General features: G+C 70.6%; 411 protein-coding genes, 1 tRNA gene, 12 pseudogenes and 1 riboswitch (2 of these 425 only partly in view). Of the genes and pseudogenes, 220 read left to right on the top strand and 204 right to left on the bottom strand.

Going from position 1 to position 449,745, the window contains the following annotated elements; all coding sequences use genetic code 11:
- A protein-coding gene (locus tag OHB13_RS16905) for an HAD family hydrolase (RefSeq protein ID WP_328377675.1) crosses the window boundary here: on the top strand, positions 1 to 400 show its 3' portion. The gene continues 305 nt to the left of window position 1, outside the view; only the last 400 of its 705 coding nucleotides appear in the window; its start codon lies beyond the left edge, outside the window; it ends in the stop codon at positions 398 to 400.
- Positions 401 to 750: 350 nt separating this feature from the next.
- Complete coding sequence (locus tag OHB13_RS16900; RefSeq protein ID WP_328377674.1) at positions 751 to 1,584, top strand: hypothetical protein; 834 nt, start codon at positions 751 to 753, stop codon at positions 1,582 to 1,584.
- Positions 1,585 to 1,614: 30 nt separating this feature from the next.
- Here the strand turns inward: OHB13_RS16900 and OHB13_RS16895 are convergent, their stop codons facing one another.
- Positions 1,615 to 2,223: a cysteine hydrolase family protein gene (locus tag OHB13_RS16895; protein ID WP_266855507.1), complete on the bottom strand. Its 609-nt coding sequence runs from the start codon at positions 2,221 to 2,223 to the stop codon at positions 1,615 to 1,617.
- Between the two features lie 209 nt (positions 2,224 to 2,432).
- Between OHB13_RS16895 and OHB13_RS16890 the strand changes: the two genes are divergently transcribed.
- The 4 genes from OHB13_RS16890 (at position 2,433) to OHB13_RS16875 (ending at position 8,027) form a co-directional block, all read left to right on the top strand.
- The gene (locus OHB13_RS16890) at positions 2,433 to 3,425 is read left to right on the top strand and encodes a GlxA family transcriptional regulator (protein WP_266855508.1); all 993 of its coding nucleotides are present in this window, start codon (positions 2,433 to 2,435) and stop codon (positions 3,423 to 3,425) included.
- Between the two features lie 161 nt (positions 3,426 to 3,586).
- A complete protein-coding gene (locus tag OHB13_RS16885) occupies positions 3,587 to 4,012 on the top strand; it encodes a helix-turn-helix transcriptional regulator (protein ID WP_266855509.1) in 426 nt (141 codons plus the stop codon).
- A 176-nt stretch (positions 4,013 to 4,188) separates the two neighbouring features.
- On the top strand, positions 4,189 to 4,599 hold the full coding sequence (locus tag OHB13_RS16880) for a VOC family protein (protein ID WP_266855510.1): 411 nt from the start codon (positions 4,189 to 4,191) through the stop codon (positions 4,597 to 4,599).
- A gap of 86 nt (positions 4,600 to 4,685) precedes the next feature.
- Positions 4,686 to 8,027 (top strand): AfsR/SARP family transcriptional regulator, encoded by a 3,342-nt coding sequence (locus OHB13_RS16875; RefSeq protein ID WP_328377673.1) that lies wholly within the window; start codon positions 4,686 to 4,688, stop codon positions 8,025 to 8,027.
- Here the strand turns inward: OHB13_RS16875 and OHB13_RS16870 are convergent.
- From OHB13_RS16870 to OHB13_RS16860, 3 genes are all read right to left on the bottom strand, one after another.
- The gene (locus tag OHB13_RS16870; protein ID WP_266855512.1) at positions 8,011 to 8,772 is read right to left on the bottom strand and encodes an ABC transporter permease; all 762 of its coding nucleotides are present in this window, start codon (positions 8,770 to 8,772) and stop codon (positions 8,011 to 8,013) included. The two genes, OHB13_RS16875 and OHB13_RS16870, sit on opposite strands and share 17 nt — an antisense overlap.
- Positions 8,769 to 9,797 carry an ATP-binding cassette domain-containing protein gene (locus tag OHB13_RS16865; RefSeq protein WP_328377672.1) on the bottom strand — a complete coding sequence of 343 codons (1,029 nt, stop codon included), beginning with the start codon at positions 9,795 to 9,797 and terminating at the stop codon, positions 8,769 to 8,771. The genes OHB13_RS16870 and OHB13_RS16865 overlap by 4 nt, the downstream gene beginning before the upstream one ends.
- Positions 9,798 to 9,997: 200 nt before the next feature.
- A complete protein-coding gene (locus OHB13_RS16860; protein ID WP_443062950.1) occupies positions 9,998 to 10,507 on the bottom strand; it encodes a winged helix-turn-helix transcriptional regulator in 510 nt (169 codons plus the stop codon).
- 99 nt (positions 10,508 to 10,606) lie between these two features.
- On the opposite strand from OHB13_RS16860, the gene OHB13_RS16855 reads away from it, so the two are divergent.
- Positions 10,607 to 11,815, top strand: coding sequence for an MFS transporter (locus tag OHB13_RS16855; RefSeq protein WP_328377671.1), 1,209 nt, complete (start codon positions 10,607 to 10,609; stop codon positions 11,813 to 11,815).
- A gap of 77 nt (positions 11,816 to 11,892) precedes the next feature.
- Here OHB13_RS16855 and OHB13_RS16850 read toward each other — a convergent pair whose 3' ends face one another.
- Entirely contained in the window at positions 11,893 to 13,047 is a 1,155-nt protein-coding gene (locus tag OHB13_RS16850; RefSeq protein ID WP_443062949.1) for an ABC transporter substrate-binding protein, read from the bottom strand.
- A 104-nt stretch (positions 13,048 to 13,151) separates the two neighbouring features.
- Between OHB13_RS16850 and OHB13_RS16845 the strand changes: the two genes are divergently transcribed.
- Positions 13,152 to 13,526: a VOC family protein gene (locus OHB13_RS16845; RefSeq protein ID WP_328377669.1), complete on the top strand. Its 375-nt coding sequence runs from the start codon at positions 13,152 to 13,154 to the stop codon at positions 13,524 to 13,526.
- A 36-nt stretch (positions 13,527 to 13,562) separates the two neighbouring features.
- On the opposite strand, the pseudogene OHB13_RS16840 reads toward OHB13_RS16845, so the two are convergent.
- Positions 13,563 to 13,768, bottom strand: a pseudogene (locus tag OHB13_RS16840) (PP2C family protein-serine/threonine phosphatase); the annotation flags it as partial.
- Between the two features lie 149 nt (positions 13,769 to 13,917).
- Positions 13,918 to 14,442: an ATP-binding protein gene (locus OHB13_RS16835; protein ID WP_266855520.1), complete on the bottom strand. Its 525-nt coding sequence runs from the start codon at positions 14,440 to 14,442 to the stop codon at positions 13,918 to 13,920.
- A 157-nt stretch (positions 14,443 to 14,599) separates the two neighbouring features.
- On the opposite strand from OHB13_RS16835, the gene OHB13_RS16830 reads away from it, so the two are divergent.
- The gene (locus OHB13_RS16830; RefSeq protein ID WP_328377668.1) at positions 14,600 to 15,580 is read left to right on the top strand and encodes an alpha/beta fold hydrolase; all 981 of its coding nucleotides are present in this window, start codon (positions 14,600 to 14,602) and stop codon (positions 15,578 to 15,580) included.
- 72 nt (positions 15,581 to 15,652) lie between these two features.
- Here OHB13_RS16830 and OHB13_RS16825 read toward each other — a convergent pair whose 3' ends face one another.
- Both OHB13_RS16825 and OHB13_RS16820 read right to left on the bottom strand, forming a co-directional pair.
- Entirely contained in the window at positions 15,653 to 16,321 is a 669-nt protein-coding gene (locus tag OHB13_RS16825; protein WP_328377667.1) for a class I SAM-dependent DNA methyltransferase, read from the bottom strand.
- A 172-nt stretch (positions 16,322 to 16,493) separates the two neighbouring features.
- Positions 16,494 to 17,066: an NUDIX hydrolase gene (locus tag OHB13_RS16820; RefSeq protein WP_328377666.1), complete on the bottom strand. Its 573-nt coding sequence runs from the start codon at positions 17,064 to 17,066 to the stop codon at positions 16,494 to 16,496.
- Between the two features lie 59 nt (positions 17,067 to 17,125).
- On the opposite strand from OHB13_RS16820, the gene OHB13_RS16815 reads away from it, so the two are divergent.
- The 3 genes from OHB13_RS16815 (at position 17,126) to OHB13_RS16805 (ending at position 18,919) form a co-directional block, all read left to right on the top strand.
- A complete protein-coding gene (locus OHB13_RS16815) occupies positions 17,126 to 17,635 on the top strand; it encodes a helix-turn-helix domain-containing protein (protein ID WP_266855524.1) in 510 nt (169 codons plus the stop codon).
- 19 nt (positions 17,636 to 17,654) lie between these two features.
- Complete coding sequence (locus OHB13_RS16810; protein ID WP_328377665.1) at positions 17,655 to 18,422, top strand: hypothetical protein; 768 nt, start codon at positions 17,655 to 17,657, stop codon at positions 18,420 to 18,422.
- A 152-nt stretch (positions 18,423 to 18,574) separates the two neighbouring features.
- Positions 18,575 to 18,919, top strand: coding sequence for a DUF2516 family protein (locus tag OHB13_RS16805; protein WP_266855526.1), 345 nt, complete (start codon positions 18,575 to 18,577; stop codon positions 18,917 to 18,919).
- A gap of 48 nt (positions 18,920 to 18,967) precedes the next feature.
- Here OHB13_RS16805 and OHB13_RS16800 read toward each other — a convergent pair whose 3' ends face one another.
- The 3 genes from OHB13_RS16800 to OHB13_RS16790 form a co-directional block, all read right to left on the bottom strand.
- Positions 18,968 to 20,200 carry a PP2C family protein-serine/threonine phosphatase gene (locus OHB13_RS16800; protein WP_266855527.1) on the bottom strand — a complete coding sequence of 411 codons (1,233 nt, stop codon included), beginning with the start codon at positions 20,198 to 20,200 and terminating at the stop codon, positions 18,968 to 18,970.
- Positions 20,201 to 20,555: 355 nt separating this feature from the next.
- Positions 20,556 to 21,692 (bottom strand): C40 family peptidase, encoded by a 1,137-nt coding sequence (locus OHB13_RS16795; protein WP_328377664.1) that lies wholly within the window; start codon positions 21,690 to 21,692, stop codon positions 20,556 to 20,558.
- A 159-nt stretch (positions 21,693 to 21,851) separates the two neighbouring features.
- Positions 21,852 to 22,580, bottom strand: coding sequence for a class I SAM-dependent methyltransferase (locus tag OHB13_RS16790; RefSeq protein WP_266860935.1), 729 nt, complete (start codon positions 22,578 to 22,580; stop codon positions 21,852 to 21,854).
- A 317-nt stretch (positions 22,581 to 22,897) separates the two neighbouring features.
- Here OHB13_RS16790 and mshA point away from each other — a divergent pair, with 317 nt between their 5' ends.
- Both mshA and OHB13_RS16780 read left to right on the top strand, forming a co-directional pair.
- Positions 22,898 to 24,247: a D-inositol-3-phosphate glycosyltransferase gene (gene mshA / locus OHB13_RS16785; protein ID WP_328377663.1), complete on the top strand. Its 1,350-nt coding sequence runs from the start codon at positions 22,898 to 22,900 to the stop codon at positions 24,245 to 24,247.
- Positions 24,240 to 24,767, top strand: a complete 528-nt coding sequence (locus tag OHB13_RS16780; RefSeq protein WP_266855530.1) for a YbjN domain-containing protein — start codon at positions 24,240 to 24,242, stop codon at positions 24,765 to 24,767. The genes mshA and OHB13_RS16780 overlap by 8 nt, the downstream gene beginning before the upstream one ends.
- A gap of 72 nt (positions 24,768 to 24,839) precedes the next feature.
- Here OHB13_RS16780 and OHB13_RS16775 read toward each other — a convergent pair whose 3' ends face one another.
- The 3 genes from OHB13_RS16775 to OHB13_RS16765 all read right to left on the bottom strand — a co-directional run bounded on the left by OHB13_RS16775 (position 24,840) and on the right by OHB13_RS16765 (position 27,456).
- Positions 24,840 to 25,424: a hydrolase gene (locus tag OHB13_RS16775; protein ID WP_328377662.1), complete on the bottom strand. Its 585-nt coding sequence runs from the start codon at positions 25,422 to 25,424 to the stop codon at positions 24,840 to 24,842.
- Positions 25,425 to 25,504: 80 nt separating this feature from the next.
- On the bottom strand, positions 25,505 to 26,926 hold the full coding sequence (locus OHB13_RS16770; RefSeq protein WP_443063001.1) for an MFS transporter: 1,422 nt from the start codon (positions 26,924 to 26,926) through the stop codon (positions 25,505 to 25,507).
- Positions 26,927 to 27,000: 74 nt separating this feature from the next.
- Positions 27,001 to 27,456: a MarR family winged helix-turn-helix transcriptional regulator gene (locus OHB13_RS16765; protein ID WP_266855533.1), complete on the bottom strand. Its 456-nt coding sequence runs from the start codon at positions 27,454 to 27,456 to the stop codon at positions 27,001 to 27,003.
- Between the two features lie 185 nt (positions 27,457 to 27,641).
- Between OHB13_RS16765 and OHB13_RS16760 the strand changes: the two genes are divergently transcribed.
- Both OHB13_RS16760 and OHB13_RS16755 read left to right on the top strand, forming a co-directional pair.
- Positions 27,642 to 29,306, top strand: a complete 1,665-nt coding sequence (locus OHB13_RS16760; protein WP_328377660.1) for a glycosyl hydrolase family 28-related protein — start codon at positions 27,642 to 27,644, stop codon at positions 29,304 to 29,306.
- 190 nt (positions 29,307 to 29,496) lie between these two features.
- Positions 29,497 to 31,161 (top strand): MFS transporter, encoded by a 1,665-nt coding sequence (locus OHB13_RS16755; RefSeq protein ID WP_443062948.1) that lies wholly within the window; start codon positions 29,497 to 29,499, stop codon positions 31,159 to 31,161.
- 13 nt (positions 31,162 to 31,174) lie between these two features.
- On the opposite strand, the pseudogene OHB13_RS16750 reads toward OHB13_RS16755, so the two are convergent.
- A pseudogene (locus OHB13_RS16750) lies at positions 31,175 to 32,467 on the bottom strand (MDR family MFS transporter); the annotation flags it as partial.
- A 167-nt stretch (positions 32,468 to 32,634) separates the two neighbouring features.
- On the opposite strand from OHB13_RS16750, the gene OHB13_RS16745 reads away from it, so the two are divergent.
- The 4 genes from OHB13_RS16745 to OHB13_RS16730 all read left to right on the top strand — a co-directional run bounded on the left by OHB13_RS16745 (position 32,635) and on the right by OHB13_RS16730 (position 36,784).
- Positions 32,635 to 33,396 (top strand): phosphoglyceromutase, encoded by a 762-nt coding sequence (locus OHB13_RS16745; RefSeq protein ID WP_266855536.1) that lies wholly within the window; start codon positions 32,635 to 32,637, stop codon positions 33,394 to 33,396.
- 437 nt (positions 33,397 to 33,833) lie between these two features.
- A complete protein-coding gene (locus tag OHB13_RS16740) occupies positions 33,834 to 34,157 on the top strand; it encodes a hypothetical protein (protein ID WP_328377658.1) in 324 nt (107 codons plus the stop codon).
- Positions 34,158 to 34,442: 285 nt separating this feature from the next.
- On the top strand, positions 34,443 to 35,600 hold the full coding sequence (locus OHB13_RS16735; protein WP_328377657.1) for a poly(ethylene terephthalate) hydrolase family protein: 1,158 nt from the start codon (positions 34,443 to 34,445) through the stop codon (positions 35,598 to 35,600).
- Between the two features lie 449 nt (positions 35,601 to 36,049).
- Complete coding sequence (locus tag OHB13_RS16730; protein WP_328377656.1) at positions 36,050 to 36,784, top strand: carbonic anhydrase; 735 nt, start codon at positions 36,050 to 36,052, stop codon at positions 36,782 to 36,784.
- A 410-nt stretch (positions 36,785 to 37,194) separates the two neighbouring features.
- On the opposite strand, the gene OHB13_RS16725 is transcribed toward OHB13_RS16730, so the two are convergent.
- Complete coding sequence (locus OHB13_RS16725) at positions 37,195 to 37,896, bottom strand: hypothetical protein (protein ID WP_328377655.1); 702 nt, start codon at positions 37,894 to 37,896, stop codon at positions 37,195 to 37,197.
- Positions 37,897 to 38,315: 419 nt separating this feature from the next.
- On the opposite strand from OHB13_RS16725, the gene OHB13_RS16720 reads away from it, so the two are divergent.
- A complete protein-coding gene (locus OHB13_RS16720; RefSeq protein WP_328377654.1) occupies positions 38,316 to 39,656 on the top strand; it encodes an LPXTG cell wall anchor domain-containing protein in 1,341 nt (446 codons plus the stop codon).
- A 364-nt stretch (positions 39,657 to 40,020) separates the two neighbouring features.
- Here the strand turns inward: OHB13_RS16720 and phoU are convergent, their stop codons facing one another.
- Positions 40,021 to 40,701, bottom strand: a complete 681-nt coding sequence (phoU, locus tag OHB13_RS16715) for a phosphate signaling complex protein PhoU (RefSeq protein WP_164259765.1) — start codon at positions 40,699 to 40,701, stop codon at positions 40,021 to 40,023.
- A gap of 329 nt (positions 40,702 to 41,030) precedes the next feature.
- Between phoU and OHB13_RS16710 the strand changes: the two genes are divergently transcribed.
- Complete coding sequence (locus OHB13_RS16710) at positions 41,031 to 42,377, top strand: sensor histidine kinase (RefSeq protein ID WP_328377653.1); 1,347 nt, start codon at positions 41,031 to 41,033, stop codon at positions 42,375 to 42,377.
- Positions 42,374 to 43,054, top strand: coding sequence for a response regulator transcription factor (locus OHB13_RS16705; protein ID WP_102918029.1), 681 nt, complete (start codon positions 42,374 to 42,376; stop codon positions 43,052 to 43,054). The genes OHB13_RS16710 and OHB13_RS16705 overlap by 4 nt, the downstream gene beginning before the upstream one ends.
- A gap of 168 nt (positions 43,055 to 43,222) precedes the next feature.
- Here the strand turns inward: OHB13_RS16705 and OHB13_RS16700 are convergent, their stop codons facing one another.
- Positions 43,223 to 43,879, bottom strand: coding sequence for a DUF461 domain-containing protein (locus OHB13_RS16700; protein ID WP_328377652.1), 657 nt, complete (start codon positions 43,877 to 43,879; stop codon positions 43,223 to 43,225).
- 598 nt (positions 43,880 to 44,477) lie between these two features.
- On the opposite strand from OHB13_RS16700, the gene OHB13_RS16695 reads away from it, so the two are divergent.
- From OHB13_RS16695 to OHB13_RS16665, 7 genes are all read left to right on the top strand, one after another.
- On the top strand, positions 44,478 to 44,960 hold the full coding sequence (locus OHB13_RS16695) for a CarD family transcriptional regulator (protein ID WP_006380568.1): 483 nt from the start codon (positions 44,478 to 44,480) through the stop codon (positions 44,958 to 44,960).
- A gap of 438 nt (positions 44,961 to 45,398) precedes the next feature.
- Complete coding sequence (gene ispD / locus OHB13_RS16690) at positions 45,399 to 46,193, top strand: 2-C-methyl-D-erythritol 4-phosphate cytidylyltransferase (RefSeq protein ID WP_266855546.1); 795 nt, start codon at positions 45,399 to 45,401, stop codon at positions 46,191 to 46,193.
- A gap of 121 nt (positions 46,194 to 46,314) precedes the next feature.
- Positions 46,315 to 46,785 (top strand): 2-C-methyl-D-erythritol 2,4-cyclodiphosphate synthase, encoded by a 471-nt coding sequence (gene ispF, locus OHB13_RS16685; RefSeq protein ID WP_328380309.1) that lies wholly within the window; start codon positions 46,315 to 46,317, stop codon positions 46,783 to 46,785.
- 231 nt (positions 46,786 to 47,016) lie between these two features.
- The gene (locus OHB13_RS16680; protein ID WP_328377651.1) at positions 47,017 to 47,421 is read left to right on the top strand and encodes a PPOX class F420-dependent oxidoreductase; all 405 of its coding nucleotides are present in this window, start codon (positions 47,017 to 47,019) and stop codon (positions 47,419 to 47,421) included.
- A 177-nt stretch (positions 47,422 to 47,598) separates the two neighbouring features.
- Entirely contained in the window at positions 47,599 to 48,999 is a 1,401-nt protein-coding gene (gene cysS / locus OHB13_RS16675; RefSeq protein ID WP_328377650.1) for a cysteine--tRNA ligase, read from the top strand.
- 84 nt (positions 49,000 to 49,083) lie between these two features.
- Complete coding sequence (rlmB, locus tag OHB13_RS16670; protein ID WP_266855548.1) at positions 49,084 to 50,040, top strand: 23S rRNA (guanosine(2251)-2'-O)-methyltransferase RlmB; 957 nt, start codon at positions 49,084 to 49,086, stop codon at positions 50,038 to 50,040.
- Positions 50,041 to 50,373: 333 nt separating this feature from the next.
- Positions 50,374 to 52,008, top strand: coding sequence for a DoxX family membrane protein (locus OHB13_RS16665; protein ID WP_266855549.1), 1,635 nt, complete (start codon positions 50,374 to 50,376; stop codon positions 52,006 to 52,008).
- A 130-nt stretch (positions 52,009 to 52,138) separates the two neighbouring features.
- On the opposite strand, the gene OHB13_RS16660 is transcribed toward OHB13_RS16665, so the two are convergent.
- The 3 genes from OHB13_RS16660 to OHB13_RS16650 form a co-directional block, all read right to left on the bottom strand.
- Positions 52,139 to 52,885, bottom strand: coding sequence for a nucleotidyltransferase family protein (locus tag OHB13_RS16660; RefSeq protein ID WP_266855550.1), 747 nt, complete (start codon positions 52,883 to 52,885; stop codon positions 52,139 to 52,141).
- A 151-nt stretch (positions 52,886 to 53,036) separates the two neighbouring features.
- A complete protein-coding gene (locus tag OHB13_RS16655) occupies positions 53,037 to 53,450 on the bottom strand; it encodes a hypothetical protein (RefSeq protein WP_266855551.1) in 414 nt (137 codons plus the stop codon).
- Positions 53,451 to 53,666: 216 nt separating this feature from the next.
- A complete protein-coding gene (locus OHB13_RS16650) occupies positions 53,667 to 54,800 on the bottom strand; it encodes an ABC transporter ATP-binding protein (protein WP_266855552.1) in 1,134 nt (377 codons plus the stop codon).
- Positions 54,801 to 54,981: 181 nt separating this feature from the next.
- Between OHB13_RS16650 and OHB13_RS16645 the strand changes: the two genes are divergently transcribed.
- Positions 54,982 to 55,055: transfer RNA gene (locus tag OHB13_RS16645), tRNA-Thr, on the top strand.
- Positions 55,056 to 55,306: 251 nt separating this feature from the next.
- Here the strand turns inward: OHB13_RS16645 and OHB13_RS16640 are convergent.
- From OHB13_RS16640 to OHB13_RS16625, 4 genes and pseudogenes are all read right to left on the bottom strand, one after another.
- Positions 55,307 to 55,753 (bottom strand): annotated as a pseudogene (locus OHB13_RS16640) (flavoprotein); the annotation flags it as partial.
- Positions 55,716 to 55,884, bottom strand: a pseudogene (locus OHB13_RS16635) (FAD-dependent oxidoreductase); the annotation flags it as partial. The pseudogenes OHB13_RS16640 and OHB13_RS16635, both read right to left, overlap by 38 nt.
- Positions 55,881 to 56,993, bottom strand: a complete 1,113-nt coding sequence (gene arsB / locus OHB13_RS16630; protein WP_328377649.1) for an ACR3 family arsenite efflux transporter — start codon at positions 56,991 to 56,993, stop codon at positions 55,881 to 55,883. The pseudogene OHB13_RS16635 and the gene arsB, both read right to left, overlap by 4 nt.
- A complete protein-coding gene (locus tag OHB13_RS16625) occupies positions 56,990 to 57,298 on the bottom strand; it encodes an ArsR/SmtB family transcription factor (protein ID WP_328377648.1) in 309 nt (102 codons plus the stop codon). The genes arsB and OHB13_RS16625 overlap by 4 nt, the downstream gene beginning before the upstream one ends.
- 89 nt (positions 57,299 to 57,387) lie before the next feature.
- On the opposite strand from OHB13_RS16625, the gene OHB13_RS16620 reads away from it, so the two are divergent.
- The 3 genes and pseudogenes from OHB13_RS16620 to OHB13_RS16610 all read left to right on the top strand — a co-directional run.
- Positions 57,388 to 57,831, top strand: a complete 444-nt coding sequence (locus OHB13_RS16620; RefSeq protein WP_328377647.1) for an arsenate reductase ArsC — start codon at positions 57,388 to 57,390, stop codon at positions 57,829 to 57,831.
- Positions 57,819 to 58,100, top strand: a complete 282-nt coding sequence (locus tag OHB13_RS16615; protein WP_443062947.1) for a DUF6879 family protein — start codon at positions 57,819 to 57,821, stop codon at positions 58,098 to 58,100. The genes OHB13_RS16620 and OHB13_RS16615 overlap by 13 nt, the downstream gene beginning before the upstream one ends.
- A gap of 59 nt (positions 58,101 to 58,159) precedes the next feature.
- Positions 58,160 to 58,309: pseudogene (locus OHB13_RS16610) on the top strand (DUF393 domain-containing protein); the annotation flags it as partial.
- 181 nt (positions 58,310 to 58,490) lie between these two features.
- Here OHB13_RS16610 and OHB13_RS16605 read toward each other — a convergent pair.
- Entirely contained in the window at positions 58,491 to 59,453 is a 963-nt protein-coding gene (locus OHB13_RS16605) for a GlxA family transcriptional regulator (protein WP_328377646.1), read from the bottom strand.
- A 71-nt stretch (positions 59,454 to 59,524) separates the two neighbouring features.
- Between OHB13_RS16605 and OHB13_RS16600 the strand changes: the two genes are divergently transcribed.
- The 7 genes from OHB13_RS16600 (at position 59,525) to OHB13_RS16570 (ending at position 64,647) form a co-directional block, all read left to right on the top strand.
- Entirely contained in the window at positions 59,525 to 60,199 is a 675-nt protein-coding gene (locus OHB13_RS16600; protein ID WP_328377645.1) for an HD domain-containing protein, read from the top strand.
- 64 nt (positions 60,200 to 60,263) lie between these two features.
- A complete protein-coding gene (locus OHB13_RS16595; RefSeq protein WP_266855561.1) occupies positions 60,264 to 60,686 on the top strand; it encodes a Rid family hydrolase in 423 nt (140 codons plus the stop codon).
- Between the two features lie 159 nt (positions 60,687 to 60,845).
- Positions 60,846 to 61,364, top strand: coding sequence for a hypothetical protein (locus OHB13_RS16590; RefSeq protein WP_266855562.1), 519 nt, complete (start codon positions 60,846 to 60,848; stop codon positions 61,362 to 61,364).
- Positions 61,351 to 61,668, top strand: coding sequence for a winged helix-turn-helix domain-containing protein (locus tag OHB13_RS16585; RefSeq protein WP_266855563.1), 318 nt, complete (start codon positions 61,351 to 61,353; stop codon positions 61,666 to 61,668). Before OHB13_RS16590 ends, OHB13_RS16585 begins: the two co-directional genes overlap by 14 nt.
- Positions 61,669 to 61,808: 140 nt before the next feature.
- The gene (locus OHB13_RS16580; protein WP_328377644.1) at positions 61,809 to 62,708 is read left to right on the top strand and encodes an alpha/beta hydrolase; all 900 of its coding nucleotides are present in this window, start codon (positions 61,809 to 61,811) and stop codon (positions 62,706 to 62,708) included.
- 32 nt (positions 62,709 to 62,740) lie between these two features.
- The gene (locus OHB13_RS16575; RefSeq protein ID WP_328377643.1) at positions 62,741 to 63,244 is read left to right on the top strand and encodes a nuclear transport factor 2 family protein; all 504 of its coding nucleotides are present in this window, start codon (positions 62,741 to 62,743) and stop codon (positions 63,242 to 63,244) included.
- Complete coding sequence (locus OHB13_RS16570; protein WP_405752513.1) at positions 63,241 to 64,647, top strand: MFS transporter; 1,407 nt, start codon at positions 63,241 to 63,243, stop codon at positions 64,645 to 64,647. Before OHB13_RS16575 ends, OHB13_RS16570 begins: the two co-directional genes overlap by 4 nt.
- A gap of 36 nt (positions 64,648 to 64,683) precedes the next feature.
- Here OHB13_RS16570 and OHB13_RS16565 read toward each other — a convergent pair whose 3' ends face one another.
- From OHB13_RS16565 to OHB13_RS16545, 5 genes are all read right to left on the bottom strand, one after another.
- The gene (locus OHB13_RS16565; protein ID WP_328377642.1) at positions 64,684 to 65,583 is read right to left on the bottom strand and encodes a LysR family transcriptional regulator; all 900 of its coding nucleotides are present in this window, start codon (positions 65,581 to 65,583) and stop codon (positions 64,684 to 64,686) included.
- A 238-nt stretch (positions 65,584 to 65,821) separates the two neighbouring features.
- Complete coding sequence (locus OHB13_RS16560; RefSeq protein ID WP_328377641.1) at positions 65,822 to 67,738, bottom strand: alpha-L-fucosidase; 1,917 nt, start codon at positions 67,736 to 67,738, stop codon at positions 65,822 to 65,824.
- A 181-nt stretch (positions 67,739 to 67,919) separates the two neighbouring features.
- Entirely contained in the window at positions 67,920 to 68,525 is a 606-nt protein-coding gene (locus OHB13_RS16555; RefSeq protein WP_266855568.1) for a non-oxidative hydroxyarylic acid decarboxylases subunit B, read from the bottom strand.
- Positions 68,525 to 69,043, bottom strand: a complete 519-nt coding sequence (locus tag OHB13_RS16550) for a hypothetical protein (RefSeq protein ID WP_328377640.1) — start codon at positions 69,041 to 69,043, stop codon at positions 68,525 to 68,527. Before OHB13_RS16550 ends, OHB13_RS16555 begins: the two co-directional genes overlap by 1 nt.
- Positions 69,040 to 70,479 (bottom strand): UbiD family decarboxylase, encoded by a 1,440-nt coding sequence (locus OHB13_RS16545; RefSeq protein WP_266855570.1) that lies wholly within the window; start codon positions 70,477 to 70,479, stop codon positions 69,040 to 69,042. Before OHB13_RS16545 ends, OHB13_RS16550 begins: the two co-directional genes overlap by 4 nt.
- A gap of 86 nt (positions 70,480 to 70,565) precedes the next feature.
- On the opposite strand from OHB13_RS16545, the gene OHB13_RS16540 reads away from it, so the two are divergent.
- A complete protein-coding gene (locus OHB13_RS16540; RefSeq protein WP_328377639.1) occupies positions 70,566 to 71,531 on the top strand; it encodes an Lrp/AsnC family transcriptional regulator in 966 nt (321 codons plus the stop codon).
- A gap of 52 nt (positions 71,532 to 71,583) precedes the next feature.
- Here OHB13_RS16540 and OHB13_RS16535 read toward each other — a convergent pair whose 3' ends face one another.
- Positions 71,584 to 73,485: a chloride channel protein gene (locus OHB13_RS16535; RefSeq protein WP_328377638.1), complete on the bottom strand. Its 1,902-nt coding sequence runs from the start codon at positions 73,483 to 73,485 to the stop codon at positions 71,584 to 71,586.
- 510 nt (positions 73,486 to 73,995) lie between these two features.
- Here OHB13_RS16535 and OHB13_RS16530 point away from each other — a divergent pair.
- Positions 73,996 to 74,532, top strand: a complete 537-nt coding sequence (locus tag OHB13_RS16530) for a MarR family winged helix-turn-helix transcriptional regulator (RefSeq protein WP_405752504.1) — start codon at positions 73,996 to 73,998, stop codon at positions 74,530 to 74,532.
- Positions 74,533 to 74,592: 60 nt separating this feature from the next.
- Here OHB13_RS16530 and OHB13_RS16525 read toward each other — a convergent pair whose 3' ends face one another.
- The 3 genes from OHB13_RS16525 to OHB13_RS16515 all read right to left on the bottom strand — a co-directional run bounded on the left by OHB13_RS16525 (position 74,593) and on the right by OHB13_RS16515 (position 78,785).
- Complete coding sequence (locus OHB13_RS16525; RefSeq protein ID WP_328377637.1) at positions 74,593 to 76,389, bottom strand: hypothetical protein; 1,797 nt, start codon at positions 76,387 to 76,389, stop codon at positions 74,593 to 74,595.
- A 235-nt stretch (positions 76,390 to 76,624) separates the two neighbouring features.
- Positions 76,625 to 78,049, bottom strand: coding sequence for an NAD(P)/FAD-dependent oxidoreductase (locus OHB13_RS16520; protein ID WP_328377636.1), 1,425 nt, complete (start codon positions 78,047 to 78,049; stop codon positions 76,625 to 76,627).
- Between the two features lie 46 nt (positions 78,050 to 78,095).
- On the bottom strand, positions 78,096 to 78,785 hold the full coding sequence (locus OHB13_RS16515) for a rhomboid-like protein (RefSeq protein WP_266855575.1): 690 nt from the start codon (positions 78,783 to 78,785) through the stop codon (positions 78,096 to 78,098).
- A 117-nt stretch (positions 78,786 to 78,902) separates the two neighbouring features.
- On the opposite strand from OHB13_RS16515, the gene OHB13_RS16510 reads away from it, so the two are divergent.
- The 4 genes from OHB13_RS16510 to OHB13_RS16495 all read left to right on the top strand — a co-directional run bounded on the left by OHB13_RS16510 (position 78,903) and on the right by OHB13_RS16495 (position 82,408).
- Positions 78,903 to 79,835, top strand: a complete 933-nt coding sequence (locus OHB13_RS16510; RefSeq protein ID WP_328377635.1) for an aminoglycoside phosphotransferase family protein — start codon at positions 78,903 to 78,905, stop codon at positions 79,833 to 79,835.
- A 204-nt stretch (positions 79,836 to 80,039) separates the two neighbouring features.
- The gene (locus OHB13_RS16505; protein WP_328377634.1) at positions 80,040 to 81,308 is read left to right on the top strand and encodes an ATP-binding protein; all 1,269 of its coding nucleotides are present in this window, start codon (positions 80,040 to 80,042) and stop codon (positions 81,306 to 81,308) included.
- A gap of 54 nt (positions 81,309 to 81,362) precedes the next feature.
- The gene (locus OHB13_RS16500) at positions 81,363 to 81,839 is read left to right on the top strand and encodes a GNAT family N-acetyltransferase (RefSeq protein ID WP_328377633.1); all 477 of its coding nucleotides are present in this window, start codon (positions 81,363 to 81,365) and stop codon (positions 81,837 to 81,839) included.
- A 128-nt stretch (positions 81,840 to 81,967) separates the two neighbouring features.
- Positions 81,968 to 82,408 carry a VOC family protein gene (locus OHB13_RS16495; protein ID WP_266855579.1) on the top strand — a complete coding sequence of 147 codons (441 nt, stop codon included), beginning with the start codon at positions 81,968 to 81,970 and terminating at the stop codon, positions 82,406 to 82,408.
- Between the two features lie 73 nt (positions 82,409 to 82,481).
- Here the strand turns inward: OHB13_RS16495 and OHB13_RS16490 are convergent, their stop codons facing one another.
- The 3 genes from OHB13_RS16490 to OHB13_RS16480 form a co-directional block, all read right to left on the bottom strand.
- Entirely contained in the window at positions 82,482 to 84,023 is a 1,542-nt protein-coding gene (locus tag OHB13_RS16490) for an MFS transporter (RefSeq protein WP_328377632.1), read from the bottom strand.
- A gap of 134 nt (positions 84,024 to 84,157) precedes the next feature.
- The gene (locus tag OHB13_RS16485) at positions 84,158 to 85,156 is read right to left on the bottom strand and encodes a zinc-binding dehydrogenase (protein WP_328377631.1); all 999 of its coding nucleotides are present in this window, start codon (positions 85,154 to 85,156) and stop codon (positions 84,158 to 84,160) included.
- Between the two features lie 4 nt (positions 85,157 to 85,160).
- Positions 85,161 to 86,321, bottom strand: a complete 1,161-nt coding sequence (locus tag OHB13_RS16480) for a phytoene desaturase family protein (protein ID WP_328377630.1) — start codon at positions 86,319 to 86,321, stop codon at positions 85,161 to 85,163.
- Positions 86,322 to 86,484: 163 nt separating this feature from the next.
- Here OHB13_RS16480 and OHB13_RS16475 point away from each other — a divergent pair, with 163 nt between their 5' ends.
- A complete protein-coding gene (locus tag OHB13_RS16475; RefSeq protein WP_266855583.1) occupies positions 86,485 to 87,168 on the top strand; it encodes a pentapeptide repeat-containing protein in 684 nt (227 codons plus the stop codon).
- Between the two features lie 155 nt (positions 87,169 to 87,323).
- Here the strand turns inward: OHB13_RS16475 and OHB13_RS16470 are convergent, their stop codons facing one another.
- Complete coding sequence (locus tag OHB13_RS16470) at positions 87,324 to 87,821, bottom strand: hypothetical protein (RefSeq protein ID WP_328377629.1); 498 nt, start codon at positions 87,819 to 87,821, stop codon at positions 87,324 to 87,326.
- Positions 87,822 to 88,046: 225 nt separating this feature from the next.
- Between OHB13_RS16470 and OHB13_RS16465 the strand changes: the two genes are divergently transcribed.
- Positions 88,047 to 89,456, top strand: a complete 1,410-nt coding sequence (locus tag OHB13_RS16465; RefSeq protein WP_328377628.1) for a M1 family metallopeptidase — start codon at positions 88,047 to 88,049, stop codon at positions 89,454 to 89,456.
- Positions 89,457 to 89,515: 59 nt separating this feature from the next.
- Here the strand turns inward: OHB13_RS16465 and OHB13_RS16460 are convergent, their stop codons facing one another.
- Both OHB13_RS16460 and OHB13_RS16455 read right to left on the bottom strand, forming a co-directional pair.
- A complete protein-coding gene (locus OHB13_RS16460; protein WP_328377627.1) occupies positions 89,516 to 90,046 on the bottom strand; it encodes a hypothetical protein in 531 nt (176 codons plus the stop codon).
- A gap of 40 nt (positions 90,047 to 90,086) precedes the next feature.
- The gene (locus tag OHB13_RS16455) at positions 90,087 to 90,980 is read right to left on the bottom strand and encodes a sigma-70 family RNA polymerase sigma factor (RefSeq protein ID WP_328377626.1); all 894 of its coding nucleotides are present in this window, start codon (positions 90,978 to 90,980) and stop codon (positions 90,087 to 90,089) included.
- A gap of 149 nt (positions 90,981 to 91,129) precedes the next feature.
- Here OHB13_RS16455 and OHB13_RS16450 point away from each other — a divergent pair, with 149 nt between their 5' ends.
- The gene (locus tag OHB13_RS16450; protein WP_328377625.1) at positions 91,130 to 91,834 is read left to right on the top strand and encodes an FMN-dependent NADH-azoreductase; all 705 of its coding nucleotides are present in this window, start codon (positions 91,130 to 91,132) and stop codon (positions 91,832 to 91,834) included.
- Positions 91,835 to 91,971: 137 nt separating this feature from the next.
- Here the strand turns inward: OHB13_RS16450 and OHB13_RS16445 are convergent, their stop codons facing one another.
- A complete protein-coding gene (locus OHB13_RS16445; RefSeq protein ID WP_266855589.1) occupies positions 91,972 to 92,547 on the bottom strand; it encodes a TerD family protein in 576 nt (191 codons plus the stop codon).
- 198 nt (positions 92,548 to 92,745) lie between these two features.
- On the opposite strand from OHB13_RS16445, the gene arfB reads away from it, so the two are divergent.
- Positions 92,746 to 93,174, top strand: coding sequence for an alternative ribosome rescue aminoacyl-tRNA hydrolase ArfB (gene arfB, locus OHB13_RS16440; protein WP_266855590.1), 429 nt, complete (start codon positions 92,746 to 92,748; stop codon positions 93,172 to 93,174).
- A gap of 276 nt (positions 93,175 to 93,450) precedes the next feature.
- On the opposite strand, the gene OHB13_RS16435 is transcribed toward arfB, so the two are convergent.
- On the bottom strand, positions 93,451 to 93,951 hold the full coding sequence (locus OHB13_RS16435; RefSeq protein ID WP_405752477.1) for a flavin reductase family protein: 501 nt from the start codon (positions 93,949 to 93,951) through the stop codon (positions 93,451 to 93,453).
- A gap of 333 nt (positions 93,952 to 94,284) precedes the next feature.
- Between OHB13_RS16435 and cdgB the strand changes: the two genes are divergently transcribed.
- A complete protein-coding gene (gene cdgB / locus OHB13_RS16430) occupies positions 94,285 to 95,970 on the top strand; it encodes a diguanylate cyclase CdgB (protein WP_328377624.1) in 1,686 nt (561 codons plus the stop codon).
- 121 nt (positions 95,971 to 96,091) lie between these two features.
- Complete coding sequence (locus OHB13_RS16425; RefSeq protein WP_328377623.1) at positions 96,092 to 97,078, top strand: carbohydrate-binding protein; 987 nt, start codon at positions 96,092 to 96,094, stop codon at positions 97,076 to 97,078.
- 74 nt (positions 97,079 to 97,152) lie between these two features.
- Here OHB13_RS16425 and OHB13_RS16420 read toward each other — a convergent pair whose 3' ends face one another.
- From OHB13_RS16420 to OHB13_RS16410, 3 genes are all read right to left on the bottom strand, one after another.
- Entirely contained in the window at positions 97,153 to 98,079 is a 927-nt protein-coding gene (locus tag OHB13_RS16420) for a 1-phosphofructokinase family hexose kinase (RefSeq protein ID WP_328380307.1), read from the bottom strand.
- A gap of 88 nt (positions 98,080 to 98,167) precedes the next feature.
- Positions 98,168 to 99,322 (bottom strand): N-acetylglucosamine-6-phosphate deacetylase, encoded by a 1,155-nt coding sequence (nagA, locus tag OHB13_RS16415; RefSeq protein ID WP_328377622.1) that lies wholly within the window; start codon positions 99,320 to 99,322, stop codon positions 98,168 to 98,170.
- The gene (locus tag OHB13_RS16410) at positions 99,322 to 100,215 is read right to left on the bottom strand and encodes an ROK family protein (protein WP_401602621.1); all 894 of its coding nucleotides are present in this window, start codon (positions 100,213 to 100,215) and stop codon (positions 99,322 to 99,324) included. Before OHB13_RS16410 ends, nagA begins: the two co-directional genes overlap by 1 nt.
- Positions 100,216 to 100,613: 398 nt before the next feature.
- Between OHB13_RS16410 and OHB13_RS16405 the strand changes: the two genes are divergently transcribed.
- From OHB13_RS16405 to otsB, 3 genes are all read left to right on the top strand, one after another.
- Positions 100,614 to 101,831: an ABC transporter substrate-binding protein gene (locus OHB13_RS16405; protein WP_266855596.1), complete on the top strand. Its 1,218-nt coding sequence runs from the start codon at positions 100,614 to 100,616 to the stop codon at positions 101,829 to 101,831.
- 77 nt (positions 101,832 to 101,908) lie between these two features.
- Positions 101,909 to 102,157: a DUF3263 domain-containing protein gene (locus tag OHB13_RS16400; RefSeq protein ID WP_266855597.1), complete on the top strand. Its 249-nt coding sequence runs from the start codon at positions 101,909 to 101,911 to the stop codon at positions 102,155 to 102,157.
- An 84-nt stretch (positions 102,158 to 102,241) separates the two neighbouring features.
- Positions 102,242 to 103,093 (top strand): trehalose-phosphatase, encoded by an 852-nt coding sequence (gene otsB / locus OHB13_RS16395; RefSeq protein WP_328377621.1) that lies wholly within the window; start codon positions 102,242 to 102,244, stop codon positions 103,091 to 103,093.
- 15 nt (positions 103,094 to 103,108) lie between these two features.
- Here otsB and OHB13_RS16390 read toward each other — a convergent pair whose 3' ends face one another.
- The 3 genes from OHB13_RS16390 to OHB13_RS16380 form a co-directional block, all read right to left on the bottom strand.
- Positions 103,109 to 104,533 (bottom strand): alpha,alpha-trehalose-phosphate synthase (UDP-forming), encoded by a 1,425-nt coding sequence (locus OHB13_RS16390; protein ID WP_328377620.1) that lies wholly within the window; start codon positions 104,531 to 104,533, stop codon positions 103,109 to 103,111.
- 163 nt (positions 104,534 to 104,696) lie between these two features.
- The gene (locus OHB13_RS16385) at positions 104,697 to 106,154 is read right to left on the bottom strand and encodes an APC family permease (RefSeq protein WP_266855600.1); all 1,458 of its coding nucleotides are present in this window, start codon (positions 106,152 to 106,154) and stop codon (positions 104,697 to 104,699) included.
- Positions 106,155 to 106,511: 357 nt separating this feature from the next.
- Entirely contained in the window at positions 106,512 to 107,456 is a 945-nt protein-coding gene (locus tag OHB13_RS16380; protein WP_328377619.1) for a glucosyl-3-phosphoglycerate synthase, read from the bottom strand.
- 156 nt (positions 107,457 to 107,612) lie between these two features.
- Positions 107,613 to 107,740: riboswitch (SAM riboswitch) on the top strand.
- A gap of 15 nt (positions 107,741 to 107,755) precedes the next feature.
- On the opposite strand from OHB13_RS16380, the gene thrC reads away from it, so the two are divergent.
- The 4 genes from thrC to groL all read left to right on the top strand — a co-directional run bounded on the left by thrC (position 107,756) and on the right by groL (position 112,130).
- Entirely contained in the window at positions 107,756 to 109,057 is a 1,302-nt protein-coding gene (gene thrC, locus OHB13_RS16375) for a threonine synthase (protein WP_266855602.1), read from the top strand.
- A gap of 86 nt (positions 109,058 to 109,143) precedes the next feature.
- Entirely contained in the window at positions 109,144 to 109,419 is a 276-nt protein-coding gene (locus OHB13_RS16370; RefSeq protein WP_266855603.1) for a MoaD/ThiS family protein, read from the top strand.
- Positions 109,420 to 109,886: 467 nt separating this feature from the next.
- Complete coding sequence (locus OHB13_RS16365; protein ID WP_005315736.1) at positions 109,887 to 110,090, top strand: cold-shock protein; 204 nt, start codon at positions 109,887 to 109,889, stop codon at positions 110,088 to 110,090.
- A gap of 414 nt (positions 110,091 to 110,504) precedes the next feature.
- Positions 110,505 to 112,130 (top strand): chaperonin GroEL, encoded by a 1,626-nt coding sequence (groL, locus tag OHB13_RS16360; RefSeq protein ID WP_266855604.1) that lies wholly within the window; start codon positions 110,505 to 110,507, stop codon positions 112,128 to 112,130.
- 139 nt (positions 112,131 to 112,269) lie between these two features.
- Here the strand turns inward: groL and OHB13_RS16355 are convergent, their stop codons facing one another.
- Positions 112,270 to 112,860 (bottom strand): Uma2 family endonuclease, encoded by a 591-nt coding sequence (locus OHB13_RS16355; protein WP_328377618.1) that lies wholly within the window; start codon positions 112,858 to 112,860, stop codon positions 112,270 to 112,272.
- A gap of 56 nt (positions 112,861 to 112,916) precedes the next feature.
- Positions 112,917 to 113,744 carry a hypothetical protein gene (locus OHB13_RS16350; protein ID WP_328377617.1) on the bottom strand — a complete coding sequence of 276 codons (828 nt, stop codon included), beginning with the start codon at positions 113,742 to 113,744 and terminating at the stop codon, positions 112,917 to 112,919.
- 479 nt (positions 113,745 to 114,223) lie between these two features.
- Here OHB13_RS16350 and OHB13_RS16345 point away from each other — a divergent pair, with 479 nt between their 5' ends.
- Positions 114,224 to 115,327 (top strand): D-alanyl-D-alanine carboxypeptidase family protein, encoded by a 1,104-nt coding sequence (locus OHB13_RS16345; protein ID WP_328377616.1) that lies wholly within the window; start codon positions 114,224 to 114,226, stop codon positions 115,325 to 115,327.
- A 653-nt stretch (positions 115,328 to 115,980) separates the two neighbouring features.
- On the top strand, positions 115,981 to 116,355 hold the full coding sequence (locus OHB13_RS16340; RefSeq protein ID WP_266855609.1) for a hypothetical protein: 375 nt from the start codon (positions 115,981 to 115,983) through the stop codon (positions 116,353 to 116,355).
- A gap of 161 nt (positions 116,356 to 116,516) precedes the next feature.
- On the opposite strand, the gene OHB13_RS16335 is transcribed toward OHB13_RS16340, so the two are convergent.
- Together OHB13_RS16335 and OHB13_RS16330 are read right to left on the bottom strand one after the other, a co-directional pair.
- Positions 116,517 to 117,920 (bottom strand): DUF7507 domain-containing protein, encoded by a 1,404-nt coding sequence (locus OHB13_RS16335; RefSeq protein ID WP_328377615.1) that lies wholly within the window; start codon positions 117,918 to 117,920, stop codon positions 116,517 to 116,519.
- Between the two features lie 652 nt (positions 117,921 to 118,572).
- Complete coding sequence (locus OHB13_RS16330; protein WP_328377614.1) at positions 118,573 to 119,454, bottom strand: glycosyltransferase family 2 protein; 882 nt, start codon at positions 119,452 to 119,454, stop codon at positions 118,573 to 118,575.
- Between the two features lie 256 nt (positions 119,455 to 119,710).
- Here OHB13_RS16330 and OHB13_RS16325 point away from each other — a divergent pair, with 256 nt between their 5' ends.
- Together OHB13_RS16325 and OHB13_RS16320 are read left to right on the top strand one after the other, a co-directional pair.
- Positions 119,711 to 120,130 carry a hypothetical protein gene (locus tag OHB13_RS16325; RefSeq protein ID WP_328377613.1) on the top strand — a complete coding sequence of 140 codons (420 nt, stop codon included), beginning with the start codon at positions 119,711 to 119,713 and terminating at the stop codon, positions 120,128 to 120,130.
- Positions 120,127 to 122,466, top strand: coding sequence for a tetratricopeptide repeat protein (locus OHB13_RS16320; protein ID WP_328377612.1), 2,340 nt, complete (start codon positions 120,127 to 120,129; stop codon positions 122,464 to 122,466). Before OHB13_RS16325 ends, OHB13_RS16320 begins: the two co-directional genes overlap by 4 nt.
- Before the next feature lie 103 nt (positions 122,467 to 122,569).
- Here the strand turns inward: OHB13_RS16320 and OHB13_RS16315 are convergent, their stop codons facing one another.
- Genes OHB13_RS16315 through OHB13_RS16305 form a run of 3 tightly spaced genes read right to left on the bottom strand, consistent with a single transcriptional unit; the run spans position 122,570 to position 124,047 of the window.
- Positions 122,570 to 122,995 carry an acyl-CoA thioesterase gene (locus tag OHB13_RS16315; protein WP_328377611.1) on the bottom strand — a complete coding sequence of 142 codons (426 nt, stop codon included), beginning with the start codon at positions 122,993 to 122,995 and terminating at the stop codon, positions 122,570 to 122,572.
- Positions 122,996 to 123,020: 25 nt separating this feature from the next.
- Positions 123,021 to 123,227 (bottom strand): DUF397 domain-containing protein, encoded by a 207-nt coding sequence (locus tag OHB13_RS16310; protein ID WP_328377610.1) that lies wholly within the window; start codon positions 123,225 to 123,227, stop codon positions 123,021 to 123,023.
- Complete coding sequence (locus OHB13_RS16305) at positions 123,211 to 124,047, bottom strand: helix-turn-helix domain-containing protein (protein WP_328377609.1); 837 nt, start codon at positions 124,045 to 124,047, stop codon at positions 123,211 to 123,213. The genes OHB13_RS16310 and OHB13_RS16305 overlap by 17 nt, the downstream gene beginning before the upstream one ends.
- Before the next feature lie 113 nt (positions 124,048 to 124,160).
- On the opposite strand from OHB13_RS16305, the gene OHB13_RS16300 reads away from it, so the two are divergent.
- Together OHB13_RS16300 and OHB13_RS16295 are read left to right on the top strand one after the other, a co-directional pair.
- A complete protein-coding gene (locus tag OHB13_RS16300) occupies positions 124,161 to 124,376 on the top strand; it encodes a hypothetical protein (RefSeq protein WP_266855615.1) in 216 nt (71 codons plus the stop codon).
- Positions 124,373 to 124,579 (top strand): hypothetical protein, encoded by a 207-nt coding sequence (locus tag OHB13_RS16295; RefSeq protein ID WP_328377608.1) that lies wholly within the window; start codon positions 124,373 to 124,375, stop codon positions 124,577 to 124,579. Before OHB13_RS16300 ends, OHB13_RS16295 begins: the two co-directional genes overlap by 4 nt.
- A gap of 103 nt (positions 124,580 to 124,682) precedes the next feature.
- Here OHB13_RS16295 and OHB13_RS16290 read toward each other — a convergent pair whose 3' ends face one another.
- Positions 124,683 to 124,859, bottom strand: a complete 177-nt coding sequence (locus tag OHB13_RS16290; protein WP_328377607.1) for a hypothetical protein — start codon at positions 124,857 to 124,859, stop codon at positions 124,683 to 124,685.
- Positions 124,860 to 125,289: 430 nt separating this feature from the next.
- Between OHB13_RS16290 and OHB13_RS16285 the strand changes: the two genes are divergently transcribed.
- The 3 genes from OHB13_RS16285 (at position 125,290) to OHB13_RS16275 (ending at position 127,874) form a co-directional block, all read left to right on the top strand.
- Complete coding sequence (locus tag OHB13_RS16285) at positions 125,290 to 126,351, top strand: C40 family peptidase (protein ID WP_328377606.1); 1,062 nt, start codon at positions 125,290 to 125,292, stop codon at positions 126,349 to 126,351.
- A 4-nt stretch (positions 126,352 to 126,355) separates the two neighbouring features.
- On the top strand, positions 126,356 to 127,321 hold the full coding sequence (locus OHB13_RS16280) for a hypothetical protein (protein ID WP_328377605.1): 966 nt from the start codon (positions 126,356 to 126,358) through the stop codon (positions 127,319 to 127,321).
- A 103-nt stretch (positions 127,322 to 127,424) separates the two neighbouring features.
- Positions 127,425 to 127,874 carry a spore-associated protein gene (locus OHB13_RS16275; protein WP_266855620.1) on the top strand — a complete coding sequence of 150 codons (450 nt, stop codon included), beginning with the start codon at positions 127,425 to 127,427 and terminating at the stop codon, positions 127,872 to 127,874.
- Between the two features lie 132 nt (positions 127,875 to 128,006).
- On the opposite strand, the gene OHB13_RS16270 is transcribed toward OHB13_RS16275, so the two are convergent.
- From OHB13_RS16270 to OHB13_RS16260, 3 genes are all read right to left on the bottom strand, one after another.
- A complete protein-coding gene (locus OHB13_RS16270) occupies positions 128,007 to 129,638 on the bottom strand; it encodes a PTS transporter subunit EIIC (RefSeq protein ID WP_328377604.1) in 1,632 nt (543 codons plus the stop codon).
- A 55-nt stretch (positions 129,639 to 129,693) separates the two neighbouring features.
- Positions 129,694 to 130,641, bottom strand: coding sequence for an N-acetylmuramic acid 6-phosphate etherase (murQ, locus tag OHB13_RS16265; protein WP_266855622.1), 948 nt, complete (start codon positions 130,639 to 130,641; stop codon positions 129,694 to 129,696).
- Between the two features lie 87 nt (positions 130,642 to 130,728).
- Complete coding sequence (locus OHB13_RS16260; RefSeq protein WP_266855623.1) at positions 130,729 to 131,667, bottom strand: MurR/RpiR family transcriptional regulator; 939 nt, start codon at positions 131,665 to 131,667, stop codon at positions 130,729 to 130,731.
- A 152-nt stretch (positions 131,668 to 131,819) separates the two neighbouring features.
- Here OHB13_RS16260 and OHB13_RS16255 point away from each other — a divergent pair, with 152 nt between their 5' ends.
- Both OHB13_RS16255 and OHB13_RS16250 read left to right on the top strand, forming a co-directional pair.
- Entirely contained in the window at positions 131,820 to 132,170 is a 351-nt protein-coding gene (locus tag OHB13_RS16255; protein WP_164262680.1) for a hypothetical protein, read from the top strand.
- Complete coding sequence (locus tag OHB13_RS16250; RefSeq protein ID WP_266855624.1) at positions 132,167 to 132,433, top strand: DUF4031 domain-containing protein; 267 nt, start codon at positions 132,167 to 132,169, stop codon at positions 132,431 to 132,433. Before OHB13_RS16255 ends, OHB13_RS16250 begins: the two co-directional genes overlap by 4 nt.
- 45 nt (positions 132,434 to 132,478) lie before the next feature.
- On the opposite strand, the gene OHB13_RS16245 is transcribed toward OHB13_RS16250, so the two are convergent.
- Both OHB13_RS16245 and OHB13_RS16240 read right to left on the bottom strand, forming a co-directional pair.
- Entirely contained in the window at positions 132,479 to 133,081 is a 603-nt protein-coding gene (locus OHB13_RS16245) for a Uma2 family endonuclease (protein WP_328377603.1), read from the bottom strand.
- Between the two features lie 141 nt (positions 133,082 to 133,222).
- A complete protein-coding gene (locus OHB13_RS16240; RefSeq protein ID WP_266860951.1) occupies positions 133,223 to 134,443 on the bottom strand; it encodes a Cmx/CmrA family chloramphenicol efflux MFS transporter in 1,221 nt (406 codons plus the stop codon).
- A gap of 337 nt (positions 134,444 to 134,780) precedes the next feature.
- Here OHB13_RS16240 and OHB13_RS16235 point away from each other — a divergent pair, with 337 nt between their 5' ends.
- A complete protein-coding gene (locus OHB13_RS16235) occupies positions 134,781 to 135,032 on the top strand; it encodes a hypothetical protein (RefSeq protein WP_266855626.1) in 252 nt (83 codons plus the stop codon).
- Between the two features lie 266 nt (positions 135,033 to 135,298).
- On the opposite strand, the gene OHB13_RS16230 is transcribed toward OHB13_RS16235, so the two are convergent.
- Positions 135,299 to 135,949, bottom strand: coding sequence for an HD domain-containing protein (locus OHB13_RS16230; protein WP_323183790.1), 651 nt, complete (start codon positions 135,947 to 135,949; stop codon positions 135,299 to 135,301).
- 202 nt (positions 135,950 to 136,151) lie between these two features.
- Between OHB13_RS16230 and OHB13_RS16225 the strand changes: the two genes are divergently transcribed.
- Positions 136,152 to 136,841: a copper homeostasis protein CutC gene (locus OHB13_RS16225; RefSeq protein WP_328377602.1), complete on the top strand. Its 690-nt coding sequence runs from the start codon at positions 136,152 to 136,154 to the stop codon at positions 136,839 to 136,841.
- Positions 136,842 to 136,903: 62 nt separating this feature from the next.
- Here OHB13_RS16225 and OHB13_RS16220 read toward each other — a convergent pair whose 3' ends face one another.
- The 4 genes from OHB13_RS16220 to OHB13_RS16205 form a co-directional block, all read right to left on the bottom strand.
- On the bottom strand, positions 136,904 to 138,928 hold the full coding sequence (locus OHB13_RS16220; RefSeq protein ID WP_328380306.1) for a HelD family protein: 2,025 nt from the start codon (positions 138,926 to 138,928) through the stop codon (positions 136,904 to 136,906).
- A gap of 287 nt (positions 138,929 to 139,215) precedes the next feature.
- Positions 139,216 to 140,214: a helix-turn-helix domain-containing protein gene (locus tag OHB13_RS16215; RefSeq protein WP_328377601.1), complete on the bottom strand. Its 999-nt coding sequence runs from the start codon at positions 140,212 to 140,214 to the stop codon at positions 139,216 to 139,218.
- A gap of 100 nt (positions 140,215 to 140,314) precedes the next feature.
- Positions 140,315 to 141,367: a beta-propeller fold lactonase family protein gene (locus OHB13_RS16210; protein ID WP_328377600.1), complete on the bottom strand. Its 1,053-nt coding sequence runs from the start codon at positions 141,365 to 141,367 to the stop codon at positions 140,315 to 140,317.
- Between the two features lie 192 nt (positions 141,368 to 141,559).
- Positions 141,560 to 143,005 carry a DHA2 family efflux MFS transporter permease subunit gene (locus OHB13_RS16205; protein WP_266855631.1) on the bottom strand — a complete coding sequence of 482 codons (1,446 nt, stop codon included), beginning with the start codon at positions 143,003 to 143,005 and terminating at the stop codon, positions 141,560 to 141,562.
- Between the two features lie 95 nt (positions 143,006 to 143,100).
- Here OHB13_RS16205 and OHB13_RS16200 point away from each other — a divergent pair, with 95 nt between their 5' ends.
- Positions 143,101 to 143,850 carry a TetR/AcrR family transcriptional regulator gene (locus OHB13_RS16200; protein WP_328377599.1) on the top strand — a complete coding sequence of 250 codons (750 nt, stop codon included), beginning with the start codon at positions 143,101 to 143,103 and terminating at the stop codon, positions 143,848 to 143,850.
- An 8-nt stretch (positions 143,851 to 143,858) separates the two neighbouring features.
- On the opposite strand, the gene OHB13_RS16195 is transcribed toward OHB13_RS16200, so the two are convergent.
- Positions 143,859 to 144,704: a helix-turn-helix domain-containing protein gene (locus OHB13_RS16195; protein WP_328377598.1), complete on the bottom strand. Its 846-nt coding sequence runs from the start codon at positions 144,702 to 144,704 to the stop codon at positions 143,859 to 143,861.
- 137 nt (positions 144,705 to 144,841) lie between these two features.
- On the opposite strand from OHB13_RS16195, the gene OHB13_RS16190 reads away from it, so the two are divergent.
- Positions 144,842 to 145,909, top strand: coding sequence for an aldo/keto reductase (locus tag OHB13_RS16190; RefSeq protein ID WP_328377597.1), 1,068 nt, complete (start codon positions 144,842 to 144,844; stop codon positions 145,907 to 145,909).
- Between the two features lie 113 nt (positions 145,910 to 146,022).
- Here OHB13_RS16190 and OHB13_RS16185 read toward each other — a convergent pair whose 3' ends face one another.
- Positions 146,023 to 146,700 (bottom strand): TetR/AcrR family transcriptional regulator C-terminal domain-containing protein, encoded by a 678-nt coding sequence (locus OHB13_RS16185; protein WP_266855635.1) that lies wholly within the window; start codon positions 146,698 to 146,700, stop codon positions 146,023 to 146,025.
- A 140-nt stretch (positions 146,701 to 146,840) separates the two neighbouring features.
- Here OHB13_RS16185 and OHB13_RS16180 point away from each other — a divergent pair, with 140 nt between their 5' ends.
- Positions 146,841 to 147,755: an alpha/beta fold hydrolase gene (locus OHB13_RS16180; protein ID WP_328377596.1), complete on the top strand. Its 915-nt coding sequence runs from the start codon at positions 146,841 to 146,843 to the stop codon at positions 147,753 to 147,755.
- Positions 147,756 to 147,948: 193 nt separating this feature from the next.
- On the top strand, positions 147,949 to 148,146 hold the full coding sequence (locus OHB13_RS16175; RefSeq protein ID WP_266855637.1) for a DUF1918 domain-containing protein: 198 nt from the start codon (positions 147,949 to 147,951) through the stop codon (positions 148,144 to 148,146).
- Between the two features lie 11 nt (positions 148,147 to 148,157).
- On the opposite strand, the gene OHB13_RS16170 is transcribed toward OHB13_RS16175, so the two are convergent.
- Positions 148,158 to 149,036, bottom strand: a complete 879-nt coding sequence (locus tag OHB13_RS16170; protein ID WP_328377595.1) for an NAD(P)H-binding protein — start codon at positions 149,034 to 149,036, stop codon at positions 148,158 to 148,160.
- A 62-nt stretch (positions 149,037 to 149,098) separates the two neighbouring features.
- Here OHB13_RS16170 and OHB13_RS16165 point away from each other — a divergent pair, with 62 nt between their 5' ends.
- Positions 149,099 to 149,695, top strand: coding sequence for a TetR/AcrR family transcriptional regulator (locus OHB13_RS16165; RefSeq protein WP_328377594.1), 597 nt, complete (start codon positions 149,099 to 149,101; stop codon positions 149,693 to 149,695).
- 117 nt (positions 149,696 to 149,812) lie between these two features.
- Here the strand turns inward: OHB13_RS16165 and OHB13_RS16160 are convergent, their stop codons facing one another.
- Positions 149,813 to 150,502, bottom strand: a complete 690-nt coding sequence (locus tag OHB13_RS16160; protein WP_266855640.1) for an SDR family NAD(P)-dependent oxidoreductase — start codon at positions 150,500 to 150,502, stop codon at positions 149,813 to 149,815.
- The gene (locus tag OHB13_RS16155; protein WP_328377592.1) at positions 150,499 to 151,395 is read right to left on the bottom strand and encodes an NAD(P)H-binding protein; all 897 of its coding nucleotides are present in this window, start codon (positions 151,393 to 151,395) and stop codon (positions 150,499 to 150,501) included. The genes OHB13_RS16160 and OHB13_RS16155 overlap by 4 nt, the downstream gene beginning before the upstream one ends.
- Before the next feature lie 67 nt (positions 151,396 to 151,462).
- Here OHB13_RS16155 and OHB13_RS16150 point away from each other — a divergent pair, with 67 nt between their 5' ends.
- Complete coding sequence (locus OHB13_RS16150; protein ID WP_328377591.1) at positions 151,463 to 152,272, top strand: LysR family transcriptional regulator; 810 nt, start codon at positions 151,463 to 151,465, stop codon at positions 152,270 to 152,272.
- A 135-nt stretch (positions 152,273 to 152,407) separates the two neighbouring features.
- Here the strand turns inward: OHB13_RS16150 and OHB13_RS16145 are convergent, their stop codons facing one another.
- Together OHB13_RS16145 and OHB13_RS16140 are read right to left on the bottom strand one after the other, a co-directional pair.
- A complete protein-coding gene (locus tag OHB13_RS16145) occupies positions 152,408 to 153,949 on the bottom strand; it encodes an HAL/PAL/TAL family ammonia-lyase (RefSeq protein ID WP_328377590.1) in 1,542 nt (513 codons plus the stop codon).
- A gap of 154 nt (positions 153,950 to 154,103) precedes the next feature.
- Positions 154,104 to 155,237, bottom strand: coding sequence for an FAD-dependent oxidoreductase (locus OHB13_RS16140; RefSeq protein ID WP_328377589.1), 1,134 nt, complete (start codon positions 155,235 to 155,237; stop codon positions 154,104 to 154,106).
- Between the two features lie 147 nt (positions 155,238 to 155,384).
- On the opposite strand from OHB13_RS16140, the gene OHB13_RS16135 reads away from it, so the two are divergent.
- Positions 155,385 to 155,978, top strand: a complete 594-nt coding sequence (locus tag OHB13_RS16135) for a TetR/AcrR family transcriptional regulator (protein WP_266860955.1) — start codon at positions 155,385 to 155,387, stop codon at positions 155,976 to 155,978.
- Positions 155,979 to 156,027: 49 nt separating this feature from the next.
- On the opposite strand, the gene OHB13_RS16130 is transcribed toward OHB13_RS16135, so the two are convergent.
- Positions 156,028 to 156,465 carry a VOC family protein gene (locus OHB13_RS16130; protein WP_328377588.1) on the bottom strand — a complete coding sequence of 146 codons (438 nt, stop codon included), beginning with the start codon at positions 156,463 to 156,465 and terminating at the stop codon, positions 156,028 to 156,030.
- Between the two features lie 135 nt (positions 156,466 to 156,600).
- Here OHB13_RS16130 and OHB13_RS16125 point away from each other — a divergent pair, with 135 nt between their 5' ends.
- Entirely contained in the window at positions 156,601 to 156,747 is a 147-nt protein-coding gene (locus tag OHB13_RS16125; RefSeq protein ID WP_328377587.1) for a hypothetical protein, read from the top strand.
- A 48-nt stretch (positions 156,748 to 156,795) separates the two neighbouring features.
- Here the strand turns inward: OHB13_RS16125 and OHB13_RS16120 are convergent, their stop codons facing one another.
- Positions 156,796 to 158,493, bottom strand: a complete 1,698-nt coding sequence (locus OHB13_RS16120; protein WP_266855647.1) for a DNA repair helicase XPB — start codon at positions 158,491 to 158,493, stop codon at positions 156,796 to 156,798.
- A gap of 83 nt (positions 158,494 to 158,576) precedes the next feature.
- On the opposite strand from OHB13_RS16120, the gene OHB13_RS16115 reads away from it, so the two are divergent.
- Positions 158,577 to 159,344: a VanZ family protein gene (locus OHB13_RS16115; protein ID WP_328377586.1), complete on the top strand. Its 768-nt coding sequence runs from the start codon at positions 158,577 to 158,579 to the stop codon at positions 159,342 to 159,344.
- Here OHB13_RS16115 and OHB13_RS16110 read toward each other — a convergent pair.
- Positions 159,307 to 161,841, bottom strand: coding sequence for a helicase C-terminal domain-containing protein (locus OHB13_RS16110; protein ID WP_266855648.1), 2,535 nt, complete (start codon positions 161,839 to 161,841; stop codon positions 159,307 to 159,309). The genes OHB13_RS16115 and OHB13_RS16110 overlap by 38 nt on opposite strands.
- A gap of 382 nt (positions 161,842 to 162,223) precedes the next feature.
- Between OHB13_RS16110 and OHB13_RS16105 the strand changes: the two genes are divergently transcribed.
- The gene (locus tag OHB13_RS16105; protein WP_328377585.1) at positions 162,224 to 163,363 is read left to right on the top strand and encodes a hypothetical protein; all 1,140 of its coding nucleotides are present in this window, start codon (positions 162,224 to 162,226) and stop codon (positions 163,361 to 163,363) included.
- A gap of 204 nt (positions 163,364 to 163,567) precedes the next feature.
- Positions 163,568 to 164,089, top strand: coding sequence for a DUF4232 domain-containing protein (locus OHB13_RS16100; protein WP_266855650.1), 522 nt, complete (start codon positions 163,568 to 163,570; stop codon positions 164,087 to 164,089).
- A gap of 94 nt (positions 164,090 to 164,183) precedes the next feature.
- Here OHB13_RS16100 and OHB13_RS16095 read toward each other — a convergent pair whose 3' ends face one another.
- The 4 genes from OHB13_RS16095 to OHB13_RS16080 form a co-directional block, all read right to left on the bottom strand.
- A complete protein-coding gene (locus OHB13_RS16095) occupies positions 164,184 to 165,176 on the bottom strand; it encodes an ABC transporter substrate-binding protein (RefSeq protein WP_328377584.1) in 993 nt (330 codons plus the stop codon).
- Positions 165,177 to 165,268: 92 nt separating this feature from the next.
- The gene (locus OHB13_RS16090; protein WP_328377583.1) at positions 165,269 to 166,129 is read right to left on the bottom strand and encodes an ABC transporter ATP-binding protein; all 861 of its coding nucleotides are present in this window, start codon (positions 166,127 to 166,129) and stop codon (positions 165,269 to 165,271) included.
- Between the two features lie 3 nt (positions 166,130 to 166,132).
- Positions 166,133 to 167,182 (bottom strand): FecCD family ABC transporter permease, encoded by a 1,050-nt coding sequence (locus OHB13_RS16085; protein WP_328377582.1) that lies wholly within the window; start codon positions 167,180 to 167,182, stop codon positions 166,133 to 166,135.
- Between the two features lie 62 nt (positions 167,183 to 167,244).
- Positions 167,245 to 168,249: a FecCD family ABC transporter permease gene (locus OHB13_RS16080; RefSeq protein WP_328377581.1), complete on the bottom strand. Its 1,005-nt coding sequence runs from the start codon at positions 168,247 to 168,249 to the stop codon at positions 167,245 to 167,247.
- Positions 168,250 to 168,353: 104 nt separating this feature from the next.
- Here OHB13_RS16080 and OHB13_RS16075 point away from each other — a divergent pair, with 104 nt between their 5' ends.
- Entirely contained in the window at positions 168,354 to 168,986 is a 633-nt protein-coding gene (locus OHB13_RS16075; protein WP_266855654.1) for an HAD family hydrolase, read from the top strand.
- Here OHB13_RS16075 and OHB13_RS16070 read toward each other — a convergent pair.
- The gene (locus tag OHB13_RS16070) at positions 168,956 to 169,261 is read right to left on the bottom strand and encodes a hypothetical protein (protein WP_266855655.1); all 306 of its coding nucleotides are present in this window, start codon (positions 169,259 to 169,261) and stop codon (positions 168,956 to 168,958) included. The two genes, OHB13_RS16075 and OHB13_RS16070, sit on opposite strands and share 31 nt — an antisense overlap.
- Before the next feature lie 160 nt (positions 169,262 to 169,421).
- Between OHB13_RS16070 and OHB13_RS16065 the strand changes: the two genes are divergently transcribed.
- Positions 169,422 to 169,805, top strand: coding sequence for a cold-shock protein (locus tag OHB13_RS16065; RefSeq protein WP_323183791.1), 384 nt, complete (start codon positions 169,422 to 169,424; stop codon positions 169,803 to 169,805).
- Between the two features lie 113 nt (positions 169,806 to 169,918).
- Here the strand turns inward: OHB13_RS16065 and OHB13_RS16060 are convergent, their stop codons facing one another.
- Genes OHB13_RS16060 through OHB13_RS16045 form a run of 4 tightly spaced genes read right to left on the bottom strand, consistent with a single transcriptional unit; the run spans position 169,919 to position 173,305 of the window.
- Positions 169,919 to 170,791, bottom strand: coding sequence for a 1,4-dihydroxy-6-naphthoate synthase (locus OHB13_RS16060; RefSeq protein ID WP_266855656.1), 873 nt, complete (start codon positions 170,789 to 170,791; stop codon positions 169,919 to 169,921).
- On the bottom strand, positions 170,788 to 171,444 hold the full coding sequence (locus OHB13_RS16055) for a futalosine hydrolase (protein ID WP_328377580.1): 657 nt from the start codon (positions 171,442 to 171,444) through the stop codon (positions 170,788 to 170,790). Before OHB13_RS16055 ends, OHB13_RS16060 begins: the two co-directional genes overlap by 4 nt.
- Before the next feature lie 4 nt (positions 171,445 to 171,448).
- Entirely contained in the window at positions 171,449 to 171,928 is a 480-nt protein-coding gene (locus tag OHB13_RS16050; RefSeq protein ID WP_266855658.1) for a DUF2771 domain-containing protein, read from the bottom strand.
- A gap of 27 nt (positions 171,929 to 171,955) precedes the next feature.
- Positions 171,956 to 173,305 (bottom strand): MFS transporter, encoded by a 1,350-nt coding sequence (locus OHB13_RS16045; protein WP_266855659.1) that lies wholly within the window; start codon positions 173,303 to 173,305, stop codon positions 171,956 to 171,958.
- Between the two features lie 440 nt (positions 173,306 to 173,745).
- On the opposite strand from OHB13_RS16045, the gene OHB13_RS16040 reads away from it, so the two are divergent.
- Entirely contained in the window at positions 173,746 to 174,657 is a 912-nt protein-coding gene (locus OHB13_RS16040) for a DUF3027 domain-containing protein (RefSeq protein ID WP_328377579.1), read from the top strand.
- Positions 174,658 to 174,837: 180 nt separating this feature from the next.
- Here OHB13_RS16040 and OHB13_RS16035 read toward each other — a convergent pair whose 3' ends face one another.
- The 4 genes and pseudogenes from OHB13_RS16035 to OHB13_RS16020 form a co-directional block, all read right to left on the bottom strand.
- A complete protein-coding gene (locus OHB13_RS16035) occupies positions 174,838 to 175,362 on the bottom strand; it encodes a GNAT family N-acetyltransferase (RefSeq protein ID WP_266855661.1) in 525 nt (174 codons plus the stop codon).
- Positions 175,363 to 175,423: 61 nt separating this feature from the next.
- On the bottom strand, positions 175,424 to 175,765 hold the full coding sequence (locus OHB13_RS16030) for a hypothetical protein (protein WP_328377578.1): 342 nt from the start codon (positions 175,763 to 175,765) through the stop codon (positions 175,424 to 175,426).
- Positions 175,762 to 175,920, bottom strand: coding sequence for a hypothetical protein (locus OHB13_RS16025; RefSeq protein ID WP_328377577.1), 159 nt, complete (start codon positions 175,918 to 175,920; stop codon positions 175,762 to 175,764). The genes OHB13_RS16030 and OHB13_RS16025 overlap by 4 nt, the downstream gene beginning before the upstream one ends.
- Positions 175,917 to 176,113: pseudogene (locus OHB13_RS16020) on the bottom strand (hypothetical protein). The gene OHB13_RS16025 and the pseudogene OHB13_RS16020 overlap by 4 nt, the downstream one beginning before the upstream one ends.
- A 168-nt stretch (positions 176,114 to 176,281) precedes the next feature.
- On the opposite strand from OHB13_RS16020, the gene OHB13_RS16015 reads away from it, so the two are divergent.
- On the top strand, positions 176,282 to 177,106 hold the full coding sequence (locus tag OHB13_RS16015) for a helix-turn-helix domain-containing protein (RefSeq protein ID WP_328377576.1): 825 nt from the start codon (positions 176,282 to 176,284) through the stop codon (positions 177,104 to 177,106).
- Positions 177,107 to 177,111: 5 nt separating this feature from the next.
- Positions 177,112 to 177,324, top strand: coding sequence for a DUF397 domain-containing protein (locus tag OHB13_RS16010; RefSeq protein ID WP_266855666.1), 213 nt, complete (start codon positions 177,112 to 177,114; stop codon positions 177,322 to 177,324).
- A gap of 112 nt (positions 177,325 to 177,436) precedes the next feature.
- Here OHB13_RS16010 and OHB13_RS16005 read toward each other — a convergent pair whose 3' ends face one another.
- On the bottom strand, positions 177,437 to 179,581 hold the full coding sequence (locus OHB13_RS16005) for a hypothetical protein (RefSeq protein ID WP_328377575.1): 2,145 nt from the start codon (positions 179,579 to 179,581) through the stop codon (positions 177,437 to 177,439).
- A gap of 155 nt (positions 179,582 to 179,736) precedes the next feature.
- On the opposite strand from OHB13_RS16005, the gene OHB13_RS16000 reads away from it, so the two are divergent.
- From OHB13_RS16000 to OHB13_RS15990, 3 genes and pseudogenes are all read left to right on the top strand, one after another.
- The gene (locus OHB13_RS16000; protein ID WP_266855668.1) at positions 179,737 to 180,687 is read left to right on the top strand and encodes an aldo/keto reductase; all 951 of its coding nucleotides are present in this window, start codon (positions 179,737 to 179,739) and stop codon (positions 180,685 to 180,687) included.
- 190 nt (positions 180,688 to 180,877) lie between these two features.
- Positions 180,878 to 180,973, top strand: a pseudogene (locus OHB13_RS15995) (transcriptional regulator); the annotation flags it as partial.
- A complete protein-coding gene (locus OHB13_RS15990) occupies positions 180,963 to 181,169 on the top strand; it encodes a DUF397 domain-containing protein (RefSeq protein WP_328377574.1) in 207 nt (68 codons plus the stop codon). The pseudogene OHB13_RS15995 and the gene OHB13_RS15990, both read left to right, overlap by 11 nt.
- A gap of 61 nt (positions 181,170 to 181,230) precedes the next feature.
- Here the strand turns inward: OHB13_RS15990 and OHB13_RS15985 are convergent, their stop codons facing one another.
- Together OHB13_RS15985 and OHB13_RS15980 are read right to left on the bottom strand one after the other, a co-directional pair.
- A complete protein-coding gene (locus OHB13_RS15985; RefSeq protein ID WP_328377573.1) occupies positions 181,231 to 182,202 on the bottom strand; it encodes a transcriptional regulator in 972 nt (323 codons plus the stop codon).
- Positions 182,203 to 182,356: 154 nt separating this feature from the next.
- Positions 182,357 to 182,524 (bottom strand): annotated as a pseudogene (locus OHB13_RS15980) (helix-turn-helix domain-containing protein); the annotation flags it as partial.
- Between the two features lie 187 nt (positions 182,525 to 182,711).
- Between OHB13_RS15980 and OHB13_RS15975 the strand changes: the two are divergent.
- The 5 genes and pseudogenes from OHB13_RS15975 to OHB13_RS15955 all read left to right on the top strand — a co-directional run bounded on the left by OHB13_RS15975 (position 182,712) and on the right by OHB13_RS15955 (position 184,727).
- On the top strand, positions 182,712 to 183,173 hold the full coding sequence (locus OHB13_RS15975) for a hypothetical protein (RefSeq protein ID WP_328377572.1): 462 nt from the start codon (positions 182,712 to 182,714) through the stop codon (positions 183,171 to 183,173).
- 119 nt (positions 183,174 to 183,292) lie between these two features.
- Positions 183,293 to 183,979, top strand: coding sequence for a class I SAM-dependent methyltransferase (locus OHB13_RS15970; RefSeq protein WP_328377571.1), 687 nt, complete (start codon positions 183,293 to 183,295; stop codon positions 183,977 to 183,979).
- Between the two features lie 24 nt (positions 183,980 to 184,003).
- Positions 184,004 to 184,297 (top strand): annotated as a pseudogene (locus OHB13_RS15965) (tetratricopeptide repeat protein); the annotation flags it as partial.
- 9 nt (positions 184,298 to 184,306) lie between these two features.
- Positions 184,307 to 184,518, top strand: a pseudogene (locus OHB13_RS15960) (transcriptional regulator); the annotation flags it as partial.
- Positions 184,515 to 184,727, top strand: coding sequence for a DUF397 domain-containing protein (locus OHB13_RS15955; RefSeq protein ID WP_328377570.1), 213 nt, complete (start codon positions 184,515 to 184,517; stop codon positions 184,725 to 184,727). The pseudogene OHB13_RS15960 and the gene OHB13_RS15955, both read left to right, overlap by 4 nt.
- Positions 184,728 to 184,821: 94 nt before the next feature.
- Here OHB13_RS15955 and OHB13_RS15950 read toward each other — a convergent pair whose 3' ends face one another.
- Positions 184,822 to 185,400, bottom strand: a complete 579-nt coding sequence (locus OHB13_RS15950) for a TetR/AcrR family transcriptional regulator (protein ID WP_328377569.1) — start codon at positions 185,398 to 185,400, stop codon at positions 184,822 to 184,824.
- Positions 185,401 to 185,490: 90 nt separating this feature from the next.
- On the opposite strand from OHB13_RS15950, the gene OHB13_RS15945 reads away from it, so the two are divergent.
- Positions 185,491 to 185,937: a DUF1772 domain-containing protein gene (locus OHB13_RS15945; protein ID WP_328377568.1), complete on the top strand. Its 447-nt coding sequence runs from the start codon at positions 185,491 to 185,493 to the stop codon at positions 185,935 to 185,937.
- A 78-nt stretch (positions 185,938 to 186,015) separates the two neighbouring features.
- A complete protein-coding gene (locus tag OHB13_RS15940; protein WP_328377567.1) occupies positions 186,016 to 186,441 on the top strand; it encodes a DUF4267 domain-containing protein in 426 nt (141 codons plus the stop codon).
- 40 nt (positions 186,442 to 186,481) lie between these two features.
- Here OHB13_RS15940 and OHB13_RS15935 read toward each other — a convergent pair whose 3' ends face one another.
- Genes OHB13_RS15935 through OHB13_RS15915 form a run of 5 tightly spaced genes read right to left on the bottom strand, consistent with a single transcriptional unit; the run spans position 186,482 to position 190,555 of the window.
- Entirely contained in the window at positions 186,482 to 187,078 is a 597-nt protein-coding gene (locus OHB13_RS15935) for a hypothetical protein (RefSeq protein ID WP_328377566.1), read from the bottom strand.
- On the bottom strand, positions 187,075 to 188,382 hold the full coding sequence (locus OHB13_RS15930; protein WP_328377565.1) for a hypothetical protein: 1,308 nt from the start codon (positions 188,380 to 188,382) through the stop codon (positions 187,075 to 187,077). Before OHB13_RS15930 ends, OHB13_RS15935 begins: the two co-directional genes overlap by 4 nt.
- A complete protein-coding gene (locus tag OHB13_RS15925) occupies positions 188,379 to 189,152 on the bottom strand; it encodes an ABC transporter ATP-binding protein (RefSeq protein WP_328377564.1) in 774 nt (257 codons plus the stop codon). The genes OHB13_RS15930 and OHB13_RS15925 overlap by 4 nt, the downstream gene beginning before the upstream one ends.
- 51 nt (positions 189,153 to 189,203) lie before the next feature.
- Positions 189,204 to 190,019: a zf-HC2 domain-containing protein gene (locus OHB13_RS15920; protein ID WP_328377563.1), complete on the bottom strand. Its 816-nt coding sequence runs from the start codon at positions 190,017 to 190,019 to the stop codon at positions 189,204 to 189,206.
- The gene (locus OHB13_RS15915; RefSeq protein ID WP_328377562.1) at positions 190,016 to 190,555 is read right to left on the bottom strand and encodes an RNA polymerase sigma factor; all 540 of its coding nucleotides are present in this window, start codon (positions 190,553 to 190,555) and stop codon (positions 190,016 to 190,018) included. The genes OHB13_RS15920 and OHB13_RS15915 overlap by 4 nt, the downstream gene beginning before the upstream one ends.
- A 241-nt stretch (positions 190,556 to 190,796) precedes the next feature.
- Between OHB13_RS15915 and OHB13_RS15910 the strand changes: the two genes are divergently transcribed.
- Both OHB13_RS15910 and OHB13_RS15905 read left to right on the top strand, forming a co-directional pair.
- Entirely contained in the window at positions 190,797 to 193,985 is a 3,189-nt protein-coding gene (locus OHB13_RS15910; RefSeq protein ID WP_328377561.1) for a sacsin N-terminal ATP-binding-like domain-containing protein, read from the top strand.
- 164 nt (positions 193,986 to 194,149) lie between these two features.
- Positions 194,150 to 195,034 carry a DUF5707 domain-containing protein gene (locus tag OHB13_RS15905; protein ID WP_266855681.1) on the top strand — a complete coding sequence of 295 codons (885 nt, stop codon included), beginning with the start codon at positions 194,150 to 194,152 and terminating at the stop codon, positions 195,032 to 195,034.
- A gap of 73 nt (positions 195,035 to 195,107) precedes the next feature.
- Here the strand turns inward: OHB13_RS15905 and OHB13_RS15900 are convergent, their stop codons facing one another.
- The gene (locus OHB13_RS15900) at positions 195,108 to 197,561 is read right to left on the bottom strand and encodes an HAD-IC family P-type ATPase (RefSeq protein WP_328377560.1); all 2,454 of its coding nucleotides are present in this window, start codon (positions 197,559 to 197,561) and stop codon (positions 195,108 to 195,110) included.
- A 217-nt stretch (positions 197,562 to 197,778) separates the two neighbouring features.
- Positions 197,779 to 198,069 carry a DUF2530 domain-containing protein gene (locus OHB13_RS15895; protein ID WP_328377559.1) on the bottom strand — a complete coding sequence of 97 codons (291 nt, stop codon included), beginning with the start codon at positions 198,067 to 198,069 and terminating at the stop codon, positions 197,779 to 197,781.
- 184 nt (positions 198,070 to 198,253) lie between these two features.
- On the opposite strand from OHB13_RS15895, the gene OHB13_RS15890 reads away from it, so the two are divergent.
- Positions 198,254 to 199,705 (top strand): NCS2 family permease, encoded by a 1,452-nt coding sequence (locus OHB13_RS15890; protein WP_266855684.1) that lies wholly within the window; start codon positions 198,254 to 198,256, stop codon positions 199,703 to 199,705.
- 27 nt (positions 199,706 to 199,732) lie between these two features.
- Here OHB13_RS15890 and OHB13_RS15885 read toward each other — a convergent pair whose 3' ends face one another.
- Positions 199,733 to 199,915 carry a ribbon-helix-helix protein, CopG family gene (locus OHB13_RS15885; protein ID WP_266855685.1) on the bottom strand — a complete coding sequence of 61 codons (183 nt, stop codon included), beginning with the start codon at positions 199,913 to 199,915 and terminating at the stop codon, positions 199,733 to 199,735.
- Between the two features lie 134 nt (positions 199,916 to 200,049).
- Here OHB13_RS15885 and OHB13_RS15880 point away from each other — a divergent pair, with 134 nt between their 5' ends.
- Both OHB13_RS15880 and OHB13_RS15875 read left to right on the top strand, forming a co-directional pair.
- Positions 200,050 to 200,487 carry a MarR family winged helix-turn-helix transcriptional regulator gene (locus tag OHB13_RS15880; protein ID WP_266855686.1) on the top strand — a complete coding sequence of 146 codons (438 nt, stop codon included), beginning with the start codon at positions 200,050 to 200,052 and terminating at the stop codon, positions 200,485 to 200,487.
- Between the two features lie 161 nt (positions 200,488 to 200,648).
- Positions 200,649 to 201,977 carry an MFS transporter gene (locus tag OHB13_RS15875; protein ID WP_266855687.1) on the top strand — a complete coding sequence of 443 codons (1,329 nt, stop codon included), beginning with the start codon at positions 200,649 to 200,651 and terminating at the stop codon, positions 201,975 to 201,977.
- Between the two features lie 81 nt (positions 201,978 to 202,058).
- On the opposite strand, the gene OHB13_RS15870 is transcribed toward OHB13_RS15875, so the two are convergent.
- Entirely contained in the window at positions 202,059 to 202,628 is a 570-nt protein-coding gene (locus OHB13_RS15870; RefSeq protein WP_266855689.1) for a Uma2 family endonuclease, read from the bottom strand.
- A gap of 121 nt (positions 202,629 to 202,749) precedes the next feature.
- Here OHB13_RS15870 and thpR point away from each other — a divergent pair, with 121 nt between their 5' ends.
- Positions 202,750 to 203,295, top strand: coding sequence for an RNA 2',3'-cyclic phosphodiesterase (thpR, locus tag OHB13_RS15865; protein ID WP_266855690.1), 546 nt, complete (start codon positions 202,750 to 202,752; stop codon positions 203,293 to 203,295).
- Between the two features lie 148 nt (positions 203,296 to 203,443).
- Here thpR and OHB13_RS15860 read toward each other — a convergent pair whose 3' ends face one another.
- From OHB13_RS15860 to OHB13_RS15850, 3 genes are all read right to left on the bottom strand, one after another.
- The gene (locus tag OHB13_RS15860) at positions 203,444 to 204,439 is read right to left on the bottom strand and encodes an aldo/keto reductase (RefSeq protein WP_266855691.1); all 996 of its coding nucleotides are present in this window, start codon (positions 204,437 to 204,439) and stop codon (positions 203,444 to 203,446) included.
- A gap of 204 nt (positions 204,440 to 204,643) precedes the next feature.
- Positions 204,644 to 205,336, bottom strand: a complete 693-nt coding sequence (locus tag OHB13_RS15855) for an eCIS core domain-containing protein (RefSeq protein ID WP_401602217.1) — start codon at positions 205,334 to 205,336, stop codon at positions 204,644 to 204,646.
- A 146-nt stretch (positions 205,337 to 205,482) separates the two neighbouring features.
- Positions 205,483 to 205,764 carry a hypothetical protein gene (locus tag OHB13_RS15850; RefSeq protein ID WP_328377558.1) on the bottom strand — a complete coding sequence of 94 codons (282 nt, stop codon included), beginning with the start codon at positions 205,762 to 205,764 and terminating at the stop codon, positions 205,483 to 205,485.
- Positions 205,765 to 206,186: 422 nt separating this feature from the next.
- Between OHB13_RS15850 and OHB13_RS15845 the strand changes: the two genes are divergently transcribed.
- The 3 genes from OHB13_RS15845 (at position 206,187) to OHB13_RS15835 (ending at position 209,224) form a co-directional block, all read left to right on the top strand.
- A complete protein-coding gene (locus OHB13_RS15845) occupies positions 206,187 to 207,542 on the top strand; it encodes a TcdA/TcdB catalytic glycosyltransferase domain-containing protein (RefSeq protein ID WP_328377557.1) in 1,356 nt (451 codons plus the stop codon).
- 262 nt (positions 207,543 to 207,804) lie between these two features.
- Positions 207,805 to 208,281, top strand: a complete 477-nt coding sequence (locus OHB13_RS15840; protein WP_328377556.1) for a nuclear transport factor 2 family protein — start codon at positions 207,805 to 207,807, stop codon at positions 208,279 to 208,281.
- A gap of 241 nt (positions 208,282 to 208,522) precedes the next feature.
- Positions 208,523 to 209,224, top strand: coding sequence for a TMEM175 family protein (locus OHB13_RS15835; protein ID WP_328377555.1), 702 nt, complete (start codon positions 208,523 to 208,525; stop codon positions 209,222 to 209,224).
- 180 nt (positions 209,225 to 209,404) lie between these two features.
- On the opposite strand, the gene OHB13_RS15830 is transcribed toward OHB13_RS15835, so the two are convergent.
- From OHB13_RS15830 to OHB13_RS15820, 3 genes are all read right to left on the bottom strand, one after another.
- A complete protein-coding gene (locus OHB13_RS15830) occupies positions 209,405 to 210,106 on the bottom strand; it encodes a hypothetical protein (RefSeq protein WP_328377554.1) in 702 nt (233 codons plus the stop codon).
- Positions 210,107 to 210,638: 532 nt separating this feature from the next.
- Entirely contained in the window at positions 210,639 to 211,085 is a 447-nt protein-coding gene (locus tag OHB13_RS15825) for a hypothetical protein (RefSeq protein ID WP_328377553.1), read from the bottom strand.
- Positions 211,086 to 211,147: 62 nt separating this feature from the next.
- A complete protein-coding gene (locus tag OHB13_RS15820; RefSeq protein ID WP_443062946.1) occupies positions 211,148 to 211,726 on the bottom strand; it encodes a SigE family RNA polymerase sigma factor in 579 nt (192 codons plus the stop codon).
- Positions 211,727 to 212,680: 954 nt separating this feature from the next.
- Here OHB13_RS15820 and OHB13_RS15815 point away from each other — a divergent pair.
- The 3 genes from OHB13_RS15815 to OHB13_RS15805 all read left to right on the top strand — a co-directional run bounded on the left by OHB13_RS15815 (position 212,681) and on the right by OHB13_RS15805 (position 214,981).
- Positions 212,681 to 213,262, top strand: a complete 582-nt coding sequence (locus OHB13_RS15815; protein ID WP_328377552.1) for an isochorismatase family protein — start codon at positions 212,681 to 212,683, stop codon at positions 213,260 to 213,262.
- A 130-nt stretch (positions 213,263 to 213,392) separates the two neighbouring features.
- Positions 213,393 to 214,358 (top strand): aldo/keto reductase, encoded by a 966-nt coding sequence (locus OHB13_RS15810; protein WP_328380304.1) that lies wholly within the window; start codon positions 213,393 to 213,395, stop codon positions 214,356 to 214,358.
- Positions 214,359 to 214,462: 104 nt separating this feature from the next.
- On the top strand, positions 214,463 to 214,981 hold the full coding sequence (locus OHB13_RS15805) for a DinB family protein (RefSeq protein WP_328377551.1): 519 nt from the start codon (positions 214,463 to 214,465) through the stop codon (positions 214,979 to 214,981).
- Positions 214,982 to 215,224: 243 nt separating this feature from the next.
- On the opposite strand, the gene OHB13_RS15800 is transcribed toward OHB13_RS15805, so the two are convergent.
- From OHB13_RS15800 to OHB13_RS15785, 4 genes are all read right to left on the bottom strand, one after another.
- Positions 215,225 to 216,508 carry a hypothetical protein gene (locus OHB13_RS15800; protein ID WP_328377550.1) on the bottom strand — a complete coding sequence of 428 codons (1,284 nt, stop codon included), beginning with the start codon at positions 216,506 to 216,508 and terminating at the stop codon, positions 215,225 to 215,227.
- A 223-nt stretch (positions 216,509 to 216,731) separates the two neighbouring features.
- Positions 216,732 to 217,439: a Dabb family protein gene (locus tag OHB13_RS15795; protein ID WP_328377549.1), complete on the bottom strand. Its 708-nt coding sequence runs from the start codon at positions 217,437 to 217,439 to the stop codon at positions 216,732 to 216,734.
- Positions 217,436 to 217,801: an NIPSNAP family protein gene (locus OHB13_RS15790; protein WP_328377548.1), complete on the bottom strand. Its 366-nt coding sequence runs from the start codon at positions 217,799 to 217,801 to the stop codon at positions 217,436 to 217,438. The genes OHB13_RS15795 and OHB13_RS15790 overlap by 4 nt, the downstream gene beginning before the upstream one ends.
- Positions 217,798 to 218,715: an LLM class F420-dependent oxidoreductase gene (locus tag OHB13_RS15785; protein ID WP_328377547.1), complete on the bottom strand. Its 918-nt coding sequence runs from the start codon at positions 218,713 to 218,715 to the stop codon at positions 217,798 to 217,800. The genes OHB13_RS15790 and OHB13_RS15785 overlap by 4 nt, the downstream gene beginning before the upstream one ends.
- A gap of 69 nt (positions 218,716 to 218,784) precedes the next feature.
- Here OHB13_RS15785 and OHB13_RS15780 point away from each other — a divergent pair, with 69 nt between their 5' ends.
- Complete coding sequence (locus tag OHB13_RS15780) at positions 218,785 to 219,471, top strand: TetR/AcrR family transcriptional regulator (RefSeq protein WP_328377546.1); 687 nt, start codon at positions 218,785 to 218,787, stop codon at positions 219,469 to 219,471.
- Here the strand turns inward: OHB13_RS15780 and OHB13_RS15775 are convergent.
- The gene (locus OHB13_RS15775; RefSeq protein ID WP_328380303.1) at positions 219,428 to 220,117 is read right to left on the bottom strand and encodes a GDSL-type esterase/lipase family protein; all 690 of its coding nucleotides are present in this window, start codon (positions 220,115 to 220,117) and stop codon (positions 219,428 to 219,430) included. The two genes, OHB13_RS15780 and OHB13_RS15775, sit on opposite strands and share 44 nt — an antisense overlap.
- 50 nt (positions 220,118 to 220,167) lie before the next feature.
- Here OHB13_RS15775 and OHB13_RS15770 point away from each other — a divergent pair, with 50 nt between their 5' ends.
- Positions 220,168 to 221,169 carry a WD40 repeat domain-containing protein gene (locus OHB13_RS15770; RefSeq protein WP_266855706.1) on the top strand — a complete coding sequence of 334 codons (1,002 nt, stop codon included), beginning with the start codon at positions 220,168 to 220,170 and terminating at the stop codon, positions 221,167 to 221,169.
- 42 nt (positions 221,170 to 221,211) lie between these two features.
- Here OHB13_RS15770 and OHB13_RS15765 read toward each other — a convergent pair whose 3' ends face one another.
- Positions 221,212 to 221,832: a Uma2 family endonuclease gene (locus OHB13_RS15765; RefSeq protein ID WP_328377545.1), complete on the bottom strand. Its 621-nt coding sequence runs from the start codon at positions 221,830 to 221,832 to the stop codon at positions 221,212 to 221,214.
- A 122-nt stretch (positions 221,833 to 221,954) separates the two neighbouring features.
- Entirely contained in the window at positions 221,955 to 222,854 is a 900-nt protein-coding gene (locus OHB13_RS15760; protein WP_328377544.1) for a pentapeptide repeat-containing protein, read from the bottom strand.
- 181 nt (positions 222,855 to 223,035) lie between these two features.
- Here OHB13_RS15760 and OHB13_RS15755 point away from each other — a divergent pair, with 181 nt between their 5' ends.
- The 5 genes from OHB13_RS15755 (at position 223,036) to OHB13_RS15735 (ending at position 226,557) form a co-directional block, all read left to right on the top strand.
- Positions 223,036 to 223,302 carry a hypothetical protein gene (locus OHB13_RS15755; protein ID WP_266855708.1) on the top strand — a complete coding sequence of 89 codons (267 nt, stop codon included), beginning with the start codon at positions 223,036 to 223,038 and terminating at the stop codon, positions 223,300 to 223,302.
- Complete coding sequence (locus tag OHB13_RS15750; RefSeq protein WP_266855709.1) at positions 223,299 to 223,709, top strand: type II toxin-antitoxin system VapC family toxin; 411 nt, start codon at positions 223,299 to 223,301, stop codon at positions 223,707 to 223,709. The genes OHB13_RS15755 and OHB13_RS15750 overlap by 4 nt, the downstream gene beginning before the upstream one ends.
- 23 nt (positions 223,710 to 223,732) lie before the next feature.
- Positions 223,733 to 224,305: a GNAT family N-acetyltransferase gene (locus OHB13_RS15745; protein WP_405944390.1), complete on the top strand. Its 573-nt coding sequence runs from the start codon at positions 223,733 to 223,735 to the stop codon at positions 224,303 to 224,305.
- Positions 224,306 to 224,455: 150 nt separating this feature from the next.
- Positions 224,456 to 225,946 carry an MFS transporter gene (locus OHB13_RS15740; RefSeq protein WP_328377543.1) on the top strand — a complete coding sequence of 497 codons (1,491 nt, stop codon included), beginning with the start codon at positions 224,456 to 224,458 and terminating at the stop codon, positions 225,944 to 225,946.
- The gene (locus tag OHB13_RS15735) at positions 225,943 to 226,557 is read left to right on the top strand and encodes a TetR/AcrR family transcriptional regulator (RefSeq protein ID WP_328377542.1); all 615 of its coding nucleotides are present in this window, start codon (positions 225,943 to 225,945) and stop codon (positions 226,555 to 226,557) included. The genes OHB13_RS15740 and OHB13_RS15735 overlap by 4 nt, the downstream gene beginning before the upstream one ends.
- 103 nt (positions 226,558 to 226,660) lie before the next feature.
- Here OHB13_RS15735 and OHB13_RS15730 read toward each other — a convergent pair whose 3' ends face one another.
- From OHB13_RS15730 to OHB13_RS15720, 3 genes are all read right to left on the bottom strand, one after another.
- Positions 226,661 to 227,755, bottom strand: a complete 1,095-nt coding sequence (locus tag OHB13_RS15730) for a winged helix DNA-binding domain-containing protein (protein WP_328377541.1) — start codon at positions 227,753 to 227,755, stop codon at positions 226,661 to 226,663.
- 7 nt (positions 227,756 to 227,762) lie between these two features.
- Positions 227,763 to 228,794, bottom strand: coding sequence for an aldo/keto reductase (locus OHB13_RS15725; protein WP_328377540.1), 1,032 nt, complete (start codon positions 228,792 to 228,794; stop codon positions 227,763 to 227,765).
- 103 nt (positions 228,795 to 228,897) lie between these two features.
- On the bottom strand, positions 228,898 to 229,320 hold the full coding sequence (locus OHB13_RS15720) for a VOC family protein (RefSeq protein ID WP_328377539.1): 423 nt from the start codon (positions 229,318 to 229,320) through the stop codon (positions 228,898 to 228,900).
- 175 nt (positions 229,321 to 229,495) lie between these two features.
- Between OHB13_RS15720 and OHB13_RS15715 the strand changes: the two genes are divergently transcribed.
- A complete protein-coding gene (locus OHB13_RS15715) occupies positions 229,496 to 230,476 on the top strand; it encodes a helix-turn-helix transcriptional regulator (RefSeq protein WP_328377538.1) in 981 nt (326 codons plus the stop codon).
- A gap of 99 nt (positions 230,477 to 230,575) precedes the next feature.
- Here the strand turns inward: OHB13_RS15715 and serC are convergent, their stop codons facing one another.
- The 7 genes from serC to OHB13_RS15680 all read right to left on the bottom strand — a co-directional run bounded on the left by serC (position 230,576) and on the right by OHB13_RS15680 (position 237,352).
- The gene (gene serC / locus OHB13_RS15710; protein WP_328377537.1) at positions 230,576 to 231,694 is read right to left on the bottom strand and encodes a phosphoserine transaminase; all 1,119 of its coding nucleotides are present in this window, start codon (positions 231,692 to 231,694) and stop codon (positions 230,576 to 230,578) included.
- A gap of 142 nt (positions 231,695 to 231,836) precedes the next feature.
- Entirely contained in the window at positions 231,837 to 233,081 is a 1,245-nt protein-coding gene (locus OHB13_RS15705; RefSeq protein ID WP_328377536.1) for a cytochrome P450 family protein, read from the bottom strand.
- 46 nt (positions 233,082 to 233,127) lie between these two features.
- Positions 233,128 to 234,351 (bottom strand): cytochrome P450, encoded by a 1,224-nt coding sequence (locus OHB13_RS15700; protein ID WP_328377535.1) that lies wholly within the window; start codon positions 234,349 to 234,351, stop codon positions 233,128 to 233,130.
- Entirely contained in the window at positions 234,348 to 234,995 is a 648-nt protein-coding gene (locus tag OHB13_RS15695; protein ID WP_266855719.1) for a GTP-binding protein, read from the bottom strand. The genes OHB13_RS15700 and OHB13_RS15695 overlap by 4 nt, the downstream gene beginning before the upstream one ends.
- On the bottom strand, positions 234,976 to 235,350 hold the full coding sequence (locus OHB13_RS15690) for a DUF742 domain-containing protein (RefSeq protein ID WP_266855720.1): 375 nt from the start codon (positions 235,348 to 235,350) through the stop codon (positions 234,976 to 234,978). The genes OHB13_RS15695 and OHB13_RS15690 overlap by 20 nt, the downstream gene beginning before the upstream one ends.
- Positions 235,347 to 235,748 (bottom strand): roadblock/LC7 domain-containing protein, encoded by a 402-nt coding sequence (locus OHB13_RS15685; protein WP_266855721.1) that lies wholly within the window; start codon positions 235,746 to 235,748, stop codon positions 235,347 to 235,349. Before OHB13_RS15685 ends, OHB13_RS15690 begins: the two co-directional genes overlap by 4 nt.
- A complete protein-coding gene (locus tag OHB13_RS15680) occupies positions 235,745 to 237,352 on the bottom strand; it encodes a sensor histidine kinase (protein ID WP_328377534.1) in 1,608 nt (535 codons plus the stop codon). Before OHB13_RS15680 ends, OHB13_RS15685 begins: the two co-directional genes overlap by 4 nt.
- A 444-nt stretch (positions 237,353 to 237,796) precedes the next feature.
- On the opposite strand from OHB13_RS15680, the gene OHB13_RS15675 reads away from it, so the two are divergent.
- The 9 genes from OHB13_RS15675 to OHB13_RS15635 all read left to right on the top strand — a co-directional run bounded on the left by OHB13_RS15675 (position 237,797) and on the right by OHB13_RS15635 (position 249,836).
- Positions 237,797 to 240,523 carry an FAD-binding and (Fe-S)-binding domain-containing protein gene (locus tag OHB13_RS15675; RefSeq protein WP_328380301.1) on the top strand — a complete coding sequence of 909 codons (2,727 nt, stop codon included), beginning with the start codon at positions 237,797 to 237,799 and terminating at the stop codon, positions 240,521 to 240,523.
- A 135-nt stretch (positions 240,524 to 240,658) separates the two neighbouring features.
- Positions 240,659 to 241,591 carry an EamA family transporter gene (locus OHB13_RS15670; protein WP_401602635.1) on the top strand — a complete coding sequence of 311 codons (933 nt, stop codon included), beginning with the start codon at positions 240,659 to 240,661 and terminating at the stop codon, positions 241,589 to 241,591.
- Positions 241,592 to 241,919: 328 nt separating this feature from the next.
- Positions 241,920 to 242,171, top strand: a complete 252-nt coding sequence (locus OHB13_RS15665) for a DUF6400 family protein (RefSeq protein WP_328380300.1) — start codon at positions 241,920 to 241,922, stop codon at positions 242,169 to 242,171.
- On the top strand, positions 242,155 to 242,400 hold the full coding sequence (locus OHB13_RS15660) for a hypothetical protein (RefSeq protein ID WP_266855724.1): 246 nt from the start codon (positions 242,155 to 242,157) through the stop codon (positions 242,398 to 242,400). The genes OHB13_RS15665 and OHB13_RS15660 overlap by 17 nt, the downstream gene beginning before the upstream one ends.
- Before the next feature lie 274 nt (positions 242,401 to 242,674).
- Entirely contained in the window at positions 242,675 to 243,832 is a 1,158-nt protein-coding gene (locus OHB13_RS15655) for an acyl-CoA dehydrogenase family protein (protein WP_328377532.1), read from the top strand.
- A gap of 1 nt (position 243,833) precedes the next feature.
- Complete coding sequence (locus OHB13_RS15650; protein ID WP_328377531.1) at positions 243,834 to 245,603, top strand: thiamine pyrophosphate-dependent enzyme; 1,770 nt, start codon at positions 243,834 to 243,836, stop codon at positions 245,601 to 245,603.
- Positions 245,600 to 246,838, top strand: coding sequence for a Glu/Leu/Phe/Val dehydrogenase dimerization domain-containing protein (locus tag OHB13_RS15645; protein ID WP_328377530.1), 1,239 nt, complete (start codon positions 245,600 to 245,602; stop codon positions 246,836 to 246,838). The genes OHB13_RS15650 and OHB13_RS15645 overlap by 4 nt, the downstream gene beginning before the upstream one ends.
- Positions 246,835 to 248,979: an acetate--CoA ligase family protein gene (locus tag OHB13_RS15640; RefSeq protein WP_328377529.1), complete on the top strand. Its 2,145-nt coding sequence runs from the start codon at positions 246,835 to 246,837 to the stop codon at positions 248,977 to 248,979. Before OHB13_RS15645 ends, OHB13_RS15640 begins: the two co-directional genes overlap by 4 nt.
- The gene (locus OHB13_RS15635; protein ID WP_328377528.1) at positions 248,976 to 249,836 is read left to right on the top strand and encodes an SDR family oxidoreductase; all 861 of its coding nucleotides are present in this window, start codon (positions 248,976 to 248,978) and stop codon (positions 249,834 to 249,836) included. Before OHB13_RS15640 ends, OHB13_RS15635 begins: the two co-directional genes overlap by 4 nt.
- A 61-nt stretch (positions 249,837 to 249,897) precedes the next feature.
- Here OHB13_RS15635 and OHB13_RS15630 read toward each other — a convergent pair whose 3' ends face one another.
- The 5 genes from OHB13_RS15630 to hutI all read right to left on the bottom strand — a co-directional run bounded on the left by OHB13_RS15630 (position 249,898) and on the right by hutI (position 257,105).
- Entirely contained in the window at positions 249,898 to 251,124 is a 1,227-nt protein-coding gene (locus tag OHB13_RS15630) for a PP2C family protein-serine/threonine phosphatase (RefSeq protein ID WP_328377527.1), read from the bottom strand.
- A 153-nt stretch (positions 251,125 to 251,277) separates the two neighbouring features.
- Positions 251,278 to 251,985: a MurR/RpiR family transcriptional regulator gene (locus tag OHB13_RS15625; RefSeq protein WP_406348473.1), complete on the bottom strand. Its 708-nt coding sequence runs from the start codon at positions 251,983 to 251,985 to the stop codon at positions 251,278 to 251,280.
- Between the two features lie 157 nt (positions 251,986 to 252,142).
- A complete protein-coding gene (locus OHB13_RS15620; protein WP_328377526.1) occupies positions 252,143 to 252,829 on the bottom strand; it encodes a HutD/Ves family protein in 687 nt (228 codons plus the stop codon).
- A 14-nt stretch (positions 252,830 to 252,843) separates the two neighbouring features.
- A complete protein-coding gene (locus tag OHB13_RS15615; RefSeq protein ID WP_328377525.1) occupies positions 252,844 to 255,795 on the bottom strand; it encodes an aminotransferase class I/II-fold pyridoxal phosphate-dependent enzyme in 2,952 nt (983 codons plus the stop codon).
- A 122-nt stretch (positions 255,796 to 255,917) separates the two neighbouring features.
- The gene (gene hutI, locus OHB13_RS15610; protein ID WP_328377524.1) at positions 255,918 to 257,105 is read right to left on the bottom strand and encodes an imidazolonepropionase; all 1,188 of its coding nucleotides are present in this window, start codon (positions 257,103 to 257,105) and stop codon (positions 255,918 to 255,920) included.
- A gap of 123 nt (positions 257,106 to 257,228) precedes the next feature.
- On the opposite strand from hutI, the gene OHB13_RS15605 reads away from it, so the two are divergent.
- Positions 257,229 to 258,032: an IclR family transcriptional regulator gene (locus OHB13_RS15605; RefSeq protein ID WP_266855734.1), complete on the top strand. Its 804-nt coding sequence runs from the start codon at positions 257,229 to 257,231 to the stop codon at positions 258,030 to 258,032.
- A gap of 90 nt (positions 258,033 to 258,122) precedes the next feature.
- Here OHB13_RS15605 and hutH read toward each other — a convergent pair whose 3' ends face one another.
- Together hutH and OHB13_RS15595 are read right to left on the bottom strand one after the other, a co-directional pair.
- The gene (gene hutH / locus OHB13_RS15600; protein WP_328377523.1) at positions 258,123 to 259,667 is read right to left on the bottom strand and encodes a histidine ammonia-lyase; all 1,545 of its coding nucleotides are present in this window, start codon (positions 259,665 to 259,667) and stop codon (positions 258,123 to 258,125) included.
- Between the two features lie 113 nt (positions 259,668 to 259,780).
- Positions 259,781 to 261,205, bottom strand: a complete 1,425-nt coding sequence (locus tag OHB13_RS15595; RefSeq protein ID WP_328377522.1) for an amino acid permease — start codon at positions 261,203 to 261,205, stop codon at positions 259,781 to 259,783.
- Positions 261,206 to 261,357: 152 nt separating this feature from the next.
- Here OHB13_RS15595 and OHB13_RS15590 point away from each other — a divergent pair, with 152 nt between their 5' ends.
- Positions 261,358 to 262,254, top strand: coding sequence for an IclR family transcriptional regulator (locus OHB13_RS15590; RefSeq protein WP_328377521.1), 897 nt, complete (start codon positions 261,358 to 261,360; stop codon positions 262,252 to 262,254).
- Here the strand turns inward: OHB13_RS15590 and hutC are convergent.
- Positions 262,221 to 262,970, bottom strand: coding sequence for a histidine utilization repressor (gene hutC / locus OHB13_RS15585; protein WP_266860969.1), 750 nt, complete (start codon positions 262,968 to 262,970; stop codon positions 262,221 to 262,223). The genes OHB13_RS15590 and hutC overlap by 34 nt on opposite strands.
- A 252-nt stretch (positions 262,971 to 263,222) precedes the next feature.
- On the opposite strand from hutC, the gene hutU reads away from it, so the two are divergent.
- Positions 263,223 to 264,905, top strand: coding sequence for a urocanate hydratase (gene hutU, locus OHB13_RS15580; protein ID WP_266855738.1), 1,683 nt, complete (start codon positions 263,223 to 263,225; stop codon positions 264,903 to 264,905).
- Positions 264,902 to 265,882, top strand: coding sequence for a formimidoylglutamase (gene hutG, locus OHB13_RS15575; protein ID WP_328377520.1), 981 nt, complete (start codon positions 264,902 to 264,904; stop codon positions 265,880 to 265,882). The genes hutU and hutG overlap by 4 nt, the downstream gene beginning before the upstream one ends.
- A gap of 59 nt (positions 265,883 to 265,941) precedes the next feature.
- Here the strand turns inward: hutG and OHB13_RS15570 are convergent, their stop codons facing one another.
- Positions 265,942 to 266,514 carry a helix-turn-helix domain-containing protein gene (locus OHB13_RS15570; RefSeq protein ID WP_328377519.1) on the bottom strand — a complete coding sequence of 191 codons (573 nt, stop codon included), beginning with the start codon at positions 266,512 to 266,514 and terminating at the stop codon, positions 265,942 to 265,944.
- A 110-nt stretch (positions 266,515 to 266,624) separates the two neighbouring features.
- Between OHB13_RS15570 and OHB13_RS15565 the strand changes: the two genes are divergently transcribed.
- Positions 266,625 to 267,257, top strand: coding sequence for a class I SAM-dependent methyltransferase (locus OHB13_RS15565; protein WP_328377518.1), 633 nt, complete (start codon positions 266,625 to 266,627; stop codon positions 267,255 to 267,257).
- A gap of 48 nt (positions 267,258 to 267,305) precedes the next feature.
- Here the strand turns inward: OHB13_RS15565 and OHB13_RS15560 are convergent, their stop codons facing one another.
- Positions 267,306 to 268,859, bottom strand: a complete 1,554-nt coding sequence (locus OHB13_RS15560; RefSeq protein WP_328377517.1) for an APC family permease — start codon at positions 268,857 to 268,859, stop codon at positions 267,306 to 267,308.
- A 229-nt stretch (positions 268,860 to 269,088) separates the two neighbouring features.
- Here OHB13_RS15560 and OHB13_RS15555 point away from each other — a divergent pair, with 229 nt between their 5' ends.
- Entirely contained in the window at positions 269,089 to 269,724 is a 636-nt protein-coding gene (locus OHB13_RS15555) for a TetR/AcrR family transcriptional regulator (RefSeq protein WP_266855743.1), read from the top strand.
- Here the strand turns inward: OHB13_RS15555 and OHB13_RS15550 are convergent.
- Positions 269,699 to 271,129 carry a pyridoxal phosphate-dependent decarboxylase family protein gene (locus OHB13_RS15550; RefSeq protein ID WP_328377516.1) on the bottom strand — a complete coding sequence of 477 codons (1,431 nt, stop codon included), beginning with the start codon at positions 271,127 to 271,129 and terminating at the stop codon, positions 269,699 to 269,701. The two genes, OHB13_RS15555 and OHB13_RS15550, sit on opposite strands and share 26 nt — an antisense overlap.
- 303 nt (positions 271,130 to 271,432) lie before the next feature.
- Positions 271,433 to 272,194 carry a FadR/GntR family transcriptional regulator gene (locus tag OHB13_RS15545; protein ID WP_328377515.1) on the bottom strand — a complete coding sequence of 254 codons (762 nt, stop codon included), beginning with the start codon at positions 272,192 to 272,194 and terminating at the stop codon, positions 271,433 to 271,435.
- Between the two features lie 182 nt (positions 272,195 to 272,376).
- Between OHB13_RS15545 and OHB13_RS15540 the strand changes: the two genes are divergently transcribed.
- Positions 272,377 to 273,771, top strand: a complete 1,395-nt coding sequence (locus OHB13_RS15540) for an MFS transporter (protein ID WP_328377514.1) — start codon at positions 272,377 to 272,379, stop codon at positions 273,769 to 273,771.
- 73 nt (positions 273,772 to 273,844) lie between these two features.
- On the opposite strand, the gene OHB13_RS15535 is transcribed toward OHB13_RS15540, so the two are convergent.
- The 3 genes and pseudogenes from OHB13_RS15535 to OHB13_RS15525 form a co-directional block, all read right to left on the bottom strand.
- Entirely contained in the window at positions 273,845 to 274,348 is a 504-nt protein-coding gene (locus OHB13_RS15535) for a GNAT family N-acetyltransferase (RefSeq protein WP_328377513.1), read from the bottom strand.
- A gap of 104 nt (positions 274,349 to 274,452) precedes the next feature.
- Positions 274,453 to 275,001 carry a DUF1062 domain-containing protein gene (locus OHB13_RS15530; RefSeq protein WP_328377512.1) on the bottom strand — a complete coding sequence of 183 codons (549 nt, stop codon included), beginning with the start codon at positions 274,999 to 275,001 and terminating at the stop codon, positions 274,453 to 274,455.
- 210 nt (positions 275,002 to 275,211) lie between these two features.
- Positions 275,212 to 275,346: pseudogene (locus OHB13_RS15525) on the bottom strand (IS5/IS1182 family transposase); the annotation flags it as partial.
- Positions 275,347 to 275,621: 275 nt separating this feature from the next.
- Here OHB13_RS15525 and OHB13_RS15520 point away from each other — a divergent pair.
- The 9 genes from OHB13_RS15520 (at position 275,622) to OHB13_RS15480 (ending at position 287,244) form a co-directional block, all read left to right on the top strand.
- Positions 275,622 to 276,473, top strand: a complete 852-nt coding sequence (locus tag OHB13_RS15520) for an SDR family NAD(P)-dependent oxidoreductase (protein WP_328377511.1) — start codon at positions 275,622 to 275,624, stop codon at positions 276,471 to 276,473.
- A gap of 171 nt (positions 276,474 to 276,644) precedes the next feature.
- Positions 276,645 to 277,502: a TIGR03084 family metal-binding protein gene (locus OHB13_RS15515; RefSeq protein WP_328380299.1), complete on the top strand. Its 858-nt coding sequence runs from the start codon at positions 276,645 to 276,647 to the stop codon at positions 277,500 to 277,502.
- Positions 277,503 to 277,555: 53 nt separating this feature from the next.
- Complete coding sequence (locus OHB13_RS15510; protein ID WP_443063000.1) at positions 277,556 to 279,256, top strand: acyclic terpene utilization AtuA family protein; 1,701 nt, start codon at positions 277,556 to 277,558, stop codon at positions 279,254 to 279,256.
- A gap of 76 nt (positions 279,257 to 279,332) precedes the next feature.
- Positions 279,333 to 280,934, top strand: a complete 1,602-nt coding sequence (locus OHB13_RS15505) for an acyl-CoA carboxylase subunit beta (protein ID WP_328377509.1) — start codon at positions 279,333 to 279,335, stop codon at positions 280,932 to 280,934.
- A gap of 20 nt (positions 280,935 to 280,954) precedes the next feature.
- Entirely contained in the window at positions 280,955 to 282,928 is a 1,974-nt protein-coding gene (locus tag OHB13_RS15500; RefSeq protein WP_328380298.1) for an acetyl/propionyl/methylcrotonyl-CoA carboxylase subunit alpha, read from the top strand.
- Positions 282,929 to 282,960: 32 nt separating this feature from the next.
- Positions 282,961 to 284,118, top strand: coding sequence for an acyl-CoA dehydrogenase family protein (locus OHB13_RS15495; RefSeq protein ID WP_328377508.1), 1,158 nt, complete (start codon positions 282,961 to 282,963; stop codon positions 284,116 to 284,118).
- A 128-nt stretch (positions 284,119 to 284,246) separates the two neighbouring features.
- Positions 284,247 to 285,881 carry a 4-coumarate--CoA ligase family protein gene (locus OHB13_RS15490; RefSeq protein ID WP_328380297.1) on the top strand — a complete coding sequence of 545 codons (1,635 nt, stop codon included), beginning with the start codon at positions 284,247 to 284,249 and terminating at the stop codon, positions 285,879 to 285,881.
- Positions 285,878 to 286,627 carry an enoyl-CoA hydratase family protein gene (locus OHB13_RS15485; protein ID WP_328377507.1) on the top strand — a complete coding sequence of 250 codons (750 nt, stop codon included), beginning with the start codon at positions 285,878 to 285,880 and terminating at the stop codon, positions 286,625 to 286,627. The genes OHB13_RS15490 and OHB13_RS15485 overlap by 4 nt, the downstream gene beginning before the upstream one ends.
- The gene (locus OHB13_RS15480) at positions 286,615 to 287,244 is read left to right on the top strand and encodes a TetR/AcrR family transcriptional regulator (protein ID WP_328377506.1); all 630 of its coding nucleotides are present in this window, start codon (positions 286,615 to 286,617) and stop codon (positions 287,242 to 287,244) included. Before OHB13_RS15485 ends, OHB13_RS15480 begins: the two co-directional genes overlap by 13 nt.
- 91 nt (positions 287,245 to 287,335) lie before the next feature.
- Here OHB13_RS15480 and OHB13_RS15475 read toward each other — a convergent pair whose 3' ends face one another.
- Complete coding sequence (locus tag OHB13_RS15475) at positions 287,336 to 288,193, bottom strand: alpha/beta fold hydrolase (protein ID WP_328377505.1); 858 nt, start codon at positions 288,191 to 288,193, stop codon at positions 287,336 to 287,338.
- Between the two features lie 100 nt (positions 288,194 to 288,293).
- Here OHB13_RS15475 and OHB13_RS15470 point away from each other — a divergent pair, with 100 nt between their 5' ends.
- Positions 288,294 to 288,704, top strand: a complete 411-nt coding sequence (locus OHB13_RS15470; protein WP_328377504.1) for a winged helix-turn-helix transcriptional regulator — start codon at positions 288,294 to 288,296, stop codon at positions 288,702 to 288,704.
- Positions 288,705 to 288,833: 129 nt separating this feature from the next.
- Here the strand turns inward: OHB13_RS15470 and OHB13_RS15465 are convergent, their stop codons facing one another.
- A complete protein-coding gene (locus tag OHB13_RS15465; protein ID WP_328377503.1) occupies positions 288,834 to 289,448 on the bottom strand; it encodes a DUF4865 family protein in 615 nt (204 codons plus the stop codon).
- Positions 289,449 to 289,824: 376 nt separating this feature from the next.
- On the opposite strand from OHB13_RS15465, the gene OHB13_RS15460 reads away from it, so the two are divergent.
- Positions 289,825 to 290,655 (top strand): hypothetical protein, encoded by an 831-nt coding sequence (locus OHB13_RS15460; protein ID WP_328377502.1) that lies wholly within the window; start codon positions 289,825 to 289,827, stop codon positions 290,653 to 290,655.
- On the opposite strand, the gene OHB13_RS15455 is transcribed toward OHB13_RS15460, so the two are convergent.
- Positions 290,648 to 291,739, bottom strand: coding sequence for a hypothetical protein (locus OHB13_RS15455; RefSeq protein WP_328377501.1), 1,092 nt, complete (start codon positions 291,737 to 291,739; stop codon positions 290,648 to 290,650). The two genes, OHB13_RS15460 and OHB13_RS15455, sit on opposite strands and share 8 nt — an antisense overlap.
- A 253-nt stretch (positions 291,740 to 291,992) precedes the next feature.
- On the opposite strand from OHB13_RS15455, the gene OHB13_RS15450 reads away from it, so the two are divergent.
- On the top strand, positions 291,993 to 293,507 hold the full coding sequence (locus tag OHB13_RS15450; protein ID WP_328377500.1) for an FAD-dependent monooxygenase: 1,515 nt from the start codon (positions 291,993 to 291,995) through the stop codon (positions 293,505 to 293,507).
- A 1,397-nt stretch (positions 293,508 to 294,904) separates the two neighbouring features.
- On the opposite strand, the gene OHB13_RS15445 is transcribed toward OHB13_RS15450, so the two are convergent.
- Positions 294,905 to 296,017 carry a citrate synthase 2 gene (locus OHB13_RS15445; protein WP_328377499.1) on the bottom strand — a complete coding sequence of 371 codons (1,113 nt, stop codon included), beginning with the start codon at positions 296,015 to 296,017 and terminating at the stop codon, positions 294,905 to 294,907.
- Positions 296,018 to 296,228: 211 nt separating this feature from the next.
- Here OHB13_RS15445 and pdxH point away from each other — a divergent pair, with 211 nt between their 5' ends.
- A complete protein-coding gene (pdxH, locus tag OHB13_RS15440; protein WP_328380296.1) occupies positions 296,229 to 296,867 on the top strand; it encodes a pyridoxamine 5'-phosphate oxidase in 639 nt (212 codons plus the stop codon).
- A gap of 341 nt (positions 296,868 to 297,208) precedes the next feature.
- Here pdxH and OHB13_RS15435 read toward each other — a convergent pair whose 3' ends face one another.
- Positions 297,209 to 299,545: a WD40 repeat domain-containing serine/threonine protein kinase gene (locus tag OHB13_RS15435; RefSeq protein WP_328377498.1), complete on the bottom strand. Its 2,337-nt coding sequence runs from the start codon at positions 299,543 to 299,545 to the stop codon at positions 297,209 to 297,211.
- A 240-nt stretch (positions 299,546 to 299,785) separates the two neighbouring features.
- On the opposite strand from OHB13_RS15435, the gene OHB13_RS15430 reads away from it, so the two are divergent.
- Positions 299,786 to 301,408 (top strand): PAS domain-containing protein, encoded by a 1,623-nt coding sequence (locus OHB13_RS15430; protein ID WP_328377497.1) that lies wholly within the window; start codon positions 299,786 to 299,788, stop codon positions 301,406 to 301,408.
- 85 nt (positions 301,409 to 301,493) lie between these two features.
- On the opposite strand, the gene OHB13_RS15425 is transcribed toward OHB13_RS15430, so the two are convergent.
- The gene (locus tag OHB13_RS15425) at positions 301,494 to 302,696 is read right to left on the bottom strand and encodes a M20 metallopeptidase family protein (RefSeq protein ID WP_328377496.1); all 1,203 of its coding nucleotides are present in this window, start codon (positions 302,694 to 302,696) and stop codon (positions 301,494 to 301,496) included.
- Positions 302,697 to 302,763: 67 nt separating this feature from the next.
- Complete coding sequence (locus OHB13_RS15420) at positions 302,764 to 304,215, bottom strand: MFS transporter (RefSeq protein ID WP_328377495.1); 1,452 nt, start codon at positions 304,213 to 304,215, stop codon at positions 302,764 to 302,766.
- A 136-nt stretch (positions 304,216 to 304,351) separates the two neighbouring features.
- Between OHB13_RS15420 and OHB13_RS15415 the strand changes: the two genes are divergently transcribed.
- Positions 304,352 to 305,443 carry an Lrp/AsnC family transcriptional regulator gene (locus tag OHB13_RS15415; RefSeq protein ID WP_328377494.1) on the top strand — a complete coding sequence of 364 codons (1,092 nt, stop codon included), beginning with the start codon at positions 304,352 to 304,354 and terminating at the stop codon, positions 305,441 to 305,443.
- Here the strand turns inward: OHB13_RS15415 and OHB13_RS15410 are convergent.
- Complete coding sequence (locus tag OHB13_RS15410) at positions 305,415 to 306,842, bottom strand: (2,3-dihydroxybenzoyl)adenylate synthase (protein WP_328377493.1); 1,428 nt, start codon at positions 306,840 to 306,842, stop codon at positions 305,415 to 305,417. The genes OHB13_RS15415 and OHB13_RS15410 overlap by 29 nt on opposite strands.
- 231 nt (positions 306,843 to 307,073) lie before the next feature.
- The gene (locus tag OHB13_RS15405) at positions 307,074 to 307,844 is read right to left on the bottom strand and encodes an SIS domain-containing protein (protein WP_266855782.1); all 771 of its coding nucleotides are present in this window, start codon (positions 307,842 to 307,844) and stop codon (positions 307,074 to 307,076) included.
- A gap of 126 nt (positions 307,845 to 307,970) precedes the next feature.
- On the opposite strand from OHB13_RS15405, the gene OHB13_RS15400 reads away from it, so the two are divergent.
- On the top strand, positions 307,971 to 308,663 hold the full coding sequence (locus OHB13_RS15400; RefSeq protein ID WP_266855784.1) for a metal-dependent transcriptional regulator: 693 nt from the start codon (positions 307,971 to 307,973) through the stop codon (positions 308,661 to 308,663).
- Positions 308,664 to 309,365: 702 nt separating this feature from the next.
- Positions 309,366 to 310,232, top strand: coding sequence for an alpha/beta fold hydrolase (locus OHB13_RS15395; protein ID WP_266855785.1), 867 nt, complete (start codon positions 309,366 to 309,368; stop codon positions 310,230 to 310,232).
- 41 nt (positions 310,233 to 310,273) lie between these two features.
- On the opposite strand, the gene OHB13_RS15390 is transcribed toward OHB13_RS15395, so the two are convergent.
- The 3 genes from OHB13_RS15390 to OHB13_RS15380 form a co-directional block, all read right to left on the bottom strand.
- A complete protein-coding gene (locus tag OHB13_RS15390; RefSeq protein WP_328377492.1) occupies positions 310,274 to 311,902 on the bottom strand; it encodes a transporter in 1,629 nt (542 codons plus the stop codon).
- On the bottom strand, positions 311,899 to 312,675 hold the full coding sequence (locus OHB13_RS15385; protein WP_266855789.1) for an ABC transporter ATP-binding protein: 777 nt from the start codon (positions 312,673 to 312,675) through the stop codon (positions 311,899 to 311,901). The genes OHB13_RS15390 and OHB13_RS15385 overlap by 4 nt, the downstream gene beginning before the upstream one ends.
- Before the next feature lie 176 nt (positions 312,676 to 312,851).
- The gene (locus tag OHB13_RS15380) at positions 312,852 to 313,520 is read right to left on the bottom strand and encodes a bifunctional DNA primase/polymerase (RefSeq protein WP_328377491.1); all 669 of its coding nucleotides are present in this window, start codon (positions 313,518 to 313,520) and stop codon (positions 312,852 to 312,854) included.
- A gap of 316 nt (positions 313,521 to 313,836) precedes the next feature.
- On the opposite strand from OHB13_RS15380, the gene OHB13_RS15375 reads away from it, so the two are divergent.
- Positions 313,837 to 315,225: a transcriptional regulator gene (locus OHB13_RS15375; protein ID WP_328377490.1), complete on the top strand. Its 1,389-nt coding sequence runs from the start codon at positions 313,837 to 313,839 to the stop codon at positions 315,223 to 315,225.
- Positions 315,226 to 315,637: 412 nt separating this feature from the next.
- The gene (locus tag OHB13_RS15370) at positions 315,638 to 317,326 is read left to right on the top strand and encodes a hypothetical protein (RefSeq protein WP_328377489.1); all 1,689 of its coding nucleotides are present in this window, start codon (positions 315,638 to 315,640) and stop codon (positions 317,324 to 317,326) included.
- 88 nt (positions 317,327 to 317,414) lie between these two features.
- Here the strand turns inward: OHB13_RS15370 and OHB13_RS15365 are convergent, their stop codons facing one another.
- Positions 317,415 to 318,743, bottom strand: a complete 1,329-nt coding sequence (locus OHB13_RS15365; protein WP_328377488.1) for an ABC transporter substrate-binding protein — start codon at positions 318,741 to 318,743, stop codon at positions 317,415 to 317,417.
- A 170-nt stretch (positions 318,744 to 318,913) separates the two neighbouring features.
- Between OHB13_RS15365 and OHB13_RS15360 the strand changes: the two genes are divergently transcribed.
- Both OHB13_RS15360 and purU read left to right on the top strand, forming a co-directional pair.
- Positions 318,914 to 319,360 carry an SCO4402 family protein gene (locus OHB13_RS15360; protein WP_266860982.1) on the top strand — a complete coding sequence of 149 codons (447 nt, stop codon included), beginning with the start codon at positions 318,914 to 318,916 and terminating at the stop codon, positions 319,358 to 319,360.
- 28 nt (positions 319,361 to 319,388) lie between these two features.
- A complete protein-coding gene (purU, locus tag OHB13_RS15355) occupies positions 319,389 to 320,240 on the top strand; it encodes a formyltetrahydrofolate deformylase (RefSeq protein ID WP_266855799.1) in 852 nt (283 codons plus the stop codon).
- A 16-nt stretch (positions 320,241 to 320,256) separates the two neighbouring features.
- On the opposite strand, the gene OHB13_RS15350 is transcribed toward purU, so the two are convergent.
- The gene (locus OHB13_RS15350; RefSeq protein WP_401602336.1) at positions 320,257 to 321,480 is read right to left on the bottom strand and encodes a zf-HC2 domain-containing protein; all 1,224 of its coding nucleotides are present in this window, start codon (positions 321,478 to 321,480) and stop codon (positions 320,257 to 320,259) included.
- Entirely contained in the window at positions 321,477 to 322,067 is a 591-nt protein-coding gene (locus OHB13_RS15345; protein ID WP_266855801.1) for a sigma-70 family RNA polymerase sigma factor, read from the bottom strand. Before OHB13_RS15345 ends, OHB13_RS15350 begins: the two co-directional genes overlap by 4 nt.
- Before the next feature lie 392 nt (positions 322,068 to 322,459).
- Between OHB13_RS15345 and OHB13_RS15340 the strand changes: the two genes are divergently transcribed.
- On the top strand, positions 322,460 to 322,855 hold the full coding sequence (locus tag OHB13_RS15340; RefSeq protein ID WP_443062945.1) for an STAS domain-containing protein: 396 nt from the start codon (positions 322,460 to 322,462) through the stop codon (positions 322,853 to 322,855).
- An 11-nt stretch (positions 322,856 to 322,866) separates the two neighbouring features.
- On the opposite strand, the gene OHB13_RS15335 is transcribed toward OHB13_RS15340, so the two are convergent.
- A complete protein-coding gene (locus tag OHB13_RS15335; protein WP_328377486.1) occupies positions 322,867 to 324,396 on the bottom strand; it encodes a class I adenylate-forming enzyme family protein in 1,530 nt (509 codons plus the stop codon).
- Between the two features lie 215 nt (positions 324,397 to 324,611).
- On the opposite strand from OHB13_RS15335, the gene OHB13_RS15330 reads away from it, so the two are divergent.
- The 3 genes from OHB13_RS15330 to OHB13_RS15320 all read left to right on the top strand — a co-directional run bounded on the left by OHB13_RS15330 (position 324,612) and on the right by OHB13_RS15320 (position 327,739).
- Complete coding sequence (locus OHB13_RS15330; protein WP_328377485.1) at positions 324,612 to 325,817, top strand: acyl-CoA dehydrogenase family protein; 1,206 nt, start codon at positions 324,612 to 324,614, stop codon at positions 325,815 to 325,817.
- Positions 325,817 to 326,698, top strand: a complete 882-nt coding sequence (locus OHB13_RS15325) for an acyl-CoA dehydrogenase family protein (RefSeq protein ID WP_328377484.1) — start codon at positions 325,817 to 325,819, stop codon at positions 326,696 to 326,698. The genes OHB13_RS15330 and OHB13_RS15325 overlap by 1 nt, the downstream gene beginning before the upstream one ends.
- Positions 326,699 to 327,142: 444 nt before the next feature.
- On the top strand, positions 327,143 to 327,739 hold the full coding sequence (locus OHB13_RS15320; RefSeq protein ID WP_266855811.1) for an ATP-binding protein: 597 nt from the start codon (positions 327,143 to 327,145) through the stop codon (positions 327,737 to 327,739).
- A 269-nt stretch (positions 327,740 to 328,008) separates the two neighbouring features.
- Here the strand turns inward: OHB13_RS15320 and OHB13_RS15315 are convergent, their stop codons facing one another.
- Entirely contained in the window at positions 328,009 to 328,935 is a 927-nt protein-coding gene (locus OHB13_RS15315) for a cyclase family protein (RefSeq protein ID WP_266855813.1), read from the bottom strand.
- A gap of 85 nt (positions 328,936 to 329,020) precedes the next feature.
- On the opposite strand from OHB13_RS15315, the gene OHB13_RS15310 reads away from it, so the two are divergent.
- From OHB13_RS15310 to OHB13_RS15300, 3 genes are all read left to right on the top strand, one after another.
- Positions 329,021 to 329,935 (top strand): SDR family oxidoreductase, encoded by a 915-nt coding sequence (locus OHB13_RS15310; RefSeq protein WP_266855815.1) that lies wholly within the window; start codon positions 329,021 to 329,023, stop codon positions 329,933 to 329,935.
- 92 nt (positions 329,936 to 330,027) lie between these two features.
- Positions 330,028 to 331,212, top strand: a complete 1,185-nt coding sequence (locus OHB13_RS15305) for an acyl-CoA dehydrogenase family protein (RefSeq protein WP_328377483.1) — start codon at positions 330,028 to 330,030, stop codon at positions 331,210 to 331,212.
- The gene (locus OHB13_RS15300; protein ID WP_266855819.1) at positions 331,209 to 332,258 is read left to right on the top strand and encodes a Zn-dependent alcohol dehydrogenase; all 1,050 of its coding nucleotides are present in this window, start codon (positions 331,209 to 331,211) and stop codon (positions 332,256 to 332,258) included. The genes OHB13_RS15305 and OHB13_RS15300 overlap by 4 nt, the downstream gene beginning before the upstream one ends.
- Positions 332,259 to 332,318: 60 nt before the next feature.
- Here OHB13_RS15300 and OHB13_RS15295 read toward each other — a convergent pair whose 3' ends face one another.
- Positions 332,319 to 333,872: an MFS transporter gene (locus tag OHB13_RS15295; RefSeq protein WP_328377482.1), complete on the bottom strand. Its 1,554-nt coding sequence runs from the start codon at positions 333,870 to 333,872 to the stop codon at positions 332,319 to 332,321.
- Positions 333,873 to 334,168: 296 nt separating this feature from the next.
- Here OHB13_RS15295 and OHB13_RS15290 point away from each other — a divergent pair, with 296 nt between their 5' ends.
- Positions 334,169 to 335,782 carry an alkaline phosphatase D family protein gene (locus tag OHB13_RS15290; RefSeq protein ID WP_328377481.1) on the top strand — a complete coding sequence of 538 codons (1,614 nt, stop codon included), beginning with the start codon at positions 334,169 to 334,171 and terminating at the stop codon, positions 335,780 to 335,782.
- Positions 335,783 to 335,865: 83 nt separating this feature from the next.
- Here OHB13_RS15290 and OHB13_RS15285 read toward each other — a convergent pair whose 3' ends face one another.
- Positions 335,866 to 336,858: a GlxA family transcriptional regulator gene (locus OHB13_RS15285; protein WP_328377480.1), complete on the bottom strand. Its 993-nt coding sequence runs from the start codon at positions 336,856 to 336,858 to the stop codon at positions 335,866 to 335,868.
- Between the two features lie 223 nt (positions 336,859 to 337,081).
- On the opposite strand from OHB13_RS15285, the gene OHB13_RS15280 reads away from it, so the two are divergent.
- Positions 337,082 to 338,389, top strand: coding sequence for an MFS transporter (locus OHB13_RS15280; protein ID WP_328380295.1), 1,308 nt, complete (start codon positions 337,082 to 337,084; stop codon positions 338,387 to 338,389).
- Between the two features lie 69 nt (positions 338,390 to 338,458).
- Here the strand turns inward: OHB13_RS15280 and OHB13_RS15275 are convergent, their stop codons facing one another.
- The 5 genes from OHB13_RS15275 to OHB13_RS15255 all read right to left on the bottom strand — a co-directional run bounded on the left by OHB13_RS15275 (position 338,459) and on the right by OHB13_RS15255 (position 344,759).
- Positions 338,459 to 339,049: a flavin reductase family protein gene (locus tag OHB13_RS15275; RefSeq protein WP_328380294.1), complete on the bottom strand. Its 591-nt coding sequence runs from the start codon at positions 339,047 to 339,049 to the stop codon at positions 338,459 to 338,461.
- A gap of 125 nt (positions 339,050 to 339,174) precedes the next feature.
- Complete coding sequence (locus OHB13_RS15270) at positions 339,175 to 339,990, bottom strand: enoyl-CoA hydratase/isomerase family protein (protein ID WP_328377479.1); 816 nt, start codon at positions 339,988 to 339,990, stop codon at positions 339,175 to 339,177.
- A 95-nt stretch (positions 339,991 to 340,085) separates the two neighbouring features.
- Positions 340,086 to 342,311 (bottom strand): acetate--CoA ligase family protein, encoded by a 2,226-nt coding sequence (locus tag OHB13_RS15265; protein ID WP_328377478.1) that lies wholly within the window; start codon positions 342,309 to 342,311, stop codon positions 340,086 to 340,088.
- Positions 342,312 to 342,476: 165 nt separating this feature from the next.
- A complete protein-coding gene (locus tag OHB13_RS15260) occupies positions 342,477 to 343,880 on the bottom strand; it encodes an MFS transporter (protein ID WP_328377477.1) in 1,404 nt (467 codons plus the stop codon).
- Between the two features lie 216 nt (positions 343,881 to 344,096).
- Positions 344,097 to 344,759: an O-methyltransferase gene (locus OHB13_RS15255; RefSeq protein ID WP_328377476.1), complete on the bottom strand. Its 663-nt coding sequence runs from the start codon at positions 344,757 to 344,759 to the stop codon at positions 344,097 to 344,099.
- 72 nt (positions 344,760 to 344,831) lie between these two features.
- On the opposite strand from OHB13_RS15255, the gene OHB13_RS15250 reads away from it, so the two are divergent.
- Complete coding sequence (locus tag OHB13_RS15250) at positions 344,832 to 345,461, top strand: TetR/AcrR family transcriptional regulator (protein WP_328377475.1); 630 nt, start codon at positions 344,832 to 344,834, stop codon at positions 345,459 to 345,461.
- Between the two features lie 162 nt (positions 345,462 to 345,623).
- Here OHB13_RS15250 and OHB13_RS15245 read toward each other — a convergent pair whose 3' ends face one another.
- The gene (locus OHB13_RS15245; protein WP_266855835.1) at positions 345,624 to 346,763 is read right to left on the bottom strand and encodes a flavin-containing monooxygenase; all 1,140 of its coding nucleotides are present in this window, start codon (positions 346,761 to 346,763) and stop codon (positions 345,624 to 345,626) included.
- A 158-nt stretch (positions 346,764 to 346,921) separates the two neighbouring features.
- Here OHB13_RS15245 and OHB13_RS15240 point away from each other — a divergent pair, with 158 nt between their 5' ends.
- Positions 346,922 to 347,371: a DoxX family protein gene (locus tag OHB13_RS15240; protein ID WP_266855837.1), complete on the top strand. Its 450-nt coding sequence runs from the start codon at positions 346,922 to 346,924 to the stop codon at positions 347,369 to 347,371.
- Entirely contained in the window at positions 347,371 to 347,859 is a 489-nt protein-coding gene (locus OHB13_RS15235) for a Zn-ribbon domain-containing OB-fold protein (protein WP_328377474.1), read from the top strand. The genes OHB13_RS15240 and OHB13_RS15235 overlap by 1 nt, the downstream gene beginning before the upstream one ends.
- Here OHB13_RS15235 and OHB13_RS15230 read toward each other — a convergent pair.
- The gene (locus OHB13_RS15230) at positions 347,827 to 348,756 is read right to left on the bottom strand and encodes a LysR family transcriptional regulator (RefSeq protein ID WP_328377473.1); all 930 of its coding nucleotides are present in this window, start codon (positions 348,754 to 348,756) and stop codon (positions 347,827 to 347,829) included. The two genes, OHB13_RS15235 and OHB13_RS15230, sit on opposite strands and share 33 nt — an antisense overlap.
- Before the next feature lie 119 nt (positions 348,757 to 348,875).
- Between OHB13_RS15230 and OHB13_RS15225 the strand changes: the two genes are divergently transcribed.
- From OHB13_RS15225 to lepB, 4 genes are all read left to right on the top strand, one after another.
- The gene (locus tag OHB13_RS15225; protein WP_328377472.1) at positions 348,876 to 349,790 is read left to right on the top strand and encodes an alpha/beta hydrolase; all 915 of its coding nucleotides are present in this window, start codon (positions 348,876 to 348,878) and stop codon (positions 349,788 to 349,790) included.
- Between the two features lie 2 nt (positions 349,791 to 349,792).
- Positions 349,793 to 350,737 (top strand): NADP-dependent oxidoreductase, encoded by a 945-nt coding sequence (locus tag OHB13_RS15220; RefSeq protein ID WP_328377471.1) that lies wholly within the window; start codon positions 349,793 to 349,795, stop codon positions 350,735 to 350,737.
- A gap of 168 nt (positions 350,738 to 350,905) precedes the next feature.
- A complete protein-coding gene (locus tag OHB13_RS15215) occupies positions 350,906 to 351,493 on the top strand; it encodes a GNAT family N-acetyltransferase (RefSeq protein WP_328377470.1) in 588 nt (195 codons plus the stop codon).
- A gap of 137 nt (positions 351,494 to 351,630) precedes the next feature.
- Positions 351,631 to 352,254, top strand: coding sequence for a signal peptidase I (lepB, locus tag OHB13_RS15210; RefSeq protein ID WP_328377469.1), 624 nt, complete (start codon positions 351,631 to 351,633; stop codon positions 352,252 to 352,254).
- Here the strand turns inward: lepB and OHB13_RS15205 are convergent.
- Together OHB13_RS15205 and OHB13_RS15200 are read right to left on the bottom strand one after the other, a co-directional pair.
- Positions 352,203 to 352,862 (bottom strand): pyridoxine/pyridoxamine 5'-phosphate oxidase, encoded by a 660-nt coding sequence (locus tag OHB13_RS15205; RefSeq protein ID WP_328377468.1) that lies wholly within the window; start codon positions 352,860 to 352,862, stop codon positions 352,203 to 352,205. The genes lepB and OHB13_RS15205 overlap by 52 nt on opposite strands.
- A gap of 44 nt (positions 352,863 to 352,906) precedes the next feature.
- Positions 352,907 to 353,314: a hypothetical protein gene (locus OHB13_RS15200; RefSeq protein WP_266855852.1), complete on the bottom strand. Its 408-nt coding sequence runs from the start codon at positions 353,312 to 353,314 to the stop codon at positions 352,907 to 352,909.
- An 84-nt stretch (positions 353,315 to 353,398) separates the two neighbouring features.
- Here OHB13_RS15200 and OHB13_RS15195 point away from each other — a divergent pair, with 84 nt between their 5' ends.
- The 6 genes from OHB13_RS15195 to OHB13_RS15170 all read left to right on the top strand — a co-directional run bounded on the left by OHB13_RS15195 (position 353,399) and on the right by OHB13_RS15170 (position 358,825).
- A complete protein-coding gene (locus OHB13_RS15195) occupies positions 353,399 to 354,235 on the top strand; it encodes a helix-turn-helix domain-containing protein (RefSeq protein ID WP_328377467.1) in 837 nt (278 codons plus the stop codon).
- On the top strand, positions 354,232 to 354,471 hold the full coding sequence (locus tag OHB13_RS15190; protein WP_328377466.1) for a DUF397 domain-containing protein: 240 nt from the start codon (positions 354,232 to 354,234) through the stop codon (positions 354,469 to 354,471). The genes OHB13_RS15195 and OHB13_RS15190 overlap by 4 nt, the downstream gene beginning before the upstream one ends.
- 246 nt (positions 354,472 to 354,717) lie before the next feature.
- Positions 354,718 to 356,010: an ABC transporter substrate-binding protein gene (locus OHB13_RS15185; protein ID WP_328377465.1), complete on the top strand. Its 1,293-nt coding sequence runs from the start codon at positions 354,718 to 354,720 to the stop codon at positions 356,008 to 356,010.
- Positions 356,010 to 356,999 carry a carbohydrate ABC transporter permease gene (locus OHB13_RS15180; RefSeq protein WP_328377464.1) on the top strand — a complete coding sequence of 330 codons (990 nt, stop codon included), beginning with the start codon at positions 356,010 to 356,012 and terminating at the stop codon, positions 356,997 to 356,999. The genes OHB13_RS15185 and OHB13_RS15180 overlap by 1 nt, the downstream gene beginning before the upstream one ends.
- The gene (locus OHB13_RS15175) at positions 356,992 to 357,858 is read left to right on the top strand and encodes a carbohydrate ABC transporter permease (RefSeq protein ID WP_328377463.1); all 867 of its coding nucleotides are present in this window, start codon (positions 356,992 to 356,994) and stop codon (positions 357,856 to 357,858) included. The genes OHB13_RS15180 and OHB13_RS15175 overlap by 8 nt, the downstream gene beginning before the upstream one ends.
- A gap of 61 nt (positions 357,859 to 357,919) precedes the next feature.
- Entirely contained in the window at positions 357,920 to 358,825 is a 906-nt protein-coding gene (locus OHB13_RS15170) for a class I SAM-dependent methyltransferase (protein WP_328377462.1), read from the top strand.
- 13 nt (positions 358,826 to 358,838) lie between these two features.
- Here the strand turns inward: OHB13_RS15170 and OHB13_RS15165 are convergent, their stop codons facing one another.
- Complete coding sequence (locus OHB13_RS15165; RefSeq protein WP_266855862.1) at positions 358,839 to 360,029, bottom strand: thiolase C-terminal domain-containing protein; 1,191 nt, start codon at positions 360,027 to 360,029, stop codon at positions 358,839 to 358,841.
- Between the two features lie 125 nt (positions 360,030 to 360,154).
- Here OHB13_RS15165 and OHB13_RS15160 point away from each other — a divergent pair, with 125 nt between their 5' ends.
- Positions 360,155 to 361,330 (top strand): acyl-CoA dehydrogenase family protein, encoded by a 1,176-nt coding sequence (locus tag OHB13_RS15160; protein ID WP_266855864.1) that lies wholly within the window; start codon positions 360,155 to 360,157, stop codon positions 361,328 to 361,330.
- Positions 361,330 to 361,866 (top strand): nitroreductase family deazaflavin-dependent oxidoreductase, encoded by a 537-nt coding sequence (locus OHB13_RS15155; protein WP_328377461.1) that lies wholly within the window; start codon positions 361,330 to 361,332, stop codon positions 361,864 to 361,866. Before OHB13_RS15160 ends, OHB13_RS15155 begins: the two co-directional genes overlap by 1 nt.
- A 145-nt stretch (positions 361,867 to 362,011) precedes the next feature.
- Here the strand turns inward: OHB13_RS15155 and OHB13_RS15150 are convergent, their stop codons facing one another.
- A complete protein-coding gene (locus OHB13_RS15150; RefSeq protein ID WP_266855868.1) occupies positions 362,012 to 362,659 on the bottom strand; it encodes a TetR family transcriptional regulator in 648 nt (215 codons plus the stop codon).
- Between the two features lie 496 nt (positions 362,660 to 363,155).
- Between OHB13_RS15150 and OHB13_RS15145 the strand changes: the two genes are divergently transcribed.
- The gene (locus OHB13_RS15145) at positions 363,156 to 365,561 is read left to right on the top strand and encodes an outer membrane protein assembly factor BamB family protein (protein ID WP_266855870.1); all 2,406 of its coding nucleotides are present in this window, start codon (positions 363,156 to 363,158) and stop codon (positions 365,559 to 365,561) included.
- A gap of 15 nt (positions 365,562 to 365,576) precedes the next feature.
- Here the strand turns inward: OHB13_RS15145 and OHB13_RS15140 are convergent, their stop codons facing one another.
- Positions 365,577 to 366,281, bottom strand: a complete 705-nt coding sequence (locus tag OHB13_RS15140; protein WP_405752115.1) for a hypothetical protein — start codon at positions 366,279 to 366,281, stop codon at positions 365,577 to 365,579.
- Positions 366,282 to 366,387: 106 nt separating this feature from the next.
- Between OHB13_RS15140 and OHB13_RS15135 the strand changes: the two genes are divergently transcribed.
- Complete coding sequence (locus OHB13_RS15135; protein ID WP_328377460.1) at positions 366,388 to 366,906, top strand: hypothetical protein; 519 nt, start codon at positions 366,388 to 366,390, stop codon at positions 366,904 to 366,906.
- Between the two features lie 32 nt (positions 366,907 to 366,938).
- On the opposite strand, the gene OHB13_RS15130 is transcribed toward OHB13_RS15135, so the two are convergent.
- Genes OHB13_RS15130 through OHB13_RS15120 form a run of 3 tightly spaced genes read right to left on the bottom strand, consistent with a single transcriptional unit; the run spans position 366,939 to position 369,319 of the window.
- The gene (locus OHB13_RS15130) at positions 366,939 to 367,715 is read right to left on the bottom strand and encodes an enoyl-CoA hydratase/isomerase family protein (RefSeq protein WP_328377459.1); all 777 of its coding nucleotides are present in this window, start codon (positions 367,713 to 367,715) and stop codon (positions 366,939 to 366,941) included.
- The gene (locus OHB13_RS15125; protein WP_266855882.1) at positions 367,712 to 368,137 is read right to left on the bottom strand and encodes a Zn-ribbon domain-containing OB-fold protein; all 426 of its coding nucleotides are present in this window, start codon (positions 368,135 to 368,137) and stop codon (positions 367,712 to 367,714) included. Before OHB13_RS15125 ends, OHB13_RS15130 begins: the two co-directional genes overlap by 4 nt.
- 6 nt (positions 368,138 to 368,143) lie before the next feature.
- On the bottom strand, positions 368,144 to 369,319 hold the full coding sequence (locus OHB13_RS15120; RefSeq protein ID WP_266855884.1) for a lipid-transfer protein: 1,176 nt from the start codon (positions 369,317 to 369,319) through the stop codon (positions 368,144 to 368,146).
- Positions 369,320 to 369,389: 70 nt separating this feature from the next.
- On the opposite strand from OHB13_RS15120, the gene OHB13_RS15115 reads away from it, so the two are divergent.
- The gene (locus tag OHB13_RS15115) at positions 369,390 to 370,985 is read left to right on the top strand and encodes a FadD3 family acyl-CoA ligase (protein ID WP_328377458.1); all 1,596 of its coding nucleotides are present in this window, start codon (positions 369,390 to 369,392) and stop codon (positions 370,983 to 370,985) included.
- Between the two features lie 119 nt (positions 370,986 to 371,104).
- Here OHB13_RS15115 and OHB13_RS15110 read toward each other — a convergent pair whose 3' ends face one another.
- The 3 genes from OHB13_RS15110 to OHB13_RS15100 form a co-directional block, all read right to left on the bottom strand.
- On the bottom strand, positions 371,105 to 371,296 hold the full coding sequence (locus tag OHB13_RS15110) for a hypothetical protein (protein WP_328377457.1): 192 nt from the start codon (positions 371,294 to 371,296) through the stop codon (positions 371,105 to 371,107).
- 128 nt (positions 371,297 to 371,424) lie between these two features.
- Positions 371,425 to 371,580 carry a hypothetical protein gene (locus OHB13_RS15105; protein ID WP_266855890.1) on the bottom strand — a complete coding sequence of 52 codons (156 nt, stop codon included), beginning with the start codon at positions 371,578 to 371,580 and terminating at the stop codon, positions 371,425 to 371,427.
- 241 nt (positions 371,581 to 371,821) lie between these two features.
- Complete coding sequence (locus tag OHB13_RS15100) at positions 371,822 to 374,782, bottom strand: AfsR/SARP family transcriptional regulator (protein ID WP_328377456.1); 2,961 nt, start codon at positions 374,780 to 374,782, stop codon at positions 371,822 to 371,824.
- A 257-nt stretch (positions 374,783 to 375,039) separates the two neighbouring features.
- On the opposite strand from OHB13_RS15100, the gene OHB13_RS15095 reads away from it, so the two are divergent.
- From OHB13_RS15095 to rph, 7 genes are all read left to right on the top strand, one after another.
- Positions 375,040 to 376,257 (top strand): amidohydrolase family protein, encoded by a 1,218-nt coding sequence (locus OHB13_RS15095; protein ID WP_266855892.1) that lies wholly within the window; start codon positions 375,040 to 375,042, stop codon positions 376,255 to 376,257.
- Between the two features lie 67 nt (positions 376,258 to 376,324).
- Positions 376,325 to 377,272: a TIGR03619 family F420-dependent LLM class oxidoreductase gene (locus tag OHB13_RS15090; protein ID WP_266855893.1), complete on the top strand. Its 948-nt coding sequence runs from the start codon at positions 376,325 to 376,327 to the stop codon at positions 377,270 to 377,272.
- Between the two features lie 40 nt (positions 377,273 to 377,312).
- A complete protein-coding gene (locus OHB13_RS15085) occupies positions 377,313 to 378,095 on the top strand; it encodes an SDR family NAD(P)-dependent oxidoreductase (RefSeq protein ID WP_328377455.1) in 783 nt (260 codons plus the stop codon).
- Between the two features lie 185 nt (positions 378,096 to 378,280).
- Entirely contained in the window at positions 378,281 to 379,405 is a 1,125-nt protein-coding gene (locus OHB13_RS15080) for an LLM class flavin-dependent oxidoreductase (protein ID WP_266855896.1), read from the top strand.
- A 224-nt stretch (positions 379,406 to 379,629) separates the two neighbouring features.
- Positions 379,630 to 381,369 carry an N-acyl-D-amino-acid deacylase family protein gene (locus tag OHB13_RS15075; protein WP_328377454.1) on the top strand — a complete coding sequence of 580 codons (1,740 nt, stop codon included), beginning with the start codon at positions 379,630 to 379,632 and terminating at the stop codon, positions 381,367 to 381,369.
- A gap of 20 nt (positions 381,370 to 381,389) precedes the next feature.
- Positions 381,390 to 382,853, top strand: a complete 1,464-nt coding sequence (locus tag OHB13_RS15070) for an aldehyde dehydrogenase family protein (protein WP_328377453.1) — start codon at positions 381,390 to 381,392, stop codon at positions 382,851 to 382,853.
- Positions 382,854 to 383,196: 343 nt separating this feature from the next.
- Positions 383,197 to 385,863, top strand: a complete 2,667-nt coding sequence (gene rph / locus OHB13_RS15065) for a rifamycin-inactivating phosphotransferase (protein WP_328377452.1) — start codon at positions 383,197 to 383,199, stop codon at positions 385,861 to 385,863.
- 85 nt (positions 385,864 to 385,948) lie between these two features.
- On the opposite strand, the gene OHB13_RS15060 is transcribed toward rph, so the two are convergent.
- Positions 385,949 to 387,508, bottom strand: a complete 1,560-nt coding sequence (locus OHB13_RS15060) for a CehA/McbA family metallohydrolase (protein ID WP_328377451.1) — start codon at positions 387,506 to 387,508, stop codon at positions 385,949 to 385,951.
- Between the two features lie 187 nt (positions 387,509 to 387,695).
- Between OHB13_RS15060 and OHB13_RS15055 the strand changes: the two genes are divergently transcribed.
- The 4 genes from OHB13_RS15055 to ligD all read left to right on the top strand — a co-directional run bounded on the left by OHB13_RS15055 (position 387,696) and on the right by ligD (position 390,325).
- Positions 387,696 to 388,529 carry a TIGR03619 family F420-dependent LLM class oxidoreductase gene (locus OHB13_RS15055; RefSeq protein ID WP_266860994.1) on the top strand — a complete coding sequence of 278 codons (834 nt, stop codon included), beginning with the start codon at positions 387,696 to 387,698 and terminating at the stop codon, positions 388,527 to 388,529.
- Positions 388,530 to 388,623: 94 nt separating this feature from the next.
- Entirely contained in the window at positions 388,624 to 388,890 is a 267-nt protein-coding gene (locus tag OHB13_RS15050; RefSeq protein WP_328377450.1) for a hypothetical protein, read from the top strand.
- Positions 388,891 to 389,095: 205 nt separating this feature from the next.
- A complete protein-coding gene (locus tag OHB13_RS15045) occupies positions 389,096 to 389,311 on the top strand; it encodes a hypothetical protein (RefSeq protein WP_266855907.1) in 216 nt (71 codons plus the stop codon).
- Positions 389,312 to 389,377: 66 nt separating this feature from the next.
- Positions 389,378 to 390,325 (top strand): non-homologous end-joining DNA ligase, encoded by a 948-nt coding sequence (gene ligD, locus OHB13_RS15040; RefSeq protein ID WP_328377449.1) that lies wholly within the window; start codon positions 389,378 to 389,380, stop codon positions 390,323 to 390,325.
- 26 nt (positions 390,326 to 390,351) lie between these two features.
- Here the strand turns inward: ligD and OHB13_RS15035 are convergent, their stop codons facing one another.
- Complete coding sequence (locus OHB13_RS15035; RefSeq protein WP_328377448.1) at positions 390,352 to 391,971, bottom strand: TROVE domain-containing protein; 1,620 nt, start codon at positions 391,969 to 391,971, stop codon at positions 390,352 to 390,354.
- 476 nt (positions 391,972 to 392,447) lie between these two features.
- Between OHB13_RS15035 and OHB13_RS15030 the strand changes: the two genes are divergently transcribed.
- Positions 392,448 to 395,042: a bifunctional FO biosynthesis protein CofGH gene (locus OHB13_RS15030; protein WP_328377447.1), complete on the top strand. Its 2,595-nt coding sequence runs from the start codon at positions 392,448 to 392,450 to the stop codon at positions 395,040 to 395,042.
- Positions 395,043 to 395,134: 92 nt separating this feature from the next.
- On the opposite strand, the gene OHB13_RS15025 is transcribed toward OHB13_RS15030, so the two are convergent.
- Positions 395,135 to 395,653 carry a J-domain-containing protein gene (locus OHB13_RS15025; RefSeq protein ID WP_328377446.1) on the bottom strand — a complete coding sequence of 173 codons (519 nt, stop codon included), beginning with the start codon at positions 395,651 to 395,653 and terminating at the stop codon, positions 395,135 to 395,137.
- A gap of 132 nt (positions 395,654 to 395,785) precedes the next feature.
- Positions 395,786 to 396,385, bottom strand: a complete 600-nt coding sequence (locus OHB13_RS15020) for an HD domain-containing protein (protein ID WP_328377445.1) — start codon at positions 396,383 to 396,385, stop codon at positions 395,786 to 395,788.
- Between the two features lie 223 nt (positions 396,386 to 396,608).
- Here OHB13_RS15020 and OHB13_RS15015 point away from each other — a divergent pair, with 223 nt between their 5' ends.
- The 3 genes from OHB13_RS15015 to sufU are packed head-to-tail and all read left to right on the top strand — an operon-like array spanning position 396,609 to position 399,200.
- Positions 396,609 to 397,454 (top strand): hypothetical protein, encoded by an 846-nt coding sequence (locus OHB13_RS15015; protein ID WP_328377444.1) that lies wholly within the window; start codon positions 396,609 to 396,611, stop codon positions 397,452 to 397,454.
- Entirely contained in the window at positions 397,451 to 398,761 is a 1,311-nt protein-coding gene (locus OHB13_RS15010) for a cysteine desulfurase (protein ID WP_328377443.1), read from the top strand. The genes OHB13_RS15015 and OHB13_RS15010 overlap by 4 nt, the downstream gene beginning before the upstream one ends.
- A 1-nt stretch (position 398,762) precedes the next feature.
- Positions 398,763 to 399,200, top strand: coding sequence for a Fe-S cluster assembly sulfur transfer protein SufU (gene sufU / locus OHB13_RS15005; RefSeq protein WP_328377442.1), 438 nt, complete (start codon positions 398,763 to 398,765; stop codon positions 399,198 to 399,200).
- 113 nt (positions 399,201 to 399,313) lie between these two features.
- Here sufU and OHB13_RS15000 read toward each other — a convergent pair whose 3' ends face one another.
- From OHB13_RS15000 to OHB13_RS14990, 3 genes are read right to left on the bottom strand one after another with little or no spacing between them, the layout of a single operon-like run.
- Positions 399,314 to 399,508 (bottom strand): DUF397 domain-containing protein, encoded by a 195-nt coding sequence (locus tag OHB13_RS15000; protein ID WP_328377441.1) that lies wholly within the window; start codon positions 399,506 to 399,508, stop codon positions 399,314 to 399,316.
- Positions 399,505 to 399,714 (bottom strand): DUF397 domain-containing protein, encoded by a 210-nt coding sequence (locus OHB13_RS14995; RefSeq protein WP_266855923.1) that lies wholly within the window; start codon positions 399,712 to 399,714, stop codon positions 399,505 to 399,507. The genes OHB13_RS15000 and OHB13_RS14995 overlap by 4 nt, the downstream gene beginning before the upstream one ends.
- Complete coding sequence (locus OHB13_RS14990; protein WP_328377440.1) at positions 399,711 to 400,535, bottom strand: helix-turn-helix domain-containing protein; 825 nt, start codon at positions 400,533 to 400,535, stop codon at positions 399,711 to 399,713. Before OHB13_RS14990 ends, OHB13_RS14995 begins: the two co-directional genes overlap by 4 nt.
- 146 nt (positions 400,536 to 400,681) lie before the next feature.
- Between OHB13_RS14990 and OHB13_RS14985 the strand changes: the two genes are divergently transcribed.
- Both OHB13_RS14985 and gyrB read left to right on the top strand, forming a co-directional pair.
- Positions 400,682 to 400,993 (top strand): hypothetical protein, encoded by a 312-nt coding sequence (locus tag OHB13_RS14985; RefSeq protein ID WP_328377439.1) that lies wholly within the window; start codon positions 400,682 to 400,684, stop codon positions 400,991 to 400,993.
- A 409-nt stretch (positions 400,994 to 401,402) separates the two neighbouring features.
- Positions 401,403 to 403,412 (top strand): DNA topoisomerase (ATP-hydrolyzing) subunit B, encoded by a 2,010-nt coding sequence (gene gyrB / locus OHB13_RS14980; RefSeq protein ID WP_328380292.1) that lies wholly within the window; start codon positions 401,403 to 401,405, stop codon positions 403,410 to 403,412.
- 107 nt (positions 403,413 to 403,519) lie between these two features.
- On the opposite strand, the gene OHB13_RS14975 is transcribed toward gyrB, so the two are convergent.
- The gene (locus OHB13_RS14975) at positions 403,520 to 404,491 is read right to left on the bottom strand and encodes a hypothetical protein (RefSeq protein ID WP_328377438.1); all 972 of its coding nucleotides are present in this window, start codon (positions 404,489 to 404,491) and stop codon (positions 403,520 to 403,522) included.
- Complete coding sequence (locus tag OHB13_RS14970) at positions 404,488 to 406,728, bottom strand: hypothetical protein (RefSeq protein ID WP_328377437.1); 2,241 nt, start codon at positions 406,726 to 406,728, stop codon at positions 404,488 to 404,490. Before OHB13_RS14970 ends, OHB13_RS14975 begins: the two co-directional genes overlap by 4 nt.
- A gap of 460 nt (positions 406,729 to 407,188) precedes the next feature.
- Between OHB13_RS14970 and OHB13_RS14965 the strand changes: the two genes are divergently transcribed.
- From OHB13_RS14965 to OHB13_RS14940, 6 genes are all read left to right on the top strand, one after another.
- The gene (locus OHB13_RS14965) at positions 407,189 to 407,821 is read left to right on the top strand and encodes a LysE family translocator (protein WP_328377436.1); all 633 of its coding nucleotides are present in this window, start codon (positions 407,189 to 407,191) and stop codon (positions 407,819 to 407,821) included.
- A gap of 163 nt (positions 407,822 to 407,984) precedes the next feature.
- Positions 407,985 to 408,242 (top strand): acyl carrier protein, encoded by a 258-nt coding sequence (locus OHB13_RS14960; protein ID WP_266855928.1) that lies wholly within the window; start codon positions 407,985 to 407,987, stop codon positions 408,240 to 408,242.
- A 17-nt stretch (positions 408,243 to 408,259) separates the two neighbouring features.
- On the top strand, positions 408,260 to 409,651 hold the full coding sequence (locus OHB13_RS14955; RefSeq protein WP_266855929.1) for a TrpB-like pyridoxal phosphate-dependent enzyme: 1,392 nt from the start codon (positions 408,260 to 408,262) through the stop codon (positions 409,649 to 409,651).
- Between the two features lie 30 nt (positions 409,652 to 409,681).
- Positions 409,682 to 411,595 (top strand): FAD/NAD(P)-binding protein, encoded by a 1,914-nt coding sequence (locus OHB13_RS14950; protein WP_328377435.1) that lies wholly within the window; start codon positions 409,682 to 409,684, stop codon positions 411,593 to 411,595.
- Positions 411,596 to 411,691: 96 nt separating this feature from the next.
- Positions 411,692 to 413,374 (top strand): AMP-binding protein, encoded by a 1,683-nt coding sequence (locus OHB13_RS14945; RefSeq protein ID WP_328377434.1) that lies wholly within the window; start codon positions 411,692 to 411,694, stop codon positions 413,372 to 413,374.
- Between the two features lie 61 nt (positions 413,375 to 413,435).
- Positions 413,436 to 414,551 (top strand): ADP-ribosylglycohydrolase family protein, encoded by a 1,116-nt coding sequence (locus OHB13_RS14940; RefSeq protein ID WP_328377433.1) that lies wholly within the window; start codon positions 413,436 to 413,438, stop codon positions 414,549 to 414,551.
- 76 nt (positions 414,552 to 414,627) lie between these two features.
- On the opposite strand, the gene OHB13_RS14935 is transcribed toward OHB13_RS14940, so the two are convergent.
- Positions 414,628 to 416,211: a sodium:solute symporter family protein gene (locus OHB13_RS14935; RefSeq protein WP_328377432.1), complete on the bottom strand. Its 1,584-nt coding sequence runs from the start codon at positions 416,209 to 416,211 to the stop codon at positions 414,628 to 414,630.
- A gap of 367 nt (positions 416,212 to 416,578) precedes the next feature.
- Positions 416,579 to 417,406, bottom strand: coding sequence for an SDR family oxidoreductase (locus OHB13_RS14930; RefSeq protein ID WP_328377431.1), 828 nt, complete (start codon positions 417,404 to 417,406; stop codon positions 416,579 to 416,581).
- A gap of 92 nt (positions 417,407 to 417,498) precedes the next feature.
- On the opposite strand from OHB13_RS14930, the gene OHB13_RS14925 reads away from it, so the two are divergent.
- A complete protein-coding gene (locus tag OHB13_RS14925) occupies positions 417,499 to 418,416 on the top strand; it encodes a hypothetical protein (RefSeq protein WP_266855941.1) in 918 nt (305 codons plus the stop codon).
- Positions 418,417 to 418,597: 181 nt separating this feature from the next.
- Here the strand turns inward: OHB13_RS14925 and OHB13_RS14920 are convergent, their stop codons facing one another.
- From OHB13_RS14920 to OHB13_RS14910, 3 genes are all read right to left on the bottom strand, one after another.
- Positions 418,598 to 418,807, bottom strand: a complete 210-nt coding sequence (locus OHB13_RS14920; RefSeq protein WP_328377430.1) for a DUF397 domain-containing protein — start codon at positions 418,805 to 418,807, stop codon at positions 418,598 to 418,600.
- Between the two features lie 191 nt (positions 418,808 to 418,998).
- On the bottom strand, positions 418,999 to 419,856 hold the full coding sequence (locus tag OHB13_RS14915; protein ID WP_266855944.1) for a helix-turn-helix domain-containing protein: 858 nt from the start codon (positions 419,854 to 419,856) through the stop codon (positions 418,999 to 419,001).
- 256 nt (positions 419,857 to 420,112) lie between these two features.
- Positions 420,113 to 420,826: a GOLPH3/VPS74 family protein gene (locus OHB13_RS14910; RefSeq protein ID WP_266855945.1), complete on the bottom strand. Its 714-nt coding sequence runs from the start codon at positions 420,824 to 420,826 to the stop codon at positions 420,113 to 420,115.
- Between the two features lie 193 nt (positions 420,827 to 421,019).
- Here OHB13_RS14910 and OHB13_RS14905 point away from each other — a divergent pair, with 193 nt between their 5' ends.
- The gene (locus OHB13_RS14905) at positions 421,020 to 423,644 is read left to right on the top strand and encodes a D-alanyl-D-alanine carboxypeptidase (RefSeq protein WP_328377429.1); all 2,625 of its coding nucleotides are present in this window, start codon (positions 421,020 to 421,022) and stop codon (positions 423,642 to 423,644) included.
- A gap of 330 nt (positions 423,645 to 423,974) precedes the next feature.
- Positions 423,975 to 425,732: an MFS transporter gene (locus tag OHB13_RS14900; protein WP_328380291.1), complete on the top strand. Its 1,758-nt coding sequence runs from the start codon at positions 423,975 to 423,977 to the stop codon at positions 425,730 to 425,732.
- Between the two features lie 61 nt (positions 425,733 to 425,793).
- Here the strand turns inward: OHB13_RS14900 and OHB13_RS14895 are convergent, their stop codons facing one another.
- From OHB13_RS14895 to OHB13_RS14875, 5 genes are all read right to left on the bottom strand, one after another.
- Positions 425,794 to 426,882, bottom strand: a complete 1,089-nt coding sequence (locus tag OHB13_RS14895; RefSeq protein ID WP_328377428.1) for an NlpC/P60 family protein — start codon at positions 426,880 to 426,882, stop codon at positions 425,794 to 425,796.
- 9 nt (positions 426,883 to 426,891) lie between these two features.
- The gene (locus OHB13_RS14890) at positions 426,892 to 427,374 is read right to left on the bottom strand and encodes a poly-gamma-glutamate biosynthesis protein PgsC/CapC (protein WP_266855951.1); all 483 of its coding nucleotides are present in this window, start codon (positions 427,372 to 427,374) and stop codon (positions 426,892 to 426,894) included.
- Complete coding sequence (pgsB, locus tag OHB13_RS14885) at positions 427,371 to 429,032, bottom strand: poly-gamma-glutamate synthase PgsB (protein WP_328377427.1); 1,662 nt, start codon at positions 429,030 to 429,032, stop codon at positions 427,371 to 427,373. Before pgsB ends, OHB13_RS14890 begins: the two co-directional genes overlap by 4 nt.
- Positions 429,033 to 429,038: 6 nt before the next feature.
- Positions 429,039 to 431,363 (bottom strand): cache domain-containing protein, encoded by a 2,325-nt coding sequence (locus OHB13_RS14880; protein ID WP_328377426.1) that lies wholly within the window; start codon positions 431,361 to 431,363, stop codon positions 429,039 to 429,041.
- Positions 431,364 to 431,757: 394 nt separating this feature from the next.
- Entirely contained in the window at positions 431,758 to 432,990 is a 1,233-nt protein-coding gene (locus tag OHB13_RS14875; protein ID WP_328377425.1) for a CapA family protein, read from the bottom strand.
- Between the two features lie 47 nt (positions 432,991 to 433,037).
- Between OHB13_RS14875 and OHB13_RS14870 the strand changes: the two genes are divergently transcribed.
- From OHB13_RS14870 to OHB13_RS14855, 4 genes are all read left to right on the top strand, one after another.
- Entirely contained in the window at positions 433,038 to 434,075 is a 1,038-nt protein-coding gene (locus OHB13_RS14870) for a hypothetical protein (protein WP_328377424.1), read from the top strand.
- A gap of 102 nt (positions 434,076 to 434,177) precedes the next feature.
- The gene (locus tag OHB13_RS14865; RefSeq protein ID WP_328377423.1) at positions 434,178 to 435,563 is read left to right on the top strand and encodes an MATE family efflux transporter; all 1,386 of its coding nucleotides are present in this window, start codon (positions 434,178 to 434,180) and stop codon (positions 435,561 to 435,563) included.
- Positions 435,564 to 435,941: 378 nt separating this feature from the next.
- Positions 435,942 to 436,853: a hypothetical protein gene (locus OHB13_RS14860; RefSeq protein WP_328377422.1), complete on the top strand. Its 912-nt coding sequence runs from the start codon at positions 435,942 to 435,944 to the stop codon at positions 436,851 to 436,853.
- Positions 436,850 to 437,653, top strand: coding sequence for a hypothetical protein (locus OHB13_RS14855; RefSeq protein ID WP_328377421.1), 804 nt, complete (start codon positions 436,850 to 436,852; stop codon positions 437,651 to 437,653). Before OHB13_RS14860 ends, OHB13_RS14855 begins: the two co-directional genes overlap by 4 nt.
- Positions 437,654 to 437,709: 56 nt before the next feature.
- Here the strand turns inward: OHB13_RS14855 and OHB13_RS14850 are convergent, their stop codons facing one another.
- The 5 genes from OHB13_RS14850 to OHB13_RS14830 all read right to left on the bottom strand — a co-directional run bounded on the left by OHB13_RS14850 (position 437,710) and on the right by OHB13_RS14830 (position 442,780).
- Positions 437,710 to 438,477, bottom strand: coding sequence for a TetR/AcrR family transcriptional regulator (locus OHB13_RS14850; RefSeq protein WP_328377420.1), 768 nt, complete (start codon positions 438,475 to 438,477; stop codon positions 437,710 to 437,712).
- A gap of 256 nt (positions 438,478 to 438,733) precedes the next feature.
- A complete protein-coding gene (locus tag OHB13_RS14845; protein ID WP_328377419.1) occupies positions 438,734 to 439,942 on the bottom strand; it encodes a cytochrome P450 in 1,209 nt (402 codons plus the stop codon).
- Entirely contained in the window at positions 439,939 to 441,177 is a 1,239-nt protein-coding gene (locus tag OHB13_RS14840) for an NAD(P)-binding domain-containing protein (RefSeq protein WP_405752017.1), read from the bottom strand. Before OHB13_RS14840 ends, OHB13_RS14845 begins: the two co-directional genes overlap by 4 nt.
- 140 nt (positions 441,178 to 441,317) lie before the next feature.
- Positions 441,318 to 442,589, bottom strand: a complete 1,272-nt coding sequence (locus OHB13_RS14835; protein ID WP_328377417.1) for an NAD(P)/FAD-dependent oxidoreductase — start codon at positions 442,587 to 442,589, stop codon at positions 441,318 to 441,320.
- On the bottom strand, positions 442,586 to 442,780 hold the full coding sequence (locus OHB13_RS14830; protein WP_328377416.1) for a ferredoxin: 195 nt from the start codon (positions 442,778 to 442,780) through the stop codon (positions 442,586 to 442,588). The genes OHB13_RS14835 and OHB13_RS14830 overlap by 4 nt, the downstream gene beginning before the upstream one ends.
- 148 nt (positions 442,781 to 442,928) lie before the next feature.
- Between OHB13_RS14830 and OHB13_RS14825 the strand changes: the two genes are divergently transcribed.
- A complete protein-coding gene (locus OHB13_RS14825) occupies positions 442,929 to 443,135 on the top strand; it encodes an SDR family oxidoreductase (RefSeq protein ID WP_328377415.1) in 207 nt (68 codons plus the stop codon).
- Between the two features lie 528 nt (positions 443,136 to 443,663).
- On the opposite strand, the gene OHB13_RS14820 is transcribed toward OHB13_RS14825, so the two are convergent.
- The gene (locus tag OHB13_RS14820) at positions 443,664 to 444,419 is read right to left on the bottom strand and encodes a GntR family transcriptional regulator (protein ID WP_328377414.1); all 756 of its coding nucleotides are present in this window, start codon (positions 444,417 to 444,419) and stop codon (positions 443,664 to 443,666) included.
- 77 nt (positions 444,420 to 444,496) lie between these two features.
- Between OHB13_RS14820 and OHB13_RS14815 the strand changes: the two genes are divergently transcribed.
- From OHB13_RS14815 to OHB13_RS14790, 6 genes and pseudogenes are all read left to right on the top strand, one after another.
- Positions 444,497 to 444,775 carry a hypothetical protein gene (locus OHB13_RS14815; RefSeq protein WP_328377413.1) on the top strand — a complete coding sequence of 93 codons (279 nt, stop codon included), beginning with the start codon at positions 444,497 to 444,499 and terminating at the stop codon, positions 444,773 to 444,775.
- A gap of 505 nt (positions 444,776 to 445,280) precedes the next feature.
- Complete coding sequence (locus OHB13_RS14810) at positions 445,281 to 445,505, top strand: hypothetical protein (protein WP_328377412.1); 225 nt, start codon at positions 445,281 to 445,283, stop codon at positions 445,503 to 445,505.
- Between the two features lie 8 nt (positions 445,506 to 445,513).
- Complete coding sequence (locus tag OHB13_RS14805; RefSeq protein ID WP_328377411.1) at positions 445,514 to 446,245, top strand: GntR family transcriptional regulator; 732 nt, start codon at positions 445,514 to 445,516, stop codon at positions 446,243 to 446,245.
- On the top strand, positions 446,242 to 446,589 hold the full coding sequence (locus OHB13_RS14800) for a hypothetical protein (RefSeq protein WP_328377410.1): 348 nt from the start codon (positions 446,242 to 446,244) through the stop codon (positions 446,587 to 446,589). Before OHB13_RS14805 ends, OHB13_RS14800 begins: the two co-directional genes overlap by 4 nt.
- A 217-nt stretch (positions 446,590 to 446,806) precedes the next feature.
- Positions 446,807 to 447,060, top strand: a pseudogene (locus tag OHB13_RS14795) (UTRA domain-containing protein); the annotation flags it as partial.
- Between the two features lie 150 nt (positions 447,061 to 447,210).
- On the top strand, positions 447,211 to 449,745 hold the 5' portion of the coding sequence (locus OHB13_RS14790) for an NB-ARC domain-containing protein (RefSeq protein ID WP_328377409.1). 24 nt of this gene lie beyond the right edge of the window; 2,535 of the gene's 2,559 nt are visible here — the first part of the coding sequence; it begins with the start codon at positions 447,211 to 447,213; the stop codon falls past the right edge of the window.

Raw genomic sequence — 449,745 nt, 5'->3', positions numbered from 1 at the left:
GATGTACGTGGACGGCGTCGTCCGCACCTGGGCGGCGACCGGCGGCCGGCTGGCCGTCACCACGAACCACTCGCCCCGTGCGGTGCGCGAGTACGTGACCGGCCGGGGCCTCGACGAGTGCTTCGGGCCGCACATCCACGGCCGGGCGGCGGCGGACCTCCAGCTGCTCAAGCCGCATCCGCACATGCTGGAGCAGGCACTGACGGGGCTGGGCGCGGACCGCGCGACGACGCTGGTGATCGGCGACTCGGTGCCTGACCTGCGAGCGGCCCAGGAGGTCGGCCTGCCGTTCCTCGGCTACGCCACGAACGACGCGGCCGTCGACGAGCTCGCCTCGGCGGGAGCCGACCTGGTGCTCAACACCTGGGAGCCGGTCCTGGACATCCTGTGGGGCCGGTAGCCGGTAGCCGGTAGCCGGTAGGCCGGTCCGTCGGCTGGACCCGGTGCGCTGCTGGGAGCTGCCCGCCGAACTCGCGGCTCCTTCGCAGGGGCCGGGTGCACCCCCGGAAGCAGCTATGGCGCATATTGAGGACCATGGTTGAGCAGGTGGAGGAAGAGGCCGGTCACGTGGAGCAGGCAGCGAAGGGGCGCGGGAAGGCCGCGTCCCCGTGTGCCCGCCGGTTCTCGCCGATGCCTGCGGGTGCCGGAGACGGTGCCGGTGCCGGAGACGGTCATGTGCCGGCCGTGTGAGTTCGGCCGGGTGAGTGCCGGGGACGGCCACCTGTTGGCTGCGTGAGTTTGGCTGCGTGAGTGGGGACGACATTGGACATCGTGGTGGAGTTCGACCGGGCGCCCCGGGCGGAGCACCTGTTGTGGCAGGAGCTGTGCGCCGGGCTGCCTGCCGGTACCCCGGCGCCCGGTGGGAGCCGCCCGCACCCCGGGACACTGGGCGTCGCGACCGCCCGCTCGGGCGACGGCGCACTGCTCGGGTGGGCTCCCGTGTTCACCGGCCAGGATCCGGAAGCGGCGACCGTCGAGTGGCTGCTCGTCACCCGGGAGCGCGAGCGCATCGTCCAGGGCAGTGTCGCCGAGCCGGCCGGTACCGGTGACGAGGAAGCCGTCCTGGTCGCCCTCTTCCGCGCGGCGGCCAACGCGGCCCGCACGGCCGGATACCGTGCGCTGGACTGGCTGGACCGGGGCGACACCGGTGCGGAACTGGATGCCCGCGCGGCGGCCGAACTGGAGGCTTCCATCCACCGGGAGCTGGGCCGGAAGTGGGGCGTATCGGCGCTGGCCCGCTGGCAGCGCCCCGACGGTCTGCCGGCCGTACGGACCCGCCGGGCGCCCCGGGGCACGGGGTGGCAGGGCCTGGAACTGCTGACGGCCGACGGGCGCACGGCGGCCCGGATCGCCGCTGTGGTCGCGGGTCCCGAGGTGTACGTGGAGAGGGTCGGCCACCATGGCGTCGAGGGGCCCGAACTGGGCTCCCTGGTGGCGGACTTCGTGGAGCAGATCCGCGAGGACCACCCCTCGGTGGAGTCCTTCCGGGTCCGCGAGCTGGACGACGAGGTGCTCGGCGTAGCACTCAAGTCGGCCAAGCTGCGGATCAGCGAACGGTGGTGGCAGTACCGGCTGCCGCTCTAGCCGGGGTTGCCGGGCTCGGACACGCCGGGCTCAGAGCTTCCCGGACGTGACGACGACCCCGTAGAGGTCGGTGATCGTCGCGAGCGCGCTGTGGTGGATCTGGTCGGCGCTCAGCTCGGTGCCCGCTCCGGCACCTGCTCCGGCACCTGCCGGGCGGAGGGGGCGGGTGGCGCAGGCGTCGGCGACGACGGTGGGCCTGTTGCCGCGCAGGAAGGCTCCCTCGGCGGTGAACGTCACGCACATATGGGTCATGAACCCGGCGATGATGACGTCCTGGTGGCCTGCGGCGTCGACGTGCTCGCCCAGGTCGGTGCCGACGAAGGCGTTCGGGGCCGTCTTGACGACGACGGGCTCGCCCTCGACCGGGGCCACGGAGGGGTGGATCCGGCCGGTCTCCGCCCGGATGTCGTACGGGGTGCCGGGGCCGCCGTCGTGGATGACGTGGATGACCTTCGCGCCGGCCTCCCGGGCCCTCCCCAGCAGTGCGGCGGCGGAGTCGAGCGCGGCCCGCCAGCCCGTCAGCTCCATGACACCGCTGACGTAGGTGTTCTGGTAGTCGACGAGGATCAGGGTCGCATCGGCGAGCGAAGCGGGCGTCTCGTCGAGACCGTTCAGCTCGCGCAGAGTCGTCGTAGCCATGGAAGTACCACCTCAGTTGTCGTATGCGGTGTCGTACCGGATGTCGCGCTCTCGGTGAGCTGCGTCCAGAACGCTACGGTCGCCTGAGGGTGTCGGCAATGTCATCTAACATGCAGATCCAGACATCACGGCATCGCCATTGCCGTCACTGTCGCCATCGCTGCGGCCCTCGCGGGCCGGCCGGACCGGCTGACCGGGTGGAGACCCCCATGAGCGCCCTCGCACGGCTCGTCGTCATCGTCCTCTTCGAGGGCGTCGACCTCCTCGACATCACCGGACCACCCGAGGTGTTCTCCCTCGTGCAACGGGAGACCGGCGGCGCGGCGGGATACGAGGTCGTCCTCGCCGCCGAGACCCTGGACCCCGTCACCACATCGGCGGGTGTGCGCGTACTCCCCGACATCACCTTTCAAGAGGCGTCCACGCGGAGCATCGACACCCTGCTGGTCCCCGGCGCGGTCGAATCCGACAGCCACCGCCGTGTCCACGCCCTCACCGACCCCGCCGTGGTCGGCCGGGTGAGGACGCTCGCCGCCAGGACACGGCGGGTCACATCCGTCTGTGTCGGGGCGCATCTCCTCGCCGCCGCCGGTCTGCTCGACGGCAAGCGCGCCACCACCCACTGGTCGACCGCGCAGCAACTGGCAGCCGATCACCCGGAAGTCGAAGTCGACGCCGACCCGATCTTCATCCGCGACGGCGACGTGTGGACCGGCGCGGGGATCAGCGCCTGCCTCGACCTGGCACTCGCCCTGGTCGCCGACGATTTCGGCGAGGCCCTCGCGCTGCGTGTCGCCCGGCAGCTCGTGATGTATCTGAAGCGGCCGAGTGGGCAGAGCCAGTTCAGCGTGCCCCTGGAGCCGGTCTCCACGACACGGCGCGTGGATGACCTCCGGCACCACATCATGCGCAACATCGGCGAACCGCTCACCGTGGCGGACCTCGCCGCGTACGCCCATGTCGGCGAGCGGCAGCTCACCCGGATCTTCAAGGCCGAACTCGGCACGACCCCGAGCGCCTATGTCGAGTCGGCGCGCGTCGAAGTGGCGCGCAACCAGCTCGAATCCACCGACGCGACCCTGGAACGCATCGTGTCCAGCTGCGGGTTCGGCACGACGGACACGCTGGTACGGGCATTCCGCCGGCGACTCGACACGACACCGACGGAGTACCGGCGCCGGTTCCGCGCCGACGTGGGCTGACCCGTACCACCGCGGGCCGAATCCGGCAGCCGAGGCGGTGAGCCACATCACGTTCTTTCAAGTCAGGGGTGTTCGCGGTGGCTTCTCCGCTGAGCCGTCCGCCGGTCCGTCCGCCGGTCCGTCCGCTGGGTCTGACAGTGCCGGGCGGTAATCTGGAACCCATGAAACCGCGTGATCTTGAGAACCTCGCGCAGCTGCGCCGGGCACGGGATCTGATCGACCGGGAGTACGCGCGTCCGCTCGACGTCCCGGCGATGGCCCGGCACGCGCTCATGTCGCCGGGGCACTTCTCGCGGCAGTTCCGGGCGGCCTACGGCGAGACGCCGTACAGCTACCTCATGACCCGCCGCATCGAGCGGGCGATGGCGCTGCTGCGCGGCGGTACGAGTGTGACCGACGCGTGTATGGAGGTCGGCTGTACGTCGCTCGGCTCGTTCAGCTCGCGGTTCAGCGAACTCGTGGGGGAGTCGCCGACCGCGTACCGCGCCCGCGAGCACGGCGCCGTCACGGCGATGCCCCCGTGCGTGGCGAAAGTACGCACCCGCCCGGTCAGGATTCGAGAAGCGGGCCCAGCGGCGGCCGCCTAGGTCCTGTCCGGCCGATCTTCGTGGATCAGGCCGCGGCGTCTGGTGCGGTGCCTCGCAAGGCGGAGGATCGCCCCCGTACTTGGACGTACTGGGGTGACTCCGACAACGCGGCGAGGTGCCGTGCCAGGCGTCGCGGGCCCACGAAGATCGGCCGGACAGGACCTAGCTTTGACCTCATGACCATCGCGCTCCAGTACTGCCACATCACCGTCAACGACGTCGACGAGTCCCTCACCTTCTACCGTGACGCGCTCGGCCTGGAGGTGCGCAACGATGTCGCGTCGGGCGGCTTCCGCTGGGTCACCCTCGGCAGCGCCACCCAGCCCGGCCTGGAGATCGTGATCTCGGAGCCGCATGCCGGCCGGTCCCAGGCCGACGGTGACACCCTGCAGGAACTGCTCACCAAGGGCGTCCTGCCGAACATCGGCTTCCGCTCCGACGATCTCGACGCGACCTTCGAGAAGATGCTGGAGTCCGGTGCCGAGGTGCTCCAGGAGCCCATCGAGCAGCCCTGGGGCCCGCGCGACTGCGCGTTCCGTGACCCCTCCGGCAACATGGTGCGGATCTCCCAGACGCCGAAGGCGTAGCCGCGCCGAAGCCTGGCAGCAGCCCCTCAGCAGCAACTGGGCGCCTGCCAGCGGCCGATGGCAGGCGCCCATGGCAGACTCAGCGGGTGCAGATCAGGATGCTGGGTCCATTCGAGGTTCGCACGGACGACGGCGCCTTGGTCGACGTGCCGGGCGCGCGGTTGCGCGCAGTGCTGATCGCCCTCGCCCTCAAGCCGGGCCAGGCGGTCCCGAAGGCGTCGCTCGTCGACTGGATCTGGGGGGAGCGCCCGCCCGCCGACGCGACGAACGCCCTGCACCGCTTGGTGTCCCGGCTGCGGAAGGCGCTGCCGTACGGGGTGATCGAAGGGCATACGGACGGCTACCGGCTGGCGGTGGAGCCCGACGCCGTCGACGCCGTACGGTTCGAACGCCTCGTCATCGCGGGCCGGGCAGCCCGCACCGAGGACGTTTCCCGGCGGGTGCGGCTGCTGCGTGAGGCCCTTGAGCTGTGGCGCGGTGACGCCATGCAGGACATCGGTCTGCGGGACAGCGACGCGTTCGACGCCGTGGTCGTCCGGCTCGACGGGTTGCGCCTGACCGCCGCCGAGGAGAGGTTCGAGGCGGAGGTCGCCATCGGGCGCGGTGCGGAGGTGGTCGCGGAGCTGACCGACCTGGTGGCCGCGCACCCGCTGCGGGAGCGGTTCGTCGCCGCGCTGATGCGCGCCCTCGTCGCGGCCGGCCGTGACAGTGAGGCGCTGCTGGCGTACCAGCGTGCGAGGGAGGCCCTGGACGACGCGCTGGGTGTCGGCCCCTCGCCCGAGCTGGCAGCGCTGCATGTCGCCCTGCTGCGGGGCGAGTTGGGTCGGGGCGTGCCGGGGCGCGCCGAGGCCGGCCGGGGAGAACCGGGGCCGGGAGAGGCGGGCCGCGGAGAACCGGGCGGCGGAGAACAGGGGCCGGGAGAGCTTGGCCGGGGGGAAGCGAGCCGTAGGACCAACCTGCGCGCCGAGCTGACCACCTTCGTCGGCAGGGGCGCCGATGTCGCAGCGGTCCGCGAGCTCATCGCCGAGCACCGGCTCACCACCGTGATCGGACCGGGCGGCTCGGGCAAGACCAGGCTGGCCACCGAGGCCGCGCGCACCCTGCTGGGCGAACTGCCGGACGGAGCCTGGCTGGTGGAGCTCGCCGCCATCGGCGCGGACGGCGAAGTGGCGCAGGCGACGCTCGCCGGACTGGGCCTGCGGGACGCCCTGCTCGGCGGGCCCCCGAACGCCGAGCTGACGGACCGGCTCATCGCCGCGATCCGCGGGCGGGAGATGCTGCTGATCCTGGACAACTGCGAGCATGTGATCGAGTCCGCGGCGGTGTTCGCCCACCGGGTGCTCGGGGAGTGCCGGCGGCTGCGGATCCTGGCGACGAGCCGGGAACCGCTCGGCATCACCGGGGAGGCGCTCTGGCAGATCGAGCCGCTGGCCCTGCCGGGGAGGGACGCGGGCCCGCGGGAGATCGAGTCCTCACCCGCCGTTCAACTGCTGCGGAACCGGGCCGGGGCGGTGCGCCGGGACCTGGTGGCCGACGACCGCACGCTGGCGACGATGGTGCGCATCTGCCGGGCGCTGGACGGGATGCCGCTGGCGATCGAACTGGCCGCGGCCGGCCTGCGCACCATGTCGGTCGACCAGCTCGCCAACCGGCTCGACGACCGGTTCCGGCTGCTGACGAGCGGAAGCCGTACCGCGCTGCCGCGCCACCGGACGCTGCGCGCGGCGGTCGACTGGAGCTGGGAACTGCTCACCGACGCCGAGCGTGCGGTCCTGCGCAGGCTCTCGGTGTTCGTCGGCGGCGCGAGCCTGGAAGCGGCCGAACGGGTCTGCGCGGGGGACTCCGCGACAGACGCCGCGGGGGGCGGCGCGACAGGCACCGCGACAGACGCCGCGAGGGACGCCGCGAGGAACGCCGCAGGGGACGTCGTCGAGCAGGGGCAGGTGCTCGAACTGCTCACCGCCCTGACCGAGAAGTCGCTGCTGCTCGCCGACGGCGACAGCGCCCCGCGCTACCGCATGATCGGCACGATCAAGGAGTACGCCGGTCACCGGCTCGCCGAGGCGGGGGAATCGGACCTGGCGCGCCACGCGCACCTGGCCTGCTTCACCGAGCTCACCGAGACCGCGGAGCCGCACCTGCGCCGCGCCGAGCAACTGGACTGGCTGGCCACGCTCGAAGCCGAGCACGACAACATCGTTGCGGCGATGCGCGGCGCACTCGCGGCGGGCGAGGCGCAGGCGGCGATGCGGCTCGCGGCGGGCGCGGGCTGGTACTGGTGGCTCGGCGGGCGCAGGACCGAGGGCATCGAGCTGATCACAGCGGCCACCAGGACGCCGGGCGAGGTGACGGACGACGTCCGGGCCATGGTGTACGCGCTGGTCGTGCTGTTCGTGAGCTCCGGGCGGGGCGACGAACACCAGGCCGCGGAGTGGATCCACCAGGCGTACCGGTACAGCCGGAGCGGCGGACACAGCCGCCGCTACCCGCTGCTGGGGCTCGTCGACGCGCTGGAACGGATGGTGCAGGAGCCCGGCGCGTTCCTGACGGCGTTCGAGCCGCTGCTCGACGACGAGGATCCCTGGGTGCGTGCGCTGGCCCGGCTGCACCTGGGCAAGATGCGGATCATGGCCGGTCAGGGCGGTCGAGACGCAGACACGTACCTGGAGATGGCGCTCGCCGAGTTCCGGGCGCTCGGCGAACGGTTCGGGATCTCGTTCGCCCAGACCGAGCTGGCGGACCGGATGGCCGTGCGCGGCGAGTTCGCCGACGCGTGCGCGTACTACGAGCAGGCGATCGCGGTCGTCACCGAGGTCGGCGCCACCGAGGACGTCATCCGGATGCGGTCGCGGCAGGCGCAGCTGTACTGGCTGCTCGGCGACGAGGGCGCCTGCGCGGCCGCCATCGCCGAGGCGGAGCGGTTCGCAGAGCGGGTCACCTGGCCGGACGCGCTGGCCGAGCTGGCCCTCGCGAAGGCGGAACTCGCCCGGTGGAGCGGCGATGCCGAGGAAGCACGCCGGCAACTTGACGTCGCCACAGCGGAGTTGGGTGAGGAGGCGCGACATGCACACCATCGCGCGGTGGCGCACGACCTGCTCGGCTACCTCGCCGACGACCTCGGCGAGGCCCGGGCGCACCGCGCGGCGGCCTGCGAGGCGGCGGCCGAGGCGGGACACGTACCGCTGATCGCGCATGTGCTCGTCGGGGCCGCGGACCTGGCGCTGCGCCGCGACGAGCCCGAGCAGGCGGCGCGGCTGCTCGCGGCGAGCGCGGACGTACGCGGGCTTCCGTACCGCTCTCACCCGGACGTGGCCCGGATCGAGCAGGCCGCACGGAGCCGCCTCGGCGACGCGCGGTTCGCCGAGGCGGCTCTGGAGGGGACGCGGTCCGACTGGTCCCGGCTGGTCGAGGTCACGCTCGCTTCTTGAACGTGGAGACCGCCCATACGTATCCGAGGACGAGGAACCCGACGCACCAGGCGAGGGCCGCGATCGCGTCGCCGCCCGACGGGTGGCCCGCGAGGAGACCGCGCAGCGTCTCGATGATGGGCGTGAAGGGCTGGTACTCAGCGAACTGCCGCACGCCCGCCCCCATCGAGTCGGCGGGCACGAACGCGCTGCTCAGGAACGGCAGCATGATCAGCGGTACGGCGGCGAGCCCCGCCGACTCCGCGGTCTTCGCGGCCAGCCCCAGGGCGACGGTGAGCCAGCCGGCCGCGAAGCTGAGCAGCACGATGAGACCGATCACGCCGAGCCAGTCGAGGGCACTCGCGTCCGGGGCGAACCCCATCGCGAAGGCCACCCCGATGATGGCCGCGCAGGCCACCAGGCAGCGCACTGCGGTGACGATGACGTGCCCGGTCAGCACGGCACCGCGGGAGACGTCCATGACCTTGAACCGGTTGATGACGCCCGTCGTCATGTCGGAGTTCACGGCTGTCGAGGTGGCCCCGAGCCCGTAACTGATGGCCATGACGAGCAGCCCTGGCGTCGCGTAGTCGATGTAGTCGACGCCGACGTCGAACGCGCCGCCGAACACCTTGACGAACATGAGCATCATCACGATCGGGAACAGGACCGCGTTGAACACCGTGGTCGGGTTCCGCAGGTTGTGCTTCAGGTTGCGGCGCAACATGATCGCCGAATCGGCCAACGGCATCGGAACAGTACTCACTGGGCCATCTCCTCAGTAGTCGCGGCGGTGTTGGTGCTGGTGCTGGTGCTGGTGCTGGTGCTGGTGCTGGTGTCGGTGTTCGCGTTCGCGTTCGCGTCCGTGCTCGTGCTCGTGTGCTCGGTCAGGGCGAGAAAGACGTCGTCGAGGTCCGGTGTGTGTACGGAGAACTCCGCGGCGTCGAGTGCGTGCTCGTCGAGCCGGTCGAGGAGCGCCCGCAGCGACCTCGACGTACCGTCGCCGGCCACCCGCAGGGTCAGTTCCTCGTCGTCCCGCGTGGACCCGGCCAGGACCCGTGCGGCCGCGTCGAGTTCGTGCAGGCCGGCGAACCGGAGCCGGACGTGGGTGCCGGGGATCTGGCGCTTGAGCTCCTCGGGGGTGCCCTGGGCGACCAGGTGACCGTTGTTGAGCACCGCGATCCGGTCGGCGAGCTGGTCGGCTTCCTCCAGGTACTGGGTGGTGAGGAAGATGGTGGTGCCGTCGGCCACCAGCTCGCGGACGATGCCCCACATCGTGCGCCTGCTGCGCGGGTCGAGACCCGTCGTCGGCTCGTCCAGGAAGATGATCTGCGGGCTGCCGACCAGCGTCATCGCCAGGTCCAGCTTCCGGCGCATACCGCCGGAGTACGTCGACACCATCTTCTGCGCCGACTCCACCAGATCGAACCGTTCAAGGAGCCGCGTGACCACCCGGTCGCCGGAGCGCACGCGCTTCAGATCCGCCATCAGCTGCAGGTTCTCCCGGCCGGTCAGCAGCTCGTCCACTGCCGCGAACTGACCGGTGACGCCGATGAGCGGGCGTACGTCCCTGGTCGCGGTCGCCACGTCGTGCCCGGCGATGCGCACCGTCCCGGCGTCGGCTTTCATCAACGTCGTCAGGACGTTCACCGTTGTTGTCTTGCCCGCCCCGTTCGGGCCGAGCATGGAGAAGACCGATCCGGCGGCGACATCGAAGTCGATGCCGTCGAGCACGACTTTGTCGCCGTATGCCTTCCGCAGGCCTGAAACCGCAATCGCCGAAGTTTTCATGCCTCTACGGTCCCCACCGGGGCTGTCACCGGCCTGTCACGCCGCTGACACGCCCGCTGACACCGCTGACATCCCTCGCTGACATGGGCGGTACGCGGTACCTGAGGACCGCCGGTCCTCGCCGGTCCTCGCCGGTCCTCGCCGGTCCTGCCGGTCCTGCCGGTTCTGCCGGTCCTGCCGGTCCTGCCGGTCCGAGGCGGCTAGGGGCGTTGTTCGCCGACCTTGCGTACGTGTGACGTCGTTGCCGTGACGGGCCGGCCGCTCCGGTCCAGCACGTGGAAGCGCGGCACTTCCCGTCCGTCGCGGTCGGTCAGGACGGAGTGGTCCTCGCCGGGGGCGAAGGCGTGGCGTTCTCCCCACTGCCTGAGCGCGGCGATGATCGTGAACAACTCGCGTCCGGCGTCCGTGAGTTGGTACGTGTGGCGCTTGGCTCCGGGGGGAGTGCTCGTGGCGAGGATGCCGTGCGCGGTGAGCTTCCGGAGCCGGTCGCTGAGGATGTTGCGGGCGACGCCGAGGCGGCCCAGGAAATCGGTGAACGACGCCGCGCCATCCATCGCGTCACGGACGATCAGCAGGCTCCACCGGTCGCCGACGAGATCGACCGCGCGCGCGACCGGGCACGCCGGGTCGGTCCACTTCTGGTCGGCCCAGTTCGGGTCGTTCCGTTGGAGGTCGGTCCCCTTCTGGTCGGTCGGCACCGCGTCCATCATCGGACTCCTCCGGAATGAGTTGCAGATCGAAACCATTATGCCCTACGCTCCAAACGGTTTCAGATCGCAACCAATCGATGTCAATGGGGGTGGGCAGGGATGTCGTCGACGATCACAAGCGGTCAACGTCTGGTGCTGGCGTCGGTGTGCGCGGTGGCGGTGTCCACGATCTACGCGATCCAGCCGGTGCTGGAGGGTGCGGGCAGCGACCTCGGGCTGGCTGAGTCGACGCTGGGATGGCTGGTCGCGATCGGTCAACTCGGCTACTTCGCCGGGCTCGTGCTGCTGGTTCCCCTCGGGGATGTCCTCGACCGGCGCAAGCTGATCGTCGGGCATCTGATCCTCGCCGGCGCAGGTGCGACGATCACGTCTCTCGCGCCCAGCGGGGTGATCGCCGGGGCCGGTCTGGCGGTGGCGGGTCTGTTCGCGGTGGTGGTGCAGATCACGGTCGCCTACGTCGCGGCCACCTCGCCGGCAGGCGAGCGCGGCCGCAACATCGGCACGGTCACCTCGGGGGTGGTGCTCGGGATTCTCGGCGTCCGTGTGCTCGCGGGCGTGCTGGGAGACAGCGTCGGCTGGCGGGCCGTCTACGCCGTACTCGCCGTGCTCTGCATCGCCCTCGCCCTGATCGCGCACCTGACCCTGCACCCCGACGTCCGGCCTGTGCGTGCCCGCTACCGGGACGTCCTCGCCACCCCGGTACGCCTCGTCGTCACCGACCGGCTCTTCCTCAGCCGGGGACTGATCGCGTTCTTCCTGTTCGCGTCCTTCGGCACCCTGTGGAGCGGGCTGGCGCTGCCGTTGGGGGCCGCACCATGGCATCTCGGTACGTCAGCCATCGGGCTGTTCGGCCTTGCCGGCCTCATCGGCGCGGTGGCCGCCTCGCGGGCGGGCGTCTGGGCCGACGCGGGGCACGCCCGGACCGTCACCGGCTGGTCGCTGGCGCTGCTGGCCGCGTCCTGGATGCTCACCACACGGACGACACCGACTCTGTGGCTGCTCGTCATGGGCGTCGTACTGCTCGACTTCGCGGTCCAGGCCGTGCATGTGAGCAACCAGCACCTCCTCACCGCCGCGCACCCCGAACGCTCCAGCAGCGTCATCGGCGCCTACATGGCCTTCTACTCACTCGGCTCCGCTCTCGGCGCCACCACCACGACCTGGGCGTACACCTCTGCGGGGTGGTGGGCGTCCTGCCTGCTCGGGGCTGTCTACGCCGTCGCCGCGCTGGCTGTGTGGGCGCTCGCACGGCACGTCACCGCTTCCCCCCTCACCACCCCGGTCCCGGAGGAGCTCGCAGGACCATGACCCCGTCACCGTCACACGTCACCCCGTCCGGAACCCACCGCGTCCGCCCCCCCCCGCGATCGGACCTCCGCGCTCGCTCAGCCGGTGTGAAGGACCCGGAAGCGACCGGGTTCCGCCGGATCCCGGTCAACGACCTGGACCGGCGTCCAAGCCCATTGCCACACGCTGATGCCGGGCGTACGGGAGAACCGGATCGGCCCGCGGGTGCCTTCGACCGCGACGCCCGGCCAGGCTTCGGCGGTGCGTGCCCGGTCCGCGCCGTGCGAGCGCAGCACATCGGCGAGGACGGTGACCGTGTCGTAGCCCTCGAAGGCGACGAAGGACGGCGCTTCGCCCAGCCCCTCGCGGAGGGCCGTCCCGACCCGCACACCGAGTGGGCCGAGGCGCTCGGGCAGGTAGCGCAGGAACGGAATCGCGGCGCCGTCGTCGCCCAGCAACGCCGCCCATTCGGCGAACTCCGGCTGCCCGGCCGGAGCACCGATCATGATCTCGGCGAGGCGCTGGTCGCGGCGGACCGACTTGACGATCGGCACGGCCGGGTCGGGGTGGCCGACCAGAAGAAGGAGGGCCGTCGCACGCTGGTCGACGAGCGCGTCGCACAGGGCTGCGGGGGCGAGCGCGCGCGCGTCGAGTTCGGTGACGGTGCCGCCGCGCGGAGCGAGGTAGTCCCGCAGAATGCGGGCTCCGGACGCCCAGTAGACACTCGGCTCGGCTGCTATGGCGATGCGAGTGTGGCCCGCGCCGAGGAGGAAGTCCGCGTAGATCTGCCAGCCGTGCGACTGCGCGGGGGCGAGGCGCGCGACCCATTGCGTTGGCTCTTCGGTGAGCGCGTCGAGCACCGCTGACGAGCAGAGGAACGGCAGACCGAGGGCGTCCGCCCTGGCGGCAGCGGCGCGAGCGACGACGCTGTGGTACTCCCCGGCCACGGCAACCACGCCCAGCCGGGCCAATTCATCCACGGCCGCCGCGGCCTTCTGCGGATCAGCAGCGGTGTCCCGGACCACCAGCTCCAGTGGCCTTCCGAGGATCCCGCCGGCGTCATTGACTTCGCCAACGGCCAGCTGGAGCCCGGAGAGCAAGTGCCGGCCTGCCTCGACCCAGCCAGGCCGAGTCAGCGGAACGAGAGCGCCGATCCGGACCGATGACCCCTCAGCTCGCCCTGCTTCGGGCGACATTGGCAACGGCGATGACGACGAAGACAGCGACGACGACGGCGATGGTGGCGTATTCATGCGCTGGTGTCTCCTGAGTGACGATGCGGTCAGTGTCCCGATCAACCGTAGGCTGCTGCCTTTTGGACCGCGCATCAGAAGCCCATCGACTGTCCGGAGGCGGCATGACCCTGCAGATGAAGTTGAGCGCGATCACACTCGACTGCACGGATCCGTTGGCCCTGGCGGCGTTCTATCAGCAGGCCACCGGCCTCGAACCGCACCCGAAGTCGGATGCCGAGTTTGCCGGTCTCAACCGTGAGGACGGACTCTTCATCGGTTTTCAACGGGTCGACGACTACCGGGCCCCGAACTGGCCCGGCCAGACCGTTCCCCAGCAGCTTCACATCTGCTTCAACGTCGGGGACGACTTGGACGAGGCCGAGGCCCGGCTGCTGGAACTGGGCGCGGGAAAACCGGAACACCAGCCTCATGAGGCCAGTAGGGCACGGGTCCTCACCGACCCGGCCGGCCATCCCTTCTGCATCGCCAGAGGCTGACTGCGGTCTCATGAGGCCGGATCCGGGGCCTTGCTCCTACTGCTGGAGTTCCCTGACGTCGGCGACCACGCAGCTCACGTTGTCGGGGCCGCCGGAGCCGTTGGCGAGGGCGATGAGTCCGCGGACTCGGGCGCCCCGGTCCTGGAGATCACCCGGTGGGTCTCTTCGGCCGGCACGACGGTCGACAGGCCGTCGGGGCAGAGCAGGTACCGGTCCCCCCGCTGGACGTCGTGCAGGCGCATGCCGAGCACATCGCCCGGCCCCACCGATGCTGTGGCCTCCCCCAAGGTGAAGGTCAACGGCCACCCGGCCACCCGGAACCGTTCGTCCGCCGGCTGACGAGTTCCGGCCGCCGGCTGACGAGTTCCGGGGCACCCTCGGTTCGTTCGGATCAGCCCTTGACGGCCTCCGCGATCCGCTGGGCGGCCTGGGCGGCCGTGAGGTGCGTGGTGTCGACGACCTCGGCCTCGGCGTGCAGCCAGGTGCGGGCCGCCTCTGCGTACGGCTCAAGGTATTGGAGACGGAACGGGGAGTTGGGGCCGAGAACAGTGTCGTCCGCGATGCGCCCGCGGAGGGTGTCCTGGTCGGCGTGGAGCACGAAGTGCCGTACTGGAATGGCGTGTTGGGCGAGACCCGTGCTGATCTCGCGCCAGTACTGCTCGACCAGGACCGTCATGGGCATCACCAGAGTGCCGCCGGTGTAGTCGAGTACGTGGCGCGCGGTCTCGACCACGAGAGGCCGCCAGGGCGGCCAGTGCTGGAAGTTGCCCGTCCAGGGCAGCCCCGGTGTGATGTCCATGAGTGTCTCGCCGACCTTCTCGGCGTCGAACACCCTGGAATCCGGAATCAGTTGCTGCACGAGCGCACTGGTGGTCGTCTTGCCTGCGCCGTGGGTGCCGTTGAGCCATACGATCATGCGCCCAACGCTAAGGGTGGGCCGGCCGCGGCGGGCTACGGTCACGTCACAGAACCGTATTGCCAAACCGGCAACGAGACTCGCCACGTCCGCGCCGTTGCTCGCATGATGGGGTATCGATCTTGGCGCAGGGCAGATCGAGAATCTTGGAGGATTCATGTCGCAGCAGGCCACGGACGTCACGCACCGGCTGGTCTCCACGCCCGCAGGCCGGATCCACGTGGTGGAGCAGGGCGCAGGGCCGCTGGTGTTGCTCGTGCACGGTTTCCCGGAATCCTGGTACTCCTGGCGCCACCAGCTGCCGGCCCTGGCCGCGGCCGGGTACCGCGTGGCCGCGATCGATGTCCGCGGCTACGGCCGTTCCTCCAAGCCCGGCGACCCCGGGGCGTACCGGATGCTGGAGCTGGTGGAGGACAACGCCGCCGTGGTGCACGCCCTGGGCGAGCAGTCCGCGGTGGTCGTCGGCCACGACTGGGGGTCGCCCATCGCCGCCAACTCCGCCCTGGTCAGGCCGGATGTCTTCCGCGCGGTGGGGATGCTCAGTGTTCCCTACGCGCCGCGCGGCGGGCCCCGGCCCAGTGAGGTCTTCGGGCGGTTGGGTGGGGACGACGAGTTCTACGTCTCCTACTTCCAGGAGCCCGGCCGGGCCGAGGCCGAGATCGAGACCGACGTGCGCGGCTGGCTCGCGGGCCTCTACGCCGCGCTGTCCCCCGACACCGCGCCCGGGCCCGACGCGCCCGACCCGCACTTCGTCAGCAAGGGCGGCAGGATGCGCGACCGCTTCCCCACCGGTCGGCTGCCCGGCTGGCTCGGCGAGAGCGACCTGGACGTCTACGCCGGGGAGTTCGAGCGGACCGGCATGAGCGGGGCGCTCAACCGCTACCGGAACATGGACCGGGACTGGGAGGACCTCGCCGACTTCGACGGCGCCCCCATCACCCAGCCGTCCCTGTTCATCGGTGGCGGCCAGGACGCCTCCACCATGTGGATGGCCGATGCGATCAAGGCGTACTCCACCACCCTGCCCGGCCTGGTCTCCTCCCGGATCCTCGACGACTGCGGCCACTGGATCCAGCAGGAGCGCCCCGACGAGATCAACCGGCTCCTGACCGACTGGCTCGCCTCGCTGCCCGCCTGAGGATCTCCGGGAACGGGAGCCTGGACGGGTTCCCGTAGCCCGTGGGCCCGAGCACGAATGCCGGGTGCTGTCTCAACTGGTCCGGTCCGGCTCGGCTGTGGACTGACGGCGTGCGAAGAGGACCGCACCTGGAACGCTCTCGTCGGGCTCGATCAGCATGTGGGCCTCGACGGTGAACCCGGCATCGCGTAGCCAGGCCGCCACTTGGTCAGGCCTGCGGCGGTGAACGTGGACGTTCATCGGGTGGCCGCCGTAGCCCTGCGTCTTCAGCCTCGACCCGTCCCCGACGTGAAACCCGAGCAGCAGTGGTCCGCCGGGACGCAACACGCGCCGGAAATGGCCGAAGACCGTGGGCACTGCTTCGTCGGGGACGTGAATCAACGACCAGAATGCGAGCAGGCCGACGACTGAAGCATCGGAGAGGTCGAGGTCGGTCATCGAGCCCACCTCGAACCGCAGGCGGGAGTGGTCACGCCGGGCCACGTCGATCATCACGGATGAAAGGTCGATGCCGAAAGCGTCCACACCCAGCTCGTGCAGGTGAGCGGTGACGTGTCCAGGTCCGCAGCCCACGTCCGCCACCGGCCCACCCCCGGCCGCGTGCACCAGGTCGGCGAACAGCGCCAGGGCCGCCCGAAGATACGGCGCCCCGGCCAGAGCCCCGCGTATTCGGTCGGCGTAGCTGACCGCGACCGTGTCGTAGGAGGTCCGGGTGTCTGCCAACCAGCGGTCCGCGTTCATGGCTCGGCAGAGTAGTGCAGTGATCAGGAAGACGAACCAGATCAACTGAGACCAACGGCGAATCAGACCAGGTCATATCTGACGGTGTCAGATCCTTCGGGACGGGACAGCTGACCTCCCGCCCCGACCTGGCCTTTCACGATCCGCTGCCCAGCCCGGGAAGCGGGCGATGTCAGGGCTGCGCGGTCCGGAACGCGAGATACCGGCTGAAGGCTTCGTGGCTGTCGGGGGTGAAGCGCCACTCCAGCAGGGCCGACCGCAGCTCCGGCTCGGTCAGCCAGCCATGCCAGGCGACCTCATCAGGATCGGCGGCCACGGTGTCCGGCACCACGGCTTCGTGCACGCCGAGCCAGTGAGGGCTCACACCGCTGCGGTTGAGGAACGTGAACAGCAAGCGCGGCAGCACACGAAGGCCCAGCTCTTCGGCCAGCTCCCGCGCGGCGGCCTGTTCATAGGACTCACCGACATCCACGGCGCCACCGACCTCGACCTCGTAGAGCCCGGGGAAGCGCGACAGCCGCTCCGACCGCCGGTGAACGAGGATCCGCCCGCGCTCATCACGGCACACCGTCACGGCGACCCGGTGCAGCCAGCCCTCCTGGGTGGCCTGCCGGCGGCTGACCACCATCCCCAGCACACGATCTTGATCGTCGACACGCTCCACCAGTTCGTCCGGTTCGTCCACGACGCACACCTTGGCAGAGCCCACTGGCGTGCTCGCGCTCAGCCCGGGAAGGAGTGGCATGACACACTTTTGCAAGCGCCTGCTTGCAAAAGTTAGCAAGATGAGTGCAGCATGGCCCTATGGCATCACTCAACGTCGGCAATCTCGGTGAGTACCTGCGCGAGCAGCGGCGCACCGCGCAGCTCTCCCTGCGCCAGCTTGCTGACGCGGCCGGGGTGTCGAATCCGTATCTGAGTCAGATCGAGCGCGGCCTGCGCAAGCCCAGCGCGGACATTCTCCAGCAGCTGGCGAAGGCGCTGCGGATCTCCGCGGAGACCCTGTACGTCCAGGCCGGGATCCTTGATGAGCGGGAGCGGGACGAGCTGGAGACGCGCGCCGTCATTCTGGCCGACCCCTCCATATCCGAGCGCCAGAAGCAGGTGCTGCTCCAGATCTACGAGTCCTTCCGCAAGGAGAACGGGCTCGAACCGGATGCGCCCCGCACGGCGGACGCCGGCCGGGCGGACGGCAGTGATGCCGCGCAGCCGCCACAGCGCGCAGCGCACGCAGAACACGAAGTGCAGCAACACGAAGTGCATGAAGAAGTACGTGAAGTACGCGAAGTACGCGACGACCACGAACAGAACTGATCCGGGAGGAACCACAGTCATGGCCATCACCGATGACCTGCGTAAGACCCTCACCGACCCGACCCCCCTCTACTTCGCGGCCGGCACGGCCGACCTCGCCGTGCAGCAGGCCAAGAAGGTGCCCGCGCTGCTGGAGAAGTTCCAGGCCGAGGCGCCCGCGCGTATCGACGCGGTGCGCAACACCGACCCCAAGGACGTCCAGGACCGCGTGACCACGCAGGCCAAGGAGGCCCAGGCCACCGTCACCGCGAAGGTCAACGAGGTGATCGGGGCGTTCGACACCGATCTGAAGAAGCTGGGCGAGACCGCGCAGGACCTGGCGCTGCGGAGTGTGGGCGTGGCCGCGGAGTACGCGGTCCGGGCCCGTGAGACGTACGAGAAGGTCGCCGAGCGCGGCGAGCAGTCCGTGCGGCAGTGGCGGGGCGAGGCCGCCGATGACATCGTCGTGTTCGGCGCCGTCGTCGAGCCGGATGCGCCGGCCAGGCCGAAGCCGGGGGCCAAGGCGTCCGGCAAGGCCAGGACGTCCGGCTCGACGACCGCTTCCAAGTCCAGGACCGAGACCAAGGCCGCGCCGAAGCCGGGAGCCAGGACCGAGTCGGCCAGGGCCGAGTCACGGATCGCTCAGCCCCGGACCGCCGCCAAGCCGTCCGCGGCCGCGCCCGCCTCTTCGCCCGCGGCTTCCCCGAAGTCCGAGGTGAAGGCCGAGGCCAAGCCCGCCGCGGCCAGGAAGAGCGCCGCGCCCCGCAGCACGACGGCGAAGAAGAACACGCCGCCGGCCGGGAAGTAGGACCTCGGGAAGCAGGACGACGTCCGTTCGCTTCAGACGGATTCGGACTGATTCGGACGGATCAGGCCGAGCCGGGCACCTCCTGGGTGCCCGGCTCGTTCTCCCGGTAGCTTGGCCGTGTTGATGGCCGGTCGAACAGGCGGTGGTGTGCAGTGTTGATGCAGGGTTTCGCAGGGTTGATGTCGCTGTTGAGTCTGGCGCTGATCCTCTTCAGCGGCTTCGCGCTGGTGGACGCGGTGATCCGCCGGGAGGATGCGTACCGCGCTGCGAGCAAGCAGACGAAGCCGTTCTGGCTGATCATCCTGGCCATCGCGTTCGTGGTGAACTGGCTGTTCCCGATCCTGTCGTTCCTGCCCGTCATCGGGCTGGTCGCGACGATCGTCTACATGGTGGACGTGCGTCCCGCGGTCCGGCAGATCTCGGGCGGTGGCCGGGGCCGCAGAAGCGGCGGCTCCAGCAGCGATGGACCGTACGGGCCGTACAACGGCGGGCGGTAGCCCCTACCCGGCTGTCCCCACCCCGGCCGTAGGTGTGCCGATCCCGTCCTACCGGCTCGCACCCCGTCGGCGCTCCAGCAGCAGCACCGCCACGTCGTCGGTCAGCTCGCCGCCGTTCAGGTCGCGGACCTCTGCCACCGCCGCCTCCAGCAGACTTTCGCCGCTCAGCCCCGCCGTCAGCTGCCGGTCGATCATCTCGACCATGCCCTCCTGGCCGAGCCGCTGCGTCCCCTGGCCGACCCGGCCCTCGATCAGGCCGTCCGTGTACATCAACAGATTCCAGGCGCCGCCGAGTTCGACCTGGCGCCGGGGCCAGCGGGCCTGCGGGAGCAGACCGAGCGCCGGGCCGCCGTCCTCGTGCGGGAGGAGCTGCGCGGTCCCGCCGTCGCGGGAGACCAGCGGGGCGGGATGGCCCGCCAGGCAGAGTCCGGCGCGGCGGCCGTCCGGGGCGATGTCGACCGTGCAGAGCGTGGCGAACAGCTCCTCGCTCTCCCGCTCGTGCTCCAGCACCTGCTGGAGCGTGGAGAGCAGCTGGTCCCCGCACAGTCCGGCGAACGTCAACGCCCGCCAGGCGATGCGCAGTTCCACCCCCAGCGCTGCCTCGTCGGGGCCGTGCCCGCAGACGTCGCCGATCATCGCGTGAACGGTCCCGTCGGGCGTCCGCACCACGTCGTAGAAGTCGCCCCCGAGCAGCGCGCGCGAGCGGCCCGGCCGGTATCGCGCGGCGAAGCGCAGATCCGAGCCCTCCAGGAGCGGCGTCGGGAGCAGGCCGCGCTCCAGGCGGGCGTTCTCCTGGGCGCGCAGCCGGGACTCGGCCAGCTTGTAGTGCGCGATGTCGGCGCGCTTGCGCTCCACCGCGTACCGGACGGCACGGTTCAGCAGCCTGCCGTCCAGCTCCTCGCGGAGCAGGTAGTCCTGCGCCCCGACCCGTACCGCGTCCGCCGCGCTCTCCACATGGCCCGACGTGGCCAGCGCCAGCACGGCATGGCCCGGCGCGAGCTTCAGGACATGGCGGAGTACGGACAGCTCGTCGTCCGCGTCCGCTCCAGGCAGTGCCAGGTCGAGCAGGATGCAGTGCACGTCGTCCGTGAGCAGCCGCTCGGCCTCGGTGAGGTTCCGCGCGGTACGGACGCGTACCCGCGTCCCGGAGGCGTCGAGCAGTTCCGGGACCGTGAAAGTGCCCGCTGGATCGTTCTCGATCACCAGCAGCGTCAGGTCGGTGCTGCCGGTGGAGTCCGGTCCCCTGGTCTGGTGGGGCAGAACGGTCTGACCGTTCTCCATCGCTTCGGTTTCCTTCCCTCCCCCCGAGGGCACGGTGGAGCGCCAGTCGACGCACCACCAGACGGGGACCTTAGCGGTTGGCGGGGCCACAGCGGAATGGCGCCGGAGAAACCACCGGGGTCATATGCCCTCTCCAGGCCCGCATCCGGCGGTTTGACGGGGTGCCGACCCATGACGAACGTCACTCGTCTGCCCGGCCGGCCGGGGGTGACGCACGCCACGGACAGCGGGAAGGGGGGACAGCCGGGAAGGGCGGCGGACACGGCAGTGAAGGGTGGGGGACACGACGGTACGACGGGCGGCGGGAAGGGCGGGGGATGCGACGGTACGACGGGCGGCGGGGAAGGGCGGGAGGTTACTTGTCGGGCCGGACCACGCCGAGGATCGGCATCGAGCCCGCACCGCCGATCGTGACGTTCCTGCCGGGCCTCGGCGCGTTCACCATCGCCCCGTCCCCGATGTACATCCCGACATGGGTCGCGTCCGAGAAGTAGATGATGAGGTCCCCGGGGCGCATGTCCTTCACCTGGACGTGCGGCAGCTGCTTCCACTGCTCCTGCGAGGTGCGCGGGATCGGGTCCCCGGCCGCCAACCACGCCTGGGAGGTCAGCCCGGAGCAGTCGAACGATTTCGGCCCCGCCGCGCCCCACACGTACGGCTTGCCGATCTGGTCCGTGGCGAACTTGACGGCCTTCTTGCCCTCGGCGCTCGCCTTGTTGTTGATCTCCTTCAGGATGCCCGAGCTGAGCCAGGCCGTCTGGGCCTTGAACTCCTGGTCCTCCTCAAGCTTCTTGAGCCGTTCGCGTTCCTTCTTGGCCAGGCTCGATTCGAGCTTCTTGGCCGCCTCGATCTTCTGCTGGATGTCCTTCTTCTTCTTGGCCTGCTTCTTGCGGTTGGACTCCAGCTTCTGCCACTGGTCGCTGGCGTCCTGGGTGTACGCCGTCAAGTCCTTCTGGGTCTGGTCCATTTCGGCCAGCAGGTTCTTCTGCGCCTGCTGCCCCGAGCGCAGTCGGTCGGCGCCGTCGAGGAAGCTGTCCGGGTCGCCGCTGAGCATCAGCTGCGCCGCGGGCGGCAGGCCGCTGTCCCGGTACTGGGCACGGGCCTCGGCGCCCGCCTGCTTCTTCAGCGCGGTGATCTTCGACTGGCCCTTCACGATGCTCTGGGCCAGTTTCACGATCTCGGACGACTGCTTCTTGGACTGCTCCTTGGCCAGGTTGTACGCGTCCGTGGCGGACCCGGCCTGGCGGTAGAGGTCGTCGATCTTCTGACGGACGGCTTCGAGACGGTCGGTGCCGGAACTCGGAGAACCGGAGCTCGAAGGACCGGAGCTCGAAGAGTCGGAGCCGCCGCCGGAACCGGACCCGCCGGATCCGGAGTCCGGAGACCCGGAGTGCGATGGCCTGGGATCGGCGTACGCGGCAGTCGGCGCGGTCAGTACGGTCACCGCGCAGACCAGCGTGATCGCGGCGGCGACACAGCGGCGTCGGTTCACGAGCTCCCCCTCCAGAGCTGATTTACCGTCAGTAACTTAGGTGGCGCTGGCGCGATAGTGCCATGCCCTGCGCGAATGCGACAGAGGCGTACAACAACTCCCCGGCCCCACCCGTGCCCCCGCGTCACTCCCTGCCCGGTCCGACGAACGGACCCGGGTTCAAGTTCCCGGAAGCGGGGCCAGCGCCGCCCAGTTCACGGTGATTTCACCCTGGCGCCACCTGCGGACGTCGTCGGCCAGCGGCCAGTCGGCCGCGAGGGAGCGCACGGCGGTGATCCACCGCTGCCGGGCGCCGAGCGAGGCGTACGGGGCCGCCGCGGCCCAGGCGCGGTCGAAGTCGCGCAGAAAGGCGTGCACCGGCTCGCCGGGGACGTTCCGGTGGATCAGCGCCTTCGGCAGCCGCTCCGCCAGATCGGACGGCTGGTGCAGCGAGCCGAGCCGGGTCGCGAACGTCACCGTGCGCGGCCCGCCCGGCCCGAGCGCGACCCACACATGCCGCCGCCCGATCTCGTCACAGGTGCCCTCGACCAGCAGCCCGTCCGGTGCGAGCCGCGCGCACAGCCGCTGCCAGACGGCGGCGACCTGCTCCTCGTCGTACTGCCGCAGCACATTGGCCGCCCGGATCAGCGAGGGGCTGCGGCCGTCCAGCGGCACTTCGAAGCCGCCGTGCCGGAAGGACAGCCCCGGCCGCTCGTACGGCTTCGCTGCCGCGACCCTGGCCGGCTCGATCTCGATGCCGACGACCTCGGCCGCGGGCGCGGCGGTGCGCAGCCGCTGGAGCAGTTCCACGGCGGTCCAGGGGGCCGCCCCGTATCCGAGGTCCACGGCGAGGGGATCGGCCGAGCGCCGCAGGGCGGGCCCGTGCACCGCGGCGATCCAGCGGTCCATGCGGCGCAGCCGGTTGGGGTTGGTGGTCCCGCGGGTCACGGCACCCACTGGACGGGCACTGGCCGGACGGGCGCTGGCCGGACGGGCGCCCGCCGCACGGACTCCGGACCGGCTGCCGGCAGAGCTGTCACCGGGAGAGCGGCCGTCGTCGGAGCGGCGTGGGGAGGGTCGGGCCATGCGCCGAGGGTATGTGAGGGGTGTCAAGGTAATTATTCGGCAAAGCGGAAATGCGGCAGGGTATCCCGCTGTTCCAGACCTCAGACGGGGTGCGCCTGCCCTGGAGTCGACCGTGCACGCGCGAGGAGAGGACCGTCCACGTGAGCCAGTACGTGTCCCGGCTCGGGGGCCGGATCACGGGACCCGCGCGGCCCCCCAGGCTGAAGTTCGCCGGGCACCGCAAGCCGCGCAGGGTCGCCATGCTCAGCGTGCACACCTCGCCCCTGCACCAGCCGGGCACCGGCGACGCGGGCGGTATGAACGTCTACATCGTGGAGCTGGCGAAGCGGCTGGCCGCGATCAACATCGAGGTGGAGATCTTCACCCGCGCCACCACGGGCGGCCTCCCGCCGCTGGTGGATCTCGCGCCCGGCGTGCTCGTACGCCATGTCGACGCCGGTCCCTACGAGGGTCTTGCCAAGGAGGAGCTGCCCGCCCAGCTCTGTGCCTTCACCCACGGTGTGATGCAGGCCTGGGCCGGACACCGCCCCGGCTACTACGACCTGGTGCACTCCCACTACTGGCTCTCCGGCCACGTCGGCTGGCTCGCCGCCGAGCGCTGGGGCGCGCCGCTCGTCCACGCCATGCACACCATGGCGAAGGTCAAGAACGCCGCGCTGGCCGACGGTGACACGCCCGAACCCGCCGCGCGGGTCATCGGCGAGACGCAGATCGTGCGGGCCTCCGACCGGCTCATCGCCAACACCGATGAGGAGGCCGACGAGCTGGTACGCCACTACGAGGCCGACCCCGGCAAGGTCGCCGTCGTCCACCCCGGCGTGAACCTCGACCGCTTCCGCCCCGCCGACGGGCGGTCGGCAGCCCGGGCCCGCCTCGGGCTGCCGCAGGACGCCTTCGTACCGCTCTTCGCCGGCCGCATACAACCGCTCAAAGCCCCCGACGTCCTGCTGCGCGCGGTGGCCGTCCTGCTCGACCAGGACCCCTCGCTGCGCAAGCGCATGGTGGTGCCGGTGGTCGGCGGCCCCAGCGGCAGCGGCCTCGCCAAGCCGGAGGGCCTGCAGAAGCTGGCCGCCCGCCTCGGTATCTCGGACATCGTCCGGTTCAACCCGCCGGTCGGCCAGGACCAGCTCGCCGACTGGTTCCGGGCCGCGTCCGTGCTGGTCATGCCCTCGTACAACGAATCCTTCGGTCTGGTCGCCATCGAGGCCCAGGCGGCCGGCACTCCGGTGGTGGCCGCCGAGGTCGGCGGGCTGCCCGTCGCCGTACGCGAAGGGACGACCGGGTTCCTGATCCCCGGCCACGACCCGGCGCGGTACGCGGTGGCGCTGCGCCGCTTCATCGAGAATCCGCAGCTGGTGGACGAGATGGGCGGGGCCGCCGCGCGCCACGCCGGACGGTTCGGCTGGGACACGGCCGCGTCGGCGACCGCGGACGTCTACACGGCCGCGATGCACGAACACCGCCGTCGCGTACGCTCGCACCATGGCTGATCAGGCTGGCGAGGCTGACGTACGAGAGGTCCTGGAGCAGGCGTTCAAGGACGCCGAGCTGGAGTGGGAGAACCCGGAGCCCGGCTCCTACGTGGTGAAGCTCCCCGGCACCCGGAAGCTCTCCACCACGTGCTCGCTGATCGTCGGGAAGCACTCGCTGTCGGTCAACGCGTTCGTGATCCGGCACCCCGACGAGAACGACGCCGGGGTGCACCGGTGGCTTCTGGAGCGCAACCTCCGGCTGTACGGGGTGAGTTACGCGATCGACTCGCTCGGCGACATCTATCTCGCCGGGAAGCTGCCGCTGTCCGTGGTCACACCGGATGAGATCGACCGGCTGCTGGGGGCGGTCCTGGAGGCGGCCGACGGGCCCTTCAACACACTGCTTGAGCTGGGTTTCGCGAGTGCGATCAAGCGGGAGTACGCGTGGCGGGTGTCGCGGGGCGAGCCGACCCGGAACCTGGACGCGTTCACGCATCTGACCCGCGAGGCCGAGGGCGGGAACGGAGCCGAGGGCTGACGTCCGCGCCCGTCGCGGGAAAACGCCCCGCGACGGACGTGCACACCGGCCCCGGCCGGGCCGGCGGGACCGTCAGGAGTGGGTCCTGTCCAGGACCGTGAGGATGTCCGAGCTGGTGCCGGTCTCGGCGATCCGGGGGAAGATCTTCTCGACGCTGTTGTGGTGGGCGGCCCCGTCGCTGTCGGTGACGGCGTCGGTGGCCACGGTGACGTGGTAGCCGTGCTCGTGGGCGGCGCGTGCGGTGGACTCCACGCCGATGCTGGTGGCGACCCCGGTCAGCACGATCTGGGTGACGCCCCGGCGGCGCAGCTGCATGTCGAGGTCGGTGCCGTAGAAGGCCGACCAGTTCCGCTTGGTGACCGTGATGTCCTGGTCGTGGCCGGTGAGGGCATCCACGACGTGGTCCCAGCCGGCCGGCGGGGTGTAGCCGGGGCTGGGTGTGTCGGTGCGTCCGGGCGTCCTGTCGGAGCCGTCGGCGGCGAAGGTGACGCGGACCAGGACGACCGGAAGGCCGCGGGAGCGGAAGGCGTCGGCCAGCTCCACGGTGCGGGTCAGGACATCGCCGGTGGTGTAGGGGCCACCGGGCACTGCCATGACCCCGTTCTGCAGGTCGATGACGACCAGAGCGGACTTCGGGTCAAGGGTGGTGACGGTCATGGGTGGGGCCTGCTTTCTTGACGAGCGTGCGGTGTTGAAGGGGAACAGGGGACGGGTGACGGGGAACGCGGAATGAAGGGCTAGAGATTGTCCTGGCCCTGGCTGTCCTTGTCCTGGTTGTCCTTGCTCTGGTGGCTGTCCGCGTGGCCGCCCGCATGGCCGCCCGCGTGGCTGTCGTCACCGTGCCCGACGCGGGACAGTGAGCGGTCGGCCACGGTGACGACAAGGAACAGCCCGGCGACCGCCAGCAGGAGCCAGCTGAGGTGGTGAAGTCCGCCCGTGGTGGCGCCGTGCTGGTAGAAGGCGGCGTTGGCGGCGGAGGCCAGCAGCGCGCCGACGTACATGAAGGTGCGCAGGAGACCGGCCGACGAACCCATGCGGGCCGGATCGGCCTGGGCGTAGAGGGCGTTCTGGTTGGCCAGGCCATTCAGCCCCTGCGGGATGCCGACGGCCGCGCCGACGAGGGCCAGCAGCCAGACGGGGCTGGAGGTGTCGAGCAGCAGCAGTGCCGCGCAGGCGATGATCTGGACCACGGCGCCCGCCATCAGCTTGCCGCGGATTTCGGGCCTGCGACCGGTGAGGGCCGTCACGGTGACGGCGGCGGCCGACATCGGCAGCAGGAGCAGCCCGGCACCCGATGCGCTGAGGGAGCGGCCCTCCTCCAGCCACTGGGTGAAGCCGTAGAGGAAGGCGTACGACGTGGTGTAGGCCAGCAACTGGCGGCCGTAGGTGGCAAGCAGCGGCGCGTTGCCCCGCAGGATCCGCAGGTCGATGAACGGCTCCGCGCACCGCAGCTCCCGCCGGACGAACCCCGTACCCGCCGCGGCGGCGATCACCAGCAGGTACCACTGCGCGAGGCCGGGGTTCATCAGGAACAGCATGAACGCGGTGAGCGTCCCCGCGAAGAGGCCCATGCCCCAGGCGTCCAGCCGCTGGCCGGGCTCGGGCGGTGCCCCCTGCTCCGGCTTCCCGCGCCGCGACAGCCGCAGCGCTCCCAGGACGAGACAGGCCGCGGAGAGCGGCACGTTGACGCCGAAGATCAGATGCCAGCCGCCCGCGCCGATCAGCAGACCGCCCAGGGTGGGGCCGATCACCGCGATGACCTGGTTGGAGAGCGACAGTGCGGCCAGGACGCCGCTCGGGCTCTTCATGCCGGTGCGCGCCGATTCGGACCGCAGCAGGTACATGGAAGCGGGGTACGCCGCCGACGTACCGAATCCCAGCAGGACCCGGGAGACGATCAGCACTCCGAGGTTCGGAGCGAAAACGCCGAGAAGCCCCGCGAGACCGACTACCGCGGTGCCGGTCAGGTAGAGAGTGCGCGCGCCGTAGGAGTCGACGAGCCGGCCGATGACCGGCTGGCCTATCGCCGTTGCCAGATACAGCGCCGATACCAGCCACGCCGTCTGCGACGGTGCCGCACCGAACGCCTTCCCGATCGGGATCAGCGCCACGGCCAGCATGGACGAGTTGATCGGGTTCAGGACCGAACCCAGGATCATCGGTGTGACCAGCTTGCGGTTGAACCCGCCGGGACCGGCCTCCCGCCGGCCGCGCACCCGCTCGGCGATGGACGTCACGACTGCGCCACGTCGTCCAGCACGGCCATCGCCGCGATGACCGCCTCCAGCTGCTCCGGTGTCGCCTGCTCCTGAAGGGCCCGCGCGAGCCAGGTCTCGCGCGCCCGCCGGTCTCCCGAGCGCTGCTTGCGGCCCAGCTCGGTCAGGGTGATCAGCTGGCGGCGGCCGTCGTCGGGGTCGGGGTGCCGCTCCACGAGGCCGCCCTGCTCCAGCGTGGCGACGATCTTCGCGATCGACTGCGGGCGCACCCGCTCGGTCACGGCGAGATCGCTCGCCGACGCCGGTCCTTGCTTGTCCAGCCGCATCAGCACCGATGCCTGTGCCGATGTCAGATCGCCCTCGCCCTCGCCCTCCAGGGCGATGAGCCGACGGCGTACGCGGCTGGTCACCACCCACACGTCGCGCGCGGCCCGGCGTGCCGGTTCGGAGATGTCCTCGCTGTTTCCGGTCATGCGGCCACCGTAGAACGACACCCCAGAGTGTGCAACCCAAGGTGCACAGTTTGAGGTGTTGATTTGATTCTGGGCGACTCCGCGCACGCCTCTTCCCCGCCTCCTGGCTCCCGTGGCATGCTCACGACCGACGCACTCATGAACTCTGTTCACAGACATGAACATCCATGAAAGAGGCGGGCACCATGGGGAACATCAGCAGACGCGCACTGCTCGGCAGCGCCACGGCCGTCGCGGCCGTCATCGCGACGGGCGGGACATCCACGGCCGCACCGCGTGGCCGGACCCCGTCCACCACCCCGCTCTGGCGGGAGTTCACCCGGACCCCGTACACCCACCCGCAGATCCCGTACATCGGCGGAGCGGGCCGGCGTACGGGCGAGCGCCGCTTCCCCCGGCTCCCCGTCGTCGCCGACGTCCGCGAGTACGGCGCGGTCCCCGACGGCTCCGCCGACTCGGCGCCCGCGATCAACCGTGCCATCGCCGCTGCCGGCCGACGCGGCGGCGGCACGGTCCTCATCCCGCCCGGCACCTTCCGTATCGACGACCTCATCCGCATCGGGCACAGCAATGTCGTGCTGCGCGGCGCGGGCAGCGGCCGCACCACGCTGTACGCGACGAAGAGCCTCACCGAGCTGATCGGTCCCTACGGCTCCCGGTACGGCGGCAACAAGTCCTCGTGGTCCTGGGCGGGCGGGCTCATCTGGCTCTGCCCCGAGGCGCGGTTCGCGAGCCTGACGGCCGCCATCACCGCCGCGGCCTGGCCCTTCGAGGGCTGGACGGGCAACAAGCGCGACGAGTGGCGCACCCTCACCACCGTCGCCCCGGCCCGGCAGGGCGACCGCACGGTCACCGTCGCGGACACCGCGAAGCTCGGCCGCGGCGACCTCGTGCTGCTCCGGCTCGCGGACGACGCGGGGCACACGCTCCTGGAGCACATGTCGGGCGGCGGACCGGGCCCCGAGGCGTACGAGTGGGACGACAAGACCAAGCTGACCTCGTACGTCCCGTACGAGTGGCCGGTGCGCATCACGGCGGTGCACGGCCGCAGGCTCACCCTGGAACGCCCCCTCCCGCTCGACATCCGCCCCGAGTGGGACCCCCGCCTCACCACGCATGTCGCGCCGCTGACCGGGTCGGCCGTGGAGGGGCTCACGCTCCGGGCAGTCCTCACCCCGCAGTCGCCGCATCTGCTCGACAAGGGGTACAACGGCGTCGCGTTCCAGTGCGCGTACGACTGCTGGGCCGACGACGTCGTCGTACGTGACGTCGACAACGGCTTCGGGCTTGTCGCCGCGTCCGCGACCACCCTGCGCCGTACTCGCGTCGAGGGCCGGGGCTCGCACCACCCGTACTTCTGCCGGGAGGGCTCGCACGACAACCTCGTCGAGGAGTTCACGATCGCCGAGCGCACCGTGCCCGCCCCGGCGGGCACCCAGCTGCACGGCATCAACGTCGAGGGGCTCTCCAGCCACAACGTCTGGTCGCGCGGGGTGATGGAGATGGGCACCTTCGACTCGCACCGGGGCCTGCCGTTCGCCAATGTGCGGACCGACATCACCGTCAACAACGATGGTCAGCACGGCGGGGACGCCTCGGCGGGTCCGCTCTTCGGTGCCCGGTTCACCCACTGGAACATCCGGGTCACCAACGGCCGCGAGGGCCTGATGAAGATCGACGGCCTCGCCCCGTACAGCGCGAGCGTCGGGATCAGCACGGTCAGGCCGTTCGGCCAGATCGACGTGCCCGACTTCACCGGCGATCTGCATACGCGTCTTGAGGCCTACGGCGCGCCGGAATCCGTACACCCGGCCAATCTGCACGACGCCCAGCGGGCGCTGAACCCGTAGCGCGCACGCGCCCGCCCGGGGCCGGGCGTCCCCACGGGCGGGATCCCCGGCCCCGGTGGTCCGGCGTGCGAGGTCCTCGGCCCCGGTGGTCCGGCGTGCGAGGTCCTCGGCCCCGGTGGTCCGGCGTGGGAGGTCCCCGGCCCCGGTGGTCCGGCGTGCGAGGTCCCCGGCCTCGGTGGACTATTCCCTCATGAGCGACAAAGGGGACCCCTCCGCCTCTCCTGCGGCCGCCGCCGGTAAATTCGCGCCGAACCAGACGCTGACGCTGGCCGCCATGCTGTTCGCCGTCTCGATGACGTTCATCGACCAGACGATCGTGGCCATCGCGGCGCCGGACATCATCCATGAGCTCGGCCTCTCCGCGTCCGGGATGCAGTGGGTGGTCAACGCCTATTTGCTGGCCCTGGCGGCGTTCTTCGCGCTCGGCGGGCGGCTCTCGGACATCTTCGGACACCGGCGGATCATGGTGATCGGCACGCTGGTCTTCGCCATCGCATCGGCGCTGTGCGGTGCGGTTCCCAAGGGCGGGGGCGCCGAGACCTGGCTGATCGCCTTCCGGGCGGTCCAGGGGCTGGGGGCGGCGCTGATGTTCCCCGCGGCGCTCGCCGTGGTGGTCGCGGTCTTCCCGGTGGAGCGGCGGGGACGCGCCCTGGCGCTGTTCTTCGGGCTGTCCGGCGCCCTGACGTGTGTCGGTCCGCTGCTGGGCGGCTGGCTCACCGACTGGACGTGGCGGGCGATCTTCTGGGTCAACGTTCCCGTCGCCGTCATCGCCCTGGTCCTGACGGCCAGGGCCCGTATCCCCCGTAACGCGACCCGTGAGCCGCTCGATGTGCCGGGCGCGGTGCTCGTGGCCGTGGGGATGGGGCTCAGCGTCTTCGGGCTCCAGCAGGCTTCCGCCTGGGGCTGGGACAGCGCCGCCACCTGGCTCTGCATCGTGGGCGGCCTGCTGGTCCTGCTGGTGTTCGGCGCGCTGGAACTCCGCACCGGGCACCCGCTCATCAGGCTCCGGGTGTTCCGGGACCGGGCCTTCACCGTCGATGTCGTGGTGCTGTTCTTCGCTATGATCGCGTTCGTCCCGGTCTTCTTCTTCGCCTCGGTGTACGCGCAGGTGTCGCTGAGCGCGTCACCGAACCAGGCGGCCCTCTTCCTGCTGTATTTCTTCATCGGGTTCGCCATCGCCTCCCAGTGGGGCGGGCGCATCCTGGACCGGCGCGGCGCCCGCCCGGCCCTGAAACTGGGCTGCGCGCTGGGCGCCGTCGGATTCGCCCTGTGGGCGCACCGGATGACGGACCTGTCGATGCACGACCAGTGGCCCTATGCGGCCCTGGCGGGGGCGGGTATCGGATTCCTGCTCGCCCCGGCGTCCACGGACGCGGTGAACCGCGCGATCGACGCGTCGTACGGGGAGGTCACCGGGATCACGCAGACGGTGCGCTACTACGCGGCGAGCGTGGGCCTCGCGGTGTTCGGCACGGTCCTCACCCATGTCACCACCGACCGGGTCGCCGACACCCTCCGCGCCAGAGGCCTGCCGGACCGGACCGCGAAGAGCACGGCGCACAGCATCGCCGAGGCCGTCACCGGGCAGGGCGATGCGAGCGAGCCGACGGGCAGCGGCCCGGTCGCGACGGCGACCCGGCACGCGATGGGGGCGATCCGGCTGGACTTCGCCGAGGCGAACCGGGCGGTCTTCTACGGGATGGCCGGCGCGCTCGCCATCGCCTTCATCTGCTCGTACTTCCATCCGGGCACCCGGGTGACGGCGGAACCGCGGACGCCGCAGAGCCCGCAGACGCCGCGGACGCCGCAGACGCCGCAGAGCTCGCAAGGGACCGGGGACGACGTGCGGGTGTGACGGACCGCGGGCCGGCCGGCTCCGTCCGCACCGCGGACCGGGGCGCCGCACCGCGGCCGGGTCCGCCGGGTCCGCCGGGTCCGCCGGGTCCGCCCTGCGGTGGCAGCCCCCGCATCAGCACCCCGTACCCGAGCGCCGCCACCGTGCCCAGCACCGCGCACGTCCCCCACAGCCACTCCGCCCCGAACCGGTCGATGATCACCCCGGACATCAGCGGGGCGATCAGCGCCGCCACCGCCCAGGACATCGTGTACATCCCCTGGTAGCGGCCCCGGCCGTGGACGGGGGAGAGGCGGACCACCAGCCCGGTCTGGGTGGGGGCGTTGACGATTTCGGCGAGGGTCCAGACGCAGACCGTCAGCGCGTACAGCCCCACCGAACCGGCGAACGCGGTGAGCCCGAACCCGTACCCGGCCACCACCGACGAGATGACCAGCAGGCGGCGCGGGTCGCGGTGCTCGATGAACCGGGTCACCGGGATCTGGAGCACCACGATCAGTACGCCGTTGACCGCGACGGCCATGCCGTAGTCGGCGCTGCTGAAACCGTCCTTGCCCATCGCCACCGGCAGCCCCACCGATGCCTGCTGGAAGATCAGCGCGACCACGAACGACAGCCCGACGACGCTCATGAACCGGCCGTCGCGCAGAACCGTCCCCAGCCGGACCGCCGATTCGGTCGCCTGCTCCACGGCCGTACGCACCGGACGGGACTCGGGCAGCTTGAGGAAGACCAGCACCGCGCAGACCAGGGTCAGGGCCGCCTCGCCCAGGAAGCCCGCGAGATAGCTGTACTGCGCGACGAAGCCCGCGCCCGCCGACGAGACCGCGAACCCCAGGTTGATCGCCCAGTAATTGAGGGAGAAGGCGCGCACCCGGTCCTCGGGCTTCACGATGTCGGCCATCATCGCCTGCACGGCCGGACGCGAGGCGTTCGATGCCATGCCGACCAGGAAGGCGACACCGGCGATGGCCACCGGGTCCCGCATGAAGCCGAGCAGCGCCACCGAGAACGCCGTCGAGACCTGCGCGACCAGCAGCGTGGGCCGCCGGCCGAGCCGGTCGGTCATGACACCGGAGCCGAGCGAGGACACGACACCGCCGAGGCCGTGGAGGGAGGCGACCAGACCCGCGTACGAGGCCGAGTACCCGCGGTCCAGCGTCAGATAGAGCGCCATGAAGGTGGCGACGAACGCACCGAGCCGGTTGATCAGAGTGCTGGTCCACAGCCACCAGAACGCCCGGGGCAGCCCCGAGACGCTCTCCCGTGCGGCGCGTCTGACCCCGGTGAGACCGGCTGCGGACATCGTGTATTCCCCCTGGCAGAACTGGACGTGGATGTGAGCGCCGCACGGTTCGGATGTAAGTGGTGCTGTATATCCACGGACATTACGTTCGGCCTGTTCCGGCCTGCCACTCAATTGACGGAGGGCGTCAATCAGCGGCCGTCCTGCCGTCGATTAGGCTCGGGGTCATGGCCGACGCACCGTACAAGCTGATCCTCCTCCGCCACGGCGAGAGCGAATGGAACGCTACGAATCAGTTCACCGGTTGGGTGGACGTCAACCTGACGCAGAAGGGCGAGAAGGAGGCGGTCCGCGGCGGTGAGCTGCTCACGGACGCCGGCCTGCTCCCCGATGTCGTGCACACCTCGCTCCAGAAGCGCGCCATCCGCACCGCCCAGCTCTCGCTGGAGGCGGCGGACCGCCACTGGATCCCCGTGCACCGCTCCTGGCGACTGAACGAGCGGCACTACGGCGCGCTCCAGGGCAAGGACAAGGCGCAGACGCTCGCCGAGTTCGGCGAGGAGCAGTTCATGCTGTGGCGCCGTTCGTACGACACCCCGCCGCCGGTCCTGGAGGACGGCGCGCCGTACTCGCAGAGCGGCGACGCGCGGTACGCGACGATCCCGCCGGAGCTGCGCCCGCGCACCGAGTGCCTGAAGGACGTCGTCGTCCGGATGCTGCCGTACTGGTACGACGGCATCGTCCCGGACCTGCTCGCCGGCCGCACGGTCCTGGTCGCCGCACACGGCAACTCGCTGCGCGCGCTGGTCAAGCACCTCGACGGCATCTCGGACGCGGACATCGCGGGCCTGAACATCCCGACGGGCATCCCGCTCGCGTACGAGCTGGACGCCGACTTCAAGCCCGTCAACCCCGGCGGCACGTACCTGGACCCGGACGCGGCTGCCGCGGCCATCGAGGCCGTCAAGAACCAGGGCAAGAAGAAGTAAGAGTAGCGATCACGCCCCTGGCCTGCGCTCCTGGCGCAGGCCAGGGGCTCTCGTTTGCTCTGAGTCCGCTGGGGGCCCTCAGCGCGGCGGTTCGTCCGGCTGCAGAGCCTTGCCGGGAGGGAGGCGGTTAGGGGAGAACTCCCTGCCCCCCGGCGCCTCCCTCAGCGCGGAACCGGGTCGAGCGAGGCATTTCAGAGGGGAGCCGCGACCCCCTCTACCGGGAGCTTGCAGCAAACTGCTTATTTCTTCTTGCCCTGGGTCTGGGAGACCCGGTCTGGGAGACGACCTGACGGCGGTCACCGTGAACGCGGAACTGGGTGAACACGTCCAGCATGCTGCCCGGCCCCGGCCCTGGCCCCGGCCCCAGCCCCGGCCCGGCATCGGCTGAAAACGGGAATCTGACAGCCTCCTGACACTCTCTCCGTACCCTCCACCCCATGCGATACCTCCCGAGCCCGTTCCGTCGGCCAACCCTCCGTCCGCGGCGCATCACCGCGGCGGCAGTGGCCGCGGTGGCGGCGGCAACCGTAGGGATGTCTCTGCCGGTCGCGGCCCCTGCCCACGCGGCGGAACGCCCCGCGGCAGGCCAGGTTGCCATCGTGGGAACCGTGGTCGGCGACAACACACAGGGCGGGTTTCTCGACACCACGGGCGCGTCCTGCGCCACCTCCTCCCACGACGGCTGCCTCCGCTACCTCGTCGGTCCGCAGTTCGGTTCGGCGATCACCAAGCCGCTGTACGACCGGGCTCAGCGGGCCTGAGTGGTGCCCCGGCCCCCTCCGGAAGGGGCGATGCGTCGAGCCGCGCGGGCAATCGCCCACCGCTCATTCCCGCCGACTGCTTCGGCGCATCGAAAGCCATCGAAATTCTCGACATCTACCTTCCACATTGGTTAGGCGAATATGAAACTTGGACGCACAGCGCGTGCGAAGTTGCTGCTGCTTGCCGCGCCCGTAACAGCCTGTGCTGTTTGGTTCACCTCGACAGAGGCGTTCGCTGCCGCCGGTGGGTCCAGTACTCAGCCTGCGCGGCAGGGGGTGAGCGAGGTGCACTACAACCTGGGCGACGAGGCCTTCCCGCCGCCCAAGTCTCTCGGATACGTGGGCAACAACGAGCTGGACGGGGCTGTTTACTACCCCGACGACATATCCTCCGGCACCCACCCTCTGATCATGATCGAGCATGGATTCTGGGACACCTGCGCCGACGCCGACGCCTCCACGTCACTCACCGCGGCGCAAGCCGCGCTGGCGAAGGACGAGCAGAGCGGTGACACGGCCGACGCGGCAAAGCAGGAGGCGATCATCAAGGCCGCCTCGGACCGGCTGTCGGCCTGGCCGTGCGCATCTGGGGTGCGGCAGATCCCCAGCTATCTCGGATACGACTACCTGGGCCGTGATCTGGCAAGCCGGGGGTTCGTCGTTGTCTCCATCGGGGCGAACGGCATCAACTCGACGTCTCCCGGCCAGGCCGACACGGTGTATCAGGAGCGCGCGGCACTGATCAACGTCCAGTTGCGCATGTGGCAGCAGTTGTCGTCGACGGGCGATGGCCCGCTGCGCGGCAGCTTCGTCGACGCCAGGTCCGGACGTCCGTCGCCGGTGAACTTCAAGAACCATGTGGACTTGCAGAACGTGGGGCTGATGGGGCATTCCATGGGCGGCGGCGGCGTGATGCAGGAGATCGCCGACAGCAGCCGTGACGCATGGCCCAAAGGCGTGTCCATCAAGGCCGCGTTCGCTCTCGCACCTACCGCCACCTGGGACGTCGATCCCATCACCAAGACATCGTTTGCGGTGATGTGGGGCACGTGCGACCAGGTGAACACCGGGGAGTACTTCAACTGGAACAAGGACGACAACAGCGCACCGATAGCCCAGTACACGGTGCACGGCGGTGTCCACGACTTCTACAACAAGCAGTGGTCACCCAGCAGCGGCCAGGTCAGCGCACATGACGACGCCGTTCCCGGGAGCAAGCCAGGCACCTGCAAGTCCCAGTTCCCCGGCGCCACCGCCCCCCAAACCGATCAGAAGGAACTCCCGGAGCAGCGGCAGCGCCGGATCACCAAGGATTACGTGAGCGCCTATTTCGCCGACCACCTGCTCGGACGGACGCAGTACGAGCCTTACCTGACGGGCGAGAAGTCGTTCCCCGGTACGGGCGGTGCCGTCAGCACCCAGTTCGACGGGGGCAACAACTGAGCACTTTCCCACCGGGTTGACGGTCGGGTGAGAGTGAAGGGGAGCCCCGACGCTCTTGAGCCAGAGGGCCCCGCACGCACACCCGCACGCACACCCACACGCACACCCACCCCACACCCCAGCGCCCAGCAGAAGGCCCCCTGCCCCACGGAGACTCCGCGGGGCAGGGGGCTTTCTGCTGCGCTGTGCCTCCATGGGCCGTCAGGTGCTCGATCGAGCCGTGCCAGACCCCGAGAACGGACAGCACCCGGCCGCCGGCACCCCATCGGGCAGGGCCGGTCTTCGGCATCAGGGTCCCACGCGCCGCCGCCCGAGCCGGTTCTGTGGGCCGTCTGCGGCAATGTGGCCCGTGCCCGCTCGCGCCTGCTGCCGGGCCCACACACCACGCTGAACAATTGGCCTGGTCACACCGCAGAGACGTGCCTGAGCGACATCGAGAGGAACGACCGATGGACAGGGCCGGCCGGCCGGATCGTAGAACGCTGCTTGTCGGCGGGCTCATGGGCGCCACCGTCGCGCTTGCGGGCTGCTCGTCGACGAGGACCGCCGCGTCGACGACCGGCGCTTCGCCGGAAGCTCGGCCCACCACACCGGCCGCGGCATTCGCGAGGCTGATGGAAGGCAACAAGCGCTGGGTGAGCGGAGACCTCCAGCACCCCGACCGGGATCCGAACCGGCGTCAGCTCGTGGCCCAGGAGCAGGAGCCGTTTGGGTCGATCCTCTCGTGTATCGACTCCCGAGTGCCGCCCGAGCTCCTCTTCGATACCGGCCTGGGCGACCTTTACGTGATGCGCACGGGGGGAGAGGCGGTCGGCCCGGTGGTCACTGGTTCCATCGAGTACGGGCCCATGACGAGTGACACCCCCCTCATCGTGGTCCTCGGGCATCAGCGCTGCGGCGCCATCAAGGCGGCGTACACGTCCCTTCGTGACGGCAAACCACTGCCCGGCAACCTGCAGGCGATCGTCAAGGCCCTGCAGCCTGCGTACGAGCAGGCAGTCCGGGAGGATGGCGCCGACCCGGTCGAGACCATGGCCCGCGCCCAGGTCAGGTTGACCGCGGCCGATCTGCGCTCCAACAAGGACCTGGCCCCACTCGTGGCAAAGGGCGCCCTGGCCGTGGTCGGCGCCTACTACTCGCTCGACACCGGCAAGGTGAAGGTCCTGGCCGGCGCACCCTCCTGACCGGTCGGACGAGTCGAACGGGAGCTACGGGCGCTATCAGCGCGGTGAGGAGTGGCCGGACTGCTCCCCGTAGCGCTCCGAAACAGCTGACAGTCGGCTCCAGTTCGGCGGCGCGGCCAGCCCTGGCGACCCTTGTTCAACTGCTTCCGGTGCTTGGCCGCCTCCCCAGTGGTGACTCTCATCTCCGGTCGGCTCTACCGGCGGCTGCGTCGTTGGCCGGGATCGACTTTCAGCCGCGGCCGGACGCCCCGTGCCCCAGGGCGTGCGCCGTTCCCACCAGTTCCCCACGCCAGGCGCCCGGTTCCCGCCGCGCAGCGGTCGAGGTCGATGAATGACTGGCCCCGCGCCCCCGCCACTGACGGCTAGCCAGGCCAGTCAGGGGCAGGGGGCTTTTTGCTGGGCCGGGCAGGTCACTGTGGTGTCTGGCACCGCCGGGGGAGAGTCACGCTTCCAGGCTTGTGCTCGAACGTCTTCATCACCAGCCACTCGTCCAACTCGGGATCGTAGAGATTCTGGATACCGAATTGCAGTACCTGCCAGAACGTCCCGCGATTACGTTGGTCGACGTAGATGTCGCCGAGCGCGAGCGGGAATCGGAGGAATTTCCCCGGAGGGCGTTGCGGCTGGACGGCGCCGACCCTCCAGTGGTTCACATACCGCCGCGGGTTCTGCTCCAGGATCTCCCGCCCGACGAACCGCGCGGTGCTGAACACCTGGTTCAACTGGTCCAGATTGACGCCTGGAATCTTTGAGCACGGATGCTCGTTCAGGCCGGGCCACTTGTAGGTCAGCGTGTAGAGCGTGTTGTGGTAGATCAGATTGGTGAACCAGATGGGATATTGCGGGCCTCCCGCAACCATCTGGCTTTCGCCGTTCCTGCCCTGCCAGGTGAACGGCACTGTGATGCCCAGATCCCGGACGACCCACTTTCCCTTTCCCCGGAAATTCCGGGGGAGTTGAGGCGGCTGGGGAGCGGCCCCGACCGTCCCGAGCGACGGTGCGGCCTCGGGCCGCGTGCCGGTGGCGGCCGGTGACGGGGCCGCCGCGACGACGGCGATCGCCCCGGCGACGGCGATGGAGACTGCCGCCCGACGTGTGCGTGTCCAACCCATGGTCTTCCTCAGCTGTCGTGTCGCGCGCCGTCGTGGCAGAGCCCAAACGCCGGACGCACCGGATTCCGAGTGGCGCCGCGCAGGGGCGCGGGGACGCACCGGCCCCAATGACACTCACGGGGCCGCACCGCGATGGTCCCCCCGGTAGCGTGTGTCACTCCGTGCGGCTGCGCGCGTCACTTGTTCCGCCTACACCGTTCCACCCGCTTGATCTAAGGAAGCCATGCCCAATGGCCGGGCTGAAGCGTCCTCGTGCCGAGAAGCCAGTTGGCGAATTCAGGGCAAGAAGAAGTAATTCCGCTCGGCCGAATCCCTCTGCCTGCGATGTCCTCGCAGGCGGGGAGCTTCATGTGCGATATGCCTCTTTCATGATGAGGGAAGCACTAAAGAAGCCGTTTGCTCGTTCTGTTCCTACTGTCGTGGCGGCCTCCACCACGGCTGCGGCGCTGGCCGGGGTGCTGCTCATGTACGCCTCCGCCGACCGGGCCGGCGCGGCCCCGCCGGGGACGACCAGCGCCGGACTCATCCAGCTGAACATCTCCGACGTGGGGCCGCTCGACCTCTCGCAGTTCGACGGGACCTACGGAACGGCCGGCTCACCGCCGCTCAACGGAGACGAGGACACCGGCGACTTCTCCGACCCGGACGGGGTGCGCGCCTATTACCAGGACGGCACCCACGCCGTCGTGACCTCGAACACCGACGCCAAGCACTACGCCAAGGTGGATGCCGCCGGAATCGAAGTGAGGCTCCATGGCGCGGACTTCATCTCGACCACCCCCAGCGGCGCGATCGGCTCCCTGAACACCTATGCGGAGTGCACCCCGCCGCCGTTCGGCCCGTACTCCCTCGGCTACGCGCACACGGACGGGCAGCAGATCGCGGTTCTTGGCCACCGGGTCGACATCGGCACTACCGATCTCACGGTCAGCGGGGCCGATCTGAACGAGCCCGACACGTTGGGGGACAGCACGCTGCGCGTGACCTTCACTCAGCACGTCGTACCCGCCGATGAGATCCAGACGCCCGGAGCGTACGAGGCCGAGGCCTGGTTCGACGTGTCGGTGGCGGGGGTGCTGCGCGACCCGGCGGGCGTGGTGGTCTACGACGGGCCGATCGCCGGGGCCCGGCTGGGCGAGGTGCACGCCCGGTGCCATCAGGAGTCCCCGTCGCCGTCGCCTTCCCCGACGGACACGGAGTCGCCCTCGCCGTCCCCTTCGCCGACGGATACGGAATCCCCTGCGCCGTCCCCCACGGATACGGAGTCACCGACCCCGTCGCCCTCGCCCACGGATTCCGAGTCGCCCTTGCCGTCCCCCACCGACACCGGCTCGCCCACCCCGCCCCCTTCGCCCTCCCCCTCGGACAGCGAGAGTCCGACCCCGCCGCCTTCCCCCACCGCCACCGACGGCACGAGCGGCGGCACGAGCGGCGGTACCGACGGCGGCACGGGTGGTGACACAGGCGGCTCCGACGGTGGAACCAGCGGCGGAACCGACGGTGGAACCAGCGGCGGAACCGACGGTGGAACCAATGGCGGCAACACCGGCGGCACCACCGGCGGCGACACCGGCGGTACCAATGGTGGTGGCGGTGACAGCGACGGTGGCGCGTACGGCGACGGTGGCACCGGCGGTGGCAGGCACGGCGGGGGTGGTGAGCTTGCCGACACCGGTGACCAGATCGCCCTGGTGAGCGGTGCGGCCGCCATCCTCACCGCTGTCGGTGGAGTGCTGTTCGTCCGCCGCAGGCGCAGCTAGCAGGTACGGGACCGACCGTGCCGGCACTGACCCGCGCAGACAGCGAGGGGCCCCGTCCCGCCACCGGTTCCGGTGGTGCGGACGGGGCCCTCGCAGTCGTACGGAAGAACGGCCCGCGTCAGTGGCAGCCACTGCACTGGCACGGAGCACCGGACTGGCAACCACAGCCGCAGCCCGGACCGCAGCCGCAGGCGCCGAGAACGCGCAGATGGTGCACTTCGACGGGGGCTTGCTGCTGGGGGTCGGTGACGGGGGAATCGGCCATGATTTCCTCCTGCTCGGCATGCGAGGACGTACTGCCTCCGGCCATCCCATACCCACCCCGGTGGGGCGCATCAACGGCGCATACGCGCAAGCGCGCCGTTCACGCCCCCTCGACCTGCGCCGGAGCGGACTGAATCTCGTCGGCGTGCTCGCCCGTCACCAGATAGACCACGCGCTTGGCCACCGACACCGCGTGGTCGGCGAACCGCTCGTAGTAGCGGCCGAGGAGCGTCACGTCGACCGCCGTCTCGATGCCGTGCTTCCACCGGTCGTCCATCAGGTGCTGGAAGAGCGTCCGGTGCAGCAGGTCCATCTCGTCGTCGTCCGTCTCCAGCTGGAGCGCCAGGTCGACGTCCATCGTGATGATGACCTCCGCCGCCTTCGCCATCAGCCGCTGCGCGAGCTGCCCCATTTCCAGGATCGTGGCGTGCAGATCGTGCGGAACGGCCCGGTCCGGGTAACGGAGCCGGGTGAGCTTCGCGACGTGCTGGGCCAGGTCGCCCGAGCGCTCCAGGTCGGCGCTCATCCGCAGCGAGGTGACGACGATGCGCAGATCGGTGGCGACGGGCTGCTGCCTGGCCAGCAGGGCGATGGCCCGTGCTTCGAGGTCGTGCTGGAGGTCGTCGACCTTCTGATCGGCGGCGATCACGCTCTCGGCGAGCTTCAGATCGGCGTCCAGCATGGCGGTCGTGGCCCGGCCGATCGCCGAACCGACGAGCCGGGCCATCTCGACCAGGCCCTCGCCGATCGAGTCCAGTTCCTCGTGGTACGCGTCCCGCATGGGAGTCCCTCTCTTGTACGGCTGATCTTGTGCGGCAGGTCTTGTGCGCGCAGGTCTGTGCGGCAGGTCTTGTGCGGCCGGTCGTGTACGGCTGATCTTGTGCTGCCGGTCCTGTCGCGGTCGGCCTTGTCGCAACCGGCACAGCGGCACGGCCCGGAGGTGCCCGACAGGTGTCCACCTCCACGCTTCCACGGTCGGTGCGCCACGCGTCCGTTTCCGTCATCCCAAGTGAACCGGCCCTATCCCCTCGGTGAACTCTGGGCGACGAACGTTCGAGCGGGCACCCGTATGGCTGGGGATGTGTCGGTGGAGCCGCATAACCTGGACACATGGACGTGAACGCGGCGGTCGCCGCAGCAAGCGCGATCGCCGGGCTGTGCACCGGCGTCATCGGCGTGCTGGCGTTCCGCTGGAGCGAGCGCGAGCTGGCACGCCCCACCCGGACCTCCCTGCACACCGGCGACGTGCTGCCGCCCGGCGTGGACACCGTCCTCTCCGTGCTCAGCTCCTCGGCCGTGGTGCTCGACGAGAGCGACTCGGTGGTCAAAGCCAGCTCGGCTGCGTACGCCCTGGGCCTGGTCAGGGGCGGGAAACTGGCCGTCGAGCCCATGCTGCACATGGCCCGGGACACCCGGCGCGACGGGGAGATACGACAGGTCGAGCTCGACCTTCCCCGCCGGGGCACCGGCCGTGGCGAGGCACTCGCGGTCTCGGCCCGGGTGGCACCGCTCGGCTCCCGGCTGGTGCTGCTGCTCGTCGAGGACCTCACGGAGGCCCGGCGTATCGAAGCCGTACGACGAGACTTCGTCGCCAACGTCAGCCATGAGCTGAAGACCCCGGTCGGAGCGCTCTCGCTGCTCTCCGAGGCGGTCATGGGAGCGTCGGACGACCCGGAGGCGGTCACCCGTTTCGCGGGCCGGATGCAGATAGAGGCGACCCGGCTCACCAATCTGGTCCAGGAGCTCATCGATCTCTCCCGGGTCCAGAACGACGACCCGCTCGAAGACGCCGAGCCGGTCCGGGTCGACGTCCTGGTCGCCGAGGCCATCGACCGCTGCCGCCACCAGGCGGGCACCAAGCAGATCACCATGGCGGCCGGCGGCACGGCCGACCTCCACGTCTGGGGCAACCGCTCCCAGCTCGCCGCCGCGCTGGGAAACCTTGTGGAGAACGCGGTGAACTACTCACCGGCCCGCACCCGGGTCGGTATCGCCGCCCGCCGCACCTCCGCCCCCGGCGGAGGGGGCACCTCCCAGGCTTTCGGCTCTGGGGGACTCATCGAGATCGCCGTCACCGACCAGGGGCTCGGTATCACCGAGAAGGACCGCGAGCGGATCTTCGAGCGCTTCTACCGCGTCGACCCGGCCCGCTCGCGCGCCACCGGTGGCACGGGGCTGGGCCTCGCCATCGTCAAACATGTGGCCGCCTCGCACGGCGGGGAGGTCACGGTGTGGAGCTCGGAGGGCCAGGGCTCCACCTTCACCCTGCGGCTGCCGGAAGCCGGTTCCGTACGCAATCGCCGCGGCCGCACGGATCCGGCCGCCGACCCCGCACAGCACCACACCGGCTACGCCGGGCCCGCAGATCCCACTGACGCTGTCGACGATGACGACGACCAGCCCTTCGCGAACTTCCTGTCCTCTGAACCAATTCCTGCCCCGGAGGTCCTTCCGTGACCCGAGTGCTTGTCGTCGAGGATGAGGAATCCTTCAGCGACGCCCTGTCCTACATGCTCCGCAAGGAAGGCTTCGAGGTCGCCATCGCGGCCACGGGCCCCGATGGACTCGACGAATTCGAGCGCAACGGCGCCGACCTCGTACTGCTCGACCTGATGCTGCCGGGACTGCCCGGCACCGAGGTGTGCCGCCAGCTGCGCGGCCGCTCCAACGTCCCGGTGATCATGGTGACCGCCAAGGACAGCGAGATCGACAAGGTGGTCGGCCTGGAAATAGGAGCAGACGACTACGTCACGAAGCCCTTCTCCTCACGGGAGCTGGTCGCCCGTATCCGCGCGGTGCTGCGCCGCCGCGGTGAGCCCGAGGAGGTCTCCCCGGCGGCACTGGAGGCCGGCCCGGTCCGGATGGACGTGGACCGCCATGTCGTGACGGTCTCCGGCGCCAAGGTCGACCTGCCGCTCAAGGAGTTCGACCTGCTGGAGATGCTGCTCAGGAACGCGGGCCGGGTGCTGACCCGGATGCAGCTGATCGACCGGGTCTGGGGCGCGGACTACGTCGGGGACACCAAGACCCTCGACGTCCACGTGAAGCGGCTGCGCGCCAAGATCGAGCCGGACCCGGGCGCGCCCCGGTATCTGGTGACGGTCCGGGGGCTGGGCTACAAGTTCGAGCCGTAAGCCGCGAGTACGACGCGCGCGAGCCGCGTACGAGTCGCGGTACGACCCGCGCGCGAGCCGCGTACGAAAAGGAGGTGCCCCCGCCGGAATCGGACTTCCGGCGGGGGCACCCCCGTATGCGCTCTGCTGCGCTCTACGCGCTGTCTGCGATCGGCGCGCCCGTGCGGGTCAGCTGCTCGGCGAGCCCGTGACGGAACCGGCCGGCGTCTTGTTGGCGCCCGGCGTGGTCTTGCCGCCCGGAGTCGCCTTGCCGGACGCACCCGGCGTGGCCTTGCCCGAGGCAGGCACCGAAGGGGAGGGCGTCACGGGCAGGCTGCTCGGGCCGAAGCCGTGGAAGTAGCTGGTGGCCGGGACGACGAGCGCGGCCAGCGCCACCCGACCGGTCTCGCTGAACTGGAAGACCAGGTTCTGCGTGGAGCCGTCGGCGGCTGCGGCGCGGCCGTCGGCGAGCACGGCGGCGGCGTTGTTCTTGCCGCCGATGGTGATCGAACCGTGCGCGGGCACCGAGATCGGACCCTTGCCCGTGGCCGGGGTGAGCTTCACGGCGGAGCTGGAGCCCGCGAGCTTGACGTCCTGGAGCGTCTGGTTCGTGTCACCGTTGTTGAAGAGGGTCGCCGAGATGACGGCGGGGCCCTTGACTGTGGCCTTCGGCTGGGTGATCACCGTCGCGTTCTGGACCTTGATGACACCGACCGACGTAGCGGCGTTGTCCGGCTTGACCTCGATCGTCGCCGCGTTGTTGCCCGCGCCACAGGCGGACAGGGCGGCGATCGAGACCACGATGGCAGAAGCGGCGAGGACGCCGCGTCGAAGGCTGCTGCTCACGGCGGCGGCTTCTCCTAGGACGTACGGACAGGACGGACAGGGGGCGGGAGGGGGGTAAAGCCTCCCTAAGGGTGTGTCAGCGGCCTCAGGTTACCGAGCCGTGCTCACGGCCCCGCACCCGACCCGCCCCGCGGCCGGTACCGGTACCTGAGGGGTGCCCGCGGGCCGTCCGATCTCGTGGCGCCGTACGCATCGCTTCGTACGCCGTTCACATATCGCGAGTGATCAATTCTCTCTGCCGCTCTCCACCGCCACGTATTCCTTACGGAAAACCCTCTTCCGGCGCACAGTGATCAATTCCCGATTGCGTCCGTATGGGTGATCGACATCCGAACAGGGGTCGCGAAGTTCACCGTTTCGAATGCGGCAAATCGGGACGTTAGCCGCCTGTGGGAAGCCTTCGGAACCGTGTGGCGCCTGCGTTTCTCTCCGCACGCACAGCCGCTCCGACCTGCGAATACCGCCCCGGGGGACCCGTCCGCAGCACGTTCGTGTTGCTGTTGTCAAGCCCTGAGATATGCCCTGACCTGCGAAAACGTCATTCAGAACAAGCGGTTCTCGTGTTAGACTGGATAGCCACGGAAGGGGTACCTGTCACATGACGTTCAAGGTTGGCGACACCGTGGTCTATCCCCATCACGGGGCCGCGCTGATCGAGGCTATCGAAACTCGCCAGATCAAAGGCGTGGACAAGACCTACTTGGTGCTCAAGGTCGCTCAGGGCGACTTGACTGTTCGTGTGCCGGCGGACAATGCGGAGTTCGTAGGCGTGCGTGACGTGGTTGGTCAGGAAGGGCTGGACCGGGTCTTCGAGGTGCTTCGTGCACCGTATGCCGAAGAGCCCACGAACTGGTCCCGTCGCTACAAGGCGAATCTTGAGAAACTCGCCTCCGGCGACGTCATCAAGGTGGCCGAAGTAGTCCGTGACCTGTGGCGTCGTGAGCGTGAGCGCGGACTTTCCGCTGGTGAGAAGCGCATGCTCGCCAAGGCCCGCCAGATCCTGGTGAGTGAGCTCGCTCTCGCGGAGAACACCAACGAAGACAAGGCCGAGGCTCTGCTCGACGAGGTTCTCGCGTCCTGAATCGCTTGACCCGTTTCATCTGCTCGACGCTTTGAATGCCGTGGTGCCCGCTGACCACATGGACTGTCCGTATGGATCAGTCGCCATGTGTCGCCGGGCGCTACGGCATGCTGTTTTCTCGCACAGCTCTTCCCGGTCTTTCGCGTTCCATCCCGGGCTCTATCCCCGTTTTTCCGCCACGGCCTCATGTGTCTCACATGATCCCTGCGGCTTCGGCCGGGGCCGAGTCTGCTGTGCGTCTGTTTTTCATGGAGCGATGCTGCGTGAGCGGTACCTTGACCGGTACGTGGTGTGCCGGGCCCGGGATGCCGACTCGACCAGTCGTCACGGAAGGGGCCGGTCAGGGCGTCGCGCCCGGCACTCCCCCAACCTACGGTCGGGGGCACCCCCAGGCCATACCCATGTCGGCTGAGGACACAAACCCTGAACGCGCAACCGATGTCAGACGAGCCCGGGACCCCGTCCCGTACCGGCTCCACCGCCGGATCCCCTGCCGCCGCTGCGGCCGGATCCAGCCACACCACCGCCGCGGTGATTCCCGCCGCCGGCCGCGGTGTCCGGCTCGGCCCCGGAGCCCCCAAGGCGCTCCGCACCCTCAACGGGACCCCCATGCTGGTCCACGCCGTACGGGCGATGGCCGGATCACGTGCCGTCTCGCTCGTGGTCGTCGTGGCCCCGCCGGACGGTGCCGCCGAGGTCGAGGCCCTGCTGGCCGAGCACTCCTGGCCGCCGGGCACCGAGCTCCTGGTCGTACCCGGCGGTGACACCCGTCAGGAGTCCGTCCGGCTCGGGATCGGCGTACTCCCCGAGAGCGTCACCGCGGTGCTGGTGCACGACGCGGCCCGCCCGCTCGTGCCCGTCGACACCGTGGACGCGGTGATCGCCGCGGTACGGAACGGTGCCCCCGCGGTCGTCCCCGCCCTGCCGCTGGCCGACACCGTCAAACAGGTCGAGCCGCAGAGCGGCGGAGGCCCCGAGCCGGTCGTCGCCACTCCGGAACGGGCTCTGCTGCGCGCCGTGCAGACCCCGCAGGGCTTCGACCGTGCGCTGCTCGCCCGCGCGCACGCCACGGTCACCCATGACGTCACCGACGACGCGAGCATGGTCGAGCAGCTCGGGGTGCGGGTCGTGGTGGTGCCGGGACACGAAGAGGCGTTCAAGGTGACCAGGCCGCTGGACCTGGTCCTGGCCGAGGCGGTTCTCGCCCGCAGGAGGATCAACGATGGCTTCTGAGCATGATGAGCATGAGCAGTCCGATGACGAGCGGTCCGAGTACGAGCAGTCCGCGCACCGGCAGTCCGAGCGGCGTGCACAGCCTGTGGGCGAGCAGCCCGTGCGGCCGTCCGTGCCGGTGATGCCGCAGGTCGGTATCGGGACCGACATCCACGCCTTCGAGGAGGGCCGCGAACTCTGGTGCGCCGGGCTCCGCTGGGAGGGCGAGGGCCCCGGGCTCGCCGGGCACTCCGATGCGGACGTCGTCGCCCATGCCGCCTGCAACGCGCTCTTCTCGGCCGCCGGGATCGGCGACCTCGGCGCCCACTTCGGCACCGGCCGCCCCGAGTGGTCCGGGGCCTCCGGGCTCACCCTGCTCACCGAGGCCGCCAGGATCGTCCGCGCCGAGGGGTTCGCCATCGGCAACGTGGCCGTCCAGGTGGTCGGCGGCCGGCCGAAGATCGGCAAGCGCAGGGACGAGGCGCAACGGGTCCTCTCGGGCGCTGTCGGCGCGCCCGTCTCGGTCTCCGCGGCAACCAGCGACGGGCTCGGCTTCACCGGCCGGGGCGAAGGGCTGGCGGCCATCGCGACGGCCCTGGTGGTACGTACGTAACGACGGCCTGGTGGTACGTACGTAACGACCGTCCTGGTGGTACGTACGTAACAACCGTCCTGGTGGTACGTACGTAACGACCGGCCCTGGTCCGTGGATCCGCGCGGCGCGGGCGGGAAGCCGGGACAGGGCCGCGCTGTTTGGGGTAGGGATGGGGGCGCAAGCTCTTCCGCACGCCCTCTTCCGCACACCCTCTTCCGCACCCTGTTCAGCGAACCGGAGGCCAAGCCCGTGTCTGCCGTACTCAGCGACAAGCTCAAGGAACTCCTCGACAGCCCCGTCTTCGTCAACATCGCCACCATCCAGCCCGACGGCAGCCCCCAGGTGAGCCCGGTCTGGGTGAAGCGGGACGGTGACGATGTCCTGATCTCGACCACGGTCGACCGCCGCAAGGAGAAGAACCTCCGCCGCGACCCCCGGGTCACGGTGCTGGTGCAGCCCGCCGACGCCCCCTACTCGTACGCCGAGATCCGGGGCACCGCGACGCTCACCACCGACGGCGGCCAGGACCTGATCGACGAGCTGTCGCTGAAGTACCAGGGCAAGCCGTACGCCGAGTTCAACCCGGACTCCGCCAACGACGCCCCCCGGGTCGTCGTCAGGATCACCCCGCGCAAGGTCGTCGGCCGCATCTGACGCCCGGGTCCCGGGGGAGAAGGGCCTGATTCCCGGGGAAGTGCCCGCCCGAGCGCCCGTTCAGCGGCTGTTCACCGGCTGCCGGACGGGCGCTCCGGGGCACTGTTGCGTCACACTTCCCTGCCCCGTCGGCCAAAGGGTCGCGGGGCACTGGTATGGGGCCACTACCCTGGTGCAGTGACTATTCGTCTGTACGACACCAGCGCCCGGCAGATCCGCGACTTCGTCCCGCTCACCGCGGGCTGTGTCTCGATCTACCTCTGCGGCGCCACGGTGCAGGCGGCCCCGCACATCGGGCACATCAGGTCCGGGCTGAATTTCGACATCATGCGCCGCTGGTTCGCGTACCGCGGCTATGACGTCACGTTCATCCGGAACGTCACGGACATCGACGACAAGATCATCAAGAAGGCGGCGGAGCAGAACCGCCCCTGGTGGTCGATCGGCTACGAGAACGAGCGCGCGTTCAACACCGGGTACGACGTGCTCGGCTGCCTGCCGGTCACCTACGAGCCGCGTGCCACCGGTCACATGACCGAGATGATCGAGATGATGCGCGTCCTCATCGAGCGCGGCCACGCCTACGAGGCCGACGGCAACGTCTACTTCGACGTGCGCTCGTACGACGGCTATCTCCAGCTCTCCAACCAGGACCTGGACGGGCTGCGCCAGCCCGCCGAGGACGGTGTGACCGGCAAGCGCGACCCGCGTGACTTCGCCATGTGGAAGGCCGTCAAGCCCGGCGAGCCCTCCTGGGAGACCCCGTGGGGTCCCGGCCGGCCCGGCTGGCACCTGGAGTGCTCCGCTATGGCGCACAAGTACCTGGGCCGCGCCTTCGACATCCACGGCGGCGGGATCGACCTGATCTTCCCGCACCACGAGAACGAGATCGCGCAGTCCAAGGCGTACGGCGACGACTTCGCCGCGTACTGGATGCACAACGCCTGGGTCACCATGAGCGGCGAGAAGATGTCCAAGTCGCTGGGCAACTCCGTGCTGGTCAGCGAGATGGTCAAGCAGTGGCGCCCCATCGTCCTGCGCTACTACCTGGGAACCCCGCACTACCGGTCGATGATCGAGTACAGCGAGGAGGCACTGCGGGAGGCCGAGTCGGCCTTCGCCCGTATCGAGGGATTCGTCCAGCGGGTCATCGAGAAGGCCGGCGGTCCGGTCGCCCCGGCCGCCGAGGTGCCGCTCGCCTTCGCCGAGGCGATGGACGACGACATGGGTGTGCCGCAGGCGCTCGCGATCGTGCACACCACGGTCCGCCAGGGCAACTCCGCGCTGGCCGCCGACGACAAGGAAGCCGCCGTCGCCAGACTGGCCGAGGTACGGGCGATGCTCGGTGTCCTCGGTCTCGACCCGCTCGACGAGCAGTGGGCGGGCGAGGGGGACCGCGGCGAGGACCTGCACGGGGCGGTGGACACGCTCGTCCGGCTCGTGCTCGAACAGCGGGAGGCCGCCAGGTCCCGCAAGGACTGGGCCACCGCGGACTCGATCCGCGACCAGCTCCAGCAGTCCGGCCTGGTCATCGAGGACGGGCAGAACGGTCCCCGGTGGACTCTCGGCCCGCGGTGACGCCCGCGGTGAGCGCCGCGCCGCCGTTCGCGGCACACTTTCCTATACGTAGTACGTACTGAGCAGCAGAGAAACAGGTAGGTCATGGCCGGGAACAGCCAGCGCAGGAACCGCCGCACGTCCAACAAGAAGGGCGCGCAGGTCGGCAGCGGGGGCCAGCGACGCCGCGGCCTGGAGGGGAAGGGGCCGACGCCGCCCGCGTCCGAACGCAAGGGGCACAAGAAGAACCGCATCGCCGGCGCCCAGGCGCGGCAGGCCGCGGCCCGCCGCCCGGCGCCGCGCCGGGGCGGGGTCAAGGGCACGTCCGAGATGGTCGTCGGCCGCAACCCGGTCTTCGAGGCGCTGCGCGACGGCGTCCCGGCGGTGACCCTGTACGTCCAGCAGTACATCGACAACGACGAGCGGGTGCGCGAGGCGCTCCAGCTCGCCGGGCAGCGCGGCAACATCAACCTGATGGAGGCCCCGCGCCCGGAGCTGGACCGGATGACGAACGGCCTGAACCACCAGGGCCTCGTCCTCCAGGTCCCGCCGTACGAGTACGCGCACCCCGAGGACCTCACCTCCGCCGCGTACGACGCCAACGAGGACCCGCTGATCGTCGCCCTCGACGGGGTGACCGACCCGCGGAACCTGGGCGCGATCGTCCGTTCGGTCTCCGCGTTCGGCGGCCACGGCGTGGTCGTCCCGGAGCGCCGGGCGGCCGGGATGACGGCGGGTGCCTGGAAGTCGTCCGCGGGCACGGCCGCGCGTACGCCGGTCTCCCGGGTCACCAACCTGACGCGGGCGCTGGAGGGCTACCAGAAGGCCGGCATCACGGTCGTCGGCCTCGCGGCGGACGGCGAGCACGAGGTGCAGGACCTGGAGGCGCTGGGCGGTCCGGTCGTCATCGTCATCGGCAGCGAGGGCAAGGGTCTCGGCCGGCTCGTCGGCGAGACCTGCGACTACCGGGTGCGGATCCCGATGCCGGGCGGCGCGGAGTCGCTGAACGCGGGTGTGGCAGCGGGCATCGTCCTGTACGAGGCGGCGCGCCGCCGGGCCTGATCCGGGACCGGAAGCGGGACCGGAACCGCAAGCGGGGAAGAGCCAGAACGCGGCCCGGGTGCGCATCGTCCGTCACGACGGACGGTGCGCACCCGGGCCGTTGTGGCTGTCGCCGCTGTCGCCGCCGCTGTTGTCCCGGGTGGGCTGCCCGGGTGGGCCGCTGTCGGGAGGGGGCTGCCGTTGCGGCTGGTGGGGGCTCCGTACCTGAGTGCAGGGGTGGTCCGCCGGGCGCTCGGCCGGGTGGCGCTTCGCCTTACGGGTCACGCCTGTTGACGGGTCGCGGACAGATCCGGAGTGTCAAGGCAGTGTCCTAAACCTGTGTCACTCGGTTAGATGAGCGTGGACACCAGAACACCCGGGTTCGACGACCTGCCCGCGCTGAGCATGGTCAAGGTGCCGTGCGATCCCGCACAGGTCGTCGTCAACCACGCCAGCTTCCGGGTGCAGCTCGCACCGAACTCGATTCTGCGGCCCGCCGGTTCGGGCCTGAAGGACACGGCAAGGATCCCCGCGGCTTCCGGCGCGGGCGGGCGGCGCCGGGCGCCTGTCGTGTGGAGTGGGAAGTCCGCCCCCGACGACACCGGGGCCATCAGACTTCTCCAGGCCGTGCGGAACTCCGGCGTACAGGAGGTCGGTTACGCGTCCGGCCACGACGCGGGAGCCACCCAGGTCATCCCCCGTATCGACGTCGACGGCGCGGACGGCCCCCCGCGTCGCGGCCCCGGGGGAGAGGGCCCCGGCACGCAGTTGCTGCCCCGGATGCGCGGGGCCGTCGGTGCGTACGACGAGCAGGAGCGCTACTCCGGCGGCCCGTACGCGGATACCGGTGACGATGCCGACGACGCGTTCGACGACGGCCTCGGCTACGGCCCCGACGGCAGCGGAAACCGCACGGACACCGAGCGGTCCGGCTCGGACGGCGTCCGCCACGCCTACTACCCCGACCGCCGGATGAACCTCGGCGTGGTGCTGCTCCCGCTCCGCGTGTTCCTCGGGTTCATCTCGATGTACGCCGGCATGGGCAAACTCTGCGACCCCGTCTACTTCGACGGCGGCGAACGAGGCTCCATGGTCAAGTGGCTGCACTCGCTGCATCCTTGGGCCCTGGCGAGCCCGCTCCGTGACTTCGCGCTGTCGCATCCGGTGGGCGCCGGGCTGACCATCGCGTTCCTGCAGGTCGTGGTCGGGGTGCTGACCGTACTCGGACTCTGGCAGCGGGTCGCGGGGGTCCTCGGCGCGCTGCTCTCCGCGGCGCTCGTCGTCACGGTCAGCTGGCGGACCGTCCCGGTGTACGACGCGCCGGACATCATCTACCTCGCCGCCTGGTCGCCGCTGATCATCGCGGGCGCGCCGGTCTACTCGATCGACAGCCGCCTCGCGGGCGAGGCCTGGCGCACGCTCGGCCCGCGCTCCGAACTCGCCGAGCTGCGGCGACGGGTGCTGCGGCGCGGCGCCGTCGTCGCCTCGGTGGTCGTGGGGCTGACGCTGATCATCGGCGCGGTGCTGGGCGGCGCCGTGCGCTCCGCCGAGGTCGTGACCGTACCGGGTCCGAACACCGATCCCACCAACCGGCTGCCGGGACAGCCGCTGCCGCAGGAGCCCGGCGCATCGGGCAGCCCGTCGCAGCAGCGCACGTCGCGGGCGCCCGCACCGTCCGCGAGCGGCGCCGCACATCCCTCGGCGAAGTCGTCGACGCCGGGCACGGTCCGGGAGAGCGCGACCGTCGGCTCCACGGGCCGGCACCAGCCCAGCGCGACTCAGGGCACCGGCCAGCAGCAGCCGCAGCAACAGCAGCAGCAGGCTCCGCCGCCCCCGGCAGCGACCAGCGCGGGCCCCACGGCGTCGGGCGGGACGAGCACCGGCGGAGGCAGCGCCAGTGGCGGCTCCGGTACGTCGGGCGGTGGCTCGGGAGGCAGTTCGTCCGGCGGGGGAAGCAACAAGAACCCGATCGGCGGCCTTCTCGGCTGACGGAGGCGCAGGGGGACGTAGGCAGGGGACGTAAGTAAGGGGCGATCGCAAAGGCGGTCGCCCCTTACCTGTGTCTGTCTCCGTGTCTGTTCGGGCGGGCGCGGTACGGGGGATTGCCGGGCCCGGCAGCTCAGTTGGGGCTGTTGTGGCTGCCGAGCTCTTTCGCTGCCTCGGTGAGGTCCTTGGCGGTGTCGATGGCCCGCCAGTACGCACCGTGCGGAAGCGGGTAGCCGGCCAGCCTGCGCTCGCGGGCGAGCCGGGGGAACGTCGACCGCTCGTGGTCGCCGCGGTCCGGGAGAAGGGACGTGAAGCCCGCGGAGAAGACGTAGATGCCCGCGTTGATGAGGTACGGGGACGGGGGCGACTCGATGAAGTCCAGTACATGCCCGAACTGGTCCGTCTCGACCGCCCCCCACGGGATCCGGGGCCGGGCGAGAGCGAGCGTGGCGACGGCATCGCGCTCGGTGTGGAAGGCGGCCATCTCACGCAGGGAGAAGCGCGTCCAGATGTCACCGTTCGTCGCGTACCAGGGCTGGTCGGGGTGGGGCAGATGCGCGGCGGCGTATTTGAGACCACCGCCGCGGCCGAGCGGTTCGGACTCGACGACGGTCGTGACCCGCAGGGGCAACTCGGTGGAATCCAGCCACTCCTGGAGCACTTCGGCGAGATGGCCGCAGGAGATGACGGCGTCGGTGACACCTTCGGATGCCAGCCAGGCCAGCTGATGGCCGATGATCGGCGTGCCGGTGCCCGGGATCTCGACCATCGGCTTGGGCCGGTCGTCGGTGTACGGGCGCAGCCGGGAGCCCTGGCCGCCCGCCAGAACCACGGCCTGCGTGGGCAGCGCGTGTGCGTGAGGATCAGCGGTCGTCGTCATGAGGCGCACCCTACGACCTGGTGCGCCTCATCACGTCGGTGCTCAGCCGACGTCGGTACCGGGCGGACGTCCGTACTTGACTGAGTCGGATGGGACTGACGTCGGATGTGACTGACGTCGTAGGTGACCGACGTCGTGCCCGGGTGTGGCGTCAGTGCTGGTGCGCGACTCCGTACGCGAAGGAGGTGTCGCAGACCGGGCGGGAGAACGACTGGGCGCGCGTCGGCCCGTACCGCTCGACGGCGGCACGGCCCAGCGAGCGGGCGATCGACATGCAGTGGCTCGCCAGGGACGGCCGGCTCTCGACCTCGCGCTGGAGGTGTGTGAGCGCCTTACCCGGATCCTTCTCCTGGAGCTCGGTGAGGAGCTTGTCGCGCAGAATGTCCTGCGGGGTACGGGTCTTGGCGCGCACCGACACCTCCTTGGTGGAGGCGGTCAGCATCTGCGAGCCGTTGGAGGTGCCTGCCCACGGGACGCGGGTGACCGCGAGCGTCCCGGAGAGAACCAGGACGACGGGCAGGACGAGTGCGAGAGTTCGGCCGATTCGGCGGGCTGTGTGGGTCACGCTGTGGAGCGTAGCGGGCGGTGATGATTTGGCGACATTTAGTCACTCGTGCGGGGGATGGTTCGAGTTTGCTTTTCGAATCAGGTGTTGACGGACCGCTGAGAAATGCCCGCTCTGCCGGGGTGTTTACCGGGAACGCGCTGCGGCCCCGCACCTCCGGGTGAGGGAGGGCGGGGCCGCAGCGCGTGGGTGATCCGTCAGTCGCCGAGGAGAGTCTCAGTCGCTGAGGCGCTCGCCGGTCGAGGTCGAGAAGACGTGGATCTCGCCGGTGCGCGGGACGACGTGGAGCTTGGTGCCCTTGTCCGGGACCTTGCGGCCGTTGACACGGACCACGAGGTCCTTGTCCACGCCGTTGACCTCGGCGGAGCCGTAGACGTAACCGTCGGCGCCGAGCTCCTCGACGACGTTGACGGCGACGGCCAGACCGGCCGGGGCGTCGGCGCTGTCCTTGGCGAGCGACTTCGGGACCTCGTCGTGCTCGACGACCTCGAAGTGCTCGGGACGGACGCCGACCGTGACCGTGGTGTCGCCCTTGTCGGCCGCGGCGGCGAGCGCCTCACGGGAGACCGGGACGACGCTGTTGCCGAACTTCACACCGCCGTCGGTGATCGGGACCTCGACCAGGTTCATGGCCGGGGAGCCGATGAAGCCGGCGACGAAGAGGTTGTTGGGGCGGTCGTACATGTTGCGCGGGGAGTCGATCTGCTGGAGCAGACCGTCCTTGAGCACCACGACGCGGTCGCCCATGGTCATGGCCTCGACCTGGTCGTGGGTGACGTAGACGGTGGTGATGCCGAGGCGGCGCTGGAGCGACGCGATCTGCGTACGGGTCGAGACGCGGAGCTTGGCGTCGAGGTTCGACAGCGGCTCGTCCATGAGGAAGACCTGCGGCTCACGGACGATGGCGCGGCCCATCGCGACACGCTGGCGCTGACCACCGGAGAGCGCCTTCGGCTTGCGGTCCAGGTAGTCCGTGAGGTCGAGGATCTTCGCGGCCTCTTCGACCTTGGCGCGGATCTCGGTCTTGTTGATCCCGGCGATCTTGAGCGCGAAGCCCATGTTGTCCGCGACGGTCATGTGCGGGTACAGCGCGTAGTTCTGGAACACCATCGCGATGTCGCGGTCCTTCGGCGGAAGGTGCGTGACGTCACGCTCACCGATGCGGATCGCGCCGCCGTTGACGTCCTCAAGACCCGCGAGCATCCGCAGGGAGGTCGACTTGCCGCAGCCGGAAGGACCGACGAGGACGAGGAACTCGCCGTCCTCGACATCGATCTCCAGCGCGTCCACGGCGGGCTTGGTGGATCCGGGGTATATCCGGGTGGCCTTGTCGAACGTGACTGTTGCCATGGGTGTGCGCTCCTTCACCGGCAGGAACGTGCCGGACGATCCGAGTAAAGGTGAGTGGTGTAGTCCACACGGGTGAACTGCAACGAGACGCTACCTGGCGGTTTGCGGTCTGTCAGTAGTTCGGGGCCGGGCAAATTCCCGACGAGGTCACGCCCGCACTGCGGTTAGAATGCTCCGACACGCCTCCTTAGCTCAGCTGGCCAGAGCAACGCACTTGTAATGCGTAGGTCATCGGTTCGAATCCGATAGGGGGCTCTGTGGGACCCCAGGTCGCGTAGCCGGTGACTTGGGGTTTTTTATGTTCGGGGCGCGACGGTCCGCACGACGGGGGCGCCGTGGAAGCGCTCGCGTGAGGGAACGCGCGGAGCGTCGCCTTGATGAGCACCCGCCGAACCGGCCGACCTGTGCCCACCCGGCGGCGCAGTCCCTGACCCCGCACATGGCCGCAGGCCCGACCGGAGACTCCGGTCGGGCCTGCGGCATACCACCCTCACCACCTCAGCGGGTCAGGCGCAGCAGCCACCGGACGGGGCCGGCTCGTCGGCGTCCACGGCAGTGTCAGGCGCGGAAGCGCCGATCTGCACCAGAGTGGGCGTCGGAGCGCAGCAGCCGCCTCCGTTCGCCTGGTCGGCGGCCGGTTCGTCGAACAGTCCGGCGCCGCCGCAGACTCCCGTTCCGGGGAGGGCGAGTTCGACGCGGTCGGCGGATTCGGTGTCGCCCGCGATGGCGGCGGTGACGGAGCGGACCTGCTCGTAGCCGGTCATCGCGAGAAAGGTGGGGGCGCGGCCGTAGGACTTCATCCCGACGAGGTAGATCCCCGTCTCGGGGTGGGACAGTTCGCGGTGGCCGTGCGGGTGGACGCTGCCGCAGGAGTGCTGGTTCGGGTCGATCAGCGGGGCGAGCTCAGCGGGGGCCTGGAGACGCTCGTCCAGGGCGAGGCGGAGCTCGGACAGGCCAGGCGCCGCCCGGCTCGTTCTGGGCATCGAGGATGATGAAGTCGAGTTTTCTTGCGGCGCAGGTGGTAGCCGGCGGTGAGTCCTGCCTGCCCGCCGCCGATCACCACCACGTCCACCGTGCGTGTCACGGGGCCGTCGTCACCGCGTCGGCAGCGAACTTCTTGCGCCAGGCGAGTGCGACGTAGACCAGGCCGATCAGCACGGGCACCTCGATGAGCGGGCCGACCACGCCGGAGAGGGCCTGGCCGGAGGTGACGCCGAAGGTGGCGATGGCGACCGCGATGGCCAGCTCGAAGTTGTTGCCCGCCGCGGTGAACGCCAGCGTCGCGGTGCGGTCGTAGGCCAGTCCCAGGCCCTTCCCGAGGAGGAAGGTGCCGAAGAACATGATCCCGAAGTAGACGAGCAGCGGAGCTGCGATCCGTACGACGTCCAGCGGCTGCGAGGTGATCGTCTTTCCCTGGAGGGCGAAGAGGATCACGATGGTGAAGAGCAGCCCGTACAGCGCCCAGGGGCCGATCTTCGGCAGGAACTTCGTCTCGTAGCGCTCGCGGCCCATCTTCTTCTCACCGAGTGTGCGGGTGAGGAACCCGGCGAGGAGCGGGACGCCGAGGAAGATGACGACGTTCAGGGCGATCTTCCAGGGGGAGATGTCGAGGCTCTGGCCGTCGCCCAGGCCCAGCCACTTGGGGAGCAGGTCGAGGTAGAGCCAGCCGAACAGGCCGAAGGCGATGACCTGGAAGACGGAGTTGAGGGCGACGAGGACGGCGGCCGCTTCACGATCGCCGCAGGCCAGGTCGTTCCAGATGATGACCATGGCGATGCAGCGGGCCAGGCCGACGATGATCAGGCCGGTGCGGTACTCCGGCAGGTCCGGCAGGAAGATCCAGGCCAGCGCGAACATCACGGCCGGGCCCACGATCCAGTTGATGACCAGCGAGGACACCATGAGCTTCTTGTCGCCGGTGACCGAATCCAGCTTGTTGTAGCGGACCTTCGCCAGGACCGGGTACATCATGATCAGCAGGCCGACGGCGATAGGCAGCGAGACTCCGCCGATCTCGACCTTGGCCAGTGCGTCGTTCAGGCCGGGGATCAGGCGCCCCAGGCCCAGCCCGAGCGCCATGGCGATGAGGATCCACACGGCCAGGAAACGGTCGAGCGTGGAGAGCTTGGCCACGATCGAGCCGTCGCCGTCCCCCTGGGGCGGTGCGGTGGTGGTCGGTTCAGCGGAGGTCACGGACAGGCCCTCTTGTTCGCGACGGCAGTACGAGCAGAGGCAGCGAGGTCGGCGAACTGCTCGGACAGGCGGGCCAGGACCTCGGGGCGGAGCTTGTAGTAGACGAACCGCCCGCAGGGTTCGGTCTCCACCAAGCCGGCCTCGCGCAGCACCTTCATGTGGTTGGACAGGTTGGTCTGCTTCGCACCTGTCTCCTCGACCAGGTGTGTCATGCAGAGCGTCTCCCGCGCCAGCAGGGCCACGATCCGAAGGCGGAGTGGATCGCCCAGCACCCGGATCACATCAGGATCGACTGAAGTCAGCATGCGCTGATACTCTCACATCAGTGCCTGCTGATGCCAGCATGCGCTGATGTCAGTGGTGGCTGGTGCCATCGTGAGACGAGAGAGCCCCCATGCCTGAGACTCCTGGCAAGCCGTCCGTCCTGTTCGTCTGCGTCCACAACGCGGGTCGCTCCCAAATGGCAGCCGCCTGGCTGACCCATCTCGCGGGAGACCGCGTCGAGGTTCGCTCGGCCGGGTCCCATCCCGGCGATGCGGTGAACCCTGCTGCCGTCGAGGCGATGGCCGAGGTCGGTATCGACATCTCTGCCGAGACCCCGAAAATCCTCACCGTCGATGCGGTCAAGGAGTCGGACGTCTGTATCACGATGGGATGCGGTGACACCTGCCCCGTCTTCCCCGGCAAGCGCTACCTCGACTGGCAGCTCGAAGACCCGGCCGGACAGGGCGTCGCAGCCGTGCGCCCCATCCGCGACGAGATCAAGACGCTGGTCGAGGGATTGATCAACGAGATTTCCCCGGACGGATCGCCGCCGGTGAGCAGGTGCGGTGGCTGAGCCGCCGGAAAGCCACCGACATCGCTCTGCCCGGGAACGACTTCTGGCTGTTTGACTCCCGCGTCGTACTCGTCAACCATCTCGACGGTGAGGGCGGGAACGTGGAGCTGGAGCTCAGCGAAGCACCGGACTTGGCGAAGCCCTGTGAAGCGGCCTTCGAGGCCGTGTGGCAGCGTGCCACGCCGCACGCCGCACGCCGCACGCCGCACGCCGCACGCCGCACGCCGCACGCCGCACGCCGCACGCCGCACGCCGAGTTCCGGCTCTGACGCAGCGATCAGCGCCGTCTCAGCGACATGACCTCGCCATCTTCGAGCGTCCAGGCAGTGGATGGCCGTTGTTGGGAGCGTTGCTGACCCTGCCCCCTGTGCGATGGGCGGCCTGGGGGGTCTACCGGCTCGTGGCGAATAATCGTCAGCGGATGCCGGGCGGAACGTCGGCGTGTGCGCTGCCGGCCCGGCACAGGACGTATACGTAGTCGGATTCGCCTTGCCCGACTACCAGTAGGCGATGGTCAGGATGGCGGGACTCGCTTGCGGAGCAGGGAAACCGGAGCGGCCGAACACGTGACGCTTGGGGTGCACGCGTTGCCCGCGTGCGGCCGTGGTCTCTGCGCCGACCGTGCATGAGTCCGGCGACGGGGTGGTCCGGGTCCACGGTCACGGAAGTGGCTGCTGTGTGCGGTGGTTGGAGTACCAGAAGGTGCGCCGGTAGGCAGTGGGCGTGGTGTCGAGTGCGCGGCGGAAGTGCAGACGCAGGTTGGCGGCTGTGCCCAGCCCGCAGTCGCTCGCCACCCGGTCCACCGGGTGGTCCGTGGTTTCCAGCAGTTCCCGTGCCCGGCCGAGCCGGGCGTTGAGCAGCCACCGCAGCGGGGTCGTGCCGGTCTCTTCGGCGAACCGGCGGATGAAGGTGCGCTGCGACAGGCCGGCGTGGCGGGCGAGCGCCGGCAGTGTGAGTGGCTCTTCGAGTCGCTGCAGGGCCCATCCCCGGGTGGCGGAGAGGGAGGCTTCACCGGCCACCGCGACCGGAGCGGGTACGTACTGAGCCTGTCCGCCGTCCCGGTGTGGGGCGGCGACCAGGGCGCGGGCGATCTCGTTGGCGATCCCCGCTCCCAGGTCACGGCGCACGATGTGCAGGCAGAGGTCGATGCCGCAGCACACCCCGGCCGAGGTGAGGACGTCACCCTCGTCGACATACAGCACGTCGCGGTCGACCGTGACGGCGGGGAAGTCCCGTTCGAGTTCCTCGATGTGCTTCCAGTGGGTCGTGGCGTGCAGACCGTCCAGGAGGCCCGCTGCGGCCGGCGCGAAGGCTCCCGTACAGATCGACACCACGCGCCGACCACGGTCGCGGGCCTCGGCCAGCGCGGCGAGCACGGCGTCCGGAGGCCGGATGACCGGCTCGAATCCCGGCACGATCACGGTGTCGGCGGCGCGCACCTGCTCCAGGTCCCCACCGGCGAGCAGCGAGAACCCTGCGCTGGTGGTCACCTTCGCGCCGAGCGCGCACAGGGTCATCTCGTAGGGCGTTTCCGGCCGGGCGCTGAAGATCTGCGTCGGGATCGCCAGGTCGAGCGGGGTGACCCCGTCCAGCGCCAGGACCGCGACTCGATGCACCGCCATGGCAAAATCCTATCGAAGTCAGGGATTTTTGCCACTCGCGGGGTCGGTGGGGGCGCGGCCACGATGAAGTCATGACCGAACCTCCCCACGAGGCGGCCACCGACCTGATCACACTGCCCGGCACACCTCTTGCCGACGCCGTCGTGAAACTCATCCGGCCGGTGCACACGCCCTCCGTGTTCAACCACAGCGCCCGCACCTATCTGTTCGCCAGAGTGGTGGCCGCCCGCCTCGGCCTGGCCGCCGGCCGGGACTACGACGACGACCTGCTGTTCGCCGCCTGCGCGATGCACGACCTCGGCGTTGCGTCCGATGGCCCGCACCGTGAGCGTTTCGAGGTCGAAGGCGCCGACCGGGCTGCCGAATTCCTCGTTCAGCAGGGGACGTCCACCGCCGACGCCGACCAGGTCTGGCAGGCCATCGCCCTGCACACCTCTCCTGGCATCGCGGAACGCCGCGGCACGCTCTGCGTACTCGTCCGGGAGGGCGTCGCCCTCGACTTCGGCGGCCCGCTGGGGGCCCGGCATGTCGACGCTGTCACCGACGAGCAGGCCGACGCCGTCCACACCGCCTATCCACGGCTGGAAATGGTCCGCTCACTGACCGACGCGATCGTCGCGCAGGCAGCGAAGGACCCGAAGAACGCACCCAGGTACTCCATTCCCGGCGAACTCCTGCGTGAACGCGACTTCTTCGGCCGGACCCGGCTGGAACATGCCTGCCGTTCCTCCCGGTGGGGCAACTGAGCCCGCCGGCTCCACGACCGAGCCGGAAACGAAGCCCAGTCAACGAAAAAGGGAACTCATCGCCATGACCACCTACACCGTCGAGGTCCCCGAGGACTCCGAAGTCTTCGGAGAGACCACCGGCGCCTTCGCCCGCTTCGGCTATTCCGCCGCGGTCCGCGCGGATGGCCTCCTGTTCATCGCCGGAACCATCGGCCGCCGCGCCGACGGAACCATCCCGGACGCCATTGAGGAGCAGACCGAGATCGCCATCCGGCGCATCGAGGAGATCCTCCGGCTGGAGAACCTCGACCTGACCGCCCTCGTCGACGTGACCAGCTACCACGTCGACATCCACCAGCACCTGCCCGGCTTCAGCGAGGCCAAGCAGCGCCTCATCAAAGCGCCCTTCCCGACCTGGTCGCTGATCGGTGTCAGCGGCCTCGCCAGCCCGGGACTTCTCGTCGAGATCCGTGCGACCGCCGTCTATCCCGGCGCGTCCCGGTAGATCACAGCTCCCTGGGCCGTCCCCGGCCCAGGGAGCCGAACCCTTTCTGGCCGCGAGCCACTTGACGGCCCGTCCGTCCTCCACTTGACGACTCCCTTCCAGGAAACTACTTTCCTCTTAGGAAAGTAGTTCCGGTTGAAAAACACCAAGGAGGACGTCATGACCCGACACCCCACACCGGCCGAGGCATCCCGTGCCCTGCAGGACGTCCAACGGCGACGGGAGGAGGCCCTCGGTTCGGCGCGGGACTCGCGCTGGGTGGCTGTCCTCTTCGGCCTCGCCGTCTTCGCTCTGCTCGCGGCGCCCGACTTCTTCGGGCAGCGCGTTGAGTCCGTGGTGAACATCGCCTTCGCCGCCATCGCCGTCGCCTATGCGGTGCTGCTGCGGAGCAGGCGCGGCTCCGCCGTGCTGGGGCGGCCGACCAGGGTGCGGCACGACGCGGTCTCGCCCCGGTTCGCGCTGTGGAGCAGGGTGGCCATCCTGGCGGTGGTGGTCCTCGGGGCGGTCGCAGCCTTCGTGCCGCACCAGGACCTGTCCGTCCCGTACGCCCGGACGGTCATCGGCGCCGTGCTGGGCGCGGTCCTGATCCTCTTCGGGAGCCGTCTCCAGCGCGGTCTGGCCTCTCTTGCCGCGGGCGGGGAACGTGGACGGGCCGGGGCGCTCGATGGCTCGTCCTGACTTCGACCCGGTGCTGCTGGAGCCCACCCGCCTGTCGATCGTGTCGTTGCTCGCCGGTACGGAGTGGGCGGAGTTCGGCTGGGTGCGCGAGGCGGCGGGGCTGTCGGCGTCCGCACTGTCCAAGCAGGTGGGGACGTTGTCCTCGCACGGTTACGTGGAGGTGCGGAAGGGCTACGTGGGCAAGCGCCCCCGTACTTGGCTGAACCTCAGTGCTGCGGGCCGCGAAGCCCTGGAGCGTCAGGTCGCGGCGCTGCAGCGGATCGTCGACGGGCATGCTCCACCACCGTCCGGCGGTGTGGTTTAGCTCTGCTCAACCTGGGCTTACACATCGGGCGTTGTTCGAGGGGGCGCCGGATGTCAGCGTGGAGGCGTTGGCGGCTGGTCGACGTCTGCATGCCGGGCGTCCGTGCATCCGCGTATCCCCCTTTCCCGAGGAGCCCCGCTATGCCCCTGTGTGAACAGGTGCGCTTCGTCAGCGATACGGCCGAGCTCGCCGGTCATCTCTTTCTGCCCGACCCCGACGGGGCCGGTGCGGTCCGTCCGGTGGCGGGCGTCGTGGTGGCCGGGACGTGGACCAGCGTCAAGGAGCAGATGGCCGACCGGTACGCCGAGGAACTGGCGCGGCGCGGCTATGCGGCGCTGGCCTTCGACTTCACCGGTTACGGCGAGTCCGAAGGCGAGCCCCGTGACTACGAGTCGGCGGAGCTGAAGATCCGCGATCTCCGCGCGGCTGCGGACTTCCTCAGCGCCCAACCGGCGGTGGCCGACGGGCAACTGGGCGCGTTGGGGGTGTGCGCCGGGGCGATGTACGCGAGCGCCTTCGCCGCCGATGACGCACGGGTGGGGTCGCTGGCGCTGGTGGCGCCGTGGCTGCACGACCGTCGTATCTGCGAGCAGAACTACGGCGGGGCCGAGGGCATCGAGGCGAAGAGGACGGCGGCGGCCGCGGCGCGGCGGCGGTACGAGGAGAGCGGAGAGGTCGTCTATGTGCCGGTGGTCAGTGGAAGTGACCCGGACGCGGCCATGCCCTTCGACATCGACTTCTACCTCAACCCGGAGCGCGGCGGGATCGCGCAGTGGCCCAACCGGTATGCCGTCATGGCCTGGTCCGAGTGGCTGGACTTCGACGCCGTCGCGCTCGCTCCGAAGGTTTCCGCGCCCGTGCTGCTCGTGCACAGCGAGGACGCCGCCATCCCGGACGGGGCCCGCCTCTTCTACGACGGCCTCACGGGAGACCGGAAGTTCCTGTGGACCGGGGGAGTCCAGTTCGACTTCTACGACCGGGCGCCGCAGGTCGGCCTCGCCGCGGATGCGGCGGCCGAGCACTTCGCCCGCACGCTGTGAACACCCGTACTGCCGACAGGAGGTCACCCGTCATGTCCGAGTCAGTCGAGTCAGTCGAGTCAGTCGGGTCCGTTGAGTGCGTCGGGTCCATTGAGTCCAAGTACGCGGTCGCCGAGACCTGCACGCGGATGGCCGTGCACGCGGATCGCCGTGAATGGGAGCTGCTGCGCGGGCTGTTCGCCGAGAAGGTGCTGCTCGACTACACGAGCCTGAGCGGCGGTGCGCCGGCCCAGCTCACCCCGCAGGAGATCGCCGACGCCTGGTCGGCGACGCTCGGCGGCTACGACGCCACCCAGCATCTGATCGCCAACCAGCTCGTCGAGATCGACGGGGACCGCGCTGTCTGCACGGCCTCCTTCCAGGCCACGCACCGGCTGGCCACCGCCCATGGGGCTCCGCTGTGGACGCTCGGCGGCGACTACCGGTGGGAGCTGGCCCGGAGCGGCGGCCGCTGGTTGATCCACACCGTGGTGATGACCGCGGCCTGGGGCGACGGCAACCAGGACCTTCCCGCACAGGCGGCTGCCCGACGATGACCACCTCCGCTCCCGCCTCACTCGCCGCGGCATCGCCGTCCGCCGCCCGGGGTGGCCCTCGGGTGGTGCTCGGCGCCGCCTTGCTGGGCTTCTTCCTCATCTCGCTGGACGCGTTGATCGTCACCGTCGCACTGCCCGGCATCGGGCGCAGCCTCGGCGTGGGAATGTCCGGTCTGCAGTGGGTGGTCGACGGCTACACGCTGATATTCGCCGCGCTGATGCTCTCCGCGGGCGCGCTCTCCGACCGTATCGGGGCCCGGCGGGCGTACGGCGGCGGTCTTGTGCTCTTCGCGCTGGCCTCTGCCGCATGCGGACTGGCGCCCGGGATCGGCGTGTTGGTGGTCGCCCGGCTGGTGCAGGGGGGTGCGGCGGCGGTGATGATGCCGGCGTCGCTCGCGCTGGTCCGGCAGGGTTTCCCGGACCAGGCGAAGCGGGCGCGGGCGATCGCCGTCTGGACCGTGGGCGGCGCGGTCGCGGTGGCGGCCGGGCCGGTGGTCGGCGGGGCGCTCACCGCTTCCGTGGGGTGGCGGTGGATCTTCTTCGTGAACCTGCCGGCGGGCCTGCTGGCCCTCGCTCTGCTCGCCCGGGTGCCGGCCTCCCCGCGGCTGCCCGCGCGCTTGGACGCGGTCGGGCAGGTGACAGCGGTGGTCGCGATGGGCGCGTTGACGTACGGCGTGATCGAGGGCGGCGACAAGGGCTTCGGCCGGCCGTTCGTGGTGGTGTCACTGCTGGTGGCTGTGGCCGCTGCGGCCGCCTTCCTCGCCGCGCAGGCCAGGGGCGCGCATCCGATGCTTCCGCTTCCGCTGTTCCGCTCGCGGGTGGTGGCGGTCTCCCTGGTGGTCGGCTTCATGCTCAATGCCGCCTACTACGGCGGGGTGTTCATCTTCAGTCTGTACCTCCAGCAGGAGCGCGGGCAGTCCGCGCTGCACGCGGGCGTGATGTTCATTCCGATGACGGCACTGGTCGCCGTGGTGAACCTGGCCTCCGCGAAGCTGGCCGCACGGTTCGGGCCGCGGATGCCGATGGTGTCGGGACAACTGGTCGGGGCGGCCGGGCTGGTGGCGCTGACCACGGTCGGCGCGCATACGAATGTGTGGGTGGTGGCGGCGCTGATGGTGCCGGTCGGCCTCGGCGGGGCGCTCACCGTTCCGGCGCTGACCGCGCTGCTGCTCGACGCGGTACCCGCGGAGCGGGCGGGCACCGCGGGCGCCGTACTCAACACCGGCCGTCAGGTGGGCGGGGCGATCGCGGTGGCGGTCTTCGGGGCGCTGCTCGCGGGGGCGGGCACGTTCCTGGCCGGCATGCGGTGGAGCATGCTGCTCGCGGCGGCCGGGCTCGTACTGACGACGGGCGCGACGCTGATGCTGCCGCGCGGCGGCGGGCGGCGGGCCGCGGGGGCGTAACTGCCGGTTCAGGCCGGGCCGGTCGGGCCCGCTGGTTCAGGCCTGGCCGGCCGGACGCGGGGTGAGTTCGAGGACGGTGTCGATGAAGGCCCGGATTCCGGCGGACTGACCCGCGTCCCGCCACATCAGCGCGTAGTCGACCACCGACTTGTCGTCGAACGGGACATAGGTGACGTCGGGGCGGCCGTGGTAGTCCCCCGCTCTGACGGTGGCCACCGTGGCGCCCTTGCCCGCCCCGACCAGCGAAAGCACCTCCTGCCACCCCGCGGCGGTCGGGCCGTACGAGATGGGGTGGCCCTGGGGGGTGCGCCGGGGATAGAAGGCGTCGCGCCAGGCTTCGGAGACGCCGGCGGCCGTGACCAGCGGCAGGAGGGCGAGGTCTTCCCGCGACACCGTTTCCTGTGCGGCAAGGAAGTGGGTGGCGGGCACTACGAGGGCCCGGCGCTCGGAGATCAGCACGGGGCCGACGATGATGCCGGGCTCCACCACAGGAGGTTCGGCGATCACCAGGTCGACCTCTTCGTCCCGCAGCGCCTCGATGGCGGCGTTGAACGTCACCTCCAGCAGCTCGACGGCGCAGCGGGGATGGCGGGACTGGAACCTCTCCGCCGCCCGCACGATGAGGTCGCCGCTCCATGGTGCGGTGAACCCGACGCGCAGCACACCACTGATATCCGCACAGGCCGCCGACGCCCTGCCGATGGCTCGCTGAATCTGCCGGTACGCGGGGAGCAGCTCGTCGCGCAGCTGTCGTCCGACCGGGGTGAGGGCCACGCGACGGCTGTTACGTTCGAACAGGGCGCCGCCGATACGGCGTTCCAGCGCCTTGACCGTTTGGCTGACCCGGCCGGGAGAGACGCGCAACCGTTCAGCGGTGCGCGCGAAGTGGAGCTCTTCCGCCAACGCCAGAAACGTCTCGATCTCGTACCGCTCCACCAGGCCCCCACCCCACCGGCGCCGCGATGTACGTACCGCAGCAGCTCCTCCGCCGTCGTTGCAGGCCGTGGCCCCGTCGAACATTAGGCCGCGGCGCGGGGGCGGTCCAGGCCGGGTGCGGGTCCGGTGCGCGGGCGCTCGGGGGATGAACGCCAGGCCGTCACCCGCGCCTTCGGCCTGCTCGAAAACGGCTGGCACGCGGTATCGCGGCCAGCCGTTGAGCGTGTCGTCGGCCGCCTTACTCCGGTGGCACGTTGAGGTGGAGCGATGCCGACGCGAGGCGTGGGGTGGTGCGGGCCTGGAGGATTCTGATCCGGATGCGGTCGGTGCTCACCGGCTCGGGCAGCGTCAGGATGCGCGCGTAGCCGATGGTGGTGCCGGTCGCGGTCTGCTGCCAGGCGGTGCCGGTCCAGATGTCGACCGCGAACCCCTCCACCTGCTGGCCCCTGGTGATGTCCTCGCCGAGCCGGATGCGGTCGAAGGCGCGGGCCTCGGACAGCCGTACGGTGACCTCGCCCGTGGTGGCCCCGTGGGACGGTGACCAGGCGGTGGTGAGACGGCCGTCGGTCAGGGTGCGCAGGACGGGGTCGCGGTGGCCGCGCCCCGCTGTGAGCAGGTTGCGGCCGTACGTCGCGGTCACGGAGTCCCCGAACGAGGTGAGGGAGCCGACGTCCGGCGCGGCGATGCGGCCGTCCCGGCCGGGTGGCACGTTCAGCAGGAGTACGGCGTTGCGGCCCACCGACTCCTCGTAGATCGTGACCAGTTGCTGGGGTGTCTTGGGCTTCTGGTCGGGGTGGAAGAACCAGCCGGGGCGCAGCGAGACGTCCGCCTCGGCGGGGAACCACTGGAGGTACTCGACCCCGGGGGCGGTGATCTTGTCGCGCGAGCCGATGTCGGCGGCACTGGCGCCGTCCGGGAGCAGTCCTTCGCCGTGTGCGGTGGCGGGGTCGGCGGTGGCGGGGGTGACGCTCCACTCGGTGGTGCGGCCCACCCCGTTCTCGTTGCCGATCCAGCGGGTGCCCTGCGGGCCCGCGAAGGTGACGGTGTCGGGGGAGAGCGCGTGGATCAGCCGGAACCAGGCGGTGAAGTCGTACTTCTCGGTGATCCCGGCGTCGGTCCAGGGGTTGGCGCCGTCGAGCCACAGCTCGTCGATGGGGCCGTACTGCGTGAACAGTTCGTAGAGCTGGTTGAGGTAGTACGCGTTGTAGTCGTCGGCCCGCACGGTGAAGGACGGGATCCGGTGCGCGGCGAGCGCGTCGGCCCGGTCGTCGTCGGGGACCAGGGTCGGGATCGTACGCCGCACGACCGGGCTTCCGCTGCCGTAGCGGCCCTGGCCGCCGGGGGCGCGGTCGCCGTCGTCGACCGTGGCCTGCTCCTCGATGCTGAGCGACTGCCCCGATGCCTGTTTCGCGCGGATCTCCTCGACGTACTGGGCGTGCCAGGCGTGCGGCTGCTCGGAGCCGTCGGCGGGCGAGAGGTAGACGCCCACCTTGAGGCCGGCCCGGCGGGCGGCCTTGAGGTAGGTGCCGAGGATGTCGCCCTGGGGGTTGCGGCAGCCGGCGTTACGGGCCCGCCAGTAGGCCGCCGGGTCGTCGGAGCGGTGGGCCTCGGCCTGTGCGCGGGCCTTGGCGGTGGCGTTCCGCTCGGCGTCGGAGCAGCCGTCGGTGCGGATCCACCAGGGGCTCGCGATCACCGAGTGGTTGGAGTAGCGGGTCGGGAAGAGGACGAAGCCGTCGTGGTGCTTGGCCGTGAACATCACCTGGCGGGCGCCGGCCGCCTTGTACGCGCGCATCCACTGGTCGGCGTCCATCCCGGACGGGTCGAACGTCGCCTCGTCCTCGGCGCCGGAGCCCCACTCGCGGTTGGTGAAGGTGTTCATGCCGAAGTGGGTGAAGGCGGTCACCTCCCGCTGCTGCCAGGCGACTTGGGAGGGCCGGGGGATGACATGGGCCGCCTTGCGCACGATGGTGTCCGGGGTGTCGGACGGGTCGATGGCGATCAGCGATGCGGGAGTAATCCGATCTTTTCCGGGCGGTGCGGTGGCGGCGCTGCCCTTTCCGGGGGAGGCGGCTGCGGGTGCGGCGGGCAGGAGTGGCAACGCTGCGACGCCTACCCCTATGGCCAGTACGGATCGTCGCCCGACAGGCGTTCCCATGAGTGCTCCTTCGGTCCGTGGACGCAGAGTGGAACGAATGGTCTACGAAGGTCTACGAGTGGTCTAGACATCCAATGTCTAGCCGTCGGGCAGCAGTCTGCTGCGCGTCCGGGGGCGTTGACAAGGGTCCGTACGTGAAGAGGCAGACGTGAGGGGCGGGGCTGGAGACGGGGGCGGGTCCCTACCCCGGCCGTTCCGTCTGTTGCGACCGGATGTGACGGGAGCGCGCCAGGCCCTCCCAGCGGCGTGCTGCCGGTGCGCTCAGGCCGAACTGGTCGAGTACCCGGCTCACCACGTGGTTCACGAGGTCGTCGATGGAGGCGGGCCGGTTGTAGAAGGCCGGCATCGGCGGCACGATGCTCGCGCCCATCCGGGCAAGCGCCAGCATGTTCTCCAGGTGGATCTCGTTCAGCGGTGTCTCGCGCGGTACCAGGACCAGCCGGTTGCGCTCCTTCAGTACGACGTCGGCCGCCCGGCTGATGAGGTTGTCGGCGTATCCGCTGCGGATACCGGCCAGCGTTTTCATGCTGCACGGGATGATCACCATCCCCGCGGTGCGGAACGAGCCCGATGACAGGACGCTCCCTTGCTCGCCCGGCCGGTGGTGGAAGTCGGCGAGGGCGGCGACCTCGCGCGCCGTGCAGGGGGTCTCCAGCTCGATGGTCGTCCGGGCCCAGGTGCTCATGATCAAGTGAGTCTCGACATCGGGCAGTTCGCGGAGCATTTCGAGCAGCCGCACCCCGAACGGCGCGCCGGTCGCACCCGACATCGCTACGACGAGCCGCATCAGACCTCTCCTCCGTACGCGCTCCGGAGCGTGGCGAGCGCGGTGGCGGTGCGCTCCCACTGCTCGATGCGGGCGAGGCGGGCGATGTGGCCGTCGGCGCGGAAGCCGAGCGGGGACAGCGGGATATCGAGCGAGGCCGCGGTGTGGGACTCCACCGCGAAGGCGCATCCCAGCACGCTGCCCGACTCGCCGCTGATGACCCGGGACCCCACCAGGCGGAGTGTGAGGTGGCTGCACACCGTGCCGTGCACGGCTATCAGTCCAGCCCGCCCGTCGCGCTCCAGGTTGGCCCGGGTGCGCGTGCCGCTCACGACGGCCAGCAGCAGCCCGGTTGCGGGCGCCGGTTCCAGTTCCGTACGGGACAGCAGCGCGCTGTGCGGACAGCCGTGTCCGTCAACGGTGAGGAAGGGGAAGGCCTGTTCGGCACCGGCATGAGCGACAGCGGCGCGGATGTCTGCATCGGGGGAGCCCCGGAGCAGCGCTGCGACCTCTTCCGGCAGGCCGCGGGCCGCGTTCACAGGCCCAGAGCGGTGGCCCACCGCTCGCGGGTCCGGGCCCGGTAGGCGTCGGAGAAGCGGTTCGCGGCGGGGAATTCGTCCTTCCAGGCGAACGGCTTGCACGCGTCGATCAGCACGATGCCCATCGACAGATCGCCCTCGGCCCGCTGTTTCGGCGACAGCATGGGGTCGATCGCGGTGGTCGGCGTCCGCACCAGATGCAGCGAGTTGGCCGGGTCGACGCGGGTGAACACCGCCCACAGGACGTGGTTGATGTCGGTGATGTCGATGTCCTCGTCGACCACGACGAAGTAGCGCTCCATCCCACCGGTGCGCTTGCGTCCGGCGGCGGCGAGCAGTGCGTGCATCGCGTCCCCGGCACCGGTCTGCTTGATGGACACCACGATCATCAGCTGCCGTGCGTACGCCCACACGCCCTGGATGTTCTGCACCCCCGAGTTCTCCAGGTGGTCCCAGGTCACGGACGCGGAGTAGAGCGGCACCGCCTGGTCGCCCGCGGGGACGGTCGGGATCATCGGCGGGGCGCCCAGGATGATCGGGTCGTCGCGGTGCAGGATGCGCTTCACCCGGACCACGGTCTCCTGGCCGGAGTGGGTGTAGTAGCCGGTCCACTCACCGAACGGGCCCTCCAGCACGGACTCCTCCGAGAGCGGCGGCATCTCGCCCTCGATCACGATCTCGGCGTGGGCGGGTACGGGGATGTCGCTGTCCGGCGGGTAGAGGACCTCGACTCCCTCGCCGCGCAGGCCCCCGGCCAGGTCGTACTCGGAGACGCCGGCCGGGGCGGCCATTGCCGCCGCGGTGGACAGGATCGGGTCCTGTCCGACGACCACGGCGATCGGGCAGGCGAGGCCGCGGTCCCAGTACTTCGTGGCGATCTCCCGTGCGTGGCGGTTGCCCAGCATCCATACCGAGAGCCGGTCCTTGTCCTGGACGCAGCAGCGGTACGTACCCGCGTTGACCCAGCCGGTGTCGGGGTCCCGGGCCAGGACCATGCAGGCGGTGCCGATGTAGCGGCCGCCGTCCTCGTCGTGCCAGCGAGGTGTGGGGAAGACCGTCAGGTCGACATCGTCACCCTCCAGCACGTTCTCCAGTACGGGCCCGGTGGCCACCTCGACGGGCGGGACCGGCTCGATCCGCTTGCTGATGTTCTGCCAGGCACGGACGATGTCGAGCTTCGCGCTGTCCGGGGGCAGCCCCAGCGCCACGGCGGTCCTGGCGGCCGTGCCCATGAAGTTGGTGAGGACCCGGCGTCCGGCCGGGTATCCGGGGATGTTGTCGAACAGCAACGCAGGGCCCTCCGCCTCGGCGAGCAGTTCGGTGATGCAGCCGATTTCCAGGTCCCAGTGCGCGCCGTCGACGACGCGGACCTCGTCCTCGCCGAGGGTGTCCGTCAGGTGATCGATGTACTGCCGCAGATCGCGTATCGCTGTCATGCCGAGGAGGATCTCCGCGGCAGGGACCGGCGCTCAAGCAGCCCTTTCCGATCTGACGGTTCTCCGCGCGAGTACGCTTCTGAAGCGTGGAAACCCTCGACCGGCAGCTCATCAATGCACTGAAGAACGACGGTCGGGCACCATTCCGACGGATCGCCTCGCAGCTCGGGGTCTCGGACCAGGTGGTCGCCCGCCGCTACCAGCGGCTGTGCGGGAGCGCGGGCCTGCGGGTGCGGGGCCGGGTGGACGGCAGGCGGCTGGGGCAGGCGGAGTGGCTGATCCGGTTGCAGTGTGTGCCGAGTGCGTCGCGCGGCGTCGCTCAGGCGCTGGCCCAACGGGACGATACGCACTGGGTGCGGCTGGCGTCGGGCGGCACCGAGGTCATCTGTCACGTCCAGGCCCGCAGTACGAGTGAGCGCGACGCGCTGCTGCTCGACCGGCTCCCCGCCACGCGTCGGGTCACGGCGATCAGCGCGCACCAGGTGCTGCGCCGGTTCCGGGGCGGTCCGGTCACCTGGCAGGTGCCGATGGCCGCTGTACCCGGCCCGGAGCGGGCCGACGCCGACGGGCCTGCGGCGCGACAGGGCGCGGAACCGGTGGAGCTCGACTCCGGCGACCTCGCACTGCTCGGCGCGCTGGCCCGGGATGGCCGGGCCTCGCACGCGCTGCTGGCCGCCGAACTGGACCGGCACGAGTCGACCGTCCGCCGCCGGATCGGGCAGCTGCGGGCGGACGGAGTGCTCTACTTCGATGTGGACTTCGACGAGGCGGCCGTCGGCTATGCCGACAACGCCGTCCTCTGGATCTCGGTCGCGCCGTCCGAACTCGACGCGGTGGGAAGGGCGTTGGCCCGGCTGCCGGACGTGCCGTTCGCGGCGGCCACCACCGGGCAGTGCAACCTGGTCGCGACGATGCTGAGCGCCGACCACGACGGGCTGTACGAGGGCATCGCGCACCGCGTCGGGTCGCTGCCCGGTATCCACGACATCCAGACGGCCCCGGTGATCCGGACGGTCAAGCGGGTTGGGGAGATCGGCCGGGCTCTCCAATGAGAGGGGGGCCTCCAGTGCGGTGGCGGCCCACCCCCCTGTCGGTATCTCCGGGCTATCCGCCCTGCTGGAGTTCCGGTTGCAGCTCCGGTTCCACAGCCCGCTGGAAGCGGCGCGGTACGAGGCTGAGGAAGCGTTCCGTGTGGTGCTCCTCGTGCAGGTCCACCCGGCGGGCTTCGAGCAACTGGCGCAGGCTCAGCAGCCCTTCGAGCCGGTCCGGGTCGTCCCGGTCGACTATCACGACCCGGGTGACGTGGTGCGTGGCCATGCGGTTGGCGATGGTCCGCAGGGTCTCGTCGGGGTATGCGGTCACGGCGGTCCTGGCGAGTTCGCCGAGCGGGGTCCGGTCGTCGTGGGAGCTGAACAGGAAGTCGGAGCGGGTGACGACGCCGGCCAGGTGCCCCGCCGGGTTCATCACGGGGTAGAGCCGCTGGGCGAGGAACCCGTCGACGTCATGGCTGCCGTGCGGGGCGGACAGCTCCCGCTTGATGTCGGCCACGGTCTCATCGGTGCGGAACGTGGCGGTGATGGGGGATTCGAGCTGCCGTACGAGATGCACCTCCAGCGGGTCCACCGAGTACTCCCGGGTGAGATGCAGCCCCCGGCGGGCGAGCTTCTCGGTGAGGACGGACCGCTTGAGGACGATCACCGAGAGCAGATAGGCGGAGGACGCGGTGATCACCATGGGGAGCATCGCGTTCATCTCATGGGTCAGTTCGAGGCAGAAGACGATGCCGGTCAGCGGGGAGCGCATGACTCCGCCGAGGACTCCGGCCAGCGAGACCAGGGCCCAGAAGCCGGGGCTCACGGCCGGGAAGATCAGCCCCTCGGCCGCGCCCAGCGCACCGCCGATCATGAACATCGGGGCGAGGACACCGCCCGAGGTGCCCGAGCCGAGCGACAGCCCCCAGATCAGGGTCTTGACCACCAGGATGCCGATGATCAGGCCCACGGTGGCCCGGCCGGTGAGGAGCTGGTCGATGACGTCGTATCCGACGCCCAGCGCGCGGGGCTCGATCAGCCCGCCGGCGCCGATGATCAGGCCGCCGATGGCGGGCCACCACATCCAGTGCAGCGGCAGCTTGGCGAACATGTCCTCGGAGAAGTACACGAGGGCGGTCGCGCCGAGTGCGAGCAGCCCGGCGCCGAGTCCGGAGACCAGGCACAGGCCGTACGCGGAGAGGGGCAGCGTGGCCGGGACATGGGAACCGCCGAAGAGCGGGGCGCTGCCCAGGATCGGTTCGCGGACCAGGGTCGCGGTGACCGCGGCGACCGCGACGGGGATGTAGGAGCGCGGGCGCCACTCGAAGAGCAGCAGCTCGACGGCGAGCAGGATGGCGGCCAGCGGCGAGTTGAAGGTGGCCGCCATACCGGCGGCGGAACCGGCGACCAGCAGCGTCTTGCGCTCGTCGGTGGTGACGTGCAGGAACTGGGCGAGGATCGAACCGACCGCACCGCCGGTCATGATGATCGGCCCCTCGGCGCCGAACGGCCCGCCGGTGCCGATGCCGATGGCCGACGAGACGGGCTTGAGCACGGCCAGCCGGGGCTGCACCTTGCTGCCGCCGACCAGGATCGACTCGATGGCCTCCGGCATCCCGTGGCCACGGATCTTCTCCGATCCGTACCGGGCCATCACGCCGATGACCAGCCCGCCCACGATGGGCATGAAGAGGATCAGCCACCAGTGCGAGGTGGAGCCCGGTGTGGTGGTGCCGAAGGCGAACTGCCCGTGGAAGCAGAGGTTGGTGAACAGGTTGATCAGCTTGAGCAGACCCACCGCGACCAGGGCGGCGGCCACGCCGACCGGTACGGCGAGTACGGCGATCAGCGCGACCCGGGGCGGGACATGGAAGTCCCCCAGGCTCTTGACCTTCTGCGGCGGTATGAGCCGGCCCGGTGCGCGGGCCGGTTCCGGTTTCGCGGCGGGGGTGGGCGGGGACGCGGACGCGGTCATGGGATTCCTCCGTGGGTGGCGCAGGCAGGGGCAGTGCCGTCACGGGCACACGGAAGAAGGGCCGTCGGCGTACCGCGGGTGAAGCGGTGCCGGCGCCCCTGCGTACGAGTGGCTCACGCGATGGCGGTGTAGGGCGTCATTGCCCTGGGAGCTGCCGATGCCCTGTGCGGAGGGCGGCAGTACGGGGAGGGGCGGTCCGTGGCGTGGGAGGCGCCAGGTGCGGATGCCCGGATACTGGAGCGGTACGGATGAGTGAGCGGGGCTGTGATGTGTGGCTGGGGAGCGACAACTGCTGAGCGGTAACTGTTGATCGGTAACTGTTGATCGGTAACTGTGGAGCGGGACCCAGACTACCATTGCAGATTGCAATGATTGCTGCGGCTTCATGAACAAACTGTTGAACAAGCTGGTGACAGCCTGATGAACGGCCTGATGAGCAGCCGGGTGGACCCCGGCGGACAGGACCGCCCGGGTGGAGAGCCCGGCGGTCGGAAACGGTGGACGGACCGCATGACGGGCGAGCAGACGGCTGCGGGCAGCCCCGCCGGGGACGTGACCGGCCCCACGGACGGCCCCCCTGACGAGACCGATGAGGTCACCGCCGCGGTGATGGCCGCCGCACGGCTGCTGGTCGGGCTCTCGGCGCGCGCGCTCGCCGAGGTCGGCAGCACGCTGACCCTTCCGCAGCTGCGGACGCTGGTGGTGCTGGACTCCAGCGGGCCCGTGAAGCTGGCGGCTCTGGCGGCCGTCATGGGCGTCAACGCGTCGACGGCGATGCGGATGGTGGACCGCCTGGAAGCGGGCGGTCTGGTCGACCGCAAGGTCAATCCCGACAACCGGCGGGAGGTCGTCCTGCGTACCACCGACGAGGGCGCGGGGCTGGTCGGGACGGTCCTTGAGCACCGGCACCGGGAAGTGGCCGCGCTGGTGGGCCGGCTCCCGGTGGATGTACGGGCCGGGCTTGTCGTGGGGCTCAGGGCGCTGACGGTCGCCGCCGAGAACCCGGCGCCCGCCCGGGACGTGCTCACGGACGGCACCGGGTTCTGAGCCGGTGCCGCCCGCGACGGCCGGTGCGGATACGGGTACGGGTACGGGTGCTGGTACGGGTCAGGACGTGTAGCCCGAACCGATTCCCTGCACCACGTACGCGCACTCCGTGTAGGTGTAACCCGGCCGGATCCTGGCCGTGTTGCTGCCCGAGGTGGTGTTCGAGGTGTTCAGGGACTTGTGCAGGAAGTACGACGTGCCGGGCGGCAGCGAGATCGTCCGCTTCGGGTAGCTCTTGCCGCCCTTGCAGGCGCTGGTCTGCGCCGTCACGTCACTGGAGTACGCCGAACAGCCCTTGCACGCCTTGAGCTTGAAGCTTCCGGTGACCGGGCCGGTGTAGAGGATCTCGACCTCGTCCGGGCTGTCGTTGCTGATCGTGACCGGGATACTGCCGCCGGACGCCATCGACGGCAGGTGTTTGCCCGCCGCGGCCTCGCTCTGCGCGATCTCCGCGGCTATGGCGATCTTCTGGGCACGGGCGTGGTTCTTGTCGCTCCGGTAGGTGCTCACGAAGTCGGAGAGCGTCTTCTGCGCCCCGGAGAAGTCGCCCTTCTTGTACTCGTCGACACCGCAGGCGTACGTACCCGACTGGACCTTCTTCCCGGCGGTCGCCGCGTCCTCGCGCAGCGCGTCGGTCAGGGCGCTGTCGACGCCCGCCTCCTTGCCCGGCAGTCCCACGGCCTGGCCCTGGAGGATCTTCAGGCGTTCGTTGGCCGCACACGGCTGGGAGCCCTTCAGATCGCCCGCGGCCTTGTCGATCTCGGAGCTGACGGCCGGTTCCACCTTCGCGGCCTGCTTCGACGAGGGGAACGTCGTGAGCAGTTCACCCAGGTTCCCGCTCGGTGACACGACGTCCTTCCCGGTGCCGAGGCCGGTCACCCCGCACTCGTACAGCGAGGTCGCGAGCTTGTCGTCGGGCCACCCGGCCAGCGCGCCCAGCTGCTTCCTGCCGTACGTCCCGGGCACCGTCCGCAGATAGGTGAGCGGTTCGACGGCGTCGCAGTACTTCTTCTCGCCGAACGGCGTGGCGACCGTCTCGTAGTACGTGTTGAGGGAGGTCGGGACGCGGCGGGCTGCCCGGGAGCCCGGGTGGTGCGCGTCGAGGTCGTGGTACGTGGTCAGGGCCTTGCTGTAGGACGCACGCGCGAGGGTGAACTGCTGGCCCTTCGCCTGCGTGACCAGCTGGTCCGCATCGGCGAGCCGGTCGAGGAGCATCTGCTGGGTGGCCTCGTCGCGCGCCCCGTCGTACAGCACGACACCGCCGACGGGCGCGGCCAGCAGCACCAGGCCGAGCACGATCGCGACCGGCGACCGCGGCGGCCAGATGACGCTGTGCCGCAGACCCCGGTACGCGCCGTGGGCCGCGGCCAGCACCAGGACGGCGAGATACGCGACGACCGCGCCGGCGGGCACACCGTCCGGGTCCGCGGGCAGGGCGATCGCCAGCAGCACGCCCGTCGCCACCCAGCACACCGCCAGGGCGAGCCAGCGCCTGACCAGCAGATAGCCGAGGCCCAGGCCGCTGAGGTTGAGCAGCGCCACGGCCGCGGCCCGCAGCGGATCGGCCGGTGCGGGCGGGGTGGGCGGCATGGGAGGCGTGGGCGGGACGGTGGGCATCGGGGGCGGGGGCGGCGCGCCGTATCCGCCGAACCCTCCGGGGCCGCCGGGCGCGGAAGGTGCGCCGAACCCTCCGGGCCCGCCCGGTCCGTCTGCCCCGCCTGCCGGGTCCGCCGCGCCGAAGCCGCCGGACGCCCCCAGCACCTCGGGCGGTCCGAATTCGCCCGAGGACTCGGACCCACCGCCTCCCCCGCCGGACCCGCCGCCTCTGGCCGCCTCGTCCTGCTGATCTCCGGACATGCCGCATACCCCCCGGTCGCCGGTCTCCGGGCGCCGCTGCGCCCGGAGACCGTCACTGTCGAAACGCCAAACGCCAAACGCCAAACGCCAAATACCGAGCACCGAACGTCAGAACGCCAAGTGCCGGAGCCCCACCGCGAAAACTTTGCGCTCGCTGTGTATCTACCACGGACGGGCCGACTGTGAACTCCCGATTACCGTCAGTGCGACCGGACTTGGGGGAGTGCTGGTGGAATCAGCGGCCCGCGATCCGGTCCGCGATCGTCGCGATCCGGTCGGTGGCCGTGCTGCGGGCGGTGAGTTCGCGGGCGTCCGCCGCCCGGTACGCCCGGTACATCCCGTGCACGCCCAGCCAACGCAGCGGCTCCGGCTCCCAGTTGCGGACCTTGTGGTTCACCCAGGGGAGCGTGGTGAGGTCGGTCGGACCCGACTGGCCGGAGTCCTGCTGGATCAGGTCGCGCAGCGTACGGGCGGCCAGATTGGCGGTGGCCACGCCCGAGCCGACGTAACCGCCCGCCCAGCCGAGGCCCGTCGAACGGTCCAGGGTGACGGTGGCGCACCAGTCGCGCGGGACGCCGAGCACCCCGGACCAGGCGTGGTCGATCCGTACGCCCGCCGTGGCCGGGAAGAAGCGGACCAGGATCTCGCGCAGCGCGTCGATGGTGGCGGGCTCGGTGCGCCCGGCGCGGTCGGCGCGGGCGGCGCGCGAGCCGTAGCGGTAAGGGACGCCGCGTCCGCCGAGCGCGATCCGGCCGTCGGCGGTGCGCTGCGCGTACATGTACGCGTGTGCCATGTCGCCGAGCGTCTCACCGCCCTCCCAGCCGATGGTGTCCCAGACGGCATCAGGCAGCGGTTCGGTGGCGATCATCGAGGAGTTCATCGGGAGCCAGCTGCGGCGGGCGCCCTTGAGGCCGGCCGTGTACCCCTCGGTGCAGCGCAGGATGTAGGGCGCGCGGACCGTTCCGTACGGCGTGACCGCGTGCTTGGGCCTGATCTCGGTGACCGGTGTCGATTCGTGGAGGGTGACGCCGAGCGCCTCCACCGTCTCGGCCAGGCCCTGGACCAGCTTCGCCGGGTGGAGCCGCGCGCCGTGCGGGGTCCAGGTGGAGCCGACGGCCCCGGTGACCCGGATCCGCTCGGCGGTCTCGCGGGCGCCGTGCAGGGTGCGGTCCGTCTCGCCGAAGGCGATCTCCACCGAGTGGAAGTCCTTGAGCCGCTGCAACTGGGCCGGTGTGTGGGCGACTTCGAGGACACCGCCCTGCTGGATGTCGGCGTCGATCGACTCCTCGGCGGCCGTCTTGACGACCTCCGCGACGGTGTCGTTCATGGCCTGCTGGAGGCGGACCGCCGCGTCGTGCCCGTGCAGCTTCGCGTACCGGTCGCGGCCCGCGATGCCGTTGTAGAGCCAGCCGCCGTTGCGGCCGGACGCGCCGTAGCCGCAGAACCTGGCTTCCAGCACGGTGATGTTGAGGAACGGGACGGCCTTCTTGAGGTAGTACGCCGTCCACAGCCCGGTGTACCCGCCGCCGACGATCACCACGTCGGTGCTCGCGTCGCCCGGCAGGGGCTCGCGGGCCAGGGGGGTGCCCCGGTCCGCGTACCAGAACGATATGCCGCCGTTGACGGTGCCGTTGCCTGTGCCACTGCCGGTGGAGCTCATGGGGACCTCTGCCTTCTGGACCGGTCCGCCGGATCGGACCGCTTGATCAGGGCCGTTCGGTGTTCCTCCGGCGGTTGCCGGGAGCGTAGCGCCGCAGGGGGGCCAGCAGACCCATCGGGTTCCACGGCGGTCCGCCGAGGCCCCGGGTCAGCGGATAGCAGGCGAGGCCGATGAGGACCGAGGCGAAGTGGCCCAGGTCGGTGAAGGTGCGGTCGGTGAACAGCGGCAGACCGAAGACCGCGAGGACACCGGCCAGATACACGTAACGCCAGGGAGGGGCGATCCGGTAGGTCAGTACGGCGACGACGCCGGCGAGCGCGTAACTCACCCCCACGTCCAGGGTGTTGACGGCCGATTCGGGGGCCCGGTGGTGGTGGATCGCCCAGAGCAGGGCGCCCTCGCTGATGAAGGAGGCGAGGACGTGCGCGAGGACGGCGACGGACAGCCAGCGGAGCGTGCCGAGCCAGCGCTCGGCCTGTGCGTGGAAGATCGTGTAGAGAAAGGCGTACGAGATCCAGCCGCCGCCGTCGATGTACATCGCGCTCTGGATCAGCACCCGGACGGGGTGCGTGGACAGTTCGTGGATATTGGTGGAGCGTCTGCCGAGGTAGTGCCGCTCGAACCCGGGCGACATCTGGTGCAGCGCGATGGTGGTGCAGAAGAGGATGGCCAGCCAGACGTAGGTGCCCGGAGCGCTGCGGATGTACGAGGCGACGGCGTGGCGGGCGCGGTTCATGCGCCCGATTCTGCTGGTTGGCTCCCGGGGGTACGGGGGTCACCGCGCCGTGCGGGCGCGAGAGCGGGGAGCCGGAGTGCGGGCGGAACCGGAGTGCGGACGGAAGGGGAACGCGGCGTGAGTGAGCCGGTGGACGGCGGGGCGCGTCCTGCGGCGGGCGGCGGTGCGGCAGCCGGTGGGGCGTGTCCTGCGGCGGGCGGCGGTGCGGCAGCCGGTGGGGCGTGTCCTGCGGCGGACCGGGCCGGGGAGTTCCTGGAGCGGTGGGGGCTGCGTCAGGAGGGGCCGCCGATGTGCGGCCGGGTCGCGGTCGTCCTGCCCGTGGTCCGTACGGCCGACGGGGCGCGGGCCGCGCTGAAGGTGCAGGAGGTGGACGCGGAGACCGCGGGGGAGCCGGTCGCCCTGCGGGTCTGGGACGGCCGGGGCGCCGTCCGGCTGCTCGACCACGACCCGGCGACCGGGACCATGCTCCTGGAGCGGCTGGACGAGGCCAGGCCGCTGGCTTCGGTACCGGACGTCCTGGCGGCGACCGAGGTCATCGCGGGGCTGCTGGCCCGGCTGACGTCCGTGCCCGCGCCGGACGGGACGCGGTGGCTCGGGGACATCGCGGCCCGGATGCTCGACCGCGTACCGGATGCGGTCGAGTCCCTGGCGGACGAGGCGGACCGGCGGCTGCTGAAGAGCTGCGCGGCGGCCGTACGGGAGGTGGCGGGTGAGCCGGGGGACCGGCTGCTCCACTGGGACCTGCACTTCGAGAACGTCCTGGCGGCCGGCCGCGAGCCCTGGCTCGCCATCGATCCGAAGCCGCTCGCGGGCGATCCGGGGTTCGAGCTGATGCCCGCGCTGTGGAACCGCTTCGGGGAGGGCAGGCTGCTGCGCCGCTTCGACCTGATGACCGATGTGCTGGGGATGGCGGGGGACCGGGAGCGGGCACGGGCCTGGACGCTGGGGCGCGTCCTGCAGAACAGCCTCTGGACCGTGGCGGAAGGCGGCCGGCGGCTGAGCCCCGAGATGGCGGAGATCGCCCGGACGCTGCTGGCACCGGGGCGGTAGGCGGTTCTCCCGGGATTCCGGGGCAGGCTCGCAGGGCTGTCCCGTGCTCGACGGGCTGCACCGACGGGGCCGTCCCGGCCCTGACCCGGGCAGCCGTCCAGCGACGAAGCGTACGGTGCGCCGCCCGGCTTTGTCCGCCGTGTCGAAAGCCCCGGCGCACCGCCGCTCATAGCCTCAGGGTCCTTCCGACCAGAGGTGACAACGATGAACTGGCTCATCCACGACTACCGCGAGGACGACCTCGCATCCGTCGTCCATCTGATCGACAGCACCGCCGAACTCGGCCAGGAGTCGGTGTTCTCCCTGGCCGAGTGCATCGGGGCGCTGACCTCCCGGCAGCCGGCCGTGGTGGCCATCAGCGGCGGCGTGCCGATCGGGGCCGCGCTGGCGACGGTGTCCGGGACCAGGGCCTGGGTGATGCGGATCGCCATCGTCCCCGGGCTGCGCGGCCAGGGCCTGGCCAGCGCGCTGCTGAAGGAGCTGGAGCGGCGGCTGGTCGGGGCCGGGGTGCGGACCATCGCTTATGTGCTGCCGGAGGAGGAGCTTCTCGGCGAGGGCCTGCACAACGCCGGCTACGACCGCCGTCCCGCCGTGGCCTACTTCGAGAAGTCCCCGGCGCGCGGAACCGCCCGGGGCCGTCTGGAGGAACTCGGCGGCCGGCTGCTGGACAACGATCTGTGGGCCGCGGTGGCCGGGATGGAGCAGGAGAAGCACTTGATCGAGGCCCGGGTGGTCCGTCCGCTGGCGGAGCCCGAGCGGGCGGCCAGACACGGGGTGCTGCCGCCCAGGGCGATCACCCTGTTCGGCCCGCCCGGGACCGGCAAGACCACGTTCGCCCGTGCGATCGCCTCCCGGCTGGGCTGGCCGTTCGTCGAGCTGCTGCCCTCGCGGCTGGCCGACGAGGGCAACCTCGCCGCGGCGCTGCGGGCCGCGTTCGCCGGTATCGCCGAGCTGGAACGGGTCCTGGTCTTCATCGACGAGGTCGAGGAGATCGCCGCCGAGCGCGGCAGCGCGGAGCGGCCGGGGATGCACGGGGTGACCAATGAGCTGCTGAAGCTGATACCCGGCTTCCGGGAGGGCGAGGAACGGCTGCTGGTCTGCGCGACCAACTCGATCCGCTCACTGGACCCGGCGTTCCTGCGGCCCGGACGCTTCGACTACCTGCTGCCGATCGGGACGCCCGACGCGGTGGCGCGCGAGGCCATCTGGTCCCGGTTCACCGTGACCAGGACCGATGTGGATGTACGGCGGCTGGTCGAGGCCAGTGAACTGTTCACCCCCGCCGACATGGAACATGTCGCGCGGACGGCGGCCCAGGCCGCCTTCGAACGGGACCGTTCCGGCGGGGAGAACGGATCGGTGGGCGCCACCACCGAGGACTACCTCGCCGCCCTGGCCCTGGCCAAGCCGACGGTGACGCAGGGAATGCTGGAGGACTTCAGGGCCGACATCACCAGGCACGCCCGGATCTGACGGCACAGCCCAATGGCGTCCTCCGGCCCCGGAGGACGCCATTAGGCTGCGCGCATGATTCGCAACGCCATAGCTGCCGACGTTCCCGTCATCCACACGATGATCCGTGAGCTCGCGGAGTACGAGAAGGCCCTGGATGAGGCCCGCGCCACGGAGGCGCAGTTGCACGAGGCGCTGTTCGGCGAGCGCCCGGCGGCGTTCGCGTTCATCGCGGAGACACCGGAGGGGGAGGCCGCCGGGTTCGCCCTGTGGTTCCTCAACTTCTCCACGTGGCGCGGGGTTCACGGGATCTACCTGGAGGATCTCTACGTACGCCCGGAACTGCGCGGCGGCGGTTACGGCAAGGCCCTGCTGACCGAACTGGCGCGGACCTGCGTGGAGCGCGGGTACGAGCGCCTTGAGTGGTCGGTGCTGAACTGGAACGAGCCGTCGATCAAGTTCTACGAGTCCCTGGGCGCCCGGCCGCAGGACGAGTGGACGGTCTACCGGCTCACCGACGAGGCGCTGGCGACGCTGGGTACGGCGGAGTAGCGGGCGGGACCTGGACCGGTACGGCTCCCATGGCGTGCCGTACCGGCCGGACGGGGCAGGCGGTCTCACTCTCCCGGCTGAGGTGACGCGGCGGCCCCGGGCCCGGTGCGGTGCCTATGCTCGGCCACGTGACAATTCAGCGGATGGACAACGTCGGCATCGTCGTCGACGACCTGGATGCGGCGGTCGCGTTCTTCACCGAGCTCGGCCTGGAGCGTGAAGGCGCGGGGCAGGTCGAGGGCCGGTGGGCGGAGCGCACCGTCGGGCTCGACGGTCTCCGGAGCGAGATCGTGATGATGCGGACCCCGGACGGTCACAGCAAGCTGGAGCTGGCCAAGTACCACGCCCCCGCGGTGCTGCGTCCCGAGCCGGAGAACCCGCCGCCCAACACACTGGGCCTGCACCGTGTCATGTTCGCCGTCGACGACATCGACGACACCATCGCCCGGCTGCGTGCCCACGGCGCCGAACTCCTCGGCGACGTCGCGCAGTACGAGAGCATCTTCCGGCTCTGCTACCTCCGCGGTCCGGCGGGCATCATCGTCGCCCTGGCCGAGCAGATCGGCTGACGCGGGCCCGCCGCGTGCCGTGCGGACGGGCGCTTCATCAGCTGCGACGCCCGGTCGGTCCACCGCCCCGCCGTCACCCCGGCGTCCCCTCCGCGCCGGCGGCCGCCTCCGCGCCCGCCTCCGCGTCCGCTGTCTCGCGCTGCCGGGGGGAGCGCGCTGTCACCATGAGGTACGCGACCACTGAACCCACCACCATGAAGCCGGCCGCCCACCCCGTCGCGATGTTGAAGCCGTGCACCACCGCGGTCTTCGAGAGCTGCGCCTGCTGGGACTTGCTGATGCCGGGCCGCATATGGCTGGCGAGATAGCTCGCGGTGGTGGTCGTCGCGATGGTGTTGAGCAGGGACGTACCGATCGATCCGCCCACCTGCTGGGCCGTGTTGACGGTTGCCGACGTGACGCCCGAGTCCTGTGGGGCCACGCCCGATGTGGCCGTCGCCATCACCGGCATGAAGACGAGGCCCATGCCGAGACCGAGCAGCATGGTGCCCGGCAGGATGTGCTCGACGTAGTTGGAGTGCGGCCCGATGTAGGTCAGGGCGAAGAGGCCGCCCGCGCCGATCAGCATCCCGGGCGATATCAGCAGGCGCGGCGGTATGTAGTGGAGCAGCCGGGCCGAGATCTGCGTCGAGGCGATGATGAGCATCGCGGACATGGGGAGGTAGGCGGCGCCCGCTCGCAGGGGGCTGTAGCCGAGGACGTTCTGCAGGTAGTACGTCAGGAACAGGAAGAGGCCGAACATGGCCAGCGTCGCCGTCCCCATGGCGATCATCGAGCCGCCGCGGCTGCGTTCGCTGACGATGTGCAGCGGCAGCATGGGGTGGGGGGCACGCTTCTGCCACCAGGCGAAGACGGCGAGCAGCGCGCCGCCGACGATGAGCAGGGTGATGACCAGGACCGAGGACCAGCCCTTCGACTCGGCCTCGCTCACGGCATAGACGATCGCCACGAGGCCCCCGCAGCCGAGGATCGCGCCGGGGATGTCGAGGTGGCTCTCCTTCTGTCCCTGGCGGTCGCTGAGCAGCGTGAGGGCACCGAAGACCGTGATGGCCGCGATGGGCACGTTGACGTACAGGCACCAGCGCCAGTCGAGGAACTCGGTGAGGATGCCGCCGAGGAGCAGCCCGATGGCCGCGCCCGCGCCCGCGATGGCGCCGTAGATGCCGAACGCCTTGGCGCGCTCCCTGCCCAGCGAGAAGGTCGTGGTGAGCAGGGAGAGCGCGGACGGCGCGAGAAGGGCGGCGAACGCGCCCTGGAGCGCGCGGGCGGCGAAGAGCATGGAGCCGTTCACCGCCCCGCCGCCGAGTGCGGAGGCGGCGGCGAAGCCGATGAGGCCGATGATGAACGTCCGTTTACGGCCGACGAGGTCGGCGACGCGACCACCGAGCAGCAGCAGCCCGCCGAACGCCAGCGTGTACGCCGTGATGACCCACTGGCGGTTGCCGTTGGTGAGGTGCAGGTCGTGCTGGGCGGACGGCAGGGCGATGTTCACGATGGTGGCATCGAGCACCACCATGAGCTGCGCCAACGCGATGACGGCCAGCCCCCACCAGCGATGGGGGTCGGGCTGGTCGGGACTGGTGGGCTCCGGGGTGGATATCGCCGGCTCGCTCATCTGCCCAGAGGATCACAGAATGGGGCTGTTCGCTCTTTAGTGGGGGTTGTTCGTGTTTGGTGCGGATTGCGTACGCGAGGGGACCCGGCCGTTCAGCCCCCAGTGGTTCGCGCCGCTCCCGCTCCTCCCGCCGCTTACGGGATCAGCACCACCTTTCCCGTCGTGCCGCGCGTCTCCAGCGCGTGGTGGGCCGCTGCCGCCCCGCTCAGCGGGAAGCGCTGGACGGCGGGGCGCAGCCGTCCGGCGGCGGCCTCGGCCAGGGAGAGGGTCTCCAGAGTTCGGATGTCGCCGCCCGCCCTCTCGATCATCACAGGGCCCAGGACGCCCTGGGACGTGATTCCGCGCGCCGCCAGCTCCTCGTCGGTGAAGGTCAGGGGTTCACCGTCGTGCGGCCCCTTCCCCGACCAGCCGAAGACGAGGTGCCGGCCGCCCCTGGCGAGCAGGTCCACGGCGGCGCGGCCGGTGGCCCCGCCCACCGAGTCGAAGACGACGGTGGCGCCCCGGTCCCCGAGGTGGGCGCGGACCTCGCCGGCCCAGCCGGGCCGGGTGTAGTCGACGGCCAGGTCGGCGCCGTTCTGCCGGACGCGGGCGACCTTGGCCGGTCCGCCCGCCAGGCCGACGACGGTGGCGCCGAGGTTCTTCGCGTACTGCACCAGGAGCGTCCCGATGCCGCCCGCCGCGGCCGGGACGATCGCGACGCTGCCGGCGGTGAGATCCGCGAACTGGAGGATGCCCAGCGTGGTGCGCCCGGTGCCGATCATGGCGACGGCCTCGGCCTCGTCCAGGTTCTCCGGGATCTCGTGCAGCCTGGCCGCGTCGGTCACGGCGAGGGCGGCGTAACCGCCCGGGTTCATGCCGAGGTGCGCGACGACGCGCCGGCCCAGCCACTGCGCCCCGGTCCCCGGGCCGAGCCGGTCCACCGTGCCGGCGACCTCGCGGCCGGGGACGGTCGGCAGCTCGGCGGAGGCCGGATACGGGCCCGGCATCCCCTGGCGCAGCGCGGTGTCCAGGAGGTGGACACCGGCCGCCGCGACGGCGATACGGACCTGGCCGGGGCCCGGTTCCGGATCGGGGACGGTGTCGTACGTGAGGTTCTCGGCGGGCCCGTACTCGTACAGTCGAATGGATCTCATGGGGCTACGGTGCGACCTCAAGTCCGCTTGAGGTCAAGGCCAGGGCGGCGGCCTCGATCGCGCTGTTGAAGGAGACCTCGGCGAGCATCCCCGGCGCGGCGGTCTGGTCGCCCGCGAGGAACACCCCGTCGCCGCGCCGGATGGCGGGCCGGTCGCGCCAGGTGGTACCGGGCGGGTCGACCGCGCCCGTGCGCCCCTCGGCGACGGACGAGCTGCGCCAGGTGAGACGGTCGCGCCAGCCCGGGAAGCCCAGGTCGAGCAGGCGCTCGGCGTGGGCGGTCCCGTCCGCCTTCGACTCGTCCGGCCCGATGGGCAGTTGCGCCTGGATCAGCTGCTCGCCCGCCGGGGCCAGGGTGGGGTCCTGGGCGGTGAAGCGTTCGATCCAGCCGGGGGCGTCGAGGTCGGAGATCACCCAGGCGTCGCCGCGCCGGGTCCTGAGCGCGATGTCGACCAGCGTCGAACGGCCGCTGGGCCAGCGCAGACTGGACTCGCCGAGCAGGTGGCGGGCCGCGTCCAGGGAGGTCGCGACGATCACCGGCCCCTCCGCTGTGGGGAGTTCGCTGACGCGGTCGCCGGTCTCGATCCGTACGCCCAGGTCCCGGGCGCGGGTGGCCATCCGGTCGATGAGATTGCCCCAGCCGCCCCGTACGAAGTGCGCCTCGGGCGGCAGCGAGGCGGCACGGCGCAGCCGGGCGTGGACGAACGCCGCGGAGAGCGAGCCCGGGTCGTGGTGGTAGAGGGCGACCCCCGTGTAGTGGGCGGCGGCGCGGGCGCCCGCCTCACCGACCTGGGAGGTGGCCCAGGAGAGGAAGTCCTGCTCGACGGGCGCCTGTCCGGCGGGCCGCCGTGCCAGCCTGAGCAGTGCGAGCGGCGGTGTCCTGCGGAGCTGCCCGCCGAGGTGGAGCCTCAGCCGGGTGGCCTCCAGGGCAGGTACGGCCACGACCGGGCCGAGCAGCCCCTGCTGCTTGAGCCAGGCCCAGTGCGGGCCGCCGCTGTAGATGGCGTGCGGCCCCTCGTTGGCGCGGTACGGGCCTTCGGCCGTGCGGGCACGGCCGCCCAGGGTCCGGTGCGCCTCGCGCAGGGTGACCCGGGCGCCCGAATCGGCGGCGGTGATGGCGGCGGTGAGCCCGGCGAAACCTCCGCCGACAACGGTGATGCGGCGCATGATCCGACCCCTTTTCCTGTCCTGTCCTGCTGTCCTGTCCTGTGTCTGATCCGGAGGGCGACCGCTCTTTTTCGGACGCTCTCTGTCATCAGGACGGATGGACCGGACGCAGATGTGACATCCGGGAAGGTTCGATGTCAGTGGTGTGGGTCACCATGAAGACATGGCAGCACGGAACGGCACGAAGAGAACCCCACACGTACGACGACCGGAAGTGCGGCTTCCGCCACTCAGCCCCTACACCGGGATGGGCCTTGAGCCCGATGGCGACTATGACGGACTGGAGTTCACCGGCGAGGACTTCACAGGACAGTCGGGCCGCGGGGCCCGCTTCATGGACTGCTCGCTGCGCGAGTGTGTGCTGGAGACGACGGAGCTGGTGCGGGCGCGTTTCATCGACTCCGTACTGACCGCGGCGCGAGGCGTGGGTACGAACCTCGCGGAGGCGTCCCTGCGCGATGTCGAGGTGGTGGACGCACGGCTCGGCGGCGTTCAGATGCACGGAGCCGTGCTGGAAAGGGTGGTGGTGCGCGGCGGGAAGATCGACTATCTGAACCTGCGGGAGGCGCGGCTCAAGGACGTCCTCTTCGAGAACTGCGTCCTGACGGAACCGGACTTCGGGTCGGCGCGGCTGGAGCGGGTGGAGTTCACCGGGTGCACGCTGCGCGGGGCTGACTTCAGCGGAGTGCGGATGAAGGACGTCGATCTGCGCACGGTGGCCGAACTGCACATCGCCCGCGGGGTGGAGCGGCTGGCGGGGGCGGTCATCAGCCCGGCCCAACTGCTGTCGCTCGCACCGGCGTTCGCCGCGCAGATCGGGGTGCGGGTGGAGGTGCCGGGCGAGTAGCGCGGAGGGGCTGCTTCCGGGGCACCGCCATGCCTCGCTCCCGTCCCGCTGCCCTTCTCCTTCGCTCCTCACCCCTGCCGGGGCTCTCCGGTCCTCCGGTCCTCCGGTCCTCCGGTCCTCCGGTCCTCCGGTCCTCCGGTCCTCCGGCTCTCCGGCTACACCCGGGGGAAGCGCCCCTGTAGGTCCCAGATCACCGGATTGTCCGCAAGGCCCTCGTGCATGTCCCCCAGATCCGCGATCAGGTCATGCAGGAAGTCCCGCGCCTCCCGCCGCAGCACCGTGTGCCCGAACGTCAGCGGGTCCTCCTCCACCGGCATCCAGTCGGCGGCGACATCGACCCAGCCGAACCGCCGCTCGAAGAGCATCCGGTCCGTCGACTCCGTGAAGTCCAGCTCGGCGTGTTGCGGACGGGAGGCGCGGTTGCCGCGCGGGTCCCGGTCGATCTGCTCGACGATGTCGCAGAGCGCCCACGCGAAGTCGAGCACCGGAACCCATCCCCAGGCTGTGGATACCTCGCGGTCCGCCTTGGTGTCGGCGAGGTAGACGTCACCGCAGAAGAGGTCGTGCCGCAGCGAGCGGACGTCCGCGCGGCGGTAGTCGGTCTGCGGGGGATCCGGGAAGCGGCGGGAGAGGGAGTAGCCGATGTCGAGCACGGGTCGATGGTGTCACGGACGGCGGTGTCACCGGCGGCGGTGTCCTGGCGCGCACCTGGCGCGCACCTGGGGGGCACCTGGGGCGCACCTGGGGCGTCGCCCAGCGTGCGCCGGGACGCTCCCTACGATGCGGCCCTGCGTGCACCGGAATGCTCCCCGCGGCGCGTGGCTACGGCCCGGGGCGCCCGGTGAGCCGTCGCCACGCCTCGCTCATAAGATCGGGACGTGGACCAGCGCCGACGCCGTACAGCCGTACCCGCAGCGGTGGGGGCAGCCCTGCTGCTCCTCTCGGCGTGCGGCGGGGGTGTGCAGGGGCAGCCGGGCGGCGACCGGCTGCACCATCCCGACCCGTACTTTCCCCGGCTCGGCAACGGTGGCTACGACGTCAGCCACTACAGCCTGACCCTCGCGTACGACCCCGACTCGGGCCGGCTCACGGGCACCGCCGACATCACCGCCCGCGCCACCCAGGACCTGTCCGCGTTCAACCTGGACTTCACCGGGATGACCGTGCGGGGCGCGACCGTCGACGGCCGTTACGCCCCCGCCAACCGCGCGGGCACCGAACTGACCATCCGCCCGCACCACGACCTCGCGCGGGGCGAGACCTTCCGTACCGTCGTCCGCTACGCGGGCACGCCCAGGACGATCACCGACCCGGACGCGTCCGAGGAGGGCTGGCTGCCGGACGACATGGACGGCGCGCTCGCCCTCGGGGAGCCGACCGGCTCGATGGCGTGGTTCCCCGGGAACGACCACCCGTCCGACAAGGCGACGTACGACATCGCGGTGACCGTCCCGGCCGGGCTCCAGGCCGTCTCCAACGGCCGGCTGACCTCGCAGCGGACCAGCGGGGGCCGCACCACCTTCCACTGGCACGGCGACCGGCCGATGGCGAGCTATCTCGCGATGCTGGCGATCGGCCGGTACCGGACCCACTCCTTCAAGGCGCCGTCCGGGCTGCCGGTCTTCACGGCGGTCGCCCCGTCGGAGGTGAAGAGCAGCGCGTCCGTGGTGGCCAGGATCCCCGAGATCATCGCCTGGGAGAGCAAACAGTTCGGCCCGTACCCCTTCGACTCGACGGGCGCGGTCATCGCCCCCGTCGGGGCCGCGGGCTACTCGCTGGAGACGCAGACCAGACCGGTGCTCCCCGGTGACCAGGCGAGCCTGTCGACGCTGGTCCACGAGTTGTCCCACCAGTGGTTCGGCGACGCGGTGACCCCCGCGTCCTGGCGCGACATGTGGCTGAACGAGGGGTTCGCGACGTACGCGACCTGGCTGTGGGACGCGGACCACGGCGGCGAGAGCATCAAGGACCACTTCAACGACGCCTACGACTCCGAGGGCAACTGGGAATTCGCGCCGGCCGACCCGCCGGGCCCGAAGCAGATCTCGGCCTCGCCGGTCTACGGGCGGGGGGCGATGGTGCTCCAGATGATCCGCAGGACGGTCGGCGACGACGCGTTCTCCGCCCTGGTACGGGGCTGGGTGCGGGACCACCTGTACTCCAACGCCACCACGGCGGACTTCACGCGGTACGCGGAGAAGAAGACCGGCAAGGACCTGAGCGCGGTCTGGAAGCACTGGCTGTACGGGACGGGGAAGGGCAAGCCGGCGAACCCGTACGCGTCGTAGGTGCTGTCCGGCCGCCCCGTACACGTCACGCCGTAGGTGCTGTCCGGCCGCTGCCCGCTTCACAGCCGGCGGGCCGCGGCCACCGCCTCGCGCATCCCACGGGCCGACCGGATCCGCTGCACCGCCAGCAGTTCGACCGCGCGGCCCAGCCACTCCGCGTCGGCGAACCGGCGCGCCTCGCCCTCGCGGGCGGTCTGGCGCAGCAACTCCTGGAACCACGACAGATGAGTGAGGTTGTACCAGCGGGGGTGCCGGTCGAAGGTGGCCACCCAGTCCTCGTACGGGTGCCGCAGCGTCAGGTGCAGATAGCCGCGGCCACGGTACTTCCAAGGGCCCGGCAGGCCGCCGAGCAGGCCCCGTGGGGTGTACGAACCCATCGAGGGGTACTTGGCGCCCAGCGAGAAGCCGCACAGCATGACCCGGGACCAGGGGATCAGCTGTTCCTCGATCCGCTTCGAGCGCCCCGCGTGCTGGTACAGCCCGTCAGCGCGGAACTCCAGCCAGGCGCCGCCGGGCCGCTGTGAATCGCCCACGGCCCAGCGGCCGTTGACCCGTTCCAGCGGCCCGAGGGACGCGTTTATGTCGCTCATCCGCCTATTGGAGCACGGCTGTTGGATCGCGAATGTTGGATCACGGCTGTGGGAGCACGGCGATGTCGAGTTCCCGCAGGCGTGCGGGGTCGGCGATCACGTCGTACGCGGTGATCATTTCGTCCACGACGGTGAAGGTCAGCGCCAGCAGCAATCGGCCGCGCGGGGCCAGGACGGCTCCCACGGTGCCGTTGACCAGGGCCAGTTCGGCGAATTGTGACCGGCCGGCGAGGGCGGCTGTCCCCTCGGCCACGGCCCGCGCGCCACGGACTTCGGCAGTCCCGCCCGGTGGCACGGCCGCGGGGTCGGCGCGGCGCACCACGTCGGGGGCGAGCACCGCGCGGATCGCGGTGAGGTCACCGGCGCGCGCGGCGGCGAGGAACGCCGAGACGACCTGCCGGTTCCCGGCGAGTTCGGACGCGGGGACCAGCGGGGTGCCCCGCACCTTGTGGCGCGCCCGGCTGGCCAGCTTCTTCGTGGCGACAGGTGTGCGCTCCACCATGGGGGCGATCCGGTCGAACGGTACGGCGAACATGTCGTGCAGCACGAACGCGATCCGCTCGGCGGGACTCAGCGTGTCCAGCACCACGAGCAGCGCCCGGCTCACCGAGTCGGCCAGCAACGCCTCGTCCTCCGGGGGGCTCCACCGCCCCGGATCCGACAGCTCGTCGAGTACGTGCTGCTCGGCCAGGTCCTCCCGGCGCGAGGAGCGGGAACGCAGCATGTCGAGACAGATACGGGTCACCACCGTCCGGAGCCAGCCCGCCAGGTTGTCCACATCGCCGGCGCCGGTCCGGTGCAGCCGGAGCCATGCCTCCTGCACGGCGTCGTCCGCCTCGTCCAGCGAGCCGAGCATCCGGTAGGCCACCGCACGGAGCATGCCGCGATGCGTCTCGAAGAGGCCCGCCGCCTCCGGCTCATCGGGCCTCTCCACTGGTCCGCCTGGTCCGCCTGGTTCGCGTGGCTCTCGCTCGTCCACCGGTCACCTTCCGCCGTTCCGTTCCGTCACCCCTCTGACGAACGCGACACGGCTGAGGTGACAGCCGGCGCGACAGCGGAGAGGCACAAGTGACAGGAGAACCGATGACTTCCTTGCTGCATCTGGATTCCAGCGCCAATCGTTCCGCCGAGTCGGTCAGCAGACAACTGACCGCCTCGTTCGCGGACACCTGGCGGGCCGTGTACGGCTCGGCCGGATATCGGTACCGGGACCTGGCGGCCGACCCGGTGCCTCCGCTGGGCACCGCCTACTGCGCCCTCGGCCGGCGCGTGGAGCAGCACGGCCTCCGCCCACCGGCCGGGGTGGAGTCGTTGATCGCGAGCACGGCCGAGAAGCGGGAGTGGGAACTGACCCGCCCGCTGATCACCGAAGTGCTGGCGGCCGACACCGTTCTGATCGGCGCTCCGATGTACAACTTCTCGGTGTCCGCCGCACTGAAGGCATGGATCGACCGGGTGGGGTTCCCCACGGCGTTCACCGATCCGGCCACCGGGGACAGCCTGCTGCGGGCGACCCGGGTCGTGGTGGTCAGCGCCCGGGGCGGGGCCTACGGTCCGGGCACGCCGCGCGAGGCGTGTGACTTCCAGACGCCTTGTCTGCGCGCGTACTTCGGCGGGCTCGGCGTGACGGAGATGCATGTCGTCAGCGCTGAGATGACCGTGGCCGGATTCGTCCCGCACCTGGCTCGCTTCCGGCCCCTGGCGGCGAGCTCACTGGACGCGGCACGGGCCGAAGTGACCGCGCTGGCCTCCGCACCTGCCGAGTCGGGGAGCCGCGCGACGCCGTAGTCGCATGGGGGCTGTAGCTGTAGTCGCAGGGGTGCGAGCACGTGGCGGTGCGAGCGGGTGGCGGTGCCGGGGTGGTGCCCGAACGGTCCGGGCCCCCGGCAGCCGCCGGGTGCCCGGACCGTGGTGTCACCCGGGTGTCAGACCGTGACGCCGAAGTCCTGGGCGATACCGACCAGGCCCGATGCGTAGCCCTGGCCGACCGCGCGGAACTTCCACTCCGCGCCGTTGCGGTAGAGCTCGCCGAAGACCATGGCGGTCTCGGTGGCGGCGTCCTCGCTCAGGTCGTAGCGGGCGATCTCCGCCTCGCCGGCCTGGTTGATGATGCGGATGAAGGCGTTGCGCACCTGGCCGAAGTTCTGCGAGCGGTTCTCCGCGTCGTAGATCGAGACCGGGAAGACGATCTTCTCGATGTCGGCGGGCAGACCGGCCAGGTTGACCTTGATCTGCTCGTCGTCGCCCTCGCCCTGACCCGTGACGTTGTCACCGGTGTGCACGATGGTCTGGTCCGGCGTCGCCTTGTTGTTGAAGAAGACGAAGTGGCCGTCGGAGTAGACCTTGCCCTCGGTGTTCACCGCGATGGCCGAGGCGTCGAGGTCGAAGTCGGTGCCGGTGGTCGTACGGACGTCCCAGCCGAGGCCCACCGTGACGGCGGTCAGGCCCGGGGCCTCCTTGGTGAGGGAGACGTTGCCGCCCTTGGACAGGCTTACAGCCATGGGGATGTCCCTTTCCGTTCTGTGCCGGGCTTCGTGTGGTCACGACGCTACCGTTACCCGCCATAACGTCGGCAGGGGACCGAGAGGTTCCAACTCTCTTCGCCCTCTTTACTTTCTTTACCCGGGGCGCGGTCATCTGTGGCGGACCGGCCACGAAAAACGGGTGACGCGCCGGTCGGGACCAGCGACCATGGACACATGTCCGGTCCCTACGTCGTCCGTGGTGCGGTCTCCCTGCCGGAGGCCGAACTCATGTGGCGCTTCTCGCGCTCGTCAGGACCCGGTGGCCAGCACGTCAACACCAGTGACACGCAGGTGGAGCTCCGCTTCGACCTCGCGAACACGGAGGCGCTGCCACCGGTCTGGAAGGAGCGCGCCCTGGAGCGGCTTGCCTCGCGGCTGGTCGGCGGGGTGGTCACCGTACGGGCGTCGGAGCACCGGTCGCAGTGGCGCAACCGGGAGATGGCGGCGGTGCGGCTCGCGTCGCTGCTCGCGGAGGCCACGGCGCCGCCGCCGAAGCCCCGGCGGGCCACGAAGATTCCCCGCGGGATCAACGAGCGGCGGCTGCGGAACAAGAAGCAGCGCAGCGACACCAAGCGGGGGCGCACCGGGCGCGGCTGGGACTGACCGGCTGCGGACCGATCCGTGCGGTGCGGGATCCAGCGGGACCCCGGCCCGCATCTCCAGGCCCCGGCCCAGCCGAAGGGCCACGGCCCAGCCGAAGGGCCACGGCCCAGCCGAAGGGCCACGGCCCAGCCGAAAGGCCACGGCCCAGCCGAAGGGCCACGGCCCAGCCGAAAGGCCGCAGCCCCCGCCCTTCAGTCCCCGACCCGCAGCCCCCGCCCTTCAGTCCCCGACCCGCAGCCCCCGCCCTTCAGTCCCCGACCCTCAGCCCCCGCCCCCTCAGTCCAGCCGCCGGTACCGCCCCCGGAAGTACGCCAGTGGGCTGCCCTCGGTGTTCGGCAGGTCCGCCGTCAGGACGCGGCCGATCACCAGAGTGTGGTCCCCCGCCTCCACTCGCTGCTCCGTCACGCACTCCAGCGTCGCCAGCGCGCCCCCGACCAGCGGCGCCCCCGACGCCTCGCCGCGCGTGAACGGGACGTCGGCGAACAGCAGGTCGTCGCTGATGCGGCCCTTCATCGCGAACCGGCCCGCGATCTGCCGCTGACTCTCCGCCAGGAGCGAGGCCGCCCAGTACGGCTGCTCCGCCAGCAGGTCGTCCATCCGGGAGCCGTTCCGTACGCTCACCATCGCCAGCGGCGGATCGAGTGACACCGACATGAAAGCGGTCGCCGTCATCCCGACATCGGCCCCTCGCGGGCCGCCGTCCGCGTCATGGGCCGTCACCAGCACCACGCCTGCGGTCAGCCGGGACATGGCGGCGCGGAAGTCGTCGTTGCTCACCCCCTCAGGATGAGGGATGGGCTCGGAGCGCGGGGTGGGGATCGTCTGGAACACATCAGGAACGCTAACTTCGGCCCCCGTACGCCCGCATCGGGCCTCAGGACCAGACGAGTCCTAGGACCGGTACCGCGAGGGGCGCGGCTGACCCGTCCTGACCCGTTACTTCTCATTCAACCCTTCGCACCCTGTTGTGACTTGAGTCACGACCAGCATAAATTGTTGACCCTGCGTACCTGGTGGGCAGCTCGCTGTGATTCAGTGGCGGGGACACTGCACCAAGAGCGCCGACATAGAACCCTGGAGTTGCTGCCGAGGTCTCGGGGAGAGCGAACGATGGAGAGCGAGTCGGAGCCGTACGTCCGTCTTGCGACCCTGCGGCAGTTGCACCAAGCGGTAGCCAATCTCAATCAGGCCCGCAGCCTGGCGGACACCCTTCAGACCGTGGCGGACGGCATCGTCGCCGGTCTCGGCTATGAGATGGCCTGCGTCAATCTGGTGCGCCCGGACGGCGACCTCATGGTCGCGGCCCTCGCGGGGGACGACTCCGCCGCCGCCCTGATGACCGGCCGGGTCGGGTCCCGTACGTCCTGGGAGCGCAGGCTCTCGATGGGCGTGGGCTGGGGCGACCTCAGGTTCATCCCGTACACCGAGGGCTGGGTCCTCGACGAGGACGACGTGCCGCAGGTCCACAACGACGGCCCCGAGCCGCGCTTCGAGGACGAGTGGCACCCCTCCGACCGGCTCTTCGCGCCGATGTACGCGACCGACGCGTCCGGCGGAGAGCTGATCGGCGTCATATCCGTCGACCGCCCGCGCAACGGCAGGCACCCCGGGGCCTGGGGCCAGGAAGCGCTCCAGATGTACGCGTTCCAGGCCGCCATCGCGATCACCAACGCCCGGCTGCGCGCCAACATGCAGCGCGCCCTGGTCCGCCTGGAGCGCGAGCAGCAGGCCCTGCGTGCCAGCGAGGAGTCCTTCCGGCAGGCCTTCGAGTACGCGCCGAGCGGGATGGCCATCGCCGAGATGGGCGGCGACCAGCACGGCCGGCTGCTCCGTACCAATGACGCGCTCTGCCGGCTGCTCGGGCGGCCCGCTTCCGCGATGCGGCGCTACTCCTTCGCCGACCTGGTCCACCCCGAGGACGTCGGCACCCTGCTCCGGACGTCCGCCGAGGGCGGCCGCGCCGAGCTGCGGCTGCGGCGCCGCGACACCTCGTACGTCTGGGTCTCGCTCCGCAACTCCGTTGTGGCCGACACCACCGACGGCCCCCGTTTCCTGCTCACTCACGTCGAGGACGTCGAGGAGCGCAAGCGCCATGAGATCGCGCTCGCGCACCGTGCGTCGCACGACTCGCTGACCGGGCTGCCCAACAGCGCGGAGCTGCGTGCCCGCCTCAGCTCCCGGCTCTGCGACTGGCCCGACGCGGTGGGGGAGACGGCCATCGAGGCGCTCGACGCGGCGTACGAGCAGGGCCCGGCGGGGACGGGCCGGCGCTACGCGGCCAACCCGCTCGCCTTCGGAGGCGGACCGGGCAGCGGCCTCTACGAGCACGTCCACACGGCCGCCCCGTCGAGCGAGACGGGCGACGGGACCGGGCCGGGGCCCGAGGCCGACGACGGCACGAAGGGTCTCGCGGTGCTCTTCTGCGACCTCGACGGCTTCAAGTCGATCAACGACCGCTTCGGCCACCACACCGGGGACGCGGTCCTCATCGAGGTGGCGCGCAGGCTCACGTCGGGCGTGCGCGACGGTGACACCGTCGCCAGGCTCGGCGGTGACGAGTTCGTCGTCCTGGCGGACGGCCTCGGCTCGGCGGACGCCGCTGACCTGGCCGTACGGCTGCGCAACGCGATCATTCCGCCCATCCGGGTGGACGGCAGGGCGGTCCGCGTCGGGGCCAGTTTCGGCATCGGCTGGGCCAGCTGCGGCATGACCGTCGAAGAGGTGCTGCGCTCGGCCGACCAGCGGATGTACGTGGAGAAACGCTCCAGGTCGAAGCTGCACAGACGGGCGGGGTAGGCGGTACCGCCGGGCGGCTGCGCCGGGGCGGGGCCAGGGTCTCCGGTATGCGTACTGGCCGGACTGTTCATCCGTACGGGGTAGGCTCGCCCGGGTCAGCGATGTGTGAGGAGTGCAAGGGATGACGGCCGGCAACAACGGCACGAGCACGCCCGAGGACGACGATCCGTTCGGCTATCTGTACGAGGACGGCCGCGCAGCAGGTGCCGTTCCCCCGCCCGGTGGCGGCGGATACGGCTACCCGGGTCCGACGTCCGGCGGGCAGCCCGGGGTGCCCCGGACGTCGTACAACCATGTGCGGACGGTCGGCGAGCGCCAGTACGGGCAGCAGGCACCTCAGCAGCAGTACGGCCAGCAGCCCCAGTACGCCCAGCAGCAGGCGTACGGCCAGCCGACCGCGCAGTACGCGGCGCCGGAGACGTACCCCGGCGGCCCTCCCGTCCAGCAGCCCCCGCGCCAGCCCGGCAACGGCGGCAATGGCGGCCCGAACCACAAGGGCCTGCTGATCGGCGCGGTCGCGGTGGTCGCGGTCGTCGTCATTGGCATCGGTGTGGCGCTGGCGACCAGCGGCGGCGACAGCTCGAAGGACAAGAACGCCGGCTCGGACAACGCGGGCGGCGGCCAGACCTCCGCGGAGACGACCAAGCCCAGCCACGCCGCGTCGACGCCCCCGAAGGTCGACCTGCCGAAGCAGGACGCGGCGACGCTGCAGCTCGGCGGTGCGGCGACGACGGCCACGGACGTGCCGGGTGCCAAGGGCTCCGGCGGTTCGTACGTCGTGCTCAACCAGCCGGGCGACTCGGCGACCTGGACGGTCAAGGCACCGTCCGCCGGTTCCTACCGGCTGTCGATCAACTACGGAGTGCCGGGCAAGGACGCCAAGACCTCGCTCACGGTGAACGACGCGGCGAAGCCCACGGTGATCAACATGAAGAACTACGCCAACGCTCCGGACGGTGACGCCTCGAAGGGGTGGACCAACACCTGGAACTTGGTGAACCTCAAGAAGGGGCCCAACACGATCAAGATCTCCTGTGAGACCGGTGATCAGTGTGGGGTCAACCTGGACCAGGTCATCCTGCAGACCCAGGACGGGAAGTCCTCCTGACGACTCCCCGTCGGCAAGGGTGACGACATGGCCCGGCTAGATGGCACGGCCCGGCTGGACAGACACGGCCCGGCTCAGGCCGGAGGCATGTGCTCGGTGACGAGGACCTGCGGAAGCAGGTCCTCGTACGCTTCCCGGTCGAACTCGCCCGCCGCGGGCGCCAGCACCGTGGCCGCCGAGAGCGCCACCGCCCTGGCCAGCCGGTCCGGCCACGGGAGTCCTTCCACCAGGCCCGACAGCAGTCCGGCCACCGCCGAGTCGCCCGCGCCCGTCGGGTTGCCCTCGAAGCGGGCCGGGGGCAGGGCCTGCCAGGTGCCCTCGGGGGACGCGGCCAGCATCCCTTCCGCGCCCAGTGAGGCGACCACCGCGTGCGCGCCCCTGCGGCGGGCGTCGCGGGTGGCGCGCTGGGGCTCGCGGGAGCCGGTCAGCTGGGCCAGCTCGTCGGCGTTCGGCTTGACCAGGTCGGGGCGGGCGGCGATGCCCCGGCGCAGCGGTTCGCCGCTGGTGTCCAGGAGGACGGGGACGCCCGCGCCGCGGGCCTGCTTCACCAGCTGGGCGTAGGCGCCGACCGGGACGCCCGGCGGCAGGCTGCCGCAGAGGGCCACCGCGTCGGCGTCGGCCAGCAGCTTCCCGTACGCGGTGAGGAAGGCGTCCCACTCGTCTGCCGAGATGGCCGGACCCGGTTCGTTCAGCTGGGTGGTGTCGCCCGACGCGGCGTCGACCACGGCGATCGTGCGCCGGGTGGTCCCGGCGACCGGGACGAGCGCGTCGGTGGGCGGCAGCCCGGCGAGCAGTCCGCGGAGCACCTCGCCGGTCGTCCCGCCGGCGAAGCCGGTGACGACCGTCTCATGGCCGAGTGCCGAGAGCACCCGGGCCACGTTCAGGCCCTTGCCGCCCGCACGCTCGGTGACCGAATCGACTCGGTGACTGGCGTGCGGGATCAGCGCGGGGACGTGGTAGGTGATGTCCAGGGCGGTGTTCAGGGTGACGGTCAGCAGCACTTGATTGATCATGCCAAACAGAGAGCGGCACGCCCAGCCCTTGACCTGCCACTTCCTGTCATTTCTGCAAGATTCTGCTCAGATCTGCTCAGTTCTGCTTCGGTTCGATCACCCAGGCGCCCTTGCGCATCACACCGGCCAGCCCGAAGTCCGCGTCCAGGACGACCAGGTCCGCGTCCTTGCCGGGCTCCAGCGAGCCGATCCGGTCGTACAGGCCGAGCAGCCGCGCCGGGTTGGCCGAGAGGGACCGTACGACGTCGCCCACCGGCAGCTTGTCGATGGTCACCGCACGCCGGAAGGCCGTGTCCAGGGTGAGGGTGGAGCCCGCGATCGAGCCGCCGTCGACCAGCCGGGCGACGCCCTTCTTGACCTCGACCTCCAGCGGGCCGAGCAGATACACGCCGTCGCCGAAACCGGCGGCGTCCATCGCGTCGGTGACGAAGGCGACGCGCGCGGAGCCCGCCGAGCGGTACGCCAGCTCCAGCGCGGCCGGGTGCAGATGCGTGCCGTCGTTGATCAGCTCGACGGTGACCCGCTCGTCCTCCAGGAGGGCGGCGATGGGCCCGGGGTCGCGGTGGCCGAACGGCGGCATCGCGTTGAAGAGGTGGGTGGCGACGCTCGCGCCCGCCTCGATGGCCTCGACGGCCTGCTCGTACGTGGCGTCGGTGTGGCCGATGGCCGCGATGACGCCGTTCTCGGCGAGGAGGCGTACGGAGTCGATGCCGCCCTTCATCTCGGTGGCCAGGGTGAACATCTTCGCCGTACCGCGCGCCGCGTCCATCAGCTTGCGGACGTCGGACGGGTCGGGGTCGCGCAGCAGCGACGGGCTGTGCGCGCCCTTGCGGCACGGGGAGATGAACGGGCCCTCGAAGTGGATGCCGGCCAGGTCGCCCTGCTCGACCAGTTCGGAGAGGACCGCGGCCCGCCCGGCGAGGAAGTCCATCTCGCCGGTGACGGTCGAAGCGACCATCGTCGTCGTGCCGTGCCGCCGGTGGGTGGCGATGCCCCTGAGCACCTCATCGGGGGTGCCGGAGGTGAAGGACGCCCCGCCGCCGCCGTGCACATGCATGTCGACGAACCCGGGGACCACCCAGTGCCCCGCGAGATCGATGACCGCCGCGCCCTCGGGAGCGCTCCCGGCGATGCGCGAGCCCTCCACGATGACCCGGCCGCCCTCGACCGTCCCGGTGGGCAGCACCACGTGGGCTCCGGCGAGGACTGTGCTTGCTTCGCTTCCGGCCATCAGGCGGATACCTCCGTGGAGAGTAGATCCCAGGCGAGCAGCCCTGCGCCCAGGCATCCAGCGGTGTCCCCGAGGGCCGCCGGGACGATGTGGGGCAGCTTCTGGAACGTGACACGTTCCTCCACCGCTGCCTTCAGTGGTACGAACAAGGTTTCCCCGGCCTCGGCGAGCCCGCCACCGATGATCAGCGTGCGCGGGTCGAGCAGGGTGAGCGCGGTGACCAGACCGTCGGCGAGCGCGTCCACCGCGGTCTGCCAGACGGCGACGGCCCGCGGGTCGCCGGACTCGACGGCCTTGGCGCAGTCGGCGGCGTCTGCTTCCGGGTCGCCGGACGCCTCGGCCCAGGCCAGCGAGACGGCGGAGGCGGAGGCGTACCGCTCCAGACAGCCGCGCTGTCCGCAGCCGCAGTCGACGCCGCCCGGCCGTACGACGATGTGGCCGATCTCCCCGGCGTAACCGTGGGCGCCCGCCTCGATGGAGCCCTCGATGCCGATGGCGCCCGCGATACCGGTGCCGAGCGGCATGAAGAGGAAGCGGTCGGCGCCCTTGCCCGCCCCGATCCGGCCCTCGGCGAGCCCGCCCGTGCGGACGTCGTGGCCGAGCGCCACCGGGACTCCGTGCAGCCGGGCGCTGAGCAGTTTCCGCATCGGGACGTCACGCCAGCCGAGGTTGGAGGCGTAGACGGCGATGCCGTTCTCGGCGTCGATGATGCCGGGGACGGCCACGCCCGCGGCTGACGCGGTCCGGCCGAAGTGCTCCTCGCCGTACGCGCGCAGCTCGGCGGCGAAGTCGAGGATCGACGCGACGACGGCCTCGGGGCCGCGCTCCCGGCCGGTGGCCCTGCGCGCCTCGTGGAGCAGGGTGCCGTCCGCTCCGACCAGGGCGGCTTTCATGCCGGTGCCGCCCACGTCGAGGGCGATGACGTGGTTTTCGGCCGGGAGACCGGGGGTGGTTCCCCGGGAGAATGCAGTCACCCGGACAGTGTGGCTCGGATAACCGAAAAAGGTCTAGTCCACTCTGTTGGATTGTTGCGCATCCATACAAAGTCCGGGCAAAGATCCGGGCAAAGAACCGGCGCGACGCCGCCCCGTAACGCCTGATGCCCCTGCGACCCGTGTTGCCGAAGCGAGACCGCAAGGCTGTGGACCAGTAGATGGCCGTACGGGAAAATCGCAGCCACGTGCGACGGTACGGCACGGGGGACCGGCTGGAACATAGTGCAACAAGAGGGTGGGAAAAGGCTGTGCAGCGGCGCTTCTTGGGGCTTACTGCGGCGGTTGCCGCGCTCGGTATGACGGCAGTGCTCTCCGGTTGCGGAGCGGACAGCGGATCGGGGGACGTCACCCTGAAGGTCGTCGCCGCCAACTACGACCCGAACGACGGGCCCAGCAACCAGCAGTACTGGGACAAACTCGCCGCCGCCTTCGAGGCGAAGAACCCGCACATCAAGGTCGACGTCTCCGTCTACTCCTGGAAGGTCATCGACGCGAAGGTCGCCGAGATGGTCAAGTCGGGGCACGCCCCCGACATAGCCCAGCTGGACTCGTACGCCGACTACGCCGATCAGGGCAAGCTGTACAGCGCGGACGACCTGCTCTCCATCGAGGTCCAGTCCAACTTCCTCACCTCGCTCTCGGACGCGGGCGAGCAGGACCGGGTGCAGTACGGGATGCCGTTCGTCGCCTCGACCCGGCTGCTCTTCTACAACGAGAAGATGTTCTCGGACGCCGGCCTCAAGGCACCGAAGACCTGGGCCCAGCTCAAGTCCGACGCGGAGGTCCTCAAGGCACGGGGCGTGAAGTATCCGTACGCCCTTCCGCTGGGCACCGAGGAGGCGCAGGTCGAGGCGACCCAGTGGCTGCTGAGCGGCGACGGCGGCCTCACCGACGGCGTCGGTACGTACACGATCGACTCGGCCCAGAACGTCAAGACCTTTGACTGGCTGAAGAACGACCTGGTCGGCGCCAAGCTGACCGGACCCGTCGCCCCGGCCGAGTTCGACCGCAGGCAGGCGTACGCGGCCTTCACCCAGGGCCAGGTCGGCATGCTCAACGGCCATCCGCAGCTGGTGCAGCAGGCGGAGAAGAAGGGCATCAAGGTCGGCATGGTCCCGATGCCGGGCATCAGCGGTCCGACCAAGTCGGACATGGGCGTGGCCGACTGGATCATGGGCTTCAAGCAGAGCGGCCACCGCGCCCAGATCGGGGCGTTCCTGGACGACGTCTTCAGCGACAAGAACGTCCTGGACCTCACCCGCCAGTACAACCTGCTGCCCACCACCACATCGGCGTCCGGCACGCTCGCCGACGACCCGCGCCACAAGTCCCTCAAGACCTTCCTGAACGAGCTGCCCGACTCGCAGCTGGCACCGGTCGGCAAGACGTCCTGGTCGGAGGTGAGCGACGACATGAAGAAGGAGATCGGCAAGGCCGTGCAGCCGGGCGGCAACCCGGCGAGCGTCCTCAACCAGATCCAGAGCGAGGCGGCAGCGGCACAGAACGCGGAGTAGCGGAGCAGCTGAGCAGAGCCCGGCCGGTCCGGTACTGGAGTGGCCCGGTCGGCGGGCTCCCCAGTACGTTGGCTCATATGACTGGCGACGACGCGCACGGCCCCGCGCTCCCCGAGCGCGACCGCGCCGTACTCGCGCTGGAGCGCCGCTCCTGGCCGGGCGCCGGCGCCAAGGAGCGGGCCATCAGGGAGCAGCTCGGCATCTCACCGGTCCGCTACTACCAGCTCCTCAACGCCCTGCTGGACGACCAGGCCGCGCTGGCCCACGACCCGGTGACGGTCAACCGCCTGCGCCGGGTCCGGGCGGCCCGCCGCGAGCGCCGCTGAACCACAGAGCCTCGCCGCTGACCGCCGCTGACCGGCTGATCCAAACGGAAGGCCACAGCCCCGGTACCCCGCTAGGGTCGCCCCATGGGCAGCTCACCGAACACCCTGCCGACCCCCGCCACCGCCGCCGGCCGTGACGGCCTCGCCGCTTTGCTGGCCGGACCCCGGAAAGCCGTCGTGGCCCTCGACTTCGACGGCACGCTCGCCGACATCGTCCCCGACCCGGAACAGGCCCGCGCCCACCCGGACGCCGTCCCCGCACTCGTCGCGCTCGCGCCGGAGGTCGCCTCCGTCGCGGTCGTCACCGGGCGCCCGGCCGAATTGGCCGTGCGGTACGGGGGGTTCGCCGGCGTCCCCGGTCTGGAGCACCTGGTCGTGCTCGGCCACTACGGCGCGGAGCGCTGGGACGCGGCCACCGGTACGGTCGACGCCCCCGCCCCGCACCCCGGTGTCGCGGCGGCCCGCGCCGAACTCCCCGGACTGCTCGACACGGAGGGCGCCGGACGCGGCACCTGGATCGAGGAGAAGGGCGGCCGGGCCGTGGCGGTCCACACCCGCCGCGCCGCCGACCCCGAAGCCGCCTTCGAGGCCCTGCGCGCCCCGCTGGCCCGGCTCGCCGCACAGCACGGCCTGATCGTGGAGCCCGGCCGGCTGGTCCTTGAGCTGCGCCCGCCGGGCGTCGACAAGGGCGTGGCGCTGACCGCGTACGTACGCGAGACGGGCGCCGCGGCCGTCCTCTACGCCGGGGACGACCTCGGGGACCTGCCCGCCTACGACGCCGTGGACGAGCTCCGCACACAGGGCGTGTTCGGGCTGCTGGTGTGCAGCGGCGGCGACGAGGTGCCCGAACTGGCCGCGCGGGCCGACCTGGTGGTGCCGGGACCCGGCGCGGTGGCCGGCCTGCTCGCGGCCCTCGCCCGCGCCATCACGGGGTAAGCCCTGGCAGTCCTGTCACCGTGTCCCGGCGGCCGGGGCCAGGGCGTTCAGCTGGTCCAGGAACCACTGCTGCGGCGGCAGCGCGGTCGCCGCGGCGGCCAGCCGCTTGCTGCGCTCGGCCCGTTCGCCGTCCGGCAGGGTGAGTGCCTCGTGCAGCGCGGCGGCTGTGGCGCTCACGTCGTACGGGTTCACGGTGATCGCGTCGCGCCCCAGCTCCTCGTACGCCCCGGCCTCCCGGGAGAGCACCAGCGCGCACCCGTGGTCGGACACCACCGGGACCTCCTTGGCGACCAGGTTCATGCCGTCACGGATCGGGTTGACCAGGGCGACGTCGGCGAGCCGGTAGGCGCCGAGCGAGCGGGCGAAGTCGTCCTTGAGGTAGAGCACGACCGGGGTCCAGTCCGCCGTCCCGTAACGGGAGTTGATCTCCTCGGCGACGCGTTCCACCTCGGCCATGTAGTCGCGGTAGACCGCGAGGTCCTGCCGCGAGGGGTACGCGAACGCCATGTGCACCACCCGGCCGTGCCACTCGGGACGGGTGTCGAGCAGCTCCCGGTAGGCGAGCAGCCCGCGCACGATGTTCTTGGACAGCTCGGTCCTGTCCACCCGGACGATCGTCTTCCGGCGGCCGTCGGGCCCCTCGCCCGTGCCGCCGCCGATCCGCTCGCGCAGCGCGGCCATCCGCTCTTCCACATCGGGCTGGTGGGACCGCGTCCGCAGGAAGTCCGCGTCGGCGCCGAGGCCGTGCACCGCGATCTCTGTATCTCCGGTGCCGCCGAGGACCGCGGTGCAGCAGGCGACGAAGGCGTCGGCCCAGCGCCGGGTCAGGAATCCGGCCCGGTCGGCGCCCAGGATGCCGCGCAGCAGCTCCGCGCCGATGTCGTCGGGCAGCAGCCGGAAGTACTCGGGGGGCGCCCACGGGGTGTGCGAGAAGTGCGCGATCCGCAGGTCGGGGCGGAGTTCGCGCAGCATCCCCGGCACCAGGCACAGGTGGTAGTCCTGCACCAGCACGGCGGCGCCTTCGGCGGCCTCGGCGGCCAGCGCGTCGGCGAAGGCCCGGTTGTACGTACGGAACGAGTCCCACTGGCGCCGGAACTCCGCGTCGAAGACCGGCTCCAGCGGGGTCCCGTAGAGCATGTGGTGGATGAACCACAGCACGGAGTTGGCGATGCCGTTGTAGGCGTCGGCGTGCACCTCGGGGTCGATGTCGAGCATCCGTACGCCGTCCTCGGTGATCCCGCGCCGCACGGCGGCCCGGTCGCCGTCACCGAGTGCGGCGCAGACCCAGAGCGATTCGGCGTTCCCCTCGATGGCGGAGAGCCCCGAGACGAGACCGCCGCCGCCGCGCTTCGACGTGAGTTCACCGTCGTCGCGGAGGGTGTACGAGACGGGGCCCCGGTTGGAGGCGACGAGGACGCGGGCGGCGTGCGGAGAGGCCATGACGCGAACCTAGCCCGTGCCGCAAACGCTCAAACGTGCCGCACCGGCGGGGCCGCGGGGGGACGCGGCTCCGCCGGTGCGGCGCTGACGGCCGCAGGGGATACGGCCGTCAGCGGGCGCGGCGCGGGCCGCAGGGGGGTGCGGACCTCAGCGCGGCGCGGGATCAGTGCTGGACGGGGGCGCTGTCCGTCGCCGGGGCGAGGTCGTCCTCGGGAACGGAGATCACCCAGTGCGTGGCCTGCCGGGGCCGGAGGTACAGCGCCCAGTAGAGCGCCGCGGCGGCGACGATGACACCGGTGATGACCAGGCTCTTGACGCTCTGCTGGTACAGCACCCAGGCCAGGACGACGATCAGCAGGGCGGGGATCGCCGGCCACAGCGGCATACGCCAGGCCAGCCGGTGCTTGTGCTCACCGCGGCGCGAGACCAGGGCGCCCAGGGCGACGAAGACGTACATCGCGGCCACCGCGACACCGGTGACATCGCTCAGCGTGTCCAGATTGACGAAGCACAGCACCGCTCCGGGGACGCCGACGGCCAGCGTCGCCGCCCAGGGGGAGTTGTAGCGCTTGCCGATGTGGGAGAGGACGCGGTTGGCGGCGGTCGGCCAGGCCGCGTCGCGTGCCGAGGAGTAGACGACGCGGGAGTTCTGGATCACCATCACGATCGCCGCGTTGATGATCGCCAGCGCGATGCAGAGGCTGACGAAGGTGCCGACGCCGGAGTTGCTCCAGGTCTGCACCATGCCCGCGACGTTTCCGGCGGCGAGCGTCTTGAGGGACGGGGCGCCGAGCGTGATCGCCACGACCGGGATCAGGACGACGGCCGCGCCGATCCCGAGCGTCCACAGCACGGTGCGGGAGACGTTGCGGCGCGGGTTGTCCATCTCCTCGGCCAGATACACGGCGGTCGAGAAGCCCTGGAGGATGAAGAGCGCGGTGGCGAGTCCGGTCACGATCAGACCGGCGGTGACGGCCGAACTCTGGCCGTGGCCGGCGTCCATCACCGGGTGGATGAGGACCGAGGCGGACCGGCTGGTGTGGGTGAAGCCGAGGAAGGCGACGACCGCGCAGGCCACGACTTCCAGGACCAGGAAGATGCCGGTGATCCAGGCGTTGGCGCGCAGGTCGAGCAGGCCCATCGCGGTGGCGAGGAGCATCACACCCGCCGCCGTGTACTGCGGGTTCAGATGCACGATCGGCGCCAGATAGTCGGCGGTGCCCAGCGCGATGATGGGCGGCACGATCATGACGACGATCAGTGAGAGGACGAAAACCAGCCAGCCGGCGAGCCGCCCCATGAGGGTGCCGACCATGGCGTACTCGCCACCGGAGCTCGGTATGAGCGTGCCCAGCTCCGAGTAGGTGAACGCGACACCGATACAGAGCAGACCCGCGATGGCGATGGTCAGGGCCGTTCCGGTGCCCAGGGTGGCGAACGAGTCCGGCACGATCACGAAGAGCGACGATGCCGGGGTCAGACAGGAGAGCGTCAGCAGCGTCCCTCCCACCACGCCGATGGACCGGGTGAGCGTGGGGGCTTCCCCTGCCTTCGCGGCACGGGTGTCGGCTTCCGGCTTCCCTGGGGGCGCGGCAACGTTCGTGTCGGGCGTAGGGGTCATCCGTTGTCCCATCGGTGCTGGCGGCATGAGGCTGGCGGCATGAGGGGCAGGCACCTTCGATGAAGTTCGATGAAGAGTGCCGCACATGCGGGGCGGACCGCGACGACGTCCACGCCGCTCCGGTGACCGAATACAACTCCCGACGACGATTCCCGTCAAGGGTTCGTTAATGCGTCACCGCAACGAAATCCGTTGTTTGTTTACGGCATCGCAGTGCTCATTACTGCTCTGAGTGCGGTGGCTGCACGGATATCGCGGCTCGATGGAAGGTTCGGATTCTCGTGCCAACGATGGCCAAAACCTTTCCATGGACAGCCGTCGGCCACGGGTCACGGGTCACGAGTCACGCGGCAGCGGTCAGGCCGCCCGGCGGGCCGTGTACTCCCCGACGCTCCGCATCGGGGGCCGCTCCTCGGTGTCCACCGCGTACGTCCGCGGCACGAACCCCTCCACCCCCCGCTCGAACTGCGTCAGCGCCGGCCGCACCAGCTGCCCCCGCGACAGCCGCAGCTGCGCCGTGCGGTAGATCGCCGCCGCCATCCGTCCCAGCGCGAGCCCGTCCTGGTGGCGGTGTTTGCGCGAGCCCACGTCGACCTGCGCCAGCGCGTCGAGCCCCACCGTGTGGAGCGCGTCGACCAGCAGGCCCAGCTCCACTCCGTAACCGACCGGGAAGGGCAGCTGTTCGAGCAGCGAGCGCCGTACCGCGTACTCGCCGCCCAGCGGCTGGACGAAACCGGCCAGCTGCGGCCAGTGCAGGTTCAGCAGCGGCCGCGCCACCAGCTCGGTCACCCGACCGCCCTGACCTGCGGCCTCGCCGAGCGGCCGGTCGTACATGGCCTTCACGAACTGCACATCGGGCTCGGTCAGCAGTGGCCCGACGATCCCCGACACGAAGTCCGCCGAGAACTCCCGCAGGTCCGCGTCCACGAAGCAGACGATGTCGCCGCCGGTCACCAGGAGTGAACGCCACAGCACCTCGCCCTTGCCGGGCAGGGCCGGAATCCGCGGCAGGATCTCGTCCCGGTGCACCACCCGCGCCCCGGCGGCAGCGGCGGCCCCGGCCGTACGGTCGGTGGAGCCGGAGTCGATGACCACCAGCTCGTCCACGAGCGGCACCGGCAGGGCGTCCATCAGCTCCCGCCTGATGGTCGCGACGATCGCCCCGACCGTCGCCTCCTCGTTGAGCGCGGGCAGGACGACACTCACCTTCGTGCCGCGTTTGGCCGCAATCAGCCGGTCCAGCGGACGGTCGGCTGCCGACCAGGAACGCCTGGCCAGCCAGCGGTCCACCTCTTCCAGCACGGCGCGTCTCCTTGACTGTGAGCCATCTCGCGGTTCGGACGACTATCTCAACTGTCACTGCCTTCGGTTACAGTCTTGAACAACGCAAATGGCCACGGGATGCCGGGGTCAGCACGTGCGGACAAACACGCCGGGCCTCAAGGCCCGCGTCATAAGCGCTCATCCAGAGGGACTGAGGGAACGGCCCGTAGAAGTCCCGGCAACCCTCCCGCCGACCGCGAGGTCATGGTGGGGAAGGTGCCAATTCCGTCTTGCGGCGAAGTACGTCGCGAGGAAGATGAGGAGAGGACCTCGCCACCATGGCTGTGCAGACCGTCACCAGCACCAATGACTCCACCGGGGCCGTCGATCTCGGCCCCGCCGCCGCCCTCTCGTGCCGCGAGTGCGGAGAGCGTTTCCCGCTCGGCCCCCTCTTCGCCTGCGCGTCCTGTTTCGGGCCGCTCGAAGTGGCGTACGACCTGCCGAGCGGCTCCCCCGACGAGCTGAAGAAGCGCATCGAGGCCGGCCCGAACAACATCTGGCGCTACGCCCCGCTGCTGCCCGTCCCCGCCGGTGTGGCCGACCAGCCCAACCTGAACCCGGGCTTCACCAAGCTGGTCAAGGCCGACAACCTCGCCCGTGAGCTGGGTGTCACCGGCGCTCTGCACATCAAGGACGACTCCGGCAATCCGACGCACTCCTTCAAGGACCGTGTCGTCGCCATCGCCGTCGAGGCCGCCCGCGCCTTCGGCTTCACCACGCTCTCCTGCTCCTCCACGGGGAACCTGGCCGGTGCCGTCGGCGCCGCCGCAGCCCGCGCCGGCTTCCGCTCCTGCGTGTTCATCCCGCACGACCTGGAGCAGGGCAAGGTCGTGATGGCCGCGGTCTACGGCGGCGAACTGGTCGGCATCGAGGGCAACTACGACGACGTCAACCGCTTCTGCTCCGAGCTCATCGGCGACCCGATCGGTGAGGGCTGGGGCTTCGTCAACGTCAACCTCCGCCCGTACTACGGCGAGGGCTCCAAGACCCTGGCGTACGAGATCTGTGAGCAGCTCGGCTGGCAGCTGCCCGACCAGATCGTCATCCCGATCGCATCGGGCTCCCAGCTCACGAAGATCGACAAGGGTCTCCAGGAGCTGATCAAGCTCGGCCTCGTCGAGGACAAGCCGTACAAGATCTTCGGCGCGCAGGCCGAGGGCTGCTCGCCGGTCTCCACCGCGTTCAAGGCCGGCCACGACGTCGTACGGCCGCAGAAGCCGGACACGATCGCCAAGTCGCTGGCCATCGGCAACCCGGCGGACGGTCCGTACGTCCTGGACATCGCCCGCCGCACCGGCGGCGCCGTCGAGGACGTCAACGACGCGCAGATCGTCGACGCGATCAAGCTGCTGGCCCGTACCGAGGGCATCTTCGCGGAGACCGCGGGCGGTGTGACCGTCGGCGTGACGAAGAAGCTCATCGAGGCCGGTCTGCTCGACCCGTCGCTCACCACCGTCGTACTGAACACGGGTGACGGCCTCAAGACCCTGGACGCGGTCGCCCCGACGTCCGGCCCGACCGCGACGATCCGTCCGACCCTGGACGCGTTCCGCGAGGCCGGTCTGGCCACGGGCGCCTGACCCGGGCTCTCCGTACGCAGGCTCTCCGCCCCCACCGCCCGTTCCGTCCGACTCGTCCCGCCCCGGACTCCTGGAAGGCAATCCGCATGAGCGTCAAGGTCCGCATCCCCACCATCCTCCGCACCTACACGGGCGGCCAGGCCGAGGTCGCCGCCGACGGCGGCACCCTCTCCGAGGTCATCGCCGACCTGGAGAAGAACCACACCGGCATCGCGGCCCGCGTCCTGGACGACCAGGGCAAGCTGCGCCGCTTCGTGAACGTGTACGTGAACGACGACGACGTGCGCTTCGAGCAGGGCCTGGAGACGGCGACGCCGGACGGCGCGGGCGTCTCCATCATCCCGGCCGTCGCCGGCGGCTGAGCAAGCCCCTGAGACGCCGCGGCGCGGCCCCCCGGCGCTCCCCGGCACTCGGGGCCCTGCCGTCGCCCTGCTGTCCGCCCTGCCGTCTGCTGGACCCGTTGCCCTCTCCGCGTACAAAGCGGAGGGGGCAATTCAGCATGATTGAACACGGTAGAGTTGGGGCAGCCCCCTTGATCCTTCTTGATCGCCCGTGCCGCGAGCAGCTGAGCACGCGTCAATGTGTGGGCAATGTGTTCGAGCTCTTTGCGTCGTAAGTGCCCTTTGCCCGGCCCGACTTGCCCGGGGATCCCCGGAAATCCGCCCAATGGGGCGTTCAGCCGCGCTCAGAATTCTCGTCCGATTGACCTGTTGCAGAGGGCAGTTGGGCAGATACATTCAGCCGCGGTCGACGCGTTCCGGCGCAAGGTCTGACCCGGATCCCGCGAAGTGCGGGCTCTGTGCAAGGGCCAGTAATAGGGGAGTTAGGCATGGCTCAGGGCACCGTCAAGTGGTTCAACGCGGAGAAGGGGTACGGCTTCATCGCGGTCGACGGTGGTGCGGATGTTTTCGTCCACTACAGCGCGATTCAGATGGACGGCTACCGCACCCTTGAAGAAGGTCAGCGAGTTGAGTTCGAGATCTCGCAGGGCCAGAAGGGTCCGCAGGCGGACATGGTCAAACTCGCCGTCTGATCTCGGCGCGATCGGCCACCCACCCACTCACGCCGAGAGGCCCGCACCCCACACAGGGGCGCGGGCCTCTCGTGCGTCCGCGACCGCCCGCGCGTACGGCCGGTATCGACCGAAGGCGCTTGCCCTCCCTACCCCCGGACTTCGTCCGGGAGGTGCCCCCGCTCCGACCACCGCCCCTGGCTGGGCCTTCTTCGAAGGCGCTTGCACTCACAGGGGTCGAGTGCTAATCATTGGCGTTAGCACTCTCCCAGTGAGAGTGACAGAAAGACCGGGTTGGCGAGGCCCGCGGGCCGGGTGGGGCAAGGAACCACCGGGCAAGCAGGCCGTCCGTCGCGGGCGCCGCCAGGTCTGACGCTTCCGCCCACCCCCGGACTTCGTCCGGGGGGACCCCCAGTCCTGGGAGGACCACTTCACATGGCCAAGATCATCGCGTTCGACGAGGAGGCACGGCGCGGTCTCGAGCGCGGGATGAACCAGCTCGCCGACGCCGTCAAGGTCACCCTCGGCCCCAAGGGCCGCAACGTCGTCCTTGAGAAGAAGTGGGGCGCCCCCACGATCACCAACGATGGTGTTTCCATCGCCAAGGAGATCGAGCTTGAGGACCCGTACGAGAAGATCGGCGCCGAGCTGGTCAAGGAGGTCGCCAAGAAGACGGACGACGTCGCCGGTGACGGCACGACGACCGCGACCGTCCTCGCGCAGGCGCTGGTTCGTGAGGGCCTCCGCAACGTCGCCGCCGGTGCCAACCCGATGGCCCTGAAGCGTGGCATCGAGAAGGCCGTCGAGGCCGTCTCCGCCGCTCTGCTGGAGCAGGCCAAGGACGTGGAGACGAAGGAGCAGATCGCTTCGACCGCCTCCATCTCCGCCGCTGACACCCAGATCGGCGAGCTCATCGCCGAGGCGATGGACAAGGTCGGCAAGGAAGGCGTCATCACCGTCGAGGAGTCGCAGACCTTCGGTCTTGAGCTTGAGCTCACCGAGGGCATGCGCTTCGACAAGGGCTACATCTCGGCGTACTTCGCCACCGACATGGAGCGTATGGAGGCGTCGCTCGACGACCCGTACATCCTGATCGTCAACTCCAAGATCGGCAACGTGAAGGACCTCCTTCCGCTGCTGGAGAAGGTCATGCAGTCCGGCAAGGCGCTGCTGATCATCGCGGAGGACGTCGAGGGCGAGGCGCTGTCGACCCTGGTCGTCAACAAGATCCGCGGCACCTTCAAGTCCGTCGCCGTCAAGGCTCCGGGCTTCGGCGACCGCCGCAAGGCCATGCTCGGTGACATCGCCATCCTCACCGGTGGCACGGTCATCTCCGAGGAGGTCGGCCTCAAGCTGGAGAGCGCCGGTCTCGACCTGCTCGGCCGCGCCCGCAAGGTCGTCATCACCAAGGACGAGACCACGATCGTCGACGGTGCCGGTGACAGCGACCAGGTCCAGGGTCGCGTCAACCAGATCCGCGCCGAGATCGAGAACTCCGACTCGGACTACGACCGCGAGAAGCTCCAGGAGCGCCTCGCGAAGCTGGCCGGCGGCGTGGCCGTCATCAAGGCCGGTGCCGCGACCGAGGTCGAGCTCAAGGAGCGCAAGCACCGCATCGAGGACGCCGTTCGCAACGCGAAGGCGGCCGTCGAGGAGGGCATCGTCGCCGGTGGTGGCGTGGCCCTGCTCCAGGCTTCCGCGGTGTTCGAGAAGCTTGAGCTCGAAGGCGACGAGGCGACCGGCGCCAACGCCGTCAAGCTCGCGCTTGAGGCCCCGCTGAAGCAGATCGCCGTCAACGGTGGTCTCGAAGGCGGAGTCGTCGTCGAGAAGGTCCGCAACCTGACGGTCGGCCACGGCCTGAACGCTGCGACCGGCGAGTACGTCGACATGATCGCCGAGGGCATCATCGACCCGGCGAAGGTCACGCGCTCCGCGCTGCAGAACGCCGCGTCGATCGCCGCGCTGTTCCTCACCACCGAGGCCGTCATCGCCGACAAGCCGGAGAAGGCCGCCCCCGGCGGCGCCCCGGGCGGCATGCCCGGCGGTGACATGGACTTCTGATCCTCGGCTCTCAGCGAGGATCGGCTGCTCCAGCAGTAGCACGCGAGCCGTAAGAAGCAGTACGGCGAGCGAGTACGGACCGAGGGCGGTACCCCTTCTCGGAGGGGTACCGCCCTCGGGCGTTCTCCTGGGGGCGTCGTCAGTGGGCGTAGTCCTTGAGCTTCCCGGTCTCCAGCATGATCGAGACGGGCGTGGGAAGCGTGACCGTGGCGCCGTAGGCGTGGGATGTGCGGGTCAGGTATTCGCCCCGCTCCGGCTCGCTGTAGACGACGAGCTTCTCCGTGTCCCGGTCGACGAGCAGGTAGACCGGGATGCCTGAGGCCGCGCAGCCGTCGCGCTTCTCCACGCGGTCGCGGAGGTCGGTGTCGGAGTCGTGCGAGGTGACTTCCACGGCCATGAGGATGCCTCCGGGGTGCGCCCACTCTCCTTGCCCCGAGAAGTGGCCGGTGGGGGCCAGTGCGCCGTCAAGTCGGGCTCGGCCTTGCCGATAGGACTCGACCTTGACTCCTTGCTCCGGGTACAGGCCCAGTTCAGGTCGCTGCTGGATGCACTGGCGCAGCAGCCACATGATGATTTCTCCGTGGTCGCCGTCCGGCACGGGCTTGACCCCAAGCTTTCCATTGATGAATTCCAGTGCCACTGTCTCGGGAGCGTGGCGGGCGAGTTCCTCGAAGTCCTCTACGGACATCTGGGCGTGGTCCTGGGCGTGATCAGCGGTGCTGGGGGTCATGGCGTCGCCTCCTCCCCTACATCGTGCCCTGCTCGGGGGCCGAGTGAGCTGAACGGTCATGTGCGGGTCCTTTCGGGCTGTCGGGTCGCTGCCGCCGCGCGGGCCTGTGCCGCCCGGGTGTGGACCTGGGCCGGGGTGAGCGGTGCGGGGCGGCGTACGGGCCTGCCCCGGCACTCCGCGCACTCACCGCCGGGCAGGGCTTCCGGGCGCCCGGGGGCCCCGCACTTGCCGCACTCCAGGATCCGCAGCGCTGGGCGGGCGACGCATGGCGCCGGGCGGGGCGGGCGCTCGGGCGGGAGCTTGTCGGTGAGCCGCCTGCGGACGAGCGCGGACGCGCGGTGTACGGGGGTGGGCAGTCCGGCGGTCAGGGCGTGCAGCATCTCGGGTTCGGTGGCGCCACGGTCGAACCACGTGGCGGCGAGGGGCTCCAGCGCGGCACAGTCCGCCGCCGACAGGCTCAGTGAGGGCGCGGTGCGGCCGAGGGCGGCCAGCAGGATGAACGCCCTTGAGCGGGTGGGCCGTTGTGGTGGAGGTGCGTCCTCCGGTACGCCTCCGGTGGTGAAGGCGGCCCACCAGGCGTCGTCGCGGGCGGTGCGGGAGAACCACGTACGGGTCACCCAGCGGGCGCTGTCCGACCCGATCAGGTGCTCGCTGCCCCGGCGCAGATGCCCGGCGCGCTGAAGGGCGTTGAGCGCGGTGCGCAGGGCGCACTGCCCGTACGGAAGGACCTTGGCCAGCGTCTTCACCGAGATGTCGGCCCCGTCCGGCAGCCGGTCGATGTACGCGGCGATGGCCGCTTCGCGCGGCGGCAACAGGGTGAAATCTGTTGCGGAATGCGGGCGTTGACCGGGAGCGGAGCGCTTTCCGTACCCCGGATTGGCCATCGGGTGAGGGGCCCCGTGTGTCGGGTACAGGGCAGGATTAAGGTGGCTGTCAGCCATGGATCGAACTCCGATGCTTATCGATCTGGATGGTCAGGCCCCGGAGCCGGTGTTGGCGCACCGACCGGGGCCGTTCACGTTCTGTGAGCACGCTAGAGCCTGGCAACTGCCCGTGGCAAGTCGGTCACGAAAAGTCAACAGGACGCGCGGGGAGGGTGGTTGGGTGGGATATCAGACCCTCCACCCGATCACTGTTAAGAGTGCTCGGGGCGCGGGACTTGAGCCCCGGGGCCGCGCTGCGCGGAACGGAACCCTCCATGACCCCGCTCGTGGGGTCACTGGTCCCACCAGTCTCCTGCGCAACATCTCCACACCCGGACGTGGGCGGATCGGCGGTCGTCGGCATCACACAGGTAGGTCGCTACGAAACGCGTTACCGCTACAGACCGGCGTGCCTGCGCCGGAAGGAAGGAGGGACCTCCATGGGTTCCCACGCCCGCCCCAACCGGATACACCGCACGGGGGTTCGCATCGCGACGGCCGCACTGGTCGGGGTCGCTCTGCCTCTCACCGCCGGCGGCCTCGCCGAGGCGGCCACCCCCGGTGCCACGCACTCCGCCGACGACAACGGCGCGCAGGGCAGCGAGGCCACCACCCCGGCCGGCCAGGACCAGCATGCGCAGCAGCAGTCCCGGACGGCCCGGACGGCGCAGCACGCCGTCAAGGTCAAGACCGCCGCCCAGGACGCCCAGGTCGCTCAGGACGCTCGGGTCGCTCAGGTCGCCAAGGATCAGGCCGGTCCGCAGATCAGCGCCGATCACGCTTTCCTGCTGGATGCCCGCGACGGCAGCCAGGAGCGGGAGATGTGGGCCGGGGCCAAGGCCGACGAGAGCGTCCCGATGGCCAGCACCACGAAGATCATGACCGCCCTGGTGGTGCTCAAGCACCCGGAGTGGCTGAACCACCGGATCACGGTGAAGCAGGCGTACCGGGACTACGTGCAGAAGGCGGGTGGCAGCACGGCCGACCTCCAGACCGGTGACACGCTGACCGTCGAGCAGCTGATGCACGCCATGCTGGTCCCGTCCGGTGACGACGCGGCGATGGCCCTGGCCGACAACTTCGGTTCCGGCGCCACCCAGGACGCGCGGATCGCGGACTTCGTGAGCCAGATGAACGCCGAAGCACAGCAGCTGGGCCTGACCGGCACGCACTTCGACACCTTCGACGGCATCTCGCACGGCAACAACCACAGCACCGCCCGCGATCTGGCCAAGCTCGGCCAGCGCGCGATGCTGCAGCCGGTGTTCGCCGACATCGTGAACGAAAAGCAGTTCAAGACCGAGGCCCCGGCGGCCAACGGCCACACCCGGTACTACACCTGGAACACCACCAACGAGCTGCTGGGTACGTACGACGGTGCCCTGGGCGTCAAGACCGGAAGCGGCCCGGAGGACGGCTACTGCGTCGTCTTCGCCGCCAAGCGGGACAACCGCACGCTGGTCGGCGCGATCCTCAGGGAAGACACCGACAAGGCCCGCTTCGACGACGCCGCCAAGATGCTCGACTGGGGCTTCGCCCACTGATTCGACCCTGATCGGACAGTGCCCCCGGCATTGAACGCGTACCGCGTCATTCCGCGTGCGGCACCCGAAGGCCCCTGCCCCGTCCCCACGGCGGGCGAGCGGGGGCCTTCTGGGCCTTCAGTCTTCTGGCGAAACCGTTGTGTGCGTGGGGAGTTGCGTCGCTACTGTTGAAGCGAGTGTGCGACCGGGCCGAGGGGGACGCGGTGGCGGATGCGGCCAAGGCACTGAACGCCTCGGCTGCCGCCTCCTCCGACGACACCAGTGGAGAGCCTGACGGCGTCGGCGTACAACCGTGACCGCGCTGTCCGGGCTCGGCGTCCGGGTGCTGCTCATCGGTGCGGGCGCCCACGACGCTCACCTCCTGCCGTGCCGTGCCGCGTCCGTGATCGTCGTACTCGACTGCTGCTTCTCCGGCCGCGCCGATCTCGGCAGCCGCAACCCGTCGACCGTCGCGCTGCCGCCCGCACACGGCATGTACGTACGCAGCTCCGCCGAACAACTCGCACTCGCCCCGCAGGACGCCGAGTACTCCGCGTTCACTGGTGAACTGATCCGGCTCCTCGATGAGGGCGACCCGCTCGGACCGCCTCATCTGACGCTCGACGCGGTGTACGAGTATCTGTTCCGCACCACGGGGCCATCGGGACCTCCGAGTGCGGGAAGACCTGGTCTCCGCGGCGTTCGGCCCGGACGGCGGAACTCTGGCCCTGACGATCAGATCGACGCCCGGTGCGTCCACCGGTACGGTCGACAGCCATATCGCGCTCTGGGACGTCGGCAAGCCGTCCTCCGCGCAGCTGCTGGGCACTTTCGCGTACGACGAGGACTTCGAGAGCTCCCCGCTCTCCTACAGCAGTGCCGCCCAAGGGCCCCCGCTGCTGGCCTCGATGGACGCCCCGGCGACCGTCTGGAACACTGATCCCGCGTTCATGATCAAGGTGATGTGCCTCAGCGCCGGCGACGTGATCACGCGCGACGAGTGGTCCCGCTACGTCCCGAACGCGCCGTACGCGCCCCCGTGTTCGTAGGGATGCGAGGCCCGGATCAGGCGGCGGGGGACACCTCAGGACGACCAGCGACCGGGTGCGTGAGCACACTGCCTGATGGTCCGGTTTCCCCCGCCGACTGGAAGATCAGCGCCTTGCGATACCGCGAAGACGCCGGGCGCTGCTCGCGAAGACGCCGGGCGCTACTTCCGGGTGGAGCAGGGGTCGCAGCAGGAGGGGGCGGGTTCGACGCAGACGCTGACGGTGTCGGCGTTGTTGGTGGTGTCGGGATCCTTTTCGTTGCCGGTGGCGGTGGCGGTGTTGTTGATCAGGCCGGCCTTGGTGGCCTTGGCCCGCAGCACGAGGGTGGCCGTGGCGCCGTCGGGCAGGTCGCCCACGGCCCACTTACCGGTGGCCGGGTCGTAGGTTCCGGGTGTGCCGTCGGCGGACAGGAAGGTGAGGCCGTCCGGGAGCTGGTCGGCGACGGTGACCCCGGTGGCCTGGTTCGGGCCGGCGTTGTGCACGGTGATGCGGTACGTCACGGTCTGGCCGACGGTGACGGTGGTCGCGTCGGCTGCCTTCGCCACGGTCAGGTCGGCAGCCGGTTTGACCTGCGTGACCTGCTCGTTGGAGGTGGACGTCAAGTTCTCGGGCTTGTCGCCCAGCCGGTTCTCGTACGAGGCGGTTGCGGTGTTGCTGATCTGCTTGCCGCCGCTGGCCCGCTCGATGATTGCCCGGTACTCCACCGTCGTTCCTGCTGGCAGGGTCCCGGTGTTGGGCAGACTGCCTCCCTTGACGCCGGAGGCGCCGTTGCCGAGATGGAAGACGACCTTGTCCGCCGCAGCGTCGTAGGAGGCCTGGTCGTCACCTTGCGCGTCGCTCTTCGCTCCGGCATTCGGGCCTTCGACGATCCGCAGTGAGCCGGGAAGGTACGTCGTGCCCTGCGGGACGACGTCGGTCAGGACGAGGTTCTCGGCCCCGCCGCCGCCTTCGTTCGTGGCGGTGATGCGGTAGGTGACGACGTCGCCCACCTCCAGCGGCCCGACGGGAATGGCGGTCTTGGTGAGCACCACGTAGGGAGCGGTGCCGAAGAAGATGCCGTCGAGGAAGTTGCCGATGCTCTGGTTGCCACCGGCGGCGGAGACGGAACGGAAGGCGAAGCGGGTAAGCGTCTGGCCCGCCGGGACGGTGTAGGTGCCCGTGTAGTAACCCCAGGCCGTGTTGCCGTCGGTGAAGCGCCTCTGCTCCACCGTGGAGTTCGGCGCACCGATGTCCAGCGCCATGGTGTCGTCCCCCTGGCGGCCACGGTGGTACAGCCGCCAGTACAGCTTCGTGCCGGGCGTGGTCGGCAAATCCTGGTAGAGAGTGGAGACTTGATTCGCATTGAGCTCGGCGAACTGGGTGCCATCGGCCGCCGGTACACCGTTGAAGCCCGAATGCCACAGCTCGATCCTGTGGTCGGATGCGGTGGTGAGCCAGCCCGGGACCCGCTTGGACGCCTGTGTCTGCGAGGCGTCCGGCAGGATCTCCACACCGCTGACGGTGGGCTGTTCGAAGCTCCCGTTGGCCAGGGCGACCCGGAGCGGAGCAGCAGGAGACGTAGCCATTGTTCTTCCCCTCGATCGATGCTGCTGGAGTGCACCGCCGACCGGCCGCACCTCTGCGCACCGTGGCGGAGCCGAAAACCCCAGAAGCGCATCGCATTCATATGGCGACGTAAAGTGACACTTGGGTATGACCGGCCAATCCCGTCGGGTGGGTTTACGAAGCGGGCTCCCGCACAACTCCCGCCCTCTCGTCCCCCGTGCCGACGTCGGCATCCCGTCCCCGCCACACCCGCCTCCCCGCTCTCTCCCTCCCATCGCGTCATGACGCAAAGCCCCCGTAGCGCCTCTGGTACTCGCCACTGCGCAGGGTGAATCAGCCGCCGCCGAAGTTGACGTTCCCGGTTCGTTCCGCCGGGCGAACTCGCCGGTGGGCCTCGTCGGGAACCGGCCGTCGATCGACGTCCGTGCCGGGCGGCGCCCGCCCGGCCAGCCGCGCCAGGTGCTCGCGCTCGGCTGTGCTGTGGGCGTGATGCCGTAAGCCTTCGCGGTCGGCTGTAGCGGCGACGGGCGACTCAGGGTTCGATGACCTGAGCCATCCCCACGATCACGGCGGAGAACATCGCTGCATGGATCGAGACCGGATCAGCACTCGTTCAGCACTAGTACGGGCGAAGCATCGGACGGGAGTCCGCCTCACGAGGCCGGACCCCGTTCAGAGGATCGGTGGGCGCCCCAGCCTGGTCATGTGCCACACCGTGCGCCACTTCATCGGGTTGCGTGAGCCGCACGGCGTCCGCACACCTTCTGCGAAGCCGCCCCACCATGCCGTGAGGCCGGCCAGAGAACGGATACGCGCCAGGGTGAGCAAGATCCACACGCCGAGATAGACCGGGATCAGGAGGGCCGGGAGCCTACGGCGGGCGAGCCACACCCGATTCCGGGCGGTGAAACGGTAGTAGACCGGATGTCGCGCCGGAGAGGTCGCCGGATGCTGGAGGACGAGCTCCGGTTCGTAGAGGATCTTCCACCCCGCGTCGAGTGCGCGCCAGGCCAGATCGGACTCCTCGTGCCCGAAGAAGAACTCCGCCGGCCACAGCCCGACCTCTTTGAGCATGGGCATCGAGAAGGCGTGTCCGCCACCGAGGAACGCGGTCACCGGGCCGCGCCGCATCGGATCGTCGGCGCGGAGCCGCGGAACCCAGCGCCGCTCCGTGCGACCGTGTTCGTCGGCGACCCGGAACCCGGTGATCCCCAGCCGCGGGTCCGCCGCGAACAACCGCTGAACCGTGCGGAACACGTCGTCCCTGATGAGCAGGCCATCGTCATCCAGTTCGAGGACGACATCGACCTCGCCCGACTCACGCAGCATCTCCAGTCCGACATTGCGGCCGCCCGGGCAGCCCAGGTTCTCGGCGAGCGGGACCTTGGTCACGTTCGCCGCCACGTCCACGTCGGTGAGGGGTGTGGCGTTGCCGATGAGCACCACTCTCGCCGCCCGCACATCCTGCTTCTCCACCGAGGCGAGCAGCGCCTCCAGCTCCTGCGGGCGAGTGCCCATCGTCACGATGACGACTCCGAGGCGCGGCAGTGGCATAGCGGCAAACTCCAGTGGTCGGCGAGGCCGCTGATGCTAGCGGCCGCAGCAGATCAGCCGGTCCGCCGGGCGATCGTGAAGCCGTCTCCGCGTCAACCAGGCGCACAGCGACGATGCTTGGGTCGGACGACACCGGAGCAGAGCGCTGTGGGCGTCGTTCAGGCGCTCCGTGGACGGCTGGTCAGCCAGTGTTCGGGTCGGGGCACTTGGCCTAGGGTGATGCTCTGTTGACGAGGTGTGACGGAGGGGGATGGCCATGGATCCGGAGATCGCTGCCTTAGCGAGTACCGCGGGAACAACACTGGTCACCATGCTGACTACCGATGCCTGGAACAGCGTCAGGGACGGGCTCGTGTCGTTGTGGCAGCGTGCCCAGCCCGACAGGGCACCGGCCATCGCCGGAGAACTCGATGTGACCCGAGATGAGTTGCTCGGTGCTCAGGCCGTTGGCGATCGGGAGGCCGAAGCTGAGGTCAGAGCCGAGTGGCAGGGCCGCATCCGGCGTCTCATCGCCGCTCATCCCGAGCTCATCGAGGAGCTGAGGGCGATGGTCGCCGAGCTGGCCCCCGACGATGCTGCGCCGCCGACCGTAACTCAGCGTGCCACCGCCTCCGGGCGAGCGCGCGTTTACCAATCGGGTCGCGACATGCGGATCAACGGGACCGAGGGCGCATGAGCGAGGACGGTTCTGCGCGTGCCGCAGCCTACGGGCAAGGGCGGATCTTCCAGTCCGAGCGGGACATCCAAGTCACCGAACACCACCACCATGGCGCGCCGGACGCCTCAGGCCGGGCCACCGGCCCCGCCTCGGTGCGGGTGGCGCTGTCGGCGCCGCTGCGTGCGGCGCTGCTCGACAGGGAGGAGCTGCGCGAGGAGCTCCTGGCCGCACTGGACGCCGACGGCGGGGTGCACGTGCTGCATGGGTTCGGGGGCTGCGGGAAGACCGCTGTGGCACGGTGGTTGTTCGATCAATCGGCCTCGTCCCGGGTCGCGCTGTGGGTGGATGCTTCAACAGAGTCGCAGCTTCGCAGCGGCATGCTGGCGGTGGCGGCGGACAGGGGAGCGTCGTCGGAGGAGGTGCGGGCCGCCCAGGAGGGCCGGCGGGCCGCGGCCGATCTGGTGTGGCAACGGCTCGACATGTCCCCTGAGCCGTGGCTGCTGGTGCTGGACAACGCGGATGACCCGCGGGCCCTTCGGGATGGATGGCTGCGTGGCAGTCCGCGGGGAACGGTACTGGTAACCAGCCGTCAGTCCGTCGATCCCGCCTGGACCGGCGTGGGGGCACGGATGCACCGGGTTGATGTGCTGCCGGCGGTTGAGGGTGCGCAGCTGTTGCATGACCTGGCGCCCGGAGACCACCAGCCCGAAGCGACGATGCGGTTGGCGCAGCGGCTGGGGTTTCATCCGCTGGCGCTCACCTTGGCCGGTGGCTTTCTCTCCCAGCAACTGCTCGAAAGCTGGACGGTCGAGCAGTACTTGGAGCGACTGGGCGAGGATCCAGCCGCCCTGCTGGACCGAGGCGCGAGCCTGGAGAGCGGTGCTCGGGAGCGGCTCAGTCGCACCTGGCAGCTCTCGCTGGACGCCTTGGCGCAGCGTGGTCTGCCCGAAGCGACAGCCATTCTGCAACTGTTGGCATGCTGGGGGCATGCTCCGGTACCTGTAGCGCTGCTCGCTCCGTCGGCGATGCTCGCGGCGGGGGTACCCGGGCTTGCGGGCGAACGCATCGAAGCAGGACTGCGCGGCCTGCTGTCGGCGTCGCTTGTGGACCTCTTCGAGGTACCAGGTGGTGTAGGCGGACGACGAGTACGGTGCGTCACCGCGCATGGACTCTTGCTGGAAACGATCGCGGCAGGTGTTCCCGAGGAGCAGCGAGCGGAGCTGCACGGAGCGGCCTCCGCCTTGGTGAACCGGGCCGTACTTGGTGGAGACGTGAGTACGGTGCGCCTGGTGGAACCGCACTTGTTGGCGCTGCTGGAGAACAGCGCCACCGCCGGCCATGTTCTGGACGCAGCACGCCGGGTGCGAGACACCTACGATGTCGCGGGCCAGTGGGCGGACTCTCTTCCCTTCGCCGCAGCGTTGGTTGAAGCCGCCTCAAGAGAGGGGGCAGCCGAAGGCATCGTGGCGGTCGCTGACTCAATTGCACTGGGGAAGACCATTCACATGAGTGGGGACTTCGCCGGAGCGGAGCCCGTGCTCAAGAAGGCGCTGGATGCGGCGACGGCACTGGCAGAGGAATCGCCGCTGCTTCAAGCCGACGCCTGCCTTCAGTTGGCGTTGTGTTACGCCAAGGGCGGGCGGAATGCGGAAGCCATTCGGCTTCTCCATCGGTCCGGCGAGATCAGGCATCGCATCCTTGGGCCGGCGCATGCCGACACTGCGGAGGTGTTGCTTACGGAGGTGGACAGCCATTACCTGATGGGAAACTACGGGGTGTCACTCCGTGTTGCTCAGCAGCTGATGGATCTCGTGCCAAGCCTTCACGGTGAGCGCAGTGACGTGATCGCCGTCACGGCTCCTCTGATCACCGCGACGGCAATGCGAAAGGCCAAAGAGTCACGGTCTCCGGAAAGTCCATGGCGAACAGTCGTAGCGACCTCAACAGCAGATGACACTGCACATTTGGATGCCCAGGAACTTGATTGGAATCTGGTGTGGGAGCGAGCGCAGGAAGCCCTTGGTGCTCACATTTCCCACTTCGGTCCTGACCACCCCCAGACAGCCTCGGCCCGGTATAATCTTGCACTCACTGCTTGGGGATACGGTGATCAGGAAACAGCGATTTCCGAGCTCAGGAGAGCGGTCGGTATTCGGGCGGCGCACTTGGGAGTGGAGCACCCGTGGACCATCATGGTCAACGCGGACTTGGCCCTATGTCTGGCGCTACGAGGTGATACCGAAGAGGCTCCCGCGCTAGCGGAGAAAGCCTACGCTGCCGCACTCCGCATTCTTGGACCCCAGCATTTCATCACTCTGCGGTGTGCCGCCGCCCGCAAGGTTGCCTCTTCGTGAACAGCCGGCATGCATCTGCGCCACGGCCGACTGCCGCGAGGCCCCGCACCGGGGCAGCGGCAGCGGCGAGCAGCCAGTGCCCCGGTGTCATTTGTCGGTGGGGTCAGAGGCCGAAGGCAGACGGGTCTGTGGCGAGGGACCGGAAGTACTCGCGCGGATTCTCCACGAGCTTGCGCGCTGTGAGGTCCATTAGTCCTGCCGTAGCGGTCACTTCGGCGGCCACGGTCCCGTCCGTCTTACGGATGATCTGCTCGATCCGGAACGTCTTCCGCTCGCCGAACACGAAGGCGCAGGTCACCTCCACGCCGTCGCCCGCGCGGAGCTCACGCCGGTAGCGGATGGTCGTCTCCAGCGTTACGGGGCCGACACCCTTGTCCAGCAGGTCGCTCTGCTGGATGCCGCCGTGTCGCAGCAGTGACCACCGGGCGTGCTCCGCGTACTGGAGGTAGACGCTCTGATTGAGGTGGCCCTGCGCATCGGTCTCGTACCCACGCACGACGATGTCCACCGAGAACGGTTCTGCTGCCATGACGTTCCCTCCGGGGGCAGTGGGCTCAGGGGTTCCTGAGGTCCGTTACGAACGCGGCCCAGATGGGGGCCCGGAACACGAGCGCCGGGCCGCCCGGGTTCTTGGAGTCGCGGACGGGGACGATGCCTGGGAAGTCCTGGGCTACTTCCAGACAGTCGCCGCCGCTGCCGTCGCTATAACTGGACTTCTGCCAGGTGGCCGTGGACAGGTCGCAATCAATGGTCCTCGTCATGCTCGTAATCCTGCGCCACTGATTCGATCAGGGCCAGGGATTCTTGCGGTGACAATGCGCTGGCCACGAGAAGCTCGTAGGCCATTGAGTGACGTCTGACCGTGGACGGGTCGTCTTCCAGCTGCCCTGCCCCAGGGCCCTGAAGGTACGCCAGCGGCGGTGCGTCCTCGAACGCCATGAGCTTGACCGCCCCGCCCATGGCCGCGTGCCCGCCCGCCGAGAACGGCAGCACCTGCACGATGACCCGGTGCTTCCGCACCAGGGCCGCCACGTGCCGCAGCGCACTTGCCGCCGCCGCCCCACCCACCTTCCGACGCAGCACCGCTTCGTCAAGTACGACCCACAACAGGGGGGTTGTTGGATCCGTCAGCAGGTGTGCCCGTTCCAGTCGCGCTGCGACCAGGGCGTCGATCACGTCCTCCGTGGCCGTCGGCTGGTAAGCCCAGAACACCGCCCGCGCGTACGCCTCCGTCTGGAGCAGCCCAGGAATCAGCTGCGGCGCGTACTCCTTGATCGTTGTCGCGTCGGCCTCCGCCTCGGCCGCCGCAGCGAAGTGGTCCGGGTACTTGGACTTCGCGGCAGCCATGCAGTTCCGTACGAAGAAGCCCCCCGTGCCCAGGATCTCGTCTATCTGCCGGGCGTACCCCAAGTGCATCCGCCGGGTGCCCGCCTCCAGCTGGCCGATGAACGAGCCGCTGACGAAGAGCGGGGCGCCCAGTTCCTCCTGGCTGAGGCCCGCCTGCTCGCGGGCGAAGCGGAGTTCGGCGCCGAGGAGGGCACGGGGGGAGGAGGACGGGTCGAGATTCTTGGGGCCTGGCATGACAACTCCCGTTCCACGGGTTGGCTTGTTGGGCCTTGAGTACTGTTCAGGCTAGCCCGAGTTGGACACGCTGAGTGAGGAGAGCGGAACACTCAGTGTGAGAGGTAGTGGTCATGGCGCTGACACAGCAGGAGCGGGTACGGGCGGCCGAGCAGGCCGTGGAGGACCTGCGGGCGGGGTTCAAGGAGGTGGGCGTCAGCCTGCCGTCGCTGCGGGTGGACCCGGTGTCGTGCGCGAACGCCGAACCGTTGCCGCTGGTGGAGCTGGGCCGGTGCAACCTGGATACGGCGCTGCGCCTGGCCGCCGTACTCCAGCAGGCGCGGTCATGAGCGGGGCGGCCGAGTACGTCATCGACTCCCGTAGCGGGCGGGTCGGGCAGGTCATGGCGCGCGAGGGCGGCAGCGTGCAGCTGCGGCCGCCGGGCGGCGGGCGGGAGTGGGACTGTCCGCCGGACGCGGTGGATCCGGCCCTGCCGGGGGAGGTGTTGCGGGCCCGGGTTGCGGAGTTGAACCGGGCGGGGCGGTTGCCTTGATAGGGAGAGAGCCCCGCAGCGGCGGTCCTGCTGCGGGGCTCGACATGCCGCTGCCGCTACCGCTGTGGCAGGCGGTCGATGATCCGGGAACCGAGTTCTTCGGTCACGAGGGAGTGCGCCTCGTTCTGGGACGCCAGCTTGAACTCGTCCAGCCCGTTTCCTCCGGGGCCAGGCCGTCCACCGGGGTGTACAGCTCGTCGTGGGTGGCGACGCCCTTGATGTCCACGGCGCTGACCGCCGGCACGAAGCAGTGCTCGCGGATCAGGGCCTCCGAGGCCATACCGGCGTACGCGGGCAGGTCGTTGAGCGCGTCGGCGAGCGTGCCTGTCCGGAATGCGCGCGGCGGTGATGGTGGTGACGGGGGTCCCCCGGGCTGCTGGGGCTGCCCATCGAGGCGTGGAGCGAACCGGACAACCCCGTGGTCGCGCCGCCCGGCGAAGTCTGTCGGGAAAGTCTCCGTGATCGCGCAGGCGGGAGGGGTGGCCGGTCCCGAGCCCCTGTCAGGGATTCCTGCGAGAGATGGGCGAGTTGCCTACGAGGACATTGACACGCGCGGGGATGCTGGGATCGGCCGTTCGAGTGAGGGTAGTGTGTTCATAGGTTGAAGATGCCTGTATGCCCTCGTGATGTGTCGTGATGCCTCGTGGTGGCGACCGCGAGGGCAGGTCGTCCGTCCGAGCTCCCGCATGTGACCTCTGAAAGTGGCACCGATGAATGTGTCGACCGGCGGACGGCTGCGAGGCCGGGCCACCGTAGCAGCCCTTGTCTGCGCGATCGCCCTGATACCCGGGCCGAGTTACGCGGCTCCGAACGCCCCCGGGCCGCGGAACGACTCGTCGATCGAGCGAATCCGTACCGAACTGGACGGCCTCTACCGCCAGGCGGAGGTGGCCACCGAGGCGTACGACGCCGCCAACGACAAGGCGACCAAACAGACGAAGCGCCTGGCGTCGCTGCAAACGGAACTCGCCCGCGCCGAGGGCCGGGTGGACGACCTGCACGACCTGCTGGGTGCGGCGGCCCGGACGCAGTATCGCGGGGGCTTTCTCGCCTCCACGGGCGTTCAGTTGCTGCTCGGTGACCATGCCGACCAGGCGCTGAACGAGGCCTCCCAGACCCGCCAGGCCATGCAGGGCATCGCCAACGCCTCCGAGGCCCAGAAGTCCGCCCGCGCGGAGCTCGGCAGGCGCACCGATGCGGCCGCGAAGGAGTTGCGCGATCTGAAGCGCACCCGCGCGGACAAGGCCGGGGCGAAGAAGGAGATCGAGAAGAAGATCGCCGAGGCCGAGCGGATCGAGTCGGGGCTGGAGGAGAAGGACACCCGCAAGCTGGCCCAGTTGGAGAAGCAGCGGGCGGATGCGTCCAAGTCCAAGTGGCCGGGCTCCGGTTCGGGTGGCGGCTCGGGCGACGGGACGAAGGTGAGCGGCGCGGCCGGGAAGGCCGTCGGCTTCGCCATGGCCCAGATCGGCAAGCCGTACGTGTGGGGCGCCGTGGGCCCCTCGTCGTACGACTGCTCGGGACTCACCTCCGCGGCGTGGGCGGCGGCCGGGCACCCCATCCCCCGTACCTCGCAGGCGCAGTGGCAGGGACTGACCCGGGTCAGCCTGGCTTCCGCGCGGCCCGGCGACCTCATCATCTACTACGACGCCACGCACGTGGGCATGTACATCGGAGGCGGACAGGTCGTCCACGCCCCACGGCCCGGACGCACGATCACGACTGCGCCGGCCGCCTCCATGCCCATCCTCGGCGTCGTCCGACCCGGAGTCTGAGCAGATGTCCCACTCGCTGATGCCCCGTGATGAGGGGAACCTGCCCGCGCTCAGCGCACCGCCGCTGATCCGTCTCGACGCGTACGTGGCCGAGGACGGGTCGACGGTGGTCAACGGCCATCTGCTGGAGATGGGCGGCGGCGTGCGACCGCCCAACGAGGCGATTCTCGATGCCATCACCATGTTCGCCCGCACCCTGGGAGCCCCGGTGGCGGCGACCGTCATCGACCGCAGCGTGCAACAGGTGGCGCGGCTCCGGGTGTACCCCGACGGCTCCAGCCGGACCATCGCCGAGGAGGAGGACCTTCCGCCCGGACCCGAGCGGACCGCCGCGGAGGAGGAGGCGTTTCCTCCGCTCGCCCGCGTCGAGCGGATCATCCAGCACGCGCGGCGCGAGGAGCTGCATGCCGCGTTCGTCATGGCCAGCGCGCTGCGGGAGCATCTGACGCTGCGCAGGGGCGCGGAGGACGAACTGTCGATGGAGGCACGGGCGATCGAGGCGTACATCGCCTATCTGCGCGGCGATTACATGATCTCCACCGTCCTCGCGCTGACCGTGGCGCGCATCCGCTGCCGCACCGACCTGAGCCGGGCCGCGCCCGAGGTGGCCCGTGCCACCGCGGCATGGCAGCGGATGTCGGGCGAGGGGCAGGTGGGGACCCGGGGGCAGGAACTGCTGCACATGTGGGAGCGGTTGGCCGCGGAGGGCCATTTGCAGGAAGCGTCTCACCACGCCATGGCCCAGGCCGTCCGGAGCCGGCTCGAACGGGGCAGCCAGTACCCGCACGGGCCGGCCGCTCCCGCCTCGGCACCGGCCCTGACCGCCGCTCAGGGACCGTCCCAGGGAACGGCCCAGGGACCTCCCCAGGGTCCGGCTCAGGGGCCGGTCGCCCCCGAGGACAAGCCTCTCGCGCCCACCCGGAGGGGGTTGCGGCGCTTCACCAGGTGGCCGGGCCGGTCAGCCGGCTGAGGCGGTGTCCCCGCCCCGGCGGCCCCGGCGGCACAACCATCCGTGCCGTTCGCGGGTCACATCAAGTGGGAGCAAACCGCTCTCGGGGACGCAAGGGGGAAATATGAGAATCGCGCGTAATATCGCGGCTGCCGGGGCGCTGACCGCACTGGCGGTGGGCGCCACGACCGCGCTCGGCACGACCGCCTCCGCCGCACCCAACGTCACACCCCAGGGCGCCTGCGGCAGCGCCTACAAGACCGTGAACTCGGCGCCGATCGGCTCGCGGGGCACCGTCTACCTCACGTACAACTCCTCGAACGGCAAGAACTGTGTCGTGACCATCCGCTCCACCCCGGGCAAGGCCACGTACATGTCCACCTACATCTCCATCCCCGACAACGACGCATGGGCCGGGGACTCGGGCAACTACACCTCCTACGCCGGACCTGCCTACGCCTACGGCAAGGGCTACTGCGTGAGCTGGGGCGGCACCATCGACAACGTGTCCGTGTCGGTCGAGCACTCCAACTGCGCCGCGCTGAAGGAGCACCGGGTCACCGCGATCCGCTGACCCGGCACCGTAGCGCTGAGCGGCCCGGCTCGGGAGCCGGGCCGCTCAGTACATGACCGGTATCGGGCCGGTCAGCTGCCTGCCGTGCGGGCGCCGGCCGTCAGGGCCGCTGACCGTCGGGCCCGACGGCCGTCAGGCCGTGCTCGGTGCGTTCTCCGGCTCCGGGGCCGTCGGTCCGGGGCCTGCCGGGGTGGCGGCCGGGGCCGTTGCCGGTGTGGTTGCCGCTTCCTCCGCCTCGGCGTTGAGCTCTGCCAGCATCGTCCTGCTGAAGCCGAAGAAGTACGTCGCCACGAAGCCCGCGACATAGCCCGCCAGCAGGCCGCCCGCGTAGATCGCGATCGACGTGGTCAGTGTGTGGTCGCCCTTGAGCAGCGGGAACAGCGCCCAGCCCGAGGGGCCGATCGCCGTGGAACCGACCGTGGTGCCCAGCTGGTTGAAGAGGCCGACGAAGCCGCCGCCGAATGCGCCGCCGACACACGCCGTGATGAACGGGCGGCCCAGCGGGAGCGAGACGCCGTAGATCAGCGGCTCGCCCACGCCCAGGAACCCCGCCGGGAGCGCCGACTTGATCGTCTTGCGGATCGACTTGTTCTTCGGGAGGCGCAGATAGACCGCGATGGCCGCACCGACCTGACCCGCGCCCGCCATGGCCAGGATGGGGAGCAGCACGGTGTAGCCCTGCTGCTGGATCAGCGTCGTGTGGATCGGGATCAGCGCCTGGTGCAGCCCCAGCATCACCAGCGGCAGGAACAGTCCGCCGAGGATGAAGCCCGCGCCCGCGCCGCCGTGCGCCAGCAGCCAGGTCGCGAAGGTGCCGATGGCGGTGGACACCTGACCGGCCAGATACATCAGGCCGAAGAGCGTGACCAGGCCCGAGGCCAGCACCGTGATGGTCGGGGTGAGGAGTACGTCCAGGGACTGCGGCATCCAGCGCCTGCACCACTTCTCGACGTACACCGCCAGTGCCGCCGCACCCAGTGCGCCGAGGACGCCGCCCTGGCCGGGGGAGAGCTTCTCGCCGAAGGCGGTCACGTTCGTCACGCCCGGGAAGACGATGATCGCCGCGACCGCGCCGCCCAGGATGGGCGTCCCGCCGAACTCCTTCGCCGTGTTGTAGCCGACGAAGACGGCGATGAGCGCCATGAAGCCGGACGCGATGGCGGCGAGCGCCGGGGTGACGCCGGGCAGCCAGCCCGCGTTGACCAGCAGGCCGTTGATACCGGCGATGATGCCGCAGCCGATGAGGGCGGGGATCAGCGGTACGAAGATGTTCGCGATCTTCCGCAGGAAGAGCTTGAACGGGGTCGCGTTCTTCGCCTTCCGCGCCGCCTTGATGGCCGCGCCCTGAGCGGCCAGCTCATCGGCGGTGGCTGCTCCGCCGGCGGGGGCGCTGGTGGCCTCGGCGGAGAGGGCGGCGGCCGGGGCGGAGGGTGCTGCCTCCGGCGCCGCCGCCCGGCCCTCCGCCACCAGCGTCTCGAACTCCGGCGTGACACGGGCGACCGCGCCGGGGCCCAGCACGATCTGGTACGTGTCGTCGTCGACCACGCCCATGACGGCGGGCAGCGCCTTCAGCGCCTCTTCCTGCACGAGCGAGCGGTCGGCCAGGCCGAGCCGCAGCCGGGTCATGCAGTGGACGGCGGAGGTGACGTTCCGCGCGCCGCCCACGAGGGGGAGGATCGCGGCGGCGGTGGCGCGGTTCTTGTCGCCGTTCTTGCCGCCGCGGTTTCTGTCTTCTGGCGTGCTGGGAGTGCTGGGAGTGTTCATGGTGCGTGGTGCCTCTGGGTTCAGGTGGCGCTCCGGTGGAGCGGGAGTTCCAGAGTCAACTGGTGCGGGCCGTTGACTGGAGAGCGGCGCGCAGATGTCCCCCGGTCTCTTCGAGAAGGTGCGCCGCGGTGGGGGCGTCCACGGCGCCCAGGACGATGAGGATGGCGGTCTTCACCTCGCCGTCGGCAGCGGCCAGCGCCTGCTCGATCTCGGCGTCGTCGGCGCCTGTCGCGAGCGCGACGATACGGCGCGAGCGGGCCCTGAGCTTCTCGTTCGACGCCCGGACGTCGACCATGAGATTCCCGTACGTCTTGCCGAGCCGGATCATGGTGATGGTCGAGAGCATGTTGAGGACGAGCTTCTGTGCGGTGCCCGCCTTGAGCCGGGTCGATCCGGTGAGCAGCTCGGGTCCGACGACGACCTCGATGCCGTGCTCGGCGGCGTCCCCCAGCGCGCTCTGCGCGTTGCAGGAGATCCCGACGGTGAGGGCGCCGCGCGCACGGGCGTGCTCGACCGCGCCGATCGCGTACGGGGTGCGGCCCGACGCCGAGATGCCGACCACGGTGTCGTCGGCGGTGAGGTGCAGCGCGTCCAGGTCGGCCGCCGCGAGCTCCTTGGAGTCCTCGGCGCCCTCGACCGCCTTGACCATCGCGGACGGGCCGCCCGCGATCAGGCCCAGCACTTCGGAGGGGTCGGTGTTGAAGGTCGGCGGGCACTCGCTGGCGTCCAGCACGCCCATCCGGCCGGCGGTCCCGGCGCCCGCGTAGACGAGCCGGCCACCGCGTGCCATCCGCTCGGCGGTGGCGTCGATGGCGGCGGCGATCTGCGGGAGCTGCGCGGCGACGGCGGCCGGCACGGTGGTGTCCTCACCGTTCATCAGCCGGGCGATCTCCTCGGTGGGCAGCTGGTCGATCTCGGCGAGCTCGGGCCGGAACGCCTCGGTGGTGAGGGTGTCCAGCTGGGCGCGCAGCGCTCCGTAGTTGTTGGAGGCGGTGGAGGTCATGGTGTGCGGCTCTTTCCGGTTCAGCGCTTCTGCGGTCATGCGGTGCGGTGATGCGGGGTGGCTCTGCGGTGATTCTCGGGTGGGGGCTCAGCGGCTGCTGTTGGTGCGCGGGGTGTGGCGGTGGGCGAGTGCTTCGTACGAGGCGGAGAGCGCGGGGGCCGCCCGGTCGTACGTCCGCTGCATGACCCCGATGAACAGGCAGTCCACGACCAGCAGCTGGCTGGTACGGGAGGACATCGCGGCGGGCCGCAGTTCGCTCTCGCGGGCGGTGGACGTGGTGAGGATGTGGTCGGCGTACTGCGAGACGCGGCCGTCCGGGCGGCCGGTGATCGCGATCGTCGTCGCCCCGTGCTCGAAGGCGGTGTGCAGCGGCTCTATGACGTCACCGGTCGCGCCGGAGTGGGTGATCGCGATGGCCACGTCGCCGGAGCGGAGCTGAACGGCGTTGGTGACGGCGAGGTGCGGGTCGCTGTGCGCGTGCGCTATCAGGCCGATGCGCAGCAGCTTCTGGGCGAGGTCCTGGCCGACGAGCGAGGAGGCGCCGACGCCGTAGATGTCGATGCGGCGGGCGGTCGAGAGCGCGGAGACCGCGGCGCCGAGCTGGACGGTGTCCAGGGCGGCCGCGGTGTCGGCGAGGGTCTGCTGCTCGTCGTAGGCGAGCTTGGCGACGACGTCCGCGATCGGGTCGTCGACGGCGATGTCGGCGGTGACGGCGGGGGCCCGGCCGGACTGCTGCTGGGCGGCGAGTCCGGCGAGTGCCAGGCGGAGGTCCCGGTAACCGGGGTAGCCGAGTATGCGGGCCGTACGGACCACGGTGGCCTCGCTGGTGCCGGTGAGTTCGGCGAGACCGGTGACCGTGAGGGCCGCGCAGCCTGCCGGATCGCCCGCGACGGCCTCGGCGACCAGCTGCATCGAGCGCGTCATGGAGGGCGCCAGGGTGCGGACCTTGGCGGCCAGGGCGGCGGGGGCAGGAGGGGCGGAAGGGGTGGAAGCGCCGGTGAAAATTTCCTTCACGTTGTTGGTCACATGTGAAAGATATTTTCGGACGCAAGGGGCGTCAACCCCGCGTGGACCTCCCTCCGAACCTCCCTCCGAACCTCCGTCCGTCCGGGCTCTCCGGTCGGTCTTCACCCGTAACCGGCCGGCCGGTTCTCTCGCCGACCGGGGACAATGGAGGCATGGATCCCGTGACTCCCCTCGAACAGTCCCTGCACGAAGCGCGGGCGCTGGTGCTCGCCGACCTCGCGTCCCGCGATGTGGCCGAGGCCGATGTGGTCTCGCTGGTGGAGGACGCGGTGACGCATCGCCGCTGGTGGGTGGAGCAGTGGCCGCAGGGCGCCGAGTTCGTCGCCGGTCTGGTGGCCCAGGACGTCCAGGACGCGCTCCTCGAACGGTACGGCCGCTGGCCGCTCTGCCCCGTCTGCCAGGACCCGCACGCACTGGAGGTCGAGCCGGAACTGGGCCCCGACCCGCACTGGGTCTGCGCCAAGGAGGCCGTGATCGTGGCCCCGGTGGGCGCGCTCTCGTGACGCTGTACATCGACCCGCCGACCTGGCCGGGCCACGGCAGAATGTGGTCGCACCTGGTCAGCGACATCTCGTTCGAGGAACTGCACACGTTCGCCGCGGCGATCGGCTGCCCGGCCCGTGCCTTCGAACGGGACCACTACGACCTGCCGTCACACCGGTACGCGGACGCGGTGGCGGCGGGAGCGGTCGAGATCGGCTCGAAGGAACTGGTACGCAGACTCACGGCGGCCGGACTGCGCCGCCCGAAGGGGCGCCCGGCGTAGGAGGGGCGGAGCGCTGTGCTGGTCAGAGCCGGGGCGCCGGGCCGTTCAGAGAGGGAAGGCGCCTGTGTCCAGGACTCCGCCGAAGGGGTCCGGAAGCTTCACCTGGTCGCCGAACGGGATGCGCTCGCTGTGCTTGTACGCACCGTTCAGGGGCGCGCTGAAAAGCGTGGTTGTCGGGCCGTGCTCATCGAACCGGTCGATCAGGAGATAGGCGGGCACGGGTGCGTGCGCGTAGGCCCAGAGCTTCTTGGTCCGGTCGTCCTTGGCATTGCTCCTGGACGTGATCTCGACAACCAGCAGCGCTTCGGCGGCGTCCACGGGGTCGCTGGTGTCGGGATCGGCGGCGGCGATCAGTGCGGCCGGCATGACGACCAGGTCGGGCACGTACAGCTTGTCCAGCCGGGCGATGTGGATGCCCAGCGTCTGGTAGATCTCCAGGTCTTCGGACAGGGTCCGATACAGCGACCGCTGCACCTTGGCTGCGATGTCGTGTTGATGTGCGTGTGGCGGCGGTACGACGAGGATCCGCCCTCCGTCGATCTCGGCGCGCCACCCCTCGGGCACGCCCAGCTCCCGCCAGGCCCGCAGCAGGTCGTCCCAGGGACGACGGTGCGGCATCCGGTCGTTCTCGGCCATCGCGGCGGTCATCGCGACTCCCTTCTTCGGTGGCCCGGCCGGGGCGAGCGTAGATCGACAGCGGTGTCACCTCGCACCGTTTCGCTCAGCGTTCCAACGGACGAGTGAACACCGCAGTAACCCTGGCCCCTGCTCCGGACGGAAGACTCTGGGTCAGACGTTCTCCGCAGCCACTGCTCCCGCCTCCGCCGCCGGGGCGAGGTCCGAGGAGCGGGCCACCACCCGCGACTGGGACCTGTGCAGCCGCAGTGAGGCCGTCACCGCGATGATCGCCACCACTGTCATGGCTGCGCCCGCCCACGCCGTCGCCGCGAAACCGAAGCCTCCGCTGATCACCGCGCCGCCCAGCCAGGGGCCGCCCGCGTTGCCCAGGTTGAAGGAGGCCGTGGTGGTGGCGCCCGCCAGGGTGGGGGCCGCGCCCGCCACGTTGAACATCCGGGCGTTGAGCGCCGGGGCCGTGTAGAAGGCCGAAGTCCCCAGCAGGAACGAGAGGACCACCGCCGCGGCCGGGTTGTGGGCCAGCAGGGCCAGGGCCACCAGGAAGACCGTCGAAGCCGCGATGCCGGTCAGCAGGACACCGAAGAGATGGGCGTCCGCGACCCGGCCGCCCACCGTCGTACCGACCAGCGCGCCCACGCCGAAGAGCGCCAGCACCGTCGGAACCCAGCTGTCGGCCAGCCCCGCCACATCGGTGAGCAGCGGTGCCAGATAGCTGAACGCGCAGAAGACACCGCCCGCGGCGAGCGCCGTGATGACGATGGAGAGCCAGACCTGACGGTCGCGGTAGATGCTCAGTTCGGTACGGAGCCGGGGCCGTTCGGCGGGCAGCGGGATCCGGGGGATCAGGGTGGCCACCCCGACGAGGGCGATGGCGGAGGCCGCGCCGACCGCCCAGAACGCCGAGCGCCAGCCCAGGTGCTCGCCGAGGAACGCGCCCGCGGGGACCCCGAGGACGTTGGCGATGGACAGGCCGCCGATCATCACCGCCATGGCGCGGGCGCGGGCGTTCACCGGAACCATCGCGATGGCCACCGCGGCGCCGACGGCCCAGAAGCCCGCGCAGGCGAAGGCGCTGATCACGCGCGAGGTGAAGAGCAGTGCGTAGTTCGGGGCGAGCGCGCCCGCGACCTGGCCCAGGCCGAAAACGGTGATGAGGGAGATCAGGGTGGTGCGGCGGGGCAGTCGCAGGGTGGCGACGGCGAGCAGCGGAGCACCGACCACCATGCCGATCGCGAAGGCCGAGATCAGCAGGCCTGCCTGCGGGATGGACACGTTCATGTCGTCGGCTATGTCGGGCAGCAGCCCGGACAGCATGAACTCACTGGTACCCAGCGCGAAAACCGCGAGCCCCAGGATGTGGACGGCGAGCGGCATACGGGCACGTTCGGTGGTAGCGGGCATACCAGGTGCCAACGATGGTGCAGTAGATGACATTCCCGCGTCCGGGCCCGTGCCGGGGACCGTGCGGAGGCCCGCGCGGGAGCCCAGGGCCGGGGCGCCGAAACTCTGGTTCGAAACCCTGGTGAGCGGTGGTGCGAGGGAGGGGAGTGAGAGGACGGGTGCGGGTGGGGCCGTGGTGGCGGGGGAAGGGCTCCGGTGTGGCCGGATGATGTGGCTGTGTGGTGCAGGTCTGGTGTGCCCAGGTGGTGCGGGTGGGTGGTGAATGGTCACGCTGTGCATGTCACGGGGGAGTTGGGGGAGGAGGACAGGCATGACGGTGAGCACAGATGCCCAGGAGGCGGACGACGGGCCGGTGAACGGCGCGTACGTCATGGACATCAGGCATGGGCAGGTCGGCGAGGTCATCGGGCGCGACGCCGGGTTCGTACGATTGCGGCCGCCGGCGGGCGGCGTCGAGTGGGTGTGCCCCGAGGATGCACTCCGGGCGGTCACTGCACGTGAGCAGTTGATCGCCCGCAACGCGCTGGCCAACGCGCGCAGCCGGGGCGACGTCTGCCGGTGACCGGTCGCCCCGGGTGGCCGGATGCGTATGGCCACGTACGGTCAAGCAGGCCAAGTAGGGCCATATGCAGGGCCATGTGGGACCACGTACGGCTCCGTGCGGCCGGTGGGTGTCCGGCTGTCGCCGACCGCGGCCGGATTGGTGTGTACGGCGGTCGTGGCGGTTGTCCGGCAGGGGGCCGGGGGGCCTGTCGCGTACGGCTGGTATACCGGGGCTGTGTGCCGGGGTCGTCTGCCGCGTAGGCGTGCGTCCCCTTGGAGCGCCCCTCAGAGCGTCAGCAGTTCCAGTTCCGTCGCCAGGTTCTGGCGTGCCCTCGGCTCCCACTGCGCCTGTCCGTGATCCGTGTGGAACAGCCTCGGCAGGCCGAGCAGTTCACGCAGGACCGCCGAGCGGCCCTCGCGGAAGGCCTGGTCCGGCACGAACGCGTACTCCTCCCGAACAGCGGCCGCGTACTGCCCGTACGCGGCGGGGGGCGCGGCAAGGATCGCCAGGTCGGCGTCGCACAGCACCTCCCCGTTGGTGTCGCCGGGCTGCGGATCGTGGCCGACGGTCAGCCGGACCAGACGGGCCACCTCCGCCGTGCGGGCCTCCGGCACCCCCGCCTCGGTGAGCGCCCGCTCGGCCAGCTGGGCGCTGCGCTCCTCGTTCTCCGAGCGGTCCGGCCGGTACACCGCGTCGTGGAACCAGGCGGCGAGCCGCACGGCCGCCGGGTCGGCCGCGTGGTCGGCGAGGGTGTCGATGTGATCCAGCACGGCGGTGAGATGGGCGGTCGTGTGGTACCGGCGGTGGGGCTCGGCCCAGCGTGCGAGCAGGTTCTCGGCGTACGGCCCCGGGTCGGGCGCGGTGGCGCCTTCGCGGGCGGCGGTGAGGGCCTGGTGCCAGCGGGTGGCGAGAGCGTGGGGCGCGTCCTGGGGCATGGGGGCCATTGTGCCGGTGCCGGTCCCCGCCCCACGTAGCGCCTTGGGCCGCCTTCTCGTACGCCTCCTTGGGCGCTCTGTGGAGCCGGATACGGGTGCGGAGGCGCGGGGCCGGGCCGTAGGGTGTCAACTGGACTAGACCTGTAGCCCGCGAAGCCCGTAGCCCTTGAAGAAGCCCGTAGCCCTCGAAGATGGGGAATTGATGAGCAACCGTGCAGTTCTGGAGGTGATCGCGCTCTCCGCGGAGGACGCGGTCGCCGCCCAGGCCGGTGGTGCCGACCGCCTTGAACTGGTCGCCGACATGGCCGCCGACGGGCTGACACCGTCCCGTGAGACGTTCGCGGCGATCCGCGCAGCCGTCGACATCCCGCTGCGCGTGATGCTGCGCCTCACCGACGGGTTCGCCGCCGGTGACATCGGAGCGCTCGTGGCGGCGGCTCGGGATCTGCGGGCCGAGGGCGCCGACCAGTTCGTGCTCGGTTTCCTGGACGCCGACGGCAACCCCGACCTGGTGGCGGTCGAGCGGATCGTCGCCGAGATCGAGGGCTGCCCGTGGACGTTCCACCGGGCGATCGACCGCGCGGCCGACCGCGACGCGCTCCGCAAGGAGCTCGCCGACCTGCCGGGGCTCGACACCTTCCTCACGGCGGGCTCGGCCATCGGGGTCTCCGACGGTATGCCGACCCTGCTCGCCGAGGCGGCGCGCAGCGGCCGGCCGGGGTACGAGGCGCAGATTCTGGTGGGTGGCGGGCTGAGGCTCGAACACCTTCCGCGGTTGTTGGAGGCGGGGATCGACGCCGTACACATCGGCGGCGCGGCCCGGCCCGGCGGCTGGGAGCTGCCGGTCGACGCCGACGCGGTGCGGGTGTGGCGGGCGGCGCTGGACGGCTGAGCCCGTTCGGGGTCCGGGGGAGGGCGCCCGAGGGGGCTTGGGAAAAGCCCCCTCGGCGGGTCTCAGCCCAGCTGCTCCGGCAGCGGCAGTGTGTGCGTCACGATCAGGCCCGACACCGCCCTGGTGAGCGCAACGTACAGGCGGCGCAGGCCAGTTCGCAGGTCGGGCTCGCCTGCCACCACCGCCGCCGGTTCGTCCAGGACCACGTAGTCGTACTCCAGGCCCTTGGCGAGCGAGGCCGGCACCAGGGTCAGCCGGGAGTCGGCGCTGGTCTCCTGCCCCGGCTCCAGATGTGCGAGGCCCGCAGCCGTCAGCGCCGCCGACAGGGCGGGGATGCGGGCGTCGGCCGCGATCAGGCCCGTCGAGCCCTCGTGGCGCAGCGAGTCCCGGCAGGCGGTGACGGCAGCCGCGTCCAGATCCTCCGTCGTCCGCACCTCCAGCGAGCCCGGGTTCTCCCGTACGGACGAGACGGGCGCCAGCCCCGGCGACATGTGCGGCAGCAGCCGGGACGCGTACGCGATGACCTCGCGCGGTACGCGGAAACCGGCCGTCAGCTCCTCCACATGTGCGTCGCCCTTGCCCAGATGGTGCAGCGCTTCGTCCCAGCCCGACGTCGCCCAGGGTGTGGTGCCCTGCGCCAGGTCGCCGAGGATCGTCGCCGAACCGGTCGTGCAGCGGCGGCCGACCGCGCGGTACTGCATCGGGGAGAGGTCCTGCGCCTCGTCGAGGACGACATGGCCGAGCGAGTGCGTACGGGCGATCAGATCGCCCGCCTCGTCGATCAGTACCGCGTCCGCCAGGGACCACTTGGCGGACTTCACCGACCGGGCCGGCTTCGCCCAGCGGATCGTCCGCTGCTCGTCGTCGGTCAGGACGCCCTCCGCGTGCGCGGCGAGGAACTCCGCGTCGCAGAGCAGCCGCAGCACCAGCTTGTCCGGATCGACCTGTGGCCAGGCCGCCTTGACCACGGCCTTCACCGCGGGGTTGCGGGCCACCGCGTCCTGCACCCGGTCGTCGGGCGCCTCGCCCGCCTGCTCCATCCGGACCAGGACGGCGTGCGCGATGCGCTGTGGGAGCGCGTCGCGGGCGGCGCCGTAGCGGATGTCGCGGGCCAGCAACTCGCTGACGATCTCCTCCAGTTCGTACGCCGGGATCCGCCAGCGGCGCGAGCCCCGTACGACCATCGCGGGCTCGGCCGGCAGCGTCACATGCGAGCGCAGGGCCCGCCGCAGCACCTCCGCCATCCGGGCGTCGCCCTTGATGACGGCGGCATCGGCGGTGTCGGTGCCCCTGATCTCGACGCCCGCGACCAGATCGTCGACGGTGGCCTGCTTGACCTCCAACTCGCCCAGGGCGGGGAGGACTTGCTCGATGTAGTGCAGGAAGGACCGGTTCGGCCCGATGACCAGGGTGCCGGTGCGGGCCAGCCGCTCGCGGTGCGCGTACAGGAGGTACGCGACCCGGTGCAGCCCGACGGCGGTCTTCCCGGTGCCGGGGCCGCCCTGGACACATACGGTGCCGCCGAGGTCGGACCGTACGATCTCGTCCTGCTCGGGCTGGATGGTCGCCACGATGTCCCGCATCGGTCCGACACGGGGCCGCTCGATCTCGGCCTGGAGCAGCTTGCTGGTGGTGTGCTGGTCGGACGCGGCCGGGGCGGTCAGGTGCTCGTCCTCGTACGCGGTCAGCTCACCGCCGGTGTAGCCGAAGCGGCGGCGCAGCCCGATGTCCATCGGGTTCTTGGTGGACGCCCGGTAGAACGGCTGTGAGACGGGGGCGCGCCAGTCGATGACCATCGGGTCGCCGTCGGCGTCGTGCACATGGCGGCGCCCGATGTAGAAGCGCTCGCCCTCCCCGCCCTCGGCGAGGTCGGCGCCGGGGGCGTGCTGGTAGTCGAGCCGGCCGAAGAAGAGCGGGGTGTGCGACAGGTCGGCGAGCGCCTTGATGCGGTCCTCGATCTGCGCTTCCAGGACGGCGGCGTTGACCCAGTTCGCGGTGACGTCGCGGATGTCGAGCCCCTCGACGTCCTCACGCATCGCGCGCAGGGCCGCGCGGGAGCCGGTGAGGTGGGCGCGCTCGCGGGCCAGCGGGTCGGCATGGGCGCTGCCGGTCTGGGTTTCGGCGGGCGTGCTCTCGGCCGGCGTGCTGTCGAGTGCGTCGTCGGGAATGTCCTGTGTGACGTGCGTGGGCACGGTGTGGCCTCCGGGCGGGTACGGCTGATCGCGGCGTGACGGCCTCCGGTACCGGCCGGACGGCGACGCTCCCTGGGGGAGGCGGGGAAGCGACGATTGTAGTCACCCGGCGGGGCGGGGTCGAACGGTTTTTACGGGGCCCCGGTCCGGACGCCGAGCGGAGCCTGGGCCGGCACACCGCGCTACAGCCATCCCCGCCGCCCCGCCTGGACCCCCGCCTGAAATCTGCTCGCCGCCCCCAGCCGCCCCAACAGCACCGACATCCGCCGTCGCAGGCTCCGCTCGCTGATCTGGAGCTGACGCGCGATCGCCTCGTCCTTCAAACCCGCCGACAGCAGCGCCAGCAACGCGTCATCCGGCGCCGGCGCAGCCACCACGTCGCCACCGCCGATCCGTGTGCCGTCTCCCGCGCCCAGCGGAGCGCCCCGCTCCCACAGCTGCTCGAACAGGGCCACCAGCGCGTCCGTCAACGCCGAGTGCCGCACCAGCACCGCGCTGTCCATCATCCGGTCGGCGTGCGTGGACAGCGGCAGCAACGCATGGCGCCGATCCGCGATCACCAGCTTCACCGGCACATCCGGCAGCACCCGTATCCGCTCGCCCAGCTCCGCCAGCCGCCGCGCCTGTCGCCAGCCGCCGTCCGCGGCCAGTACCTCCGTGGCGTGCACCGCCCGGCACTCCACGCCCCGCTCCAGCAGCCGCTGCATCGGGGCCAGGCTGTTGTCCGCCGGATCCAGGAACGGCGGGCCGACCAGCGTCAGCAGCTCCTTCTCCGTGCCGGCCAGCAGATCCTGCACCCGGGCGTACTGCGCCGTGCCCCGCACGACTTCGGTCAACCGCGCGGGATCGTCCCGTAGTTGAGCCTCGCGGTACTCGGCGGACAGCTCGTCCACCGACTTCCGCATACGGTCCAGTTCTGTGCGGCGGCGGCGGAGCAGCGCGCCGAGCGCCACCTGGGGATCAGCCGGCAGCCACGCTTCGCTGCCCGCCCCCGCCCTCGCGGCCTGGTCGCCGTCACCCGCGCCGTCGGCCGAGACCAGACCGAACCCGGCCAGGGCCCGCAGCGCGGCCCGCACCTCGGACTCGGCGAGGCCCGTTTCCGTCACGCACTCCCGGGCCGTGCCCCTGCCGAGCCGCACCAGCGCCCGGTACACGCGCTCCTCGGCTTCGCCCAACCCCACCGCTTCCCACACCTTCGTAGATTATCCGGCCACCGCCGGGTCCGACAGAATCCGGCGGCGGCCTGTGGACAACCCGTCGGCCACAGCGTTCAGCCGTGCCTCAGTCGCTGATCAGGGCCAACGAGGTGGCCTGGGGCAGCCCGGCGGCGTCCAGCGTTCCGGTGGCCTTCCCGGCCCGCAGGTCGATCGGGGTGATGCCGGCCTGGTTCTCCTGTGCCTGGAACAGCTGCTTGCCGTTCGGCGCCAGCGCCAGCGTGCCGAAGGAGTCCGGCACAGCGATCCGGCGGGTCTTCAGGGTGCGGGTGTCCACCACCGAGACGCTGCTCTCCGCGGTGTTGGCCACGTACAGGCTCTTGCCGTCCCTCGACAGCTGCGCCTTGAACGGCTCCCCGCCGACCTGCGCCTGACGGGGCTTCGCCGCCGGGTTGTCCGCCCGGTACACCGAGACCGTGCCGCCGTAGTAGTCGGTGGCGTACAGCGTCTTGCCGTCGTGGCTGAGCAGCACTTCCCGAGGGGCCTGGCCGCCGGTGTAGGAGGCGGTGACCTTGTAGTCCGACAGGTCCATGCGGTCGATCCGGTCCCTGGAGTAGATGCCCAGGTACGCGGTCCTGCCGTCGGGGCTGATCACCACACCCTGCGCCGGCGCGCCCAGGTCGACGGTTCTGACGACCGTGCCGGCCGTGAGGTCCACCACCGAGAGCGACTGCATGATCATGCTGGTCACGTACGCCGTCCTCCCGTCGGGGGAGAGCGCGATGGCGTCGGCGTCCACGCCCAGCGGGATCTCTTTCACCAGCTTGTGCCCGACCAGGTCCGCGACCGACAGGGTGCCGCTGTGGTGGTTCGCCAGGTAGGCGGTGTGCTGGTCCTTCGACAGCGCGATCCCCCAGGTCTCGGCCTCCTGACCGATGCCGAAGCGCGCCACCTCCTTGCCGGTCGCGGGGTCGACGCCGACCAGCTCGGTGTTGTCGTCCTTGCTGATGCTGCTCGGCGTGGTCCACAGCACCTCGTGCCCGCCGTGCCGGTGCGCGTGATGCCCGGGGTGGCCGTGGTGCGGCCCGGCTGCGGCCTGGGCGCTCATGGGCGCCGCGCAGACCAGCGCCGCCGCAAGAGAGGCGGCTAAGGCCAGAGTGCTTCGACGTGTACCTGTCATGGGGTTCCTCCGTCGGTGGGGCGGAAATCCGGGGTGGAGAAGTACGGGGTGAAGTCCGGGGTGGAAATCCGGGGTGGGAAATCCGGGGTGGAAGTCTGCCCCGCACGCTAGACAGCGCGCTGACGCCCTGTCGACGGTTCGGCGCCACCGGGCCTGGCCGTAACCGGTCTTCGGCCGTACCCGGCCATGGCCTCAGCCGTGTGCCTGCTGGGCGTGCTTGGGCAGCAGGCCCACCAGCAGCAGCGTCAGGAAGCTCAGGCCCGCGGCGATGCCGAAGACCAGCTCGGCGGCGGCGAAGCAGGAGTGGACGGACAGGTCTCCGGCCCGGGCGAAGAACACCGTACCGAGGGCGGCGACGCCGATGGCGCCGGCGAACTGCTGGACGGCGTTGAGCAGGCCCGCGCCGGTACCGACTTCCTCGGGGGTGGCGTCGCCGATGATGAAATCGACCAGCGGGACGAACACCAGCCCGGAGCCGAAGCCGGTGAACAGCAGCGCGGGCGCCAGGTTCCAGACGGTGATGCCGGTGCCCCAGTGGGCGACGGACCACCACAGGGCCAGCAGGCCGACGACGGAGATGGCCAGCCCCAGGTGCAGGGTGGTGCGTCCCAGTTTCTCGGCGAGCACGGCGCCCGCGAGCAGGACGGCGACGGCGGTGCCGAGGGCCCAGGGGATCAGCGTGAGGCCGGTGTGCAGCGGCGTCCAGTGCAGACCCTGCTGGAGCAGCAGGTTGATGACGAGGACGAACGCGCTCAGCGATGCGTAGAACCCGGCCACGATGACCAGGCCGACGACGAAGCTGCGCTTGCGGAACAGCGACGGTGTGATGACCGGGTGCGCGCTGTGCCGCTGGGAGACGACGAACAGCCCGAGCAGGACGACCGCGGCGGCCATCATGACGTAGGTCCAGGCGGGCCAGCCGAGGTCGCGTCCCTGGATGAGCGGGACGATGAGCAGCGCCGAGGCCGCGGTGAGCAGGCCGACGCCGGTGAGGTCGAGGCGGGCGGCCGGATCCTCGCCGCCGCGGCGGGGCAGGACCCGCCAGGCGAGCGCGGCGGCGGCGACACCGAACGGGACGTTGATCAGGAAGATGGAGCGCCACTGGCTGCCGAACAGGTCCAGGTGGAGCAGCCAGCCGGCCAGGATGGGCCCGGCCACCATGGTCAGGCCCATCAGCGGGCCGACCGGGGTCAGCGCCTTGCGCAGGTGCTGGGGCGGGAACACCACCTTCACCAGGGCCAGCCCCTGCGGGATCATGACCGACCCGCACAGGCCCTGCACCGTGCGGGCGACGATCAGGAAGACCGCGTGCGGGGCGAGGCCGCAGGCCAGTGAGGCCAGGGTGAAGCCGGTCATGCCGAGCAGGAACAGCCGCCGGCGCCCGAGCAGATCCCCGAGCCGCCCTGAGGTGACCAGGCCGAGCGCGAAGGCCGCGGTGTAGGCGCTCAGCACCCACTGGACCGTCACCTGGCCGCTGCCGAGATCGGCGCGGATGGAGGGGCCGGCGAGGTTGGCGATGCTGGAGTCGATCAGATCCATGATGTCGGCCAGAACCACGACGACCAGGACGAGCCATGCGGTGCGCATGGGCAGTGCGGTGGTGGCGGGCGCTTCGGATGTGCGTTGGGTAATGGACACGAACACTGTTCTACATCAGAACACTGTTCTTGCCAACACGAACACTGTTCTGCGTGATGCGGAACACTGTTCTTCGACTCGCTAGACTTCCCCTTATGTCACCGACTCCGCAGCAACGGCGTGCAGCGCGGCACCAGCTCGGCACCGGCTCAGGCGCACCCGCGGCCCGGCGTGGACCGTCCGCCGGGCGCAAGAAGCCGATCACGGTCGACGCCATCATCAGCACCGCGTTCGGCATCGTGGAGAGAGAGGGCTACGGCGCCCTGACGATGCGGCGCGTGGCCACGGTGCTGGAGACCGGGCCGTCGTCGCTCTACGCCCACGTGGTCAACAAAGAAGACCTGGACGAACTGCTCATCGGCCGCCTGTGCGCCGAGGTCGACCTGCCCGAGCCGGACCCCGCTGTCTGGCGGCAGCAGCTCATCGGCGTCTGCACCCAGCTGCGCGACCAGTATCTGCGGTACCCGGGGATCTCCCAGGCGGCCTTCGCCGCCGCTCCGTCCAATCTGGACACGCTGCGCTTCAGCGAGGGAATGCTCGCCATCCTGCTCGCCGGGGGCGTCGAGCCGCAGGCTGCCACCTGGGCGATCGACTCGCTGTCGCTCTACGTCAACGCGTACAGCCTCGAAGTCTCCCTGGCCAGCAAACGGATCAGCAGCAGTGACGACAACTGGGTCGTCAGCCGTGACGAACTGTTGCGCCGATTCGCCGCACTGCCCGACACCTTCCCCCAGACCAAGCGCTACGCGGCCGAGCTCACGGCCGGAACCATCCACGACCGCTTCGACTTCACGATCGGCCTGATGATTGACGGGCTCCCGGGCGTACGGCGGGATCCGCATTGATCAATTGATCACGGGGTGACCGAGGCCCTCTTCCGGGGATGTGCGGACAACCGGTCCAGTGCCGACTGGCTCTCGTCGTCCGCGGCGCGGTAGATCACCAACCGCTGGTCCGGATCCTGAAGTGGCATCAGCACTTCGAAATGCACGGTGATCACACCGGCCTCAGGATGCCGCAGGACCTTGCTCCCGCGGCCGTTCACCTTGATGTCCCGCTCGGCCCACAACCGCGCGAACTCCTCGTCACGACGGGTGAATTCGGCGATGAGGTCCGTCAACGCCCGATCCTCCGGGTATGCGGCCCACGCGGCACGCAGGTGGGCGATCCCCTCCCGTACGACGCGTTCGCGGTCGACATAGAAATCACGCATCTTCGGGTGCATCAGACACAGCCACATCGCATTGCGCTGCGCCGGCGGCAGGGTGTCGAAATCCAGTAGCAGCCTCGCCATTTCGTCGTTCCAGGCCAGGATGTCGTAGCGGTGGTTCAGCAGCATGGCCGGCAGCGGTGACAGGTCGGCGACCAGGCGGGCCAGTGGCGGCGCCGCGGTGGTGGCGGGGCTGTCGGCGTTACGGGGGCGCTGCTGGGCCAGGTTGAAGAGGTAGGTGCGTTCGTCGGGAGCCAGGCGCAGCGCCCCGGCCAGCGCCTCCACCACGTTCGCTGAGGGCCGCAGCCCCCGGCCCTGCTCCAGCCGCACGATGTAGTCGGTGCTGACCCCGGCCAGTTCGGCGACCTCTTCGCGGCGCAACCCCGGGGTCCGCCGGGCCTGCCGACGCGACGGCAGGTTGAAATCGTGCGGGTCCTGGCCTTCGCGCCGGGCCCGCAGAAACGCGGCCAACTCCTGTGTCGTGTCCACGGTCCGGGTCATCACGTTCGATCAACAGTCAGGGTAGGACCGGCATTCCCAGGAAGTTCTCTCCCTTATCCCGGGCTCGCGGCGGTCACAGACTTGATTCCGGCAACGGATCACAAGCACAAGCACAGGAGGACACGATGTCGCTCACCCTCGACACCTACCGGCTGCTGGGCCGCTCCGGACTGCGGGTCTCACCGCTGGCGCTGGGCGCGGCCACCTTCGGCACCGAATGGGGCTGGGGCGCTGAACAGGCCGAAGCGCGCAAGCTGTTCGACCTCTACGTCGAGCGCGGTGGTAACTTCATCGACACCGCCAGCACCTACACCCATGGCAGCTCCGAGCGCCTGCTCGGTGAATTCACCCGCGACAACCGCGAAAGCCTGGTGCTGGCAACGAAATACTCGACGCTGCGCCGGCCCGGCGACCCGAATTCCGGGGGCAGCCACCGCAAAAGCCTGTTCGCGTCGGTGGAATCCAGTCTGCGACAGCTGAATACGGACTACATCGATCTGCTCTATCTGCACATGTGGGATGCCACGACGCCGGTCGAGGAGATCCTGCGCGGCATGGACGATCTGGTCCGGCAGGGCAAGGTCCTGTACGTGGCGATCTCCAACGCCCCGGCCTGGCAGGTGTCACGTATGCAGGCGGTCGCCGACCTGCGCGGCTGGTCGCCGCTGGTCGCGCTGCAGATCGAGTACAGCCTGATCGAGCGGGCCGGGGAACGTGATCTGATCCCCATGGCGCGTGAGATGGGGCTGGGGGTGGCTCCGTGGTCACCGCTGGCCGGCGGGGTGCTCACCGGCAAGTACAGCCGCGACGACCTCCTGGCCGCGAAGGGCGTCGCGTCCGGCGACGGCACCCGCAAGAGCGTCACGATCGCCAAGGGCGCGCTCACCGAACGTAATCTCGCCATCGTGGAGGTCGTGAAGGAGGTCGCCACGGAGCTGGGCCGCACCGCCGCCCAGGTCGGGCTGGCCTGGACCCTGCAGAACCCGGACGTGACGGCGCCGACCATCGGCGCCCGCACCCCCGCGCAGCTGGAGGACAATCTGGGTGCCCTGGAGGTCGACTTCACCGCCTCCCAGCTGGCCCGCCTCGACGAGGTCAGCGCGATCGAACTCGGCTTCCCGCACGACATGCTCGCGAGCGACGTGGCCCGCACGCTGATCCACGGCGGCCTGAAGGTCGAAACCCGCCGCTGATACCCGGCCGGGTGCTTACCGGGCAGAGCGCCTACCCGGGCGAGTGCTTACCCGGCCGGGTGCCTACCGGGGCGAGCGTCTGCCCGGCCGAGCGCCGGGGGTGGATCGCGGAGTCAGCCCAGCACTCCGGTGACGGCGCGGGTGAGCACGGTGGCGAACCGGTCACTGGAAGTGCGCTCGCGTTCGGGCTGGGGGTCGGCGAGCAATGCGGAGATACGGGGGTGGGCGCCGGCGGTGGCCACGTGGCGCAGGTAGGACGACTGGCGCTGGGCGCCGGGGTCCGCGGCGGCCAGTTCATTCTGGACGAACAGCGCGGTCAGAGCGTTCAGTACGGCGAATGCCTCAAGTTTGTGGGCGGGTTCGGCCGGATGGTCGGCGAGTACGTCGAGCAGATGCTCCAGCAGGTCGGTCCCGTACGGGCCGAGGGCGGGACGCGTGACGACGAGGGCCGGCAGCCAGGGGTGGCGTCGCATGATCCGCCGGGCCTGGTGGGCGATTTCCAGCAGGTCCGCCTGCCAGTCGCCGCTCGGGGCGGGCAGACGGTACTCGCCGGCGGTGCTGTCGGTCATCAGGTCGAGCAGGTCGTCGCGGGTGGCCACATAGCGGTAGAGCGAGGCGGCGCCGGTGCCCAGGGCCGCGGCGAGGCGGCGCATGGAGACGGCGTCCAGGCCCTCCAGGTCGGCCAACTCCACTGCTGCGGCGGTGATTTCGGCGCGGCTGCGCTCGGCCGGGCGTCCGACCGGCGCCTGTTCCGGCCGCAGCCAGATCACCGGCTCTCGCTCTCCTGCCACTGTCACCTCCCGCGTTGCCGCCACTCTACCTTTCCGAGTACGGTGTTCGCGAACGCTGTTTGCGAACACCGTCCGCGAAGCGAACGGCGTACGCAACCGACGTACGCCACGACGTACGCAACCGACGAGAGGGAGTCGCCATGCCGCGCTTCGCGTACAACGACGGAATCCGGATCGCTTTCGAAGACCTCGGCGGCGCGGGCGGCGACCCGCTGCTGCTGGTGATGGGGCTGGGGACCTCGCGGTTCTGGTGGCCGGACGGGCTGGTGGACGAACTGGTGCACCGCGGCTTCCATGTCGTGGCCTACGACCAGCGCGACGCCGGTCAGTCCACGCATCTGCCCGCCCGGCGGGTCGGCCCGCCGCTAGCAGCTCTGCTGCGCCCCACGCCCCCGGCCTACAGTGGTGAGGACCTGGCCGACGACGCGGTCGCCGTTCTCGACGCGCTCGGCTGGGAACGCGCCCACCTCTTCGGCCACTCCATGGGCGGGCTGGTGGCGCAGCGCGTCGCGATCCGCCATCCAGAACGCGTGCGGACGCTCGCCACCTCCTCGGCGGTGCCCAGCGATGTGAAGGGGCTGAGCGTGCTGCGCTACGTGCGCTTGGCGCCCCTGGTCCGTTTCGCCAGGCTGCACTACCCCGAGACCCCGCAGGGCGACATGGCCCTGGCCGTGGCCGTCGCCCGCATCCTGGCCGCGCCCGGCCGGCGCATCGACGAGTCCGATGTGCGCGAGTTCGTGGACAAGGAGGCCGCGCATCAGATCGCCGGCTTCCGCGACCAGAAGGCGCAGAGCCGCCAGGTCGGCGCGAAGTGGCACGGCGGCCCGCTCGCCAGGATCACGGCGCCGACCCTGGTACTGCACGGATCGCGGGACCCGCTGCTCCGCGTATCGGCCGCACGCGACATCGCCGCTGCCGTCCCCGGCGCCCGCCTGCGCATCGTGCCAGGCGCCGGACACTTCCTCGCGGGCGACGTCTGGGCCACGTACGCGGACGAACTGCGTACGGTCGCCGACCGTGTCACCGACCAGCCGCGCACCGCCTGCGAAGACTGAGGGCGCGCACCGCACGTGACATGACGTACCTGGTGCGCGACGAACACGAGCTGGATGGTGTCCCCGTCGTGGTGGCGGCATGAAGCCGTATGGAGCGGTAGCCGGAAACTTACGCGCAGTCGTGGTCTGGTCGCTCACGGTTATCATTGGTCTGCGCGGGGCTGAGCCCCATGTCTGTCACTAAGGAGCCGATATGCACGCCAGTAAGGGCGACCGACTTGTCGTCCACGGCCGGGTCGTGGGCCGGCAGGACCATGTAGTGGAGATCGTGGAGGTGCTCGGCCCGGACGGGGCACCGCCCTACCGGGTGCGCGCCGAGAATGGCCACGAGACGATTATGACGCCCGGTCCTGATGCGGTCGTCTCCCACCGCGACGCATCCGACCACTGAGTTCGGCCAGGTCAGGAACCCTCCGTGAGCGCGGTGGCGTGGTCGGTGGCCCACTGGTGAAACGTTCGCGGCGCCGCCCCGAGGATGTCGGCCACCGTCGTGGTGACGTACGCGGGCTGTCCGACCGCCGCGCTCCACGCGGCGAGCAGCATGTCGATGACCGAGCCGGGCGCCGTGCCCTCCGACAGGTTCCGGAACTCGTCCGGCGTCATCTCCTCGAAGGCGATCCGGCGCCCCAGGGCGTCACCGATGACGCCCACCTGCGCGGCCTGGGTCAGCGACTCGGGGCCCGTAAGGACGTAGTCGCCTCCGGCGTATCCGTCCTGAGAGAGCGTCCGTGCCGCGACAGCTGCGACATCGCGGTCGTCGACCGGTGCCGTCTCGGCAGCGCCGTAAGGCCACCGGACGACCTCGCCGGCCCGGATCGCCGGCCCCCACCAGGCCAGCGAGTTCGACGCGAGCATCCCCGGCCGGATGATCGTCGACTCAAGTCCGGTGGCCGTGATGAGCCGTTCGATGTCGGCGTGCAGCTCCGCCATGGGATTGGGCTGCTGGAAGAAGGGGTGCGGCGTCCGGTGCGGGGAGGAGAGGAAGACGACCCGCCGTACGTGGGCTGCCAGCCGCTCGACGACTGCCGCGGCGGTCCGAGGCGGCGCGGTCCACACGAGGAAGACCGCACCGGCGCCCTTCAGCGCCGGGTCGAGCGACTCGGGCACGGTGAGGTCACCGGTGAAGACCTCGACCTCCGCCGGCAGCGTCGCCGCCGCCTCGGAGCGATGGGTGAGGGCGCGGACCGGCACGCCCGCGTCGAGGAGTTGGTCGATGACGACCCGGCCGATCCGGCCTGTCGCCCCGGTGACGAGCGCGGGAGGGATGTCTGTCTGATGCATGCCGCCATGGAAACGTTACTCGGTTAAAAAAGCAACTCGGTCACAAATGTTACGGTGGTCCGATGAGCGAGCCGACGGGACTGCGGGCCCGCAAGAAGGAACGGACGCGCGACGCCATCGGCGACGCGGCCGTCGCGCTGTTCCTGGAGCGCGGCTTCGACCGCGTCTCGGTCAACGACGTCGCCGCGGCGGCCGACATCTCCAAGCCGACTCTCTTCCGGTACTTCCCCACCAAGGAAGACCTGGTGCTGCACCGGTTTGCGGACCACAAGGGTGAGGCGGCACGCGTCGTACGTGACCGCAGGTCCGGCACCAAGCCGGTGACGGCGCTGCACCGGCACTTCCGGGCCGGCCTCGATCAGTACGACCCCGTCACCGGCCTCAACGACCACCCCGAGGTGGTGTCGTTCCACCGGCTGGTGTTCACCACACCGAGCCTGGCGGGACGGCTCACGCAGTACCAGCTGGAGGACGAGGAGGCACTGGCGGACGCCCTCGGTGAAGGCATCCAGGCACGCCTGCGAGCCGCCCAGGTACTCGCGGTCCAACGGGTGCTCGCCCGGACCAACTGGCAGAAGATCGCCGACGGCCGAACCGCGCACGACGTCCACCCCGAGGCCGCAGCCGACGCCGACCAGGCATTCAGCCAACTGCGGTGATACGGGCCGGCCGTCTCCGGCGCGGCGCCGTGCTCGTCCCGCCGGGCACCCCGGCCCCACCGCCCGGGGCGCCCGCCCGGGGGCATCTCCTGGCCGGCATATCGGCCCGGCTGCTCCCTACCAGGGCACCGGCTGGTTCTGGTGGTTGAGGTATTGCAGGCCCGGCTCGCCGCTGTGGCGGTCGATCGTGTCCACCACGCCCGGGATGGACTGGTCGATGCTCAGCGGTGCGTCCGGGCCGCCGAGATCGGTGCGGACGTGCCCGGGGCAGATCAGCAGGAGGGTGTGCGCGGCTTCGGCGTACCGGGCGGCGTAGCTGCGCATCAGCTGGTTCAGAGCCGACTTGCTGGCCCGGTAGACATCCTGGCCGCCCTTGGTGTTCAGACCGATGCTGCCCTGGCGCGAGGACATGACGCCGATCGTGCCCGTCGGCGCGACCAGCGAGCGCAAGGACTCGACCACGCGCATCGGGCCGAGCGCGTTCGTGACCATGACCTCGACGAACATCTCCTCCGGGACGTCTCCGACCGGAATGTTGCCCCGTGTGATGCCGGCGTTGACGAACAACAGGTCGAGGGTGCGTCCGGCCAAGCGGTCGCGCAGCGCGGTGATCTGCTCCGGACGCGTCATGTCCAGGGACTCGACCGTGACGCTGCCCCCGGACTTCTCGGCCAGCTCGTGCAGACCGGTACGGCTTTCGCCCCGTACGGTTCCGATGACGTCCCAGCCGCGGCGCGTGTACTCGGCGGCGAGGGCGAGCCCGAGGGTGCGGGACGCCCCGACGATGAGAGCGGTCTTTGCGCTCATGCCTGCACCACCGGCTTCAGGACCTCTTCGCACCAGGTGCGGAAGGTGGTCGGGCTCGCGGTCGCGGGGCTGCGCCGTACGCCGTCGTCGAGGCCGTCGTCCTTGGCCCGCGCCATGTCCACGTAGCCGGCGGCGATCGCGTCGCCGATGCCGTGTCCGGTGAGCGTGGCGCGGAAGTCGTCCAGCGACTGCCGCTCGTAGCGGACCGGGCGGCCGAGCGCGTCGGACATGATCCGTGCCATGTCGTCCGCCGACAGGTCCTCGGGGCCCAGCACCGGGACCTCTCCCGTCCCCGTCCACGAGCGGTCGAGCAGCAGGCCGGCGGCGGCCGCGGCGATATCGCGGGTGGCGGCCGCCGGCGCTCTGCGGTCGGCGGTGACGGTGTCGGTGAACACGCCGTGGTCACGGATCGATGCCGCCTGCCGCAGCAGGTTGTCCATGAAGGACGGGTTCGCGAGCGCCCGGTAGGCCACGCCCGTACGCGCGATGAGGTCGTCCATGGCCAGCGACGCCGTCACGTGCCCGGCGCGGCCGGCGGCCGGGGTCCCGCGGCCGAGCGCCGAGACGCCGACGACGTGTCGTACGCCGTGGGTCCTGAACGCCTCAGCCGCGGCGCGGGTGAACCCGGAGTACAAGGCGTCCAGGCTCGGTGCCGCTGCGTTCGACGGAACGAGCCAGAAGACGGCGTCCGCGCCGGTGAAGGCCCGGTCGACGACCTCGGCGTCGTCGTGGGAGCCGGTGATGACGTCGACGCGGGCGCGGGCCGCTGCGGGGAGCCTTCCGGGGTCGCGCACGATGACGCGCAGCTCTTCGCCGTGGGCGGGGGCCTCGTCGAGCAGGATGTCCAGCAGCCGGCTGCCGATCTGGCCGGTGGGAGTGGTGATGACGATCATGCGTCGAGTCTCGGCGCCGACCGGTCGGCCGTCCAATACCCTTCCTGGGTATTGATACCTTGACGGCATGGATCTCGATCTGCGCAAGCTCCGCTACTTCGTCGCGGTGGCCGAGCAGCGTCACTTCGGCCGGGCGGCGGAACAGCTCTACATCACCCAGCCGGTTCTGAGCCGCCAAGTCAAGTCGCTGGAGCAGGAGTTGGGGTGCGACCTGCTCGCGCGGACCACCCGCAGCGTGGAGCTGACTGCTGCGGGGAAGCAGCTCTACGAGGAGGCGCAGGGGATCCTTGCGGCCGTCGCGACAACGGTGCGACGCGTGCACGACGTCGGCCTGGGCGTCCAGCGGCTCGTGGTCGCCTTTGCCCCGGGACTGCATGTGTCGGATGCGATCAGGGCGTTCACGGCGCGCTACCCGCAGGTCGAGACCGACGTTGTCCCGGTGCGCTGGTGGGAACCGGACGCACCACTCCGGGACGGCCGCGCCCAAGTCGGGTACCTGCGGCGGCCGTTCGATGAATCCGGGCTGCGCACCCTCTCCATCGGCCGTGACCCCAGGGTCGCCTGTATGCCCGTCGAGCACCTGCTGGCGAGCCGTGACGAACTCACCTTGGCGGACCTCGCCGACGAGCGGATGCTCGACGCACCGAAGCGGCGGACGTCGTCACTGGAGGAGAAATTCGAGCTGATCGCCTCCGGGCACGGCATCGCACTCGTCCCGCTGAGCGTCGCGCGCTCGTACTCCCGACCGGACCTCACTCACCTCCCGGTCACGGACGCCCCAGGATTCGAGACGTGCCTGGCCGCCCGCGAGGACCGGCGGGACAAGCTGCTGCGCGACTTCCAGGAGATCGCCACGGCGGCGCTGCGGCGCGCCTGAGCCAGGAGTTGTCAGACGGTGCCGGCCTCGCCGCGCTTGGTTTCAACCGTCGGCTCGATGAACTGGAGGCGGGCAGGCCGTGTAGTTCAGGGCCCGACTTGTGAACGATCGTGCGCCCGGAGCCAGTTGGAGTCGTCAGCGGTGCAGTGGGCCAACCACGTCCTCGACGGTCCTCAGCGCTTCCTCGCTGCGTACGAGTTCGGTGATGTGTTCCAGGTCGGCGTGGAAGGCCCGGTCCTCGGTGACGGTCGGTACGGTTTCCCTGATCTTCGCGCGCAGCGCGTCCGTGGCGGGTGAGGGGGAGAGCGGCGCAAGCAGGTCGAGTGCTTGCACACCGCACATCAACTCGATCGCTATGACGTAGCTGAGCTTGCGCGCCGCTCGGTACGCCTTCAGCGCCGCCAGGTAGGCGTTGCTGACCGCGTCCTCCTGGCCGGCCGAGGTGGGGACCGTGTCCGCCGACGCGGGCACCGCCAGTGAGCGCAGCTCCATGGTCAGTGCGGCCGCCGTGTACTGCGCGATCATGTAGCCGCTGTGGAGTCCCGGCCGGGGCGTCAGGAACGCGGGCAGCTCGCTGAAGTTGCTGTTGACCAGGCGGTCGGTGCGGCGCTCGGACACCTTGGCCAGTACCGTCATCGCGTTCACCATGGAGTCGGCCTGGATGCCGACGTACGTGCTGTCGCAGTTCGCCCCCATCAGTGCCACCCCGTCCTCGCCCTCGGGGTGGATGACCGGGTTGTCGCCCACCGAGTGCAGTTCCTCGACGATGACCTCCCTGGCCTGCGCGAGCGCCCGCTTCGCACCGCCGTGCATCTGCGGAACGGCGCGCAGGGCCAGGCTGTCCTGGAGCCGGTGGTCGATGAACTCGGCGCTGAGCGCGCTGGATTCGGTCAGTCGCCGCAGGTTCTCGGCGACCGCGGCCTGCTCGGGGTGGCGCTTGCGCTCCTGCAGGCGGGCGTCGAAGGCGCGGACGGTGGCCTTGAGTGCCTGCACCGACAGACTCGCCGCGACATCGGCGGTGACCGCCGCGACCCCGGCGTCATAGCCGGCCAGGACGGCGATCGCGGTCACCGAGTGCGTCCCGTTGGTGAGCGAAAGCCCTTCCTTGCAGGCGAGCCGGGTCGGCTGCTCCCCGATCCGGGCCAGTGCCTCGTCCCCGGGCAGCAGTTCGTCGCCGTACCAGGCCCGCCCCTCGCCCAGCAGCACCAGCGCCATGTGCGCTTCGGTGGCCAGATAGCCGACGGAGCCCTCGCCGGGGACGTACGGCGTGACCCCGGCGTTGAGCAGTCGCCGGATCAGTTCCAGGGTCTCCAGCCGGATACCGGAATAGCCTTCGCCGAGGCCGACCAGCTCCATCAGCGCGATGGCGCGGACGATCTCGGCGGGCAGCGGTTCGCCGACCGAAACGGCGTGTGAGCGCACGATGTTGCGCTGTAGCTGTTCGGCGTCCTCCGGGGCGATCACCTTCGTGACGTTGTCGCCGAATCCGGTGGTCACGCCGTACACCAGGCGGTTCTCGGCCAGGAAGCGCTCCACGAGCGCGCGTGACGTGCGTACCCGGTCGACGTACGTCGCAGCGAACTCGACCCGGGCTCCATGGCGGGCGACCGCGACGAACTGCTCGATGGTGATCGGCTCCTCACCCAAGGTGACAGCGGCAATCTCGCGGGCAGACATGGAGGGTCCTCTCGGATCGGTCGGAGCGACCGTCCGCAGCGGGCTGCGTCAGCTCGACGGCCGTATGCATCGCCTCGTGCTTGGTATGCATTCATTCACTCGCCAGGTTAATGAATCATTTTATTTAGACCTTGGCAAGGGTGGTTGCAAGCCCTCAGGGCTGGGCGTCGTTGTCGCTGTCGAAGTCGGGGATGTCGGCGGACAGCAGGTGCTCGGCGCCGTGTTCGAGGAGCTCGGCCGTCTCGATGGAGCGGGGGAGCATGGTCTTCTCGTACGCGCGGACGGCGTCGTCCACGGTGGCGGCGTTCGTGAGGGCGAGGGCGAGTTCACTGGCGTCGAGCATGGCGAGGTTGACCCCGACGCCGAGCGGCGGCATGAGGTGGGCGGCGTCGCCGAGCAGGGTCACCGTCGGGTTGTGTTCCCAGGTGTGCGGAACGGGGAGGGCGAAGAGGGGGCGGTCGACGTAGGTGGCGTCGTTCTCGGTGATCATCCGGCGCATGCGCGGTGACCAGTGGCCGTACTTGTCGAGCAGTACGGCGCGGATGCCGTCGGTGTCGTCGGGGGCCAGGCCGCTCGCGCTGATCCAGTCGGCCGGGACGCGCTGGATGATGTAGACGCGGATGTGGTCTCCGCTGTTGCGCTGGGCGAACAGGCCTCGCTCGCCGTCGGCTGCGTGGGCGCCGCCCGGACCGACCAGTTCGGCGATCTCGGGGTGCCGCTTCTCGACGTCGGAGAACCGTGCCTCAAGGAAGCTCACCCCGGTGTACTCGGGAACGGCGGGGCGTACCCGGGAGGAGGCGCCGTCGGCGCCGATGACCAGGTCGGTCTCGATGGTCGTGCCGTCGGCGAAGTGCAACTGCCGTGGCCCTTCGGCGGGGCCGCTGACCGAGTCGAGGGCGCGGCCCCAGTGCACGGTTCCCGGCCGCAGGGAGTTGAGCAGCAGATCGCGCAGCTGACCGCGGTCGATTTCCGGCTTGAAGAGTTCGTCGGGCGCCGGGACTTCATGGGCCGTGATCGCGCCGGCCGGGTCCAACTGGCGCATTTCCTGCCCTTCGGGGCGTGCCAGCTCGAAGAACTCGTCCAGCAGACCGGCTTCGCGCAGGGCGATCTGGCCGTTGTCGGCATGCAGGTCGAGGGTGCCGCCCTGGTTGCGCGCATCGGGGCCCGGGTCGCGTTCGTGGACGGTGACCGCGATGCCGTTCCGCTGGAGGATGCGGGCGCAGGTCAGCCCGCCGGGTCCGGCGCCGATGATGCTGATGCCGGCACGGGCGGGTGCGGGGGAGCTCATGGGGGTTCCTTTCAAGCGGTGCAGATGGTCGTCATGGGTCGGCGTGGGTCGCCATGTCGCAACATCTATAAAAACAGGCCCAATAGAAAAGTGCAACGGTTCTACTTAGCTATGGATTCGACTATCGGATACGCTCGCGTCATGACCGTGCCCGTGCCCCCCGTCAGCCGCCGCGAACGCAAGAAGGCGGCCACCCGGCAGGCGATCGGCGACGCCGCGCTGCAACTCTTTCTGGAGCGCGGCTACGACCAGGTGGGCATCCGTGACATCGCCGACGCGGCCGATGTGTCGACCGCCACGGTGTTCAAGCACTTCAGCGGCAAGGAAGCCCTGGTCTTCGACCAGGACGAGGACCGGGAGTCGGAACTGATCGCCGCCGTGCGGCAGCGGGCCCCGGGGCAGAGCTTCCTCGACGCCCTCCAGCAGCACGTCCTGGACACCTGGCTGTCGATCGCGGCACATCCGCAGCGGGCCGAGTTCGTCAGTCTGGTGGAGTCCACGCCGGTGCTGCGCGCGTACGCCGAACGCATGTGGACCCGCCACACCGACAGCCTCAGCGCGGCGATCGCCGACGAGATCGGCGTGGACCACGACAACCTCGCGTGTGTGGCTCTGGCTCGGTTCGTACTGGACATCCCGACCCTCGCCCGCGGCCGGCAGGACCCACGCGCCGCCGTCGAGGAAATCTTCGGCATCCTCGCCCACGGCTGGAAACCGCCGCGCGAACCGTCCGCGCCGTAGCGGTCGTCCCGTTTCCCGAGTCCGTCCCGTTTCCCGAGCCCGTTCCGGCTCACACCACGCAGAACTCGTTGCCCTCGGGGTCGGCCAGCACCAGATGGTCCGGCCTGCCCTGGAGCGTCTCCTCGCGCAGCACCCTCGCCCCGGCGGCGGTCAGCCGCTCGGCGGCGGCCAGCACGCGCGGCCACCGCATCTCCCAGGGGGTCTCACGGCCGCCACCGGCCTGCACGTCCAGGTGCAGCCGGTTCTTGACCACCTTGCGCTCCGGCACCTTCAGGAAGGACAGCCCGGGGCCGGTCCCGTCCGGGTCGCGGAGGTAGGCGCCGTCGTTCCACTCGTCCTCGGGGACGCCGTGGTGCAGGAGCCACTCCGGCCAGTTCGCGAACCCCTCGGGCGCGGGCCGCTCGACGTAGCCCAGTGCTTCCGCCCAGAACCGCGCCAGCGCCGCCGGGTCCGCGCAGTCGACGGTCAGACTCCACCGGGTCGCCACGGGTGCCTCGCTCTCCTCACGTCCCGAGCCCCCATCCCGTAGGGGGTCGCATGGGTCTTGAGTCGTACGTGTCCGCCCTGCGCGTTCCGACCACAGCCTGACGCCTCAGGACTGCCGGAAAACCATCATGGATACATGACCACAGCAACCGCCACCGCGGCCCGTACCTCCGCGCCCCGTGCCCCCGCGGCCCACCCCGTCCGCAGCGCCGTCCGCGCGGTCGGGGCCTTCGCGTCCGCCGCCTTCAGCGTCATGATCCTCGGCGAACACGGCCGCCGCTGAGCGGGCTGTTGAGGCAGCTCGCTCAGCCGACTCGCTGAGCCGGCCCGCTCAGGAGGCGTCCTGAGCCGTCCCGTCGTCCGTGTCCGAGTCCTTCGTGTCCGAGTCCTTCTCCGCCAGCAGTTCGTCCGCGTCCACGATCCGGTACGCGTATCCCTGCTCGGCCAGGAACCGCTGCCGGTGCGCGGCGAAGTCCTGGTCGATCGTGTCCCGCGCCACCACCGAGTAGAAGCGCGCCTCGTGCCCGTCCGCCTTCGGACGCAGTACCCGGCCCAGCCGCTGTGCCTCCTCCTGACGTGAGCCGAAGGTCCCCGAGACCTGGATCGCGACCGTCGCCTCGGGAAGGTCGATCGAGAAGTTCGCGACCTTCGAGACGACGAGGACGCTGATCTCGCCCTCACGGAACGCCCCGAAGAGCTTCTCGCGCTGGGCGTTCGTCGTCTCGCCCTTGATGACCGGCGCGTCCAGATGCTCGCCCAACTCGTCGAGCTGGTCGATGTACTGGCCGATGACCAGGGTCTGCTCGCCCCGGTGCTTGCGGACCAGCGCCTCCGTGACCTTCCGCTTGGTCGCCGTCGTCGCGCAGTAGCGGTACTTCTCCTCCGCCTCCGCCGTGGCGTACGCGAGCCGCTCGGTCTCCGTCAGATTGACCCGGACCTCCACGCAGTCGGCGGGCGCGATGTAGCCCTGCGCCTCGATCTCCTTCCACGGCGCGTCGAACCGCTTGGGCCCGATCAGTGAGAAGACGTCCGACTCGCGGCCGTCCTCCCGTACGAGCGTCGCGGTGAGCCCGAGCCGCCGCCGGGCCTGGAGGTCGGCGGTGAACTTGAAGACGGGCGCGGGCAGCAGATGCACCTCGTCGTAGATGACCAGGCCCCAGTCGCGCGAGTCGAACAGCTCCAGGTGCGGGTAGACACCCTTCCTGCGGGTCGTCAGCACCTGGTACGTGGCGATGGTGACGGGGCGGATCTCCTTCCGCGTACCGCTGTACTCGCCGATCTCCTCCTCCGTGAGGGAGGTACGTTTCACCAGCTCGTGCTTCCACTGGCGGGCCGAGACGGTATTGGTGACCAGGATCAGCGTCGTCGCCTTGGCCTCGGCCATCGCACCGGCCCCGACCAGGGTCTTTCCCGCGCCGCAGGGCAGCACGACCACGCCGGAGCCGCCGTGCCAGAAGTTCTCCACGGCCTGCTGCTGGTACGGCCGGAGCGCCCAGCCCTCCTGGTCCAGATCGATCTGGTGCGCCTCGCCGTCGACGTACCCCGCGAGGTCCTCGGCGGGCCAGCCCAGCTTCAGCAGCGTCTGCTTGATCTGCCCGCGCTCGGAGGGGTGCACGGCGACCGTGTCGGGGTCGAGGCGCGCGCCGACCAGCGGGGCGACCTTCTTCGACCGGAGGATCTCCTCAAGCACGGGCCGGTCGGTCGAGGTGAGCACCAGGCCGTGCACGGGGTGCTTGGAGAGCGTGAGCCGGCCGTACCGGGCCATGGTCTCGGCGACATCCACGAGGAGCGCGTGCGGCACGGGGTACCGGGAGAACTCGACCAGCGCGTCGACGACCTGCTCGGCGTCGTGCCCCGCGGCACGCGCGTTCCACAGACCGAGGGGGGTCAGCCGGTAGGTGTGGATGTGCTCCGGCGCGCGCTCCAGCTCCGCGAACGGTGCGATGGCGCGACGGCAGGCGTCCGCCTGCTCGTGGTCCACCTCCAGGAGCAGTGTCTTATCGCTCTGGACGATGAGAGGTCCATTCACGCCATGAGTCCCTTCGCGCCGTGAGCTTTCGGTAGGGCCAAACCACCAGTGTCGCGCATTCCGGCGGGGGTACACGCTGCGTCATGGACTCCGAACCGCGACTGCAGCGCCGTACCTGGGGCTCGGCAGTGCTGCGCACCCTCGTGTTGTTGATCGCTTTCGCCTGCATGGTCGGCTTCGCCGTCGCCCTGGCCAAGGTGACGCTGGAGCCTTCCGCGGCTTCGGTGGACCTCACGCATACGAACCTCACACCCGGTGATTCGATCCGTACGTACGTCGACCAGCCGGCCTTCCGCGACACGGTCAAGCAGATCGGCGGCAACGTGCTGCTCGGGGTGCCGTTCGGGGTGTTGCTGCCCATGCTGATCCCCAAGGCGCGCGGGCTGCTGCGGGTGGTCCTGGTGACCGCCGTGGTGATGCTCCTGGTGGAGACGGCGCAGGGGCTGCTGATCACCGGGCGCGCGTTCGACATCGATGATGTGATCCTCAACACCACGGGTGCGCTGCTCGGCTATCTGCTGCTCGGGCGGCGGCTGGGGCGGGCGCTGCATCCGCGGCGCACCCACTGGTGGCAGCGGACTGCCCGAGCCGAGCGGTCGGCGGCCCGAGCCGAGCGGGCCGAACAGGGGTCCCCGGTGAAGAAGTCCCCCGTGAAGAAGGCTCCGGCGAAGAGGTCCCCGGCAAAGAAGTCCCTGGCAAAGAAGTCCCCCGCCAAGAAGTCCCAGGCCAGGAAGCCCCAGCCCAAGAAGCCCGCGGCGCGGAAGTCTCCCGCCCCGAAGGCGGCCGCCGCCGTGTCCCGTTGGTGGTCCGGCGTCAGGACGGGTCGTCGGTCAGTTCCGCGACGCCCGTGATGCGGTGCAGCGGATACGTGCGGACGTCGTCCGCGGTGTGGTCGTACGCCGTGACGAAGCCGCCCTCGACCCGTACCGGCGCGATCACGCGCCTGCTGGCCGCGCCGTCCGCGTTGACGTAGCCGATCCAGAGCGCCGCGCCCGTCATCGCCGCCGCCTGCACCGTGGCCAGCGTCTCGGCCGACGGGGTGCGCGGCAGGTCGCCGTGTTCCGGTACCGGGGCGTGCACCACCGTGGCCGCCGTGTCGCCCGCCCTGATCGCCCGCAGCGCCGCGCCCAGCAGGACATCGTCCGGGACCGGCGGGCCCTCGGGGACCGGGGCGGGCGCGCTGCGTGGCGGGGTGCGGTAGGCGTGGGCGCGGGTGATCAGGACGTCGCCCTCGGCGGACTCGGCGGCCGGGGCGAAACCCATCGAGCGCAGCCCTTCGAGCAGCCCGGCCGGGTCGGCCATGGAGGCCAGCACCGTGGGCGCGAGGCGGCGCAGCCGCAGTGACTGGGAACGGGTGTCGGCCAGGATCTCGCTGAGCACCGCGTCGTCGTCGCAGCGTACGTACGAGGAGGCCGCGCCGACCCGGAGGTGGCCGTGCTTCCGCGCCACGTCGTCGATCAGATACGTGAGCGGCTGCGGGACCGGCGTACGGCTGTGGGCCGCGAGGAAGGCGTGCAGGTCGGCCGCGGTCTGTCCGGCGTCGAGCGCCCGGCGCACCGAGCCCGCAGTGAAGCGGTAGACGGTGGCGCCGCCCTTGGACTCGACGTCGGCGGCGACCCCGAGCAGCGCGGCGAGCGGGCGCTCCAGCGGGCCGGGGGCGACGGCGGTGAGGTCGGCCTGGAGCAGGACGTGGTCGAGCGGTTCGGGGATCAGCGGGGTGATCGCGTCGGCGGCGCGGGTGCGGGCGGCGGCCAGTTCGGCGGGGGTCGGGGCCGGGAGCTGGGCGCTGCCGGGCGTGGTGTCGCCGAGGAGCGCCCTGCCGTGCGTCGAGAGGGCGCCGCGGCCGGTGATGCCCAGCAGTTCCGTCTCGTTCATCGTCCACTGGGCGATGCGCGAGCGCAGATCGCCGACGGCGCTCGCGCCATGGGTGTGGCGGGCCGTCGGGATGTCCGCTGTCGCGCCGGGGCCCGTACTGCGGCCGGACGCGGTGCCGCGCACCGGGCGTTCCCAGCGCAGCCGGGTCAGCAGGGAATCCGGGTCGGGCGCTGTGCCCTCCGGGAGGGTCGCCATCAGGGCCAGGACTCTGCGGCGTACCTCGGGGGCGGCGGCGCGGTCCAGCTCGGGACCCAGGGTGGACAGGGCGCGGCCCTTGGGGTCGAGGCCGCCGATGAGTCCCGGGGTACGGGTGGCGGTGAGCCAGGCCGTGACCAGGTCGGCCCAGCGCTGCTGGGCCGGCGAGTCGAGCCAGAGGTCGTACGCGGGGGTGGCGGCGAACCGTTCGTCGGCCTCGCCGTCGGCCGCCAGCAGCCCTGCCGCGTAGGCGAGTTCGACCCAGAAGGCGGCCAGCTGCTCGCTCATGTCCAGCGCGGCGGCGGTCCGCTTGAGGTCGCGGACGCTGAGGCCGCCGGAGCGCAGCACGGCGGGGCCGCCCTCGTCCCAGTCCTTGAACAGGTCCTCGATGGTGGAGAGCGCGGTGAACGCCTGACCGGCCGCCGCCGCGTCCACAGCCTGTGGACCGTATTCGCGGGCGGGCAGCACGGCGGGCGGCCGTGGTGCCGCGCTCTGGTGTGCGCGCCCGGCGCGCAGATGCAGCGCGGCCTCCCGGGGGAGTACCACCGTGCGTGCGCTGGCGGGCAGCAGCAGCCCGTGGTCGCGGAGCCACTGCACGGGCCGGGTCGGCGCGGCGGCCACTTCGCCGTACGGCGGGCCCCAGACGAGCCTGCTCAGCACGTTCAGCGACTCGGTCGGCGCCTCGTCGAGCAGCGCCGACATCCGGGTCCGGTCGGTGAACAGCGAGGTCAGCGCCGCGACCGCGGAGACCGAGTCATGCGTACCCGCGAGGCCGACCGCGGTGACGATCTCCTGGACGCGGCCCGGGGACATCCCGACGGTCGCCTCCGCCACGGTCGGCCCGAGGCCGGTCGGCGAGGGGTGCGTGGGGGAGGGGGCGAGGAGTTCGCGGGCGGTGCGGACGAGCCGGAGCCGGTCGTCCGTACCCCAGAGCAGCGCCTGTTCGCGGAGCCGCTCGACCGCGCCCGGCAGTGCGTCGGCGACCTCCGGATCGCAGTCGTCACCGGCCATGAGGGCGAGGAGCGTCTCGTACGGGGCGGGGTCGGGCGCGACCGCCAGCGCCTCCGCGGTCTGGAGCGTGAACCGGTCGAGGTGTTCCAGCGCCCGTACGACCGATGCGCGGGTGCCCGCCCGGGTCGCGAGCTGGCTGAGATCGCTGGGCACCGGTGTCAGCAGATCGGGCCGCGCCCGCAGCAGCCCGGTCAGGGATGCGTCGTCGCGGGTGCGCAGGGCCTCTGCGAGGGTGCGCGGTGGCGTGCTGCGTGTTCGTTCCGGCACGTGCGCCTCCCATAGTGCGGACGGGTCCCCATCCGGCCCACGTTACTGAGATTTACGGGCAGATGGCGCACCGCCCCACGTTGGACCCGATGACTTCGCTCCCGTACGGGCGGGCAGGACACCCGGGGGAGCACCGCGAGAAGGGCCGCGGGAAGGGCCCGGAGGGGGGCGGGCGAGGTGCGGGAAACGCCCTGAGGAGCGGCTGCGGAAGGGCTGCGGAGGGCCGCGGAGCAGGGGCCGTGCAGGGGCAGGAGGGAGGGCGCAGGGGGACGGGCTGGGGGAAAGGCTGGGGAAAAGGTCGGCGAAGGAGCCCGGGGGTACGGACGGTGCGCGGTGGGGGCGGCTACGGTCGGTGCAGAGCGGCGTGAAGGGGTGCGAGTCCGTGGGGATCGAGAGCGATCAGCTCGTCTACGACTATCTGAGCCGGGTCGGTGACCTGGCCCAGCGGCAACTGACCTCGGCCGACCGGATGCGGCTCGTCGCCTCGCTGCGCGGCGAGATCGACCGGCAGCGTGCCGGGGCCGACGCGGGCGGCGAGGCGGCCGTGCGCCGCATCCTCGGCCGGCTCGGCACACCGGCCGAGCAGGTGGCGGCGGCGACGGGCGGCGGCCCCCCGCCGGGCGCGGCGGAACCGGACCCCGACCCCGTACGGGACCGGGCGCGCCGGATGCCCCGCCCGCGCCGGAACGATCCGGCGGGTGCGGAGCAGGACGGCAGCGGCGGGTCCGCGCCGGGCCGGACCGGGCTGGGCAGGACGGGGCTGGGCAGGACGGGGCTGGGCAAGGCCGGGCCCGGGGGCGGCAGATGGGGGTTCGGCAGGGGCGAGAAGCCCGAGCCGCAGCCCCCGCGTTCGACGGCCGCCTCACCGCCGCACCTCGCGGGCGAGGACGAACTGGGCCCGTCCGGCGCCGAACCCGACTGGTGGCGCATCCAGTCGGGACCCTTCGGAGCCGGTGACTCGGTGCCCGGCTTCACCGGCGGGGTGGAGATCCCCGAGATACTCAAACCGCCGCCCGGCGCGGAGTCCGGGGACGGCGATGACGGTCCTGACGCCGACGGCGAAGCCGAAGAGGACGGCGCCGACGGTGAGTTCGTGGAGGCACCGCCGCGCCGCGGGCGGTCGCTGCTCGGCCGCAGGCCGCCGGCCGGTGAGGGCGGCGGCGGGGTGCGGGCCGTGGCCGCGGGCTTCTCCAGCCCGTTCCTGCTGCTCGCGGCGGCGCTGCTGGTCGTCGGCGCCGTACTCGGCTCGCTGATCGCGCTCGGTGCCGGCTGGCTCCTCGCGTACGTCTCGCGCAGGCTCAGCCGCGCCGAGGCGAAGTGGGCGGTGCTCGGCCTGCCGGGGCTGGCCCTGACGGGCGGGATCGTCTGGCTGTGGGGGCGCTCCAGCGGGCGCTGGGGCACACCGATCCCGGCGCACGGGATGGGTGACGCGATCTCCGGGGTGTGGCCGGTCGTCCTGCGGGTGGCGGCCGGTGCCTCCGCGCTGTATCTGGTGTGGCGGGCGCGGAGGCGGCTGCCGTAACGCCCCTCGGCCGAGCCTCTCGTGGGCCTGGTGGCAGGACTGCCTCCGCCGCGGCCGGTGCCCGCTGTGTCCCCGTTTACGTCTGTAGCAGGCGTGTTGCCTTCCCGTGACGATCTTGGGCCGGTGTAGCGGGCAAGCTGTTCGCAGACAGGGGTTCGGCGGGCCTACCGGCCGGACCGGGAGCTGAGAGAAGGAGAGCTGGCCATGGGTATGACTCGCAAGTTCGTCGTGACGGTCGCCGCCACCGCCCTGGCAGGAGCCGCCGGGGTGGGAGTCGCACAGGCAGCCACCGCGTCGCACTCGTCTGCCGCGGCCGGCGTCAAGGTCTCTTCCTGCCGCCCGGCGAACCACACGGCGAAGATCACTCCGGACGCCTCCAGCGCCGGGCACCGCCACTACCGGGTCACGCTGACCGCGGCACCCGGCACGGAGTCCTGCAAGCTGGCCGGTTCGCCCACCGGGGTGAAGTTCTACAACCACGGTTCGCTGGACGGCGTGACCGCGAAGTCGTACGGCGGCCAGAGCACCGCGGTCACCCTCAGCCCCGGCCACCCGGTCCACTTCGACATCCAGGTGCCCAGCAGCACCAAGGGCGCGTCGGCCAACGAGGTCTCATTCACGCTCCGGACCCCGGGCGGCGGCACGATCCCCGGCGAGTCCTCCGCGAACGGCTCGCTCTCGGTCGACGCCGGTACCCAGATCGGTGCCATGCAGGCCGGAGCCTGAGATACCCGAGTAGCCGCGTGACCCCGGCACGTCATCGTGCCCACTGTGCCGCCGTTCCCCCGAGGGACGGCGGCACAGTGCTGGACGGCCGGGGTTACCGCTGGGTGAGATCCCGCTGCAGTTCACCGAGGATCTTGTCGGCGGCCGTGTAGCCGATGCCCTGGATCCACAACTGGTCGTCGACCCCGAACGACTTGCCGTTCTTCACCGCGGTCAGGTTCTTCCACAGGGCGCCGCGCGTGGTCTGGGTTTCCTTGGCCTTCGCCGGGTCGCCGTACGTGGAGTGGAAGAGCACGTCCGCGTCGGCGAGGTCGATCCGCTCGGGGCTCACGTCGTAGGAGAAACCGTCCTTTGCCTTGTCGGTGATGGCCGGGCGGCCGACGCCGAGGTCCGCGAGGATCGTGCCGATGTAGTTCTTCCTGCCGTAGATCCGGATGTCGGCGCCTTCCACGAACCGCACCATGCTGACCTTCGTGGCGGCCGCCTTCGCGGGTCCGCCGAGCGCGGCCACGACCCGCCGGATGTGCGCGGTGTACGCGGCGACGGTCTTCTTCGCCTCAGCTTTCCTGCCGAGGGCGTCGGCGTGCACCTGGAAGTTCGCCTTCCACGGGTAGCCGGTGTTCTCCGTCATGACGGTCGGCGCGATCGCGCTGAGCTGGCTGTACTTGTCGCCGTGCCGGATCTTGCTGGTGAGGATCAGATCGGGCTTGAGCGCGGCGATGGCCTCCATGTTCGGCTGGAGCATCGCGCCGACGTCCTTTATCCCGGCGACCTCGTCCTTGGGCAGGTAGTCGAGGAACCCGGACTTCACGTCGGCGTGCGTGGAGCCGACCGGTTTCACACCGAGCGTGATGGCGGAGTCCAGCTCGGCGGTGTCCAGGACGACGACCCGCCGGGGGTGGTCGGGGACCCGTACGTCACCCATGGCGGTCTTCATGGTGTGGGTGGCGGCCGACCCCGTGGACGGCTTGCCGCCGCTGGTGTCGTCGGAGCCGCACGCGGTGAGAGCCAGTACACCGGTGAGCGCGAGAGCGCCCGCGACGGCACGGTGGAGGTGGCGGCGGTGCCGGTGGGGTGCGCGCTTCATGAGGATCCCTTTCGACGGCGTTCCGTTCGGACGGCGTTCCAGCAGAGTCTCAGGCGTCAACTATGTTGTTTTGGGGCGGACTTCACCGGGCTTCAGGGAAGGTCGACGGACTCGGGCACATCGGCGGATTCGGGAACATCCGCGTGCGCAGCCCACGGCGCCCCCGCCACGACCAGCGGCGACCCGGTCACCGGGTCCGGGATGACGACCGACTCCAGGCCGAACACCTCCCGTACGAGTTCCGCCGTGACGATCTCCGTCGGGTGCCCCTCGGCGACGATGCGGCCGTCCTTCATGGCCACCAGGTGATCGGCGTACCTGGCCGCCTGGTTGAGGTCGTGCAGTACCGCGACGACGGTCCTGCCGCGCTCCTTGTTGAGCTGGCGCACCAGGTCAAGCACCTCCACCTGGTGGGCGATGTCGAGGTAGGTGGTGGGCTCGTCGAGCAGGAGCAGATCCGTCTCCTGGGCGAGCGCCATGGCGATCCAGACGCGCTGGCGCTGCCCGCCGGAGAGTTCGTCCACGGCCCGCTCCGCGAGCGCCGTGATGTCGGTGCGCTCCATGGCGCCGGTGACGGCGCGCTCGTCCTCGTCCGACCACTGCTGCCACCAGTGCTGGTGCGGCTGGCGGCCGCGTGCCACCAGGTCGGCGACGGTGATCGCCTCGGGCGCCGAAGGGGACTGCGGGAGCAGCCCGATCGACTGCGCGATCTTCCTGGTGGGCGTGCGCGCCAGCTCGGCGCCGTCGAGCAGCACCGCACCGCTGCGCGGCTTCAGCAGCCGTCCCAGGGCCCGCAGGGTGGTGGACTTCCCGCAGGCGTTGGGCCCGACGATGACGGTCACCTGCCCGTCGGGCACGGCCAGGTCGAGCCCGTCGACGACGGTGCGGTCGTCGTACGCGAGCGTCAGCTCACGGGCCGTCAGTCTCGTCTCCGGCGTCGGCCTGCTGGTCATGAGTTAGTTGCCTCCACTACGGCCGCGGGCGCCGTGATTCTTCGCGATCAGCCAGATCAGATACGGGGCGCCGACCGCCGCCGTGAGGACGCCCACCGGCAGTTCGGTGGGCGACAGGAGCTTGCGGCCGAGCAGATCGGCGAGTACGACGATGAACGCGCCCATCAGCGCCGAGCAGAGCAGCGGGATCTGCGCGGTCCTGGTCATCCGGCGGGCGATCTGCGGGGCGAGCAGCGCGACGAAGTCGACGGGCCCTGCGGCCCCGGTCGCCACCGATGCCAGCACCACGCCGAGCAGCACGAGACCGAGCCGCACCCGCCCGAGCCGGATGCCGAGCGCGGTCGCGGTGTCGTCGTCCATGGAGACGGTGCGCTGGGCGTACGCGGCCCACAGCATCGCCGGTACGAGCGCTAGCAGCACCCAGCCGACCAGTTCGGCCTGGTCCCAGCCCCGGCCGTTCAGCGAGCCGGTGAGCCAGATCTGGGCCTGCTGGGCGACCAGGTAGTCGCCCTTGGTCAGGAAGAGCTGGGTGACCGAGCCCAGTGCGATGGCGAAGCCGATGCCGATCAGCACGAACCGGGTGGCGTGCAGCCCGCCGCGCCAGGCGAAGGCGTACACCAGGGCGGCGGCGGTGATCCCGCCGATGACCGAGAGGTACGGCAGGACGGCGGTGGAGGTCACCCCGAGCGACATCGCGGCGACGGTGAGCGCGCCCGCGCCCTTGCTGATGCCGATGATGTCGGGGCTGGCCAGCGGGTTGCGCGCGACGGTCTGGATGAGCGCCCCGGCCACCCCGAAGGCGGCGCCGACGAGCAGTCCGACGACCATGCGGGGCAGCCGCAGGGTGCCGACGACGAGTTCGTCGGGCGAGGGCCTGCCGAGGATGACCTTGACGACCTCGCCGGGCGCGATGAAGTCCTCACCGACGCAGAGGTACGCGACACAGGTGACGGCCAGCAGCACGGCGAGCGCCACGGCTACGGCCGCCGCCCGCCGGTGCAGCAGGAACGTCCCGCGCCCGGCCCGTACGAGGGAGTACCCGGCGGGGCGCATGGCCGGCGCTGTCGTGGTTGTCGTCGGTGTCGTGGTTGTCGTGGGGACGGGAGTAGCCGATGTCACGCCGGGACCGCCTTCCGGCGTACGAGGGTCACCAGGAACGGCACCCCGATCAGGGCCGTCATCACTCCGGCCGGCACCTCGCTCGGCGGGAAGACGACCCGGCCGATGGTGTCGGAGACCAGCAGCATCACCGGGCCGATGAGGGCCGCCATCGGCAGCACCCAGCGGTGGTCGCTGCCGACGATCGCGCGGGCGATGTGCGGCACCGCGAGTCCGATGAAGGCGATGGGTCCGGCGGCGGCGACGCCGACCCCGGTCAGTACGGTGGCGCCGATGCCGCCGACGATGCGTACCGTCGCGACCTTCTGGCCGAGCCCCTTCGCCATGTCGTCGCCCAGCGCCAGCGCGTCGAGACCGCGCGCGACCGAGGCCACGAGCACCACGCCCACCAGCAGGAACGGCCAGATCTGGCCAACAATGTCGGTGTCACGGCCGCCGATCGAGCCGACCTGCCAGAAGCGGAACTCGTCCAGCGCCGAGGCCTTGGTGGTCAGGACCGCCTGTACGACGGAGACGAGCAGCGCGTTGATCGCGGCGCCGCCCAGCGCGAGCTTGACCGGGGTGGCGCCGCCGCGACCCCGGGAGGCGATGGCGTACACCGCGACGGATGCGACCGCCGCCCCGGCGAAGGCGAACCAGACGTACCCGGTCAGGCTGTGGATCCCGGCGAAGGCGATGGCCAGCACCACACCGACGGAGGCGCCCTGGCTGATGCCGAGAATGCCGGGATCGGCGATGGGGTTGCGGGTGATGCCCTGGAGCACGGTCCCGGCCAGGGCGAGCGCGGCGCCCACCATCAGCCCGATGAGGGTGCGCGGCACCCGCAGCTGACGTACGACTTCGGCGGTGTTGCTGTGGCCGCCGTGCAGCAGCGCGTCGATCACCGCCGATGGTGCGATGGCCCGTGCCCCGACCGCGAGGCTGAGCAGGACCGCCAGCAGCAGGGCCACGACGGCGGCGGCCGTCCAGGCTGCGCGGCGGCGGGCCACGGGAGTTGACATCAGGACATCAGACCCATTCCGAAGGTTGGTAAGGCTTGGCTAAGCCTAAGCTGAGCCTCTTCGGGCGGATCGGCCAGGTCGCGCGCGGGGGGAGGATGGAAGGCATGTCTTCACACCCGCTGACGGTCGGCTTCGACCTGGATATGACCCTGATCGACTCCCGGCGCGGCATCCACGCCGCCTACCAGGTACTTTCGGCCGAGACCGGGACGTACATCGACGCCGACCTCGTGGTCACCCGGCTCGGTCCGCCGCTGGAGACGGAGCTGGCCGAGTGGTTCCCGGAGGCAGAGATTCCGGCGATGCGGGACCGCTACCGTGAGATCTACCCCACATACGCGATCGAGCCGTCCACGGCGATGGCGGGCGCCGCCGAAGCGGTGGCCGCGGTGCGGCGGCTCGGCGGCCGGGCGATCGTCGTCACCGCCAAGAACCAGCCGGACGCCGTGCGCCACCTGGTCCACCTCGGCATCGAGCCGGATGCCGTCATCGGCTGGCTCTGGGCGGAGGCCAAGGCGGAGGCGCTGCGTGAGTACGGTGCCTCGGTGTACGTGGGCGACCACGTCGGCGACGTGCGCGGGGCGCTCACGGCGGGCGCGCTCTCCGTCGCCGTACCGACCGGTCCGATCAGCGCGGACGAACTGCGCGCGGCCGGAGCCGATGTGATCCTGACGGACCTCACCGAGTTCCCCGCGTGGCTGGAGGGCTACGCCGCCGGGGTCACCGCGGGCGCCTGACCCGCCATCGCGGCACGCGCCCGGCGGCGCTGGTCCGCGATGGAGCGCAGCAGACCGGCCGCGGCGACGATGAAGCCGACGCCCATCAGCATGCACACGGCATACGCGATGGACGGGAACGGGTGAGTGCCGAGGAACAGCGGGGCCACCGTGACCAGGGTGGCCACGGCTCCGATGAAGAAGATGATCGCGCCGGTCTGGACGAGACGGTCACCGGCACGGGTGTCGTCAGGGACCCGGGCAGGGGCGCCGGCCGATTGGGTTTCATTGCTCACCCGGCCAGGGTAGTTCCCTGCGCGGAGGAACTACGAAGTGACGTCTTATTACCGGTCCCCACTGGTCTTCGGACCACTAGCCTGAGTTCCGGCGGGTCGAGTGACCCGCTGCAGTGCTATCCAGAGCCGTTTTCTACGACTACGAGGACGAGGACAGACGGTGCCCACCGGCAAGGTCAAATGGTTCAATTCGGAAAAAGGCTTCGGCTTTCTTTCCCGCGACGACGGGGGCGATGTCTTCGTCCACTCGTCGGTGCTCCCGTCCGGAGTCGACGCCCTGAAGCCGGGGCAGCGCGTGGAGTTCGGCGTTGTCGCGGGCCAGCGCGGCGACCAGGCGCTGACCGTGACCATCATCGATCCAACGCCGTCGGTGGCCGCGGCCCAGCGCCGCAAGCCCGACGAACTGGCCTCCATCGTGCAGGACCTGACGACGCTCCTGGAGAACATCACGCCGAGTCTGGAACGCGGCCGCTACCCCGACAAGGCGGCCGGCGCGAAGATCGCCGGCCTGCTGCGGGCGGTCGCCGACCAGCTGGACGTCTGACCCCGACCGTACGGAACGGACACGGTCTCCCGGTGGGCCGGGGCGGGGAACTCCCCGCCCCGGCCCACTTCCGTACCGCTCCCCAGCCCTGATCCCAGGGCACTCGGGCACACTCAGGCGAAGCTCAGCGCCTCGGGCGGCAGTGCCGGTACGAGACCTTCCGCCGCCGCCCGGGTGAGCAGCCCGCGGACCGCCGCGTAGCCGTCCTCGCCGAGATCCGCCGTGAACTCGTTCACGTAGAGACCGATGTGCTGGTCCGCGACCGCCGGGTCCATCTCCTGCGCGTGGCTCAGCACATAGGGCCTGGACACCTCGGGGTCGTCCCAGGCCTGCCGGACCGACGCGCGGACCGTCCGGGCCAGCTCCCGCAGCCGCTCCTCGCCCAGCGAGCGCTTGGCGATGATCGCGCCCAGCGGGATCGGCAGGCCCGTCGTGGACTCCCAGTGCTGCCCCATGTCGGCCAGCGAGTGCAGCCCGTACTCCTGGTAGGTGAACCGCGCCTCGTGGATGACCAGGCCCGCGTCGACCTTGCCGTCGCGCACGGCGGGCATGATCTCGTTGAACGGCATCACGAGGATCTCGCCGACTCCGCCGGGCACCACCTCGGCCGCCCACAGCCGGAAGAGCAGATACGCCGTCGAGCGCTCGCTCGGCACCGCGACCGTCTTCCCGGTGAGGTCCACTCCTGCTTCCCGCGTCAGGACCAGCGGCCCGCAGCCCCGTCCGAGCGCTCCGCCGCACGGCAGCAGCGCGTACTCGCCCAGCACCCAGGGCAGCACCGCGTAGGACACCTTCAGGATGTCGAACTCGCCGCGCTCGGCCATCCCGTTGGTGATGTCGATGTCCGCGAACGTCACATCGATCCGGGGCGCCCCCGGCACCCGGCCGTGGGCCCAGGCGTCGAAGACGAACGTGTCGTTGGGGCACGGCGAGAACGCGATGTTCAGCGCGTCGGTGAGCAGCGGTGCCTCGGTTGCTTCGGTCATGTGCGGGTCCAGCCTTCCAGTACGGGTGCGAGCTTCCCGAAAGCCGTGGTGAGCGCGGTCAGCGCGTCGCCGATGCGCCAGGCGTCGCGGTCGCGCGGGCCCACGGCGTTGGAGACCGCCCGGATCTCCAGTACCGGCAGCCCGGCCTGCGCCGCCGCCTCGGCCACCCCGAAACCCTCCATCGCCTCGGCCACGGCCGCGGGGTGGGCGGCCAGCAGCCCGGCGGCCCGCTCCGCGGTGCCGGTGACGGTGGAAGCGGTGAGTACGGTGCCGGGCGTCGCGCCGGTGGCGTCGGCCACGGCCCGTACGAGGTCGGCGGGCGGCCGGTGCTCCACCGTGCCGAAGCCGAGACCGGTGACGGACACGAAGCCGTCGGGGGTCTCGGCGCCCAGATCCGCCGCGACGATCGCGTCGGCCACGAGCAGCGAGCCGGGCGCGGCGTGGAACCCGCCGCCGATGCCCGCCGATACCACCAGGCCGTACGAGCCGAGCGCGAGCGCGGTCGCCGTCCCGGCGGCAGCGGCGGCCGGGCCGACCCCGGCCGCGATCACGTCGTAACAGCCGGTCCCCGCGCCCTGGCCGGTGGTGCCCCCGAACGCGCGCGTGACCGCGTCCCGCTCAGCGGGGACCGCGGTCACGATGAGTACACGCAAGGCGTCAGTCCTTCTTGAAGATGAACGACCAGAGCCCGAAGACCTTCGTGGTGCCGTCGCCCTCGGCGATGGCGACGGTCGAGGAGTTGCCCTTGGCGCCGTACTGGGAGTTGAAGAAGACGTTGCCGGGGACCGTCGTGTAGGTCTTCTTGCTGACGGCGGTCAGCTGCTGGCCGTTGAGCAGCAGCACCCAGCCCTTGTCGGCGATCTTCGGGTCCACGCCGATCCGCACGGTCTTGTCCGGGTCCACCTTGATGGACTTGGTGCCCTTCTTCTGCGAGGCGCAGGCCTTGGACGCGGCCATGTCCAGGCTCTTGCCGTCGTTGTAGCAGGCGGCCTCGGAGTGCACCGAGTTCGTGCCGACCGTCACGGTCGCCAGCGGCGTCGGCTTGTCGCAGGCGGACAGGACGAGGAGTCCGGCGGACACGGCACCGAGAGCGGCGGCGGTGCGGCGGCCCTTACCAGTAAGAAGCGCAACGGTCATGGGCCGAAGGCTATCGCCCGGCGCAGGTCACGCCACGCGGGGGTGCGGCGAGCCGCGCCGTGCGGCCGTCAGGAGCCCCCGTACGGTCGTGATCGCACCCACCGCGACCAGGGCGGCACCCACCGAGGCGCCCAGCATTCCGTTCAGCGGCAGGGCCATCGCGATGGCGCCGCCCACCACCCAGGCCAGCTGGAGCACCGTCTCCGACCGCGCGAACGCCGAGGTCCGTACGGTCTCCGGCACATCCCGCTGGATCATCGCGTCCAGGGACAGCTTGGCCAGCGCCTGCGCGAACCCGGCGACCGCGGCCAGCACCACCACCATGAAGGAGACGAAGAAGACGGCCGTGAGGACCGCGGCGCCCAGCGCCACCCCGAGCAGGGTGGCGATCATGATCTCCGGCCCGCGCGAGCGCAGCAGCGCACCCACGGCCGTGCCCAGCGCGTTGCCCCCGCCGGCCGCGACGGCGACGATGGTCAGCGACACGGCGGCGTTCTGCCCGGCCATCGGGTGCTCGCGCAGCAGGAAGGCCAGGAAGAAGATCAGGAAGCCGGAGAGCGAGCGCAGCGAGGAGTTCGCCACCAGGCCGTTCAGGACGGAGGGGCCGACCGTGCGCAGCGACGGCCTGGGCTCGTCGGTCCGCTCCATCAGACGGGCCTTGCCCTCGCCCTTCGCGGAGTCCACCTTGCGGGGCAGCATGAAGGCCAGGAACGTCCCGAACAGGAAGACGGCGGACGCCCCGTAGAGCGGCCAGGCGGGGCCGATCCTGTGCAGCCCGGCCCCGATGGGCGCCCCCACACCGGTGGCGAGTAGCCCCCCGAGCGTGACCCGGGAGTTGGCTCTGACCAGCGAGAACCGTGGTGGCAGCAGCCGTGGGACCACCGCGCTGCGGACCACGCCGTACGCCTTCGACGCCACCAGCACGCCCAGCGCCGCCGGATAGAGCTCAAGCCCGCCGGTGGCCACGGCGCCCGACATCACCAGCGCGAGGACCGCCCTGGCCAGCATCGCGCCGGCCATCGCGGCCCGGCGGCCGTGCGGCAGCCGGTCGAGCAGCGGGCCGATCACCGGGGCGAGCAGCGCGAACGGCGCCATGGTGACCGCAAGATAGAGCGCGACACGGCCGCGGGCCTGATCGGTCGGTACGGAGAAGAAGACGGTCGAGGCCAGCGCAACCGTGATCATTACGTCACCCGCGCTGTTCACGGCGTGCAGCTCGATCAGTTTGCCGAGGCCCGACTCGCCCGCCCCATGGGCGTTCGTCGCCCGTCTGATCCCTTTTGCGGTACCAGTGAACGGCCGATGGAGGGCATGACCGACGGCCCGCCCCACCCTGCGCGCCGGGCTGAATCCGTCGGACGACCTTGCGGTGGTCACCCCGTCATAGTGCCCCAACCCCGTACGACCCGAACCGGGATTCGGACGCGCAGGTGGGACGAGAGCCGGAGAAGGGGTAGCGTGCACGGAGGCTGCCGACCACTCCCGGGCGGGCCCGCGACGCCTGTCACCGCGCCTCGCTGCGTAGTCGGAACCGCCCAGTGACTTCGGTTACGGGGGCGTTCTCCGCCTTGCGATGCACGGTGTCAGACGCCGCGGGCTCCTCCGCCCGGGTGTGGCCGACAGCCTCCAGCGCGCCACCGGCGGTTGCCCTTGGCTGTGCGCCTCTCCGTTATCCCGCAGAATGGGTGGGAGAAGGTGCGCCCCCGGGCATGTCGGGCGCGGACGTTGACGCGGTCCTCTGGTCCGCTCCGCCCGTTGCTCGTACGCGAAGTTCGTCCGGCGCACCCGTGAGACGGCGTAGGAGAGAAGCGAGACCTGTGAGTGCTGCGACGACGAGAAGCCGTACCCCTGACCGCCTGTGCGCCGAGGCGGTCGGCCTCGCACGCGAGGCGGCGGAGGAAGCTGCCTTCCCCGGGGTGGTCGGCGAACACGTCTCTGTGGTGGCCGAGGGTGACCGGGTGGTCACCCACTACTTCGAGTGCAAGGAACCGGGCTACCGGGGCTGGCGCTGGGCGGTGACGGTCGCCCGGGCATCCCGGGCGAAGCTCGTCACGCTCGACGAGACGGTTCTGCTGCCGGGCTCGGACTCGCTGCTGGCCCCCGAGTGGGTGCCGTGGAGCGAACGGCTGCGCCCCGGTGACATGGGGCCGGGCGACCTGCTGCCCACCGAGGCGGAGGACCTGCGCCTGGAGCCCGGCTTCTCGGGCGAGGACGCGCCGCCGCCCAACTCCGTGCTCTCGGACGAGCTGGCGGAGCGGGTCGAGGCGGAGGACGCCGAGGTCACCGACCGCACATCGGTCCCGGCCCGCGGCACGGTCGCCGCGGTCGCCGACGAGCTGGGGATGCGGCGGGCGCGGGTGCTGTCCCGCTACGGCCTGCACCAGGCGGCGGACCGCTGGGACGAGGAGTACGGCGCGAAGACCCCGATGGCCCAGGCGGCCCCCGCGTCCTGTGTGACGTGCGCCTTCCTGGTCCCGCTCTCCGGTTCACTGCGACAGGCCTTCGGGGTCTGCGGCAACGAATTCGGCCCGGCGGACGGCCACGTGGTGTCCCTGTCGTACGGCTGCGGCGGCCACTCGGAGGCCGCGGTCATGCCGAAGCCACTGCGGCCGGCGCCGCTGGTACTGGACTCGACGGCCGCGGACCCGTTCGCCCTGCGCCCGGACCCGGAGGGCGGCTCGGTCTCGGCGGAGGCGGCTTCGGGGTCGGACGATCTGGGGCATTCCTGAGGGGTGAGGGGTGGGGTCGTCCCCGCCACAACGCCTCCCCCGGCTCCCGGGCCCTGCTGCTCCATCGCGGAGCCGACAGGGTCACAGGGGCCTGTTCACGCCTTCACTCCGCTACGGACACTTCGGGGTGCGCCGGGACGGGTGAGCGGGTATCAAGGTTGGAAAAGGTTCGGTCCGTCCTCAGCAGGAGGCATCTGCCGGGGCCGGTCGTAACGGGCCGTTCTGTGCGGGCCTGTACTCCATCAGCAGCTGGCTGCCCCGTGGGCCGACCGGGCGAAAGCCTGCCTTGCGCCATGCCCTGATGGCTCGGTGGTTGGAGGCTTCGGGGTCGACGGTGACCCGGCCCCATCCCAGGACGGTACGGAGGTGCCGGACGAGGGCGCGGGCGGCGTCGGGGCCGTACCCCTGGCCCTGTGCGTGAGGCAGGAGCACCATGTCGATGCCGCCTTCATGAGGGCCGGTGGTGACGTACTGGGCGTACCCCACGGAATCGACGCCCCTGAGGACCAGCAGCGACACCACAGCGGGACGCCGCCTTCCGGTGTACTTGGCGGCCACTTCCTCGCGGGTGAGAGGCCGCCCGCCCCAGTTGCGGACGAACCCAGGGTCGGCGAACCACTCGGCGAGCAGCGACAGATGCTCCTCCGTGGCGGGAATGAGTAAGGTCGCCTCGCCCGCGATGCCGCCCTCTGGCGTGTCCTTCATGGAATGCCGACCCTTCGTGCGCGTGTTCCGCCCATCGTTCCAGCCCGGGGGAGGCGGGGGCTCACGGTGTTGGTGAACCACCCGAAGCGCTGGTGCAGCACCCGAATGTCCCCTTGCCCGCCGTTGTCGGGGAGACCGGGTTACGGAGCTGAGCGAGTGCGGTCCGAAGCGCTTCCAGCTCAGCGATGCGTTCCGCGTTCCGCTCGGCGAGTGCTGCGTTCAGCCCTGCGAAGAACCGTGCGCGGTACGCGAGGTCCGTCTCGATGTGCAGAAGTTCCGCGAACAGAGCGGGCTGCTTGGGGCGTTGACGGGTGAGTACGAGCAGGATGCGGGGGAGGCGTCGCCGCATGAGGACCTGGAGCGCCCCGGCGACGAGAGCCAGCCGGACCAGCGAGTACGTCACTCCTGCTGCCCTCCGTGGTCGGTCTGCTGGTGGCGCCTGCGCAGGACCCGGCAGTCGGTCTCCCTGCTCGCGTCGTGCTCGGCCCTGGCGACTGCTTCGGCGAGGTCGAACTCCTCGCACTCCCGGCAGGACGCGTCGTCGGTCTGGTCGGTCACGGTTCCAGCCTCCTGCGGCTGCGGGCGTTGATGCGTGCGATCTCAGCGGTCAGCAGCTCTATGCGAGTCGGGGTCCGTACCTGCTCGGGACGGCCTCCCATTCGGCGCCACCGTTGACCGGCCGCAGTGACCAGTACGGGCCGGCCAGTCCCCGGAACTCCCCGGTTCGGTTGCCGTGCCCCGTATCGACCATGAGCGCGCCGAGATCCGGGGCGCGTGAGGGTTCCCGCCTATTCGGGGTGTTATGTGCGGACACCACCGCTCCTCTCCGTAGTCATTTCACTACCAAGCGGGCTCAGCGTGGCCTAGAGTCAGGATCCCTTCAAGTAATCTGGAACGAAGGATGAGTTGAGGCGACCGGATGGTCAATCGCAAGGAGTTAAACCCCGAGAGCAGCCCCGCTGCGGCCTACGGAGCCCGTATGCGCAGGTTGCGGGAGAAGCGTGGCTGGAGCCAGGAAGACCTGGCGGGGAGCCTGGAGTGTTCGAGCCAGCATGTTTCGGCTGTGGAAACTTGTCGTAAGCCGCCGACCCTTCCCTTCTCGCGCAAGGTCGACCTTGCCCTCGGTCTTACCGGATCGACCGACTCGTTCGAGCGCGAGTGGCGCGAGATGCGACGTGGCTCCCTGTTGGAAGGGTTTCCGGAGTACGTCGGCTACGAGGGTCGCGCAGTGGAGATCCGGCTGTTCGAGGTCGGGCTCATCCCTGGCCTGCTCCAGACATCGGAATACGCAAGGACACTGGCGAACGGTGACGTACAACGCGGGGCCATCACGCCCCAACAAGCTGATGAGCGAGTGTCGCTCCTCGCGGAGAGGCAAGCGGCGCTGGTGAGGCCGACGCCACCCATGGTGCTTGTGGTGATGGACGAGAGCTGCATCCGTCAGGCCATCGGTGGCCCCGAGGTCATGAAGGCTCAGCTTCAGCGTCTGGTCGAGGTCGCTGCTCTGCCCAACTGGGTGTTACAGGTTTCGCCCTTTGCCGTAGGCGCGCGGCGCTCGTTCAATCTGCCGGTCAATCTGCTCACCCTGGCCGACCGATCGATCATCGCGTATGCGGAATCGCAGGCTCAGGGGCATATGGAGCGAGAAACCACTGCGGTGGTACCCATGTTGACGGCTTACCATCAGCTACAGGCCGAAGTGCTGTCCCAAGCTGCTTCTGTGGCCATGATTCAGCAGGAATGAAGGGAATGTCCGTGACTAACGAGCCCCGCTGGTACAAGTCGTCCTACAGCTCGAACGGCGGTAACTGCGTCGAGGTCGCCCCTAACCTCGCCGCCCTGCGCGGCATCGTCCCCGTCCGCGACTCCAAGAACCCGGGCGGCCCGGTCCTGTCCATTCCCGCCAGCGCGTTCGCCGCCTTCGTGGCAGGCGTCAAGGGCGGAGAGCTCGGCGGCGTCTGAGCGTTCCCGGCCCGAGGTGTGCCGGTTCAGGGCTGATCCACCATGCGGTGGCATGCGCTCAGTGCGGCCCGTGCCACCCAGGCAGCGACTCTCACCGGCCCGCCCCGCCCCGTCACATCCGCACGCGCAACTTGTCCATGTGAGGGTGGAGTTCGTTCCAGACGCGTTGCCGTGACCGGAAGGACCGCGCCTCGGTGAACAGGAGCGGCGGGTCGAAGGTGTGCAGCTGTGTGCCCCAGCCCTTGGTGAAACGGATCACGGCGGACAGCTGCGATCCGTCGGCGGCGGGTGCCGTACGCGGGAGGTCCGGTAGCCGGGGAAATCCGCGGACCTGGGGGCCGCGTCGCGGAAAGCGTCCGGCCCCGCGCCGGAACTCGGCGGTGGCCTCGGCCGCGAACCGGCGGTACTGCTCAGCATCGCCGGTCACGAGGAGCAGCACGTGCGGTGGGTTGCGCAGGCGTACGGCCTCGCAGAACCGCCATATGTTCTCCGCCCCCGGAACGGCCACCGCGATCACCAGCCACGCATGGACCAAGGCGGCGGACGCCATGGGGCGGGTGTCGTCCGCCGGCAGGCCGAGGCGGGCCCACCGGCTGCCGGGCGCGGGGTCGTCCGCCGGGCCGACGGCGACGAATTCCCCGTACCCCGGGAACCATTTCTCGACGGCCCGGTGCGCTGGCTCGTCCCAGCCGGGGAGGCCGGTCCCGGGATGCAGGAGCAGCACGCTCTCCTCGGAGTAGATGTCCTCGGGGGTGCGGGGGCGGCGCCGGTAGGCGGTGGTGCGGCGCAGGGTCACGCGGAACCAGTACACGCCCAGGGCCACGAGCACGGGGCAGGCCCACAGCCACATAAAGGTGCCGTAGTGCGCTGCGCCCAGGGGTGTGAAGGCCGCCAGAGCCGTCATTCCGTAGAACCATAGGGACCACTGCCGGTGTACGTAGGACCGCGTCGACTCGGTCTGCGGGGCGGAACGGCTCTCCCGCTTGTCCGGGGGCGCGGCCGGGGCGACATCCGGCGGCAGTATCCGTACCCCGTGGTCGAGTTCCTGTTCACCGGATTCGAGACGTGCTTTGACGTAGCCGTAGAAGAGCAGCAGGGGCAGGGCGATGAAGACGGCCTTGGTGCCGGGGCTTCCGTGTCTGCCCTTGCGTATGAAGTCCGTGTACGGGAGCCAGAGCGAGAGAACCAGGAACATCCAGCGCAGCTGCCGGGGAACTCCCCAGGGCCTCACGGCCCGCCCCGGGAGGCGCAGTTCGAGTCGGGCGATGAAGCCGCGGACCGCCCGTCGCACGGCCAGCCGCGGCGAGAGGCGGGCCACCGCGTGTGCGGATCCGGTCAGCGGGGCGAACTCGGGCTCCCGGCCCGCCCCGAACACGATCGCGCCGATGAGAGGGGCACACCTGGAGCGCCGGGCGGACCGGGCGGGCCGGGTGGTGGTCCAGGTGATCTCGCGGTGGTCGGGCAGCGTCGGGACTGGCGGTAACCGCTCGCCCTGTGACGCGAGTTCGGGGGCGCGCCGGTCCGCGTACGCGGCCGTCAGTCTCCGGAAGCGGTCATAGCCGTCCGGGTCGTCGAGAACGATGAGTACGAGCTGCTCGGCCGGCAGCAGGCGTACCGCTTCCGTGTACTCCCACAGGGTGCCTTCGGCCGACTCGTCCGGGCTGATCGACGCCACCATGACGACGAGCCGGGACCGGCGGATCGCTTCGGAGACGGTGGCCCGCCAGTTGTCGTGGGGGAGATAGAAGCGGGCCGCGCCGAGCCGGGGCAGCCTCTCGCCGGGCTCGCCTACGCTGATCGCACGGCCCAGGCGCAGGAAGGGCAGGACGATGCGTTCCTCCCAGGTGCGCTGGGAGTCCACCGACGCCAGGCCGGCCAGCGCCAGCGTCCAATTCCACACGCCGCGCACCGGCTGGGTGGTGCCCAGTTCCTTGTCGCGGCCGAAGGCCCGGAGATACAGCACATAGGTGTGGTCCTCCAGGTGTTCGTGCAGTGCGGCGCCCTTCAAAGGACGCGAGGTCAGGACGCGCCTGGTGTACTGGAGGGTCTGCCGGGACACCGACTCCGCCCTGACCGCCATGAAGAGCGCGACCGGCGCCACGGCGATCTGCCACCAGACGATCGAATTCCCGGACACGGCCTCGGCGATGGCCGCCAGACCGAGCGCGAGCGCCAGCACCGCTGTGCAAGTGCCCAGGATGCCGGTCGTCAGCGACAGCCGAAGTCCGTCGTTCTCCTTTTCCCTGTTCCCCTTCATGCTCCCCCGTGGATGAAAGTGGATGAAAGTGGATGAAAGATGAAAGGCATCCACTGTTCCACGTGGCCGGCAGGTGTGTGTCAGATTGTTGTGTCAGGCGGTCCTCCGTGCGAAGGCTCACTCTCCTGCTCACGCACCGGGTGTTGAATGAGGCCATGTTCGATCACAAGAAGCTTGGCCGGACCGGGATTTCCGTTGCGCCGCTCTGTCTGGGCGGCAACGTATTCGGCTGGACGGCCGACCAGGAGCAATCGTTCGCCGTACTCGACTCCTACGCCGCCGCGGGCGGGAATTTCATCGACACCGCGGACTCGTACATGTACCACTTTCCCGGTAACGAGCCCGGCCAGTCCGAGAACCTCATCGGCGAGTGGCTCTCCGCGCGCGGCAACCGCGACGACGTGGTCATCGCCACGAAGGTCGGTGACCACCCGGAGCGCAAGGGACTGAAGCCCGCCAACGTCACGGCCGCCGCGGAGGATTCGCTGCGACGTCTGGGTACCGACCGTATCGACCTGTACTACGTCCACTTCGACGACGAGTCGGTGCCGGTGGAGGACATCGTCACGACGCTCGACGCACTGGTGCGTGCCGGAAAGGTGCGGGCCCTCGGGGCGTCCAACATCAGCCCGGCACGTCTGGACGCCATGCTGCGGTTCGCCCACCGGGAGGGCCTGGCGGGCTTCCAGGTGCTCCAGCCCCAGTACAACCTTGTCTCCCGCGACACCTACGAGGGCGAACGCCTGGACATCGTCCAGCGAGAGGGGCTGGCCTGTGTCCCCTACTTCGCCCTCGCCTCCGGATTCCTGACCGGGAAATACCGGCCGGGCCGCGCGGTGGACAGCGTGCGCGACCTGCCCGGCCTGGCCGGCGGGTACGCCGACAGCGAGCGCGGCACCGCGGTTCTCGCCGCCATGGAGGAGATCGCGTCGGCGCACGACGCGCAGATGGCCACCGTCGCCCTGGCCTGGCTGGCCCAGCAGCCGACAGTGGTCGCGCCGATCGCCTCCGCCCGGGTGGTGGACCAGGTGCCGGCCCTCGTCGCCCTGGCTGACCTGCGCCTCTCCGATGCCGAACTGCGGTCCCTGGAAGCCGCGTCTGCCTGACGGCAGCCGCACGTGTCTTGACGGTAGCCGCCTCGCCTTGCCGGCAGCCGCACGCAGCGCCCCGTCCCCGGTCAGGTTCGCGGGCTGATTCCCCGTACGATCAGGGTGAGCAGGCGGTCCGCTTCGGCGCCCGGGTCCGGGTGATGTTCCGTAAGCTCTACGGGAGTTGGGGTCCGCACCTGCTCGGGGACTGACCGCCTACCATCAGCTACAGGCCGAAGCTGTCTCCCAAGCGGCAACCGTGGCCATGATCGACCAGTTACGAAAGGGCACCCGTGACGACTGAAACTCCCCGTTGGCTCAAGTCCTCGTACAGCGGCAACGGCGGTCAGTGCATCGAGGTCGCCTCCCACCTCATCGCCTCGCGCGGCGTGGTCCCCGTCCGTGACTCCAAGAACCCGAGCGGTCCGGTTCTGGACATCCCCGCCACCGCGTTCGCCTCCTTCGTGGCGGGCGTCAAGGACGGAGAGGTCGACAGGTAGGGAGAGCCTCCTACCGGTCATTTGGTGCCAGAACGCGTTCGAGCAGACGCCTTGGACGCTCTTACCTGGGCTGCGCCACAGCGGTGTGCAGCTCGCGTACGCCGCTGGTGTGCGGGTGCCGGTCGGCGAGGTCGTCGACGATGGCGCGGATCGCGGGCCGGTCCCGGACTTCACCGGGGCTGGCCCGGTAGGCGTCCAGCAGTGCGCGGGCGGTCTGCTCGGGACGGTTCCATGCCCACCAGGCGCGCGCCATGTCCGTACCCATGCGCGCTTTCCGCTCTGCGGTCGGGAATTGACTGGCGCGCAGGTTCTTTCCGGCTTCCAGCGCGGCGCCGGCGTCGCCGAGCGCCCAGTGGACGCCGACGGCGTACAGGTCAACGGCGGGCGGGCTGATGGAGAACAGGCGCCCGGCCGGGGCCGTGGCCGGGAGCCTGCGGGCGGCGCGGCGTGCCTCCTCTGTCATCGCCAGGGCCTCAGTGCGCTGGCCACTCCGGGCGGTGGTGTAGGCCAGGGTGCAGAGCATCTGTGCGTACGCGGCGGAAGAAGCGTCCGTGCGCAGTCCGGTGGCCTCCACGGCGGAGGCCGCCGCCGTCATCAGCCGCTGGGCGACGGCACCTTGGTCCTGGTGGCGCAGCACGATCGCGAGCTCCCGGGCGGCTGCCGCCGTGGCGAGCGGTGAGCCGGAGACCTCGGCCCAGGTGCGGGCGCGGTCCGCGGTGAGCCGGGCGCGGTCGTAGGAGCCGACCTTGACGAGTACGGCTGAGGCGAGGCTGTATACGGAAGACAGGCGGGCCTGGTTCAGGGCGCGGCGGGAGCGGGCGGCGGAGTGCGCGTCGGCGATGAGGCCGGGCAGGGTGGCGAGCAGCTGCCCGTGGGTGCCCTGGTCGAACATCGCGCGGGCTGCGGCCAGCCGGGTGTCGAGCGGCCCGGCACCCGGCGGGGCGGGGGTATCGGCCAGGGCTTCGTCGAGCCCCACCAGAAGGGCGGCCGGCACGGCGGCCGCCGTGGCGGTGAGCAGTGTACGGCGGCGCATGGGGTCCCTCCTCGGCGTCACGCAGACTGGCCGTCACTCTAGTGGCCGCTGATGCTCTTGGGGGGAGCGGCGCCAGGGAACTCACCAGGACGTGTAGGGGCACCCCCACTTCCTCTGCGGCGCGGTGCACCAGAGCGAGATCAACGACCCGAGCGCGGCGTTCGAGGCGGGAGACGGTGGCCGGGGAACAGCCAAGCCGGTCCCCGAGCACCGCAAGCGTCCACGCGCGGTGCTCGCGGCCGAGCCGGATCAGCGCGCCGGGGCGCCGTTGCGCGGTCAGCTCGCGCACTTTCAGAGTGGTCCAGAGCGGGTCAACGGGCATCAAGACCCCTCCCACACTGCACAGTCGGGGGCGTTTCACGGTACGGGCACCCGGCGGGGACGTCGAGACCGTTTGCACGACATGCAAACGCCTTGCACAGCATGCCAGTTGATCACTGCTTGGCCGGTGGGTGCGGTGTGCTGGACGCGTCGCTCCGATCCGCGGGGCGCCGACCACCGGAGGCATCATGGCAACCGCAGCTGCACCCCAGGTCACCGACCCGGCGACCGGCCCGGTCCGCTCCGTGCGTGACGTCGTGCCGGTCGCCTTGTGGGAGAAGCAGGTGGCGCTCCTGCAGCGTGACTACCCGTACGACTCGGTGATGGCCGCCCGTGTCCTCGGGCAGGGCTACGCCTACCTGCTGACCGCGATGAAGCGCCGTGGCGAGAAGCTGGGGCTGGCGCCCAGCAGCCTCGTGGACATCGGTGTGCACATGATCATCCTGGACACCGTGGCGTACGCCGAGCTGTGCGACCGGCACAACGGCGGGCACTTCCTCCACCACATCCCGCTCGTCGATTTCAAGGAGGACGGCTCGGTGATGCGGACGGCACACCTGGTCGCCGCCGACGGCTGGGAGGTCGACCTGCCGCTGTGGGCGGATGCCGCGCCGTGCGGCCCGTGCCACCCCGGCAGCGACTCACACTGACCCGCCCCGCGTTCCCTTGGCGCTCCTGGCCGCTCGGCCAGGAGCGCCAAGCCCTGTACGGGTGAGATTCCGCCGAACCGGACCGTTCCAGGCGCGCACCGGCCAGGATGAGGCGGGTGATGACGACCTCCGCTGACCTCTGGCACCACTACGGCCGCACCCGTGCCGCCACCGATCAGGCCGTCCCCGAGACCTTCTACTGGGCCTGGGGCCAGGACGGCGGGCCTGGCTCGGAAGCCCTCGGCGACCTGACCGGCCGGTGCGTCGGTGACCTCGGCGCCGGATCCGCCCGGCACGCCGCCCACCTGGTGGCCCGTCACCAGCCCGCCCGGGTCGTCGCGGTCGACGCCTCCGCCGCCCAGCACGCCATGGCCACCGGCCTCTACTCCGACCTCGCTCCGCGCCTGCACCTGGTGCACGCCGACGTCGTGGAGCACCTGCGCACCATGCACGGTTCCTACGACGTGCTGTACAGCGTCTTCGGGGCCGTCGACTTCACCGACCCGCGCGACCTGCTGCCGGTCGCGGGTGCCGCGCTGCGGCCCGGCGGCCGGCTGGTCTTCTCCACCCTCGCCCACTACCTGAACGGCGAGCCCGCTGAGACAGATGTCGTGCACGCCGACATCCCGGCGAAGGCACCGGACGGAACCCCGACCACGATGCGCCGCTGGGTACTCCAAGAACACCTGTGGGCGAAGCTGCTCGACGCGGCTGGGCTGTCCGACATCACCGTCGACGTGCTGCCTGCACCCGGCGGCAGGCAGCGCACCGCTGACACGCTGCTCGTGACGGCATCCCGGAAGTAAGCCATTGATCTCGGAAGGACAGACATGGACCCCTCCCGCCGGAGCGTGCTCAATGCTGCCCTCTTCTCAGTTGCCCTCACCGTGCCCGACTGGCCTGATGTGGTGGGGCGTATGGAAGGTGCTCAGCGAGGGACCAGGACTCGCATAGGCATGTCCGACATGGCCACGGTCACCGCCATGACGGAACAACTCTCGTCCATGGATGATCAATTCGGGGGTCGTACTGCCAGGCCGCTCGCCGCAGCGTTCCTCGTGAATACCGTTGCGCCATTCCTTCGGACCGACGCGCCTGTTGATGTACGCAGGGCGATGATGTCGTACGAGATGGGGGAGCACCGCCCGTTCACCTGCCCCTGTACATACTTACGCTGCCGGACCGCCAACTCGTGTCGTACGCCGAGTCCGCGCATCGGGGGCATCTCGAAAGGGAAAGTACGTTCGTGCTGCCGCTGCTCACGGCCTACCATCAATTGCAAGCCGAAGCGCGCTCCCAGGCGTCGTCTGTGGCCATGATCAGCCAGTTACGAGGCACCCCGTGACCACCGAACTCTCCCCCCGTTGGTTCAAGTCCTCGTACAGCAACAACGGTGGCGCCTGCATCGAGGTCGCGGCCAACCTGGTTGCCCCGCGCGGCGTGGTCCCCGTCCGTGACTCCAAGAACCCGAGCGGTCCGGTTCTGGACATCCCCGCCACCGCGTTCGCCTCCTTCGTGGCAGGCGTCAAGACCGGAGAGTTCGGCACCGTCTGAACCCCCGGCCCGTGAATCAATGAGCATCGCGGCTGCCGGGGCGGGTGCCCGTCCGGGGTGCGGGCCCCGGCTGCGTGCCCGCCGGGTTGGCGTGTCAGACCATGGCGAGCCGGTCCACCAGCAGCTCCACCCTCTGCTCGGTGTCCTCCGGGGGCAGGCGTCCCGACCGGCCCAGGGTCGCAAGGCCGTGCAGGGCCGCCCAGAACACCTCGGTGAACAGCCCCGGGTGGACGTGGTCCCCGGCGACCTCGCCGAGCGTCTCCAGTAGCGCGGCGAAGGCGTCCTTGAGTGGTTCCGGGGTGTCCTCCTGTGCGAACGCCAGGCCGCCGTCGAGCTGGAAGATGGCGTCGTAGACCGCCGGGTTGCGTGCGGCGAAGTCGAGGTAGGCGCGGGCGAGGGCGGTGACCCGGGCGCGGGGGCCGTCCGCGGCGGAGGTCGCGGCCCGCAGCGCCGCGGCCATCTCGGTGGAGCCCTCAAGGGCGACGGCGCCGATGATCTCCCGTTTGCCGCGGAAGTGGCTGTAGAGGACGGGCTGGCTGTACTCGATGCGCTCGGCGAGCCGGCGGGTGGTGACCGCGTCCCAGCCCTGCTGCTCGGCGAGTTCACGGGCCGTCGCCACGATGAGACGCTCGCGGCCCGCCCGTTCACGCTCCTTGCGTTCCTGTACCGACATGATTCGATTCTAGCACCGCTAGACAAGCGATCGGCACTAGTACTAGCCTTGCTTCATTGGCTAGCAACGCTAGATTTCGGAGGGATCGTCATGCTCGATGCGCTTCAGGTCGTCACCACCGTGGCCTTCGGACTGATGGTGGGGGTGGAGTTCTCCGTCGCCTTCGTCATGAACCCGATCTTCAACGCACTTCCCGAGGACAGCGGTCAGCTCGCCCGCAGCCACGGGGGCCGGATGCTCGGCGCCGTGATGCCGTTCTGGTACATCGGCTCACTCGTCCTCGCCGCGGTCTGGGCCATCGCCGGATGGCACCACCACGGGACCGGCCTCGTCGTCACCGCCGGCGCGCTGCTGCTCGTCAGCGTGGTCATGTCGCTCCTGCTGCTCGTCCCGATCAACAACCAGGGCAAGACGTGGACCCCCGAGAACCGGCCCGAGGACTGGAAGGAGCAGATGCACCGCTGGGACCGCTTCCACTATGTCCGCGTCGCCATCCTCATCGCCGCCTTCACCCTGCTCGTCGCCGCCCTCGTCTGAGCCCGCGGGCCGGTGCCACAGGACTCAGCAATCCCACGAAGCTCACCGAGCTGACGAAGCCCCGCAAGGAGAAGAACAGTGTTACTGAAGAAGATCAACACCGTCCTGGCCGCCGCCTTCATCCTCTTCATCCTCTGGTTCGGGACGGAGTTCATCCTGAGTCCGGAGACGGCGGCGGCGGGCTTCGGCCTGCCGAGCCCGCCCGCCGGCGACGGTGGCGGCTTCCTGATCATCAAGGGAATCCGCGACGTCGTCCTGGCCCTGGTCCTGGGCATCCTGCTGGTGACGGGCCACCGCCGGGCGCTGGGCTGGACGCTGCTGGTGGAGTCCCTCGCCGCGTACGGCGACATGACCACCGTGCTGGCCCACCACGGCTCCGTGGCCACTGCGCTCGGCGTCCACTGCCTGACCGCGACACTGATGGTGGTCAATGGCCTGCTGATCATGCGCGAGACCCGCAGGGCCGTGGCCGCTCCGGCAACGCCCGCCCTGCAGCCCGCCTGACGCCACCACCTTGCCGTGTGCCGGTATCCGCCTGTCAGCGTCAGACGTTCTCCGACGACGTTCGGGGGCGTGGGCCCCGGCTCACGTAAGCGGCGAATCCCGCGACGGCGAGCGCTGCCGCGACCATGGCCGCGGGCCGGCTGTCGGGTGCCTGTGTCTGCCAGGTCAGTGCCTCACCCCCAGTGCCCGCGCCCGGGAACATGGCCGCGCCGAGCGTCCACCCGAGTGGCAGGAACCACGCCCGAGCGGTGCCGGTCGTGGCCGCCCCCAGGGCGGTCAGGCCCAGCAGGCCGGCCGTGTCGCGGACGGCACATCCGAACGGCCCGAACTGCGTACCGGTGAGCAGCGTGGCCACCAGGAGCATGACCATGCATCCCAGGGCCGCGGTCAGGTGGGACATCCGCAGCCACCCCCACGGCCTCGCCGCCGTGCGGTCCAGGGTGTCGTCGGGGCCGCCGAGCGTCGTGGTGACGACGGCCACGAGGAGCAGCGCCGTCAGGGCGAGTACGGAGCTGCTCACCTCGCGCGCGTCGCTGAAGACCGTCGCAAGCAGCCATGCGATGGCGGTGGCCGCGACCGCCGCGCCGAGTGCGGCCGGCGCCCGGTGCGAGCGGACGTAGAGCGTCAGCCCTCTCATCGGGCGCTCCGCGTCAGGAGGTTGGTGGTGTCCTGGCACTTCTGGGCGGCCCGGTGGACGGCGGTCACCCGGGTGCCGGCCTCGGCCTGCGGCAGTGCCTTCAGACCCTTCCAGAGCTCGACGGCCTTCGGGTCGGCGAATTCGAGGCCATCGGGGCCGACGGCCGGCTCCCGGTCGAGCAGCCAGTAGGCGGCAGCGGTGGCGACCTCGAAGTTCCCGGTGTCCGTGCAGCTGAGAGGTCCGGTGAACACCCCGGTGAGCAGGGTCGGTTCGAGCCGGCCCGGGTGGGCGAGGTGACCGTCCTTGCCGACCGCGATCGTCATCAGCGCGGTGTCGGCCCTGGACTTCGGCGAGGTGGGCGGAAAGAGCGTGCTGGTGTCCTCGTGCGCCGTGACGACCGATGTCTTCGACAGGAGTCGCAACGCGTGCCGGGCTCTGGAGGCCACCTCGGGCAGCAGACCTTCGTGCGCCCGGCTGACGCAGACCCGCGGGGTGTCCGCGGTGCACACCAGTTCCTGGGCGACCGGGTCGAGCGTTCCCCGGTCGTAGGCACCGCCGGTCGGCACGATCAGGGCCGTGGCTGTCGCCCCGATCGCCAGCGGCAACAGCGCGGCGAACGCGAACTTACGTTCCCGTACGGCGAAGAGCACGACGCCGGCCACCGCGAGCGCGACCAGCCAGAGGCCCTGGGCGACGCTGACCCCGCCGCTGACGGTGTCGTAATCGCTGAACCTGCTCCGCCCCATCGGGGAGAACGCCGCCATGTCTCCGCCGTCCGGCAGGGCGTGGGGCGCGAAGACCAGCAGCGCGAAGCCGGTCACGGCCAGCGCGGGTGCGGTGGCGAGCGCCGGCACCAGGCGCCCGACGGCCAGCCCGATCCAGACCGAGGCGATCATCGCGATCAGCCCGACGGCCACGACGGCAAAGGCGGCCGGCGGCAGGTAGCGCGCCGTGCCGGCGATCCGTGGCGCCGCCGCGAGGAGCGTGACCAGGTACGCGACGAGAACCGCCAGCGCGGTCGTGACCAGGATCGGCACGATGCGCCGCGTTCGCGGGCGGGGCACGCTGGCGAACAGCTCGGCGACGTTCGCCCGGTGCTCGGAAAAGGACTGCCAGGCACCGGCGGCCATCGCGAGGGGCGAGAGAGCCGCGAGGTATTCGCGCTCCGTCATGACCAGCGCCATCCACCCGGCGGACCAGCGCCCCGCGGTGGCGTGGAGCACGATCGTGCCGGTGGCGGCTATCAGGAGCGCGGCGCCGAGAGCGGCCGACCGCCGGAGCTGGATACCGAGGATGCGGATCATGCGTTGCTCCGCCGGTGCTGACGCAGGAGCGCCGAGTAACCGCGCTCCGCCGGGCTGTCGCCCGCGTCGTTCTGCCCGCCTCGGGCGATCAGGTCGTCGGGGGTGCCCTGGAAGAGGAGCCGGCCTTCGTTCATGAGGATGACGTCGGTGCAGGCGGCGACGACGTCCTCGACGAGGTGGGTGGAGACCAGCACACAGCTGTCGGAGCCGAGGTCACGCAGCAAGTCGCGGAAGTCGAGCCGCTGTTCGGGGTCGAGTCCGACGGTGGGCTCGTCGAGCAGCAGCAGCTCGGGGTCGTTCACGATGGCCTGAGCGATACCGGCCCGGCGCAGCATGCCACCGGACAGCGCCTTCATCTTGACGTCGGCCTTGCTGGTGAGACCCACCCGCTCGATCGCGCGTTGCACGGCGTCGGGTACCGCGGTTCTGGGCATTTCCTTGAGCCAGGCCATGTACTCGACGAACTCGCGGACCGTGAACCGCGGGTAGAAGCCGAACTGCTGCGGCAGATACCCCAGTCCGCGACGTACCGCGCGCAGGTCTGCGCGGCCGTCGACCTGCGCGCCGAGCAGCGTCAAGGAGCCGCCCGCGGGCTTGACGACGGTGGACAGCGCGCGCATCAGCGTGGTCTTTCCGGCACCGTTCGGGCCGAGCAGACCGTGCACGCCGGCTTTCAGGGTCAGGTCGAGGCCGTCGACGGCCAGGTGCCGGCCGGCCCGCACACGCAGTTCTTCCGCGTGGATGAGCCAGGGATGAAGGGTGGGGGCCATTTCGGCAGCACTCACCTGTCGCAAGGGGTCTCCTGTCCTTTGGTTCGGGGTTCAGTTGCCGCTGGTCAGGCGGCGGAAGTGCGGGGCGGCGAACAGGGTGACCGCGGCAAGGGCCACGGTGATCACCGCCCAGACGGCATCGCTGCCCGGCTGTAGTACCGGGGACAGGGACCGGGCTGCCACGCTCGGCAGCAGCACGGCCGCGGACCAGGCCGTCCCGAGTCCGATCGCCGCACGCCGCACGCCGATGAAGGCGCCGAGCGCGAGGGTGGCCGCGGTGAACGCCAGGCACGGCAGCAGGATGAGGACCAGTGAGGTCCCGGTGCTGACACCCGCCGCCAGCAGCGCCGGAAGTACGACGACGAGCACCGCGAGCGTGTGCCGCAGCACCATGGCCAGGCCGGCTGCGGGAGTGGTGGCGATCAGTTCCCAGACCGGGTCGGTCCGCCGGCTCCAGGCCACCGCGACGCCGGGCAGCGGAGCCACCGGGGCCAGCAGCAGTACGAGCGAAGGCAGGCTGGGTTCGGCGGAGTTGAGGAGCACCCCGCAGCCCAGCACCGCGACGGTCACCGCGAGCCAGGGTGCCAGCGCCCAGGCAAGCCGGCGTCGGTGCACGGCCACTGCGTATGTGCCCACTGCGTAGGTGCGTCGCCTGGCCGGGAGCGGGCTCGTATCGATCGCCCGGTCGAGCGAGACGGCGACACGGCCGAGCACATCCGTCGTGGCCGGGGTGACGTTCCTGGCGAGTTCTTCACGGCAGTCCCCGCACGTGTCGAGATGGACCTCGACGGACCAGAGCGCGGCGTCGTCGAGCCCGCGCCCGCCGTCCGCGTAGCGGGCCAGAACCATCGTGGTGGGGTGAGTCATGAGAGCGCCTCCCGCAGCGCGATCCGGGCCCGCCGTGCGCGGGTCTTCACCGTGCCCTCCGGCATACCGAGCAGCACGGCCGTCTGCCGGACCGAAAGGTCGTCGAGCACCATCGCCTGCATCACCTGCCGCAACTCCGGTGGCAGCCGCAGCAGTGCCTGTTCGAGGTCCTGGTCGACGCGGGTGCCCAGCACCTCGTCCTCGGCGGCCGGCACGGTCGTCTCGGCCAGGGCAATGCTCGGCACCCGTTCCTGCCGGGCGCGCCGGCGGAATGCGTCGACGAGACGGTTCGCGGCGATCGTCCAGAGCCAGCCGACCGCACTGCCCTTGGTCACGGAGCCCGCGTAGCTGCCGGCCGCCCGCCAGACCGCCAGATAGGTGTCCTGGAGCACGTCGGCGATGACGTCGTCGTCACCGCAGCGGCGGCGGAGCCGCACCGTCAACCAGGGAGAGGTACGCCGGTACAACTCGTCGAACGCCGCCCGGTCCCCGCGGGCGACGCGACGTACGAGCTCTGCCTCGTCGAGGTCTGCCATGCCTTTCACGTACAGGGAGACGATACGACCGTCGATTCAGGTTCTCGGACGGTTCGGCGCTGACCCGGAACCGGAAGGGAGGGGAAAGGAAGAGAGAGGGGGAGAGGGAAGGGAACAAGCCAGCCGCCGTCGCCCCCGCCCCACCCGCACCCGCCCCCCACCCCTCTCACGCGGTACCTTCAGCCGGGACCGGGACGGTCCCCCGTACCCCCCCGCCCACAGAGGAGCACAAGCCGTGATCGTGGAAGCGACAGACGCAGCCGATCCCTTCGGGACGGCCCGCCTGAGGCGCGGCGTGCTCGATGCCTGGGCCACCACCCCCGCCCGATTCCGCGAGGACGCCAACGCCGAGGAGGACCTCGCGCTGGGCGGTTACCGCGACCGCCTCGTCGTCGAACTCGCCCAGAACGCCGCAGACGCGGCGGCCCGCGCCGGTGTGCCGGGCCGGTTCCGGCTCACGCTGCGGCCGGGCGAGGGCAACGATCCCGCCGTACTCGTCGCCGCCAACACCGGCGCCCCGCTGGACGCCACCGGTGTCGAGTCGCTGAGTACGCTGCGCGCGTCCGCCAAGCGACCCGGCTCCGAAACAGCCGACACCCACGCGGCGGTCGGCCGCTTCGGGGTCGGATTCGCCGCCGTCCTCGCGGTGAGCGACGAGCCGGCGGTCGTCGGCCGGCACGGCGGCGTCCGGTGGTCCCTCGCCGAGGCCCGCGAACTGGCAGCCGAAGCGGCCGCCCGTACGACGGAAGGGCAGCCGGACACCGGACCCGACGGCCTCGCCGACGAGTTGCGGCGCCGCGAGGGACACGTACCGCTGCTGCGCCTCCCGCTGCCCGCCGAAGGCACCGCCCCCGACGGGTACGACACGGTCGTCATCCTGCCGCTGCGCGACGCCGGCGCCGAGGACCTGGCCCGGCGGCTGGTCGCCGCCATCGACGACGCGCTGCTGCTGACCCTGCCCGGCCTGGCCGAGATCGTCATCGAGACCCCGGACGGCGTCCGCACCCTGACCCGCTCCGAGCACGGGGCCTACGTCCACATCGACGACAGCGCGGCGGGCGGCGGGATCCACCGCTGGCGCACCGTCGCCCACCACGGCCCGCTGGAGCGCGCGCTGCTCGCGGACCGGCCCGTCGAGGAGCGGCTGCGCCCGCACTGGTCGGTCACCTGGGCCGTCCCGGTCGACGGCGACGGCGCCCCCGTGCGCCCCGCCACCGCCCCCGTCGTCCACGCGCCGACCCCGACCGACGAACCGCTCGGCGTGCCCGCGCTGCTCATCGCCTCGCTGCCGCTCGACACCGCCCGCCGCCACCCCGCGCCCGGACCGCTCACGGACTTCCTGGTGCAGCGGGCGGCGGACGCGTACGCGGAGCTGCTCGGCGGCTGGGAGCCGGTCTCGGTCGCGACCATCGACCTGGTGCCGGGCCCGCTCGGCAAGGGCGAACTCGACGGCGCGCTGCGGGCCGCGATCCTGGAACGGCTGGCCCGCGTGGCGTTCCTCGCCCCCGCCGCACCGCTGGAGGACGTGGGCGGCGAAGCCGAGGAGGAAGGCAGCGAGCGGCGGCACGCCCTGCGCCCCTTCGAGGCCGAAGTCGTCGAGGGCGCGGGCGAGGACACCGTACGGGTGCTGGCCGAAGTGCTGCCGACGCTGCTGCCCGCCGGGCTCGAACGCCGCGCCGAGCTGCGCACGCTGGGCGTCGGCCGGCTCCCGCTCGGCGACGCCATCGACCGCATCGGCGGCGCCGAACGTGCCCCGTCCTGGTGGCGGCGGCTGTACGAGACCCTCGCCGGGGTCGACCCGGACCGGCTCTCCGGGCTGCCGGTGCCGCTCGCGTCGGGCCGTACCGCCGTCGGCCCCCGGCAGGTTCTGCTGCCGCTGGCCGACACCCCCGCCGACCTGGCCCGCCTCGGTCTGAAGGTCGCCCACCCGGACGCCGCGCACCCGCTCCTGGAGAAGCTGGGCGCCCTGCCCGCCACCCCGCGTGCGGTCCTGACGACCCCCCAGGTGCGGGCGGCCGTCGCCGCCTCGATGGACGCCGGGGAGATCTGGTACGACGAAGAGGACGAGGGCGCACCGGACGCCGACGAGCTCGCCGAGGTCGTGCTCGCGCTCGTACGCGAGGCGGAGCTGGAGCCCGGCGACGAGCCCTGGCTCGCGGCGCTCGCCCTCCCCGACGAGGACGGCGAGACCGTACCGGCGGGTGAACTGGTCCTGCCCGGCAGCCCGTTCGCCGCGATCATGCGCGACGGCGAACTGGCCCTGTGCGACTCCGAGCTGGCCGAGCGCTGGGGTGAGCAGCCGCTGACCGCCTGCGGTGTGCTCGCCACCTTCGCCCTGGTCCGCACCACGGATGTCGTCCTGGACCCCGACGAACTCGAACCGCGCGAGGGCGACTTCGCCGAGCCCGACGACGCCGGACTGCTCGACGCGGTGGACGTCTGGTGCGAGGACGTGCTGGACCAGCTGCCGCAGGGCCCGGTGCCGCCGGTCGCCACCGAGATCGTCGCCGTACGGGATCTGGAACTGGTCGACGACGACAGCTGGCCGCAGGCCCTCGCGCTGCTCTCCCGTCCCCCGCTGCGGGACGCCCTGACCCAGCCGGTGCGGGTGCTGCTGCCGGACGGTACGACCGAGTCCGTACGCCCGTACACCGCCTGGTGGCTGCGTGGTCACCCGGTGCTCGACGGCCGGCGCCCGGCCGGGCTGCGGGCCGCGGGCGGTGACCCGCTGCTGGCCGGTCTGTACGACGAGGCGGACGCGTCCGGTTTCGACGACGAGCAGGTGCTGCGCGCGCTGGGCGTACGGACGTCCGTGGCCGCCCTCCTCGACGAGCCCGGCGGCGCGGCCGAGCTGCTGACCCGGCTGTCCGACCCGGACCGGGAGGTTTCGGCACGGCAACTGCACGCACTGTACGGGGAGTTGGCGCGGCTCGACCCGGAACAGGTGACGCTGCCGGACGAGTTGCGGGCGGTGGTGGACGGCGAGGTGCGGGTGGTGGACGCCGCCGAAGCCCTGGTCGCCGACGCCCCCGACCTGCTTCCGCTGACGTCCGGCGCGGCCCTGCTCCCGGTGGCCCCCGACCGGGCCGCCGAACTGGCCGAGCTGCTCCAGGTCGGGCGGCTGAGCGAGAGCGTGGAGGCCGAGGTGACGACGGCGGGGGATGAGCACCAGGTCCCGGAGGCGGTACGGACGCTGCTCGGTCCCGGCACTCCGCGTACGTACGTCGAGCATGAGGAACTGCTCGCGAACGGCGTCGAACTGGACTGGCACCGGACCCGTGACGGGGTGCTGCACGCGGCCACCCTGGAGGGGGTGGCGGCGGGACTCGCCTGGGCGGCGGGGCAGTGGCCGCGCCGTTTCGAGGTGGCGGCGCTGATCGAGGACCCGTCGCGCACGGAGGAGCTGGAGCGGGACCGCTGGTTCGACTGAGGGATCCCGGTCGGGCCAGACGGTTTCAAAATCTTCACATCACGCACAACCTTTCACCCAGGTCGCTTGTCTGGTCTGTGAAGTCACCAGGCTTCACCGACCACATGGGCCACGCGGATGGACGAAACCTCCGCCGGTCCCCTTCTCCACTTGGGGAACAAAACATGCGTATACGTGCCACCGTGGCCGCCGTCACCGGTGCCTTGGCTCTTTCCGCTTTCATCGTCCCGGCCGCCGCCCAGGCGGACGGGGCTCCCGGGGCGGGTGTCCTGGATGCCGCCCGCTCCGTGTTCAAGACCGCGCCCCACGGCGTGCAGGCCCACGTCACCCGGGCCGCCGTCGACACCAGGGTCAGCAGCGTGACCGTGAACGGCGGCAAGGACATCGTCCTCGGCACCACGGTCGCGAAGACCATCACGGCGAGCGTCACGGCCACCGACAACTCCGGTATCCAGGACGCCGTGGTCTTTCTCTGGCACGGCAGCAACATCGACAGCGACGTCGACGGCTACCTGGGCCCGAAGGTGGACGACAACACCTCGCAGGTCTCCAAGTGCACCAAGGTGAACGCCACCACGTCCACCTGCAAGGTCTCCTTCAAGGTGGACCCGCGCTCGCAGAACGACCTGTACAAGAACAGCCTCGCCGGCACGTGGAAGGTCTACGTCTCCGCACTGGCCAAGGACGGCGAGTGGGTCGAGTACAACGCGTACAAGTCCCAGCACGTCCAGCGCGCGTCGACCCAGACGGTCAACGCGGCCCCCGAGCCCGTGAAGAAGGGCAAGACCATCACGGTCACGGGCAAGCTGGCCCGCGCCAACTGGGAGAACTACAAGTACCAGGGCTACACCGGCCAGCCGGTCAAGCTGCAGTTCCGCAAGAAGAACAGCAACACCTACACCACCGTCAAGACGGTGAAGACGAACGGCACCGGCAACCTGACGACGACCGTCAAGGCGGTCGAGGACGGCTACTGGCGCTACAACTTCGCGGGCACGACCACGACTCCGGCGGCGATCGCCACCGGTGACTTCGTCGACGTGAAGTAGCACCGTCCGCGGGGTCCGTCCGCAGGGCATCCAGTCCTGCGGACGGACCCCCGGCCCCGGTACCGCCCCCGTGTCACCCCGGGTGGTGCCGGTCCACCCACCGCCAGACCACCTCGATGCCCGCCGACGCGACCACCGCGATCCCCACGCCCATCCACGGCATGGCCGCCCCCACCAGCTTCAGCGCGAAGAAGTGCTGGAGCGCGGGGACCACCATGACCAGCAGGAACGCCCCGGCCATCGCCAGCACCAGACAGACCCGCCACCAGGTGTAGGGGCGGGCGATGATCGCCAGCACCCACATCGAGACCAGGAACAGGGTCAGGGTCGCGACGCTCGTCTCGGCGTCCAGGGACCCGGCTCCCACGTAGTAGTGCCGGGCGATCATGTACGCCACGAAGGTGGCGACCGCCGCGATGATGCCGCACGGGACCGAGTACCGCAGCACCCGCCGTACGAAGTGCGGTTTCGCGCGTTCCTTGTTCGGGGCGAGGGCCAGGAAGAAGGCCGGGATGCCGATCGTCAGCGTGGAGAGCATGGTCAAGTGCCTTGGCAGGAACGGGTACTGGATCTGGAAGCAGGACACCAGGATGGCCAGCAGCACCGAGTAGACGGTCTTGACCAGGAAGAGCGTCGCCACCCGGGTGACGTTCCCGATCACCCGGCGGCCCTCGGCGACGACCGAGGGCAGCGTCGCGAAGCTGTTGTTGAGCAGCACGATCTGCGCGACCGCCCGCGTCGCCTCCGAGCCCGAGCCCATGCTCACGCCGATGTCGGCGTCCTTCAGGGCCAGTACGTCGTTGACGCCGTCCCCGGTCATCGCGACCGTGTGACCGCGCGACTGGAGCGCCGCGACCATGTCGCGCTTCTGCTGCGGCGAGACCCGGCCGAAGACCGAGTGCGAGTCCAGCGAATCCGCCATCTCCTCCTGATCGGTGGGGAGTTGCCGGGCGTCGATGGTGTCGGCGGCACCGGCCAGGCCCAGCTTCGCGGCCACCGCGCCCACCGACACCGCGTTGTCGCCGGAGATCACTTTGGCGGCGACGTCCTGGTCCGCGAAGTACGCCAGGGTGTCGGCGGCCTCGGGCCGCAGCCGCTGTTCGAGCACCACCAGCGCGGTCGGCTGCGCCCCTGCCACGACCTTGCGCAGGTCACCGCCGCCGTCCTCCTCGGCGTGTGCCTCACCGTCGTCCAGGCTGCCCGCCGCCTGTGCGAGAAGCAGCACCCGCAGTCCCTCCTCGTTGAGCCGGCCGACCTCCTGGAGTGCCGGGTCCCCCTCCGGGAGCAGCACATCGGGGGCGCCGAGCAGCCAGGCCGAGGACTCGCCGTCCCCCTCGCCGAAGGCGGCCCCGCTGTACTTGCGGGCCGACGAGAAGGGCAGCGCGCGGGTGCAGCGCCAGCCCGAGGTGTCCGGGTAGGCGTCGACGATCGCCTGGAGGCTGGCGTTGGGCCGCGGGTCGGACGCACCGAACGCGCCGAGCACCTGCCGTACGTACGCCTCGTCCGCCCCGCCCAGCATCCGCAGCCCGGTGACGTTCATACCGCCCTCGGTGAGCGTGCCTGTCTTGTCCAGGCAGACCACGTCGACCCGGGCGAGGCCCTCGATGGCGGGCAGCTCCTGCACCAGGCACTGCTTGCGGCCGAGCCGGATGACGCCGATGGCGAAGGCGATGGAGGTGAGGAGGACGAGCCCTTCGGGGATCATCGGGGTGATGCCGCCGACGGTCCTGGCGATGGAGTCCTTGAGGTCGTGCCGCTCGTGCACCAGCTGGCTGATGATGAGCCCGGCCGCGGTCGGGACCATCATCCAGGTCACGTACTTGAGGATGGTGGAGATACCGCTGCGCAGCTCGGAGTGGACGAGCGTGAAGCGGGACGCCTCGTCGGCGAGCTGCGCCGCGTACGCCTCCCGGCCGACCCGGGTGGCGGTGAACGCCCCGCCGCCCGCGACGACGAAACTCCCCGACATCATCGGGTCGCCCGGCTTCTTGTGCACGGGGTCGGCCTCGCCGGTGAGCAGCGACTCGTCGATCTCCAGGCCCTCGGCCTCGACGGTCTCGCCGTCCACGACGACCTTGTCGCCCGGGCCCAGTTCGATGAGGTCGCCGAGGACCAGGTCGGATGTGGAGACCTCGCCCGCTGTTCCGTCACGCCGTACGGTCGGCTTCGCCTCGCCGATCACCGCGAGTCCGTCGAGGGTCTTCTTGGCGCGGTGCTCCTGGATGATGCCGATACCGGTGTTGGCGATGATCACGTAGCCGAAGAGGCTGTCCTGGACCGGTGCGACGAACAGCATGATCACCCAGAGCACGCCGATGATCGCGTTGAACCGGGTGAAGACGTTGCCCCGGACGATGTCGGCGGTGGACCGGCTGGACCGTACGGGCACATCGTTGACCTCGCCCCTGGCCACCCGCTCGGCCACTTCGGCGGTGGACAGCCCGGTCGCGCGGGCCGGTTGTGGCAGCTCGACGGGGTGGACGGGGTCCAGCTCGGACCCCGCGTCGATATACGGCCCTTGCGTCATGGATCCGACGTTAAGGCCAGAACCACACGATTACCCGGCGAGATACCGGAAGATCCGCCCTCGGGAGGAGACGGGACAGGACGGGCCTCATCCTGCGGCCGTAGGGACCCGGAGGGGGCGATGTGACGGGGTGTGCCCTGCACGGAGGGCGTGTGCCTCGCGCGGAGGCCGGGTGCCCTTACGCGGAGGACGTGCCCTGCGCGGAGGGGCGTGTGCCCTACGCGGAGCCGGGCGTGGCGTCAGGTCCCTGGCCGGCCTCCGCCTGGGCCGCCGCGCGCTTGAGTGCCGCGTCGCGCCCCCGTACGTACCAGATCCCGACAAGCCCGAGAGCGGCGCCGGCCGCGCAGGTCCAGAGCCACCACAGGTGCCCGTGGTCGTTGAACCAGCCGTAGAAGGGCAGCTGCACCAGGAAGAGGACGAACCAGATGATCGTGCCGCCGGTGATGGTGGCGACGACGGGCCCCTCCAGGGGCTCGGGTGCCTCATGTACGGGTGTCCACTTCGCCATGACCGACAGTCTATGCGGGGGAGTGCGACGCGACGCCGGGCCAGGTGGCCCAAGGCTCTACGCGCGGAGATAGCGATCTTCGACTTATGTATTCATACTGAAACGGCTTCCAATTGGCTCGTTCCTTTCGTTTAAACGTCCAAATATGGCCGTTTCTCATCACATGACACTTGAGGTCGCGCGCATGTCACCCTCGGCCACCGCTCCGGTCGACGCTGTTCCGCCATCGCCATCCGGCGGGCCGCAGAATGCCTTTGACCGCTATTTCAAGATCACCGAGCGCGGGTCGAGCGTCGCCCGCGAGATCCGCGGCGGTTTCGCGACCTTCTTCGCGATGGCCTACATCATCGTGCTCAACCCGATCATCCTGGGCAGCGCGCACGATATGAACGGGCATCAGCTCAACGGCGGCCAGCTGGTCACCGCCACCGTGCTGACCGCCGCCTTCTCCACGCTGCTCATGGGCGTCATCGGCAATGTGCCGATCGCGCTGGCGGCCGGGCTCGGCGTGAACACCGTCGTCGCCCTCCAGCTCGCACCCCGGATGACCTGGCCGGACGCGATGGGCATGGTCGTCCTGGCGGGCATCGTCGTGATGCTGCTCGTCGCCACGGGTCTGCGGGAGCGCGTGATGAACGCCGTACCGCTCAGCCTGCGCAAGGGCATCGCGATCGGCATCGGCTTCTTCATCCTGCTGATCGGGCTGGTCGACTCGGGCTTCGTCTCCCGTGTCCCGGACACCGCGCACACCACGGTCCCGCTCCAGCTCGGCTCCGACGGCCATCTGCACGGCTGGCCGGTCCTGATCTTCGTGATCGGCGTGCTGCTGACGCTGGCGCTGATCGTCCGCAAGGTGTCCGGCGCGATCCTGATCTCCATCGTGGCGATGACGATCGCCGCGATGATCGTCGACGCCGTCGCCACCGTCCCCAGCTGGGGTCTGACCTCCCCGCACTGGCCGGGCAACCCGGTGGCATCGCCGGACTTCGGTCTGGTCGGCCAGGTCAGCCTGTTCGGCGGATTCCACAAGGTCGGCGTGCTGACCGGCGTCCTCTTCGTCTTCACCGTGCTGCTCTCGTCGTTCTTCGACGCCATGGGCACCATCCTCGGTGTCGGCGACGAGGCGAAGCTGACGAAGCCGGACGGCACCTTCCCCGGCATCAACCGGGTGCTGTTCGTGGACGGCATCGCGGTCGCCGCGGGCGGTGCGACCTCGTCCTCCGCCAACACCTGCTTCGTGGAGTCCACGGCAGGCGTCGGCGAGGGTGCCCGTACGGGGCTTGCGAGCATCGTGACGGGTCTGCTCTTCACGGTGGCGCTGTTCCTCACGCCGGTGGCGACCATGGTCCCCTCGCAGGCGGCCACCCCGGCGCTGCTCGCGGTGGGCTTCCTGATCCTGGCGGGCTCGGTCAGGGACATCGACTGGTCCGACTTCACCGTCGCGATCCCGGCGTTCCTGGCGATGGTGATGATGCCGTTCACCTACTCGATCACCAACGGCATCGGGATCGGCTTCATCTCCTTCACCGTCCTGCGGATCGCCGTCGGGCGCTGGCGCCAGGTGCCCGCGGCGATGTACATCGTGTCGGCGGTCTTCGTCTTCTACTACGCGATGCCGGCTCTCGGCCTCACCTGAGGCCCGGCCGGCCGTTGGCAGGGGCGTCTACGTACGCCCGTAGAACTTCTCCGTCTCGTCGACGGCCGATTGAAACCGTTCGTCGAAGTCGTCGCGAATGAGCGTCCGGACCACATAGTCCTGGACGCTCATTCCGCGTTTGGCCGCGTGGTTCCGGAGCCGGGCGAGCAGCTCCCCGTCTATGCGCAGGCTGAGCACGGTCGATCCCATACCCGACAGCGTCGCGGGACCGGCCGCCGCCGCGCGTCACTTTCGTGCCTCGCCTCACTCGTATGGGTGATGTCGCTCACCGGATGGCATACCGGGTTGGTCTTTAGCATAGGTAATGAGTTACGCTAACAAACATGCCTGACCTTTCGCCCGCCGACAAGGCTGCCGCCGTCGACTCACTGCGCTCCACCGTGATGCGCCTGAGCCGTCGGCTCAAGCACCAGCGTGTCGACGAGTCCCTGAGCCCGACCGAGATGTCGGTGCTGGCCACCCTCGCCCGCTGTGGCTCCGCCACCCCTGGTGAGCTGGCCCGCAAGGAGCATGTGCAGCCGCCCTCGATGACCCGCATCGTGGCGCTCCTGGAGGCCAAGGGCCTGGTCAGGCTGGAACCGCACCCCGACGACCGCAGACAGAAGGTCGTCAGCCAGACCGAGGAGGCGCAGGAGATGCTCGTGGAGAGCCGGCGCCGCCGCAATGTCTGGCTGGCCGAGCTGGCGGAGGGGCTGAACGAGGACGACTGGGTGAAGCTGCGAGCTGCCGCCCCCGTCCTGGAGAAACTCGCCCAGCTCTGACCCCGCACAAGGCCACCCCCTCCCGGTGGCCTTGCCCTTGTCCACACCGGCCCCCACCATCCGCACCGGCTCCACTGATCCCGGCCAATCCCCACCGATCCCTACCAATCCGCACCTGTCCACACTTGTCCACACTGTCTACGCCCAGGAGGCGACCCCTGTTGAGTTCGGGACCCGGAGCAGACTCCGCCCCCGCACCGCACGAAACTGCTACCCGGACTTCGATGTTCAGCTCGTTGAAGGTCCGTAATTACCGGCTGTTCGCCACCGGTGCCGTCGTATCCAACACGGGCACCTGGATGGCACGTATCACCCAGGACTGGCTGGTCCTGAGCATCACGGGATCGTCCGCCGCCGTCGGCATCACGACGGCCATGCAGTTCCTTCCGATGCTGCTCTTCGGCCTGTACGGCGGAGTCATCGCCGACCGCTTCTCGAAGCGGAAGCTGCTCTTCTGCACCCAGGGCGCGATGAGCATCGGCGGCCTCTTCCTCGCCGCGATGACCCTCACGGGCAACGTCCAGGTCTGGCACGTCTATGTGACCGCCTTCTTCACCGGTCTGGTCACCGTCATCGACAACCCGACCCGGCAGTCCTTCGTCTCCGAGATGGTCGGCCCGGACCAGGTCCGCAACGCCGTCAGCCTGAACTCGGCGAACTTCCAGTCCGCCCGGCTCATAGGCCCCGCCGTCGCGAGTGGACTCACCGCGGCCGTCGGCCCCGGCTGGGCGTTCCTCGCCAACGGCCTCTCCTTCCTCGCACCGCTCACCGGACTGCTGCTGATGCGCAGCAGCGAACTGCACCACACGCAGCGCACCCCGCGCGGCAAGGGGCAGCTCCGCCAGGGCCTGGACTACGTCTCCAAGCACCCCGATCTGATCTGGCCGATCGTCCTGGTCGGCTTCGTGGGGACCTTCGGCTTCAACTTCCCGATCTGGCTCAGCGCGTTCGCCAACGACACGTTCCACGGCGGCGTCGGGATGTACGGCCTCTTCAACACCCTGATGGCCATCGGCTCACTCGTCGGCGCCCTGCTCGCGGCCCGGCGCGGCACGTCCCGGCTACGCATCCTGGTCGGGGCGGCGATCGCCTTCGGCGCCCTCCAGGTCATCACCGCCTGGTCCCCGTCGATCTGGATGTTCGTCCCGCTGATCACCGTGATCGGCATCCTCGGCCTGACGGTCAACGTCACCGCCAACTCCTCGGTGCAGATGGGCACCGAACCGGAGATGCGGGGCCGGGTGATGAGCCTGTTCATGATGGTCTTCACCGGCGGCACCCCGCTGGGCGGCCCGCTCTTCGGCTGGCTCACCGACTCGTACGGCGTCCGCGTGAGCTTCACGCTGGGCGGCGCGATCTGCGCGGTGGCGGCGATGGGCGTCGGCCTGATGCTGGCCCGCGCGGCCAACCTCCGCCTGGAGGTCGACCTCAGGCGCGGCCGCCGCCACGTGGGCTTCGTCCCGCGCGAACAACTCGCCACGGCGGCGTGAGCCTCGCGGCGTGAGCACGGACGGTCCCGCGAACGGGCCGGGGCGGACAGCCCCGGCCCGGCGGGACCGCGTACACCGGCTTCAGTCGCGGGGGAAGTCGCCGGTCTCCAGGGTGAGGCCGACGGCCGTTCCGGTCAGGTCGATGGGGTAGCCGAAGTCGAGTGTCACCGTGCCGTGGTACTCGTCGTCCTTCGGGTACGTGAAGACATGGCAGACGCCGGTGTACGGGTCGGCGATCAGATATACGGGGACTTCGGCGGCGGCGTACGCGGCCTTCTTGGGACCGTAGTCGTTGGCGGCCGTGCCCTCCGAGATCACCTCGGCGATCAGCTCGACGTCCTGGTACCGCCAGCGGCCCCGGGCGTCCTTCGTCGCGTCGGCCCGCAGTTTGGCCACGTCGGGGGCGAAGCCGTTCAGATGGCCGGGGAAGTCGATCCGGACGTCGGACGTGACCTTGACGTCCATCCCGAACGCGTCCTCCAGCGCCCGCACGATCCTGCGGATGATCTGCCAGTGCGCGTCCCGCTGCGGCGACATGTGAATGGTTCCCCCGACAATCTCGACGTGGTAGCCCTCGGGGACGGACTCCACCTGCTCGAAGAGCAGGTCCAGGCTGTCGGCCATCTCGATCCTGTCGTCGACGACGGTCATCGTGGCGCTCCTCCCCACTGCCGCGGGGTGCGGGCAGTCGCGCGGTACAACGATACGCACGGTGACCGGGGTACGCCGGGAACGGGCCAGGCCGGTTCCGTCACCCGGGACACTGGGCCGCATGAGGCTTTTCGTGGCACTGCTGCCGCCGCAGGAGGCGGCCCTTCAGCTCGGGGCGCGGGTCGACCGGGCGCGGGCGCTGCCCGGCGCCCGGCGGCTGCGCTGGACCGAACGGCCCGGCTGGCACTTCACGCTCGCCTTCCTGGGCGAGGTGGACGACGACCTCGTCCCCGCCCTGGAAACACGGCTCGCGCTGACCGCCCGGGACCACGCGCCCTTCGCGCTGCGCATCGCCGGTGGGGGCCGGTTCGGGGACCGGGCGCTGTGGGCGGGCGCCGCCGGGGGCGTGGACGCGATGGGGCGGCTGGCCGCCGGGGTGGAGGCGGCGGTGCGGGAGGCGGGCGCGCCCATGGAGCGTGAGCACCCGTACGTGCCCCATCTCACCCTGGCCCGCGGCGACGGCCTCACCGGCCTCGGACCGTACGCGGAGACCCTGGCCGGCTTCGAGAGCAGCCCGTGGACCGTGCGGGAGCTGGCCCTCGTACGCAGCGGGCGGCAGCCCCGGTACGAGGTGGTCGCCGCCCGGCCGCTCGGGCCCGGCAAGTAACCTCGGAGCGTGGACCCGAAAACCAGGAACCGGATCATGGCCGGTGCGCTTGTGCTGCTGTTCGTCGTCGTCGCCGTGGCGGCCGCCGTCGGACACTGACGGCGGCCGCCACCGGCTGCTGATGTGCGCCCACCCGAAGGGTGTGCGTCTACCAGGCGAACGCCTCCGGTGACGGGCCAGGCCCCGGGAAGATCTCCTCGACCCCGGACACCACGGCCTCCGGCAGCTCCAGCTCGACCGCGCGCAGCGCCGATTCCAGCTGCTCCGCCGTGCGCGGGCCGACGATCGGGCCCGTCACACCCGGCCGGGTCAGCAGCCAGGCCAGACCCACCTCCCCGGGCTCCAGACCGTGCTTGTCGAGCAGGTCCTCGTACGCCTGGATCTTCGCCCGTACGGCCTGGTCGGCGAGCGCGTCCGCCGAGCGGCCCGACGCGCTGCGCCCGGTGCCGCCGTCCCGCTCCTTGCGGATCACTCCGCCGAGCAGCCCGCCGTGCAGCGGCGACCACGGGATGACACCCAGGCCGTACTCCTGCGCGGCCGGGATGACCTCCATCTCGGCGCGGCGCTCCATCAGGTTGTAGATGCACTGCTCGCTGACGAGGCCGACCGAGCCGCGGCGGGCGGCCAGTTCGTTCGCCTGCGCGATCTTGTAGCCGGGGAAGTTCGACGAGCCCGCGTAGAGGATCTTGCCCTGCTGGATCAGTACGTCGATCGCCTGCCAGATCTCCTCGAACGGGGTGTTCCGGTCGACGTGGTGGAACTGGTACAGGTCGATGTGATCCGTCTGGAGCCGCTTGAGCGAAGCCTCGACGGAACGGCGGATGTTGACCGCGGAGAGCTTGTCGTGGTTGGGCCAAGCCTCGCCGTCGGCACCCATGTTCGCGTACATCTTGGTGGCGAGCACGACCTTGTCGCGCCGCTCGCCCCCCTTGGCGAACCAGGTCCCGAGGATCTCCTCGGTGCGGCCCTTGTTCTCACCCCAGCCGTAGACATTGGCGGTGTCGAAGAAGTTGACGCCCGCGGCCAGCGCGGAATCCATGATCGTGTGGCTGTCGGCCTCAGTGGTCTGCGGCCCGAAGTTCATCGTGCCGAGGACCAGTCGGCTGACCTTGAGTCCGGTGCGTCCAAGCTGCGTGTACTTCATGAGCCTCAGCCAACCGCTTGGAGCGCGCTCGAATCAAGGATGTGCGGGCCATTTGAGGGGGGCAGGAGGAGGGCAGGGGGGCAGACCGCCCGGCCCGGGGCCGAAGGCGTACGGGAACGCGGTCAGTTGGCGGCGACTGCACTGCGCCCACTGGCATCAGCGGTGGGCACCGGACCCCGCTGAGCCGGCCGGGGGCTTGCGGCGTTACGCCGTGTGCCCGTGCTCCGTCTCGTCGTCCACCGTCTGCTCGGCCGCCGGGGCGTCCATGGACATGACGCGCCGGGCGTTCTCCTCCGCGGCGACCTCGTAACGGTCGGACGGGTCGGAGACCTTCAGCCCGTTCCCGTTGTCCGTGCCCGCGACGGGGCCCTGCCGCTGCTGGACGACATGCGTGAGTTCATGGGCCAGGGTGTGACTGTCGCTGCCGCCCTCACCGATGACGATGTGGCTGCCGGACGTGTAGGCGCGGGCGCCCATCTCCTGCGCCGACTTCTTCGCGACCGCGTTGTCATGAATCCGTACGTCGCTGAAGTCGACGCCGCCGAACCGCGCCTCCATGTCCTGCAGCTGCGCGCCGGGAAGGGGCTGGCCGGGCATGCCCAGTACATCGTGCGCGGCCATCCGGCGCTGCACCGGAGCCTCTTCCTCCGGCAGGGCCTCCTGATGTCCGCAGGACGCCCCGTGGGCGTGCCGCTGGACCTCCAGCATGTGGGCGACCGCGGCATTTCCCACGGAACGCTGCAACGCCATGACGGCCTCCGGCGACTGCCGGCCCGGCAGCTGCCCGGCCAGGGCGGCCGCCGCCGCGTGGTGCTCCGGATGCGGCAACGCAGCGGGCTTGCGCAGCTCGTTCCCCTGCCGCTGCGCAGCGTTCACATCCTGCTTCCGCTCCTGCACCCACCCACTCCTTCGGTACTTCGTGCCGCATGTCGGTTACCTGTCTAGGCGACATCGGTGTCGGGGGGCAAGAGGTGGAAGGGCATACCGCACGTTCTTGCGGGTACGTCAGGTGGCCCCGCCGGGCAATCCGCGCGCCGGCCGCCTCAGCGCTGGGGCTGCAGGGGCGCGTTCCGCAGCACTTCCCGCGCGTGGGTGTTCCACTCGCGGAGGGTGTCGGACATGGGTATGGAGCCGGGCATGAGGAGGGAGTTGCGGCGGTAGAGGACCGTCTTCCCCTCCGGCTCGCGGTACCGGTTCTGCCAGCGCACCAGTTCGTCCTGATCAAGGGCGGTCTGCGCCGGGTCGGTGTTCAGGAGCCGCTCGATCTGCCCCGCGAGTCGGAGGAACTCGTGGTACAGGGTGCTGCGCTCTGCGGCCTTCCCCATGTTTTCCTCACAGTTAAGTCAGCGAACTCGCATTCTATTCACACTATCCGCACACGGGTTCGGCGACTTCGGGCGGCCCGTCCCGGGCCGGCCGGGTGGGCACCGCAAGGGCGCAGGAGGGAAGGCGACGACACCGTCGGCACCGGCTGTTGGTGTCGCGAACCTGCCGGACACCGGGCGGGGACTGTTGCTGAACTGGCTGTCACCGAGCAGGTGTTGCCCGGCCGGCCGCGGCTCCGTCGTCATGCTGGGGCCGATATCGGGGCCCGTCGGGGCCCGCCGAAGCCGGGGCATCTCGGGCGGGCAGCGAACTCTGCCCTCACGGTTGTCCTCCCCGGCCTGGAAGTCGCAGCGCCGGAGCGGCCACACTGGGTGTCCCAACACCTCACGCCCGGGGCGTGTCGGACACGAGGAGACCATCGATGCCGGAGCACATCGCAGACCAGGCCAGGGCTGCGAGCGACAAGCGCGGAGCGACGCCGGTACGGCGCCGGCCGGCCTCGCCGTCCGCTGCGTCCACGGCGGAACTCCCGGCCCCCGGGCTCCCGCTCGGCCCGGCCGCCGTCACGGCGCTGCAACGCTCCGCGGGCAACGCGGCGGTCTCCCGGACGGTGGGCAAGCACACCCCCGGCCACGCGCACGGCGACACCCACGCCCACGCCCATGGCGCCGGCCGCGCCCCTGGCCGCGCCCCCGGTTCCGGCCGCGCCGCCCCGGCTGTGCAGCGTGCTCCCCTGGGCATCTCCCACGCAGGGCCCTCCGGAGGAGCCCGGCAGCCGCTGGACTCCGAGGACGTGGACAACGTACGGGACTACGTCTTCACCTCGCTCGGCAAGGGCAACCACGAAGCCGTCGACCTGCTCCTCGACCGCCTGAAGGGCCTGAACCCACCGCCGGACTACCTCGACGACCTGCGGAAGCAGGTCGAGGCGCTGCGTCCCGGCGACGGCCCCGAGATCCCGTCCCAGGTCCATTTCATCTGGATCGGCGGAGCCATCCCGTCTGCCGCGCTCAACAACATCCTCGCGTGGGCCGGCCGGGCCACCAACACGGGCTGGACCATCAACCTCTGGACGGACCACAACTCGGCCCTGGGCACCATGAACCAGGCGCGGATCCGGACCACGAAGGGCCTGCAGCGCAAGTTCATCGAGGACGCCATCGACCCCCGCCTCGCCGAGGCCTACACCAAAGCGACCACCGGCAAGCAGAAGGCGTATCCGTTCGCCTCCGACATCGCCCGGTACAGCATCCTCAAGAAGCACGGCGGGGTGTACGCCGACGTGGACCTGGGCTCCGGAACGGTCAACCTCAAGGAGAACACCCCCAAGCTCGCGGAGAAGGACGTCCCCGTGCTCGGTCCGCTCATCCGCGACAAGCAGAGCCTGAACGCGACGCTGAGCCAGGCGGGTGCCGAGCGGGCGACCGGAAAGCCGACCGCGGCCCAGATCCGCGCCGCGGTGACTCATCTGCTCGAAACCGGGGGCTACGGAAACCACTTCATCGCCGCACAGAAGGAATCCGCGGTCATGGAGAAGATGATTGTGAAGATCGCCGCGAAGATCAAGGGGATGGACGCCGACGAACTGCACATGGCCGGTCCGGCGGCGTCCGGACCGTTCCCGCTCCTCCAGGTGGTGGAACATCACTTGGAGGAGGAGTTCGGCATCGAGGGCGGTCTCAACAGGGGCGAGTACGGCAGGTTCCAGGGCCAGGGCCGCCACTTCCACGACAACATGGAGTGGCTGACCCCGGAGAGCGAGAACCAGAACTACTGACCGGTTGACGGGCCGGCCGGGAACCAAGGGCTGTCCAGTGATCCACAGGCGCGGTCGTACGCCCGCCATGGATTACGGAACATCCGTTGGTGGGCCTGGTGGGCCTGGTGGGCCTGGTGGGCCTGGCGGACTGAGCGGGTCTGCCGGACTTGGTCCACCGGGCTGGGGCTGCCCCTTCCACAGCCACCGCGCCCGACAGGCGGAGCGCCGCCGACCGGCACGGCGTTGACCTCAAGCGCGGTTGGGGCGACAGGATCGGCCCATGACGAGTCAGGCGGATCACTTCGACATCAGCACTCTCATCAGCCTCTACTTCCGCACCCTGGACGAGCGGGAGTTCCCGGACGACTGGGCCCGCGCCTACTTCACCGACGACGTGCGGACGGTGACCCCGCTCGGTACTTCCGAGGGCATCGACGCCATGTGGCACACGCAGGAAGCGATCGAGCGCTACGCCCGCACGCAGCACATGTCCTCCGACGTCCTGGTCCACACCGACGCCGCCTCGGGAAGGACCACAGCTTCCTGGAACGCGCTGATGAGGCACGTGCACCACGACTCGACCCTGCGCACGCTCGGCCCGGAGGCCCTCCCCATCTTCACCGTGGGCGGGGTCTACCGGGCCGAACTGCGCCGGACACCGGAGGGCTGGCGCATCGCGCGGATGGAAATCGAGGCAGTCTGGACGACCGGCACGCCCCCTCACCTTCCGACGGCCCCTCGGATGCCGGAGCCGTGAGGAACTCCCGTGCACGCAAAGCACGTTACGGAAAGCGGACCTGCGTTCTCCATGGCGTCGACTCCTGCCGCGCAGCGTCGAGTCGGCCTGCCCGGACGGGCACCGGCAGCTGCGGACCCCGCGTCAATCTCCGCTGTAACCAAGGGTAGAGTCCGCGCGGTTCGTTGGAAACGTCCATGACCAGCAGAGTCCGGTAGCGTCGGCAGGCGCGGCGGGCAGGACAAGGGAGAGGTGTACACGCATGGGTGCCAGTGGCGTCATCGACGGGACCGATACGGGAGGGGGTGACCCGGCAGGGCCGTCGGTTCCCGCGAAGGACACGATCGAGGGGGGTGTCTCGGGGGAGCGCCTGGTGCTGTTCACCGACGCGGTGACCGCGATCTCCATCACCCTGCTGATCCTGCCGCTGGTGGACCTCGTCCCGGAAGTCGCGGCCGCCCATGAGGGCGCCAGGGAAGTGATCACCGGTCACCTCGACCAGATCTGGAGCTTCCTGCTCAGCTTCGCGGTCGTCGCGAACATCTGGCGGGAGCACCACCGGGCCTTCTCGACGGTCAAGCAGGCCAGCCGCCCCCTGACGGTGTGGAACATGGGATGGCTGCTCTCCGTCATCGTCATTCCGCTGCCGACGGAGATGCTCGGCACCTTCGGCCGCGACCGGTTCGTGGCGGCGTTCTACTACTCGACTCTCCTGGCCGGCATGGTCTGCCGGTTCGCGATGCTGAGGATCCTGAAGACCACCCCGGCGCTCCTCGATGAGGACGGCCCGGAGGTCCGCCGGAGGACGGAAGGCTTGTACACCGAGAGCTATCTCAACGTCTTCGCCCTGGTCATCGCCTTCGCCATCGCACTCGCCGTACCTGTCCTGCAGTACTACAGCCTGCTGCTGCTCGCCGTCCCGCCGAGGCTGGGGCATCTCCGGGGCCGGCGCACCGCCGCCTGATCACGGGAACGCCCAGCGCCCGGACCCCTGCCTGAGCCCTGGGGCAGCCGCGCCGCAGCTCGGGTATGCAGATGCCATGGCCCGGCAGTCGCAACGACTGCCGGGCCTGCGCACTTCGGCCGCCGACCGGGCCGACCGGTTACGGGAGAGCCATCCCCAGGGTCCGTCGAGACCGTGACGTCAGGACGGGGTCTGAGGCTTGAGCGTCTGGTCACCGCTGTTGGTGTCGTCGTCGCCGACGTACCACTTACCGTCGATCTTGTTGGCTTTCGCCTTGAACGTGAAGGTCTTCCGGTCCACATTGTGCGAGCGGGACAGCATGATCGCCCGCAGGGTCGTTCCATCAACCGTGATCTTGGCCGCCGGGACGACTGCCTCGTCGCCCTGCGGGGTGGGCACGTTGACCTTCACCGTCGGCCGGCCGGAGGGGGCGTTCTTCGGTGTGAACGCCTTGCTCATGGACGGCAGGCCGACGTTCAGCTCCTTGATGGTCGACGGGTCGTCGCACATCTGCGGGGTCGATGCCTTCGGCGGAGCCGAGCCGGTGCCCGGCATGGAGGAGAGCCGGCAGACCCGCTTCGCGTCCTTCTCGATGACCGCGTCCACCCAGGAGCCGACCGTGGATGACACCGTGGACTGGTCGTCGGCCTGTGTGCCGGAGCCGCCGTCCGACGACGCGCTGGAGTTGTCCGACGCCCCGGAGTTGTCCGACGCCCCGGAGTTGTCCGATGCGCCGGGGGAGGAGCTGCCGCTGTCGTGCGAGGCGGAGGCGGAGTGTGCGTGCGAATCGCCCGAGCATGCCGCCAGGAGCGGCGCCGCCGTCAGCAGGGTGGCCGCAGCGACCCAACCCATGACCCTCTTGCCGGACTCTGGTCGTGCCATGACTTTCTACTTCCTTACGCGTGGGGTGTCCTGACCGGCGTCCTGCGACACGTTGCGGCTCGTTGCTCTTCCAGCGGCCGTTACGCAGCCCAGGGCAGTCGGCCCTCCTTGCGGGTGGGGCCGCAGGTCTACGGGAGGGATCGGTTGGCGTAGTACGGGGTCTGCTCGTAGGTCTTGCCGCCCTGGTTCTCCAGGCAGGCGAAGCCTGTGATCGTCCCGTGCTTCTGCAAAGGCCGTGGGTTCCGACCGTACAAAGCAGCGTTGTGATCCGGGGGTTCCCGGATCATTTGCATTCGATCACATGAGCAACTGCTGTCCCAAGGGTCACCAGCTCCCTGTGACACGCCTCTGACAAACCACTGAAGAGGGTGTGACTCAGGTCTGTCTGCTGGACGGCCTCCGGGGACGCAGGCCGTGTTGGAATACAGGGAGTGGTGGCCCCGGTTCCGACGGGGCCACCACTCTCTGGCATGTCGGCAACCCGGTTCTGTCAGTCCGGCTCAGTCGGGCCGTCAGACCGGTTCTGCCGGGGTCAGCGGAAGCAGGTGGTCACGAGGACCGTGTCACCCTCGTTGAGGACCGTCGGGGCGTGCGGCGACAGCGAGATCACCGCGTCCTGCGGCTGCGGGCAGTCGGCCTTCCGGACCCGGGTGAAGTTGGGCGTGAGGCGGAAGTGGACGAGCATCTCCCTGGCCCGCAGTGAACTCGCGCCGTGCAGCGACTCCTTGGCGATCGAGCCGTCGCTGGTGCGGACGAGGAAGGTGGTGTCGTCGGTAGAGGTGACGGCCGATGCGGCCGGCTTCGAGGCGTGCGAGCTGCTGCCGACGGCGCCGCCGACGGCCAGGGCGGTGCCTGCCCCGCCGACGATGAGAGCGGTGGCGATGCCCGCTATGGCCGTGGCCCGCTTGCGGCGCGCCCCGCGTGCGATGGCGGCCGTGTCGAAGGTCGGCGTATCGGTGGTGTGGGCGAAGTCGTTCATGGCGTTCACCAGTTCCTGTTCGAAGGGTGTGCAGCCGAAAGGCTGTGAACCGTGTGAATTCATCAGATTCCTTCCGTGTGCTGCTGTGGTGAAGGGCCGGAGAGTGCGGGGAACTGGCCTCTGAGCTTGTCGATTCCACGAGCGAGCTGGGACCGCACGGTGCTCGGTGAGATCCTCAGGTCGGCGGCGATCTCGTCATCCGGCAGATCGTGGAAGTACCGGAGCACCACGACCGTCCGCATGCGCATCGGCAGACCCTGGAGGGCCCGCACCAACTGGTCCCTCGTGTCCACCTGTCCGTACTGATCCCCGGATGCGGCGCGTTCGGCGCCATCCTGGTGCGGGACCGTGCGGCGGAATCTCCGCCACCGGTCGTTGGCCAGGTTCACCATGATCCGCCGCACGTAGGCGTCCGGAGCATCCTTGGCGGCGATGGTGCGCCACTTGCGGCAGGCCCGTTCCAGGGTTTCCTGGACCAGGTCTTCCGCTGTCTCGCGGTTTCCCGTCAAGACGAGGGCCCCGCGGAACAGTGCGGCCGACCGGGCGACGACGAAGTCATGGAAGTCCATCTCGGACTCCGACTCCGCCGGCCTGGTCTTGCTGAGTCCGGTACGGATGTCGCGCTCGGTTGCCAGCTCCACATCCCCTCCCTTCCTGTCACCCCTCCTTGACGGGAAAGAAGTCTCGCCTGCTGCACGCACGTCGTGAGACCTGGGTCACAGTCCGGGGCGTCTGGAAGAACAGGCCCGGCAGGAGTCAGGCTGTTGCGTTCTCCGCCACGAGATGGGGAAGGAAGGCGGCCCAGGTGGTGGGGGAGACGGTGAGGGCGAGCGCGGGCGCTGGGTTACGGAGCAGCTGCTCACGAACGTCGCATTGACGCCGGAGGAGGCGGGCGGCGTACGGAATGGGGCGGGCGGCGTACAGGACGGGGCGCCCCCGCCGGACCCGGGCGGCGCACCGGACCTGGGCGGTCCGCCCGACCCCCCGCGGACGGAGCCGCCGAGTGTGCGGACTCCGGCCGTCGGGGGCCCGGAGCGCCGGGAAGTCGGCGGCTCTTACCGGGAAGAAGAATTACTGAAGAAGAACCTTCTCCACCCCCCACCCGAAACGCAGCCCGAGCCGACACCGGAACTGCTGTCCGCCGAGCGGGTGTTGCTGTCGCTGCGCGCGACCAGTCATGAGCTGCATCTCGGCGTACGGGAGGCGCGTCAGCTGGCGGAGGCGGCGGCCGAGTGGTTGCGGCGAGGTGTGTCGGCGGCGGAGCTGCGCAGGGCGCTGACGGCGGGCCTGCCGCCAGCCGGTGTCCGTTCGGCGATCGGCTTCCTGCGCCACCGGCTGACGGTGAAACTTCCCGCTGAGGCTGTGGCCGTGGTGGCCGATTCCGTAACGAGCGCAGCAGCGGCCGGTCTTGTGGTGTGCCGGGGGCCCGGTGACGAGCATGTGTTCCGGCCGGTGGGGGGACGAAACGCAGTGCCGCCGGTGCCGGACCGCGGGCGCGGGCCGGGCGGCGGGTCCGGCGGGTCCGGCGGGTCCGGTCACGCCCTGGCGGGTGCGGGTGGCGGCGGTGAACGGCTGAGCCCCGTTACCGTGTGGCCATGTCGCAAACCTCCGCCCTACTTGTCATCGACATGCAGAACTCCACGGTGGCGATCGCCCACCGGGCCGCCGAGACCGTCAGTGTGATCGCCGGGCTCCGTGAACGGGCCCTGGCGGCCGGTGTGCCGGTCGTGACGGTTCAGGATCAGGGTGGCGAGGGGATGGAGCCCGGTAGCGATGGCTGGCAGGTGGTGGCCGAACTCGCTCCGGCTGGTGACGGGTTGGTGGTGCGCAAGACCAGCCCCGACAGCTTTCTGGGTACCGGTCTCGACGCGATCCTGAAAGCGCTGGGTGCCACCGAGGTGGTGGTCACCGGGTTCGCGACCGAGATGTGCGTGGACACCACGGCGCGGCAGGCGCTGAGCCACGGATATGACGTGGTGCTGGTCGCCAACGGCCACACCACTTCCGTACGGCCCGAGTCCGAGTCCGAGTCCGAGTCCGAGTCCGAGTTCGGGGCGTACGCCCCGGCGGACCGGTCGATCGCGCACCATAACGAGATCTTCCGGAACATCCGATTCCCGGGTCGGCGCGTCCGTGTGCTGCCCGCGGCCGAGGTGGAGTTCAGCCCGGCCTTGTGATCGGCACTCCGGCTGTCGGAGCGGTTGGACGGGCCGACCGCTTCGCTGTGAAAACCAGCTGCGGTCTTCCGCCAAGTCGCCTACCGTCGGGGAGATTTCCGCCGGGACGCTTGAGACGTTGGGGATGATGGTGCGATACCCCACAGTGGGACGTAGTGGGCTGTCCGTGTCCGAGATCGGTTACGGAGCCTGGGGCATCGGTGAGTCCAGTTGGGTGGGGGCCACCGAGGACGAGTCCGTCCGGGCTCTGCACCGGGCCGTCGACCTCGGTGTGAACTTCATCGATACCGCGCGCGGCTACGGCGAGAGCGAGCGGATCGTCGGCCGGGTCGTCCGTGAGCGGACCGGTGACGAGGTGCGTGTCGCGACCAAGGTGCCGCCCAAGAACGGGGTCTGGCCGCCGCCCTTCGGGCTCGACCCGGCCGACGTGTATCCGGGTGAGCACATCCGTAAGGCTCTGGAGACCAGTCTGCGGGCCAGCGGCCTGGACCACTTCGACGTGCTGCAATTCCATGTGTGGAGTGACGACTGGGTCGGCCGGGGCGACTGGCTGGAGACGATCGCCGCGCTGAAACAGGAGGGGAAGATCGGCCTGTTCGGTGTCTCCATCAACGACCACGAGCCGGACAACGCACTCGCGCTCGTACGCAGCGGGGCCGTGGACAGCGTGCAGGTCATCTACAACATCTTCGACCAGTCGCCCGCCGACGCGCTGCTGCCGGCCTGCGAGGAGCACGGCGTCGGGGTCATCGTGCGGGTGGCGCTGGACGAGGGTGGTCTCACCGGCCGTATCACCGCGGACAGCACGTTCCCGGAGGGCGACTGGCGCCACCGGTACTTCCGCGACGACCGCCCGGCGCAGGTCGAGCAGCGGGTGGCGGCGATCGTCGCCGACCTCGGCATCGCGCCGGACGAGATCGCGGAGACCGCGCTGCGTTTCGTGCTGAGTTCGCCGGCGGTCTCCACTGTCATCCCCGGGATGCGGACCGTACGCAATGTGGAGCGCAACACTGCTCTGAGCGACGGGCGGGTGCTCACCGCGGACCAGCTCGCCGTGCTGGCGAAGCACCGGTGGGAGCGGAACTTCTATTCCTGATGCCGGATGCCTGATGTCCGACGCCCGGCTCCGATGTGCGATGGGCGGGCGCCGGCCGTCGGGGCGGCGGGGCGTTGTCAGACCCGGCTGGCAGGCTAGGACTCATGACGAGTACGAGCACTGAACGACCGATGCCGCCCCTGAACGCGGACGAGCGCATGAACCTGGAGAGCTGGCTCGACTTCTACCGGGCCACGCTGGCCATGAAGTGCGAGGGCCTCACGGAGGAACAACTGCGCACGGCCTCCGTGTCGCCTTCGTCCCTGACGCTGCTGGGGCTCGTCCAGCACATGGCGGAGGTCGAGCGGAACTGGTTCCGCCGCGTGTTGACGGGCGAGGACGCACCGGCCATCTACGGCCAACCGGTCGGTACGGAGGGGCACGACGAAGGATTCGGCCTCGCCGATGACGCCTCGTTCGAGGCGGCGCGGAACGCTTGGGAGGACGAGATCACCCGGGCCCGCGCCAACTGCGCGGCGCGGTCGCCGGATGACACCTCGCCGTTCATGGGCAGTGAGGTGAGCCTGCGGTGGATCTACACGCACATGGTCGGCGAGTACGCCCGGCACGACGGGCACGCGGACTTGATCCGCGAGCGGATCGACGGCAGCACGGGGGTCTGAGGCCCGGGACCCCGGGTCCGGGCCCTGGACCGTGCGTCGACGTAGCCGTACGAGGTGGGCGAGGAGCGCGTCAAGTGCCTTCGCCAGGGTGAGCGTCCCGTCACCCCACGTGCGCCCGCCCCGTCGTTCCAACAGCGGTGGCCCGCGCGTCGTTACGCAGGCCGCCGCTGAGTGTGGGTGCGAGCGCCTACCCGGTCGCAGTGCCGGCGAGTCGTGAGCCGTGAATCGTGAATCGTGAATCGCTCAGGAATCCTGCAAGCCACTGAACGAGTCGAACCAGACGGTGGTCCGCCCGACCTTTCCGTTTTCCTCCTTGACCGTGCGGTTCGCATACGGGGGGTTGAGGATCCACGGCATCTTGTGGGGGCCCCAGCCCGTCTGCATGGATTCGATCTGCACCGCCCCGTAGGTGGCCACCGCGAGCTTCCCGGTCTCCCTGAACATCTGCACCTGCTTGGTCAGATAGTCCTTGTTGGAGGCGAACCACGGACTCATCGTGAGGAAGTCGTCCCACCTCTCCTGAGGGAAGGGCTTCTTGATCGCGTTGCCGATCACCTGCCATACGCGGGTGTTCGGGGACACGTGGTACTTCTCTGCGTAGGCCGCCGGGATCGTGTCGCCCATGTGTTTCTGCCAGAGCAGTACGAGGGAGAACTCCGTGGCGAGGAACTTCTTGCCCTTGTCCAGGCGGGACACGACGTACTGGACGTATTGGCCCGCCGCTTGCAGGGAGTCGACGTGCGGATGGATGTCGAGGCCCTCGATCTCCGGTTTCCTGTTGACGAAGGCGACCCACCGCTCGGTGGCCTGGGTGCGCGCTTCCTTCCTGTCGAGGTGGTTGAGCGCCCCCATATACAGGCGGGTCCTGCACCCGTGCGGGAATTTCTTCGTGCGGTAGGCGATGACGTGCTCGGCTATGTACTCGTAGAACACATTGAGCCGTGCGTCGCGCTCGTCCTTCATGGTTTCGAGGAAGGGCTCGTTGCCGATGGTGAGGATGTCCGTTTTCCCCATGACGGCGTCCAGCACCCGGTCCACGCGCTTCAGTTGCGTGTCCATCTCCGGGCTGCCGACCTTGGGCAGTGGCTGCCCGGCGGTCATGAAGGGGAACTTCATCGAGAGAATCGTCCTGAAGTCGTTCCCGTTCGCGTCGAGCAGCTTGGCGACGGCCCGCTGCTGGGTCGCGGTGTTCGCGTCGAGATCGGCCGTCATCGGGACGAAGCCGCGCACCCACTTCGCCGAAAGTGTCTTCATCTCGGCGAAGTCCAAGTCGGACGGGTCCTCGTTGAAGTTCACGCCGAGCGCGCCGTCCGGGGCCTCGCCCGTGGGTGCGTCGCTGCCCGTCGGGGTCGGCTGCTTGCTCCCGCTCCCGCTGCTCCCCTTCCCACTCGGGTGCTTGTCCGTGGCACTGCACGCCGCTGTGAGGAGGGCGGCGCCGGACACCCCCAGCAGCCGGCGGCGCGAGGTCGGCCTCGCGGAGGAGGGCGTACCGGACGTGTCGGTCCGTTCGGACGACTCGTACCGCATTGCTGTTCTCCGATTCTGCTGACGTCGTTGCCGGCCGTCGTCCCCGACCGGCGTCGTCCGTGGAGGGCCGGCCGGGCGGAGGTCGCTGCACCCTCTTTGCTGACAGGAGGCTCATCCTCGGTGGCGACGCCCGGCGTTGGTCCGTGCCTGATCAACGTAGTTGATCGGAATCGGAGCACGGGCCCGGACCCCTCCTGACCGACCGCGCCGGTCGAGCGTCGGGTCAGTGGGTCAGGACCGGGGCGTGCGCCCACCGGAAGACGTGGGCGAGGGCGGGGGCGACGATCGAGGTCGGCAGCTCGGAGTCGAACCAGCGGTCGACGTACGTCCAGTGGTAGGGGTGCAGCAGGTACGCGCCTGTCAGACCGTCGACGTCGGCGAACTCCTGCTCCCAGACATGGGTCCAGCGTGAGGACTCCACGGTGGCGTCGACACGGCTCAGTGCCCACGAGTGGATGGTCGCGATGTGATCGGGCATCGCCATCAGATCGGCCTCGAAGCGGGCCACGGTCTCCGGCGGAGTGCCAGGTCGCACCGTGAGCGCCAGGGTGCGCTTCACGCGTGGCCCGGACAGCTCCACCTGCCGCGAGGCCACCGGCGCGAGCGGTACGGCGTCGACCTGCGCATCGGCCTTCGCGTCGGCCTGCGCATCGACCTGGGCATCGGCCTGCGCATCGGCCTGGGCATCGGCCTGCGTGTCGCCTTTCGTGTCGCCTTCCGTGTCGATCGTCGCGTCGCGCAGGAGCGACCGCACCGCGGACGCGGACAGATTCCCGTCGGTGGTGAGGTCCCCGCTCAGGCCCAGGCCGCCGAAGCTGCCCGGCAGATCGGTCCCCGCTGAGCAGGCCCGGACGCCGGGCAGCAGGGCGGCCGCCCGGTCGAGGCCGGTGACCGCTTCGGGCGTCGACGTGAAAATCACCCAGCGGGTCATGCGATCCCCTCCAGAGGCCGGCTCGCCCGGCGGTCCCGCTCGACGGCGAGGGCGTCGGTATACGCCCAGAAGGCCGCGACCTCGGGATCGGCGGCCGCGGCCGCGCGCATCTCGTAGAAGGCGTACGGGCTGGGGAGCGTCCACACCACGGACAGGGCGACGGTCCCGGTGCCGGTGTGTGCGCGGTACACCCCCCGCAACGTCATCCCCCGTGTCCGGGCGCGGGGGAGATAGTCCTCGCGCCAGCGTTCGAGCCAGGGCCCGGCGTCATCCACCTCCAGCACTACGCGGTCGTGTACCTGGACCTGCACCTGCACCTGAACCTGTACCTGGGCCCGTGCCTGCACCTGTACGTCGGTCACAGTTTCTCCAGGATCTCGTCGCGGTACCGGTCGATCTGTTCACGCAGCCCCTCCAGGCCGCGCGGCCCGAGCAGCCCGTCCGCGCCGCCGATGCGCGGCGACATCACCAGCCGGTTCGCCCCGGCCCGCACGTACTCCCGCACCCAGGCGGGGTCGTTCCTCGCCCGCTCCGCGTCGCAGGACCCGGGCCAGGCCGTGAGGGCGACGGCGTCCTCCGCCCGTCCTGCCGCGCGGGCACACCGGCGCAGCAGGTCCGCCTGCCGGGCGAAGTCCTCGGCGGTGATGGTGTAGGGGAACCAGCCATCGCCGCAGCGCGCCGCCCGCCGCACGGCGGGGTCGCTGTTGCCGCCCAGCACGATCGGCACCGCGCCCGACTCCGGCCGGGGCAGGCAGTGCACCCGGTCGAAGGACACATGCTGTCCCTGGAAGCTCGCGGGGGCCTGGGACCACAGCGCGCGCATCGCCTCGATGCACTCGTCCAACCGTGCTCCCCGGTGCCGGTACTCCACGCCGACGGCCGCGTACTCCTCCTTCTGCCAGCCGATGCCCAGGCCCAGCATCAGCCGCCCGCCCGAGTGGCGGTCGATCGTCGCCGCCCGCTTGGCGAGCACCACCGGGCTGTGCAGCGGCGCCACCACCATCGCCGTGCCGAACCGCAGGGTGCTCGATGCCCCGGCGAGGAAGGCGATCGTCTCCAGCGGGTCCGGCATCGGTATCGCGTCGGGGGCGCTGGGCATCTGCCCCGAGCGCGCATAGGGGTACAGCGGCTCGTAAGCCTCGGCCATGACCACGTGCTCGACCGTCCAGAGCGACTCGACGCCGCACTCCTCCAGCGTCCCCGCGAGATCGCGCAGGAAGCCGCCCGAGGTGATCAGCCCGTCCGCGAACGGCGCCATCATGCCCAGCCGCACCATCGTCACCCCTCCCTCACCGCCCCTTTCTAATGGGAGCGATTAAGTAATTGGAGCGATTAATATCGGCTCGTGGCAGAGAAGACAAGACCTGGAACGACGGCGACACGACAGCGCCTGCTGCGCGCGGCCGAGGAACTCTTCGCGGAACGCGGGGTGGCCGCCACTCTCACCAGAGAGATCACCGAACGCGCGGGGCAGGGCAACTCCTCAGCGCTGCACTACCACTTCGGCTCCCGCGAGGGGCTGCTGAACTCGATCCTGTCGGAGCATCAGCAGCGGGTGGAGGCGGCACTGGGCCCCGCGCTGGCGGAACTCGACCGCGATGCCCCGCTGGCGGCGCTGACCCGGGCGTATGTCGCGGCTGAGGACGCCGAGTTGGCACACGACAGCGGCCGCTACTGCCTGCGGATCGTCGCGCAGCTCGCCCACGAGACCGGTTTCCGCGACGGCGCACCACATCGGGCCCTGCGCGACAGCCTGCTCTGGCAGCTGTTCGAACGCGTCGACGCCCGCTTGGTCCAGGACCTCGGCGTGCCACCCGACCTCGCCAAGGAGCGCGTCGAGTCGATGGTGATGCTCGTCGGTGCGGCGTTCGCGGACCGCGCACGCCAGGTGCAGTCCGGGCGTCGGCAGGCGGTGGGCGGGGCGAGGTACTGCGCGGACCTGACCTCGATGCTCACCGCCATGCTGGGCGCCGCGGGCGACGGCTGCTTCATTGACGAGGACGGGGCGGCGGGCCCGGACGGCGAAGCGTAGCGCCGGCTGCGGGGCCGATCCCCCAGCCCTGGTGCAGTGCGTCCGCGAAGGCGCCCGCCAGTTTCCGTTCGCCGCTGTCGTTCGGGTGGGTGCCGTCGTACGTGTCGGTGTGGATGTCGTACGTCTCGGGCCGCGAGGCCAGCAGGAGCGGTGAGCGTGGTTCGTCCAGGTCCGCGAGGGTCTTCGCCAGCAGTACGTTGAAGTGGGCGACCTCCGCCGCGAACGGCGCGTCCGTCTCGGCGCGGATGTTCGGGATCACCGGGAGGAGCACCGCGCGGATGTGCGGGTTCGCCTCGCGTGCCTCGGTCAGGAAGCGGCGGGCGTGCAGCGCGGTCTGTTCGGCGTCCGTGTAGAAGCCGAGGTCTATCAGGCCGAGGGAGACGAGCAGCAGGTCCGCCCGGTGTGCGGCCGCCGTCTCGCGGATCACCGGGGCCATGTGCTGCCAGCCCTTGCCCCAGCCCGACAGATGGCGGCGGGCTCCGGCGGGGAAGGCGGGGTCCCCGTACGCCGTGCTCGACTCGTACAGCTCGGTGCGCGGCCCGACGATCTCGCAGCTGTCGCCCAGGTGCTGCCACATGCGGTAGCGCCAGGTGTAGTCGCCGGCGCGGCCTATGGTCATCGAGTCGCCGACGAACATCATCCTCAGACGCATCCCGTCATCATCGCCGATGGTGCGGGGGTGGCAGTCTTGGGGGCATGCGTTCGCTTCAGTACGTCGCCGGGGCCGCGGCCACCGTCCTGTTCGCCCTTGTTCCGGCCGGCCCGGCGGCCGCGGACGACGGGGGCTTCACGATCAAGGATCCCCGGATCACGGAGTCCAGCGGCCTGGCCGCGAGCCGTCTCCACCCCGGTATCTACTGGACCCACAACGACAGCAGCGACGGCCCGTACGTCTACGCGGTGGACTCGAAGACGGGCCAGACCGTGGCCCGGGTCACGATGCGCGGGGTCGGGGCGCCGCGCGACGTCGAGGCGATCTCGATCGGGCCCGACGGTGACATCTACGTCGGGGACATCGGCGACAATCTGGACGGGAGTTGGGACCACGTCTGGATCTACCGCTTTCCCGAGCCGAAGCAGCTGAAGAAGGAAGAGACGGTCCACGCCACGCAGTTCACCGTCAAGTACGCCGACGGGCCGCGCAACGCGGAGGCGCTGATGGTCCACCCGAAGACGGGCCGCGTCTACATCGCGTCGAAGAACCAGACCAAGGGCGGGCTCTACGTGGGTCCCACGAAGCTGTCGGCGTCGAAGACCAACGTCTTCCGGCGGATCGACGACGTGCCGTGGGTGACCGACGGCGCGTTCTCCCCGGACGGGAAGCAGCTGACACTGCGGGGCTACCTGGGGGCGGAGTCGTACGACTGGAAGCCCGGCGGCGGACTCGGCACCGAACACGAGCTGGGCGTGCCGTTCCAGGGCCAGGCCGAGTCGGTGACGTACACACCGGACGGATCGGCGCTGATGATGGGCTCCGAGGGGGCACAGAGCCGGGTGCTGCGCTTCCCGGTGGAGAAGCCGAAGGGCTCGGACGGCGGCAGCAAGTCATCGTCCGGCAGCGGGAGTTCATCAGGCGCGGGGGATGACGGGGCCGGTGGCTCCGGGGGGTCTCCGACGGCGTGGGGCGTGGGTGTCTTCGCCGTGCTGTTCCTGCTGTTCATGGGGGTGAAGCGGCTGTTCGGGAGGGGGCGGAGGTGAGAATGGGGCCCGCCCTCTGCGCGCCCGGTGGTCCGGGCGGGCTCAGTCCTTGGCGCGGACGGTCGCCCCGGCCTGAAGGACCGCGGCGACATCGAGAGTGACGTCACCGCCGATCGAGGCGGGGAGCGGGGCTTGCTGGCCCGCGGCGAAGATCTGGTGACTGGCGTAGTCACTCCCGACCGGCTCGGTGAGGACGTGGACGCGGTTGTGCTTGCGGTTCACGATCACGTAGACGGGGATGTCGGCCTCGGCATACACGGACACCTTGGCGCGCAGATCCTGGTTGTAGTTGCTCGACGTGACTTCCAGGACGAGGCGGAAGACAACGGGGTCGTAGCAGTTGTGCGCGATGAGATGTGCGGCGTAGTCGCCATCGACGATCGCGAGATCGGGGATGGCGTAGTCCTCCGCTCCGCGCGGAAGCCACAGGCCGATGCTCTGAAGGACTTTCGTTTCCTCGTTGTGCAGCCCTGCTGAGAGGAAGGGGACCATGAGCGTGGTCAGTACTTCCGCGTGAGGGCCGTCCGGGGGCGGGGTCACGGTGAGGATGCCTCCGATGATCTCAACGCGGTAGCCGGGCAGCTGCTCCATGAGGAGGTCGGCCTCTTCGAGCAGGGTCGGCGGCTCGCCGTCACAGGGGTGCTCGACTGCTGCGGCAGACATGAGGGCCTCCTGGTGGCTGGTGTCGAGAACATCATGGTAGGCCGGGCCCGGCTGCTGGGCGGGCTTGCGAAACGGTTGCCCGGACGAGTGAGGCAGGGTGCCCGGGTTGCCGGGGGCCGGCTCTACGGGCCCCAGTGGGCCGGTCTGGTCAGTGACGGGGGGAGCCTGGTCGTCGTGTCGCCCTTGGCCGCGTTCAGCTGGGGCTGGGTGAGGAAGAAGCAGCCGGTGAGGTCCGCGCCGGTGAGGCCGGCGTCGCGCAGGTCGGCGCCTATGAGGTCGGCCAGGCGGAGGTCGGCGCCGGTCAGGTCGGCGGCTATCAGATAGGCCCCGCGCAGCGTGGCGCCGTGCAGGTCCGCGCCCCGGAGCCGGGCGCCCATGAGATCTGCGCCGCGGTGGTCCTTCTGCGCGTGGTTCTTCGTCGCCTGGTCCTTCTTCGGCCGGTCCTTCTTCGGCCGGTTCCTCTTCGGGCCATCCGCCTGGTGCGCCTGGTTCGCCGTCGCGCGGACCAGGTCGCTGGTGCGGAGCAGCAGCTCGTTGACCTTCCGGCGGTGGGCCCCGACGTCCAGGGCGGCCAGTTCGTCCGGGCCGAGCAGTGTGAGTGCCTCGGTGGCTTCGAGGAGGTCGCGGAGGCCGGGGTGGACCGGGGCGGCCGGGGCGAGGGTGAGCGCCTCGGTCAGGTACCAGAGCAGTTCGTGGAGCTGGCGTACGACGGGGAACGTGGCGAACATCCGCTGCGCGGTGTCAGGCGCCTGCCGCCAGTCCCGGCCGCCGAAGGTGACCTGCGAGACCTGCTGGCCCGCGCCGAAGCAGTCGTACACGGTGCAGCCCTGGAACCCCTTGTCGCGCAGCCGGGTGTGAATGCCGCACCGGAAGTCCGACTGGAGGTTGGTGCAGGGCTGACCCGCGCTTTTGCTGACCGCGAAGTCGGCGGACGCGGTGAAGGGGAGTGCGACGCAGCACAGCCCGAAACAGTTGGCGCAGTCGCCTTGCAGGCGCGGACGCAGCCGTATGTCGTCGGGCACGGGGAAGGAGCCTCCGGGGTGGGGCGGGCGGTGCTGCGTGGATGGGTGATTCATTTTATGCGGCGCGGGCGGGGGCCCCGATGTCGAGCTCGGTCGCGGGCCAGGCGTTCCGTGGAGGGCGGGCCCGTACGGATCGGGCCGACCTGTGCCGGTATGCCGTGCGTCGTCCTACACTGCTCGCGTGACTGCTGCGTACGACTACGAGGACATGCACCACTTGGTGGACCGGCTCACGCCGCCCCAGGTGCGTCGCCTGCGGCTGCTCGTCACCCAGGATGCCGAGCTTGCTCACGTTGCGGAGTCGCTGCCCACTGCGCACTCGGCCGATGCTGCACCCGAGGGGCTGGCTGCCCTGATCGGCAGCGTCGACGGGCCCGCAGACATGGCGGAACGGCATGACGACCACATCCGCGAACGGATGCGCGAGCGCTTCGGCGACCAGGCGTGAGGGCCACGGTCCTGGACACGGGACCTCTGGCAGCAGCGCTGAACGCGAACGACCGTCGACACGCTGAGTGCGCATCGCTCCTTCTTTCGCTGAGCGGCCGTCGACTGCTGCCCAGCCCCGTCCTTACCGAGGTGTGCTGGCTGCTGGAGCGCTGGCCCAAAGTTGAGGCGGCCTTCCTCGCCGAGGTTGCCCGGGGGACGTTCGAACTGGTCCATCTCACTCCGGCCGACCTGAACCGCATGGGCGAGCTCGTCCTTCAGTACGCCGATTTCCCGCTTGGCGGGGTCGACGCCTCGGTGGTCGCGGTGGCCGAGCGTTTCGGCGTCGGTCATGTGGCCACGCTCGATCGCCGGCACTTCAGCGTCATCCAGCCGGCGCACGTCTCCGCGCTCACCCTGCTCCCGTAGGTGGCCCTGCGTACTCTCGCCGGATGCGTACCCCGATGAACGACCCGAGCGCCGTCCCTGCCCCTGGCTCCGCCGCCGCTCCGGCTGCCATGCGCACCGCGCGGCTCGATCTGCTGCCGCTCCGTGTGTCGGATGCCGAGGAGATGGCCGTAGCGCTGTCCGATCCGGGCCTTCACGCGTTCATCGGCGGCAGCCCCATGGACGTCGACGAGCTGCGGGCCCGGTACGGGCGTCAGGTCGCCGGGTCGCCCGATCCTGCGGTGGTCTGGTGGAACTGGGTGATCCGGTTGCGTACGGAGGAGTGCCTGGCCGGGACCGTGCAGGCCACCGTCGCAGGGCCCGTCGCCGAAGTCGCGTGGGTGGTGGGGGCGCCGTGGCAGGGGCGGGGGATCGCCAAGGAGGCGGTGGCCGCGCTGGTGGCGTGGTTCGGGGAGGTGGGCGGCGTACGGGAGGTGGTCGCGCACATCCATCCGGATCATGCGGTATCCGCTGCTGTGGCCAGGGCAGTCGGGCTCGCTCCCACCGAGGAGCGGCAGGACGGCGAGGTGCGGTGGCGGCTGGTGCTGCCGCCCGCTCCCGGCCACCCTCGTGCCTGAGCCTGTCCGCTCCGCCCTTCCACCTGGGGCTGCCCCCTCTTCCGTCCGGGCCCTGGGGGGTGCACAGGCGTTTACCCTAGGGGTGAACGCCTGTGCACCCCTGGCATCACGCACGGGCCCCACGCCACACCGCGAGCCCGACGGAGAGCCATGTCCCCAGCCATACCCAGACCCGAAGCACCCGCAGGCGCACCCGCCGAAGCGGACCAGGCACCCCACCCCCGCATGTTCGTCGGTGTGCTCGCCTTCTGCGGTGTCGTCGTCGCCGTCATGCAGACGCTCGTCGTGCCGCTGCTGCCGCACGTACCGGCGCTCACCGGCTCGACCCCGGCCGCCGCCAGCTGGCTCGTCACCGTCACGCTGCTGACCGGGGCCGTCTGTACGCCCGTGCTGGGGCGGGTCGGGGACATGTACGGGAAGCGGCGGGTGCTCGTCGCCGCGCTCGGGGTGCTGGTCGTCGGGTCCGTGCTCTGTGCGGTCAGCTCCGACATCGGGGTGCTGATCACCGGGCGCGCGCTCCAGGGGGCCGCGCTCGCCGTCGTACCGCTGGGGATCAGCATCATGCGGGACGAACTGCCGCCCGTCAGGGTGCTGTCGTCCGTCGCCCTGATGAGTTCGACGCTGGGGATCGGCGCGGCCGTCGGGCTGCCCATCGCCGCGTTCGTCATCGAGCACTCCGACTGGCACACCATGTTCTGGGCCTCGGGCGCGCTCGGGGTGCTGGACATCGTGCTGGTGCTGACCTTCGTCCCGGAGTCCTCGCTGCGTACGCGCGGCCGGTTCGACGCGCTGGGCGCGCTCGGGCTGAGCGCGGCGCTGGTCTGTCTGCTGCTCGCCACCACCCAGGGCGGCGAGTGGGGCTGGGGGTCAGCCCGGGTCGTCGGGCTGTTCGTCGCCGCCGTCGTGATCGGGCTCGTCTGGGGCCGTTACGAGCTGGGCGTCTCGTCGCCCGTGGTCGACCTGCGGGTCTCGGCCAGGCCCTCGGTGCTGTTCGCCAACCTGGCCGCGCTGCTCATCGGCTTCGCCTTCTACGCCAACTCCCTCTCCACCGCCCAGATGGTGCAGGAGCCGAAGAGCACCGGATACGGTCTCGGCGCCTCGATCGTGGTGGGCGGGCTCTGTCTGCTGCCGGGCGGGCTCTCCATGGTGGCGCTCTCGCCGGTCTCCGCCCGGATCTCCGCCCGGTACGGGCCCAAGGTCACGCTCGCGCTCGCCTCGGGCGTCCTGGCCGTCGGGTATCTGGTGCGCTTCTTCACCAGTCACAGCCTGTGGCTGATCATCGTGGGCGCCACCGTGGTGGCCTCCGGTACCGCCCTCGCGTACTCCGCGCTGCCCTCGCTCGTGATGCGCGCGGTCCCGGTGAGCGAGACCGGGGCGGCCAACGGGCTCAACACTCTGATGCGCTCGGTCGGACAGGCTTTCTGCTCGGCCGTGGTCGCCGCCGTACTCGCCAACGTCACCTTCCGGGTCGGCGGCCGCACCGCGCCCACCCTGCACGCGTATCTGCTGGTCTTCCTGATCGCGGCGGGTGCCGCGCTCGCCGCGCTGGCCGTCACGCTGTGCATCCCGGGCAGCTCGGCGGTCCCGGCCGGTAGCGTCGGGGAGCGAGGTTCGAAGGTGCCTGTCCGGGAGGATGCATGACCGTTGGCGGTACGGATGCGGGTGTGGGTACGGGTACGGGGACGAGTTCGGGCGCGGGTACGGGTGCCGACGTGGGGACCAGTGGGCGGGATGCCATCCTGCTCGCCGCCCGGCGCGCGTTCACCCGGCGCCCGTACGCCGAGGTGACCATGCGCGGGATCGCCGCCGACGCGGGTGTGAGCGCCTCGCTGATCGTGAAGCGGTTCCGGACGAAGGAGGAGCTGTTCAACACGGTCACCGACTTCGGGCCGGCCGCCGACGAGCTGTTCGACGCACCCCTCGGCTCGCTCGGCCGGCACATGGTGCTCTCGCTGGTACGGAGCCGACGTGCCCAGCAGGCCGACCCGCTGCTGCGCGTCGTGTTCTCCCTCGGCAACCGTGACGAGCGCTCCCTGATCAATGAGCGCTTCCGCGACCAGGTCACGTCCCGGCTGGCCGCCCGCCTCACCGGCGACGAGCGCGAACTGCGCGCGGAGCTGATCGCCGGGCAGCTGCTCGGCATCGGCGCGGCACTCAGCCTGCACCGGCCCGGCGCCGGTGAACTGGCCACGCCCGAACGGCTGGCCGAGCTGTGCGGGCCGGCGCTCCAGCGGCTGATCGACGGTGCCTGAATCGGCGATGTCTGAATCGACGGTGCCTGAATTGCCGGTGCCTGAGCCGAAGTTCTAGCCGAAGTTCTGACGAATGCCGGGCCCCACCTGGAGTGGGCGACCGTCAGCTTTCGGTGTCGAGGTGGATGTGTTCGATGCCGTTGTCCAGGAAGGCGGCCAGGTCCTGGGCTTCGGTGTGAACGGCCTCCTGTTCCAGGGTGGTGAGGGGCCGTAGGGGGCTGATGCGGAGTTGGTGGTCGCGCACGGTCCAGGTGGCGGTGACGCGTCCGTCAACGAGGACGGTGCGGTGGCCCGCGACGGACAGACCGAGGTGGGGGGCGTCGATGATGCGGCTGCGGTCGTGGTAGCCGAGGATGGCGTTGTCGAAGGCCGGAAGGAACCGGACGGGGGCCGGGGTGTCGGGGTGGGGGCGGGGCGCGTCGGGCAGGTCGAGCAGTTCGCGGCCGCGTTCGTCACGGAAGACGACGAGTTCCTCCCGGGCCGCTCTGACGGCGGCGGGAAGGCCGGTGAGGCCGCACCAGGCACGCAGATCCGCGCCGGCCGCGGGCCCGTACGCGGCGAGGTAGCGGTGCAGCAGTTGCCGTCCGACGGGATCGCTGCCATCGGCGGGAAGGGGATCGATGTCCTGTTCCAGCCAGGTACTCAACGGCAGGTTGCGTACGCCGGCGGTCTGGTGCCACAGGCCGCGGGGCGGGAGTTGGGCCATGGGGATGAGGGCTGCGACGAGCAGCTCGCCCAGGACGCGGCGTGGTGGGCCGGGCCAGCGGTCTTCAAGAGCCTGTACGAGCTCGGTCATGGTGCGGGGCCGCTGGTCGGCCATGACCGCGCGGCCGGCGGCGGCGACCTCGTCCACGTCGATGCCGGCCAGTTCGCGCCGGTAGGTTCCCAGTACTCGCCCGCGCAGCATGGTGTCGTGGCGGGCCCGCCAGGTGAGCGCGTCGCCGGCGGTGACGAGGTGGACGGTGCGCCGCATCAGGTGGGTGCGGACCACCACGCGACCGGTCAGCGCAGCGTCGAGTTGCTCGGGTTCGAAATCGGACAGGCGGGACCACAGCCCGGTGAAGGGTTCCTGAGGATCCTGCGCCTGCAAGCCGCACAGATGGGCCACTGCCTCCGGCACGGAGCTGTCGCTGCGCGTGAGCAGGTGCTGGCGGGCGAGGGTGGCGCGGTTGAGGGCACGGGCGTCGAGGACAGTCATGGCGTTCTCACGCGGCGGCTCGCTCGTGGGACGGGCGTCGGCGCAGTTCCGTGTGGGTGAGGGAGGGAGGCGTGTAGGACACGTCCAGCGGGCCGATGTCGGTGCCGGGCGGGACGATCGCGTCGATCTTGTCGAGGATGCCGTCGCCGAGGGTGAGGGTGGCGCCGGCGAGCACGTCGTCCAGCTGGTCCATGGTGCGCGGGCCGATGATGGCGGAGGTGACGTCGGGATGGCCGGTGGCGAAGGCCATGGCCAGGTGTGTGAGGGAGTGGCCGGTTTCTTCGGCGAGGGTGAGCAGTTGCTCGACCGCGTCGAGCTTGCGCTCGTCGGTGAGGTGCCGGGAGACCCAGTGCATGCGGGCGTTGTCCGGCCGCGGCGCGTTCTTGCGGTAGCGGCCGGTGAGCAGGCCCATGGCCAGCGGGCTCCACACCAGAACGCCCAGGCCGTAGCGGTGGCAGGCGGGCAGGATCTCCCGCTCGATGCCGCGGTTGAGGAGGGAGTAGGTGGGCTGCTCGGTGCGCAGGCGGTGCAGTCCGCGCCGCTCGGACACCCACTGGGCTTCCACGATTTCCGAGGCCGGCAGGTTGGAGGAGCCGATCGCCCGGACCTTCCCGGCGCGCACGAGGTCGGTGAGCGCGGAGAGGGTCTCCTCGATGTCCGTGTACGGGTCCGGGTGGTGGATCTGGTAGAGGTCGATGTAGTCGGTCCGCAGCCGCTTCAGCGAGCCCTCGACCGCCTGGACGACCCAGCGCCGGGAGCTGCCGCCGCGGTTGGGGCCCTCGCCCATCGGTCCGTTGAACTTGGTCGCCAGCACGACCTCGTCGCGGCGTCCCCTGAGGGCCTTTCCGACGATCTCCTCGGTCTCGCTGTAGCCGTAGACGTCGGCGGTGTCGACGAAGTTGATGCCCTCGTCCAGCGCCCGGTGGATCATGCGCGCGCAGTCGTCGTGATCCGGATTGCCCATCTTGCCGAACACCATGGTGCCCAGGCAGTAGGCGCTGACTTCGATACCGGTCCGTCCCAGTTTCCGCATTCTCACGGTGGCCCGTCTCCTTCCGCTGCTGTACGTGGTCGGTGCCCGCGCCGTCCGGGCCGCCCGGGTGGCTGCGGCGGCCCGGACGGCGCAGGCGAGTCGGCTCGGCTCAGCCGTTGTACGGAGCGGTGACGTCCAGGACCCAGGTGATGCCGAAGCGGTCGGTGAGCATGCCGTACAGCGGCGCCCACTGCGCGGGCTCCAGTGGGCTGACGATGGCCGAGCCCTCGGCGAGCTTGCCCCACAGGGTGCGGATCTCCTCGGTGTCGTCGCCGCGAACGGAGACGAAGAACGGGTTCTCGCCCTGGTTCCAGGGCAGATGCGAGGGCACGTCGTAGGCCATGACGTGGAAGCCGTTGTCGCCGGCCACCTCGCCCCACATCACCCAGTCCGCCTCGCTCTCGTTCCGTACGGCGCCCGCGTCCTTGTAGGTGACGGCGACCGTACGTCCGCCGAAGACGGACCGGTAGTAGTCCAGCGCCTCACGTGCGGTACCCCGGAAGTTCAGGTGAGTGGTGGTCGTGACGGACATGACCTGCTCCTTGCCTCGATGTGACACCTGTGCGCCGTCGGCCGTCGATGCCGAGCGGCGGCAGCCGTGACCAGGGGGCCATGCCTCCCGAACGGCTCGTATGCCACGATGGCAGGGGTAGAGGACAGGATGTGTCCGGTACTATCTGGCCGGTACTCCAGGGGGTGTGGGTGTCATGCATAAAACGTCCGCCCGGCTGCTCGCGCTGCTCTCGCTGCTTCAAACGCCCCGTGACTGGTCAGGCGACGATCTCGCCGAGCGGCTCGGCATCACCTCGCGCACCGTGCGCCGTGACATCGACCGCCTGCGCGAACTCGACTACCCGATCACGACCGTCAAGGGACCGGCCGGCGGCTACCGCCTGGAGGCCGGCACCCACCTGCCGCCCATGCTGTTCGACGACGAGCAGGCCGTCGCCCTGGCCGTCGCACTCCAGACCGCGGCCGCCGGCACCACCGTCCCCGAAGACGCTTCCCGCGCGCTGGCCACCCTCCGCCAGGTCATGCCGCCCCGCCTGCGCCACCGCATCGACCTGTTGCACATCACCGCCGTCCAGCCGCCCGCAGCGGCCGGCGACACCCCCCGGGCCGACGCCCAGGTCCTGGTGGACCTGAGCCGCGCCATCCACGCCCGCGAGGAACTGCGCTTCGACTACACCCCGGGCCCCGGCACCCCGGCCGATGACGCCCGCCGCGTACAACCCCACCACCTGGTCACCTGGCGGCACCGCTGGTACCTGGTGGCCTGGGACCTCCACCGCGGGGACTGGCGCATCTTCCGCGTCGACCGCATCCGGCCCCGCACACCCACCGGCCCCCGCTTCGCCCCGCGTGAACTCCCCGGCGGTGACGTCTCCACCTTCGTCACCAGCCGGTTCCGCGGCAACGACGGCACCACCACCGACTGGCCCTGCCGGGGCGAAGTCGTCCTCGGCCTCCCGGCCGCCGATGTCGCGCCCTTCGCCCAGGACGGAGTCGTCGTGGAGCTCGGCCCCCACCGCTGCCGGCTCACCCTCGGCTCCTGGTCATGGACCGGCCTCGCCGTCGCCATCGGCCGCTTCGACACCGATATCGAGGTCATCGGCCCGCCCCAACTGGCCACCGCGTTCGGGGACCTCGCCGCCCGCTACGCCCACGCGGCGAGAACCCACGACTGAGCAGGCACCTGTGACGCGGTACGGCGAAGGGCCCCTGCCGCCGGGCTTCGGTGGGAGGGGCCCTTCGTCATGCGGGCCGTGGCCCTGACAGCCGTTCGGTTACAGCTGCTCGATCACGTAGTCGATGCAGGCCGTCAGCGCCTCGACGTCCTTCGGGTCGATCGCCGGGAACATCGCCACCCGCAGCTGGTTGCGGCCCAGCTTGCGGTACGGCTCGGTGTCCACGATGCCGTTGGCGCGCAGCGCCTTCGCGATCGCGGTCGCGTCGATCTCGTCCGCGAAGTCGATCGTGCCGATGACCTGCGAGCGCTTCGCGGGGTCGGTGACGAACGGGGTCGCGTACTTGGACTGCTCGGCCCAGCCGTACAGGGCGCGCGCGGACGCCGCCGTGCGGCTGACCGTCCAGTCCAGGCCGCCCTGGGTGTTCATCCAGGTCAGCTGCTCGTTCAGGAGGAAGAGCGTGGCGAGGGCCGGGGTGTTGTACGTCTGGTTCTTGAGCGAGTTGTCGATCGCCGTCGGCAGGCTGAAGAACTCCGGGATGTGCCGGCCCGACGCGTGGACGCGCGCCGCGCGCTCCAGCGCCGCCGGGGAGAACACACCGATCCACAGGCCGCCGTCGGAGGCGAAGGACTTCTGCGGGGCGAAGTAGTAGACGTCGGTCTCGGTGATGTCGACCGGCAGGCCGCCCGCGCCCGATGTGGCGTCCACCAGGACGAGGGAGCCCTCGTCGGCGCCGGTGACGCGCTTGATCGGGGCCGCGACGCCCGTCGACGTCTCGTTGTGCGTCAGCGCGTACACGTCGACGCCCGCTTCGGCCTTCGGGTCCGGGTGGGTGCCCGGGTCGGAGGCGATCACGGTCGGCTCGGCCAGCCACGGGGCCAGCTTGGAGGCCTTGGCGAACTTGGACGAGAACTCGCCGAAGTTGAGGTGCTGCGACCTGGACTCGATGAGTCCGTGGGTCGCGACGTCCCAGAAGGCGGTGGACCCGCCGTTGCCCAGGATCACCTCGTAGCCCTCGGGGAGCTGGAAGAGGTCGCGTACGCCTGAGCGCACCGCGCCGACCAGGTTCTTCACCGGGGCTTGGCGATGGGAGGTGCCCATCAGGGAAGTACCCGTCGAGGCGAGGGCGTCCAGCGCCTCCGTACGCACCTTGGAGGGGCCCGCGCCGAAACGGCCGTCGGCGGGCTTGATGTCAGCGGGAATCCGGATCTCAGCCACGAGACCGGAGCGTAGCCGGTTCCGGGCGTTTGCGGACAGAGGGTCCGGCCGGTGAGACAGGGGCCACGGCGCGTGACGGCAAGGGGGCACGGCCGCCCGGGACAGCACGTCCCGGGCGATACCGTCCCGCACCCGGTGCCGTTCAGCCGCCGAGTTTCACCGGCAGGCTGAAGAGGTCGTTCTGAGTGACCACCGGCTTGTTGCGCAACTCCGTCGGGGGGACCGCCAGATGCAGTTCGGGGAAGCGGGCGAACAGCGCGGGCAGTGCGACGCCCGCCTCCAGCCGGGAGAGTGCGGCACCCGGGCAGACATGCGGGCCGTGGCCGAAGGAGATGTGGCGGTTCGGGCTGGTGCGGGTGATGTCGAAGTCACCCGCCGTCGGGCCGTGCGCCTCCTCGTCGCGGCCGATCGCGCCGAACGAGATGATCAGGCCCTCGCCCTTCGGCAGGACCGTGCCGCCCACCTCGATGTCCTCGGACGCGAAGCGGATCAGGACGTGCGAGGTCGGGGTCGACCAGCGCAGCGTCTCCTCGATGACGTTCTCCCACGGCACCTCGCCCGCGAGCACCATCCTGCGCTGCTCGGGGTGGGCCTGGAGGGCGACGACCGCGTTCACGATCAGGCTGATCGTCGTCTCGTGGCCTGCGGCGATCATCAGCTGGAGGGTGTTGGTGATCTCCTCGGTGGTGAGGTGATCGCCGTTCTCGGACGCCGCGAGCAGCGCGCTCGTCAGGTCGTCGCCCGGGTTGGCCCGCTTCGACTCGACGATCTTCGAGAAGAGGGTGCCGAGGTCCGCCATCATCTGCGGGACCTCGTCCGGCGGCGTCTGCGTCGAGAAGAACTTCTCGAAAAGGGTCTTCAGCCGGGGGTGGTCGACGGAGTCGACCCCCATCAGCTCGCTGACCACGTTCATCGGCAGCGGGTACGCGAACTCCGCCTTCAGGTCGATCGTCTCCCCGGCCGGCACCTCCGCCAGCCGGTCCAGCATCCCGGTGGTGAGCTTCTCGATACCGGCGCGCAGCCGATCCACCCGGCGCACGGTCAGCGCCTGCGCGACGAGCGTACGGAGCCTGCGGTGCTCCGGGCCGTCGACCGTCAGCATCGAGCGGCCCGGATTGGCCAGCCCGATCAGCGGCCAGTCCAGCGGGATCTCACCGCGCTGCCAGGCGCCCCAGATGGTGATGTCCTTCACCAGACGGGAGTCGGTGAGCAACTGCCTGGCCTCGGCGTGCCGCGTCACCGCGTAGCAGGCGACCCCGCCCGGCAGGACGACACGGGCCAGCGGGCCCGCCGCGCGCAGGGCGGCGCTCTCACCGTTCAGATCCTGGACGAACGGGTCCAGGGCGATGCTCTCGGCGTGGCTTCCGTGGTCGACCGGGCAACTCATCTGTGCCTCCTGGGGCGGGAACGGCCGCGCTGCGAGGGTCTTCGAATCACAGCGCGGGAACCGGAGTGAAGGTGACGGGCAGGGTGGACAGGCCGCGCAGCCAGGGAGAAGGGCGCCGGGTGAGGCTCTCCCCGGGGGTCGCGAGGTCGACGTCGGGGAGGCGGTCGAGGATGACCTCGATCCCCGTACGCGCGATGACCTCCGCGATCTCCTGGGCCGGGAACGGGCAGCGGTGCTCGCCGTGGCCGAAGGAGAAGAAGGCGTTGTTGCCGCCGGTCAGCGCCGAACCGTCGGTGCGGACCTGCGGGTCGGAGTTGGCTGCCGCGATGCCGAGCAGCAGCATGTCGCCGCTCTGGATGTGCCGGCCGCCGAGGTGGGTGTCGCGCGAGGCCCAGCGGCCCGCGACGTTCTGGGTGGGGGTGTCCTCCCAGAGGACCTCGTTCATCGCCTCGGCGACACTGTGCCGGCCGCCCGAGAGCGAGGCGGTGAACCGGTCGTCGGTCAGCATCAGCCGCAGCGAGTTGCCGATCCAGTCGGCGGTGGGCTGGTGGCCGGCGGCCATCATGACCATCAGGTCCTGGGCGATCTCCTCGACGGTGAAGCCCGCCTCGTTGCCCAGCATGTGCGAGGCCACGTCCTCGGCGGGCGACGCCTGCCGGGCGGCGAGCAGGCTCATCATCGACTGCCCGAGGTACTGCTGTCCCGCCAGGGCGAGTTCGCGGCCGTCGATCATGTCGTTCATCGCCTTGACCAGGGCCGGGCCCTCGTCGTCCGGGAAGCCGTACAGCCGGGCGAGCACCCGGACCGGCAGCAGCATCGCGTACTGGCCGATGATCTCCGTATCGCCCTTGCCGCAGAACGAGTTGATCAGCTCATCGGCGAACTGCTCGGCGATACGCCGCAGTTCGAACGGGTCGACCGACTCCAGGGCGTCGCCGATCATCGCGGCGCGCTCGCGGTGCCGCTGGCCCACGGTGTAGAGGATCGACGGCTGCTTACGGCCGATCATCGGCAGCATCGGCCAGTCGTCGGGGATGCGGTCCCACTGGTTCCACAGGTCGGAGTCCCGGCTGAACAGCACCGGATCGGCGGTGACCTGGTGCAGCTCGCGGTAGTCGAGGACCAGCCAGGCCGGTACGTCGCCGTCGAGCAGCACCGGCGCCACCGCGCCGTGTTCGCGCCGCATCTCCCGGTAGAGCTGGGTGGGGTCCGTCTGGAATCGCGGGCCGCTCAGCGGAGTGGGCGCGGTGGACGGGGTGTCGGTGGTCATGTGGTGCTTGGCTCCCGTGCGGACGTCGCGGCAGTCGTGGAGGACGCTGAGGTGGCTGAGGACGCTGTGGACAGGGCGTGCAGGTGCTGGAGGAGCGTGATCAGTACGTACTTGCTCGACGTGCGGTCCCGGGCGTCGCAGTCGATCAGCGGGATCTCGGGGGAGAGGTCCAGCGCCTCACGGAGCTGCTCCAGGGAGTGGACCGGGCCGCCGAAGTCGTTGCAGGCGACGATGAACGGCGTGCCGTGGTGCTCCAGGCGGTCGATGGCGTACCAGGAGTCGGCGAGTCTGCGGGTGTCGACCAGGACGACGGCGCCGAGCGTGCCGGAGAACAGCCGGTCCCAGAGGAACCAGAAGCGCTCCTGGCCCGGCGCGCCGAAGAGGTAGAGGATCGTCCGCTCGTCGATGGTGATGCGGCCGAAGTCGAAGGCGACGGTGGTGGCGGTCTTGGCCTGCACGCCGTCGAGGTTGTCGACGGCCGCTCCCGCCTGGGTCATCGTCTCCTCGGTGTTCAGCGGGCGTATCTCGCTGACCGACCGGACCATGGTGGTCTTCCCTGCGCCGAACCCGCCGACGATGACGATCTTGAGACCGTTGTCGGCGGTGCGGGCCAGGGCGTTCTGGTTAGAGGTTGCGGAGTCCAACGAGCACCTGCTCCAGGATGTGAGGGTCGGGAAGGCTGTCGGCGCCGCGTGCGGTGCGCGGGTGGCGGGCGCTGATCCGGCCCGTGTCGAGCAGGTCGCAGAGCAGGATCCGGGTGATGGACACGGGCAGCTTCAGCCCGGCCGCGATCTCGACGACGGCCGTGGGGCGGCCGCACATCCGCAGGATCGTGGCGTGCTCGGACTGCATTCCGGGCGTCGGGTCGCACTCGCCGACGACCAGGGTCACCAGGTCGAACGCCGTGGCGTCGGATCTGCTGCGCCCACCGGTGACGGTGTAGAGGCGGTCCGGGTCGTCGTCCCGGCCAGGCCGGGGCCTGGGCACGGGGGCGGTCACGCGCGTGGCTCCGCACTGAGGTGTTCGCCCAGCTGCTCGACCAGTTCGCTCATGTTGTGCCCGATGAGGCCGACGTCGGCGGACTCGTCGGCGACGACGGAGAGGTGGGCGCCGTCACCCGCCTCGACGATGAACAGCACGCCGCCGTAGAACTCGGCCATCGCGGTCCGCACGCCGCCGGTGCCGTCGCCGAACTCGATGGACGCGCCGTGCGACAGCGACTGGATACCGGCCGAGATGGCGGCCAGCTGGTCGGCCTGGTCGACGGAGAGCGCCGACGTACGGCAGAGCTTGAGGCCGTCACGGGAGAGAACCAGGGCGTGCCGGGCGCCCGGGGTGCGCTCAAGAAGGCTCTCCAGGAGCCAGTTGAGCTTCTCGTCGGTGGTGGTCGTGCTCATGAGCTGCTGCCTTCCGGGTTCGGGGAATCGCCACGTACGGCCTGGCGGAACGTGCTGAACCTGGCGGCGGATGTCGTGGAGGAGGTCGAGTCGACGGGCTTGGCCGATCCGGGGATCCCGGTGCCTTCCGGATGCGCCGCCGCCATGGTCTGGCCGCGCCGCCGCTTGGGCAGGCCGCTCTCGCCCAACTCGGGTGAGGCGTGGTGGGGTTCGGGTTCGGGCTCGGGGGTGGGCTGCCCTGTGGTGCTGGGCTCTGCGCCTGCTTCCGTGGGTGGGGACGCGGGCGCGGATGTGGTTGCGGGGGTACGCATGGGCAGCGGGGCCGGTGCGGCCTGCGGGGCCTCGGTGGCCTGCGCCGCCTCGGCGGTCTGCGAGGTGAGCAGGGCCTGGGTGGCGGACGGGGACAGCGGGGACGGCGCGGCAGCCGGCCGGGTGTGCTGTGCCAGGGGGGCCGGTGTGGCCAGGGGGGCCGGTGTGGTCGGCCGGGGTGTGCGGGTGATCAGCTCGTGCGGGAGCAGCACCAGGACACCGGTGCCGCCGCGCGCCGACGGGCGGAAGGACACGGTCAGTCCGTGCTTGCGGGCCAGCCGCCCGACCACCGCGAGGCCGAGCCTGGTCCCGGAGAGGCCGGCGAGGTCGGTCTGCTGGGTGGTCTCCGATGTGACGGCCCGCTCGGCGCGGCGCAGCTGGACGTCGCTCATGACCAGGCCGCTGTCCTCAATGGTGACGATGACGCCGGCCGGGACCTCCTCGACGTACACATGCACTTCGGCGGTGGGCGGCGAGAAGTTCGCCGCGTTGTCCAGGAGTTCGGCGAGCGCGTGCATGATGCCCTCGGCCGCGTGGCCCGCGATGGCGATCTCGCTGGTCGAGTGGAGGCGTACCCGCTGGTAGCCGGCGATCCGGCCCATCGCCCCGCGCAGGATCGACTCCATGACGATCGGCTTCGCCCAGCGGCGTCCGGAGCGCGCACCGGCCAGGACGGCGATGGAGTCGGCCAGCCGGCCCGCCTGGGCCGTGCGGTGGTCGAGGTGCAGCAGATCGCCGAGTACGTCCTCGTCGGTGTGCCGGTGCTCCATCTCGCGGAGGTCGGCGAGCATCCCGGTGGCCAGGGCCTGCATCCGGCCTGCGGCGTTGGCGGCCGCCGACAGGGCGGCGGAGCGCACGGACTCGGCGCGGCTGATCCGGGCGTTCAGCTGGGCGGTCCTCGCGTTGTACTCGCCGGTGAGCCCGGCGGCGGTGGCTTCACGCTGCCCGATCAGCTCGGCTTCTCTCGCCTCGTGGGCGGCGGTGAGCTGGGTGATCCGGGCCTCGTACTCGGCGGTGAGGCGGGCGGTCCGCGCGCCGAACTGCGAGTTCTCCCCCGTGAGTTGATCGATCCGGGCGCGGAGGTCCCGCGATGTTCTGGTGGCGTACGTCACCGCGTGGACGGCGATGGCGACAGCGGCGCTGAACAGCAGGGCTGCCCCGGCCGAGCACCAGGCGAGTGGGGTGCGTATGTGGTCGGGGGCTGCGGCCACCGCCCATACGCACAGCAGGCCCGAAGCGATCACGGAGATCAGCAGAGCCAGCGCGGTCGGGCGGAGCGGGGGGCGCTCTGTCATCTGGCGGAGTCCTCATGGACGGATAGGTCAGAAGGGGTAAGGGTGGAGTAAAGCGGTCATGAATGGGTTAAAGGGACACGAGTATTCCTGCGTAACGCCTGTCAACTATAGGAGGGTTGGTGATCGGTTTGGGAAGTTGCACGTGCGGAAATTGTTGACTCAGGTACACACTGTGCACAGGGACATGCTGGAGCCATGGGCGAGCACCGGGACGGGCAGCGAGACGGGCAGCAGGACGGCCAACGGGACGGCCGGAACAGCGGTCTGAGCAGCAGTCGGAGCGACGGTCAGGGCGGCAGCCCGAGCAGCGGTCCGGCCGGCATTCGGACCGGCGGCCCGATCAGCAGTCAGAGTGGCGGTCCGAGCAGCAGCGAGCTGGAGCACGCGCTGAGCCGCCGGGGTGTGCGGGGAGACATCGAATTCGGGGCCACCGCCCGCTCCCTGATGACCATGGACGCCTCCAACTACCGCCGGGTGCCCCTCGGTGTCGTCGCCCCGCGCGATGCCGACGACGTGTCAGCCGTACTCGATGTGTGCCGCGCCCACGGGGTCCCCGTGGTGCCGCGCGGCGGAGGTACGTCCATCGCGGGACAGGCCACCGGCACCGGCGTCGTCCTCGACTTCACCCGGCACATGCGCGCGATCGTCTCGCTGGACGCCGAGGCCAGGACCGCCGTGGTCCAGCCCGGCGTGATCCTCGACGACCTGCGGGCGGCGGCGGGCGCGTACGGCCTGACCTTCGGCCCCGACCCGTCCACGCACAGCCGCTGCACGCTCGGCGGGATGATCGGCAACAACTCCTGCGGCTCGCACTCGGTCGCCTGGGGCACCACGGCCGACAACGTCACCGCCCTGACCACCGCCGCCTACCAGGGCGGCACCCACCGGCTCGGCCAGGGCTGGGACGGCGCACCGCCCGGCCTGCGCGACCTCGTCGGATCGCACCTGGCGCTGCTGCGCACCGGCTACCCGGCCGGTCTGCCGCGCCGCATCTCCGGGTACGCGATCGACGCCCTGCTGCCCGAGAACGGCACCGATCTGGCCCGCGCCTACTGCGGCAGCGAGGGCACGCTCGGTGTGCTGACCGAGGCGACCGTACGGCTGGTCGAGGCGCCCCGCGCGCGGGCGCTCGCGATCCTCGGCTACGCCCATGAGGGCGACGCGGCCGACGCGGCGGCCGGACTGCTCCCGCACCGTCCGCTGACCGTCGAGGGCATGGCCGCCGACCTGGTGCGCGAGCCCGCAGGCCTGCCGCGCGGCGGCGCCTGGCTCTTCGTCGAGACGGGCGGCGCCGACCGGGCCGAGGCTCGCGCGCGGGCCGACGGGATCGCGCGGGCGGCCGACGCGCTGGACGCCCTGGTCATCGACGACCCGGCGGCCCAGCGCGCCCTGTGGCGCATCCGCGAGGACGCGAGCGGCACCGCGACCCGCACGATGGACGGCTCGGAGGCGTGGCCCGGCTGGGAGGACTGCGCGGTGCCGCCGGCCCGGCTCGGCGCGTATCTGCGGGAGTTCCGCGGGCTGCTCGCGGCGCACGGGCTGCGGGGCACGCCGTACGGACACTTCGGGGACGGCTGCATCCATGTACGGATCGACTTCGACCTGCTCACCCCGGGCGGCGTCGCACGCTTCCGTACCTTCTCCGCTGAACTGGCCGCGCTGGTCGTCGCGCACGGCGGCTCGCTCTCCGGCGAACACGGCGACGGACAGGCCCGCGCGGAACTGCTCCCCACGATGTACGGGGACGAACTGGTCGGCCTCTTCGGCCGGTTCAAGGACGTCTGGGACCCGGCGGGCGGGATGAACCCCGGGATGCTCGCCAGGCCGCACCGGCTGGACGAGAACCTCCGCTTCGCGGTACTGCCGTCGAAGCCGGTGGACGTGGAGTTCGGCTACCCGCACGACAAGGGTGACTTCTCCGCCGCCGTACGCCGCTGTGTGGGCGTCGCCAAGTGCCGTACGGAGACGGCATCCGGGGCCGACGTCATGTGCCCGTCGTTCCGCGCCACCGGCGACGAGCAGCACTCCACGCGCGGGCGCGCCCGGCTGCTGCACGAGATGCTGGCGGGCGAGGTCGTCACGGACGGCTGGCGCTCGGAAGAGGTGCGCGACGCCCTCGACCTCTGCCTCTCCTGCAAGGGCTGCCGCAGCGACTGCCCGGTCGGCGTCGACATGGCCACGTACAAGGCGGAGTTCCTGCACCACCACTACGCGGGCCGCCGCAGGCCCGCCGCGCACTACGCAATGGGCCGGCTGCCCCGCTGGCTGCGCGCGGCCGCACCGTACGCACGCGCGGTGAACGCGCTGGCCGGGGTGGGGCCGCTGGCCTCCCTCGCCAAACGCGTCGGCGGGATCGCCCCCGAGCGGACCATCCCGGCGCTCGCACCGCAGACGTTCCGGCGGTGGTTCGGCACCCGGGTGCAGCCGCCCGCACGGGTCGTCCTGTGGCCCGACACCTTCACCGACCATCTGTCCCCGCAGGTGGGGCGGGCGGCGGTACGGGTCCTGGAGTCGGCGGGGCTCGGCATCGCACTGCCGCCGGACGGGGTGTGCTGCGGGCTGACCTACGTCACGACCGGGCAGCTGGACCAGGCCCGTGCGGTGATGCGCCGCACACTCGACCGGGTGGAGCCGCTGCTCGACGCGGACCTGCCCGTCGTCGTACTGGAACCGAGCTGCGCGGCCGCGCTCAGGACCGACCTGCCGGAGCTGCTCGGCGACGACCCGCGCGCGCACCGGCTGGCGAAGGCGGTACGGACCTTCGCGCAGGCCCTGGAGGAGGAGGCCCCGCAGTGGCGGCCCCCGGTGCTGGACCGCGAGGTGGCGGGCCAGACTCACTGCCACCAGCACGCGGTCCTGGGCGACGCGGCCGAACGCCGGCTGCGCGACAAGGCCGGCCTGACGGGCGAACTGAGCGGCGGCTGCTGCGGCCTGGCCGGCAACTTCGGCTTCGAACGCGGCCACTATGAGGTGTCGGTCGCCTGCGCCGATGAGCAACTGCTGCCTTCGGTACGGGCGGCGGGACCCGGCGCGGTGATCCTGGCGGACGGCTTCTCCTGCCGCACGCAGCTGGAACAGCTGACCGGACAGGGCGGCCGGCCGGGACGGCACCTGGCGGAGGTACTGGCGGAGGGGCTGGAACAGGGCGGGACGCCCCGGCCGGGGCCGTGAGCACCTGGGAGCCATGGGCGGCGCCCGTGATCCGTGCGAGGCGGATCCCGTAAGAGGGGAATACCGCTCCGGGCCCTTACTGTGGACGGCATGGATCCGATCGCCCCCGCCGACGCCAAGGCCCTCGACAGCGCACTGACCGCCCCCTCCACCACGACGAACGCAGCCCCGGTCACCGCCGGCGCCCCGGACACCGGCGAGACCGGGGCCTCCGGGGTCAACGGGCTGCGTGGTCGGCTGGGGCCGCTCGGTCTGGTGCTGGCCGGGGGGATCTCGGTGCAGTTCGGGGCGGCCGTGGCCGTCTGGCTGATGCCCAGGGCCGGGGCGCTCGGCGTCGTCTCGCTGCGTCTCGGCGTCGCCGCGATCGTGCTGCTCATCGTGTGCCGGCCCCGGGTGCGCGGGCTGTCGCGGACGGACTGGGGCACGGTCCTGGTCTTCGGGATCGCGATGGCCGGAATGAACGGCCTCTTCTACCAGGCGGCCGACCGCATCCCGCTGGGCGCGGCCGTGACCATGGAGGTCCTCGGCCCGCTCGCCCTCTCGGTGATCGCCTCACGGAGGCTGGTGAACCTGCTGTGGGCCGGGCTAGCCCTCTGCGGAGTGGTGCTGCTGAGCGGCGGTGGCTTGGGCGGCCTGAACCTGGCCGGTGTGGCGTTCGCGCTCGGGGCCGGCGCGATGTGGGCCGCGTACATCATCTACAGCGCCCGCACCGGCGCCCGCTTCCCGCGCGCGGACGGACTGGCGCTGGCGATGACGGTGGGCGCCCTGCTGATGCTGCCGCTGGGCATCGCGGACGCGGGCTCGAAACTGCTCGTGCCGAGCACGCTGGGCCTGGGCGCGGCGGTGGCGCTGCTGTCGTCCGTACTCCCGTACACGCTTGAACTGCTCGCCCTGCGCCGGCTCCCCGCATCGACCTTCGCGGTCCTGATGAGCCTGGAGCCGGCCATCGCGGCGCTGGCCGGCTTCCTCGTCCTGCACCAGGCGCTGTCCGCGTTGGACGCGCTGGCGATCGCGCTGGTGATCGTGGCGAGCATGGGGGCGGTACGGACGCAGATCACGGGGAAGTGACGCGGGGATGGCTCAGGGGATGGCTCAGGGGGTGGCTCAGGCGGTGGCGGGGGTCATCCGGTGAGGGGTCAGCCGGTGGCTGCCCCGTGCCGGTCCTGTGGGGCCGCCGGTGAAGTGCGTCACAGAGCCGTGAGAGGACGCGTCCGTACTCTCACGGCTCGGTGCCGGTAACGGCCCGCCCCTGTCGGCGGATCCGGGTGCGTCCCGTCAGTGGGCCGGGCGGTGCGTCGTGCCAGGCTGTCGTGGGGCGGCTTAGGTCACCCTTCCCTGGTGCGGTGGGCGACTGGTACAGATGGTGAGGATCTGCCCGTACATCGGAAGTCTCGCCATGAACCCGGACAACACCACCGACCTCACCCCCTTCACGATGGACCTGACCTTCGACGAATCCCGGCGACGGGCCGAGGTCGTGGCTGCGCTCGGGCCCGAGTGGGACCCGGTGGAGGCCCTCCGGGGTGAGGACGAGGCGTACGCCCTTCTCTACTCGGGCCTGGACGCGGAGCAGCAGCGCACCTACGACATGCTGGTCGCGGCCGGTGTCCTGCCGGGGGAGGAGCCGGGCCGTGCGGCTGCCCATTGATCCGCAGGCGGATTCCAGCCGTCGTGCCTGGGTGGCCTGCCCCGTCTGTGATGACGCCCGCCACTGCGCGACCTGCGCGAGTCGCCGCAACTGCTTCGAGCACTGGCGCTATCTGATCTCCAACAAGGGGCCGGTCGCCCACCTCCAGTGCCCGCGGTGCACGCACATGTGGTCACTGAACTCCCGGCCCGGCGTCACCGGCCGCGGCAACGGTGCTGCTCGCTCCTGACGCGGCCGGTTCGATCCGCTTCATCTGCCGCTGACCGCTGGCCGCTGGCCGCTGACCGCTGACCGCTGACCGCTGGTGACTGGTGGTGGGTGGCGGGTCACTGGCCACCCGCCTCGCCCGCCGTCCTCTTCGGTGGCGGGCGGCCTCGTGCGCCCTCCCGCAATAACTGATCGATGATTCAGTAGCGCACTCGTTGACAGGGCCGCTCGCGCCTCCAGATACTGACTGACGGTTCAGTAAATCCCTTCTGCTGCCGTCTCTGTCTGGAGGCACCATGTCCGAGCTGCCGGCCGAACTGGTCCCGCTCACCGTCGATCAGCGCGACATCGTCGAACTCACCCGGACCTTCGCGCGCGAGGAGATCCGCCCGAGGGCGCGCGCTGTGGACGAAGCCGATGTCGAGACGCCCTGGGATCTGTGGCGCAAGGCCGCCAAGGTCGGGATCACCGGCTTCATGCTTCCCGAGGAGTACGGGGGCGGCGGATTCACCGACGTCTTCACCCAGTGCCTGGTCCAGGAAGAGCTGTGCGTCGGTGATCTGGGCATCGGCAACCTGCTCTGCTCCAACGGCTTCTTCGCCGACCCCCTCCTCGCGCTCGGCACCGAACAGCAGCAGCGCGACTGGCTCACCCCGCTGGCCGGTCCTGACACCCCGATGACCTCGCTGGCCGTCACCGAGCCGGGCTCCGGGTCCGACGCGGCGTCCATCGCGACGACGGCGACGCGCACCGACGCCGGGTATGTGCTGAACGGCCAGAAGGCGTGGATCTCCAACGCCGGAGAGGCCGAGCAGTACGTCGTGTTCGCCAAGACCGACCCGGCCCGGCGCTCCCGGGGCGTCACCGCCTTCCTGCTCCACAAGGACACCGCAGGAGTCAGCTTCGGTGAACCGATGCGGAAGATGGGCCAGCGCGCCATCGTCTGCCGGGAGATCTTCTTCAGCGACGCGTTCGTGCCCGAGTCGGACCGGCTAGGCGCGGAGGGGCAGGGCTTCCAGGGCCTCATGCGCACCTTCGACATCTCCCGCACCGTGCTGGGCGCCGCCGCGACCGGTGTGGCCAGGGCCGCATACGAGTACGCCCGCGACTACGCGAAGACCCGCCAGCAGTTCGGCAGGCCGGTCATCGAACACCAGGCGGTGGCCTTCCGCCTCGCGGACATGCGTACGCGTGTCGAGCAGGCGCGGCTCATGACCTGGCGGGCCGCGAAGCGGCTGGACGCCGGCCTGGACGCCACGGCGGAGGCGGCCATGGCCAAGCTGACCGCATCGGAGACCGCCGCGTACTGCACCTGGGCGGCGGTCCAGACGCTCGGTGGCTGGGGCTACTCCCGCGAGTACCCGGTGGAGCAGTGGATGCGCGACGCCAAGCTGGAGGAGATCGAGGAAGGCACATCGGACATCATGCGCCTCGTGATCTCGCGGGGGATGTGAGATGGGCGAGCACAGCGCACCCCGCGTCCCCGGCGACGCGGACCGCCCCGGCGCTCCTGAGCGTTTCGGCCCCGAGCCGGCGATGTCCGGAGGCGAGGCGATCGTCAGATCCCTTGTGGCGCACGGCGTACGGGAGGTCTTCGGTATCCCAGGCACCCACAATCTGGAGATCTACCGGTATCTGCGGCGGTACGACATCGGGAACGTGACACCCCGTCACGAACAGGGGGCGGGTTACGCGGCGGACGCGTACGCCCGGGTGAGCGGCCGGCCCGGGGTCGCGATCACCACCACCGGGCCCGCGTTGCTGAACATCGCGGCCGCAGTCGGGCAGGCGTACTCGGACAGCGTGCCGCTGCTCGTCGTCTCGCCCGGGATGCCGCTGCGGCATCCCCGGCTGTCCAACGGACTGCTGCATGAAATGCGCAGCCAGACGGACGCGATGCGTGGTGTCGCCGCCTTCAGCCACCGGGTGTCGTCGGTCGACGAGATCGGTGCGGCCGTGGCGCGGGCATTCGCGCTGTTCACCTCGGGCCGGCCGCGGCCCGCGCACATCGAGATACCGCTCGACCTGCTGGAGGCCGCCGAACCGGTGAGCGGGATCCGGCTCGCCCCGCCCGCCGCGCCGGCGGTTCCACCGTGCGCCGAGGTGGACCGGGCGGCGGACGCCTTGCGCACGGCGCGGCACCCGGCGATCGTGCTCGGCGGCGGTGCGCGCCGCGCAGGCGAGGAGTGTCTGGTGCTCGCCGAGGAACTGGGCGCCCCGGTGGTCACCACCGCGAACGGCAAGGGAATCGTCGCCGAGACGCATCCCCTGTCGGTGGGGGTGTCACTGCACAGCCCGGCCGTCCAGAAGTGGCTGGCGGACCGCGACGCCGTCGTCGCCGTCGGCACGGAGCTGGCCGAGTCGGACCTGTGGTCGGCTCCCCTGGAACTGAACGGCACCCTGATCCGGATCGACGTCGACCCGGCCCAGATGTACGCGGAGCCGGCCGCCGGCCATCCCCTGGTGGGCGACGCCCGCGCGACGGTGGGCGCCGTGATCGACGCGCTACGGGCGAGGGGTGGGGCCGCCGCGACCGGTACGGGCAGGGGTGGAGCCGCCGCCGCGACCGCTGCCGCCGCGACCGCTGCCGAGCGGTCGCCGTCCGTGTCGCCGTCCGTGTTGCCGGAGGGGGACGCCGCCCGCACCGTCGCCGCCCTGCGCGTCGCCCGCGATGACGAGACCCGTGTCCGGGATGCCCGCTGGGTGCCCTATCTGCGGGCCGTCCGCCGGGTGCTCGCCCCCGACGCCGTCATCACCTCCGACAGCGCCCAATGCTGCTACTACGGTGCGCTGCCGCATCTGCCGGTCGGTCCCGAGGGCCGCTATCTGCATCCCACCGGGTTCGGCACGCTCGGCTACGCCCTGCCGGCCGCGATCGGCGCGAAGACCGCCTGCCCGGGCCGGCAGGTCGTCGCTCTCAGCGGCGACGGCGGCCTGCAGTTCTCCGTCCAGGAGCTGGCCATCGCCGCACAACTGAGGCTTCCGCTGCCCGTCGTGGTGTTCGACAACGGCGGTTACGGCGAGATCCGCGACGAGATGACCGCCCGTGGCGACACCCCCACCGCCGTCGACCTTCCGTCTGTCGACCTGCCCGCCCTCGCCCGCGCCTACGGCGGTTACGGCGAGCGCGCCCACTCGCCCGAGGAGCTGGCCGACGCGCTGACCCGGGCGCTGACCGCGCCGGGCCCGACCCTGATCACCGTTCCGGAGGAGACCCCCCGATGACCACCCAGCCGAGCCGTACCACCACCTCCCTCACCTCTTCCACCCCCGCTGCCCCGCTGATCTCGCTGACCTGGACCGACCATGTCACCGGCCGCACAGGCCACTTGGTGGTCGACCGGCTGGTGCGCGGTGTGTCCAGCGGTGGCCTGCGGATGCGGGAGGGCTGCACCCTCGACGAGGTCGCGGGGCTGGCCCGGGGCATGACCATGAAGGAGGCCCTGCACTTCAACAGCGATGACCCGACAGCCCGTTACATCCCGCTGGGCGGGGCCAAGGGCGGCATCGACTGTGATCCCCGGAGCCCCGAGGCGTACGGCATCCTGGTGCGGTACCTGCGGGCCATGCGGCCGTACATCGAGAGGTTCTGGACCACCGGCGAGGATCTGGGGCTGAGCCAGGACATCGTGGACAAGGCCGCCGCCGAGGCGGGTCTCGTCTCCTCCATCCAGGCCGTCTATCCGCTGCTCGACGACGAGTCGACGGCCCGGCAGCGGCTGGCGGACGCCTTCGCGGTCGAGGTGGAGGGCATCGGCCTGGACGAACTGGCGGGCGGCTGCGGCGTGGCCGAGTCGGTGCTCGCGGTTCTGGACCGCGCGGGCGTCCCGTACGAGGGGACGCGGGTTTCCGTACAGGGGCTCGGCACGATGGGCGGGGCCACCGCGCGTTTCCTCGCCGCGGCCAGTCTGAGGGTCGTGGCCGTGGCGGACATCAAGGGCACCATCGCCAACCCCGACGGGCTCGACGTGGAGGCGCTGCTGCTCGCGCGGGACTCGTACGGGGCGGTCGACCGGACCGCTCTCGGACCCGGTGATGCGGAGCTGCCGGGAAGCGACGCCTGGCTCTCCGTGGACGCCGATGTGCTCGTTCCGGCTGCCGTCTCCTATGCCATCGACACCGCCAACCAGGCCCAGATCAGGGCGCGTTGGATCGTCGAGGCCGCCAATATGCCGGTACTGCCCGGTGCGGAGCTCCTGCTCGCGGAGCGCGGCATCGCCGTACTGCCCGACGTGGTCGTCAACTCCGCCACGAACGCGTGGTGGTGGTGGACGCTGTTCGGTGACATCGGCGCCGACGCGGACGAGGCGTTCGCCCACATCCGCCGGTCGATGCGGTCCCTCATCGACCAGATGCTGGCCCGGTCGGAGGCCGACGGTACGACGCCGCGCGCGGCCGCCCACGCGATCGTCGCGGACCGGCTGCCGGTGATCGCCGAGCGCTTCGGGTGGTACGGATGACCACAGAACGCATGGTGACGGCCGACGCTCTCCGTGTGCTGTTCGACCCGGAGTCCGTCGCCGTCGTCGGGGCCTCGGGCAACCCGGAGAAGTGGGGGTACTGGCTCGCGTCCGGCGCACTCGCCGGGCGCCACCGCCGCACCGTTCAGCTGGTGAACCGGCGCGGTGGCGTCCTCGACGGGGTGCCGTTCCTGCCCGGCCTCGCGTCGCTGCCCGTGGCCCCTGAGCACATCGTGGTGGCGGTGCCGCCCCCGCAGGTGCGGGGGGTGGTGGCCGAGGGGCTGTCCATCGGAGCCCGCTGCTTCACCGTGATCACCTCCGGAGGAGCGGGATTCGGTACGGGTGGCGGTGCAGCGGATGCGGCAGATCCGGCCGACTCGGCGGCCGATGCCGAGCGCGGACTCGCCTCGCTCGTCACCGCCCGCGGGGCCCGGCTCCTCGGTCCCAACTGCATGGGTGTGGTCGACACGACGAGCGAACTCCGGCTGAGCTGGGGCGACTTCCCGTCCGGCCAGGTCGGTCTGGTGTCGCAGAGCGGCAATCTCGCCCTGGAGATCGGCCGGCTGCTGGCCCGCGCGGGACAGGGTTTCTCCCGCTTCGTGTCGCTCGGAAACCAGCGGGACATCGATGCGGCGGACGCGCTCGACTCCCTGATCGCGCACGACGCGACCCGCGTGATCGCCGCGTACGTGGAGGACTTCCGGGACGGGCGCCGGCTCGCCCGTACCCTCGCCGCAGCCCACGCGGCGAACAAACCGGTGCTGTTGCTGACCGTTGGCCGCAGTGAGGCGTCCGGCCGTGCCGCAGCCTCGCACACCGGTGCCCTGGTCAGCGCCCGAGCGGTGGTGGCGGCGGTGTGCCGGGACTCGGGTGCGCTCCTGCTCGATACGGCCGGGGAACTGGTCGACGTCGCACTGTGCCTGCTGGCGGCGGGGGCCCGGCCGGGCTCCGGGGGGCCGGTCCCCGGAGGAGGGGCGGCCCGGATAGCCGTTGTCGGGGACAGCGGGGGACAAGGGGCCCTGGCTGCCGATGCGTTGAGCGCGAGCGGTCTTGAGGTGCCCGCGCTCTCCGCCGCGACACAGGCGGCCGTCGGCGCGTATCTGCCCCCGGGCGGCGGCTGCGGAAATCCCGTCGACCTCGCGGGCGCCGGTGAGTCGGACATCGGCAACTACGCCCGTATCGCCCGGTCTCTGCTCCTCGCGGGCGAAGCCGACGCCACCGTCCTCACCGGCTACTTCGGCGACTACGCCACCGCCAACCCCGCCCAGGCGGCCCGCGAGTGCGATGTCGCCCGCGAACTGGCCGCTGCGGTACGGGAGTCCGGACGTACGCTCGTCGTGCACACCATGGCCCGCGACACCCCGGCCCTCGCCGTCCTGCGGCAGCACGGCGTCCCGGTGTACGAGCGAATCGAGCAGGCGGCGACCGCGCTCGCGGCCACGGACCGGCTGCGACGGACCGGACTGCCGCAGCCCCCGGCGCCCCTTCCGATCGGCACCGCTCCGCACCGGGTTCCCGACGGGGGATATCAGACCGTCCGTGGGCTGCTCTGCTCGTACGGGATGGTCTTCCCGGCGGCGGAGTTCGTCAGCACGGTGGACGAGGCGGCCGACGCGGCGCACCGCACCGGATATCCGCTCGTGCTCAAGGCGATGGGCCTGGCGCACAAGACCGAGGCGGGCGGGGTGGCCCTCGGTCTCGACGACGAAGCGGCGCTGCGGAGGGCGTTCGCCCGGATGCGGGAGGCGACCGGCGCCGACCGCTATGCCGTGGAGGCGATGGCCCGTCCTCCGTACGCGGTCGAGCTCATCGCGGGCGTACGCCGCGATCCGGCCTTCGGACCCGTTGCCATGGTCGGCATCGGCGGGGTCACCGCCGAACTGCTCGCCGACACCGTTCTCGCCATGGCGCCCCTCACCCCCGGGAGGGCCCGCGAACTGCTGCTCGCGCTGCGCCACGCACCACTGCTCACCGGCTGGCGGGGCGCCCCCGCCGCCCACCTCGACGCGGCCGCCGGCGCGCTCTGCGCGCTCGCGCGTGCCGCGGTCGAACACCCCGAGCTCGCCGAGCTCGAAGTCAATCCGCTGCTCGTCCACCCGGGCGGCGCGGTCGCCCTCGACGCACATGGAGTCCTGGCATGAATTCCGGTACGAGCCCCGAGCGCCGTGAACAGCCCGCGCGGCGCGAACAGTCCCTAGAAGCGGGCGAGTTCTCCGGTCGTACGTACATCGTGACCGGTGGCGGCAGCGGCATCGGCCGGGCCGTCGCGCTGGCCCTGAGCGACCGGGGCGCGCAGGTCGTCGTCGCGGGCCGCACGCCCGAACGGCTGGCCGAGACCGTCGCACTCGCCGAGGCGAAGGGCGGCCGGGCCCTCGCCGTACCGACGGACGTCCGCGACCCGGAAGCCGTCGACGCCCTCGTGGCCGCCGCCGTCGACCACTTCGGCCGGGTGGACGGCCTGGTCAACAACGCGGCCGGCAACTTCGTGGTGCCCGGCATCGATATGAGCCCGAACGGCTGGCGAGCGGTGGTCGACATCGTCCTCAACGGCTCGTACTACTGCACACGCGCCGTCGCCCGCCGACTCCGCGAGCAGGGCACCGGCGGCTCGGTGCTTTCGGTGATCGCCAGTTACGCCTGGCACGGGCACCCGGGGACCGTCCACTCGGCAGCGGCGAAGGCGGGCGTGCTGGCCATGACGCGCACCCTGGCGGTCGAGCTCGCACCGCTGGGCATCCGCCTCAACTGTGTCGCCCCCGGGCCGACCGAGACGGAAGGGGCGGGCGCGGCGTTGTGGGCGACGGACGAGGCGCGCGCCGGGGTGCTGGAGACGGTCCCGGCGGGCCGGTTCGCCGACCCGGCGGAGATCGCGGACGCGGCGCTGTTCCTGCTGGGCGACAAGGCCGCGTACGTGACCGGCGAGTGTCTGACGCTGGACGGCGGTCAGTGGCTCGGCAAGCAGGTGTACGGGCGCACGTCGGTCCAGGTGGAGGTGTAGGTCTGCCCGTACTGAACCCATGAGGATCGCCGTGGTGGGGCTGCTCGGTGCCGGGGCGGGCTCAGAGCCGGACGATGACGAGGGCTGTGTCGTCGATGGCGCCGTCGGGTGGGAGGAGGTCGAGGAGGATCGCGTCGGCGAGGGCTTCGGGGTCGGCGCCCCGGTGGCGGGTGAGGGCGTGGGCGAGGCGGGCGATGCCCGTATCGATGTCTTCGTGGCGACGTTCGATGAGTCCGTCGGTGTAGAGGACGAGGGTGTCGCCTTCCGTGAAGCCGGTGCTGGCCTCGGGCCGGGGGGTGTGGTCGGGGCGCGCGCCCAACGGGGGGTCGGTGGCCCGGTCGAGGAACTCGACGCCGCCGTGGGCGCGCAGCAGGGCGGGCGGCGGGTGGCCGGCGCTGCTGTAGGTGAGGGTGTGGGTATCCCAGTCGATGCAGGTCTCGACGGCGGTGGTGGACTCGGCGCCTTCGACGGAGCGGGCGTACAGCCCGAGGACTTCCAGGGCCTGAGCGGGCCCGCCGGCGACCCGGGACGCCGCGCTCAGGGCGCTTCGCAGCAGGCCCATGACGCCGGCGGCGCGCAGACCGTGGCCCACGACGTCGCCGACGGAGACCCCGATCCGGTCGCCGGGCAGATCGACCAGGTCGTACCAGTCGCCGCACACGTTCAAGGAGCCGACGGCCGGCTGGTAGCGCACGGCGGCCCGGTGGTGGCCCACATCGGCAGGGGCGGGCAGCATGGCCTTCTGCAGGGCGAGGGCGACCTCACGCTCGTGGGCGTGGGCCCGGCGCAGACGTTCGTTGACCTCCTGCAGTTCCCGGGCCCGGGTGTAGAGCTCGGCCTCCAGGGCCCGGGTCCGGCTGCCGTCGGCGCCGCCGCGGGCCTTGATGAGCTGGGTGACCTCCTCCACCCGGTGCACCAGCAGGACGACCTGGCCGTCGGGGCCGAGGATCGGGGCGTTGACCGGGCTCCAGTAGCGTTCCTCCCACTCGCTGGGCCGCTCCGTGGACTGGACGTCGTAGCGTTGCAGGGCCATGGTGTCGCGCTCACCCGTGCTCAGGACCCGCTGGAGCGAGGCATACAGGTTCCGTGCGCCGCTGGCGCCGGGGTCGTGGGGGTTGTCGGGGAACACGTCGAACAGGTACCGGCCGATCAGCTGCTCGCGGCTGCGTCCGGAGCCGCGGAGGTACTCCTCGTTCGCGTCCACGTACACCAGCTCGGGGGTCAGCAGTGCCACCATGCTGGGCAGTGCCTGGAGCACCGCCGCGTAGTCGATCGCCGCATCCGTCATGCCCAGCCTGCCTCAGCGCCTGACACCGCCCGTAATCTCCACCATAGTGCCGGGCGGGTGGCCTCGCCGGGCAGCCGCCCGGTGCCGATCAAGGCACCAGGTCCAGTTCTGTCCTATTTCCGGGGTGATCGACACGGTCACTCCGGAGAACGTCTACGACGGCTCGGTTCCCGCGGCGCCAGTACCTCCGTGGCGGGCGGCCCGCACGAGGAGGCGGCCGAGCAGCACCGGGGCACAGACGGTGTCGAAGCGGCGTGCCGTTCCGACGGGCAGGAGGATGTCGGTGTGGGCGGCGACCGGCGCGAAGGAGCTGTCGGTGACGGTGACGATGGTCAGGCCCGCCCCCCGCGCGTAGGCGAGGGCGTCGACGACCTCGTGCGGGTGCCGGGGCATGGCGAAGCACAGCAGGGCCGATGCGCCGACCCGTACGGCGTCGTCGACACGGTTGGTCAGCGTGGTGCCGCCCTCGTCGAGCAGCCGGATGTCGGGGTGCACCGTACGGGCGGCATGGGCGAAGTCGCCGGCCTGGGCGGCGGCGGCCCGCAGACCCAGAACCAGCAGCGGGTGCGAGGCGGCGAGCAGGTGGGCCGCGCGGACGACGGACGCCGGGTCGGTGAGCGCCGTGGACAGGTCGCGGAGGTTGTCGATCTCGGCCTGGACCAGCTTCTGGTAGGCGTTCGCCGGGGCGGCGGCCGGCCCCGGCCCGGCGGTGGCGATCTCCCGCAGGTGGCGGCGCAGGGCCGGGTAGCCGTCGAAGCCCAGAGCTACGGCGAACCGGGTGACGGACGGCTGACTGACGCCCGCCAGCTCGGCCAGCGCGATGCTGGAGAGGAACGGTACGTCGTCCGGGCGGCGCAGCATACTGTGCGCGATGCGACGCCGGGCGGGAGTCAGCCGGCAGCTTTCCAGTAACCGCCGTAGCCGGGTGGCTACGGGGCTCGGGGCGTCAGCCCGCTGGAGTGCCGGCACGGCCGTTCCGTCCCCCGTCGGATGGGCTCGTGCCCCTGTGTTCCACCGGTCACAGGCCGGGTGAGCGGGGGACCGGGGTCAGGGTGATGACCGCCGCCGTCCCTTCGACACGCACCGTCCCTTGGGCAGGCACCTCCCCTTGGGCAGGCACCGCACCTTCGACAGGCCCCGCGCCGACGTCCTGGCCGGAGAGCACGGCCGCGTCCAGCCGGTCGAGGACCACACCCGGCTCCTCGAAGGTCACCGTGCCCAGCAGGGCGATGACCAGGACCAGCTCTCCACTGCGGGGCGCGGGGGAGAAGTCCTCGTGGGCCATGCGGACATGAGCCGTCACCCTGGTGCGCCGCGTCATCACGTTGAGGTCGCCGATGGGACCGCCGAGCAGCCGGCAGGTGGTCATCGCGTCGCCCGGAAAGGCAAAGGGCTGGTGGGGTGCGGCGATCGTGTGCGGCGCCCCGTCGACCGTGAGCTCCATCCCCGGCCCCTCCACGAGGGTGATGACCCGGTCGACACCGCTGAAGGAGGAGAACGGTCCGCCCTGCCCGACCTCGGCCAGACTCACCCGCCAGGAGAAGTCGTCCAGTCCGGCCCCGGCAGGGCCGGCGGCCACCTCGCGGGTGATGCCACCGCCGTTCTTCCAGGGCGCCGCGGACCGGTCGTGCGCCCGGAGCACGCTCCACCCTCCGGGCACTGTGGACGCTCCGGAGACTCCGGGCTCCGCGGAGTCCCTGGTCATGCTCGCTTCTGTGGTCACGCTCGTTCACTTCCTCGTGTGCCGGTACCCGTTCCGGTACCTGTGCCGGTGCCGGTGCTCGGACCTGTGCCGGTGTCTGCTGCCGCTGCTTCGGCCGTCCCGCGCGCTGTCAACCGGCCCCTGTTCTTCCTCAATTGACCGGAGAGCGCGGTCTGCTCCTTCAGCGCGGCTTCGGTGAAGACCCGGTAACCGGTGTCAGGCCGGTATCCGTGGATCTCACGGGTGTCGAGGGCTTCCATGTACCGCAGCACCTCCTTGTTGATCACCTGTCCGGGTACCAGCACGGGGAAGCCCGGAGGGTACGGGGTGACGAAGGTGGCCGAGACGACCTCGCGGCCCCCGGCGACGGCCTCGCCGACCTCGTGCGACGGCAGGTACTCGCACTGGGTGTCGTCGTAGGCGAGGAAGAACGCGGTCCGCAGGTCGCCCTCCGGGGTGTGCACACCGGGACGGAAAGCGGCGTGGAACTCGCTGAAGTCCGGCAGCGCGGCCGAAGGGTCGTTGAGAGCCGCCCTCCGCCTGCGGTGCACGGCCCGCTCGCGCGGGTTCATCTCCTCGATGTTCTCCCGGAGTTCCTCGACGATCTTCACGAGGACCTCGATGAGATAGGCGACCGCGCTGCGCGTGGTGCCGATGGTGGTCATGAACAGCAGCGTGTTCCGGGTGGTCTTGTTGACCTGGACGCCGTACCGGTCCATGAGGTGCTCGTGCTTGAAGGTGTCGCCGTCGATCCCGGTGCGGCCGATGTGCAGCGTCGCCCGGGTGGGGTCGAGGACGAACTCGTCGTCCTGCCAGGCGGCGGACATCCGGGCGAGCCCGGTCCGCAGGGGCTGCTCCACGCCGGAGGAACGGAACCGGGCGGGGACCAGCTCGGGTGTGGTGAGGAAGTGCAGGTAGCGGCTCAGCAGCGGATGCTGGTCGATCGCGTCCCGCAGCACCCCCGCCTGCTCCAGCTGCTTCTGTACGAGTTCGAAACCCTCCAGCTCGGCCTGCCGGCGGCCGAGGTCCAGGGAGGCGAGGATCTGGTAGTTGGGCGAGGTCGAGGTGTGCGTCATGTACGCCTCGCGGAAGGTCTCCGCGACCTTGTGCCGGAACTCCTGGTCGAAGACGTGGATCATCGACCCCTGGCGCAGTGAGGTGAGCGTCTTGTGCGTGGACTGGGTGGCGTACACCCGGACCCGCACGGTGTCCGGGTCAGGCATCAGCCGACTGCTGAGCAGGGCCTCCTCGTCCGGTTCAGCGCCCAGCTCCCGGCGGTGCGCGGCGTACCGATCGGCGTAGTCCGCGCTCCGGTAGCGGTCGGTCAGCTCGCGGGCCGCGGCCATCGCGGTGCGGCGCCGGTAGACGGGGTGGAAGCGGGCGAAGGCGAACCACGCCTCGTCCCAGAGGAATGCCATGTCCGGCTTGAGCGCCAGGCACTCCTCCATCACCCGGGAGGGGTTGTAGACGATTCCGTCGAAGGTGCAGTTGGTGAGGAGGAGCAGCTTGACGCGGTCCAGCAGGCCCTCGCGCCGCAGCATCAGCAGCTTCCGCTTGATCTCCTCGATCGGCACGGCGCCGTACATTCCGTACTGGTCGAGCGGGTACGCGTCGAGGTAGACGACATGGGCGCCGGCCAGCATCAGCCCGTAGTGGTGGGACTTGTGGCAGTTGCGGTCCACGAGCACGACGTCGCCGGGCCGCACCAGGGCCTGGACGACGACCTTGTTGGCGGTGGAGGTGCCGTTGGTGACGAAGTACGTCTGCCGTGCGCCGAACGCACGGGCCGCCAGGTCCTGGGCCTCACGCAGCGGTCCGGTCGGCTCAAGGAGCGAGTCCAGGCCGCCGGAGGTGGCGGAGGTCTCGGCGAGGAAGATGTTGAGGCCGTAGAAACGGGCCATCTCCGGGATCCAGTGGGAGGTGACCACGGAGGTGCCGCGCGAGATGGGCAGGGCGTGGAAGACACCGGAGGGCCGTCGGCTGTGGGCCCGCAGCGCGGTGAAGAAGGGCGCGCGGTACCGCTCGCCGATGCCGTGCAGGATGGACAGGTGCAGTTCGAGCAGGCCCTCGCGGGCGTGGAAGACCCGGGCGAAGCGGCGGCTGAGCGAACCCGCTGTCCGCTCGACCGAGGCCTCCGTCATCAGATAGAGGTCCAGTTCAGGCCGGAGCGCGAGCAACCGGTCGCCGAGCAACTGCGCCCGCTGCTCGGGCTGTCGGCCGCACGGGATGTGCTGCCCGGCGTCGCCCTCGAAGAAGCGCCGCAGTACGTGCAGGTCGTGCGCGGACCGGTCGGCGAAGCGGTGGCGGATGACGACGGCCTGCACGCTGGAGTTGACCAGCGCGGTGACGACCGCGTCCTCGAAGCTGGGGGAGATGACGAGGCTGTAGACGAACTCGTCCTCGTCACGGCGCTGCCGGCGCAGTTCGTCGCGCAGCGCCTGTTCCTCCTGGTCGTCGAGTTCGCCGACGACCAGGACCTCGAAGTACGGCTTCGATGCCGCCGCGCCCGGGTCGTACCCCGCTGTGCCGTCGGCCTCCGCCGGTCCGTCGTGCGGTGCCAGGGGGGAGGGGGTGTGGTGGTAGGAGCCGGTGCTCAGCGCCCGGTTCAGTTCCTCCGCGCGCTGTGACAGCCTCCGGTGGTCGCCCGTCTCGTGCAGCCGGCGCAGTTCGGCGAGGCCGGCCTTGCCGGGGAAGGCCCAGCAGTTCTCGATCGGGGTGAGCAGCTGGAACAGCTCCTCCAGACGCCCGGCGTCCTGTTCGCCGGGCGGCCGGTGCGTGAGTTCGCCCAGTGAGCTCCAGGCGTCGGCACGCAACTGGCGGACGCTGTTGTGGACGGTGGCCGTCAGCGGACCCGTGCCGGTGCCCGTGCCCGTGCCGGTGCCGGTGTCCGGCTGGTCGGCGGCCGTCGGCGGATCGGTGTCCGGTTGGTCGGCTGCCGGTGAATCCCCTGAGCGCGTAATGGCGTTCACGGCCGGCGCCGGTGAATTCCCCGCGCGTGTACCGGCGTTCGCGGCTGCCGGGCCGGCGGCCTGGTCGCCCATCTGAGTGGTTCCCTTCGGGTGAGGTCGTGCGGCTCGCCGCGGTCTGCCGCTCACGAGGCGTCCGGGTGGCGCCGGCCCGCCTGCCACACGGCGGAGACCAGGGGTACCCCGGGCCGGTAGGCGAGGTGGACATGGGAGGGGGCGTCGAGGAGGGCGAGGTCGGCGCGGGCGCCGGGTGCGAGGCGGCCGATGTCGTCGCGGCGCAGGGCCCGGGCGCCGCCGGCGGTGGCGGCCCAGAGGGCCTCGTCGGGGGTCATGCCCATCTCCCGTACGGCGATGGCGATACAGAAGGGCATGGAACTGGTGAAGGAGGAGCCGGGGTTGCAGTCGGTGGACAGGGCGACGGTGGCGCCCGCGTCGAGGAGCCGTCGGGCGTCGGGGTAGGTGGCGCGGGTGGAGAACTCGCAGCCGGGCAGCAGTGTGGCGACGGTGGTGCCGTGGGCGAGGGCGTCGACGTCGGCGTCGGTGAGATGCGTGCAGTGGTCGGCCGAGGCCGCTCCGAGTTCGACGGCGAGCTGGACACCGGGCCCGTAGGAGAGCTGGTTGGCATGGACCCGGGGGAGGAGGCCCTTGGCCAGGCCGGCGGTGAGGATCGCGCGGGCCTGGTCGCCGTCGAAGGCGCCCTTCTCGCAGAACACGTCGATCCAGCGGGCGTACGGGGCGCACGCGTCCAGCATCGGTCCGGTGACCAGATCGACGTACCCGGCGGGGTCGTCGGCGTACTCGGGCGCGACGATGTGCGCACCCAGGAACGTCACCTCGTCCGTGTGCTCCCTCGCCACCCGCAGCGCGCGGGCCTCCTGCTCGGGGGTGAGGCCGTAACCGGACTTCGTCTCCAGCGTGGTCGTTCCCTGCCGGAGCGCCTCGGTGAGGTAGCGGGCGAGGTTGGCGCTCAGCGCGTCGTCGCTCGCCTCGCGGGTGGCGGCGACGGTGGTGCGGATGCCACCGGCGGTGTAGGAGCGGCCCGACATACGGGCGTTGAACTCCTCGGTGCGGTCGCCCGCGAAGATCAGGTGGTTGTGCGAGTCGACGAAGCCGGGGATGACGGCGCGCCCCTCTGCGTCGACGCGGCGGTCCGCCGCCGGCGCCGTGCCGGCGGGCCCGACCCAGGCGATGTCCGTGCCCTCGATCAGGACGGCGGCGTCGCGGAGCAGTCCCAGGGGCCCTGCACCGAGCGAGGGGTCGTTGGTGACGAGGCTGCCGATGTTCGTGAGGAGGGTGGTGGTCGCATGTGCCATGTCTCCATGTAGCCCCAGGCGGAGGCCGTACCGCCACGGCGGCCGAGTACCTACCGTCTGGCATCCGAGACACGTTGCGGTTGTGGTCACGGCGGCTGCACTCGGCGCGCGTACGCTCGCGATATGTCCACTGTGCCCGCCGCCGCCCAGGTGTTGGCGATCCTGCGCTATCTCGCACGTCAGGCGGGCCCGGTGCCCGCCGCCGCCATCAGCCGTGATGTCGGGCTGCCCCGGTCGACGACGTACCACCTGCTCGACACCCTCGCCCGCGAGGACTTCGTCGCCCACCTGCCGGAGGAGCGCCGTTACGGGCTGGGTGTCAGCGCCTTCGAGCTCGCATCGGGTTACAGCAGGCAGGCCCCCTTCGAGCGGCTGGCCCGGCTGCCGCTCGCGCAGCTCGTCGACCGCACCGGGCACAACGCGCACCTCGCGCTGCTGCACGGGCGCGAGGTCCTGTATGTGATCGAGGAGCGCGCGCCGGGCCGGGCGCCGCTGGTCAGCGATGTGGGGGTGCGCCTGCCGGCCCACCTCACCGCCAGCGGCCGTGCCGTGCTCGCGCGGCTGTCCCGGGCGCAGGTGCGGGCGCTCTTCCCCGACGCATCGGCGTTCGTCTCCCGTAACGAGACCGGGCCGAACTCGCTGTCGGCGCTCCACAACCTGCTGGTCGGGGTGCGGCGTCGTGGTTACGCGACGGAGGAGGGGGAGGTCACCCGCGGCTTTTCCTCCGTCGCCGCCGCCGTGCTCGACCACAGTGCTCACCCCATCGCGGGCGTCGCGGTCACCTTCCCCGGCGCCGCGGTGGGCCCGGAGGAGCGGGAGCGGATCGCGGGCCATGTCTCCCGTACCGCCCGGGAGCTGACCCGCCGGGTGGGAGGCGTGCTGGAGGCGCCACCGGGCGTGGAAGAAGGGCCGGCGCGCGGCGTTTGAGCACCACCGGGCGCGCCGGCCCTCCGTATGGGGGCCGGCCGGTCCGGACCGTACGGGTGCTGCCGTACGGAACGGACCGGCCGGACGCGGTCAGCTGAGCCGGCCGACAGCCGACTCCGCGGCGGCCACAGCGGCGCCGTCGGCGACATAGCGCACGGACGCCTCGATCTCGGGGGCGAGCCAGCGGTCGGGGCCGGGGCCCTCGACGGTCTGGCGCAGTGCGCCGAGCACCGCGGCCGTCCCGGGCGCCGGGGTCAGCGGGGCCCGCAGGTCGAGCGCGCGCGCAGCGGTGTAGATCTCGACGGCGAGGACGCGGGTGAGCCCGTCGATGGCGCGGCGCAGCTTGCGGGCGGCGGACCAGCCCATCGAGACGTGGTCCTCCTGCATGGCGCTGGAGGGGATGGAGTCGACCGAGGCGGGCGCGGCCAGCCGCTTGAGCTCGGAGACGATCGCCGCCTGCGTGTACTGCGCGATCATGTGGCCGGAGTCGACGCCCGGGTCGTCGGCGAGGAACGGGTTCAGACCGTGGTTGCGGGCCACGTCGAGGAAGCGGTCGGTGCGCCGCTCGGAGATCGACGCCAGGTCGGCGACGGAGATGGCGAGGAAGTCCAGGACAGCGGCGACCGGTGCGCCGTGGAAGTTGCCGTTGGACTCCACGCGTCCGTCGTGGGTCACCACCGGGTTGTCGACGGCGCTGGCGAGCTCGCGGGAGGCGACGGTCTCGGCGTGGGTGAGGGTGTCGCGGGCCGCGCCGTGCACCTGCGGGGAGCAGCGCAGGGAGTACGCGTCCTGCACGCGGGTGCACTCCGGGCCGCGGTGGCTGGCGACGATGCCGGAACCGGCCATCAGCGCGCGCAGGTTCGCCGCGCTGTCGGCCTGGCCCGGGTGCGGGCGCAGCGCCTGGAGGTCGGCGGCGAAAACGGCGTCGGTGCCGAGCTGGCCCTCGACGCTCATCGCGGCGGCGATGTCGGCGGTGCGCAGCAGCTTCCGCAGGTCGTGTGCGGCCAGCACGAGCATGCCGAGCATGCCGTCGGTGCCGTTGATGAGGGCGAGGCCCTCCTTCTCGTGCAGGGTGACCGGGGTGAGGCCCGCCTCGGCCAGCGCCTCGCCGGCCGGCTTGCGCACGCCCTGCGCGTCCCGCACCTCGCCCTCGCCCATGACGGCGAGCGCGCAGTGTGCCAGCGGCGCGAGGTCGCCGGAGCAGCCGAGGGAGCCGTACTCGTGCACGATCGGGGTCAGGCCGGCGTTGAGCAGCGCCGCGTAGGCCTCGGCGGTCTCCGTGCGCACTCCCGTACGGCCGGTGGCCAGCGTCGACAGCCGCAGCAGGACGAGGGCGCGCACCACCTCGCGCTCCACCTCGGGGCCGGAACCGGCGGCGTGCGAACGCACCAGGCTCCGCTGGAGCTGGGCGCGCAGTTCGGTGGGGATGTGCCGGGTGGCCAGCGCGCCGAAGCCGGTGGAGACGCCGTAGTGGGGGACCACGTCGTCGGCGAGGCTCTCGATCACCTCGCGGCTGCGCGCGATCTCCTTGAGGGCTTCCGGGGAGAGCTCGACGCGTGCGTCGTGGCGTGCGACGGCGACGACATCTTCGGCGGAGAGAGGGCCGATACCTACAACAATGTTCATGTCTTCCATGAAGCCGCATGTCAAGGCCGGACGCGACAGGTGGCGGGACAGATATGTCCGGGATCCCAGACAGTGTGAAGTCTGGGATCCCGGACACATCTGTCTCGGCGCGCGCCTGTCGGTTACCGGCGGCCCGCCGGAACGGTCTCCGGCTCGGGCGCTCCCGCCTCGTCACTGCGCCGGCGGGCTTCGAGGCGCGGACCCACCCAGAGCTGGTGGACGCCCGCGAGCAGCGCCAGCCACACGACACCGACGACCAGGGCGATGCGGGTGCTCCCGTAGAAGCCGAGCACCACCAGGACGCCGGCCATGAAGACGATGGCGGCGATCTGTCCGTACGGCCACCAGGGGACGGGGAACTTCAGGGCGGACTGTTCCTCGCCGGGCATGTCCCGCCGGGCCTTCACCTGGGTCAGCAGGATCATCAGCCACACCCAGACCGTGGCGAAGGTGGCGATCGAGGAGATGATCAGGAAGACCTTGCCCGGCATCAGGTAGTTCATCAGGACGCCGAGGAGCAGCGCTCCGATCATGATGAGGGTGGTCACCCACGGCACGCCGTTGCGGCTGAGCCGGCGCATGACCGCGGGCCCCTGCCCGCGCTCCGCCAGGCCGAACATCATGCGTCCGGCGGCGAAGATGTCGCTGTTGATCGCCGAGAGGGCCGCGGTGAGGACGACGGCGTTCAGCACGGTGGCGGCGGACTTGAGGCCGACGCCGGTGAAGATCTGGACGAACGGGCTGCCCGATGTGCCGACGTGCTGCCAGGGGTTGACGGACATGATGACGGCGAGGGTCAGGACGTAGAACAGGATGATGCGCACGGGGATCGAGTTGACCGCGCTCGGGATGGTCTTCTCCGGGGAGTCGGCCTCTCCTGCCGTGACACCGATGATCTCCGTGCCGCCGAAGGCGAACATGACCACGGCGAAGGAGACGACGAAGCCGTGGGCGCCGTGGGCGAAGAAGCCGCCGTTGTCCCAGAGATTCGATATGCCGACGTGTTCGCTCCCGCTGCCGAGGCCGAAGGCGATCACGGCGATGCCCCCGAGGATCATCGCGACGATGGCGATGATCTTCACCAGGGACAGCCAGAACTCCAGCTCACCGAAGACCTTGACGCTAACGAGGTTGAGCGCGCCGATGACGAGGACGGCGGCCAGCACCCAGATCCACCGCGGCACACCGGGGAACCAGAAGCCCATGTAGACGCCGACCGCGGTGATGTCCGCGATACAGACGATGACCATCTCGAAGGCGTAGGTCCAGCCCGTGGTGAAGCCGGCCAGTGGGCCGAGATGTTTCGTGGCGTACTCGCCGAAGGAGCCGGCGCACGGGGAGCTGACGGCCATCTCGCCGAGCGACCGCAGGACGAGGAAGACGGCGGCGCCGCCGATGAGATACGCCAGGAGCACGGCGGGCCCGGCTGCCTTGATGGATTCGGAGGACCCGTAGAAGAGTCCGGTGCCGATCGCCGAACCGAGTGCGATGAAGCGTATGTGCCGAGAAGTGAGACCTCGGCTCAGCGTCGCTTTTTCGGAAGCCAACTGTGTCCTCCCTTGGGACCAGCGGTGATGGGGGGTGCGGGCCTTTGGGGGAGGTAGGGCGGAGTGGGGACTCTCCGAGCCCTGAGCGCCGCGCACCGTGGGGAGCACCCTGTATATTCCTGTATATACAGGTGTTGTCAAGAGGTGATCCAATGAGTGAACAGGGGGCTGCACAGGGCCCGGCGTCGAGCACATCGCCCGCCGTCGGCCGCGCGCTGGACATCCTGGTGTACCTGGCCGGGCGCTCGGGACCGGTGAAGACCGCCGCCATCGCCCGCGACATGGACATCCCGCGCTCCTCCGCCTACCACATCCTCGCGGTGCTGGCCGAGCGCGGATTCGTCACCTACCTCCCGAAGGAGCAGGCGTACGGCCTCGGCATGGCCGCCTTCGAGATCGGCTCCGCCTATCTGCGCCACGAGCCCCTGGAGCGGCTCGCCCGCCCCGTGCTGCGCACCCTCGCCGCCCGGCTCGGCCAGACCGTGCACCTCGGCATCCTGCACGGCGCCGAGACGGTCTACCTGCTCAAGGAGCGCCCGTCGGCGGGCCGTTCCGGCGATGTGGACGTCGACCTCGTCACCGACATCGGCGTCCGCCTGCCGGCCCACCTCACAGCCAACGGCCGGGCCATCCTCGCCCACTCCGAAGCGCAGGTGCGGGCCCTCTTCCCGCGGCCCGGCGACCTCATCACCCGTACGGGCAAGGGGCCGCGGTCACTGGCGGAACTGCTGGACCTGCTGGCCCGGGACCGGGAACGGGGCTGGTCGGAGGAGACCGAGCTGGTCTCCCGGGGCTTCCGCTCGCTGGGTGTGGCGGCCTTCGACCACCACGGGCGTCCCGTCGCCGCGCTCAGCAGCACCTGGCACGTGCACCACAGTCCGCACGACCCCGACGAGGTGCGGGACGTTCTCCAGCAGGGCGCGGCCCGGCTGACGTCCGCCGTCTCCGGCCGGGCACCCGAAAGCCCGAAGCCGGCGCCGCGCGCGGGTCTTCCCGGCCGGGGGCCGGACGGGTGTCACTCCGCTTCGAAGGCGCCTTCGAGCCGGTAGCGCGAGCCGGGGTGCAGCAGGCGCGCGATGCTCACCAGGGCGCCCCGCGACCAGGTGCGGCGGTGTATGAGCAGACAGGGCTCCGACGGGGCGACGCCGAGCAGGGCGCACTCCTCGGCGTTGGGCAGTACCGCCTCCACGATGTGCTCCCCGTGGTCGAGCGGGGCGACGTCGGAGAGGAAGGCGAACGGAGTCCGCGCGGTGAAGTCCTGCTCCAAGTACCCCGGTGCAAAGGCCGGGTTGACGTAGCGGTCCTCCAGCTGGATGACCACGCCGTTCTCGCTGTGCACGACCCGCGAGTGGAAGACGGGCCGCCCCGCGGCGACCCCCAGCTCGGCGCCGGCCCTGCGATCGGCGGGCTCGGCACCGACCGACAGCACCTGGGCGTCGTAGCGGTGGCCCCGCCGGCGGACCTCCTCGGCGATGTTCTGCACCTCGACAAGGCCCGAACTGCCCTTGGCCAGGGCCACGAAGCTGCCGACGCCCATGACCCGCCGGATCAGCCCCTGCGCCGCCAGCTCGCGCAGCGCGCGGTTGACCGTCATCCGGGACAGCCCGAGCGAGGCGACGAACTGGCTCTCCGACGGCAGCGAGTCGCCCTCCCGCCAGCGTCCGCTGCGGATCTGCTCCGCCACCAGGTCCTTGATCCGCTGGTACGCCGGGGTGGCCCCGGCCGCGCGCTCCCCGTACAGACGGGCCAGGTCCGCAGCCCTCACGGTCAAGCCGCTCACCATCCCCTGTCACCGGTCCGTCCCCGCGCCCCCACCGGGGAAATTCTCCGCGTCCCCGCCGGGGGAATCCCCCGGGCCCCCGCCGGAGAAATTATAGGTGAGCCGGATTCCCGGTCTCGGATCCGAGAATCCGGGACAGAAGGCCTGGCCCCCGCCCCGCCCGCCGCCTGTTATGGGAGCGCACGCCGGTGCCGCATCACCGGCGTTCCCCCCTCAGACCCTTCCCCAGGAGGCACCATGACCAGCGTTTCTCCGGAGGCCCGCCCCCGGACCGTCCACGCGCCCCGCGGCACCGAACTGACCTGCCTCGGCTGGCAGCAGGAGGGCGCTCTGCGGATGCTCATGAACAACCTCGACCCCGAGGTCGCCGAGCACCCGGAGGACCTGGTCGTCTACGGCGGCACCGGCAAGGCCGCCCGTAACTGGCCCGCCTACGACGCCATCGTCCGCACCCTCAAGACGCTCAAGGACGACGAGACGCTGCTGGTGCAGTCGGGCAAGCCCGTCGGCGTCATGCGCACCAGCGAGTGGGCGCCGCGCGTGCTGATCGCCAACTCCAACCTGGTCGGCGACTGGGCCAACTGGGAGGAGTTCCGCTCCCTGGAGGCGCGCGGCCTGACCATGTACGGCCAGATGACGGCCGGTTCCTGGATCTACATCGGCAGCCAGGGCATCCTTCAGGGCACCTACGAGACGTTCGGGGCCGTCGCCCGCAAGAAGTTCAACGGCACGCTCGCCGGGACGATCACCCTGACCGCCGGGCTCGGCGGCATGGGCGGCGCCCAGCCGCTCGCCGTGACGATGAACGACGGCGTCGCGATCTGCGTCGACGTCGACCCCACCCGTATCGAGCGCCGCATCGCCCACCGCTACCTCGACGTCGCCGCCGACGACATCGACCACGCGCTCCGTCTCGCCGTCGAGGCCCGCGACGCCCGCAAACCGCTGTCCATCGGCCTGGCGGGCAACGCCGCCGAGGTGTTCCCCGAGCTGCTGGAGCGGGGCGCGCCCATGGACATCGTCACCGACCAGACCTCCGCGCACGACCCGCTGGCCTACCTCCCCGTCGGCGTGAGCCTGGAGGAGTGGCACGAGCAGGCGGCCAAGGACCCGGCGGACTTCACCGAGCGCTCCCGCGCCTCCATGGCCAGGCACGTCGAGGCCATGGTCGGCTTCCTCGACGCCGGCGCCGAGGTCTTCGACTACGGCAACTCCATCCGCGACGAGGCCCGCAAGGCCGGCTACACCCGCGCTTTCGACTTCCCCGGCTTCGTCCCGGCGCACATCCGCCCGCTGTTCGAGGAGGGCCTCGGCCCGTTCCGCTGGGCCGCCCTGTCCGGTGACCCCAAGGACATCGAGGCCACCGACAAGGCCATCATGGAGCTGTTCCCGGAGAACGAGCACCTGCACCGCTGGCTCAAGATGGCCGGTGAGCGCGTCTCCTTCGAGGGCCTGCCCGCCCGTATCTGCTGGCTCGGCTACGGCGAGCGCCACCGCGCCGGCCTGCGGTTCAACGAGATGGTCGCCTCCGGGGAGCTGTCCGCCCCGGTCGCCATCGGCCGTGACCACCTCGACTCCGGCTCCGTCGCCTCGCCGTACCGCGAGACCGAGTCGATGCTCGACGGATCCGACGCGATCGCCGACTGGCCGCTGCTCAACGCCCTGGTGAACACCTCGTCCGGCGCGTCCTGGGTCTCCATCCACCACGGTGGCGGCGTCGGCATGGGCCGCTCCATCCACGCGGGCCAGGTCTGCATCGCCGACGGCACCGAACTCGCCGCCCAGAAGCTGGCCCGGGTGCTCACCAACGACCCCGGCATGGGTGTCATCCGGCACGTGGACGCGGGCTACGACCACGCCACCTCCGTGGCGCGCGACCGCGGGGTGCGCATTCCGATGACCGAGGAGAACGATCGATGACGGCGACCCGCACACCGCCCTTGACGGTGGATGTGGCCCCCCGCCCCTGGACGGGCCGCGACGACGGGCCCGGTACCGACAACCTGCGCTGGCACCATGTGACCGGCCTCGACCCCGACCGGGCAGAACCGGGCGACGTGGCGTTCGTCGGCTTCCGCAGCGACGAGGGCGTACGCCGGAACAAGGGCCGCCAGGGCGCGGCGGACGGACCGCGTGAACTGCGCGCCGCCCTCGCGCCCATGGCGCTCCCGTGGCCGGTGCGGGCGCTGGACCTCGGCGACATCGAGGTGGCCGACGGCCACCTCGAAGAGGGGCAGCACCGGCTGGGCCAGGTGATCACCCCGCTCGTCGACCGCGGCCACCCGGTGGTGGTGCTCGGCGGCGGCCATGAGGTGGCCTACGGCAGTTACATCGGGCTGGCCGGTACGCGCGCGGTGCGCGAGGGCGGCCGCCTCGGGGTGCTCAACCTCGACGCCCACTTCGACCTGCGCGACGACGTACAGCCCAGCTCCGGCACGCCGTTCCTCCAGATGGCACACGCCGAGCAGCAGCGCGGTGAAGAGCTGAACTACTGGGTGCTCGGGGTGAGCCAGCCGAGCAACACCGAGCGGTTGTTCCGCACCGCCGACGAACTCGGCGTGCGGTACCTGCCGGACACCCAGTGCCGCATGTTCGACCTGCCGCTCGTCGACGGATTCGTCGACGCGTTCCTGGCGAGCTGCGACGTCGTCCATCTGAGCATCGACCTCGATGTGCTTCCCGCCGGCGCGGCTCCCGGGGTCAGCGCCCCGGCCGCCTACGGCGTGCAGATGGAGATCATCGAGCACGTATGCGCCCGAGTGGCGGCCGCCGGAGCTCCCCTGCTGGTCGATGTCGCCGAGCTGAACCCGGGCCTCGACGTCGACCACCGCACGGCGCGGGCGGGCGCCCGTCTGATCCACCGCATCCTGACGTCGGGGGGCACGCCGCGGACGTGACCGGCGCTGAGAATCCGGCGCCGGGGAAGAGCTGGGGAAGAGCGGAGGCAGCCGCCGGGTCAGTCGGTCCGGGCCTTGAGGTGGGCCCGCTCGCCCTGGTGCCCGAAGAGTACGAGCAGTTCCACGGGCCGGTCGTCGTCGGGACCGAGCCAGTGCGGTACATGGGTGTCGAACTCGGCCGCCTCACCGGCTTTCAGCGTCAGGCGCTGCTCGCCCAGGATCAGCCGCAGCCGTCCGGCGAGCACGTAGACCCACTCGAAACCGGCGTGCGTCTTCAGCTCGGGATCGGTGCCGGGCCTGGGCGGGATCAGCAGTTTGTGGGCCTGTACGCCGCCGGGACGGCTGAGCGGCACATACGTCATGCCGTCCCGGGTGACCGGCTGGAGATGGATGCGCGGATCGCCGGTGCGCGGTGCTCCGACCAGTTCGTCGAGGGGGACCGCGTAGATCTCCGCGAGCGGCAGCAGCAGCTCCAGGGTCGGTTTGCGGTCGCCGCTTTCGAGGCGGGACAGGGTGCTCCCGTTGATCCCGGTCCGCTCGGCCAGCTCGGCCAGCGTCAGGCCGCGCCTGTGCCGCAACTCCCGCAGGCGCGGTCCCACGGCGTCCAGCACGTCCTTCTTCACGGCGACCATGCCTTCAAGATGCCGAAACAGCATGAACCTTTGCAACCCCGGCCGTGGACGGCGCAGTGTCCTCACCACAGGCCGCACCGCGCGGACCGCCCCGTCAGAGAGCCGTGCCCATGAACAGCGCCACCGACTCCGCATCCTTCTGGGAGAACCACTACGCGACCCTCCCCCCGCAGTGGGGCACCAGGCCCAACGCGGTCCTGGCCGGACTCGTTCCCGTACTGGCGCCCTCTCCGGGAACGGCGCTGGACCTGGGCTGCGGGCACGGCGGTGACGCGTTCTGGCTCGCCGCACGCGGCTGGGACGTCACCGCGGTCGATGTCTCCGCCACGGCCCTGGACCGGGTGGCCGCAGGTGCCGGAGCCGCCGGTGCGGCCGACCGGATCCACCCGGTCCGGCACGACCTGGCCGAGACGTTCCCCGAGGGCTCCTTCGACCTCGTCAGCGCCAGTTACTTCCACACACCGGTCGAGATCCCCCGCGACGAGGTACTGCGCCGGGCCGCCCGTGCGGTGGCGCCGGGCGGGCTGCTGCTCGTGGTGGAGCACGCGTCGGTGGCGCCCTGGTCCTGGCAGGCCGGTGAGGACGTGCAGTTCCCCACCCCCGATGAGGTGCTGGCGTCCCTGCGGCTCGACGGCGGCTGGCACACCGAGCGGTGCCACGCACCCCGGCGGACCGCCACCGGGCCCGAGGGCCGGACCACGACCGTCACCGACAACGTCATCGCCGTACGGCGCACGCCCTGACGCCGGGGCCGGACCCTGGACGGTTCCGGATCCTGGACGGTTCCGGCCCTATCCCTTCGCCCGGCGGGTCTTCGCTCCCAGCGCGTAGAAGACCACCCCGACGGCCAGGAACAGCGCGATGGGCACGGTCTGGGTGAGGGTGTACGCGAGGCGCTGGCCCGCGAAGGAGTCGGGCAGGGAGCCGGACGGTGAGCCCGAGGTGCCGAACCAGCCGACCCCGAAACCCGGCCAGATGAGCACGATCACGGTGAACGCGACCAGTCCGGTGGCGAGCACCGTCACCGTCCACGCGCCGACGCGTCCGCCCGGCACGGAGTAGGGGCGCGGGGCTTCGGGGTACTTGCGGCGCAGCGCCAGCAGGCTGGGGAAGGTGATCACGTACGAGATGAACGTCGTGGAGATCGTCAGGCTCAGCCCGGCCGCGAAGTACTTCTCGCCGTTGCCGCCGGTGAGGTTGAGCGCCACGACGAAGAGGACCGACGCGAGTACGGCGGAGAGCAGGTTGACCCGCACCGGAGTGCCGTGCTTCTCGGAGATGGTGCCGAGCCAGGCAGGCCCGGCACCGTCCGCGCAGGCGACCGCCTGTGCGCGGTGGGCTCCCATCGCCCAGGTGACGCCGGAGGTGAGCAGCCCGATGATGAGCCCGGCCGCGGCGATTCCGCCGAAGACGGCACCCGCCCCGGTGAGGGTGACGGCTCCGTCGGCCGCGATGTGCCCGCCGTACACGGTGAACACGGCCTTGCAGGCGTCGATGAACCCGCCGAGACTGCCGATCTCCTTGCCGGGCAGGACAAAGAGGATGCCGAGGATGGGGCCGCCGTAGAGGACGAGGGAGGCGAGCCCGGAGCGGAGGATGGCGAGGGGGATGTCGCGGCGCGGGTTGGTCATCTCCTCGGCGGCGGAGCTGGGCAGTTCGAAGCCGACGTAGTTGAAGATGAGCACGGGGACGAGGGCGACGAACCCGGTGTACGTGGGGGTGAACTCCCCTGCGGGCAGGCCGTGTACGCCGTTCTCGGCGGCGAAGACCACCACGGAGACCAGGAAGAAGCCGAGCAGCACGATCCGGGCCACGGCTCCGGCGATGGGCACCCACTTGCCCACCCGCACGGACTGGACGATGGCGAGGGTGCCGCCCCAGATGAAGACGAGGCCGGCCGCGTACTTCCAGATGCCGGGCAGCGGCGTGAAGAACTCCTCCCACGTCGTCAGGGCGATGATGCAGAGACTGCCGCCCACCCAGACGGGGTTGGACATCCAGTAGAGGATCTGGTTGACACCCGCCGTCAGCCGCCCGAAGGCGAGCCGGGTCCAGACGTAGGGGCCGCCCTGGACGGGGAAGGCCGAGCCGAGTTCGGCGACGAGCAGTCCGTACGGGAGGAAGAAGGCGAGCGCGAGGATCGCCATCCAGGTCAGCCCCTGCGGTCCCTGCGCGGCGACCGAGCCGATCGTGTCCAGGCCGACGAGGGTGCAGATGAGGAAGAACAGGACGTCGAGACGGCGAAGGTCCTTGCGCAGCCGGCCCCGTTGCTCGCCCCAGCCGGTGGACAGGTCGGGGGTCTCCGGGGCGGGCCGGGAGGCTTCGGTGGGCGGTGCTTGGGTCACGGAGGGACTCCTACGGCGGTACGGGAGCGTACTGGCGCGGCACATGTAACTGACTGAATGGCCAGTCAGTAGGGAGACTGTGTCCCCAGCCGTGTCCCGGTGTCAATACTCCGTCGGCCCCTGTCTGGACCGCCCGTTGGGACCGGCCGTGTGCAGGGTGTGCCGTGTGCAGGGTGTGCGGGGTCCGTCCGCGTACGGAGGGCCGTCCGCTCCGGAATAGGGTGACGGCATGGCGAGAGTGCGGTTGAGCGTGGAGGAGCGGCGCGGGGAGATGCTGCGCGCCGCCGTCGAGCAGATCGAGGCGCGGGGCGTGCCCGCCGTGCGGATCGCCGATGTGGCCTCGGCTCTCGGGGTGAGCAACGCGCTGGTGCTCTACCACTTCTCGACCAAGGAGAAGCTCGTGGCGGCAGCGTTCCACCATGCCGCCGAAGGCGACCTCGCTCAGCTGCGGAAGTTGCTCGGGCGCCGCACGCCGGCGGTGCACCGGCTGCGTGCGGCGGTGCGCTGGTACGCGCCGACCGGGCAGGCCAAGGGCTGGCGGCTGTGGATCGAGGGCTGGTCGGCGGCGCTGCGGGACCCGGGCCTGCGCGAGGTGACCCGGGATCTCGACCAGCAGTGGAAGGCGGCGCTGACCGAGGTCATCGCGGAGGGCGTCGAGGCGGGCGAGTTCCCCTGCGCGGATCCGGCCGCCGCGGCGTGGCGGCTGACCGCGCTGCTCGACGGGCTGGCGGTGCAGATGACGTCGTACACCGGCTACACCGGGGCGCTCACCCGCGCCACGATGCTGGAGTGGACGGACGACGCGCTGGCGCGCGAACTCGGCATCGACCGCGCGGCGCTCACGAGGCCACCGCAGCAGCAGTAACCCTCCCGGCGCTGTCGCCCTGGTCGCCCTTTTCGCCCTTGCCGTCCCGGACCATCGAATCGAGGATGGTCCGGACCGTTTCCTCGGTGATGCCGGGGTGGAGGAACGCGAGCCGGGCGACCGTTTCGCCCTCCCAGACGCTCGGGGTGATGAAGGCGACGCCCGACGCCAGAAGCTCCTTGGACCAGGCGTAGTAGTCCGCCGGCTGCCAGCCCGTACGACGGATGAGGACCACGGTCAGTTCGGGCTCGCGGAGCAGTTCCAGGCCGTCGTACTGCTCGACCAGGCGGGCCGTGCGCTGCGCGATGGCCGCGCCGTGGGCGACCGCGTCGCGGTAGGCGTCGGTGCCGTGGACGGCGAGGGAGAACCACAGCGGCAGGCCGCGGGGGCGCCGGGTCAGGTGGTAGGCGTAGTCGCTCGGATTCCACTCGCCGCCCTCGTCGTCCCCGTGGATGGCGTCCAGATACGAGGCGTCCTGCGTGTGCACGGTGCGCGCCGTCCTAGGGTCCCGGTAGAGCAGGGCGCCGCAGTCGAACGGCGCGAACATCCACTTGTGCGGGTCGACCACGAGGGAGTCGGCGTGCTCGATGCCCCGCAGCCGTTCCCGCAGTTCGGGAACGAAGAGCGCCGCGCCGCCGTACGCGGCGTCGATGTGCAGCCACAGACCGCGGGCGCGCGTCTGCCCGGCCACCCCCGCGAGGTCGTCGATGATCCCGGCATTGGTGGTGCCCGCGGTCGCGACGACGGCGACGACGGGTGCTCCGCCGTCCCGCTGCGCCGCGTCCAGGGCGGCGGTGAGCGCCTCTCCGGTCAGCCGGTGGTCGGTGGTGGGGACGACGAGGGCTTCGACGCCCAGGATGCGCAGGGTGTTGCCGACCGAGGAGTGGACCTGGTCGCTCACCGCGATCCGTACCGGGGCGCGTTCGTCGAGGCCGAGGCGGTCGCGGCCGGTGTCGCGGGCGACGACGAGGGCCGAGAGATTGCCGGCCGAGCCGCCGCTGACGAAGCAGCCGCCGGCGCCGGCGGGCAGGCCGGCCAGGTCGGCGAACAGGCGCAGTACGGAGTTCTCGGCGGCGACCGCGCCGGATGCCTCCAGCCAGGAGACGCCGTGCAGGGACGAGGCCGAGACCACCATGTCGAACAGGGCCGCGGCCTTGGTCGGGGCGCCGGGTATGAAGGCGAGGAAGGCCGGGTGGTCGCAGGAGACGACGGTCGGTTCGAGGTCCTCGGTGTAGGTGCGGAGCACGTCGGCGGGGTCCCGCGGGGCCGCTCCGATGGTGTCCTTCAGGGCCAGGGCCAGCTCCTGGTGGTCGCCGAGGCGGCCGAGCGGTGGCGGGTCGAGCCGGAGCCGGTGCAGGAGGTGGTCCATGACCTGCTGGGTGAGGTCCTCGTCGTAAGAGTGCACGGGGCGTCTCTCCTGTCGCGCGCTGCCGGTGGATATGTGAGGCGTTCTCATGGGCGATCCTAATTGGGTCTCTGGCGGACCCAATTAGGAGCCTAAGGGCCACCCCCGTCCGCGTCAATCATGTTCGTCGCGAGGTGCGAGGTGCGAGGTGCGAGGTGCGAGGCGCGGGGGGCGAGGGGCGCCGGCGGGGCGCCGCCGCGGAACGCGAGTGCGGAACAAGTGCGGCACGCGAGCGCGGCAGTGGCCTGAGCGGTCCGAGTGCCCCGGTGATCCGGCGTCGCGGTGACCCGGCGCCGCGGTGGGTCAATCGTCCGAGGCGAACTGGCCCAGCAGGGACAGGAACTGGCGGTGCGAGGCCCGCAGATGCTCCAGCATCCGGGCCTCCGCGGCATCACCGTCACCGGACAGCACGGCGAGCGCCACGCCCTCGTGCTCCTCGCGGAAGGCGCAGCCGAAGTCCCGGCCCGCCGGGTACACCCGGGTCCAGTCCGAGCCGAGCCACAGGGCGTTGCCGCCCACGAACATCTCGGTCCTGGCCCGGGTCACCGCCTCCGCCAGCACTTCGTTGCCGCCGGTGGTGGCGATGCCGAGGTGGAAGGCGGTGTCGACGCGGTGGTACGCGCCGAGGTCCGCCACCTCGGTGTCGAGCAGTGCCACGAGTTCACGGCGGGCGGTGCCCGACCCGCGCTCCGCGGCCAGCCGCGCCGCGAAGGGCTCGATCGCCTGCCGGTACTCCATGTAGTCGCGCAGCGAGGCCCGGATCCCGGCCGTGATGGTGGCGCGCGCCCGCTCCCGGCCCGGCCGTACGGCCTCGACCCGGGTGCCGCCCGAGCGCCCCAACGTCGTGCTGACCAGCCCCTCTTCGGTCAGCTCGCGAAGCGCCTGCCGTACGGTGTTGCGGCCCACGCCGAAGACGCCGGCCAGTTCGCGCTCGGTGGGCAGCCGGTCGCCGGGGGCGAAACCACCGAGGGCGATGCGCTGGCGCAGCGCCTCGGCCACCACCGCGTGCGAGGCCGCCTGTTTCGCGACGGCTGCTCGCTCGTCACGATTTCCGCTGCTGCTCACGTGCCCTCTCCCCGGTCGCGGGTCGGGCGCCTGCCGCCGTACCCCTGAGGGTCATGTTATTGGACCTGGCGCGGATCCTATTGACACTCCGATCTTGGCGACTTAGCGTCACCCCATCGTTTTTGGGTCTCACGCAAGCCCAATGGTCGGCCGTGAAGGGCCGCCCGTGAAGGAGTACGCGCATGAGCACAGCCTCTGGTGCCGGGACGGCACCCCTGAGCAGGTCCAACCCGTGGAAAGTCGCCGGGGCTTCGATGATCGGGACCAGCGTCGAGTGGTACGACTTCGGCATTTACGCCACCGCTGCCGCGCTGGTGTTCCCCGAGCTGTTCTTCCCGGAGATGAACCGGGCGCTGGGCACCCTCATGTCGTTCACGACACTGTTCGTCGGGTCTCTGGGGCGCCCGCTCGGGGCCATTGTCTTCGGTCACATCGGCGATCGCTTCGGCCGCAAGAGGGCTCTCATCTGGTCGATGACCCTGATGGGCGGGGCCACCGTCTGTGTCGGCCTGCTTCCGGGCTATGCGTCCATCGGCGTCGCCGCGCCGATCCTGCTCGTACTGATACGGATGATCCAGTCCCTCGCGGTCGGCGGCGAGTGGGGCGGGGCGGTCCTGTTCGCCGTCGAGCACGCCCCGCCGCGACGCAAGGCGTTCTTCGGATCCTTTCCCCAAGTCGGCGACGGCGTGGGGTACTTCCTCTCCACCGGTGTCTTCGCCCTGATGGCTCTGGTCGGCCACCGGGCGCTGGTGGACTGGGGCTGGCGCGTCCCCTTCCTGCTGTCCGCCGTGCTGGTCCTCGTCGGCCTGGTCATCCGCAGCAGCATGGAGGAGTCCCCCGAGTTCGAAGCGGCCCGGCTCGCCGAACAGGCCGAGGAGAAGCAGGCGGCGCCCTTCGTCGCCGTCATCCGCGACGCCTGGAAGACCTGGCTGCTGGCCTCGGGCGCCTTCCTCATCACGGTCGCCGGCTACTACATCGTGGTCACCTTCATGTCGACGTACGCCGTGTCGGACCTGGGGTTCACGGACTCCCAGGCGGCGGGCGCCGGTACGGCGGCCTCGGTCGTCGTCATCATCTGCACCCCGCTGGCGGCCCTGTTCGCCGACCGCTACGGGCTGCGCAAAGTGACGCTCACCGGGATCCTCCTCCATGTGGTGGTCGCCTTCCCGATGTTCTGGCTCGTCGACACCCACTCGGTGGCCGGGCTGTGGCTGGCGATGTGCCTGCCGATGCTGGCCAGCACGATCGCGTACGCCTCGATCGGCACACTTGTCTCCGGCTGGTTCGCCCCGAGGGTCCGCTACACGGGCCTCTCGATGAGCTTCCAGACGGCCGGCCTGGTCGGCACCCTGGCCCCGGCCGCGGTGACCTGGCTGTACAGCGACCTCGGCAACTCCTGGACCCCGGTCGCCCTGACCTTCGTGGCCATGGCGCTCGTCAGCGCGGTCTGCCTGACGGCGTGCGACCCGGGCCGTACGGCTGCGAACACCGCCGGAAGCGACGCCGGGAGTGTCAAGTCGAAGGAGAAGGTGGAGGGGGCGGACTCACGGGCGGCCGGTGAAGCGGTCGGCATGTGACGGGCCGCCTCCGCCAGCCACTCGATCCGGTGGACGTTTGGTCCAAGCCATGAAGACTCGGGGGCCGACTCGCTCACGGCAACGAGCGGGTCAGCCATACCAGTTCACCGCTGTCGTCCGTGGAAACGTGATCCCGCTCGAACCCGATCTTCTCAAGGACACGGAACGATGGTGTGTTCCATGCGCGGACGGTCGCCCAGAGCCGATTCCGCCCGGTCGCCATCGCGGCATCGAGCACCGCTCCGGCCGCCTCGGTAGCGTAGCCATGCCCCTGCGCGCGCTGGAACAACTCATACGCGATTTCAGGCTCCTCTACGGTGGAGCGGCCGATGATCAACCCGCAGTAGCCGATGAAGTCGCCTTCGTCACGGCGCTGGATGGGCAGCAGGGTGATCCCCGTTGTCGCTGTTGCGGTGAGCTGCTTGGCGATGAGTGTCCGGGTGTACTCGCCCGAGGGTGTCCCGTTGCCGCGTTCGGAGTGCAGGGCGCGGAGCTCACTGGCGTCCGACTCGGCCCACGGCCGCAGTATCAGCCGCTCGGTCTCAAGGTGGAACGGCATTGTCCCGTACGTAGACATGGCCCCACTCTGCCCCCACGGGTCATCACGAACCACAGTTGGAGCACAGGGGCCTGTCCGGCGGATCGTGCCGGACAGGCCCCTGGTCGGTCCCTGGGGAACGCTCAGCGCTTGAGCGTGAAGGTGAAGTCGCCGGAGAGCTTGCCGGTCAGCCGGACTGCCGAAACGAGCTTCCCCTCCGTGATCAGTCTCACGGCCTCGGCCCGCGAAAGACCGCAACCTTCAGCGATCAATCGCACCGGCCGGACAGGGATCCGCGCCGCAAAGCGGACCGAGACGTCGATCGCCTCGCGGTCCAGGTGATCCGATCCGCCGGTGTCGAGGCGCCAGGCGTTGTCCCAGTCGAGGGCGATGCGATTACGGCGCTGCACGACCGGATCCTGGAGCAACTCGGCTGCCAGGCCAAGGTCGTTGGCATGCAGGCTGTCCAGCAGCTCCGGCCGTATGGAGCGCACATTCACCCGCTCCAGGACCGTGAGCTTTGCCGTCTCCCCACAAGAGGTACAGAGCACGAGGAGCCAGGCGTCGATGAGCTTGTGGTTGGCGTTGGCGCGAAACTTGCCGTTTGCCCGGAAGCGTTCAGACGCGCAGGTATGGCAACGGCGGACGACGAGAGGCAGGCAGGTGGGCATGACAACCCAGTTGTTGAGCACAGAAGTACACCGGTTTCAGTGAGAAGACCGCAGCAGAAAGGAGCGCGGCGCACTTGTGCGACGCGCGACGAATCAGCACTCGGGAGGTCTCACAGGGTGTACAAGGGCACGTCCTTGCCTGGACGACTGGTTCGGCAGCACGGTAATGGCGCACAGCGGAGCTGTTCCACTGGTTTCCGAGCGCCTCACCGTCAGGTTCCGGCCGGCGGATCATGGGCGGAGCCAGCGTCGGATCGAGGCAGTGGTGACGGTGCCGTGAAAGACGTAGGCGCGCTTGTCGTGCCTCGTTGCGACGGCCCGAATGTTCTTGAGAGCGTTGATCGTCCGCTCAACTTCGTGCCTCTGTTGGTAGATCGTCTTGTCGAACTGGGGACTGCCAAAGGCCGTACTGCCGTATCCCGGTCAGCGGGAAGAAGCTCTGTCGTTGAGGAATCGTGATGGGTACGGTCCCGGCGACGGCCGGGAGGGGTGCCCGTGCCCGTATCCCGGTGTGGGAGACGGGCACTACGCGACAGCTGGGCACGTTCGACGTGTTCGCCCGCGTCTGAGCCCCGTATCCGCGATGCCGAAACCCCATGAGGCCGAAGCCCCACCAAGCTGAAGCATGAACGGAGCGCGACATGCCCGACAGCCGTGACAGCCTGCACGACTTCGCCCAGCAGTACGGACCGAGGGCGCTGATCACCGGTGCTTCCGAAGGGACCGGCGCCGCCTTTGCCCGGCAGATCGCCGCTCAGGGCATCGACCTCGTACTGCTGGCACGCCGTCCCGATCCGCTCCGGACACTGGCGGAGGAGATCGAGTCGACGTCCGCCGTCCAGGTGCGGACGGTCGCCGCCGATCTCACCTCCCCGACGCTGCTCGATGACATCGCGGATGCCACCGACGGCCTCGACATCGGGCTGTTGATCCACAACGCGGGCGCATCGGTCGGCAACGGTCTGTTCGCCGGCCGCCCGCCGGGCGACGCGCTGCACCTGCTCGATCTGAACTGCCGGAGCGCGGTCACGTTGGCTCATCACTACGGCCGCCTGATGATCGACCGGGGCCGTGGCGGGATCGTGCTCATGACGTCGCTGGCCTCGGCGGCGGGGAACGGCTACAACGCCGCGTACAGCGCCTCCAAGGCATTCGAGCGGGTGCTCGCGGAGGCCCTGTGGGTGGAGTACGGACAAGCCGGGGTGGACGTACTCGGGGTGGTCGCCGGTCTCACTGACACCCCGGCTGCCCGGCGGGAGGGACTCGTCCGGCCGGACGGTTCGGGCCTCGGCGGATTCACCCCCATGCACAGCGACGATGTCGTACGGGAGGCCCTGGCCGCCCTGGGCAACGGTTCACCGCTGCATACGCCGGGCGAGGCCAACCGGGCCGCCGCGCAGGCGATGTGGCCGGTGCCACGGCGCGACCTCGTGATGACGATGACGGACAGCAACGCGGACCTGTACGGATTCGACCGGCTGACCGCTCCGTAGCCCCGATGACGACGCGGCGGTCTGCCGCGTCGACTGCCCCTGGCACGAGGTGGGCACTCGCCCTCACGCCGAAAAGAGAATGCAAGCACGCTTGCTTGTTTTCTTGGGCGCTGCCATGCTCCCGGACACGAAGCCGTGCCCCGGAGGGAGCGTTCCGTGTCCGATGGTTCCGTGTCCGATGCGAGTGCCGTGCTGGATGATCTGGTCGGTGAGAGTGCCGAACTGGACCTTCTCGTGGCGGAGTTGGGCGGTGACCGGTGGGCGCTTGCCACCCCCGCTCCCCGGTGGACCGTCGCCCACCAGATCGCCCATCTCGCCTGGACCGACCGGGCCGCGCTGCTGGCCGTGACCGCGCCCGACGCCTTCGGGGCGGAGGCCGAGAAGGCGCTCGCCGCGCCGGAGACCTTTGTGGACGACGGGGCGGAGGAGGGCGCGGGGCTCGATCCGGCCGTGCTGCTCGCCCGTTGGCGTGAGGGCCGTGAAGAGCTTCAGCGGGCGTTGCGGACCGCCCCGTCCGGCGCGCGCTTCCCCTGGTACGGGCCGCCGATGAGCACCGCCTCCATGGCCACCGGGCGGCTGATGGAGACCTGGGCGCACGGCCAGGACGTGGCGGACGCGCTCGGGGTGAGGCGTGCACCGACCGCACGGCTGCGGCATGTGGCGCGGATCGGCGTGCGCGCCCGGGACTTCGCCTTCGGGGCGCGGGGGCTGGACGTGCCGGGCGAGGAATTCCGGGTCGAACTGACCGCGCCGGACGGGGAGCTCTGGGCGTACGGGCCCGCCGACGCGGTCCAGCGGGTGACCGGGCCCGCGCTCGACTTCTGCCTGCTGGTCACCCAGCGCGCGCACCGCGACGACCTGGCCCTGCGCGCGGCGGGCGCCGACGCCGACCGGTGGCTCGGGATCGCGCAGGCCTTCGCCGGGCCGCCAGGCGCCGGACGTACGCCGAAGGGGACACCCCCGGGACCGGGACCTACGCCGAAGGGCGCGCCTTCCGGACCGGGGCGTACGCCGAAGGGCGCCGCGTGAGGCCGCTGCGGGTCGGGAACGCATCCGGCTTCTACGGCGACCGGTTCGGCGCGATGAAGGAGATGCTCACCGGCGGCAGCCTGGATGTGCTGACCGGGGACTACCTCGCCGAGCTGACCATGCTCATCCTCGGCCGCGACCGCCTCAAGGACCCCCGCACCGGCTACGCCAGGACCTTTCTGCGCCAGCTGGAGGAGTGCATCGGTGAGGCCCACGACCGGGGGGTGCGGATCGTCACCAATGCGGGCGGCCTCAATCCGGCCGGACTCGCCGATGCGGTAAGGGAGTTGAGTGAGCGGGTCGGCGTCCCGGTGCGGGTCGCCCACGTCGAGGGCGATGCGCTGCCGCTGCCGGACGGCGCGCTGACCGCCAACGCCTATCTGGGCGGCGCCGGAATCACCGCGTGTCTGCGGGGCGGGGCCGATGTGGTGGTCACCGGCCGGGTGACGGATGCGGCGCTGGTCAGCGGGCCCGCCGCCTGGCACTTCGGCTGGGGGCCCGACGACCTCGACCAGCTGGCGGGCGCGGTGGCCGCCGGGCATGTGCTGGAGTGCGGGACCCAGGCGACCGGCGGCAACTACTCCTTCTTCACCGCGCACGACATACGCCACCCCGGCTTCCCGGTCGCGGAGATCGACGCCGACGGATCGGCCGTGATCACCAAGCACGCCGGTACGGGCGGGGTGGTCGACCTCGGGACGGTGACCGCGCAGCTGCTGTACGAGACGGGCGGCGCCCGGTACGCCGGTCCCGATGTCACGACCCGGCTCGACACCGTACGGCTGACGCAGGACGGGCCCGACCGGGTACGGATATCCGGCGTACGGGGCGAGGCACCGCCCCCGACGCTCAAGGCCGGGGTGACCCGGATCGGCGGCTGGCGCAACGAGGTCGTGTTCGTGCTCACCGGCCTCGACATCGAGGCCAAGGCTGCGCTGGTCCGTGACCAGGTGGAGGACGCCTTCGGGACAGCGGCCGGGGAGCCAGCGGAGTTCGGGGCGACCCGAGTGCCGGACAAGTCCCGCCCGGCCGACGTCCGGTGGGAGCTGGTGCGCACGGATCGCGCCGACGCCGACAGCGAGGAGTGCGCGAGTGCGCTGCTCCGCCTCGTGGTGCGTGATGCGGAACGGGAGGCGGTCGGGCGGGTGGTGAGCGGCGCCGCGATCGAGCTGGCGCTCGGCAGCTACCCCGGGTTCCATGTGACCTCCCCGCCGGGCAAGGGCGCGCCGTACGGAGTGTTCGACGCGGTGTACGTGGACCGGGACGCGGTGGAGCATGTGGCCGTACTCCCGGACGGGGCACGGGTGGTGGTGCCGGATCAACCCCGTACGTCGGTGCTCACGGCGGTCGTTGAGCCCGCCCTGCCCGAGCGGCTGCCTGACGCGTTGCCCGGGAACAGTGCCGTACGGCGTATCCCGCTCGGGCGGGTCGCCGGGGCGCGCAGCGGGGACAAGGGCGGCGACGTGAACGTGGGCGTGTGGGTGCGGACGGACACCGCGTGGCGCTGGCTGGCGCACACGCTCACCGTCGAGCGGTTCCAGGAGCTGCTGCCCGAGACACGGGACCTGGTGGTCTCGCGCCATGTGCTGCCGAATCTCCGGGCGTTGAACTTCGCGGTGGAGGGACTGCTGGGGGAGGGCGTCGCGGCGCAGGAACGGTTCGACCCGCAGGGCAAGGGGGTGGGGGAGTGGCTCCGGAGCCGACTGGTCGACGTGCCGGCGGAGGTCGAAATGCCGGGATCTTCCGCCGATTGAGGCCACCGAGCCGTCCCGCGCGCTCATCTCCCGTCCCCACCCCAGGAGCACCGCACCTGCACCCCAGGAGCCCCCGATGACCACCCTCCGTACCGCCATCGACCCCGCGTCCCCCGAATACACCGCCCACCGCGAGTCCATGCTCACCAAGCTCGCCGACCTGGAGGCCGAGCACACCAAAGCGCTCGCCGGCGGTGGTGAGAAGTACGTCGACCGGCACCGCAAACGCGGCAAGCTCCTCGCCCGCGAGCGCATCGAGCTGCTGCTCGACCCCGACACGCCCTTCCTCGAACTGTCCCCGCTCGCCGCCTGGGGAACCGACTACCCCCTCGGTGCCTCCATGGTCACCGGCATCGGCACGGTCGAAGGCGTCGAGTGCCTGATCACCGCCAACGACCCCACGGTGCGCGGCGGCGCCAGCAACCCCTGGACGCTGAAGAAGGCCTTCCGGGCAAACGAGATCGCGTACGCCAACCGGCTCCCCTGCATCAGCCTCGTCGAGTCCGGCGGCGCCGACCTCCCCTCCCAGAAGGAGATCTTCATCCCCGGCGGCGCGCTCTTCCGCGACATCACCCGGCTCTCCGCCGCCGGGATCCCCACCGTCGCCGTGGTCTTCGGCAACTCGACGGCGGGCGGCGCGTATGTGCCGGGCATGTCCGACCACGTGATCATGATCAAGGAGCGGTCGAAGGTCTTCCTCGGCGGGCCGCCGCTGGTCAAGATGGCGACCGGTGAGGAGTCCGACGACGAGTCGCTCGGCGGCGCCGAGATGCACGCCCGTACCTCCGGGCTCGCCGACCACCTCGCGCTGGACGAGCCCGACGCGCTGCGCCAGGCCCGCCGTGTCATCGCCCGCCTCAACTGGCGCAAGGCGCAGCCGGATCCGCCGGGCCCCGCCGTGCCGCCCCGGTACGACGAGGACGAACTGCTCGGTATCGTGCCCGGCGATCTGAAGACCCCCTTCGACCCGCTCGAAGTCATCGCGCGCATCACCGACGGCTCGGACTTCGACGCGTTCAAGCCGCTCTACGGGCCGAGCCTGGTCACCGGCTGGGCCGAACTGCACGGCTACCCCATCGGCATCCTCGCCAACGCGCAGGGCGTCCTCTTCTCCGAGGAGTCCCAGAAGGCCGCCCAGTTCATCCAGTTGGCCAACCAGCGCGACATCCCGCTGCTCTTCCTGCACAACACCACCGGCTACATGGTCGGCAAGGAGTACGAGCAGGGCGGCATCATCAAACACGGCGCGATGATGATCAACGCCGTCTCGAACTCGAAGGTCCCGCACCTCTCCGTCCTGATGGGCGCCTCCTACGGCGCGGGCCACTACGGCATGTGCGGCCGCGCCTACGACCCCCGGTTCCTCTTCGCCTGGCCCAGCGCCAAGTCCGCCGTCATGGGACCGCAGCAGCTGGCGGGCGTGCTGTCGATCGTCGCCCGCGCCTCCGCGCAGGCCAAGGGGCAGCCGTACGACGACGAAGCGGACGCCGCGCTGCGCGCCATGGTCGAGCAGCAGATCGAGTCGGAGTCCCTGCCGATGTTCCTGTCCGGGCGGCTGTACGACGACGGAGTGATCGACCCGCGCGACACCAGGACCGTGCTCGGCCTGTGTCTGTCCGCCATCCACAACGCACCGGTCGAGGGCGCCCGCGGCGGCTTCGGCATCTTCCGGATGTGAGGACAGAGATGACAACGAAGATGATCACCTCCCTCCTTGTCGCCAACCGCGGCGAGATCGCCTGCCGTGTCTTCCGTACCTGCCGTGCCCTGGGCATCGCGACCGTGGCCGTCTTCTCCGACGCGGACGCGGACGCGCTGCACGTACGGGAGGCGGACACCGCCGTACGACTGCCGGGCACGGCGCCCGCCGACACCTATCTCCGCGCCGACCTCGTCGTCGCGGCGGCGCTCGCCGCGGGCGCGGACGCCGTCCACCCGGGCTACGGCTTCCTCTCCGAGAACGCCGGATTCGCCCGTGCGGTCACCGGGGCCGGGCTCACCTGGGTCGGTCCCTCCGCCGACGCCATCGAGGCGATGGCGTCCAAGACCCGCGCCAAGAAGCTCATGGCCGGGGCCGGTGTCCCCCTGCTGGCCCCCGTCGACCCGGACAGCGCGACCGCCGCGGATCTGCCCCTGCTGCTCAAGGCTGCGGCGGGCGGCGGCGGCCGCGGGATGCGTGTCGTACGCGAACTCGGCGCGCTGGAGGGCGAGATGACGACCGCTGTCGCCGAGGCGCGGTCGGCCTTCGGGGACGGCGAGGTGTTCGCCGAGCCGTATGTGGAGCGCGGGCGCCATGTCGAGGTGCAGATCATGGCCGACGCGCACGGCACGGTCTGGGCGCTCGACACCCGGGACTGTTCCCTCCAGCGCCGCCACCAGAAGGTCATCGAGGAGGCCCCGGCCCCCGGCCTCCCCGACGCCCTGCGCACCACGCTCCACGAGGCCGCCACCGCCGCCGCCCGAGCGGTGGAGTACCAGGGCGCGGGGACCGTGGAGTTCCTGGTCACGGAGGGCGGCGACCGGGCGTACTTCCTGGAGATGAACACCCGGCTACAGGTCGAACACCCGGTCACCGAGGCGGTGTTCGGGCTCGACCTGGTCGCGCTCCAGCTCCGTGTCGCCGAGGGCGAACCGCTCCCGCAGGGCGGCCCCCCGCCGCCGCGCGGCCACGCCGTGGAGGCCCGCCTCTACGCGGAGGACCCGGCCGCCGGATGGGCCCCGCAGACCGGCACCCTGCACCGGCTCGACGTGCCGGGCGCCGGCGCCTTGGAAGGCAGCACACCCACGGGAACACCCACCGTCCGGCTGGACACCGGCTACACCGGCGGCGACACCATCGGCATCCACTACGACCCGATGCTCGCCAAGGTCATCGCCCACGCCCCCACCCGCACCGAGGCGGTGCGCACCCTCGCGTACGCCCTCGAACGCGCCCGTATCCACGGCCCGGTCACCAACCGCGAACTGCTCGTACGGTCCCTGCGCCACCCGGACTTCACCGCGGCCCGGCTCGACACCGGCTTCTACGACCGGCACCTCCCCGGACTCACCGCCCCCGCCCCCGATCCGCTCGCCGCGCTCGCCGCCGCCCTCGCGGACGCGGCGCGGGCCCGGACCGGCGGCTGGCGGAACGTACCGTCCCAGCCGCAGAGCAAGACCTACCGCTCCGAACCGGACGGTGAGGTGTACGAGATCCGCTACCGCCTCACCCGGGACGGTCTGCGCGCCGACGGATTCCCCGGCGTACGGCTGCACGCCGCCACGCCCCGGCGCGTCTCGCTCGAAGCCGGCGGGGTGCTGCGGCACTTCGACGTAGAGGTGCACGGCGACCGCGCCCACGTCGGCCCGCACACCCTCACCCGGCTGCCCCGCTTCCCCGACCCGGCCGCCCGCACCGTGCCGGGCTCGCTGCTCGCGCCGATGCCCGGCACGGTCGTCCGGGTCGCCGACGGACTCGCGGCCGGGGACGCCGTCACCGCCGGGCAGCCGCTGATCTGGCTGGAGGCCATGAAGATGGAGCACCGCATCACCGCCCCGGCATCCGGCACCCTCACCGCACTCCACGCCGCCCCGGGCCGCCAGGTCGAGGTCGGCGCACTGCTCGCCGTCGTACAGACCGCACAGGACACAGCACGTACACAGCCGGACACACAGGAGGCCCTGGAGTCATGAGTACTGGCACTGGCACTGGCACTGGCACAAGCGTGAGCACCGGGAACACCCCCGTCGAAACCGAGGAGCGCGCGGCCCTGCGCGCCGCCGTGGCCGCGCTCGGCAAGCGTCACGCCGGCACCAGCCACCGTGACTACGACCGGCAGGCCCTCTGGGCCGCTGCGGCGAAGCTCGGCTACCTCGGTGTCAGCCTCCCCGAGGAGTACGGCGGCGGGGGCGGCGGCATCGCCGAACTCTCCATAGTGCTGGAGGAGTTGGGTGCCGCAGGCTGCCCGCTCCTGATGATGGTCGTCTCGCCCGCCATCTGCGGCACGGTCATCGCCCGCTTCGGCACGGACGCGCAGAAACAGCGGTGGCTCCCCGGCCTCGCGGACGGATCACTCACGCTCGCCTTCGGCATCACCGAGCCGGACGCCGGGTCCAACTCCCACCGCATCACGACCACCGCCCGCCGCGACAGTGGGGGAGACTGGCTGCTCACCGGGCGGAAGGTCTTCATATCCGGCGTCGACCTGGCCGACGCGACCCTGATCGTCGGCCGCACCGAGGACGCCCGTACCGGACGCCTCAAGCCCTGCCTCTTCCTCGTACCCCGGGACGCACCCGGCTTCCGGCGCACTCAGATCGACATGGAGATCCAGGCACCCGAGAAGCAGTTCGAGCTGGTCCTGGACGACGTGCGGCTGCCCCCCGACGCCCTGGTCGGCAGCGAGGACGCCGGGCTGCTCCAGCTCTTCGCGGGGCTGAACCCCGAGCGGATCATGACCGCCGCCTTCGCGATCGGGATGGGCCGCTACGCCCTGGCGAAGGCCGTCGACTACGCGAAGACCCGGCAGGTCTGGAAGGAGCCCATCGGCTCCCACCAGGCGATCGCGCACCCGCTCGCCCAGTCCCACATCGAACTCGAACTCGCCCGGCTGATGATGCAGAAGGCCGCCGCGCTCTACGACGCGGGCGACGACCTGGGCGCGGGCGAGGCGGCCAACATGGCCAAGTACGCGGCGGGCGAGGCCTGTGTGAAGGCCGTCGACCAGTCCGTGCACACTCTCGGCGGCAACGGCCTCACCCGCGAGTACGGCCTGGCGGCACTCATCACCGCGTCCCGGGTGGCCCGGATCGCGCCGGTCAGCCGGGAAATGATCCTCAACTTCGTGTCCCACCAGTCCCTGGGTCTCCCCAAGTCCTACTGACAGCAGCGATTCTGGTGCGATCGCCCAGGCATCGGCCCGCCCGCACCGGGCCACGCACACGTCGCGCGTCGAAGGGGACTGGCATGAAGCGGACCGGCATGAAACGGACTGGCGTGCAGGGGACCGGCATGGTGTTCCACAGCGAGTACGAGGATGTACCGGTCCTCAACCAGCCCATCCACGAAGCGGTACTCGGCCGGGCGCACGAGTACGGCGACGCCCCCGCGCTGATCGACGCGGTGGACGGCACCACCGTCAGCTACCGCCAACTGGACGCCCGCCACCGGTCGGTCGCCGCAGGACTGACCGCCGCCGGTGTGTGCAAGGGCGATGTCGTCGCCCTGCACAGCCCCAACAGCATCGCCTACCCGGCGGTCTTCCACGGCGCGAGCCGGGCGGGCGCCACGGTCACCACGGTGCACCCGCTCGCCACCCCGGAGGAGTTCGCCAAACAGATACGGGACTCCGCCGCGCGGTGGATCATCACCGTGTCACGGCTGCTCGACGTGGCCCGACGGGCGGCCGAACTGGTCGGCGGGATCGAGGAGATCTTCGTCTGCGACCGGGCCGAAGGACACCGCTCGGTGTCCGACCTGCCGTGGGCGGCGGGACCTGCCCACGGCATGGCGATACCGATCGACCCCGCTGATGACATAGCCGTCCTGCCGTACTCGTCGGGCACCACCGGCACGCCCAAGGGCGTCATGCTCACCCACCGGTCCATCTCCACCAACCTGGCCCAGCTCCACCCGTTCGCCCGGATGGGACCCGGCGAGCGGATCCTCGCCGTGCTGCCCTTCTTCCACATCTACGGACTCACCGCGCTGCTCAACGCACCGCTGCGGTACGGCGCGACGGTGGTGGTGCTGCCCCGGTTCGAGCTTGGCCAGTTCCTGGCCGCCATCGAGAAGTACCGCATCAACGGGCTGTACGTGGCCCCGCCGATCGTCCTCGCCCTGGCCAAGCACCCGTCCGTCACGCGCTACGACCTGTCCTCGCTGGAGTACATCGTCAGCGCCGCTGCCCCGCTCGACTCGGGTCTCGCCGCCGCGTGCTCGGCCCGGCTCGGGCTGCCGCCGGTACGCCAGGCGTACGGCATGACGGAGCTGTCGCCCGGCACCCACGTCGTCCCGCTCGACGCGGAGAACCCGCCGCCGGGAACGGTCGGGAAGCTGTTCCCCGGCACGGAGATGCGCATCCTCTCGCTGGAGGAGCCCGCACGCGGTCTGGGCGTGGGCGAGGAGGGCGAGGTCGCCATCCGCGGGCCGCAGGTCATGAAGGGCTACCTCGGACGGCCCGAAGCCACCGCCGAGATGATCGACCCGGACGGCTGGGTGCACACCGGGGACATCGGCCGGGTGGACGAGGACGGCTGGCTGTTCATCGTCGACCGCGTCAAGGAGCTCATCAAGTACAAGGGCTTCCAGGTGGCCCCCGCCGAACTGGAGGCGCTGCTCCTCACCCACCCCGCGATCGCCGACGCGGCGGTCATCGGGGTGTACGACGAGGACGGAAACGAGGTGCCCAAGGCGTTCGCCGTCCGGCAGGCGGGGGCGCAACTCACCGAGGAGGAGCTGATGGCGTACGTCGCTGAGCGCGTCGCCCCGTACAAGAAGATCCGGCGGGTCGAATTCATCGGCACCGTCCCGCGTGCCACCTCGGGGAAGATCCTCCGGCGTGAACTGCGCGGGCGGGAACGGCGGAACGGCGCACGCCAGGAGCCGCAGGGCAGCGGCCGGGAGACAAGGGGGCAGAGGACATGACGTCGTCCGTACGCGGCGTGATCGGGACGGCCCACGACCGGGGGATCACCACCCTGACTCTGGACGCACCGCAGAGCCGCAACGCGCTCTCCGCGCAGCTGGTGGCGGAGCTGGAGCGGGCCCTGTCGGCGGCAGCCGGTGACGACTCCGTACGCGCGGTGGTCCTCACCCACACCGGGAACACGTTCTGCGCGGGCGCGGACCTCAAGGGGCCGCCGGACCCCGCCGCGTTCGTACGGCTGATGCGGGCGATCGTCGCGCACCCCCGGCCGGTGGTCGCCCGTGTCACCGGTCATGTCCGGGCCGGCGGGCTCGGGCTGCTCGGCTCCTGCGACATCGCGATGGCGGGGCCGGGGGCGTCCTTCGCCTTCACCGAGTCCCGGCTCGGACTGGCTCCCGCCGTCATCTCGATGCCGCTGCTGCCGCGCATGGACGCGCGGGCGGCGGCCCGCTACTACCTCACGGGCGAACGGTTCGACGCCGCCGAAGCCGCCCGTACGGGACTGATAACGGGCGCGGCCGACGACGTGGACGCGGCGCTGGCCCCGGTCGTCGACGGACTGCGCAGGGCCTCCCCGCAGGGCCTGACCGCATCGAAGTCCCTGGTCACCGCTACGGTGCTGGAGAACTTCGACCGCAAAACGGAGGACCTCATCGCCCACTCGGCGGCCCTCTTCGCGTCCGCCCAGGCGCAGGAGGGCGTACAGGCCTTCCTCGAACGACGGGATCCCGCATGGGTGTTGTGACGGACGGCAGTGCGGCCGGTACTTCCGGGGACAGCGCTGGTGGCATCGGCCGGGGCCCCAAGCAGGACCGCAGCCGCGCCACCCGGCAGCGCCTGCTGGAAGCGGCGGTCTCCTGCCTGGCCGAACACGGCTGGGCAGGCTCCACCGTCTCCGCCGTCGCGGAACGCGCCGGCGTCTCCCGGGGCGCGGCGCAGCACCACTTCCCGACCCGCGAGGACCTGTTCACGGCGGCGGTCGAGTACGTGGCCGAGGAGCGCTCCACCGCCCTGCGAACCCTGCCCCCGCAGGACCGCCGCACCGTGGTGGCGGCCCTGGTCGGCCTCTACACCGGCCCGCTGTTCCGGGCCGCGCTGCACCTGTGGGTGGCGGCGTCCAACGAACCGCAACTGCACGCCCGGGTCACGGAACTGGAGGCCCGGGTGGGCCGCGAGTCGCACCGGATCGCCGTACAGCTGCTGAGGGCGGACGAGTCCGTGCCCGGCGTACGGGAAACGGTGCAGGGCCTGCTGGACATGGCACGGGGGCTGGGCCTGGCGAACCTGCTCACGGACGACGGGGAGCGCCGGGAACGCGTGGTGGAGCAGTGGGGCGCGCTGGTGGAGGGGGCGCTGGGGTGAGAGGGCGCTGGGGTGAGAGGGCGCTGCCTCGGTTCAGGTGGCCCTGAGCAACTCACGGAGGTGGCCCGCGTGAGCCCGGACCGAGTCTCGCTCACTTCGGCAGGTCGGCGGAGAGGAACGGAGCAAGGAGCGCGAACAACGCTTCGGGGCGGTCCAGGGGAATGATGTGGCCGCAGTCCTGGAGATGGTGGCCGACCAGGTCATCGGCGAGGGGCCGGAGTTGGCGTTCGAGTCCGGGGCCGACGGGGTGAGAGCCGACGGCCATGGTGGGCATGGTCAGCCGAGCCTTCGCGACGGCGTCCTGGAGCTGCTGCGCGCTGGTGGGCAGGGCCCGGTAAGAGGAGAACGCGCAGCGCAGGGCCTCACTCCCGGTGTACGCGTGGACGAACGCCGCACGGATGTCGTCGGGTACTCCTCGCCCGAGCGTTCCCGAGTCGAGGAACCAGTCGATGTACGAGGCCTCGTTACCGGCCAGGACGGTCTCGGCGAGGCCGGGGACGGCGTGGAAGCCGGACCACCACGGGGCACCTCCCGCGACGACGTGCTCCGCGCCGGGCAGGCGGCCGAGCAGTGCCTCCATCACGACCAGGCGCCGGACGAGATCGGGTCGACGCAGCGCGAGCAGGACGGCGGGGGCGGTACCCGCGTCGATGCCGACCACCGATGCCGAGGGCTCGCCGAGTGCGTCGAGGAGCCCTTCGACGTCGGCGGCGAGGGTGCCTGCGTCGTAACCCTCGGCGGCTCGCGTACTGGCACCGAAGCCTCGCAGGTCCGGGGCGATCACCCGGTACTGCCCGGCCAGTCGGCCCATGATGCCGCTCCAGAGTTGCCAGGTGTGCGGGAAACCGTGCAGCAGGAGTACCGCAGGTCCGGCCCCGGCGATTGCGACGTTGAGCTGGACCCCGTTCGTCGCGATGCGGCGTAGTTGGTGTGCGGTGGTTGCGGGCAAGACGGCTCCCCGGGGTGGTTACTATTGGTGACCACCAAACGATAGGTAACTGTCCAACCACTGCCTAGACGGCACTTTCAGGGAAGGTGGTGAGCCACAGGTGACCACCCGAGGAGGCCGGGCCGCCGGTCGCGGCGTACGCGGCGATCTGTTCGACCCCCAGTGCCCGACACGGCAGTTGCTGGATCGCATCGGTACGAAGTGGACGTCCATGGCCGTCAAGACGCTCGCCGACGCCGCACCGGACGAGGTGCGCTTCGCGGAGCTGAGACGCCGGATGCCCGGCGTATCGCAGAAGATGCTGTCCGTGACGCTGCGAACCCTGACCCGCGACGGGCTGGTGTCGCGCCGGGTCGAACCGACCGTGCCGCCGCGGGTGTTCTACCGGCTCACCGGACTCGGGCTGTCCCTGGAAGCCGCGCTTGCGGGGCTGCGGACCTGGGCGGAGGAGCACATGACCGAGATCGACCGCGCCAACGAGGCCGCCGACCAGGAGGTCGATGAGGGATAGGCGGGCCGGTTCCGCCCGAAGCACTCCAAGTTGAGGTGCACGACCCGGTACGGCGACGCCCGCGCATCCGCCCGGAATCGGAGAACCGTGAGGACGGGCTGCCGTGGCCTGGTCATCCGCGACCGGCTGCTACCAGGCTCGTCCCCCGGGCAGTTGGCCGATGTCGGGTGTGGACAAGTGCAGCACCTCGTAGCGCTCGGTGGCCGCCGCGTCCGGTGCGGAAGTGTCCCGCCACAGGACGAACCGCATCAACTGCCAGTGGTGCGGGTCGAATGCCAGGGCGGCGGTGTGGACGTCATCGTGGCGGGCGAGGTCGTGGAGCTCTGCGACCTCCTGCTCGATCCGTGCGGCCAGGTCCAGCCCGGTGGTGTCGGAGCCGGGGCCGGTGGCGAGAGGGGTGAGACGGCGCGAGGCCGCCCGGGGGAACGTCGTGCGGGCGGGGCCCGCGTGGCAGGCGATCCCGGTCCAGTGGCGTACGACGGGGCGCCCGAAGTCGCGGACGATGTTCTGGAATCCGCCGCCGCCGACGAGGAAGTGGGCCATCGCGCCGGGGTCGTTCCACAGGTAGAAGGGCGCGTACTGGTTGACCGGCGAACCGTCGGTGCCGCGTTCGCGGATGACGTACGCCTTCAGGCCGAGTCCGGCGCGGTCGTCGAGGATGTGGCCCCCGTCGGCGACCCGCTTGCGGATGATCTGCATGTCGTAGTCGGCGGGCAGCGTGATCTCGTACTGCTTGGCGTACACGAAGAGTGGTGCCTTTCCGGGTGAAGGGTCCCGGCCGGCGCTGAACGTATCGCGTCGGCCGTCATCAGTCTGCCGCTTCGTTGTTCTGAGGCAGCCGCAGGCCCGTAGGTGGACCCTTCGGCAGGTGGCCTGGGTGACCGTCCAGCCGTCGATGCTGTCGCGTACGCCTTCCGGATCAGGGGTGTCGTGGGCCTGTGACAGACTGCGCTGATCGAGCGTGGACCGGGGGGTCGTGATGCGTGTGAGTCTGCTTCGGTGGCGGGCGGTCCTGAGCGCTGTGGTGATGGCCGGGACGCTTGCGGCATGTGGTGGCTCGGGAGGCAAGCCCGCGCCGGCAACAGCCACCCATGCCTCCGAACCGCCGGTATCCGTCAGCGTGAAAGCTGTCGACACCTACGCGCACAACCGCGACGGAATCCTTGGCCTCTGGCTGGCCATGCACGGGTCGGCACCCGCCCGGGCCGAAGTCACGGTGAAGTTCGACGTGCCGACCGGTAAGAAGCTGACGGCCTACTACGAAACGCCGAAGAGTGAGGACTGGGACCACTGGCCACGCCTGAGTCTCAAGTCGTCACCCGGCCCGAAAGCCGGTCTCGACACGCTGACCGGAAGCTACTCGGTCCCTCTGGACAGGGACTTGTGGCGTCTCCTGGTCAAGCCCCAATACGGGCCGTCCACGGAGCCGGAGACGGTGCCCGTGCACGCATCCCTCACCGCAGGCGGGCGCACCCTGGCGACGGACACCGACCATGCCGCACTGGCCGCAGTCACCGTCGCCCCGAGCAACGGCACGACAAGCGGCGGGGCTCTGCACCGCAACGGACACTGGACCGAAGCGGATTACACCGTCACCAACGACTCCACCCGGCGCATGTCGCCGGTGTACGCCGGATTCTGGATTGACCAATGCAACCAGGACGACATCTCATGCGACTCGGACCCCAGCCTGCTGGAGGACTTCGCCATTCAGAAGTACGACGGCCACCGGTGGATATCCCTGCCACCTTCTCACCGCACGGCCCGACGTGTTCTCAGTACCTCGCTCGAAGCGGGCGCCGAGGCGAAGCTTCGCATCCGGTTCGCCCCCACCGCTGACCTCGGTAAAAGCGTCGACGGGGCGACTGTCTACCTTGGGTGCACCGGGAAGATGACCGGCGCGAAGCGCGGCTCGTACAACGTCGACTCCCAGAAATACGACATCAAGTGACCGCCTGGACCGGCCACGTCGACCGACCGCCCGCTGCTGTGGCGAGCGTGATGTGGAAGTTCTCCAGCCGGATGCGCCGGTCGATGTACAGCAGGCCGAGGGTCAGGGGGGTCAGCGGTGCCCTGAGGGTCGCGGCGGTCACAACGGCGAGTACGACGACGGCGGCCGGAAGGACGAGGTCGGCGGCCGACAGCGGGAACGACTGGCCGCTGCGGGTGCCGTCGAGCGCACCCAAGGGGGCGAGCTGTGTCGCGATCGTTCCCGCCACGGTGGTGATCAACTGGGTGGCTGCGTAGCCGATCATCCGCGCCAGGCACGCAACGCCGACACCGCGCCACCAGGCACCGTGGCTGAGCGTCCAGGCCCGGCGCATCGCGGCGGCCGGGCGCTTGTTCTCCAGGACCGTCACCGGTACGGCGAGGAGGAGCCGCCCCCCTGCGTAGAGGGCGCCGAGCAGACCGGGGATGAGCAGGAGCAAGCTGAAGGCCGCGGCGGTGGTGCTGTGCAGGATGGTGCCGAGCAGGATGGCCGGCAGCGTGGACGCGAGCAGAAGGGCCACGGTGGTCAGACTGACCAGAAGCTGGGTGCCCAGCACGCGCCACAGGTGGCGTCGGCTCTCCGCCCATGCTTGGCGGGCCGCCAGGGGCCGGCGGCCGAGTACGGCGTAGTGGCCCAGCACGGTGGTGCTGAGTGCCGCGGTGGCGGCGTAGGCGACGGTGGCGAAGACCAACAGGGGGAGAGCGGCCACGGCGATGACCCCGGCCACCTCCAGCACGTGATCGGTGGTCATCCGGGTGCCGGACGCGGGCAGTGGCGTGATCAGGGCCCAGGCGGCGAAGGCGCAGCCACTGAGCAACACGGTGAAGCCGAGAGCGAAGGAGAGCAGCGGGAGGTAGAGCGGCCTGGCGTAGCGCGGCAGGGTGGTGAGCACGCCGCGCATGATGTCGCCGGAATCCAGCGGGCGCAGGGGCACGATTCCGGGTTGGGGCGCGGAGGGTGCGTACGCCCAGCCTGTCGGCGCGAAGGCGCTGACGGGTAAGCCGCCGGATCCCGCTGCCGCCCGCTGTCCCCCGTTGGCTGTCATGGCCCGTCCTCCTCGCGTGCGGCGTCACACTGCTTCGAGAGTACGGGCATGAAGTGCCTTTGAGTAACGGCCAGTTGGGGCCACTTGTTGCGTGGGGAGACCGCACGCCGGTCCGGGCAGCGTGCGGCACGTTGTCGGTGGCCTGTCGGTGGATGTCGGCGCCGTATCGGTGCGGTGTCGGCGGGGACTGACACCTTTCCAGAGGTCCGGCCGGGTGGTCGCCCGGCAGTGACTCCGAAAAGGGGAATGTTTCATGCACGACGTAGTGATCGTGGGCGCGGGCCCGGTCGGTCTCCTCCTCGCCTGCGAGCTCGGCCTTGCGGGCTGCTCCGTGCTGGTGCTGGAGAAGGAGTCGGAGCAGGGCTCGCCATGGAGGACGCAACCGCTCGGGATGCGCGGACTGTTCGGATTCTCGATCGGGGCGTTCTACCGTCGCGGCCTGCTGGACGCGATAGTGGACGCATCTTCCTTCCCCGACGGACGTGACGTCCGTCCCCAGCCTGATGGGCCGTCACCGCCCCGTGCGGTGGGCCACTTCGCCGGTATGGTGCTCGATCCGGCCAACGTCGACATGGCCGATCTGCCCTTCCGGCTGCCCAGCCCGAGCCCGGACTTCACGATGATCAGCCTTCAGGCCGTCGAGTCGTTGCTGTCCGAGCGGGCGGTCGAACTGGGCGTCGACATTCGGCACGGCGTGACCGTGGACGCGGTCGAACAGGACGAGGACCGCGTGGTCGTGTCCGCGGGTGAGGCCGGCTTCGAGGCGCGCTGGGGCGTCGGCTGCGACGGCGGGCGGAGCGCGGTGCGACGGCTCGCGGGCTTCGACTTCGACGGCACCGATCCTGAGTTCACCGGATACACCGTGGTCGGCACGCTCGCCGATCCGGCGAAGCTGCGCCCCGGGTTCAATCTGACGCCGACGGGCATGTACATCCGGATGGCCGGCGATGGGCACATCGCCATGCTGGACTTCGACGGCGGCGCGTTCGACCGCTCGCGGCAGCCGACCCGCGACCATCTTCAGACGGTGCTGCGCCGTGTGTCGGGCACCGATGTCACCCTGAACGACGTCCGGCTCGCCTCCACCTTCACCGACCGGGCCAAGCAGGCGACGACCTACCGGCAGGGACGCGTCCTCCTCGCGGGCGACGCCGCTCACATCCACTCACCGCTCGGCGGCCAGGGCCTGAACACCGGCATCGGCGACGCCGTGAACCTGGGCTGGAAACTCGCGGCGACCGTGCGGGGGCACGCTCCGGACGGACTCCTCGACACGTACAGCCAGGAGCGCCACCCCATCGGCGCCCAGGTGCTCGACTGGTCACGCGCCCAGGTGTCGATCATGAGGCCGGACAGGCACGCCCAGGCGATCCAAGGTGTGGTCCGCGACCTGCTCGGCACCCGGGACGGGACGACATATGTCTTCGAGAAGGTGTCGGGATCGTCGGTCCGCTACGACCTCGGCAGCGCGCATCCACTAGTGGGCCGCAATGCTCCCAACTTCCGGTTCGATGACGGAACGTGTCTCGGCGAGCTGATGCGGGACGGGCTGGGCGTCATCCTCGACTTCAGTGCCGACGGCCGGCTGAGCGGCCCGGCAGCAGCCTGGCGGAGCCGACTGTGTCACGTGGCCGGGGCGCCGGCGGACGACCTGGGACTGGGGGCCGTACTGGTCCGCCCGGACGGCACCGTCGCGTGGGCCGACGACCACGACTTCTCCGCAGACGAGTTCGAACGAGCAGCCTCCCGGTGGTTCGGCCGCCCGTAGATCCTGTCCGGCCGGTCTTCGTGGGCCCGCGACGCCTGGCACGGCACCTCGCCGCGTTGTCGGAGTCACCCCAGTGCGTCCAGTACGGGGGCGATCCTCCGCCTTGCGGGGCACCGCACCGGACGCCCCGGCCTGATCCACGAAGACCGGCCGGACAGCCCCTGAGCCACGCCCGGGGCCGCGCCGCCGCCACGCACAGCCCCTGCGGGCCGTGCCGTTCAATTGCGCGGGTGCCAGCGCTTCCAACTGCTCCATGATGGGCCGCATCTCCCGCTTGACCAGGCGGCGCAAGGTCAACCCGGACGGCATCCGCAGCGTCGTCGGGTCGAAGCGGGTGAAGGCGGCCTCCCAGCCCGGATCAAACACCACCATGCCTTTGAGGGCGAAGTCCCAACGCAGCCTCTTCCGGCCCCCGTTGAGCCAGATCTCCCAGCGTGGACGCGTGGGGCGGGCCGGAGGCGGATAGTCCGGCAGCGCGGGTAACGGCGGCCACGCGGTGCCTGCTGGCGGCTCGGTCCGCGAACGCCGCTCGTACTCCACGGCGACCGCCTCGCGGAAGCGCTCATAGGCGGCGGCATCGCAGTAGACCAGCACAACCAGCCTCGTGGCCGGTTGCAGGAGGCGCACGGCTTCCGTGAACTCCCACACCGTCCCCGGACCGAGGCCCGCCGCCATCAGCACCACCTGAGCTCCCTCGATCAGCGAACTGACGGTGGGCTGCCAGTCATCGAGGGGCAACTGCCCGCGCACCGCGCCGATCGGAGGGAGGCGCTCCCCGGGCCTGCCGACCGCGATGACGCGGCCGAGCAGCCCGAAGCGGTGCACCAACTGCTCCTCGCGGGTCAGCCCGGAGAGGAAGAACATCGCCCCCAGCTCGGTCCCGCCGCCCTGGATCTCGGTTTCCAGTGCGGACATGTCCGCATCATTCGAGAACGGGCGCAGATACAACACGTAGCGGGTCCCCGCCAGAGCGCCGAACGAGTCGATCACCTCAGCCGTGTACCGCTTGCCCTGCACCACGAGGTGACGGCCGGTCCCGAAGATCCTCAGGGCGACACCGACCGCCACCAGGCTCCCCAAGCCACGCAGCCACCAGGCCGGGTGGAGCATGGCCGGCAGCTGATCGCCGGTCCAGCCTGTCTTGAAGGCCAGCCAGCCGGTGACGCCCAGCACCGCTCCTGCCAGCCTCAACGCCCACCCGGCCACCACGAGCCGACGCCCCTTGGGCCAACGCTCATCGACGTGGGACAACAGCTTTCCGGTGCGCACAGGCCCTCCGTAGGTCCTCCGTACTCCGGGAGGACTCTGCCCACGATCGACCGTAGCCACCGCGATCCGCCCCGGCTACCGCTGTCCCGGCCAACTGCGGGCGCCGGCACGGGAGGGCGCCACCACCCTCACCCGGTGATGCTGTCGTACCCCTCGATCTCGCGGGGGTCGCGCGTCCCCGGCCCCACGTACAGCGCCGAAGGCCGCACCAGCCGCCCCGTGCGCTTCTGCTCCAGGATGTGCGCGCTCCAGCCCGCCGTGCGGGCGCACGTGAACATCGACGTGAACATGTGCGCCGGGACCTCCGCGAAGTCCAGCACGATCGCCGCCCAGAACTCCACGTTCGTGGCAAGCACCCGGTCGGGGCGCCTGGCGTGCAGTTCCTCCAGAGCCGCCTTCTCCAGCGCCTCGGCGACCTCGAAGCGGGGCGCGGCCAGTTCCTTGGCCGTACGGCGCAGGACCCGGGCCCGCGGGTCCTCGGCGCGGTAGACGCGGTGGCCGAAACCCATCAGCCGCTCGCCCTGGTCCAGCGCCCGCTTCACGTACGCGCTCGCGTCGCCCGTCCGCTCGATCTCCTCGATCATCCCGAGGACCCGCGACGGCGCACCGCCGTGCAGCGGCCCGGACATCGCGCCGACCGCACCCGAGAGCGCGGCGGCGACATCCGCGCCGGTCGACGCGATGACCCGCGCGGTGAAGGTGGAGGCGTTCATTCCGTGCTCGGCCGCCGACGTCCAGTACGCGTCAACCGCCTTGACATGCTTGGGGTCCGGCTCACCGCGCCAGCGGATCATGAAGCGCTCGACGACCGAATCCGCCTTGTCGATCTCGCTCTGCGGAACCATCGGGCTGCCCTGGCCACGCGCCGACTGGGCGACGTACGAGAGGGCCATCACCGCCGCGCGCGCCAGATCGTCGCGCGCGGTGCGCTCATCGATGTCGAGCAGCGGTTTCAGGCCCCAGACGGGCGCGAGCATCGCCAGTGCGGACTGCACATCGACCCGGATGTCACCGGAGTGCACCGGGATCGGGAACGGCTCGGCAGGCGGCAGCCCCGGATTGAACGCGCCGTCGACCAGCAGACCCCAGACGTTCCCGAAGGACACCTGGCCGACCAGGTCCTCGATGTCGACGCCGCGGTACCGCAGCGCGCCGCCCTCCTTGTCCGGTTCGGCGATCTCGGTCTCGAATGCGACGACTCCTTCGAGTCCGGGTACGAAAGCGGCAGCGGCGTCAGACATCGGGCGGCTCCTCGTGATGCGTTTCGACCTACGGGTTCAGCTCGGTTCGATTCGATGGCGGTTCGGCTCGGGTCACACGTCTGCTGACATGTCCGGGTGCGGAGGCACGAGTCTGACGGCTCCCGCCGGTGCGGGGAAGCGTGACATCCGGCACACAGCCCCTTTGCGGCAGGATGGTCCCGTGCCGAACCTTGATCTGAATCCCGCCGTGATGCGCGAGCAGTACCGTTCCTCCGTCCTCGCGGAGGAGGACCTCGCCGCCGCTCCGATGGACCAGTTCGCCCGCTGGTTCGCGGACGCCGTCGCGGGCGGCCTGCACGAACCGAACGCGGTGATCGTCTCGACCGCGACCCCGCAGGGCGGCCCCTCCGCCCGTACGGTGCTGCTCAAGCACTTCGACGCGGACGGCTTCGTCTTCTTCACCAACTACGGCTCCCGCAAGGGCCGTGAACTGGCAGCCAACCCGCAGGTCTCGCTGCTCTTCCCCTGGCACCGGATCGCCCGCCAGGTCATGGTCACGGGCACGGCGTCCCGTATCGCCCGCGAGGAGACGGTGGCGTACTTCCGCACCCGCCCGCACGGCTCACAGCTCGGCGCGTGGGCGAGCGCCCAGTCGTCGGTGATCGCCTCACGGGAGGAACTGACCAGCCGTTACGAGGAGTTGGCGGCCCGCTACCCGGAGGGCACCGAGGTCCCGGTGCCGGAGGACTGGGGTGGTTACCGGGTGGCTCCTGACACGGCCGAATTCTGGCAGGGCCACGAGAACCGGCTGCACGACCGGCTGCGGTATGTGAGTACGGAGAGCGGCGAGACGGACTCCGGGTGGCGCGTGGAGCGGCTCTGCCCGTGAGGGCGTGAGGGCGTACGTGCGGGCGCGTCCGGGGTCTATGCACGCAGAAACCCGCGGGCTCTGGTTCCTCCTTGCGGAGGAGCCGGCCGGACTTACCGGCGAGCCCGCGGGTCGGTGACTGCTTGGGATTTCGGCCGGCGGTCTGCCGGCACTGCACAGAGTGCGACGACGGGCCGTCAGCCCGCAGCCACCTCGCAAGTCCGAGAAGAAATCACTTCCGGAACACCTCCCTTCTAGCGTGCGACCGACTTTAGGAGCCCCTCCGGACCGGATCAACCGAATTAACGGCCGCATATGCGGCGCCATGTACGGCTTCATGGCCGATCCGGATCTCACCCCCCCTACGAAACGGCCTGGCCCCGTCCGGCGGTGTTCCACAGCCGGACGGTGTGGTCCGCGCTGCCCGTGGCGAGGGTCTTCCCGTCCGGGTTGAACTCCGCGCAGTAGACGCCGCCGGTGTGGCCCGTGAGCCGGGCGGAGATCTTCCGCGTGGCCACGTCCCACAGCAGGGTCGTGGAGTCGGAGCTGCCGCTGGCGAGGGTCTTCCCGTCCGGGCTGAACGCCAGGGCCATGACGATCTTCGTGTCGGATTCGAGGGTGGCGGTCTGCTTCTTGGTGACCATGTCCCACAGCTTGATCACGCCGAAGACGTCGCCGCTGGCGAACAGCCGGCGGTCGGGGCTGAACGCCCGCCCGTAGAGGACGGGGTTGCTGCGGTCGGTGATCACCGCGGTGGTCTTCTTCGTGGCCACGTCCCACCACCGGGCGCGGTTGATGTCCGCGGTGACGAGGGTCCTGCCGTCCGGGCTGAAGGCCACCATCGCCTCGTCGGTGCGGCCGGGGTCGGCGAGGGTGGCTGCGGGCTTCCCCCCGGGCACGCGCCACCACTGGATCACGCCCCTGTCCTCTCCGGCGACCAGGGACTTGCCGTCCGGGCTGAAGGCCAGGGGTCCGATGCTGCGGCCGTCGCCGAGGCTGCTGAGGACGGCGGCGGTCTTCCGCGTGGCCACGTGCCACAGGCGGGCGCCGTTGCCGCCACTGGTGGCCAGAAGCGTGCCGTCCGGGCTGAAGGCCAGCCCGCCGATGGGCCCGCCGCCGAAGCCGTCGACGACGTTGGTGATGCTGCCGGTCCGTTTCCGCGCGGCCACGTCCCACAGCTGGACAGTGCCGTATTCGTCACCCGTGGCGAGGGTGCCGCCGCGGGGGGCGTACGCGAGGGAGTGCACGGGGCTGTCGCAGCGGAGGACGGCGAGGGCTCTGCGGGCGTTGGTGGCGGTGGGGGAGGCGCCGTGCGCCGCGCCGGGACTGCCGGACGAGCCGTGGCCCTTCAGCGCGACGGCCGTGGCGACGCCGCCGGTCAGCGCCGCGGCGCCCAGGACGCCGAGGAGGAGCCGGCGCCGGGGGAGGGGGGCGCCGGGGCTGGAGACGGTGCGGCTGTCGTCGACGAGCGCGGCGGGGCGGTTGGCGGTGGTGCGGCCGGCGTCGGCGGACGGGCCGGGGGCCGGTTCGGCGGCGGGGTGGTCGGCGTCGCCTCCCGCGCCGGGTGCGGCGGGCGGACCGGGCGGCAGTCCGGGAGCGGGGCGCGGGCATTGGAGGCGGGGGGCGGTCTCGGTGGGCCGGTCGCTGAGGGAAGTCGCGGGGTGCGTCGGGGGGTTCCGGGGCAGCGGGTCGGCGGGGGCCGGGGCCGGGGCCGTACCGTCCGGGGCTTCCGAGACCGCCGGATTCGTCACCGCTGACGCCGTACCCACCGGGGCCGTACCGTCCGGAACTTCCGGCTCCCCCGGCGCGCGGTCCCGAACCGTCCGGGCCACGGGTCCCGGCATCCAGTCGGCCTCGAACGCCCGCCCCGGGCCCGGCGGCCGAGCGGGGTTCAGGGCGGCGAACCGCTCCAGCACCTCCGGTACGGAAGGGCGTCCGGCCGGCTCTTTGGCCAGGCACTCCGCCACTACGTCGCGCAGCCGCGGCGGAACTCCGGAGAGGTCCGGCGCCTCGTGCACGATGCGGAACATCAGCGGGTGCGCGGCGCCCGTACCGAAGGGCCCCCGCCCACCCGCCGCGAAGGCGAGCACCGCGCCGAGCGAGAACACGTCACTGGCCGGCCCGATCGCGGCGCCGGTGAGCTGCTCGGGGGACATGAACCCCGGTGTGCCCACGACCATCCCCGTGCCGGTGAGCGCGGTCGCCTCGGCCGCGAGCGAGATGCCGAAGTCGATCACGCGCGGCCCGTCCGCGGCCAGCAGCACGTTCGACGGCTTCAGGTCCCGGTGCACCACACCGGCCGCGTGGATGGCCTCCAGCGCCTCGGCCAGCCCCGCGCCCAGGGCGGTCACCGCGCCCTCCGGCAGCGGCCCGTGCTCGGCGACCGCCGCTGACAGCGCCACACCGGGCACGTACGCCGTCGCCAGCCACGCCGGGTCGCCCTCCGGGTCGGCGGCGACCACGCCCGCCGTGAAGAGGCCGTTCACCCGGCGTGCCGCGTCCACCTCGCGGGCGAACCGGAGCCGGAAGCCGGGGTCCTCGGTGAGTTCCGCACGGACGACCTTGAGGGCCACTGTCCGGCCGCCCCGGGAACGACCCAGGTAGACCCGGCCCATTCCCCCCGCGCCCAGCCGGGCCACCACCGTGTACGGCCCGATGTGCGCCGGATCGGACGGCTTCAGCTCCATGAATCCAGCCACCCGGACATGCTCCCCCAGCCCACCGCAGCCCCGCACGCCTTTTCACATGACCTTCTCCGTTCGCGGGTTCCGGGGTTCGCGGGTTCCCGTGTCAGGCACCCGTGAGAACGCCGTATGGACTTGCCGTGGCCGGAACTTATTTCCGGAAGTCGGGTGTGGGCTGCGTCACGTTCGCGTTGAATGATCTGACGTGCGGTACATGCAGTACATGCGGCGGACGCGTCCTGTTGGGGGTGCCGGATGAGTGGTTCCCGGATCGAGGCAGCCAGTGCGCTGGGGCCCGATGAGCCCGAGCCCGGTGGGGAGTCGGGGGCGGGAGGGGTTCCTGGTCCCGGTGCTCCGCGCGGGGCTCCCGACGGCGCCGGTGGTTCCGACGGCGCCGGTGGGTCCGGTGACCCGGGCAGTGCGGGGTCCGATCTGCTGGCGGCGCTGCTGGACGGGATGGACGCCGCGCTCTGCGCGTTCGACGCGGACGGGGTGGTCACGCACTGGAACCGCGAGGCCGAGCGGATTCTCGGCTGGTCCGCCGACGAGGCCGTCGGGCGTACCGGCTTCGCGGGCTGGGCGGTACGGGCCGCGGACGCCGGTGAGGTGCAGGAACGGCTGATGGCGGCGATGGACCGGCCGGGCCGCCAGGTCCACGAGTTCGCGCTGCTGCGCAAGGACGGCGGGCGGGTGCTCGTACGGACCCAGTCCTCCGGGGTGCGCGGCCCGGACGGCACACCGGCCGGGGTGTACTGCGCGTTCAGCGAGGTCCATGCGCAGATCGATCTGGAACGGGCGATCGCGCTCAGCGAGGCCATGTTCGACGACGCGTCCTGGGGGGTCGTCCTGGTCGATGTCGATCTGCGGCCGACCGTCGTCAACGCGCATGCCGCGCGGGCGCTTTCGACGGGGCGCACCACGCTGCTCGGGCGCCCGCTGGGTGACCTGATCGTGCAGGGCGCCGATGAGCTGGAGGGCGCGCTCCAGCACGTACTCGCGGAAGGGGCGCTTTCCGCGCCCGCCGAGATGTGGGTGACGCTGCGTACGGCGGAGGGCGAGCGGCGGCGCTGCTGGCGCAGCGGGTTCGTGCGGCTGGCCTCACCGCTTGCGGAGGAGCCGGTCCCGCTCGGGGTCGGCTGGCTGTTCCGCGACATCACCGCGGCCAAGCAGGCCGAGCAGGAGGCCAGCCGGCTCCGCTTCCGGGGCACCCAGCTGCACCGCGCATCGCGGGCCGCCGCCGAGTGCGAGGACCCGATGGAGGCGGCGACTTCGTATCTGGACTTCGCCCTGGCCGGGTTCGCCGACCATGCGCTGATCGATGTGTCCGCCGACATATCCGCTGACCTGTCAGCTGACATATCCGGTGGCATGTCTGGTGACGGGTTTGCCCGTTCCGCCGGTTCCCCGGCATCGGCCGAGCGGCTTGTACGGGTGGCCGAGACGCCGTCCGGAGGGGCGTCCGGGCCGTGTCTGCCGGTGGCGGGTGCCGTCCTGCCGGTGCGCTACCGGGCGGGCCATCCGGCGCTCCAGGCGGTGGCCAGGACCGGAGCGGTACGCACCAGCGCGGCGGCCGCACCACGGTCAGCTCCGCCTTCTGCTCCGCCTTCTGCTTCTGCTTCGGCCTCTGCTTCGGCGGAGGGGACAGCCAGGGACGCGGCCGCCGCGTGGGCGTCGGAGCGGCAGTGGCCGCCGGGCACCGTGCACGCGCTGTGCACGGTGCTGCGGAGCCGGGGGAGGACGCTGGGGGTCGTGACGTTCCTGCGCGGAGCGAGCCGCCTCGCCTTCGAACGGCCCGACGCGGTGTACGCGGAGAGCGTCGCCGTACGGGTGGCTTCCGCCATCGACCTCGCGCGGGCGCTGGGGCGTCATCAGGCCTGATCCCTCCCGATCCAGCGTGATCCCTCCCGATCCAGCCTGATCAGGCGTGATCAGGCCGGATCCAAACGGAAGGCCCCGGCCTCGCTCAGCCTGCCACCGGCTCCTGGGCGAGCCGCCGGGCCGCCAGCTCCGCGTACACCGCGGCACCGTCCGCCAGGACCGCGTCGTCGAACTCGGCGAGCGGTGAATGGTTGTTGGCGCTGCGTTCCGGGTCGGCACCGGCCGGCGGGGCACCCAGCGTGAGCATCGCGCCGGGGACCTCGGCCAGCACCCGGGAGAAGTCCTCCGAGCCGTGCAGCGGCTGCCGCAGCGCCGCATAGCGTTCCTCGCCCAGCGCGTCACGCACCACATCGGCCACGAAGTCCGCCTCGGCGTGGTCGTTGACGGTCACCGGATACAGCTCGGCGAAGTCCGCGTCCACGCCCACCCCGAACGCTGCCGCGATGCCACGGCACACCTCGACCGAGCCGTCCTTGATCCGCGCCTGCGCCTGGGGCGAGAAGCTTCGTACCGTCGCCTCGAAGACCGCCGTGTCGGGAATGACGTTCTGCTTGGTCCCGGCGTGGAAGGAACCGACCGTGAGGATCACCGGGTCGAAGACGTCGAAGGTACGGGTGATCCACACCTGAAGGGCGCTGACCATCGAACACGCCGCCTGGACCGGCTCCTTGGCGCGGTGCGGCATCGAACCGTGCCCGCCCTCGCCGCGTACGGTCACCCGCAGCACATTGGAGGCGGCCAGTGCCGGACCGCCGCGGGTGCCGAAGACGCCGCTCGGCAGCCCCGCCGACATCACATGGATCGCGTACGCCGCGTCCGGCCGCCGGCCGGACGTCTCCAGCAGCCCCTCGGCGAGCATGTGCCGGGCCCCGTCGAAGCCCTCCTCGCCCGGCTGGAACATGAACAGCACATCGCCCGCCAGCCGGTCCCGGTGCGCGCTGAGCAGCTTGGCGGCGCCGGTGAGCATGGTGGTGTGCAGATCGTGGCCGCAGGCGTGCATCCGGCCGGTGTCCGCCGCGAAGTCCAGACCGGTCCGCTCGGCGACGGGCAGTGCGTCCATGTCGCCGCGCAGCAGCACCGTCGGGCCCGGCTGCGCGCCGTGCAGCACCGCAGTCACCGAGCTCAGCCCGTCGCCCGTCCGCACTTCAAGGGGCAGACCGTCCAGCTCGGCCAGTACCGCTTCCTGGGTACGGGGCAGCTCCAGCCCCACTTCGGGGATGCGGTGCAGCGAGCGGCGCAACCGTACGAGGTCGTCGGACAGGGCACGGGCGTCGTCACGCAGGTTCATGGAAGCTCCTTCGGAGGGGAGGGGAGGGGAGGCGACGGAGATGCGTTGACGGAGAAGCGCGGCGGGGTCAGCCGGTGGTGGGGCCGCTGCGCTCCGGGAAGCGGATCAGGAGTGTGCCCAGGAGGGAGACGGCCGCTGCGCCGGCGGCCCACCAGGGCACCATCGTCAAGTGGCCCGCCCTGCCCATCGCCTGGGCCAGCAGCGGGAACGTACCGCCGAAGAGGCCGGTGGCCACCGTGTACGGCACACCCATCGCCACCACCCGCACCGGCACCGGGAACAGCTGCGCGAACAGCACGTTCGTCAGGCCGATCGGCGCCGCGATCAGCAGCAGATAGACGATCGTGACCACCCACATCGGCAGCGCCCGGTGCGCCAGCGCCACCATCAGCGGCACCGTCGCCAGGGCCAGCAGCGCCAGGCCCGTACGCAGCGTGCGCAGCGGCCCCAGCCGGTCGGCGAGCTTGCCGACGCCGACCATCGCCGCGATCAGCAGGAGCAGCGGCAGCAGCATCGACGCCGACGACTCGGTGTCCGATGCGACGCCCAACTGCTGGGCGTACTGCGGGAGGTACGTCGTTCCGAAGTAGTAGCCGATGGTCGCGCCGACGCTGATCAGGAAGACGGCGGCGATGTTGCGGGCACTTGCGCGGTACAGGGCGCGGCGCCCGGCCGCCGTACTGCCGGGTCCGGCCGCCGCGGCCTGCTCGGCGAACTCCTCGCTCTCCTCGGCGCTGCGCCGGATCCACAGGGCCAGCAGTCCGAGCCCGGCCGCCACCAGGAAGCCGATGCGCCAGCCGCCGCCGCTCACCCCGTCCTTGCCGAGAGTGGTCAGCAGCAGCGTCAGGACACCGAAGGACAGGATGTTGCCGATGACGACACCGGAGTAGGAGATCGAGCTGTAGAGGAAGCGCAGCCGGCGAGGCGCGGTCTCGGTGACGTAGGCGGCGGCACTCGGGTTCTCGCCGCCCATCGACACGCCCTGGACCAGCCGCAGCAGTACCAGCAGCACCGGCGCCGCTGCCCCGGCCACGCCGGCCGTCGGCAGGATCGCGATCAGCACGCTCGCCGCCGAGATGACCGCCATGCTCAGCGTCAGCCCGAAGCGGCGCCCGCGCGAATCGCTGATCCGGCCCATGACGTACGAACCGAAGGGCCTGACGACGAAGCCGACCGCGAAGCCCAGATAGGCGCCGATCAGGGCGGTCGCCGGATCGTCGCCGGGGAACAGCTGGGTGGCGAAGAACGGTGCCAGGACGGCGTAGATCGTCCAGTCGAAGGACTCGACCACGCCCCCGACGGTGGCGGCCAGCAGCGCCTTGCGCCCGGCCGCACCGGCCCGCCGCCCCTCACTCCGCGCCGCGGTGTCCGTCGTGGGCGCGTCCGTCGCGCCGGTGATTGCGGTGGTGCTGGTGCTGGTGCTGGTGCTGGTGGCCGTGGTGGTGCCCGTGGTGGTGGCCGTACACCGGCCTGTGCCGCGGCCGTCGCCCGCCGCGCTGTCTGCAACCGCTGAAGTCATCGCCAACCTCTTCCCGATGGGCCCGGTGAATCCGGTGTCCGGCGGTGCCTGGATGGGACGACATGCTGCTCAGTGCCGCTGCCGAGGAAAACGGAATACGCTGGGAACGCAGGAAAGCCTCAGCAAGGCGGGCGCCATGCAGGAATCCGATGTCATCTCGGGACTCGACGCGCAGCTGGTGCATGCGCTGCAGATCGCGCCGCGCGCGTCCTGGCAGACCCTCGCCCCGGTCCTCGGCATCGACCCGGTCACCGCCGCCCGCCGCTGGAAGGGGCTGCGGAGCGCGGGTCTTGCCTGGGTCACCGGCTATCCGGGCCGCCGTCTCATCGAGCGGCTGTGCACCGCCTTCGTCGAGGTCGACTGCCGGGCGGGCAGCGTCGAATCCGTCGCCGACACCCTCGTCGCGCTGCCGCAGGTCGCCACCGTCGAGCACATGGCAGGCGGACGCGACCTGCTCATCACGGTCTTCGTCCCCGGGCTCGGCGAGCTCTCCGAGCTGCTGCTGCGCCGGATCGCCGCGCTGCCCGGCGTCACCTCCACCCGCGCCTCCATCGGCACCCGTCTCTACGGCGAGGGCAGCCGGTGGCGGCTGCGCGCGCTGACCACACAGCAGAGCGAACGCCTGCGCCTCACCTCTCCGCCCCCGCGCACCGGCTCATCGGCGGGGCTCGACGGACCTGACCGCTCGCTGCTGCCGGAACTGTCCCGCAACGGCCGCGAGAGCGCCGTGGAACTGGGCCGGGCCGTCGGGCTCAGCGCCCCCACCGTCCGCCGCCGGGTGGGCCGGCTGGTCACCGACCACGATCTGGCGCTGCGCTGCGAGGTGGCCCGCGAGCTGACCGAGTGGCCGGTGTCGGCGACGCTGTGGGCCGGCATCCCGGCGGACCGGCTGCCGGAGGCGGTCCGTGTCCTGCTCACCCTTCCCGAGGTACGGCTGTGCGCGTCGGTGACCGGGCCGCAGAACCTGCTGTTCACGGTCTGGCTGCACTCCATCCAGGATGTACAGCGGCTGGAGACCCAGCTCGGCGAGCGGCTGCCGCAGCTCCGGCTCAGGGACCGGTCGATCGTGCTGCGGCAGACCAAGCTGATGGGCCGCCTGCTGGACGGCAGGGGACGGGCGGCGGGCGCGGTACCGGTCGATCCTTGGGCGCCGGTGACGCCGGTGACGCCGGTGACTCCTGTTACGCCTGTTACGCCTGTTACGCCTGCGACGTCTCCTGGACGATGAGGTTGCCGTGCGCGTCCAGCCGGGCCAGTTCGCCGGTGCGGTAGAAGCCGTCAGAGGTGAAGGCGCGGGCGTTGTGAGCGTCAGCCTTGTAGTAGCCGCGGAAGGTGTGCGGGCCACGGGCCAGCAGTTCCCCGGGCTGCCCGGTCTCTCCTTCCTGCGCTGCACGCCCTGTCTGCCCGGCGGGCGCGTCGATGCGGAACTCGTCGGCGGGCGACACGGGCCGCCCCCGCGTACCCAGGACGGTGTCCTCCGCGTCGTCGAGGCGGGTGGCGGACAGGAGCACTTCGGCCACGCCGTACACCTGCTGGATCCGGCAGCCGAACCCGGGCGGCAGGCGTTCCGCCGGCGCGCGGTGCAGCGGTGCTCCCCCGATCTGCATGACCCGCAGACTCGACAGATCCTCCGTCGCGGCGGGCAGGGCGTCCCGCCACTGCGCGGCGATGCCCGGTGTCAGGGACGTGAACGTCACGCGTTCGCGTTCGATGGCGCGGAAGGCCTCCGCGGGTCCCGGGTTCTCGATCAGGACGACGGTCCCTCCGGCGGCGAGAGTGCCGACGATGCCGGGGCAGACGAAGGCGAAGTTGGACTCCGCCGGCAGAGTCGCCAGATACACGTCCTCCCGGGAGAGCCCGAGGAGTTCGCCGGTGGCGCGGGTCTGGTACGCGTAGTCGTCATGGGTACGCGGGATCAGCTCGGGCCGTACGGCCGTCCCGGCGGACAGCGGGGAGCCGGGCAGCGGGGAACCGGACGACGGGGAACCGGACAGCGGGGTGTCGGCCAGCGGGGAACCGGCCACCAGGAAGAAGGCCACCGACCCGGCGTCGAGCGGCGGGCCGGGCTCCGGCGGGGCGTCGATGGAGCTCAGCGGGAAGGACAGGCACCCGTCCGACGACACGGAGAATCCGCCGGCCGGCGTACCGGTCCCGGACCAGGTGAAGACGCGCCGCAGGAAGGGGAATTCGGCTGAGATCCGGGCAGCCATCCCGGCGTGGTCGAAACCGCCGTAGGACGTGGGACCGACATAGCCGACAGCCCCGGTCGTACGGACGAGATGGCCGATCTCGGCAGCACGGTGAGCGACGGGGGCGAACACGGGGATCGCCCCGGTGCGGAAGAGCGCGAACACCGTCACGACGAACTCGGGCACATTCGGCAGTTGCACCACCACCCGGTTTCCCGGACGGATGCCGCGCAGCCGGAGACCGGCGGCCGTGCGGTCCACCCGCCGGTTCAGCTGCGCGTACGTCATGCGGCTGTCCCCGTGCACCAGGGCGGTCCGCTTGCCCTGTTCACGCGCCGGGTCCCGCAGCAGATCGCCGAGTGTGCGGCCCTGCCAGTACCCGGCCCGCCGGTAGCGTGCCGCTTCCTCCTCGGGCCAGGGGGTGAAGCCGTCCAGCATCTTCCTGTCCTCCTGCGGGCGCGGGTGCGGTGATCCCGACGGGCGGACACTCCACAGTCCCGTGATTCCGTAGTTCCACGGTCCCGTTCCAGGAGGTCGGCCAAGCGCCGCGGCCTGCCGGCCCACCGTCGGTCTCGGCGCGAACCTATGGCCGAAACGCGGTGCACTCAATGAGAGTTCCGGTTGATATGTACGCAACTCGGCTGGACGAAACCACAGTTACGGGTTCCCTCAGTTCTGGTAGAAGATCCGGTCGCCGTACTCCGCCAGCACGCGGCCGTTCCACTCTGGCCCGCCGTCGACGTTGCCCGAGCGCAGCAGCGGTGGCTCGATGCCGCGGCGGGCCAGTTCGCCTGCCGCCGAGGCCATCATCGCCTGCATCAGCGCGCTGGTGACGACGGTCGACGCGGGCGCGAAGGGCGCCTCGACGCCCTCGGCGGTGAGCTCCGCGTCGCCCACCGCGATCCGGCTGTCCAGCACGATGTCGCAGTGGTCCTTGAGGTACGTACCGGAGGAGTGCCGTGACGAGGTCTCCTTCGTGTACGCCACCGATGTCACGCCGATGACCTTGAGGCCCAGGGCGCGGGCGCTCATCGCCATCTCCACCGGGAGCGCGTTGCGCCCGGAGAGCGAGATGATCACGAGTACGTCGCCTGCCGCTGCCGGACTGGAGTCGAGCACGGCGCTCGCGAGACCGCTGACCCGCTCCAGGGCGGAGCCGAGCGTGGCCGGCCTGACGTCGACGCCGAGGGTGCCGGGCACGCCGAGCAGGTTCATCAGCGCGAGGCCGCCCGCGCGGTAGACCACGTCCTGAGCGGCGAGCGAGGAGTGGCCCGCGCCGAAGGCGAAGAGGCGGCCGCCCGCCTGCACGGTGTCGGCTATCGCGGAGCCGGCCGCCGTCACGTTCTGTGACTCCTCGTCCCGTACCCGCCGCAGCAGGCCGATCGCGGCGTCGAAGAACTCGCCCGCAAGGCCGCTGCTCCCGCTGTTCTCGCTGCTCATGCGCATCACGGTGCGGTCCGTACCAGGGCAGTGTCAATACCGCCCGCGTCCTGTGCGGGCCGGTTGTCGGAGGTATGCGTCAGAATTGGATGAGGGCCATAGCGGTAGCGGAACATAGGGGCACGTATGAGTGGGCTGATCGACACTACGGAGATGTACCTCCGCACCATCCTTGAGCTGGAGGAGGAAGGTGTGATTCCCATGCGGGCCCGGATCGCGGAGCGGCTCGACCAGAGCGGCCCGACGGTCAGCCAGACCGTGGCGCGCATGGAGCGTGACGGCCTGGTGGCCGTCGCGAGCGACCGGCATCTGGAGCTGACGGAGGAGGGCCGCAGGCTGGCGACGCGCGTCATGCGCAAGCACCGGCTGGCCGAGTGCCTCCTCGTCGACGTGATCGGCCTGGAGTGGGAGCAGGTGCACGCGGAGGCGTGCCGCTGGGAGCACGTGATGAGCGAGGCGGTGGAGCGGCGGGTGCTTGATCTGCTGCGTCACCCCACGGAGTCGCCGTACGGCAATCCGATCCCGGGCCTGGAGGAGCTGGGCGAGAAGGCCGAGGCGGATCCCTTCCTCGACGAGGGCCTGCTGAGCCTGGCCGAGCTGGATCCGGGCCCCGACGGGAAGAACGTGGTGGTGCGCCGGATCGGCGAGCCCATCCAGACCGACGCCCAGCTGATGTACACGCTGCGTCGCGCGGGGGTGCAGCCCGGCTCGGTGGTGAGTGTCACGGAGTCGGCCGGCGGGGTCCTGGTGGGCAGCGGCGGTGAGGCGGCCGAGCTCAACCCCGAGGTGGCTTCGCACGTCTTTGTGGCCAAGCAGTAGCCAGAGCGGCAGCAAGAGCGGTAGCAGTATCGGTAGCAGGAGCAGCAGTAGAGCTGGAGCAGGGGTCCGCCCGGCGCCGGGCGGGCGGCTGCGGCCGGCCCGCGCAATGGTGCGGGAACGGCCCCGGCCGTACGTAACCCGTGCGAGGCTGAGGCCCTAGACCTGACGACGGTGCCGGGTCCGGACCCGATGCGGTCCGATGCGGCCCGCCCGTCCGGTACGGAGGGGAGCAGGTGTATGCGTCGGTCGCGGACTCACCAGGTCCCACAGCGGGGCTCGCGCCGAGTGGTCCTCCAGCGGGGCTCGCGCCGAGTGGTCGCACAGCGGGCATCGCGCGGAGTGGTGGTCCCGCACCCGGTCCCGTGCCGGGCCGCTCACGCAGAGGGCCCCGGCGCTCGGAAGCGCCGGGGCCTGACCTCCCCGCGCCGACCTGGAGCCCCGAGCTCTCAAGGTCGGCCTGGCCGGACCCTCATCCCCGAGTGGTCCGCCCCCCGCACGAAATCTCCCCCGGGCAGCAACCCTCAACCCTTGGGGGTTGTCACTCGAAGGTGGGGTGTTGAGCGAGGGAAGCGCATTTTCGAATGTGAGTTCGATAGCCTGTGTGGTGCGACACCGATCTACTGAAGCGACACGGATTTACCACTGAGCGGCCTGCGAGCAGGTGCGGACCGACCACCCGGGGACTGAAGGGGGTGCCAGAACATGGTGCAACGCATCGACGTGACCGGACCCGACGGCGTACGCCTTGCTGCCTGGGAGTTCGGCGACCCGCCCAAGGAGACCGACGGGGACGCCGAGCGCCTGCCCGGCGTCTTACTGCTGCACGGGCTGATGGGCCGCGCCTCGCACTGGGCCTCCACCGCCCGCTGGCTCTCCGAGCGGCACCGCGCGGTCGCCCTCGACCAGCGCGGCCACGGCCGTAGCGACAAGCCCGCCGAAGGCCCGTACACCCGGGATGCCTACGTGGCCGACGCGGAGGCCGCGATCATTCAGCTGGACCTCGCTCCCGTTACGCTCATCGGCCACTCGATGGGCGCCCTCACTGCCTGGCAGCTCGCGGCCAAACGGCCGGACCTGGTCCGGGCCGTGATCATCTGCGACATGCGGGCCTCCGCCCTGGGGATAGCCTCCCAGCGCGAATGGGAGGACTGGTTCACGTCCTGGCCCGTCCCCTTCGCGACGCTCGCCGACGTACGGAAGTGGTTCGGCGAGGACGACCCGTGGGTGGAGCGCCCGAATCCGTCCCGGGGTGAGTTCTTCGCCGAGGTGATGGCGGAGAGCGCCGACGGCTGGCGGCCGGTCTTCTCCCGCCGCCAGATGCTGAGGTCCCGCGAGACCTGGGTCTTCGACGCGCACTGGGAGGAGCTGGCGCAGGTGCAGTGCCCGGCGCTGGTGGTCCGCGGTCTGGACGGCGAGCTGGGCCGGGCGGAGTCGCAGGAGATGGTCCGGGTGCTGCCCCGCGGTGAGTACGCGGAAGTGGCCGACGCGGCCCATCTGATCCACTACGACCAGCCCGAGGCGTGGCGCGCGGCGATAGAACCGTTCCTGGACGCGGTGCTCGCGCAGTAGCGAGGGGCGCGGTGGAGGCCGGCTCCTCCCTGCCTCACAGCTCACCCCTTGCTGACCGCCAGCAGGATCTCCGGCAGCCGGCCGGCCGCCTGGGGTGCGGCCGCCCGCAGGCCGGCCCAGGCCGCCGCCGCCCCGTACACCGCGCCCAGCGGCAGCAGGATCCACAGATACGGCTCATGGCCCGTGACATGCAGGGCGATCAGCAGGGCGATCACCGGCGAGCAGAGCAGCGCCGCCGAGACCATGCCGCCGAAGATCGAGATCCAGGCGAGCCCCGCCTGCCCCGGGGCGACGTTCTTGTGGGCGTTGTCCTGCGGGATCGAGTACGGGAAGCGGGCCGAGGTCACGGCGCCCGTCCCCAGCATCGCGCCGAGCAGGGCGAACGCCAGCCCCATGGCCTCGGGCAGTGCGCCCCAGTCGCCGAGCAGCCCGGCGGTGACCACCGTGACCAGCGCGGTGTACGGGACGGTGATCAGGGCGAGCGCCAGGGCGCGCGACCGCAGTTCGGCGAACGCGTCCCGGGGCGACGAGATGGTCTGCGCGACCATCCAGAACGCCGAGGTGTCCTGGCCGAACTGGTTGTACATCTGGATGCCGAGCATCCCCGCGGCGAAGCACGAGAAGTAGATGGAACCGCTGCCCTGCACCGCGTTGAGCAGCGGCACGATCAGCCCGATCGCGAGCGAGGCGATCCAGGCGGCCTTGGTCTTCGGGTCGCGCCAGATGTAGCGCAGGGTCCGGAGCATCACCGTGCCCGTACGGCCCTCGGGCAGCAGCCGCGAGAAGCCCCCCGCCGACTCCTTACGGTTCGGCCCGGCCGCCGCGAGTGTCGAGCCGTCCGGCGAGGTCATCAGCCGGACCAGGGTGCGCCGCCAGGCGCTGAGCATGATCACCAGGAAGGCGGCGGCGATGGCGAGTTGGGCCACGGCCGCTCCGTACGAGCCGGCGCTCGCCGAGTCGACGGCGCCGATCGCGGAGGCCGGCGGCAGCCACCGCACCACGTCCCCGGTCGGGTCGAGCGCGGAAAGCCCGCCGGCCCTGCCGAGCCGCTGGGCGCCGAAGTTGACCGCCTGAATGCCGATGGCGATCACCAGACCGCTCAGTACGGCGAGGTCGCGGCCCTTGCGCGAGGTGAGCAGCCGGACGTTGGCCGCGGCCACCGCCCGCGCCAGCGCCACACAGACCAGCACGGTCAGCGGAACGGCGATGACGGCGGCCACCGCTGCCGCCGCGTTCGTCGCCACGGCGAAGGCGGAACCGGCCGCCAGACAGAGCGTGAACAGCGGTCCGATGCCCACCAGCGAAGCGGCCAGCAGGGCCCGTACGAGCGGTTCCGGGCGCAGCGGCAGCATCACCAGACGGCTCGGGTCCAGCGTCTCGTCCCCGCCGGGGAAGAACAGCGGCATCGCCGCCCACCCCACCGCGAGGACGAGCGTGAGGATGACGGTCAGGGTGCCCGCGTGCGCGTGGCCGTGCAGCAGGACGAGGCCGAGGAGCAGCAGCGCCGCGAAGAACAGGGAGACGGCGACCGACGCGATGTACGCGGCCCTGCGGCCCGACGACTGGCGCAGGCCGTTGCGGAGCAGGGAGAGCTTCAGCCGGATGAAGACGGAGGTGAGGGAGGGGGCGGGCAGCCGGGTGTCCGGGGCGGCGGCGGTCGTCGCGGTCATCGCGGGCTCCCGCCCAGCCAGTCGAGACTCTCCCCGGCGTGCCTGCCCTGCGCGCCGACCAGTTCGAGGAACGCCTCCTGGAGGGAGGGTGCGGTTCCGCGTACCTCGGCGAGCGGGCCCTGCGCGCGGATCCGGCCGCCCGCCATCACCGCCACCCAGTCGCAGAGCGACTCGACCAGCTCCATCACGTGGCTGGAGAAGACGACCGTCGCGCCGGAGTGGGTGTAGCGCTCCAGCACGCCGCGGATCGTCTGCGCGGAGACCGGGTCGACGCCCTCGAACGGCTCGTCCAGGAAGAGCACTTCGGGGTTGTGCAGCAGCGCGGCGGCCAGCCCGATCTTCTTGCGCATCCCGGTCGAGTAGTCGACCACCAGCTTGTGCTGGGCGCCTGCCAGGTCGAGTACGTCCAGGAGCTGGGTGGCCCGTTTGTCGACCTCGGGGCCGGGCAGTCCGCGCAGCCGTCCGCTGTACGCGAGGAGTTCACGCCCCGACAGCCGCTCGAACAGCCGCAGCCCCTCCGGCAGTACGCCGATCCGCGACTTGACCGCGACGGGATCCTGCCAGACGTCGTGGCCCGCAACTTCGACGGTGCCCTGGTCGGGCCTGAGCAGGCCCGTCACCATGGAGAGGGTGGTGGTCTTGCCCGCGCCGTTGGGGCCGACCAGGCCGATGAACTGGCCTGCGGGCAGATCGAGATCGATCCCGGCGACCGCGATCTGCTCCCCGAACCGCTTCCACAGTCCCTTTACCCGTACGGCTGCCTGGTCCGGCATGGTGCAGCGCCTTTCGGAGTCCCAGCTCTTGCGCCCACCACCCTACGGTCGACGCCGCCCGGCCGGGCCCCGCACCGGGACCCGGTGCCCGGCCGCCCGCCCACCGGATCCATCTCGCCACCGGCCGGCGGCTATCGGCGGGCGGTACCGGCTGCTGCCCCCATCGGACTGCCTGCCTACCGGCGTCCGTCCCGGGTTTCCTGGCCGCAGGCGTACGCGAGAGGGCCGGTCAGCTCGTCCGCGTCGGGCAGCCAGCGGTTGGCGGCTGTCGGCCGCCGCGCCCACTGCACCGCCCCCGCGGCCCCGACCCGGGTGGGCGGCGCCGCGACGTAGTCCCCCTCGCCGCGCACCGCCAGATCGATCGTGGACGGCGCCCACCCCAGCCTCCGTACCAGATCGGGCACTTTGGCCCCGGCGCCCGGCAGTACGAAGAAGAGCATCCGGCGGTGGGGCGTGCGGGTCACCGGGCCGAGCGTGACGTCCAGCCGCTCCATCCGGGCCAGCGCGAGGAAGCCCGCGGTCTCGGGGACGTCGATGGCGTCGAAGGTCCGCCCGGTCGGCAACAGGATCGAGGCCTGCGGCTGCTTGGACCACAGGGCGCGGGCGGCTGTGGCGCTGCCGGTGGCCTCGGCCGCCCAGTCGGGGCGCGTGGGGTGTGCGCCGGGCGCGAAGCACGCGTTGTCCCCGCAGGAGCACCGCTCGACGTCCTCCCTCGCCTCCAGCCAGGTGCCGGGGAGCACGTCCCAGTGCCGCTCCTCCGCGTACCGTACGGCGCTGTCCAGCAGCAGTTCTGTGCGCTGCCTGGGGATCTGTGCGGCCTGCGTGCCCGTGGTGGTCTCTTTCACGAACAGCTCAACTCCCGCCGCCACCTGGGGTTACGGGGTCAACACGCCGGGGAGAGGGGCGGGTTGACGGCATACGGGGCGCATGGAGGCATGGGCGGGGGCGCGCAGGCGAATGCACCCCCTGGAGCGGGTATTCCTCAGCGGGGCCTGGGCCGTGTCCACGGAGCCGCTGCCCTCCGGGCGACACGCGGCTCTGTGGACACGGCCCAGGAGAATGCCGGGATTACTCCCATCTTTCACCGCATTTTCCCGACATTTCCCGGGCAGTGATCGACCCGACCGGATCAGTGATCGCCGCACGTCTCAGGGGGTATTCATGGCCGCCAGGCCTCTCGTCGCCCGTCAGCCCAACGAACGGCTGCAGGCACTCATCCAGGAAGCCGGCTGTTCCAACGCCGGCCTGGCCCGTCGCGTGAACATGGTGGGGGCGGAGCGCGGTGTCGACCTCCGCTACGACAAGACGTCCGTCGCGCGATGGCTGCGCGGGCAGCAGCCGCGTGGCCGGGCGCCGGGCATCATCGCCGAGGCGCTGGGCCGCAAACTCAGCCGTACGGTCACGATCGACGAGATCGGGATGGCCGATGGGAAGAACCTGGCCTCCGGGGTCGGGTTGCAGTTCTCGCCGACCGTGCTCGGCGCCATCGAGCAGGTCTGCGAGCTGTGGCGCAGCGATGTGGGGCGCCGTGACTTCCTCTCCGGATCCACGGTCGCCGCGTCCGCGCTGGTCGAGCCCAGCCGCGACTGGCTGATCACCGGAGCGGACGCGCAGGTGGCGCGGGCCGCCGGGGCGCGGGTCGGGCCGTCCGACGTCCAGGCCGTACGGGCGACGACCGCCGCGCTCACCGAGCTGGACCACCGGTTCGGCAGCGGCCATGTCCGGCCGATCGTCGTCCACTACCTGAACAGCGTGGTGTCCGGGCTGCTGGCCGGTTCGTACCGTGACGGGGTGGGCCGCGAGCTGTTCGCCGCCGTCGCCAGGCTGACCGAACTCGCCGGGTACATGGCGGTCGACACCGGTCAGCCAGGACTCGCCCAGCGCTACTACATCCAGGCCCTGCGGCTGGCCCAGGCGGCGGGCGACCGCGGCTACGGGGGCTATGTGCTGGCCGCCTCGATGAGCCATCTCGCCGCTGAGCTGGGCACCCCGCGAGAGATCGCGCAGCTCGCGCGGGCGGCCCAGGAGGGCGCGCGCGGGCGGGTCACGCCGCGCGCCGAGTCGATGTTCTACGCGGCGGAGGCGCGCGGCCATGCACTGATGGGCGACGCACGGGCCACGGAGGCGGTGGCGGGCCGGGCCCTGGCGGCGATGGACCGCGCGGAGTCCGGTACGGACGCGGGCGACGACCCGGAGTGGATCGCCCACTTCGACGGCGCGTATCTCGCGGACGAACTGGCGCACTGTCACCGCGACCTGGGCCAGGGCGCGGCGGGCGCGAGCCGCGCCGAGGAGGCCCTGGCGGGCCTTCCGGAGACGAAGGCCCGGCGCCGGGGGATCGGTCTGGTCCTGCTGGCCACGGCGCAGCTCCAGCAACGAGAGGTGGAACAGGCCTGCCGGACGGGGACCCGCGCGGTGGAGCTGCTGGGCACGGTGCGGTCGGGCCGGGGGGCGGACTATCTGGACGATCTGCGGGGGCGGTTGGAGCCGTTCGGGGAGGAGACGGCGGTCCGGGAGCTGGGTGCGCGGATGGACATCCTGGCGGCGTAGTGGCTCAGGCGCTGGTGGAAGTCGGGCGCTGGAGGAAGGAAAGGAGGGGTGGTACGGGCCGGCCGGTGCCCAGGAAGGGGAAGGTGCGCGCCGGCCCGTACTGTCCCCGCGTCCCGCGTCCCGCGTCCCGCGTCCCGCGTCCCGCAGTCCCCGTCCCTGCCCCGCCCCTGCCCGACCGTGTCCGTCCGTGTCCTGTGCGCGGGCTGTGGAGACCCGCGTACGGGCAGGGGCGGGAGGGGCGAGAACAAGCCACCCGGCCCCGTACGTGTACCTCCGACGCCCCAAGAACAGCGCCGGGCACCCCACATGTGTTACATCGCACACCCCCATCCGCCGCCCCGTGGCAGACGCGTCCGTTCACCCGGTAGCGTGAACCGACGATTCCGTAGGTCCACATGTAGTAGGAGTCCCGGTGACGCAGAACGGACAGGGCGACGAGCCGCAGCTTCCTGCTGTGCGGCGCGCGCACGAAGGTGTCGTACTGCCGTCCGACGGGAGTGGTCCGTGGATCCCGGAAGTCGCGGGCGAGCACACGATCCCGGCAGGTGGCCAGCCGTGGGGCCAGCCCTGGGGGCCGCAGGACGGCGGGCCCCAGCCGCCCCAGCAGCAGCCTCCGCACATACCGCAGCAGCCGCACCAGCAGCAGCTTCCGCAGCCGTATCAGCAGCAGCCGCAGCAGCAGCAACCGCACCAGCAGCAGTTCCAGCAGCCCATGCCGCCGCAGCAGTTGCCGTACCAGCAGCAGCCGCCCGCGGCGCAGCCGCTGCCCCCCGCCGCGCAGCCGTCCGGGGGCGGACACCGGCTCCCGCAGCACGGCGCGCCCGCCCCGCAGGCACAGCAGTATCCGTCGCACGGGCAGCCGCAGAACCTGGCACAGCCCCCGGCGCAGATGCCGCAGCAGATGCCGCCGCAGAACTCCGTGCACCACCCCGCACACGGTGCACCCGGTTCATCGCAAACCCCTTCGTTCGCACAGCCGTTGCCCCCCGAGGCCGTTCCGGGCGCGGGCGACAGCGACGCGACGCAGTTCATCGCCCCCATCCCCGCGCAGCCCGAGAACCAGGCGGAGTCCACCCAGTACCTGGGCTACCACCAGCAGTCCGGGGCCGCCCCGGCCGCCCCCGGGTCCGACGCGGACCCCACGCAGTTCCTGCCGCCGGTCCCGCCCGCGCCCTCCGGTGCTCCGTACGGCATCAGACCCGGCGCCCCGGAGGACCGGCAGCCGCCCGCCGAGTTCGACAACCTCTTCCGTACGGACAACGCGGCCGGGCCGCAAGCTGCCGGTGAGACGCAGCAGTTGCCGCGCTTCGACTCGCAGCCCCCCTACGGCAACCCCCCGTACGGCGGCGGCGCCCCGCACAACGCCCCGCCCGGCAACGACCCGTACGGCCGGCCGCAGCAACCCGGCGCGCAGCCGCCGCAGTACGCCCCGGAGCCGGTCTCCCGGGCCGGCGCGGGGGCATCCCGGCGCAAGTCCCGTACGCCGGTCATCGCCGCTGTCGTCGTCGGCTGCGCCGTCATCGGCCTCGGCGCCGGCGCGCTGCTCAGCGGGGGCGGATCCGACAAGAAGGACGACCAGCAGCCCGCGGGCGCCACATCGACCGCCGGTTCGACGGCGCCCGAGGCGGCGAAGGCGGACCCCGCTCAGCCGCAGGCCGTGGCGCTCGACAAGCTGCTCGCCGACAGCAACAACAGCCGCTCGGCGGTGATCGCGGCGGTCGGCAGCATCCGCTCCTGCCAGAACCTGCCGAAGGCGGCGTCGGACCTGCGCGGCGCGGCCAAGCAGCGCCACGATCTGGTGACCAAGCTCGGCACGCTCTCGGTCGACAAGCTGCCGGACCACGCCAAGCTGACGTCCGCGCTGACCACGGCGTGGAACGCCTCGGCGACCGCCGACGAGCAGTACGCGGCCTGGGCCCACGCTGTCGCGGCCAACGGCAAGAAGGAGTGCAAGCACGGCCACGCCAAGCGGACTGCGGCGGCCGGCCGCGGGGACGCGGCCAGCGGCCAGGCCACCGCGGCGAAGAAGGAGGCGTCGACCTTGTGGAACGCCATCGCGGACAAGTACCACCTGACACAGCGCAGGGGCGACCAGCTCTGACGGCCGGGAGACGGCGGGAGACGGCGGGAGACGCCAGGGAGGTGGCCGGGCGGCAGCCGCAAGGCAGCCCTGCCGCCGCCCAGCTGTCTCACTCCGACCGTGACGCCTTCTCCAGCGTCGGCCCCACATCCACCGCACCCTTCCGCAGCGCCACCAGCCGCCCCCCGCGCACCACTTGGTAGGTCACCCGGTGGTTCACCAGCCGGGGGAAGTCCCGCGACGCCAGCATGTCCTGGAAGCGCCACCGCAGGGTGGGGGTGAGCCCGCCGGTCCGTACGGCGAGCCCGCCGTCGAGCGTCCGGGTCAGGTCGTCCGCCGTGATGTGGTCCTTGCCGAGCGACTCGATGACCTCCTTCAGCGCGGTGTACGCGATCCAGGTGGTCTCCACGCCGGCGTCGGCCGGATCGATCCTGTTGTCGTTGAAGGCGTACGTGTCGATCACGTCACGCATCGGCCGCCAGCGCGGATCTCCCGCCACCGGGTACCAGCCGGTGACGTACGCGCCCTCGTACGGGCCGTCCTTGCCGCCCGTGCTGTCGACCAGACCCTGCCCGACGCTGCCCAGCACCGAGGTGATCCGCACCTGCCGGCCCGGCCCCTCCGGCAGGCCGGCCCCCTCCTGCCGCCGGAACGAGTCGACGAACGTCTGCGTACGGTCACCGAGCACCGCACTCACGCACCCCGTGCCGCCGCCGTTCCCACTGCCGGAGGACAGCGCGCCCGGCGCCTCCGTCCCCGGACCCACGGCCCTGAGCGCCGCGGCGGCCTGCACGCCGTACTCACTGGCGTCCTCGGTGGTCGGGATGTCGGTCGCCGGGCCCCGGCCGCCCTCGCCGAGACCGGCGTTGAGGAGGATCGGCAGCTCGTCGCCGTCGACGGTCTCGGGCCTGACCAGCGCGACCCGTTCGCAGTCCCGGGCGAGCTGCCGCCCGCTGCCCGCGAGCAGGGCCGCCTGGCCGCCGTTGACCGGGTAGGAGAGCGCGGAGTTGAACTCCTCGCTGGAGACGCCGTATCCGCCGATGTACGGGATGCCGGCCGCTTCGAGCGGCGGCATGAACGACTGCCCGTAGACGCTGTACGAGCCGACGACCGCGACCACGCCCTCCTTGACCGCCCGCTCGGCGCAGTTCCCGGCGCCGATCAGGTCGTTGTGGTCGTTGCAGGTGAGGACGCGGAGCCGGTGGCCGTCGATACCGCCCCTGGCGTTGACCCAGCGGGCATAGGTGGCGGCCATGGCGGGCATTCCCGGCATATTGGTCGCCCGGGTGGACTCGGGGGCCCAGGTCATGACGGTGACGGTGCCCCGGGACCCGCTCTGCTCCCCGGGCAGTGACCCGCAGCCGGCGACCAGCGATGAGGAGGCCCCGACGGCTGTGCAGAGCGCGAGGACGGTGAGGGAACGTCGCCAACCGGTCATGGTCAGGAACCCTGCCGCCCCGCGGGTAACGCGGCGGTGGTGCGTCCTCAACGCTGGGTGACGGCAGGGTGAATTACGGGGGTCCGGCAGACTCCGTCCGGCGGGAACGTACGATCGAAATCGTGCAAGGTTCCCCGAACGCTTCCCGCCGCGGCCGTCGCTCCACCACCATGGACGGCATGCCGTTGACTGACATGCCGTGGTGGCGCTGGCGCGCCAATGTGCGCTCCGCGCTGCATATGCTCTCCGATCCGGCCTTCCACCAGGAGTGCTGGCTGGCGGGCCGTGCGGAGTACGGGGACATCACCGACGCCGTGTACCGGCTGGTCGAGGACACCTGGCTCGACAACTGGTCCGCCGAGAAGTACGTCGGGACGGTCTTCCGGGACTCCGGGGAGGCCGCGCTCGTGGACGTGGCCGTGCTCCGTGTGCTGCGCATCATGCACCAAGTCGGGGCAGATGCTCCCGTATCGGTCTATATGGAGCACCACGGCTGGCCGGAGGCGGTACGGGCCGCGCGCGAGGCCCATGTCCGGCTGGCGGCCGCCGACGGCGACGACCCGGATGTGGCACCGCGCACCCTGGAAGTGCTCCGCATCGTGACCAGGGCCGCCTGACCGCGGACGGTTGTGGCACCCTGCTGTCATGACCGACCAGTACGTCCTCACGCTCTCCTGCCCGGACAAACAGGGCATTGTTCATGCCGTGTCGAGCTATCTGTTCATCACGGGGTGCAACATCGAGGACAGCCAGCAGTTCGGGGACCGGGACACCGGCCTCTTCTTCATGCGGGTGCACTTCGCAGCCGAGCAGCCGGTGTCCCTGGAGAAGCTGCGCGCGAGCTTCGCCGCCGTCGGTGACGCCTTCGACATGGACTGGCAGCTGCACCGCGCCGAGGACCGGATGCGGATCGTCCTGATGGTCAGCAAGTTCGGCCACTGCCTGAACGACCTGCTCTTCCGGTCCCGTACGGGCGCGCTCCCGGTCGAGATCGCCGCCGTGGTCTCCAACCACCCGGACTTCGCCGAACTGGCCGGGTCGTACGGCATCCCCTTCCACCACATCCCGGTGACCAAGGACAACAAGGCGGCGGCCGAGGCCGAACTGCTCGACCTGGTCCGCAGGGAGAACGTCGAGCTGGTGGTGCTCGCCCGCTATATGCAGGTCATCTCCGACGACCTCTGCAAGGCGCTGAACGGCCGGATCATCAACATCCACCACTCCTTCCTGCCGAGCTTCAAGGGCGCGAAGCCGTACCACCAGGCGCACGCACGGGGCGTGAAGGTGATCGGGGCGACGGCGCACTATGTGACGGCCGACCTCGACGAGGGCCCGATCATCGAGCAGGAGGTCGAGCGGGTGGGCCACGAGGTCACCCCCGACCAGCTGGTCGCGATCGGGCGCGACGTGGAGTGCCAGGCGCTCGCGCGGGCGGTGAAGTGGCATGCGGAGCACCGGATCCTGCTGAACGGGCGCCGCACGGTGGTGTTCACGTAGGCGCTCGGGAGCGCCGTTACATCCGGCTGAGCGACGCCGCGGCGAACAGCACGTCCCGGATCGCCTCGCGGTCGCCCTCCTGTCCGGCGACCGCCTCCTCCGGCTCCACGTGCCCCGCCGCCAGCTGGCAGAACTCCACGCCGTCCAGGGCGACATGTGCCACCGTGTGGTCCGGTGAGCCCTGCACGGCCGGCGAGTCCAGTGAGATGTACCAGTCGCCGCCGCCCGCGCCCTCGATCTCCAGCCGCAGCGAACGGCCCGGCGGGCCTTCCGGCACCGGTCCGCGGGCCGTGCTCGCCAGTCCGGAGCGGCGGCGGCCCGCCAGCGTGGCGGGCAGCGTCCGGGCCGCCAGGTCGATCATGAGGTGGAGATGGGCCGAGGTCGGCGGGTCGTACGGATAGTCCACGGCGTCCGCGATGTCCCCGGCGTGCACCCAGCACTCGAAGGCCCGGTCCAGGAGTGAGTCCCGCAGCGCCAGGCTGAAATCCCCGTACGGTACGGAGATCTCCGGGACGTCCTGGCCCGCGAAGGAGACCGTACGGATCAGGGTGTGGCTCTGGTCGCGCCACGGCTCGCGGATCGTACGGCCCGGGGGAGCGGCGAGCGCCCGCCAGTACTGCCGGGTGCGCTCCGTGGGGGAGGACGGCGGCTCGCTGCCCAGGATGCCGTCCAGCCCGTCGTCGAGGCCGAGCGCGGTCGAGACCAGGCCGTCGACGGTCAGCAGATGCCCGATGACGCCGGCGACGGTCGTCCGCTGGGAGGTGGCGTGCTCCTCCTCGTACCACTTCAGCCGTACCGGGGCGTGCCACTCGGCGTGGCCGAAGTCGTTCAGCAGGGAGTCCAGCCTGGCGGTCTCCGCGTCGTACGGCGCCGCCCACTCCGGGACCGGGATCCGGGCCGGCCTGCGGCCCAGGCAGCCCTGGAGGACCCGGGACCGCAGCAGCGGGTCCAGGTCGAGGTTCCGCTCGGTGTGCAGGAGCGCCACGGCGTCCCGCAGCCGCAGCGCCTCGTCCGCACAGGGCGCGCAGTCGGTGAGGTGGTCCTCGACCGCCTCGGTCTCCTCGGGGGAGCAGGCCGACAGCGCCCAGGCGCCGAGCAGCGACTTCAGGACCTTGTGCGAGAGCTTCACCGGCGGCGCCGGAAGGAAGGCCAGGTCGTCGGCGGCCTCGCGCGGTCCCGGTATCCGCGCCGGAAAGTCCTCATCGGGGCAGCCGGCCGGCTCCCCGGCGGCCCCCGTCACAGGGCACGGCCGTATCCGGGCGGAGAGGCCCCTTCGGCGGGCCGGGTGTTGGCCGTGGAGAGCAGCTGGAGCCCGAGCCGGAGCCGCCGCCGGGCCTCGTCCTCGGTGACTCCGAGGTCGGCCGCGGTCTGCCGGTAGTCCCTGCGCTGGAAGTACGCGAGCTCCAGCGCGGCGCGCAGCGGTGCGGGCATGGAGGTCACGATGTAGTCGGCGCGGGCGGCCGCCGATGCCTTGCGCACCTTCTGCTCCAGCTCTTCCGTCTCCTCCGTGGTGGATTCACCCCGGGCGGCGAGGGACGCCGTCTCGGCCTGGCGCAGCCGCTTGACGGCCTGGCGGTGGGCGAGTGTGGCCACCCAGGACCGCATGGAACCGTGCTTCGGCTCGTACTCCTCCGGGTTCTCCCAGACGTGCACGAAGACCTCACGGGTGATGCGGTCGGCCGCGTCGTCGTCGTCCAGCACCCGGTGGGCCAGGCTGTGCACGAGGGAGGCGAACCGGTCGTACAGCTCGCCGAGCGCGGCTGCCTCACCCCGCGCGAGCCGCTGCTGCATCCTGCGGTCCCAGCGGGGTGGTGCGTCCTTCGGCATGAGTCCCCCAAACATCTGCCCCTCGTACCTTTCGACAGTAACCGCAGGGCCTGCCGAGTGCGCCTGTTTGCACCAAGTGCGGTCGCGGAGGGGTTGGGGGTGGTAGAGCGGTGCCAGGTCCGGCGCTCGGTTCGGCGCCAGGTCCGGCGCTCGGTTCGGCGCCAGGTCCGGCGCTCGGTTCGGCGCCAGGTCCGGCGCTCGGTTCGGCACTTGGCTTCACGCTGCTGATCCGGCCGATGTGATCTCTGATCTGATCTTTTCTGTGCGAAATCGTCCGGGTGTTTATGGTGGGGACGGTGTTTCATGAGGGATCGCTGGGGCAGCCGCCCGTGTGGAACGCAAACTTCCGGATCTTCCGGACCGGCAGACCGACAGCGGAGAGGTCCAGTCCCGTGATGCTGAACGTGATCGAAGCCGAACGCGGTGCATGGCTCGTCTTGCGCATATCGGGCGAAATGGACCTGGTGAGTTCCCCCGAGGTCCGGCAGCGGGTCCATGACGCGGTGGCTGTCGGCTGTCACGACGTGGTGCTCGACCTGTCGGACGTGGTGTTCTGCGATTCGAGCGGAGTCGGCGTCCTGATCGCGGCCCGCAGACTGATGCGCTCCTGCCAGGGCCGGCTGCGGCTGATCCTGCCGGGCAGCGGCGGAGTGGAAGGCATGTCGGGCCAGGGCGGCGCCGCACACGTGAACAAGGTGCTGGCAGCGCTGGGCGTCCGGCGGCTCTTCGAGGTGTACGCGGACGTGTACGACGCCACGGCGGACGACGCGCAGCCGATCTCGGCCTAGGTCCTGTCCCCTCAGCCGTACAACTCCCGCAGCTTGTACTTGAGTACCTTCCGCAGCGCGTCGTTGCGCGGCAGGGCGTCCACCACCTCCAGCTGTTCCGGCAGCTTGTGTACGGAGAGGCCCTCGCCGCGCAGGAACGCCGACATGGCGGCCGGCGTGAGGTCGTCGGTGCCGGGCCGCCGCTCGATCACCGCGCACACCCGCTCGCCGCGCTCCTGGTCCGGGAGGCCGATGACCGCGGCGTCGGCGACCGCCGGATGCTGGTGCAGCAGGTCCTCGATCTCCTTGGCCGAAATGTTCTCGCCCTTGCGGATGATGATGTCCTTCATCCGCCCGGTCAGCACCAGATGGCCGGTCTCCCTGAGGTGGCCGACATCGCCGGTGACCAGGAAGCCCTCGGCGTCGAAGACGCCCGCCGCCTGGCCCGGGTCCGCGTACCCCTGGCAGACCGCCTCGCCGCGCAGCCGCACCTCGCCGTCGACCCCTGCGGGCACCGGCTTGCCCTCCGGGTCCACGATGCGGATCTCCATCCCGGCCGGTGGACGGCCCTCCGTGGTGGCGAGGTTCTCGGCCGTGTCGTCGGGGGCGCCCATGGTGATCATGGGAACTTCGGTCATGCCGTAGCCATGGGTGAGCTGGACGCCCATCTCCCGTACCACCGCGTGGTAGATCTCCGGCGGCTTCGGCGCACCGCCGCCGGCCAGCAGCCGCAGGGTGGGGACCAGCCGCTGTCCCGGCGTCTTGCGCTGCTCGGTGAGGAACATCGAGTAGAACGCGGTGGAGCCGCCCGCGACCGTCACCCCGTGCCTGCGGTACTCGGGCAGCGCCGTGTCCATCGCGAAGTGCTCGAACAGCACGGCCGGGAAGCCGTACAGGAGCAGCATCACCGTGTAGTCCGGGCCGCCGATGTGCGCGAAGGGGAAGGCCATCGAGCCGATATCGTCCGCCGTGAGGTGCAGGGCGTGGGCCAGGCAGGAGCCGCCCGCGATCAGTGAACGGTCGGTGTGCAGCACGCCCTTGGGGTCGGACGTGGTGCCGGACGTCCAGTAGATCCACCGGACCGCCGTGCCGTCGGCGGGCGGCGGCGGGAGTACGGCGGGATCGCCGTCCGGGAGCGTTCCGTACGCCTCGAACACGCCCCGGGCGCCCAGCCGTTCGGCCATGGCCGTGTGGTCATGGCCGCGCCAGGTGCCCGGTACGGCGAAGAAGTCCGCCCGGGACTCGCGCAGCGCGAAGCCGACCTCGCGGTCCCGGTAGAACGGGATCACCGGCGACTGGACGGCGCCGAGCCTGGCCAGGGCGAACGAGAGCAGCACCGTCTCGATCCGGGTCGGCAGCTGCCAGGCGACCACGCTGCCCGGCCGCACCCCCATCCCGTACAGACCGGCGGCGACGCGCTCGGCGCCGTCCCGCAGCTCTCCGAAGGTCAGGGTGCGGTCGCCCTGGAGCAGCACGGGCCGGTCCGGGGTCAGTCCGGCGCGGCGGTCGACCAGCTCCCACAGCGTGCGGGATGCGCCCAGTGCGTGTGCGGTCTCGTCCATGCCCCGAACTCCCTCATGCTCACGAGTGAGCTGTAGTCGGCGGGTGGTGGCTGACGTACCTGACGGATAGTCAGATCGTGTCGAGAGCGTAGAGCCCAGCGCCTTGTCGGTCCAGAGGGTCGGGGCTAGCCTGGATTCTGACGGCCCATCAGATGTGCGTCGGATGCCTGTTCTGCCGGACATCGGGCCACCGGACAGCCGGAAGGGACACCCTGATGGACCTCAGGTACACGGAGGACGAGGAGGTCTTCCGCGGGCAGTTGAAGGAGTGGCTCGCGAAGGCCCTCCCGGCGCTGCCGCCCGCGCCGGACCCGCTGGACTGGCCGGGACGGCGCGCGTACGACACCGCGTGGCAGCGGATGCTGTACGAGGCCGGGTACGCGGGGCTGCACTGGCCGGCCGACGCGGGCGGGCGCGGCGCCACCCCCACCCAGCACCTGATCTTCCTGGAGGAGACGGAGCGGGCCGGGGCACCGTACGTCGGGGCGAACTTCGTCGGGCTGCTGCACGCGGGCCCGACCATCGCCGCCGAGGGGACGGCGGAGCAGCGGGCGCGCTGGCTGCCGCCGGTGCTGCGCGGGGACGAGATCTGGTGCCAGGGGTTCAGCGAGCCCGGCGCCGGTTCGGACCTGGCGTCGCTGCGGACCAGGGCCGTACGGGACGGCGATCACTATGTGGTCAGCGGATCCAAGATCTGGACCTCGCACGCCGAGGTCGCCGACTGGTGCGAGCTGCTCGTCCGTACGGAACCGGTCAGCGACACGGTGCCCAAACACCGCGGGATCACCTGGCTCGCGATGCGGATGGACGCCCCGGGTGTGACCGTACGGCCGCTGCGGACGCTCGCCGGGTCCACCGAGTTCGCCGAGATGTTCCTCGACGACGTACGGATCCCGGTCACCGACCGGGTCGGCGCCGAGAACGACGGCTGGCGCGTCACGATGGTCACCCTCTCCTTCGAGCGCGGCACCGCCTTCGTCGGCGAGGTCGTCGCCTGCCGCCGCACCCTGGGCGAACTGGCCCGTACGGCACGGGACAACGGCCGTTGGGACGCCGACCCGGCGCTGCGCCGCAGACTGGGCCGGCTCGGCGCCGAGTTCGCCGCGCTGTGGCGGCTCACCCAGTGGAACGTGAGCGAGTCGCAGGGCGGGAGCAGCGGGGACAGCGGGAGCGGCGGAGGCCGGGGCGGTTTCGGGGTGCCGGGGATCGGCGGTTCGGTCTTCAAGCTCCGCTACTCGCAGGCCCGCCAGGAGCTGTACGAGACGGCCGCCGATGTGCTGGGCCCCGACGCCCTCGACCTCGCGCATCCCTGGAACCAGGACCGGCTGTCCTCCCTCTCGTACACGATCGCCGCGGGCACCTCGCAGATTCAGCAGAACATCGTCGCCGAGCGGATCCTCGGCCTCCCCAAGGAGCGCTGATGGAGTTCCGGCTCACCGAAGACCAACTGGCCCTGCGTACCGGCTTCCGCGCCCTGCTGGACGGCCGCTTCGGCCGGGACGAGCTGCGGGCCGCCGTGGAGCGGCCCGTCATCGACCGCGCCCTGTGGCGGGAGCTGGGCGACGCCGGGCTCTTCTCGCTCCGGCTGCCCGAGGCGGACGGCGGGGTGGGGCTCGGGCTGCCCGAGGCCGTTCTCGTCTTCGAGGAGGCGGGGCGGGCGCTGCTGCCGGGCCCGCTGGTCGCCACGCATCTCGCGGCGGGCACGGTGCCGGGCGCCGACACCGGGCGGACCGTCGTCGCGGCATCGGACGGGGCGCTGGTCGAGTGGCTGGCGGAGGCCGACGAGGTGGTGGGCGAGGCCGGCGACGCCCGCCCCGTACGGTCGGTGGACCCGCTGACACCGCTGCACCGGGTGTCCGGCGAACGCGCCGACCGCCCCGCCGCCGCCCTGCTCACGGCGGCTCTCCAGCTCGGCAGCGCGGCGCGCACCACCGAACTGGCCGTCCAGTACGCGAAGGAGCGGGAGCAGTTCGGCCGGCCGATCGGAGCCTTCCAGGCCGTCAAGCACCTCTGCGCCCGGATGCTCGTACGGACCGAGCTCGCCAGGGTCGCGGTGTACGCGGCGGCGGTGACCTCCGGGGCAGGGGACGGCGTGAGGGCGCCGGATACCGATGTCGCGGGGGCCAAGCTGCTCGCCGACGACGCGGCCGTCCGTAACGCCCGGGACTGTATCCAGGTACACGGCGGCATGGGATTCACCTGGGAGTCAGATGTTCATCTTCATCTGAAACGGGCCTGGGTGAGGGCCGGCCAGTGGATCACCGAGGCCGAGGCCGAAGAGCTGATCGCCGCCGCGCTGTGAGAGCTGCTGCGCGGCCTGCCGCTGGGGTCACCGGGGTGTCACCGAGCGTTGATACCTGGTTGTGTCCTTCGACAGGGCCGTCACGGGCCGGAGTCGGCGTCGCGCTCCGGTACGCTCCGTGAGATGCGAATGACCGTGTTGCGCGGATGCCCCGTTGGCACCTCTGAGGTGGTAGCGGGCCGGGGAATGCGCGCCGTTCGCACCGTACGTGGGTGCGAGAGGCGCCTTCGTTCGACTGTCCGCAGCAGGCGTCGCACAGTATGCACCACGCCTACTCCTTCGCGCTGGAATATGCCTGAAGCGCTTGTTGCGGTGACTGTACGTCAACCATGCTGTCTCTCAAGGGAATCACGTTCCGTGACCCCTGAGAGGCGCTAGGCGATGTTCCCCCGGTGCTTGGAAAGCCCTGGGGGGTACCCCCGGCCGGTTCGGATGGTGTGAGCGGTGCAGGTGCTTCAGGTTCAGCTGGAGGTCGGACCCGATCCCGCGGAGGTGGGGCGGGCCCGCAGATGGGCGCGGTCCAGGCTCGTGGGATCCGGGATAAGGGTTGACGAACCACTCGCCGAGACGCTGATTCTGCTGATCTCGGAACTGGTGACCAACGCCGTGGTGCACACCGGGTGTCCGGCGGTGCTGCGGATGCTGTTCGGCCCGTCCGACGACGCCGGCACGGTCCGGGTGGAGGTGGCCGACACCAGCGCCTGCCCGCCCCGGCCCCGGCACGCGGAGGGCGAGGACACCAACGGCCGTGGTCTCGAACTGGTTGACGGGCTCGCCGACCGTTGGGGCTGGCAGCCCGAGGGGCACGGCAAGTCCATCTGGTGCGAGGTCGACAGGGGTGCGTGTCCGGCCGATCAGGGCGGGTGCGAGGCCGGACTGGGGGCGTGCGAGGGCGATGCGGGTGTGCGCGAGACGGACCGGGGCGTGCGCCAGAGGGAACGGGGTGTGCGCGAGATCGCCGGAAGTGCGCCGGAGCGCATGGAGGTTGTTCGCGAGACCGGGGCATATGACCCCTCGCGCGCCGTCACATTTCGGGTGTAACTCGCAAAGCCCTGCCCTGGTGTTGACGCGGAGTGGTGACCTGATCACTCTTGCAGGAGCGGTCCACCTGTCGGGGGACGGGGTGCCGAGGATGCCGGGGGGTGTGGGGGCTCGGATCTCGGTGCGTACGGATCGCGTTCGGCGCCGGCCTCTCTCGGGCAGGGAGGGGCGGGCGCCCAGGCCGTTCCGGGTGGCGGCTGCCGTGACGCCGCCACCCGGAACTCAGGCCCTGGCCCGGCGGGGTGGCCGGGCGGGCGAGCGGGCTCGGTTCAGAGAAGCGCCACCGGTGCGACCGGTGCCCCCGTGCCGCCCGTGAAGGGCTCGGGGGTCGCGGAGAGCAGGAAGCTGTACCGGTCCGCTTCCGCGCAGGCTGTGGACAACTCTTCGAGATTCCAGTTCTGCCCCTGCGGCATCCCCATCTCGACCAGATGCAGGGCGTGTACGGGCATCCACAGATCCTCGTTCTCGGGCGGGAAGATCTCGAAGGTCACCGTGTCGTTGGCGACCGCCGCCACATCCCTGGCGTGGAACCACTCCGGGGTGCGGATCGAGAGCCCGGGTGACGGATAGGTGTAGCCGTTCCGGTCGCCGCTGAGGTACACCTGGATCTGCCCGGTCCGTACGAGCACGATGTCCCCGGCGCGCACCTCCGTCCCCGCGAGTTCCTGTGCCGCCTCCAGGTCCTCCGGCGTCACCGCCCGGTCGCTCTCCAGTCGGTCCACGCCCCTGGCGCGCGCCACGTCGAGCAGCACCCCCCGCGACACGATGTGCCGCACCGTGCCGATCCCGCTGAACTCCGCTCCGCCGTGGGCCGTGATCGAATCCGCCGGGCGGCCGTTGTAGAGCTTCCCGGAGTGCGACGCGTGGGTGAGCGCGTCCCAGTGGGTGCCCGTCTGCAGGCTCATGGTCACGATGTCGTCGCTGGTGGCCACCGTGCCCGGACCGAAGAGCTCCTGGTTGATCTGCACCATCGCGTGCAGCGGATTCACCCGCCCCGGGATCATCCCGGTCTGTACGCCGTCCTGTTTCAGGGCTATCGCCAGCGGGATGCGGCGGCCGCTCCGCACCGTCGCCGCGGCCTCCCGTACGACCTCGTCGGTGATGAGGTTCAGGGTGCCGATCTCGTCGTCGGCGCCCCAGCGGCCCCAGTTGTTCACGCGTGTGGCGATGTCGTGGAATGCGGCCGGCAGTGACATCGGGCCCTCCGGGGGTCTTGTGCTCGGCTGTCTGACTACCCGTAAAATCTAACGGACCGTCAGAAACCGCGGGAAGGGGCCGGACATGGGGAACTTCTTGGCAGGCAAAGTCATCGCTGTGACAGGTGCGGGGCGTGGCATCGGCAGGGCGGTCGCCCTCGCGGCCGCGGCCGAGGGCGCCCGGGTCGTCGTCAACGACTACGGCGTACCCATCGAAGGCGGTGAACCGGAGAGCGAAGTCGCGGCGTCCGTCGTCAAGGAGATCGTCGCGGCGGGCGGCCAGGCGGTCGCGGTCGCCGACGACATCTCGACGATGGCGGGCGGACAGCGGATCGTCGATGTCGCGCTGGCGCAGTACGGGCGGATCGACGGGGTCGTCTGCGTCGCCGGGATCCTCCGGGAGCGGATGCTCTTCAACATGTCCGAGGAGGAGTGGGACCCGGTGGTCGCCACCCATCTGAAGGGCACCTTCACCGTCTTCCGGGCGGCGTCGGCCGTGATGCGCAAACAGGGCAGCGGCACACTGATCGGCTTCACCAGCGGCAACCACCAGGGCAGCGTCGCGCAGGCCAACTACAGCGCGGCCAAGGGCGGCATCATCTCGCTGGTGCGCAGCGCCGCGCTCGGCCTCAACAAGTACGGCGTGACGGCGAACGCGGTGGCCCCGGTGGCCAGGACCCGGATGTCGGCGAACGTTCCCATGGAGCTGAAGGAGATCGGCGAACCGGAGGACGTGGCCGCGCTCGTCACGTACCTGCTCTCCGACCGCGCCCGCGCGGAGAAGATCACCGGCCAGGTGTACACGATCGCGGGCCCGAAGATCGCGGTCTGGGCCCAGCCGAGGGAGCTGCGCGCCGGGTACGCGGAGGGCGCGGCGTGGACACCCGAGCGGATCGCCGACTTCCTGCCGGGGACGGTGGGGGTCGACCCGATGCCGATGCTCGCGCAGCTGGAGGCGATGGCGCGGGCGGCGGCGGCCAAGGAGCGGCCCAATGGGTGACGGCCGGTGGGTAGTTGGCGCCGCCCGTCCCGGCCCCGGTTCTCGGGTGGCCGCCCGTCCCGGCCCCGTCCCTCACGCAGGGGAGGCGCGGCGTGGACTTCTCCCCCGGGCCTGACGACGCCGCGTTCCGGGCCGAGGCGCGGGACTGGCTGGCGGAGCACTTCACCGGCGAGTTCGCCACCGCCGGAGCCACCGGCGGCCCCGGCAGCGAACACGAGGGCGCGGAGCTGCGCCGGGCCTGGGAGCGGGAGCTGGGCAGCGGCGGCTGGATCGGCATCGGCTGGCAGGGCGACTTCGGCAACCGCCGGGCCACCCTGACCCAGCAGGTCGTCTGGGCCGAGGAGTACGCGGCGGCCCGCGCCCCCGGCCGGGTCGGCCACATCGGCGAGAACCTCCTCGCGCCCACCCTCATCGCCTTCGGCGACGACGAGCAGCAGGCCCGCTTCCTGCCGCCGATCGCGCGCGGCGAAGCGCTCTGGTGCCAGGGGTACAGCGAGCCGGGCGCCGGCTCCGACCTGGCGGCGGTGCGTACCGCCGCCGTGCGCGAAAGCGACGGCACGTACCGCGTCACCGGCCAGAAGATCTGGACCTCGCTGGCGAAGGAGGCCGACTGGTGCTTCGTGCTGGCCCGTACGGAGCCGGGCACGCGCGGCCACCACGGGCTGTCCTTCCTGCTGGTCCCGATGGACCAGCCGGGCCGGATCGACGTACGGCCGATCCGGCAGATGTCGGGCACCAGCGAGTTCAACGAGGTCTTCTTCGACGGCGCGCGGGCGGAGTGCGTGGTCGGCGGCGAAGGCAACGGCTGGCAGGTCGCCATGGGCCTGCTCGCCCTGGAGCGCGGGGTGTCGACGCTGGTCCAGCAGATCTGCTTCGCAAGGGAGTTGAAGGAGGTCGTGAACGCGGCGGTCGCGTCGGGCGCCACCGGCGACCCGGTGCTGCGCGACCGGCTGGTACGCCAGTGGGCCGAGCTGCGCACCATGCGGTGGAACGCGCTGCGCACCCTGGGGCGTACGGACGACGCGGGCGCCCCGAGCGTCGCCAAACTGCTCTGGGGCGGCTGGCACCAGCGGCTCGGAGAGCTGGCGGTGCAGGTGCGCGGGGCGGGCGGCGCCGTCGGGCCTTCCGGCTGGACGCCCGGGAGTCCGTACGAACTCGACGCACAGCAGCGGCAGTTCCTGTTCAGCCGGGCCGACACGATCTACGGCGGCTCCGACGAGATCCAGCGCACCATCATCGCCGAGCGGGTGCTCGGCCTACCGAGGGAGCCGAGATGAGGGGTGTCGTCTTCGACGGCAAGCAGGCCCAGGTGGTCGACGACCTGGAGATACGTGATCCGGGACCGGGCGAGGTCCTGGTGGACGTCGCGGCGGCCGGTCTCTGCCACAGCGACCTGTCGGTGATCGACGGGACGATTCCGTTCCCCGTCCCGGTGGTGCTCGGCCACGAGGGCGCGGGTGTGGTCGAGGCAGTGGGGGCGGGGGTGAAGCATGTGGCCCCGGGTGACCATGTGGCGCTCTCCACGCTCGCCAACTGCGGGGCGTGCGCCGACTGCGACCGTGGCAGGCCCACCATGTGCCGCAAGGCGATCGGGATGCCGGGCCGGCCGTTCTCACGGGGCGGGAATCCGCTCTACCAGTTCGCGTCCAACTCGGCATTCGCCGAACGCACTGTCGTCAAGGCGGTGCAGGCCGTGAAGATCCCCGCCGGCATCCCGCTCACCTCGGCTGCGCTGATCGGGTGCGGGGTGCTGACGGGGGTCGGAGCGGTACTGAACCGGGCGAAGGTCGACCGCGGCGACTCGGTGGTCGTCATCGGCACCGGCGGTATCGGCCTCAACGTCCTGCAAGGCGCGCGGATCGCCGGTGCGGCGGTGATCGTGGCGGTGGACGCGAATCCGGAGAAGGAGGCGGTGGCCCGGCAGTTCGGGGCGACCCACTTCCTCACGTCGGCGGAGGGCGTCCGGGACATCCTCCCGAAGGGCGCCGACCACGCCTTCGAGTGCGTGGGCCGGGTGGAGCTGATCCGCCAGGCCATCGACCTCCTGGACCGCCACGGCCAGGCCGTCCTGCTGGGCACCCCGCCCGCGACGGCGGAGGCGTCGTTCCTGGTGTCGTCGATGTTCCTGGACAAGTCCATCCTGGGCTGCCGGTACGGGGCTTCGCGGCCGCAACGGGACATTCCGCTGTACGCGGGGCTGTACGAGCGGGGGGCGCTGCTGCTGGACGAACTGGTGACGCGGACGTATCCGGTGGAGGACTTCGCGGGGGCGGTGGCCGATGCGGAAGGGGGGAAGGTGGCGCGGGGGGTGCTGACGTTCTGAACGGTGACGCACCGTTCCACGGGGCTCCGCCGGAGTGCTGGGCGGAGCCCCCGCGAACGGTCAGCCGTCCTCGACCGGCGCGCGCAGCGTCCGTACCTGGGGCGACAGCAGCGCCCCGAACGTGGCCAGCACCGTAGCCCCCGCGCACCCCGCGAGCGCGGCCCTGGTGCCCACGGCCGCCGCGATCGGCCCCGCCACCAGGAGTCCCAGCGGCGCCAGGGCGAGGGAGCCGAACCAGTCGTAGGAGCTGACCCGGGACAGGACCGCCTCGGGGATCTCCCGCTGCATCGTGGTCTCCCAGAGCGCCCCGAACACATCGGTGGACAGGCCCGAGCAGAACATCGCCAGGCAGATCACCCAGACCGGCGCATGGGCGGCGAGCAGCGCCATCGGCACCGCCACCGGGAAGATCGCGACCACGGCGACGAGAAGGGGGCGCCGCACCCGGATCCGTACCGCGAAGGACGCCCCGGCGACCGTGCCCACCGCCTGCGCGGCGACGATCGCGGACCAGGCACCGGCCCCGCCGAGGTGCTCCTTCGCCTCCAGCGGTCCGAGCACCCCGGACGTCGAGGCGACCGCGGCCACCATGACCGCTGCCTGGCAGACCACGGCCCACAGCCACTGCCGGGAGATGAACTCCTTCCAGCCATCGCGGAGATCGGCCCAGCCGGATGACGCGGCCCGCACAGCTGTCGTCAGCCGCAGCCCCCTGATGAGACCCGCGCTCACCACGAAGGACGCGGCGTTCAGGGCGAGCGCCCAGCCCGCGCCGAACGTCGCGACGGTCACGCCGGAGAGCGCGAGCCCGAGCACCATCGAACCGTTCATACCGACTCGCAGCAGGGCGTTGGCCTGCTGGAACTGCGCGGCGGGGACGATCTGCGGGACGACGCCCGACATCGCAGGGGCGAACAGCGCGCTGGCTGTTCCGGCCACCACAGCCAGCAGGCACATCGCCGTCAGCGGCGCGTGCCCGGTGAGCACCATCGCGGCGAGACCCCCGTACGCGGCGGCCCCCAGACAGTCCGAGATCATCATCAGCCGGGAGCGGGACATCCGGTCGGCGATCACTCCGCCGACCAGGATGAGCACCAGCTGCGGCAGCGCCTGGCAGGCGAGCACCAGCGACAGCCGCCCGGGGGTGGCGCCCGGCAGCGACAGCACCGCGAACGCCAGCGCCACCCGGGCGAAGCCGTTGCCCAGGACCGAGATGGTCCGTGCGGACGCGAGCAGCACGAACCGCCGGTCGCGCCAGAGCGACGGCAGCGGTGCGGCCCCGGGCGGGGCGGCCGGAGGGCCGGGCGTGGGTACGGGCGTGGGTCCGGTTCCGGAGCCGGCGCCGGTGCCGGTATCGGAACCGGCTCCGGAGTCCGACCGGGTGGGGGCCGGGATCGTGCCGGAACCAGCCGCGCCGGAGGCCGGGACGCCGACAGCGCCGGAGACCGCGGCAGCGGCAGCGACCGGGCCCGCGGGGGATTCGGCAGCGGAGCCCGCGGGGGGTCCCGAAGCCGCGCCGGCAGCCGAACCCGCAGGGGGCCCCGAAGCCGCGCCCGCCGGAGACTGCGCGGTCGGGTCCGCGGTGGTTCTGGAAGGGTCAGAGGGAAGCGCCATGGGCGGTCACCTTACGAGAGCCGGGCGGCCGGGGCGGCCCTTCCCGCTGCCCATTCGGGCCAACTTTCCCTCTCGTACGGAGCAGTCGCGATCCGGCCGGAATTCAGCTGGCCGCCACCGTCCGGATCCCGTACAAGCCAGCTGCCCCAAGGGCTCTGGCGCTTCCCGGCGCTGACGGTCCGACGCTTTCGGCAACTGTCATGCGCACGATGCGTGGCGTTCAGCCCCACGGCCACCTCGCCCTGTGAACCTCAAGCGCGACAAGAGACCCCATAGGAGCCAGGGAGTCAATCCGTATGTCCGCAGACGACGCAGCACGCTCCGCTCTCACCGGCCGCCGCAGGTTCCTCGCAGGATCGGCCGCCGCGCTCGGCGTGGCCGCCGCCGCCCAGCTTCCGCTCTCCGGCAGCGCGTCCGCCGCAACGCCCGCCCCGGCCCGCACCGCCGTGTTCACCGGATCCGCCGCGGCCCCGAAACTTCCTGCCGGACTCTTCAGACTCGGCGTCGGATCGGGCGATCCGCTGCCCGACGCGGTCGTGCTGTGGACCCGCCTCGCACCCGACCCGCTGAATGGCGGGGGTATGCCCGACGCCCCCGTCACCGTCGAGTGGCAGGTCGCCGACGACGCGAAGTTCACCAAAATCGTCCGGAGCGGCACCGAGCAGGCCGTGCCCGCACTGGCCCACAGCGTGCACGCCGACGCCAAGGGCCTGCAGCCCGGCCGCAAGTACTGGTACCGCTTCCGCTGCGATGGCCAGATCTCGCCCGTCGGCCGCACCCACACCGCGCCGTCGCCGCTCTCGGCCGGCGGCACCCTCCGTATCGCGCTCGCCTCCTGCCAGAACTGGCAGCACGGCTATTTCACCCCGTACGCCGACATGCGCGCGCAGGACCCCGACCTGGTCCTCTTCGTCGGCGACTACATCTACGAGTCCGCTCCGGCGGCCGGCTCTGTACGGCTCCACACCGGCCACGACGAGCCGTACACACTGGACGAGTACCGCAACCGCTACGCCCAGTACCGCACCGACCCGGACCTCCAGGCCATGCAGGCGTACGCGCCCTGGGTGGTGACCTTCGACGACCACGAGGTCGACAACGACTTCGCGGGTGAGGTGCCGCAGGACCCGGCGAAGCAGTCGCACACCGCGTTCGTCGCCCGGTTGACCGCCGCGTACCAGGCGTACTACGAGCACATGCCGGTCCGGGCCACGGCGGTGCCGCACGGCCCGCACATCCAGATGTACCGGCGCTTCGACTACGGCGGGCTCGTCCGGCTGAACGTCCTGGACACCCGCCAGTTCCGCACCGATCAGGCGGCGACGCAGGCGGGCGCCGAGGACCCGTCCCGCACGATGCTGGGCGCGGCCCAGAAGGAGTGGCTGCTGAAGGGGCTGACCCGGTCACCGGCCCGCTGGAACGTCATCGCCTCCCAGATCATGATGGCCGAGACCGATCTCATGCCCGGCAAGGGCAAGCTCTGGTACTACGACGCGTGGGACGGCTACCAGGTCGAACGGAACGCGCTCATGCGGCAGTTCCAGTCCGTGCGCAACCCGCTGGTGCTCTCCGGTGACCGCCATCTGACGATGATCAGTGACCTGAAGAAGGACTTCGCCGATCCGAAGTCCGCCGTGGTGGGGGCGGAGTTCGTGGGTACGTCGATCTCCAGCAACGGGGACCAGGACCAGACCGTGTTCCACGAGCAGTGGGACCCGCTGAAGAAGGACAACCCGCACTGGAAGGTCATCGACGCGCACCGCGGCTACCACCTCTTCGACATCGGGGAGTCGTCGGTGGACGCCCAGGTCCGGGTGGTGGACACGGTCCTCAGCAAGAAGGCGAAGGCCAGCACGCTCGCCCGGCTCCAAGTGCGGTCGGAGCGGCCGGGGGTGCAGGTGGTGAGTTAGGGCCTTTCGTTCGGATCAGGCCGGATCAGGGAGCGGGGGCGATGTCCGGTGGCGCGCGGGGCCGTCCGGTCCGCCCCGGCGCGTCACACGGTGGTCCGTGCCCGGAACGTACGCCGGTAGACCGTCGGGGGAACCCCCAGCGCCGCCGTCAGGTGCTGGCGCATGGACTGGGCCGTACCGAAACCGGCGTCCCTGGCCACCTGGTCGACCGACAGGTCCGATGACTCCAGCAGGTATCTGGCCCGCTCGACCCGTTGCCGGGTGAGCCACTGGCCGGGGCTGATGCCGGCCTCCTCGCGGAAGCGGCGGGTGAAGGTGCGTACGGACATCGACTCCTGCTCGGCCATGTCCCGCAGCTGGATCGGCTCGTGCAGCCGGGCGAGTGCCCAGGCGCGGGCGGCGGTCGTCGTCGCCGACCGGTCCTCGGGCAGCGGCCGTTCGATGTACTGGGCCTGGCCGCCGTCCCGGTGCGGCGGCACGACCGTCTTGCGCGCCACGTCGTTCGCCACCGCCGTTCCGTGGTCGCGGCGCACGATGTGCAGGCAGAGGTCTATGCCCGCAGCCACGCCCGCCGATGTGAGGACGTCCCCGTCGTCGATGAACAGCACGTCCGGGTCGACCAGGACAGCCGGGAACAGCTGCTGGAAGTGCGCGGCGGACGCCCAGTGCGTGGTGGCGGGCCGCCCGTCCAGATATCCGGCGGCGGCCAGCACATAGCCGCCGGTGCAGATGGAGACCAGCCGGGTGCCGGGCCTGATGTGGGCGAGCGCGGTGGCCAGTTCGTCCGTCAGCCTGCCTTCCTCGTACACCGGGCCCAGTTCGTACGAGGCGGGGACGACGACGGTGTCCGCGGTGGCCAGTGCCTCCGGGCCGTACTCGGCGACGATCGAGAAGTCGGCGTCCGTACGGACCGGGCCCGGCGGGCGCACCGAGCAGGTCACCACCTCGTACAGCGGGCGGCCCGCCGGGTCGCGGGGACGGCTGAAGATGCGGTGCGGAATGCCGAGTTCGAAGGGGAGCAGCCCGTCCAGGGCGAGCACGACGACGCGGTGCGGGCGCGGGTTGGGGCGGGGCACGGGGTCCTCCCTGGGACAGAACGGGCGCCACTGGCCTGTCCGGCCTCTCCGGACGGGGCGGTGGCCCGATCATAGCGAAGGCTGTCCTCCGGGCCACTCGTACGACCGGTGCTGCCCCGGTGATGCTGGCGGCGTGACACAGACATCGGAACCACTGGGCCCTGTCCCGCAGCCCGTGCAGCAGGAGCAGCGGTCGCAGCCCGTGCAGCAGGAGCAACGGCCTGTGACGCACGCGGGGTTGGCGCCGTCATCGCTGCCCGGCGGGCGCCGGCCGCGCCTGCACCGCGCCTGGTTCGTGGCCGCGGTCACCTTCGTGACGATCATCGGCGCCGCGGCCTTCGCCTCGTTGCCGGGGCTGCTGATCGACCCGCTGCACGAGGAGTTCCACTGGTCGCGCGGCACGATCGGCCTGGCGATCTCGGTGAACCTCGCGCTGTACGGGCTGACGGCGCCGTTCGCGGCGGCGCTGATGGACCGCTTCGGGATCCGCCGCGTGGTGGCCGTCGCGCTCACCGTCATCTCGGTGGGCTCGTTGCTCACGGTGTGGATGACCACCGCGTGGCAACTGGTCCTCTACTGGGGCGTGCTGGTCGGCATGGGCAGCGGCTCGATGGCGCTGGCCTTCGCGGCGACGGTGACCAACCGCTGGTTCGTCGCCAAGCGGGGACTGGTCACCGGCGTCCTCACGGCGGCGAGCGCCTCGGGCCAGCTGGTCTTCCTGCCGGTCCTCTCCTGGCTCGTCGTGCACCATGGCTGGCGCCCCGCGGCGGTCACGGTGGCGCTCGCGGCGCTGGCCGTGGTGCCGCTGGTGTGGCTGCTGCTGCGTGACCATCCGGCGGACGTGGGCCAGTCGGCTTACGGGGCAGCGGAGTTCGTACCGAAGCCGCCCCCGCTGACCGGCGCGGCCCGGCGGGCGGTCGGGGTGCTCGCCAGGGCTGTCAGGACGGGCCCGTTCTGGCTGCTCGCAGGGACGTTCGCGATCTGCGGCGCATCCACCAACGGCCTGGTGAAGACCCACTTCGTCCCGGCGGAGCACGACCACGGGATGCCGGTCACGGCCGCCGCCTCGCTGCTCGCGGTGATCGGGATCTTCGACATCGTGGGCACGATCGCGTCCGGCTGGTTCACGGACCGCTTCGATCCCCGCCGCCTGCTGGCGGTCTACTACACGCTGCGCGGCATCTCACTGCTCTTCCTGCCGATGCTGCTCGCGCCGTCCGTCCATCCGCCGATGGTCCTGTTCATCGTCTTCTACGGCCTGGACTGGGTCGCCACGGTCCCCCCGACGATCGCCCTGTGCCGCGAGCACTACGGCGAGGACAGCGCCATCGTCTTCGGCTGGGTGCTCGCCTCCCACCAGGTGGGCGCGGCGCTGGTCGCGTACCTGGGCGGCGTGGTGCGGGACGTCTTCGGCTCGTACGACGTGATCTGGTACGCGTCGGGTGCGATGTGCGCGGCGGCGGCACTGATGGCCCTGGTGCTGAGGCCCCGGGCGGCGGGGGTGGTGCGGGTGGCGGGCGCCGGTGGCTGAGCAGCCGGTTGCGGCGGTCCCGGCCGGATGAACACACGTGTCCTGTGCGGGAGATGCCCCCGGGGTTGCTCAGGCCGTGAACCGGCCGAACGCTCCCCGGTGGAACAGCAGCGGTGCGCCATCGGCCGAACCGCCCAGCGTCTCCACCCGGCCGACCACGATCAGGTGGTCGCCGCCCGTGTGGACGGCGTGGATGCGGCAGTCGATCCACGCCGGTACGCCGGTGAGCAGCGGCGCACCGGTCGCGGGGGCCGGTTCGTGGGGCACCCCCGCGAACTTGTCGGCGCCGCTCACCGCGAAGGCGCGGCACAGCCCGCCCTGGTCCGCGCCGAGGATGTTGACGCAGAAGGCCCCGGCGCGGGCGATGCGCGGCCAGGTCGTCGACGTACGGGCCACCATGAACACGACGAGCGGCGGCTCCAGTGAGAGCGAGGCGAAGGACTGGCAGGCGAAGCCGGCAGGGCCCTCTTCGTCGTGCGCGGTGACGATGGTGACGCCGCTCGCGAAGTGGCCGAGTACGCGGCGGAATTCGCCCGGGTCGACGGGCATCCGTTCGTCGTCGCCCACCGCCCGCAGATCCGGGCGCGGGAGTGGATCGACCGGCCCGGTGGCCGTCGGGGCGCCTACCGACCTGAGGTATCGGACGGCGGTGGCCGCCATCCCTGCGTGTCCCATCATCACCCCATTGAAGCTGACGGGGCGTCAGATAGGAAGGGCGTCACCACCCTCTTCCGGCCCGGCCTGCCGCCCTCGGCGCTCCCGCATACCGCCCCCGGCACTCCGGCCTACCGCCCCCGGTACTCCGGCGTCCGGCGCTCCACGAAGGCCGTCACGCCCTCGTTCGCGTCGGCCGTCGTCATGTTGATCTCCTGGGCGGCGGCCTCGGCCGCGAAGGCTGTGCTGCGGTCCGACTCCAGTGAGGCGTTCACCAGTTGCTTGGTGAGGGCCAGGGCCCGGGTGGGGCCCTGGGCCAGCCGGGCGGCCCACTCGTGGGCCGTCTTCAGCAGGTCCTCGTCCGGGACCACCCGGTTGATCAGGCCGATGCGTTCGGCTTCCGGCGCGGGGAGCGCGTCGCCGAAGAACATCAGCTCCTTGGCGCGGTGCGGGCCGATCAGGCGGGGCAGCAGATACGCGCCGCCGCCGTCGGGGACGAGGCCGCGGCGGGCGAAGACCTCGATGAACCTGGCCGATTCCGCGGCCAGTACGAGGTCGCAGGCGAGGGCGAGCTGTGCGCCCAGGCCGGCGGCGGTGCCGTTGACCGCGGCGATCACCGGCTTCTCGCAGTCGAGGACGGCCGCGATGAGGCGCTGCGCGCCGAGCCGGATCGTACGGGCCACGTCGCCGGTGACGCGCTCGGCCGGGGCCTGCGGGCCGCCGCCCCGGAGGTCGGCGCCCGCGCAGAAGCCGCGGCCGGTGGCGGTGAGGACGACCGCGCGGATGTCGGGGTCGGCGGACGCCGCGGCCAGGAGGCCGATGACCTGTTCGCGCTGGTCCCAGGTGAGGGCGTTCATCGCGGCCGGGCGGTTGAGGGTGATCGTGGAGACGCCGCCGGTGGTGGTGTGGAGGATCGCGTCTTCTTCGGCTTCGGGCGAAGCGGTCATGGGGTCGCCTTTCGGAGCTGAGGAGGCTCTCAAGCCCTGCTGGGGGTCCCCCGGACGAAGTCCGGGGGAGTTTGAGGAGCGGGGGTCCGGGGGGCTCAGCGGCAGACCGCCAGCGCGTCCAGCGCCACAGCGCCCTGCCCGCGCCCCAGGACCATCAAGGGGTTGACGTCCAACTCCGCCAGCTGGTCGCCCAGTTCCAGGGCCATCCGCTGGATCCGCAGCACCACCTCCACCAGCGCGTCCACATCCGCCGGCGGCGCGCCCCTGACGCCGCCCTCCAGCAGGGCGTGGCCACGGAGTTCGGCCAGCATGTCGCGGGCCTGGTCCTCGCCGAAGGGCGGGACCCGTACGGCCGTGTCGTCCAGCAGCTCCACCAGGACGCCGCCGAGCCCCACCGTCACCGTCGGGCCGAAGAGCGCGTCGGTGGTGACGCCGACGACCATCTCCACGCCCCGCTCCACCATCTGGCAGACCAGGATGCCGTCCAGGTCGACCGATTCGTACCGGGCGATGTCGGTCAGCTCCCGGTACGCGTCCCGCACCTGGCTCGCCGAGGTCAGGCCGACCTTCACCAGGCCCAGTTCGGTCTTGTGCCCGAGCTGGGCGCCGGACGCCTTCATGACGACCGGGTAGCCGACCTGCCCCGCCGCCCGGACCGCCGCTGCCGCGCTGGTCACCAGCTGTTCGCGCGGGACGCGGATCCCGTACGCCCGCAGCAGCTGCTTCGCCGCGTGTTCGCTCAGCTGCTGGTGCGGGCGCATCAGGGCCTGGGCCTTGCGGAAGGAAGGGGACGGGGTCCGGGGGGCCTCGTCGAAGGGGGAGCGGTAGCCGGTGGTGAAGCGGTGGTGGTCCAGGTACGCCTTGACCGCTGTGACGCAGTTGCCGAAGGTACGGAAGGTCGCCACCCGTTGCGAGCCGAGCAGCGTCGTGCGGTACGCCTCCTCCGTGCCCACCGGCGACCCCCACACCACGCACACCAGCTTGTCCGTGGCCTCCGCCGCGTCCACCAGGTCCTGGGCCAGCTTGTCGCTCATCGGCGGGAAGGGGCCGGTGATCGGACAGATCAGGACCCCCACACCGGGATCCGCCAGAATCGCGTCGATGATCTTGCGGCCGCGCCAGTCGCCCACCGGGTGACCGCCGTTGTCGACCGGGTTCGCGACGTTGAGGTACTCCGGTATCCAGGTGTGCAGTTCGGCCTGTTTCGCCTCCGAGAGGACCGGAAGGCCGATCCCGGCCGCCGTCGCGAGGTCCGCGAAGTGCGCCCCCGTGCCGCCGGAGATCGAGTACACCACCACGCCGTCGGCCTGCGGCTTCTTCGCGCGGGCCAACAGGGCCGAGGTGTCCTGGAGTTCGTCCAGGCCGTTCACCCGGATCACCCCGTACTGCCGCATGGCCGCGTCGACCACCTGGTCCGCGCCGGTGAGCTTCCCGGTGTGTGAGGCGGCCGACCTGGCCCCCGTCTCCGTACGGCCCACTTTCACCGCCACGACCGGCACCCCGGCCCGCGCCGCACGGTCCGCGGCCAGCAGGAAGGACCGGCCGTCCTTGAGGCCCTCGACATAGCAGGCGATCGCGCCGACCTCGGGGCGCCCGGCGAAGTACGAGATGAAGTCGGAGGTCTCCAGGTCGGCCTCGTTGCCCGTGGGGGCCCAGTGCGACAGCCGGATGCCCAGTTCCTGCATGGCGAAGACCGGGCGGCCCTGGTGTCCGGACTGGGTGATCAGGGCGACCGCCGGGCCCTCCAGGTCGTCGCGGAACTTCTCGAAGGCGTTCAGGTTGGTGTTGGGGCCGAGCATCCGCAGCCCGGAGCGTTCGACCGCCGCCGTCAGCCGGGTCTGGGCGTCGGCGCCCTGCTCGCCCGTCTCGGCGAAGCCCGATGCGAAGGCCACCGCGAACTTCACTTTGGCGTCGGCCAGTTGGGGGATCAGCGGCAGTGGATCCGCGACCAGGAGTACGGCGAGGTCGACCGGTTCGGGCAGGTCGGCCACAGTGGGGGAGCAGGGGAGGCCGAAGACGGCCGTACGGGTCGGATGCACCGGGTGCAGGGTCGCCCCGACCCGCTCCGACCAGGCGATCAGCTGGCGGGTGATCCCGGTGTTCGGGCGGCCCTCGGCGTCGGACGCGCCGATGACGGCCACCGAGCCGGGCCGGAAGAACCGGTCGAGATCCGGCACGGAGGCGTATACCGGGCGTCCGCTGACGTCCAGATCGCCTTCCGCTGCCGCTGTGCCGTGAACGGCGGCGGGTGGCTGCTCCCCGCAGGCCACCACGCGCGCATGGAAGTCGGTGGTGAGGGTGCCGTGAGTCGATCCAAGCATCGTTTCCGCCCGCTCCTGCTCGATGGCCGAAGTACCTGACACCTAGTCAGATTACTGAACTGACGGCCCGTCAGGAACACTGCTGCAAGCAAAGACTCGCGATACGGCACTTCCCACCGCGTCACCGGCCGATACCGCCGCAGGGCGCTGTCGGCCGGTTCTCGCCTACCCGGCGTCGGCCGGAGCCGCCCGCCGGTGCCCGCGCAGGGCGTGCAGGCCGGCCAGGACGGTGCCGACGCAGAGAGCGGTGGCGCTGAACCCCAGGGACGCGTGGACGCCGATGGCGGCGCCCAGCAGGCCGACGGTGAAACCGCTGCCCGCGCGCAGTCCGTTGGCGGACATCCCGTACACCCCGAGGACCCGGCCGCGGTCGGCGGCGGGAGCGAGCAACTGCACGACCGTCTGGCCGATCGACATCGACGCGAGGTTGGCGACACCGCCGACGAGCAGCAGCCCGAGCGCCAGCGGATAGCTGGTGGTGAGGGCGAAGAACAGGCTGGTCACGCCGTAGATCGCCGTACTGATGACGGCGGCCGGCACATGTGGTTTGACCCACCCGGTGGCCTCCAGCACGATGCCGCCGACGACCCCGCCCGCGCCGTTGGCGAACAGCAGGACCCCGTACGCGGTCCCGGCGCCGCCCGCGCCGAGGTCATGGGCGAAGATCGGCATCGAGGACTGGAGCGAGGAGCCGACGAAGAACGAGCCGAGGCCGCCCAGGATGATCATGCTGACCAGGGTGCGGTTGGAGCCGATCTCCCGCAGGACGCGCAGCGACTCCAGCACCCCCACCCGTGGCCTGCTGTGGCGGTCGCGGGTGTGGCCGGTGAACCGGGTACGGAAGAGGAAGAGCGTCAGCGGCAGGTAGAAGGCGACGTTGGCGAAAATACCCGCCGTGGGGCCGAGCCCCAGCAGCAGCGCGGACCCGACCACGGGGCCGAAGAGGACGCCCAGACTGCGGAAGGTGGCGTTCAGGCGTACGGCGCTGGGCAGTTCGGCCGGGCCGACGAAGTCGTGCAGCATCAGCTGCTCGCCGGGGCCCCACAGTGACCCGGCAAGACCGTGCAGGACGAGCAGGACGCACGCCTCCCACATGTGCAGCGAGTCGGTGAGGAACAGGACGCCCCAGGTCACGGAGACGGCCATGAACAGGACCTGCGCGGCCTGGATGATGCGGCGGCAGTCGTAGCGGTCCGCCAGGGAGCCGAACCACATCGAGAGCAGCAGGAACGGCACCCAGTGGCTGATGACCTGGAAGCCGGTCAGGGCCGGGGAGTGGAACGTCTGCCACAACACCCAGTAGGTGATGACGTGTTCGATGTTGTCGGCCATCATCGCCAGGGCCGCACCGAACAGGTACGGGCGGCAGTCGGGATTGCGCAGCGCGGCGAACCTCGGAGGCGGCGGGGCGACGGGCGGGCCGCCGGACGTATTTGGAGCCGCGCCGGCGGAAGGGCCGGTGGGTGGGGTGGTGGTTGGGACGGTGGCCGGGGTCGCGGGCTGCGCCTCGGCGGGCGCGAACGCTTCAGCGTCGGCCAGGTGGGTGGGTATGCCGCAGGCTGCGCACATCCTTGATCTCCCCCTCTTCGGTACGGTCGCCGGGCCGGGGGATCCGGCTCGGGGAGAACCCCGGCCCCCGGCCCGTGCGGTGAGCCGTGACTCCGTGCGGTGAGCCATGGCCCCGCCCACGGCAGTGTGCACCGTGAGCCACGTGGCTGAGGACTCAGGTGGTCGTGACTCGGGTGGCGACGCGCGTCGTGACGTAGATCGTGACGCGGGTCGTGCTCAGAGGCGGCAGCTGATCTCCATGCCGTCCTCGACGGGGAAGGGCACGCTCCGGTAGCCGTTCGCCGGGGTGCGTACGTACTCCAGGTACGGGCGCAGGCTGCTGAGGTTCACGTCGTCGGCGACCACGAGTGTGCCCGGCGCCAAGTGCGGTTCGAGCAGGCGCAGTACGGGCAGGCACAGGTCCTTCCAGCCGTCGAGCAGGACGAAGTCCGCCGGGGCGTCGAGACTGCCGAGCGTCTCCCGGGCGTCCCCCTCCATCACGGTGATCACATCGTCCAGGCCGGTCTCGGCGAAGGTGCGACGGGCCGCGGCCGCTTTGTCCTTGTTCAGTTCCGTGGTGACGACGCGCCCGGCGCCGTTGTCCCGCACGGCGGCGGCCAGATACAGGGTCGAGATGCCGAAGGACATGCCGAACTCCACGACGGTGGCGGGCCGGGTGGCCCGCACCAGGTTGTAGAGCAACTCGCCGCCCGCTGCGGAGATCGGCATGTAGATCTCGGCGGTGGCGTCGGCGAGTTCCTGCGGTGTCGTCGGCTCGGGGCGGTCGGGGTGCTCGGCCCGGGTGCGGGCCGAGGTGGCTTCGTCGAGCGCGGCGAGGTCGAACATCCGGCTGAGTGCGGTCTCGACCCGGGGGTCGGCGAGCGTGTGGGTGAAGGTCATGCCGTTTAGAGTAGACGCACCGTTGCGTTTAGTCTAGAACGGCTGACTATCCTGGGGGCAGAGGGAGGCACCATGGGAGCTGAGGCAGGAACCGCTGAGGAAGGGGCCGTCGGCGCGGCGGGCCGACGGCACCACGGCAACCGGCACGGGCGCAGCGAAATCGCCCGGTTCGCGGTGCTGGAGGCGGCCGACGATCTGCTCGCCGAGAAGGGCTTCGCGGGCGTCACGATGGAAGGCATCGCGGCGCGGGCCGGTGTCGCCAAGCAGACCATCTACCGCTGGTGGAGCACGAAGACCGACGTCCTGATGGATGCCTTCCTGCAGGACGTGGCCGAGGAGCCGCCCTCGCCCGATCACGGCGATGTGGCGCGCGACCTGAGCGACCACCTGGGCCGCCTGGGCCAGTTCCTCAGTGGGTCGGACCCCGGAGCCGTCTTCAAGGCGCTGATGGCCCAGACCCAGCACGATCCGGCGTTCGCCGAGGACTTCCGGGCCAGGTTCCTCGACGAGCAGCGCCGCCGCGACCAGTTGCCGCTGGAGCGTGCCGTGCGGCGGGGGGAACTGCCCGCGGACCTGGACGTGGCGGCCGAGACCGACCAGATCGTGGGTCCGCTCTACTACCGGGTGCTGGTGACGGGCGAGCCGATCGGCCGGGACTTCACCGACCGGCTGGTGCGGTCCTTCGTGAGCCGCCTGGGCTGACGCCGCCGGGGGTCGCCGCGCGCGGCGACCGGTGGCTCCGTGCGATCGCCGCGTCCATCCTCGCGGTCAGCGCCCTGCTCATTGTCGGGCTGACCGCCCTGCTCACTGCTGTGCTCACTCCCGCGCTGACCGCCCTGCTGACCGCACTGCTCACTGCCCTGCTCACTGCCGTGCGATGACCGCGGCGATCTTGCGTGCGTCGATCGCCAGCTCGCGGAACATCCCGCTGATGGGGTTGGTGAAGCCCGTGAAGAACAGTCCGGGCGCCTGCGCGGGGGTTCGGCCGCCGTGCACCACGGGTTTGCCCCGTGCGTCCAGGACGTCCAGGTGCCCCACCAACGGCTCCAGCGCCCGCCGGTACCCCGTCGCCGCGATCACCGCGTCCGGTGAGATCCGGGTGCCGTCGGCGAGGACGACCTTGCCGTCGTCGAAGGAGTCCACCGCCGCGACCGGCTCGACCCGGCCGGTGCGGACCGCGTCGATCAGACCCACGTCCTGTACGGGGATCGCGCCCTCGCGCACCCGGGAGTAGAGGCCCGTGTCGGGGCGCGGCAGGCCCTGCACGGAGAGGTCGGGCACGGAGATCTTGCACAGCGCCTCACCGGCCCGGTCCACCAGCCGGGTCGGCAGTCTGCGGACCAGGATGCCGGTGCGCTGCGCGGGCCAGCCCGCGGTGGAGCGCCGGATGATGTGCGGGACGGTGCGGATGGCGATGCGTACCCGCCCGGCGCCGCCCTCGACCAGGTCGACGGCTATCTCGGCGCCGGTGTTGCCGGCCCCGACCACGAGCACGTCCCGGCCCGCGTACGGCGAGGCGTCGCGGTACGCGCCCGCGTGCACCAGGTCCCCGTGGAAGGTGTCCGTACCGGCCCAGTCGGGCAGCCTGGGCGTGTGGTTGTACCCCGTGGCCACGACCACCGCGCTGCCGGTCAGCTCCCGCCCGCCGGTCGCGTGCAGCAGCCAACCCGGGCCGTCGGCGCGGGCGATCCGGGTGACCTCGACCCCGGTGACGATCTCCAGGCCGTGGTACTCCGCGTACTTCTCCAGATACCGCACGACGTTGTCCCGCGACACCCAGCGCCCGAAGGAGCGCGGCATCGGCAGCCCCGGCAGCCCCGAGAGGCGCCGGGTGGTGTGCAGATGCAGACGATCGTAGTGGTGGCGCCAGGAGGTGCCGACGTCGTTGGACTTCTCCAGGATGACGGCCCGTACGCCCCGCTCACGCAGCGCGGCGGCAGCGGCCAGTCCGCCCGGTCCCGCACCGATGACGTAGACGGGCCGGTCGTCCTTCGTGTCGTCCATGGAACGGAGCGTAATGGCCCGTTCGCTTGATAGGTCTCGGTCAAGGCCAGAAGCGATTGCGAATTGATCACGCCTGCACACCTCTTGCGCACAGTGGCTTCCATCCGCTGAACTGACGTACCGTCAGAAACCGATGGGGCAACGAGCGAGGGGACCCGATGCATTCGATCTGGCTCAGTGGCGCCGAGTGGCTCGCCGTCCTCCGTATCGGACTCGGCCTGTGGTGGCTGGAGAGCTGGCGCCACAAGGACAAGAAGGCCTGGTTCGAGCGCGGTACGGGCATCACCTGGGCGGCGGACGTGGCGGGCAAGCACAAGTGGCCGGTGGTGAAGCGCGGCTTCGAGCGCTTCGTGGCGCCCCGGCCCCGGCTCATGGCCCATGTCGTCGTCTACGCCGAACTCGCCCTCGGTCTTGGCCTAGTGGTCGGATTTCTGACCCCGGTGGCGCTGGTCGCCGGGTTCCTGCTCAACCTCCTCTACTTCGTGCTGATGATCCACGACTGGGCCGAGCAGGGGCAGAACGCGATGATGGCGCTGATTTCCCTGGCCGCCTTCGGTGCGATGGCCTGGCAGACCTGGTCACTCGACCACGCGATCGGACTCTTCTGATGACAGATCCCGCACCCGCCACTGCTGCCCCTGCCGCATCCCCGAGGTTCGATCTGCCGGAACCGGATGCCTTCACCGCGCCCTACTGGGCGGCCGCCGCCGAGGGCCGGCTGCTGATCAGGCGCTGCGGCGGGTGCGGAAAGCCGCACCACTACCCGCGCGAGTTCTGCCCGCACTGCTGGAGCGACGACGTCACCTGGGAGCAGGCGAGCGGCCGGGCCACGCTCTACACCTGGTCGGTGGTGCACCGGAACGACCTGCCGCCCTTCGGGAAGCGTGTCCCGTACGTCGCGGCGGTGGTGGATCTGGCCGAAGGGCCGCGCCTGATGACGGAGATCGTCGACTGCCCGGCGGACGGGCTCCGTATCGGGATGGCGCTCGGCGTCACGTTCCGCGAGTTGACCCCCGGCGTCAGCGTGCCGGTGTTCCGCACCGACGGGTCTTGGCGGGACGGTTCACAGGCGGAAGTCCGGTGCCACCTCCGGTAGTTCAGCGGTGACGGCGCGGATGGTGTCCCGGAGCCAGCGCTGTCCCAGGTCGCCGTCCAGCCGGGGGTGCCAGGCCATCTGGTAGTGCAGCGGGCGGATCTCCTCGGGGGCGGGCAGGATCCGGATCCCGGGGTCCGGGCGCTGCTCCGCGAGCAGCCGCGCGGGCAGCGTGAGGATCAGCCGGGTGCCCAGGACCGATAGCGCGGCCAGCGAGTGGTAGGGCACGGTCAGTCCGGCCCGGCGGGGCGTTCCGAAGTCCTCCAGGCGCCCCTCGATCGCGGTCTGGCGTTCGTCGGTGGTGCCGACGATCACGTGGGTGGCGTCCAGGTACTCCTCCAGAGCGATCTCCGGACGCCCGGCCAGCGGGTGGTCGGCGGAGAGCACACACATGAACCGGTCGTCGAAGAGATGCTCGGTGTGCAGCGCGGTGACCGGCTCCGACCTGGCGTAGAACATCAGGTCGACGACGCCCCGGTCGAGGTCCTCGTGGATGGCGTCGTGCCAGGTGCGGAAGTGCACCGTGGAGCGGGGCGACTCCCGGAAGACGCGCTGGAAGACCGCGGGGGCGAACACCCGGGCGTAGTCCGTCCCGGCAACCCGGAAGGCCTCGGCGGCCTCCGCGGGGTCGAACTCCTCCGGGGCGAACAGGCCCTCCAGCCGCGGCAGGACCGCCCGCAGCTGGCGCTGGACGCGCTCGGCCCGCGGGGTGAGCCGGTATCCGCGCGGCGTGCGCACCAGCAGTTCGTCGCCGAGCGTGTCCCGCAGCCGCTGCAGCGCCCGGCTCATCGCCGGCTGGCTCATCCCGGCGACTTCGGCGGCGTGCGAGACATGCCGCTCCTCCAGCAGCGCGGCCAGCGGGGCGAGCAGATTGAGGTCGACCCGTTCAATATGCGCCATGTGGATAACCTAGATAGTTGTGATGCATTAGACAAATAATCACACGCGGCGGAGGGTTGATCCCGTCGCCGGGCGGACCGCCCGCGAACTCGCCCACCGCACCCGATCGGAAATCCACCATGACCCGCCGCCAGCTGGACGCCGTATCCGACCTGTTGCTGAACTCGACTCTGGACCTGGGCGGCGACGTCGAGAAGATGCGCCGCGTCTTCGACGAGATGCTCGGCGGCGCGCCGCTGCCCGCCGACGTCCGCACCCGGACCACCGAGCTGGGCGGGGTGCCCGCCGTGGAGGTGCGCGCCGGCGCCGCCGAGCCGACGGGCCGCACCGTGCTGTACTTCCACGGCGGCGCCTACGCGATCGGCTCGGCCGCCGCCAGTGTCGGCCTGGCCTCCGAGATCGCCCGGCGCACCGCGGCCGACACCTTCTCCGTCGACTACCGGCTCGCCCCCGAGCACCCCTTCCCGGCTGCCGTGGACGACGCCCTCGCCGCCTACCGTGCGCTGCTCGACCGAGGCGTCCCGGCCGGATCGGTCGCCGTCACCGGCGAGTCGGCCGGTGGCGGTCTCGCTCTCGCCCTGCTGCTGGCGATCCGGGACGCGAGGCTGCCGCAGCCGTCGTCCGCGACCGTCCTGTCCCCGTGGACGGACCTCACCCAGTCCGGTTCCACCATGACTACCCGGGCCGACGAGGACCCGGCGCTCACCCGCCGGGCCTTGGAGACCCGGGCCGCCGACTACCTGGCCGGGGCGGATCCGCGCACCCCGCTGGCCAGCCCGCTCCACGCCGATCTGCGCGGACTGCCGCCGCTGCTGATCCAGGCCGGCGGCCGGGAAGTCCTGCTCGACGACGCCCTGCGGCTGGCCGTGCGGGCCGCACGCGCCGACGTCCCGGTCACCCTGCAGACCTTCCCCGGGGCGCCGCACGTCTTCCAGGGTTTCGCCCCGGCCGTCGACGAGGCCGCGCAGGCCCTGGACCACGTCGCCGCCTTCATCAACAGCCTCATCAACAGCCATGTCCAGCAGGAGGGTTGACCATGAAAGCCGTACGCTTCCACCGCTACGGAGACATCGACGTACTCGGTGTCGAGGACGTAGAACCGCGCCCGCTCGGCCCGCGGGACGTCCTGGTCCGGGTGCGGGCCGCCGGGATCAACCCGGGCGAGGCCAAGATCCGCACCGGGGCCCTGCACGGGCAGTTCCCGGCGACCTTCCCGTCCGGACAGGGCAGCGACCTCGCCGGCACCGTCACCGCGACCGGGGCCGCGGTTGCGGGCTGGGTGCCCGGAGACCCCGTAATCGGCTGGTCCTGGGAGCGGTCCAGCCACGCCGAGTACGTCGTCGTCCCGGAGGACCAGCTCGTCCGCAAGCCCGACGGGCTCCCCTGGGCCGCCGCAGGCGCCCTCTACGTCGCGGGCAGTACCGCATCAGCGGCGGTCGCCGCGGTCGCCCCTCGGGCCGGCGAGACGGTCGTGGTCAGCGGGGCCACCGGCGGGGTCGGTACCCTCGCCGTCCAACTCCTGCGCCGGCGCCGGGTGAACGTGGTCGCGGTCGCCTCCGCGCGGCACCAGGACTGGCTGGGGTCCCAGGGCGCCGCCCTCGTCGGCTACGGGAGCGGGGTCGCTGAACGCCTCCGCCGGGCGATCGAAGGCGACGCCGGCGGCACCGCGCACGCCTTCCTCGACTTCCACGGCGGCGACTACCCGCGGATCGCACTCTCCCTGGGGGTGCCGCCCCGCCGGGTCAACACGCTCGACCACGGTGCCGCCGCCGCGCTCGGCACCCGGTCGCAGGGCAGTGCCGAGGGCACCGACCGGGCAGTGCTGACCGAGCTGGCCGAGCTGGCGGCGGCCGGCCGGATCGAGGTGCCGATCAGCCGGACCCACCCGCTGGTCGAGGTCCGGGCGGCCTTCGCCCACCTGGAACACGACCACCCGTTGGGCAAGGTCGTCCTCCTCCCGGACGCCGCCCCCGCGCGCTGAACCGGCCGACGGCCCGACCGTCCCGCCGTGCGGAGCGGGCGGATCGCCATGCGGCGCCCCGCCCGCGGACGCACCCAGCCGGTCAACGGGCGCTGTGCCCGCCCCTGAGTGCGACCGCCGAGCCGCCCCCCGGGCACCGCTCCGACCCCCCGCGTGTTGAATAGCCGCATGACCGACATACGGACCCAGCCGGAGGTGCATGGCCTCGGCCTGAGCCTGCGCCCCTGGGATGCGGCGGACGCCGAGGTGCTGCTGCGCGGTGTCACCGACCCCGAATATCTGCGCTGGAACACCCCGCTGAGGCCCGTCACCGACCTGGCGGACGCCCGCGCCACGATCAGGAACCGCGGTGCGGGCTGGCTGCGCGGGGAGCTGGTCCAGTACGCCGTCACCGAGGACGGCGTGATCGTCGGTGGCGTCGGGCTCTCCGGTATCAACCGCCACATGTGCCAGGCGGCCGTGGGTTACTGGGTGCTGCCCGGACTGCGCGGCCGGGGCATCGCCACCCGCGCGGTGGAGCTCTGCACCCGCTGGGCGTTCGAGCAGGAGGGCATCCACCGCATCGAGCTGCGCCATGCCGTGGACCACACCGCGTCCTGCCGCGTCGCGGAGCGCTGCGGTTACGCGTACGAGGGCACCCGGCGCGACGGGATGCACCAGGCCCAGCAGCCCGGCACCTACCGTGATGCCCATCAGCATGCCCGGCTGGCCACCGACCCGTACCCCGACCCCGGTCCCGATCCCACCCCACGGTGACGGGACGACGGCAGCCCGTGCCCGTCGGGTAACGAACCCGGGGGCTCGTACGCAGGAAAAGATGACGAAGGAGGTCCGCTATGGGCGCTGGGCGTGGACTGACGGTAACTGGGTGGGTATTGGGCAGTCTGGGCGTCGTGCTCCTGGCCGCCGGCGCCCTCTGGGGTTTCCGTGGGTACGAGTCGGTCAGCGTGAACGACGACTCGATGGTCCCGGCGTACGCCAAGGGCGACCGGGTGGCCATCGAGAAGAGCGACGGCGGCGGCCTGCACCACGGTGAGGTGGTGCTCTACCGCACCCCGGACCGCTACGACGGCGCCGATGCCCTCCAGCGCGTCATCGCGCTCGGCGGCGACCACCTCGTCTTCGACGGGAAGCAGCTGGTGCTCAACGGCGAACCGCTGGACGAGCCGTATCTCGACGACGGTGACGAGGGCGCGTCGGACGCGTACGACGTCCTCGTGCCGCACGGCCGGATGTTCACCCTCGGCGACAACCGCGCCGACGCGCTGGACTCCCGGAACTTCCTGGCCGACCAGTCGGGCACCCTGCCGGTGAAGGCGGTCCGGGGACGGCTCATCGACAACCCGGCGATGCCGCTGCTGCTCGCCGTGAGCGTCCTCGCCGGCACGCTGCTGGCGCTGGCGGGCGCCGGGTTCGGGCTGGCGGGCCGCGTGGTCCGCCGCCGTCGGCTGGCCGCGCTCACGCCCTACGGCCAGAGCAGTTCACGCGCCCAGTCCCGGCTCTCCGTGCGCCGGTAGCGCAGCCGGACATGACGGCGGCGCGTGTCGCCCTGGAAGAACTCCACCTCGTCCGGGTCCAGCACATAGCGCGTCCAGCTCGGCACGGGTGCCTCCGGATCGGCCTGCGCACGCTCCCACGCGGCGGCCGACGCCTCCTCCAGCTCGCCCAGTGAACCCAGCACTTCACTCATCCGCCCGGTGAGCGCGGCCGCCAGCGCCCCGGTCGAGCGGGCGTGCAGATCGGCCTGCCCCTCGGCGGCGGGCGCGGCGGTCACCGGCCCGCGCAGCCGGACCTGCCGAGCCTGCGCGGGCCAGTAGAACCCGAGCGCCGCCTCCGGACGCCCGGCCAGCTGGCGGCCCTTGGCGCTCCCGGAGTGCGAGGCGAAGTGCCAGCCACGCGCATCCGCGTCGTGCAGCATCAGCGTCCGTACGTCGGGGCGCCCGGCGGCATCGGCGGTGGCGAGCGTCATGGCGTGCGGCTCGGGCTGCCCGGCGGCCGCCGCGGAGCGCAGCCACTCCTGGAAGAGGGGGAGGGGATCCGCGGGCGCGGTGTCCGGGTCGAACTCCGGCAGTTCGGGCAGGTCCCAGACCCGCAGGGTGTGCAGGAACTCGGTGAAGTCGTCCATGCGGACCATTGTCGGCTGCGTCCAGGCCCCCACCGCCCCCACGCCTACTCCGGCTCGCGGCAGAGCTGCGCCGTGACCACCGCATGCAGCAGTTCCGGGTCGACGAACTTGCCCTCCACGGGCGGATCGCAGCGCCAGTGCAACGGATACGTGTTGCCGTCCGGCGCGGGAATCCCCACGTACTGGTCCCGTGCGGACGGCCCGTAACAGGTCACCCCCGGCGGCCAGTCGAACTCGTGCGAGGCCCCCGGCGGGATCAGGAAGTACGTCCACCTCCCCCCGGCCACCTCCCGTACGACGGGCCCCGGCAGCCCGTCGGTGAGCGTGGCGAGATGGTGCAGTACGGCCTCGCCGCGCACCCCTCGGACGCGGATGGCATCGAAGTGCACTCCGGTGAGACGGAGTTGGTGGCCCGATGCCGGTACCCAATCGGGGAGGTTTTCAGTCGTCATGCCTACGAGCATCGGCATGATTGCGTAGCGTGACCAGAGGAATGGGGTGCACATCGGGACGATGTGGAAAGGCAGGGCGATCTTGTGGCAACCAGTAAGCCGAGCGAAGTGAACGCGGCGCAGCCGTCACCGGCACGGCGGCACGTAGGGGACCTGATCAGGAACTTCCGCTCACGGGCAGGCCTGACGAGACAGGACGTGGGCGACCGGCTGCTCATCTCGGAGTCGCTGGCCGGGGCGTACGAACGGGGCGAGCGCATCCCCACGACCAGCTTCCTCAAGGACGCCGACGGGGTGCTGGACGCGCGGGGCGCGCTCAAGTCGTGCATCCCGCTGATGGAGGACGAGAAGTACCCGCGGACTTTTGTGGGGTGGGTGCGGCTGGAGAAGATCGCTTCCAGCGTCAGTGCGTACGAGAACATGACGTTTCCGGGTTTGTTGCAGACGGAGGAGTACATCCAGGCGCTGTACGAGGAACGGGTGCCGCAACTCTCCGAGGCGGAGATTCAAAAGAACGTCGAGGCGCGGCTGGAACGGCAGGCGGTCCTGAGCCGGGACCCGCTGCCGATCGTGGCGTTCGTGATCGAAGAGTCGGTCCTGCAACGACCGATCGGTGGGAAGTCCGTGCTGCGCAACCAGATGCTGCACGTCCTGAAGTGCACGCAGGCGATGAATCATCTGATGGTGCAGGTGATGCCGACGCCCAGGACCGCGCACGCGGGGCTGCATGGCCCGTTCCAGCTGGCCAGTACGCCGGATGGGCGGAATTGGGCGTACGACGAGGGCCAGACGGGAGGTACGTTGATCTCCAAGCCGCAGCAGGTCAACCAACTAATCGACCGCTTCGGGATGTTGCGGGCACAGGCGCTCACGCCCTGGGAGTCGGCAGAACTGATCGAGAGGATGGCGGATCAGCTATGAGCACCAAGCTGACGTGGTTCAAGAGCAGCTACAGCAGCAACGAAGGCGGGGCGTGCCTAGAGGTCGCCTGCGAGTGGCGCAAGTCGAGCTACAGCGGCAACGAGACCAGCAACTGCGTAGAGGTGGCAGCGCACCCCCGCGCCGTCCATATCCGTGACTCCAAGGTCCCCGAGGGTCCGACCTTCACGGTCGCCCCGGCCGCCTGGACGACGTTCGTGGAGCAGCTCCCCGCCTGACCTTCGTCACACGCGCACCGTGTAGGGCGCCGCCATTTCTGGCGGCGCCCTTTGGCGTGCTCGGAGCAGATCCGAAGGCCTCAGATGCGTAAAGATGCTTGGAAGAGGCATTGACCCATCAACTTTGAGCAAATAGCGTCCGTTGCATCCGGTTGTGGGGAGACGTCCCCCACGAGACGACCTTCGTCGGCTTCACGGCCTCGCCTGTGTGGCGAGGTGGAAGCTCCACCCCCAGGAAGGTTCCGCGTGCGCAGGCGTTCTCTCCTCACGGCGGCGGCCGCCACGCTGGCGGCGGCTCCGCTCGCGACCGGCTGCTCCTCCTCGTCCTCCGCGTCCCCCTCGGGCGGCGGCTCCCGGCGCGGGCGCATCACCTACGGCGTCTGGGACATCTACCAGGTGCCCGCCATGCAACGCGCGGCGCGCGAGTTCGAGCGCACCCGGCCGGGTGTGAAGGTCGATGTCCAGCTCACCCCGAACGGGACGTACTGGACCAAACTCCGCACCGCGTGCACCGGTGGCGTCGCTCCCGACGTCTTCTGGATGAACGGACCGAACTTCGGGCTCTACGCGGACGCCGGGCAGCTGCTCCCGCTGGAGACCACCGGGTCCGACGCCGTGGTGCGCCCCGCCGACTTCCCGTCCGACCTGATCTCGCTGTACCGCTGGAAAGGCGTCCAGTACGGCGCCCCGAAGGACTTCGACACGGTCGCGGTCTGGTTCAACAAGGAGATCTTCGACCGGGCCAAGGTCGACTATCCGGACGCGTCCTGGACCTGGCAGGACCTGATTTCCAACGCCCAGCGGCTCACCGACCGCAAGCGCGGGATCTACGGCGTCGGGGCTCCGGTCCGCGAGCAGGAGAACTACTACAACTCGATACCGCAGGCCGGCGGCTATGTCATCTCCAAGGACAAGACGCGCTCCGGCTACTCCGACGAGCACACGCTTGAGGGGCTGCAGCTGTGGATCGACCTGATCCACCGCTACCGGGCCTCGCCGACCCTCCAGCAGATGGCGGACACGGACCCCACCCAGATGTTCCAGTCCGGGACGCTTGCCATGACGTACGAGTGCTCGTACAACGCGGCGACGTTCCACGCCGACCCCGAGCTGCGGGCCAAGGTGGACGTCGCGCCGATGCCCAGGGGCCGGCACCGCGCCACCGTCCTGCACGGTCTGGCCAACGTCGTCTACGCCCGTACCCCGCACCCGGAGCTGGCCAAGGAGTTCGTCCAGTTCCTCGGCAGCGAGCAGGCATCGCTGCTCCAGGGCAAGTACGGGACGGCCATCCCGGCCCGTAACGGCACGGCCCAACCGTGGGCGGCCGGGATGCCGAAGTTCGACCTCCAGGTGCACCTGGACGCTCTCGACTACGCGGTGCCCTACCCCACCTCGACCAACACCGCTGCCTGGCAGCACAAGGATCAGATGTGGCTCGCCAAGGCGTGGAGCGGGACCGAGAGCCTCAAGGGCGCCACCCGCTCTCTGACCGACGCGATGAACCAGCTGCTCGCACAGGAGAGAAGGGGTCGGTCCTGATGAGTATCGATGTGCGTGCGGAAACCGCCGTACCGGCGCAGCGCACCAGCCAGGACCGCCTGGACCAGCGGGAACTGCGCCGCCGTGAGCGTCGCTTCCAGCACCGGGACAAGTGGTGGGGGTACGCCCTGATCGCCCCGGCCGGGATCGGACTCGCGGTCTTCTACCTGTGGCCCGTGGTGCAGACGGTGTACTACAGCTTCACCGAGTGGGGTGCCTTCGGCGGGACCAGCTGGATCGGTCTCTCCAACTACCGGACGCTGGTGGGCGATCCCGAGTTCTGGCAGTCACTGGGCAACACCGGCATCTACACCGGTCTTGTGCTGCTGGGGATCCCGCTGTCGATGGTGCTGGCGGTGCTGCTGAACCTCAAGGGCCTGACGGGCACCGGCATCTACCGCACGTTCTACTTCCTGCCGGTGGTCACGATGCCCGCCGCGGTCGCGGTGGTCTGGCGCTGGCTCTACAACGGCGACGCGGGCATCCTCAACCACGCGCTGTCCGCGATCGGCATCAACGGCACGTACTGGGTGTCGGACCCGCACGTGATCCGCTTCGCGGTCGCCGTCGTCGGCGTGTGGATGACCGTCGGCTACAACATGATCCTGCTGCTGGCCGGTCTCCAGTCCATCCCGGGCGATTACTACGAGGCGGCGTCGCTCGACGGCGCCGGGCGCATCCGGCAGTTCTTCTCGGTCACGCTGCCGCTGCTGAGCCCCACGCTGTTCTTCACCACCGTGCTGTCGATCATCCAGTCCTTGCAGGTCTTCGACCTGGTGTATCTGATCATCGGCGGCAACACGCAGAACGCGCTGCAGAACCCGGCCTACAGCGAGGGCCAGACGGTCGTGATGCTCTTCTTCCAGAAGGCGTTCTACGACAACCAGCGCGGCTACGGAGCGGCGATCGTCTGTGTGCTGTTCGTCCTGATCATGGCGCTGACCGCCATCCAGTTCCGGTTGCAGAAGAGGTGGGTCCACTATGCGTGAGGCGACGCGGGACACCCGCAGTTCCCGTGTCCGGAACAGAAGCCGCCAGGGCAGGCTGTGGCCCGCGCACGTCCTGCTCTCGCTGGGCGCGGTCGTCACGGTCTTCCCGCTGGTGTGGGAGGTGCTGACCTCCTTCAAGAGCTTCGGCGAGTCTGTACAGGTGCCGCCGACGATCCTGCCCGCGCACTGGGACTGGTCGAACTACGGCAAGGTCTTCGACGCGGTCCCGCTCGGGCGGCAGTTCGTGAACACGGCAGTGATGGCGCTGCTGCGGACCGGGGCGCAGCTGCTGCTGTGCTCGATGGCGGCGTACGCCTTCGCCCGCATCCGCTTTCCCGGGCGCGGGGTGATCTTCCTCGGCTTCCTGGCCGTGCTGATGGTGCCGGGGCAGCTGTTCCTGCTGCCGCAGTACCAGATCATGCAGGACCTCGGCTGGCTGGACTCCATGCAGGCGCTGGTGATCCCGGGGATGTTCTCGGCCTTCGGCACCTTCCTGCTGCGGCAGTTCTTCATGGGCCTGCCGGAGGAATTGGAGGAGGCGGCCCGGCTGGACGGCGCCAACCCCTTCACGGTCTTCTGGCGGGTGGCTCTGCCGCTGGCCAAGCCGGGTCTGCTGGCGCTGGGCGTGCTCACGTTCCTGTGGTCATGGAACGACCTGATGTGGCCCCTGATCGTGAACACGGACCCGGCGAAGATGCCCCTGTCGGCCGGCCTGGCCTCACTTCAGGGCGCGCACCTGACCGAGTACCCGATCCTGATGGCGGGGTCCTTGCTCGCGACACTGCCGGTGATCGTGGTGTTCGTCGCGATGCAGCGGCAGTTCATCCAGGGGATCGCGTTCTCGGGGATGAAGGGGTAGCGGAGCGGGGGCCTTCGCCCGGCGGGCCCGGAAGGCCGGGGCTGGTGTTGAATACGGCTTCATGAGCAAGAGTGCACGTGGCGCCAGCAGGACAGCGGTGCTGGTCTGCCAGGGGCGGGCAGCCGCGGACGGCAGGGCTGCTGCCGGCCGGTTCGCGGATCCAGTGGCAGCCCGGCTGCTGAGCGTCGCGGAGCGTGCGCCGGTGGACGAGGTGCACTCGGGCACTCCGCCGCAGGGCTGGCGGGCACGCACCACGTACGAGAGTGTGCGGGCGTGCGCCGAGGTGGTCGTGCCACGGACGGTTGCGATCGATGAGGCTCTGCGCGCCCGCGTGACCGGCCAGCTCGTCATCCTCGGCGCCGGTCTGGACACGCGCGCATGGCGTCTGCCCGAACTCTCCCGGACAGATGTCTGGGAGGTCGACCATCCTGCCTCTCAGCAGGACAAGCGCGCCCGCCTCGACGAGGCCGCGCGGGTGGCCGGGGGGCCGGAGGAAGAGGCCGGACTGCCGGCGCTCGCCCGGTCCGTGCGGTTCGCGCCGGTCGACTTCGCCGTCGACGACCTCGGTGCGGTGCTGGACGCCGCCGGGCACGACCCCGCCGCGCCGACGACATGGCTGTGGGAGGGCGTCGTCCCGTACCTCACACGCGACGAAGTGCGCGCCACGGTGGCCGCGTTCGCCGCCCGGACGGTCCCGGGAAGCACGCTCATCGTCAACTACCAGGCGCCGTCGGTGAAAGCGGCCGCAGGACGGCTGCTGACACGCGTGCTCGGCAGTTCCATCATGGCGGCCGAGCCGTGGCGCTCGCTGTGGAAGCCGCAGACGATGGCCGCACTGCTCGCGGAGTCCGGCCTGCGGGTGGTGTCGGACGACACCCTCCTCGCCCTTACGCACACGCTCGCCGGCCCTTCGGGGGGACGGACATCGCTGCGGTCGGGCCGGGTAGCGATCGCTGAGAGCCACTGACGCGAGGCAGGCCCTACCCCCGCCCCAGCACCACCGTCCCCGACGAGCAGAACCATCCGCCCGTCCCCGAAGCGACCGCCAGCTCCGGCAGTCGGCCGCCCGCCTTGTGTACCTGGCGGCCGTCGCCCGCCTCGCCGCGCAGCTGACGTACCGCCTCGACCAGCAGGAACAGACCGCGCATCCCGGGGTGGCAGGCGGAGAGTCCGCCGCCGTCGGTGTTGACGGGGAGTTCGCCGTCGCGCAGCAGCCGTCCCTTCTCCACGAACGCGCCGCCCTCGCCCTTCGCGCAGAACCCCAGATCCTCCAGCGTCACCAGCGTCATATAGGTGAAGGCGTCGTAGATCTCGGCAAGGTCGATCTCCGCCGGGCTGACCCCCGCCCGCTCGAAGGCCAGCCGGCCGCTGACCGCCGCAGGGGAGACCGTGAAGTCGTCCCACTCCGACATCGTGGTGTGCGAGACGTGCTCTCCGGCGCCCAGCACCCACACGGGAGCCTTCGCGCAGTCCGGTACGTAATCCTCGGCCACCAGCAGCACCGCGCAGCCGCCGTCGCTGCGGATGCAGCAGTGCAGTTTGGTGAACGGGTCCGCGATCATCGGCCCGCCCAGCACCTCGTCCACGGTGACCGGATCGCGGTACAGGGCATCGGGGTTGCTCGCCGCGTTCGCCCGCGCCTGCACCGCCACCGAGGCGAGCTGCTCCAGTGTCGTGCCGTACTCGTGCATGTGGCGGCGGGCGGCCATCGCGTACTTGGCGATGAGCGAGTGGCCGTACGGGACCTCGAACTGGAGCGGTCCGCGTGCGCCGAAGGAGAGGTTCGACGTACGGCGCCGCGCCTTGATGTCGGCGCGGGCCGTGGAGCCGTACACCAGCAGTACGGCGTTGGCGTGGCCCGCCGCGATGGCGTCGGCGGCGTGGGCGGCCATGACCTCCCAGGTGGAGCCGCCGACGGAGGTGGAGTCCACCCAGGTGGGTTTCAGGCCCAGGTACTCGGCGACCTCGACCGGGGCCAGGGTGCCGAGGCCCGCCGATCCGAAGCCGTCGATCACCTCGCGGCCGAGGCCCGAGTCCGCCAGCGCGCGGCGCGCGGCCTGGGCGTGCAGGGCGTACGGGGTGGCGTCGTCGACCTTGCCGCAGTCCGACAGGGCGACACCGGCGACGGCGACCCGCCGCCGCGGCCGGGCAGATATGACAGAGGATGACATGAATCTGACGGTACATCAGATCCGTTGCATGGCAATGGCGTCGCACGTCTCCCGTACCGGCTCTGTGCATCTGGATCTGCGCGCTCTAGTATGACGCGCCGTCAGATCAGGAGAGGGGCCCGCCCATGGATGCCGCCTTCACAGCGGAGCAGGACGAGATCCGCCGTACCCTGCGCGAACTGCTGACCAAACGCTGCGGCCCGGACGGGGTCAGGGCCGCAGCGGCCACCCCGGCCGGGTACGACCACGAGCTCTGGCGCACCCTCGCCGGACAGCTCGGGCTGCCCGGCCTCGCGATCCCCGCGGAGTACGGGGGTGTGGGGTGCGGCCCCGCCGAGCTGGTGCTCGCCTGCGAGGAGACGGGGCGGGCGCTGCTGCCGTCCCCGCTGTTCGCGACGGCGGCGCTCGCCGCGCCGCTGATCACCGCACTCGGCACGGAGGCCCAGCGCGCGGAGCTGCTCCCGGGCATCGCCCGCGGCGAGCTGACCGCCACGCTGGCGGCGCCGCTGGGGCCCGCGCTCGGGCTGCTCGGTGACAACGCGGGCGACTGGGCGGGCGGCGGCCGGGCCGGTGGTGTCCAGGCGCGGCCCACCGACGAGGGGTGGCGGCTGTACGGGCAGGCCGACCAGGTGCTCGACGGCCACAGCGCCGGGGTGCTGCTGGTCGCCGCGCACACCGGGGGGTTCGCCCGGAGCCGCACGCTGCTCTTTCTCGTACGGGCCGACGCCGCCGGGATGTCCCGGGTGCGGCAGACCGCGCTGGACGCGACCCGGCCGCAGGCCCGTATCGAACTGCGCGACACCGCGGCGGAGTTGCTCGGCGACAGTGCTGAAGAGGGTACTGACGTGCCGGGGGCGCTGGCCCGTACCGGGTGCGCGGCGGCTGCCGTGCTGGCCGCCGAGGCGGTCGGCGCGGCGGACCGGGCGCTGGAGCGGACGGTCGAACATGTGCGGCAGCGCGAACAGTTCGGGCGCCCCATCGGCTCGTTCCAGGCCGTGAAGCACCGCCTCGCCGAGCTCTATGTGCAGGTGCAGGCGGCCAGATCGGCGGCGTACTACGCGGCCTGGGACCCGGCTGCGGGCGGGCTCGCGCTGGCGCAGGGCCTGGAGGCGCTGCGCAGCGCCGCGTCCGAGGCGGTCCAGCTGCACGGCGGGATCGGCTTCACCTGGGAGCACGACATCCAGCTGTACTTCAAGCGGGCGTCGTCGGACGAGCTGCTGTTCGGGCCGGTGCACGGGCTGCGCGCGCACGCGGCGGAGCGCGCGGGGCTCTTCACCGGGCGAGCGGCGGTCGCGGTCTGATGGTGCCCGGAACACGACTGGTGCAGAGGGTGTCGTCCACCCGTACGTTCGCCAGGATCGCGCCGCACGTCATACCGGCGATGGACCGTACGGTCCACCGGCTGACCCGGGGGAGGGTGCTGCTCAGCGCGCAGATGCTGCCCGGGGTGATCCTCACGGCGAAGGGCGCGAGAAGCGGTCTGCCGCGCGTTACGCCATTGGCGTGTATGCCGGAGATGACGGAGGGGGCGCGGCCGGACGGTGAAGGGGGGCGGGGGCCCATTGGTGGTGGGTCCGGGCCGTGGCCGCGCAGCTGGATCCTCGTCGGGTCGAACTTCGGGCGGCCGGGCCATCCCGCGTGGACGGCCAACCTGCTGGCGCACCCGGACGTCGAGGTGAACTGGAAGGGACAGGACATCCAGGTCAGGGCGCGGCTCCTGGAGGGAGCGGAGCGGGCGGGTGTGTGGGCCACGGCGCTGGGGTTCTGGCCGCCGTACGCCGCGTACCAGGCGAGGGTGGACCGGGAGATCCGGCTGTTCCGCCTGGAGCGCCGCTGACGCGGGCACCGGGCCGGACGGGCCGGGCCGGTCCGCGATCCTCGCGCCGTGCTCCGCGATCCGCGCTGCGGATACGCGGACGGCGGACCACCTCGGTGGTCCGCCGTCTGCGCGACAGGACGAAGGACGTGGTGGCGCCCCGCGGTTACTTTGTCGGCTTCTTGCCTGTGATGCCCATGTGGACCAAAAGGGCGAGGTTCGGCCGGAGTTCGGCCTGTTTGACGCCCCAGGTCTGGAAGCCCTTCTGGTGCGCGGCCACCGCGGCCAGCATGGCGACCAGAGAGCCGGCCATCGCCGCAGGGCTGACGTCCTTGTCGACCCTGCCCTTCGCCTGTAGCTCCTTGACCGAATCGGTCAGGGAGTTGGTGACGGAGGTGAGGATCTTCATGCGGATCTTGTAGAACCGCTTGTCGCCCTCCGCGGCGCCGAGGTCGACGACGCGGAGAATCGCGTCGTGCCTGCGCCAGAAGTCGAGGAATCCCTCGACGAGTTCTTCGGCCGTCTGCCAGCCGGCCTTTCCGGTCCAGGGGCGTGCGGAGACCAACTCGGTGAGCCCCGCACCCTCCTTGGCCATTTCCTCGGCGATTTCGAGGACCGCGCCCTCGACGTCCGGGAAGTACTGATAGAAGGTCGCGGGCGAAGTCCCCGCCTTCCGGGCCACGTCGATGACCTTGACGTCCCGGTACGGCGAGGAGCTGAGCATCTCGCTGAGGCAGTCGAGCAGCTTCTGCCGCGTCGCCTGGCCTCGTCGACCGGCCACGCGGCCGTCGACGGTGCGCACTTGTCCTGTCATGCCGTCAGCTTACCGAGGGGTGATCGGAGCGCGATTCGGCCGACTGCAAATGGGGTCCGGGCTGGTAATGGAGCGGCTCGCCGGGCGCGGAAGGGCGACGAAGGGTGAGGAGGTGCTGGAGGGCGGGATTGATATTGTTATCAACAGGCTGTGGATAACTTCCGTGGACAACTCGTCCAAACAACTTTCGGCTGTGATGGGCGCCACATCCGGCCGCATCTCACCGTACAAGAGCGGCCGTTCCGGCCCGCGCGGCCCGCAGGCCCCGCGCGGGCACCGGGTCCGGCCCCTGTGCGGGCCGCGTATCAGGCCCCGCATGGGCGCCATGTCCGGATCGCGGTGAGACACCCCGATCCGCCCCCGGGTTCGCAACGAGCACGCCAGCCAGGAAGAATCGGGGTGCGCACCGCCGGGTGGTGCCCAGTGGTGAGACGCTGAACTCAGCTGTATTTCGCGGACCCCCTTCCCCGGGGCCCGACGGGGAGGTGGCAGGCGCGTGGTGGAGCAGCTGACGCAGCACGATCCGAGGCGGATCGGCCCGTTCGAGGTGCTCGGGCGGCTCGGGGCCGGCGGTATGGGGCTTGTCTATCTGGCGCGTTCGGCCTCGGGCCGGCGCGTGGCGATCAAGACCGTACGGACCGAACTCGCCGAGGACCAGCTGTTCCGTGTCCGCTTCTCCCGTGAGGTGGAGGCCGCCCGGGCCGTCAGCGGCTTCTACACCGCCGCCGTGGTCGACGCCGACGCCCGCGCCGCCGTGCCGTGGCTGGCCACCGCCTACGTTCCCGCGCCCTCTCTCGAAGAAATAGTGAATGAGTGCGGGCCGATGCCGGCCCAGGCGGTGCGCTGGCTGGCCGCCGGTATCGCCGAGGCCCTCCAGTCGATCCACGGTGCCGGTCTGGTCCACCGGGACCTCAAGCCGTCCAATGTGCTGGTGGTGGAGGACGGGCCGCGCGTCATCGACTTCGGTATCGCGTCCGGGGTCTCCAACACCCGGCTGACCATGACGAACGTCGCCGTGGGCACCCCCGCGTACATGTCACCCGAACAGGCCAAGGACTCGCGCAATGTGAAGGGCGCGAGCGATGTGTTCTCGCTCGGGTCGACGCTGGTCTTCGCGGCGACCGGCCATCCGCCGTTCCACGGGGCGAATCCGGTCGAGACGGTGTTCATGCTGCTGCGCGAGGGCCCCAACCTGACGGGCCTGCCCGATGAACTGCGGCCGCTGATCGACGCGTGTATGCAGCAGGAGTTCACCCAGCGGCCCAGCCCGGAGGACCTCCAGGCGCAGCTGGCACCGCACCTCTTCGCGTCGGGCGGCGACGACAGCGGCACCGCGTCCGCCTGGCTGCCGGCCAGGGCCACCGCGATGATCGAGACCCGGCGCGGCGGCCGCCCACCCGCGGTGCCGAGGCCCGCGAACCCCTCGCCGCCGCCGAGACCGGCCTATGAACCGCCGCAGCCGCCGCCCCAGCAGCCCCGGGCCCAGCCGCAGCCCCTCCACCAGCAGCCGCAGCAGGCCCCGGCGCAGCAGAGCCAGGCTCAGCCGCATCCTCAGCCGCAGGCGCAGTCCGGGTGGCGGGACGGGGCCGTGCGGCTGCCCGGCGCCCAGGTGCCGATCGGCCCCGGGCCGCGGGTCGCGGAGGCCCGCGCGCACGCCGCCGCGCCCGCCGGGCCCGCGACGGGCTGGGTACGCGCCCCGGGAGGCCGGCAAGCGGCGGAGGCGGCGCCCCCGGTGGCCGCGCCGCCCGCTCCCCGGGCCCCCGATGAGGCCGTCCGCTGGCGTCCCTGGCGTTTCCGTATGTCGAACGACGTCTGGGGGACCCCGGCTGTCGACGGCGATCTGCTGTACGTCACCTCGTTCGAGGTGCACGCGCTCGATGTGGGCAGCGGGCGGCGCCAGTTCAAGACCAAGGACGTGGCGTGGGCGATGGCCGTCTCGGGCGGCCGGATCCACGCGTCCGACGGGCCGACGCTGTACGCGCTGGACGGCACCGACGGCACCGACCGGTGGCGGCTGTCCACCGAGGCGTGGGTCTACTCGCTGCAAGCCGAGCGCGGCACGGTCGTCACCGGCACGCGGGGCGGCGGTGTCCAGGCGTGGGAGGCGTCCAACGGCGAGAAGCTGTGGGAGCTGAGCGGGGCCCAGACGGATTTCGAGACGCCGGAGTCCGGGCCCGCGATCCACGGGGACACGGTGTACGTCTGGAAGGACGCCCGCCTCTTCGCGCTCGATCCCCGTACCGGCGCCGAGCGCTGGTCGTACCCGGTGGGCGACGCGGCCGCGTGCGGGGGAGTGCCCGTCCGGGTGACATCGGCCGACGACGGCCGTGTGTACATCGCGGCCGGGACCCGCGTCCTGTCCATCGACCGCACGACCGGCCTGGTCCACTGGCACTTCGAGGCCCCCGCGGTCTTCCTGTCGGCCCCGGCCTTCGCCCCCGGTCCCGCGGTGGCCGGAGGGGGTGTCTACCTCGCCGACTACCTCGGCACGGTGTACGCCATCGACTCCACGACCGGTAAGGACCGCTGGCGCATCGCCACCGAGTCCCGGCAGTCCCTCCACCCGCTCCTTGTCGCACAGGGCAACATCCATGTGGGCAGCGGGAGCGCGCTCTACACGCTGGACGCGGTGACGGGCACCCCCAAGTGGCGCTTCGCGGCGGCCGGCGAGGTGGTCGGGGCGCCGGTGGTGGCGGACGGCAGAATCCACTTCGGCTCGGCGGACCACTGCCTCTACACGCTGGACGCGGTCGGCGGCCAGCTCCGCTGGAAGCTGGCCACGGGCGGCGAGATCACCGGATCCCCGGTGGTCCGCGGTGGAGTCGTCTACGCATGCAGCAAGGACCGCTGCGTGTACGCCCTGGACGCCATCAAGGGCACAGGCACGGGCCGGGCAGGCTGAGCCCCCGAGAGGCGGTCACTCACCAGAAGGCCGGGCCCGCGTGGCCCCGCCCCGCTCCCCCGGCTCCTCGGGAGCCGTCAGCTCCGCGGGCAGATCAGCCGTACTGAAGGACAACGTGTCGTGCTCGGCCCCCGGCTCGTACGGCTGGTCGATCGGCGGCCCGTACGAACCCGGGGCAGGGTGCTCGTACGGCGGCGCGGCCGCATGTGCTCCCGTACCCCACGCCTCGGGTGCATATCCGGGCCCGGGAGGCCCCGGCGCCGGCTCGGTCCGAGGCACAGGCGCAGGCGCAACCGGCCGCCTCCGCCGCCCCCACATCAGCCCCGCCCCCAGCAGCATCAGAACCCCGCCGATCAGCGCGTACCCGACACCGGGCCCCAGCCCCGTGCCGTCGGAGCCGATCGTCAGGCTGTGTTCCGCCATGCCGACGCGGACCATCCACAGCACGGTGAAGCCGATGGTGATCAGGCCCGCCAGCGTCACCAGCAGGCGTGAGCGCAGCAGAATGCCGATCAGGGTGATGAGGGCCGCGAAGGCCAGCGGGATCAGGACGGATCCGCCCGCGTCGCCCGGCTTGGTCGCCGTGATGCCGTTGAACAGGTCCTGGATGCGGTACTCGCTGCCGTGGCGGCCGTCGTACCAGTTACGGAAGGGGCTGTATACGGCGGCCGCCGCTCCGACGAGAGCGACGAGGGAGCCAAGGACATTGCGGATAATCATCGGTTCCTCCGACGGATCTCGCCTTCGACGCTACGCCGGGGCCCAGGCGCCTGCCACCACAGCGCCGTGCCTGCTGTTACCGTGTCCGCCGAATGGGGGAGATGACATGATCATGCGACGTCTGAGGTTCGGAGCCGTTCTGGTGGGGGTGGTCCTCGCGCTGACGGGCTTCTCGCGCCACAGCAGCCACAGCCACAGCCACAGTTCCAGCGGTGGCGGCTGCTCCAGCAGCAAGAGCCACAGCAGCTCGACCACGAGCCACCACCACTACTACAACGACAACAACAACAGCTACGGGTCGTCGAGCGGTTCCACGACAGGCTCCACGAGCGGTTCACGCAGCAGCACGGCCGCGCCCACCGCCACCGGCACCGTGGTGACCTGTGCGAAGAAGGGCGCGACCGCCGCCACCGTACGGGTGTCGGCCAGGGCGGCGAGCGGCAGCCACAGCTACCGGGTCACCATGAGCTTCCTCGACGCGGGCGGCTCCGTCGTCGACACGGGCAGCGCGGCCGTCCAGGTGTACGGCAGCTCCAGCGCGACGGTGAAGGTGCCGATGTCGGCGCCGTCCGACGTCGGCACGGTCACGCGGTGCCGAGTCGACTCCGTGCTCTCCCAGTACTGACAGGCAGCCCGCCACCGGCTACCGGCTGCCGGCTACCGCACCCGGAACCCACCGCCGCCCTTCCTGGCGCCGAACAGCGCCGACTGCCGGTCCGGCGGCAGATTGCCGAGCGCCACCAGATGGGGGGCCTGCGCCAGAGCCTGCGCGCGGGCCCCCTCCTTCGCGGCCCACACCGCCCGTACCGTGCCCTGCACCGCATCCGTCGGATACGAGGCGATCGTCTCCGCGCAGCCGACCGCGGCCGCCAGCTCGTCGCCGGGCGCGGTCACCTCGCTGACGAACCCCGTCTCGTACGCCCGCTGCGCCGAGATCCGCTCGGCGGTTCCCATCAGCGCCATCCGTGCGACCTCGCCGAACGGCATCCGCTGGGCGAGGTAGATGGTCTCGTAGGCGCTGACCATGCCGTACGACGTGTGCGGGTCGAAGAAGGTGGCGTCGTCGGCCGCGATCACGAACTCCGCCTCGCCGAGCAGATAGAACGCGCCGCCGCACGCCATCCCGCGCACCGCCGCGATCACCGGCTTCCAGAGGTCGTTGGCCTTCGGGCCGATCGCGATCAGCGGGTCGTCGACGGAGTACGGGGACTCCGGCTGCGGCACCTCGGCCGAGCGGTCGATCCCGGTGCAGAAGGCCCGGGTCCCCGCGCCGGTGACGACGACCGCCCGTACGGAGGTGTCGAAGCGGAACTCCCGCCAGGCGGCGGACAGTTCACCGGCGGTGGCCAGATCGACGGCGTTCAGCCGGTCGGGCCGGTCGAGGGTGACGACCGCGACGCCGGTCTGCCGGTTCCTCTCGACGCGCAGGCTCATGGCCGCTCCAGCAGCCAGCGCGGCACGGTCATCCCGTCGTCCTCGGTGAAGGCGACCTGCACCCGGGCGCCGATCCGCAGCCGCTCGGGGGCCACCGAGTTCAGCGGCGCGTCCGGCGCGGCGACCACATTGCCGACGAGCCGGATGTGCGGGGCATCGGCCAGCTCCACCACGACCGTGTTGTACGGGGCCTGGGCCGCGTAGTCGGGCAGCAGCGGCGGGTGCGGGAAGACGTACGACCAGATGCGGCCGCGCCCGGACATGAGCTGCCACTCGCTGTCGAAGGACTGGCACTGCGGGCAGCACGGGCGGGGCGGGAAGCGCAGCGTGGCGCACTCCGCGCAGGACTGGACGCGTAGTTCGTGCCGGGCGGTGTACTCCCAGAAGGGCGCGCCGTCCTCGTCGGTGACTGGCTGGAGCATCGGGACTCAACTCCTCAGCAGGATCGCGGATGTGGGGACACACTCGCCCGCCGTGACCAGGCAGGTACTGGCGTCGGGCACCTGGGCGGTGGAGGTGCCGCGCAGCTGTTTGACGCCTTCGGTGATGAGGTTGAAGCCGTGGACGTAGGCCTCGCTGAGCCCGCCGCCGCCGGTGTTGAGCGGCAGCCTGCCGCCGATCTCCAGCGCGCCGCCCTCGGTGAACCCGGCGCCCTCGCCGCGCCCGCAGAAGCCGTACCCCTCAAGGGAGAGCGGGACGAGCGGGGTGAAGGCGTCGTAGATCTGCGCGACATCGACGTCGTCGGGGCCGAAGTCGGCGTGCTTCCACAGATGCCGGGCCGCGGTCCAGGAGGGCCCGGTCAGCGGTTCGTCGTTCCAGTAGTTGACCATGCCGTGGTGCTGGGCGGGCAGGCCCTGGGCTGCCGAGTGCACGTACACGGGTTTGCGCCGGCAGTCGCGGGCGCGGTCGGCGGAGACGATGACGACGGCCAGCGCACCGTCCGTCTCCAGGCAGTTGTCGAAGAGGCAGAGCGGTTCGCTGATCCACCGCGAGGTCATATACATGTCGCGGGTCAGCGGGCGGTCGTACATGATCGCGGCCGGGTTCTGGTTGGCGCGGTTGCGGCAGGCCAGTGCGACGTTGAAGAAGTGGTCGCGGGTGGCGCCGTACTCGTGCATGTACCGCCGGGCCAGCATGCCGATCTCGTCGGCGGGCCGCAGCAGGCCGAAGGGGCGGGTCCACTGGGCGGGGGCCGGCAGTTGGACCGTCGTGTTCTTCCAGGGGCGCGGGCCGCTGCCGCGTTTGCGCGCCCGCCAGGCGACTCCGACGTTGGCCTGTCCGGTCGCGACGGCCGCCGCGAGGTGTGCGATGGTCGCGCAGGAGCCGCCGCCTCCGTAGCCGACCTTCGAGAAGAAGGTCACGTCACCGGCCCCGACGGCCTTGGCGACGTCGACCTCGTCGGTGTCCTCCATCGTGTACGAGGAGAACGCGTCCACCTCGGACGGTGCGATCCCGGCGTCGTCCAGCGCGGCGAGGATCGCGCGGCAGGCCAGCGCCTTCTCGGATTCGGGGAGTTGCTTGGCGAACGCGGTCTGGCCTATCCCGACTATCGCCGTTGCGTCTTTGAGCGTCGCCACTGCCATCGCCACCTCCGGGGACGTCATGACTGCTGACAGCGGGGAAGGCTACAGCTAATCTGACGGATAGTCAGCTACTGGTCGCGGGAGGCATACGATGCGCGGGGACGTGGAGTGGGGCAGTATTCCGGCGCTGGTGCGGTCCGCTGCCGAACGGTACGGCGAACGGGAGGCGGTCGTCGACGGCCGTACCCGGATCTCTTACACGGAGTTGGGCGAGCGGGTCGAGCGGGCGGCCGCCGCGTGCATCGCGTCGGGGGTCGACGCCGGTGACCGGGTCGCGGTCTGGGCGCCCAACACCGTCGACTGGATCGTCTCCGCGCTCGGCGCGGTGACGGCGGGCGCGGTCCTGGTCCCGCTGAACACCCGCTTCAAGGGGGCGGAGGCGGCGTACGTACTGGAGCGCAGCCGCGCCAAGCTGCTCTTCGTGACCGGCACCTTCCTCGGCGCCTCGTACGTGGCGTCGCTGCGGCGCGCGGCCGGCACCGGGAGCGGGAGCGGTCCGCTGCCCGGGCTGCCGCAGCTGGAGCAGGTCGTGGTCCTGTCGGACGACGCCCCGGAGTCCTTCCGCACCTGGAAGGACTTCCTGGCGGGCGGCGAGCACATCTCCGACGCGGCGGTACGGGCCCGCGCGGACGCGGTCGACTCCTCGGCGCTCTCGGACATCATCTTCACCTCGGGCACCACGGGCCGCCCCAAGGGTGCCGTCATCACCCATGCGCAGACCCTGCGCTGTTACGGCATCTGGTGCGAGCTGGCAGGGCTGCGCGAGGGTGACCGCTACCTCATCGTGAACCCGTTCTTCCACACCTTCGGCTACAAGGCGGGCATCATCGCCTGTCTGATGCGGGGCGCGACGATGGTGCCGCAGCCGGTCTTCAACGTGGACACCGTGCTCGCCAACGTCACCGCCGAACGCATCTCGGTACTGCCGGGCCCGCCCACCCTCCACCAGTCCCTGCTCGACCACCCGGCCCGCGACCAGCACGACCTGAGCGCGCTGCGGCTGGTGGTGACGGGCGCCGCGGTCGTCCCGCTCCAGCTGGTCGAGCGGCTGCGCTCGGAGCTGCACATCGCGACGGTGATCACGGCGTACGGCCTCTCCGAGGCGAGCGGCATCGTCACGATGTGCCGCAGGACCGACAGCGCGGAGGTCGTCGCCACGACATCGGGCCGCGCGATCCCGGACACCGAGGTACGGGTGTCGGCCCCGCCCGGCGAGCCGGGGGAGGTGCTGGTGCGCGGCTTCAACGTCATGCGGGAGTACTTCGAGGCCCCGGAGGCGACGGCGGAGGCGTTCACGCCGGACGGCTGGCTGCGCACCGGGGACGTGGGCATTCTGGACGCGGCGGGCAATCTGCGCATCACGGACCGGATCAAGGACATGTTCATCGTCGGCGGCTTCAACGCGTACCCGGCGGAGATAGAGCAACTGCTCGGCCTGCACCCGGACATCGCGGACCTGGCGGTCGTCGGCATACCGGACGGCCGCCTGGGCGAGGTCGGCAAGGCGTACGTGGTCCGGCGCCCGGGCGCGACGCTGACGGCGGACGACCTGATCGCATGGTCCCGCCGCGAGATGGCCAACTACAAGGTGCCGCGCGAGGTCGAGTTCGTGACGGAACTGCCCCGGAACGCGAGCGGGAAAGTGGTGAAGGGGGAGTTGCGGGGGCGGAGTGGCGGGCGGGGGTAGCGAGCCGACCGCCATGAGCGCCGGGATGTGAGTCTGCTCGGCACGGGTGCTGGTGCGGTCCGTCTGACGCCGGGGGGATGCGGCAGGGCGTGCCGCGTCCCCCCGGCCGACGGGTGGCGTCACGCCGCGCGGGACTCCAGCGGGGCCGCGGTGATGTGGCCGTTGTCCGGGCCCACCGTGGCGGCCTGGACCTGGGCGGTCGACGGGTCGGTGTCCGTCACATGGCCGTTCGCCAGGGCCGGTGTCGCGGAGGCTGCCGCGGTGGCGAGCACTAAGGCGGCAGTGGCGAACAGCTTCTTCGTCAGCGTCATGGCAGCTCTTTCGTTACGGTGGGTCGGATGGGTGCGGACATACGGCAGTGGCCGTGGTGGCTCCCCCTCCGGGCCGCCACGGCCACTGTTCCCCCGGTTCCCCCGTGCCCCGTCGTGAAGGTCTCAGATCACGCGGGCTTGTCGGTGACGTGCGCGTTGTCGGGCTGCACCGCGGTCGGCTTGTCGGTGACATGCGCGTTGGCGGGCTTCGCGACGGTGGGCTTGTCCGTGACGTGCGCGTTGTCCGGATCGACGGTGGTGTCGTTCTGCGGCTCTGCGGCCATGGTGGTCAACTCCCCTGTTCGTGATGGTCCGTGGTGCTGAAGCCCGTCCGGCTGCTCCCCCGAGCGCGGCCGGACGGACGTTCCGCAGGCCGCTCACCTTAGTTCGCCGGTGCGGGGCCCTCCCTGACGACCGCCTGCCCCCCGACGCGACGGGTCGTCGTGGAATGAGAATGTCGGGTCGCGATAAACAAACGATGAACGCCCGATACGAGGCAGGGACAGGCTCGTCCGCGGCTCGGACTCAGGCCGCCGGCAGGGGCGTCAGCAGCCTGCGCACCTCGTCCGCCTCCGGTGACTTGAGCTCCTCGTAGATGGCCAGGGCCTCCAGCCAGCAGACCCGCGCGCGGCCCGACTGCCCTATGCCGTTGAGGGCGCGGCCCAGCACGGCGAGGACGTTGCCGCGCCGCCACTCGCCGCCGATGCCGCGCAGGACGGTCAGCGCCATCTCCGCCTCGGCCGCCGCCTGAGCGCAGTGGCCCGCCGCGATGTCGACCTCGGCCAGCCGGAAGAGCGCCATCCCCTCCCAGAGCCGCTGCCGGCTGTCGCGGAAGACCTCCAGGGCCTCGTGCAGCCGGTCCGCCGCCGCGGCGAGGTCACCGCTCTGGGTCAGCGCGACCCCCAGCGCGTAGCGTCCGTTGGCCCCCTTGAGGGCGTGGCCCAGGCGGTCGTACGTCTCCATGCCCTGCCGGGAGAGCGCCACCGCCTTGTCGACGTCCCCGGTGACGAGGTGCAGCCGCGACAGGTTGCACAGCGCGCTCGCCTCGCCCGCCATGTCCTCGCAGTCCCGGAACCCTTCGACGGCCCGGGTGAGATGGGCCTTCGTCGTCCCGACGTCGAAGTGGCCCTGGTAGAACTTCAGGATGCCTCGCAGGTTGGCAGCCCAGCACGCCGACAGCCGGTCCCCGGTGTGTACCGCGAGCCGGTCCGCCTCCTCTGCGTCCTGCCCGGCCAGGTCGAACCGGCCCGCCACGTGGTGGACATAGGCCAGCGTGATCGCCGCCCGCCCCTCGGCGTGCTCGTCCCGTGCGGCCCGCGCGGCGTCCCGCAGGAGGCCGGCCGCGTAGCTGTACTCCTTCGAGTTCGCCCCCGACTCCGCCAGATCGAGTGCCGCCCACAGCAGGTCGACCGCCCGCCGCAGTGTGCCGGTCGCGCCGGCCGACTGGCGGACGCACGCCAGCAGTGACATCGCCTCCGCGTACAGCCAGTCCTGGGCGTCGTGCCGGTCCGTGAAGGCCAGCCCCTCGTACGTCGTCGGCTCCAGGTGGTCGACCAGCCGGTCGCCCGGGCGCTCGATCGCGTACACCCGGGCCGCGGTCGCCAGATAGAAGTCGAGCAGCCGCGACAGCGCCAGCTCCCTTTCCGCCGGCGGCTGTTCGTCGCGCTCGGCGCAGGAACGCGCGTAGAGCCTGACCAGGTCGTGGTAGCGGTACCTGCCGGGCGCGGCCGATTCCAGGAGCGAGGTGTCGACCAGTGACTCAAGGAGGTCCTCCGCCTCCCGGGCCGGCATGTTCAGTACGGCGGCGGCCGCGGCCAGCGAGAGGTCCGGGCCCTCCGCCAGGCCCAGCAGCCGGAACGCCCGTGCCTGCTGCGGCTCCAGCTGCCCGTACCCCAGCTCGAACGTGGCCTTCACCGCCAGGTCGCCCGCCTGGAGTTCGTCCAGCCGGCGGCGCTCGTCGGCGAGCTTCGCGGCCAGCACCGAGACCGTCCAGGTGCGGCGGGCCGCGAGGCGCGACGCCGCGATACGGATCGCCAGCGGCAGGAAGCCGCAGGCCGCGACCACGTCCAGGGACGCCTGGCGTTCGCTGCCGACCCGCTCCTCGCCGACGATCTTCGTGAAGAGCTGGAGCGCCTCCTCGGGCGACATCACATCCAGGTCCACCAGATGCGCACCCGCCAGATCGACCATCCGGGCGCGGCTGGTGACCAGGGCCGCCGACCCGGCCGTGCCGGGCAGCAGCGGGCGGATCTGCGCGGCGTCGCGCGCGTTGTCGAGCAGGACCAGGACCCGGCGCCCGTCGAGCGCCGTCCGGTAGAGCGCGGCGCGCTCGTCGAGCGAGTCGGGGATGGCCGAGTCGGCCGTACCGAGCGCGCGCAGGAACGCGCCGAGCACGGTCTCGGGCTCCGCCGCGCGCGACCCCGCGCCCTGGAGGTCGACATACAGCTGCCCGTCGGGGAAGTGCGACCGTGCCGCGTGCGCCACATGCACGGCGAGCGTCGTCTTGCCCACTCCGCCGATGCCGGCCAGCGCCGACACGGCCATCACCGACCCCTCGGCGGTGCCCAGCCGGTCGCCCAGCTCCCGTACGAAGGCGGTACGCCCGGTGAAGTCCGGCACGGTGGCGGGCAGCTGTGCAGGCCTTACGGCGGTGGGCGCGGTTGGCGCCGACTCCTCGGCCGGCCGGGCCAGTTCCGCGTCCGCCTGGAGGATCCGCTGCTGGAGCCTGGCCAGTTCGGGCCGGGGGTCCACCCCCAGCTCGTCGGCGAGCAGCTTGCGTGTGTCGGCGTACACGGCCAGCGCCTCCGCCTGCCGCCCGCTGCGGTACAGCGCCAGCATCAGCAGCTCGCGCAGCCGCTCCCGCAGCGGATGGGCGGCGGTCAGCGAGGTCAGCTCGGAGACCGCCTCCGCGTGGCAGCCGACCTCCAGGTCCATGTCGAGCCGCGACTCGGTCAGCTGGAGCCGCCACTCCTCAAGGGCGGCCCGCTGGGTCTCGGCGTACGGCCCCGGCACGTTCGCCAGGGGCTCGCCGTCCCACAGCTCCAGCGCCTCGTCGATCAGGGCGCGCGCCGTGGAGCGGTCGCCGTTGCCGGCGGCCTTCTCGGCGTTCGCGGCCAGTTGCTGCGCGCGGTGGAGGTCGACGGACTCGGCCCGTATCCGGATCGCGTACCCGCCCGACTCGCTGACCAGGACCTCCGGGTCCAGGACCTTGCGCAGCCTGGAGGCGTACGTCCGTACCGCGGCCAGTGCCTGGGAGGGCGGGTCGTCGCCCCAGATCGCGTCGATCAGCTCACCCGCGGTGGCCGTGCGGCCGTCGCGGGTCAGCAGTGCGGCCAGCAGGGCGCGCTGCTGCGGCGATCCGGGCGGCAGCGCCTCACCGTCCCGCCAGGCGCGCACCGGTCCGAGCACGCTGAACGTGAGCCTGCCGTCCCGGCTCTGCTGCGGAGTCCGCTGCCCCGGTACGCGCGGCCCGCTGTCACGGTCCATAGCTGCCCCTGCCTCCTGCCCCGTGCCTGCTGCCCGTGCCTGTTGCTTCAGGTGGTTGTCCGGTCCTCACCTGTCCGCACCCGTCCGCTCGTATCGCACAGGCCAGTTTGCCTTGTTCATGGCGAGTACGTCAGCTCTGGGGGTGCCTCTCCACAAGCTCTCCGCCAACCGGCGCGCCGGACCGTCGCCGCATCTTTCGGCAGGGAGAGCCGCACCAGTAGCTGACGGTTCGTCAGATGGGCGCTACGGTGGAGAACATGGAGACTTTCCCGAAGATCATCTCGGTGGACGACCACACCGTGGAACCTCCCCACGTCTGGCAGGACCGGCTCCCGTCCAAATACCGGGACACAGGTCCGCGTATCGTCCGGGCGCCCCTCAAGTCCATGTCCTTCATGGGCGGCAAGTTCGCCCCGGTGATGGGAGCCAAGGGCGATGACGGGCCGATCGGCGACTGGTGGATCTACGAGGACCTGCACCGGCCGCTGACCCGCCTGGACACGTCGGTCGGCTACGACAGGGACGACATCAAACTCGAAGTCATCACCTACGAACAGATGCGGCCCGGCTCCTTCTCGGTGCCCGACCGCCTCGCCGACATGGACGTCAACCACGTCCAGTCCGCGCTCTGCTTCCCGACCTTCCCGAGGTTCTGCGGCCAGACCTTCACCGAGGCGACCGACCGCGAACTGGCCCTGCTCGGCGTCCGTGCGTACAACGACTGGATGGTGGAGGAGTGGTGCGGGCCCGAGGCGCACGGGCGCCTCATCCCGCTGCCGATCGTCCCGCTGTGGGACGCGCGGCTCGCGGCGGACGAGGTCAGGCGCAACGCCGCACGCGGGGTGCGCGCGGTCGCGTTCTCGGAGATACCCCCGTTCCTGGGGCTGCCGTCCATCCACACCGACGAGTGGGACCCGTTCCTCGCCGCGTGCGACGAGACCGGCACGGTGATCGGGATGCACATCGGCTCGTCGTCCAAGATGCCGTCCACATCGGCCGACGCACCGCCGGCGGTCGGCTCCACGATCACCTTCGCCAACTGCTGCTTCTCGATGGTCGACTGGCTGATGAGCGGCAAGTTCGAGCGCTTCCCGAATCTGAAGATCATGTACGCGGAGGGCCAGATCGGCTGGATCCCGTACATCCTGGAACGCGCCGACGTGGTCTGGGAGGAGAACCGCGGCTGGGGCGGGGTGGCGGACAAGGTCCACCGGCCGCCGTCCGAGCTGTTCACCGACCATGTGTACGGCTGCTTCTTCGACGACGCCTTCGGGCTCAAGAACCTCGACTCGATCGGGGTGGGGAACGTGCTGTACGAGACGGACTACCCCCACTCCGACTCCACCTGGCCCAAGTCCCGTGAGGTCGGAGAGGCCCAGATGGGGCACCTGGCCCCGGACGTGGTGGACCGCATCGTGCGCGGCAACGCGATCGAACTGCTCGGTCTGACAGAGGACGGCCTCTGGGCCGGGTGACGCTCCCGGCCCGCGACCACCGCGCCCGCGACCACCGCAGACACTCACTCACGAGGGGTACGTACCCATGACAAGGGTCTTTCCCGAAGGGCAGCTCGTCTACGGGATGCAGTTGCCCATCCAGTCCCAGAGCACCATCTACGCGGAGGCGTGGGAGGCCGCCGCCACCCCGCACGACCTCGCGGAGATCGCCCGCACCGCCGACCGCACCGGCTTCGCCTACATCGCGGGCTGCGACCACGTGGCCATCCCGCGGCGGCTCGCCGAGGCCATGGGCACCGTCTGGTACGACCCGGTCGCCACCCTCGGCTTCCTGGCCGGGATCACCCGGCGGGTACGGCTGATGAGCCATGTCGCAGTCCTGGGGCTGCGGCACCCGCTGCTCACCGCCAAGCAGTACGCGACCCTGGACCACCTCAGCGGCGGCCGGCTGATCCTGGGGGTCGGGGCGGGGCACGTGCCGGAGGAGTTCGAGGCCGTCGGGGCCGACTTCCCGGGGCGCGGCTCCGTACTGAACGAGTCCATCGACGCACTCCGGTCCGCACTCGGCCCCGACGAGTACCCCGAACACCACGGCGAGCTCTACGACTTCGAAGGCCTCGCGCAGCTGCCCAGACCGGCTCAGCGCCAGGTGCCCGTCTGGGTCGGCGGGTCGTCGCCGGCCGCTGTGCGCCGGGCCGCCGAGCGGGCGGACGGATGGCTGCCGCAGGGTGACCCGCGCGACCGGCTGCCCGCACAGATCGCCCGGCTGCGCGCGCTCAGGGAGGCGGCCGGGGTGACGGACCCGATCGAGATCGGTGCCATCACCGAGCCGCTGTACGTGGGGGAGCCCGGCCGGCCGGTCGGGCGCAGGACCCTCACCGGCAAGCCCGACGCCATCGCCGATTCGTTGCGGGAGTACGCGGCGATGGGCGTCGACCAGATCCAGGTGCGGTTCCGCAGCCGGAGCCGTACCGAACTCACCGACCAGATGGCGGCCTTCGCCGCCGACGTCGCTCCGCACCTCAATCAGTAGTCAGTCAGTCGCTCCGCACCTCAATCAAGGGAGAGCGGTTATGGGCAAGCTCGACGGGCGGGTCATCGTCATCACCGGCGCGGCACGCGGACAGGGGGAACAGGAGGCGCGGCTCTTCGTGGCCGAAGGGGCGAAGGTCCTGCTCGGGGACGTGCTGGACGAGCAGGGAGCGGCGCTGGCCAAGGAGTTGGGGGAGTCCGCCGCGTACGTACGGCTCGACGTGACCCGGGAGGCGGACTGGAGCGCCGCCGTCGAGGCGGCCAAGGAGACCTTCGGGAAGATCGACGGGCTGGTCAACAACGCCGGGATCCTGCGATTCAACGAGCTGGTGACGACGCCGCTCGACGAGTTCCAGCAGGTCGTACAGGTCAACCAGGTCGGCGCCTTCCTCGGCATCAAGACGGTCGCACCGGAGATCGAGGCGGCGGGCGGCGGGACCATCGTCAACACCGCCTCGTACACCGCGCTGACCGGGATGGCATTCGTCGGCTCGTACGCGGCGACCAAGGCCGCGATCGTCGGTCTGACCCGGGTGGCCGCGATGGAACTGGCGGCGAAGGGCATCCGGGTCAACGCGATGTGCCCCGGCGCCATCGACACCCCCATGAGCAACCCCGCCCAGCTCGACCCGGACGCGGATCCGGCGGAGTCGTCCGCGGCCCTGGACGAGCTCTACCGGAAGCTGGTGCCGCTGGGGCGGGTGGGCAGGCCCGAGGAGGTCGCCAGGCTGGCGCTCTTCCTCTCGGGTGAGGACTCCTCGTACATCACCGGGCAGCCGTTCGTCATCGACGGCGGCTGGCTGGCCGGGGTCAGCATCTTCTGACGCACAGCTTCTTCCGACGCGCAGAACGCGCAGAGCACCTTTCTGACGCACAGACCCGCATGTGACATGTGTGCCTGACTCATCGTCAGGTATTGACGCTCCTCGCGTGCGGTGCCACAGTCGACTTCACCGCGATCTGACGATGTGTCAGATAAGCGGCAGAGACCTAGGGACGGTGAACCCCTTTGGAATTCGGGCTCTTTGTACAGGGATACGTACCGAAGCAGCGCGCCCAGGCCGATCCCGAGGCCGAGCACAAGGCGCTGATGGAGGAGACCGAGTACGTCATCCAGGCGGACAAGTCCAACTTCAAGTACGCCTGGGCCTCCGAGCACCACTTCCTGGAGGAGTACTCGCACCTCTCCGCCAACGATGTGTTCCTCGGCTACCTCGCGCACGCGACGGACCGCATCCACCTCGGATCCGGCATCTTCAACCCGCTGGCACCGGTCAACCACCCCGTCAAGGTCGCCGAGAAGGTGGCCATGATGGACCACCTCTCGGAAGGCCGCTTCGAGTTCGGCTCGGGGCGCGGTGCTGGCAGTCACGAGATCCTCGGGTTCATGCCGGGCATCACGGACATGAACCACACCAAGGAGATCTGGGAAGAGACGATCGGCGAATTTCCCAAGATGTGGCTCCAGGACGAGTACGTCGGCTTCCAGGGCAAGCACTGGTCACTGCCGCCGCGCAAGATCCTGCCCAAGCCGTACGGGAAGGCGCACCCGGCCATGTGGTACGCCGCCGGGTCCCCCGCCTCGTACGCCATGGCCGGCAAGAAGGGCCTCGGGGTGCTGGGGTTCAGCGTCCAGAAGGTCTCGGACATGGAGTGGGTCGTCGAGTCGTACAAGAACGCGGTGAAGGAGGCCGAGCCGATCGGCGCCTTCGTCAACGACAACGTCATGGTGACCTCGACCGCGATCTGCGCCGAGACCCACGACAAGGCGGTCGAGATCGCCGTCAGCGGCGGGCTCAACTACCTTCAGTCGCTGCTGTTCCGCTACCACGACACGTTCCCCAGGCCCGATGGCATACCCGAGTGGCCGGAGCTGCTGCCCGAGTACAGCACGGAGATCATCGAGCTGCTCATCGCGGAGGAGCTGATGATCTGCGGTGACCCAGGCGAGGTGCTCCAGCAGTGCAAGCGCTGGGAACAGGCGGGGGCGGACCAGCTGTCGTTCGGGCTGCCGATCGGGATCTCGTCCGAGGACACGCTCAACACCATCAAGCTGATCGGTGAGCACGTCATCCCGCAGATCGACACGGACCCGGTCCACCGGACGACGCGCTTCCGGCAGACCGGCGCGTAGGGCCTGCCGTTCGGATCAGGCCGGACCGCCACCTCGGGGCGGACGGCGGCTCCATCCCGGACGGCTGCCGTCCGGTTCCGGCCGGTGCGTACGGGGGAGCGGCCTTCCCGTATGCACCGGCCGGAGCCATGCGCCCGGCCCGGCCGACCGGGACGGAACCGCACCCGGGCCGGATCCGGTCCGCCGCGCCGCCCAGAAGAGATACAGAGAAGGGACCAGACCACATGCTCGACCACCTCATCCGCGGAGCGACCGTCGTGGACGGCACCGGTGCCCCCTCGTACGTCGCGGACCTCGGCATCCGGGACGGCCGCATAGCCGTCATCGCGAAGCCCGGCACCGTCACCGAACCCGCCGCGACCACCGAGGACGCGACGGGCCTCGTGCTCGCCCCCGGCTTCGTCGACCCGCACACCCACTACGACGCACAGCTCTTCTGGGACCCGTACGCCACCCCGTCCATGAACCACGGCGTCACCACCGTCGCGGGCGGCAACTGCGGCTTCACCCTCGCCCCGCTCAACCCGGACCACCCCGGCGACGCCGACTACACGCGCCGCATGATGTCCAAGGTCGAGGGCATGTCGCTGGTCGCGCTCGAAGAGGGTGCCCCGTGGAACTGGTCGACCTTCGCCGAGTACCTGGACGCCCTGGACGGCCGTACCGCCGTCAACGCCGGCTTCATGGTGGGCCACTGCGCCCTGCGCCGGCACGTCATGGGCGCCGACGCGATCGGCGGACAGCCCACCGGCGAACAGCTCGCCGAGATGCTGCGGATCTTCCACGAGGCGATGGAAGCGGGCGCCTGGGGGTTCTCCACCACCCAGTCGTCCACCCACTCCGACGGCGACGGCGAGCCCGTCGCCTCCCGGCACGCGAGCCCGGCCGAACTGCTCGCCCTGTCCAAGGCGGTCGGCGAGCACGAGGGCACCCAGATCGAAGCGATCGTGGCCGGCTGCCTCGACCAGTTCAGCGACGAGGAGGTCGACCTCTTCGTAGGGATGAGCGCGGCAGCGGGCCGCCCGCTCAACTGGAACGTCCTGACCATCGACGCCGCCGTACCCGAACGCGTACCGCGCCAGCTCAGCGCCAGCGACCGCGCGCGCAAGGAGGGCGGCCGGATCGTCGCCCTGACGATGCCCATCCTCACCCCGATGAACATGTCGCTCGGCACGTTCTGCGCGCTGAACCTGATACCCGGCTGGGGCGACATCCTGGGGCTCCCGGTGCCGGAGCGGATCGCCGAGCTGCGCAACCCCGACGTACGGGCCGAGATGCTGCGGCACGCCAACAGCAAGGAGGCGGGCGTCTTCCGGCGGCTGGCCAACTTCGGGCGGTACGTCATCGGTGACACCTACTCCGAGGCCAACGAGGGGCTCAGCGGCCGGGTGGTGAAGGACATCGCGGCCGAGCGCGGTCAGGAGCCGTTCCACTGTCTGGTGGAGATCTGCGCCAACGACGAACTGCGCACCGTGCTCTGGCCGATGCCCAGCGACAACGACCCGGACTCCTGGGAGCTGCGGCGCAAGACCTGGGAGCACGAGGACGTGATGCTGGGCGGCTCCGACGCGGGCGCGCACCTGGACCGGATGTGCGGGGCCCCGTACACGACGCGCTTCATCGGCGACTGCCTGCGCGGCCGCAAACTGGTCGGCCTCGAAGCGGCGGTGAAGATGCTGACCGACGACCCCGCCCAGCTCTTCGGGCTGCGTGAGCGCGGCCGGATCGAGGAGGGCTTCCACGCCGATCTGGTGCTGTTCGACCCGGAGCGGATCGCGGCGGGCCCGGCGACGCTCGTGCACGACCTGCCGGGCGACAGCCCCCGTCTCGACTCACGGGCGATCGGCATCGTGTCGGTACGGGTCAACGGCGTCGAGACCATCCGGGACGACGAGATCACCGGCGCGGTGCCGGGCACGGTGCTGCGGTCCGGCCGCGACACCAGGACGGTGGCGACCCGTTGAGCGCAGGCCAGGAGCAGCGGGTGAACGCACGCCAGGAGCAGGGGCTCTTCATCGACGGCGAGTGGGTCGCGCCGGACGGCGGGCACTACGACGTGATCAACCCGGCCACCGAGGAGAGCGTGGGACCCGCGCCCGAGGCGAGCCGCGAGCAGGTGTACGCGGCGGCCGCCGCCGCCCGTGCGGCCTTCGCGGGCTGGTCGCGGACGGCGCCGGAGGAGCGCTCCGCGATCCTCGCCCGTGCGGCCGGCATCATGCAGCGGGAGTTCCTGCCGTACGCGGCGCTCGCCCAGGCGGAGAGCGGCGCCACCACGGGGACCGCGCGCGGGATGCAGGTCGGTGTGGGGGTGGCACGCTTCCGGCGTTACGCGAAGGGCGCCCTGGAACCGGTCGAGCAGGGCCTGCCGCCGCAGATCAACGAGGCGGGCCCGATGGGGAAGGCAGGCGTCTTCGGGGCGCTCGCCGCCCGCCGGCCGGTGGGAGTGGTCACCTGCATCACCTCGTACAACAACCCCTGGGCCAACCCGGCGGGCAAGATCGCGCCCGCGCTCGCCATGGGCAACACCGTGGTCGTCAAACCGGCCCCGCAGGACCCCCTCTCCGTCTTCCGGATGGCGGAGGCGCTGACCGAGGCGGGTGTGCCGCGCGGGGTGGTGAACGTGGTCAGCGGGACGGGTACGGAGGTGGGCGAGGCTGCCGTCGACTCACCGGACGTCGACATGGTCAGCTTCACCGGCTCCACGGTGGTCGGCAGGCGCATCGCCGAGGTCTGCGGCCGCGGTATGAAGCGGCAGCTGATGGAGCTGGGCGGCAAGGGCGCGGCGCTGGTCTTCGACGACGCGGACCTGGAATCGGCGGTGTCCGGGATCGGCACGACCTTCTCCTTCTACAGCGGCCAGATCTGCACGGCGCCCACCCGGGTACTGGCCCAGCGTGGTATCTACGACCGTCTGGTCTCCCAACTCGCCGCCTACACAGGGCACTTGAAGGTGGGTGACCCGGGTGAACGGGGCACGGTGGTCGGACCGGTGATCTCGGCGGCCCACCGGGACCGGATCGAGTCGTACGTGGAACTCGGCCGGAAGGAGGGCGCGACGGTCGTCGCGGGCGGCGAACGGCCGTCGTTCGACAAGGGCTTCTACACCGCGCCCACGCTGCTCGCCGACTGCACCAACGACATGCGCGTGGTCCGCGAGGAGATCTTCGGCCCGGTCGTCGTGGTGGTCCCCTTCGACGACGAGGAGGAGGGCATCGCCCTGGCCAACGACAGCGACTACGGCCTGCTCGACTACGTCTGGTCGGGCGACGTGGCACGGGCGTTCCGGGTGGCGGCACAGCTGCGGGCCGGAGGGGTGGGGGTGAACACCATCGGCCGGAACATGGAGGCGCCGTTCGGTGGGTTCAAGCAGAGCGGAGTGGGCCGGGACGTCGGCTCGTACGCCCTGCACGCGTACAGCGAGCTCCAGTCGATCGTCTGGCCGGGGTAAGGGCAAGCAACACGTCTTACGCGTAGGAGGGGCTGCAAGGGTCGCTGAGGACCCTTGCAGCCCCTCCGCGCGATCTGCCACCGCGCCGGCAAAGACAGCCAGAGACAGCCGGCAAAGACAGCCAGCAAAGAAAAAGACAAGGAGAGCACTCTCCTTGCCACTCTCAACTTATAGCGCGACGGGGGGCTTGCCGCAAGGCCCCCGTCATGGCGCAGAATCGTCGGCCGGTGCCTCGACCTGCGGAAATGGGAGGGGGCGCCACGACGTGTGGGGGACGCGGTGACGTCGAACCAGTGGTGGGATCGGCAGTGCAACGGAGCCCGGCTGCCTCGGAAGGATCGCAGTGAGTGAGCAGTACGTATTGGATCTTCAAGAGGCCGACGAGACACAGATCGCGGTCGTCGGTGGCAAGGGCGCCCACCTGGGCGGGCTGTCGCGGATCGAAGGCATCCGCGTGCCGGGTGGCTTCTGTGTGACGACGGACGCTTTCCGGCGGATCATGGCGGAAGCGCCGTCGATCGGTGATCAGCTCGATGAGCTTGATCAGCTCGATCAGCTGTCGCGCTCGACTCGCTCTGCCGGCGAGGGGGACGACCGGGAGACGATCCGCACGCTCAGCGCGCGGATCCGCCGGACCATCGAAGGGATTGCCGTCCCGGACGATCTCGCGGCGGCGATCACCGGCGCGCTCGCCCGGCTCGGTGAGCACACCGCCTGCGCCGTCCGGTCCAGCGCGACGGCGGAGGACCTGCCGACGGCCTCTTTCGCCGGCCAGCAGGACACGTATCTGAACGTCGTGGGGCCGGAGGCGGTCCTCCAGCACATCAGCCGGTGCTGGGCCTCGCTGTTCACCGAGCGGGCCGTGACCTACCGCCGGCGGAACGGCATCGATCACCGTACGGTCCACATGGCCGTGGTCGTGCAGCAGATGGTCTTCCCCGATGCGTCCGGCATCCTGTTCACGGCCGACCCCGTCACGGGTAACCGGAAGGTCGCCACCGTGGACGCCGGCTTCGGTCTCGGTGAGGCCCTGGTGTCCGGCCTGGTGAACCCGGACGTCTTCAAGGTGCGGCACGGTGAGGTCGTCGAGAGGGTGATCGCCGCCAAACAGCGCGCCGTTCACGCCCTGCCGGCCGGAGGTACGTGGGAAGTGGCGGTCGACCCGCAGCGGCAGGAGCAGCCGGCGCTGACGGATGCGCAGGCCGTGCGGCTCGTGCAGCTCGGCCGGCGGATCGAAGCGCACTTCGGCCGCCCGCAGGACATCGAATGGTGCCTGGCCGACGGCGACTTCCGGATCGTTCAGAGCCGGCCGATCACGACGCTCTTCCCCATCCCCGAGACCGGCGACGTCCTCGGGACCGGCGCCCAGGAGAACCACGTCTACCTCTCCGTGGGCCATCAGCAGATGATGACCGACCCCATGAAGCCCCTGGGGATCTCCATGTGGCAGCTGACAGCGATGGCGCCGATGCACGAGGCCGGCGGGAGGCTGTTCGTGGACGCCACCCGGCGCCTGGCCTCACCTGCGAGCCGCGCCGCTCTCCTGGACGTCGTCGGGAGAGGCGATCCGCTGATCAGGGACGCTCTGGAGACCGTTCTCGGCCGCGACGACTTCGTCCCGTCGCTCCCGGACGCGGCACCCGCCGGGCCGCCCGCCGGCGGTGCGTCCGCCCCGGCCGAGCCCGATCCGGCCATCGTCCCCGAGCTGATCGAGCGCAGCCGGACGTCCATCGCCGCCCTGGAGCGCGACATCCGGACGAAGACCGGACCGGCGCTGTTCGACTTCCTGCTGGAGGCCTTCGACGAGCACAAGCGGGGCCTCGGTGATCCGCTGAACTTTCAGGCGATCATGGCGGGGATGGAGGCCACGTGGTGGCTCAACGACCAGTTGCAGGAGTGGCTGGGTGAGAAGAACGCGGCTGACACCCTCACCCTGTCCGCCCCCGGCAACATCACGTCGGAGATGGGACTTGCGCTGCTCGACGTCGCGGACGTGATCCGCCCGAAGCCGGAGGTGGTGGAGTTCCTGCGGGGTGTCGAGCACGCCGGGTACGCCGAAAACACAACCTTCCTGGACGAGCTGGCGAAGCTTCCGGGCGGGACCGGAGCACGCGACGCCATTGAGGCCTACCTCGACCGGTACGGGATGCGCTGCGTCGGCGAGATCGACATCACCAGGCCGCGCTGGAGCGAGCGCCCCGCCACGCTCGTGCCCGTGATCCTCGACAACGTCAGGAACTTCGAGCCGGGCGCCGCCGAGCGGCGCTTCGAGCACGGGCGGCAGAAGGCCCAGCAGAAGGAGCAGGACGTGCTGTCCCGCTTGCGGGCCCTGCCGGACGGGGACCGGAAGGCCGACGAGGCCAAGCGGATGATCGACCAGGTCAGAACCTTCATCGGGTACCGGGAGTACCCGAAGTACGGCATCATCAGCCGCTACTTCGTCTACAAGCGGGCCCTGCTGGCGGAGGCCGGGCGCCTGGTGCGGGCCGGTGTGCTTCCTGAGAAGGAGGACGTCTTCTATCTGACGTTCCAGGAACTCCACGACGTCGTGCGCTCGAACCAGGCGGACGGCCGGCTCATCCAGCAGCGCAAGGACGCGTTCCGGTCGTACCACGCACTCACCCCGCCCCGGGTGCTCACATCGGACGGTGAGGCCGTCAACGGGGCGTACCGGCGCGACGACGCGCCGGCCGGAGCCCTGATCGGTTTGCCGGTCTCCACCGGGACCATCGAGGGAAGGGCCCGCGTCATCCTCGACATGGCGGAGGCCGATCTCGAAGAGGGCGACATCCTGGTCACGACCTTCACGGACCCCAGCTGGTCTCCGCTGTTCGTCGCGGTCGCGGGTCTGGTGACGGAGGTGGGCGGCCAGATGACCCATGGCGCGGTGATCGCCCGGGAGTACGGCCTGCCGGCCGTCGTGGGCGTGGACCAGGCCACCCGGCTGATCCGGGACGGACAGCGGATCCGCGTGCACGGAACGGACGGGTACGTCGAACTCCTGCACTGACCGAATCCTGCCGTGACCGACCGCCCCGGGAAGCCCCGCGCGCAGCTTCCCGGGGCCGTCGACCCGCCCCGGCGGCCCCCGCCCGTCACGCCCCCAGAAACACCGGATTGGTCAGCGCCGCCAGCGCCCCCGGCAGCCCCGCAGCCGCCGGGGCGTGCCGGACCTCCGCGCGTACATAGGTGGCGTACGCCGGTGTCGTGTGCCATTCCACCGTGCCCGCACCCGACTTGGGCAGGGGCGTGGTGTACAGCGTGCCCTGGTCCGTGACGAAGTTCGCCGTGCAGCCGGGGGCGCCGGTGACATCCAGGCGGACCGTCACCGGGGTGTCGGCCGGCACCCGGAGGCGGTCGCCGATGCCCGCGTGGGCCGCGCGTCCGCCGGCGGCGCCGAAGGTGAGCGAGATCGCCGAGGACTCGGTGATGTACGAGTGGCCCGCGCGGATGCCCGCCAGGATGGCGTCCCTGCTGAGGTCGTCGGCCAGTACGACCGTCTGCGGGGTGCCGATCCGGTCCGGGTCCTTGTGCGCGTCGCTGTTGCCCATCGCCGGGGTCCAGTCCCGGCCGCCGCTGACCAGGGTGTTGTCCCAGTCCGCCACGGACACCTCGTCGTCCAGGGTGTAGGGCCCGTTCCACACCTCCACCGCGTCCGCCTCGCCGAAGCCGAACTTCCAGTTGCAGCCTATGCAGGTCGCGTGCGGGTGCGCCGGGACGACCAGGCCGCCCGCACGGCGGATCTCGCGGGCGTAGTGGCCGAAGCGGTTGTCCCGGGCGCGGTAGCGCCAGTCGACCCAGGTGCCGTGGTCGGTGGAGATGCCCAGCACATGGCCGTTGCGCGTGGTGATCTCCTCACCGGTCAGGATGAGCAGGTCGTCGCCCCACAGCCCGTCCCACGCGCGGTGCCCGGAACTCGTGTTGTGCTCACTGGTGTTGATGAAGTCGAGCCCCGCCGAACGGGCCAGCGCGGCGATCTCGGCCGGGGTGCGCTTGCCGTCCGAGTGCACCGAGTGGATGTGGCAGTCGCCCCGGTACCAGGCCCGCCCGCGCCCCTTCGCGCGCACCGGCGGATACACCGGCTTCGGCGTCCCGGGCGTCGGGCCGAAGCGCAGGGTGATGGTGACGGTGTACGGGAGCCCCTCGGGGGCCGTGGTGTACGGGCCGAGCGCGATGTTCCACCGGCCCGCGCGGACCGGGCCCGGCAGATAGCCGGGGGTCGCCGCGTCGCCGCGGATGAAGAACTCGCTGCGCGCGCCGCCCGACCAGCCGCGGAACCCCGTCCCGCCGAGGTCGGTACCGCGCTCGTCGAAGATGCCGATGTCCAGGGCGTTGCCCTGAGTGCCCGCGGGCACCACCGGCTTCTCGTACGTGTACGAGACCGCCAGCTCGCGGACCCCTTCGGGAACGTCCACCGGCAGATAGACGTAGTCGGGCGAGCCGGGCGGCAGCGTGCCGCTCACCGTCCTCGTCCGGTCCTGCGGTGTGCCTCCTGCCGGTGGTGTGCCGCCCGGGGTGCTGTCCTGCGGTGCGCCGCCACCGCCGTCCGCCGCGTTCGCGAAGCTCACGCTTCCCAACGTAAGCGCGGCGGCTGCTCCCGTCACCAGCAGTCCGCGCCGGCCCAGCTCGCCGGGGGTCGGGTCTCCAGGGTTCATGCCAACGGCTCCAGGGGTCTGTGGGGACACAAGGGGTGCAGCTGAACCCTGGTATTCAGCCGTGAACCGGGCGAGAAGGGAAGAGGGCGGGACAGAGACCGTGACACGGCGCTCGGATTTTCGCCCCGGACGTCATAACCTCTGCGCCCACGGCACGGATACACGAGCGCGAATGAGGGCTGATGTCATGCGGCTGGGCACCACGATCTTTCTGACCGACCGGACCGTCACCCCGGTACGGCTCGCACGGGAGCTGGAGCAGCGCGGGTTCGCCGGGCTGTATCTGCCCGAGCACACGCACATACCGGTCGAGCGGGCCACTCCGTACCCGATGGGAGGCGAACTGCCCGCCGAGTACAGCAGGACGCTCGACCCGTTCGTCGCGCTGGGGCAGGCCGCCGCGGTGACGGACACCCTGGCCCTGGGCACGGGTGTCACGCTCATCGCCCAGCACGACCCGATCGGCCTGGCCAAGCAGATCGCGACCCTCGACCACCTCTCGGGCAGCCGCTTCACGCTAGGTCTCGGCTACGGCTGGAACAAGGAGGAGGCCGCCGACCACGGGGTGGAGTGGACGCGCCGCCGCGATCTCGGCCGGGACCGGATGGCGCTGATGCGGGCTCTCTGGGCGGCCGAACCCACCTCGTACGAGGGTGAGTTCGGCTCCGTACGGGCCAGCGAGGCGCATCCGAAACCGCGGGGCGGCAGCGTACGCACCCTGATCGGCGGGGCCGCCGGACCGAAGCTCTTCGCGCACATCGCGGAGTACGCGGACGGCTGGATGCCGATCGGGGGCCGGGGGCTCGGTGAGTCGATGCCGGTACTGCGCCAGGTCTGGCAGGACGCGGGCCGCGACCCGGCGGCGCTCCACGTCGTCCCGTACGCGGTGCTGCCGACCCCCGGGAAGCTGGCGCACTACGCGGAGCTGGGCATTGAGGAGGTCGTACTCCAACTGCCGTCCGCGGACGAGGCGTCGGTGCTGAAGGTGCTGGACGAGTACGCGCCGTATCTGGCCGCCTGAGCGTCCGCCGTGCCGGATGCGCCTACGGGCTACGGAGCCACGGAGCGGGCTCCCCGACGTGCGGTGACCCGCGACCGGGCGGAAGCTGGTTGGTGTGCTTCAGGAACCGAAATACAACGGCCGGGCGGTACTGGCCATCCACAGCCACGTCCTGCCGGTGGCAGCCACGCTCGCCTTCTCCGCGCACGGCTGCTCCGGCGTACTGCGCACGCAGATCATCTCCGACGACGACCTGGATTTCCCCGCGGAGCCTGTGCCGCTCAGGCTCCTGCAGGAGCCGAAGGGGGAGGTCTGGGGCACGGTCTCGGTCTGCCGCGTGACGCCGGAGGGCGCTGTGTCGATGAAGTTCGAGAGCGTCTGAGCTTTCGAGGGCGTCTGAGCTGCGGCCCCCGCCTGAGCCGATTCCCCCGCCTGTGCTGCTTCCCCGCCTGTGCTGCTTCCCCGCCTGTGCTGCTTCCCCGCCTGTGTTCCTGCCTCCGCCTGCGCTGCTGCACCGCCTGAGCCGGTCCTGTCGGCAGGCACCCTCCCGGGGTGCCGGAACGGCGGAGCAGGAGCACGCTGGACGTATGAAGATGCCGGTCATTGTCTACCCGCCGGACCCGTCGGGCGGCCGTCGCGTGCGAGCCGGTAAGGAGACCCTTGGCGTAGCCCACAGCCAGCGGGATGTCGTCGAGCTGCTGCGCGGGGCCGGTCTTGCGGGCGTCGACGAAGCAGAGATCCCGACCACGTCGCTCATCCAGTGGCACGGCGGCGGTCCCGATGTGTGGCCGGCGCCAGGGTGACCGGCGACCTGGCCGGTACGCGCCGTACTGCCGGGCCCCGCAGCGGGGCCCGCAGCGGGGCCCACCGTGGCTGATCGGCCGGGCCGGCTCGCTCCGATGCTGGCCGGCGAGGTCCCGCTCCCCAGCGACCTCGGCGGCTGGGCGGCGGAGGTCAAGTGGGACGGAATGCGCCTCCTCACACACATTGACGCGCGTGGTGAGGTGACGGTGCAGGCCCGCTCAGGGGCGGACGCCACCGCCAGATACCCCGAACTCGCCTCACTGGCCGGGCTCGTGGACGACGCACCCGTCGTCCTGGACGGGGAGGTCGTCGCCCTGGACCCGGCGGGTCTGCCGTCCTTCAGCAGGCTCCAGCAGCGGATGATGCTCGCCGGGCCGGCCCGGATCAGGACCGCACGCGTACGGACCCCCGTCACGCTCATGCTCTTCGACATCCTGGTTCACCACGGCACGACGGTGACGGGCCGCCCGTATCTGGAGCGGCGCCGGCTGCTGGAGAGCCTCCGCCTCCCCGGCGACGGCACGGTCGTCGTACCGCCCGCGTGGACGGACGACGCGTCGGCCGGGATCCGCTGGACCCGTGACCGGCAGCTGGAGGGGGTCATCCTCAAGCGCCTGACCTCGCGCTACCAGCCCGGCCGCCGGTCCCCGGACTGGATCAAGGTGAAGTTCCGCCCCTCTGCCGATGTCGTGATCGGCGGCTGGTCCGCCGACGCCCGTGGTGAGCCCCGCTCGCTCCTCGTCGGCGTACCCGGACCCGAGGGCCTGCGCTATGCCGGCGCCGTCGGCTCCGGCCTGTCCACCGACCAAAGGCGCTTTCTGCTGCCGCTCCTCACGGCGGCCGCCGCCGACACCCCTCCCTTTGCGGCAGGCGCACCCCAGCCCAAGCCACCGCCCGGCATCCACTGGGTGCTGCCCCTCCTGGAGGGCGAGGTGCGGTACGCCGAGCTGACCCCCGACGGGATTCTCCGGCAGCCTTCGTGGAAGGGGCTCCGGGGAATCGTCGGGGAGTAGGCGGGACTTCTGAGACCGGACAGCCCCTAAGACACGACCTGCTCCCAGGGCCACTTCGCGTCGCGCCCCGACTCGATGAGCGGGATCGTGCGGAACGCCTGGTCGGTGAGGCCGCCGAACGTGTGCCGGAACCCGCTTCCCGACGGGGCGTGCCCGGTCTCGTATCCGGCGAGGTTCCACGTGTACATCGGAGTCTGCGCCGGGACGGCCTCGGTGACCTCCTGGGCGTCGTGGCCGTGCTGCTCGTCCGTGACGATGACGACCCGGTCGTGGCCCCGGAACGTCTCCCGCAGCGCCGCCGCCGTGTCCGTGCCGCCGCCCAGGAACCAGCCGCCGTCCCGCCACTTCCGTACGTCCCCGATGAGCGAGCCACCGCGCGTCAGCGGGAACGCCTTCACCTTCGCTCCGGGGCTGTCGTTCACGTAGTAGCGCGCGGAGGAGAACGACACGACATCCGCAGCGCCGCACCGCCGGCCGATGGCGACGCCGAACAGGGCCGCAGCGTCCCAGCGCATCAGCGTTCCGTCACGGGAGAACGACGACTCCATCGAGGTCGAGGTGTCCACCAGGACGAGGGTCCGGCCGCCGAGCCGGGGAATGTTCGACAGGGACGCGGTGAGCGCCTTGTCGAGAGCGTGTCCCCACCGCAGCGACGGGGCCGCGTTGAACGCGGAGTAGAAGCGCATGGGCAGCTGCCGGGAGCGGGCGACCTGCTCGGGGTCGGCGAGCTTCGCCGCGACCTGTGCGGCCGTTTCGTCGCAGACGCCGGCCTCGTCGAAGTTCCGGAGATTGCGGAGCAGCGCCATGTACCCCATCGACGGGATGACCGCCTCCCAGGCCGTGGCGTCCATCGGGCCCTGGAGCCACCCGGCGAGCGCCTCCCAGGTCATGCCCGCGCGCCCCAGCAGCTCCGGGTGCTCGGTGAGTACGGCGCGGCGCCGGTCGGCCGGGGTCGCCATCAGCTGCTCGCGCGCCCGGAGCGTGGTCAGCGGGGCGGGAATCTCCTCGTCCCGCTTCTTGCGCCGGTCGATCGCGTGCTTGAACAGGTCGCCCTGCCACGGCTTGTCGGCCGCGGGACTGGGGTGGACCAGGTTGAGGACGTCGCCGAACCGGTAGCCCTTGCTGTCGGTGTCGTACTTGAGGAGCGACCGCTCGGTGTAGAGGCGCTGGACGGCGTCGGCTGTTCCCCGCTTCACGGGCTTCGGGAGCGTGCGCCCGTACTGGGAGGTCCAGTAGCCGAGGAATTCGCCGGGCTCGTCGGCGCGCTGGAGCACGGAGTCGATGACCTGCCGCGAGTGTCCCGGAGCTTCCCGCAGCAGCCGCTCGGCGGTGAACTCGGCCGCGCCGACCAGGGCCGCGGTGCGCAGCTGGGCGTCGTTGCGCAGCCAGGACAGCAGCTCGGCGACCCAGACCGGATCGTCGACGGCGAGCTTCCGGACGAGCCGGGCGTACCGGTCGTCCCGCCGGCCGCCGGTCTCGTAGAACGTGTCGGTGCCGACGGTGTTGGCGACGGCGAGGAGGAAGAGCTCCGACCTGGCGTCGCGGAGATGGCCGGCGCCGCCCTGGTGGGTGGCGGCCCGCTCCCCGGTGGACGTCACGGGAGAGGCGGCGGCCGGGCGGGCGCCGCGCTGGTTGAACCTGGACATGAGGAACCCCTCGCGTGGAGGGGAAGCTCAGCAGGAGGGTGCCCGAGATCAAGGTCGGTGACGGGAAACAACGCGCTCTGGGCCGCTGAGCTACGGAGGTCCGAAGCCTCCGACGGGATTCGAACCCGCGTCTCGCCTGTGGAAGAGGAAGTATCCGTCTCCTGTCGCACCGGGCACCCCCGACGCTGTGCCTCCCGAGATCAAGTCGGCTGTGGTTGTGCGGGTATCGAACCCGCATGCCCGAAGGCAATTCACCCAAAGAAGTAACCACGGCCCGCGCACCGGGAGGTGCATGAAGTGCCCTCACCGTACATGTCATGTCCGCGGCCGATCACTCGAATTATCGGGAGCCGGAGCGGAGTTGGTGCCCCGGCGGCCCGCACCGCCGGGGACGCCGTGCGTTACCTGGCGTAACGGGACGTCACGGCTGGCCAGGCGCCGCAGACAGTGCGAAATCGCGCTCGTATGCTCGGTCCATGACTGATCCGCAGCCCGCAGCACCCACCGCAAATGCCATGCGCCGCGCGCTCAGGCGGGCCAGGGACGGCGTGGCCCTCGACACGGCCGAGGCCGCCGTGCTCCTCCAGGCGCGCGGCGACGACCTGCGCGACCTCGCCGCATCGGCCGCGCGCGTGCGGGACGCCGGTCTGGAGGCGGCCGGGCGGCCCGGAGTCATCACGTACTCCCGCAAGGTGTTCATCCCGCTGACCCGGCTCTGCCGGGACAAGTGCCACTACTGCACGTTCGTGACCGTGCCCGGCAAGCTCAGGCGGGCCGGCCACGGCATGTACCTGTCGCCCGACGAGGTGCTGGAGATCGCCCGCCAGGGCGCCGAACTCGGCTGCAAGGAAGCACTGTTCACGCTCGGCGACCGCCCCGAGGAGCGCTGGCCCGAGGCGCGTGAATGGCTGGAAGCCGAAGGGTACGACGACACCCTGGCCTATGTACGCGCCATGGCCGTCCGGGTCCTGGAGGAGACCGGCCTGCTGCCCCACCTCAACCCGGGCGTCATGTCCTGGACCGACCTCCAGCGGCTCAAGCCGGTCGCCCCCTCGATGGGCATGATGCTGGAGACCACGGCGACCCGGCTGTGGAGCGAGCCGGGCGGCCCGCACCACGGCTCGCCCGACAAGGAGCCCGCCGTACGGCTGCGCGTCCTGGAGGACGCCGGGCGTTCCAACGTCCCCTTCACCACCGGGGTGTTGATCGGGATCGGCGAGTCGTACGAGGAGCGCGCCGACGCCTTCTTCGAGCTGCGCCGGGTCGCGCGCTCGTACCACGGCATCCAGGAAGTCATCGTCCAGAACTTCCGCGCGAAGCCCGACACGGCGATGCGCGCGATGCCCGACGCCGAGCTGGAGGAGCTGGCCGCCGCCATCGCGGTGGCCCGGCACATCCTCGGCCCGTCCGCCCGCCTCCAGGCCCCGCCGAACCTGGTCGACGCGGAGTACGCGCTGCTCATCGGCGCCGGGATCGACGACTGGGGCGGGGTGTCGCCGCTGACGCCCGACCACGTCAACCCCGAGAGCCCCTGGCCGCACATCGACGAGCTGGCCGAGCGCACCGCGGACGCCGGCTTCCAGCTGCGTGAACGGCTCACCATCTACCCGGAGTTCATCCAGCGCGGCGAGCCCTGGCTGGACCCCCGCCTGGTGCCGCACGTCCGGGCGCTCGCCGACCCGGAGACCGGTATGGCCCGCGAGGGCGTCAAGCCGTCCGGGCTGCCCTGGCAGGAGCCCGAGGAGGGCTTCACCGCCACCGGCCGCACCGATCTGCACACCACCATCGACACCGAGGGCCGCACATCCGACCGCCGGGACGACTTCGACGAGGTGTACGGGGACTGGGACGCCCTGCGCGAGCAGGCGGCCCCCGGCATGGTCCCGTCCCGTATCGACACCGACGTCAAGCAGGCCCTCGACCAGGCGGCCGCGGACCCGACGCGGCTCACCGACGACGAGGCGCTCGCCCTGCTGCACGCGGACGGCCCGGCGCTGGACGCACTCACCCGGATCGCGGACGACCTGCGGCGGGACGTGGTCGGTGACGACGTCACGTACATCGTCACCAGGAACATCAACTTCACCAACGTCTGCTACACCGGCTGCCGCTTCTGCGCCTTCGCGCAGCGGCGCACGGACGCCGACGCGTACACGCTCTCGCTCGACCAGGTCGCCGACCGGGCCGCTCAGGCGTGGGACGTCGGTGCGGTCGAGGTGTGTATGCAGGGCGGTATCCACCCGGACCTGCCCGGCACGGCGTACTTCGACATCGCGCGGGCCGTCCGCGAGCGCGTCCCGGGGATGCATGTGCACGCGTTCTCCCCGATGGAGGTGGTGAACGGCGCGACCCGCACCGGCCTGTCCATCCGCGAGTGGCTGACCGCGGCGAAGGAGGCCGGGCTCGGCTCGATCCCCGGCACGGCGGCGGAGATCCTGGACGACGAGGTCCGCTGGGTCCTCACCAAGGGCAAGCTGCCGACGGCGACCTGGATCGAGGTCATCACGACCGCCCACGAACTGGGCATCCGCTCCTCGTCCACGATGATGTACGGCCATGTCGACCAGCCCCGACACTGGCTCGGCCACTTCCGCACCCTGGCGGAGATCCAGCAGACCGCGCTGGCCAAGGGAGTGGAGGGCTTCACGGAGTTCGTGACGCTGCCCTTCATCCACACCAACGCCCCGGTGTATCTGGCCGGGATCGCCCGGCCGGGCCCGACGGCCCGCGACAACCGCGCGGTCACCGCGATGGCACGGCTGCTCCTCCACCCGTACATCCCCAACATCCAGACCAGCTGGGTGAAACTCGGCGCGGAGGGCGCGGCGGAGATGCTGCGCTCCGGGGCGAACGACCTGGGCGGCACGCTGATGGAGGAGACCATCTCCCGGATGGCGGGCTCCAGTTACGGTTCGTACCGCTCGATCCAGGACCTCATCGCCATCGCCGACCTGGCGGGCCGCCCGGCCCGCGCCCGGAACACGCTGTACGGGCCGGTGCCGGAGGAGCGGATGCAGGCGGCCGACGCTTCGGACGGGCACCTGCCGGAGCTGCTGCCGGTGCTGGACTGAGCCTTGCGCAGCGCCTGGTGAATGGACGCCGGGCCGGCCGGTGACACGCCGACCGGCCCGGCGCGGTTTGGCCCGGCGCGGCGCGGCGTGGGTCAGCCGTGGCGCCGGAGACGGGGGATGCGGAGCCTGCGCCTGCGGGGCCGGCCGCCGTCCTCGCAGTCCCTGCCGGCCCTGCCCTTCTCGCTGTCCCCGGTGTCGTCCCCGGTGTCCTTGTCGTGGGCCTGCCGCCACTCGGCCACGGCCTCGTCGATGTCGATCAGCGGGCGGCCGAGCGGCGGCCCCGGCGGTGGCGTGCGCAGGTTGGCGGCGATCTTCTCGTTGACCGGCTCCAGGAGCTCGCGTACGCGCCGCTCGTACGGGGCCCGGGCCGCCTTGGCCAGGACGTCCTCGATCTCCTTGCGCAGCGCGAGGGTCGGGTGAAGGATCGCCGCGGAGCCCTCCTGGGCCATCTTCTGCTTGATCCACCACAGCTCGTCGTACGGCGCGTTCAGATTGGGCAGCGGCTTCCCCGCGCCGGGCAGGTGGGCGAAATCGCCACGCTGTTCCGCCTCGCGGATCTGCCGGTCGACCCAGGACTCGAAGCTGAGCCCCGGGGGCTTTCGCTCAGTCATGACGCCATTCTCCCACTCCCGGCGTCCGCCGGACCAGGGGGACCGGCGGATGCGGACCGAGTTCCTGGTGGTGGTCCACCACCGCCAGGCCGGCGACCGGGGGGTCCGGACCGGGCTCCGGCGGGGTGACAATCAGGACGCCGGAGTGAGCATTCCCTGGGCCACTGCCGCGTCCCTGATTTCCTGGTACAGGGCGGTGAGGGCCTCGCTCACCTGGATGCGCGGCAGTTGGAGCCGGTCCAGGGCCTCGGCGTCGGCGCCGACGTCCTGCCAGCCCTGACCGGTCAGGAACCGCATCAGCGCGGGGTTGAGCCGGTCCACTCCCCGTACGATCCGGGCCTCGGGCGTCTGTCCTTCCTCGTACTCGTGCCACAGGCCCAGGAACTCGGTGCCGAGCCCGTCCGGGAGCGGCGAGAACCGGCGTTGGGCGACCTCCTCCTCGATCCGGGCCTTGTCGCCGTTGTGCTGGGCCGTCCAGGCTGACGGGTCGCCCGCGTCGATTTCCACGAGGTCGTGCATCAGGCACAACTTGAGCATTTTCTCCAGGTCGAGGGAATGGCCGCATTCTCTTTCGAACTCGCGGTGCAGGATCCAGCTGACCAGTGCCAGGTGCCATGAGTGTTCGGCCACGCTCTCCTTCCTGGCGGAGGTGGCATTGTTGTGCCGGTCGACTTCCCGCAGGCGTGCGGTGAAGGCGATGAAGTCGAATACTTCCCGAAGGTTGCCGTCCATGGCATCTGCCTTATTTTTCGTGGAATTTACATCCAAGGATTCCTGTGGACTTTAGCATCGGTGATGCGCAGGGGTGCATTTTTCGGCCAGGTGGATCCCTCCTGATCTGGCCCGGAGGAGCTGCTTGGGTCCGTCGAGACTGTCCAGAATTAATCGTTGACCGGTGTGTGGCTCAGTTCTAGTTTCGTACTGGCATAACCGTCGATCAACAAGGAGAGTTCTCATGGCAAAATTCTATGCGGAGTCGGAACTCGACGGCGCATTGGCGGGATTTCGATCGTGCGGACCCGCGACGCTGAAGGAATGCCTCGAACCGGGAACCCTGTGGCAGCCGGTATTCCAGGTCACGATCATGGCGAATTCCGAGAACGGCCCCAGTGTGCTGACCGGCACACGAAGGGCCGAAAGTAACCCCACCCACCCCAACGTCATCAGCACACCGACCAGCATGCTGCCGTTAGAATTCGCCCGATGTTACGTCGAGAGCATGACGGCGTCGGCGACGGAGCTGAAGCCGGTCCATCTCACAGACCTGCGGGCCGACGATCTGAGGATCGTGGCCCGCTTTCGCGAGTCGGGGCAGCGGACTGTGGTCCCCGACCCGTCAGCGGCGTTGCCGTACCTGGTGGGTGACCTGCTCGCCCGTAAACTCGGCTGCGAGAGCGCCATGGAGGCAGCCTCCCGGGAGAAGCCGCTGGGCGAGTGCCGCATATCCATGATCGGGGCCGGCTTCAGCTATGTCGCAGACCGCCCCACGGAGGACCCCGAGACCGTCGAGCCGCTCTACGAACCGCTGTTGATGTTCGGCGCGATCCTGGAACTCAAGGACCCCGCCGTCATACCGGAGCACACCTCCTCGTACAAGGATCTGTGCTGGACAGCGCCCGAGGACTTCGCCGAGGGCGTCCGCACCAAGCGCATCGAGAGCTTCAACCCGAAGTTCCTGGACGAGGCCGACCGGGCGGACAGCGACAGCGTCACCGTGTGCGCCCGCGGTCTGTGTCTGCAGACCACCGACAAGGTGCTGGCAGAGCTTGCCACTGGTGCCGCCGACGGTGCATCCGCATGACGGCCACCAGCACACCCCAGGCGCTGGACCTGGCCCGGATCCGCTCCGACTTTCCGATCCTGCACCGAAGTGTCGAGGGGCAGCGGCTGGTCTACCTGGACTCCGGGGCGACCTCCCAGCGGCCGGTACAGGTGCTCGACGCGGAGCGGAATTTCTCGGAGACATCGAACGCGGCAGCGCACCGGGGAGCGCACCAACTGTCCGAAGAGGCGACCGCGGCCTACGAACAAGCCCGCGCCCAGGTCGCGGGTTTCATCGGTGCGGACCCCGGAGAAGTGGTGTTCACCAAGAACGCCACCGAAGGCATCAACCTCGTCGCGTACGCGATGAGCAATGCCACCGCGTCGGGTGATGAGTCCGCGCCATTCCGTGTGGGTCCTGGCGACGAAATCGTGGTGACCGAGATGGAACACCACGCCAACCTGGTGCCTTGGCAGGAGTTGTGCCGACGCACAGGCGCGACGCTGCGCTGGCTCGGTGTCACCGCCGACGGCCGGCTCGATCTGTCCGACCTGGACGACGTGGTGACGGCACGCACCCGGCTGGTCGCCTTCTCGCACCAGTCGAATGTGCTCGGCACGGTCAACCCGGTGGGGCGGATTGTTGCCAGAGCCGCGGAGGTGGGTGCATTCACCGTGCTGGATGCCTGCCAGTCCGTACCGCACTTCACCGTCGACTTCCACGACTACGGCGTGGACTTCGCGGTCTTCAGCGGCCACAAGATGCTCGGACCGACCGGAATCGGCGTTCTGTACGGACGGCGCGGACTGCTGGAGTCCATGCCGCCGTTTCTCACCGGCGGTTCAATGATCGAAGTCGTCGGAATGACGGAGTCCACCTATGCCGCGCCGCCCCAGCGGTTCGAGGCGGGTGTCCCCATGGCATCCCAGGCGGTCGGACTGGCAGCAGCGGTGCGTTACCTGACAGCCGTGGGCATGGACCGTATCGCCGCCCACGAACACGTACTCACGGAAGCCGCGCTCGCCACCCTGGGTGGCATCGACGGTGTACGCGTCCTCGGCCCCACCGCGCTGACCGATCGTGGCAGCGCGGTGTCCTTCACCGTCGACGGCGTACACCCGCACGATGTCGGCCAGGTCCTGGACGCGCGAGGCGTCGCCGTCCGGGTCGGGCACCACTGTGCCTGGCCGCTCCACCGCCGGCTGGGTGTACCGGCCAGTGTGCGCGCCAGCTTCTACCTCTACAACGGGCTGGCGGACATCGAGACGTTGGCTGAGGGAGTCAAGGAGGCGCAGTCGCTCTTCGGGGTCGGCGTGCCGGGCTTGATGACTGCCGGGGAGCTGTGACGTGCGCCTGACGGCAGAACACCAGAAGATCATCCTCGCCCACTACCGGGCTCCGCACCACAGCGGGCTCCGGGAGCCGTACGACACGGAGGTCAAGCAGTTCAACCCGATGTGCGGGGACGAGATAACCCTGCGCGTCAGTCTGACAGGAGAAGGGGACGGGGCAGCCATCGACGATGTCTCCTACGAAGTGCAGGGCTGCTCGATCAGCCAGGCGTCCGTCTCCGTCATGACAGATCTGGTCATCGGCCATCCTGTACGGGAGGCAGCCGAGTTGCATACGGAGTTCGCTTCGCTGCTGCGCCGACAGGCCCAGGGACCCGTTGCCTGGCCGCCTCATCTGGCCGACGCCGTAGCCTTCAGTGACGTGTCCCACCACCCGGCGCGGATCAAATGCGCGCTGCTCTCCTGGACAGCACTACGGAGGGCCCTGCAGTAGGGGAGCCGAGGGCCGCGTTCTTCACGGGTAGCGGTTCTGGCTCGGACGACATTGACGCGTCAACGGCCCTGAATGCTGGGGTCGTTGACGCGTCCGTGTATGGGCGGGTGGGTTCAGCGACCGGCGGCGAATCCCACGAAGGCGGCCCAGGCCGAGTCGGGAAAGACCAGCGCCGGGCCGGTGGGGACGGCCTTGCTGTCGCGTACGGGGATGATGCCCGGGTAGTTGACTGCGACCTCGACGCAGTTCGTGTCCCCACCGTCGCTGTAGCTGGACTTGTACCAGGTCGCGGTGGAGAGGTCGGTCACGAGCTCTGCCCCCGTACGTTGTGGATGAAGGCCGTCCAGGCAGCGACCGGGAAGACGAGTGCGGGGCCTGCGGGGGCGGCCTTGCTGTCGCGTACGGGGATGAGCCCAGGGAAGTCGTGTGCGACCTCGACGCAGTTCGTCTGGCCTCCGTCGCTGTAGCTCGACTTGCGCCAGTGAGCGGTGGAGAGGTCGGGCGTTCGGTTCATGATCTGTGCTCCTCCAAGACGCCCCGGATAAACGTCAGTGAGTCCGACGGGGACAGCGCCAGATCTCGCACCCGATCGTAAGCCAGGCGGTAGCTGGTGACCTTGTCAGGATCATCGATCAACTCGCCGAATCCATTGCCCTCAACGTAGGCAACAGAGCTGCCGTCCGGCTGCCACAAGACGGAGAGGTGGCTTCCCATGAGCCCGTGAACGCCTGCGCTGAAGGAGAGCACTTGCACGACGACTGAAGGGAGTTGTGCGACCTCAATCAGATGCTCCAATTGCTCCTCCCACACCTTCGGGTCGCTCGACTGACGGCGAAGCGCCACCTCATCCAGGATCACGCGCACGTGCGGGGTTGGGGTGCGGTGGAGTATGTCTTGGCGGCTCATGCGCGCGGCGACCTGCTCCTCGACCAGCTCAGCTCCGCCCTTGTTGGTCTGGGCCGCCGACAACACCTCGCGGGCATAGTCCTCGGTCTGGAGGAGCCCTGGAACGGCCAGCTGGAACATCCACATCACACAGGCCGAGTTCTCCAGCCGCATGAACTCCTTGTACTGGTCCTTGAACACCTCCCTCCGCGCGACCTTCCACAGCTGCACCAGCAGCCCACCGGTCCCGTAGTACCGGTCCAGGTCCTCCATCACCGCGAGCTTCGAGAGCCGCTGGCTCACTTCCAGCCGGTACAGGTAGCTCTTGTCGTACCGTGTTTCGGCCGCCAGCTGGCTGAGCGTTTTGCCCGCCTTCTCGCGTAGATACCGCAGCGCGCGGCCGAACGCCGCGCGTCCCGACTCCTCTTCCGCTTCGGCGAGTTCGGACATCGGTCCCCTCCTGTTGCCGTGCGCGAAGGCAATCGCGCGTCCCTTTCCGAGCGTAGGGCCAGGAAGTAATCATTGGGACACGAACGGTAATCACCGCTCGTCAGCCAGGAGCCGAACCTTCGATCCCCCCATGTGAGGCGCTGATCATGCCCGATTCCCTGCTCCGGCTGCTGCCGTGGACCTCTCCCGAGGGCAAGCCGTGCTACCTCAGCACGGACAACCCGCGCAGCCTGCTCTCCCGCCTGGCCGACGATCTGGAGGATCAGCAGATGGACTCGGCGGAAGCGGTGCTGGCCGGGTCGCGTGTGGTGCTGGCCGATGCGGTGGCGGGGGAGCGGGCCGTACGGTTCGCGCTCACCCGGGCCACCGAGTCGCTCGGGGACGTGCTCCGTATCGCGTACAGCAGGGGCGGGCGGATCGAGGAGGGCGGCGGGGGTGGCTGTGTCGAGGATGCGTAGCGCGCGGCGCGCGGGTCGTGCGGAAACCCGCTCGCAATAGTCCCTGTAGCCCTCGGCGGCGCGATGCCCAGAGAGGACGGAATGGCCCCTCTGGTGGACTGTCGGTCGAATCATTCAGGGGGGATCGACTGTTGAAGAGTTCGGGGCTCTGCGGGCTATTCAGGGGCCTTGTGGCCCTATTGCCTGTGGTGAGGTTCGGTAGGCTGAGGGCGTCTCGGCGTCCTGATGGGCGCCGGGAATCGCGGCCCGGAGGGTCCTGTCCAGCCTGTCCGCGGCCGACTCGTATCCCGTGACCTGACCGCTCTCGCACTCCGGTGCCGGGGCGCGGCTTGTCGTGCCCGAAAAGAGAGCATCTGTGACTGAATCCGGCATCCACGCCACCCCTGCTGCCGCCCACACCCTCGCTGGCATCCCCGCCCGGCAGAGCGACGCGGCTGTACCTGTCGCGTACGACGCCAGCGCGATCACCGTCCTGGACGGGCTCGACGCGGTGCGCAAGCGGCCCGGCATGTACATCGGCACGACCGGTGAGCGCGGTCTGCACCACCTGGTTCAGGAGATCGTCGACAACTCCGTCGACGAGGCGCTGGCCGGGGTGGCCGACCGGATCGAGGTGACGATCCTGGCCGACGGGGGCCTGCGGGTCGTCGACAACGGGCGGGGCATCCCGGTGGGGATGCATCCGGTGGAGAAGAAACCGGCCGTGGAAGTGGTGCTGACCGTGCTGCACGCGGGCGGAAAGTTCGGCGGCGGCGGATACGCGGTCTCCGGTGGCCTGCACGGTGTGGGTCTGTCAGTGGTCAACGCACTGTCGACCCGGCTCTCCGCGGAGATCCGGACTGACGGCTACCGCTGGACCCAGGACTACAGGAACGGTGCGCCCATCGCGCCGTTGGCCCGCCACGAGGCCACCCCTGCGACCGGTACGTCGCTGACCTTCTGGGCGGACGGTGGCATCTTCGAGACCACCGCGTACTCCTTCGAGACGCTGTCACGGCGCTTTCAGGAGATGGCCTTTCTCAACAGGGGCCTCACTCTCACGCTCACCGACGAACGCTCCTCCACGCGGGCGACCGCCACGGCCGACGAGGCCGGATCGGACACCGCCGAGGGGCAGTCCGCGAAGACGGTCACCTACCGCTACGACGGCGGCATCACCGACTACGTCGCCCACCTCAATGCCCGCAAGGGCGAGCCCGTCCACCCGTCCGTCGTCGCCCTGACCGCCGAGGACACCGAGCGGTTGCAGTCGGTGGAGGTCGCGATGCAGTGGAACGGCCAGTTCGCCGAGAGTGTCTACTCGTACGCCAACTCCGTTCACACGCACGAGGGCGGTACCCATGAGGAAGGTTTCCGTACCGCGCTGACCACGGTCGTGAACCGCTACGCGCGGGAGCGGAAGCTGCTGCGTGAGAAGGACGACAACCTCACCGGTGACGACGTCCGCGAGGGCCTGACCGCGATCATCTCGGTGAAGCTGGGCGAGCCGCAGTTCGAGGGCCAGACCAAGACCAAACTCGGCAACACCGAGGCGAAGACCTTCGTGCAGAAGGTGGTGCACGAGCACCTCACCGACTGGTTCGGCCGCAACCCCAACGAGGCGGCCGACATCGTCCGCAAGGCGATCCAGGCGGCCACCGCCCGGGTCGCCGCCCGGAAGGCCCGCGACCTCACCCGCCGCAAGGGGCTGCTCGAATCGGCGGCGCTGCCGGGCAAGTTGTCGGACTGCCAGTCCAGCGACCCGGCGCGGAGCGAGATCTTCATCGTCGAGGGCGACTCCGCCGGCGGCTCGGCGAAGTCCGGCCGCAATCCGGAGTTCCAGGCGATCCTCCCGATCCGCGGCAAGATCCTCAACGTCGAGAAAGCCCGTATCGACAAGATCCTCCACAACCAGGAGGTCCAGGCCCTCATCTCGGCCTTCGGCACCGGGGTCCACGAGGACTTCGACCTCGGCAAGCTCCGCTATCACAAGATCATCCTGATGGCGGACGCCGACGTGGACGGCCAGCACATCAGCACCCTCCTGCTGACGTTCCTGTTCCGCTTCATGCGCCCGCTGATCGAGCACGGGCACGTGTACCTGTCCCGCCCGCCGCTCTACAAGCTCAAGTGGAGCCGTGACCACATCGAGTACGCCTACTCCGACCGGGAGCGCGACCTGCTCATCGCACGCGGCAGGCAGGACGGACGACGGGTCAAGGACGACTCCGTCCAGCGGTTCAAGGGCCTCGGCGAGATGAACGCCGAGGAACTGCGCGTCACCACCATGGACGCCGATCACCGCGTGCTGGGTCAGGTCACGCTCGACGACGCGGCAGTGGCGGACGACCTGTTCTCCGTACTCATGGGCGAGGACGTCGAAGCGCGGCGCTCCTTCATCCAGCGCAACGCCAAGGACGTCCGCTTCCTCGACATCTGACCCCCGCACGCCGTTCAGGAGAGCACCCGCGTGAGCACCAGACCGCTCGCGCATCGACAGGAAACCATGACAGTCCGGCCATATGGCCTGCTTCACCTGGCGCCGGCTCACTCCTCCCCGCGGTCGATCTCCTTCAAGTTGGCCGCGTAGACGTCCTCGCCGGTGCGGTCCTCATGCCGCCGGCACTCCTGGACGGCTCTGCGCGTCCAGGCCCTGGCCTTGTCGCGTTCGCCCGAGTGGAAGTGGTTCAGCCCCAGCAGGCCGCAGAGTTTGCCCAGGAAGCGGCGGGCGGACGCCTCGTCGGGGAGTGCCTCCAGCTCTTCGAGCAGTCGCAGCAGCACCTGGGCGCTCTCCGCGAACCAGGCCCGGTCGCTGAGCTGTTGTGCGTGCGTCAGGGTGTCCCGGCAGGCACCGAGCCGGTGTCCGTCGGGCGTGCCGCGCCGCAGTTCGCGGGCGGTCACCAGGTCGTCGAGGATGGCGGCGGCTCTCGGCGCGCCCCGGTCTCCCGTACGCAGGGCCAGGTCGTACGCGCGGCGGCCGTGCTCGATGGCTGTGTCGAGGTCGTCCTGCTTGGCCGCGTGCGTGGCCAGGCGGGAGTGGATGACCGCTGCCCGGACGCCGTCGGCCGGGACCTCGCCGAGTTCTTCGCGGAGCAGCGCGCCGGCGGCCTCGAACTCCCCGTCCTCGGCGAGGATCTCCGCCTCGTGCAGCCGGTCCGCCGAGTGTTCCGGTGAGGGGCCCGGCTGGTCGGCTCCCGACATCTGGCGCAGGGCGCCGGAGCGGCCCAGCCCGTCCAGTTCGCGGGCGATCCGCTCGACCGTCATCGGGTAGGGGCGCATCGCGTTCATGTCCCGGCGGAAGCTCGCCCGCAGTTCCGGGGGGACCCGCAGCCATTCACCCCGGCGGGCGTCGAGTTCGGCGGCGTGCTGGCGGCACAGTGCGCTGAAACCGGCGTGGTCCCCGCCCCGGTCGGCCACGCTGAGAGCGCGCAGCACACGTCCCAGCTCCCCGTCGACGAACTCCCCCACATGCGGCACCTTCACAGGGGTCGTGGGCTTCATCGGGTTCGTAGGATTCATCGGACCGGGGCTCCCCACTGCAGCAGATGTTCGTACAGGTGCATGTACAGGAGCCCGGCCGGGTGCTCGTACCCCGCGCCGTACCCGGACAGGAGGGCGCTGTGCGGTGCGCCGGGCGACACATCACCGACGACCTGCGCCACGTTGTCGGCGACGAAGTCCAGGGACACGGTGATGACCGGGAGGCGTGCCTCGTACACCACGCGGCACAGCGCCTGGCCCACCTCGTTCGCCACCGGCCCGGACTTTCCCACCACCACCCACACGTCGGCCCGGACGGGCTTCGCCCGCAGCCGCCCGTACGGCAGGTGCCCCACGGGGACGGGGTCCAGCGCGGTCCAGCTCCCGGAGACGACCGTGACGTGCAGGAGCCTCTCCAGCTCCGGGTGGTGCCGTCGTACCCAGGACGAGATGAGGACGGCTTCCCCCTCGCATTCGGCGACGACCGCGACGTGACAGGTCGGTGCGGCGCCGCCACCGGCAGCGACCGGCCGTTGCGGGACGTGCCAGTACGGGGTTACGTCCGCAGGTCCGGCGTCGGCGTGCCCGTCCTTCACGTAACCACCGAGGTTGAGACCGGCCCACCCGTCGAGGGAGCCGATCACCCGGACCGGCCGCTTGCCCTCGACCGGCTGGGACCCCGTGTAGTCGGGTGCCGGAATCAGGACCTGGTCCTCTCCCATGTCAGGCAGCGGAACCACACCCGTGGCCAGGGCCTGCCGGCTCCTGCGGCCGTTCGGTACGGCGAGGGAGAGCATCCGGTCGTAGAGGTACGGGAGGTCGCCCGGGTCCGCCATGGACAGTCCGAGCCGGCGCACACACTCCTCGCGCGTCTGCACCCGGAACAGTTCGGTGTCCAGCAGCCCGCGCCACATGACGAGTTGGCGGTCTTGCACGAGGCTGCGCAACGACTCGGCCTCCGTGGTGGGGCCCGTCGGCCGCGCCGGTCCGTCCGTGAGCAGTACGTCGGGGGCTCCGCCCATCGTGAGCACCAGCGAGGTCGTTGCCTCCAGGCTGCACCAGGCCCGGCCCAGATAGTCGGCGACGTCGTCCAGCAGCACCAGGGTGCGCCCGGCGAACTGCAGCAGGGACAGGGATTCGAGTGTCCGCCGGAACAGCGCTTGTTCCTCAGGGGTGCGTGGGGCCTGTGGCACGCAGCTGTAGTCGTACCAGAGATGGATCCGCTCCAGCAGCGGCCGCAGCGAGGGCAGAGCGTCGATCAGGGCACGCAGGCGCCGCAGGCCGACGTCGCCGGACGCCTGGGCCGCACCGAGCTCGACCGCGTCCACACCGACCCGCTCCACCTCCTGGGCCACCGGTACCAGTGAGGTGTCGTCCAGCGTTTGCCTCAGGACCCCGACCAGCAGGCACTCCGTCAGGTCCGAACCGGCCATGCCGACGGGCATCCCCATCGCGGCGTGAGCCACCCGGCGAGGAGTGTGCAGCCCACGCCGGTGGGCGACCAGGACCGCCTCGCACAGCGACGCGAACAGATGCCAGGCGACCAGCCGCGCCTGGGTGCCGTCCGGGTCGGGCTGTTCCGTATCCAGCCAGCGGTGCGAGACGAACACATGGTGCCGGCCGGGGAAGACTCCGCGCGCCAACCTGGACGCCGCCTCGTGCATCGTGGGGAAGCGCGCGTACCCGATGAGTTCGTCCAGCGGCAGCCAGCGCGACTCGGTGAGTTGCCGCCACACCGACATGGTGGGCTGGGGGATCATGTCCCGCGGCTCGGCGATCGCGTCCAGAGTGCGGTTGGGAACCGCCAGTGGGAACCTTCCGGTGACCTCGCCCCCGGGTTCGGCCATGGTGTAGAGCAGCCCTCGCTCGATGCCGAACCGGGACCGCCCGTCCTGAGCGACGAGCCGCCGGTGGGCCAGGAAGTCGTGCTGCCCGCCGAGCCGGACCAGGTCGGCGGGCAGTCCCGCCCGTTGCTTCCGGCGCTCACGCACCGCCAGACCCGCCAGGGTCTCGACGCCGAGGTAGGGGACCTGCGGGCAGGCGCACAGGTAGCGGTAGGCGATGTCGTCGTACGTCCGCTCGCCCTCACTCGGGCCCTCACCCCGGCCCTCGCCACCGCCCTCGAACCCGCCCCCGCCTCGCGCGTAGGCCAGCGCCTTGGCGGCCGCCTCACTGGCGCGCCGGACGTGCAGCAGCCGGGGATGCCTGCGTAACTTCTCCGGCGGGATCGGCAGCATGGCCTCGATGCCGTCGGTCGGCGGTTCGCTCGGGGACAACCAACTCACCTCTCTTCAAGGGGTGTTGTGATGTGCCCAGTGTCGCAATAAGTTGCGTAATGAGACGGCCCTTTGGCGCTGTGGGTCCGTACATGGCGAGTTGGCCGAGCGGATGGCGCCCGGGGCGCGTTCACCGGCGTCGCGCTGAACAAGCACTCTCCAGCATGTGGACGTGGTCACGGCAATGGCTGAATGTGCACCACGCGAACCGGCGTATCCGTCGTGGGGAGTTCGCGGTCGCACTTCGGGTGACTGAAATTCGATCTTACTGACCTGTAACTTCGGCTCTTGTGCTGATGCGTCCTTCAACAAACTGTTGCCTGGGCTACTCGAAGCGGCTAGCGTTCCACTCAGTTGGGATCAAGAGCCGGGGCGTGGGATCTCTGAGGGGAATTCGATTGGACGCGTATGCGTTAGTGCAGCACCCCGGCCGAATGGCGATCGGTACTTTGGCAGTCCTATGGTGAACGGGGTTTTCATCGCAACGGTTTTCGCGATGGTGGCCGCGCCCGGACCGTCATTCATGGTGTTGGTGAATGAGACATTGCGCCGTGGACGCGGGGCCGGTCTGGTGACCATCCTCGGCAGCAGTACCGGGCTGCTCATGTGGGCGGCGGCCTCCGCCCTCGGGCTGGCCGCGCTGACACAGACCTCCGAGCTGGTGTTCACCGTCTTCAAGCTGGCGGGCGCCTGCTACCTCTGCTACCTCGCGGTCATGACCGTGCGCAACCGGCGGAACTTCGGCCACCAGCAAGCGGAGGAAGTTGAGGAGCACGGCACGGCCGGCCTCTGGCGGTCCTACCGGTCAGGGCTGGTCACCAGTGTCGCCAACCCCAAAATGGCCACCGTCTACCTGGCGTTGATCCCGCAGTTCCTGCCCACCGGCGGCGGTTCGCCCGCCGACGTGGTCACGCTGACCACGGTGCAGATCATGATCAGCGCCGCCTGGTACGTGGTGGTGGTCGCCCTCGTAGGCCTGGCGAGACAGCTGCTGGTCATGCCGAAGGTACGGGTGGGACTGGCCTGGGTGAGCGGGGCGGTCCTGCTGGTGCTCGGGCTGCGCACCGCGGTGATGACGGGCCCCATGGTCTAGCTGACAGGACTCCGGACGATGGGCCCCGGAGATGACGGCCCCGGAGACGACGGGCCCCGGGCGGAACTGTCCGGCGGAACCGGCCTGCCGGAAATTGGCTGCCGGAAATGGTCTGGCGGAACGGCCGGAATAGCGAAGAACTGTCCAGGGAAGAGGGATTGTCTTGACGTCTCCTGAGAAAGTTGAAACTCAGGTGTGCGGGATCATCAGAGCCGCACTCGGCCCGTCCGCGCCGGCCGAGATCGGGCTTGATGACGACCTGCACGGACTCGGTATCGAATCGCTGACGATTCTTGAAATCGTCGTCCGCGTGGAGCAGGAATGCGGCATCACGATCGGCGACAGTGAGATATTCGAGGCCGCGCTGCGGCGGGTCGGCGATCTCGTGAAGCTGGCCCAGTCGCACGTAGGAAACTCCTAGAAAGAGGACCGGAACCAATGGTGCATTCGGCAGAAGCCTCGCTGACCGCTGAAGAAATCGTTCCCACGCACTGGTACAACGTGCTGTCCGACCTCACCGGCGTCGAGGACGCGGCGAAGCTGCGCCAGGCCAGGCCGGAGACCCGCCAGGACGGCGGCGCGGTCACCCCGCAGATCCCGTTGTCGATGTACCGGCAGAGCATGGGCCGGGAGCGCTTCGTGGAGATCCCGCAGCCGGTGCGTGAGGAGTATCTGCGCTGGCGCCCGACCCCGCTCAAGCGGGCCCGTGGGCTGGAGCGGCTCCTCGACACCCCCGCCCGGATCTACTACAAGTACGAGGGCACCAACACCACGGGCAGCCACAAGCTCAACACCGCGCTGGCACAGGCCTATTACTACAAGCAGGCCGGCATCACCAGCCTGACCACCGGCACCGGTGCCGGCCAGTGGGGCTCGGCCCTCGCCGTCGCCTGCCGCATCTTCGGCATCAAGTGCACGGTCTACATGGTCCGGGTCAGTTACGAGCAGAAGCCGTACCGCCGGATCATGATGGAGATGAACGGGGCCGAGGTCATCTCCAGCCCCAACAAGAACTCCGAGGCGGGCCGCGCCGCGCTGGCCCGCGACCCGAACACCGACGGCAGCCTGTCCATCGCCAACGCGGAAGCCTTCGAGCACGCCCGCCAGGTGGAGCGCTGCAACCTCTCGGTGGGCAGCGGCGAGAACCACGTCCTGCTCCACCAGACCGTGATCGGCCAGGAGGCCGTCCGGCAGTTCAACGCGATCGGCGACTTCCCGGATGTGGTGATCGGCTCGGTCGGCGCGGGGAGCAACTTCTCCGGTATCGCCCTGCCGTTCTTCCACGAGAAGGTGCGCCAGGGCCTGGACACCCGGTTCGTCGCGGTGGAACCGGAAGCCTGCCCCAAGCTCACCAAGGGCCGGTACGCCTGGGACTACAACGACTACACCGGCATCACACCGATGACGAAGATGTACACCCTGGGGCACACCTTCGTCTCGCCCGGCATCCACGCCGGCGGCCTGCGCTACCACGGCGCAGCTCCCCTGGTCAGCGCGATGTACCACCAGAAGCTGATCGAGGCGGTGGCCTACCCGCAGCGCCCGGTGTTCGAGGCCGGCATCACCTTCTCCAACGAGGAAGGCATCATCCCGGCCCCCGAGTCGGCGCACGCCATCCGGGCCGCGATCGAAGAGGCGCTGGTGGCCAAGAAGGAGGGCAAGGAGAGGGTCATCCTCTTCAACCTCAGTGGCCACGGGCTGCTCGACCTTTCGGCCTACGAGCAGTTCCTCAGCGGGAACATGACCGACATGGCGGCATCGGACGAGTTGATCGCCGCATCGCTCGGCCGTCTGCCGGCCATGTCCGACCTGGGCGCGGAAGCGCGCTGAGGACGGACTCCAGGGAGGGGGTGACAGGCCGTGCGACACCTGACCGACAAGGTGCTGGACGTGGCGATCGTGGGCACCGGTCCACGCGGGATCTCGGTGTTCGAGCGGATCGCGGCCAATCTGACGGCCGAACCGGAGCCGCGGAGCATCAGAATCTGGCTGATCGACGCGGTGGAACTGGGGGCGGGCCGGATCTGGCGGACCGACCAGGAGACCTGCTTCCTGATGAACACCGTGGTCGGTGAGATCAGTATGTTCTCCGGGGTCTCCGACGGTGAGCGCTGCCGGCCGGGCGCCGGCCTGTCCTTCCTGCAGTGGCTGCACTCACAGCCGGACCCGGCGCTGTCCGTTCTCGGCCATGACGACTACGCGCCGAGGTACGCCTACGGCAGGTATCTGCGGTACGTGTACGGCTCGGTGGTACGCGGTATGGCCGGGCTCGGCGAAGTGGTCGAGACCGTCGGCAAAGTGACCTCCTTACGGGAGAACGGGCACAGCTACGCACTCCAGGTGTCCACCGTGGAAGGGGAGTTCACCGTCACCGCCGACGCGGTGGTGATCACCACGGGGCACGCACCGGCGGAGCTCTCCGATGACCAGCCCGAACTGACGCGGTTCGCGCGGGACAGGCCCGGACTCCGCTATCTCAGCGGGGATTCGGCCGCCGACCTGGACCTGGCCTCGATCGAGCCGGACGCCGCTGTCGGTGTCGTGGGCCTCGGCCTGTCCTTCTACGACATCCTGATGTCCTTCACGCTCGGCCGTGGCGGGACGTTCGAGAAGAGCGCCGACGGGACGCTGTCGTACGTACCGAGCGGCAAGGAACCCAGAGTGGTGGCGGGCTCGCGCAGCGGACTGCCGATCCGTTCGCGCGGCCGCAACCAGAAGCACGTGACCGCCCGCGCGGCACCGGAGTTCCTCACATCGGCCGCCGTCGGCCGGCTGCGCGAGCGCAACATGGCGCACCGGGGCAACCCGGCCCTGGACTTCGACCAGGACGTGCTTTCCCTGCTGGCGGCCGAGATCAACCATGTGTACTACACCACCCAGGCCAGGACCCAGCACGGACCGGAGTGCGCCGATGCCGTCGCCGCCGAACTGCGCGCACGGGGACCGGAACTGGCGAGCTGGCGCGAGGTGGCTCTGCGCTACGGACTACAGGACGTGGAGCCGGTCGACCTGGACCGGCTGTCCAGACCGTTGCAGGCCAAATGGTTCGACTCCGCTGCCGGCCTGGTCGCCGAGGTCAGACGCATCCTGCTCGCCGACATCGCGGAGGCCGGCCAGGGCAACAGGGACAGTCCGCTCAAGGCCGCGCTCGACGCCATCCGGGATTCCCGCGAAGTGCTGCGGCACGCTGTCGACTTCGGCGGCCTGACTCCGGAATCCCACCGGACCGACTTCCTCGGCCGGTTCGTCACCCGGACCTCATCGCTGTTCACCGGCCCGCCGCTGGAACGCACCGTGCAGTTCCTGGCGTTGATCGACGCCGGAGTGCTCGAAGTGGCCGGTCCGGACGTGGTGTACGGATGCGACACCGGGTCGGGCCGGTTCTTCCTGGAGTCCCCGGCCGTCGAGGACTCGCGCCGACACTGCGATGTCCTGATCGACTCGCGGATCCCGGCCGCCGGCCTGGTCCGCAACACCGATCCGCTGATGCGGCAGCTGGCCGACGAGCGGCTGGCCGTCGGGTTCGTACACGACGATGCCGGGGAGACATTCGAAACCGGCGCACTGCACATCACCCCGGCCGAACGCCGGGTGATCGCCGCCGACGGCCGGACGCACCGGGCCGTCTACGCGCTGGGCATCCCGACCGAGGGGGTGTGCTGGTTCACCCAGATAGGCAACGGCCGGCCGGGCGTACCCACCTCGTTCTCCAGGGACGCCGACGTGATCGCACTCAGCGTGCTGCGCCGGGCCACGTCCGACGCCTTCCAGTGACCAACGCCTGTCACTGACCAACGCCTTCCAGTGACCAACGCCTTCCAGCGACCGAAACCTTCCGGCGGTCAACGCCTTCCACTGATCGGGGACAAGTTGTCCGGGCAAGACGATGCGTACCGGGAGTTCCGGGCCGCGCGGGACCTTCTGCTGCACCACGCCGATGACCAGGACGCCGCGCGTGCGGCGTTCAAGTGGCCACGGCCCCGGTGGTTCAACTGGGCGATCGACTGGTTCGACCGGATCGCCGAGGGCAACGACCGGGTGGCCCTGCGCATCGTCGGCCAGGGCGAGCTGACCTTCCAGGAACTTTCCCGGCGTTCCGACCGGGTCGCCGGCTGGCTGCTTTCGCAGGGCGTACGCCGGGGCGAGGTGGTGATGCTGCTGATGGACAACCGGATCGAGCTGTGGGAGCTGATGCTCGCACTGATCAAGATCCGGGCCGTCGTCGCACCCGCCTTCATCACCATCTCGCCCGAGGAACTGCGTACGAGGATCGGCAGGGCCGGAGCGCGGCATGTGATCGCCGACCACCGGATCGTGCCGGGACTCGCGGTGGACGGCCTCGTGGACGGTCTCCAGGCGAAGATCATCGTGGGCGGGGAGCACGAGGGCTGGACCGGCTTCGCCAACTCGGAAGGGCACGAGGGCGGTTACGTACCGGAAGGCCCCACCGAGGCCGACGAGCCGCTGTTCTACTACTTCACCTCCGGCTCCACCGCACGGCCGAAACTGGTGGTGCACACACACGTCAGCTACGCGATCGGGCATCTGGCGAGCATGTACTGGAACGGGCTGAAGCCAGGGGATGTGCACCTCAACGTCTCCGCCCCGGCCTGGGCGAAGTACCCATGGAGCTCGCTGTTCGGGCCCTGGAACGCCGAGGCCACCGTGGTGTCCATGGACAGCGCCGACGCCACCCCGCAGCGGCTGCTCGAAGTGTTGCGGAGCGGGACGGTCACCAGCTTCTGTGCGCCGCCCAGCATCTGGAGGGCACTGATCCGGACCGGGCTGCCCGACGGCCTGCCCGGGTTGCGGCACGCGGTGAGCGTCGGCGAGCCGCTCATGGGCGACGTGGTCGAACAGGTACGCAAACTGGCCGGGGTGACCGTCCGCAACGGGTTCGGGCAGTCCGAGGTCACCGCGATGGCCGGGGTCACCGCCTCCTCACCGGCGGCCCCGGTCTCCATGGGCTACCCGCTGCCCGGCTACGAACTGGTGGTGGTCAAGCCCGGCACCGACGAGCCGGCTCAGGAGGGAGAACTCTGCCTGGACCTGTCCAACGGTCCGGTCGGCATGATGAGGGGCTACCTGGACCCGGAGGACAACGCCACCAGCCACACCCCGGGCGGCCTGTACCGGACCGGTGACCTGGCCCGGTGGGACAGCGACGGGTCCCTGGTCTGTCTCGGTCGGCGCAAGGACGTGTTCGAGGGGCCGGACGGCGTGCCGATCGCGCCCCTGGAACTGGAGCACGTGCTGGTGCTGCACCCCGCCGTCGCCGAACTGTCCGTAGTGCCGGTGTCCGAGGGCACGGCACTGCTGCCCAAGGCGTACGTCGTGCTCTCCGCCGGGTGGAACGCCAGCCGGGCCACCGCCGAGGTGCTCTTCGCGTACCAGCGGGAACAGCTGCCCGCGCCCAAGCTCGTACGGTTCGTGGAGTTCGTGGACGGCCTGCCGCGCACCGAATCGGGGAAGGTCCAGCGAGAGGCCGTGCGGTTGCTGCGGAGGTCCCGGAACGTCGAGTACACCGCCGAGCTGCCGACTGCCCAGGCGTAGTTGATCAACGTACGGATCGCGCTCTTAAACGGTCGCCCCTGGTCGATTAGAGTGCTCCGCCATGAGCGCATCAACCACTCCCCTCTGGGGCCGCACCGAGCAGCAGGACTTCCGCAGCCGGGTGCGCGGATGCCTGCTGGGCGGTGCGCTGGGCGATGCGCTCGGGGCGGGTGTCGCGGGGCAGGGGCTCGACGCCATACGCGAGACCCATGGGGCCGGCGGCCTCACCGACTTCGTCGCCGTGTACGGCAGACGCGGGGCGGTCACGGCCGCGACCCAGCTCTCCCTGTTCACCGTCGACGGTCTGATACGGGCGCAGGTCCGGCGGGACACCGGTGCCTGGCATCCGCCCACCGATGTGTACCGGGCCCATCTGCGGTGGGCGGCGACCCAGCGCGACTGGGGCCCCGACGAGCGCCGCACGGACAACGGCTGGCTCGCCTGCGAGGAGTGGCTGTACACCCGCCGCGACCCCGAACGGAGCTGTCTGACGGGGTTCGGCGACGAGGTGATGGGCACCCTGGACAAACCCAGGAACCCGGAGGCGCGCGACGCGTCGGCCGTCAGCCGGTCCGCGCCCTTCGGGCTGCTCGTCGGCTGGGAGCCGGGGCTCGTCTTTCAACTGGCCGTCGAATGCGCCGCGCAGAGCCACGGCCACCCCACCGGCTACCTCAGCGCCGGGGCGCACGCCGTCATCGTGCACGGGCTCGCGCGCGGCGAGAGCCTCGACGCGGCGGTGCAGCACGCGCTGGGCCAGCTGACCCCTCGCCCCGGCCACCAGCCGGTCACCGACGCCCTCCAGCACGCGCTCGGCGCCGTACGCCAGGGGATGCCCAGCCCCACCCGCGTCGAGTCGCTGGGCGACGGCGAACTGGCCGATGAGGCACTCGCGATCGGGGTGTACTGCGCGCTGGTCGGCGAGGACGTACGCCATGGGCTGCGCCTCGCCGTGAATCACAGCGGCCCGTCCCAGGCCACCGGCGCCATCTGCGGCAGCCTGCTGGGCGCCCTGCACGGCGAGACCGCGCTGCCGCCGGGCTGGCTCGCGGAGCTGGAGGGACGTGCGACGGTGCTCCAGCTCGCCGACGACTTCTCGATGGAGATGACCCAGGGCCCGGCGCTGCACAGCCCGGCGCTCACCACACCGGCCTGGCTCTCCCGCTACCCGAGGGGATGACGGGCTGAGCCGACCGGCCTGGCGGACGCCACCGCGTACGTACAGCCGCGCCGCGCCCCCGGTCAGCCGTCAGCCGTCAGCCGTCAGCGCCTTCGCGCCCCCGCACCTTCGCGTCGGCCGCGCCGCCCTGCGCCGGTACGGCAGCGGCCGACGCGGCGTCCGGGCCGTCGCCGTCCATGTTGACCTTCGCGATGATCGCGTCGCGCTCCGGTGTGTCCTCCGGCTTGATGAAGCCGATGAGGATGTAGAGCACCAGTGAGATCGCGAGTGGCAGCGAGACCTGCCACTCCAGGGCGACGTCCGTGTTGGTGGATCCGTCCAGGTGGTAGTTGGTGAAGTAGAACGCGAGCAGCCCCGCGGCCCAGCTGACCAGCGCCGCCGTCGGCCCGGACTTCCGGAACGAGCGCAGCAGGCCGAGCATGAACGGGATCGCGATCGGGCCCATCAGACCGGCCACCCACTTGATGACGACCGAGATGATGTCCTTGAACGTGGGCGAGTTGATCTGGGTCGCCAGCGCCATCGACAGGGCGAGGAAGCCGAGCGTCGAGATCCGCGCGGCCAGCAGCCCGGTGCGGCTGCTCCACTCGCGGGCCGACTTGGACATGGCCGGGGCGATGTCCCGGGTGAAGACGGCGGAGATGGCGTTGGCGTCCGACGAGCACATGGCCATTGTGTGCGAGAAGAAGCCGACGACGACCAGGCCGAGCAGGCCGTGCGGCAGCAGCGACTCGGACATCAGCGCGTACGCGTCCGACGCGTCCGGCTTCTGCGCGTGCACCAGCAGCGGCGCGCACCACATGGGGAAGAAGAGGACGGCGGGCCAGACCAGCCAGAGGACGGCGGACAGCGTGGCCGAACGGGTCGCGGAGCGCGGGGAGTCGGTGGCCATGTAGCGCTGGGCCTGGTTCCACATGCCGCCGTTGTACTCGAAGGTCTTGATGAAGAGATACGCCAGCAGGAACGTCATCGTGTAGGGGCCGGCCGTCGGGTCGGTGTGGCCGCTGGGGAGCTTGTCCCAGACCGTCCACAGCGTGCTGAAGCCGTCGAGCTTGCCCATGGCGGCGACCAGCATCGCGACACCGGCGACCAGCTGGATGATGAACTGCCCCAGCTCGGTGAGCGCGTCGGCCCACAGACCGCCGACCGTGCAGTAAATGGCCGTGATCACACCGGTGATGAAGATGCCCTGGGTGATGGTGATGCCGGTGAAGACGGCGAGCAGGGTGGAGATGGCCGCCCACTTGGCACCGACGTCCACGATCTTCAGCAGCAGCCCGGACCAGGCCAGCGCCTGCTGGGTCTGGATGTTGTAGCGGTCCTTCAGGTATTCGAGCGGTGAGGCCACATGCAGCCGGGAGCGCAGCCGGTTCAGCCGGGGCGCGAAGAGCTTCGCGCCGATCCCGATGCCGATGGCGATCGGGAGCGACCAGGTGACCATGGATGTGAGTCCGTACTGGTACGAGATTCCGGCGTACCCGGTGAACATCACCGCGCTGTAGCCGGACATGTGGTGGGAGATGCCCGACAGCCACCACGGCATTCTGCCGCCGGCGGTGAAGAAGTCGCTCACGTTGTCCACACGCTTGTGGGACCAGAAGCCGATCGCGATCATCACGCCGAAGTAACCGATGAGCACGGTCCAGTCGAGACTGTTCATGTGCCCCCTCCAGGGGTCCGCCTGTACTGAGTTCATCTCGATGAACCGCGATGGAACCTCGATGAACGGGAAACGCTTCGCCAGTACGTCGATCGGGCGGCGCCCCCGTGCGGGACCGGGGGCTTCACGGATTGAACCCTCTGTGCCAAGGGCCGGTCAAGGGTTCAGCGATCACAAGTATGAACAGGGGTCAGTAAGTCGAACGATTTTGCGTCCTCTTGACTCACGGACCCGTTGCTCTCGGAGTGACGGGGGCCACACCATGAGCGGGCACTTCGCCAGCGGCAGCCATCCGGAGGCAGAACGGCAGGACCGCACGGGATGCGGGTCCCGTGCGGTCCGAGAAAAGGAGGTCCAACTGAGCTGTTCAGCGCATCAGTTCACCGGCATTGACTAGCAGCGACTGCCCGGTGATGGCCCGCGCGCGGTCGGAGGCCAGGAAGATCGCGGCGTCCGCCACGTCACCGTCCGTCGCCAGCTCGGGCAGGGCCATCCGGCCGGTCAGCCGGCTGAGCACCTCCGCCTCGGGGACGCCCTCGGTGTGCGCGGTGAACTGGACGAACGCCTGCACCGGCGGCCCCCACATCCAGCCGGGCAGCACGGTGTTCACCCGGATCCGGTGCGGCCCCAGCTCGCGCGCCATGGAGTACATGGCCGAGGTGAGCGCGCCCTTCGACGCCGCGTACGCGGCCTGGTGCACCTCTGACGGTGCGGCCACCGCCGACTGTGTCCCGACGATGACGACCGATCCGCCCCGCGCCTTGAGCCCGGGCAGGCAGGCCCGTGTCATCCGCAGCGTACCGAGCAGGTTGACGTCGATGACGCCCTGCCAGGTGGTGAAGTCGGCGTCCTCGATCCCGCCGAAGTAGCCGTCCCAGGCGGCGACATGGACCACCGCGTCGATCCCGCCGAACCGCTCGACCGCCAGCGCGGCGAGGGCGTCGCACTGTGACTCGTCGCCGATGTCCGTGGGCAGATGGGCGGTCCGGGTGCCCGAGGGGTCGATCTCGGCGGCTGCCTTCACGAGGTTCGCCTCGGTGCGCGCGCCGAGTACGGCGTTGCCACCGTCCCGTACGACCGCCGCGGCCACCTGGTGGCCGAGCCCGGCCCCGACGCCGGACACGACGACGGTCTTCCCCGCGAGCGCCGCGCCCTGCGATTCCGTGGGGCGGGATTCCGTGGCACGGCTTTCCATGGTGGGGCCCTCCGGACTCTGGCAGTTTTCCTGACGGAGCGTCAGAGTAGGTCCGTCCAGCGGTGGAACGGAAGAGGGAGGACGGGGTGCCGATGAGCGAGAAGTCAGGGAGCGGAAGCGGAACCGGGAGCGGAAGTGCGGCGGTCGGCGGGGGTGCGGGCGGCGGGCAGGCGGCCGGTGGCACCCGGAGCGAGGTGTACGGCGAGCTGGCCTCGGTCGGGCCGTACGGGGTGCGGCCCGGCCACGCCCTGATCACCATGGTGGAGCCTCATCCGGGCCATGAGTACGCGTACAACCGGTGGTACGAGGACGACCACTTCTACGCCGGTGCCATGGCGATGCCCTGGATGTACTCGGGCCGCCGCTGGGTCGCCACCCGGGAGCTCCAGGAACTGCGCTACCCGGAGAAGTCGGCGGTCGCCCAGCCGGTGACGGCCGGCTGCTACATCACGACGTACTGGGTGACCGAGGGCCGCTACGACGAGCACATGAAGTGGACCGTCGGCATCAACAAGCGGCTGAACCGGGACGGCCGGGTCTACCAGGACCGTACGCATGTCTTCACGTCGTTCCAGGACCACGAGGCGACGGTCTACCGGGACGGGGCCGCCGGGCCGCGCGACTTCCACGCGCTCGACCATCCGTACGCGGGTCTTGTCGTCGAGGTGGTCGACGCCGAAGGACCCGAACAGCGGGCCGAGTTGCTGGAGTGGCTGCGGGCGAAGCATCTGCCGAAGCGGCTCGCGGGCGGGCCGGCGGCGATGGTGACGATCTTCCGGCCGACACCGCTGCCGAGCGACCGGATGGCGTATGTGAAGCAGGTGGAGGGGGTGGACACCCGGCTCACGCTGCTCTGGTTCCTGGAGACCGACCCGAGGGAGGTCTGGGAACAGTCCTTCACCGGGCTCGACGGGGATCTGGCCGAGCGCGGGCTGGGGCGGGTGGAGCTGGTGGCGCCCTTCGTGCCGACCGTGCCGGGAACCGACCGCTACGTCGACCAACTGCGCTGACCGGGGCGGCTGCGGCGGCTGTTCAGGACCGGCGGCTTCGGCTGGGGCGGGCGGCCTTGTCCGGACAAGCGGCCGGTCATGGCCGGGCCCGCCCGGTCATGACCGAGCCCCCTCGGCCGGGACGGCGATCCAGTCGAGAGGGCTCTTGTTCAACGAGCGGGGTGACCATGGGGGCCGGGGATCAGTCGAGAGTGAACGCGCCCTGGCCCACTTCGTTCACGAAGCTGTTCCACGAAGCGGGAACAAAGGTGATCGACGGGCCGTCGGCGACTTTTGAGTCCCGCACGGCGATGGCCTGCGTGAGCGGTGACTTGACCTCGACGCATGCACCATTACCCGTGGAATACGAAGACTTGGTCCAGGACTCGGTCGCACCCTGCTGAATTGCCATGTTCGCTCCGGTATGCAGTGGTCGTGTGCGCCGCCGTTCTCGGTGGCGTGGTCGACGCTACTCGCGAACTCCGCTGTCCGAGACGGCCGTTCACCCGACCGGATGGCTTATGCCGGTTCAGTCTTCCGCTCCGGGGCAGCTGGGGTGTACCGTGCCGACCTTGAATCCAGGAATCGGACATAGCTGGCTATTCAGCGTGCGTAGCCCTTGGCGATATCCATGATGAACTGCCGCGTCTGATCCACGTTGAGGGCCTGCGCGCGCAAGTGCTCATACATCACGCTGTACTTCTGCACATCGTGCGCTTTCTCCAGATAGAGGTCGCTGGTGACGCCCTCGATGTAGACCACGCTGGAGTCCGCCGCGTCGGGGAATTCCAGAATGGCGTACTGGCCGTTGATGCCGGGGTGCGCGCCCACGGCGAACGGCAGTACCTGCACGGTGACATGGGGGAGCTGGGACAGCTCGACGAGGTGTTCCAGCTGGGCGATCATCAGCTGCTTGTCGCCGATGACCCGGAGCAGCGCGGACTCGTCGATCACGACCCAGAGCCGCAGCGGGGACTCGTCGGCGCTGACCCGCTCCTGGCGGCGCAGCCGGACCTGGACCCGCTTCTCGATGTCGGTCACGGCGGTCTCCGGCAGCGCGCCGGCGATCAGGGCCTCGGCGTACTGCTTGGTCTGGAGCAGCCCCGGGACGACCTGCGGGTCGTACACGCGCAGGCTGGCCGCGTCGGTCTCCAGGCCGATGTAGACGCTGTACGGGATGTCGCCGAAGGCGTGCCACCAGCCCTGCTGGCGGGAGTCCTTGGCCATTTGCATCAGCGAGTCGACGATCCGGACGTCCTCGACCTCGTACACGCCGCAGAGGTCGCGGACATCGCGCTGGCTGATGGAGCGGCGGCCGTTCTCCAGGCGGCTGATCTTCGACTGGGAGACGAGCAGGCGCTCGGCGACCTCCTCGGCCGTCATGCCCTTGAGCTCACGGAGCCTGCGCAGCTCCTGGCCGAGCCGGCGCCGCCTGACAGTGGGATTGACGTTGGACGCCACGGGAACTGCACCTCCGGCATTGACGTACTGAGCCCTACCGCGATGTGCCCGGTAGGTCTTACTGCTCAGCAGATTGCCACCAATGCAACGCGCTGCGCTGGGAAATGGCCAGAGAGTGAGCGCGCGGGGCCGGCGACGTGCCGGCCCCGCGCGCTCGTGTTGCGGCTCCCGAACCGGGTCTTGGGGACGTCGGTGCGGCGGCTCTGATGCTCGTTCGTGCTCGTGGTGCGGTTGAGCTCACCCGGTGCGGCTGGGCTCAGTGCGCCGCCACGCGGGCCATGGACCCGTGGTGCGACTGCATCGGCGCGGCGTTGCCCGGTGCCGGTGCTGCTCGGCGCGGCTGTGCCACCGCACCGTTCTGGACGTCCATGACGGCGTGCGCCACGAGACCGCCCATGGGGTCGTGTCTGATCAGGTCCCGGAGGCGGGAGCGTGATGAGCGCCCCTCGTTGCCGGGGTAGAGGTGCTTGCCGAGCCCCACTGCGTGAGCGAGCGCGGCGAGCGCCGCGGTCCGCGGGTCCGGCGGTACGCCGGTGCGGATCGCACTGTCCAGCCGGGCCCTGATGTCCCGGCTGATCGCTGTCTCCGTCGCCTGGTAGCGAGTCGTCGGCAGCACTCCGCACATCTGGCCCGCCACGGCATGCACCATGCCGCACCGCTCCAGATGAGCGAGGTAAATCTGGCGGAGCCCCAGCCGGGGCCCGCCGATCCAGTGAACTGCCCGGACCGGGCTGCCGCGCCTGCGCAGCAGTTCCAGTGCGGAGTCCAGTGTTGGATCTCCTGTCGGCCGTGCCATCACCACGGCGATACGATCCCCGTCCGGGGCTATCCGTCCTGCCAGAGCCAGCTCTACTAGCTGGGCTCCGGCCAGGCCGAGGTCGAGCGACTGCGGCTGCGCTGTGGTACCCGTGGTCGGGTCCAGAGCGAGCAGTAGAAGCTCTTCCGGAATCGTTCTGCGGCTCCTGCCCATCCATGCCTCCCCGCGTGGATGAGTGACAGGGTGACCCCTCTCACATTGGTCTGTCGAGAGCGCCTGGGTGTTTTGCACCGGAATCTAGATGTATGTCGTTCTCGTCCGGTGCAGCGGTTAAGCGCCCACACAGGACACTGGTAGATGGTTCGGACAGGCGGGAATTCCCGCGCGGCGTATCCAGGAGGCATCGGTGGCGGGCGAGTCCCCCGACAAGTCGGAGCAGCGGAAGTCGTCAGAGGGAACGGCTCCCGGTACGAGCGATCCGAGGCTTGCGGTCTTCCGCTCGGTGCCGGATCCGGAAGCGGGCGCGGCGTCCGGGTCGCAGTCGGGCGACGCACGGCTGCGTGAGGCGGTGGCCGCGTGGGTCGCGGCGGCGGACGAGCCGGCGGGTGACCCGTCGGGCGAGTCGGCGGACGGGCCGTCGGACGGTTCGTCGGACGGGAAGGATCCGTCGGGCGCGGACGGTGCGGCTGGTGCGGCTGGTGCAGCCGATACGTCTGGTGCGGATGGTGCGGAGGGTGCTGCGGAGGAGGCCTCGAAGACCCATGTGATGGCCGGGTCCCCTGTCGACACGCCCGAAACGACCGACGAAGACGAATCCGACTCGAACGCGAAGTCGACGGGTGAGGGCGCTCAGGGCGCTTCCGGGGCCGCAACCGCGTCCGAGGCGCCTCAGGGTGCCCCGGAGGGCGCGGGGGCGCACACGGGCGCTTCAGGCGGCGCGGACGACCCCGCCGAGGCGAACGGTGACGCGGATTCCGACGATGCGCCGGAGAACGCGGCGATCGGGACGGACGGAACGAGTACCGACACCACGAGCGACACCACAACGGGCACCACGGACGCGAAGGCATCCGAGGGTGCTGGGTCTGGGTCTGGGTCTGGGTCCGGGTCTGGCTCTGACGCGGACTCCGGCGCCGGTGCGGATGCGGACGACGCCGGGGCTGAAGCGGAAGCCGACAAGCCGGCTGCGAAGCCTGCTGCCCGTGCGGACGCAGAGTCCGACGCCGACGGGAAGACGGACGCCGACGCCGAAGCGGATGCCGCGACCGCCGACACCACCGCCGGGGACACGCCCGGCGCCACGTCGGACGCGAAGCCGGAAGCCGAGCCCGACGTCGCAAACGCAAAGTCCGCCCCGAAGGGCGATGCGAAGGATGACGCGAAGGCCGAAGCGAAGGCCGAAGCGAAGGGCACCCCAAAGGCAGGCGAGAAGGCCGACGAGAAGGACGCCCCGAAGGCCGACGACGAGGCCGTCGATCAGCCCACCGGTATCTTCCGTGTCCCTTCCCGCCCCGTGATCGACCGGCCCACCACCACGCTGAAGCGCAGCACCTTCGTGCCGCTGCGGCCCGACGACGTACCCGGTGAGCGGAAGAAGCAGCCCGCCCCGGTCCCGTCGCCCGCCAAGCCCCCGGCCGGGATCCCCGCCGCGAGCAGCACCACCAGCGCCACCGGTCCCACCGCCACCGCGGCCGGTGCCGGTGCCGCGCAGCCGGGCGTCGTCGAGCCGACCCGGCAGCTGGCGATGCCGCCCAAGCCGCCGCTCGACCTGCTCGCCGAGCTGACCAACAAGCCGGCCCCGCCGGAAACCCCGGTGCGGACCGTCGTCCGCCGGTTCAAGATCTGGACACCGCTGGTGATCCTGCTGCTGATCATCTTTGCAGTCGTACAGGCAGTCCGGCCGCTTCCCGATCCGAGCCTGACCCTGACCGCCGCGCCGTCGTACTCGTTCGGCGGGTCCAAGGTCACCCTGCCCTGGCCGAGCGAGGGCCAGGGGAAGATCTCCGTGGCGGGGCTCGGCACCGTGGACGGTTTCGGGGACGAGAAGCCCGTGCCGATCGCGAGTATGGCCAAGTCGATGACGGCCTACCTGATCCTGCAGGACCACCCGATGAAGCCCGGTGCGAAGGGCGCGTCGATTCCGGTCGACGCCACGGCGGAGAAGGAAGGCCACTACGACAAGACCGGTGGTGAGTCCACTCTCAACACCATCAAGAAGGGCGACGTCCTCTCCGAGAAGGACGCGCTCAGCGCGATCATGATCCCGTCGGCGAACAACGTCGCGCGGCTGCTCGCCCGCTGGGACTCGGGCTCGGAAGCGGTGTTCGTGAAGAAGATGAACGACACCGCCAAGAAGCTCGGCATGACCAACACGAAGTACACCGACCCCTCGGGGCTGACCGCCTCCACGGTCAGCACGGCTGCCGACCAGGTGAAGCTGGGCCAGGAGCTCGTGAAGATCCCGGCGTTGATGGACATCACGAAGCTCCCGAGCTGGACCGACCCGTCGGGCAAGACCTGGGGCAACTACAACCGGCTGGTCCCCTACAACGGTGCGATCGGCATGAAGACCGGCTCCACCACCAACGCCGGTGCCAGCCTGCTCTTCGCCGCGGAGCAGAAGGTCGGCGGCACGACGCAGTACATCGTCGGAGCGATCCTCTCGCAGCACAAGACGCCGATCATCGACACGGTGAACGCGGTGAGCAAGACAGCGCTGCTGGCCACCGAGTCCGCGCTCACCTCGCGGAACGTGGTGAAGAAGGGCGAGGTCGTCGGTTACGTGGACGACGGGCTCGGCGGGCAGACCCCGGTCGTCGCCACCAGGGACTTCGAGGCGGCCGGCTGGGCCGGTCTGAAGGTCGACATCAAGATCGGCAACAGCAAGACGATTCCGCACTCGGCGAAGGCCGGGACGGTCGTCGGCCAGCTGACCGTCGGCTCCGGACCGGGCAAGGTCTCCGCCCCGGTCGCCCTCCAGAAGGATCTTCCGGAGCCCGGCTTCGGAGCGAAGCTGACCCGCGTCGGCTGAGCGCCCGACCGGGCACCTCACTCCGGCATCCATCAGGCGCCCGGTCAGGTGCCCAACCAGGCGCCCGACCAGGCGCCCGACCAGGCGTCCGAGTGAGTATCAGGGCTGCCGCCTCCGGCCTTCACGACCGGCGGCGGCAGCCCATTTCGTACGTGTTAGCGTCGCTGGGCAACTCTGGGCGCGGGGACTGCGTCCTCCTTCGCAGGAGAGCGAGCCTTGGTGACCACAGCAGACCCGACACGTGAAGAAGGCAGAGGGAGCCCCCGCGCCGGGGGCCGTACCGGCCTGCTCTCACGGGGTGACGGGCCGGGGCAGCGGCCCTCGGACCGGATGCCGTGGACCTGGCCGGCCGCCCACCCCGTCGTCACCGCGACCGCCGTGGCCGCCGTCGCGCACATCCTCTGGTTCTTCTTCTTCGCCAACAGTGGTGGCGACCTCGCGGCGCAGGACGCCTGGGCCGAGTTCGTCGGCCGCCACCCGGCGTCCGCGTACAACCTCGCCTGGTACGGCGGGATGCACCCCGTCTCGTACAGCGTGGTCTCGCCGTATCTGATGTCCGTGCTCGGTGTCCGTACGACGATGATGATCGCCGGGACGGTATCGGCCGCGCTGACCGCGCTGATCCTCGTGCGGCTGCGCGCCGTCCGTAATCCGCTGCTGTGCGCGCTCGCCGCCGACTTCGCGTTTCTCTGCAACGCGCTGTCCGGCCGGGTCACGTTCGGCCTCGGCACGATGTTCGCGCTGGGCGCGGTGGCCGCGGTCTTCTGCTGGCCGCACCGCTGGCGCACCCGCCGCTGGGCGAAGGCCTGGGTCGCCGCCCCGCTCGCCGGGCTCGCCACCGCGAGCAGCCCTGTGGCGGGGCTCTTCCTGGGTGTGGTGGCAGCCGCGCTCTTCCTCAACAAGCGGCGCCCCGGCGCCTATGCGCTGGGGCTCGCACCGGTCGCCGTGGTCGCGCTGTCCGCCTGGCTGTTCCCGTTCTCCGGCACCCAGCCGATGTCGGTGGGGACGGCTTCGCTCCCCCTCCTCTACGGGGTGTTCGTCCTCTTCCTGGTCCCGAAGGAGTGGCGCACGGTCCGTACGGGCGCGGCCGTGTACGCGCTGGGCGTGGTGCTCACCTGGCTGATCAACTCGGAGATCGGCTCGAACATCTCCCGGCTGCCGATGCTCTTCGCAGGGGTGGTGCTGCTCGCGGCGCTGCCGTACACGGTGCCGAAGTCGCGCAAGTGGTACGCCCTGGTGATCGCGTTCATCGGGCTCAATGTGTGGATCGGCTTCAAGGGCGTCGACGACGTGGTGCGCACCGCCCCCGCCGCCTCCTGGACCCGGGAACTCGCCCCGCTGGTCAACCAGCTCCAGAAGAGGGGCGCGGACAAGGGCCGGGTCGAGGTCGTCCCGGCCAAGAGCCACCGGGAGGCCTCCGCGCTCTCCCCGTACGTCAATCTGGCCCGCGGCTGGAACCGCCAGGCCGACATGGAGCGCAACCCGATCTTCTACGACGACACCCTCGACTCCGTCAACTACAAGGCCTGGCTGGCCCGCTGGGCGGTGCGGTACGTCGTACTGCCCACGGGGACGCCGGACACCGGGGCCGGCCAGGAGGAGAAGCTCGTCCAGGACGGTCTGCCGTATCTCAAGCGGCTCTGGGGCGACGACAACTGGCAGCTGTTCGCCGTCGACCGGCCGACGCCGATGGCCGACCCGCCGGGCACCGTGGAGCGCGCCGAGGAGGGTGGGCTGACCGTCCGGGTGAAGCAGCGGGGCCGGGTGCTGATCCGGATCCCGTACTCGCCGTGGCTGGGTCTGGTCGACGACGAGGGCAAGAGCGTCGAGCCGCCGCAGGAGACGGAGGCGTCCAAGGGGCGCGGCGAGGGCGAGCCGAAGGCCTTCGCCAACACGCACGGCTGCCTGGCGAAGACGGACAAGGACGCGGACGGCGACGAGTGGACGGAACTGCTCGCCCCGAAGGCCGGTGTCTACCGGCTGGCTTCGCCCTACCGGCTGCCGCGCGGGACACCGTGCCCGGACGAACTGAAGGACACCCTGCCCGCGGGCGCCCCGGACCAGCGGGTGGCTCCGGGCCACCCCTGAGCGTGGGCGCTCCTGATCCTGGGACGCCCCAGTCTCCCGTGGTTCCTGGGGTGTCCCTCCCTCAGATCCGCTTCGCGCTGCGCAGTGTCGCCGCGTAGTAGCCGTTGCCGTCGAGGCGGGAGGTGCCACCCTTGTCGCCGATGGTCGGGCCGTTCACCTCTTCGCGGCTGGAGACGAAGATCAGGTGGCCGTCCGTGTCGTGGCCCATGTACATGCCGATGTGGTCGAGCCGCTGCCCGGTCCGCTGGTCGAGCTTGAAGAACACCAGGTCACCGGGTTGCAGGACATCGATCGAGGTCGGCCGGTCCGCAGGCGTGATGCCCTTGAGCGGGATGACATCGGCGCCCAGCTTGGAGCGGCCGATGCCGTTCGCGGTACGGGGCAGGCCGTCACCCTGGCCGTCCAGCGGGGCGAGCGGGTAGCGCGCGCGGTAGCCGAAGACCGTCCGCATGAAGCCGGAGCAGTCGATCGCGCGGTACCGCGGCTTCTGCGGCTTGCGGGTGACACCGTTGCGGAAGGTGTACGGGATGCCGAGGTAGTCGAAGAAGTCCGACTGTTCGAGGCGCAGATCGTTGCCCTCGCTGCCTTCCGGGTTGATCGGCCCGAAGTTCGCGTCGCCCGCGTACGGGACGCCCTCGTCGTCCTTCTTGACCGGCGCCCCTTCCACGTACTGGAAGGCGAACGCGAAGAGGTCGTCCTCCTCGCTGCCGTAGTACTTCTTGAACCAGTCCTGGAACCACTGCTGCTTCTCGGCGCCCTTCTTCCACTTCTCGGGCATCAGCCGCACCCAACTCTCCGTGACGACACGGGACTTGGTGTTGGCCGGCTCCGCGAAGGTGCGGGACGGGCCGGTGAGCGTCGCCGTGCGGGCCGCGTCGGTGAAGGTGGCGAGCACCTTGCCGTCGGCGTCGCGCAGGACGGTACGGGCAGGCGAGTTGAGCCGTTCCCAGGTCTTCCCGGTCTTCAGCGAGTCGCCCGCGGTCCGCAGACCGGGCTTGTCGGTGACGGCCTGGACGGTCGGCGCCTTGGCCTGTTCGTCCTGGCGCAGCTCCACCGTGAAGTACGCGCTGCCCGCGAGCAGCGCGAGGACGGTGGTGGCGTGCAGGACCGTGCGGCTGCGCTTCGACTTCTTGGTACGCGGAGCGGTCATGGGATCACCTCAGGCAGACGGGAGGGCGCCGAGCAGGATGCCGGCGGTCAGGACGACGTAGGCGAGGAGCGAGACCGAGCCGGTGGCCAGCAGCGTCGCCCCCTTGGGCTGGCGGACCAGCTGGTAGGCGATGAGGCCGGGAACGATGAAGCCGAGCGTCTGGTTCGCGTACATCAGCGGGAACTCCACCTGGAGCACGATCATCACCGTCGCCTGGAGGATCACCCCGGTCAGCACCACGGCGGAGAAGAGCCGCTTGCCGTAGAGGATGACGACCTTCTGGAGCATCAGCACGGAGACGTACGTGAGGACGGTGACCCCGACGACCATCGCCGCCCGCTGCAGATCCTCGACGAGCGTCAGCGCGAGCCAGCCGGGCGTGATCATGCCGCCGGGGGAGAGGTTGGTCGTCAGATAGCAGACCAGGGAGAACATCAGGCCGAGAGCGATACCGATGGCGGCGATCTCGGGCGTCAGGACGGTGGGGATCAACGGGGGTCTCCTGCGCTGTTCTGCCGGCTCTGCTGGTACGGGTCGTGCGACGGATGCGGCTCGTGTGGCTCGTGCTGGTGCTGGGGCTGGTACAGGACGACCGGGTACTGCGGCTCCGTGTATGCCTGGTCGTGGTACGCCTGGTCGGGGTACGGCGGCTCCCGGTGAGCCTGCTCCGGGTGCGCCTGCTCCGGGTACACGGCGGGTTCGAACATGCCGCGGGGCTGCTGCTGCGATTGCCGCGATTGCTGGGGCTGTTGGGGCTGCTGTTCCTGCTGGTACGAGTACGGCTGGTGCTGCGGCTGGTAACGGGTCTCGTACGCCTCCGGGTAGGGCGCGTACGGGTCCAGATGCGGCCGGTACTGCTGCCCCAGCGTCTCGTCGTGCCGGGGGTGGTGCGGGTGCTGCGGACTGCGCTGTTCCGGTATGGCGGGAGCCGCGGCCGGGGGCGTCTCGTCCGGGGTCTCGTCCGGGGTCTCGTCGGGCGGGAGTTCGGCGAGGTGCTCCAGGAGCAGTTCGCCCTGGCCGTGGATGTTGCCGATGGCGATGAGCGAGGAGTCGGGTCCGAGCTCCCCGAGCAGCGCTGCCATGAACTCGTCCGGGTCGCGCCGGTCGCCGCCGAGGTCGACCGCACGGTCGCGCCACTCGGCGGGTATCGCGTCGATGGCGCTCTTCGCGGGGTGGCCGATGACGAAGACCTTGTCGGGCCGGAGATCGGGGATGATCTCGCCCATCTGCCCGTTGCGCTCGACGCGGTCGGGACGGCAGTTGATGACGACGTGCAGCGGACGGTGTACGGCGCCCAGGTCGAGCAGCTGGTTGACGTTCATCAGCGTCGACTCGGGGTCGTTGGCCGCGAAGACATTGGCGAACCTGAGCTTCTTGCCGTCGGGCGTCAGATACCGCTCGACGGAGAGGACGCCCGGGTCCGGCGGGGCGTCGTACATCCCCTTGAGGGCCGTCTCCCGCTCCACGCCGAGGAGTTCGGCGACCTTCAGCGCGATGGCCACGTTCTCCTTGAACGTGAACCAGCTGAACCCGCGCAGCTCCTCGTCGCTGACCGTCTCCGGATCGGCGTAGACCAGCTCGCAGTCCCGGGCGTCGGCCTCCTCCTGGAGGATCGCGAACCGGTCGACCTCGGCGGTGACACAGATACCGCCCTCCGGCATGGAGCGGCAGAGCGAGCGCGCCACGTCGTCCAGGGTCGGGCCCATCTCGGCCAGATGGTCCTCGCGTACGTTGCAGAGCACGCCGATCGTGGAGCGGATCAGCTTGGACTGGTTGATCTCCTGGAGCGCCGGCATCACCGCCATGCACTCGATGACCAGTGCCTGCGGATCGTAGGACGCGGCCCGGCGCACGATGCCGATCTGCTCGACCACGTTGGCAAGGCCGAACTTCCGGTAGACCGGCTCCTCGGTGGCGTCGGGGTGGATGAACCGGGCAGCGGTGCCCGTGGTCTTGGCGACCGTCACCAGATCCCCGCCACGCAGTGCGCCCGCGCAGAGCCGGGTGATGGAGGACTTGCCGCGGATGCCGTTCACCAGGACCCGGGAGGGAATGCGCTCCAGGTTGATGAAGTGGCGGCGCTGCTCGACGATGCCCGCAACGAGCAGGATCGCGCAGCAGACCACCAGCACGGTGTAGAGGAACAGCACGTCCGGTCAGGTCCTTTCGGCGTGGGTCGCGGGCGCCGCGGGTGCGCTCGGCGCGGTGGGCGCGGTGTCGCGCTTCGGCTGCGCCGGGAGCTGCTGGCGTACGAGCTCCAGAGAGCGGGTGACGGCGCCGACCTCGTCGTGGTGGCGCGGGTACAGGACGGTGCGGCGGTCTCCGCCGGCGAGCGCCTCGGCCTGGTCGGCGAGTGCCCGCAGCGGGCGTACGACGACGATGTGCAGCCAGCCGAGGCAGGCGGCGACGGCGGCCATCCCGAGCAGCCCGCCGAGCACGGTGAGGTTCTGTCTGCGGTACTCGGGGATGGCCAGGGAGCGTGCGGGCTGCTCGCTGACCACGGTCCAGCCGAGGGTCTTCGCCGCTCCGCCGCCGACGAAGGGCGCGGCTGCCGCGATCTGCACGGAGCCGCCGTCGCGGTAGAGGATGCCGCTGGGGTGCGGGCTGATGCCGGTCTGCTGGTTGGTCCCCGCGACGAGGGTCCTGAGGCGTTCGTTCGGGAGCCGGTGGAAGGCCCGGTAACCGGTGTTGCCGCCGATGACCCGCTGGTCGGCGTCCACGACCCGGACCTCGCCGAGCCCGGGCCGCTTGAGCAGCGCGTTCAGGAACTCGATCCGGAACTCCCCGATCACGGTGGAGCCGCTGCGGCTGGGGATCCCGGCATACCCGACGATGAGCGGCTTCTTGCCCGAGTGGTTGAGCACCCGGATCGAATGGCCGGCCTTGGCGCGGCTCACCGGCTGGTGGGGGGTGTCGCCCGCGTGGGCGACGACCTTCCCCGACGGGTCGACGACGTACAGCGACTGGTAGCGGTCGTGCTCCAGGCGGGTGCGCTCCAGGACGGTGTGCATATCGGCGGGCGAGGTGTCGCTGCCGATCAGCGTGGCCACCGAGAGCAGGTCGGCCTGGCCCTCGTTGAGGGCGCGGCGCACCCGGTCGGTGAGGGTGTCGGTGCGCTCACGCTGGTCGTTGACGAGCTGCTGCGGTACGACGGCGGTGTCGTCGGCGCGGTTGAGGAGCAGCAGCATCGGCGCGCACCAGACGAGCAGCAGCGCGCCGCAGACCAGGACGAGCCCGCGGCTGCCGAATCCGCCGGTGCGCGCGAACCTGCCGCGCCGCTGGGGAGCGGCCGCCCCCGCGGGTTCGCCGAGCAGCTGCCGGCGCAGCCGCTCAAGGGCGCGTCCGATCCTGGCGGCCTCCCCGTACGCGGGGGAGCTGACCGGGCGGGTCAGGTCGCCGCGGGTCAGCCTGCGGCTCTCCAGGAAGAGCCGGAGCAGCGGGCGTTGGACGGTGCCGAGCAGCAGCGCGACGGCGAGGGCCCCGATGACGACCAGCGCCCCGGCCGCGATCAGGCCGAAGAGCGGTCCGGCGACGGCGGTGGGGTTCTCCGAGACCGGGACCATGGCCACGACGCTGAGGCCGAGACCGGTGGCGATGGTCGGCTCACCGGGCTGCGGCCCGGCGAGCGAGGCGTATCCGGCGATGCTCCGGTCGCCCGTGTGGACGGCGCCCACCAGGCTCCCGCTGACACCGGGGAACCCGCCCGAGCCGGGCTCCCTGGCCGAGATGGGGTTCCGGCGCACCTTCACCGCGGCTGTCTTCGCGAAGCTCTTGAGCTGCTTTTCGGCCCGTTTGGCGTCGGCGCGCTGGGTGGCGGTGCGGACCTGCTCGGGCTCGGGGATGCCGTCGCTGGAGAGGATCTCCGCTTCGTCGTCGATGACGGCGATGGAACGGAACTGGCCCAGGCTGATGCCGGGGAAGCGCAGATTGCTGGAGGCGACCAGGAGTTGCTGCGGGGTGCCGGGCCATGACAGCACGGCGAAGGAGAGCAGCCGGGTCTCGCCGTTGGCGAGCCGCACCATGCGCGGGCTGAGCCCGTCCTTGGCGCGGAGTTTGGTGGTGTCGACGGCGGTGAGGGGGACGTTCTCGCCGCGGGCCGCCAGCAGTTTGCCGGAGGAGATCTGGACGACGGCCGTGCCGGTCCACTTCTGGTAGACGCTGCTGACCTTGTCGAGCACGGCGTCGGGCGACGCGGGCGCTCCGGCGTTGAAGAGGTTCGCGGTCCGGCCCAGGTCGGTGAAGCTCTCGTCGATCGAGGCGCGCAGCGCGATGGCGCCGTCCTCGGCGAACTGCTGCTGCGAGGTCAGCACCGCCTTGGGGACGGGGTCCTGCACCGTACGCCCGAGGTTGAGGGCCGTGATCCCGGCCAGGGAGAGCAGCAGGACCGAGAGGACCGCGATGGGCGGTCGTATGCCACCCAGCAGCGACATGTCGGCCCGGCGGCGGACCTTGTGTCGCCGCTTCGCAGGCGTGGCGGCCATGAGCGTTCCCTTTCTGGGACTTCTTCCCGGGAGTTCTTCCGGGACTTCTGGGGCGGGCAGGGCGGGGTGGGGCGGGGTGGACCGGATGGCGCGGGCCGTGCCGTCGGAACTGTGCGGGCCGGACTGTCCGGGTCGGAACTGTGTGTGTCGGAACGATGAGTGTCGAAACGGTGAGTGATCGGAACGCGGTCGCGAAAATGCATGACACGTTCGAATTGAGAACGGTTGTAAGGAAAGTGGCGGGTGTGACTCAGCGCACACAGCTGGCTCACAGCCTCCGCCGTGCCGGTCCACCCGGCAGACATCCGGGGGTGTCTCTCCGGTAACCGCGACGTCTCCCGGGCGCCCCCGCCCGTTCACCGGCCGGCCGCTGCCGCCCGGACCGCACCGCAGGTCAGCCGGGCAGACTCTCCAGCGGCTTCAGCCCGTCCTGCGCCGCGCCGCGGTTCAGCATCGTGCCCTCGGTGCGCTCGAACGCCAGCCGGTAGCGGGCCTTTTCCTCCGCGGTCAGCTTCCCGCTGTCACGCAGCGCCGCCGCCACATCGATGAGCCGGTGGTCCTGCACCGCGTCGGCGGCCGGCGGATTCGCCGCGTCGGACTCGGGCGGGATGGAGACGAGCGTCGGTACGTACCGTGCCCGGACCTCCCACTTGCCGCCCCGCTTCTGGAAGTCGAACCAGCCGATGACGCCCTCCTCGGTCAGCCCGGACGGCACCTCGTGCCGTGCGACCTGATTGCCGAGCCCGTACGCGATCCAGGTCCCGTCGACCTTCTCCATCGGCTGGACGACATGGGCGTGATGGCCGATGACCAGATCGATGCCGGTCTCACGGGCGATCCGGCGGGCCAGGCCGATCTGCCCCGAACTCGGCTCGGGGTGATGCTCGCGGCCCCAGTGGATGCTGAGGATCACCACATCGGCGCCGGCTTCACGGGCGCGCAGCTCGGCCTTCTTGATCCGGTCGAAGGCCGTCAGGTTGGCGAGCCAGGGCTTGTCCGCCGGGACGTCGCGCCCGTTGAACCCGAAGGCGTAAGAGATCTGTGCGACCTTGACGCCCTTCACGTCCATGATCAGCGGCCGGTCGGCCTCCGCACTGCTGCGGGCCGAACCGGTGTGCTTGAGCCCGGCCTTGTCGAGTGCGTCGAGCGTGCGCTTCACGCCGGGCGCGCCGTGGTCGAGGGTGTGGTTCGACGCGGTGGAGCAGGTGTCGTAGCCGATCTGCTTGACCGCGGTGGTGATCTGCGGAGGCACCAGGAAGTCCGGGAAGCTGCGGAAGGGGCCGTTGGGCTCGCCCACCACCGGCTCGAAGTGGCAGATCGCCAGATCGGCCCGGGAGATGACGGGTTGCACCCCGGCCATCAGCCGGTAGAAGTCGAGCCCCTGCTTGCCTTCGGCCCTGGCGTCCTTGCGGGCCTGCTCGATGAGCGGCGGATGGATGAGGATGTCACCCGCAGCGGCCACGGAGAACGACTGCCCGCCGCCCTTGCCCGATGCGCCGTGGCCCGATGTCCCCGACGCGTCCGAACCGTCGCCGCCGTTCAGGAGCGAGCACCCCACCGCGGCCAGTGCGAGGAGAGCCGTCGCTGCGGCGCGGGTTGTGAAGGAGGCGTAAGGGTGTCGTGTCACCCGTGTATTTTTACTTCAATATGACGAGTCCTTGGGCCGGTAAAAAAGTGATCTTTGCAATATCGCTGGTCACAGCGTTGGTGGCGGTGGGTGTGGTGCTCGTCACGTCCAACGGAGGAGGCGGTTCCGCCAAGGACCGGCCGCAGCGTGCCCGCCCGCGCGAGCAGGTCGACCTCGCCGCGCGGATCGATGACTTCACCCGGCAGACGATCCGCCGCAGCGCCTTCCGCCCGCCCACCGCCCTGGAGCGCCGTGCGGTCGCCGACGGCGTCGGCCTGTATCTGGACGGACGCCGCGCGGAGGCCGGGAGGCGCCTGGCCGAGGTCGACTTCGGCGTCTCCGCTTTCACCGACACGGCCACCGGCCGCCCCTTCGCCGAATTCGCGGACCGGGCACGGGAGTCCACCCGGGGATGGGGCCGGGTGTACGTGGACCTGCCGCAGGCCGGGCGGCCCGTGGCGAAGTGGTCCGTGCAGGTTCCGCACCCGGTCGCCGATGCCGACAGCGAGAAACTGGGGGTGGGGGCGTGGCGCGCCACACCCGGTGGGGTGCTGGTGCTGGCGGGCGCCAACCGCAGGGCGGGCAAGGACGGCGCGGCGGATGTGGCCCACCGCCGGGACACGGTCTTCCACGCGGTCTGCGCCGAACTGATCGCCCGCCGGCTGCCGGGCATCCAGGTGCACGGCTTCGCCGACTCCACCGAGCCCGACTACGACGTGATCGTCTCCACCGGCCGGGGCGACCACGGCCGCACCTGGGGCGAAGGCCTGGCGGCAGCGCTGTCCCGGCAGGGCTTCGACGTCTGCCGGGTCTGGGTGCGCCGCTGCTCACTCGAAGGCCGTACGAACGTCCAGGGGCGCGCCGCGGCCGACGCCGGACTCCCCTTCCTGCACGTGGAGTTCAGCCGCACGGTGCGGAAGTCCCCGGAGCGGATCACCCGCGCGGTGAAGGCGATCAGGGAGGCGGCGGGGTCGGCCGGCGGGGCTGCGCGGCCGGGGGCCGGCGCGCGTGCGGGAGCGGGTGCGCGGGCGGATGAGGGGACAGGCATGAGTGCGGATGCGAACGAGGACGCAGTTGTGGGGTGAGCGCGCAGTGGTGGTGTGCGGGCGCTGTCGACCGGCGCGGTGGGCAGGCCGGAGGCGAAGTTCCGCCACCCGGTGCCGTGTTGAGTGGCAGGATCCCCGTATGTGAGCCACGACCGCAGCGCGTTCATGACCATCGCGAGGACCGCAGCCCCGCTCTACGTCACCACCCTGGCCGCGTCGGCGGGTTCGCTCGTCGACACGGTGCTGCTGGGCCGGCACGCGACCGCCTCACTGGCCGCCTTCGCGGTGGCCGTGGCGGTTTTCGGGCCGGCCACCGCCACCGTGGCCGGCGCGCTGCGCGGGGTGATGCCGTTCATCACGCCCCACCGTGAGAATCCGGACGAACTGCTGCCGCTCGTACGGAGCGGGATGTGGCTGGCGTTCGCGGTGGGCGGGGTGTGCGCGGCCGTGGTCGCCGCGGTCCCGCTCATCGGCGGACTCTGGGGCGTACAGCCTGCCGTGCTCCACCAACTGGGGCTGCTGCCCTGGCTGCTGGCGGCCAGTGTGCTGCTGATAGCCGTCGGCGGATCGGCGACATCGGTCCTGGTCGCGCTGGGCCGCTCCGCGCAGGTGATGCGTTCCGGTCTGGTGGGCACCGCCGTATCCGTCACGCTGTCGATCCTGCTGGTCGGCGGCCCGGGGCCGCTCCCGAGCCATGGACTGACCGGCGCGGGCGTGGCCATGCTCGCCTCCAGTCTGATCAGCACCGGCCTCAACCAACTGGCCCTGCGGCGGCGCACGGTACTGGCGGGACGGCCGCTGCGCCCCGGCCGGCCCGACCCGCGGCGTGTGCTGCGGCTGGCCGCGGTGGGCATCCCGCTCGGCGGGACGGTCCTGGTGAAGTTCTCGGTGCTGGGCATGCTGACGTTCGCGGCGGCCCGGATCAGTACGGACGCGGCAGCCGTGCACGGCGTCTCGGAGTCGCTGGTGAACGTCATCTTCACCGCGGCGGTCGCGGTCGGCCAGTCCACGGTCCCGCTGATCGCCGACTACGCGTCCAAGCGTGACCTCAGGAGGATCCGCCGCAGTGTGGGGGCGGGGGTCAGGGTGGCCCTGAGTGCGGTCACCGTGCTGGGGGCGGTGCTGCTGGCGCTGCGGGGCCCGGTGGTGGGCCTGTTCACGACGGACGACTCGCTCAGCCACCAGGTGATGAGACTGCTGCCTCTGGTCCTCGCGGTGGTGGTCGCGGACGCACTGCAGGCGGTGGCGGGCTTCGCCCTGGTCGGACTCAGGCGAACGGGCCCGAGTCTCGTGTCAACGGTGGTGTGGTTCGGGGTACTTGCCGCTCTGGCGGTCCCGGTGGCCGATACGTACGGTCTGACGGGCCTCTGGGCGGCGCTTGCGGCTGCGAACCTCCTGCAGGCCGGAACCAAGACGTACTCATTCCTGCGGCACAGCTCCCACCTGCGGACGCAAGGGGTCGCCGTAGCCCGTACGGGTGGCACCAGTGAGTCCGCAGGACGCACCACGCCCGGGGCACAAGGCTGAGGGGTGAGCCGAGGAGTGACCCATGGTGCTGACACCGCCGCAATGCCCCCACTGCCGTGACCCCCGTCCGCTGTGGAAGGACACCAGCACCACCGGGCCGAAGGTCCCGGACGGATGGCGCTGGTACTGCACAGGATGCCGACAGGTGTGGGAACCCACGAACGACCACAGGGCGAGGTACCGGGCCGTCGCACCGAACGGGCCGGGCGTATATGCGGGGATCCGCTGAGCCGGGCGTATGTGCGGGGAACTGCTGAGCCGGGCGTATGTGCGGGGAACTGCTGAGCTGAGGTACGCGCGGGGATCCGCTGAGCCCGCGTGCGCGCTGGGCTCCGCTGAGCCGGTGCGTGCAAGGGCCTGCCGTGCTGTACTGGCAAGGTGGAGCGAAAGCACTCATTGGCAGCGGTCACGCACCTGAGGCGCCCCGGCGGGGCGGCTTCGGACAGTGCGCGCGACCGGCGGGCCGAGGAGATTCGTACCCGGGTCCGGCTGATGATCGAGATCACGGCGCGGGCAGGGGCGTACCGGAAGGGCCTGGTCGCGGCCGCCCGCCGGCTCAGCCCGGAGGAGGCGACGATCCTGTCGGATCTGGAGCGCCACGGACTGCAGGTGCCCCAGCTGCACGACGTGCTGTGCGGTGGCCATGTGCTGGTCGACGACCCGCAGTTGTACGAGGACTGGCGGTTCGCCAAGGTCAGCCACGAGCGGCTGTCCAGCCACCACCGTGACATCGACAAGACGCTCTATCCCGACATCGGAATGCGCGGGGACGTGGTGCGGGAGAAGCTGCACGGGCGCACCGCGCAGGGCACCTGGGTGCAGCTGGAGAAGACACCGGCCGCGTTCGGCGGGCGGAAGCTGCCCAGCGTGAGCGACCTTCGCCACCTCATGGACTACGTGGTCTACCGGATCACGCGCAGCAATGTCGGGCCCTGGGGCCTGTCCCGGATGACCGAGCGGCGCCCGATGTATCTGGCGCCGTTCCTCGCCGTGCCGACGTCCCTGACGCCTCCGGTCGCGCGGTTGCTGACCCAGGCACTGCGCCGGATCGAGGAAGCCGACGACGTCACTGCCGTCTCCGCCGACCTGGCGGCCAGGTTCCCGCCCCCGGACCGGCAGGACCTGGCCGGCGAGCTGGGACAGTCGCTGTCCGGCAGGGCGGGCCGTGGGCTGTTCGGCAGCTCCGGGGTATGGGTGACCGAGACCCTCTCACGCAGCGCCGCCGCGGTTCTCCGGGAGAGCCGTGTGCCGCCTGCGGTGGACATTCTGCAGCCGGGAAGGCCGTCATGAGCGACGAGCAGCGCGATGTTCCCCCTCCGACGCCGTCGGCCGCGGGGTCGGACGGATCGGACACAGGGTCGGACACAGCGTCGGAGACGGGGGAGGCGTCCGTCCCCTCGGGGCTGGTGTCGGCCGTGGTGAACCTGGTGAACACGGGACCGGTACTGCTCGGTGCGTACACCATCGCGGAGCTCACCGCCGTGGACGCGATCGTGGACTTCCTGGAGGCCAGGCCGTCGGACGACGTGATCGCCGAGGCCGTCCGCTCGCTGGCGGCACGCCAACTGCTGCTGGCGGGGGATACGGGCGAGCAGGTCCAGGTGCAGGGAGACCTGGGCATCGCCGTGGCGTTCCAGCAGAGGGCCCGCAAGGTACTCGATGCCCGTACGACCGGGTCGGGCCCGGGTGAGCCCTGGCGGATCCTGTTGCTCCCCCAGCCCGAGCGGATCTGTCTCATGGTCCACATCGACGCGCTCGGCGTCCACCAGCTGGGCCTGTACAAGCTCGACGAGGCCCTGAACATGCTCACCGAGTGGCTGCCGCGAGGCTCGTCGGCGGACCCCGACGAGACAGCGGACCCCGAGGCCGTGCTCGCCGCTTCGGAGCGCTCCGCGCTGATCACCGTCACCGACTACACGGCAGAAGGATCGGCCGAGACCGCGGGCACCAGCAGGGATCTGGTGCTGGCCCGCAGCGGCGGACGGCTGCACGCCCTCGCCCGGGACCCCGCCGACCGGGAGAAGCTGGTGCCGCACCCGGAAGCGCGCAGGGACAACGTCCGTGAACGGCTCATCGATCTGCTGGGGTAGACAACTGAACTGCCGGGGCCCGGGCACCGCTCACGCAAACGGCTCCCGAAGGCCACTCACCGCCCTGCGGCAGCGTCGCTCTGCTCGGGGGCTTCGGCGGTGCTGAGTATGGTCCGGATCGCGGTCACCACCGCGGAGTTCTCTTCGTCCGGCACCTTCCGGATCTCTGTGCCGGGGGCGTGGATCATGGAGTCCAGGAGCCCGTCCGCCAGGCCGAGTACGAGTTGTTCGGCGGAGGCGTGGGGGAAGAGGCTGTGGGTGAGGGCGACGTTGCCGTGCAGCCCGGCCCACAGGGTCTGGGCGAGTTGCTCCACAGGGAGGGTGAGCGCGTAGCCGTCGTTCTTGCAGCGGGTGACGGCCTCCCGGAAGCGTTCCGAGACCAGCCTGGCGGGGTGGCGTCCGATGCGGTCGGCGTCGACGGCCGGCTGGCGCATCTCGTACATGAGCCGGTACTGACCCGGTGCGCGGAGGGCGAAGCGGCAGTAGGTGTGCACCTGGGCCCGCAGCCGGGCGAGCAGGTCCGCCCCCTCGACGCGGGCGGTTCCGTCGGCGGCGCGCATCTGGTCGGCGAGGTCGCGGTACTTGTCGGCGAGCGCTTCCCAGATCATCTCGGTCTTGTCGGAGAAGTGCAGGTAGAGGCTGGGTGCGGAGACCCCTACCTCCTTGGCCACTGCTCGGATGGTGAGCTTCTCCGTGCTGCCCCACTCGACCAGCAGCCGGTTGACCGCGTCCAGGATCTCCCCGCGCAGCCGTTCGCCCTCTCCCTTGCGGGAACGGGCCCGTTCGGTGGCCGGTTGCCCGGGTTCGGTCGGCTGCGCGCACATGGTCGGTCCTTTCCTTCTGCGCGCCCGAGCCTACGCGCGCCGCAGGCCCCGGCCGCGCCGGCCGCCTCGGGGCTGCCCCAGGTGGTCGTGGCGAAGGCCGGGGTCGATGGGGGTGGGGGTGCCGGACGGCTGCGGCCGGGCGGCCGGGCAGTCGGGTGGCCGTCCGGCACCGCGGACGGCGGGGTCAGCGGGTGACCACGGGCTAGTGGGTGACCACGAGCTAGCAGGTGTCCACGAGCCAGCGAGAGACCACGGGCTAGCGGGTGACCATGAGCTTCTTCACCGCGTAGTTGGTGCCGTATGTGTCCATGGGGACCTCATCGGCGGGCACCGCGAGGCGCAGATGGGGGAAGCGGGCGAAGAGCCGCGGCAGCACCGTCTTGAGCTCGGCGCGGGCGATGTTCTGGCCCAGGCACTGGTGGACGCCGTAGCCGAAGGCCAGGTGGCGGGTCATCCTGCGGTCGAAGTCGGGGGTGTCCGGGTTGTCGAAGACGCGCGGGTCGCGGTTGGCGGCGGGCATGGCGACGACCACGAGGTCGCCCTTCGCGATCTGCTGGCCGCCCAGTTCGAGGTTCTCCTTGGCGACGCGGCCGAGACCGAACTGCACGATGGTCAGGTAGCGCAGCAGTTCCTCGACGGCCGGGCCGGTCTTCTCCGGGTGGGCGGTGAAGTCCTTCCGCTGCTCGTCGTGGGTGAGCAGGGTGAAGGCGGAGAGGCCCAGCATGGCGGCGGTGGTGTCGTGCCCGGCGAAGAGCAACAGCACCCCCATGCCGATCAGTTCGTCGTCCTTGAGGAAGGACCCCTCCGCGTCGGCGACCTGGATCAGCTCTGCGAGCAGACCGTCGGCCGCGCCCGTACGGCGCTTCTCGGCGACAAGATTCGTGATGTAGTCGATGAGCCACTTCGCGCCGCGGTCGCGCTCCTCGCGGGGGTTGGCCATGTCCATCATGGCCTCGGTGGCGTGGTGGAAGCCGTCCCGGTCCTCGTAGGGCACCCCGAGCAGCTCGCAGATCACCAGGCAGGGAATGGGCAGCGACATCGCCTGCACGAAGTCGAACGTCTCCGGGCCGGCCGCGATGGCGTCCAGGTGCTCGTCGACGATGCGGTCAATGTAGGGCTGGAGCCGCTTCTGTACGTTCTTCGGTGTGAAGCGGCCGGTCAGCAGCCTGCGGTACTGGCTGTGGTCGGGTTCGTCCATCATCACGAACGTCGGGTTGAACGGCGCCTCCTGGTCGGCCTCGGAGACTTCGCCCTCGGGGGTGTCGTGCCGGGGACGGCGGGCGCTCATCCGCGGGTCGGAGAAGACCTGACTGCCTTCCTCGAAGCGGGTCACCAGCCAGCCGGTGGAGCCGTTGGGGAAGCGGACCCGGGTGACGGGCTGCTCCTCGCGCAACTGGTCGTACTCCAGCGGCGGGTCGAGCGGCCGGGTGCGCTGGACGGGCATGGCGGGAAGGGGCGCGGTCATCGCTTCTCCGTGGGGGTGTGGTCGGATGCGGTGTGGTCGGGTGCGGTGGTGTGGGCGGCCAGGGCTGCGGTGACGCCCTGGTAGGTGGCGGTGGCGTTGCACCAGCCGACGTAGAGCGCCAGGTGCAGCACGGCCTCGTGCAGCTGCTCCGGGCTGAACTCCCCGTTGGCCAGGGCGCCGGCGGTCTGGATCTGGATCAGGTCGGCCCGGCCGGTGGACGCGGCGACGCCGAGGGTGAGCAGCCGCCGGTCGCGTACGGACAGTTCAGAACGGCTCCAGACATCCGCGAAGAGGTAGTCGACGGTGTCGGTCGTGAAAGGGTCGGCGGGCTCGCCGACGCGGTCCGCCAGTTCGGGTCCGTAGACCCGCTTCATCATTTCCACGCCCCGCTCACGCCGGTCCTGAGGCAGCGGCGTGAGTGGCCGTGCGGGAGCGTCGTCCAGTCCGAGGGTCTGCCGGGCGCCCTCGCGGGTGACGTCCACCAGAGGTGTGTCCACGCCGAGCGAGGCACCCAACTCCTGTGCCGCGCCGAGGTCCTTGACCATCAGGGTCTCGACCTGCCGCAGCAGCGACTCCGGTACGCCGTCCTGCTTCATGTGCAGCAGCTGCAGCAGGGTGGCGCCTTCGGGGTCGGCGCTCTCGATGACGGTGGCGAGCGCGCCGAGGTCCACACCCGCCGCCTCCACCAGCGCGGAGGCTTCGGCCACGGTGCGCCAGCTGCCGTACGTGACGACATTGCGGGCGATCTTGGTGGCCATTCCGGCGCCGGAAGGGCCGCAGTGCACGACCTTCTTGGCCCAGTCCCGCAGCACCGGCATCGCCCGTTCGACGGTTGCGTCGGCGCCGCCGACGATGGCGACCATGCCGTGCTCGGCGGCCTTGTCGCCCGGGGTGACCCCGCAGTCAAGGAATCCGACGCCCGACTCCCGGCAGGCGGCGGCCAGTTCGCGGACGGTGGGCAGCTCGACGGTGCTGAGCAGTACGACCGTCAGGTCCGGATGGGCCGCGGACAGCAGCCCGCTCTCGCCGCAGATCACGTCGCGGGCCTGTGCGGCATTGACGACCGCCACCATCACCACGTCGCTGCGCCGCGCGACCTCGGCGGGCGAGGACCGGGGAGCCGGTACGCCGTCCAGCAGGTCCGCTGCGTCCGGGCGGATGTCGTGGACCACCGGGGTCCGGCCGCTGCGGGCCAGGCTGACGGCAACCCCACCGCCGATCATGCCGAGCCCCACGACGCCGGCCCGCGGCCTACCGGCGCCTGTGGCCGATCGGTCTGCGCCCGGTTCGTCTGCGTCCGATCCGTCTGTGCCCGGCCGGTCTGCGATCGATCCGTCTGCACTTGCACGGTCTGCGCTTGCGCTGTCTGCGGGCATCAGCGGGCCCTTCCGGTCGTTGCGGGATTGCTGTCGGAGGACGTGGATGACGTGGATGTCTGCGCCTCCGCAGCTGCTGCCAGGGCCTCGTCCCACGGGGCGCGGGCGGCCACGAGGGCGCGCAGGGCGCGCAGCGGGCGGAGCATGTTGACGCCGACCGCTGCGCAGACCCGGCCGCCCTTTCCGTAGAGAGCGGTGAACTTCCGCTGCTCCAAGGAGCCGTCCACGAGCGTGAATTGATCGGCTCCGCGGGTGAGCCCATGGATCTGGATCTTCAGGTCGTACTGGTCGGACCACACGTAGGGCACCGTGCTGAACGGCTTCGCGGCGCCGGGCCCGGCCAGCAGGTTGCGCGCGGCCGCCAGTCCCTGTTCGGCGGCGTTGGTGCGGTGCTCGATCCGGATACGCGTCCCGGTGACCGGATCGGGCCAGGAGGCGACATCGCCCGCGGCCCAGACGCCGTCCCCGGCACAGAGGGTGGCGTCGCACTCGACACCGTTGCCGAGCGGGACGCCGCTGCCCGCCAGCCATTCGACGTTGGGCTGTGCGCCGATGCCGACCAGCACCGCACCGGCGCTCACCGTGCGGCCGTCGGACAGGGCGACGCCGGTCGCCCGCCCACGATCGCTCAGGACCCGCTCGACGCTCACATCCGTCTCGATGCGCACCCCGTGCTCGGCGTGCACCTGGCGCAGCATGGCGCCGACGTCGGAGCCCAGGGCGTCACTCATCGGCTGCGGAGTGTCGGTGACCAGGGTGACCTCGCAGCCCAGGCCACGCGCGACGGCGGCGGCCTCCGCGCCGACGAAGCCTCCGCCGACGACCACCAAGTGCGGCGCGAGCGCGAGCCCCGCTTTCAGTGCGAGGGCATCCTCCAGGGTGCGCAGTACATGCACCCCGGTCACGTCCTCGGTGCCGGGCAGACGCCGGGCGCGAGTGCCGGTGGCGACCACGAGCGCCTCGTACGCCACCCGGGAACCGCCGGCCAGCACCACCTCACGCGTCCCGGTGTCCAGGGCCATGGCTGTCGAACCGGGCCGCAGGTCCAGATCCAGCCCCGACAACGCCTCGGGGGTACGCAGCGCGAGACGCTCGGCTTCCCAACTGCCCGACAGCAGCTGCTTGGACAGCGGCGGCCGGTCGTACGGAGTGTGCTCTTCCTCGCCGAGCAGTGTCAGCGTGCCGTCGTAGCCCTGGCGGCGCAGCCCTTCGGCGGCGGCGAGACCGGCCGCCGAGGCGCCGACGACCACGACGGAGCGCGGCCACGTCACTCGCGCACCTCGATGGCGGCTGCGGGACAGACGGCCGCAGCCTCACGCACGTTCCCGTACTGCTCCTGCGGCGGGTCCGGGTCCAACAGGACGACGATGCCGTCCTCGTCCCGCTGGTCGAACACCTCCGGCGCCACCAGCACGCACTGGCCGGCCCCGCAGCACTTGTCCTCTTCGATGGCGATCTTCATGGGGGGATACCTCCGGCGCGCCTCTTGAAACGAGGCAGCGCGGTACAGGGCAGCAATATCGCTGCACCAGTCACCTAACTAAGTTCAGTCACGGACGTTACGACTCCGCCGGTCCCGTGTCCAGCCTGGTTTCGGGGGTGTGGGAGGAATGGGAGCGGGGAGGGGGATCCGCGGCCGAACCCACCGCGACGAGGTGGCGGCCGCACGTGCGGGAATGGTCCCCATGGGCCACCGGGGAACCAGCCAGGACGTCGCCGACGCGGCACTCTTCCTCGCCTCGGACGAGTCCGCGTTCATCACCGGCGTCATCCTGCCTGACGACGGCGGCTTCACCCTCCGGGCAGGAACCCACTGAACGCCCCGGCCCGCAAGGCATAAACCGGTCGTCCACCGTCTCGCCCACCATCGCCGCAGCCTCGCGCCTTGCGAAGATCGCTCACGCAAACGGCCCCGGACGAAGTCCGAGGCCGGGCCGCTACCTGAGGGAGAAACCCCAGGTGAGCGCGGTAGTACGTTGTGCCCCCGGCAGGATTCGAACCTGCGACACCCGCTTTAGGAGTTCGATCCGGGCCTGTCCAATAGGCCTCCGTTGCCTGGCCCGACGGCCGTATAGGGGTGCGGGTGCGTGCCGCCGTCCGGCCTCGTTGATGTCAACTTTGGATGTCAACGAAACAGCTCCGGGACGGGACAGACCTCCAGCGGTTCATCCGGTCGGTCTGCCCATCTCCACCAGGTGTGCCGATCGGGACACCGCCACAGCGAGCGGCACGTCCGCCGGCCGTCGTCGTCCCGCCGGGAGAGTACGAGCCCGCCTCCTGCCAGAGATTGGCCGCACTCGGGGCAAGAGGCTGAGTCGTTGGCCATGTGGGAACCCTAGACGGGGCTATCGGTTGATCGGAATCTCATAGACGATCTCGCAGTGAGCCGCGGGCACGATGATGTCCGCCGTCTCCACGGGCCGACCCTCGTCGCTGTAGTACGTCCGTCGGATGTGAGTGACGAGTGCGGCCTTCTGGATGCCCAGGATTGACGCCTCCTCGCCGGTCGCCTGCCGTGGCTCCGGCTGCTCCACTGCATGGCTGACGGTGATGCCGATCTCGGCCATGCGGTTCACGACGCCCGCCCCGGCGTGCGGCCCACCCTCGGGAAGGACGACGAGTGTGCCGGCGGTGAGGTCGTGCGGTTCCCAGCTCGTCGACAGCTGCACCGGCCTGGCGTCGGCCAGGAACTCGTACACGGTGCGGACGCACAGGTCGCCTTCGGCGATACCGAGCCGAGCCGCGATGTCCGTCGGTGCGGGGACCTTGGCCTCGGTCCTGCTCTCCCAGTCCCCCTGCTTGCCAACGGCCTTCATGTCCGCGCGGAACGGGGAACCGTCGCGCTGCTCGCGTGCCGTGGAGCGGACCACTCGCACGCGCTGGCGGGGCTCAGCGACGTACGTGCCGGAACCGGCGCGTCCTTCCAGAACCCCTTGGGAGATCAGTAGCTCCTGAGCCCGTCGGACCACGTTCTCGCCGACGCCGCATTCCTGGGCGATCTGGGCGCGTGAGGGCAGCCGATCGCCCGGCGTCCACTCGTGGTCCGCGATCCGCTGCCCAAGGGTGTCGGCGATGCGGAGATAGGGCGGTTGCTCAGGCATATGGAAAATCTAGTCCACTAGCTCTAATCTAGTTAACTAGCTTCACGTACTGTGATCACCTGGCGACGGAGACACCTGTGCCCGCTTCCGAACTGAGCGCCGCGAACATCGCCGCCCGGTTGTCCGCCGCCGGACTCACCCCGCGCGTGGAGCAGCACGCGCGACACACGTCGATCGAAGTGGAGGTGCCGGACGACTTCCCCGCCGACTCATGGAGGGAGGTCCTGGAAGTGGTGGCGGATGCCGATCGATTCGGCCTTCTCGCCAGCAACGTGAACGGCCGCACCTTATGGGCCGCCGTACGCAGAACGGTCCCCGCGACGGGTGATGTCCGGGGACCTGGCCATCAGCGATAGGAGCTGATCAGCGTGTTCAACCGTATCCGCCATGCCCTCTCACGCACCAGTGAGCGGCGCCTCTCGAAGTGTCGGCATAGCCGCCCCTTAACACCCACCCGAACGCGAGTCGTGCACCTCAGCGCCTTCAATCCGCCCTCGCTGCCGACAGGGCGGTTTCAAGCTCACATCGAGGTCCTCGCCGGGGAGGAGACGGAGCTCGTCCGTCCATATGTGCTGGCCAGTGAGGAACAGAGGCGACGACACCAGGCAGCCGGGCTGCCCGCCTCCCTTCTCCGCAGCCGGTTTTCCGCGGCGGAGGCTGTCTGATGCCCGCTCGCCAGCAGCCACGTATGGCGATGAAGGCGGCCCCTTACAAGTCGAGTTCGTGCTCGATCGGCACTCACCGTGAATGCGCGTACTCCTCTCCGGCCGTGGCACCGGTCGGAGTCCCCGTGATCTACGAAGCGTGCGACTGCCCCTGCCACCCGACCGTCGTCCCGACCACCCCGAGGGAGGTGGCCACGTGAGGAGATGGACACCCAGCGGAAGTACCGCCGCCAACGTCGAGATCACCTCGGCCAGCGTCCAGCGCGGCGACGTCATCCAGATCGGCGGCCAACCATGCCGCGTGGCCGACATCCTCCAACTGCCTGGATTCGCGAAGCAGCTTCGCTTCGAGTCCGGCGAACTGCTCACCATGCACTCGCGGACCCGGCTCGTCGCCCTGCGGATGTCGGGAAGGTGGTGACGGTGCCCGTGGCTTCCCGCCGTCAGGTCATCGCCGACGATCTCCGGGAGCAGATCTCGACCGGCCGCATCAAAGCCGGCGAACGACTGCCCTCGGAGGCAAAGCTCGCCACTCGATACACGGTCAGCACACCGACTCTGCGGAGTGCGCTTGCGGTCCTCCAAGGGGAAGGGCTTGTGGAGAAGATCCACGGCAGGGGGAATTTCGTCCGGTACCCCCTGCGCAGAATCACGTACGTCGGCGGCGGCCGCACATCCGATATGGCGACCGCGACCCCGGCACCTCTCCGCATCAACGTCCGCGCCACCCAGCTTCAAGCGCGAGGAAATCTGGCCAGTCTCCTGCGCGTGCCGGCAAGCAGTCCGCTGACGGAGTTTCTCTGCCTCAGCCACGACGGGAACTCACCGCACAGCCTGGCCCACATCTACGTTCCCCGCGACCTGGCGCCCGTTGACGGGTACGACGAGTCGCTCTGGCACGAGGGGGTGAATTCCCGGCTTGCTCAACTCCGCCCGCCTTTGGCCGAGGTCCAAGAACAGGTGACCGCGCGCTTCCCGACACCATCGGAAGCAGCGACTCTCCGAATCAGCTCGGCGCTGCCAGTTCTCGCGATAACTCGCCTGGCGGCCGATACCACGGGACGAGTCGTCGAGGCGGCGCTCCTGGTGCTTCCCGGCGACCGCGCAGACGCCCTGTTCACCAACCACACGACGACCGAAGAGAAGGGAACGGAAGGATGATCAGCCGTAACGAACTGCGACTGCTCCCATGGTCGGGCCCCGAGGGCAAGCCCTGCTACCTGAGTACCGACGACGCCGACGGCTACCTGTCCCGCCTGGCTGACAACACCGAAGCGGTACAACTTGGCCTGGCAGATGAACTTCTGGAGCACGCGCCGGAAGTTCTCGGCGATGGGACGGCGGAACCGGAAGAGCTGAGGTTGCTGGCGGCGTCCCTCACGGGAGCTCTGCGCGATGTCCTTCGCGTGGCGACCAGCCGCGGTCACCGTCTTTCTGCACCGGAATTCGGTGATGGCGAAGAGGACGGCAAGGGTCCGCTACTGCCGGCAGCAGCCTTCGGCTAGCAGCAAAGACAGCTCTAACTGCAGGGAAGCCCCGGCCTGAGTCTGGGGCCTCCCTGTACCGATCTACCTGCTCGGCATCCACCTCAGCGGATAGTAAGGGCCAGGTTTTCTACGCGACACTCTCTCCCCGAAGCAACTTGGGGCGCTGGCCATGCTTGAGTCGCCGCCCTCGTTACCTGCTCCGATGGTCCACTGATGTTCGCGGCTGTGCGTCGTCGTTGTCACGAGATTCGCCGTCCTCCGCCCGTCACCAGCCATCGCCCGAGAGACGGTATGCGCCGATCTCTGATTCCGGACGAGGCCTTGCCCCTCCGGATCGGATCCACCACGGCCGTTCTCGCGATCACCCGCATCGCCACCGACTCCACGGGCCGCGTCATCGAAGCTGCGCTTCTGACCTTCTCGGGAGACCACGTCGATGTCGTCTTCACCGCCCACCACGTGCTCGACGAGAGACAGACCCAAGGATGACTTCGCCGAACGGACTGTGGCTTCGCCTGTGGTCGGGCCCGAGGGACAAGCAGATCCTCCAAGTGTGATGCGAGTCATACGGCACTGTTCTATGGTGGTTGGAGTCTGACGCATAAAGCGCTATGCGTCGATATTTCCTGTGGGGGGAAAATGAGCTCCAGTGCTACTCGACTCACCTGCTTCGCCCTTCTTTCTTCAATGGAAGAAGATCTGCGCAGCATCATCTTGAGCACATGTGAGGAGACGGAAAGTCCTCGGGATATTCTTAACACAGCTCGCTATGAGAAGGCATCAATCCGACTAACACGAGATGTCGGTAACCAGGTAGACGCCAACATTGCCAGCCTTGCGCCCTACTTGGACTTCGCTGACGCCTATGAAGTTCTGTCGGGTATTAAAGTGAGGCTAGCGGAAGAGATTCAGGATTCTCTTAGAATTTTTGCACCGAGTCTGAACAAACTGACACAGGTGCGTAACAGAGTCGCTCATACGCGACCGATGGAAATTGACGACCTTGCCTTTGTGCATGATGTATCTAAAAATATCTATTCTGCCTCGCCATCGTCGTGGGGATGCTTGGAAACCACGATTTCTAAGTTGGAAGAGGATCCCGCATACGTTCTCGGGCTTGCTATTGATCTAGTAGCTGACCCTGACAATGCCCCGCAGCACAACCTGCCTGCGCCAGAATTTGACGAGACCGGGTTTTTTGGTCGCCGCAAGGAGCTTGATCGAATCAAAAAGGCGATTAAGGGGGCTTATCCCGTTGTTTCGATTCTTGGTGATGGGGGCATTGGTAAAACTTCAATTGCCTTGAAAGCCGCCTACGAGCTTCTAGATGACCCGAATAATCCATTTGATGCCTTTGTCTGGGTGACGGCAAAGGCAACAATTCTGACAGTGAATGAGATCCAACGCATTAGCGGTGCTATCGAGAATTCTTTGGGTCTATTCGCGTCAGCTGCTGAGCAGTTGGGGGGGCGGACTGCAAAGAAGTCGGTAGATCCGGTAGGAGAGGTGCTTTCTTATTTGGAGCACTTTAAAGTTCTTCTAATTCTTGACAACATGGAGACGGTCCTGGATCAAAGGCTGCGTGATTTCTTGCTGGACCTTCCCATGGGTAGTAAGGTAATTATCACTAGTCGAATCGGGTTGGGGATCGAGAATCCCGTTTCGTTGGCGCCTTTGTCCGGGGATGATTCGACACGGCTCTTGCAGAAGTTGGCGCGAGTGCGAAACGTGGAGGCGCTGCAAGGTCTGCCAGTAGCAGTTCTTTCAAAAATGGTGCAGGCGATGAAGGGGCACCCTGCGTACATCAGGTGGTTCGTGGCCGGGGTCCAGGCGGGTAAGCGGCCGGAAGAACTTCTGCACGAGAATGATCTGCTTCTAGATTTTTGCATGTCGAATGTCTATGGTCACCTAAATGAAAAGGCGCGGGCCGTTCTTCGGTCGATGCAAGTGTTGCCGGGGCGACGCAGCCAAGCTGAGCTGGCGTTCTTGAACGAGTATTCTGCCGGAGAGATGCAGTCGAGCTTGCTGGAGCTAATCACGACCAATTTCATTCAGATGCAGGGAACTTCGATGGATCAAACTTCGGAGACGGCTTACCAGCTCACAGATTTCGGAAAGCAGTATCTCGATAAACGTCATGCCGTTCAGTCGCTGGACAGGGCAATTTTCGAAGGGCGAAGTCGTGATCTCGCAGACTTGGGCATGCGCCTCCAAGTAGAAAGCACGGCCTCGCCGTATGACCCTCGCACAATCGACATCAAGGGGCCTGGAGACTTTAGTACTGCTCGCTTGCTTCGCGATGCCCTGAGGCACCACGAACGTGGTGACGTTGACGGTGCTCTATTGGTTTGCCATGAAGCACAAAGACTTTCCCCTGGATATCACGAATCATGGCGCGTAGAAGCCTTCATTCAAGCCGGGCAACGTGATGTGACGGCAGCACGTGCCGCATACGAACGGGCATTCGAACTAGCGCCTGAATCACCCACCTTGAATTATCTTTACGGTGCATTCCTCGTGGATGAAGCGGTGGACCCTGTTTTGGGCCTTGAGATGCTGCAAAAGGCTGCGGTTCTCGCAGAAGTTCCGCCAGTGGTTGTAAATGAAATCGCGTGGGCGCACATTCAGTTGAGTGATTTTGAGGCTGCGGTGACCAGCGCTTCTCATTCGATTACGTTGAAACCTGATCTGCATGATGGGTCAGTAGCCATGATCACTGGCGTTCGCGCAGGAGTCTACGGGGCTAGAAGGAAAGTCGATGGCGGCGCGCTGGACAGTGCTGTGGAATGCATCGAAGCTGCCGTTGAGCTTGTGGAATCAGGACGGGACGAGATGCTTGCCGGTGAGCCAGTGGACCGAATCGTCCAGTTGATTGATTCTGGCGAAATGCTACTTCGCCGTATCGATGAGGATTTTTTGCTCGAAAGCCTTGATGCCCTTTTGAGTCGCCTGAAAGACCGTGTGCGTGCTGTTGATTCAGATGCTCTCCGGAGGCGAGTAGGGATGGTGACCAATGTGCGCGAAGATAAGAAGTTCGGGTTCGTTCGATCCTGGGGGAATGATTATTTTTTCCACCGGAGTGATTTTACAGATGAAAGTGATTGGGCTTACCTTGCCTCTGGGGTAGCTGTCGCCTTTTATCCTGATGAAGGAGGAATGAAAGGCCCGCGTGCC

The organism is Streptomyces sp. NBC_00440 (assembly GCF_036014215.1).
In the GTDB taxonomy this organism is placed as follows: Bacteria; Actinomycetota; Actinomycetes; order Streptomycetales; family Streptomycetaceae; genus Streptomyces.
Note: the sequence above shows the minus strand (reverse complement) of the source record. Positions and strands in the feature narration are given on the sequence as shown.

Coding starts and splice junctions, on each gene's coding strand:
- OHB13_RS16895 (WP_266855507.1), bottom strand. CDS start 2,223: ATGGCTACGACGACTCTGCGCGAGCTGAACGGTCTCGACGAGACGCCC.
- OHB13_RS16890 (WP_266855508.1), top strand. CDS start 2,433: ATGAGCGCCCTCGCACGGCTCGTCGTCATCGTCCTCTTCGAGGGCGTC.
- OHB13_RS16885 (WP_266855509.1), top strand. CDS start 3,587: ATGAAACCGCGTGATCTTGAGAACCTCGCGCAGCTGCGCCGGGCACGG.
- OHB13_RS16880 (WP_266855510.1), top strand. CDS start 4,189: ATGACCATCGCGCTCCAGTACTGCCACATCACCGTCAACGACGTCGAC.
- OHB13_RS16865 (WP_328377672.1), bottom strand. CDS start 9,797: ATGAAAACTTCGGCGATTGCGGTTTCAGGCCTGCGGAAGGCATACGGC.
- OHB13_RS16860 (WP_443062950.1), bottom strand. CDS start 10,507: ATGATGGACGCGGTGCCGACCGACCAGAAGGGGACCGACCTCCAACGG.
- OHB13_RS16855 (WP_328377671.1), top strand. CDS start 10,607: ATGTCGTCGACGATCACAAGCGGTCAACGTCTGGTGCTGGCGTCGGTG.
- OHB13_RS16850 (WP_443062949.1), bottom strand. CDS start 13,047: ATGAATACGCCACCATCGCCGTCGTCGTCGCTGTCTTCGTCGTCATCG.
- OHB13_RS16845 (WP_328377669.1), top strand. CDS start 13,152: ATGACCCTGCAGATGAAGTTGAGCGCGATCACACTCGACTGCACGGAT.
- OHB13_RS16835 (WP_266855520.1), bottom strand. CDS start 14,442: ATGATCGTATGGCTCAACGGCACCCACGGCGCAGGCAAGACGACCACC.
- OHB13_RS16830 (WP_328377668.1), top strand. CDS start 14,600: ATGTCGCAGCAGGCCACGGACGTCACGCACCGGCTGGTCTCCACGCCC.
- OHB13_RS16825 (WP_328377667.1), bottom strand. CDS start 16,321: ATGAACGCGGACCGCTGGTTGGCAGACACCCGGACCTCCTACGACACG.
- OHB13_RS16820 (WP_328377666.1), bottom strand. CDS start 17,066: ATGCCACTCCTTCCCGGGCTGAGCGCGAGCACGCCAGTGGGCTCTGCC.
- OHB13_RS16815 (WP_266855524.1), top strand. CDS start 17,126: ATGGCATCACTCAACGTCGGCAATCTCGGTGAGTACCTGCGCGAGCAG.
- OHB13_RS16810 (WP_328377665.1), top strand. CDS start 17,655: ATGGCCATCACCGATGACCTGCGTAAGACCCTCACCGACCCGACCCCC.
- OHB13_RS16800 (WP_266855527.1), bottom strand. CDS start 20,200: ATGGAGAACGGTCAGACCGTTCTGCCCCACCAGACCAGGGGACCGGAC.
- OHB13_RS16790 (WP_266860935.1), bottom strand. CDS start 22,580: ATGGACCGCTGGATCGCCGCGGTGCACGGGCCCGCCCTGCGGCGCTCG.
- OHB13_RS16780 (WP_266855530.1), top strand. CDS start 24,240: ATGGCTGATCAGGCTGGCGAGGCTGACGTACGAGAGGTCCTGGAGCAG.
- OHB13_RS16775 (WP_328377662.1), bottom strand. CDS start 25,424: ATGACCGTCACCACCCTTGACCCGAAGTCCGCTCTGGTCGTCATCGAC.
- OHB13_RS16770 (WP_443063001.1), bottom strand. CDS start 26,926: ATGATCCTGGGTTCGGTCCTGAACCCGATCAACTCGTCCATGCTGGCC.
- OHB13_RS16765 (WP_266855533.1), bottom strand. CDS start 27,456: ATGACCGGAAACAGCGAGGACATCTCCGAACCGGCACGCCGGGCCGCG.
- OHB13_RS16760 (WP_328377660.1), top strand. CDS start 27,642: ATGGGGAACATCAGCAGACGCGCACTGCTCGGCAGCGCCACGGCCGTC.
- OHB13_RS16755 (WP_443062948.1), top strand. CDS start 29,497: ATGAGCGACAAAGGGGACCCCTCCGCCTCTCCTGCGGCCGCCGCCGGT.
- OHB13_RS16745 (WP_266855536.1), top strand. CDS start 32,635: ATGGCCGACGCACCGTACAAGCTGATCCTCCTCCGCCACGGCGAGAGC.
- OHB13_RS16740 (WP_328377658.1), top strand. CDS start 33,834: ATGCGATACCTCCCGAGCCCGTTCCGTCGGCCAACCCTCCGTCCGCGG.
- OHB13_RS16730 (WP_328377656.1), top strand. CDS start 36,050: ATGGACAGGGCCGGCCGGCCGGATCGTAGAACGCTGCTTGTCGGCGGG.
- OHB13_RS16725 (WP_328377655.1), bottom strand. CDS start 37,896: ATGGGTTGGACACGCACACGTCGGGCGGCAGTCTCCATCGCCGTCGCC.
- phoU (WP_164259765.1), bottom strand. CDS start 40,701: ATGCGGGACGCGTACCACGAGGAACTGGACTCGATCGGCGAGGGCCTG.
- OHB13_RS16710 (WP_328377653.1), top strand. CDS start 41,031: ATGGACGTGAACGCGGCGGTCGCCGCAGCAAGCGCGATCGCCGGGCTG.
- OHB13_RS16695 (WP_006380568.1), top strand. CDS start 44,478: ATGACGTTCAAGGTTGGCGACACCGTGGTCTATCCCCATCACGGGGCC.
- ispD (WP_266855546.1), top strand. CDS start 45,399: ATGTCAGACGAGCCCGGGACCCCGTCCCGTACCGGCTCCACCGCCGGA.
- ispF (WP_328380309.1), top strand. CDS start 46,315: ATGCCGCAGGTCGGTATCGGGACCGACATCCACGCCTTCGAGGAGGGC.
- rlmB (WP_266855548.1), top strand. CDS start 49,084: ATGGCCGGGAACAGCCAGCGCAGGAACCGCCGCACGTCCAACAAGAAG.
- OHB13_RS16665 (WP_266855549.1), top strand. CDS start 50,374: ATGAGCGTGGACACCAGAACACCCGGGTTCGACGACCTGCCCGCGCTG.
- OHB13_RS16660 (WP_266855550.1), bottom strand. CDS start 52,885: ATGACGACGACCGCTGATCCTCACGCACACGCGCTGCCCACGCAGGCC.
- OHB13_RS16650 (WP_266855552.1), bottom strand. CDS start 54,800: ATGGCAACAGTCACGTTCGACAAGGCCACCCGGATATACCCCGGATCC.
- OHB13_RS16625 (WP_328377648.1), bottom strand. CDS start 57,298: ATGCTGACTTCAGTCGATCCTGATGTGATCCGGGTGCTGGGCGATCCA.
- OHB13_RS16620 (WP_328377647.1), top strand. CDS start 57,388: ATGCCTGAGACTCCTGGCAAGCCGTCCGTCCTGTTCGTCTGCGTCCAC.
- OHB13_RS16605 (WP_328377646.1), bottom strand. CDS start 59,453: ATGGCGGTGCATCGAGTCGCGGTCCTGGCGCTGGACGGGGTCACCCCG.
- OHB13_RS16600 (WP_328377645.1), top strand. CDS start 59,525: ATGACCGAACCTCCCCACGAGGCGGCCACCGACCTGATCACACTGCCC.
- OHB13_RS16595 (WP_266855561.1), top strand. CDS start 60,264: ATGACCACCTACACCGTCGAGGTCCCCGAGGACTCCGAAGTCTTCGGA.
- OHB13_RS16590 (WP_266855562.1), top strand. CDS start 60,846: ATGACCCGACACCCCACACCGGCCGAGGCATCCCGTGCCCTGCAGGAC.
- OHB13_RS16585 (WP_266855563.1), top strand. CDS start 61,351: ATGGCTCGTCCTGACTTCGACCCGGTGCTGCTGGAGCCCACCCGCCTG.
- OHB13_RS16580 (WP_328377644.1), top strand. CDS start 61,809: ATGCCCCTGTGTGAACAGGTGCGCTTCGTCAGCGATACGGCCGAGCTC.
- OHB13_RS16575 (WP_328377643.1), top strand. CDS start 62,741: ATGTCCGAGTCAGTCGAGTCAGTCGAGTCAGTCGGGTCCGTTGAGTGC.
- OHB13_RS16570 (WP_405752513.1), top strand. CDS start 63,241: ATGACCACCTCCGCTCCCGCCTCACTCGCCGCGGCATCGCCGTCCGCC.
- OHB13_RS16560 (WP_328377641.1), bottom strand. CDS start 67,738: ATGGGAACGCCTGTCGGGCGACGATCCGTACTGGCCATAGGGGTAGGC.
- OHB13_RS16555 (WP_266855568.1), bottom strand. CDS start 68,525: ATGCGGCTCGTCGTAGCGATGTCGGGTGCGACCGGCGCGCCGTTCGGG.
- OHB13_RS16545 (WP_266855570.1), bottom strand. CDS start 70,479: ATGACAGCGATACGCGATCTGCGGCAGTACATCGATCACCTGACGGAC.
- OHB13_RS16535 (WP_328377638.1), bottom strand. CDS start 73,485: ATGACCGCGTCCGCGTCCCCGCCCACCCCCGCCGCGAAACCGGAACCG.
- OHB13_RS16530 (WP_405752504.1), top strand. CDS start 73,996: ATGACGGGCGAGCAGACGGCTGCGGGCAGCCCCGCCGGGGACGTGACC.
- OHB13_RS16525 (WP_328377637.1), bottom strand. CDS start 76,389: ATGTCCGGAGATCAGCAGGACGAGGCGGCCAGAGGCGGCGGGTCCGGC.
- OHB13_RS16520 (WP_328377636.1), bottom strand. CDS start 78,049: ATGAGCTCCACCGGCAGTGGCACAGGCAACGGCACCGTCAACGGCGGC.
- OHB13_RS16515 (WP_266855575.1), bottom strand. CDS start 78,785: ATGAACCGCGCCCGCCACGCCGTCGCCTCGTACATCCGCAGCGCTCCG.
- OHB13_RS16505 (WP_328377634.1), top strand. CDS start 80,040: ATGAACTGGCTCATCCACGACTACCGCGAGGACGACCTCGCATCCGTC.
- OHB13_RS16500 (WP_328377633.1), top strand. CDS start 81,363: ATGATTCGCAACGCCATAGCTGCCGACGTTCCCGTCATCCACACGATG.
- OHB13_RS16490 (WP_328377632.1), bottom strand. CDS start 84,023: ATGAGCGAGCCGGCGATATCCACCCCGGAGCCCACCAGTCCCGACCAG.
- OHB13_RS16485 (WP_328377631.1), bottom strand. CDS start 85,156: ATGAGATCCATTCGACTGTACGAGTACGGGCCCGCCGAGAACCTCACG.
- OHB13_RS16480 (WP_328377630.1), bottom strand. CDS start 86,321: ATGCGCCGCATCACCGTTGTCGGCGGAGGTTTCGCCGGGCTCACCGCC.
- OHB13_RS16475 (WP_266855583.1), top strand. CDS start 86,485: ATGGCAGCACGGAACGGCACGAAGAGAACCCCACACGTACGACGACCG.
- OHB13_RS16460 (WP_328377627.1), bottom strand. CDS start 90,046: ATGAGCGACATAAACGCGTCCCTCGGGCCGCTGGAACGGGTCAACGGC.
- OHB13_RS16450 (WP_328377625.1), top strand. CDS start 91,130: ATGACTTCCTTGCTGCATCTGGATTCCAGCGCCAATCGTTCCGCCGAG.
- OHB13_RS16445 (WP_266855589.1), bottom strand. CDS start 92,547: ATGGCTGTAAGCCTGTCCAAGGGCGGCAACGTCTCCCTCACCAAGGAG.
- arfB (WP_266855590.1), top strand. CDS start 92,746: ATGTCCGGTCCCTACGTCGTCCGTGGTGCGGTCTCCCTGCCGGAGGCC.
- cdgB (WP_328377624.1), top strand. CDS start 94,285: ATGGAGAGCGAGTCGGAGCCGTACGTCCGTCTTGCGACCCTGCGGCAG.
- OHB13_RS16425 (WP_328377623.1), top strand. CDS start 96,092: ATGACGGCCGGCAACAACGGCACGAGCACGCCCGAGGACGACGATCCG.
- nagA (WP_328377622.1), bottom strand. CDS start 99,322: ATGGCCGGAAGCGAAGCAAGCACAGTCCTCGCCGGAGCCCACGTGGTG.
- OHB13_RS16410 (WP_401602621.1), bottom strand. CDS start 100,215: ATGAAAGCCGCCCTGGTCGGAGCGGACGGCACCCTGCTCCACGAGGCG.
- OHB13_RS16405 (WP_266855596.1), top strand. CDS start 100,614: ATGACGGCAGTGCTCTCCGGTTGCGGAGCGGACAGCGGATCGGGGGAC.
- OHB13_RS16400 (WP_266855597.1), top strand. CDS start 101,909: ATGACTGGCGACGACGCGCACGGCCCCGCGCTCCCCGAGCGCGACCGC.
- otsB (WP_328377621.1), top strand. CDS start 102,242: ATGGGCAGCTCACCGAACACCCTGCCGACCCCCGCCACCGCCGCCGGC.
- OHB13_RS16390 (WP_328377620.1), bottom strand. CDS start 104,533: ATGGCCTCTCCGCACGCCGCCCGCGTCCTCGTCGCCTCCAACCGGGGC.
- OHB13_RS16385 (WP_266855600.1), bottom strand. CDS start 106,154: ATGACCCCTACGCCCGACACGAACGTTGCCGCGCCCCCAGGGAAGCCG.
- thrC (WP_266855602.1), top strand. CDS start 107,756: ATGGCTGTGCAGACCGTCACCAGCACCAATGACTCCACCGGGGCCGTC.
- OHB13_RS16370 (WP_266855603.1), top strand. CDS start 109,144: ATGAGCGTCAAGGTCCGCATCCCCACCATCCTCCGCACCTACACGGGC.
- OHB13_RS16365 (WP_005315736.1), top strand. CDS start 109,887: ATGGCTCAGGGCACCGTCAAGTGGTTCAACGCGGAGAAGGGGTACGGC.
- groL (WP_266855604.1), top strand. CDS start 110,505: ATGGCCAAGATCATCGCGTTCGACGAGGAGGCACGGCGCGGTCTCGAG.
- OHB13_RS16355 (WP_328377618.1), bottom strand. CDS start 112,860: ATGACCCCCAGCACCGCTGATCACGCCCAGGACCACGCCCAGATGTCC.
- OHB13_RS16350 (WP_328377617.1), bottom strand. CDS start 113,744: ATGGCCAATCCGGGGTACGGAAAGCGCTCCGCTCCCGGTCAACGCCCG.
- OHB13_RS16345 (WP_328377616.1), top strand. CDS start 114,224: ATGGGTTCCCACGCCCGCCCCAACCGGATACACCGCACGGGGGTTCGC.
- OHB13_RS16335 (WP_328377615.1), bottom strand. CDS start 117,920: ATGGCTACGTCTCCTGCTGCTCCGCTCCGGGTCGCCCTGGCCAACGGG.
- OHB13_RS16330 (WP_328377614.1), bottom strand. CDS start 119,454: ATGCCACTGCCGCGCCTCGGAGTCGTCATCGTGACGATGGGCACTCGC.
- OHB13_RS16325 (WP_328377613.1), top strand. CDS start 119,711: ATGGATCCGGAGATCGCTGCCTTAGCGAGTACCGCGGGAACAACACTG.
- OHB13_RS16320 (WP_328377612.1), top strand. CDS start 120,127: ATGAGCGAGGACGGTTCTGCGCGTGCCGCAGCCTACGGGCAAGGGCGG.
- OHB13_RS16315 (WP_328377611.1), bottom strand. CDS start 122,995: ATGGCAGCAGAACCGTTCTCGGTGGACATCGTCGTGCGTGGGTACGAG.
- OHB13_RS16310 (WP_328377610.1), bottom strand. CDS start 123,227: ATGACGAGGACCATTGATTGCGACCTGTCCACGGCCACCTGGCAGAAG.
- OHB13_RS16305 (WP_328377609.1), bottom strand. CDS start 124,047: ATGCCAGGCCCCAAGAATCTCGACCCGTCCTCCTCCCCCCGTGCCCTC.
- OHB13_RS16300 (WP_266855615.1), top strand. CDS start 124,161: ATGGCGCTGACACAGCAGGAGCGGGTACGGGCGGCCGAGCAGGCCGTG.
- OHB13_RS16295 (WP_328377608.1), top strand. CDS start 124,373: ATGAGCGGGGCGGCCGAGTACGTCATCGACTCCCGTAGCGGGCGGGTC.
- OHB13_RS16290 (WP_328377607.1), bottom strand. CDS start 124,859: ATGGCCTCGGAGGCCCTGATCCGCGAGCACTGCTTCGTGCCGGCGGTC.
- OHB13_RS16285 (WP_328377606.1), top strand. CDS start 125,290: ATGAATGTGTCGACCGGCGGACGGCTGCGAGGCCGGGCCACCGTAGCA.
- OHB13_RS16280 (WP_328377605.1), top strand. CDS start 126,356: ATGTCCCACTCGCTGATGCCCCGTGATGAGGGGAACCTGCCCGCGCTC.
- OHB13_RS16275 (WP_266855620.1), top strand. CDS start 127,425: ATGAGAATCGCGCGTAATATCGCGGCTGCCGGGGCGCTGACCGCACTG.
- OHB13_RS16270 (WP_328377604.1), bottom strand. CDS start 129,638: ATGAACACTCCCAGCACTCCCAGCACGCCAGAAGACAGAAACCGCGGC.
- murQ (WP_266855622.1), bottom strand. CDS start 130,641: ATGACCTCCACCGCCTCCAACAACTACGGAGCGCTGCGCGCCCAGCTG.
- OHB13_RS16255 (WP_164262680.1), top strand. CDS start 131,820: ATGGATCCCGTGACTCCCCTCGAACAGTCCCTGCACGAAGCGCGGGCG.
- OHB13_RS16245 (WP_328377603.1), bottom strand. CDS start 133,081: ATGACCGCCGCGATGGCCGAGAACGACCGGATGCCGCACCGTCGTCCC.
- OHB13_RS16240 (WP_266860951.1), bottom strand. CDS start 134,443: ATGCCGCTCGCCGTCCACATCCTGGGGCTCGCGGTTTTCGCGCTGGGT.
- OHB13_RS16235 (WP_266855626.1), top strand. CDS start 134,781: ATGACGGTGAGCACAGATGCCCAGGAGGCGGACGACGGGCCGGTGAAC.
- OHB13_RS16230 (WP_323183790.1), bottom strand. CDS start 135,949: ATGCCCCAGGACGCGCCCCACGCTCTCGCCACCCGCTGGCACCAGGCC.
- OHB13_RS16225 (WP_328377602.1), top strand. CDS start 136,152: ATGAGCAACCGTGCAGTTCTGGAGGTGATCGCGCTCTCCGCGGAGGAC.
- OHB13_RS16210 (WP_328377600.1), bottom strand. CDS start 141,367: ATGACAGGTACACGTCGAAGCACTCTGGCCTTAGCCGCCTCTCTTGCG.
- OHB13_RS16200 (WP_328377599.1), top strand. CDS start 143,101: ATGTCACCGACTCCGCAGCAACGGCGTGCAGCGCGGCACCAGCTCGGC.
- OHB13_RS16190 (WP_328377597.1), top strand. CDS start 144,842: ATGTCGCTCACCCTCGACACCTACCGGCTGCTGGGCCGCTCCGGACTG.
- OHB13_RS16180 (WP_328377596.1), top strand. CDS start 146,841: ATGCCGCGCTTCGCGTACAACGACGGAATCCGGATCGCTTTCGAAGAC.
- OHB13_RS16175 (WP_266855637.1), top strand. CDS start 147,949: ATGCACGCCAGTAAGGGCGACCGACTTGTCGTCCACGGCCGGGTCGTG.
- OHB13_RS16170 (WP_328377595.1), bottom strand. CDS start 149,036: ATGCATCAGACAGACATCCCTCCCGCGCTCGTCACCGGGGCGACAGGC.
- OHB13_RS16165 (WP_328377594.1), top strand. CDS start 149,099: ATGAGCGAGCCGACGGGACTGCGGGCCCGCAAGAAGGAACGGACGCGC.
- OHB13_RS16160 (WP_266855640.1), bottom strand. CDS start 150,502: ATGAGCGCAAAGACCGCTCTCATCGTCGGGGCGTCCCGCACCCTCGGG.
- OHB13_RS16155 (WP_328377592.1), bottom strand. CDS start 151,395: ATGATCGTCATCACCACTCCCACCGGCCAGATCGGCAGCCGGCTGCTG.
- OHB13_RS16150 (WP_328377591.1), top strand. CDS start 151,463: ATGGATCTCGATCTGCGCAAGCTCCGCTACTTCGTCGCGGTGGCCGAG.
- OHB13_RS16145 (WP_328377590.1), bottom strand. CDS start 153,949: ATGTCTGCCCGCGAGATTGCCGCTGTCACCTTGGGTGAGGAGCCGATC.
- OHB13_RS16140 (WP_328377589.1), bottom strand. CDS start 155,237: ATGAGCTCCCCCGCACCCGCCCGTGCCGGCATCAGCATCATCGGCGCC.
- OHB13_RS16125 (WP_328377587.1), top strand. CDS start 156,601: ATGACCACAGCAACCGCCACCGCGGCCCGTACCTCCGCGCCCCGTGCC.
- OHB13_RS16115 (WP_328377586.1), top strand. CDS start 158,577: ATGGACTCCGAACCGCGACTGCAGCGCCGTACCTGGGGCTCGGCAGTG.
- OHB13_RS16100 (WP_266855650.1), top strand. CDS start 163,568: ATGGGTATGACTCGCAAGTTCGTCGTGACGGTCGCCGCCACCGCCCTG.
- OHB13_RS16095 (WP_328377584.1), bottom strand. CDS start 165,176: ATGAAGCGCGCACCCCACCGGCACCGCCGCCACCTCCACCGTGCCGTC.
- OHB13_RS16090 (WP_328377583.1), bottom strand. CDS start 166,129: ATGACCAGCAGGCCGACGCCGGAGACGAGACTGACGGCCCGTGAGCTG.
- OHB13_RS16085 (WP_328377582.1), bottom strand. CDS start 167,182: ATGCGCCCCGCCGGGTACTCCCTCGTACGGGCCGGGCGCGGGACGTTC.
- OHB13_RS16080 (WP_328377581.1), bottom strand. CDS start 168,249: ATGTCAACTCCCGTGGCCCGCCGCCGCGCAGCCTGGACGGCCGCCGCC.
- OHB13_RS16075 (WP_266855654.1), top strand. CDS start 168,354: ATGTCTTCACACCCGCTGACGGTCGGCTTCGACCTGGATATGACCCTG.
- OHB13_RS16060 (WP_266855656.1), bottom strand. CDS start 170,791: ATGACCGAAGCAACCGAGGCACCGCTGCTCACCGACGCGCTGAACATC.
- OHB13_RS16050 (WP_266855658.1), bottom strand. CDS start 171,928: ATGACCGTTGCGCTTCTTACTGGTAAGGGCCGCCGCACCGCCGCCGCT.
- OHB13_RS16035 (WP_266855661.1), bottom strand. CDS start 175,362: ATGAAGGACACGCCAGAGGGCGGCATCGCGGGCGAGGCGACCTTACTC.
- OHB13_RS16015 (WP_328377576.1), top strand. CDS start 176,282: ATGGTCAATCGCAAGGAGTTAAACCCCGAGAGCAGCCCCGCTGCGGCC.
- OHB13_RS16010 (WP_266855666.1), top strand. CDS start 177,112: ATGTCCGTGACTAACGAGCCCCGCTGGTACAAGTCGTCCTACAGCTCG.
- OHB13_RS16005 (WP_328377575.1), bottom strand. CDS start 179,581: ATGAAGGGGAACAGGGAAAAGGAGAACGACGGACTTCGGCTGTCGCTG.
- OHB13_RS16000 (WP_266855668.1), top strand. CDS start 179,737: ATGTTCGATCACAAGAAGCTTGGCCGGACCGGGATTTCCGTTGCGCCG.
- OHB13_RS15985 (WP_328377573.1), bottom strand. CDS start 182,202: ATGCGCCGCCGTACACTGCTCACCGCCACGGCGGCCGCCGTGCCGGCC.
- OHB13_RS15975 (WP_328377572.1), top strand. CDS start 182,712: ATGGCAACCGCAGCTGCACCCCAGGTCACCGACCCGGCGACCGGCCCG.
- OHB13_RS15970 (WP_328377571.1), top strand. CDS start 183,293: ATGACGACCTCCGCTGACCTCTGGCACCACTACGGCCGCACCCGTGCC.
- OHB13_RS15950 (WP_328377569.1), bottom strand. CDS start 185,400: ATGTCGGTACAGGAACGCAAGGAGCGTGAACGGGCGGGCCGCGAGCGT.
- OHB13_RS15945 (WP_328377568.1), top strand. CDS start 185,491: ATGCTCGATGCGCTTCAGGTCGTCACCACCGTGGCCTTCGGACTGATG.
- OHB13_RS15935 (WP_328377566.1), bottom strand. CDS start 187,078: ATGAGAGGGCTGACGCTCTACGTCCGCTCGCACCGGGCGCCGGCCGCA.
- OHB13_RS15930 (WP_328377565.1), bottom strand. CDS start 188,382: ATGATCCGCATCCTCGGTATCCAGCTCCGGCGGTCGGCCGCTCTCGGC.
- OHB13_RS15925 (WP_328377564.1), bottom strand. CDS start 189,152: ATGGCCCCCACCCTTCATCCCTGGCTCATCCACGCGGAAGAACTGCGT.
- OHB13_RS15920 (WP_328377563.1), bottom strand. CDS start 190,019: ATGACTCACCCCACCACGATGGTTCTGGCCCGCTACGCGGACGGCGGG.
- OHB13_RS15915 (WP_328377562.1), bottom strand. CDS start 190,555: ATGGCAGACCTCGACGAGGCAGAGCTCGTACGTCGCGTCGCCCGCGGG.
- OHB13_RS15905 (WP_266855681.1), top strand. CDS start 194,150: ATGCGTATACGTGCCACCGTGGCCGCCGTCACCGGTGCCTTGGCTCTT.
- OHB13_RS15900 (WP_328377560.1), bottom strand. CDS start 197,561: ATGACGCAAGGGCCGTATATCGACGCGGGGTCCGAGCTGGACCCCGTC.
- OHB13_RS15895 (WP_328377559.1), bottom strand. CDS start 198,069: ATGGCGAAGTGGACACCCGTACATGAGGCACCCGAGCCCCTGGAGGGG.
- OHB13_RS15890 (WP_266855684.1), top strand. CDS start 198,254: ATGTCACCCTCGGCCACCGCTCCGGTCGACGCTGTTCCGCCATCGCCA.
- OHB13_RS15885 (WP_266855685.1), bottom strand. CDS start 199,915: ATGGGATCGACCGTGCTCAGCCTGCGCATAGACGGGGAGCTGCTCGCC.
- OHB13_RS15880 (WP_266855686.1), top strand. CDS start 200,050: ATGCCTGACCTTTCGCCCGCCGACAAGGCTGCCGCCGTCGACTCACTG.
- OHB13_RS15870 (WP_266855689.1), bottom strand. CDS start 202,628: ATGACCGTCGTCGACGACAGGATCGAGATGGCCGACAGCCTGGACCTG.
- thpR (WP_266855690.1), top strand. CDS start 202,750: ATGAGGCTTTTCGTGGCACTGCTGCCGCCGCAGGAGGCGGCCCTTCAG.
- OHB13_RS15860 (WP_266855691.1), bottom strand. CDS start 204,439: ATGAAGTACACGCAGCTTGGACGCACCGGACTCAAGGTCAGCCGACTG.
- OHB13_RS15850 (WP_328377558.1), bottom strand. CDS start 205,764: ATGGGGAAGGCCGCAGAGCGCAGCACCCTGTACCACGAGTTCCTCCGA.
- OHB13_RS15845 (WP_328377557.1), top strand. CDS start 206,187: ATGCCGGAGCACATCGCAGACCAGGCCAGGGCTGCGAGCGACAAGCGC.
- OHB13_RS15840 (WP_328377556.1), top strand. CDS start 207,805: ATGACGAGTCAGGCGGATCACTTCGACATCAGCACTCTCATCAGCCTC.
- OHB13_RS15835 (WP_328377555.1), top strand. CDS start 208,523: ATGGGTGCCAGTGGCGTCATCGACGGGACCGATACGGGAGGGGGTGAC.
- OHB13_RS15830 (WP_328377554.1), bottom strand. CDS start 210,106: ATGGCACGACCAGAGTCCGGCAAGAGGGTCATGGGTTGGGTCGCTGCG.
- OHB13_RS15825 (WP_328377553.1), bottom strand. CDS start 211,085: ATGAACGACTTCGCCCACACCACCGATACGCCGACCTTCGACACGGCC.
- OHB13_RS15815 (WP_328377552.1), top strand. CDS start 212,681: ATGTCGCAAACCTCCGCCCTACTTGTCATCGACATGCAGAACTCCACG.
- OHB13_RS15805 (WP_328377551.1), top strand. CDS start 214,463: ATGACGAGTACGAGCACTGAACGACCGATGCCGCCCCTGAACGCGGAC.
- OHB13_RS15800 (WP_328377550.1), bottom strand. CDS start 216,508: ATGCGGTACGAGTCGTCCGAACGGACCGACACGTCCGGTACGCCCTCC.
- OHB13_RS15795 (WP_328377549.1), bottom strand. CDS start 217,439: ATGACCCGCTGGGTGATTTTCACGTCGACGCCCGAAGCGGTCACCGGC.
- OHB13_RS15785 (WP_328377547.1), bottom strand. CDS start 218,715: ATGGTGCGGCTGGGCATGATGGCGCCGTTCGCGGACGGGCTGATCACC.
- OHB13_RS15770 (WP_266855706.1), top strand. CDS start 220,168: ATGCGTTCGCTTCAGTACGTCGCCGGGGCCGCGGCCACCGTCCTGTTC.
- OHB13_RS15765 (WP_328377545.1), bottom strand. CDS start 221,832: ATGTCTGCCGCAGCAGTCGAGCACCCCTGTGACGGCGAGCCGCCGACC.
- OHB13_RS15745 (WP_405944390.1), top strand. CDS start 223,733: ATGCGTACCCCGATGAACGACCCGAGCGCCGTCCCTGCCCCTGGCTCC.
- OHB13_RS15740 (WP_328377543.1), top strand. CDS start 224,456: ATGTCCCCAGCCATACCCAGACCCGAAGCACCCGCAGGCGCACCCGCC.
- OHB13_RS15735 (WP_328377542.1), top strand. CDS start 225,943: ATGACCGTTGGCGGTACGGATGCGGGTGTGGGTACGGGTACGGGGACG.
- OHB13_RS15730 (WP_328377541.1), bottom strand. CDS start 227,755: ATGACTGTCCTCGACGCCCGTGCCCTCAACCGCGCCACCCTCGCCCGC.
- OHB13_RS15720 (WP_328377539.1), bottom strand. CDS start 229,320: ATGTCCGTCACGACCACCACTCACCTGAACTTCCGGGGTACCGCACGT.
- OHB13_RS15715 (WP_328377538.1), top strand. CDS start 229,496: ATGCATAAAACGTCCGCCCGGCTGCTCGCGCTGCTCTCGCTGCTTCAA.
- OHB13_RS15705 (WP_328377536.1), bottom strand. CDS start 233,081: ATGAGTTGCCCGGTCGACCACGGAAGCCACGCCGAGAGCATCGCCCTG.
- OHB13_RS15700 (WP_328377535.1), bottom strand. CDS start 234,351: ATGACCACCGACACCCCGTCCACCGCGCCCACTCCGCTGAGCGGCCCG.
- OHB13_RS15685 (WP_266855721.1), bottom strand. CDS start 235,748: ATGAGCACGACCACCACCGACGAGAAGCTCAACTGGCTCCTGGAGAGC.
- OHB13_RS15680 (WP_328377534.1), bottom strand. CDS start 237,352: ATGACAGAGCGCCCCCCGCTCCGCCCGACCGCGCTGGCTCTGCTGATC.
- OHB13_RS15675 (WP_328380301.1), top strand. CDS start 237,797: ATGACCATGGACGCCTCCAACTACCGCCGGGTGCCCCTCGGTGTCGTC.
- OHB13_RS15665 (WP_328380300.1), top strand. CDS start 241,920: ATGAACCCGGACAACACCACCGACCTCACCCCCTTCACGATGGACCTG.
- OHB13_RS15655 (WP_328377532.1), top strand. CDS start 242,675: ATGTCCGAGCTGCCGGCCGAACTGGTCCCGCTCACCGTCGATCAGCGC.
- OHB13_RS15650 (WP_328377531.1), top strand. CDS start 243,834: ATGGGCGAGCACAGCGCACCCCGCGTCCCCGGCGACGCGGACCGCCCC.
- OHB13_RS15645 (WP_328377530.1), top strand. CDS start 245,600: ATGACCACCCAGCCGAGCCGTACCACCACCTCCCTCACCTCTTCCACC.
- OHB13_RS15640 (WP_328377529.1), top strand. CDS start 246,835: ATGACCACAGAACGCATGGTGACGGCCGACGCTCTCCGTGTGCTGTTC.
- OHB13_RS15635 (WP_328377528.1), top strand. CDS start 248,976: ATGAATTCCGGTACGAGCCCCGAGCGCCGTGAACAGCCCGCGCGGCGC.
- OHB13_RS15630 (WP_328377527.1), bottom strand. CDS start 251,124: ATGACGGATGCGGCGATCGACTACGCGGCGGTGCTCCAGGCACTGCCC.
- OHB13_RS15625 (WP_406348473.1), bottom strand. CDS start 251,985: ATGCTGCGCCGCCCGGACGACGTACCGTTCCTCTCCAGCATCGCGCTG.
- OHB13_RS15620 (WP_328377526.1), bottom strand. CDS start 252,829: ATGACCAGGGACTCCGCGGAGCCCGGAGTCTCCGGAGCGTCCACAGTG.
- hutI (WP_328377524.1), bottom strand. CDS start 257,105: ATGGCACATGCGACCACCACCCTCCTCACGAACATCGGCAGCCTCGTC.
- OHB13_RS15605 (WP_266855734.1), top strand. CDS start 257,229: ATGTCCACTGTGCCCGCCGCCGCCCAGGTGTTGGCGATCCTGCGCTAT.
- hutH (WP_328377523.1), bottom strand. CDS start 259,667: ATGGAAGACATGAACATTGTTGTAGGTATCGGCCCTCTCTCCGCCGAA.
- OHB13_RS15590 (WP_328377521.1), top strand. CDS start 261,358: ATGAGTGAACAGGGGGCTGCACAGGGCCCGGCGTCGAGCACATCGCCC.
- hutU (WP_266855738.1), top strand. CDS start 263,223: ATGACCAGCGTTTCTCCGGAGGCCCGCCCCCGGACCGTCCACGCGCCC.
- hutG (WP_328377520.1), top strand. CDS start 264,902: ATGACGGCGACCCGCACACCGCCCTTGACGGTGGATGTGGCCCCCCGC.
- OHB13_RS15570 (WP_328377519.1), bottom strand. CDS start 266,514: ATGGTCGCCGTGAAGAAGGACGTGCTGGACGCCGTGGGACCGCGCCTG.
- OHB13_RS15565 (WP_328377518.1), top strand. CDS start 266,625: ATGAACAGCGCCACCGACTCCGCATCCTTCTGGGAGAACCACTACGCG.
- OHB13_RS15555 (WP_266855743.1), top strand. CDS start 269,089: ATGGCGAGAGTGCGGTTGAGCGTGGAGGAGCGGCGCGGGGAGATGCTG.
- OHB13_RS15540 (WP_328377514.1), top strand. CDS start 272,377: ATGAGCACAGCCTCTGGTGCCGGGACGGCACCCCTGAGCAGGTCCAAC.
- OHB13_RS15535 (WP_328377513.1), bottom strand. CDS start 274,348: ATGTCTACGTACGGGACAATGCCGTTCCACCTTGAGACCGAGCGGCTG.
- OHB13_RS15520 (WP_328377511.1), top strand. CDS start 275,622: ATGCCCGACAGCCGTGACAGCCTGCACGACTTCGCCCAGCAGTACGGA.
- OHB13_RS15510 (WP_443063000.1), top strand. CDS start 277,556: ATGAAGGAGATGCTCACCGGCGGCAGCCTGGATGTGCTGACCGGGGAC.
- OHB13_RS15505 (WP_328377509.1), top strand. CDS start 279,333: ATGACCACCCTCCGTACCGCCATCGACCCCGCGTCCCCCGAATACACC.
- OHB13_RS15500 (WP_328380298.1), top strand. CDS start 280,955: ATGATCACCTCCCTCCTTGTCGCCAACCGCGGCGAGATCGCCTGCCGT.
- OHB13_RS15490 (WP_328380297.1), top strand. CDS start 284,247: ATGGTGTTCCACAGCGAGTACGAGGATGTACCGGTCCTCAACCAGCCC.
- OHB13_RS15485 (WP_328377507.1), top strand. CDS start 285,878: ATGACGTCGTCCGTACGCGGCGTGATCGGGACGGCCCACGACCGGGGG.
- OHB13_RS15480 (WP_328377506.1), top strand. CDS start 286,615: ATGGGTGTTGTGACGGACGGCAGTGCGGCCGGTACTTCCGGGGACAGC.
- OHB13_RS15455 (WP_328377501.1), bottom strand. CDS start 291,739: ATGACAGCCAACGGGGGACAGCGGGCGGCAGCGGGATCCGGCGGCTTA.
- OHB13_RS15450 (WP_328377500.1), top strand. CDS start 291,993: ATGCACGACGTAGTGATCGTGGGCGCGGGCCCGGTCGGTCTCCTCCTC.
- OHB13_RS15445 (WP_328377499.1), bottom strand. CDS start 296,017: ATGTCTGACGCCGCTGCCGCTTTCGTACCCGGACTCGAAGGAGTCGTC.
- pdxH (WP_328380296.1), top strand. CDS start 296,229: ATGCGCGAGCAGTACCGTTCCTCCGTCCTCGCGGAGGAGGACCTCGCC.
- OHB13_RS15430 (WP_328377497.1), top strand. CDS start 299,786: ATGAGTGGTTCCCGGATCGAGGCAGCCAGTGCGCTGGGGCCCGATGAG.
- OHB13_RS15425 (WP_328377496.1), bottom strand. CDS start 302,696: ATGAACCTGCGTGACGACGCCCGTGCCCTGTCCGACGACCTCGTACGG.
- OHB13_RS15420 (WP_328377495.1), bottom strand. CDS start 304,215: ATGACTTCAGCGGTTGCAGACAGCGCGGCGGGCGACGGCCGCGGCACA.
- OHB13_RS15415 (WP_328377494.1), top strand. CDS start 304,352: ATGCAGGAATCCGATGTCATCTCGGGACTCGACGCGCAGCTGGTGCAT.
- OHB13_RS15410 (WP_328377493.1), bottom strand. CDS start 306,842: ATGCTGGACGGCTTCACCCCCTGGCCCGAGGAGGAAGCGGCACGCTAC.
- OHB13_RS15405 (WP_266855782.1), bottom strand. CDS start 307,844: ATGAGCAGCGAGAACAGCGGGAGCAGCGGCCTTGCGGGCGAGTTCTTC.
- OHB13_RS15400 (WP_266855784.1), top strand. CDS start 307,971: ATGAGTGGGCTGATCGACACTACGGAGATGTACCTCCGCACCATCCTT.
- OHB13_RS15395 (WP_266855785.1), top strand. CDS start 309,366: ATGGTGCAACGCATCGACGTGACCGGACCCGACGGCGTACGCCTTGCT.
- OHB13_RS15390 (WP_328377492.1), bottom strand. CDS start 311,902: ATGACCGCGACGACCGCCGCCGCCCCGGACACCCGGCTGCCCGCCCCC.
- OHB13_RS15385 (WP_266855789.1), bottom strand. CDS start 312,675: ATGCCGGACCAGGCAGCCGTACGGGTAAAGGGACTGTGGAAGCGGTTC.
- OHB13_RS15375 (WP_328377490.1), top strand. CDS start 313,837: ATGGCCGCCAGGCCTCTCGTCGCCCGTCAGCCCAACGAACGGCTGCAG.
- OHB13_RS15365 (WP_328377488.1), bottom strand. CDS start 318,743: ATGACCGGTTGGCGACGTTCCCTCACCGTCCTCGCGCTCTGCACAGCC.
- OHB13_RS15360 (WP_266860982.1), top strand. CDS start 318,914: ATGGACGGCATGCCGTTGACTGACATGCCGTGGTGGCGCTGGCGCGCC.
- purU (WP_266855799.1), top strand. CDS start 319,389: ATGACCGACCAGTACGTCCTCACGCTCTCCTGCCCGGACAAACAGGGC.
- OHB13_RS15345 (WP_266855801.1), bottom strand. CDS start 322,067: ATGCCGAAGGACGCACCACCCCGCTGGGACCGCAGGATGCAGCAGCGG.
- OHB13_RS15335 (WP_328377486.1), bottom strand. CDS start 324,396: ATGGACGAGACCGCACACGCACTGGGCGCATCCCGCACGCTGTGGGAG.
- OHB13_RS15330 (WP_328377485.1), top strand. CDS start 324,612: ATGGACCTCAGGTACACGGAGGACGAGGAGGTCTTCCGCGGGCAGTTG.
- OHB13_RS15325 (WP_328377484.1), top strand. CDS start 325,817: ATGGAGTTCCGGCTCACCGAAGACCAACTGGCCCTGCGTACCGGCTTC.
- OHB13_RS15315 (WP_266855813.1), bottom strand. CDS start 328,935: ATGTCACTGCCGGCCGCATTCCACGACATCGCCACACGCGTGAACAAC.
- OHB13_RS15310 (WP_266855815.1), top strand. CDS start 329,021: ATGGGGAACTTCTTGGCAGGCAAAGTCATCGCTGTGACAGGTGCGGGG.
- OHB13_RS15300 (WP_266855819.1), top strand. CDS start 331,209: ATGAGGGGTGTCGTCTTCGACGGCAAGCAGGCCCAGGTGGTCGACGAC.
- OHB13_RS15295 (WP_328377482.1), bottom strand. CDS start 333,872: ATGGCGCTTCCCTCTGACCCTTCCAGAACCACCGCGGACCCGACCGCG.
- OHB13_RS15290 (WP_328377481.1), top strand. CDS start 334,169: ATGTCCGCAGACGACGCAGCACGCTCCGCTCTCACCGGCCGCCGCAGG.
- OHB13_RS15275 (WP_328380294.1), bottom strand. CDS start 339,049: ATGGCGGCCACCGCCGTCCGATACCTCAGGTCGGTAGGCGCCCCGACG.
- OHB13_RS15270 (WP_328377479.1), bottom strand. CDS start 339,990: ATGACCGCTTCGCCCGAAGCCGAAGAAGACGCGATCCTCCACACCACC.
- OHB13_RS15265 (WP_328377478.1), bottom strand. CDS start 342,311: ATGCTTGGATCGACTCACGGCACCCTCACCACCGACTTCCATGCGCGC.
- OHB13_RS15260 (WP_328377477.1), bottom strand. CDS start 343,880: ATGTGCGCAGCCTGCGGCATACCCACCCACCTGGCCGACGCTGAAGCG.
- OHB13_RS15255 (WP_328377476.1), bottom strand. CDS start 344,759: ATGACCTTCACCCACACGCTCGCCGACCCCCGGGTCGAGACCGCACTC.
- OHB13_RS15250 (WP_328377475.1), top strand. CDS start 344,832: ATGGGAGCTGAGGCAGGAACCGCTGAGGAAGGGGCCGTCGGCGCGGCG.
- OHB13_RS15245 (WP_266855835.1), bottom strand. CDS start 346,763: ATGGACGACACGAAGGACGACCGGCCCGTCTACGTCATCGGTGCGGGA.
- OHB13_RS15240 (WP_266855837.1), top strand. CDS start 346,922: ATGCATTCGATCTGGCTCAGTGGCGCCGAGTGGCTCGCCGTCCTCCGT.
- OHB13_RS15235 (WP_328377474.1), top strand. CDS start 347,371: ATGACAGATCCCGCACCCGCCACTGCTGCCCCTGCCGCATCCCCGAGG.
- OHB13_RS15230 (WP_328377473.1), bottom strand. CDS start 348,756: ATGGCGCATATTGAACGGGTCGACCTCAATCTGCTCGCCCCGCTGGCC.
- OHB13_RS15225 (WP_328377472.1), top strand. CDS start 348,876: ATGACCCGCCGCCAGCTGGACGCCGTATCCGACCTGTTGCTGAACTCG.
- OHB13_RS15220 (WP_328377471.1), top strand. CDS start 349,793: ATGAAAGCCGTACGCTTCCACCGCTACGGAGACATCGACGTACTCGGT.
- OHB13_RS15215 (WP_328377470.1), top strand. CDS start 350,906: ATGACCGACATACGGACCCAGCCGGAGGTGCATGGCCTCGGCCTGAGC.
- OHB13_RS15205 (WP_328377468.1), bottom strand. CDS start 352,862: ATGGACGACTTCACCGAGTTCCTGCACACCCTGCGGGTCTGGGACCTG.
- OHB13_RS15200 (WP_266855852.1), bottom strand. CDS start 353,314: ATGACGACTGAAAACCTCCCCGATTGGGTACCGGCATCGGGCCACCAA.
- OHB13_RS15190 (WP_328377466.1), top strand. CDS start 354,232: ATGAGCACCAAGCTGACGTGGTTCAAGAGCAGCTACAGCAGCAACGAA.
- OHB13_RS15180 (WP_328377464.1), top strand. CDS start 356,010: ATGAGTATCGATGTGCGTGCGGAAACCGCCGTACCGGCGCAGCGCACC.
- OHB13_RS15175 (WP_328377463.1), top strand. CDS start 356,992: ATGCGTGAGGCGACGCGGGACACCCGCAGTTCCCGTGTCCGGAACAGA.
- OHB13_RS15170 (WP_328377462.1), top strand. CDS start 357,920: ATGAGCAAGAGTGCACGTGGCGCCAGCAGGACAGCGGTGCTGGTCTGC.
- OHB13_RS15165 (WP_266855862.1), bottom strand. CDS start 360,029: ATGTCATCCTCTGTCATATCTGCCCGGCCGCGGCGGCGGGTCGCCGTC.
- OHB13_RS15160 (WP_266855864.1), top strand. CDS start 360,155: ATGGATGCCGCCTTCACAGCGGAGCAGGACGAGATCCGCCGTACCCTG.
- OHB13_RS15155 (WP_328377461.1), top strand. CDS start 361,330: ATGGTGCCCGGAACACGACTGGTGCAGAGGGTGTCGTCCACCCGTACG.
- OHB13_RS15150 (WP_266855868.1), bottom strand. CDS start 362,659: ATGACAGGACAAGTGCGCACCGTCGACGGCCGCGTGGCCGGTCGACGA.
- OHB13_RS15140 (WP_405752115.1), bottom strand. CDS start 366,281: ATGATTATCCGCAATGTCCTTGGCTCCCTCGTCGCTCTCGTCGGAGCG.
- OHB13_RS15135 (WP_328377460.1), top strand. CDS start 366,388: ATGATCATGCGACGTCTGAGGTTCGGAGCCGTTCTGGTGGGGGTGGTC.
- OHB13_RS15130 (WP_328377459.1), bottom strand. CDS start 367,715: ATGAGCCTGCGCGTCGAGAGGAACCGGCAGACCGGCGTCGCGGTCGTC.
- OHB13_RS15125 (WP_266855882.1), bottom strand. CDS start 368,137: ATGCTCCAGCCAGTCACCGACGAGGACGGCGCGCCCTTCTGGGAGTAC.
- OHB13_RS15120 (WP_266855884.1), bottom strand. CDS start 369,319: ATGACGTCCCCGGAGGTGGCGATGGCAGTGGCGACGCTCAAAGACGCA.
- OHB13_RS15115 (WP_328377458.1), top strand. CDS start 369,390: ATGCGCGGGGACGTGGAGTGGGGCAGTATTCCGGCGCTGGTGCGGTCC.
- OHB13_RS15110 (WP_328377457.1), bottom strand. CDS start 371,296: ATGACGCTGACGAAGAAGCTGTTCGCCACTGCCGCCTTAGTGCTCGCC.
- OHB13_RS15105 (WP_266855890.1), bottom strand. CDS start 371,580: ATGGCCGCAGAGCCGCAGAACGACACCACCGTCGATCCGGACAACGCG.
- OHB13_RS15100 (WP_328377456.1), bottom strand. CDS start 374,782: ATGGACCGTGACAGCGGGCCGCGCGTACCGGGGCAGCGGACTCCGCAG.
- OHB13_RS15095 (WP_266855892.1), top strand. CDS start 375,040: ATGGAGACTTTCCCGAAGATCATCTCGGTGGACGACCACACCGTGGAA.
- OHB13_RS15090 (WP_266855893.1), top strand. CDS start 376,325: ATGACAAGGGTCTTTCCCGAAGGGCAGCTCGTCTACGGGATGCAGTTG.
- OHB13_RS15085 (WP_328377455.1), top strand. CDS start 377,313: ATGGGCAAGCTCGACGGGCGGGTCATCGTCATCACCGGCGCGGCACGC.
- OHB13_RS15075 (WP_328377454.1), top strand. CDS start 379,630: ATGCTCGACCACCTCATCCGCGGAGCGACCGTCGTGGACGGCACCGGT.
- OHB13_RS15060 (WP_328377451.1), bottom strand. CDS start 387,508: ATGAACCCTGGAGACCCGACCCCCGGCGAGCTGGGCCGGCGCGGACTG.
- OHB13_RS15055 (WP_266860994.1), top strand. CDS start 387,696: ATGCGGCTGGGCACCACGATCTTTCTGACCGACCGGACCGTCACCCCG.
- OHB13_RS15045 (WP_266855907.1), top strand. CDS start 389,096: ATGAAGATGCCGGTCATTGTCTACCCGCCGGACCCGTCGGGCGGCCGT.
- OHB13_RS15035 (WP_328377448.1), bottom strand. CDS start 391,971: ATGTCCAGGTTCAACCAGCGCGGCGCCCGCCCGGCCGCCGCCTCTCCC.
- OHB13_RS15030 (WP_328377447.1), top strand. CDS start 392,448: ATGACTGATCCGCAGCCCGCAGCACCCACCGCAAATGCCATGCGCCGC.
- OHB13_RS15025 (WP_328377446.1), bottom strand. CDS start 395,653: ATGACTGAGCGAAAGCCCCCGGGGCTCAGCTTCGAGTCCTGGGTCGAC.
- OHB13_RS15020 (WP_328377445.1), bottom strand. CDS start 396,385: ATGGACGGCAACCTTCGGGAAGTATTCGACTTCATCGCCTTCACCGCA.
- OHB13_RS15015 (WP_328377444.1), top strand. CDS start 396,609: ATGGCAAAATTCTATGCGGAGTCGGAACTCGACGGCGCATTGGCGGGA.
- OHB13_RS15010 (WP_328377443.1), top strand. CDS start 397,451: ATGACGGCCACCAGCACACCCCAGGCGCTGGACCTGGCCCGGATCCGC.
- OHB13_RS14995 (WP_266855923.1), bottom strand. CDS start 399,714: ATGAACCGAACGCCCGACCTCTCCACCGCTCACTGGCGCAAGTCGAGC.
- OHB13_RS14990 (WP_328377440.1), bottom strand. CDS start 400,535: ATGTCCGAACTCGCCGAAGCGGAAGAGGAGTCGGGACGCGCGGCGTTC.
- OHB13_RS14985 (WP_328377439.1), top strand. CDS start 400,682: ATGCCCGATTCCCTGCTCCGGCTGCTGCCGTGGACCTCTCCCGAGGGC.
- OHB13_RS14975 (WP_328377438.1), bottom strand. CDS start 404,491: ATGAATCCTACGAACCCGATGAAGCCCACGACCCCTGTGAAGGTGCCG.
- OHB13_RS14965 (WP_328377436.1), top strand. CDS start 407,189: ATGGTGAACGGGGTTTTCATCGCAACGGTTTTCGCGATGGTGGCCGCG.
- OHB13_RS14955 (WP_266855929.1), top strand. CDS start 408,260: ATGGTGCATTCGGCAGAAGCCTCGCTGACCGCTGAAGAAATCGTTCCC.
- OHB13_RS14940 (WP_328377433.1), top strand. CDS start 413,436: ATGAGCGCATCAACCACTCCCCTCTGGGGCCGCACCGAGCAGCAGGAC.
- OHB13_RS14935 (WP_328377432.1), bottom strand. CDS start 416,211: ATGAACAGTCTCGACTGGACCGTGCTCATCGGTTACTTCGGCGTGATG.
- OHB13_RS14930 (WP_328377431.1), bottom strand. CDS start 417,406: ATGGAAAGCCGTGCCACGGAATCCCGCCCCACGGAATCGCAGGGCGCG.
- OHB13_RS14925 (WP_266855941.1), top strand. CDS start 417,499: ATGAGCGAGAAGTCAGGGAGCGGAAGCGGAACCGGGAGCGGAAGTGCG.
- OHB13_RS14920 (WP_328377430.1), bottom strand. CDS start 418,807: ATGGCAATTCAGCAGGGTGCGACCGAGTCCTGGACCAAGTCTTCGTAT.
- OHB13_RS14910 (WP_266855945.1), bottom strand. CDS start 420,826: ATGGGCAGGAGCCGCAGAACGATTCCGGAAGAGCTTCTACTGCTCGCT.
- OHB13_RS14900 (WP_328380291.1), top strand. CDS start 423,975: ATGCCGTGGACCTGGCCGGCCGCCCACCCCGTCGTCACCGCGACCGCC.
- OHB13_RS14895 (WP_328377428.1), bottom strand. CDS start 426,882: ATGACCGCTCCGCGTACCAAGAAGTCGAAGCGCAGCCGCACGGTCCTG.
- OHB13_RS14880 (WP_328377426.1), bottom strand. CDS start 431,363: ATGGCCGCCACGCCTGCGAAGCGGCGACACAAGGTCCGCCGCCGGGCC.
- OHB13_RS14855 (WP_328377421.1), top strand. CDS start 436,850: ATGAGCGACGAGCAGCGCGATGTTCCCCCTCCGACGCCGTCGGCCGCG.
- OHB13_RS14850 (WP_328377420.1), bottom strand. CDS start 438,477: ATGTGCGCGCAGCCGACCGAACCCGGGCAACCGGCCACCGAACGGGCC.
- OHB13_RS14845 (WP_328377419.1), bottom strand. CDS start 439,942: ATGACCGCGCCCCTTCCCGCCATGCCCGTCCAGCGCACCCGGCCGCTC.
- OHB13_RS14830 (WP_328377416.1), bottom strand. CDS start 442,780: ATGAAGATCGCCATCGAAGAGGACAAGTGCTGCGGGGCCGGCCAGTGC.
- OHB13_RS14825 (WP_328377415.1), top strand. CDS start 442,929: ATGGGAGCGGGGAGGGGGATCCGCGGCCGAACCCACCGCGACGAGGTG.
- OHB13_RS14820 (WP_328377414.1), bottom strand. CDS start 444,419: ATGCCTGAGCAACCGCCCTATCTCCGCATCGCCGACACCCTTGGGCAG.
- OHB13_RS14800 (WP_328377410.1), top strand. CDS start 446,242: ATGATCAGCCGTAACGAACTGCGACTGCTCCCATGGTCGGGCCCCGAG.